This is a genomic window from Pedobacter cryotolerans, assembly GCF_005116475.1.
In the GTDB taxonomy this organism is placed as follows: Bacteria; Bacteroidota; Bacteroidia; order Sphingobacteriales; family Sphingobacteriaceae; genus Pedobacter; species Pedobacter cryotolerans.
The window spans coordinates 57,672-509,903 of the sequence record NZ_SWBO01000003.1; the positions used below are offsets into that span (position 1 = coordinate 57,672).

Sequence of the window (452,232 nt, forward strand, 5' to 3'; positions counted from 1 at the left end):
TAAACTGCTCAAAACCAATTTCATGAATTAGTTCGATAGCATTTTCTACTATCAGCTTACCAATTTCAGAGTTTTCTGGATCCCTGAGATAAAGATGTTCGTTAATTCTAAACTTTAATAAAACTTGCATAGCCAACTAATTTGTTCAAAAATAAACTACTTTAATTTAAAAATGCAAAACAAACATAAAAGATAGTAATACTATTACAAATATTTTACAATTATATTAAAACGGCATTAGTAAAAAACAAAAAATTCGATAACTTTTTATGGTTATCGAACTCAATATGATGTAAAATCAAATTCTCAAATATTTACAATCAACAATTTAATATAATAGACAATTTCTACTATGGCTTATTTTCCTCCTTAAGTTTATCCAATTCTACTTTACATTTCAAGCCATCTTCTGTCATTTGCCATTCTCTGTAACTATCTTCTGTTTTATTGTAATCATCGCAAAAGAAATTATTAAAATACAAGTATTCATAAAGATCAGTCTTTGCTTTAATCCTTGTACCCACCGGAACTTTAAGCGTAACCGTTACTTCTTGGTTTCGCCAAATACTTTCTTCCTTTAATTCTAACCTCGGATTTAAAATTAGTAGCGAGTCTGTTTGTTTATATTTGTATTTTATATTTTGAGCATTACGCAAAGCGATGGCAAAAGTTCTACCCTGCGATTCGTAGTTTTGGGTAATGGTTGTTTTATTATTTTCGCTTTTTTCAATCACAAACCTCACGTTTCTTGGCACCCTAAAAGGATGTTCGTTGCTATCATCGTAAACTACTCTTCCATCTAAATTACCATTCACAATTTCAAGTGCAGCACTATCCGCTTTACTAAACGCAACACTTTTATCAACATCTATTACATAAGTCTCAAAAGTTTTTAAGTCATCAGTTTTAACTAACTCGGCATGTTCTTTAAACTCAGATGTAATTTTTGCAGTATAGTAAACACTATAGGCAACACCAATTAACCAAATAACAAGTAGCCCAAATGATAGCGATTTGTTAATGGCTTTTTTATTAAATGCTACACGTATCGCAAACAAAACCAGCGCTAAAACCGGAATAAATAGGGTAACAAATGCAGCTAAAACAATACCATTTCTTAGCTCTTCGTTAATAACAGACAGTGGCCAAACCTCAAAAGTGTTAGCATCTAAAAAACCTAAAAATGCTGCCAAACAAACAATTAAGCACACTAAAGTTGCAAACCCACAAAGTATAAATGCACCAGCAATAAACTTTAAAATTAACTTACCAGTTGTGCCTAATAATCTGCCTAATGCTTCTATAATTTCAGTTATAAAATTACCCGAACGTTTTGCTATTGGCTGAAAATGATCGCCGGCATTTTTCATTTTTTGTTTAAAAGCAGCGAGCTCATCCTCAAAATTTTTCTGGTAACCATAAAGATTTGTCGCTTCACCTTTCATCTCCATTTTTTCAGATCTGGTAACTGCTCTCGGCATACTAATCCATAAAATGATGTATGCTAAAAAGCCAGCACCACCCAAAAAAATGGTTAAAAATGCAATTAACCTAACCCAACGTGCTTCAATGTTTAAATAATGACCTAAACCAGCACAAACACCAGCAATTACGCCATCATCAGTATCACGATATAACTTCTTTGCACCTAAATAACTTGGCTGTTGCACAAATGGATCTGCATCTTCCACTTCTTCATCGCCAATAAAATCTTTAACACTACCCATTTGTGCAATTACACTTTGTACATCTGTAATTTCTATCACTTGTCTTTTGCCAGCTTCTAGTATCTCAGCAAACATTTCGGCAATGCGATTTTCTATATCGGTAACAATTTCAAAATCATCAGCATTTTTGGCAAAATGTTGTTTAATCTCGTTCAAGTAAGCTGTTAATATTTCGTAGGCATCTTCTTCAATATGGATAATTGTATTTCCTATATTTATAATAATTGTCTTCTTCATGTTTGCTAAAATTAATTTTGTGGGTCTGATTGTTTTGGTACACCGTTTTGAGACGTTGTAATGGCATAGGCCAATTCTTGCCAAGTATGATCTAGCTGTTTTAAAATCTGTTTGCCATCTTCGGTAAGCACATAATATTTACGTGGCGGCCCCGAAGTAGATTCTACCCAGTTGTAAGCCAACAATCCATTATTTTTTAATCTGGTTAATAAGGGATACAAAGTTCCTTCCACTACCAAGAGTTTTGCCTGTTTTAATTCTGCAATAATATCTGAGGCGTAAATCTCTCCTCTCGATATCACCAAAAGCACACAATATTCGAGTATGCCCTTTCGCATTTGTGTTTGCGTATTTTCTGCTATCATAAAACAAAGATATGTGTTTCATATAGTATTATGCAATACATAGTACTATAATTATTTAATAATAACATCTAATTTTCTGATTATTAGGCTAATAAAATTTAGAATTTTAAAAATTTGAAAACGATTGGTAGTGTTTTATGGCAAAAACAGTCCCGCTTTTGTTACAAGCTCCGAAGAAAAAGCGGGAGCTTTTCACAACAATCGGGTTTATATTACAAAGCTTTTTGCTAGCTGCAGCGTGAGGGATAGCAACGAAAAGCCCACAGCGAAGGCGCAGCCGAAGCGAGGACTTGTAGTGAATAGCCCGACCCTTGCGCAGCTTGGGGCACGCCCAAATTCTTTTTTTGAAAACACAAAACAGCTCAATTGTTTATGTTTTTGTTACATTAGTGTTTTTAAGCACACAAATGAATTTAGGTTACAAAAAAATAGTTGTTAAAGTTGGCTCTAACGTAATTACACAAGCCAATGGTTTACCAGATGAGGCTCGAATTAAACATTTAACAGATCAGTTAGCCGCTATTAAAGCAAAAGGAATTGAAGTTATTTTGGTTTCTTCTGGCGCTGTTGCTTCAGGAAGAAGTTTAATTAAGGTTAGCGAGAAACAAGATGCCGTAACTACCCGACAACTTTTGGCGGCAATTGGCCAGGTAAAATTGATTAATACTTACGCTAATTTTTTTGAAAAGCATAGCATCAAATGTGCTCAAGTATTGGTAACTAAAGAAGATTTTAGAGACAGAGCACATTATTTAAACATGAAAAATTGTTTACAAATCTTGCTGCAAAATGAAGTAATCCCTGTGGTAAATGAAAATGATGTTGTGTCGGTAACCGAGTTAATGTTTACCGATAACGATGAATTAGCTGGATTAATTGCTTCGATGTTAAATGCCGATGCCTTATTGATTTTATCAAATGTAAATGGAATTTATAACGGTGATCCGAAGTTAGAAACTTCTGAAATTATTCAAGAAATAAATGGAAATACTGCAAATTTGGCTTCATTTATTAGCACTGGCAAATCTCAATTTGGTAGAGGGGGTATGATTACAAAAACCAGCATGGCGCAAAAAGTAGCGAAATTGGGCATTACTGTTCACATTGCCAATGGAACTAAAGACAATATTTTAACCGAATTACTTGAGGGTAAATTAATCCACACCACATTTGTTCCAGAAAAAATTAAATCGGGCAAGAAAAAGTGGATTGCCCACTCAGAAACAACCGCCAAAGGCATTGTTCAGTTAAATAATGGTGCAAAAGAAGTTTTAACTTCTGGCAAAGCAACTAGCCTTTTGCCTATCGGGATTATCGCTATTAAAGCTGATTTTTTAAAAGGAGATATCATCAAAATTGTTGATGAAAAAAACAACTTAATTGGTTTAGGCATTGCTGAATATAGCTCTGATAAAGCCAAAGAAAGAATTGGACAAAAGAACCAAAAGGCATTGGTACATTACGATTATTTTTATTCAACAATATAAAAAAGCCTCCCTTCTGGGGAGGGTTGGTAGGGGCTATGGATTACAAAATATACTTCGAGAAAGCACAGCTAGCTAGCAGAACTTTAAGCAGTTTAGCAAAAGAAAAAATCAATGCAGTTCTGTTAGATTTAGCCGCTGCATTAATAAGCAATGCTGATGAAATTCTATCAGCCAATGCTAAAGACTTAGCCAAAATGCCTATCGATGATCCAAAATATGATCGGTTAAAACTAACGCATGAACGAATAGCGGCAATTGCCAATGATGTAATTAATGTTGCTGGTTTGGTTAGTCCGCTTGGCGAAATATTATCAGACAAAACCTTAGAAAATAAACTTCAAATTAAAAAAATTCGTGTACCATTAGGCGTTGTTGGTGTAATTTACGAAGCACGCCCAAATGTAACTGTTGATGTATTTTCACTTTGTTTTAAAACTGGCAATGTGGCCGTTTTAAAAGGTGGTAGCGATGCAGAGTTTTCTAACATCGCTCTAGCTGAAATCATTCATCAAGTATTAACAAAGTACCATATAAATGTTGATGTTTTAACTTTATTACCTGCAGAAAGAGCTGCAACCGAAGCTTTGCTAAATGCCACAGGTTTTGTAGATGTTTTAATCCCAAGAGGAAGTCAATCTTTAATCAACTTTGTTAGAGCAAACAGCAAAATACCAGTAATAGAAACTGGTGCTGGCATTGTGCATACCTATTTTGATGAAAGTGGAGATTTACAAAAAGGACAAGCAATTATTTTAAATGCAAAAACCAGAAGAGTGAGCGTTTGTAATGCCTTAGATTGCGTATTAATTCATCAAAAAAGATTAGCAGATTTACCAGAACTTTTATCGCCCTTGGCAACAAAAGAAGTTGAGCTTTTTGCTGATGAAATAAGCTTTGAAATTTTGAAGACAACCTACCCTACTCAACTACTCAACAAAGCTTTGCCAGAACATTTTGGCACTGAGTTTTTGTCGTTAAAATTAGCAGTTAAAGTAGTTAAAGATTTAAACGAAGCTTTAGAACATATTGCCAATTACAGTTCTAAACATAGCGAAGCGATAATTGCTGAAAATGCAAACAGCATTACCGAATTTTTAAATCAGGTTGATGCTGCAGCCGTTTACGCCAATACATCAACCGCGTTTACCGATGGCGCTCAGTTTGGTTTAGGAGCAGAAATTGGTATTAGTACGCAAAAACTACATGCTCGTGGACCCATGGGATTGGCAGAATTAACCAGTTACAAATGGATTGTACAAGGAGATGGACAAGTAAGGATTTAATTTACAAGGGCAAAACCATCGACCTCATCAGTTGTAATAGTTGCCAAGTCGAGTAATTTTTTAGCCGGTATTTTTTTAAACTTAGTTTTTGGTTTATTTTCTTCTTCCTTAAACATGTTTCCGCCTTCGGTATAGTTCATGCTATTGGTAGAAAAATTAATGCTCATTTTTGTGATTTCGCCAGAAGCACGACTGTAATAATGTTCATCGAGGCCAATTAAGGCAAACTTTTTATCTTGATATCTAAATGTGTAGCTGTTGGCATTAACACCATAAGAACCGCAGCTTAACCAATATTGATAACTTACAATTAGCACACCTTTTTTAATTTCTACACCCCCTGTTTCTCCAATAGGATCTGCAAGACAAGGACTTTCATCATCGTTTTCACTTGGCACGAAGCCTGAGTTTTTTACTGCGAGCAAATATTTACCATTAGCTTGCTTAAATAAAACCATCAAAATTCTAGGGGTTATATTTAAGGTAGGCGAACCCAAAAATTGGTCTGCAATTAAGTTTTTGGGATTAATTTCTTCAATAATCAAAACTTCATCTGCCAACAAATCTTTATTTAAATCTCCTTTTTCTTCTACAATTAATTTCCAATCAGTAGGAATAAAATCCTCAATTTTTGATGCTGTTTTTTTTATGATTGGATCATTGTTTTGTGCAAATAATAAATTAAAACTTATTAAAAGCATAACTATAAAGCTGTATTTTTTCATAACCTACTCTTTAGTATAATTTGATTTGCCATTTACATCAACTGTTTCTCCGAGATATTTCGGTTTTCTATTCCTTAAAACATCTAAAACAAACTTGGTAATGGATAGCTTTTCCCTAAAAGAATAATATTTGTAGCCAGGGTAAATGCCTCTTGTTAAACAAAACATAAGTATCAGTTCTATTTATCTAATTTTTTATTTGAGGGAGTTGGAGGCAAAAAATTTTCGGGGCTAATTACTTTTTTCCCTGTTCTTTGCTCTAAGGCAAGCCTTGCATCTTTAGCTATTTTTCCGCCTTTTTTACCTGCAATAGCATTTTGTTTTACTCCTTTTGCCTCTTCAACTTCTGCAATTTGTCTAGTAGATAGCTCTGCTAGTGCAGTAAATATAAGTTCGGCTTCACTCATATGATCTCGCAAATTTTGAGTTTTTAACCCTTTTAAATTTTTATGCTGTTTTACGTTTAATCCTGTCCATTCTTGATGTATAATATTGGTTAACAAAGCAAATTCATCCTTCTTTTCAACCCCACTTTCTTTCCAATAATCGGTAAGCTTGTTACGGGTTTCCTGTCCGCTCATTCGTTGTTGTATCCACTTTTCGCTTCTACCTAATTTCTGCCAGTTTTCCCTAGCCCTATCCAAGCTTTGCTCGGGGTCGGTAATTTCTTGCATACGCTCATAACCAACTTTTGCCAACCACTGTTTAAATGGTTCTGCTTTTGGCGATGGAATGGATTGGATCAAACGAAGTAGTGTTTCAGTATCTGCAACATCAGTCTCTCGCATTTTTCCGTCTTCTGCTTGCATTTTCAACCGTACGATTTTATCGTACACTTGACTTCCTTCTTTGGTGAGCTTCTTCTTCAGGTCGCTCCAATATCTTTTAGGGATGCTGCTTCCGGTTAATATTTCAATTACATCTATAACCGAAAAAAACCATTGCTCTTTTTCTTCGTCCCAGTGACTACGCACTTGCTTTTGATCAAATATTTTAACTGTATTTTCTTGCATATTTTCATAAATTAGATAGTAATAAATCTAAGCATTTTACTCATCGTGTTTTACGATTGTTGACAATAAATTTAATCTAAATGGCTTAGTGTTTTGTCCCAATAGGAACTTTCATTTCTGCAGGTTTTAAATGCCTTTCGGTTAAATTTTCAATTGGAATTCCTTTCATATCATCGCTTATTTCCTTTAAGCCCCATTTATCGGTAATGTATTTTTTAGTCATACAAAAAGAACCAATATAATCGTAAGCATTTTGCGTAACGGTTAATGTGTCGTTTTTCAATTTATAGCTTCCCTCTGTAATTATTTTCCCATTTTTTGTGGCATATTTTACAATTTCTAAATGACTAAATTTCAGCTTGTCTAGCGTAATTTTATAGACTTGTAAGGTATCTTCTTTTCTTAGTTCTGGTAATCCGTCTGGCTTTTGATAACCGAGATATACATTAAATTTTGTTTTTTTAATGCTGAAATCGGCTAAGCGTTTATCAGTTTTTAAAATGTCTGATGTGCCGACAATTCTTTGCGCAACTGGTTTGGGGCGTTTGTTTTGCGAAAACGCACCCATTGAAACGAAGGATAATAGGATAAGAAATGAGATTTTCATAAATATAGGTTGTGGTCAATTAAATACTTTGTGGTAGGAGCGAAGTATCTGACATAAAACTTTCTGGGAATTTAATTTCTTGGACTTGCACTTTTATCGCTATAAAGGCGACGAGTATAAATGTTTTAATGGTATGTTTTTCATAAATAGTTTTTAAATTATACAGGTTTATCTTTATCAAAAACCCCATCCAATCTTTTATAATTCATTGCAAAAGCAAGTATGGTACAAGCAAGAACAGTTATCCAAATGCAAATAATTCGAGTAAACTCCAGTTTAATCATATAAAATAAACAAATTAAAGGAAAGGTTAGGAATAATACACTGAAACAGGTTCCTGCCAAAAAAGAAAGAAAAGTTTTCGTAAAACCATCAAATTTATTTCCCATTAAACCTAAAATAAGGGCTAATATTGGCATCCCGAAAATGGCGAAATAAGGAAAAACTTCGCTTTCTTGGATATGGATTTTAAGCGGTGCAAACAGAAAATAGTTAACCCCAATGTACATTAGAATTAGGTAAGGCATTAAATATTTAAAAACCCTGAAAGATTTACGTGTCTTATCTTCAAATTCTGGTGTACCTATTACCAATGGTTTGTTACCTTGTTCTGTTAGCTCAAATGCATAATTGTTATTTTTTACAGCATAACCCAAAACGCTAATCAAATCGCCATTTTTAAGGGTCCTTTCGGTATAGCGAATATCATCTACAGCATATTTTATGCTATGTAAAGTATCTGTTTTGGCAGGTAAAAAGGCTAGATTTAACTGCGTTATAATTACTTTTATTTTCCCTGTTGCATTGCTTAAATAAAAATCCTGAAGTTCTTGCTTTTTTGTTGTGGTATTTACGCGTTCCGAGCCTGTTTCGTCATCGTAAGTAATGTTCCCTTCTTCGTAAGTATAGGCAATACATTCTTGTTTAAAATGGGGCGTTAAAAAAGTTTTTGTGGCACTAACATTTCCTTCAATTTTCACCAAACCTTCGGTTAATTGATAAATAGGTGTTGGCTTTTTTTTGATGAACGTTCTTTGTGTCTTGGTAACAAAATATACAAATGCTACCACAATTATTGGCACAATAGACACGATGTAACGGTTAGAAAACATCAATGTAATAATGGAAACCACAGCCCCCATTACCACCCAAATTAATATGCTTGAGAAACAGCTTTTCATTGTTGCCTAATTTTTACTTCGTCTTTTCTGTTCTGCATTTTTATGTTTCTCAACAATTTTTTCTAACTGTGCAGAATAGCCAAAATAGGTTTCCTCGCTAAACTCTTCTAAGTAGATTTTTTTGAACTTCAGCTTTGCTTTAATTGTAGGGATTTTAACCAATTCGCACTGCTCGTTATTTGCCAAGTGATCGTAATAATGCCAGTTGCCAATGTAATTTCCAGTAAGCAAGTTTGCACTTGCCTCGCCACTACCATCGTTAGCCGCATTGCCAAAAGCATATTCTGTTATGCCGATTAGTCTGATGCGTTTTTCCATCTTTTCGTACCTAAATTGGCAAGCGTAGCCGCTTCGCATCCAATTGTTTCTAAGTTCAAATCCGTTGTGGGTTGCTTTGATATAAGTATTGTCGCTTGCCATTTCGAGGGGTTTGGTCATTAGCTTTTTAAAGTTTTGGGTTGATAAACGACAGATAATTTCCCTTTCCTTTTGGTCTATGTAAACCGTATCTTTTTTGCCATCAAAATCTAGGTCTTTTACCAATTTTTCTTGAGCTAAAGCATATAGCTGAATCAGAAGAATCAATGCAATTAAAACTATTTTCTTCATTTATTGAACTAGTTTATTACGAACTAAAATTGATAAATAACAAATACCCAGCAAAGCGACGAATTGCCAAACCGTAAAAGAGAGTAATTGCCCGAGGTTGGTAAATTCAAAAAGCAAACTATCCCATTGGTTTGCTAATTTATTTTTGAAAATCTCGAAACTATAATTGCCATTTTGTTGCGTGTTACCATAAAACCTAAAATAATGTGCAACTACATCTACTAAAAAACACTTTAACAATAAAATAGCGATAAAAAAACCTATTGCTAATAAAAATGCATTCCCTCTAAGTTTATCAAAAACAAGCAAAGCTGATGCTAAAACATAACAGCAAAAAGTACTCAAATCAGCAAAGCCTTCGTAAAACGAATAATTAGCCAAATGGCTTTGTATTAAATATTTATTTACAACAAACTCAGAAAAAAAGCTTGTTAAAATAAAAACAGCAAAGCTAATAGCTAAAGCAATTGCCAATTTTAAAAAAAGCCAATACTTTTTAGTCAATGGTGTTGTTTTGTTCAAAGTATTTTATTGGTTTTTTTAATCTTCTAAAAACTCAGCTGGCGTATAAGTAACCCTTGCAAAGTTTTTCATTATCAGTTCCGTTGCAACAACCCTGCCACCTTCAAATTTTAGTATTTTATGCCTCCATATTTCATTTTTGCGGTAAAATTGATTTTCTATTTTTAAAAATTGATGATTTTTTTCCTCGATGTGATACGCATAATTGAGCTCGGTATTTACACGAAGCTCGCCTTCTAAGCATTTATCTGTAAACCAAAGGTTAATTTGAAAAGTATGCTCGGTATTATTGGTAAACTGATAGTCGAGGTAATTGTAAAAAACCGTGGCACCACTACCAAAGGGCAATACCCGGCCATCGTCTGGAAAGGGATCAAAAGAATGATGATGCCTTTCGGTAACTGTTAACGGACTATGGATAACCAGCCAATGGATCAAATTTGAAATTTGACAAATACCTCCACCAATACCTGCTTTTGCCTCACCAAAAGAAAGTTACATGCCTAACAAATAACCTTTCTTTTTAGAGGGCAAACCAACCAATTTGCAATAAGAAAATGTTTCGCCAGGTTTAATAATAATGCCATTAATATTTGCCGAAGCAATTTTAAGATTGGTTACTTTATTTATTTGCAGTTGCTCATTATTATCTCCAAGTTTCTTAAGTAAAACCGATTGATGTTTTTTAATCCGAAAATCGAGTTTATCGCTGGTTTTGGTTTTAGCATATTTTTGCCATCAAAAACCCATTCAAACCGTCTTTTTATTCGCCTTGCGTTAACCGCCAAAAAGTATAAATATGGGTGGCGCTGACTAAGTAATTTTCGTTTTTTCACTTTATTCAATTTGGCTTATAACTAATCCAGCATAGCTGATCCGTTAATTGTTTGTATTAATATTAGTACTCCTTTACTGCAATTTAAAGGTAACTGGAACCCTAAAATAGGTACGCACAGGTTTGCCATTTAGTTCACCAGGTTTCCATTTTGGCATTTTTCTCAGCACACGTATTACCTCTTCATCACAACCATAACCCAGTTTTGTCTCTATTTGTATGTTGGTAACAGAACCATCTACTTCTACAATAAACTTTGCCCTAACTGTACCTTCAACTTCTTCTTCCTGAGCTTCATCGGGGTACTGCAAATTATTGGCTATGTATTTTCTAACAGCAATCATCCCTCCCGGAAATTCTGGCAACACATCTACTTCTATCAACGGATTATTTTGGCGATCTGCAACTACAGAATGTGTTGCTGGAGGAACCTCAACCACACCCATTCCAGCAGATTTATAATCAGTAACTATTGTTTTAAGGCTCAACAAACCTTTTAAATTTTGCGTATAAACACGCTCTACAACAGGTTGCTTTTTACCCATTATATAAAATGAAATACTGTTTTTAGCAACCTCATAATTGCCAGATTTGAGGGTGTCTTTGGTAGTTTTATTAACCACGCTTTTAATCTCCTTTGCAATAGCTTGTGTTTTGCCCAATCGGTATAAGTTGTAAAAAGCCGTGTCGTTTTTAGCCTTTGCTTTACCCTTAGTTTCTAAAATAAAGTAATTGGTTTTACCTAACGAGAAACTAAAATCTGGTGTTCTATTTTGAGCCTGAGCAAAAGTTGTAAAAGTAAGAATTGCTATAGTTGTTATTTTAAACATTTTAATCATATTATATGTTTTTTTCAGAAAATATGCGTTCAGCATTTCATCGATTAATCTAGCCCTGCCATCCCTGCCTGCCGGCAGGCAGGCGCTTAACTTCGTTGGTAACCGCAAGGGTTACCACTACATGTTCGCTGCTGTCAGGTTTATATACTATTGTTTGTGCCAATGGTAACCTTTTAAAAACCCCAACGTTTTAAGGTTTATAAAAAATTAATTTAATGTAATCCCTAAACCTGCCAAGTAAGCTTTAGGCAAATAAATTTCTCCAGTTTTTCTATTAAAATAAGTGCGGCTATCTTCTTTACCCTCAATTTTAACGTCAAAGTAGTTGTCAGCTTTATAAAACGTTAATTTTGTTGTTGGTTTTGTTTCAAAAATGCGCTTGCTTATTTCTTCTGTTTCTTGCAAAGCAAAAATGGTATTGCCATTCTCTAGCTTCTTCGCATAAAAGAATGGAATAAAAGGTTCTTTTTCTACAGCTATCTCCTCTTGTGGTTCTGGATTTACACCTTTTTGTTGGCTATAAGTTGGTTCAGCCATTTTTGGCGCACTTACGAAACTATTCTCAACGTTTGGCATGGTGCTGAGCTTAACGTTCAGCAGTTTTTCGGCATAATCAAACAGCTTATCTTCATCGAGCTTTGCCAAAACAAAAGCCTTAACCAAAACCATTTTGGCGTTAAATAGCCTGTGGTTGTTGCCTTGGCTCAGTATAATGTAATCAAAAATTGGATTGCTTTTCTTTTTTCGTAAATCAATAGTAATCGTTTTCATTTTTACAATTCCATCGTCTTTCTTTTCGGCTGGTAGTATGTAAAGGGGCAGGTATTTATCAAAACCTTTGTCTAAAACCATTTTTAAGCTCTCATCATTAGCTAATACAACGTGGTGCTTTTTCATCTCTCTAATTTTAGGAGGTAAAAACTTTCCATTTTTATCTTTGCCGCCAGAAACATACGTATCTTGCGCATGATAATTGGCAATAATATAATTTCCAACAGCATAAAAATCACCGTAGTCTCGGGTAAGCGGGATGGCTTTATCTGTTTCTTCACTTAGCAAAAACTTTTTTCCTTTAGCAGTTACCATAGCATAAGGCACATTTTTTATCTGTACCTCGTTGTTATAAATACTTTCGTACAAAGCTTTTGTGCCGGTTTTTGTATTAAAAATAATATCAGGTCTTTCGCTAAAATCTTGTAAATAGAATTGGTTTTTGGCAGGCACCAAAGTGGTAAAGGCATAAGTTGGTTTCATCACCTCGTTGCCTAGCGTATCGGTAATGCCATGTTTGCCATTAATGCTAAAAGGATAATACTTTTGCTGTGCAAATGTGAAGTTGGCTGTAGCAAAAAGCAGTAGTGTAAAAATTGTTTTTTTCATATTTTGGTTGATGTTTATTAAAAATCAGTAGCCACTAACTAATAAGTTTCTTGATGCTTTTAAACTGCATTTCTGAAATTTAGTGTAGGCCATTGCCGCTTTACTACGTATTTGCTCTGCAGTTTCAGCATTAACATAACTGCTTAAAGCATCATGTAAAATGTAAGCTTCAGGCGCCATTAATCCGGTTGTCCAAACCACAGGATTTGCTTTTGCCTGCTTTAAATGTGGTGCGAAATATTTCTTGCTAATGCAGGCTAAAATAATTGCATCGCGTTGTTTGCCATCTGCATTGCTAAAATTTTCGTTTAACTGAAAATCCATTAAACCATCGTGACCAATGTAGGCCACCATTTTAGCATTGCCATTTATGCCAATTACGGTTTTATTAACTTGGAGGGTATCCTTCAATTGTCCGGCTGCACTGTATAGAAAATCTGTTGTTGTTTTTTTAATGTATTGGCCATCATAAGCGTCAGCAACTAAGTAGTAATTTTTACTGATGTGCTTAAAAACCAAGCGTTCCATCCTTATTTTATCAAGTTTATGAGTTTTTATCAGCTTCCATTCTTTGCTTTTTTTAAAGTAGGTTTTTACGCCATACGCACAACCCCAATACAAATTATTGGAGGGGTCTTGTCCGTTGCCAATTGCTGCTGGCACAGGCACAATGCCTTGGTATTTATTATCGCAAAGCGCAACAAAAACGTGAATGGTTTTAGTGCTTTCATCAAATTTTAATGCACTTTTAAGTTGGCTTGCAGCTGTTTTAACTGGTTTTGGTTTGGCATCGCAACTTGTAGCTAAGGCGATGATAATGATACAGATTTTAAATAATTTCATAGGTTTTAACATTAAGGCATTAAGAAAATTAAGGTTGAAGAATTTTTTGCTGTGAAAACATTAAACTCATGACGATGAAAGGTGTAGTATTCCATAAAAAATAGAAAAAATACCGCCTCGTTCTTAAAATCCGTCTAAACCTATTAGGTTGATTAAGCGGGACATTCTTGCGAGTTTACAAAGCAATCTATCCAGTAAAATAGATTGCTTCGGCATGCTTCTCCGATAAATCGGAGCAAGCTCTCGCAATGACGATTTGATGAAAATATTTATTTAACCTCTTGCCATTTAATAGATAACTTAGCCAAGTACAATGCAAACTGTTGCTTTTGGTTTGGCGTTTCTAGTTTTTGCATTAACACTGCTGAGTTCTTATTCCATTCCATATAAGCGCTTTCTTTGGCTACAATTTCGTGCTCGTTCTTATTTTTATAAGCAGCTGCATAATCTTTTAAAAGTGTTTCAAAAGCCGTAAAATGTGCATCAATTTCTGGACTGCCAAAATCTGGTTGCGCTGCCGAATTAATCTTTTCAATGCCTTTAGCTCTAGCTTCTTCAGATGCTTTCATTAACTCTTCAGGACTAGCTTTTTTGTTGGCAAAAAATAAAATCGAAAAGAATATGGCGAACGTAGCAACGGCTATCAGTCCAAAAATGGCAGGTTTACCATCAGCATTTTTCCATTTGGTATAAGCCCAAAAAGCTAAACCTAAACCCAAAATAAGCATACTTACGGCTAAACCTACGTTGCCTAAAAGCTCAAAAACTGGATATAAAATGCGTGGAACATTGTAGCTAGACTGTTCTTTAAAATAAAAAGTGCCTTGACTAAAAATGCCCACACCGATAGCTGCGATAGCTACTGCCTTCACTTTTTCGGCAATGTTTACTGTTTTGTTGTTTTCCATGTTGTCTTATCTTAGATAAGATGAAAATACATTTCTGGAATACCATTTTAAGAGCAATTTATTATTCGTTTGTATTTATTGAAGATTTGTAGGTATAGACTTATTATTCGTAAAACGGATTTCATAATTTAACATTTTGGCGAGGACGATAATTTGGGGGTAAATTTTAATCGTAAAGCGATTTATTTTTTTCATTTAGATGTCCATTCAAGCTAAGCATAACGATCTTGTTATTAATAATCAAATCATTAAGATATATTCGCTATTTTTTTGCTCTGCTCCTTTAAAAACGCCAATTGGTTTGCCGTAAAATAACTGCATCGCTTTAGCATCAAATTTCCCTCTACAATCGTCATTAGTTAACCTGCAATAAACTTTTTATTGGCGCCAAATATTGGTTTTCAGGTAGGCCACAACTGGGCATATGATAATGAATAAAATGATGATTGCAGTCATTTTTAATTTCCTCTCGGTGCTTCTTGTTCTTTTTTATTTGGATCGATGCCATCAATGTAAAAACCAATTTTATAAATATGTCTTGAAAAATTATTTTCCCATTTAAAAGAAAAATTAATGCTTTTCTGCTGTAATGTTTCGATATAAGCTTTCGGATAAGTTAAGCCAGCAATCTGCAGCGATTCATTATCTGTCTTCCGCAGCCTAAACCTATAGTTTCCATATCTACCATAACCACTAATTTGATGGGCATCATCCACTGCATTCTTATTAAATGCATCGGTGGTCTCTATTGGATCATGATTGTGCGTTACCGGAAATCCATCAACCAATATAATACCATAATTTTTTATTTTCCTGTCATTCAATCTTGTGTCCTCAACCTGTATTTCTACGATGTGGTCAACACCTTTATATTTAACGGTGGAAAGGCTAATTAAACCATTTTTAGAGCGAAATCTTAAACTGTCTACTTCTTCAAACGCTAAACCTGGGCAAAGAGAAATCACCTCGTTAACAGGTTTAAAAAGCTCTATTTTTATATCGTTATATGAGATAGAGAATTTATCTCCAAATATCTCGATCCTATCTTTTTGCAGTTTAAAAAGTGATAATGCCCAACTGATACATACTTCATTAAAAGGTTTGGGTTTAATACTATCAGCATAAATAATTTTCACTGGTTCATACTCATAGGGATTATCGATGCTGTACACCAAGCGAGCAAGTTCATCAGCTTTTTTATATAAGCTGTCTTTTTTGGTTTGCGCTGTAACATTTTTTGCTAAGCCGAACAAAACATATAAAAGTAAAGCGATTTTTTTCATTTTATCTTCGTTAATTTCATTTGATATAAATCCACATGTTATGCCTTGTCTGCTAGTTGAGAATTGAAGCTTTTAATCAGGAACTTTATCGTTTATCGAAATGTTTACTGGAATTTTCACTTCCTTTTTCATCCCGTTAGACATTTCAAATTCAATATTGATGAACCCATTCAGTTTTTCAAACTTTTTATTTAGGTTAAACATAATCCCTAAGTTTCTGCATAAAACATTTTCATACTCGCCAAATGGCAAACCTTGTAGCGTTTTTGCAGCCCCATTATCTACAAATTTTAAAACTTCATTTTTTTCGTTTTTAAGCTGATAATCTTTCAGATTGTAAGTATTGAAATCATAAATATTACCATCTTTATTTACAATTGTTCCGTTGTTTTTATGGTACTCATCTTGGTCTTTTTTAGATAAAGTATATCTGGTAAGTATGCCAAATTTATCAGCCGGTTTTCTATCTATTTCGGTTAAATCGGTAATGGTAGCTTTGGCATTTTTAACTACTTCGTTTAAAAATTGTTCTGTTTCTTCATCCGAATAAGGATAGTTTTCTGTGTTACAAGAAATCATTATTTGACAAATAGTAAGTAGGACTAAAAATTTTTTCATGTTTACTTTATTCTATTTAGTTTTTCTAGTAAATTTTTATAATTCAACAACGCCTCCAATCACTTTTTTATTGATTTTTTCTATATTAAATGAAACATGTTTTTTAATGTTGTTGATGACCTTTTGCAATACAGCCGTATCATTTGATGGTTTAAACGTGTAAATCAAATTTTGATTAGTATGATAAAGGCTAAGCGTACTAATGTTTCTTTTCATGACATCAATGTCGTTGTAATTAACATTGACGATTGTTTTGCTCGATTGTATAGTAAAACCATTTTCATCAAAAGTTACCTTATTTATAGTTGTAAGCTTAGAAAATATAAAGAGTGGCCATAACACTACAACAGCAGCCAATAGCCCCGGAAAAACACCAGTTCGGGTAGAATTTATGAGTTTTACTATATCATAAGGATCAAACAAAACAAAACCTAACACTACCAAAAAGTAGAGTAGATATGCAGCAAAAAAAACAATTGCTTTCCTTTTGTTTAACTGTTTATAGGTGATTTCTTTCATCTTTTTAATTTAAAATTCTCCAATGAGTTTAAATTTCATTTTTAAAGACAATCCTTTACGTCTTTATTGAAGTTAATTTCCTTACCTATAAGGAATTAAGTTTTTAATCTTTTCTATGTCCTTTTGAAAAACATCTAAATCTTTTTCGAATATTACCTTGCTCGTATTAATTTCTCTTATTATTAAGTCATAATACTTCTTTTTAAATGTCGAAAAAATTGGTCTGTCTTTAAATGGAAGTTCCTTTTCTATTATTTGAAAATTATGTTTAGAAAATTCATAAAAAAATTTACCAATACGCATACCATCCGTAGTAATGATACATTTGTTATGGAAGTAAAGCCAAAAAAGCCCTAATGGCAGCAATATAAATCCAAATAAACTAAATGCTCCAATATGAACTGTCGAATTTTTTTGTAAAATTAAACCATCTACAAGATTATAAAATGAACCAATGATAATTGGTAGGCCAATAATTGAATAATAAATAAATGTTTTTTTCGATAATAATATGGTGAACTTCATCAGATAATTTTAGCTTCCTTTAATTTATTCTCAATTATGGTTATCGTTTCTTCACCTTTAGGCATTCCACCAAAAAAACCTGCCGACCGCCAAGTTTTAGCCTCCCAAATGGTAGATTTTGTAGTAACATCATAAAGGGTAAATAAGTAGGTAACACTTTTTAAATCGCTCGTACCTTTTCTCGAACTTACATTTGTAATGGTAGTTTTAAAAATATAAGCTTTGCCATTTTGTTTGGCAATTTCCCAAACGTCGGGTTCAGTTCCTCTGTAAGCATCTAGTTCAATCATCCTTTTTGTGGCATCGTCAGACATGGTTTTAATTTCTTCGTTTACCAAACCTGTTGTTTTTAAAGCATGATACAAGGGCTCTATAAAATCAGTTCTTTCCAGCCCTAGTTTTGCGCCAACCATCACATCCGAGGTTTTTTCTAATTCTTCTTCGTGCCAGAATAAGGCGTTTTTTATTGGAGCTGAAATTTTTGTAGATTTTAGCACCTCAAACTCTGGCTCACTAAAGTTGCTTCTGTAAATAGATGCGCCAATGGCGAAAATAAATACGCCAATAATTAACATTCCTAAAATTCCTTGTATCTTTTCTTTCATAAGTTTTTGCTTAATGTTTTAAATTTTTATTACTTATTGGTTAATTCCAACTCGTTTAAAGTTCCCTTTTGTTCTTTAAGCGCTGCTATTTCTTCATTTAATTTTTTAATTTCGGTATCAAAATAAGCGGCATTTGCCTTTGGCCTTTCAATGGTTCCCTCTTTTTTAGTGGTAATTTTTGTAGCGTAAGCTTTAATTACCAAATCGTAAGGAGAAAAATCTATGATAGGATATTCTGCAGTTTTCCATAAATTAGTATGTGCAACCGCTTCTGAAAGTAAAGGTTGATGGTCTTCGAAAGTTTCATTTGGTTTTAAAACATAATCATCATTCCAAGTGCCTCCTTGACCTTGTGCTGCAATTCTTTGGCCTGTTTTTTTAGAGAAAATCTCGATGTTAAACATATACTCGCCTGTTAAATTATAGGCCGATGTATTGGTAAAAACTAAATCCAAGTAAGGTTGCTTTTCATCAAAACTTTCATCCTCTGAGATGGAAATTTTGGTTAATTTAAAGGCGGCTATCTTTTTAATAATTGCCTCAGTTTTAATTTTTTCTTTTTGCAAACTATCAATTTCCGTTTCGGCGTTTTTGATTTTTTCATCTCTATCCGCTTTTAAAAAGTCTTCAGCATAGCTGATAATTGCGCTGTAAGTTTTGCCATCTATCATTTCCATCACCATTTTATCGAATGTTTTTCCTTCATTCTTTTCGGGCGAGTTCCATTTTTCTTTCATCGCTTTTAGCATAATCACTCTCAAAGCTTTTTCTAGATCTTCTTTTTCTGTTTTGTCTAGTTTTTCCTCCATTTTGGCTTTAGAGGTTTTAAAGGATTGTTCGCCTGTACCAGAAATGGTTGGGCCGCATGCTGAAAACAAAATCGTGATAACGAAAAGGATTAAAAGGGAGTAAGTGTTTTTCATTGTGAATGCAAATTAAACTTGTGGAGAATTATTTATGATTACTGCTAATTGGGGGCGAACTGTAAATCTAATTACAGGCATACAACGGTACACACTTATACTTTCAATCTTAATTAGCTTTATGTATCGTAGTGCTTAAAAAATTAAAATTTTTCCGAGCGTATGTCTTGTTATCATTACCCATATTTTATCGATTTTTTAGATTTACCTTTAGACCTCAGCGAGGTCTAATATTTATAGCTGAATAGGCAATTATGATGTTCGACCCCAGCTGGGGTCGAATGTATGCCTTGTAATTTACTATACATATATTATCCCGCTGGGATAACCATCACAAAAGTGTAATACAAATAAACTTGTTCCGAACGGTGTAAATATCACCATCGGCAATTCAGTTTAATAATTTTTCAATTAATTAGCCTTATCTATTCTGGTATCAGCAGCACCACCGTAATAAACCGTTTTGCCGTCCATAGTTGTTGGGCTTCTGTCTACCTGTAAATCCATTGTAAAAGAAACCTCCATTTTATCGGTATACTTTAATGGTTTTCCTTCGTTGTCATAAAAAACAACATCAGCCATGGTAAAAGATGTAGGCGCATCAAATTCATTTTTGCCTTTGCCATTAGGGATTGGAAGTGAAGCAATTAGTTTTCCTTTTCCGTTTGGTTCTTCATAAAAGCCGATGTATGGCAGTTGGCTTTCGTTAGCCATTGGGCCTTTTACCTCAATATCTCCATTAATAAAAGGGTAACCAACAATGGCAAAACGTTTACCATTGTTTTCTTTAACCTGGTTTAAAGCTTGGTACTGTTCTATACCTACAACTTGTCCTTTTTCTTTGTTTTGGCTGCACGAAACAAGCATAGCTGATGCAAGTGCGATAAATAGCATTTTCTTCATTTTGTTTTTCATTTAGATTGTTTATTTGTCTTAATTGTTAACTCTATTTCCTAATTAGCTCTTTTAATCGTTGGCGAGAACGCCAACACTGGATTACGCTCATGTTGGCGTCCTCGCCAACGTTTTATTAAACTTTTAAACCATCATCTTGAGCTAGGTAGACTGATCTTTTCCACCAGAAGCTGATTGTTTATAGAAATGCGCTTAACCCAATAAACCCGTTACTTTTAAGTTCGAATAACGATCACCTAGTTTTTTCAAGAAATCGTTGGCAATAATAATCTCTTCCAGATTTTTTTGAACGTTTAGCGAAAATGCGCTTGCTCCAGCATTAGCATAAGTAAATAACAATGCAGAGAACATAATTAATTCAATTGGGCTACCATCTGTTGCCAAAGCAATTCTATAAGCTTTAACATTATCTCCTTTTTGTTTGGCAAAAGCTTTAATCATTCCTTCTAGCGGAAGTTCGGTAATGGTAGAGGCTTGTAAACGGGTAGCATCAAAAACCAAATGGTTTGAGATTTCTCCTTCGGTATCGGTATCTAACAAATGTAAATCGGCCCCGCTTAAAATTAAATACTTTGGTGTTTGTACGGTATGAAATCTTACTGTACCTAATGTAGCTAAGCCTTTCAAGCTATCTTTCATACCATCTTTAATGCTGTCTTTGGTAGAATAATCAATATTAGCGTAGTTAAAAGCATCAATGATTTTGCCTTCCATTTGCATCGGAATAAATGCTAATTCTCCATTTAAAAAATTGTTTTTATAAGTTTCTGCTTTGCGCATTTCGGCATTAAAATCGGTGTTCAGAAACATCTCTTTTTGTTTCTTCTTTTTTAAGTGCATAAAATAGAATATGCCACCATAAATGGCAATCATGCCTACAATAATTAAAATAACTGTAATACTCATTTTTTTGTTTTTTAAGGGTTTATTTATTAGACGTTTTTAGGTATTATTTTTCTTTTTTCTGATGGAATACTACCCCAAATTAAAAGGGCAATAAATAGCAAAACCATAATTTTACATCCGTATCTGGTATAAAAAGGCAAACCAATTACATCGCCCATTTTTAAGTTTTGCGTTGCCAAAATGCGTTTTAGCTCATCCTCAGGAATGCCGAAATATTTTTCTGTTTGCTCATCGTAGGCTACCAATATTGGCTCTTGGGTAATGTATAACGGCAAAATATAAGCGATGTTAAATTCTGTGTGTAAGGTTGCCAAGTCTACATAATTGGCATTATCGAGGTTAAATTCGGCAGTGTTTGGCAAATCGTAAACTTTGTTTAAAACCTGTCGCTCGCCAAATGGTATTTTAGCTTTATTGGCAAATGCAAAACTCGAAGTTGTTGCCAGCATTGCTAACATCAAAATGATTTGCTTCATTTAGTTATTTTTGAGCCTTTTTATAAATCGCTTCACTCACTTTTTCTCCTTCCAAATAATAATTGGTGAAAAGCACAGCACCATCTGGTTTATACATGTGCCCAACACCATGGCGTTTACCATTTACAAATTCTGCATCCATGCTTTTTTTACCTAATGTGTAAGTGGTTGATAGTCCATTTTGCAAATCGTCTTTATAACTAATTTCAGTCATAATCTGACCATCATTATACACCCTGTAAATGCCATTTCGTTTATCGTTTTTATAACTAATTTCTGTAGCTAATTTTCCATCCAGACTGTAATTTTTAGAAGTGCCGTTTTTTAGATCGTTTTCATAATACGTTTCGGTAGTTACTTGTCCGTTAGAAAATGTTTGTGATATGCCATGTTTTTTATCCGTTTTGTATTCAGATTTATTTACAAGTTTATCGCCACTAAACATTTCGCTTGCACCGTTTTTCTTGCCGTCTTTATACACCTGATGCAACCAAACTTTACCTTGATTGTCGTAGTTTTCTTTTAATCCGTTGCGAACGCCATTTTTATAATAAAGTTTACACTCCATTCTTCCGCCTTGCGAATACCAAAATGCCTCGCCGGTAATAAAACCCTTTTTTATATTATAAAGTGCAAAGCCACCTTCATCAAAAGGTATTTTGTACTGGCCTTGCAATAGTTTGTTATTTAAGCTTAATACCAATTCACTGCTATCTATATTATAGTTTTTTTGGAGGTGCTTCCACTGTATTTCTTCGGGCAGTTGGGCCAAAAGTGTTTGAGCACACAACATCAATACAAAAAATATGGTGAGTTTAAAGCTGTTTTTCATAGGTTTTTATGGTAATTATTCCAATAAAAATAGCTACTAATATTATTGAAGATTAAGTGCTTTATTATTCGTTAAGCTTTACAAAGTATTTGCTGGGAATGAATTGTTATTCGTAAATGATTTTTTTGATTAGAAGCGCAAAATCAATACACAAAACTTAATCTGTTCCCGTTTTCCGCTTTACTTCGTGTTCGCTCAATGTTATTAAGTTAAGAAAAATTAACACGTTGGCGGGGAAGCCAACATATGAAACTTCCAGCGTTGGCGTCCGCGCCAACGCTTACCTTAATGACATTGCGTGTTCGCTGCAACCGGAGCCAAATGGCGAATACAGCTTTTCATTTTTGCACTTTGCAGGGTGCACAAACCTTTGTTAATAAACCAGATTGAAATGAAATTTTTTTTTTGTTTTGCCAAAATACTCAACCGATTAAAGTAGCAAAATCGATAATATTCTTTGGACGATTACCATCAACCAAAAAAAAATTGCCTGCTTGCGGTAGGCAGGTAATTTAAAGCAGGGCTAAAGCCGCCATTTAAGACAAACTTTCATTTGCTAATTTGCCCTTTAAAATCTATATAACCGTTTTTTTGTTGGTATTGCCATAACTCCATATTGTTTTCGATGTAACGAGATGGCGTATCAATGTAATTTGCATTCGCATCAAAACCACTTATGTACACCGTTTTTAAACTATCACTTAAATTTTCAAAAGCATAGTTAAAGTAGTCATCTTTGCTTAAGGGCTTTTCGTAAAATAAGTCGTCTGCAGTAGATTCAACAGGTTTTAATTGGGTGCGGAGTAATTCTCTTTCTAGGCACACACCTCTAAGCCATACAATTACGTTACCATTGTTTGCTATACCAATTACAAAACTCAGTCCTTTTTTCAGCCCTGCGTATTCCGAAAGCCTTAAAAACTGCTCGTTAATTTGTGCTGCTTTAAACATTTGTAGTATTTCTTTTTGCGGTAAAGCCAAGGTGTCTGCATAAAATTTTTTATCCCGATAGGAGAAATATTTTAAAACCAAGTGTTGTGGTAACCTTGCCGAGCGAGCGTGGTTTGTAGTGCCATAATTTACACCCCAAGTAGTGATAAATTCATTAACATCTTCATCGTCTGCACTTTCAAAATCATCGCCTGGCAATAAAAAATAGGCTTCTCTAACATGAACAGGAAATGTTTGGGGAGCAGTAATGCCAACTGAATAATTATATCTTTCCCAGCTTTTATAGCTTAGCTTTTGGTAAATAATTGCAGCAAGCAAGGCAAAGGCTAAGCCCATGTAAAACCAGTTTAATTTATTGATTTTCATGGTCGTTAATTTTTAAATGCGGCTGCCAAACCAGTTGCATACCACAGCAAGGCAATATATGCCACTGAAATGATGAGCGCAATTACAAATAGCCAAATGGCCCAGCGGTGAGCTTTGCCTCGGTAAGTTAATGCATAAGCACCCAACAAAATAGTAGTCGAAGCTGCTATCGGAAAAAGTATCATTTCTTGAGCTAGCTCATTGTTTTTATTAAAGGTTGTTGACAAAATTATGCTCAGCAAAATGTTTACAACAATAAGTACTATAGACAAAGTGCTGTTTTTTAGCTGGGCTATTTCTGTTCTTTTTTCCATTTTATGGTCAATTACCAATGCTAAAAATACACTTATGTTATTTATTCGTTTTAGCAAACTATTATTTGAGGGCAAAAAAGCTAAAATTGCCGCAATTGAATTATTATTTGCTATTTTAAATCATCATACCATTCCTTTTATTGGAATGGTGAGCCAAACCGTTGTGCCTTTATTTTCTTCACTTTTAATTTCGATACCTGCAGCTTCGCCACTTTGCTTTGCAATAATTGCTAAACGCTCTTTGCTAATGGCTGTAGCTAATGATTTATGATTTTTAACCGCTGTTTCTTTAGAAAAGCCTTTGCCATTGTCTTTAATTACAATCAATAAAGTCTCGTTTTTAACATCAAAATTTACAGTAATTATACCTCCTTTAACGTTCGGATTTATACCGTGTATAATAGCGTTTTCTACAAATGGTTGCATTAACATTGGTGGTATAGTTATACTTTCAGCATCATGGCTGTCGTCTATATTAATTTCATAGTTAAAAGCATCATCATATCGCATTTGCTGTAAACTGAGGTAGTTTTCTAGCGTTTCAATTTCTTCGCTCAGTTTTACTTTACTTTCTCTAGAGAGTTGTAAACTGCTGCGTAGCAACCTGCCAAATTGTTGTAGGTATTTTAAAGCTTTTTCATTTTGATTAAAGCGAATAAAACTTTGTAGCGCAGATAAGGTATTAAAAATAAAATGAGGTTCTATTTGTGTACGCAATAAACGTTGTTCTAACTGTATGCGTTCGGTTTCGCTTTTTAAACGACGTTGGCCTTGTATAAAATAGAGCAAAAGTGCTACCGTTATAGCTAATAGAAACCCTAAAGTACTTACCGCAAGCCAAAGCCTATTGCTTTGCAATTTGGCACTAGATAAGGCTACAGTTTCATATAAAGTGTTTATTGATTTATCTTTTGCCTTTAATTGTACAATTGTTCCCATTTCGGCAACGGCTCTAGCATTTTCTAATTCGTAAACAAATTTGGTACGTGCTAATAAAACATCATATTGTTGTGCAGCAAGCGTATATTTTTTTGAAGCGAAGTAGAAATCTGCCAAATTCTGGTCGTACAATAACATATTCTCATCGTCTACTTTATTAGGATATTTTTTTAAAAAGGAATTACATTTATTGAGGTAATATTTTGCACTATCTAATTGTTTAATAGCAACATAAACGCCAGCTAAATCAGTATAGCTAGTAAATAAATTACCTCTTAAAACACTTTCAGCATTTTTACCGTTCTCATTCTCATCCAACACATCAATCGCTAATCTTTTCTTATTATAAATTAAAGCTGAGTCTAAATTTTTTGTTGTAGTGAAGTAAGAAACTTTACTATCATAAATAAATTTTACATTAAGAAAATCTGGATGTTTTTTATACAACTGCTCCATTTTTTTTATGTAACTATACAAAGAATCTGTACTTCCATTTGCTCGGTAAAAACAAACTGCCATTTGGTTATAGGCTCTAAACTCTTCTTTTATATGGTCTTTCAATTTGGGTAAAAGGGCTATTGCACTTCTATTAAAATTGAAAGCATTTTTAAACTGTCTTAATTGAAAACTTGATTGTGCGGCTGCAAAAAACACAGTAATTTTTTGTTTGGGAGTTAGTTTTATTGCTGTATCGGCCAAAAGCATTTGTGCAGCGGCGTTATAATAATAGTTTTCTTGATGTATATTAAGTTCTAATAAAGCTAAATTGCCCAAACCCGAATATAATTGCACTTGATCTTCGGTGTAACCTTTTCTATTGCCCATTAATTCCCAAGCTTTTTGCATATGATATTTTAATGAGTCGAGTTTGTTCATCCCATAAAATACACCAGCTAAATTATAGTGCACTTTAGATCGTAATACCGAATCTGCTTTTACCTCGTTGTTTTTTAGTTGGGTATTCCAATAGGCTAACCTTTGCTGTAAATCTGGATTTTCTTTGAGCTTTTCGCTGGCCTGTTTAAAACTTAACAGTAAAGTTTGGGTTTTAGGCGTTGCCGATGGCTGTTTACAAGCATATAGCATCACCACTATTAATAATGCAAAATAATTAAACCTAAATTTCATTAGATATTGGTGTTAATTTGTTGTATGATGTGTTCTTTTCTTCTGCTCGAAACAGGAATTTCAGTTTGATCTTTTAGCAATAATGTGCCAGACTTTAAGAATTTATCTACGTAGGTAATATTTACCAAATAAGATTGATGGGGTCTTAAAAACCACTTTTCGGGCAATAGCTCATCATAAAATTTTAACGGTTTAGAAATCATTATTTTTCTATCCTCTGATAAGAAAAAAGTAGTGTAACTGCCTTCACTTTGGCAATAAACAATTTCTTTTAACTGTAAAACCTGCAAAAACTCTAAGGTATGCAAAACCAAGCGGCTCTCTAAGTCATTTTCTGGATGTTTTAATTGCGCTTTAATGATTGAAAGCTGTGTTTTTTGATTCTGCTGGTCATTTTCTTTTACCTTAAAAATCTTATCAAATGTTTGCCTAAGTTCATTTTCATCTAAGGGTTTAAGCAGGTAGTCTATTGCTCCGCATTTAATAGCCTTAACCGCAAAATCATTATATGCAGTAATAAATATTATTTTAAACTTAATTTCTGGTAGCTTACTTAAAATATCAAACGCAGTGCCATCAGTAAGTTGAATATCCATTAAAATTAATTCCGGATTGGTTGCTTTGATTAACACTAAAGCCTCGGCTACACTTGTGGCAGACCCAATTAAGTTGCAATTGGGTTCTCCTTGCACCAACCATTCTATCTCTTTGCGAACAGCAGGTTCATCCTCAATAATTAAGGTTCTTAACATTTAAAATTGTTTATATTTCAGCTCACAATATCCAAAATTATTTAACAATTAATCACATTTATCTACAGTATAAACTGGATAAATCCCTGTTTATAAACAAAATAGACAGTCTCGTTTCCCCAAAAATAAAATATAGTTAAATTTTTAATTGTTTAAACAACTAGATTTTTTTCTAAATATGAAAAATGAAAAACCTAAAAAAATAAGTTTAAACCAAACATTTTTTTTTGAAATAAAAACATATTAAATTATTCAAAATGGATATTAGCTGTAGAAACAACTATTTATTTTAATCCAACCCACCACTTTTTAAATGGCTGATTAATATCATCTAAATATACCAACTGACCAATAATTGGAGTAACCAATGGCATATTTACATCTTTATTAAGTTCTGTTAGTTTACTTAAAGGCTCATCCCAAGGGTGGTTTGCCAAAACAAATTTCGAAGAATGGACAGGAAACAACCTTTTCGCTCTTAAATCTTTTGCGGCTTGCAAAGTCTCTTCTGGTAACAAATGGATATATTTCCATTTTTCATCATACTGGCCATTTTCTAAAATGGCTAAATCAATTTCACCGAACTTTTTACCGATTTCCGCATAATGTGTATCGTATCCGCTATCTCCACCAATGTAAATTTTACGGCTTGGGGTTTGCAAAACGTACGACATCCATAAGGTATTGTTTCTGGTAAAACCCCTGCCCGAGAAATGCCTTGCCGGAGTGGTATGCACAAAAAAACCGCCTCCAAAATCTAAGGTTTCATTCCAATCTTTTTCTAAAATTTTTGCTAATGGATATCCCCAAGCTTCAAAATCTGCACCAACACCTAAACCACAAATTACTTTTTTGGTTTTATCTCTCAGTTTTATCAATGTTTCATAATCAACATGGTCGTAATGATCGTGTGAGATGATCAAATAGTCTATTTCTGGCAAATCTTCAACTTTATATCTTTCTGTTCCTTTAAACGCTAAAACAGTACCTGGTATTGGTGAAGCATTTCCGCTAAAAACTGGATCAATTAAAAGACGTTTTCCATCTAACTGAATATAATAAGATGAATGCCCAAACCAAACCAAAATATTTTGCTCAATAGGTAATTTCAATAAATCTACCTTTTGAGATGGAATTTGATCTATTGGCGATAAGCGTGGATATTCAGTAACTAATTTATCATAGATCACACCCATCATGCTGTAACCTTCGGTTAAAGAAGGTGTATGATTTAAATTAACAAACTTTCCGTCTCTAAAATTTGGGGATTTTTTGATGCGTTCTAACCTCGCCCCTACTGGGCTTTCGCCAAAAACATCACGTTTCATGTAAAAATAAGTTACAATAATTAATACAAAAATTAATATTAGTAGGATAATGCCAAGCCACTTAAAAAATTTGAAAACTTTTTTACTCATCAATTTTAAATTTTATTTATTACAAACTTGAGTTCGATTAATATTATCGTTTAATAACACCCCGGTCTGCGACCACCCCTCTGAAAGAGGGGAATTGCAACCTCTATTCCCCTCCTTTGGAGGGGTGCCTGAAAGGAGGGGTGGTTAAAACCGTAATAAACTACTTATATGAAGCCCAATTATAAATTAATAATCGAACTTAGGTTACAACAACTACTTAAACATGTGCAGAAATTGAAACAATCATTCATCTCAAACTATCAAGTTTTATTAAATATGATAAAAAACAAGCCTATTTACAACCTAAAGTTTTAAAAAACGTTAGTTATCCACATTTTTAAATTTCGCTAACTAATTGGCTTTGATTTTGTTATAAAGATAATATCTACCGTAAAACATCTACCTATGATTATTAAATTAAACACACCCTTCTATTTAGCAAGGCAAAAAGAAGAAAAAATTACCAAACCATTAACTGTAAAAGAAAAAGTTAAAGCAGATCGTTTATTTATGATGATCTTACTCATACTTACCATTGTTGGTGCGGTTGTAATGGTTTAACTACAATAGCAAGGTATCAATTCTGTGGGCCTGTACCATATTTAAAGTAGGCGACCAACTAAAAACCGTAAAATGTCCATCTTGCGATGCAACTAAGGCTTGGGCATTTCGCTGATCGTAAATAAATTGAGCGGCGGACAAATGCCTAGTTCCACCAATTTTTGCAGGGTGAACAACCACTGCCTCACCACCAGCAATAGGCTCAGAATAAGATAATTCTTGAATGTGTCCGCTACTATTTGCTCTTCCAGTTTTAGCCCCGAAAGCCAATAATTCATAAGTATCAGATATAATAGTAGCGCCATCAACAGCTGTTAACCCAGCTAAATGATCCACTTCTCTTTTTAGCGCACTTTGCCAAAATATTTCACTCGAATCAGGATTATCCTTGTGTATCAAATCTGCCAAACCCATAAACACTGGCTCTAAAGCATAACTAATAGGGTGAATTACAGATTGCTTCCAATCGTCTGTTCCATTTTGCACAACTAAAACAGAACCACCCCTTCCATGAGCACGCATAGAAACTGCCAGCTGTATTAAAACATTTGCCGAGTCGTTCCAATAAGAATGTGCAGTTAAATCTAAAAGCGATAAAAGTATCGATGGGCAATCTGCAGAAGCAGCCGACTGTTCTTCAACAATTTTAATTTGATCGCCTTTTAAAACGGCCACATTGGTGTATTTACCAAAACCATAAATGCGGCGGTGTTTAATTACTAGCAACCCAGGTTCAGAAACATCAACCACAAAACAGTAATTCGGTATATTTAGCGTAGTACCCCAAATGTGTAATTTATAACCATCGTGCCAAACGCCAATATGTATCCCACCACGCTCAACGCCCGGGGCTAATTTTGTTAAAACATTTGGATTTAAAGGCAAAGTGTGGTTAAAAATCAAAGGTTTACCAGCTTGCTCTGGCGGTAAAAAAGCGATAGAAATTTTAGGCGAATGGCCTTCTTCTTTACGTAAACTTGCCCAAAAAGCAGCATCTAAAATGGCTTCAATAACCCTTGCAGGCGGTTGGGGTGCCAAATCTATTTCGCCTTTAGCATTAGCCTCTGCCAGATGGTTTGCAAAATGCGCTTCTAAAGTTGGCGCTACAATTTTTGCTGCTTGATAAGTTGCTCTATTTACCATTTTACTAAGTTATTATTTTAGTTAGTTAAAAAAGTAGACAAAAAGTAAAATATAATATGTTTGGTTGGTTAGGTGTTGAGTTGGTTAATTGGTTAGTGGTTACTTTCTAATATTGGAAAAGCAAATCCATTAATCTTCGGTTATGGTAGTCCCGTTTTTCGCTTTATCCCCATGAACGGGATGCTCGCTCAATGTCATTGAGTTAAGTACAAACGCTGTCAGTCTGAGCGCCTGCCTGCGGTAGGCTGGTAGTCGAAGACCTTTCAATGGTTAAAAATAAAAAATCATTTGTCCTTCGACTACGCTCAGGATGACAATTATTTTTTATTTTCTCCTTAACTTAAGGACATTGCATGCTCGCTAGAACCGGGTTTAATTAACTCAGTTTTGTGAAACGTTTGAGGGGTTCTTGTGCACCGCCCATTGTTCATAAACCCGACAGCAACGGAAATCTTTTTGTGAAGCTGACCCTTCGACTTCGCACAGAGTGACCACACAAAAAATTGAAGTGTATGGCGGGACTTAAGCTGCCAAGAATTACTGCCTTTCATTTTCTAAAAATTGCAGTTACACAACTTACCAACTCCACACAACTAACCAACTAACCCAATCAACTTCTTATCCTACATCAATGCACAGGGTTTTAAACGAGCCTATATTTGTATCAATAAATAACAACGTTATGGCACAAACAGTAGTACACAAAGCCAACACTCGAGGAGTGGCAGATCATGGCTGGTTAAAAAGTTATCAGAGTTTCAGCTTCGCTGGATATTATAATCCAGAACGCATTAATTTTGGTGCTTTAAGAGTTTTAAACGACGATATTGTTACTGGAGGCATGGGTTTTGGTGAGCACCCTCATGATAATATGGAAATTATCTCTATCCCATTGGAGGGAGAGTTACAGCACAAAGATAGCATGGGCAACACGGCAACTATTAAAGCTGGCGAAATACAGGTGATGAGTGCTGGAACAGGAATTTACCATTCTGAGTACAATGCTGATGCAAAAAATCCGGCTAAGTTTTTACAGATTTGGTTGTTTCCTAACAAGAGAAATGTTACGCCACGTTACGATCAAATTTTATTGAATGATACGGATAAAAGAGATGAATTTGTTCAAATTTTATCGCCTAATGCAGCTGATGCTGGTGTTTGGATTTACCAAGATGCTTGGTTTAATTTGGGAAAATTTAATACCGATGTTACCAAAACCTATAACTTGAACAAAAAAGGTGACGGGGTTTATATATTTGTTTTAAAAGGTGAAATTGAAGTGAATGGGCAAATATTAGCAACCAGAGATGGTTTTGGTATTTGGGAAACGGACAGCTTTGAAGTAAAAGCAATTAGCGATGCCGAGTTTTTAATGATGGAAGTACCGATGGAGTTTTAAGCCTCATCCGACCGCCTCGGCGGCCACCTTCTCCAAAGGAGAAGGAATTGCATTGAATTAAAAGAAAACAAAAAATAATTGTCAGCCCTGAGCGTAGTCGAAGGACAAATTATTTTTTGTTTTTGACAATTGAAAGGTCTTCGACTACGCTCAGACTGACAGCCATTGCACTAAACTTAATGACGTTGAGAGGTGACGAAAAGGAAGTGGTTCAATTCCAGATTTTTTAAACAGAACATCAAATATTAAATTGATATGCAGAAAATCGAAATTTTAATTGTTGGCACCAATAAGCCGATTATGGAAACCATAGCTCGCTTAATTGATAAGGAAGAAAAATGGCTGGCTACAATTGCTTATACTGTTGAAGAGGCTTTAGCACTTTGCAGATTAAAAGATTTTAGTTTAGTGTTAATTTGCGCTGGCTTAAGCAAAGATGAGGAAAACCAATTGAGCTTAAGCTTAAAACAATTGAAAGCTGATTTGCCATTTGTTAAACATTATGGCGGTGGCAGCGGATTGCTGTATGCCGAGATTTATCAAGGACTTGCCTTACAATAACATTTTTAAACCACATAGGCACATAGCTAATTATACTATGTGCCTATGTGGTTATTTTTTACTTATAAGTTGCTGCTAGTTTTAAAGCATTGTAAGCATTTACAATTCCGCCAGATACACACAAATCTGCAAAAGGAACATCTACTGTGTCTGCACCTTTCATATTTTTAATACTACGGTTTACTTTAACTACCGATTTCATGATGATTTCTTTAACCTGAACAGCACTTAATTTAGGGTAATAAGAACGAATTAAAGCTGCTAAACCAGCAACAACTGGGGCTGCCATACTTGTACCATCTTGTACCGAATATTTATTATCATCTGGAATTGTTGAATTGATGCGAACACCTGGAGCAAAAACATCTACAGATGTTTTACCATAATTAGAAAATGCTGCTTTTAAGTTTTCATCGTCTTTATAATCTGATGCACCAACTACAATGTACGAACTAGCAACGCCACCATCTAAATATTTTTTTGATGGGAAGTTAGGTTCTACATCTGTATCCTTATTATCATTACCAGCTGCATGCACTAATAAAACATCTTTGCTTACTGCATATTTTACGGCTTCATCTACTATAGCTTTATCCCATGAGTAACCTTTGCCAAAGCTCATATTTAAAACCTTAGCTCCGTTATCTGCCGCATAGCGGATGGCATTTGCTACGTCTTTATCACGCTCATCTCCGCTTGGCGTGTTGCGCACACCCATAATCATTACGTTAGCTGCAACACCTTTTATTCCGATTGCATTTGTTCTATCGGCGGCAATTATACCAGCAACATGAGAACCGTGTAACGCATCTGGACCCTTAATATCATTGTTGCCGTAAAAGCGCTCTTTGCTATTGTTTGGATCATCGCCAACAATATCACGTGGATTATAATCTACATTTAAGTTATAATTTACCATTTCGTAAGCTTGCTTGTAACCGGCTTCAATTTGGCTGGTGTAAAATGTAGAAAAATCCATTTCTTTCATTACGTTTAATAATGCTCCTTTTACACCTTCTTCTTGTTGGCTTGTTGGCTTAAATGCTTCTATATCAGCAATTGTTGGATTAGGTTTCCCAATTTTTTTAACAATTTGATCTAAGTAAAATTTAAAACCGGTAATACCTGCTAAATCACTTTTAGCTGTAACAAGTCTCTTTTCTAGTTCTTCTCTATTTTGTACAAAAATTTCATAATCGGCTTTGTCTTTTTCGGCTATGGTAGCAGCGGTAACTTTTGCAAAGCGAGCTTGATCTCTCCTAACCAAACGAGTTAATTCTAAAGTTTCAAATTCAATTGATTTACCATCTTTACCACCTAAAAAGTTCCAGCCATGTACATCATCGATGTATCCGTTTTTGTCATCATCAACACCATTTCCTGGAATTTCTTTGGTATTTTTCCAGATTACGCGTTTTAAATCTTCGTGATTTAAATCTACACCGCCATCTATTACTGCTACTAATACAGGAGTAGATTTTTTACCTTTCAGTAATTCTGTATAAGCTTTTTCGGTGCTGATACCGAAAATAGAATCTGTTTTTAAATCGAAATTTTGCCAATTGGCTTTACGTTGTGCGTTTGAGAGAAATGGTAAAGCCGTAACTAAAGCAACGACTAATAAGTTTTTGAAAATGTTCTTGTTCATATTTTGGTAGTACTGTGTTTTTATAAATGGAAAACGAAATAACAGTTTTTTTATTTTTACTCAGCCACAATTATGCCATAATTTGTAAGTAGGCCAGCTAATCCGCTTTGGGCAAATTTTGCTTTACGCAACGTATTCTTTTCTGGATCGATTACATAATTAAATGATGATGAAAAATTTGCTCCGTTTAATGTGCTTTGCATAAAAATAGCCCGATCAAAATCGCAATTGATGAATTTGGTATCGGTTAAATCTGCTTCAGAAAAATCTGCTCCTTTTAGCGAACAATTTTCGAATTTGGCTTTGCGATTTTTCTTTTTCATGAAAGCAGCATAATCTAAAATGCACTTGCTAAAATTTATACCGAAAAGAAAATCTTTAGCGTTTGAAAAATCTGCACCAACCATTTTGCAATCGGTGAATTGAATATTATCTAACCCGATTTGAGCAAATTTTACCATACTTAAATTACAATTGATAAAGGTGCATTTAACGAAATTGCATCCGTAAAAATTGGCTTCGGATAAATCTGAATTTTTAAAGGTACAATCTTCAAATTGTGTTTGTTTTGAACCGATTGGAAGTTGGGTGATTTTTTCAAAAACTTGATCGAAATGATCTAAACTTGCTGGTGTTGACATGCCCGCAAATTACGAAAAAGCAGAAATAATTTAGAAGGCGATTTGCTGATTGTGGAGAAGATTTCCGCAAGAAAAGCAGAAATAATTTAGAGGTTGATTTTGCTACTTGCGATGCAAACTTTAATAATTGCAGAAATTTGCATTTTAAACCTGACAAAGCGAAAATCCTTTTTGCAAAAAAACCCGTAGCATTTGGCTACGGGTTCGCAAAAAGATTGAAGCGATGGCAGGACTGAACCTTACCAAAGCATTGCTGAAATCGCTTTTCTAAAAATATTATGCCGCTTTTTTCTTATCTAAAAGCTTTTTAATTGTGTTTTCGATATCGTCTAAATCAAACGGTTTACTGATGTAATCGTCTGGTGTTGCAGCTTCACTCATTTGTTTGCTACGCACATTTGCCGACATTACAATAACGGGAATATGTTTGGTGAAAGGATCGTTTTTTAAATCGTGGCAAATTTCTATGCCATTACCATCGGGCAACATCACATCTAAAATAAAAAGATCGGGAATAGAATCTTTAAGTTTACTCTTCATCTCTTTAAAAGTTGATGAAAGTTGCAACTCGTATCCTTCGTCTTTTAACAAAAATTCGATGATGTAACCTATGTCTTTATCGTCTTCTAGAATGTGTATGCGTTTTTTCATAATACTATAAACAATCTCGGTTAATTATTGTTTGCACACACAAAACTTTTTTTAATTATTTTTTTCATCTGTTACTTGCTCATTATAATTTAACGAATAATAACCATAAGCACAGAACAATAGCAACACTACACTACTAAGCCAAAGTGTGTTATAACCTAATTTTTCGGCAATATAAAAGCCGGCGACTGGTGTAATTTGAGCAACAGACCATGCAATTGAAAAACCCGCTGCATATTGGCCTCGGTTAAATTCGTTACTTCTTTTAATTACAAAAGTATTGATGAAAGGCATGGAAAACATTTCGCCAAAGGTAAAACCAATTACACAAAGCAAGGCTAATACGATAGGAAATGAGCTTGGCAATACTAAAAACATAAATGAAACACTTACAATTAATACACCTGTTACAATATAAAACTGTGGCGATTTTTTATTTTCAATTTTGCTAATCATTACCATTTCTAGCAAAGCGATGATGGCTCCGTTTACACCTAGAATTAAACCAATCATAGCCTCATCAATATGCCATTCTTTTTTAAAAAATACTGGTACAACCCTAAACATTAAGAAAAAACAAGTGGCAAAAAGGCAAGTAAGCAGTACGAATTTAATAAACCAAACATCTTGCCAAGGCTTACGAACAATGATGTTTTTAGTTTTCTCTATTGCTGCTTTCCTGAAACCTTTTACGGCTGGTAGCAATAGCAATATGGCAAGGCCTACTAAAATACTTACCACACCATCAACCAAAAAAAGTAATTTATAATTGATGGAAGCGATTAAACCACCCATGGCAATACCAAATGAAAAACCAATGTTTGTTGCCAAACGATTTAAAGAATACGATCTAGTTTGGTTGCCTGGCGATGAATAAGCGGCTATTGCGGCGAAATTTGCGGGCCTAAATGCATCGTAAAAAAAGCTAATGAGTACCGACATTACGCACAAAGCCGTAAAATTAGTGATTTGAGAAAATGCCAAAAAAAGCAATCCGCCAATTACCGACGAAACGATTTGAACCGGCCTAAAACCAAACATATCGGTTAGTTTACCGCCGGCTGCTGCACCTAAAATAGCTCCTACCCCGAAAAGGGAAATAATTAAACCGGCATCAGACTCTGGCCTATTTAACGATTGTGTAACATACAAACCCATAAATGGTACGGCCATATAACCACAACGGTTTAGTAAAATTACACCACTAAGCAACCAAGTTTCTCTACTTAAGCCAGTAAAAGATGTTTTGTAAGTATTAAGAATTTGACGTAGCATTTTGTAGTTGGAATGGCAGCCAAAAATAGACAATTGGCTGTAAATTTCTATTTATAATTTCTGTATTTTTGAATTCGCCCAAAATTCGGTGCGCGATAAAGCTTAGCACATGTCAACAGAAATAAAATGCCCAAATTGCAACCATACTTTTCCTATTGAAGAAGTAATGGCAGAAGAATACAAACAGGATTTACGTGAGAAGATGGTTTCTTTTACCAAACAAAAGGAAGAAGAATTTTTACGCAAAGCGGAAGCATTTGAGCAACAAAGAAAGCAACAAGAAGAACTTTACGACAAGCAAAAAAAGCAGCAGGAACTGACTTTTCAGCAAAAGCTAGAACAAGAAAAAGCTGTTTTACAAACCACCATGGCAGAAAATTTACGCAAAACCATTAGCGCCGATTTCGAAAATCAGTTGCGAATGAGTAAAGAAGCCAATTTAGAAAATGAAGAAAAGTTGAAGCTAGCTCGTGCTAAAGAAATTGATTTTTTAAAAAAAGAACAAGAGATTAAAACTCGCGAAGCTGAATTGGAGTTAAACATTCAACGTAAACTACAAGAGCAGCGTGAAGAATTGGTTGCTCAAGTGCGTAAGCAAGAATTAGAGAAAAATAATTTAAAAGATACCGAACATCAGCTTCGCGTAAAAGAACTAGAAAAACAGCTAGACGACCAGAAAAAATTAGCCGAAGAAATGAAACGTAAAGCCGACCAAGGCTCTATGCAATTGCAAGGCGAAGCACAAGAATTAATTTTAGAAGAACTGTTGCGTAACACTTTTCCGTTCGATTTAATTGAGGAAGTTGGCAAAGGTGTTCGCGGAGCGGATTGTGTGCATAATGTGCGTAACCAATTTGGGCAAGAATGTGGGCGGATTATTTATGAGAGCAAACGTACCAAAGATTTTTCGATGGAGTGGATTGAGAAATTGAAAAAAGATATGCGCAGCATGGGTGTAGATGTGGCAGTTATTGTAACGCAATGTTACCCAAAGGGGATGGATTGTTTTGGCGAAAAAGATGGCGTTTGGATTTGCTCTTTCGATGAGGTTAAAGCGGTTTCATACATATTAAGAGACGGAATTGTGAAACTTTTCGGCGCTACTAAATCACAAGAAAACAAGGGTGATAAAATGCACATGTTGTACGATTACTTAAACGGAAATGAATTTTCTGAGCAATGGAAAGCTATTCGTGAAGGTTTTATGAGTATGAAACTTTCTATACAACGTGAACGTGATGCCATGGAGAGATTATGGAAAAGCCGTGAAAAGCAATTGGAAAAAGTATTGTTAAATGCAGCTCATATTCGTGGCTCTATTGAAGGAATTTCTGGTAATGATAATATTCAGTTGAGCTTGGGCGAAGATGATGATGATTTGTTGTTGGAATAGGTAAAGAGTTACGTCATATCGACAGAGCGTAGCGACGAGATATCCGTTTTTTTAACTACTACTGTTGATATGCCATAATTTACTCAATAGCTAGGTCAATTTGGCAACAGATTTCTCCTCGTGAAGAACTCGTTCGAAATGACGGCAGGATAAGTCATTTAATGATCAAGATCGGCAAATATCATTTTGATTTATCCCTAACACAAGCATTCGCTTAGGTTTTGTTTGGTTACCTTGCGGTTTAAAATAGAAGCTATAACTCTTTCACCATCCAAATATCACAACCAAAATGCCCCGAGTTGCCTAAAGCACTACATTGACGCTCAAAGCCTAATTTTTTATATAAACTTACTGCTTGATTTAATTCTGGCATTGATTCTAAATAGATTTTTTTGTAACCAAAAGTTTTAGCTTGTTCAAAACATTTGTCCATTAAAGCTACACCCAAGCCTTTACCTCTTGCGCTTTGGTGTAAATAAAGTTTAACTAACTCACAGATATCTGCAGGCAAACCTTCGGTTGGAAAAATCCCACCGCCACCAATTATTTTACCATCTTCTTCTACCACCCAATAAGCAGAGTTAGGCAATGTAAACAAAGTTGATAAATGGTTCGTACTTTCATCAAAGTAAGCAGTACCAGGTTTATTGGCCTTAAATTCTGTTAAAACGGCTTTAATTAATTCGCCTATGGCTGCATCGTCTTTTGGTTGTATTGGTCGTATTGTTGGTTGCATTTTTTATAATTTTCGTCATACCCAACTCGATTGGGTATCGTAAAGATTTTGATAGGCTAATATCGCATTAAGATTAGCTTCGCTGAACACTGCGTGATTCCCGCTTTTGCGGGAATGATGCAAAAATTTAAACAATCCCTCCCATAAAAGGATCGGTTATCGATTCATCGCCAGTTTCTACGTGGCCGGCATAGTGTTTCAGGAAATTAGTTTTACCTTTTATTTCAAGCTTAAAATCGTACCAACCTTTACTTTTCTGTAAATTAAGTGAAACTATTTTCTTGCTATTTGCAGCAATCCTGATGGTTTTCGAATTTGCTTTGTATACATCATCTATAATTTGAATTTGCAAAGCAGCTGTTTCCAAGTTTTCTAACAAAAGCTGAATATTTCCTGTAGGCTTTTTAATCAATCCACTTTGTTCGTACACACAATTTACACTTAACAGCGGATCGTTTTGATCTCCTTTAAAATGCCTAAAAAATCCATTCGGACCATCAACCACTAAATTATAAACACCATTTTCAAAATCTGCTATTTTCCAGTTATCGCGAAGTTCATCTCCAGCATTTACCGCATAAGCCCAAGTTTTACCTGCGTCATTTTTGTAAATGCTTGGCGTGTAAACATTAAATGGTGCTCCCCTATTTTCCAATTTCTGTCCAAATGCTGTAGCTTTCGAAGCAAAATTTAACACCAAACTTTCACCAATTATTTTAGAATCTACCAATAGTTGATAAGGCAATGCACAAGCCGGTTTAGTTCCTTTTTCTTGTACCGCAGCATAAGTTGACGCACCATTTTGAAAAGGTAAAATTGTATTTATTTTATCAATTTCAGTTTGCGAAAGTTGTGTTGGTGTTACTTGTGCGGGCTTTGATTTTGCGTTTTGGATACCCAAAACTACGTTATCCCTTTTCAGTCTGGGTGGTACATTTAACTGCTCGCCATTGTACGGCCTAAAAACTGAAGTTAAATCGCCACAAATTGCCCTCCGCCATGCACTAATGTTATCGCTTTTAATTTTTTTACCTGTTTTGTGGCTCAAAAATTTCTCTAAAAACATCAACGAAGAAGTATGATCAAAAACCTCTGAATTTACGTAACCACCTTTGCTCCAAGGCGAGGCCACCATCATAGGTACGCGATAACCTAAACCAATCGGACTGTCTTTTTTAAACTCGTAATCAACCCAAGTTGCTAAACCTTCGCTTACTTTACCTGTTGATGGATCGTTAGGTTTTGGCGCTACAAAAGGCGGCAAATGATCAAAATAACCATCATTTTCATCGTAGGTTAAAATGAAAATTGTTTTCTTCCAAACTTCTGGATTTTTAGTTAAAATATCTATCGCCTCGCTAACATACCAAGTACCATAAAGTGGCGAACTTGTATGATCTGAAAAACGTTGTGGCGCTACCAACCACGAAACCAGCGGCAAACTACCTGAATCAACATCTTTTCTAAATTGCTCAAAAATATCTTCCTGAGGGATATTTAAAGTTTCCTGTTTCCCTTCTTCATTGGTATAAGTTAATGGCGCTAATTTTAAATAATCTTTATTATCAATATTTGTAGTAAATGCTTTATCAATCAGGTTTTTTTCACGTTGTGAGAGTTTGTTGTATTTTGCCAAAACCTCATCGGCTGTTAAAGCTGGTTTACTAGTTTCATCTCCGTTTTTACGAAAATAAGCCGATAATTTTACCTGATGTCTTTTAACATATTCTAAAGGATTATCGCCATAATTCCCCAACCAATCATCAACCTCGCCTTCTGGCAAATTGGCTGTCCAAATTTCGTTTTGGTAAACCTTCCACGACACACCATTGTCTTCTAAAATTTCTGGAAAAGTTTGCCAATCTACAAATACATTATCTCTTGATTCGGCTTGCGAATTGTTTACCGCAGCTACATTATTTGCATTTTGCTCAGGGCGAATAGTACCTGTCCAAAAAAACAATCTATTTGGCGTTGTACCAGTTAACGACGAACAAAAATGATGATCGCAAATGGTAAAAGCATCGGCCATGGCGTAATAAAACGGAATATCTTCTCGCTGGTAATAAGCCAAACTCATCAAAGATTTTATAGGAACCCATTTATCGTATTTCCCTTTGTTGCGAGCAGCTACCTGATCGCTCCATGAGTGCGGCAAACCGCCTTGCCAAGTAATTTTGGTTTTATTAATATCTACATGAAATGGCGCAAAAGTATTCCCCTTTTCATCGTTTTGTAGCCAAACTTTATTGGCATTTGGCAATGTTTTAGCTCTCGGATTGTTAAAGCCTCTAACGCCTTTCATTTTACCAAACATGTGGTCGAAAGATCTATTTTCTTGCATCAAAAACACCACATGTTCTGCATCGTAAAATGTAGTGCCTGGCTCGGCATTTATAGCCATTGCCTTTTGTATAGACATTGGTATAACGTTGGCTGCACCAAAAGTACTTGCCAGCAATGATGCTTTTTTGAGAAAATCTCTTCTAGAATCCATTCGGGTATGATCAATTTTGAGCTTGCTAATATAATGCAGAAAATATAAATGTTTGTTATGTTAACATCAACATTTTGATTATAATTTGAAGCGCAGAAACTGTGATACTTGGGTTAATTCAGTCCCGCGAATGCTGCTTCCGATAAATCGAAATCCGCGTATATCGGGGCTATTTTTTTAGGCAACATGCTTTTTTGCACTTGCTTTGTACCTAAACCCGATTGAAGTGAAAATCTTTTTTGTGTCATCCTGAGCGTAGTCGAAGGAAAGCAAAAAAATTGAAACAGAAAGCGGGGCTACAATTGCCAAGAATTACTCCACTTCCATTTACTAAAATAGACAACTTTAAAAACAAGTTACTTGCCAAGTTCTTTCCCAAAAACCATTCGGTGCTAAGGTATTTATTCCTTCTTTTTGGGCTAACTGTTGGTTATGATTTACGGAATCGGCTATGCCGCACCAAGGCTCTAAACATACAAAATCTGCATCTTTTGCTGCCCAAATTCCGAAATAAGGAAAATCCTTAAAATTAAAATCTAGTCCGTTATAGTTTTTATCGTTTAGCAAAGAAATGCTATCGCTTTTTAGGTTTTTAAACACCAAGGCATCATCATAAAACAGTTCGTGTTTTAGACAGAGTTTGCCATTATGGAGCTTTATTGTTGAGGTTTGATCTGAAATTAAGTTATCTACTATGTGATGATAGGTTAACTCATCATCGTTATTAAATTGCAAATAGTAATCGGTATAATCCCCTTCTTTATTTAAAGGAGCCGCAAAAGCGGGATGCCCACCCACCGAAAACAATAAATCTTTGTTTCCAGGATTAGAAACCTCGTAAGTACAACAAACGCTTGATCCATGTATTTTATATCGCAAAGCCAACTTAAATTCAAAAGGATAAACTTTTAAAGTTTGTTCGTTGTGCTGTAAGGTAAAAAGAACTTCGTGCTCATTAATTTCTTCAAAATCAAAATCCATATCGCGGGCAAAACCGTGTCTGGGTAATTGATAAGTTTTATCTTCAAATGAGTAAGTATCGTTTTTTAAAGCACCAATAATTGGAAACAACACCGGACTAAACTTGCCCCAAAAATCAGCGTTTCCGCTCCACAAAAATTCAGTGTTGCTGTGTATTCCTTTTATACTTTGTAGTTCTGCACCTTTTTTTGAGAAAGAAACTTTAATATGCTCGTTTGCTATGGAAATCATGATGGATAAAAATAGAAATAAGAATTTCGATTGCCTAAATAATTAACAAACAATAACAATTTATTTAACAATCATTTGCTTAAAGCCCGCTGTAAGTGTATCAGTTACTGTACCATCTGTTTTTTTGTAAATAATATAAGCCTCCAGGTTTTTTTTACTTTCTACAAATTTAATGGCCTTTTGTACTGGCATCAGCATTAAAGCATTGTCATAACCATCGGCATCTATTGCTTTTTCGGCAAAAATGGTAACGCTAATAATTCCATTATTAATTGGGTAGCTAGTTTTTGGGTTGATGATATGCCCATAATTTTTACCATTAAAAGAGATGTATTTTCGGTAGCTGCCTGATGTGGTAACTGCACCTTGTTTAAATGAAATGATATGCTTCATATCAGGATTTTCAAATTCATTAGTAGTTGGTCCTTCAATACCAATTTTAATTTGGCTACCATCTGGCTTTGGTCCTTTTGCCCTAATTTCGCCGCCTAACTCAAAAACGTAACTTTTAATTCCTTTGCTTGCTACGAAATCTGCAACAACATCCACAGCATAGCCTTGTGCAATGCCATTTAAATCAATTTCTATGCTCCTGTTTTGTTTGCTTAAGCTCTTTCGTTTGAGCTTTATTTTATTCATACCAATTGAGGTTTTTAACAAGGCATTTATTTTGTTAGTATCTGGTAGATTTTTTTGTGCTTGCGCTCTATAAAAGCCCCATAAACGCATTAACGGCTGTATAGTAATATCAAAAAACCCGTCTGTTTCTTTATTAATTTGGAAAGATTTTTTGAGCACAATGTTCATGTGTGGATCTACCTTAATTTTTCCTGCTGGCATGGCATTAAATTTACTGATGGTAGAGTTTGGTTTGTATAATGACATCGACAAATCGACAACATTTAAAATGCTATCGATTTGTGATTTGGTAACTAAGCTATCTGTAGCAAAATAGCTGGCAGCATAAGTTGTACCTTGTGCTTGTCCGCTAATTTTATACTCTCGCATAGGCTGATTTTTAGTCCACGAAATAAAAAAAAGCGTTAATAAAAGTATCGAATAGTTAAAGTTTGACAACATTAAAGCACTTTAGTTTTACCCGGCATGGCAATGGTATACAATCCGTTAGCATCTGGTAGCGATTTTGGCATTGCATCCCAAGCTAGTTTTTCTGGGAATAAACTATTTTCGGCTTTTAGTGCATCATCCCATTTAATTACCTCGCCAGAATAGGTAGCGTAACGACCAATTATCGAAGTGAAACAACTTTTTGCCGCTCTTTCAGTATCCCAAAATTTATATTCGCCTTTAGAAATTGCTTCAAATAATTCATCATGCTCGGTTTGGTAAGGATTTGCATTTCCTTTTCTATCGTGATTAAATATTTCTTTACCTTGCTGATCCCATAAAATACCTGAGTTATTGGCTGACAGATATACCTTACCCTTTGTGCCTTGAAAAGTTTCATCCACTCTGTTATTTGTGCCTTCAAAGTGGCGACACTGACTGTAAATCACCGATCCATCTGCATATTTAAGTTCAACCGCATGGTTATCGTAAATTTCGCCATAATCTTTACCTGTACGCCATGCTCTACTGCCTGTACCTTGTACCGAAACGGGATAAGCATTTTTTACCCAGTTGGCAATATCAATATTATGTACGTGTTGCTCTACGATATGATCGCCACATAACCAATTGAAATAATACCAGTTGCGCATTTGATGTTCCATTTCAGTTTGATTAGCAGTACGCGGTTTAACCCAAACGCCACCACTATTCCAATAAACTTGCCCAGAAACAATATCGCCAATGGCCCCATCTTGTATTCTTTTTAAAGTCTCTCTATAATTGGTTTGATACCTGCGTTGCAAACCAACTACTACATTAAGTTTTTTCTGCTTTGCAATTTCTGCTGCAGCTAAAACTTTACGGATCCCGGGAGAATCTACCGCAACAGGTTTTTCCATAAATACATGTTTACCTTGTTTAACAGCTTCTTCGAAATGCATTGGTCTAAATCCTGGAGGCGTTACCAATAAAACCACATCTGCTAAAGCAATTGCCTTTTGGTAGCCATCAAACCCTACAAACTGACGTTCTTTTGGCACATCTACTTTGGCTCCAAATTTTTCTGCCAAAAGCTTGTAACTGCCATCCAAGCGATCTTGAAAAGCATCGGCCATTGCCACCAATTTAAGATTAGATTTTGTGTTTAATGCCTGAAAAGCAGCTCCAGTTCCTCTGTCGCCACAACCGATTAAAGCAATTTTTATGGTATCATCAACAGAAGAATTTACTCCTGCCCAAGAGTAGCCGCTCATCATTACACCGCCAGCAACTAAAGCAGAGGTTTTTAGAAATTCTCTTCGCTCTTTTTGCAAATCGTTTTTGTTTGTCATTGTATTTAGGTTTTTATGGTTAAGGTTGATTTAAAAATCTTTAATTGGCGGTTTATTATAGTAGGCATCTATTTCAGCTTTTGTTGGTTCTACGGCTGGCCTAACTAATCTAATCCCTATAAAAGGTGCTTCGGGGAACCACCAATTACTTTTCGGTATCTGTGGATCTATTTGTTTCCATGCAGGATCTGAAGTTGTTCTTGCCGCAGAGCGTAGATATTTTGTCTCATCTTCATAAGAGCCACCACGCACAACTAGAGGATAAAGTTTATCGGGTACAGCCACCGGATTTTTTGTATTTGCAGATGAAGCATAAAAATCTGTGGTATACTGGTCGTAAGTCCACTCGGCTACATTGCCATGCATATCATGCAAGCCCCAAGCGTTTGGTTTTTTTTGCCCTACTTCTTGTGTTTTTTTGTCGCTATTGGTTTTAAACCAAGCGTATTCTGCAAGTTTTTGTTCATGGTTTCCAAAACTAAATTCAGCTGTGCTACCTGCTCTGCAGGCGTACTCCCATTCTGCTTCGGTTGGTAAACGATAAAAAATGCCTGTACGAGCATATAACCATTTGCAAAACTGTATGGCGCTGTATTGTGTCATGGCTAATGCTGGGTGGTTTTGTTTACCCATGCCAAAGGTCATATCTAAATATGGTTTAGTGGGTCTTGTTACAGCATCAACCTGTGCTGGGATATTTGAGCTATTGCTTTTTTCGTAATCCTTATATAAAAATGGCTCAAAAATATCCCATGTAACTTCTACTTTGCTCATCCAAAAAGCATCTAATTTTACGTTATGAACTGGCAATTCATCGGCATTGCCAGTTTTGCTACCCATTAAAAATTCGCCGGATGGTATTGCCTGCATGTCAAAGACCAATTTGGTGCCTTCAATTTTTTGTTGATAATTTTTATGTTGCTGCGATTTAACCTGATTATTGATCAATACGCAAACGAGCAACAGTCCAATTTTATAGATCATGGGACTAAAATTATAAAAAGATAATTGAAATTGGCTATTGGCATTAACCAAAAGTTAACATTTTTCACCAAAAGATGGTAAAATTTTTGCAGATAACATAAAAAAGCCCCAGATTTCTCTGAGGCTTTCTGTGGGAAATGAGGGGTTCGAACCCCCGACCCTCCCGACGAAATGTCGGGATACTATGAACCAGCTGAGCTAATTAATTGCTCAATTAATTTTCTGCTTTTCCATTTCTTAATCGCACGTTCTCTTGCATACGCTTTGTCTTTTGTTTCAAACTGCTCCGTATAAACTATAAGCCAATCGCCTGTATGCCCAGTAAAACCTGAATGATTTGAATTATGTGATTGCAATCTGCTCTCAAGGTCTCCAGTTGAGCCAACATAATATTTATTCCTAATTTCAGAATAGAGAATATAAAGAAAATACATCCACTAAGTTAACTTTTTGAGCATAAAAAAAAGCCTCAGATTTCTCTGAGGCTTTCTGTGGGAAATGAGGGGTTCGAACCCCCGACCCTCCCGACGAAATGTCGGGATGCTATGAACCAGCCGAGCTAATTAATTGCTCAATTAATTTTCTGCTTTTCCATTTCTTGGTTGTCAACGATCTTACATCGATTCAACAACTTTTGTACATGATGCAACATCCACTAGGATAACTTTTTGAGCATAAAAAAAGCCCCAGATTTCTCTGAGGCTTTCTGTGGGAAATGAGGGGTTCGAACCCCCGACCCCCTCGGTGTAAACGAGGTGCTCTGAACCAGCTGAGCTAATTTCCCTTTTTTTGAATGTTAATTTAAACTAACCCTCTTCCCTTTCTGAAAATGAAATCCTTCCTTCGTTTTGGGAATGCAAATATAGTGTGTTATTGCAGTTTTGCAAAAAATATTTTCAATTTTTTTAAGAAAGTATCTCTTCTAGTACTTGATGCGACTTAATTTGCCCGAAAGAAGCTGTATGTAAAGTATAGTAAACCAATATCTTATCTAACAAAAATCTACGTAATTTATTATCTAATTTTATTTCAATTATTTTTTCAAAAGGCGAAGAAAAAAGCAATAAAAAATAATTAGCATCAGATTTATCTATAAAATATGGATGAATCGGCATCAATGATTTGAAATCTCCCTCTTGCAAATCGAAGTATTTTTGATCGGCCCTTGTTTGCTGATGGGGAGCAAATCCTAAAAATCGCGATAGCTTAAGTAAAAAAGCCAAATGAAAATTCACATTATTGCCCTCACTCTCATCAAACCAGCTAATCGCATTGTAAATGAAATCAAACAAATTTTCATCTGTATGTTGTTGCCTTATACTTTTATATAAAACCTCATTTAAAAACTGAATAATGGTATTTTTAACTACATCATAAGGTATCGATTTAAAAACAGGAGATGGCCTAGCTTCTGCCACACGCTGAATTTGAGTATTCATTTTATGGTAAACCACCATATCTAACAAATGTAACGGCTGTAAAACATTCATCGGAATTTTGGCTTTCGGTTTTTTCACCCCATTAATAAGGTAAGATTGTATGCCAAACTTGTCTGTAAAAACCTGCACAACTACACTGCTTTCGCTATACAGCGTAGTTTTTAATACGATACCTCTAACTTTATGCAGCATTTTAAATCAACTTCGGAACAAAAATAAACAATCCGATAATTAAAGCCATCAAAGCTCCTATTAAAACCGAGGCTGCAGCTACATCTTTAATTGTTTCAGCCTTCGGATGGTATTCTGGTGATACAAGATCAACTAATATTTCTATCGCAGTATTAACAAGTTCTAAAATGATTACCATTGCGATGGACAAAATAATCCATAGCCATTCATAGGAATTTAAATCAACCAAAAAGCCTAAAATTATGGCTAACAATCCTCCAAAGCAATGAATTTTAAAATTTAACTGAGATCTAAAAGTATAATTTAAGCCCTTAATGGCATAGGCAAAACTGCTGATCAACTTTTTCATGATAGCTAAAATTACTGCAAAATATTCATATCAGCCTTGTAACCCATTTAAAAACAAACAATAAACTAATTTCTCTGTTTAAATATCATAAAAATACAAGCGCAGATTTTGTGATGAGCCATTTTTATAGTTTCTTTACCATTTAATAAAATCGCTAAGAAGATGTGGGTTAAACTCTCTAAAGCAATTCTGCAGAACCGAATTGCACTAATCATATTTTTTGTTGTTGCCACGATTTTTATGGCTTACCATGCCAAAAATCTAAAATTATCTTATTCTGGAGCCAAAATATTACCACTTACAGATTCGGTGTTTGTAAAATATAACGAGTTCAAAAAAACATTCGGAGAAGATGGAAGCGTAATGGTACTTGGTATCCAAAGTCCAGACATTTACAAAAAAGAAAACTTTAATAAATGGGCAACGCTAACCCAAGAAATCCAAAAATTAAATGGCATTAAAGGTGTTTTATCTGTTGGAAAATTATTTGAACTTCAAAAAGACACTTTAAATCAAAAATTTATCGTTAGTCCAATTCCTAACAAATCACCCATTTCTGATACAGAAATGGATTCGTTAAAAAATAAGATACAAAGCATGCCATTTTATAGCGGCTTATTATTTAACAAAGAAAGTAATGCTACTTTAATGGCCATCACTTTCGACTCTAAAATATTAAACTCAGTAAACAGAAATCCGATATTAAAAGAAATTGAAGCCAAAGCAGATGCATTTGCAAAAGATACTGGAATTGAGGTGCATAAATCTGGCTTGCCTTACATTAGAACAGCTACTAGCAAATTGGTATCTAATGAATTTGTGCTGTTTTTAGGTTTATCAATCTTAGTTTCTGCTTTAATTTTACTGATATTCTTTAGAAGTTTTTCTGCCGTTTTCTTCCCAATTTTAGTGGTAATAATGGGTGTAATTTGGAGTATTGGTACTTTGGTATTGTGTGGTTATGAAATTACCATCTTAACAGGATTAATTCCGCCACTTATTGTAATTATCGGCATACCAAACAGTATTTTATTGCTCAATAAATATCACGGTGAGCTTAAAAAGCATGGCGATAAAATGAAAGCTTTGAGTATCACTATAGAAAGAATTGCCGTTACAACTTTAATAGCCAATGTTACAGCGGCCATTGGTTTTGGGGTTTTATACTTTACTGGCAGCGAATTATTAATGCAATTTGGTAGTGTGGCTGCATTAAATGTAATGTTTACTTGGCTAATTTGTCTTTGTTTAATTCCAATTATTTTCAGCTATTTACCAATCCCGAAAGGAAAAGCAAATACAGTTCACGTACCCGATTTTTTAGATCGCATATTAGTAAAAACAGATCTTTTGGTACAAAATAGAAGTGTTCTAATTTATCTCATTACTTTTATTTTAACGGTAATCTCATTGATCGGAATTTATAAAATCAATATTAATGGATACGTGGTAGACGATTTACCGAAAAATTCGCAGATTTTAACCGATCTAAAGTTTTTCGAAAAGAATTTTGAAGGCATTTTACCTTTAGAAATTAGTGTAAATACCAATAGAAAAAATGGTGTTTTAAGTTTATCAACACTTAATAGGATTGATAAAATGGAACGAATGATTGCAGCCTATCCCGAATTTTCTCGTTCTATTTCATTAAATACTGGCTTAAAATATGCTTCCCAAGCATTTTATAATGGAGATTCTGCTTTTTACCGCTTACCTACCGATATAGAAAAGAATTTTATTTTAGCTTATGCGGCAAATTCGGGTAAAGGCAACGGCAATATGCTTACCAATTTTGTAGACAAGGATAAGCAAACTGCTCGTGTAAGTTTTCAAATGGCCGATGTTGGCTCAAAAAGATTAGATCAATTGTTACAAGAATTAAAGCCACGCATCGACTCTATTTTATCACCAAAAAGATTTGATGTACAGTTAACCGGCTCAAGCATTATTTTCTCTAAAGGAACAGATTATTTATTGAAACACTTATTTGAAAGTATAGGCTTAGCCATTGTTTTGATATCCTTACTTCGCCTTGCGCAATTTAAAAGTTTGGGTATTATGTTTGTTTCTTTATTACCAAATATAGTTCCTTTGGTTATTACAGCAGGGCTGATGGGATTTTTCAATATCGCGTTAAAACCTTCTACAATATTGATTTTCACCATCGCATTTGGCTTAGCTTCAGATCAAACGATTTATTTCTTAACTAGATACCAACAAGAATTAACACTAACCAATTATTCTGTAACTAAAGTTGTTTCTGACACCATCAGAGAAACTGGTGTAAGTATGACGCATATTGCACTAATCTTATTCTTCGGTTTCGGAATTTTTACTGCATCAACCTTTGGTGGAACCGTTGTATTGGGCTTACTACTTTCAATTACCTTATTTGTGGCATTGGTATTTAACTTAACACTATTACCAGCATTAATGCTTTGGCTTGATAAAAAGAAAACGCGTAAATTAATTCCCGCAGCCGAAGTTGCAAAAAATATAGATAAAATAGACCATTAATCTGATGATTGATTTTCTAAAAATCGATTATTTGAAAGATGGAAATGAGCGGCAAAAAGCTGCCTTTGAAGTTTTAACCAAACATCTCGTTTTTGAAAAACTTAAAAATTTCAACCCAATATTAACAGGTACAATTCCAATTAACATTGATATACCTGAAAGTGATTTAGATATCATTTGTTTTTATCCTAACAAAGTTGATTTTATTGATCGAATTGTGAAAAATTTCGGGCAAGAAAAAAATTTCCAGCTAAAAAAGACAATCATACACGATAATGAGACTGTTATTGCAAATTTTTGGATTGATGAATTTGAAATTGAAATATTTGGGCAAAACATTCCAACAACAGCGCAAAATGCCTACAAACACATGATAATAGAACAACAGATTCTAACCAAAATGGGAGAAGAGTTTCGTTTGAAAATTATCAAACTTAAGAACGATGGCTATAAAACAGAGCCTGCTTTTGCAATGTTATTGGGTTTGTCAGGCAATCCATTTAACGCTTTACTTCAATTGTCATTTGCAATTTAGTGCTAACTGTGTTGGCGCATCTGGGTATCCGCCCGCTTCCTTAAAATATTTACATCCATTATTCTTATCTCCAATCGAAATATAACACATCCCTATAAAAAACTGTGTTTTACCATCGCTCAATCCTGGTAAGGCTAAAGCATTTTTAAAATATGGAAGCGCAACATTTGGTTTTCCTAAATTGTAATAGTAAAAGCCAATATTTTGCATTACATAAATATTCGTTGGGTCTATCTTTAATGCTTTTTGATAGGTTTTTAATGCCTGATCGAACTTGCCAGCAGCAAATAGATTTTGGCCTTTTTCTATTAGATCAGTAATAGCCATATCATTTATTTTTTTGGCAACTACGCTATCCTTCGGAAAATCTTTTAGTCCTTTTGCAATAAATTTATTGAAATTACCTACACTTAAACCAGCCATTTGCAACGAATTTGCGGTTTTTTGCCAAATACCTGCAGATTTAATATGACTAGAAATTTCATCATACATATTAAATATTTCTACCATATCTTTCTTTCCCGCGGCCACACCAATCGCATGTTCGTAAAAAGTATCATTAACTGGTCGGTTATAAAATGCTCTTTTAATATAAACATAAGCACTATCTGCTTCACCAATCTCTTTAGCAATTAAAAATTTATAAAAATCTGGTCTTCCAGTATGTGGATTGATCTTATTGGCACTATCTAAGAAGTTAATGGCCTTGTCATATTTTTTCTCTCTAAAATAATAGATGCCTGCAAACTCTACAAACGATTCTGAAGTTTGAAACACGTTTGGAAACTTTGGATTTCTATTAACAACATCATCACCTTTTAAGAAACCAGAACTTGCGAAGTTGATATTATCTGTTTGTATTAAATATTCCAGATTTGATGTTTTATAAGAATGATAAGTAAAATATAAAGGAATGATTGCCAACAGAATTAAACTTAAAAACTGTTTTTTATTCAACTGAGCGGATACTTTTTCTTTAACAACATTAATAAGCGTAAATGCAATTATAAAAGATAAACATACTTGCATTGTCGGTCTGTAAAAAGGAAAATTGAATAAAGCATCCAACCCATACACAACAAGCAACAACAAAGTAAGTAAAGCTATACTTCTAATCTCCCTATCTGGTGTTTTAATAAGCCTTTTTACATTGATAAATAGTAGGGCTACAAAAATAGAAAAGTACAAAACCCCATTTAAAACACCTGTTTCGGCAGTTAATTCTAAAAAATCATTGTGGGCATGTAATGATATGCTTGAGTTCGTTCTCAATTCATAAGGAATTGATTCGACCCTGTAATTACCTAAGCCAATGCCTAAAAAAGGGCTCTTTTTTGTTAGCGCTATCGCATTTTTATAATAATGTAAACGGGCATTTATAGAGCCGTCTTCAGCATTAATTTGTTTTAACCTTGCAGTTGTAGAAGCATATCTCCCTTCTGATTTTGACTGCTTAAATATGATATTAACAACGGTAAATGAAACAAAAATAGGGATAACTATATATAAAGTTTGCAAAAATATTTGCTGCTTTAAGCCACCAGTTTTAATATAATAAACTAAAAAGCCACTAGTTATAATAATTAATGATAATAACGAAGCTCTTGCACTTATTAAAAATATGATAGTTGTAGCTATTAGCAATGCAGCAGTTAAAAACCATTTTTTCCACTTATTGTAATTAATAACACCTATAAATATAAAAGGAATTTTAAACACTAAACTTGCCGCAAGGATGTTGATATTGCCCGTGTTGCCTTTTAAAAAATTGGAGTTTAAGGCGTCAGAAACTGATTTACTTCTAGCTATAATTTCGAAATTATAAAGTGCAATTCCGGCCTGAAAAAATGCACTTACACCAACAAAAAAAGCAACCTTATAAATTAAATGCATCCGATTATAAAGCAGAATAGCAAAATTAAGAAACATGGTAAAGCCAACTAAAATTTCAGCTATGCTTAAAACCCCGAGAGATAGATTTTTTGCAGTTATAATTGATATGCCACAGAGTATAATAAATGCTAAATACATTTTAAAAACATAACTCTTTTTAAAAATAGCTAAGAGCGAAGTTTCATGCAAAACTGGATTATTATAAATGTATATTCCAGTTAATATGTTTAAAATAGTTAAATAAAAAAACTGAGGAGCTATGATCTCATAGGTTTTAAAATAGGGTAAAAAATCGATGAGCAAAAAGGCAGCAACAAAAAACAGAACCATAAAATCTTCGTATGAAGACTTTGCAGTTTTAGGACTAAGAATTGGAGTAGCTTTAACTTTTGTTTTTTTCATTTTGTGTTTTAAAAACTCTTAAAATTTAAGTAGAGATTTTTTATAAAAATAATGAAAAATTTATATCCAAATAGTGTTTAAAAGCATTAAAGCTCAATAACTTGAAGATTATTTAGAAATATTAACTGACAAGAAAATTGTTTAAATAAATAGAAATATTTAAGCGTAAAAATCTACGATTAAAAATATTTCGCATAGAGGTAATACCTAGTTTTAAATGTCAGTTGGCTCTTTAGAAATTGGTTTTAATTCAACCTCTTCCTCACCGTTGCTTGCATTTTCAACTTTTTTAGCAAACAAAATAGGATATAAAAAAAGTAGAGCGCCGATAATCAATAATAAGCCTGATAAACCTAACACATAACTACTTCCAGTAACATGTTTATCACTCATTATTTGTGCAATAATTAATGAAACTATACCAAAACCTATTGCAATAATGGCTTTTCGCAATTTTAGTGTTTTTATCATGGCTATGAGTTTTAAGATTTTCTTCTTTTAAGGATACTCCATATAACAAATACCAACCCAATAAGTTCAAGGCACATCGTAAATATCAATAAAGCTATGGTAGCTACCTCACTAACACTTTTTAGTAAAACTGCAATCGGCATTAATACCACCGCAGCTACCATAAAAACAAGTCCAATTTTAAGCTTTTTGTCCATAAAACAATTTACCTCAAAACTACCAAAATTCATTCTAAAACCTTAACTTTGCATCCTTAATTTTTGAAGATACTTGATTGATGTATAGGGAATTTAAAACTTTAGAGCTAGCTAAAATAGGAGAAGAAATACTTAAGTTTTGGAAAGACGAAATGATATTTGAAAAAAGTATCAGCACTCGTTCAAAAGCCAAACCTTTTACCTTTTACGAAGGACCACCTTCTGCCAATGGGATGCCTGGTATTCACCACGTAATGGCTCGTGCTATTAAAGATATTTTTTGCCGTTACAAAACACTAAAAGGTTATCAGGTTAAACGCAAAGGCGGATGGGATACGCATGGTTTACCCATCGAACTTGCTGTAGAAAAAAAATTAGGCATTACTAAAGACGATATCGGCAAGAAAATTTCTGTTGAAGAATATAACGCTGCTTGTAAAGAAGAAGTAATGCGCTATACCGATGTATGGAACGACCTAACCGAAAAAATGGGCTATTGGGTTGATTTAGAAAAACCTTATGTCACTTACCATAACGAATACATCGAAACCCTTTGGTGGATCTTAAAATCATTCTACGAAAAAGGTTTATTATACAAAGGCTATACTGTACAACCTTACTCGCCTGCTGCAGGAACCGGTTTAAGTTCTCACGAATTAAACCAACCTGGAACTTACCGCGATGTAAGCGATACAACTATAGTTGCGCAGTTTAAAGTCCTCACCCCAGCCCTCTCCAAAGGAGAGGGAGCTAACACACTGGCTAAGGCTTTTTGCTACTCCCCTCCTTCGGAGGGGTCGGGGGAGGATTATTTCCTTGCCTGGACAACCACTCCTTGGACTTTGCCAAGTAATACAGCTTTAACAGTTGGACCAAAAATAGATTACGTTTTAGTTAAAACTTTTAATCAATATACTTTTGAGCCAATACAAGTTGTTTTAGCAAAAGCTTTGGTAGGCAAACAATTTGCTGGTAAATATTTTTTAGCAGAGGCTGATGAAGATTTTAACAACTTCAAAGCTGAAGACAACCTGCCTGCCGGCAAGGCAGGGAAAATCCCTTACCAAATATTAGCCGAATGTAAAGGCGAAGCTTTAGTCGGTATCAAATACGAACAATTATTGCCGTATGCACTTCCTTACCAAAATGCAGAAAACGCTTTTAGGGTAATTGCAGGCGATTTTGTAACTACAGAAGATGGAACTGGTATTGTACATACTGCTCCTACGTTTGGTGCAGATGATGCTCGTGTTGCTAAATTGGCAACGCCAGAAATTCCGCCAATGTTGGTGTTAGACGATAAAGGCAATGCTGTACCGTTGGTAGATTTACAAGGGAAATTCATTACCTCTTTAGGTGGTGGTTATGGCGGAAAATACGTTAAAAACGAATATTATAAAGATGGCGAAGCACCAGAGAAATCTGTAGATGTTGAGTTAGCCATTCAATTAAAAGAAGAAAATAAAGCCTTTAAGGTAGAAAAATACGTTCACACTTATCCGCATTGCTGGCGCACAGATAAGCCAGTTTTATATTATCCGTTAGATAGTTGGTTTATCAAAACAACAGCCGTTAAGGAGAAAATGGTGGAGCTGAACAAAACCATTAACTGGAAACCTGAAGCTACCGGAACTGGTCGTTTTGGCAACTGGTTAGAGAATTTGGTTGACTGGAATTTATCTCGTTCTCGTTATTGGGGCACGCCTTTACCAATTTGGCGCACAGCGGATGGTTTGGAAGAAAAATGCATTGGTTCTATAGCAGAGCTTAATGCCGAAATCCAAAAATCTATTGCAACTGGTTTTATGCCAGCTGGTTTTGAGTTAAAAGATATGCATCGTCCTTATGTTGATGATGTAATTTTAACATCAGCCAAAGGCGAAAAAATGACTCGAGAATTAGACCTTATTGATGTTTGGTTTGATAGCGGTGCCATGCCTTATGCACAATGGCACTTCCCTTTTGAAAACAAGGAAGAATTTGAAAACGCTTATCCGGCAGATTTTATAGCAGAAGGTGTTGACCAAACTCGTGGCTGGTTCTTTACTTTACACGCTATCGCCGTAATGTTAAGCGAAAGTAGCGATGAAATTAAAGCCATCAACAAACACGTAAATAATTTAGGTGTTGCTTATAAAAATGTGGTTTCTAACGGATTAGTGTTAGATAAAAACGGCAATAAAATGTCTAAACGTTTAGGCAATGCCGTTGACCCATTTAGCACAATTGATACTTACAGTGCCGATGCTACGCGTTGGTACATGATTTCAAATGCATCTCCTTGGGACAATTTGAAATTTAGCTTGGATGGATTGGATGAAGTTCGTCGTAAATTCTTCGGAACCCTTTACAACATCTATTCGTTCTTCGCATTATATGCCAATATAGATAAGTTTGAAATCGATTTAGAAAATCAAACGCCAATTGCGCAACGTAGCGAGTTAGACCGTTGGATTTTATCTTTATTGCAAACATTAGTTAAAGAAGTTGATGAAAGTTACGAAGCTTATGAGCCTACTAAAGCGGCAAGAGCTATCCAAACTTTTGTTGATGAACATTTAAGCAACTGGTACATCCGTTTATCTCGTCGCCGTTTTTGGAAAGGCGAAATGACCGCTGATAAAAAAGCTGCTTATGAAACTTTGTTTACTTGTTTAATGAGTGTTTCACAGATGATGAGCCCAGTTGCGCCATTTTTTGCAGATTGGTTGTACATTAGGCTAACAGAGGCAAACCCAACCGTACATACTGCAAAATCTGTTCATTTAACCATTTGGAATGAAGTTGATGAAACTTTAATCGATTTTGATTTAAACGAACGCATGGAATTGGCGCAAAACATTTCTTCGATGGTGTTATCATTACGGAAGAAAATGGGCATCAATGTTCGTCAGCCTTTAGCAAAAGTTTTAATTCCTGTTTTAGATGGTAATTTCCAAGTAAAAGTAGACTTGGTTAAAGATTTAATTTTATCCGAAACCAATATCAAAGCAATTGATTTTATTACAGATACGGCTGGATTAATCAAAAAGAAAATCAAACCAAATTTTAAAGCTTTAGGTGCTAAAGTTGGTAAAGATATGAAGTTGGTAACCGAAGCAATTGGTAAAATTACACAAGAAGAGTTAACGCAGTTTGAAAAAGAAGGCTCATTCGCAATACGCGATACGCCTTACGCTATACTTTTAAATGATGTAGAAATCATAGCAGAAGATATACCAGGCTGGCAAGTAACCAACATGGGTAGTTTAACTGTTGCCTTAGATGTTACCATTACCCCAGAGCTAAAACAAGAAGGTTTATCTCGTGAGTTAATTAACAGAATACAAAATTTACGTAAAGAATTAAACTTTGAAGTAACCGATCGCATCACAGTAACTTTACAACAAGATAACTTGGTATCTCCAGCGGTGTTAAAAAACAAAGCTTACATTTGCGCAGAAATTTTAGCAGATGATATCATTTTAGCTGAAAATATAAATAATGCAAACCAAATCGTAATAGAAGATGTTGAATTACAAATTCTGATTACCAAAAAATAAATTACTGGAGTTATCATAAAACATCATAATAACTCCATTACCACTAAATATAAACTATTCAATTAAATGGAAAAAAACGAGAAAACCCGCTATTCTGATAGCGAATTACAAGAGTTTAAAGAGCTGATCCAAGGAAAACTTAAAAGTTCACGTGAAGAGTTTTTATCATTAACATCATCATTAAGTAGCCCTAATTCTCATGGAACCGAAGATACTTCTGGTGCCTATAAAACATTAGAAGATGGTTCTGCAACATTAGAAAAAGAACAAATTAATCAACTTGCTGCTCGCCAGAAAAAGTTTATCGATAATTTAGAAGCTGCTTTGGTACGTATCGAAAATAAAACTTATGGTATTTGCAGAGAAACTGGTAAATTAATTCAAAAAGAACGCTTACGTGCCGTACCTCATGCCACGTTAAGTATGGAAGCAAAATTGAAACAAGGTTAATGAAAGGCTATACTAAACCCTTAATTCTTATCTTTTTAGTGCTAATTGCCGATCAGGTTTCTAAAACCTGGATCAAAACAAATATGTACTTGGGGCAGGAGTTTAAAATTTTAGGCGATTGGTTTATCATCCATTTTACAGAAAATAATGGGATGGCTTTCGGCTTAGAGTTTGGCGGCGAATTCGGCAAACTTGCTCTATCTCTTTTTAGAGTTGTTGCTGTTGCTGGCATTGGTTATGGCCTGCACCATTTAATTAAACACAAATACCACAGAGGCTTAATTTTAAATGTTGCCTTAATTTTTTCTGGCGCATTAGGTAACATTATCGACTCTGTTTTTTACGGCGTTATCTATAAATACGAAAGTTTGTTTCATGGCCGAGTGGTAGATATGCTTTATTTCCCAATCATAAAAGGTAATTTCCCATCTTGGTTTCCTATATGGTCAAACGAGCCATTCGAGTTTTTTAGACCAGTTTTTAACTTAGCAGATGCAGCCATTTCTATTGGCGTAATTACTATTTTAATTTTTCAAAAAACTTATTTCAAAGAAGAAATTAAAGATGAAGTTGGCATTAACAACGAAACTGTAGAAGACTAAGGGATTTTAGATTTACGAAGTACGATTTTAGTTTTACAAACCTCACCGCTAATGTTGTGAGGTTTTTTTATGTATAACAGATAACTTTTATCAAACATATCGGCTCGTGTCCTCACCTGCCTAAACCTTTCATTCTAAATAATTTTTATCTTTTTGAAGCGCAATTGTATTGCTACGCTTAAAGCTTAGTCCCGCCTTTTGTTACAATCTTTTACCCCAACCCACAAAGCCCTTAAAGTAAAAGTATTTTCACGCCAGTCGGGGCTAATTAACTTAGGCATGTGCTCGTAAAACCCCTCAAAGTAGCAAAGGCAAAACTTAATAAGCCCTGCCTATCGGCAGGCAGGATGATGGAAGTGAACACACAATGTAATTAAGTTAAGGATAAAATAAAAAATAATTGTCATCCTGAGCGCCTGCCCGCGGTAGACAGGTAGTCGAAGGGCAAATTATTTTTTGTTTTTGACCATTGAAAAGTCTTCGACTACGCTCAGACTGACAGCGTTTATACTCGGTAGCCCTTGCGGCTACCCCGAAATAAAACGAACAGCAGGGCTAACTTTAACCATTAGACCAACTTCGTCTTTCAAAAAAAACATTTTAAGCTCTTCATAATCTGCTGGTTATTTAGTTTATATTTAATTTAATAAATAACGCTATGGAATTGGTACGGTTTTTACATCTAATTGGTATAACACACAAATAAATTTAGCAAAATGAAAAAATTAATAGCATTAGCCTTATTTGGCTTATTTAGCGCAAGTGCAATGGCACAACAAGTAGATTTAAGAAAGAAAATTCATGTTAGCGGTACTGCAGAAACAGAAGTTACACCAGACATTATTTACATCGGTATTTCATTAAAAGAATACTTTAAAGATAATAATAGCAAAAAGAAGGTTGAGATTACAGAATTAGAAAATCAGCTTATTGCGGCAGTTTTAAAGGCTGGCATTGCAAAAGAAGATTTAATGATTAACAATGTGTCTAGCTATAATTATGCTACAGAGAAAAAGAAAAATCCTGATTTTTTAGCGAGTAAACAATATCGTTTAAAAGTAGCCGATTTAAACAAATTTAACCAAATAATGGAAAGCATTGATGCGAAAGGAGTTGCTTTTACAAACATCGAGAGTTACGATTACAGCAAAATGGATGCGCTTAAAAAAGATTTAAAAATTAAGGCGTTAATGGCTGCAAAAGAAAAAGCAACCTACATGGTTACAGCTTTAGGAGAAAAATTAGGTGGAGTAATTGAAATACAAGATGGTGGAGACAATGCTATACAACCTGTATACAGAAACTACATGATGAAAGCTGAAATGGCTGATGCTGCACCGGCACAAGAAATAGATTTTAAAAAAATAAAGCTCAATTTTACTGTAAACGTTGTTTTTCAGATTAATTAAAATTTTTAACTTAGTTTTAAAACCTACCAAACTTTATTGGTAGGTTTTTTGTTTATATAGCATTATTAATAAACTTAATTAAAAACAACATGAAAAAATTTATTTACTCTTTAGTGCTAATGTTTACGTTTGCAATTAGTACAAACACAGTTATGGCTGCAGGCAAAGTTGAGCCTAAAACTGAATTAACAGCTGAGCAAAGAGCTCAATTTGACAAATTGGTAAACAGAGTTGAAGAAATCCGTAAGATGGATAAATCTAACTTAACTAGAGTAGAGAAAAAAGCTTTACGTAAAGAGTTACGAGAAATGAAAGATAAAGCTCGTGCATTAAGCGGTGGTGTTTATCTTTCTGTAGGTGCAATTATTATCGTGATCTTGTTATTGATTTTGATCTTGTAATAAAACAATCATCCCATCATATAGAAAAGGCTCCCGATGCAAATTGGGAGCCTTTTCGTTTTTGTATGTTTTCGTCATACCCAACTTGATTGGGTATCGTAATGCAAAACGCATTGATTGTTATCGCTTTACGATTCCCGCTTTTGCGGGAATGAAGACTCGGAACTAATCTATCACATCAAACCCTGTATATTTTCTCAACACTTCTGGTATTACAATTCCATTTTCGGTTTGGTAGTTTTCTAAAATTGAAGCAACAATACGAGGCAATGCCAAAGCACTTCCGTTTAAAGTATGTGCCAATTGTGTTTTGCCTTCCTTACCTTTAAAACGTAATTTTAAGCGGTTACTTTGGTAAGTTTCGAAGTTAGAAACTGAAGAAACCTCTAACCAACGCTGTTGTGCTGCGCTCCAAACTTCCATATCGTATGTCATTGCTGCGGTAAAACCCATATCGCCACCGCATAAACGTAAAACACGATAATGTAAACCCAACGCTTGCAATAAAGATTGCACATAAGCACTCATATCTTCTAAAATTTGATATGATTGATCTGGATGAGCAATTTGTACCACTTCTACTTTATCAAATTGGTGTAAACGATTTAAACCACGTACATGTGCCCCATAAGAACCTGCTTCTCTACGGAAACAAGGTGTATATGCCGTATTTTTAATTGGTAAATCTTCTTCTTTTAAAATAACATCACGGTACAAATTGGTTACCGGAACTTCTGCTGTTGGAATTAAATATAAATCATCAACAGTAGAATGGTACATTTGTCCTTCTTTATCTGGCAACTGCCCCGTACCAAAGCCAGATGCTGCATTTACCAAATGTGGCACTTGCATTTCTTTATAACCGGCAGCAGTAGCATGATCTAAAAAGAAATTGATTAAAGCACGTTGTAACCTTGCTCCTTTTCCTTTATAAACTGGGAAACCAGCACCTGTAATTTTAACCCCTAATTCAAAATCGATAATATCGTATTTTGCCGCCAATTCCCAATGAGGTAAAGCATTTGTTGGCAAAGCCGATGGTTCGCCATGTGTTAAAACAATTTCATTATCATCAGCTGTGCTACCCGTTTTTACCAAGTGGTAAGGTAAGTTTGGTAACTGCACAATTAATTGATATTGTTGTTCTTCCAATTCAGTTAACTGATCTCCTAATTTTTTGATGCTTTCTTTATGAGCCGATGTTTGCGTTTTGATGGCCTCTGCTTCATCTTTTTTGCCATTGCGCATCAATTCGCCAATTTGCTTTGCTGCAGCATTAGCTTCTGCCGAAAGGTTATCTAACGAAGTTTGAGTTTGGCGACGATCTTCATCAATGGAAATGATTTGATCTACCAATTCGGGTTGTTTAAAATTACGCACAGCTAGGCGCTCTAAAACTTTCTCTCTATTTTCGCGGATATAGTTAACTTGCAGCATTATTTAATTTTTTTACAAAGATAAGATTGAATTACGAATTACGACTTACGATTTTAGATTTTTAATCGTACTATAATAAATCGTCAATCGATATCGTAAATCAGCTAAAGAAATTGGTTTATAAGTGTGCAAGAAATCGTAATTCGTAAATCCAAAATCGTAAATCAAATGAATGGAAAACTATATCTCGTACCTACGCCAATTGGTAATTTAGAGGACATGACCTTTAGGGCAATCCGCATTTTAAAAGAAGCGGATGTAATTTTGGCTGAAGATACTCGCACAAGCGCCCCAATGCTTAAACATTTTGGGATTGACAAAAAAGCATATTCACATCATCAACACAATGAGCATAAGGCAACTACAGAAATTATCAAATTTTTAAAAGAGGGTAAAAATGTGGCTTTAGTTTCTGATGCTGGTACACCAGCCATATCAGATCCAGGATTTTTCTTAGTTCGTGAAGCTTTAAAAAATAATATTGAGGTAAATTGCTTGCCTGGTGCCACTGCCTTTGTACCTGCTTTAGTTAATTCTGGTTTACCAAGCGATCAATTTGTTTTTGAGGGATTTCTTCCTGTTAAGAAAGGCCGACAAACCCGCCTAAAATTATTAGCTGACGAAGAAAGAACGATGATTTTTTATGAAAGTCCGCATAGGTTATTAAAGACCTTGGAAGAATTTGCGGAATTTTTAGGAGAAGATAGGCAAGCATCTGTTAGTAGGGAATTGACTAAAATTTATGAAGAAACTGTTCGTGGCACAGTATTAGAAATAAAATCACATTTCGAAAACAATATATTAAAAGGAGAAATCGTAATTTGTGTTGCCGGAAAAGAAGTGAGTAAAGAAAAAGTGAAAAAGAATAAGTTTGCGGACATTGATTAATTAAAAAAAATGGAGAATTTAATATCAGATCATCTAAAAGAAATAAAAGGCTTATTTAAAAAATACGATGTTAAAGAAGCTTACTTATTCGGAAGTGCTGCTAAAAATAATTTAACGGAAGATAGTGATATTGATTTCTTAATCAACTTTTCTGACCACAAAGACTTTGAAAAATACGGGAACAACTATTTCGATTTATTGTATGCATTACAAGATTTATTAAAAAGAGATGTGGATTTAGTTGCAGAAGAAACTTTGAGTAATCCTTATTTAATTGAAAGTATAAATCAAAGTAAAATTCAGCTTTTATGAGTTCTTTAGAAGAAAAGAAATTGCTTACAGATATTAAAATTTCCATTCTATTAATCCAGAAATCGTAATCTCCTATTCACGCCAAATTGTTGATTTAAGAAATAAAATAATCCATTCATACGACAACGTTAATGATATTGTTATTTGGAAAATAATTATAAAAGATATACCTGTATTACAAAAAGAGATTAACAATTACCTAGAAAATTAAAAAAATGAACTCAATAGATAGATTTTTAAGTGACGAACAAGATCCAAAAGCTGTAGAAAAAGTGATTGGAAAATTAAATGATTTACTAACCAGCGGCGAAGAACTTTTGTATTTAGCAGTACAAAAAAAGCCAGCTGTAAACTTGTTGCCAGATAGCATAGCCATTAGCAACAAACGTATTTTTTACTGTGAACCTGGGAATTTAGGTTTAACAATGAATTTTAAAGATATTTCATGGAAAAACGTTAAAGAAGTTTCTTTTAAAGAAGAGTTTTTTGGCTCAAAATTTATTTGTGTACCGCAGCATGGCGAAAATATTGTGACTGAATTTATCCCGAAAACGCAAGCCCGCAAACTGCACCAAGCTGCCAATGAACAATTAAATAACTTTAACGAAGCACTTAGACAGCAAAAACTAGAAGAAAACAGAACTCCAGTTACTGAAGCATTACCTGAGCCGCAATCATTTTTTCAAGCTCCAATAGAAATTGAAGAAGCAGTTGTAATTCCACAAAAACAAATTGAAGAACCGGAAGATGAAACAACTTTAAAATTGAGAAAGTTAAAAACACTTTACGATAAACAATTGATTACTCAAGAAGAGTATGAAAGTAAAAAATCAGCAATTTTAGATAGTTTGTAATAACCAGCATTGTCACGTTGAGCTTGTCGAAACGAACCACAAATCCTTCGACAGGCTCAGGATGACATCCTTCATAAAAAACAATGACAAAAAAACAAACTTACCTTCTCGCCTTACTTAGTGCATTTTTAATGTGGTTAGCTTGGCCACCACATATTTGGTTAGCGCCAATTTTACTTGTTGGCTTAGTTCCATTGTTTATCGCATTAGAAAATATCATCAACCAAAAACAGCCTAAAACTGGGAAAAAAGTTTTCTTAACTGCCGGATTAACCTTTTTAGTTTGGAACACGGCATCAATCTATTGGGTTTACAATGCAATTAGCGCATTTAACCAAGGTTTTGTTGGTGCAATTGTGGCTTTTCTTGTTTCTCTTATCCCCTATGGTTTAGGTGCTTTATTAATGACATTTGCATTTTGGCTTTACTACAGATTAAAAAGTAAAGTAAATCATATACTTGCTTACCTAGGTCTCATTTCTTTCTACATTTCGATGGAATATTTACACGAAAGCTGGGAATTGGCATTTCCTTGGATGACCTTAGGAAATGGTTTTGCAGGTATGCATCAATTGGCACAATGGTATGAATACACAGGCATTTATGGAGGTTCGTTATGGATTTTATTGAGCAATATCTTAGCATTTGAAGCTTACAAAGCGATAAAAATGGGTTCAATTGTTAAGGTTAAACTAACTGCTAGCTGGATACTGTTAATTGCTCTGCCTATCGGATTTTCTTTATACACTTATTTTAAATACGAAGAAAAATCGGTGCCAATAAATGTAGTTACCGTTCAGCCAAACATAGATCCTTACGAAAGGTATGGCAATATCTCGGCAACTGATCAAATTTCAACGTTAATCAAATTATCAGACTCTGTTGCACAAGTTAATACCGAGTATTTTTTATGGCCAGAAACTGCGATACCACGATATGCTAATGAAGAAACAATTAGGACAAATCCCGATTATTTACAGGCACAGCAATTTTTAAACAAGTACAAAAACGGCACACTCATTACAGGAATTGAAAGCGTTAGATTTTATGAAGATAAAAAAACTGTTTCAGCAAAGGTATATCCCATTGGTGGTTTTTACGATAATTACAATTCGGCTATACAAATAGAAAATTCTGCTCAAGTCTCATTTTACCATAAATCTAAATTAGTTCCCGGAGCCGAAAAATTACCCTTCCCTGCGGTGTTTTCTTTTATCGCTCCTGTTTTTGATAAACTCGGTGGTAGTGTTTCTGGCTGGGGTTGGCAAGAAAATCCAGCGGTTTTTTATTCGCAAAGTGGTGTTGGTGTTGCTCCAGTTATCTGTTACGAATCTATTTATGGTAGTTGGGTTGGCCAATCTGTTAAAGATGGCGCACAGTTTATCGCTATCATTACTAACGATGGTTGGTGGGGAAATACTTCAGGTAAAGATCAGCATTTGTTGTATGCTAAGCTTAGAGCAATAGAAAGCAGAAGATGGGTTGTTCGCTCTGCAAATACAGGCATTTCTGGTTTTATCAATCAGCGTGGCGATGTGGTAAAACAATCAAAATGGTGGACTAGAGATGCCTTAAAGCAGGATATCAACCTAAATGATGAAATTACAACCTACGTAAATAATGGAGATTATTTAGCTAAAATATTTGCTGTTATTGGCATATTATTAGCATTAATCATCCCTTACAAAAAATGGATTAAAAAATAGTTTGATGAAAAACAGAAAAAATTTGCGCTTATTTCTAATCCTGCTAATTGTGGCTTTAAACACAGGCTGCGATCAGGTTTCTAAAATAATTGTAAGGGAAAAAATTGACTACCACGAACAAATTAGTATCATCAAAAATCATTTTATATTAACCAAAGTAGAAAATACAGGAGCCTTTTTAAGTGCAGGTAATGATTTGCCTTACGCAATAAGATTAATTTTGTTAAGTATTTTACCCGTTATTGTTTTAGGCTTTGGCCTATACTACTTAATTGTGAAAATAAATCTGCCTAAAATAATGCAAATCGGCATGTGTTTTTTAATTGGTGGAGGTATTGGAAACATTATAGATCGATTGCTTTATGGATCGGTTACAGATTTTCTACACATCGATTTTGGTTTATTTAGAACAGGGATCTTTAACTTGGCTGATGTTTCTATTATGGTTGGAATTGGAATATTAATTATCAATTCTATTAAGCAAAAAGTATATGTTTAAACATCTATAAATCAATTTGTTATATTATTAAATAATTTTATATTTGATGTTCACCTAGATAAATAAACAAATGAATATTGAAAATCAACAACCAGAAGAAGAAAAAGGATTTTTTGATAACTTATCAGATAGATTCGAAGAATTGAAAGATAAAGCTGAAGATCAGTTTGACGTTTTAAAAGACAAAGCTGAAGATAAATGGGACGAATTGAGCGAGGAAGCTAAAGAATTAGCATTAGAGGCAAAAATTAAACTAACTCAGCTAAAAGATCAAGCAGAAGACAAATGGGATGATTTAACCAATGAAGACCCTGCAAAAAAAGTCTAAATAAAAATGTCCCGAAAACTCGGGACATTTTTATTTCTAATTGAATTTAAGGATGATATTTTCCAACAATCGGCATTCTTCGGCCCATGCCAAAAGCTTTAGGAGATACCCTTAAAATTGGTGGCGTTTGGTAACGCTTAAATTCTGCTTGCGTAACCATTTTTAAAATCCTATTTACCAAATTTTCATCAAACCCTTGTTCAATTATTGCTTTTGAGCCTTTTTGTAGCTCAATATGCTCAAATAAAACCTTGTCTAAAATATCGTATTCAGGCAAAGAATCAGAGTCCTTTTGATCAGGTCTTAATTCTGCCGAAGGCGGTTTAACAATTGTATTTTCTGGTATAATTTCCCCATCCTTATTAATGTATCGTGCCAACTCAAAAACTTGCATTTTATATACATCACCAATTACCCCAATTGCCCCACACATATCGCCATAAAGCGTTCCATAACCTACCGCACATTCGCTTTTGTTAGATGTATTTAACAAAATATAGCCAAATTTATTAGACATGGCCATTAAAATAATTCCCCGGCATCTAGCCTGAATATTTTCTTCGGTTAAGTTGGGTGCTAAGCCAGCAAATGGTTTAGCTAACATGGCATCAAAAGCATTGGCTGCTTCTTTAATTTCGATGATTTCGTGTTTACATCCAATGTTATTTACCAAATCAAGCGCATCATTTACAGAATGATCTGATGAATATTTAGAAGGCATTAAAACCGCCATCACATTTTCTGCACCTAATGCCCTACAAGCTAAAGCACAAACTACAGCAGAATCTATTCCGCCAGATAAACCTAAAACAGCTTTCGTAAAACCAGATTTTTTAAAATAATCTTGAATACCTAAAATTAAAGCATCGTGTATTTGTGCAATATCAGTTACTCTTTCTGCTGCCGGATATTTATTTTTAACGTTTTGTACTTCTTCTAAATCAAATACCTGAAGGTCTTCTTCAAAATATTTCATTTCTGCTTTTACTTCTCCAGTTTCATCAAAAACTAAAGATCCACCATCAAAAATAATTTCAGTTTGTGCCCCAACCTGGTTTACATAAAACAAAGGCAGCTGATATTTTTTTGCATTATCAGAAAGTACTTGGATCCGATCTTCATCATGGCGATAATTAAAAGGCGAAGCTGCAATATTGATCATCAAATCTGGCGATTGTTTAATCAACTCATCCATCGGACAAGACACATACAATGGATTATCATTGATGTTCCATAAATCTTCACAAATGGTTAATGCAATTCTTTTGCCTTTAAAATCTATGCACTGAAATGCTGTATTCGGCTCAAAGTAACGATACTCGTCAAATACATCATAAGTTGGCAATAAAGCTTTTTTGGTAATTGCCTTAATTTCGCCATTCTCAATAAAATAGGCTGCATTATATAAATCCTTACCTGCTAAAATTGGGTTTTTTATTGGTAAACCTACAATGCAAGCAATTTCGGCACAGTGTTTAGCAATTTCATGAGCTGCCGCATCACACTGTGAGATGAAATCTTCGAATTCTAAAAAATCACGAGGCGGATAACCACAAATAGCCAATTCAGCAAAAACTACAATATCTGCTCCTTTGGCTTTTGCCAATGCAATGTTTTCGATAATATGTTTTGTATTATTTTCGAAGTTACCAATGTGATAATTGAGTTGTGCTAAGGCTATTTTCATATCAAATGTGACAGTTTTTAGAAAAATTATTAAAAGAATACGGCTACATTAATAGCTACATAATGATTTCTAACCGAATAGCTATTTTCTGTTAATTTGGTAAACCCGTTGTTAAAAGTTAAACCTCCCATAATACTTGTTTTGTCATCAATTGCAAACTCACCACCTGCACCAATAACTAAACCCGCTCTGTAAAAATTAGTGAAATCAGTTGCATTAATATCATCAGCAACTACATTACCCCCTAATTTAGCGTCTTGTCTGGCGCCAATTCTAAAACCATTTGATAAGCCAAATTGACCATACCAACGGATATCATTAATTTCTCCTGTTTTTAGCTTAATAGTTAATGGAACTTCGATATACTGCATCATGTATTTTAAATCGTAAGTACCTGGTGCGGTGTATTGCACTGGATTAATTTCAGTGCTTTTGCCATTAATCGTGGTAATGGTTAATCCTGTAGAAAAGCTGTAGTTTTCGGCAAAGTTAAAATCGCCTAACAAACCATAGGTAAAACCTAAGTTAGATCCGTTCCCTTTTCCGCCTTCGGCTTTAATAAATCCAAAATTTGGATGTGCAGTTAAACCCAATCTAAATCCATTTTTTTCTTGAGCGTTTGCATTGGCCGCAAAAAATAAGCAGGCAATTGCGATAAGTGTTTTTTTCATCGTACTTGTTATTATATTTGTTTAAATGAATAAAAAGGGAAGATCTCTGCAAAGCTATCTATTTTTTTTGTGTGTAGCTGTAATTTTTTCTTGTAAACAAGATAAAAGACCAGACATTAGCAATATAGACTTAGCTATTAAAGTTGAACGTTTTGATCAAGAATTGTATCAAGCGAAAAATAAAGATGTAAAACAAACTGACCTTATGTTTAGTAAAACTTATGGTTCTTTCTATGCTGATTACATCCAGAAAATGGTGGGCACACCAGAATTAACAGGAACAGAAGTGCTCAATATTTTGTATAAAGACCAAGCCTATGAAATGTTAAGTAAAGAAGTCGACAGTGTTTACCCCAACCTCAACAAAGTTGAAACTGAACTTACAGAAACCTTTAAATACATCAAATATTATTATCCAAAAACAAAGGTTCCAAAATTTATTGCTTACCTATCGGGATTTGCCTACCAAGTGGTTTTAGCAGATGATTATATAGGCATAGGTTTAGATATGTTTTTAGGCAGCAACAGTAAGTTTTATCCGGCAATTGCACAAAGTGTACCTCTTTATGCTTCTAAAAGATTTACACCCGCTTACATCACGCCAAGAGTAGCAGAAGTTTTTGCTAGAGAAGAGCTTTTCCCTGAAATAGATGAAGACCGCACGCTGTTGGATAAAATGATATATAATGGTAAAATTTTATACTTTTTGGATCTGGTTTTACCTGCAAATACTCCAGATAGTTTAAAGATTGGCTATACAGTTAAACAACTAGATTGGGCTAAAAACTATGAAGGAAATATTTGGGGATTATTATTGCAAAACGAACTGCTTTTTCAGACTGATATGCAAAAGATCCAACCTTTTCTCAGCGATGGACCGTTTACAAATGGTATAGGCAGCAAAAAAGAATCGGCACCAAAGTTGGGATACTTTATAGGTTGGCAAATCGTTAAAAAATACATGGCAGAAAATCCTAAAATTACCTTACAGCAATTGATGGAAAAAACAGATACTCAGCAATTTTTAACTGAAGCTAAATACAAACCTAAAGAAAGTTTGTAATTTTCGGTTGGCAGTTTTCAGTTAACAGTTATCTCAAATGAACTAATGAACCAATGACAAAAATTAAATCAAAGAAAAAAATAGGCATTGTACTTTCTGGCGGAGGCATTAGAGGGATCGCACATTTAGGCGTTTTAAAAGCATTCTCTAACTTAGGTCTTGAGTTTTGTCATGTTAGCGGTACTAGCGCTGGCTCAATTGCAGGTTCTTTTTTCGCAGCGGGTATCGATCCCGAAGAAGGGCTAAACATATTCATCAAAACAAAATTACTTCGCTTTATTCGTCCAGCTTTAGGCTCTTTAGGCTTAATAAACATCGAAAATGTACGAGATATTTTAAAAGATTATTTCCCACACGATAAAATTGAAGACTTAAAAATTCCTTTAACCATTTGTGCAACCAATTTTAGCGAAGGCACACTTAGATATTTTACCGATGGCCCATTAATTAGAGCAATTTTAGCTTCAAGCTGTATCCCAGGCATTTTTAAACCCATCATGATTGACAACCACATGTATGTTGATGGCGGAATTTTAAACAACTTTCCAGTAGAGCCACTGCTTAACAATTGTGATTATATCATCGGTTCATCTTGTAACCACCTGAAACCTGTAGATAAAATCACCAAAATATCGAGCTTAATGCAAAGAGCAGGTATCATGTCCATCAATCATGATATGGAAAGAAAAGTTAAATTTTGCGATTTATTAATTGAACCCAAAGGAATGGGAGAAATTAGCACTTTCGATATGAAAAAAGCAGAATCTATTTATTGGACAGCCCATGAAGAAACACTAAAAGCGATTAAAAACAGCGAGAGTTTTCAAGAGTTGATCCCCTAAATCCATCTCCGAATAGAAATTTATTTTACTATTATCGTCATTTCGAAATGAGCTTTTCGCGATTGAGAAATCTGTCAATTTTAGCACCACAAGCTCAACGTATTCTAGTAATTTTCAAACGAAGAGATCTCTCGTCGCTGCGCTCCATCGAGATGACGAAACTTATAACATTAAAGGTATCAACCTCTCCCCTTCCAATACTGGTATAACCTTACACATATCAACTTTTAAGCAAAACTTCACATCTTCTTCAATGTTTAGTTGCTCTAAGCGGTGATTGTGAGATGATTTTTTCAAATAACCCCTCAAATCATCTTTAGCCAATACATACATATCTTCTGCGGCAACACAAGCATCATCAAAGTGTACAAAGTCTTTGCGCAACACATTTACTACAGCACCTGCAAATAAGGTATCTTCTAAATTAAATTTATCCTTCCAACCAGCACAAAGCAGCAACACATCTTTATCTTGCACTTTTAGCCAATTACACAGTGAGGTTAAATTTAAAAAAGAACCAACAACAACTTGATGCGCTCTTTCTTGTGCCATGTGCATTGCTTTTGTGCCGTTAGTTGTAGTTAGCACAATAGTTTTACTAGCAACTTTTTCTTTTGTGTAAGAAAATGGTGAGTTGCCAAAATCATAACCTACAACCACTTCTCCATTCCGCTCTGCGGCTAAAAGATAACCCTTTTCGGCATAAGCCAAACAATCTTCTACCTGCGCAACCGGAATAATTGCTTCTGCCCCATTATCCATACCATAGGTGATAGATGATGTTGCTCTTAATATATCAATTACTACTACAATACTATTTTCTATATTGTAAAGATGTAATAAAGCAGGCGTGAGGCAAACTTCGATGGTTCTAGACATGAAAATGAGATGTGAGATGTGAGATGTGAGATGTGAGTTTTAAGCGCCCGAAGTCTCAAATCTCACATCTAATGTCTCCTATCTATTTATAAAACGGAAACTTAACTACTTTGGCTTTTACCTTGTTATTTCTAATTTCGATATAGATTTCTGTGCCTTCTTTAGCCAATTCTTTAGTTACATAACCCATACCTATTGCTTTTTGCAACGATGGCGATTGTGTACCAGAAGTTACTTTACCGATTACATTTCCTTCGGCATCAACAATTGGATAATCATGACGAGGAATACCTCTATCAATCATCTCAAAACCAATTAATTTACGCGAAATACCTGCTTCTTTTTGCGCTTGTAAAGCTTCAGAATTGGTAAATGGTTTGGTAAATTTAGTAATCCAACCTAAGCCAGCTTCAATAGGCGAAGTTGTATCATCAATATCATTGCCATACAAACAGAAACCCATTTCTAAACGTAAAGTATCACGAGCGGCTAACCCAATAGGTTTAATTCCGTACTCGGCACCAGCCGCAAAAATTGCATTCCACACCGCATCAGCATGTTCATTATCGAAATAAATCTCGAAACCACCTGCTCCAGTATAACCAGTTGCCGAAACTAAAACGTTATCAATTCCTGCAAATTTTCCCTTTTTAAAGGTGTAATATTCCATCGATGCTAAATCAATATCGGTTAAACTTTGTAAAGCATCTGCCGCTTTCGGACCTTGAACAGCTAATAAAGAAGTTTTATCAGAAATGTTGTGCATTTCTACATTGGCAGTATTAAACTTTTGGATCCAATTCCAATCTTTTTCAATATTGCTAGCGTTTACTACCAACATGTAGCTCTTTTCATCAATACGGTAAACCAATAAATCATCTACAATACCGCCATCTTCATTTGGCAAACAAGAATATTGAATTTTGCCATCGTGTAATTTAGAGGCATCGTTACTGGTCACTCTTTGTATTAAATCTAAAGCATTTTCTCCTTTTAAAATAAACTCACCCATGTGGCTCACATCAAAAACACCAACAGCATTTCTAACTGTAGCGTGCTCTACATTTATGCCTTCGTATTGCACAGGCATGTTGTAACCGGCAAAAGGCACCATTTTAGCACCTAATGAAATATGTTTATCTGTTAATGCGGTATTCTTCATTTATTCTGTATTAGTATTTTTAAAAACTGTTAACTAAAAACTGCTAACTAAATTGGGTGGCCTAAATTACTAAGAATACAGCAATTTTTTTTGCCTTTTTTTGGCGTTTTGTCATTCTGAGCTTGCGAAAAATCTCTAAGCTAAAGCTGATTATTTCTGTTGAAAAAAATAGAATAACAGCCACATAGAATTAGAAAATGTATATCGCTTTTTCATCGCAAATTCAGCCCCAATTCCGTTTCAATCTTTTTTTGCTGTCATCCTGAGCGTAGTCGAAGGAGCAAAAAAAGGATTTTCACTACAATTGGGTTTAGAGAACAAAGGGTTGTGATAATAGGGCAGTTTTTCCGTCAAGCAAAAAAATTGCCTGATATTATTGTCAATGCAGTTCTACTAACAAAATCAACATTGAGATTCCTCGTTCCTCTGAATGACAAAAACACCGTTTCACCTTAACAAACCTAACCTGCGGCTAAAATTAGTTTAAAATCAAGTCTTCATAAATCCTCAACATCCGCTCTGCGTTTGTATTCATTTCATGATCTCTTTTAACAGTTTTACGGGCATTTTCTCCAATCTCTCGCCATCTGTTAGGTTTAGTGATACACTGTAATATAGAACGGTAAAATTCATCAGCAGTATCGGCAATTAAAATATCTTTACCGGGTTTGCAGTTGATTCCTTCGGCAGCCATAGTGGTTGCGATGATGCATTTTTCCATGGCCATACCCTCAATAATTTTTACCCGCATCCCACTTCCAGAAAGTAGCGGAACAATCATAATCGCTTTTGAGTTCATAAACTCAACCGCATCAAAAATTTCACCCTCTACAATTAAGTTTTCAGAATCGTAATCGAAAAACTGCTTTTGCATATTCTTACCAGCAATGTAAAAACGCAATTCGCCGTTTAGTTTCTCTATATCTGGCCAAATTTCATCTAAAAACCATTCTAAACCCTCTTTATTTGGTCGCCAATCCATTGCTCCTAAATGAAACAAAGTTGGGAAACTTGTTTTGCTGGTATCTACATTGTATTTATCAAAATCTATTGCTACAGGAAAAACTGCTAATTTTGTTTCGCAGCCCATTAATAAAATACTTTGTCTATCAGGCTCGCTTATCGCAAAAACCTGATGAAAACGATTAATTTGCTCGGTTTCGTAAACCTTTAATCGCCTAGATAGAAACTCTAAATATTTTCTTCTTGGGGTAAATTGTTCTAAAACAGCTAGTTTTTCCCAAACATCAAATTCAATATTGTGCGCTCTGTAAATCAGCTTTGCTTTACTAAACTCTTTAACGGTATCTAAATAAGGTACTACAAAAAGTCCTTCAAATTGCACAACATCAAAATCGTGATCATGTAAAACGTGTTCTAAAAGTTTCGCTGCATCATCATCGTAAAAACGAGAAACGTTATAAGATTGGTTTGAAAAAATATTAAAAAATGCGCCCCAAATATTAACCTCTGTATCGATATTGTAAGAATGAAAGTTAATTTTTTCGAACACCGGATCATAAATATCATCAACATCCACATTATGCTTTGCGGTGTTAATACTAAACAACGTTACTTCAACTCCTAAATGCAGCAATCCTTTTATGGTATTGTAAACCACAATTGGGTAACCGCTATTTGGCGGAAATGGTACACGATTGGTTAATATTAAAGCTTTCACACATCGAAATTACAAATTTTAAATTTGCTTATAAAGAAAGAACCAATTGTGGGTCGCTAATATTAAAAGTTTTTCGGTGAAAAGGAGATAATCCTATTTCCATAACTGCATTTCGGTGTTGGATGGTTGGATAACCTTTATTCTGTTTCCAATTGTAATGCGGAAAGTCATTGTGCAAGTTTGCCATGTACTCATCTCGATGTGTTTTAGCTAAAATTGATGCCGCGGCAATATTTAAATATTTTCCATCGCCTTTTACAATACAACAATGTGGTATTTCGGCATATTTTTTAAAACGATTTCCATCAATTACCAAGTGTTGCGGCACCACCATCAGCTTTGCTATAGCCCTGTGCATTGCCAAAAAAGAAGCATTTAAAATATTGATTTGGTCAATTTCCTTATGATCCACAAAAGCTACTGCCCATGCTAAAGCTTCTCGTTCAATAATTGGTCTTAATTCATCACGTTGTTGATGGGTTAATTTTTTAGAATCGTTTAACCCTTCTAAGTAAAAATCTTTAGGCAAAATTACAGCAGCGGCTGATACTGGCCCAGCCAAGCAACCCCTACCCGCTTCGTCGCAACCAGCTTCAATTAAATCGATGTTATAGCAATTGATTAACACCTAGCAAAGTTAAATAAATTAGTTTTAATGAAATGATGAATTGCTGATCTGTTTAGTTAAATGTTAAACCTTGTTAGTTTAACTTTTCAGCTTCCCAACTTCCCAAACTAACCAACTTCCCGACTAAACTGTAACATTTTGTCCTTTAACATCAAAAGCATCGCGTAAGCCGATGGCGATGAGATTAAAAGCATAAACCGTAAGCATAATGGCCAAACCTGGCAGCAAGGCTAAATAAGCAGCATCCATTATAATATAGCCATAATGTTCTTTTATCATGGTTCCCCAACTTGGCATAGGTGGTTGTGCACCAAACCCTAAAAAGCTCAATCCGGTTTCTAATAAAATAGCCGAAGCAAAGTTTGCTGATGCCACAACCAAAATCGGCCCTGCCACATTAGGTAAAATATGTTTAATGATGGTTCTTGATGTGGAAAATCCTAATGCTTTTGATGCCTCTACAAATTCTACCTCTTTTAACGACATTACTTGTCCGCGAACTAAACGGGCAACATCAACCCATGTTGAAAGGCCAACAGCGATAAATATTTGCCAAAAACCTTTTCCTAATGCGAAAGAAATAGCAATTACCAGAAGCAATGAGGGTAAAGACCACACCACATTCATAAACCAGCTGATGCCGGCATCTACTTTACCACCAAAGTAACCTGCTATTGCACCTAAGCTTACACCTATAAACAATGAGATGAGCACAGCCATAATGCCTACAGACAGCGAAACACGAATTCCTAAAATCAATCTGCTGAGCATATCTCGCCCGTTAATATCTGTGCCTAAATAAAAAGTTTGTTCGTATATATTGTGTTTTTCCAATAGCATTTGTGTGTTGCCCAATTTACTAGGCAATAAACAAGTAGCGCATAAATCTTTTAAATTATAAACACTTTCTTTTGCAGTTTCTTCATCTCCAATATATTCGTATGCATAAACTTTATTATCCGCTATGCGATATGATGTAATAGGCACACTTCTAAAATTAGCTTTTTGGCCATAAAGCATCTTTTCGAAAAAATCTGCTTTTTCTACATTTTTTATACGTTCTGTTATTAAAAATTTAAACGTTCTACCAGGTTTTACTTTATTAAGCTGTAGCTGATAAGTGTTTGCGTAAGGTGTTTGATCTGGAATAATTGAATAACCCAAAATACCCAGCAACATTAAAATGGATATGAAAATCAATCCCCCAAACGCAAGCCGATTGCGCTTAAATCTTTTCCATATTTTACTTGAAGGACTATTATTCATTATTAATTAACCAATCTTCCTTTCCAATCGTACTTACCAGAGCTGCCTAATATGCCAATATAAATGAAATATAAGATGTGAGGAATATTTAGGATAGGCAGTAAAAATAACAATTGTTTTCGCTTAAAGAAATTTGTTATCCCGATTAGAAAAATAAGTTCGATGATAAATTTTAAAGCGAGCTGAATGAATAAAAATTGTAAACTATTTGAGGCAGGAAAAATTATGGCTAAAAATGCATTGATAAGAATACTTAAGTTAAACAACCAAATACTTGCGCCCAGAATAAGCACTACTTTATCTTTATACTTTGTTGTTTTAGAAGCCCACCTTTTTCGTTGTTGCAAAAATTCGCTCAAGGTTGGCTTGGCATGGGTATACACAATTGCATCAGCATTTTTTAAAAAGCCAATTTTGCGATCGTACATTGCCGTCATTTTATGCAATAACAATTCATCATCTCCAGATGCTAAATCATCAATCCCTGTAAATCCGCCAACTTCAAAAAACGCCTCCTTTTCATAAGCCAAATTAGCTCCATTACAGGTGCTAGGGTTATTATTACCAATTGTAGAGGCTCCCAAACCTATTAAATACGAGAACTCTAGGGTTTGCAATTTTTCAAAAAAACTTTTCTCCTCAAAATAGGCAACAGGCGATGAAATCATTTTATACCCATTGGTTTCATAACAATTTACAATGGTTTTTAACCAATTAGTACCCATTCTACAATCTGCATCTGTAGTGATGATTAAATCTCCAACTGCCTCGGCAATAGCAGTTTGAATTGCCTTCTTTTTGTACGAATTTAAGGCATTAGCTTCATTTAGTGTAATCAATTTTACACCATCTTTGGCATAAGAAGAGATAATTTCGGAAGTTCTATCCGTAGAGTGATCATCTATTACAATAACTTCAACCAATGATTTATCGTAATCTTGTGCAATAATATCTGATAAAGTTTTACCAATTAATAATTCTTCGTTTCTTGCTGCTATAAGGATAGATACTTTAGTTTTTGCTTGATTATTATTTGGCTTAAAAACCTTAATAATTGCCCAACCTCTTATAAAAGTTGCCACAACAAATACATAAATAAGGGTTAGAAAAATAGAAAAGTAACTAATTGCGGTTATGACTTCCAAAGAAATTGAGTTTAAAAACGAAATAAGATCCTAATATAGCAGGAATTATAATATTTATGAGCCAAATACTGGCAATACATGCTACAACTGCTGTGTTTTCTTGGGTTACGTACTTAAAGAAAAATATGGCGGTTATACTTCTAATGCCTATATCTAATAAATCTAACGATGGTAATGATGACTGTACAAAAAACAAAATACTAACCAGCATCACTACATCAAAAAAATTAATACTTGGAATTAGCCACAAAAACATGATGAAGTATTGCGTACTAAAAACCAGATATCTTGCCAAACAAAAACCTAAAATTTTAAGCAATTCTAATTTTTTATACCTTGCCAAAATAGCATAAAACTTTTTATACTTGCGTGTAAAACGCATGGATAATAAAATGCCATTTAGCCATTTAATATTGAAATAAAAAATAATGAAAAATAAACAAAAAGCTATCGCAATAGCTAATACAGCTAAAAACAAACTGTGGTCTATTGCAGTAAAACGATAAACAAAAATACAGATTGCAATTGCTCCAAAAACATTAGTTAAAACGAGTTGTCCGATATTACCAACCGCCATTGCAACTACTCCAATTATTCTTCTTTTTGGGGATAGAAAAAATACCCTTCCGCCATACTCCCCTAAACGATTTGGTGTAAAAACTGCCCACGTTAAGCCACAAAAAACAGACTCAATGGCTAACCACAAGCTAATTGGCTCAACTTGTTTAATTAATCTTTTCCATTTTAACGCCTCAATACCCCAATTCATCAACATCAATCCGATTACGCTAGAAAGCATTAACCAAATTTCCGCATGTGGCATTAAATCTATCAATTGTAAAAATGATTTAAGGTCTTTATGCCCGATTAACTTCTCGTAAATAAACCAAAAAGCAAGTATTACAATCGCAATTTTAATAATGAGAGAAAATATCCTTTTATTTTTAGCTAACAAAATTTTTGCTTTTTGTGTGTACAAATATGCTTAATATTGTTGTAATGTTAATCGAAAAAAAGGAACGAGTAATTATGGGTATTGACCCTGGCACAGCAATTATGGGCTATGGCATTGTATTAGAGAAAGGTAGCAAGATAGAATTAGTGAGTATGGGCATTGTTAGAATGGATCATTTAGATGATCATTTTTTAAAACTTCAACGCATTTTTGAAAAAACTATCGGATTAATTGACGAATATAAACCAGATGTTTTAGCCATTGAAGCTCCTTTTTACGGGAAAAACATACAAGTAATGTTAAAATTAGGTAGAGCACAAGGTATTGCGATGGCAGCCGCATTATCTCGAAACATTTCGGTAACAGAATACGCCCCCCGAAAAATTAAACAATCTATTACAGGTAAAGGCACTGCTAGTAAAGAACAAGTTGCAGCTATGCTCCAAAGGCTTTTAAACTTCAAAGAAACTCCCGAATTTTTAGATGCTACTGACGGTTTAGCGGTTGCTGTTTGCCACTCTTTTCAAAGAATAAATACAAGTAACAGTGGTAAATCTTACTCTGGTTGGGATGCTTTTGCTAAAGATAATAAGAAAAGGATCAAATAAGTAAGCCATCGAACGAAACGTAGCGAGAAGATATCTATTTTTTAACATAAAGAATCTCCTCGCGAAAAGCTCGTTGGAAAGGACGTTACCAATTAACTTGATCTTAAATTTTTCTGCTCCTCAAATAATATCTAATTCCAAAAAACAAAACAAATCCCATCACAACAAACATCCACAAATGTGATAAAGCCAATATTAACTCTTTAAAATATTTCCATCCATCCATCATATTTAAACCTAAACGTTTAAAAAAGCCAGGTTTGTAATCAGATAAATTATCGTTGCCAACAATTAAGGTTTTCACTGTATTATCTTGATAAAAGTTTAAGGTTATTGTGCTGTACTTCACACGTTGGTCGATATTCATATTTTCTATCTTTTTATCAACGAAATCATCTTTTATGTAAAGAGAGGTTTCTACATTATTGCCTTTTCGCTTAGCGGTTTGGTTAATGGTATTTATTGCTTCACTTCTATTTTGGGCTTTTAGTTTATTAGATAAATAGGCAATACTCTGATCGTCCATTTTCATGGCTTGATTATCTACAAAAACGGCCATCTTAGCTACATCATTTGTAAACTGATCCAATTTTTCAGAAGGTATTTTAGCAACCAACAAACCTTCCTTTTTGTAAGAAGTGATTTCCTTTAAGGAATCTATCGAAAATCTAACTTTAGTGGTCTCATGGATATAACTGTTAATGGAAAATTCAGCTACTGTTCCACCTTGAGATTTTATTACCGAACTTAGTTTTTGTTTAATATCTTGAACATCCTTAACCCTAAACCGCATATCTGCAGTTTTTATGATTTTATCTGCTAAACTTGAAGAAGTATCTGCAGAAAGTTCAACTTCCATTACTTTTTCATTATTTGCTGAATCAGCATAGTCTTCTTTTTGTTCTCTGCTACAGCCGAACATGATTACCATGATAGCGGCACAACATACATATTTTTTCATCCTGTTTAAATTAGGTTGTTATTTTTTGACAGTGTTATTCCATAGCTTTTACTATGCAATTTCAGCATCAAAATTTTAAATAGTTAATTGTACCGGCCGGTATTGCTTAATACAAATAGGATGAAGAAGTAACCTTAAATCTTTAAACGTAACGGAAATGCTACAAAAAAAGAAAATCCCCTTCAGTTAAACTAAAGAGGATTAAATATTGTAAAAAAGTGTATGTTATTTTGCGTCTAATATTTTAAAAACTGCTTTGCAGCATATAAAAGCACCAATAAAAAGAATTACCCATGATACAATCGATAAAATAGTTGAGTCGAATGCAAAACGTAAAAATACTCCAATCATACTTACGATAACACCAACTGCAATTAACATATATATAGGAGTTTGATTAGCAGTTTCCATGCTTTTTTCTCTTTCTTCAGATTGATTCATCTCTTTATGTTTTAAATTTATGGTACAAAAATAATATTAATTAACTAAATAAAGCAACAAATTAGTAACTTTTAAGTTTCTCTAACCTTTGTTTTCCTTTATCGGCTTCGCTTAATTTATCTTCCTTATATAAAAGCTTTTCCCAATCGCCATACATTGGGTTTGGTAATACGATAAAACGCGTCCCGAACTGGTTTTGCATTAAGTTAACCTGTTCTTTGGTATCTTTTCCTTCACGATAAAAAACATTAGAAAAATCACTTAAATTATCGCCACATAATAACAAAATGTTATACTTTTCTAAGATCTTTTGTCGGCGAGGTTCTTTATCTGAAGTAGTTGTTTTTAACACTAAATGTGCTTCATCTGCATTTGGAAAACCAAATTTCTGCAAGTTTTTTAAGGTGCCTGCATGGTCAGCTTCCTCTCTGTTAGTCACATAAAATACTTCAACATTTTTGCTTGCTGCAAATTTCAAAAACGATAAAGCGCCTGGAACTGTATCCGCTTGTGCTAAAGCCGTCCATTCCGTCCAATCTTTTTGCACGTAACTTACTCCTTTTTTTATTTCATGACCTTGAAAAGCAGAGTTATCTAAAACTGTTTCATCAGCATCTACAATAACACAATTTGGCTTTGTATTAGCTTGGTTCCATAAGGCTTCTTTTAAAGATAACCTAGCAAAATTATAGGCCTGAAATGCTAAAGCTCTATACTCTCCGCTATGTTGTTGCCAAAGCACTGCATTTGTATAATCTCTTTCAGGAGTTTTTTGCGCAAAAGTTAAAATTGGCAAAATGCCAAAAGTTAGTATGAAGAGGTATTTTTTCATTTGTGATTAAGTTAAATCCAATAAAAACATAATAATTTTGGATTACAATCCAAAATAATCATAATAATTCTAGATTGCGAATATATTGATCATTAAAAAACCCTTACCAATTAAGATAAGGGTTTTAAAATTTTTGTCCTTCGACTACGCTCAGGATGACAATTATAGGCTATCCATTTAACGCAGCAGCACCACTTACAATCTCAGTCAACTCTGTGGTAATTGCAGCCTGACGAGCTTGGTTATAAGCTAATTTTAATGCTTTAATTAAATCGCCAGCATTTTCTGTTGCTTTATCCATAGATGTCATACGAGCACCGTGTTCTGAAGCATGAGAATCTAAAACTGCTTTATACAATTGAATTTTTATCGACTTAGGAATTAATTGCGTTACAATCTCTTCTTGGTTCGGTTCTAAAATGTAATCGATGTTAGTAGTTTTAACATCTGCTGATGTAGCTTCTGCTTTAGGCAAAGGTAACAATTGCTCAGTTGTTAAAATCTGTACAGCAGCATTTTTAAATCTGTTGTAAACAAGCTCAACTTTATCAAATTCACCTTTTGCAAAACCAGCCATAATCGAATCGGTAATTTTGCTAACGTTGTCGAAATTTAGAGCCATATAAACTTCGCTATTGTTGCCAATAACATTGTAATTACGTTTCTCGTAAAAATCTTGAGCCTTTTTACCAACAGCAACAATACTTACGTTACCGTTTTTTAGTTGCTCACTATATTTTTCGGCAATTAAATTATTAGTAGCTTTAATTACGTTCATGTTAAAAGCACCAGCCAAACCACGGTTTGATGATACCACAACCACTAATACTTTATTAGGCTCACGTTCCTGAATATAAGGAGATGATGAACCTTCTAAACTTGCAGAAAGATTACCTAAAATCTCTTTCAGTTTAGTAGCATACGGGCGTAACTGTACAATAGCATTGGTAGCACGTTTTAACTTCGCAGCCGAAACCATTTTCATAGCTTTGGTAATCTGCTGGGTAGATTGTACCGATGATATACGAATTCTTACTTCTTTTAAATTAGCCATTCTTTATTTAGATGTGAGATGTGAGATATGAGATGTGAGACATTACTGCCCAATCTCAATTCTCAAATCTATTTTCTCAATTGCAGATATGAGATGCGAGAATAAGTACCTTCTCAATTCTCATATCTAACTTCTCATATCTCAGTTAGTATTTACTTGAAATCTCTTTTGCTACTCTTTCTAACACTTCAACAGCATCATCTAACTTACCAGCTTTTAAAGAAGCCAATGTTTCTGGATGACGTTGTTCTAATGCTAATAAAAACTCAGCTTCAAATTCTTTTACCTTGTTTACAGGTACAGAACGCATTAAGTTTTTAGTACCTAAATAGATAATTGCAACTTGTTTTTCTACTGTAAATGGAGAGAACTGTGCTTGCTTCAACATCTCTACGTTACGAGCACCTTTATCTAAAACAGATTTTGTAGCTGCATCTAAATCAGAACCGAATTTAGAGAAAGCCTCTAGCTCACGGTATTGAGCCTGATCTAACTTTAAAGTACCAGCTACTTTTTTCATTGATTTGATTTGAGCATTACCACCCACACGAGATACCGAAATACCTACGTTAATAGCCGGACGAATACCAGAGTTAAACAAGTTAGACTCTAAGAAAATCTGACCATCAGTAATCGAAATTACGTTAGTTGGAATGTATGCAGAAACGTCACCAGCTTGAGTTTCGATAATTGGCAAAGCAGTTAATGAACCACCACCTTTAACAATACCTTTTAATGATTCTGGTAAATCGTTCATCGCTTGTGCAATCTCATCGTTAGAGTTGATTTTTGCAGCACGCTCTAACAAACGACTGTGTAAGTAAAACACGTCACCTGGATAAGCCTCACGACCTGGAGGACGACGCAATAACAATGAAACCTCGCGGTAAGCAACAGCTTGTTTAGACAAATCATCATAAACAATTAAAGCTGGGCGACCAGTATCACGGAAGAACTCACCAATTGCAGCACCAGCAAATGGAGCATAAAACTGCAATGGAGCAGGTTCAGCTGCAGAAGCAGCAACAACAACAGTATAAGCCATTGCACCGTTTTCTTCTAAAGTACGTACAACGTTTGCAACTGTACTTGCTTTTTGACCACAAGCTACATATATACAGAATACAGGGTTACCTGCTTCGTAAAATTCTTTTTGATTGATGATAGTATCGATACAAACAGCAGTTTTACCAATCTGACGATCGCCAATAACCAACTCACGTTGACCACGACCAATTGGAATCATACCATCGATAGCTTTAATACCAGTTTGTAAAGGCTCAGTAACCGGCTGACGATAAATTACACCTGGTGCTTTACGCTCCAAAGGCATTTCGTAAGTTTGTCCTAAGATTGGTCCTTTACCGTCGATAGGCTCGCCAAGTGTGTTTACAACACGACCTAACATACCTTCACCAACTTTAATAGAGGCAATTTTTTTAGTACGTTTAATCGTATCACCTTCTTTAATCTCGTCAGATGGGCCTAATAAAACCACACCTACGTTATCTTCTTCAAGGTTTAATACAATTCCTTGCAATCCGTTAGCAAACTCAACTAACTCGCCACTTTGAACTTTAGTTAAGCCGTAAACACGAGCAATACCATCACCCACTTGTAATACGGTACCAACTTCTTCCAATTCAGCTTCCGATTTAAAGCCTGACAATTGTTGTCTGATAATTGCCGAAACTTCGTCTGGTCTTACCTCTACCATAATTTTTATTTTGATTTCTTTTTGAAAATTTAAATCTTGTACTCTTTTGTTATTGTTGTCCCGCTATTCGCTTTACTTCGGGTAACCACAAGGGTTACCGCTACGTGCTCGCTGCTATCGGGTTTATATTTTTGCGTTTAGTAGTGCTTCGGTAGCTTTTAATAGCAATTAGGCAATACCTTGCGCAAATTCTTTCTTTAATTTATTCAATCCACTAGCAATACTCGCATCAAATTGTTTATCGCCAACTTTTAAAATAAACCCGCCAATTAATTTCTCGTCAACTTTTTCTTTAACGATCACTTCATTAGCCCCAATTTCCTTTTTAACTAATTCAACAATTTCAGCTTTGCTAGCTTCGGTTAATGCAATTGCAGATGTTACTTCAGCAGTAACAATACCTTTAATTGAATTGTATTGTGCAATAAATTGTTTAGCAGTATCAAACAAGATTGCAGAACGACCTTTATTTACCACTAACTTTAAAAAGCTATTGGTAATTTGATGAACTTTACTACCAAAAACATCCTTTAAAATCCCTGATTTTTTATCTAAAGGAACAATTGGATTTTTTAAAATAGCTTCTAACTCACTGTTATCATCAACCACTTGTTCAAAAAACACCATATCGTTTTTAATCTCCTCCAAAGCATTTTGCTCTGTAGAAAGGTCAATTAACGATTTTGCGTATCTAGCTCCTGCTTTACTTGACATATTTTTTTTTTTGAGATTTGAGATTTGAGATTTGAGATTTGAGAAATACTTCTCCATCTATGCCAGTCTCATATCTCACATCTAGTGTCTCAAATCTAACTTAGTTTAATTCAACATTCTTTAACAAGCTTGCAACCAAATCTTGTTGTTTTGCTTTATCATCTAACTGGCTACGTAAAACACGTTCAGCAATATCTAAAGATAAAGCAGAAACTTGTCCTTTTAATTCTGCCAACGCTGCTTTCTTTTGATTTTCGATCTCGATACGAGCTTTCTCAATCAATTTAGCACCTTCAGTTTGTGCAGAAGTTTTAGCTTCATTAACAATGCTATCCTTAAGAATTTTAGCTTCTTTTAAGATCTCATCACGCTCAGCACGAGCTTGTTTCATTAACTCTTCGTTTTGAGAAGTTAAACGAGCCATTTCTTGTTTTGCTAATTCTGCTTTGTTTAAAGCATCATCAATTGAGTTCTCACGCTCTTTGATGGCAGCCAAAACAGGCTTCCAAGCAAACTTGGTTAAAACAAACATCAACAATAAAAAAGCTATTGTTTGAAATACAACTAAACCAACTTCAGGTATTAATAAATCCATTTCTGTATATATTATAATTTTTTGTTTTCATTTCATTAATAAATACGTTGCAAAACAATCTTTTGCAACGTATTTAATTTAGTTACACTAATGCAACTACAACAGCGAATAACGCAACAGCCTCAACGAAGGCAGCAGCGATTAACATCGCAGTTTGAATTTTTGAGGCAGCTTCTGGTTGACGAGCAATACCGTCCATAGCAGAACCACCAATACGACCGATACCTAGACCAGCGCCAATCGCAGCTAATCCTGCACCTACTGCAGCAATACTTCCTGTAATCATGATTTTATATATTAATTGTTGTTAAAAAAATATTCTAATTAGTGGTGTTCTTCTACTGCCATACCTATAAACAAGGCAGATAAAATGGTAAATATAAATGCTTGAATAAAGGCAACCATTAATTCAATCGCACCGATAAACATTGCGAAAGGAATAGATGCTGCAGTAACCCAGTAGCTATTAAATACAAAGATTAAACAGATTAGCGCAAGCACTAAAATGTGACCAGCGGTAATGTTTGCGAACAAACGAATCATTAACGCAATTGGTTTAGTAAAAATACCAATTAACTCTAAAGGCATTAAAAAGATTTTCATCGGAACTGGTACACCTGGCATCCAGAAAATATGACCCCAATAGTGTTTGTTACCGTTAAAAACAGTGATCAAGAAAGTCATTGTAGCCAACACCATTGTTACCGCAATGTTACCCGTTAAGTTGGCACCACCTGGTAAAAAAGGAACCAAGCCCAACATATTGTTAAACCAGATAAAGAAAAATACAGTTAACAAGTATGGCATAAAACGCTCATGTTTGTGACCTAGATTAGGCTTTGCAATATCATCACGTACAAAAAGAATAACTGGCTCTAACCAAGATTGTAAACCTTTTGGTGATTTACCTTTACGTTTTTTATAGCTATTTGCAACACTTAAAAACACAACTAACAATACTACTACAGAAAGCAATAATGTACAAGTGTTTTTAGTTAATGAAAAATCTAAAGGTCTAGCATTTTTAGCATGGTGTTTTTCATCTAAATCTACATACTGGCCATGCTCATTTGCAGCAGCCGATGCGAAATAAATTTTTTCATGCATTTTAACGAAACGTTGTCCGTCTTTTTCTACTACAACTTTAGCATCATTGTCATGATGAAAATCATTGTCGTTAAAAGTTACAACTTTATTGTTAGCGAATAAAATAATAGGCAAACCAATATGGGTATCGCCAATTACATGCCAACTATGAGAATCGGCAATGTGATGCAAAGCAAATTTACCAATCTCAAACTTCTTTTTTTCTGTGGTTTCACCAGGCCCAACTTCAGCTTTATGAGTAGTATCAACTTGGGCGTTTGCACCAAGAGAAACCATCAAAAACGCCGAAAAAAGCGTAAAAACAACAATTAACCTTCTAAACTTAAACTCAAAAACGTGGCTACAATCCATTTACTCGCAGATTTTTACTATTTATTTTGGTGGCGCAAGTTACGTAACAAACCGTAAATTTCAAAGAAGGTGAACAATAAATATAAAGAAAAAAAATTAAACACAAAAACTAGGTCTTTTCCTTTGTTATTTAAGCTGTAAATCAGCACGAAAGCCATTGAGAAAAGCATCTTAATAGCAATTGAAGCCATAATGGCTAAAACACCTGTTTCTGGATTACGTTTAATGCCCAAAAATGCCAAGATATAAGCCAAAAAAGTTAATCCGCCGAGAAAACCAAAAACCAGCCAAAAGTTATTTGCTAATAGTTTAACCGTTGGAAAAAGATAAGGTAATGCGATGGCTATGCCTGCTAATAGTGCAGTATATAACAAATAAGATAAAATGAACTTTGGTAAACTCAAAATTTGTATTTTTTTTACAAAGGTAAATAATTAATTGAGCTTGGTAGGGCAATATGCTATTTTGCCATTTTGTACTGCCTTTGTAAAATAAACCTTATTGAAGCGAAAAGCTACCGCGAGCGTGGCTCTTGTATGGGTGCGGTACTTGTAGCGCAAAGAAGGGCAAATTTTGCCAAAAGCTACACACACACATTTTCTACAAATTTTTCTACTTTTCTTTATTTAAAGATCTAATTACAGAAAATAAAGAAACCACAACGCCAACTAAACCCAAAATTGCTGTAAAAATCATTTTCGAGCCAGCTCTATTTTCGTCAATTTTATAGCCAATAAAGCTAAAAACACCTATTGTTGCCAGCATTTGAAAGGCTATACCAGAATATTTTGCAAAATTGGTTGCCTTATTTTTGTTTTGATTGTTTTGGAGTTCGGCCATTTAAATTAAGGTAAGATTAAAATTATAGCTAAATATTGAGATTTTATTGGCGAATAAAATATTTTTGCATACATTTTGTTATATTGTAGGTAATACACAACTCTAATTTTTTGAACAAATTACTCAAACTTAGCATCCAAATTTTAACTGCTTGCGTTTGCATGGCTTTTTTTTATAGCTGTTCTACGCAAAAAGATAATGCCACCAACCGTGGTTTGCAAAATCTTTCTGCACGTTATAACTACATTTACAATTCAAATGTTTTATTAGATACTTATCAGGAAAATCTTTCGCAAACGCATAAAGACAATTATGATAACTTTTTAGCTGTTTATATTGCCCCTGAAGCAATTGATTACTCGAGCACAGCTCTTGCAAATAGCGATAGTAAAGATTTAGGTGAAATTACCCAAAAGGCACAAACCATTGTTGCCGAAAAAGGATTAAGTAATTATGTTGATGATGCGTATATACTTTTAGGGAAAACTAATTTTTATAGAGGTAACTTTTTTACTGCTGTGGAATATTTTGATTACACTGCCAGAGCTTACAAAAAAGATAATAATGTTTTTTTAAATGGTTTAAATTGGAAAGCTAGAAGTTTAATGCAATTAAATAATCCTGAGGCTGCATTAAAAGTGCTGGATTCGGTGATCTTTATTTTAGATTCTGTTAAAAAAGATAAAGCAGAACCATTAGCTACATTGGCTCAAATGAGCATTAATCAATTAGATTATAAAAAGGCGATTTTTTATTTAGAGGAAGCCACTAAAGAAAGTAATAAAATACATAGCAGAACCAGGTGGCCTTTTATTTTGGCCCAATTATATGAGCATGAAAAGGAATATGATGCCAGTTTAAAATATTATACCAAGGTTGAGAACAGTAACGCTCCTTTTCAAATGTATTTTAATGCTAAGCTGAGCAAAATCAGGATTTATGATTTTTTAAATGATCAATCGTCTGACAGAAAAACAGCTTTATTGAAATTGCTAAAGGATGATAAGAACCTAGATTATACCGATCAGATTTATTACGAGGTTGCTGAGGATTATTTGGGCGATAAAGATTATAGCAAAGCCGAAGAATATTATAAGCTATCTATCAATAAAAGTTTAATTAACCCTTACCAAAAAGGGATTTCTTATTTAAAGTTGGCCGATTTATATTTTAAAGATTTGGGTAATTATGTAAATGCAAAACTTTATTATGATAGTGCTGCCACAACTTTACCAAAGAACTATAAGGGTTATGAAAGTATTGTTAAAAAAGCTCAGAACTTAGAATATTTAACAAAACGTTATCAAATAATTGCCATGCAAGATTCGTTGCAACTTTTTGCTAAGATGCCACAACAGGCCCGAGAAAAAGCCTTAGATGAATTATTTGAACCTAAAAAGGAAGAAGTTGTTGCTGATAAGAAGGCTAATAATGGCAAACTTTCAGTAGATAGATTAAATAGTTCTAACAAGCAAAATAACGGCAAATTTTACTTTAGCAATACTTCTGCAGTTAGTAATGGTTTCTCTGATTTTAGAAAAAGATGGGGAAATAGAGTTTTAGAAGATAATTGGCGCCAAAGTTTAAAATCATCAGCACAAGTTAATAAAGAAACACAAAATGCCGCAATTGGCAATTTACCAGCTACCGCAATTGAAAATACGGCTAGCATTAGCAAGGAAGAACAGATAAAAGCATATACTTTATTATTTCCTTTAAGTGCAGAGCGAATGGTAAAATCTGATCAGCAGATTATTGATGCTTATTATGAAATTGCTAGCTTTTATCAGCAAGTATTAGAAGATGAAGCCGAAGCAACTAAGGTTTACGAAATTTTGTTAGCACGATACCCTCAAAATAATCATTTAGATGCGATTTATTATTCTTTATATTTAGATTACGCTAAAACTAATAAAGCAAAATCTGAAAGTTATAAAAATATGGTTTTGGCTAAATTTCCAAGTTCGGTTTATGCAAAAACGATTTTAGACCCGAATTTTTCGGCTAAGCAAAATGCTTTAGATTTAGAGGTAAATAAAATCTATAATGTAGTTTTTGAGGATTATGAGCAAAAGCAATTCCCACAAGTAATAAATGGGGTTAATGAAGTTAATCAACGTTTTCCTGGCAATAGTTTACAAGCTCAATATGAGTATCTTAAAGCAATTTCGATTGGTAGAACTCAACATGTTGATAGCTTAATTATCGCTTTCGAAAAAATTATAGCTGCTAACCCTAATGATGCTTTAATTACTCCTCTAGTTAAAGACCACTTGGTTTATATAAATGAAAATTTAGCAAGTTATAAATCAAGACCAATTGCTTTAATTGATTTTGATGGTGCTGAACCACGATTTGTAAAACCTAAAGAAATAATTGTTGTTGCTGCTAAACCAACGATAAAAGCAGATCCTGTAAAGGTACTGGTTGAGCAAGAGCCTAAAAAAGTTTTGCCAGAAAAAGTTATTGAAGTAATAGCACCACCCGTAACTCTGCCTGCAATAACAAAGCAAGCAGATACGTTAGCTGCTACTAAAAGCACTGTAACTGTTGCTAAGCCTATAGATAATTTATTTAGCAAAGCTGAATCTAATACTTATTTCTACGTTGTTGCCGTTAGTGATGTTACCGTTAGCGTAAGTTCATCGAGATTTGGGGTTGGCCAATTTAACAGAGGAAATTTCTCTGGAACAGGATTAAAGCACCAGTTACAAGAATTAGATGAAGACCAATTGATTTACGTAGGAGATTTTGGCAGCGTAATTGATGTTAAAGGCTATAGTGAAGGGATTACACCTCAACTATCTCGTATCATGAAAGTTCCAGCAGCTAAATACACAGGTTTTTACATCAGTAAAGAAAACTTTGAAAAAATAAAAAATAGAGAAACATTAAATAAGTACATTGAGTTTTTCAGAAACAATTTTTAATAAAAATGAGCAAATCTACATCCCTTACAACAGAAGATATCAAGAAATATAACCGCAGGCTTTGGAAATTGCTGATTGGTGGAATGGTGTTTTTTGCCATATTTATTGTACTGATTGGCTTTGGCATTTTCGGGGAAATCCCTTCGTTTAGAGCAATTGAGCATCCAAAAAGTAATGAAGCTACAGAGGTTTTATCTGAAGACGGAAAAATTTTAGGCACTTACTTTGTTAAAAATAGATCGAATGTAAATTACAGTCAGTTATCTCCTAATGTTGTAAATGCATTAATTGCTACAGAAGATATCAGATTTCGCTCGCACTCTGGTATAGATTTTAAAAGAACATTCACCATTTTCGCCTATGCTTTAATGGGCAAAAAACAAGGCGGCAGCACCATAACACAGCAGCTGGCTTTAAACTTGTTTTCTGAAGAAGGAAGACAAAAAAACTACTTAAAAAGAATTATCCAAAAATTTCAGGAATGGGTAATTGCGGTAAAACTTGAGCGTAATTACACAAAAGAAGAAATCATTACCATGTATTTAAACACGGTAGATTTTGGCAACCAAGCTTTCGGTATTAAATCTGCTGCTAGAGTTTATTTTAATACTACTCCCGATAAATTAACCATACCGCAAGCAGCAGTTTTGGTGGGTATACAAAGAGGTGTAACTAGGTATTCTCCAACCAAAAACCCAGAGCGTTCACAAACAAGAAGAAATACAGTAATGGCGTTAATGGTTCAAGAAAACTACATGACGCAGCAAGAGTTTGATTTAGCCAAAGATAAACCGCTTAACTTACAATTTAGAGCTGCCACCAATTACGAGGGTATTGCTCCGTATTTTAGAGCGGTATTAAAATCGGAGGTAAGAAAAATTTTAGAAGAAAGATCTATCACTAAAAATGGAATTCCTTACGATTTAGATAGAGATGGCTTAAAAATTACCACCACCATTAATTACGATATGCAGGTTTATGCAGAGCAAGCGCAAAAAGAATACATGAAAGTGCTACAAGCTCAATTTACCAGAAGTTGGAAAGGAAGAAATCCGTTTAAAGGAATGGAAATGCAGATTGAGCAAGGTGTAAAAAGATCTGATCGCTATAAAGCACTCAAATCTGAAGGTAAAACAGACGATGAAATTACTGAAGATTTTAATACCCCTAGTAAATTGACCATTTTTACTTGGAAAGGTAACATCGATACTTTAATGAAACCTATTGATTCGGTAAAATATTATAAGCTATTATTGCGCAATGCGATGATGGCTATGGATCCTAAAACCGGTCATATTAAAGCATGGGTTGGTGGTATCAATTTCGAACATTTTAAATACGATCAGGTTAAGATGGGTATGCGCCAAGTAGGTTCTACTGCTAAACCTTTTACTTACACCGTTGCTATAGAAAATGGCATGTCGCCTTGTTTAACTGTTCCAAATGTTCCAGTTACCATTTCAAATCCTGGTAGTCCCGATTGGACACCACGTTCTTCAGGAACCTTACCTGGCTCAATTACCTTACAAAAAGCGTTAGCTTATTCTCAAAATTACATAGCTGCATATTTAATGCAGCAAGTTGGGGCTACAGCAGTTGCCAATGAGATTAAAAAAATGGGCATCACCTCTGATGTTCCAGTTGTACCTTCCATCGCATTAGGCTCTTTTGATGCTTCAATTTTTGACATGGTGGGTGCTTACGGAATTTTCGCCAATAAAGGCGCTTGGACACAACCTACATACATCTTAAAAATTGAAGACAAGAATGGAGTAGTTTTATATGATAGCAAACCTGTTATTAAAGTAGTTTTAAACGAAGAAGTTGCTTATGTAATGACACGTATGTTACGTGGTGTGGTAACTGGTGGCACTGGTTACCGCTTAATAGGTAAATATGGCATTACAGCGCCAACTGGCGGAAAAACAGGAACAACGCAGAATAACTCTGATGGTTGGTTTATGTCGATAACGCCTGATTTAGTGGCTGGTGTTTGGACAGGTTGTGAGGATAGAGCATTTCACTTTACGAGTACTAGGGACGGTGAAGGAGCCAATTCTGCTTTACCCATTTATGCTGGGTTTATGAAAAGAGTTTATGCTAATCCGAATTTAAAAATAAGCAAAGCTGATTTTGAACCACCAGCAGGAGGTGTATCAATTGTGTACGACTGCAACCAATATTTTGCACCAGAACAAACCACACCAGAGCTTGATAAAAAATTAGGTTTCTAAATTATCCTACATCCCTATTTATTAAATGAGTGCTTTCGATTATAAAAAGGCATTGGCCGATATTCCTCATAAACCTGGTGTTTACCAATATTACGATGCCGATGATGTGCTAATTTATATTGGTAAAGCCAAAGATTTGCGCAATCGTGTAGGTTCTTACTTTAATCAGGAAAACAATCAGTTTAATGGCAAAACTCGTGTACTTGTTTCAAAAATAAGGCGCATAAGTTTTACAATTGTTGATACTGAAATTGATGCTTGGCTTTTAGAAAATAGCTTAATAAAAAAGCATCAGCCTCGCTATAACATTATGCTTAAAGATGATAAAACCTATCCATGGATTATCATTAAAAAAGAACAGTTTCCGCGTATTTATTGGACCAGAAAATACATTAAGGATGGCTCAACCTATTTTGGCCCTTATGCCTCTGTTGGCATGATGCACACTATTTTAGATTTAATTAAAGAAACTTATACCTTAAGAACTTGCAATCTGCCACTAACTCCACAAAACATAAACGAAGGAAAGTTTAAAGTTTGTTTAGAATATCAAATTGGCAATTGCAAAGGTCCGTGCCAAAATTACCAAAGCAAAGCTGATTACGACCAAAATATTGAAGAGATTAAAGATATTTTAAACGGCAAAATTGGCAATGTAATTAAAACAGTAAAACAGGTAGTTAAAACCGCTTCAGAAGATTTAAATTTTGAATTGGCACATGCTTATCAAAAAAAATTAGGTGTTTTAGAAAAGTACCAAAGTAAATCTACCGTTGTAAATAGCGCCATAACTAATATCGATGTGGTTAGTATTGCTTCTGATGAAAGGTATGCTTTTGTAAATTACCTAAAAGTGATGAACGGAAGTATCATCCAAACGCAAACTATAGAAATTAAAAAGCGTTTAGATGAAAGTGATGAAGAACTTTTAACCATCGCAATTACCGAGTTTAGAACAAAGTTTAAAAGCACATCTAGGGAAATCGTTGTCCCGTTTAATGTTTCTTTAGATGATGAAAACTTAAAACTGATTGTTCCAAAGTTGGGAGAAAAGAAAAAGCTTTTAGAATTATCGCAAAAAAATGTGTTGTTTTTTAAACGGGAAAAGCTAAATCAATACGAAAAGTTAAATCCAGATTTAAGAACAGATCGCATTTTAACACAAATGCAAAAGGATTTAAGGTTAACACAATTGCCACATCATATCGAATGTTTTGATAACTCTAACTTTCAAGGTAAATATCCAGTATCTGCAATTGTAGTTTTTAAGGATGCCAAACCGAGCAAAAAAGATTATCGCCATTTTAATGTGAAAACGGTTGAAGGCCCAAATGATTTTGCCACGATGGAAGAGGCCGTTTATAGGCGATATAAGAGAATGTTAGATGAAGAGGGAACATTGCCTCAACTCATCATCATTGATGGTGGTAAAGGTCAATTATCATCAGCAGTGAGTAGTTTAAAAAAATTAGGTATTGCAAACAGAGTAACCATTATCGGTATTGCTAAAAGATTAGAAGAATTATATTATCCTGGCGACAGTTTACCTTTGTATTTAGATAAGAAATCTGAGACTTTAAAAATCATTCAGCAGTTGCGAGATGAAGCACACCGCTTTGGCATAACCTTTCACCGCAAAAAAAGAGATCAGGGAACTTTAAAAACTGAATTAGAATTAATACCCGGAATAGGTAAAACCACTGCCGACAGGCTGTTGGTTAAGTTTAAATCTGTTAAAAAGATTAAAGAAGCTAGTGAAAAAGATTTAAGCGAGGTGTTAAATAAAAAACAGATGCAAACGCTGAACAGCTTTTTTAATGAGCAAAAAGAGAATGTATAAAGTTATAGAGTTGGTTTATATCTCGTAATTGCGTTTCAAAATAATTTCATTAAAATCTTTCTAAAGTCTAAAATTGCTTTATCCTGAGAATAGTTCTATATAAACTTTTGTCATTCCGAGCTTGCTAATATTAATATTATTTTAGATTAATTTTAGGCCGTTTGTAATGAGTTACGTCACCCTGAATTTATTTCAGGGTCAGTTTTACTTAACAGATGCTGAAATAAATTCAGCATGACGTGTCGGATAAGGATAGAAGCCCAAAAATGGTAATTTTATTAATCGAGTTCAGGTTGCTAGAAATTTACTCTACAAATAACAAGGTTAAATCAGAATGAGGAAGACAAGATAGAAAGTCTAGTTCGAGATTCTTCACTGCGTTCAGAATGACAAATTGTGTCTAAAAAAATTATTAAAGTTTTGTTGATGCTAATTATTTTGCAATAAATTTTTACTCGCAATGACGTACTGGCTACAAAAAAGGAGCAAATATAAATCTGCTCCTTTGTATAAATCATGCTTAGCCCTCTCCTTTGGGGAGGGTTGGGTGGGGATTAATACTCCCAAAGACCTTGCTCAAAATCAGCCATTGCTCTTTTAATACGCTCAGCTTCTAATAATCTATCTTTAGGGTTAAATAATAAGTCTTCAATTCTATTGTCTGCAGAATTCGATGTTTTTGTAATATTGCTAAAAAATAATCTTCTTACAAAAACATCATCAAAATTAATTCCTGAGTTATCATTTTGGTTATTGGCAATTTTGTGCTTTACTAAAATCTCACGTAAATCGTCAAAGTAAATCCAACCAGCAACAGTTCTTAAAGTATCTGCCAATGGTTTTCCAGTTGTAGGGTCGGCTACTGGATTTCCATTGTTATCAACTTGAGTTTTCACATCAATTCTTACTGGTGCAATACCGATAATACGAGGTTCAAAAATACCTCTTCTGATATCCATGATCCAATCTTCCTTAATTCTTAAAGTGGTAAAACTAGCTGCAAAAAATTCGTTATTCGCTCTGTTTACTTCATTAGTGCCTGGATTAACACCTAAAAATGCGGTATCTGCTGCAGAACTATTGGTAACATTTGGGTCATTACCTTTCGTCTGACCCATAGGATCACCTTTAAAATCCTCATCTTCACTTGAGTAAAGATCAAGTTCTCCCGCACTTATTGCATTGTAGATAATACCCAACAAATTAACTTTCGGAGAAGCTAAAATTTGGTTGCCACGATCTCTTAAATCAATTTCACGCCAAACACGTTTTGTGTAAGCTACATCTTCCTTTCTTACTTCTGCATAAGGCACCACAGTATCAGCCTCACTTACTTCTCGGTAAATGAAACCATCTTGCTTAGGTACCTTCTTTTTAACAACTTTTTTTGCTACAGGGGGCAATGCAGTTCCTTGCGTTTGCGCAAATGCAAAAACTGTACTGAAAGCGAAGAATGATACAAATATTAATTTCTTCATAATTTTTTAGTTTACGGTAAACACCATTGAATTTAGGGTTGGTGTACGTCCATCTGGCATTGCAGCTTGAATATTATCAATATAAACAACCGATTTGAATGGCAAGTTAGACAGCGCATTCTTAGCAGCTGCATTAAAATTATCACCTTGGCAATAGAAAACTTGCGCATCCTGACGAGGTCTAACTACAGTTACGTTAAACTTGGTAACTCTTGCTTTAATATCAAATTCAAAATTCTCCAGAACAGCTAAAACTTGATTTTCTCTAGCTAAAACATTTCCAGAAATGATGCCACCCATTTTACCAGCAAATTTTGCTGTTGGATTAGGAACAGCTTTAACTCTAAATTTATTGGTGCCTAGGTTTAATGATTTCCCATCGGCACTTGCGGAAACACTGATAGAAACTTCACTACCAATCATACCACCTCCAACGTTAACCATAAAATTTCCACCTGATCCAGAAATTGATCCACCACTCATGCTTGCCTTAATGCTTTCCAGAGGAAAACCTGGAGCAGAAATAGAAAATGGATTAGGAATACCTGCGTAAATTACGTTTAAGTTTTTAGAGGCAACCGTAGCAGATGGTTTTGCAACTTGATAAGTTATTGGTTGTGTTTCGTAAGTTTTAACTTCGCCATTGGCCTGTTTAACTCTAATTGTACCTTTCCAAGTGAAAGAACCTACGGATCCTGTTCCTCCAGTATAAGTACCAACTCCGTCTTTAACAGCTAATGAACTACCACCTACTGTAATTTCTGGATTTGATTTAGAATCACTGGCAGTTAAAAACACTTCTGCTTTGTACGGCTGACCTTGAATAACATAACTCCCAGAAGGCACTGCAACTGCTTTAAATTTATCTAAAGTCATTTGCGTTGGGTTTAACTCTCCAAAAATCTTTTTTACAATTTCGGCTTCAGCATTCTGTATATCAGACTGAATTTTAGTTAAAATGGTATTGGCAGCTGTTAAAGGAATACCTTCGCCAAAATTAACATCTTCCCATTTTTTGCCAGTACCAGTTTTAACAGGATCTTTAGCTTCTAACGAAAATGAAACATTAGCACGATCTTTAGGCTCAAGTAAAGCAATCAGTTTTGCTCTAGTCTCATTTATTTTAGCCTTTAACTTTGCACCCTCTTTTCTATTTATCATGATATTATTGGCAATATCTTGATTTTCACGAAGTACAAAATCTCCGGTTTCTGGGTCTATTCCATCACCAGCTGTTTCAAATTCCTTCTTTAATCTGATAATATCTTTATTTAAATCATCAGCATAAGCTTTAGCCTGCTGAGCTTTATCCCAAAGTGGTTTGGCTCGTTCTGGTTTATTTTTCAGTTCTGTATTTTGAAATGCACTAAAAACCTGATCTAAGCTAGAGCTTACATTGGTTCTAGAATCATCCAAACTATCGTTTATGTTCTTAAAAGCATTTAAGATTGTATCTGAAACGTTTAAAGCAAGCATTGCAAGCAATACCAGATACATCATATTGATCATCTTCTGCCTTGTCGTTTCTTTTCCTCCAGCCATGTGTAATTAGATTTTTGTTACGTTTAAATAAATTATTTACTAATTAGTACGTGGTTGGTTCATAGCGGTTAACATATTGCCATAAATTGCATTTAACGACGATAAGTTTTTAGCCAATTTTCCTACTTCTTCTTTAAATTGTTTCGAATCTTCCATAGATTCGTTAAAGTTGTTCATAGTTAAGGCAAGGTTCTGATAGAACTTATTCATCGATTTTAAATGAGCACTTGAATCTTGTAATTCTAATTCATAAACCGCATTTAAAGCAGATAAATTTTTGGCCAAGTTATTTACTTGTTCATGGTAAGCTTTAGAATCTACATTACTTTCGCCCATTTCTACCAACTGAGCAGTAGCTTTACCAAAAGCAGTGCTTAAATTATCAAAGCTTGATGAAGCTGTTTTCACTTTACCAGTAAATTCATTGGTAGCCAATGCAGCATCACTAACATTAGAAATTGTGGCTACTTTATCTCCAAACGTGCGTAAACCTGTACCTAAACTTTCAATTAATTCAGGACCAATTTTGGCATCTGTTAACATTTTGTCTAATGCAGCTGTTGATGAACCGCCAAAGGCAGGAGCAGCTTGTCTGATTGTTGCTTTTGGCAATTCGCCACTAAACCCATCAGCTAATTCTGGATAAACTCTTTCCCAAGGCAATTCTGGCTCAGGTGGATAAAAAGCAGTTAAAGCAAATAGAATTGCTTCGGTTACTAAACCAACACCAATTACATAATTTGCGTATACTCCACCTAAGTGTAAAATTTTTGCCAATGCGCCTAAAATAACTACACTCGCCCCTAATGATATTGCTACGTGTAACCACCCTGGTTGTCCTTTTGCTGCCATAATTTGTTTAAAATTTTCGTTTTTCTTTTGTTTGGTTGATTGATTTTTTAGTTTAATGCGTTTCCAGGGAAATCTGATACACAACGGAAGCCGATGTATGATCTTGCTTTATCTTGGTATTCGTAAGTGGCTACTGAATTTTGTAAAAAGAAGCCCATGTCTTTCCATGAACCACCTCTAACTACCTTAGCTCCTTTAGCAACATTGGTATAGTTCGGACTAAAATCTTGCAATAAGCTAGTTGCAGACCTATTGTGTGCACTGATAGTCCACTCGGCAACATTACCCGCCATGTTATACAAACCATAATCATTAGGTAAATAGGCTTTTGCATCAACAGTGTACAAACCACCATCATCTGTATAATTACCTCTACCAACTTTAAAGTTTGCTTGCAAACATCCTTTTGTATTTTTGATATATGGACCGCCCCATGGATATTTAGTTTGGGTTCTTCCGCCTCTTGCGGCATATTCAAACTCTTGTTCTGTTGGTAAGCGATACCTTAAACGACCATTTTCAGGTTGTTTTCTTGCTGCTGCAACATTTCTGTATAAAGCGGTTCTCCAATAAGAAAATGCATTTGCTTGATCCCAACTTACACCAACAACTGGGTAAGTATCGTAAGACGGGTGATTGAAATATGCATCAACCATCGGGTCGTTTTGAGAGTAAGAGAAATCTAATTTCCAAACTAAGGTATCTGGATAAACACTTACAGAAGGGTGCTCATTAGCTTTACCTGGAGTTGGATTGTCAGTGTAAGTTTGGATATAATCTTGTCTGCTCGAATTTGGATTTTTTCTACCAGCTGCCTCTAAATTATGATCTAAATAACTGAAAGCATATCTTAATTTTCTTACATCAATCTCATTTTTTCCTGGCAAGGCATCATTACCAGAGTAATACATATTTTGCAATTTTGCTTTATAAGTACTGTTTTTACCCCATAATACTTTTCCATCTCCAACCTTTTTCCAATCTATATTGTCTTGACCTGTTACTGCTGGGCCGCCTGCTGTTGCCGCTGCTTGAGCTTTATATAACGTTGGTGCACCAGATTTTCCTAATGAAGTTATGGCTACTGAATCTCTCACCCAATTTACAAATTGACGATATTCTGCATTGGTAATCTCGGTTTGGTCCATGTAAAACGCAGGGAATGAAGTCATTCTACTGGTGTTGCCAGAGTAAAAGGTTTGGTCTTCATCAGTCATCCCTATTAAAGTTCTGCCTGCCGGGATAAATACCATGCCCATTGGGATAGTTTTATTCTTAAATTTTCTGTTGTAAGCTCCAACTAATTCTCCAGATTGGCTACCGCCCTTGGAACAACTTGCTAAAAAGCCACAAACAATGAAAAAACCAAAAAGGTATATGTTTCTCATAAATTCAATTAATGCAGTATTGTAATTATTTTATAGCAATTTTATTGAATATCCATGACATTAGCAATTATTTACAGAAATAATTGCTGTGTTATGCTCATCTATTTTCTTTTAAAGCAAAAAAATAACATTAAATTAATGATAATTAACTATTTGTGAAATTTTTTAACCTTAAATAAAACCACATTAAGAAACTCAAAAAGCTAATTTCAGACAAACTAACGCAAGAAATTGTGATATATTATTTGTTAGATTTTTTAATGTAGTTTTCAATTGCCATTATCATTGAAGGAGCTTCTGGACTTGGTGCCGCAATATCAACAATTTGGCCAGCGTCTGTTGCGGCCTTATGTGTATTTAAACCGAAAGCAGCTATCCTCGTGTTGTTCTGTTTAAAGTCTGGAAAATTAGTGTAAAGAGATTGGATGCTGGAAGGACTAAAGAAACCAATAACGTCATAAAAAACTTCTGCTAAATCAGATAAATCACTTACTACAGTTTTAAACAGGACTGCTTTAACAAAATCGTAACCGTTTTTTTGTAAAAAGTTCATCGTGTCTTCAGTTGCAACATCAGAACATGGATATAAAAACTTTTCGTTTGCGTGTTTTTTAAGTACTTCTGCTAGGTCTGAAGCTGTTTGCTTACCAAAAAATATTTTACGCTTTCTATACTGGATGTATTTCTGCAAATAAAGTGCTGTAGATTCAGAGATGCAAAAATATTTAAGATCAGCTGGAACTTCATAACGCATCTCTTCGCAAATTCTGAAAAAATGATCTACTGCGTTGCGGCTGGTAAAAACAACTGCTGTAAAATCGGCCAAATTGATTTTATCTTTCCTAAAATCCCTAGCCGGAACCCCTTCTACATGAATAAAAGACCTGAAATCAATTTTCAAATTGTACTTTTTAGCCAGATCAAAATAAGGTGACTTCTCTGTCTCTGGTTTTGGTAAAGTAATCAGTATACTTTTTACTTTTCTTAACCTATCTTCGTTCTTTTCCTGCATTTTAACTTATTACCGCTTAAAATCCTATTGTCTTGATTAATATTAATATAGGGCAAATTTCGAGGGTGCAAAAGTACAAAAATAAATACACTTTTGAAAACCTATAATGAGATAAAATATTTACTCCTGCTCTTATAAACTGAAAAACAAATATGATACTTACTAAAGTTATAGCTATATAAATGTAAATATTAGTGTGTTTTAGTGGTGTTAGTGCGAATGCAACCACTAAAGGTGTAAACAATAAAGAACAATTAAAATAACTTAAATATAATATGGAAACGTATTCATTAACTGGTTTTTGAAAATTAAAAATAACACCCAATAACCTAAGCATTAATATTTTTAATACATATAATACGATAATAATTACAGAAATGGTAAGGTAAGACTGAATACCATTGGCTATAAAACTTCCATTTTGATTTTTCGCAACCAAATAAAAGAACATTCCTATGATGAAGCCAAACTGTATAAAAAGCAATAAAAAGGGCCAAGAAGTAAACAAATTATCTTCCTTATTTAAATTACTAAGTGCTCTGTTACTAAAAAATGATTGAATAATTGCGACTAACTGCTTGGAGAAATTTTGTTTAAGTACTGCAAACAATATCAATAAAAATGCTACAAAGGCAACAACCCAAATTTCACCCTTAGGTAAAGCTAATCCATCTTGTAAAACACTTCTTTTTATAGAATTGAGTCTAAAACTTCTGTTTAATTCTTCCAAATCAAGGTTTGGGAAACCGAATCCTTTACTTAAGCTGTCGGTTATAAATGCAGAAGCAGTAGAATCTAATGGTTTTAAAAATTTTGGCGTAATTGTATCCAGCACTAATACAGCAGCTGTATCTACACTATCAGTAAATAAACTAACATTTTGAAGACTATCTACAGGTATTTGAGTTTGCTTGGCATTTGCCGAAATAGCAAATAGGCCAATTAACAAAAAACCAAATAATAAATCCTTCTTTAACATCGTAAAATACAACAGCAACAGCTTGATTGATAATTTGCAAATTTACTGCTTTATTCTCTTGTTTTCCTAAGGTGTAACCTCAATAAATTATATTTGTAAAATGGCAGGGATTGAAGTAAATAAAGACTATCAGACACTTAGCCGGCACGAGTAACAAATAAGTAACACAATGCCAGCCAAATATGTGTTCTTACGGATGAAAAACAGAGGCTTTTTTTAAAGGTAAATTATTTCAAGAAAATATTCGAAAATAATTTAAGAAGCATAAACTACTAGGAGTTATAGATGCTTTGAAGTTGATTAGTCTGGCTGCATCAAACAACTAAGTCCGTAGCAACGTCAAATTTAAATCGAATGGATTACATTAACACCGTAGGAGCAATAGCAAAAACGATAGTTTTTGCAGGCCGCAAATGAGCGGTGGGCAGATCGGTACTAAAATAGGCTTTGATTCCTTTTTTTGCTATCGAAATAGAAGGTGGCAACCTAATAGGCAGTCCCTTGCCCTATTGCCATATAGTGTTATTGGAATACCTAGAATTTTTTCCTGAACCAAAAGGCAAGATTCACTAATGCGATCAGTGCTGGAACTTCAACAAGTGGACCGATCACGCCTGCAAATGCTTGACCTGAATTAATCCCAAATACACCTATCGCAACCGCAATGGCCAGTTCGAAGTTGTTTCCCGTTGCAGTAAACGCAATCGACGTACTCATTGAATAATCCGCTCCAAAGTATTTCCCTGCAAAAAAGCTCACCACGAACATAATTGAGAAGTAGATCACAAGCGGTATCGCAATTCGAACGACATCCATCGGAATCTGCACAATTAGGTTTCCCTTAAGACTGAACATAGTTACGATAGTGAAAAGCAAGGCGATCAAGGTAATCGGCGATATCATCGGCACAAACTTGTTCTGGAACCAATCTTCACCTTTCAATTTGATCAAACCATATCTGCTGATGATACCCATTGCAAATGGCAGTCCCAAATAGATGCCCACGCTTTTGGCTATCTCACCAATCGTAATATTTACTTCTAGGCTTTTCAGCCCGAAGTAAGGTGGTAATACCGTAATGAAAACATAGGCAAAAACACTGTACAACAATACCTGAAAGATACTGTTGAGCGCTATAAGCCCTGCCGCATATTCACGGTTTCCTTCTGCCAGCTCATTCCAGACCACGACCATTGCTATACAACGGGCAAGTCCGATCAGGATGAGACCGACCATATACTCTGGATAATCCCTTAAGAAAGTTATGGCCAAAAAGAACATCAGAAGTGGTCCGATTACCCAGTTCAGCACCAGTGAAACGGTTAGGACTTTTGTATCCTTGAATACTTCGCCCATCTGTTCATATCTTACTTTCGCAAGGGGCGGATACATCATCAGGATCAGTCCTATGGCGAGCGGTATATTGGTTGTCCCAGATGAAAAGGAATTGATGGTATCAGATGAAGAAGGGATAAAATAGCCAATCCCAACCCCGATCGCCATGGCAGTGAATATCCAAAGGGTCAGATAACGATCTAGGAAACCAAGTTTTTTCCTCTCTAGGGCGGGTGCACAATTGTTTGCCGACATCTTAACGTTTTAAGTTTTCATTGACAAAATTCTGAGCGTACTTTCTGATCATTTCCCTTACCTCACGGAATTGTTCCATCACCTCTTCATCACTACCTTTAGCTTTTGCTGGATCGGGAAAATTATAATGCAGCTTTACCGCATTGATAGGAAAATACGGACAACTTTCTTTTGCGTTATCACAAACAGTAATCACATAATCGAAATCCATGTCCATATATTCATCTATATTATTAGAGGTGTGTCCAGAAATATCTATCCCATCTCTTTTCATAATTTCGATGGCTTTTGGATTCACTCCATGGGTTTCTATTCCCGCACTGTAGATTTCCGCCCTGTCTCCAGCGAAATACCTTAAATAACCTTCGGCAATCTGGCTTCTGCAACTGTTTCCAGTGCACAGCACTAATACTTTCTTCATAAATAGTTTTTTATAATTTAACTGATAATTTTACTTCTTCTTTCCAGCAGCACCGTATCTCGCCAACCCCCATTCTGCTTACCAATCTTTTCCCGAACACCAAGTGTCCGAAACCCAGCTTTTTCATGGATACGAAGGCTACCTTCATTCTCCGGAAAAATTCCGGCCTGCAGAGTCCATATCCCCTCTACTTTACTCAATTTTACAAGTTCTTCCAAAAGTGCAAGGCCAATGCCCTTGCCTGACTGTCCTGGCTCAACATAAACGCTCACTTCTGCTACGCCAGCGTACACACAACGTGACGAAACTGGAGTCAATGCTGCCCAGCCAATCACTTTATCATTTTCTTCGGCAACAATCCTACAATTAACAAGATGCGAGCCATCCCACTCTTCCCAAGACGGTGCACCGGTCTGGAATGTAGCATTACCAGTAGCGATGCCCTTTTCATAGATCAACTTGACCTGCTCCCAATCTGAATCTAGTAGGTTCCTGATTTCCATGTCAAGCGAATTAACAGCAACCGCTACCAGGAGTACAATTGTTTACTGCACCTGCCAGGTTAACCATTCCTTTTCTCGGAGCACCTTCAACGCCACAAGCCTCCTTTGCAAGACAGGTGGTCTGCTTTGCAAGTAACAGAAAGTTCGTTCCATCAAATCCAAGGTCATATTTGCCAATGGTACCCGACTGGTATTCCACTTCGATTTCCAGATCTTCCATGCCCAATACTTTTTCCGAAAGCGCTATGATTCCCAATAGCTTTCCTGCTTTCAAACGGTGCTCATAGTCATCTGCATCCCATAACTGGAAGTTTGCTACTTTTTCATGTCGTACCTTACCACCGCAGTCGATAAAGTCTTTTGTAATGATTCCCACTTCTGTAACATGGAAATGTTCGGGCACCATTCCCCCATTTTCTACGTGAAAATTTACCTCTTCGGCAGTAGTTAAGATTTCTTTGATTTCTGATAGTTTCATAATTTATCTATTATAGTAATATTGCAATTTAACGATTGAAATAGGCAAACAAAATGCTTAACAGCAGACCGTTTCACCTTTGTAGGAGCCTAAAAAACCACCGAACTGCTCTTCCAATATCTTCCATGTTTTAGGATTGATGCAATAGCATACACTTACGCCCTCTATTGTGCCCTGTATAATTTTTGCTGTTTTAAGTTCTTTCAGGTGCTGGGAGATTGTGGCCTGTGCCAGTCCAAGTTCGCCAACCAAGTCACCGCAAATGCAGGTGTTGGATATAATGATCCTTTGAAGGATGGCGATACGTGCAGGATGTGCAATTGCTTTCAAAAGTGTTGAAAGTTGATTCTGCTCCTGTGTGAATATTTCTGTTTTTGTAAGTCCCATAATTATATATCGCAATATTACGATACATTTTTATTTAATCCAAATTTTTCGACATATATAGTATATTCTATTACAGAATTATGATTAAGCTTTGGAGAAAGCTACTAGTTAGCTGAATTACAACTTAAGATCCTAATATCCAATATAATGCTTATCATAGCAAAAAATCGGTTAAACTCTTTGCTATTCAAGAGATTCCAACTTGGCTTTCATAACGTCTATTTCCTCTTGTTGGCTTTTAATGATTTCCTGTTGCAGTTTCTTTATTTCTGGGTCATTTGATTTTGATTGCTCACTCATTAAAATTGCCGCTGCATGATGCGGGATCATTCCCTTTAAAAATTGTTTATCCGAAACCGCGGTTTGAGATTGGATTAACAAGAAGAATGCAATTAAGCCTACTGAGCATATCGTAATCAAACTTATATTGAGCTTTTTATTACCATACATTTTCCCCATTAAAATAAGTTCAATGATAATCATGGGCATCGTCATCAGCCCAGCCATATAAAACTGGTTAATATTCGGGTATACATTTGCAAAGTTATTTACCATTGAGTACATCAGAACGTACATCGCTATGAAAGAAAGTACTGCCATAATGAGCAGCTTTTTGTAATGGTCGCCATGATTTTGCGACATTTCCATTTGCTTGTGATCTTTATGTTCCATAATTAATATGATTTATTGCCTTTATATAAAAACTAATCAATCTTCGCACTTCTAAGCCGCAATGAGTTTAGAATAACAGATACTGAACTAAGACTCATGGCAAGTGCAGCTATCATTGGTGATAATAAAATTCCAAAAAACGGATATAAAAGTCCTGCGGCCACAGGTATTCCCAATACATTATATCCAAGGGCGAAGAAGAGATTTCCCTTAATATTACCCATTACTTTGTGGCTTAACAATCGTGCTTTTGCTATTCCATTTAAATCTCCCTTTACAAGCGTAATTGCTGCACTTTCAATGGCGACATCGGTTCCTGTACCCATAGCGATACCAATATCTGCCTGTGATAGTGCGGGTGCATCATTAATTCCATCGCCAGCCATAGCTACCTTTTTCCCTTGGGCCTGTAGTTTTTTGATTTCGTTCAGTTTATCCTCTGGTAGCATCCCGGCTTTGAAGCCATCTAAATTCAAGGTTCCGCTAACTGCCCTTGCCGTATCCTCATTGTCGCCAGTAAACATAATTACCTCCAAGCCTTCATCCTGAAGTTTTTTGATAGCGGTTGCACTGGAAGCTTTGATTTTATCAGAGATTACCACAAAGCCAACAGCTTTATTTCCAACGGCTAAATAAGAAACCGTCTTGCCCTGTTTTTGAGCAGCTTTGACCTGCTCTTGCAATTCGGAATCAATTTTGGCCTTAACGTGTTCCATTAATTTCTGATTACCCAAAGCAAGTTTTTCTTCCTTCAATATACCAGTTACACCTTTGCCGGTTACAGCTTCAAAATTTGAAATTGGTTGAACTTTTACTTTGTTTTCTTCCCCATAACGTAATGTTGCCTGCGCTAAAGGATGTTCACTGCTACTATTTAGCGCCACTATTCTTTCAAGGACTTTCTTTTCATCAAAATCTGTATCGGCGCTAACAACACTCTCAACTGAAGGTTTTCCTTCGGTAACCGTTCCTGTTTTGTCAATGATCACCACATCAATGGCATTCATTTTTTCAAGAGATTCCGCATTCTTGATCAATATGCCAGACTGGGCGCCTTTACCCACGCCAACCATTATAGACATTGGTGTAGCGAGACCTAGTGCACACGGACAGGCAATGATCAATACGGCAATGGCATTTACAAAAGCATATACATAAGAAGGTTCTGGGCCATATATTGCCCATACGATGAATGTTATCATGGCAATCAATACCACCACAGGCACAAAATATCCCGAAATCCTATCTGCCATTTTTTGGATAGGCGCTTTTGAACGACTAGCGGAATTAACCATTTCGATGATCTGAGAAAGCAGTGTTTCCGAACCTACCTTTTCGGCAAGCATGATAAAGGTCTTGTTGCCATTGATGGTTCCTGAGCTGATTTTGTCCCCAATCTTTTTCTCGACGGGAACAGGTTCGCCAGAGATCATGGATTCGTCTATAATGGCTTCTCCCGTTTTGATGCTGCCATCGACAGGTATTTTTTCACCGGGCTTCACCCTAAGCAGGTCTCCCTTTTGGATGTCATCAATGGAAACGGTTGTCTCTTTATCTCCTACAACTCTTGTGGCTGTATTTGGGGCTAATTTTAATAGCTCTTTAATGGCGCTATTAGTTTTACCATGTGCCCTGGCTTCTAAAAGTTGTCCTAATAAAACCAGTGTCAAGATCACGGTTGCAGCCTCAAAATAAACATAGACCGTACCGTGATGGGTCTTGAACTGCTCTGGAAAAATATCGGGAAAAAGCAGGGCGACAAGACTAAAAAGCCAAGCCACCCCCGCACCAATACCAATCAGGGTAAACATATTCAGTTTCCATGTAATTATAGATTGCCATGCACGCTGAAAGAACATCCATGTTGCATAAAAAACCACAGGTATAGAAAATGCAAACTGAACCCAGTTCCAATATTTTAGCTCCATTAACTTAAAGATCGGATTACCGGGTATCATTTCTGACATTGCGATTAAAAAAATGGGAACGGTAAAAACGGTAGCAATCCTAAATTTACGCAACAACGCTTCGTAGGTTTTATCTTCCTCCTCCAAATCAACACCCATCGGCACCAAATCCATTCCACATATAGGGCATGCACCAGGCTGATCTCTGATGATCTCGGGATGCATAGGACAGGTAAATTTCGTTGTTTGTTTTAATTCAGGTTGCTTTAATAAATCCATCCCGCAAACTGGGCAATGACCTGGTTTATCATAGGTTTTATCCCCTTCACAATGCATAGGGCAATAATATACTCCGCTAGTTTCATTTTTATGAGCCTTTAATGGAGCATTATCATGACGATGATGGACAGAATTAGAATGCTCCTGATGCCCGTGATTATGCATTTGTTTATCCTCTGTAATCTTATGTGATCCCGACATTTGAATCGTGTAATTTCCAGCAGCGGAAAGAGTTTCTTGCAATTTTTCGGTTGGAATGTGCTTATCCATTGTGATTGTTGCTTCCGAAGTTTCCAAGGTAACCTTTGCAGAAACACCATCAATTCCGTTCAATGCGTTTTCAACCTTTGTTCTACAACCCTGACAGGTCATTCCGGTTATTTTATAAATATGCTTCATAACGTGATGATTTTAATAAGTTAATAGTTTAAGGTTAGTCCGGCACCATAGCCCATGTCACTGTCATAGTGGGTAGATAGGCCAAAATATTTGGTAACGATATATCTAAATCCGGCCATGTACTCCTTATCTGTATTGACCATGAACTGAAAACGAAGTCTTTTGGAAATAGGAACATCTTCCCGCATCAGCTGGAACCTCACATTTCCTTTATGATCCACAGAAGCATCTGCGATAATTAACATCGGCAGCGTATATTGCACCCCTAAATGAAATACCTGTCTAAAGTTCTTGGTATTGCGTTGCCCGAAAACGTTGTTGCCCGGTGATAGGGATTGTCCAAAAATATTTTTGTCAAATGGATCAATAGTCCTTTTTCTAAAGTCCCAACCCACGTAAGGTAATAGCCATTGATTTCGCCCGATATACCTTCCAAAGTGACTTTCACTTTCATAACCCATTTCTTTATCAAAGCCAATTCTCCATTCTGTTGTGAAACGATAGCGGGTATTGGCCAGCATAATTTCACCATCGCTACCATTGGTTTCTATTCCAACCCTTGCCATGGGATGAAATTCCCGGTCATCGCTGAACAATTTGCGCTGTGCTAATTTAGGATCAGGAATTTCAGGATTAGGTGGGGAGTTTTCATAGCTGAAGACACGTCCCATACCGCTCATCATGTGGTAGAGGATATGGCAATGGAAAAACCAATCACCTCCGGGTTCCGTAGCAGCAAATTCAATGGTGTCCCTTTCCATTGGCATAATGTCCAACACGTTTTTCATAGGTGCGTTTTCACCCTGTTCGTTAACTACCCTAAAATCATGACCATGAAGGTGCATAGGATGGCGCATCATACTATTGTTGAATAGGATAATCCTTACATTTTCACCTTTCTTGATGAGGATTTTATCGCTTTCAGAAACCGTTTTGTTATCCAAAGACCATACATAACGGTTCATATTCCCGGTAAGGTCAAACTTCAATTCTTTCCATGGCCCTTTAGGTAAAGTTGTTTTCTTCGGATCACGAAGCATTCCATAGTTTAACGTAATGATGTCCGGGTTATCAGAGGCCATATTCATTCCTGCCATACTTTTATCGTTCGGCATTTGCATACCCGGCATTGCTGCTTTTTTGTTTTCTTTTTTCGGATTTTCCTCGCCTGTTACCTCCGGATACATCACTGTATTCATATCCATAATCTGGTTCTGCATTTTCATGCCCTCCATTTCGATCATGTTGCCACTCATGTCCATCATGTCGTTCATCATTTTCATTCCTGCAAAATATTTCAGTTTAGGTAGCTTCTGGGCAGGAACTTTTTCTCCCTCGCCCAGCCATAAGGAAGCCGATTTGGTGCGGTCTTCAGGCGTTACTAAAAATTCATAGCTCTTATTTTCTGGTATGGTAACCACGACATCATAGGTTTCTGATACGGCTATGATCAGCCGATCCACCTCAACAGGCTCTACATCATTTCCATCGGTAGCCACTACGGTGATCTTACCCCCGGCATAAGTTAGCCAGAAGTAATCAGACGCGCCACCATTAGCAATACGAAGCCTTACTTTGTCGCCTGCTTTAAACTGGGGCTGCTGGTTTTGGTTCTTGCCATTGATTAGAAAGGCATCATAATAGACATCACTAACATCCATAGCATTCATGCGCTTCCACTCGTTGTTGATTTTGGTTTTGAAGTGTCCTGTCCTGATTGCCTCGGCATAACTTTGGGTCGTTCCTTTTTTAATGGCAAACCAATCATTGGCATTCTTCAAGCTTCGGTGTACTTCTTCTGGTTTCATATCCGTCCATTCACTCAATACTACCGGAATGGTTGGAATGTCCCATTCTTTCTTTTTGTTCATAATGAATGCACCGTACATACCAATCTGCTCCTGCAATCCACTATGGCTGTGATACCAGTGTGTTCCATTCTGAATGATAGGGAATTTATAGATATAGGTTGAATGGGGCTTAATAGGCATTTGCGTAAGGAAGGGAACTCCATCCATTTTATTGGGTAAAAACAGGCCATGCCAGTGCAAAGCTGTCTCCTCATCCAGGTTATTGTGTACATAGATCAATGCCGTATCACCTTCGGTAAAGGTTAAGGTTGGCATTGGTATCTGTCCGTTTACTGCAATTGCCCGTTTTGTTTTCTTTCCGAATGTTACGGTTGTGTCGGCAATGTAAAGATCATAGCGGACGGTGCGAGGCGGCGCAGTACTTGAAATGGTTTTAATTGGTCCTAAATTTAACTTCGCCTTTTTAATGTTTTCCATGGTGACACTGTTATCTCCCATATCCATCCCGGCCATGTCTTCCATTCCATCATCCTTTTTGGGCATCTCCTTCATAGGCATTTTCATATCTCCCATATCTGAAGTCTTTGCAGGCTGCGATTTTTTATCTGGAGCGGAAGCTTTCGGTTTAACAGTTTTTGCTTTTTGAACAACGAGCTTCATACCACATTTCGGACAATTGCCAGGCTTGCTAGATTGTATTTCTGGGTGCATGGTACAGGTATAAATAACCTCGGCCGGTTTTTCACTTTCCTTTTTTGGCATTTTCATTCCCTTCATATCCTGAGCAGAAACCGCCGAATAGAGGATCAATAAAAAGGCCGTTAATATATTTTTCATAATTTGATGATTAAAGATTTTTTTTATTTAGGCTATCCTTTGATATTTGAACCCAACCAATTATTTGCATTTTTTCTGCATCGCTCAAAATAGCATTTCTATGGATGAGGGTATATGAAGATAAAGGCATAGTACCATCTTTTAAACTGTTTTCTATGGAGCGTAGTTTACTTTGCTGTCTTCTTGCCGTATAGGAACCAAACTCATTAAAATTTAATTCAGCTTTACCAGATTTTACATGATCGTCCAAGAACCAATTCAAAGGTTGCACATTGGCATACCATGGGTATTGGGTGTTGTTACTATGGCAATCATAGCAAGCTTTTTTCAGAATTCCTTGTACATCATCTGGCATGGCAACCATTTTAGAAATATCATTTGGCATAACCTGCCCACTTTTGTTGCGGGCAGGTTGTACAAATTGGATAATTACAAGGATTACCAATAATCCAAGAAGTATTTTTTTTATGCCTTTCATGGCTACTATTTTAATTCCTCTTGAACCTTTCCGCAAGTTGGCATCGCTTTTCCAAGATAAGGGTTTTTAATATCCTTCACTTCGCTCAACCAGATTGCTCCTTTATTGTCATTAAACATCGGGCAGTGATCTACATATAGTTGTTGATTAGCTCCTAATAATTTCACAAGATCATACATGTCCTTGCTCAACATATCAAAATGTTCACGCTGATGTGCAATGTTTCCGACATTAGCTCCAATATGTTCGGCATGTTCTTTGCCATCATCATATATGTCGGTATAAGCTTTATCCTGCTCTGGCGTTAAAGATTTTTTATCAAAAGAAGCGAAACCAGCTACCATTTCATTTCCAGCAGCTGCTGCATCTTTATCATTGTCAGTTGTAAGGGCATTCTTTAATTTGATATATGAACTTAACAACGCAGCAGTGGAAGCACCTTTTTCTGAAGCCCCTGCTACAACAGTATTAGTTCCTGTAGAGTCTGAGGTAGTTGCTGTTTGAGTTTTATTACTGCCGTTGGAACAGGCTGTTAGAAATAGTAGAGAAATAGCTGAGCTATAAATTAATGTTTTCATCGTATTTTAATTAAAATATTTTTAAATTGTTGATTATCTGTTTAGGGAACAATTGCATTTGTATAACCCTAGAACAGAATTATTTGATAAAATTCGAAGTTAATTGTACAGCTACTTGCACCCAAATAAGGTGAAACTGTATAATTAACAAACAGAATTACTTTAAAGTTTCCTTTATCGCTCCGCAGGTTAACATTTGTTTTCCGAAATAGGGGTTTTTAATTGCTGTGTTATCAGAAAGCCAATAGCTTTTTTTCATTGGGCAGTAGTCATAATAGACTGGCGCTTTGGTCAATTTTACAGCTTTAGCTAATTTGAAAAGGTTGGCAGAAAAATTAGCAAAGTGTTCTCTTTGATGTACGATTTCCTTTGTCTCTGAGATATGTTTAGCATCAAATTCAAGTTTATCCTGAAGCCCCATAAAAGAGGTCATTTCTTCCTTTGGCATTGATTTCATATCCATACTGCTCAATACTTTAGAAAATTCGCTTGCTTTTGATGCGGCTAAAGTTGCATCGGAATTTACCAACGCATTTTTGATGTCGTAGTAAGCCGTTAATAAAGATTGTGTTTGGCTGTTTTGGGCAAAAACAGGTTTGATCCATGCAGTTGCAACTAAGGCAACTACTAAAAATATTTTTTTCATGATGTGATAATTTAATGTTTATACTAATTTTTAGACATAGCAATAGCTATGTCTAATGTATTTGTCCGCTAACAGTAGTAAACTGGCTGTTTAGCAAGCTCATTAAATCTTATATCTGAAAACTTTGAATGCTTATTCGAATATCTTCGTTAGGGGGTCGACACCTATGGTTTACGTAACCACTTTGATCTGGTGCGATACTGATTACTGTAACTAATAAAGTATAAGCGTAATTGGCAAGCCCTACTACAGGTAAACTAACCAGTACTTTAGCACTTTCTGGGATGAGTTTACTTTGGATAGTCAGCTCATTTACCAGCTTTTTACAACAAGGATCTTCGTTTGAAGAATTCAGTCCTGGTATCGAGGTAATCTCATGGTCCTCTGCATGATTGTGCTCATGATCTTTGTGTTCATGAACAGCCGCTTTTGTATGGGAATGAGTATCATTATCATGATTCTCCTCCATTGCCAAAGCACAGCCAAAACCCACAACAGTATTGAGCAAAAATATAACTAACAGAAAGATAGCTTTACTTTTCATGACTATGCAAATCTATATAAAGATGCAAAATTAAATTTATATTATTCTACCTATTAGTTATATAATTATGCTGCTACCCATTTAGAGTAGCAGCGTTTAAATCCATCTATTCTTATTTCAATGTTTCTTTTACTTCGCCACAAGTCATCATGCTTTCGCCGAAATAAGGGTTTCTGATTTCTTTTTGATTACTTAACCAAGCCGCACCTTTATCATTTAGTGCCATAGGGCAGTATTCTACATAGATTTCGCCAGAGTTTAAGCCAGCGCTTTTTACTCTTTCTATAAAATCAGTACTCAAATCAGCATACAAAGTTCTTTGGGATTCAATATCTTTAGCTGCACCTATTTTAGCTGCTAATGTAGCTAATGAACCACCATTATTTAGTGCTTTTGAACCCAGTTCGATAGCATTAACTGCTACTTTTGCCTCGATCATATCACCATTTACAAGTGCATTGGTAAGATGTACATAATGTTGGTAAACTGCATTTAATTTATCGTCTTTTAAACTAACGCTTACAGCTGTTTTTTCCACAGGAGCCGCATCGTGACCTTCGCCTGCCGCATGGTTATGACCTGCATGTGCATCTTCAGCTACTGGTTTATCACTGTTTCCACAAGCTGCAAATAGCATTACTGCAACTAAAATCATTACAAAATTGGTTATTGTTTTCATTTTTTTTGGTTTTATAATTAATATTTATGATTTACTTAGTTTAAGCCCTTCAACAGGGTTTTTTCCTCTTTTAAGGATATACTCGCTATACAATAGATATGCTCCAGTTACTACTACCTGATCTCCTTTTTTCAATCCTTCGGCAATCTCAACCTGATCATCGTTTTCTTGCCCAGTTTTTACAAGCTTGGCTTCAAAATTGTCTTTTCCGCTTTTAACCCAAACGTGCATTCCTTTTCCATCTCTTATTACAGCATCTACCGGCAAAGTCAATACATTAGTTTGACTTGCAGAAGGTAAAAAGACGTTGGCTTGTAAGCCTGGTTGCCATTGATTTGATGGATTAGGGATAGTCCCTCTAATTTGTGTAAGCTGTGAACCTGATTGTAAAGCTGGTGTAATAAAGCTAATGATCATTTCTTGTGGCTTATCTTCCCAACCTGCAACCACCACCTTAACCTTTTGACCCTGTTTTATGTTTTTAGCCTCATTTGGATAAACATCCGCTTCGACCCATAACTGACCATAGCCTTCCAGTCTTATTATCGAGCCTCCTTCTTGCACATACTGCCCCTGCGTTACGGATAACTCTGCCACAATACCACTTTGCGGTGCATAAAATACAATAAATGGATCCTTTTTCTGTGTTTTTAACAATTGCTGAACCTGACTTTCAGATTGACCATATAACAACAATTTCTGTTTAGCCGCAGCAACTAGCTGACTCTCTATTTTATCGCCCTGAAATTGTTTCTGTTGTGCTACAGCCATTAAATACTCCTGTTGCAGGGTAGCCAATTGCTCAGAATACAATTGATACAAAGGCTGCCCTTTACTTACCTTAACTCCAGTTTCTCTTACATATAATCGCTCTATTCTACCTGCAATTCTACTAGAGATATAGCTACTTTGTTCAGGATCAACAGTTAGTCTTCCATTTAGCTGTTTACCACCAGAAAAGCTATTTTCACCTATGATTAGGGTAGTTATATTGGCTAATGCCTGGCGTTTCTCATCTACTTTCAGTGCTTTATCATTACTGTTTTTTTCAAAAGGCACTAAATCCATCCCACAAATGGGACAAGTACCCATTTCATTTTTAATTACCTGCGGGTGCATAGGACAAGTAAAAGTCTGCACCTTTTCTTTTGCAGCCCCCTCTACAGGTTTTTTCTCATTGCTACACGCTGCAATAAATACCGATGGAAGCACCGCCATTAAGGCAATTTTCTTTATAAATAATTTACGTTCCATAATTTTATTTTTTAATGAAGCTTTCACTATCAACCAGGTATGCTGCATTTTTACTTACCTCCCAATTGCTAATATCTTCTGTAATTTGTACCATCCCGGCTATGGTAACGCCTGTTTTTACCGCTTTTGGAATAACTACATTACCTTCTTTTTTAAAGAGCACTTTTTTGTCTCCTAATGATACTATTGCAGATTCTGGTAGCCACCATGAAGCAGCTAACAATACAGGTATTTTAGCAGTAAGAAGTTCCCCAATCCTAAAATTCGATTTGTTGAGATAGGTTCTGGCAATAGTAAAGTTTTCGCCATTTTTAAAAACAGGCTGTATCATTCCAATAGTTGCGTTCTGAGCCGTGCTTTTATCGGCAGTTTTATAAAACATCAACTTATCGCCTTTTTTAATAAGCGATGCCAAGTCAGGTTTAAAGGAAAACTCTGCAAGCATACTACTGGCATTATAAATCGTAAAAAGCGATTGTCCAGCACTTACATACTGTCCTTCTCGTAACATCACCGGAGAATTTACTGGAGTACTTGCCACTGGTGCAGCAGCTGTCGTAGATCCACCAGCCATACTACTCATTCCATCTCCACCAGAAGATGGGGCAGCAGCAGATGGGGCCACAATCTGGGCCGCAGCAGATTTTTCAAGAATATATCCATCTGCATTGCTATAAACAGGAATACGATAATTAACTTTTCTTGTTTTTAACAACTGATTAACTGTCGAATTATTCATCCCCAATAATATCAACCGTTGTTTAGCTCGTTCTAGCATAGACTGATCTGTTTCAGAACGTTGCAAAAAAAGCAATTCCTGTTGAGCAGCAGCCAAATCTGGAGAATAAACTTCCATAATTAACTGCCCTTTGCGAACGGGTTGGTAATTGTATTTAATCAACAAACGCTCTATTCTTCCACCAACCCTGCTTGCTACACTATGCTCATTACGTGTATCGTAATTAATTATGCCATGCACTTCTTCCGTAAATATTCTTGTACCATACTCGGCTTTAATTACTGGCAATGTTGATACAACCTGTGCATTTGTAGGTTTAAGCAGGTGAGAAAGATTACTGTCTATTTTTACTGCGCCAAGATCATCATGGGCGTCGTTTTTAACAGCTTTATTCCTATTACAAGAACTGATTACCATTATGCCAGCCATCATCAACAAAGCAAAGCTAAAGGGGTTAACGATATATTTCTTTCTCATAATCTACAATCATTAAGTAAAGTTTCAGTTTTTCATCTAGCACATTCGTCTGCATCATGGTTAATGCTTCCCACGAATCGATTACTTCTGGTAATTCCATTTTATTCTCACGGTAGCTTAAAAAGTTAACATCTAGTGTTTTTTGTAAACTCGGAATAATTTTATCTTCCATTACCTTGATCCGCTTTTGCATAGACTGGATTTCGAATTGCATACCGTATAACATCCCCTGCGTTTCTTGAAGCATAGCCGCTTTCTCTTTTGCCATAGCCTGCACTTCATATTGCATTCCTTTTACTTCAGATTTATACATTTTTGAAGACCATGGCGCAATTGGGATACTTACCATTCCCATAATGCTAAAAGCTTTAGGCATTGCTTTTGTTAAAGGAGACATGTGATCAAACCTTAGCTTAAAATCGGGCCTGCTTTGCTTTTTCATTGCTTCGATATTCAACTGCATAGATTGTATGCTATAATCCATTTTCTTAATATCGTTTCTAGCTAAGGCCAAACTACCTGTATCAATAGCTCTTGCAGCCACAAAAACTGGCTGATAGGTGGTATCAATAGCAAAATCTGCATTTCCCTGTTGGTTCATCAAACTATTTAGCCAAGCCCTACTTCTAGCTATATCACCCTCCTGCATGATGATCATGTTTCGGTTCTCTTCCAGTTTGGCGGTAGTTTTATATACGCTACTTAATTTCGACTGGTTAAAAGGGTACCTGATCTCTTCGATCTTTTTCATGGTTTGCATAATCTTTTCATTCTGCGTCAATACCCTAATCTTTTGTTGCGCAACCAACCATCCAAAATACAATCGCTTTGCTTGCGCCTTGTATTCATTTAAGGTAACTCCCCGAGTTTCGTTTTCTACTTTACCCTTAGATTCGATATAGCGTTTGTTCGCATTTTGTTTAACCGGATTAGGAATATCTTGCTCTAATTGTAGCATTAAAGAACCTTTATCACTTTCATCCATAATCATTTGACCAGGGTAGGGAGTCATAAACGTACCCACACCTACCATTGGAGCCATCCAAGCCGTTGCTGCTTTAGCCGTATGTTTGTAGCTTTCTGCTTTTAACCCATAAGATTGCAACAATAGATTATTCTTATCTATTCTTTGTAAAACCGTATCTAATGTGAGCACCTGTTTTTGTTGCGCTAATGAATAAAATGGCAATAGCAGTAGTATCAACTTTATTTTTTTAATGCTGTACATCGTGAACCTCCAATTTTCCATATTTCCTCAATTCGTATTCTTTAGACATTAAAAAGATGAGCGGAGTAACTAGTAAGATGTGCGTAGAGGAAGTAAGTACTCCACCTATCATGGGCAACACAATGGGTTGCATTACATCTACTCCAACTCCAGTAGCCCATAATACGGGCACCAAACCAAACAGCGACACACAAACCGTCATTAGTTTCGGCCTTAACCGTTTGGCAGCACCATGAATTACATATTCTCTCAAATCTTCTTTTGTGATGGTCTCACTTGAATTTCCTTTTAATTTAATCAGTTGCTGCATGGCATCATTCAGGTAAATGACCATCACAATCCCCGTTTCGACGGCAATACCGAATAATGCAATAAAACCTACGGCTACACCCACAGATAAGTTTACATCCCAGAAGTAGATCATATAAGCCCCGCCTATTAAAGCAAATGGAACCGTTATCAAGCTTAAAAAGGCTTCTCTTACCGAGTGGAAAGCGAAATACAAGGAGAAGAAAATTATGACCAAAACAACGGGAGCTATCCACATTAAGGTTTGCTTACCGCGGATAAGGTTTTCATATTGCCCGCTCCATTCCAAGAAATAACCTTCTGGAAGCACTCCTTTTTCTTTGTTTAGCTTTTCCATTGCGTCTTTAACTGTGCTGCCTAAATCCCGATCTCGCACATTAAACATCACCGCACCACGCAAAATGGCGTTATCGGAATTGATCATCGGTGGCCCGTCTTCAAATTTCACATCGGCTACGGCTGACAGGGGAATTTCGCCAAAGGTGGTAGACTGAATAGGAATACGCTGAATACGCTCTACACTGTTTCTATATTCTTGTGCTAAACGCACGCTAATAGAAAAACGTTGTCTACCCTCAATGGTATTGCCAATGGTTGCGCCACCTAATGCACTTTCTACCACTTGGTTTACATCATCAACGTTTAAACCATAACGTGCCAGCTCTTCTCTTTTTATATCGATAGCCATGTATTTTCCACCCGTAATTGGTTCTACAAATAAATCGCTAACACCAGGCGTGCCTTCTAATGCGGCTTTCACTTTTTCAGATACAGCAGCAATGGTATCTAAATTTTGTCCAAAAACCTTAATCCCAACATCGGTACGAATACCTGTAGCCAACATATTTATTCTGTTAATAATCGGCTGTGTCCAACCATTTACCACACCCGGAATTTGCAGTTTAGCATCTAGCTCGGTTACAATATCTTTTTTGGTGATGCCTTTACGCCAGTCACTTTTAGGTTTTAAAGTAATAATGGTCTCAATCATACTAATTGGTGAATTATCGGTGGCTGTATTAGCCCTGCCTGCCTTTCCCAAAACCTTATCAACCTCCGGCACCGATTTAATAATCTTGTCCTGTACCTGCAATATTCGCTTTGCTTCTGCATTAGATACGTCGGGCAAGGTAACTGGCATAAAAAGAATACTTTGCTCATCTAATGGTGGAATAAACTCTGTTCCTAGGTTTTTAAGCAATGGAATGGTAATTAACAAAGCAATAATGTTAACGGCAATTGTCGTTTTTCGCCATTTTAAAACAGTCCTAATAATTGGCTCGTAAACCTTTTCTAATATTCTGTTTACAGGGTTTGCATGGTCTGGCTTAAATTTTCCCTTCATAAAAAAGGAAATCAGCACAGGTGCCAGTGTAATTACCAACAAAGCATCTACAATCATGATAAATGTTTTGGTATATGCTAGTGGGTGGAACAGTTTACCTTCCTGTCCGGTTAACATAAATACGGGTAAAAAAGAGGTAATGATAATGACTGTTGCAAAGAACACCCCTCTTGAAACCTGTTTACTGGATTTGGTAATCACCGCAAGGCGATCTTCTTCACTTATCCAATCTGGAGATTTTTTAAATATATTTTTAAACCACTTGATCATGATGTTGTTGTTTTATTTTGGTCCTTTTCCCATAACTCGTAGCGTTCTGTCAAATGCTTATATGCATTTTCGCTCATAATAATACCGTTATCTACAATTACACCTATAGCCAGTGCAATACCAGTTAGCGACATAATGTTAGATGAAATATCAAAAGCATTGAGCAGGATAAAGCTTGCCGCAATGGTAATTGGAATTTGTATGATAATACTTAATGCGCTGCGCCAATGAAATAGAAATACAAATACAATAAGCGATACCACAATCATCTCTTCTATTAATGTATTTTTAATCGAATCGACGGATTCTTTAATTAACTCGCCCCGATCATATACAATATCAAATTTCACGCCCTTAGGTAATCCTTTTGATACTTCTTTCATTTTTGCTTTTACTTTATCGATTACCTCTGCCGCATTTTCGCCGTAACGCATTACCACAATTCCGCCTGCACGTTCTCCCTTGCCATCCTGATCAAATATGCCCAATCTAGTTTCTCCTGTCATTTGCACAGTAGCAATATCTGAGACCTTTATAGGCGTGCCATTTTGGTTCTTTACAGGGATATTTGAGATTTCTTCGAGGGATTTGAGGTAACCAGAAGTTTTGATAATATAGCCCATATCGCTCATTTCGAACTTACGCCCCCCAGATTCGTTATTGTTACTTCTTACAGCAGCAATTACCTGAGGCACACTGAGTTTGTAATACAGTAGTTTATTAGGATCTATTGAAATTTGATATTGTTTTTGAAAACCACCAAATGAAGCGATCTCGCTCACTCCAGGAACATTTTGCAATGCAAATTTCACGTACCAATCTTGTATGGCACGTTGCTCACCCAAATCCATATCTGGGGCATCCAAGGTGTACCACAACACATGCCCTACACCTGTACCATCTGGCCCTAATTGTGGCGCAACACCTTCTGGTAAAGTTTTGGATATTGTACTAATTCGCTCCATTACACGCTCTCTGGCCCAGTATACATCTACATCATCCTCAAAGATTACGTAAATGAAACTCATCCCGAACATAGAGGAGCCCCTTACATATTTGATTTTGGGAATACCTTGCAAATTGGTAACCAGTGGATAGGTAACCTGGTCTTCTATCAATTGTGGTGATCTACCCATCCATTCGGTAAATACAATTACCTGATTTTCTGAAAGGTCTGGAATTGCATCTATCGGGTTTTTTTGTACCGAGAATACTCCCCATATAAATAATCCGGCAGAAAGCACTAGCACAATAAACCGATTGCGCATAGACCATTCTATAATTTTATGTACCATCTTTATTTTTTTCAAATCGGCGCCTGATTACTCAGGCACCTGATGTTAATGTTTGTGATCTGATTCTGGCTGTTTTGCCGGCTGACTTGCTCTATCATATTTACAACAGCCTGGAAGTTTAGTATAAACTGCATCATTAGCTTTAAATTTTGGCGTATCATGTCCTACATCAGCGATCTTACGCTGTACATCATCTAACTTAATTTTACTAGCATCATAATTGATGGTTAGCATTTTGGTTTTTGCACTCCACTCTGCAGTAGTAACGCCCTCTACTTTTACAGCTGCTTCTATGCGTTTTTTACACATACCACAATTACCAGATACTTTAACACTGTCTGTTTTAGACTGCGCAAAAGTTGCACTGCCAAGGAAAGCCAACATGGCTACCATAGAGAATCGTAATGATTTCATAATAAATTGATTTGAAATAAAAATTTGGATATAAAAATTTTGGACACAGCAAAGCTATGTCCGGTACACGAATGTGTAGGACTGCGGTATTAAAGCCTAAATTCTATAGGTACAGTTACGGATAAAGACGGGAACACTCAGCCACTCTGGTGGGGCATTACTGAAGACAGTATTTGTTTTCTGAGCTGATAAAGCAATCTGATAGGTGTTGCTTTTAAATGTGTGCTGGAAAACTGCTGGAAACTGTTTAAATTCGTAAACAAGCTGAGTCGACTTTTTAGATTGGTCTATCTTCGCCTGTTTATAATCGTTTTTGCAACATGAATTTTTCTCCGTTGCATTTTTAGTCATTCCGCAAAACTCACAATTGCCTTCATCTGACGTAGTCAAACCCCATTTAACAAGTTCTCCCATGCAATAATGAAAATGCACAGTTGCCCCGCTGGAAGTTCCCAGATAGAAGAAAGCAACAAAGGTCAGCAGTATTCTTTTCATTATCTGGGCAAATATAAGCTACTTTAGTGATTTTTTGTTATATAATTCCACTTATTAATTATATCATTCCTTAATCATTCTATTTTAGTCAACCAGTTATAGAAGATTAATTATAGAATCTATTGAAGAAAATCTATTACGCAAATCCTTCGAATCACATGCTCTAAAATAGACCCATTTTTACAATACCTGTGCTTGACATCTTTCTTTTAGCTTTCTGCTTAGGTTATCTGATATTTTTTTATGCACAGCTTTGCGTGATTAAATTGTTTTCTTCTGGATCCTGATCGCATTCAATATTGCAAGGAATGCAACACCCACATCGGCAATCACCGCTTCCCATAGATTGGCTACTCCAAAAGCACCCAATGATAGCACTGCTACCTTCACGGTCATAGCTAGGATAATATTCTGCCAAACAATATTGCGTGTTAGTTTTCCAATCCTCAAGGCAGATACAATCTTCAAAATTTGGTCATTTTGAATCACGATATCAGCGGTTTCAATTGCGGCATCACTACCCAGTCCACCCATTGCAATTCCTGCATCAGCCAAGGCAATAACGGGAGCATCATTAACCCCATCTCCCACAAATGCAATATGTCTTCCTTCTTTTATCAATGCTTCTACTTTTTCGACCTTACCTTCGGGTAACAGATCGCCAAATGCATTGTCGATACCTAATTTTTTCGCCACGTAATCAACCACTGCCTGCTTATCTCCAGAAAACATAACGGTTTTTATATTCAGCTCATGCATCTGTTTGATGGCTTCAGCCGCATCTTCCTTAATTTCATCAGCGATGGTAATATAACCGGCGTATTTTTTATCTACTGCAATCACAACCATTGTGTCTACAATTTCTTCAATCTCTTTTGGGTAATCAACTTTATATTTTTTTAACAGTTTTAGATTGCCGGCAAGCACATCTTTGCCATTTACTTTACCTATCAATCCATGGCCCGAAATTTCTTCCACCGCTGTTGCTTTTCCGCTATCAGCATCTTTTCCCGCAAATTCAATAATAGCCTGCCCGACTGGGTGAGTAGAATTTTTTTCCAGGATCGCCGCTAACTTGACCAGTTGTTTTTCAGTCAATCCAACAGGCACTACCTTTTGCACCTTAAATACACCTTTGGTAAGCGTACCTGTTTTGTCCATAACAATGGTGTCGATCTTTGTCATTACGTCCAAGAAATTACCTCCCTTAAACAGAATTCCATTTTTTGAAGCAAGACCAATCCCACCAAAGTATCCCAATGGAATGGAAACCACCAGCGCACAAGGGCAACTTATGACCAGGAAAACCAGGGCACGATATAGCCACTGGTTGAAAACATAATCAGCTACAAAAAAATAGGGAACCAAAGCTAATGCTAGGGCTAAGAAAAAAACAATAGGTGTATAAACTTTTGCAAATTTGGAGATAAATAATTGGGTCTGTGATTTGCGTGAGGATGCATCCTGAACCATTTCAAGTATCTTGCTCAACTTACTGTCCTTGAATAGCGCAGTTACCTTGATCTCTGAAACAGTGTTTAGATTGATCATTCCTGCTAGCACCGCTTCACCCTTATATTTACTATCGGGACGGCTTTCACCCGTAAGAGCCGCAGTATTGAAAGAGCCCTTGTCAGAAATAAGTTCACCATCAAGCGCCACCTTTTCTCCAGCCTTTACCTGTATGGTTTCTTCCAGTTCAACTTTGGCAGAGGGAACAACCAGTGTTTTTCCATCCCTGATAACGGTAACCTCATCTGGTCGTATATCTAGCAATGCTTTGATGCTTGCCGTTGCCCTATCTACCGCAGAATCCTGGAACCATTCTCCTATTGAATAGAATACCATTACTGCTACGCCCTCCGAATATTCACCGATATAGAAAGCGCCTAATGTGGCAACGCTCATCAGCACAAACTCATTGAATATGTCTCCGCGTATCGCCTTACGAAAGGCAAGTACAAGTACGTTCCAACCAGCCAAGAGATAGGCTACACCATTAACCGCTAAAGAAACCCATTTTGAAAGTTTGATGCCAAATCCATAGTCTGCAACCAGTACACATATTAATATGAAAAGGCCTACCAGAAGACCTAAATGCGCTCGCCACCCGGCCTGTTCGGGCCCTGCAATCCCATGGTCATGTCCATCATCATCCCCGTGATCTTCTTCGGCATCATTATGTATTGCTTTATCCCGTTGCGGTTTGGATTTAGCATTCTTTACCGGACTTTTTGCTTTACCTTTTTTATTGTTATCGCTATGTTTTTTCATTATAGTATTTGTTAAGGGTTAACCTTCCGAATCCATAAACCAATTTTCTGCTTCCTCAATCGCCTTTTTAATAGCAAGGTTTCTATTGGTTTTGAGCTGATCTTGTCTATCTTTCAAAATCTCCAATGCCTTTGCTCTTACATTAGGCTTCAGGTCTTTTAGTTCAAGGTCGATATCTTCAAATTGATTTTTCATTTTCTTTGCTTACCGATTTAATTTTCTATTTCGCCTTTTTTAATCAAAGGCATTTATACTATTCCTTCATCTATTCTTCTTCACCTCCACCACTAGCCTTAGATTGAAGGTAGAAAGCACCCTTTGTTACAACCCTGGCTTTTGCGGACAGTTCCTCGATTGGAATAACCTGTACATATCCCTGTTCGCTTACCCCGGTCTTTACTTCAGCCCTAATGAAATTGAAGGTTTTAGCATCATCTTTTTTATCATTTTCAGCTACGACAAAGATGTACTGTTTACCTTCTGACCTTACTATGGCATCAACAGGTAGAGCAGACATCAGTTTACTGCCCGTACTAATGAGTGCAGTTACATACATACCTGGTATGAGGTTCTTGTTTTTTGCATTATCAATTACCGCATGGACAATAACACCTTTACTTTCATTTTCGAAAGATTTATTGATGCCGTTAATTCGTCCGCTAATCAATTGATTTTCTTGGTTCGTCAACTGGAAACTTACCTTTTGGCCAACCTTTACAGCCATCAGGTCTTTTTCAAAAACCGTAAGGTCGCAATGGATCTTGGAATTATCTACAACCTCCATGATTGATGTGCCAGGTTGTACAAATGCACCAGTATTTGCTGTAATCTGACCAACCGTTCCATTTATTGGCGATAACACCGGAAATTGGGAGATAATTTTTTCTCCTGCAATACTAGATGGTGGAACACCTAGTTGTCTGAGCTGGCTTTCATAGGCAGTTAATCTTGACTTTTCCGCATTATAGGTTGCCTGTGCAGATTGGAACGATTTTCCCGTTCCCGCATCTGCAGCCTGTAATTGTTTCTGACGCTCGTATTCTGCCTGTACATACACAAAGCTATTTTTGCTTGCCAGATAGTCCTGTTGGATCTTGATCAGGTCTTGGTTATTGATAGTGGCCAGAACCTGTCCTTTCCTAACCTGTTGGCCTTCCAGTACATTGATCCTTGTAATGATACCCCCAGAAAGGATGCTTACATCAGCCTTGTTCTGCGGTGGTACTGCAAGTTGTCCATTCGCCTTAACTACAGCATCAAGGTTCTTCTGCTCGATATTCCCAATAGTTATTCCGACAGTTTCCATTTGTTCGCTTGTAAGTTCAAGCGCATTTGATTCTTCCTTGGTCTCTTCTTTAACGGCTTCATTCTTTTCGGCATTCTTTGGATCACTTGAACATGCGGCAAATGATGCCAATCCTATCAAAGCGATGAAATAAAGTGTTCTTATTTTAATATGATACATAATTAGTTTCCTTTTAGATACTGTAACTGAATAACTGATTGGTTAAGTTGGCTTAGTGCCTCGATGTAGGCAAGTTTGGTCTGAACGGCACCAGATATATGTTGTATATATTCCATATATCCTATTTCTCCCAGGTTGAAGGATACCTGCGCAATCCTCGATTGCTCGTCGGCCAACTTAAGGCCTGAGCTTCTGTAATAATCGACCAGTTTTCTGAAAGTGTTATAATGTTCCAGTTCCTGATTATAGGCCAAGCTGATCTGTGACTGTGTATTTTCAAGATTGGACTTGGCAATCTCGATACCGATTTTCTCGGCATTTACCCTCGAACGGCCTGCACCATTAAAAATCGGGACAGCGACACCAAACTGGATTCCCGCTATGCGGGTGCCTGGCGAATATGTCCGTGTTATATTTGCAGGGTTAAAACCAGAAATAAGCAATTGCTGATTATAGCCCAAGGTGAATTCGGGCAATGATTTCGATCTTTCTACGGCAAGCCTTGCATTTGCTACTTCAATGTTCTGCAGATCGACCCTTGCCTGAGGGTTTGTTGATGGATCGATTGCAATCGTAACTGGTAGGGAAGCGATAAGATTGTCTTCTCCCACTGTCAAAGTTCCAACCATATTCAACAGCTGCCTAAGGGTATATTCGCTATTTTTTAGTTCTGCTTCAGCACTGGTTTTTAGTGCCTGAACTTCCTGGAACTTAGTTGTTGCGCTGAGCAGTTCAAGTTTTGATGTTTCCCCCGCTTTTAGCCTAATTTCTGCCTTCTTTACAAAGTTGTTATAGATACTGTCCTGATACTTGAGCACACGCACCGTTTCCCTGTTCAAAAGATAACTGTACCACGCATTTTTAACGTTTCTGGTTATTTCTGATTCTAAAGACCGATTGGCCCGTTCTGCCAAGATAGTCTGCTGGTTCAACAGCTTGCGGTTGTTCTTATAAAGGCCGGGCCATGCAAGATTCTGGCTTATCCCCAGGGAATTGTCCATGTTGCCACCGCTTGTAGGGTCTTGTGTTAACAATAGCTCCGTCTTTGGGATATCGATGGCAGATTTTTGGAGCGACCGTGACTGTTCTATCGTTAGCCGTGAAGTCTTTAATTGTATATTTTGTTTCAATGCCATTGAAATCGCACTGTCCAAGGTCAAAGGCTCATTCTTCTGGGCTTTTGAGGTAGTTGTAAAGAAGGCCGAAAGCCCAACGATAAGCAATATTGCCACCGGTTTTGGAATGGAAATCTTCAAGCCGTCTTTCTTATGAAATAATAGGTATAAACAAGGAAGTACAAATAAAGTTAGCAGGGTTGCCGTGATCAGTCCGCCAATAACAACGGTTGCCAGTGGCTTCTGAACCTCGGCGCCAGCGCTTGAAGATAATGCCATTGGAAGAAAACCCAGTGAGGCAACAGCGGCAGTCATCAGTACAGGACGTAATCTTGTTTTTGTTCCTTCCAGTACACGCTGGTAAATATCCGTTACTCCTTCATCTCTTAACTGATTGAAGTAGCCGATAAGAACTATCCCATTGAGAACCGCAACACCGAACAGCGCGATAAACCCTACTCCAGCTGATATACTGAATGGCATTCCACGTAGCAACAATGCGGCTATGCCGCCAATGGATGCCAGGGGAACCGCGGTAAAGATAAGCAGGCTGTCTTTTACAGACCTGAAAGTTACGTACAGTAATAACAGGATAAGAATTAGGGCAGCAGGTACGGCGATGGATAACCTGGTCTTTGCGGCCTGTAGGTTCTGGAACTGGCCACCGTAGGTGATGTAATATCCACTGGGCAATTTCAGTTCGTTGTCCAGTTTTTTCTGTATGTCTTGCACCGTGCTTTCTACATCTCTTCCCTTCACGTTGAATCCGACGTAGATTCTTCTGTTCCCGTCTTCCCGTGAAATTTGTGCCGGTGCATCCTTAAAGTCGATTGATGCTACTTGGTTTAAGGGCACCTTATTGCCAGAGGGAAGGGGTATCAATAGGTTTTCGACACCTGAAATATTTTCACGGAGCTCCCTGTTCAATCTAATCACCACATCAAAACGTTTTTCACCTTCAAAAACTACACCAGCTACACTGCCCGCAAATGCGGTCTTTAGTATCATATTTACATCACCGATGTTAAGCCCATATTGGGCCATCTTGTCGCGGTTATAGGCAACCTGTATCTGCGGAAGACCATCTACCTTTTCTATGAAAGGCTCATTAACACCTTCAACCGGGGATATGATCTTGGCAATTTTATTTGCCTGTGCTGCCAGTACCTCAAGGTCATTGCCATAGATTTTAATGGCCACATCTTGCCTTATTCCAGTCATTAGTTCATTGAAACGCATCTGCATGGGCTGGGTGATCTCGACATTCAGTCCTGGGATTATGGATAGTTCTTCTTCCATTTTCTCCATCATTTCCTCCCTTGAGCTGGCAGATGTCCACTGCTCTTTAGGTTTCATCGAAAGCATCATATCGCCCCTTTCCATTGGCATCGGGTCGGTTGGGATTTCCGAGCTGCCGATACGGGTAACCGCCTGTTTGACTTCTGGGAATTTGTTCTTTAGCAGTTTCTCGGCTTTTCCGAATGCGCTTACCACCTCGGTAAGTGATGTTCCCTGTGCCATTGAAATCTCAACGGTCAGATCGCCCTCTTCCAATGTTGGGATAAATTCACCACCCATGTTCGAGAATGCCCATAAAGAGATTGCAAACAACACAACTACCACCGCAACCACAGATTTTTTGACCTTTAAAAGCCTGATCAATGCTCTTTGATATGCCCTTTGCAGATATTCGATCAACTTGTCCGAGAAGTTGTGTTTGTGCGTGGTGTTTTTGGACAGGAATAGTGCGCTCGCCATAGGGACATAGGTAAGCGATAATATGAATGCCCCAATTATTGCGAACACTACCGTCTGCGCCATGGGCTTGAACATTTTTCCTTCAATTCCAACTAAGGCTAACAAAGGAAGATATACGATGAGGATAATGATCTCGCCAAAGGCCGCACTTTTCCTGATCTTTGATGATGCTTCAAAAACGGCCTCATCCATCTGCCTGCGATCAAGTCTTTTTACACCTGGAAAAAGGTTGTTTTCCGTTAGCCGGAAAATAATCGCCTCGACGATAATTACAGCACCGTCCACAATGAGCCCAAAATCTATTGCGCCCAAGCTCATCAGGTTTCCCGAGACATTGAATAACTTCATCATGGAAAAGGCAAAAAGCATCGCAAGGGGAATAACCGATGCCACTACAAGTCCTGCGCGCCAGTTTCCCAATAATAGAACGAGTACCAACACCACAATAAGCGCACCTTCCAACAGGTTCTGCTTAACCGTTCCGATTGCACGGCCTACAAGCTCGGTTCGGTCGATAAACGGTTCGATCACTACTCCTTCTGGCAATGATTTTTGTACTTGGGTCATTCGTTCCTTTACGTTTTCGATAACCTCGCTGAAGTTTTCGCCCTTAAGCATTAAGGTTACACCTGCCACGACTTCGCCCTCGCCATTGCGGGTAACTGCTCCGTACCTTGTTGCGCTTCCAAACTGTACCGTAGCAACGTCCCGGATCAGAATTGGCGTACCTCCAACATTTTTGACAACGATTTTTCGGATGTCTTCAAGGTTTTGGACCTGCCCAAGCCCTCTGATGAAATAGGCATTTTTTTGCTGTTCGATATACGAGCCGCCCGTGTTCTCATTGTTCTTTTCAAGGGATTCGTAGATTTCTGGAATGGTGATCCCCAGGGAATTAAGCTTATCGTTGTCGAGTGCGATTTCATATTGCTTTACAAATCCGCCCCAGCCGCTAACCTCTGCCACACCAACTGTTCCGGCAAGCTGTGTCCTTACCAGCCAATCCTGCAAAGTCCTGAGGTCAGTAGCAGAGTATTTATCTTCATAGCCTTTTTTTGTGTGGATCACATACTGGTATATTTCCCCAAGGCCTGTGGTAATCGGGGCGAGCATTGGCTCTCCCAATCCCGATGGGATAGAATTTTCGGCTTCCTTGAGCTGCGCATTTACCTGCGATCTTGCCCAATAGATGTCTATATCATCTTTAAAGACGATTGTAATTACTGATATGCCAGAACGGGATATGGAACGTTTTTCTATGATCCCTGAAATGTTTGCCATTGAAAGTTCAATGGGAGCTGTAATGAACTGCTCAACTTCCTGGGCACCAAGGCTGGGTGCTTGGGTAATAATTTGAACCTGGTTATTTGTAATATCGGGCTGGGCGTCTATCGGCAAATGATAGGCAGAATAAATACCTAGCAGAACCAATGCGAGTGTTGCCAACCCAATGGTTATTTTGTTCTTGATGGAGAACGAGATTATTTTTTCAAACATGGAAATTTTATTAATACGTAGAGATAACCTAACAGAAAATCTGGAAGGTAACAATTGGAATATTACGTATTAAGCAATTTGGGGAGGCTGATAGATCTCGATAAATTGTTCTGCAATTGCTGGCATTTTGTATTCAACAAAAGTTACAGCGGCTTCCTTAACAACAAAGTTAAGTTCTTGGGATGGGATAAAATGCCTTGAAGCTGAACAGCAGGCGCATGTGCAAAATGGCGTACACGTCTCCTGACTGAAATTTTTATCACCACCACTATCTTTATAAACAATAGAAGTATTTACCGAGTCAGAAGCAAAATCGTCCATGTCACGGCAAGGAGCCATGATAAGTAGGGTCATGTACAAACTGAATATGATAGCCAGATACTTCATTCAATACAAAGATATGAAATATATTTTTTAAATATTTATATTCCTTTTTGACGCTCGGCTTTCCTTTTTTAACATTCTGATAAGACCCACAGGCAGTTGGGCACAGCGTTAAGGCAGGTGTTATAGTTACCCGATTTTCCATATTTACCATAACAGACAAGGGAAGAATTGTATTTGTCGTTGCTCTAAACCGAGAAACAGGCCTTACATTCCGAGGCCTCTGTTGTTATCTTCACCTTTGGACCGTTGAATCCACTCAGATGCATCTTGCTGTTTGTGGATAGATTTTGCTTCCATCGGATCAAAAACCCGTTGTGGGTACATGGTCATCTGTCCCAGTCTCTTTTCAATGGACTTCCAATTGTATGAACTGCCCATCATCTGGATCGGATCATGGAAATCGATATCCTTGTGATAGTCCAATGCTTTTATCAGCATGGCAGGATTACGGTTTCCATACTTTTCACAAAAGGCATCTACCATCGTAGAAAGGCTCATTGAGGAGGAAAGGTAAGCTACATCGATAAAATCCTTCAACCTAGTGCCATTTCCCGAAATGGAATTCAGTTTCATTGCCGCGATATCTTCCGGCGAGGCCATCCGAACGCCCTCTTCTAACATTAGTTCTCGGACTAGGGGATAATTGTGGGTAATCAGGTCGACCTGCACACCATCTATGCTCCCTTTGAGCGTATTTCTGGATTGGAAATTCAGTTGGAACGGGTACTTGGTTTCGATCTCCATCAACAGCTGCTCGGCGTCAAAGGATTTTTGCGAAAAAAGGTCGATGTCGATACTAATCCTATGGCCGATCTGTAAAGCCAGCGCAGTTCCCCCGACCAAAAAGAAATCCTCTAGCAAAGGATCCTTCATTAAGGTTTTTAGGAGTTCCAGTGTTGCTTCACTGACTGTTTCTTTTCGTAGCATTTCATTTCATTTAAGGGAAGGCCAAATTGATGGCTGACAAAATACATGTCCTTGTCGTTGAGATAGGCAATTTTTTTGATTGCTTCCCTAACGCCATCTACTCCATAGAAGTTTAGGATAAAATACCAATCGTCCGGCCAGCCGCGTTCGACCACCCGTTGTACCACGGTAGATTTCATTGCAGATAGATCGACCTTTTCAAGGTCGTACTCCCACAACAGCTTCATATCGAGCTTGGCATCTGGAAATTGTTTATAGTTATCGAAATACATAAATCGCTATGATCAAAAATACGCATTTTTATCGAAAAATACAACAAAAACTAGGCCGAAGCACTTAGGGCGGCATTACTGAGGCCAACGACCGGACTCCTTCAAGTATTTATTCCCGGGCACATTGCGGCATGCAAAACGTAGTTCTTGCCAAACTCTTCTAGGGTTTAACCCTACCGGATTTCTTGACTTTCTTTTTTTCTGCAATAGACTCTCTCAGCAGCGAATCCGCTCTTACCATTACCGCATCATGGTGCTGGAGATAGACCTCTTCCACCTGATTGGAAAGCTTGGGGTAGAATGCCCGTACGACCTTGAATTTTTCGGCATCTTGGTGCAATTGATGGTTCCTGATGCCTAGGGCGGTTGCTACGCCTACGGTGGCAGTGACGACCATAAAAACAGACATCACCCACCATAACCTGGACCTTGATCTTAGGTCCAAATGGTGGTGGTGTCTAACTTCGGATTTTTGCCTGCTAGTGTCAAGCTTCTTTCCAACCTCAGCAATGGAACTGGCTAGTTCTGGCCACCTAGCCTTTTGCTCGGCCCTTTCCAATAGCCCGATAATAGACTGCATTTCATTCCGATAATCTTTCGGTTCGTTCTCCGCAAGGCTTCCCACAACGATCTCTACATTCCGAAACCTTCCAATCAGTACCTCTAAGACCTGTTCGAGGGAATCGAGTTTTTCTTCAATTTTGTCCATATGTTGTTATGTTTACCTTCCCAGTCCATAATCTTGGGAGTGTTCATGTTTTTTCTTTTTCTTATGTTGTGCTAGGCTATCCGATTGGTCTTCATTGTAATTTTTTTCAAGCAGAATGTCCAGCACGTTTTTGGCATCAGCTGTGCTTTGGAGTGCTGCACCATTTTGCCTGCTGTATTGCGCAGACATTTCCGGTTTCCTATCGATATTTTGGCCAAGGTTCTTCTCGAGCTGTCTGGCGATCGAACAGTAGCTCATTGACCGATCTATTTGGGAGCCTTTGAACGAAGCGTTTCCATATTTGAAGGAAACCCCTTGGACAATATCCGAGCCGGACTTATATTTATATTCGACAGCAATTCCTGATTTTTTTAGTCTTTTCTCCAACTCGGGGAAACTATTCGAGAGTGGTATGTTTTTCTTCAGCACATCATGGATCAGATACTTCACCTTATCACCGCCTTTCAGCCTTTGGCGGTTTACCTCCGCCTTTCCCTGGGCCATGTGCATATTATACTTTAGGGTCATCATTTTGCAAACCTCGGTGTTCCTCCATTTAAGAAACTGATCGGAAATCGTCCTACCATCGTTGTCTACCCTGTTGTAAATGACATGTAGGTGAGGGTGTTTTGCATCATGGTGCCTGACAAACAATACCTGGGTATTTTTGATCTTCATCCTTTCAAGGTATTCTCTTGCCATTTCCAGCATACGCTGTGAATTCAGCATGTCTTTATCATTTATGCTCCAGTTCAGGGTAATGTGCCCAACTGCCTGACCGAGCCCTGGCCTTAGCCTACGTTGAAGGTTGAAATCTGCCGTTGCCAACTTAGCATCCTCGGACCTTACTCCATCGCCAAATACCAGTTCTGCATCCTGCTTTTCCACCACGTACCTCACGCAGCCACCAAAACTCTTTCCACTTGTTATCTTACCGATCATCTTTTCCTAAATTTTTAATGGTGATCGTGATCAGCTCGATCAGCTCCCTGCATTTTCGCTGAACCACGATCAGGCCCTGGGAATGCGCAAGCTTTGCAAGCTGATTGAGATTGTTGGCCATTCCCGACAGCATCCTCAAGTTTTTCATTTCCTCAGGAGAAATAGAAGGAGCAACCTTTGCCCTAATTGCAGCCCTTCTTATCCACTCGCTGATGTTCATTCTCGCTTTCGATGCTTTATCCTCTATCCTGAAATGCTCACCGGCGGTAAGCCTCACCCTGACATTCTTTTCTCTTTTGACCTTCTTAAGGGGCCTTCCCCCCTTAGCTCTTTTATCGACATCTTCCTTTTGCATATGTTTTCACTTAGTAAGTGGCCCCTTTTTGCGACCATCGGGAGCGAAAAGCAAGTTTTAGTCCAGCGAAGCGGACGGGTTTTTGTGAAACAAAAACACAAACTTGCTCCCTACCAGTTGCAAAAAAGCAGGCGCACCATCAAATCACGTTGTCAACATTCTATGATCTTCAATTTCCAAATCTCATCCTTCCAGAAACCAAGTTATCTTCTCCTTAATTTCCGTTTGAACTCGAACTCTAACGCTTTATCAGCGGCCTCGGATTCGGTGAGACGTTTGTGGGAGAGTAGCCATTGCAGGATGGTCTTCTTTGAAAACCTTACTCCACCGTTCGGCAGGGAAAGGTAGGGCAGTTGTCCGGCAGATTTTAGCTGATATAGGGTTTGGCGGGAATAGCCGGTGATCCGCTCGGCGACTTCATAACCTCCGATTTCGTCCTCCTCCGCAAGCTGCCTATTAGGAACTATCGGAGACTGGTGTTGCTGTAGAATTTCCACAAGATCTGAAACTTTCAGATCGATTAACCGTGTGTCCTGATTTATCTTCATTTGTTCTTCAATTAAGTAAGGACACAAAAAAATAGATAAATATAGCTCAATACGAACGTTTGATGGCTATCGTATAACCTTCTGTTAATCGGCCAAAGGTCAGCTTTCTTAACTTGTGAATATAGGCTGGAAGCTATTTTGACTTGTACACCTCTACGTATTCGGAGGGTGTACTTTTATAACGCTGGCCCTCAAGGAAGACAAGCGTTTTCAGGTCATCAAGGTTAAAGACATCCCTTAAAAGTTCGCGGTATCTGTGCCGCAGGATTTCTTGGGAAAGTACGCCTTGATCCTCGATGCAGTATTTTAAAAATCCCGCAAGGGATTTGCTAAGGGCATTGGCGTGGATAACGCACTTGACCTCCAGCTTCTGCTGATCATTCTTGCTTAAAAGTTCACCATTTCTACTCTTGGCATTCACCTGCTTTATAAATTCCGAAAAGGCCGCTATCTTTTCATCAATACTTTTGCCCTGCAACCAAAAATCATAAAAGGTCTTGTTCAAAGAAGTTTCAACGGGAACGGTCTCTTCCCTGAAAAGCCTTTTTCTCCAATCCTTTTTCAAGAAAAGATGGAAGGTTTCATCAATGTTCCGCTTTACAATGGGAGGATACACTTTAGGAATCAGGAAATAGCCGCTGGCTGCTGCAATGATCGCACCCAATATGCTGATGGTAGACTTCAATAGATCACCTGCGCCTATCCCACCCAATAGAAAGAATATTGCAACGAAAATAAAGCCAAAGGCAACCAGTAGCATGAGCAGATAATGGAAGATACAGGCCTGGATATAAAACCACCTCAATTTAACAGCTTCCACTTCGGTCAATCCGTCGAAAGTAGAGCGGATCTGCACCATACGATCTTCTATGGGCAGGCCTAAATATTTTCCACCAAATTCATTCAGCCAATTTGTCAAGCTCACCGATAGCAGAACTTGGATGGGGATCACCCAGACCCCTATTGCAACCAGGCCGATCACAATCGGCAACCTTGCTGCCTGAAACTGCAGGAATACGCCACAGCATACCATAACAAAGACCAGTTCAAATAGTACTCTTTTCATCTAACAAGCTTGGAAATTTCAACATCTCAGATTTTCTTTTCTCATCTACGATCTTAGCGTAGATCTGGGTCATCTCAATCTTCGAGTGCCCGAGCAGCTTCTGCATCGTGTAAACATCTATACCAAAAGTTAAGCCAATTGTCGCGAATGTATGTCGGGCGGCGTGGAAATGTAAACTTTTTTTGATGCCCGCCTCAAGCCCCCAGAACTTAAGGTAGACGTTTACTACCTGACTTGACGGCAGCCCCCAAAAGACCTTATTGTTCTTGGGGTGAATGGTAATATTCTCGATTACCGACTGTGCATCGGCAAGCAACGGCACCCTAACAATTTTTTGCGTAGTTTTTGCAGGCCGAAATACCAGATGGTCTTCCTGAATCTCTTCATAGGTTAACTTCTTCACGTCAGAAAAACGCAGGCCAGTAAAACATGAAAAAAGAAAGGCCTGCCTGATTTGGCTGTTTCCTTTTTTGGGAACGCAACTTGCTAGCGCACGCACCTCTTCAATGGTGAGCGTGGTGATTTCTGTTTCAGCAAGCCCTACGATCTTGAAAGAGGGAAAGGGTGAAACCTGCACGATCCCCTTGACCACAAGCTTATTAAAATATTGGCGAAATGTGGTCATATAGGAACTGGCCGTGTTCTGGCTCACCACGCTTAACAGATAGTCTTGGAAAAGGGTCAAAAACTCTTCGTCTACGTCTTGGAAATATATCTTTTCTCCATCGGTATATTTTTCGAGCTGGATGGTCACACATTCCAGGCGATAGTAGTGCTTTTTGGCAAGGCAAGTCCTGAAATAATCAATAAGGTTATAATTAATCTTCGCAGTCTGCTGATAACCGTTTTCAGAAAAGCTCATCTTATCTTCCCGATTGTTGCGGATAGCCTTGATCACTTTCATCTTGTCCTTGTCTACTTCCGCAATCCTTGTGCTCGGATCGGAATAGTCTTTGGAAACATAAATCTTGAGAAACTCATAATTGCGCTTACCTTTGTCCTGTCCGGCGTTTGAATACACATCTAGGTAAGCACTGTATTTATCGCCCTTAAGTTTCTTATATCTCACTTTGATCATAGTGCACAGATTTAGGAAAAACAAATCTTGTTACTTTTGTTACTCAAAAAACACAGCGAGTAACACATCAGTAACAAAAGTAACATAAATTGAGAAAAAATGCAAGAGATAAAAAAAGAAATAACTTCCATTAAATGCTGAATATGAACAGAATAGCCTTAAATTTCTATATGGGTTTTTACACACTTAACCATAGTTCATAGCATGGCAGGCATTTACATCCATATCCCCTTCTGCAAAAAAGCATGTACTTATTGCGATTTTCACTTTACAACTTCATTTAAATATGCCGATGAAATGGTTGATGCCATTTGCAAAGAGATTAAACTAAAACAGCATAGAATTACCGACCAAGTGAGTAGCATTTATTTTGGGGGTGGCACCCCTTCTGTGCTTTCATCAGCTTCGCTCGAAAAAATATTTAATACCCTAGTCGACTGTTTTTCTATCTCAGCCGATGCTGAAATTACCATAGAAACAAACCCAGACGACCTTGATGCTAAAAAAATAGCCGAGCTTAGGAAACTACCAATAAATAGATTTAGCATTGGTATACAATCTTTTTTTGAACAAGATTTGGTATGGATGAACCGTGCTCACAACGCTCAAGAAGCACAAACATGTATTAAAAGAAGTCAGGATGCTGGTTTTGAAAATCTAAGCATTGATTTAATTTATGGCTATCCTTTACTAACGGATGAAAAATGGTTTTCGAATATCCAAACAGCAATAGATTTACAAACGCCACATATTTCGGCCTATTCATTAACTGTAGAGGCAAAAACAGCTTTAGCAAATGCTATAGAAAAAGGCAAACAAACAGGACTGAGTGACGAGCAAAGTGCCTCTCAATTTTTAATATTGACTGATAAATTAACTACCGCAGGGTTTGAGCACTACGAAATTTCTAATTATGCCTTGCCAGGAAAATATGCCATACACAATACTAATTACTGGAAAGGTATAACTTATTTGGGCATTGGTCCTTCAGCTCATGGTTTTGATGGGCACAACCGATACATTAATGTTGCAAATAATGCCAAATATTTAAGCTTATTGGCAGATAATAAATTAGCAGAAACTGTTGAAGAGCTTAGCCAAACAGATCGTTTTAATGAGTACATCATGACTTCTTTACGTACAATGTGGGGATTAGATTTACAAAAAATCACATCAGATTTTGGCAAATTGTTTGAGTTAGAAACACGAAGGCAAATGAAGCCATTTATAGAAAGAGGGCAAATAACTTTAGACGGAAACATCATTAAATTAACTACTAATGGTAAATTATTTGCCGATGGTATAGCTGCTGAATTATTTGTAGACGATGATTTAAACCAAAAGTAATGAGAGATAAAATTATTTGGATTACTGGCGCCTCATCTGGCATTGGCGAAGCTCTAGTTTATGCTTATGATCAATTAGGTTCGAAGTTAATTATCTCTTCAAGAAAAAGCGAAGAACTGGATAGAGTAAAAGCCAATTGCAAGAACCAATCAAATATCCATATTCTAATTTTAGATTTAGAAAATCATCAATCTTTATCCAGCAAAGCTGAGGAAGCACAAAAAATTTATGGAAGAATAGACATCTTAATAAATAGTGGAGGCATTAGCCAACGGAGTTTAGCTTTGGAAACTGATTTAGCTACCGAGCAGCGTTTCATCAACATTAACTTTTGGGGAACTGTTATTTTAAGCAAAGCTGTTTTACCACAAATGTTAACGCAAAATAGTGGTAGCATAGTCGCTATAAGTAGTTTAGTTGGCAAATTCGGCACACATTATCGCTCATCATATGCTGCCTCCAAACACGCCCTGCATGGTTATTTCGATTCACTTCGCATAGAGCTCAATAATCCAAACATTCATATCATGCTGGCCTGCCCAGGTTTTATAAAAACGCAAGTTACCATTAACGCTTTAACAGCAAATGGCAAAGCCCAAGGCACTATGGATGATGCACAAGAAAACGGAATGCCAGCAGAAGTTTTTGCAAAGAAACTAATCAAAGCTATCAACAATAAAAAAGAAGAAGTTAACATTGGCGGCAAAGAAGTTTATGGTGTTTTAATCAAAAGATTTTTTCCTAAATTATTCTCGAAGATGATTAAAAAGGCCAAAGTGGTCTAACACATTATCTCATAATTTATTGGTAATTAATTTATTACAAATAAATTTCAATTCTCTAAATCCAGCCTTATTCAATCTGCGTATCTGCTTTCATAAAACTCAAAAAATTATGAAAAAAATATTATTCTCAGCAATTGCCGTAGTAGCTATGGCATTCTCAAGCAATGTTTACGCTCAAAAAAATCCGATGGTTGGTGGTGCAGCAATGTATGCCGATAAAGACATTGTAGATAATGCAGTAAACTCAAAAGATCACACCACTTTAGTTGCAGCAGTAAAAGCAGCTGGTTTAGTAGAAACTTTAAAATCTGCTGGTCCGTTTACAGTTTTTGCACCAACTAACGATGCTTTTGCAAAATTACCAGCTGGTACTGTAGAAACTTTAGTTAAACCAGAAAACAAAGCAACATTAACTACCATTTTAACTTACCATGTTGTTGCTGGTAAATTAGGTTCGAAAGAAGTAGCCGCAGCAATTAAAGCTGGTGGTGGCAAAGCAGAGTTAGCTACTGTACAAGGTGGTAAATTATGGATTTACATGGAAGGTAAAAACGTAATGATTAAAGATGAAAAAGGTGGAACAGCTAAAGTTACAATTGCAGACGTTTTTCAAAGCAATGGCGTAATTCATGTAATTGACACTGTATTAATGCCAAAGTAAGAGGTCAATCATCCAAATTGATTAATTTAAAAGAGCGTTCTGAATTTTCGGGACGCTTTTTTGCTTAACATCAAATTATCATAACCATAACATTTATGAGATAAATCATATTTTTTTCGAATTTTAATTTACACTTTTGTATAGGTGAACTATTTTTTCGCCCAAAAATTTACTTTATCGCACATTATGAGCTTTATTTTAAAACCTGTTGACACCGTAGAGACGATTAGTCCAGAAGATTTTAAGAAAAATTACCTTGACCCTAGAAAACCATTAATTATTAAAGGATTAACTAAAGATTGGCCAGCCAGAGAAAAATGGACAACCGATTATTTAAAACAAATTGGTGGTGATATTGAGGTTAATTTGGTAGATAATTCAAAAGCAGACCCTACAAAGCCAATCAATGCATCAATAGCAAGCATGAAATTTGGCGATTATTTAGATTTGATTAAAAGAGAACCCACCGAACTACGTATTTTCTTTTTTAACTTATTTAAGCATGTTCCGAGTTTAATTAACGACATTAAAATCCCTAAAGATTTAATGGGTGGTTTTATAGAAAGTATGCCAGCAATGTTTTTTGGCGGCTCAAATTCTGTTACCTTTTTACATTACGACATAGATTTACCACATCTTTTCCATACCCATTTTGGCGGCAGAAAACACATTGTTTTATTCGACAATAAATGGAAAGAACGTTTATACTGTTTACCAAATGCAACTTATGCTTTAGAAGATTACGATGTTGCAAATCCAGATTTCGAAAAATTTCCAGCATTAAAAGGCGTAGAAGGTTACGAAGTTTTCTTAGAACATGGTGATACTTTATTTATGCCTACCGGAATGTGGCATTGGATGAAATATGTTGATGGCTCATTTTCATTAAGCTTAAGAGCTTGGGATGCATCTCTTTCTAGAAAAGCAGCGAGTGTTTTTAACTTGGCAGTTAAAGGCGGCGTAGATAGTGTGATTAAAATGATTTTCAAAAAATCTTATTCAGATTGGCGTGAGAAAAAGGCAGTTCAAATTGCAGAGAAAGCTTTAAGAAAAGGGTTACCAAGGTAATATTAATCACAAAAGTCCCCATTAGGGGATTTAGGGGTTTAGAAAATGAAATACAGCGGGGCATCGGAAACGACAGCCCCGCTTTTTGTTACAAGGTTTACCAAGTCCCCTTCAGGGGATTTAGGCGTAAAACCTTTTCACGGCAATCGGGTTTAAATAACTTTGGTTTTTGCTACTATTTAAGTCAAATCCCCCTCAAAGTTCAATAATTTCAAATTCTTATTTAAATTAGCCAAAATGGAACCCATCATACTTACCGAAAAACAAAAAATGCTAGCTGGCAAAGCTTACCAAGCCGGCGATGCAGAATTAGCTAAAGAGCGGTTAAAAGCCAGAGAAATTGTTTATGAGTTTAATAGTTTAGCACCAAAATTTATTAAACAACGTAAAGAGTTATTAAAAAGACTATTTGGCAAAACTGAGCGAATGTTTTACGTTGAGCCGCCCTTTCGTTGCGATTACGGCTACAACATAGAAATTGGAGATAACTTTTACGCCAACTTTAATCTTGTAATTTTAGATTGCGCAAAAGTGAGCATCGGCAATAATGTTTTTATTGCACCAAATGTTGCCATTTACACAGCTGGGCACCCAATACATGCACACCTTCGCGATCAAGAGTACGAATGGGCACAAGAAATTACCATTGGCAATAGCGTTTGGATTGGTGGTAATGTAGTTATTAACCCAGGTGTAAAAATCGGTTCTAATGTAGTAATCGGTTCTGGAAGCGTAGTTACAAGAGATATTCCTGACAATGTTTTTGCAGCTGGCAATCCTTGTAGGGTAATCCGCCAATTAACAGATGCCGATAAAGATTACTACTACAAGGATTTTAAGCTAGGTGAATAGCTTTTAGACTTAAGACTTACGAAGTTTAATTTATTTCATTTATGAAGTTGATAACTTGTTGTTTATAACTTCGTAAGTCTGGTAATGAAAACAATGAGGGGAAATAATGCTTCAAAAGAACTACTGACTTTGTTATATAAACCTTCAGCCACGGCGGACAAGTATTGAAGCGAACACGGAAGGGTAACCCTCGAGGTTACCATGTAATAAAGCGGAAAGAAGGACTGCAAATCCCAAAACGAACTGACATTGTTTTTCTAAAAATTTAACCTATATTCAAAAATGGTTAATACAAACAAACAGCAGATTAAAACTGGACTTTATGCAGCAGTAGTTGTTTTTTTGGCATACACCATGATTTTCGGTTTCAGGAAATCTTTTACCGTAGCCACTTTTGATGGTTTAACCATTGCTGGTTACAGTTACAAAACGGTTTTGGTAATTAGTCAGATGTTGGGCTATTTATTGGCCAAATTTTACGGCATCAAATTCATTTCAGAATTAAAACGGACTGGAAGAGGGAAAATTATTATCATTTTAACCGCAATTGCGTGGTTAAGCTGGTTGTTTTTTGCTATCGTTCCGTTACCCTACAATATCGTTTTTTTGTTTATCAACGGTTTCCCTTTGGGTATGCTTTGGGGTGTAGTTTTTTCTTACGTAGAAGGCCGTAAAAGCACCGATTTTATTGGCGCAGCCTTGGCTGTTAGTTTCATTTTTGCTTCGGGCTTTGTAAAATCTGTTGGCGCTTGGCTAATGGTTACTTTTGGTATTACAGAGTTTTGGGTGCCATTTTACACAGGCTTAGTTTTTTCGTTGCCATTAATTTTATTTATCTATTTAATGGAGAAAATTCCGGCTCCAACTGCTGATGATATAAAATTTAGAGCAGAACGTGTGCCTATGACAAAAACAGACCGCCAAAAATTTATTAAAGATTTTTTAGGTGGATTAATTGCCTGCGTACTCATTTATTGCTTTGCAACCATTTTTAGAGATATCAGAGATAATTTTGGCGCAGAAATGTGGAAAGAGATGGGCTACATAAATCAGCCTGCAATTTTTGCAAAAACAGAAACGCCAATTACCATTATTGTATTGATATTAATTGGTAGCATGGTTTTAATTAAAAATAACTTTACAGCCTTAAAAACTGCCCACTATTTTATTTTTATTGGTTTTATTTTGGCAGGAGCTTCTACCCTTTTGTTTAAATCAAATTCATTAAGTCCAATATGGTGGATGACACTAGTTGGCTTAGGTCTATACATGGTTTACATTCCTTTTAATGCGGTATTTTTTGATCGCTTGATCTCTACTTTTAAATACGCTAGTAATGTGGGATTTTTAATTTACATCGCAGATTCTTTTGGTTACGTTGGCAGCATAGGTGTGTTATTAAGCAAAGAGATTTTTAAAATTCAGTTGAATTGGGTTACATTTTTTTCGAATAGTGTGATGATTTTGTCAGTTATTGGAGGATTTTTAACCATATTTTCATTAATTTATTTTAGCAAGAAATATAAATTGATGGTACTAAATCAAAAATAACATGCAAAAAACAGTAGTTTCAATTGGCGAAATTTTATGGGATGTTTTTCCTGAAGGAAAAAAAGCAGGGGGATCCTCTATGAATGTTGCCTTAAATTTGCACAAACAAGGAATAAATAGTCAATTTATTAGTGCCATTGGCGATGATGTAAACGGAAAAGAACTGATTGAGTTTTTGGCATCCAACAATTTTCCAACTAATTTAATTCAAGTTTCGGCATTGCCAACAAGTACGGTACAAGTTAAACTTGATGAACAACAACAAGCCACTTACACCATTGTTGAACCTGTTGCTTGGGATGCGATTGAAATTTCTGAAGAAGCAATTACTGCTGTAAAGAATGCCGATGCTTTTGTGTACTGCTCATTAACTTGCAGAAACGAAAAAAGCAAAAACACCATTCTAAATCTCATCAGCTATGCTAAACTTAAAGTATTTGATATAAATTTACGTGAACCATTTTATACCATAGCAACTTTAAAACAACTATTAGCCGCTGCCGATATTTTAAAAGTGAACGAGCATGAGTTGGCGTATTTAAAGAATGAATTAAATTTATCTGGCAATACCGATGAGCAGCTTTTGAAGCAACTAAGTTTGCTATTTAGTATTCAAATTATCTGTTTAACGGTTGGCGAAAAAGGCGCTTATGTTTTACATGATGATTTTTTCCATCATCATAAAGGTTACGTTATAAAAGTAGCGGATACTGTTGGTGCTGGCGATTCTTTCTTAGCCACATTTGTAGCTAGTTATTTAAAAGGTTATCCAATGGATACAATTTTAGATAGAGCTTGCAAAGTTGGTGCTTTCGTGGCTTCGCAAATTGGCGCTAACCCAGCTTACGGAGATGAGGTTTTTAATTAGAAATTTTTACACCTATTTTTCTTAACTTAGTATAAATTTCATCTTTTATATAAACCACGAAATCATATAATTTCTGCTTAAAATATTTTTATTTCTGAATGGCTACAAAAGATTACATATTACAAACCCTTAAGACTAAGAAAGCCGAATTCTCTAAACTTGGCGTTAAAGGAATTGGCCTTTTTGGTTCTTATGTTCGAAATGAGCAGAAGAAAGATAGTGATATTGATATTTTAATCGATTTTGAACCAAATCAAGAAAATTTCGACAATTACATGTCGATTTACGATATACTAGAAAAGCTATTTGCAAACCAACGTGTTGAAATTATTACCAAGAATGGATTAAGCCCATATATTGGACCTAAAATTTTAAACGAAGTGCAATATGTCTAAAGATGCCATAGAATATTTAAGGCATATTAGAGATGAAAGTTCCTACATTATCTCTGTAATCACAACTGATTTTACCAAAGAAAAGTTTATTGAGGATGAAACCCTAAAACGTGCAGTAGTTAGAAGTTTGGAAATTATTGGAGAGGCCACTAAAAAAATACCTGCCGACTTTAAAATAAAATGGAACTCAATTACTTGGAAAAACATGGCTGGCATGAGAGATAGACTCATTCATGATTATATGGGAGTAAATTATGCGATAGTCTGGGATGTGGTAAAAAACAAAATTCCAGAGCTACATCAGCAAATTATAAATGTAATTGAAAAGGAAAATTGAGCCATTCTTGTGGCAATTTATACTTTAAAATTTGCACCCTCAATTCCCTTTAGTCTTTCAGCTTTTACCTTTCAGCTTAAAAATGACACCCCGCTTAAAATACTGATGCGCCAAACTTTTATCTTCGATAATTCGTTTATACAGGCACATGAGAGGTTTCGAGTTTTCTAAATTTTTACCCAACGATTTACCCAAAGGTGGTTTCGATGAATTGCTAAAGCTTTTTACCGAATTGCTAAATTATACCGCTGGCGATGCTGGCGAAACTTTAGCTTGGATGAACGAACTGGACAAACAATATAAATTTACCAATAACGAATATGGGATGGGTGATTTTATTGACGACTTGAAGGAAAAAGGCTATCTGAAAGAAGAAAATGGTGAGCAAAAAATCACTGCAAAAACTGAGCAAACCATTCGTAAATCTGCTTTAGAAGAAATTTTCGGCAAACTTAAAAAAGTTGGAAAAGGAAACCACAACAGTAATATTTCTGGCATTGGCGAGGAAAAGAATGCTGATCGTAGAGAATATTCTTTTGGCGATAGTCTGGACCAGATTGACATGACTGCCTCTATTCAAAATGCGCAAATTAACCATGGGATTGGAGATTTCACCTTAACCGACCGGGATTTAGAAGTAGAAGAGAAAGACTACAAAACCTTAACTTCAACAGTGTTAATGATAGATATTTCTCATTCTATGATTTTATACGGTGAGGATAGAATTACACCAGCCAAAAAAACAGCAATGGCTTTAGCAGAGCTGATTAAAACCAAATACCCAAAAGACACTTTAGATATTGTGGTTTTTGGTAATGATGCTTGGCCAATAACCATAAAGGATTTGCCTTATTTACAAGTTGGCCCTTACCATACCAATACTTTAGCAGGTTTGGAGTTAGCAACGGATTTATTGCGAAGAAGAAAAACGCATAACAAGCAAATTTTTATGATTACCGATGGCAAGCCAACATGCTTAAAAGAAAACGGAAGGTACTATAAAAACAGCATGGGTTTAGATAGGAAAGTAATTGGTAAAACACTGAACATGGCCGCACAATGTAAACGCTTAAATATTCCCATTACTACCTTCATGATTGCTCAAGACCCTTATTTACAACAATTTGTTCGTCAATTTACACAAGTTAACGGAGGTAGGGCATTTTACAGTTCGCTAACTGGCTTAGGAGAATACATTTTTGAAGATTACATTAAAAATAGAAGAAAAACGATAAGATAAATAATAGAATGAAAGAATTATAGAATGAGAGAATTAGGCGACAGTGCAAATTCAATCATTCAAAACTCAATCCTTCAATAATTATATAAAATGCAAGCAAAAACATTAGGCGAATTAAAAGCCAGCAACTATACCTCATTAAGCGTTAAAGACGAATTAAGAAAAAATTTAATCGCTCAATTAAAAGCTAAAGAAGAAGGTTTTGAGGGAATTTTAGGTTATGAAGAAACCGTAATTCCAGAACTACAGACTGCGATTTTATCGCGTCACAACATCTTATTATTAGGTTTACGTGGACAAGCAAAAACAAGGATTGCTCGTTTATTGGTTAATCTTTTGGATGAATATATCCCATACATTGCAGGAAGTGAGATCTTTGACGACCCATTAAATCCAATCTCTTGGTTTGCCAAAAATGAAATTGCAACCAAAGGTGATGACACGCCTATTTTATGGCAACACCGCAGCGAGCGCTATACAGAGAAACTAGCTACACCAGATGTTACTGTTGCCGATTTAATTGGCGATGTTGACCCAATTAAAGCTGCTACTTTAAAACTAACCTACAATGATGAACGTGTAATCCACTTTGGCTTGATACCAAGAGCGCACCGTAGCATTTTTGTAATTAACGAATTACCCGATTTACAAGCTCGTATTCAAGTGGCTTTGTTTAACATGCTGCAAGAAAAAGATATCCAAATACGCGGGTTTAAATTGCGTTTGCCTTTAGATATTCAATTTGTTTTTACGGCCAACCCAGAAGATTATACCAATCGTGGTAGCATAGTAACGCCATTAAAAGACAGAATTGAAAGTCAGATTTTAACGCATTACCCAAAAACTATTGAAATCTCACGAAAAATTACTTTCCAAGAAGCTAAACTTACCGAAGAGCAACGTACGCTTATTGAAGCTGATGGTTTAGTAAAAGATTTAGTAGAGCAAATTGCTTTCGAAGCCCGTAAAAGTGAGTTTATCGATCAAAAATCTGGCGTTTCCGCACGTTTAACCATCTCTGCCTACGAAAATTTAATAAGTAACGCAGAGCGAAGAATGTTAATTAACAATGAGAAATCTACTTTTGTTCGTTTAGCAGATTTAAGTGGGATAATTCCGGCAGTAACTGGTAAAATAGAATTGGTTTATGAAGGCGAATTAGAAGGACCAGCCAAAGTTGCACATACTTTAATTGGCAAAGCGATTAAAAGTTTGTTCGCTCGCTATTTCCCTGATCCAGAGCGTGCGAAGAAAAGCAAGACTGCTAATCCTTATACCAAAATAACCGAATGGTTTACCGAAGGAAATACCATTGCCGTGGCAGACGACCAAAATTTAGCCAAATACACCAAAGAATTAAAAGCGGTGGATGGCTTGTATGATTTAGTAAAGAAATTTCACCCTAAATTAAGTGAGAACCAAACTTTGTTGTTAATGGAATTTGTATTACATGGCTTGGCAGAATATTCTCAGGTTAGTAAAAACTACATTAATGGTGGTTTCGGCTTTGCAGACATGTTTGATAGTTTGTTTAACGTAGATTTGGATGATGAGGACGATGAAGATTTTAGGTAAAAGGTTTAATATTGCTTTGACAACTTTCTTTTTATTTGGATAGAAAGTTGTCAAAGCTAAATTCTAAAATGAAGATTTTAGGTAAGTTGTAACTTTCTCAGACTTTTTAATCTAAAACAGTAAAACTTTATAATGTCTCAGTTCATTACGTTATCTATCATAACTTTAATTTTATTAGCCTTCGATTTTTATTGCTATAAGGCAATTCTATCTGTTTTTAAAAATTGGAAACCAAATACCAAAAAATGGTTTAAAATTGCTTATTGGGGTTACACTATTTTATTAATTATTGGAGTTTTTTGCTCCGTATATTTTAAAACGGTATTATTTCTATCGTTAAAATCTATCATTTTAGTAGCTTTCTTTTTAACCTTGGTTTGCAAATTTATGTTGCTTCCATTTTTGCTGGTTGATGATTTAAGAAGGGTTTTTATTAAACTAAGCAGACTTAAAAATAAAAAAACAACAGAACCAGTTAAAGAGGTTGTTGCTGGGGAACCAATTAGTCGTTCGGAGTTTTTAATTAAAGCTGGTTTGGTAGCAGCTGCCGTGCCTTTAACTTCTTTAAGTTGGGGCATTATTTCTGGCGCTTATGATTATCAAGTGAGAAAAGTAAAATTGGTGTTGCCCAACCTACCAAAAGCTTTTGATGGCATTACCATGGCGCAAATAACTGATGTACATTCTGGTAGTTTTTATAACAAGACGGCCGTAAAAGGTGGTGTTGAAATGTTGATGGCAGAGAAACCAGATTTCGTGTTTTTTACAGGCGATTTAGTAAACAACCTAACCAACGAAATGAGAGAATATCAAGATATTTTCTCGCAGGTAAAAGCACCATTAGGCGTTTATTCTACGCTAGGAAACCATGACTATGGCGATTATCATTTTGGAAGAGAAAGCACACCTGCAAAAGTTAAAAATTTACAAGACATGGTAACCACTCATAAAAACATGGGTTGGAACTTGTTAATGAACGAAAACAAACGTTTAAAAGTTGATGGAGAAGAAATTGGAGTTTTAGGAATAGAAAACTGGGGCATGGGCCGATTTCCGAAATACGGAAAAATGGAATTGGCTCACCAAAACACTGAAGACTTGCCAGTAAAACTTTTACTATCTCATGATCCATCGCATTGGCGTGGCGAAGTTTTAGAAAAATATAAAGATATTGATGCTATGTTTAGCGGCCACACCCACGGGATGCAGTTTGGTGTTAAATTAAAAGAATTTAAATGGAGCCCAGTTCAATACCTATATAAAGAATGGGCGGGATTGTATCAAGAACAAAACCAACAATTATATGTTAATGTTGGATATGGATTTTTAGGTTATCCTGGTAGAGTTGGTATGTTGCCAGAAATAACGATATTTACATTAAGCAAAGCTTAGATTAATTTTGAATGAAAGAAGGATGGAATGAAAGAATGCCATGCGATATTCAATCATTCAAAATCCTATCATTCTGTCACTTCAACTTAAAATGTTTAAAAAGGTATTTTTAGCTAGTTTAGATTTTCTACTTTTTAGCAATCTATTTGTTGCCTTATGTGCTGTGGCGCAAGGTTTAGTTACTTATCACTTACTCCAACTTCCGCCAGATAAATATGTTTTAATGCTTTTGTTCTGTTCAACCTTGTTGATTTACAACTTAAGCATGTTGCTTACTAAACCTAAAGAGCCAGAAAAATCACCCTTTAAAAGAGTAAGGTGGATTTTTGCTCATCACCGTTTAATCATCTCGATAACTTTAATTGCTGCATTATGCATCATCCCCTTAGGATTATGGCATTTGAGTATACAATCTCAACTGTTAATGGCTTTTATTGGCGCCATTGCTTTGGCATATAATTTCCCATTTTTAAAGTTAAATGATAAAAAAATAGGTTTAAGAAACCTGCCCGGCATTAAGCTTTTTTTAATTGCTTTTGTGTGGTCGGTAAGCTGTGTGCTTTTACCAATTGTACAACTAGAAAGCGAACTAGGGTTAACAACCATTACATTAGGTGCTACTTTACTTTTGGTTGCCAAACGCTTTTTATTCATCGCTGCAATCACTATTCCTTTTGATATTAGAGATTTGTTTCAGGACAAACTTTATGAGCTTAAAACTATTCCGGTGATGTTAGGCGAAAAAAAAGCTTGGATTTTTTGCCAAGCTCTTTTAGTGTTATGTTTTATACTTTTAATAATTTTTACCAAAGAGTTTAACCTCGATGTTGTGGGTTTGGCACTTACCTTAATACTTACAGGTTGGCTAATTTTTAAATCTAACCTTAAAAGAAATGAGTATTTCTATTTCCTTTTTTTAGATGGGATGATGATTTTGCAGTTTGTTATTTTAGCAATTTTAGAATTAATTTAGAAGGAGAGAATGATTGAATTATAGAATATTGCAATCTGGCAATTCAATCATTCAAAATTCAATCATTTCTACTACCCAGCATTAAAGCGATATCCAATACCTCTTACTGTCTGCAATAATTGCGGATTATCTGGATTTAGCTCGATTTTTTTACGCAAACGAACAATGTGCATATCTAAAGTTCGGGTATTTACATCAGAATTGTAACCCCAAACCACTAACATTAATTCATCACGATTGATAACTTTATTAGGATTACGCAAAAAGTATAACAAAATTCTATTTTCTAAAATGGTTAATTCTATTTTCTTCCCATCACGAAACAAAGTATGAATATTTGGATGATGCTCCATATTACCGAAACGATGAATTTCTGAACGATCGTTATTGAGCAAGAACTTCACTTTACTATCTAACATTGCTACCAAAACATCCATGTTAAAAGGTTTTGTAACGTAGTCTGATGCGCCAAAATTATACGCATCAATTTTATCTACATCCTGCGCTTTAGCAGTCATCATGATAATTAACCCTTCGTAACCTTTTTTACGAACTTCTTCGCAAACCTCAGCACCTTCTTTACCAGGCAACATCCAATCTAGCAAAACGATGTCTGGTTTCTCGTTCATAATGGTCTCTACCGCAGTAGCACCATCACTTTTTTCGAGCACCTCGTAGGCTTCTGCTTGTAAACGATGAACAACTAAAAAACGTAAATTCTCATCGTCTTCAACTATTAGTATTTTAATTCCTTTAGACATATCTATTTGTTTTAAGGTTGGAAAGTTGAAAAGTTGGAAAGTTGACCAGCAACATTACAACGTTAAAACATTACAACATTTCAATTATTATAAGGTAATACAATTTTAAATTCTGTTCCTCTATCTACCACACTTTTTACTGATATTTCGCCGTTCATAAAGTTAACAAGTTCCTTACAGAAAGCCAAACCTAGGCCAACACTTCCATTTTGGTTATATCTATTTTGTATGCGGTAAAACTTCTTAAAGATATTATTAATTTCTGATGATGGAATGCCTATTCCTCCGTCTTTAAATCTTAAAACTATCCTATCTTTAATTAATCTGGCTGTTATATGCAGTTTTTTATGATCAACAGGAGAATATTTATAGGCGTTTTCTGCCAAATTATCAAACAAGCTACCTAGCAACACCGGATCGGTAATAAATGTTTTAAACCCAGTAACCTCATAAGTAAAATTAAAATCTGGATGTTTTAAAGTATGTGCTTCTATGGTACTTTCTATAAAATCTTCCATATTAACTTCATCTTGATTTAAAGTAATTGCTTTATTTTCAATCTGCGTAAAAGCCAATAACTTATTCATTAATCCATTTAATTTATCTGCCTCTTCATCTAAAATCCGACCATACATTTGTTGTTCTTTTGACGATAGGCTTGCTGCGCTTTTGATGTTATTACCCGCTATCTTAATTACACTTACTGGTGTTTTAAATTCATGGGTTAAATTGGTTATAAAATCATATTGTAGCTTAAACATTTTATGGTTGATGTTTAAGTTTCTGTAAATTAAAAAACCTACCAGCATTAATAAACCATAAAAAAACAGCAGTAATGCCGCAATGGGTAAAAAATAGCTAAATATCTCGCTTTTAATAAAAGATTTTGAGGAAATGAAAAATAGTTTATAATCTGAAAAAGGACCACCAAGTGTAATCTCACCACTAACATACTCAGAAGATGTATCTATTGGATCATAAGTAACAGGTACAATTTTTACACTTTGGTAAAGTAAGGGTCTTGTATTATTGATTTTAATTTTATTCGGATCAAGCTCAAAAGAAAGCATATCCTGCTGATAAACAGGCTCATCTTCCAGTTTGTTCATCACCATCTTTTTGTAATTCTTTAAAATTTCGAAACTTGGGATATTAAAATAATCTATCCTATTAGACTGTATATTGGTGAAATTACTAAAAAGCTCTTCTTGACTAGGAACAATAGTGGTATCTAACTTTTGAACAAAGGTGATAAGTTTAAACGTAACGGTATTAAAATTTTCTAGAGTTGTATTGTTTTTAACTTGGCTTTGACCAATAATTTTTCTTTTTTCCCCACGCCCAACACTGCTAAATTGATAAACATTTTTCATGCCTACAGAAAAATTTCCTAGATTTATTCCATCATCAAAGTAGTTTTCATTTTTAACTTCGGTATCATAAAATACAACCTTGGTAATAAAAGGATATTGGATAAGTATGGTGTCAACAAATTTTGAGGCTGTAGTAGAATCTAAATAGCCGTTATAAAAAGAAATTTCTGGAAGCTTATTTAAGAAAAAATCATTGTATGGTTTAATACTTTCTTCTAAAACGTTGGCTTTGGCCGATACAAAATCATTTTCGATATTTTTTTTGCTAAACTTATATGCTAAAAACAGGGAAAGAATAAATATGGCAGAAACTAAGCCGATAAAGGTTACAATCAGCGAGAAATTTTTACGGTAACCACTATCTTTTTCTGATACCATTATAGATTGATTGGTTATTTCTTTTTCAAATTATTATCCAAAAATTGCTCTAAGGCTGAATAAACTTTTTGCCTACTTTCTTCACGTTTACTTACAAAATGCGAATCTTCTTTTTCAAAGTAAGTTACAGGCACATTGCGCTTTTTAAGTTCTTTTACCAATCTTAGGGCATCATTTGTATTGATACGCGGATCTTTAATATTTTGTGTTATAAAAATAGGAATATTAATTTTATCAGCATGAAACAATGGCGAAACCTGACTCATGTAATCAGCCTCTGTAATTGGATTGCCCACAATTTCGTAAAACATCTGCAAATTAGACTTTAAAAATGGTGGAATTGAATTTAAATAGCTAAATAAATTTAACACCCCAGAATTAGAAGCAGCACACTTATACAATTGCGGACTTTTAATTGCAGCACTCATAGCAATATATCCACCAAAACCGCTACCATAAATGGCAATTTTTTTAGGATTTGCCACTTTTTGATTGATCAACCATTTTACGCCATCATCAATATCATCTTGTATTTTACCACCCCATTGTTTAAAACCAGCAGCATAAAAATTCTTTCCGTAACCAGTAGATCCACGGTAATTAATTTGCATTACGGCATACCCTCTATTGGCAAAAAACTGCACTTCTGCATTATATCCCCAAGTATTCCTTTGTCCAGGGCCATTATGTGGCAGCACAATTAGTGGAAGGTTTTTTGCATCAGTATTTAAGGGTAGCGTTAAATAACCATTGATTTTTAAGCCGTCTCTGGAAGTATAACTGATGGGCTTCATTTCGCACATCTGATCTTCGTTTATGGCAGAATTATTATCAGATAGTTTTTTTAGTTTGCCAGTTGCAGCGATATACAAATAATATGAACCCGGATTTCTATCAGTAAATGTCCGAATTACAAAAACATTTTCGTTCTTATCTCTATCAATTACTCGGTATTCGGTTTTAGGCAATAATTTATCTAGTTTTTCATAAAATAGTTTTGCAGTATCATCCAAGTAATGTTTTTGCTTTTTCCATGTCTCTCCAACAACATACTCCATTTTTCCTTTTCTTCTTGAATACTGGGCATCTACAACATTTAAAGTATCGTTTGCAAATAGTACACTTTTTTCTTTTCCCGTTATACAATCTAATTCAATCAATGCATTTTTATCCCTATTTACATCAGAAACTGCATAAACAATATTTGGTTTGTTTTCTGAAAAAGCAACAGGAAATAAGGTAGTTTTAAAGTTATTTGTAATGATAGCTTTAAATTTTTGAGCTTCGTTTTCACGATATAAAAAGGTTTCATTTACACCATCGCTAGAAATAGCCATTCTTAATTTGCCTTTACTATCAGTCATCCAATTGGTAATATTACCCGGATTTTGAGCTACAATTTGCATTTCGCCATCTCTAACATTTAATCTATACACATCAGAAACGGTAGAATCACGTTGATTAGAAAGCACTAACAAAAACTTATTATCTATCAATTGATCTTCTAAAACCCTTATTCTAGCTTTGGCATTGCTACTTAGTTGGCGTTCATCTTTACCTTCGCTATTAATAATAAATATATCAGACTGGAAACGAACTCCTTCTTTTTCTTTGTAATAAATCAATTCATCATTACTTACCCAAGAGTGAAAACTGATATTTTTTTCTTGCAGTTTGGTAAGCTGTACAATTTTACCACTGGCAATATCTTCAACAAATAAGTTCTGTTTTTTATCTTGTAACTTTAAGTACGATAAGCTTTTGCCATCTGGCGATATACGATAGCTAGCCTTATCCTGCGATTTAAAAAAATCGTTAACAGGGATAACAGCAACCTTATTACCTGTATTACAAGCAAAAAAGAATGCCAAAAGCACCAACCAAATATATTTTTTCTCAACCGTCATATACCATGCAAAAATAAGCAACCCTATTTGGCAAAGTAAGTAATCATTAATATTGTTACTTAACCAAACCTACTACGGAGTGTCAATGTAGCAACATTGTGATTATTTTAAAACAGAATATCCGTAACAATTAGAATACGCACAATGAATTTTCGTTATTTTAGCGAATAGTTAATGGGCTAAAAATTTGATTAGATTTATAATCAGCTTACTTTCTACCACAAATGAAAAAATTATTATTGATTGTATTTTGTTACACTTTTAGCATTACTTTATTTGCACAAGATAATGTTGATGAAGCTTTGGCTTTTCAATATTACCAACAGGCAGATTATGAAAAAGCTGTTGTATTATTAGAAAAGCTTTTCAATAAAACAAAAAACGATGCTTACTTCGATTTATATTTTACATCGCTCATTAAAATAAAAAAATATAATGAGGCAGAAAGTATGCTTAAAAAACTCATTAAGCAATATCCTGCAAAACAAAATTATGCTATCGCCCTTGGCAGAGTTTTACAAGAAAATGGACGAGCTGCAGAAGCTGATAAAATTTTTCAAGAAGCAATTAATAGCACGCCAAAAGACGAAAATAGATTTAGAGATTTAGCAAATAGTTTTTACAGAATTGAAGCCTACGACAAAGCGATTTTGGTTTTTTTGCAAGCCAGAAAAGTTTTTGATGATGACAAAATGTTTGTTTATGAGTTACTGAGCATTTATCGCTTTAAAAAAGACAAACAAGCTTTAATTCAAGAATATATTAATGCGCTGGCTAATGAACCTATGCTTTTGCCTCAGGCTCAAAATATATTAGCTTCTGTTTTTGAAGATAGAAACGATTATCAATTGCTGCAATCAGCCTTGCTTAAAAAATTACAGAAAACACCAGATGTAGAGGCTTATAACGAATTATTGATTTGGCAATTTATACAACAGCAAGAATATGAGATGGCGCTAAGACAATTAATTGCACAAGATAAGCGAACCAAAGGCGACGGAAGTTTAATTTACAATACGGCTAATGTTTTTGTAGCCAACAAAGCTTACACAACAGCTATAAAAGCCTACGAATATCTGTTAACCAAAGGAGCTGAGAATGAACTGTATTTGCCAGCTAAAGCAGAATTGGTAAATGTAAAATATGAATTGGTAATTGCAGGGAAGTTTGAAAAACAACAAATTCAGCAATTGGCTGATGATTATGAGGCTATACTTACACAATATGGAAAAAGTAGACAGACGCTTTTTGCATTAAGAAAATTAGCTTACCTAAAAGCTTATCATCTTAATGATTTAAAAAAAGCAGAATTAACTTTAGAGCAAGGGTTATTAGTACCCCAAATTTCACAACTTGATATTGGCCAAAATAAATTAGATTTAGGTGATATTTACATTTTAACCAAGCAACCATGGGAGGCGATTTTAATATACGAACAAGTTGCTAAACAGTTCGAAAACCAGGCAATTGGTAACGAAGCCAAATTTAAATCAGCAAAACTTTCTTTTTATCAAGGTAATTTTGAATATGCAAAATCTCAGGCAGATGTATTAAAAGCCGGAACAACACAACTTATTGCCAATGATGCCATTAACTTAAGCCTGCTAATTTCAGATAATTTGCAAAATACCAACGATAGCTTAGCCCTACAAATGTATGCCGATGCCGAAATGCTTCAATTCATGAATTTATCTGCCAACGCTTTAATTAAATTAGACAGTATTGCTATTGCCTATCCAAAAAATAGCCTAACAGATGATGTGATTATGGCGAAGTCTAAAATTTATCTTAAAACAAGTGAGATAGATCTTGCTGTAAAAATGTTAAAGGATATTATTGCCAACCATACTGAAAGTATTTGGATGGATGATGCTTTATTTACTTTGGCAGATTTAATGGAGAAGAAATTAAATAAGCCCGAAGAAGCTAAAAACCTTTATCAAAAATTAATGACAGATTTTGCGGGAAGTATGTTTAATGCTGAAGCTCGAAAAAGATTTAGAAATATACGAGGAGACAATGTTGGTATTTAACATTATAGTTTGAGCCAAAAATAACTTTGCAAAATAAATTTATCTTTGTACCATGTTATTATACAATGTTACAATTATTATAGAAGATGCGGCTGCAGATGAATGGTTGCAGTGGATGCAAGAAATTCATATTCCAGAGGTAATGGCCACCGAAAAATTTGTTTCTAATAGATTATTAAAAGTGCTAGATTCTCCTAACGAAGGCGTAACTTATTGTGTACAATATGTTGCCGAAAATCTTTCGGACTATAACGAATATCAAGAAATTTATGCCCCAGCTTTACAAGCTGATTTGCAAAGCAAGTTCGAAAACAGATTAGTTGCTTTTAGAACTTTAATGGAATTTGTTTAATATTTTGTCATTTCGTGTTTCGCGAAGCATCTCTTAAATAAATTTTGTCGAGGCTGTATCAGAAGTCATTTTATTAAAATCTAACCAAATTTAATTCTATAGAATGTCACGCTGAGCGTAGCCGAAGCGAATTATAAGGTCTTCGACTACGCTCAGACTGACAAAGAATAAAAAATAATTTTAAATTATTTCTTTTAAAAAAGTTAGATTTTGTTTTAATAATTTGGTTTTAACTTTTGATACGACCTCCTGTGCTATAAAGCACTTAGCAGAAAGATGCAGATCCCGAACATTCGGGACAGCAGGACGAATTAAGGAATGACAAATAGCTTATTGTTTTATCAAATCGTACAATTCATCTAATTTAGGTGATAGTACAATTTCAATTCTACGGTTTTTACTTCTTCCTTCGGCAGTTGCATTTTCTCCTAATGGCTGAAACTGCCCTTTACCTGTAGCGGTCATTCTAACGCTTTCTACTTTTTGCTCATCAGTTAAAAAGCGAACAACCGATGTAGAGCGCAACACGCTCAAATCCCAGTTATCTTTAATTTGCCCTAGGTTATTTATTTTTTGAGAGTCAGTATGACCTTCTACAGCAATATTTATTTCTGGTTGTTGTTTTAAAACTGCCGCTAATTGTGTTAAAGCTTGCTTTCCCTTTTCATCAATAATGATACTGCCAGATGGGAATAGTAACTTATCTGTAAGAGAAACATATACTTTACCATTTTTAATTTCTACCGTTAAGCCATTTTTAGTAAAGCCTAATAAAGCATCTTGCAACTTAGCTTTCAGCTGATTGGTAGCCGCATCTCTTTTTCTTAAAATCTCTTCAACTTCATTTAAACGTTGTTCGCGTTTTTTTAAATCTTCAGATAATTTGTTGATTTCTGTAGAGCTGTTACTTCTCAATTTTGCATAATTTGCATCCATTGCTTCGTACTTCTCTCTTAAATCAATCAATTGACTATTTAAATTGGCTGTATCTGTTCTTAAACGGGCTATTCTAGTATCTAAACTCTCATTATTTATTTGAGATTCATTCCACCCTGTGTTTAATGAATCTTGTTTAGCTAATAAAGCTTTGTATTTTTTGGGAGATAAAATTACGCAAGAACTAATTGAGGTTACGAATAAAAAAAGAGCAAAAGCGAAAAATAGGTTTTTCATGTATGGTTATTTATGGTTTATTTGTGCTTTGATAACGAATAAATACAACTGGTATTATTTTAGTTGATTTAAGTTTAATCAACATTCGCATCAGTAGCTTTTCTCAAAAATAGCACAAAAGGTTGTACTGCAACAAAAGCATTTATTAACTTATCAACTATTGTTGGTTTTAAAAATTCTGATTCTGGTATTGGATAAATAGCTATAAAGCTTTTTAATTTTAAAAAATCTATTTGCGGATGATCGATTTCATAACCTTTCGGCGCTTTTTTTAGTTTGTCTTCATCACTTAGTTTATAAGTTTTATTAAACTTTTCTTCTTTGATAACCTTTAAAAACTCTTCCGAACTATAATCAATTTCTTCTCTAATTTGTTTCAAAACTGATGCTTCTGGCTGCCAAAAACCAACTCCAAAAAAGCAATTAGCCGGTTGTATATGTAAATAGTAACTAGGCGTATTTGGCCCATACCCTTTTACATCAAATGCGATTCCGAAATTCTTTTTGTAAGGATCTTTATTTTTGCTAAATCTAACATCGCGATAAATGCGCATTAAAGCTTTTTTTGGTTCAGTAGCTGATGAATATTGAGGATCAATTGCCGAGAGTTCTTTAATCAGCTTTGCGATAAAGGGAAACAAATCTTCCTTTGCCTCTTCATGAAGATTTTTATTTGCTGCGAACCATTCTCTATTGTTATTTGCCGCTACAAGATTTAAAAAATTGATGGTTTCTTTTTTTAGCATGGTTAATTGTTGTATAGTTAGATTGCTTGATTGTTGCAAAGCTGCCACTTGAAAACAGATAACAGACTATGGTTCATCATAGGCTGCATTATACTTTATTTTCGGCGATAATAGATGCAATAAGATGATACGTGAATATCGATAATTAAAAGGTGATAACAAAAGTGAAGTTAAAAATATAACAGCAACGTATAGCCAAACTGAATCAAAATCCAATCTTCCGCCAGATAAATAATAAGTGACGAAACCCATACTAATCATTTCTATCATATTCATTGCATAACTTACATACATTGCTGCATAAAAGTACCCCGGTTCTATCTCAAACCTTTGGTTACAATGCCCACATTTAGTATTGGTTCGCTGAATGTTAAATCCATAGGTATTGCCAGTAAAAATATCACCTCGTCTGCAGTGCGGACATTTACCATTTACTATGGCATACAACTTAGATGTTTTCTGCATAGTATGAAAGTGAATAGAATTGAACTAGTTATTGGTAGTTAAAGCAGGCGATGAGATTTTCTTACGGTAATTTCTGTACCATAATATGCCAATGCCTGTAATTAGCAAATAAGGAATTGCCAAAAGATACAAAATACCAGAATTTAGCCCTTTGCCTTGCGTATTGCCATTTTTTGTGCCTTGCTCGGCGCTAATGGTACACATAGAACATTGTGCTTTAACCTCTGGCGCTACTGCTGTTGTAGCAACCAAAATAAATAAGATAAATAGAATTTTCTTAAACATTAGCACAAAGGTAATGATAAATTTTGTGTAGAGTTTTAAAATTTGTGTCATAAAAAAACCTCATTAATAGTGAGGGTTTAATATCCTATCTATAATTAACTAACTATAATACGGCGAGATCATCAAATAAACAATTACGCCAGTTACCGCTACATATAACCACATTGGAAAAGTAATTTTAGCTAGCTTTTTATGTTTATCAAATCGCTCAGCCAAAGCCCTAACATAGGTTACCAATACAAATGGGATAATGATAATCGACAAGAGAATATGCGTGATTAAAATGAAATAATAGATGTACTTAATTGCCCCTTCGCCACCAAACTTTGTAGAATCTGAGGTCATGTGATAAGCCACGTACATACCCAAAAACAGAATGGAAAGTAAAATCGCAAATTTCATCAAGTTTTCATGCAGCTTTCTTTTACCATTTTTAATGGCATTAACTGCCAACACTAAAACAATTGCCGTTAATCCATTTGTAGTGGCATATATCGGTGGCAAAAATGTTAATGGCTTAACATCATAACCCAAATCTCTTAAATTTACACCAAATAAAACGGCTACAACCAATGGGATAGCAATAGACAAAACAATAATCCAAATATTATATTTTTTTTCAACTGACGAATTCATATTCAATTTGATAAATTTACTTCTCTCTACTATCTGCCATCACGCATATTTCGCAACTCTTCAGCAATCAAAACTTTAATCTCATCATCTAGTTTTGATAATGCTTCTTGGCTAGTTGCTTCATAAAAACCTCTTATTCTATGTTGCGTATCAACAAGTACAAACATATTACTATACGTAAAAACTGGTTCTCCGTTTTTCGTACTTTTTAAGGCATCTAATAAAAAGCCATTTTTGATTAATTTATTTACTCCTGTACTATCACCAGTAAGCAAATCCCACTTTAACGAATTTGCTTGAAGTCTTTTTGCATAGCCAGCCAATATCTGTGGACTGTCATTTACAGGATCGATGCTCAGACTAACAAAGTGCATCATCTTATTCTTTTCGTATAAATTAGCAAATCCAGCCATAGCCTTATTTGCGTAATCCACTCCGAAATTTTTACCAGTTGTATAAAAGAGGTTTAGCAAAACAACCTTTCCTTTATAGGTATCCCAGCTAATAGATTTCCCTTCCTGATTAATTAAATTAAAATCCTGAATCTTATGATAAATAGTATCTGGTATTTGTTTACCTCTTACACTATGAAAAGTTTTTGCAACTGTTTTTTCGCCATAAATGGCTAATGGTCTGTATCTATTTTTACCTTTTTCTTGTAGTAAATAATATAAAAATCCCGGTACCGCTAAAATGGCTACCAGGATTAATATTTTTTTTAATGGATGATGTTTCATTAAATGTTTGGCATGTGCTCATGCAAATAACCGCCTTCAATAAGCATCAAAACTATAAAGTAAATAATAAATATAAAAGAAACTGACAGCGATAATTGCAATCCTAATTTCTCGAATTTTAAGTGCATAAAGTAAGCAACAATATAATATGCTTTTAATAATGTTAAAGCAATATAAAGTGTATTACCAATTAATAAGGCATGATCACCAAAGTAACCAGCTGGCTTAATCCAAAGTGCTATTATAAACTCAATTACAGTAATAAATAATAAGATGAAAAATACTTTCCAAATTCTTCCTTTAGACATGTCTCCGTGCTCGCCGTGACCATGTTCTTCTGATGTATGTATGTTATGCTCTGACATAATGATATTTTTAAAGAATAATAATTAAACTAAATAGAAGAATGTAAATACAAACACCCAAACTAAATCTACAAAGTGCCAGTATAAACCAACTTTCTCTACCATTAAATAATGACCACGTTTTTCAAAAGTTCCATTAATTGTCATGATTAAAATGATGATATTGATGACTACCCCACTAAATACGTGGAAACCGTGGAAACCTGTAATAGTGAAGAATAGGTTTGCAAATTGTTGTGCTGCAATAGTTGAAACTGGCCCATTAAAGAAATGAGTTAATTCTTCTGCAGTTGGAATTTCTCCCCACCAAAAACCTTCATGGTGTAAGTGTGTCCATTCAATTGCCTGACAGCCTAAGAACATGAAACCACCAATAATAGTAGCAACCATCCACCAAATCACTTCCTTTTTTGCTCTTCTATGTCCAGCTTCTACCGCTAATACCATAGTTACCGAACTCATGATTAAGATGAATGTCATGATACCCACAAATACAAGTGGAGCACCAGAATCGGTTATACCCGGAATAGATTGAAAAACTAAATCTGGCGATGGCCAAGTAGCTTTGGTAAAACGCTGTGCGCCATAATAAACCAATAATGATGAGAATGTAAAGGCATCTGATAATAAGAAAAACCACATCATTATTTTACCATATTCCAAATTCCAAGGTGAACGGCCACCGGCCCATGGAGTGGTTTTTACTTGGTCTAACTTCGATAATGAATCCATTTAGTAATAGTATATTAGTTTGTTAAAAAATCTAATTGTTCAAAAGTAAAAAAACATACAGATATATCCATAAAATATCTATAAAATGCCAAAAAATAGCAGTAATATCTTGGCGATAAGTAGCTTTTTCTATCGGCAGCTGCTTGTATGAGCCAACAAGTGCATTTAAAATAAAGCAAATGCCTACAAAAATATGTATCAAGTGAAAACCCGACACGATATAAATCATAGAAATTGCCGCGTTATTATTAATTAATGCTGCCCCACTATTGTATAAGCTTGTCCACCCTTGAAATTGCAAATAACCAAATACTAAGCCTAAAGCCATGGTTAGCCACAAAAATAATTGCTGTTGTTTTCTATTATTATTTCTAAGCGATCTTGATGCTAAATAAAGCATTACACTACTTAGCAACAAAACTACAGTACTGTAAGTAAACACATCTGGCAAAACTAATCCGTGTCCTTTACCTTTAGAAGCTGCAAAAACAATGTAATAACTTGTCCATCCACCAAACATAATAGTAGATGACACCACGAACAACCAAACTACAAACTTTTTAGGTTTGGCGTTAAAATTTAAATCTTGTTGTGTTATTGTCTGTACCATTTTAAATATTTTATACTATTAAATCAAATAATAAAACTACCTGTACCAAGGGGATGTAAAAAAAAGAGCAGAACATCACTTTTTTGGCACTTGGTAAATCCATTTTAACCATTAATTGATAAGCGTAATAACTGAAAAGTAATCCAGCAATAATAGAAACTGCTGCTATATAATATCCACCAAAACCAAAGAATGTTGGTAATAAACTAACCGGTATTAAAATTAATGTGCTTATAAATGTCATCACAGCACTAACCTTATCTCTTTTCTTGGTAGGCAATAATCTAAAACCAGCTTTTTTATAATCATCATCTAAAACCCAAGCTATGGCCCAAAAATGTGGAAATTGCCATACAAACTGAATTGAAAATAGAATGATTGCAATTAAGTAATCAACTGGTACATATCCAATTTCAGATTGGCCGCCTATTGCTGCAATATATCCGATTAGCGGAGGTAAAGCTCCAGGTATTGCACCAACAAATACTGCAATTGGCGATTTCTGCTTTAAAGGCGTGTAAGCAAAGGCATAAAGTAAAATAGAGAAAACAGATATTAATCCTGTTTCTAAATTCAACTTGCCTAAAAGCCATGTTCCAGCAATACCCATAATTAGGCCTAAAACTAAACCTTGTCCGGTAGTCATTGTTCCTGCTGGCATCGGACGATCTTTTGTCCTATCCATTAATTTATCTAAATCTTTCTCGATAATCTCATTAAAACAATTTGCAGCAGCTGTTACCAAAAATCCTCCTACAATTAAAATCAACCAATTTGTCCAGTTAATACCTGGCGATATACCACGATCTATCTGAATTTTTGATCCAATTAAAAAAGTAACAGATGCAGAAAAAACCACTAAAAAGGTTAGCCTGAATTTGATCAATTTCGAGAAATCTGAAAAAAACTGTTTCAATTTATTGGTTAATTTGGTTTGTATGTTTCTGTTCTATAAACTAATAGATACAGGTAATATTGCAAGGTAAATAATACGGTTGCAAAAAATATGTGCAAAGTCTGAGCGTATGGTGGTAATGAAAAGTAAGAAAGTAAAAATCCAGTTGCTATTTGTATAATCAAAACAATGATGATATAATTAGCCGTTAGTAAAGACCAAGCTTTTCCACTAAATCTATCAATTACCATTTTATATACAATCACGTTACAAATTGCAACAAGTATGGCCAAATCCCTATGCCAAACAAATACCGAACCTACTTTAGCAACCCAACTATCTCTTTCATTAAAATTTAAAGCTTTTGATATAGAATCTATACTTTCTCTAACTTCGGTACCAATTACAATTTGAATGATTGATACTATAATAGTGAAGGCTAAAAATCCTTTCAACCACATAATGCGATACATAATCACACTTTTTTCTTTATGCAACATTACAGCATAATTATAGGTATAAATTAAAATCCCTAAAATTACCAATGCCAAAAGCATGTGTACGGTTACTACCCATTGTGTTAAGTTGGTTGATACCACAATTGAACCTAACCAGCCTTGATAACCAACTATAAGTATATTAAGCAAACTCAATACCACTATCCTTTTAGCAGATTTTCTATAAGTAAATGAAAGAACAGCTGTAATTAGTAAAAAAATACCTAAGGCTACACCAGCTAAGCGGTTAATATATTCAGTCCACGTTTTGGAAGCATTAAACTCTTCAGGAACAATTATACTTTTATCATTTCTTATACTATCTGCCAATTCATTTTTACCCATACTTTCCAAGTATTTGGCAAATTTTTCATTCTTTTTTAATCTACCCTCTACGTATTTGTCTCTGTAATCTGCAGGTAATTGAGATACATCAGTAGGTGGAATGTACTGATCAAAACATTTTGGCCAATCTGGGCAACCCATACCTGAACCAGTACTGCGAACAATGCCTCCAGCCAAAATGACTAGTAAAGTTACAGCAATAGTAATAAAGTTTATTCTTACAAATCTTCTTTCAGATTTCGCAATCATGGGGTTAGTAGATTAAAAAAATAAGGTATCTGGTGCAAGCTTATTTACTTCCGCAGATACCTTATTTTATATGTAAACTAGCTATGTAGTTTATTCTGCTTCAGTAGCTGCTGGTTTATTCTTTACTTCCCAGCCCTTCTGAATTTCTTCAGCTTCTGTATTGCCTTCAAAATCATGAGGTAAATTAGAACTCATTGTTTGAGAGAAAGGAACAGTTTGTGGAATAAAATCAGTTTCAGCACCTGGCTTACTATAATCATAAGGCCAACGATACACTGTTGGAATTTCTCCTGGCCAGTTACCATGTAAATGTTCTACTGGAGTTGTCCACTCTAAAGTATTTGCTTCCCAAGGATTTTGAGGAGCTTTTTTACCTCTAAAAATAGAATAGAAGAAATTGAATAAGAAAGCTACTTGAGCTAAAGCAGCAATAATAGCAGCCCAAGTTACAAATACGTTAACTGTTAACCACTTATTCATGAATTCGAATTCAGTAAATGCATAGTAACGACGAGGAACACCATCTAAACCCAAAAAGTGTAGTGGGAAGAATACCAAGTAAGCACAGATAAATGTTAACCAGAAATGTAAATATCCTAATTTAGCACTCATCATTTTACCAAACATTTTAGGGAACCAATGATAAACACCTGCAAGCATTCCGAAAATTGCAGCAGAACCCATTACCAAGTGAAAGTGAGCAACTACAAAATAAGTATCATGTAAGTTAATATCTAATGCAGCATTACCTAAGAAAATACCAGTTAAACCACCAGAGATAAAGAAAGAAACTAAACCAATTGCAAAAAGCATTGCTGGAGTAAATCTGATATTACCTCTCCATAATGTAGCTAGGTAATTAAATGTTTTTACTGCTGAAGGTACTGCAATAATCAAAGTTGTAATCATAAATACGCCACCCAATAAAGGATTCATACCCGTTACAAACATATGGTGACCCCATACAATGAATGATAAAGTTGTAATACCAATCAATGAATAAATCATTGCATGGTAACCAAAAATTGGTTTTCTAGAGTTAATAGAGATAATCTCTGATGAGATACCCAATGCTGGCATAATTACAATATATACCTCTGGGTGACCTAAGAACCAGAACAAGTGTTGCCATAAAATTGGCGAACCACCTTCGTTTGGAAGTACTTGTGTTCCCATTACAATATCTGATAAATAGAAACTTGTACCAAAACTACGGTCGAAAATTAAAAGAACAACACCCGCAACCAATACTGGGAATGATAAAATACCTAAAATAGCTGTTAAGAAGAATGCCCAAATTGTTAATGGCATTTTCCATAAATCCATACCTTTAGTACGCATATTTAATACTGTAGTAACGTAGTTGATACCACCCATTAAAGATGATGCAACAAACATTACCATACTAATTAACCACATGGTCATACCCATTGCAGAACCATCTATTGCCTTTGGTATTGCAGAAAGCGGTGGATAAATTGTCCAACCCGCACTTGCAGGGCCAGTTTGTATAAAAAATGAACCCATCATAATTACACAAGCAGAAAAGAAGAACCAATATGAAAGCATATTTAAGAATGGCGATGCCATATCTCTAGCTCCTAACTGCAGTGGTATTAATAAATTACTAAATGTACCACTTAAGCCGGCGGTTAATACAAAGAATACCATGATGGTACCATGAATGGTTACCAAGGCTAAGTAAAAGTCAGGCTTTATTCTACCACCTTCTGCCCATTTACCTAAAAATGATTCTAGTAAAGGGAAACTTTTATCTGGCCAAGCCAATTGTAATCTAAATAAAATAGATAAACCCATGGCAATAACTGCCATTATGATACCAGTAATTAAAAATTGCTTGGCAATCATTTTATGATCCATACTAAAAATGTACTTAGATATGAATGTCTCATGGTGATGACCGTGGTCATCATGGTTATCGTGGTGGTGTGTATCTTGAAGTGATATAGTTGACATAATAAGGGCTCTCCAGTATTATTATTTTTTTAAAGCTATTTGATTTGTTATTGCTGTTGAATCTTTTGCAGTTGTATCAGCAGCTTTAGCAGGTGTTGCTGGTGCTACTGGCACTGGTAAATTAAATACCTTTCTCAAATCATCAGTTAAATATGGTGTTTGTTTAGTTACCCACTCATCATATTCAGCCTGAGAAACAACTCTAACAGGTTTTTGCATATTATAGTGGTTAGAACCGCAAATTTTAGCACATAGTAACAAGTAATTGAAAGAAGGATCATTTGTTTTAACCTTCATTTCATCAGTAGTAATAGTAGGTGTAAATTCGAAATAAGAAGTCATACCAGGTACCGTATTTAACTGAACTCTAAAATGTGGCATGTAGAAACTATGTAATACATCTTTACTTGTTAAAATGAAACGCACTGGTTTATTTACAGGCAATACAATTTCATCAGCTACTTGATCATCTAAACTTTCTTTTTTACTAAAATCGATACCTAAAGCATTAATCGCAGTAATTTTTTTATAGTTTTTTAAACCAACAACACCATCAGCACCTGGATAACGGATATCCCATTGGAATTGCGATGAAGTAACTTCTATACTCAATGGCTTATTATTTGGATCTTCAATTTTATAAAATATTGATCTCCAAGTTAAAAAACCCATTAAAACCAAAACTGTTAAAACTAAAGCTGGTACAATTGTCCAAATACGCTCTAACGAGTTATTGTGAGGATAATAATATGCTTTTCTGTTGCCACTGCTCTTGTAGAAATAAGCAAAAGCGAATAATACAATATGTGTTAAAATGAATACTATAGTCGTAATGATTAATGTTAAGTTAAACATCTCATCAATTCGTTTACCGTGTTCAGAAGCTGCTTCTGGTAAAATCATTTCACCATGCACTGTGTATTCCCAGTATACACCATATAAACCAACAACCAAAAATATTGCAAACAGCACACCGTTTACAGTATCCCAATTGATGCCTTCTGGTTTACCTTGTGTTTCACGAGTTAATTCGTAAACCCTTAATGCCTTACCAACTATTGCGATAAATAAACACAATAGCAAAAACAATAAAACGTAGAACAAGGTTGATTTATAAATCGGACCCATATCTATTGGTTTAGCGGTAGCGGCAGCTTCTTGAGCAAACACACTTGTACTAGCAAATACAGTTAATATTACTGCAAATGCCGACATTGTTTTATTACTAATTATTTTTCTTAAACTCATTTTCTTAAAAGCAGTACGATGTACTTTTATATTAATTTATAAACCCTTAAACCTACTCTACTATAGATGGTGGTTTAAACTTTCTTGTAAAAACGGATGGTTTTTTGCAATTAAAGGTTTCTTACTTAAAGAACTTAATACAGTAAAAGTAAATAAACCAACAAACCCTAATGCAGTACCTATTTCTATTATTCCAAAACCACTACCAGGTTTTCCATCGATAACTTTAGTGCCAAATTCGAAAATACCTGGCATAATCATTTGGTAATAATCAACCCAGTGACCACATAAAACCAATATACAAACCACCATCAAAATGTTTTCACTTCTTTTGTTATCACGATCCATTAACAATAATAATGGAGTTAAGAAGTTTAAAATCAAGTTAATGTAAAACCAAGCCTCATAGTTATTGAAACGTTTGTAAAAATAAACTGTTTCCTCAGACATGTTTGCATAGTAAATCAACAAGAATTGAGCAAACCATACGTAAGTCCAGAAAATAGAGAAACCAAATATAAACTGACCTAAGTTATGTAAGTGGCTATTATTTACCCAGCTCATGTAACCAGCTTTTCTTAAAAGGATAATGATAAGAGCAATGGTTGCTAAACTGCTAACCCACATTGCTGCAAAGTTGTACCAACCGAACATTGTAGAGAACCAGTGTGCCTCTAAGGACATGATGGTGTCAAATGCAAATATTGGAGTTGTAAATCCGTAGATAACTAAGAAAATACAAGCATTTTTAAAACTTTTACGATAGTAATTTAAACCTCCAACTAAATCTTCTTGTGCAGACCATTGTGATAGCTTAACAGCAAAGAAACTGTAAATAGCTAAAAAGATCACCTGTCTTGACATGAAGAAAGGAATATTCAAGAATGCAGATTTACCTGCAATTAGTTTATCATATTTAGGTCCACCCTCAACTAAAAGTTCTGGATCTGCCCAATGGTGATAAAGATTATGGGTAAAAAGACCCGCACCTATGACTGCTAATAAAATTACTACAGCTATTGGAAGTGTTTTTGCCATAGCTTGTGGTACTCTTAATATCGATGCAGACCAACCAGCCTGAGCAACATATTGCACGGCTAAAAAGAAAGCACCAGACATACAAACACACGCAAAGTAATATGCCATAAGTAACAGGTTTGCGAAAGTACGTTCGTGTGCACCACTCATAAAACCATAAACTATAGCTATTGCACCTAATGCGATGCCTACTATACTTAGGATTTTAGCTTTTCCTGTAAACTCAAATTGTTCACTTAAATTATAATGATGAGTTGCCATTTATATCTGCTTTTCTTATTTAGTTTTTTGTAATTGTTGTACATACAACACCACTTTCCATCTTTCTGTAGGAGTAAGTTGTGAAGCATGAGATCCCATAGCGTTTAATCCGTAGGTAATTGTATGATAGATTTTTCCAGCTGATAAGCTTGCCATTGCGCCACCACGTGATGAAACTGCCTCTGCACCATAATAAGCCGGAACGCCTGAAATACCTTTATCTAATTTTACGATATGACCTTGGCCATCACCTTTATCACCGTGGCATGGAGCACAAAATACAGTGTAAAAATGTTTACCTTCTAAAAGGTTCTTTTCCGTTAACTGCAATGGATTAACCACTACAGAAGAAGCCTCATATCCTTCTTTTGTATTTGCATACTCAAACTTAACAAAGCCTATTGGATCTGTATTTGCTGGCGGAGTTTGAGACGTAGCTCCGTTAGCAAAGTTTTTGTTTGGTTGATCCTGATTGTAAGCAATTGGATCATACATGTTTCTTGCATATTCTAAACCTGTACTTCTTTTATCTCTACAAGCAGAAAGCATTACAACAGCAACTAGCAGCGTAAACGCAGCGTATACTATATTTTTATTCATAGCTAATGTACTTCCTTTCATTATACTTTACCTCTAAAGCACCTGCACCTTTTAATAGTTCGTCAATTTTAGTGTGTTCAGTATTTTCTTTTGCATCAACAGCAATGATAAAACGATCATTTGTTGCTCTAAGATCCATTACTCTTGGTGCTCTACCTGGAAATAAATGCGTAGATGCGTAATAAGAACCAACTAATCCAAAAGCACAAAACAAGATGGTTAACTCAAAAGTTATTGGAATAAAATCTGGAAGTGCGAAATGCGTTTTACCTCCAATATTTATAGGCCAATCTACAACTGTAGCCAAATAAACTCCTGTTAGCATTGTTAATGTTCCGGTGATACCGAAAAAGAATGCCGCGATGTCTAATCTTGATCTTTTAACACCTAATTTTGCTTCAATCCCGTGAATAGGCATTGGCGTATAAACATCATGTATCTTGATGTTATTTTCCTGCAACTTCTCGATGCCATGCATCATTTCGTCTGGATCGCCGAAACTACCTAAAATATATTTGATATTACTCATTGTTATATTTTTGCGTATTCTTCTTGTTTAACACTATCAAACTTTTCTAAAGATTCTACATATTCTGCAACATGTTCTTTATCTAAGTGACCATCTTTGATCAATTCTAATTTTGCTTGCTCGCTTGCACTCTTCAATAATAATTTTACCTCAGCTATTGCAATTGAAGGTAATACTCTCAAGAACAATAAGAATAATGTGAAGAACAAACCAATTGAGCCTACAAATACGCTCACATCAACCCAAGTTGGTGTAAACATGGTCCAACTTGATGGTAAATAATCTCTGTGTAATGAGGTAACAATAATTACGAAACGCTCAAACCACATACCGATGTTAACTACAATTGATAAAATCCAAGTAGCAGCAATACTTGTACGTACTTTCTTAAACCACAATAGCTGTGGAGAAATTACGTTACAGGTCATCATCATCCAATATGCCCACCAGTATGGTCCAGTAGCACGGTTGATGAATGCATATTGCTCATATTCTGAACCTGAGTACCAAGCGATAAAAAACTCAGTTAAGTAAGCAACACCTACAATTGATCCTGTTAAGATGATAATTTTATTCATCGACTCAATGTGGAACATTGTGATGTAATTCTCTAAACCTAATACTTTACGTGCAACTAATAATAAGGTTAACACCATCGCAAATCCTGAGAAAATCGCTCCAGCCACAAAATATGGAGGGAAGATTGTAGTGTGCCATCCAGGAATTACAGACGTTGCAAAGTCCATAGATACAATTGTATGTACAGAAAGTACTAGTGGAGTTGAAATACCTGCTAAGATTAATGATACTGCTTCAAAACGTTGCCAAGTTTTTACGTTACCATTCCATCCGAAAGAAAGAACAGTATATACTTTTTTACGCATTCCTGCAGCTCTATCTCTAATGGTTGCAATATCCGGTAATAAACCTGTGTACCAGAATAACAATGATACTGAGAAATATGTTGAGATTGCAAACATATCCCATACCAATGGAGAGTTAAAGTTTACCCAAAGTGAACCAAATTGATTTGGCAATGGTAATACCCAATAAGCTAACCAAGGACGACCCATGTGAGAAACTACATAAGTAGCAGCACAAATAACGGCAAAAATGGTCATCGCCTCTGCCGAACGGTTAATGGAGTTACGCCAATTCTGACGGAAGAGTAATAGTACTGCTGAGATTAGTGTTCCAGCGTGACCAATACCTACCCACCACACGAAACCGGTGATATCCCAAGCCCATCCTACTGTTTTATTTAAACCCCAAGCTCCGATACCGAACCAGAAGGTATAGCCTACAGCCACAACCCATAGTGTTGCACCGCAGAGTGAAAGAATAAAGCCAATCCACCAAGCCTTATTTGGCTTGCTCTCTACTGGTAATAAAATATCATCCGTAATTTGAGCATACGTGATATCTTTACCAGTAATTAATGGTTCTCTTAAAATTGATTCGTTATGTCCTGACATAATTTATATTGCTAAGTATACGCTTAAACGTGTACTTCTTTAGTTTCTGAATCTATATTTCTAATTTTTGTCATGTAGCCAATACCTGGTTCTACGTTTATCTCTTCTAAAACATAGTAGATACGTTCGCTCTTTAATGCTTTTGAAACTTCTGAGTTTGGATCATTTTTATCACCAAAGATAATTGCATTTGCAGAACAAGCTTGTTGACAAGCCATTTTGATATCTCCATCTTTTAAAGGACGTTTCTCTAACTTAGCAGCTAATTTACCAGTTTGGATACGTTGAATACACATTGAGCATTTTTCCATTACACCACGTGAACGTGTAGTAACATCTGGGTTTAATACTAATTGCGTAAACTCATTATTCAAATAGTTATCGAAACGTGAATCATTCCAGTAGTTAAACCAGTTGAAACGACGAACTTTATATGGACAGTTATTTGCACAGTAACGCGTACCAACACAACGGTTGTAAGCCATGTGGTTTAAACCATCAGATGAGTGTACTGTTGCCAATACCGGACAAACTGTTTCGCATGGAGCGTGATCACAGTGTTGACACATCATTGGTTGGTGAACAACAGAAACATTGTTCATTTGATCTGCCTCTAAATGTGCAATTTCTTTTTCTTTTGTTACTGCACCATTGCTAGAACCATGACCACCATGATCATCAGCTTTTGCAGAAGGCTCTTGGTTGTAGCTGTAGTAACGATCGATACGCAACCAGTGCATCTCTCTACGTTTACGAACTTCATCCTTACCTACTACAGGAATATTATTTTCTACGTTACAAGCTACAATACATGATCCGCAACCAGTACAAGCATTCAAATCGATTGCCATTACCCAGTTGTTTCCAACCATTTCGTGCTTATCTGTAGTCCATAAATCGTAAACTTTATGTTTATGATGATTTCCTGAACCAGCAGCTGGATCTTTTAAATAATCTTTTAAAGTAGCTTCGCGAATGATATTTCTACCCTCGAAAGAGTAGTGTGTTTGTGTTTGAGCTAATTCTTCTCTTCCGCCAGTAGCAGCTAAAGTAGCTGTTGTAGCATATTTTAATGTACCATTGCTAAAAGTAACAAATGGAAATGCATTTTTACCTACATTATCACCTGCTTTTCCAACTTTAGTACGTCCGTAACCTAATGCTACAGAAGCAGTTCCCATTGCTTGACCAGGTTGAATTAAAACCGGTAAATCAATTGAAACACCTTGTGCGTTTTTAATAGTTACAATATCAAATTCTTTATAACCTGAAGCTTCTGCTTGTTTAGGTGCTAAAGCGATATAGTTATCCCAAGTTACTTTCGAAACTGGATCTGGCAATTCTTGTAAGAATGCGTTATTTGCATATTTACCATCACGTATTGCAACGCTTTCGTAAACATGTAATTCTAAAACATCTTTACCATTACCTTTTGCTAATGCTTTACTACTTGTAGCAATAGATGATGCAACTGCATCTAAAGACATACTGAAGGTATAAGCTCCTGCAGTTTTTGCTGTAGTAGAAATCACTCCAGCTTGCAATACATCATTCCAAGATTTGCCTACACTTGGTAAAACATTTTTCTCCCAATTGTTACGCACATATTGGTAGTAATCTTGTACAGTTGCGTCAGACCAAATCAAGAAACTTTGCTCAGCTTGGCGAGAGTTGAAAACAGGATTAATAGTTGGCTGAACGATTGAATAGAAACCTTCGTAAGTATTTGCATCACCCCATGACTCTAAATAGTTAGGCGTAATTGCAACTACATCACATAAATCAGAAGTTTCATCAACTCTATCAGCAAAAGATACTTTTAAACTTACTTTGCCTAAAGCATCTGTAAATGCTTTTGCATTAACCGAATCGTAAGCTGGATTTGAATCTAAGAAGAAAACCGCACCAACTTCACCTCTAGTCATTTCATTAATCAATTCAGCAAACTCTGCATCATTACCTTCGTAACGTTTGCAAGCATTATCTAAATCGATTGTTGTGCCATAGCTACCAATTGCAGCATTAATGGCATTAACCAATATTTGTGTAGAAACATCATTAGAGCCAGAAACTACTACTGATTTTCCTTTATTCTGTAATAATTCTTTGGCAACTAATTTTACCACTTTATCAGCAGTAGTGTTGTTACCTAATGTACCACCTGATAAGTTTGCACCAGTAACTGCATTATATAACGTAATTAAAGCAGGACCCTCTTCAGATAATTTAATTGGCACACGTGTGTCAGCATTTGTACCAGTTAAGCTCATACCACTTTCAAACTGAAAATGACGAGACATTTTTTTGTTCTCTAAAGATTTATAGTTTCTGTTAGAAACATATTGAGCAGTAAATTCTTCGCCGCTAATCCAAGTACCTAAAAAGTCGGCACCAAAACTTACAATTAAATCAGCTTTATCGAAGTTATATTTTGGCAATACTGCTTTACCAAAACTATTTTCATTTGCTTTAATGATACCTGTGTAAGAAACAGCATCATATTGTACATGTTTAGTAGTTGGATATTTAGCTGTAAAATCTGTAACAACAGCTTTAGCAGAAGGACTGTTTAAGCTAGAAGATACGATACGGATTTTTTTGCCTGAAGCTTGAACTTTATTCAATTCACCTTTAACGAAAGTATCAATATCAGCCCATGATGTTACTTCATCCTTTTTAAGTAAAGGATTTTTAAGTTTCGATACATCATACAAATCTAATACTGAAGCTTGTGCCTGTGCATCAGTACCTGTACTAAATACACCTGCATTTGGATTAACTTCGATTTTAATTGGACGACCTACTACCGTTTTAACCAATACACTCTGCCCTTTAAAGGTAGAAACATAATAGTTTGGTATACCAGGAACAACTTCCTCTGGTCTAATTAAATAAGGAATTGATTTGTGTACAGGCGCTTTCTGACAAGCCGCTAAAGTAACAGCTCCTAAACCAAAACCAAGGGCTTTTAAAAAGTCGCGGCGTGGTGTAACTGTACTTAATCCTGCTTCACTTAAAACATCTTCTATTGGAATAGGCTCAGCAAATTCGTTTTTGTTATTCTCAACAAAATCGGGAGTGTTTTTATACTCCTCTAGGCCTTTCCAGTATTTTTTATTGCTTTCCATTTAAGCTCTATTACTGTTTATCGAACGTTCTTTATAAATTCTATTTATTAATAATGGCATTTACCACACTCTAAACCACCTAATAACGCTGGAGTGATTTTTTCGCCTTTTTTAATTTTCTCGTGTGCTTTGATGATGTTAGTGTAGAAAGCATCATCTTTTTTACTAGAGATATCTGCGTTTCTATGACAGTCGATACACCATTTCATGGTTAGTGGAGAATACTGATAAACTTCCTCCATTGTATTAACCGGACCATGACATGCAAAACATACTTGATCTGTAGGTTTTAAACCTTTTTCTTTACGAATAGCCTCTTCTCCTACTACAACGTGTTGCGAGTGGTTGAAATAAGCAAAATCTGGCAAGTTGTGTACACGTACCCATTCTACTGGTTTCTCTTTAGTCTTGTCGTAAGTTTGCGCTTCGGGATCGTAACCTAAAGCATTGTATATTTTTTGAATTTCTGGAGAAACTGCACCATCTTCTGTTCTAGCTTGAACGTTTTTATGACAGTTCATACAAACGTTTAGCGAAGGAATTGTTGAGTTTTTAGATTTGAATGCACTAGTGTGACAATATTGACAATCGATTTGATTGATACCTGCGTGTAATTCGTGAGAGAATTTAATTGGTTGAGCTGGTTGATAACCAGTGTGAACACCAGTTTCCCACATACCCATCCAACCGAATGAACCCAATACCATTACCAAACACAACACCGTGAAGAAAACAAATTTCTTGTTTTTGAACAATCCACGCACACCAGCAACTAATGAAACGCTTTCTTCTTCAACAACTGCAATGCCTTGTTTCTCTAAAATTAAACGCTCTAACATTTTTACTGCACGGCCTAAAACAACCAATACAATAATTGATAGAATGATAATTGCAATAACACCTGCAATAGAAAGACCCGAAGCACCTTCATCTACTACAGCAGCACCTCCACCAACAGCAGGATCTGCTTTAGGTTCTCCAGCTTTAGCGTAAGCCACAATGTTTAAAATTTGTGCATCTGTTAAAGTTGGAAAAGCAGTCATTTCTGATGTTTTTAACTTAGACGTCTCAATTGCCTCCTTATTACCGGAAGCTATCAAAGCTGCATTGTTTTTAATCCAAGGGATTAGAAAAGCATCATCGTGCTTATTTACACCAGCCGTTAATGCCGGACCAGTTCCATCGTAATCAAGAGCGTGACAAGAAGCACACTTAGATTTAAATAAAGTTTTACCTTCTACTAAGTCAGTTTGCGCTTGAGCTCCAGTTAAAATTAAAAAAGATAGAGCTGCCAAAACGAATGTCGACTTCCAAACTTTCTTAAAAATGAATGAGATATTCCTCATAATGAGTATTTTATGCTGTTTTTTGAAAAAAATTTTAAACCTTTAAGCTAAAGGGGTGTTTAACCGCCTCCAAAAGATTTGAACAAAAGTAAAATTTATTAAGTTACCAGTGACATAATACTGACATTGAAATACAATTTATAATCATTCTAAATTATTGCATTTTCTGCTTGTAGGCTAAAAAAATCAAGGGTTTTGTAAATAAGATGATTTTTGAAGCATAAATATTTGATAAAATATTTGGAACTTAATTTAGAAGTATGTAAACCCTTAATGATGTCATCAATTAGCTAAATTAATTTACCATTAAAGGTCAAATACTTAAAATCAGTTATTTAAATAAACGTAATTACAAACTATATCTAATTTAAAGCAATTACAGAATGAGAAAAAATTACATTTTCAATATCCAAGCAAATATTAAAGGGCAAACAATCGTTGCATCAGACTCTACAATAAACTTTGGTGTGTGAATATCTAACTTACCCCAAGTAATTTTTTCATTTGGTACCGCTCCAGAGTAAGAACCATAGGAAGTTGTTGAATCTGAAATTTGACAGAAATAGCTCCAAAAAGGAATGTTTTCCATTTCCATATCTTGATATAACATCGGTACAACGCAAATAGGAAAATCGCCTGCAATACCACCGCCTATTTGGAAAAAGCCAATTCCTTTACCTTCTGAATTTGCAATATACCAATCGGCCAACCAACCCATATATTCAATACCACTTTTCATGGTGCTTGCTTTTAATTCACTTTTCATTACGTAAGAAGCAAAAATATTACCCATCGTACTATCTTCCCATCCAGGTACAACAATTGGCAAATTCTTTTCGGCCGCTGCCAGCATCCATGAATTTTTTGGGTCGATTTCGTAATACTGTTCTAAATCGCCACTCAATAACATTTTATACATAAACTCATGCGGAAAATATCTTTCGCCAGCTGTATCAGCATCTTTCCAGATTTTATGGATATGTTTTTGTAAGCGACGGAAAGCTTCTTCTTCTGGTATACAAGTGTCTGTAACGCGGTTATAATGGTTTTCTAATAAATCCCATTCATCCTGCGGACTTAAATCACGATAATTAGGAACACGTTTATAATGAGAATGTGCTACCAAGTTCATAATATCTTCTTCTAAGTTTGCACCAGTACATGAAATGATAGAAACTTTATCTTGTCTAATCATTTCTGCTAATGAAATACCTAATTCTGCCGTACTCATTGCACCAGCAAGGGTAATCATCATTTTCCCTCCTTCATCTAAATGCGTTTCGTAACCTTTAGCTGCATCCATCATCGCGGCAGCATTAAAATGAAGATAGTTAGTCTCCATAAATTTCGATATCGGTCCTCTTGTAGTACTCATCTTTATATTTTTAATGTTCGGCTGCAAAAGTACAAATGATTTACGATTTTAGGTTTACGATTTTAGATTTACCCAATTCGGCAATAAACTGTTAAATGCTAACTGCTAAAAGGCAATTGAATTTGGGCGTTCGGGCGGGCTTTACGTTGCAATCTTTTTACATTTTTTTCGCTTCGCTAATGTAAAAAGGATTTTCACTTCAATCCCTAACGCGAATAGCATTTGCAAAAAATGGAGCGAGATTATAACTATATCGCACTCCAAACTTTGACATTAGATAGTTATCGGATCTAAAAAAAGATGCTCAAAGTAAAATTATTTTACCTTTGCAACAATGAAAAAGTTATTGCTGTTATTACTGCTCTCTATATTCGTTAATCCCCTTTGGGCACAAAAAAAATTAATACAAAAGCTATTATCAAACGAGAAAGATACCACTCGTAAAGCTAGTTTTATGCCTATCCCGGTGTTAGGCTATGCACAAGAAACTGGTTTTGAGTTTGGCTTAGGCGCTTTGTATTCATTTTACATGGATAGAAATGATACGACAAATAGAAGTTCAAACTTCTCAGGAATGGCATCATACTCGACACAAAAGACATATAATTTTTCTATCAAAGGCGATGCTTGGACGCCTGGTAATACTTATCATTTTATTAGCGAAATAAGATTTAAAAAAATGCCCTTTAATTTTTATGGCTTAGGAAACAATACCGCTCAAGCAGATGAAGATAGATTGGTGCAGCAACAAATTAAACTCCAGCTTGATGCTGAAAAAACATTTGCTAAAAACACTTACACAGGTGTTTCAGTAGGGTTTGAAAACTACGATTTTACAGACAAAATTTTAGGCGGAATATATAGCTCTTCTCCTTCATTATTTGATAGAGCAGGTGGATCAGTGATGTATTTTGGAGTATCGCAAAGTTACGACACCAGAAACTCTAACAATTATCCAACAAAAGGTTTTTTTGGAAGAGTAAGCTATCAATTTGCACCAAATATTTTTGGCGGCAATAATTTTACGGGTAGCCAGATTAGAGTAAATGTGCGTAATTTTTGGTCACTAGCGCCAAAAGTTGTTATAGGGGTACAAGGTTTATACTATACAGTACAAGGCAAACAAACTCCATTTTACTTGTTGCCCCAATTAGGTAATGACGAAGTTATGCGTGGTTATTACACGGGTAGATACCGCGATGAGAATTTAATGGCTGCCCAAGCAGAAATCCGTTACCGATTTATGAATAGGTTTGGTGTAGTTGCTTTTGCTGGCGGAGGAAAAGTTTTTGCAAATGGCAATTTAACTTTAACCGACTTGAAACCTAATTACGGCCTAGGTGGACGATACTTTTTTGATACGGCAAAAGGTTTAAGCGTTCGTTTAGATTATGGCATTGGCGAGAAAAGACCAAATGAAAAACGCCAAAGTGGAATGTATATTAGCTTAGCTGAGGCGTTTTAAAAGCCCTACCCAACCTTCCCTAAGGAAGGCTTAGCAAAATTTCAAATAGCTGGGCTTAAACTGCAGATTTGAGACCCTTCATTTAAAATTGTTCGATTCTAAAATAATTTTCACAAATTAGCTTTAGCTGAGTACACTACATCAGCTTTGCTAAATTATACCTTATGAAAAAAGTATTTCTGCTACTGTTATTACCGTTTTCTCTATTCGCTCAAAAATTTACTCCAACAGAAATCGCTGCTTTTGAAGCTCAAGCTAAAAAAGTAAATATCATTAGAGATAAATGGGGAATTCCGCATGTGTATGGCAAAAGTGATGCAGATGCTGTTTTTGGTTTATTGTACGCACAATGTGAAGATGATTTTAAACGAGTTGAACTAAATTACATCGAAAAATTAGGTAGACTTTCAGAAATAAATGGTGAAAAGGATTTGTTTAACGATTTACAAATCCGCTTACTAATTGACACTGCAGAAGCAAAAGCAGATTTTGCCAAACTGCAGCCTTCATTTAAAAAATTGCTAGAAGCTTACGCTGCTGGGATAAATTATTACCTCTACAAAAACCCAAAAGTTAAACCTGCTTTATTAACTCGTTTTAGGCCTTGGTTTGCTTTATTGTGGACAGATGGAAGCATTGGCGCTATTAATACAGCAGATTTAACGATAGCTGAACTTAAGAAATTTTATACAGGAGATTATTCGCCCACAGCTTATGTTCCAGTAATTAAAGATCAGCAAAGTGGCTCTAACGGTTTTGCCTTTGCACCAAGTATCACCGAATCTGGTAACGCGATTTTATATATCAATCCGCATACTACATTTTATTTTAGACCAGAAGTACAAATGCAAAGCGAAGAAGGCTTAAATGCTTATGGCGCCGTTACCTGGGGACAATTTTTTGTTTATCAAGGTTTTAACGAGCATTTGGGTTGGATGCATACTTCTAACAATGTTGATATTGCCGATATGTACGCTGAAAAAATTACCAAAACTGATAAAGGTTTATTTTATGAGTACGACAAGAAAAAATATCCTGTAGTCCAGAAAAAAATGACTTTTAAATATTTGGATGGAGGAAGTTTAAAAAGCAGAACCTTTAATACTTATTTTACCAATAAAGGACCAATAATGGCCATTCGAGATGGCAAATGGATCAGCCTAAAATCAAAAAACAGAAATACAGCCAGTTTAGTGCAAAGTTGGGTGCGTACCAAAGCCAAAAGTTTTGAGGAGTATCAAAAAGCAATGGACTTGAAAGCAAATGCATCTAACAATACGGTTTATGCTGATGCAAAGGGAAACATCGCCTATTGGCATGGCAATTTTATTCCGATAAGAGATACGAAATATAATTGGAGTGAGGTAGTTGATGGTTCTATATCTGCAACTGCTTGGAAAGGATTACACGAGGTTAAAGATATGGTTCATGTGTACAACCCAATAAATGGTTGGTTACAAAACTGCAATTCAACTCCTTTTAGTTCGGCTGGTAAAAACAGTCCGATTAAAGCAAATTACCCAACCTATATGGCTCCAGATGGAGAGAATTTTAGAGGTGTTGCCGCCAATAGATTGTTGGAAAATCTTAACAAATACAATTTAGATAAAGTAATTGCAACGGGCTATGCCCCTTATTTACCAGCTTTTGAGGTATTAATTCCAGCTTTGCTGAGGGTTTACGAGCAATTGCCACAAAGTGATCCTTTGATCAAAGAACTAGCAGCCCCAATTGCTATTTTAAAAGCATGGGATTACCGTTCTGCAGAAAATTCTGAGGCTACAACTTTGGCTTTTGAATGGGCTCAGAAATTGAACCCAATTATACAAAAGGTTTATATCAATACTGGTGAGAAAGATCAAGTAGAAAATACGAAAGATTTTGCAGCAAGTGCTAGACCAAATGATTTGTTAGACCCATTAAAAGCAACTATGGCAGATTTAACCAAACGTTTTGGTAAATGGCAAATAGCTTGGGGCGAAATTAACCGCTACCAACGTTTAACTGGTGCTATGAATGAAAAATACGATGACACTTTACCTAGCTTGCCTGTTGGTTTTGGCTCTGCTTTATGGGGACAGCTTTCTTCATATCGAAGTAACCCTTTCAAAACCAATAAACGCTATGGCTTTAGTGGAAATAGCTTTGTTTGTGCAGTAGAGTTTGGCCCACGAATTAAAGCGAAATCTATTTTAGCTGGCGGAAATAGTGGTGATCCTACTTCTAAACATTTTACCGACCAAGCTTTAATGTATAGCAAAGGTGAGTTTAAGGATGTATTGTTTTACAAGGAAGATGTCTTGAGAAACGCGGAAAGAAGTTATAGGCCTGGGGAGTAAATGTTATTTAACACATAGGCAGATAGATTGTATAGAGAATGCTTAGCATGATGGAATTTTTGGTTATAGAAAATTAAGTGTAAAATGTGAATTGTTTTCAACCATCTGTTAAACTAATTCCAAGTCAATCTTAAATCTCCCTTTTTTGAAATTACTTTTGATTTATTAAAATCAACTTCCATAATATCTGCAGTTACTTTAGCTTTGTCCTCATAAAAAGTTGCATCTTTTATTGTCTCAATGTTTAGTTTGGCATTATACAGAATTTGAGACCCTTTAAATCTCATTTTTTCATTAGCAATAGTTGCGTTACCATAAAGCTTAATTATTTTATCCTTCTTATCCAAATTAATTGAATCTATTGCACTATACCTAACCTTAGTATTGCTTCCTGTATACCCAATATGTGAATTTTCTTCATTAGCCTTTTTAAAGGTGCTCAATACAAAAGGTTCTTTTATCTCTTTCACTTTAAAATAATCGAGGTTAACATCCACTATAATTTCATCAGAAACTATAATGTGTCCGTTTTTAGTAATTGTACTCTTTACTGCTTTTATGGCATTTTTTGTTTTGTCAAATGTTGATTCTTTAGCTACAAGTTCAATATCGCCAATTTTGTACACACCATCTTTAACGTAAGCTATATCAGCTTTTGTATCAACAGTTATTGAGGTTGATCTTAATAAAATTGGTTTAATTGTCTCTAGGTTGTTTTTAATTAAAAAGCCATCTAATGTTTTGGTTTTGGAAGAATTTATTAATCCTGCAAGTTGACCATTAACTTTTTCACTCTTATGCTTTTGAGAGAAATTTCTACTTTTTGCTGTTTTTGCAGTAAATTTCGGCTCTTTGCCAAACCAGAAAATATATGTTTTCTTTCTATTTGTTATTGTAGGAATATCATAATCAGCTGCTTTAGCAAAACCTCTTTTTTCTGACAAACTGGCGATAAATTTTTTATCAAATTTTAAGGTTTCTTTTTCTGAATACAGCTTGCCATTCGCGTAAATGAATACTTTAGAAGGTTCGCTACCTATCGGACTATGCACAATTCTTAACGATGGTATTTTACCGCTAACTGTATGAAGCGTAAATTTTTCAGATTTGTATTGCCCATATTGCATTACCGCACTTTTAGAAAGAAATGGTCTATTATCAATATCAAATAATACTTTTTCATCTAAAGTTTTCATCCTATCCATTGAATAGCATGGTCCATCAAGTTGTTTAACCACATTTCCTTTTGAGTCAGAAATTTTAATATCATTAACTGTTCCACCTATTGTTATTAGAACCTCATCTCCTACACTAACATTTCCTCTTGAGAAAGTCAATACTCTAATTATACCTTTATCATATTTAAAGTTGAGGACTTCACCAACTTCCGTTAGCAAGATACTTTTTACTTTTCCACGGATGGTGGTGTTCCATAAAGGATCATTATTTGATTTTTTGATTTGTGAAGCTACATTGCTTCGCATATTTAATTCGGTTACTTCTGCAAACTTAGCAACCTCCACAACTTTCACCGTAAAACTCCACAACAATATCAATCCAATTGGTACTGCCAGTAAGTAAATTAATTTTTTCATGTTCTTTGATTTTGAATGAAATAACATTTTTATTCTATCCTTAATTGGGCTTTTCACGAAGTTGTGCACCAATGACGTTTCACTTTTAGCAATGGCCAATCGAAGCAATAAACTAGCATATTGTTCGGTGCCAAAATTTTGTGAGGTTGCTTCATCCGCTTCGTATTCATGGGCTTGCTCTAAAGCTTTATCATATAAATAAACCACTGGATTAAACCATAAGAAGGCTTTAATGAGCATCATGATGATTTTATCAATAGAATGAAATTGTTTAGCATGAACTTCTTCGTGTTTTATCAAAACCTGTAATTCTGCTTCACTCAATTTTTCATCGATAAAAACATAATTGAAGAAGGAGCAATTTGTGAATCCAGATGATTTTTGAAAAATTTTTAATCCGCTAATCCGCTTTGCGCCATTTTTGGTATGTTTTAAGAGTTGTAATATCCGCCAGGTGGCGATAACTAAAAGGGAAAAGACAATGCTGAAATATAAATAAGGCAGCAAGGAGTAATAATCGAAGCTTTCTTCAGTAATTGGCCTAGTTTCAATTGGACTTATAGCTGTTATTGGCTCGTTAATTTTTACTTCATCCGGTGGCTCAACTTGCGTGTAAACCATTGGCGCTATTTCAACTTCGCGTTCTATAGTAAAGCTTAGTGTAGGAATGATAAAACTTATCAATAACGTAAACAGCAAATAAAAACGATTGATTTTAAAGAAGGTTAACCTACGTAAAAACAATAAGTAAAATGCGAAGAACAATACAGTGCAAACACTTACTTTGACAAGGTAGATGAGGAGTTCCATATCATGAATTTTTATTGATGAGTGCTTTTAACTCTTCTATATCTTTCGCACTTAACTTTTCTTCCTTCACCATAAAAGACAATAAACTGCTGGGCGAATTATCGAAATAACCTGCAAAGAGTTTAGAAAAGGTAGTTTTCGTATAATCTTCTTTGCTAATGGCTGGAAAATACTCATAAGTTTTGCCGTAAGCTTTATAACTTAGGTAACCTTTCTTTTCTAAAAGCCTAACTATGGATGATATGGTATTATATGGAGGTTTGGGATCCTCCTCTAATTCATCAATGATATCTTTAACAAATGCTTTCTGCAACTTCCATAAAACTTGCATAATGCGTTCTTCTGCTTTAGTTAATTCTTCCATAAACTAAAGATATAACTAAGTTGTCAGTTTTACAACTGTTTTTTAAGTTATATAATTGAATAAGTAGTTATAAACTAATAAGTCCTTGATTTTTAGAACAATAAAATTTTATTTGTGATATTTTGATAAACGAGGTTGCTCTTCGGTCAGCAATAACAAAATTCCGAGTAGATTTCTCATCGTTACGCTTTGTCGAAATGACGATGTGTTAGAAAGTCCACTTTAGAGCCTGCTCCGATTTATATCGGAGGGATTTAGGGGTTTAAAATTTAATCTTAAAATGCTCCTTAGCTTGATCTTTCTTAAAATAAACCAAGCCTATCCAAAATAAATCTACAGTTACTGTTACTTGAGGATGGTTTTTAATCTCGGCCCAAGCTTCTTTCATGCCTTCGCTCCAATAAATATCATCAAATATTAAAAGCGAATTTTCATGAAGTTTTGGTAAACACCAATTAAAATAGTTTAAAGTAGCTTCTTTGGTATGGTTGCCATCAATGTAAACAAAATCCAATTGCTCAGCTTCGTTAATGGCTGTTGGCAATAAATTATTAAAATTACCAACCTGTAATTCTATATTATTTAAACCTAACTCCATAAAGTTTTGATGTGCAACTTTAGCGGTTTCTGGACAACCTTCAATAGTTAAAATAGCTGCTGCTGGCTGTGCTTTTGCTAAATAAGCTGTTGTTATACCTAAACAAGTACCTAACTCAATTATATTTTTTGGTTGTTGAAAAGCTACCAAACGATAAATCAGCTTTGCTAAATGAGGTGCTTTAAGAGCATTCTTAGCAATTTCTTTAACCTTTTTTATACGGTTTTTGTTGAGATGAGATCCCGCTCCCAAATCAGTTACGGTAATTATGCTATCGTCAACCAAAAGTTTTTTTCGCTGTTTTTCAATGTCATCGTATTTGTTTTTTACAGAAAAATCGTAAATTACCTCATCTGTTAGCTTATAAACAAAGGGCGAGTGCGTTCCGTGTCTGCTTTTTGCAGTAATGCGATGTTTTAAATAATCGATTGCGAATTGAAAAACCATAGTCGCAAAAATAGGTAAACAGAAATTTGTAATTTGCATTTTTATGGAAAATCTTGCAGAAATAAACGCCTTAGTTAAATTATTAGATGACCCTGATGAGCAGGTTTACCAGCAGGTACACCAACGTTTATTAGAATACGGTAGCGAAGCAATTACCTATTTAGAAAGTGCTTGGGAACAATCTCTTGATACATTATTGCAAGAGCGTATCGAAAACATTGTACATACCATACAATTTAGAAATGTTAAAGAAGACCTTAATTTATGGTACCAAAGTGGTGCATTTGATTTATTGCAAGGGGCATTAATTATTAACCGTTACCAATATCCAGATTTAGATGAGCAGGCCATCATTTTCCAGATCGAAGAAATTAAACGTGAAATTTGGATTGGTTTGCAATATGAAATGAGTTCTATTGAAAAAATAAAACTCATCAACCACGTTTTTTATAATCAATTTGGCTTTGGTGGCAATACTAAAAATCACCACGATCCGCAAAACTCTTACCTCAATCAGGTTTTAGAGAGTAAAAAAGGAAATCAAATCTCTTTGGCAATCATTTATGCAACATTAGCCCAAAAACTAGATATACCTGTATATGGCGTTAATTTACCTCAGCATTTTATTTTGGGTTATATAGATGAAAGTAATGCCGAAAAAGAATATGGGGTTTTGTTTTACATCAATGCATTTAATAAAGGTGCAATTTTTGGTAAGCATGATGTAGATCAGTTTTTACGCCAATTAAATTTAGAACCGCAACCAGGTTTTTATGCGCCATGCAGCAACACAGAAATTATTCGCCGTATTATCCGTAACCTAATTTCTGCTTATGAGAATTTAGGTTCAACAGAAAAGGTTGAAGAACTAAAACAATTACAAGATATTTTATCGGTTTAAATCTTTCAAAAATAGTTTCCATATTTTTTAAGGGAATTAGTGTACCTAAGCATTCGGTCTTCTTTTAAAGGTAATTTTTTTGTTTCTAATCTGATTGTTCAACCTTTGGGTATAAGAGGTTAAAAGAGATAGCGTAAAGAAGGTCTAACAGACATAGAAACTTTGCTTTTCAGATAATTTAAACATTAAGAAATTAAGGAAAATAAGCTTAATTATTTTCAATTCCTTAATGTTAACCAAATAAAAAAAGCCTGTAAAATTCATTTACAGGCTATTAAATATCTAAAAATCTCCGCCGTGGCGGAGATTTAGGAATTCTTAATTTTTACTACCGTTTGCTTTACGTAGCTGCTCTGTTAAAAAGATTTTACGTAAACGCATACTTACTGGTGTAACCTCAATATATTCATCGGCTTGGATGTACTCCATACACTCTTCTAAAGAGAATTTAATAGCTGGTGCAATACGCGTATTATCATCAGTACCAGAAGCACGCATGTTGGTTAATGCTTTTCCTTTAACGATGTTAACTACTAAATCATTATCGCGAATGTGCTCGCCTAAAATTTGTCCTTCGTAAATATCAACTCCCGGATCTACAAAGAAACGACCTCTATCTTGTAATTTATCGATAGAATAAGCGGTAGTCATACCTTTATCCATAGAAATTAATACCCCATTTAAACGACCAGGAATTGTACCTTTCCAAGGCTCGTAAGCTTTGAAACGGTGTGCCATAATCGCCTCGCCAGCAGTTGCAGTTAATACGTTGTTACGTAAACCGATAATACCACGAGCTGGGATTTCAAATTCTAAATGTTGTAAATCACCTTTTGGTTCCATAATTAACAACTCACCTTTACGTTGAGTTACCAATTCAATAACCTTACCAGCAACATCACCAGGTACATCTACAATTAAAGTTTCAATTGGCTCACATTTTTTACCGTCAATTTCTTTAACAATAACCTGTGGCTGACCAACTTGTAACTCATAACCTTCTCTACGCATGGTTTCGATTAGTACCGATAAATGGAGAATACCACGACCGTAAACCAACCATGAATCAGCACCTTGAGTTTCAACAACTTTTAACGCTAAATTTTTCTCCATCTCTTTCATCAAACGATCTTTGATACGTTGAGATGTTACTAATTTACCTTCTTTACCAAAAAATGGTGAGTTGTTAATGGTAAACAACATATTCATTGTTGGTTCATCGATACTAATTACTGGCAATTGCTCTGGTGCATCAAAATCAGCAATCGTATCACCAATATCAAAACCATCAATACCTACAACAGCACAAATATCTCCAGAGCTAACTTCTGTAGTTCTAATTTTACCTAAACCTTCAAAAGTATATAATTCTTTTACTCTAGATTTAACCATTTTACCATCACGTTTAATTAGCGTAATAGGTTGGTTTTCTTTAATACTTCCACGGTGTACACGTCCAATTGCAATACGACCAACAAAAGAAGAATAATCTAATGAAGTGATTTGCATTTGCAAAGTACCTTCTAACATTGGTGGAGCTGGAATATTAGCAACAACAGCATCTAATAAAGCAAAAATATCAGTCGTTGGTTTTTTCCAATCAGTACTCATCCAACCTTGTTTAGATGAACCATAAATTACTGGAAAATCTAATTGGTCTTCTGTAGCTTCTAAGTTAAAGAATAACTCAAAAATTTGCTCGTAAACCTCTTCTGGTCTACAATTTTCTTTATCAACTTTGTTTACAACCACAATTGGTTTTAAACCTAAAGCCAAAGCTTTTTGAGTTACGAAACGCGTTTGAGGCATTGCACCTTCAAAAGCATCACACAATAACAAAACGCCATCGGCCATTTTCAATACACGCTCTACCTCACCGCCAAAATCCGCGTGACCAGGAGTATCAATAATGTTAATTTTTACGTCTTTATATTGTACCGAAACATTTTTAGAAACGATTGTGATCCCACGTTCACGCTCTAAATCATTGTTGTCTAATATCAATTCACCTTTTTGTTCGTTATCACGAAAAACAGAACACGAGTGTAAAATCTTATCAACCAATGTAGTTTTACCGTGGTCAACGTGTGCTATAATAGCTATATTTCTAATCTTTTGCATAAAATGCGCCTATAATTTTGGCGCAAAGATATGATTTTTAATTGGATTTTTTACGTTTTAAACTACTATTTCTGTTCAAACATATTTGTTAAATTTTGATAGTCAATAGTTTGGGAGAAGTTGTTTAATAATGAAACACATAGGCACATAGCTCACTCAATGCTGAACCTTTGTGTCCTATGTTTCTATGTGATTAAAATTTCTAAAGCAAAACCAATGCTCTTCGGACACATCAGTCCCGCTATCCGTTTTACTTCTGGATAGCCCAGAGCGCAACCCCTACGTGCTCACTTCAATCGGGTTTAGCGAACCAAAGATTTTACAAAAAACTCAGTTTTTACTTGCCAAATCCCAATTTAACTTAGATATTCACATTTTACAGGATGGAGAGAAATTATTTAAAACGTTCTGCAACCATTTACAGTAAGCCAGCATCTACAAATTATATCATTCCATCAATGAAAATGCGCATCTTGTTATCTCTCTTTTTAGCAATTCTAGCTTTTAATTCAAAAGTTCTAGCTCAAGACAACCGAGTAGACACCTTAAGTTTTAGCATGAAATCGAGCTTATTGGTTATTGAAGGCGCCATAAATGGCAATAAAGCGCTTCTCGCCTTTGATACTGGCGCTTATGCCGGTGTTTTAAATAGCAAACAAGTTGCTGCTAACAACATCAAAAACACTGGCAAAAAAAATGTTCGCGACAGCAATAATGAAAACAAAAGAATGGGTAGAGGCAAAATAGCTACCATCTCTATTGGTTCTTTTGCTTTCGAAAATATAGAGAGTGTAATTTACGATATGCCTTTTTTACTTTGCAACGATTTCTATTTACTTGGCGGCGATGTAATTAATCGTTTAAACTGGAAATTTGATTTTATCAACAATTTAGCTTTTATCTCAAAAACTCCATTTGTACCAAGTAACGACATGAAGGTATTACCAGTTCAATTTATAAACAATAGGCACTTTACAGATTTACAAGTTGATGGTAAAATGGTGAGATTTTTAGTAGATTTTGGATTTTCAGGAGTATTAGATGTACCAACAAGCGAGATTAATTTTGCTAAAATACAAAACCAAAAGGCTAAAGAGTTAATGTTACTTCAATCTCAAACAATTTCTATGGGTTTGGGGAGTATGTCTATAGGTGAACAAATGAATACTTATTTTGCCGATTCTATTAGCTTGGGCATAACAACTTTTAAAAACATTAAAGTTAATGTAAAAGATAAAACAGATAAAAAAATTGGAATTCGTTTCTTTAGAGACAATTTATCATCCATAATACTTAATAATACCGACAAAGAATATTGGTTACAACAACTTGAAAAACCTTTAAAATCAGATTTAGGGTTAGATTTAGATTTTTTTTTAATTGATGGCAAACTAAAGATAGTTGGTAAGAGTTTAAGCGATAACAGTTCAGGAAAAACGTTAAATGTTGGTGATGAAATTAAAGCGGTAAATGGTAAAACAGCAGCTTCATTTGCAGATGTTTGTAGCTTTATAAACTGGCGACAGGAGCAAGCAGGCAACAAAGATTTAACTATAGAAACTTTAAAAGGAGAAAAAATAAACATCCTAAAAGCAAAATTTTAAGTTAGTTAGTAAATATGCTGGTATCATATTAATCTTTCTTATTAAGCCATTCTTCGTAACTTATCACGCCCAATTCTGGCTTTCCTTCTCCTTCCAATATCGCTATAAATTCTAAATCGTGTCCATCTGGGTCTTTAAAATAAATAGCGATTGCTGGCATCCAAGCAAAAACCATTGGTTGCTCACTTCCATTCTTTAAAAAATTATAGGGTTGCAGGTTTCGAGATTTCAAAAACTCTACAGATTTATGCAGCACATCATCAACATCGCACCTAAAAGCAAAATGCCTGATGTCTATTTCTTCTTTTTGCTTTTCCCATAAACCAAGCATTGCTCCTTTGGGCTCTCCTATCCAAAAAAAGGCAACTCTTCTGTCATCGTGATAATCACATTCTATTAAGCCTAATACATTTTTATAAAAATCTATAGACCTTTCTAGGTTTTCTACAAAAAGGTGTGTTTCAAATAATCCTTTTATCATGATGTAAAATTACAGCATAAATGAAGTGAAAGAAAATCATTAATCTCAATTTTGATATCGTTATAATCGATAGCTTAAAACTTCAACCCACACTGATTGCAAAAATTTGCGTTATCAGGATTATCATGTTTACAATCTTCGCAAACTTTATCTTCAGATTTTTTGCTGGCCAACTCTACCGTAATAATTCCAGTTGGCACAGCGATTATGGCGTAACCCATAATCATGGCAATTGAAGAAAGAAATTTACCCAACACAGTTTGTGGAACAATATCTCCAAAACCAACTGTAGTAACTGTAACAACAGCCCAATAAATGCTTTGCGGAATGCTGGTAAAACCGTTTTCACCACCTTCAATTACATACATTAATGTGCCTAGCAAAACCATAATTGAAATTACAGCCATCAAAAACACACCTATTTTATGTCCGCTGCCACGTAAAGCCAAAAGTAATTTTTGAGCTTCACGGTTAAATCTAACTAGTTTTAAAATCCTAAATACACGCAATAACCTAAAAATTCTTATCGCTAATAAATAATGAAACCCAAAATTGATGAGTTCTAAATAGGTTGGTAAAATTGAAAGTAAATCAACTATCCCCCAAAAACTAAAAATGTATCTTAAAGGTGTTTTAGTGCTCCATACCCTAATGATGTATTCAATGGTAAATAGAATAGTTACTATCCATTCTATGTAAAAGAAATATCGGTAATAATTAATGTGTAATGATGGAATACTTTCTAAGATAACAATGAGTACACTTATAAGAATTACCCAAAGCAAAATCACATCAAACAGTTTTCCAGCTTTGGTATCATGACCAAAAATGATTTCCTTAACTTTTTCCCTCAGTTTATCCATATCTATTGCAACAAGTTTAAGGAATAATTATCAATTCTTAAATGGTAATTCGGTAGAGTGAAGTAGTGTAATTTTCCACTTCCCTTTATCTTTAATTAGTGTTACGCTTTCCAACCAATCTGCATGATCTTTTCTGCCGTTTGTTGCTAAAAAATCTGCTGTATTATAATATATCACCCACGCAGCATTATTATGAACCATGGTTTTATTAAATTTTAACTGGTTTGTTCTTTTAACACCTTTACCCAGCATTGGTTTTAAATGATCGATTAAAACATTTAAATCCCAAACCTCACCATATTCTACAAACTGTATATCTTTTGTGAAAGATTTCATTTTTTCGAAATCCAGCGCCGAAATTGCATCAAAAAAATTAACAACAGTTTGTTCTACTTCTTTTTGAGCTGTTGTTTTTTCTTGTGCATTTGCAGTAAAGCAAGTGAGTAAAAGGAATAATACTGGAAATAATGTTTTCATTGGTTTATCAATTACAATAAACCAAATTAACAAATTAAGCTAATAATCAGCCGCTTAAATAAGATTTAATTTAGATTTTAGTTTTTGGAAATGCCCATTCTAAAAATTTAGGCATCGCTTTACCCCAAGTTGGTACATCGTGCTTACCGCCAACCATTTCATAATAAAAAATATCATTTGGTCGCTGGTAACCCTTTTTCATCAATTCTTTTACTACATCAATGGTATCATCAATAGAATCGATTATAAAATTATGGTTGCGGTCTGCTTTTTCATCATCAGTACCAGTCATTAACCAAAATTTTACAGCAGGATTTGTTTTCGTATTACGGATCATTTCATGTACAATCCGATCATCATCTGTATAACCGGCGCTTAAATCTTTCTTTCTCCACCAAAAAGAACCAGAGAAAACCCCAACAGCATCAAAGTAATTATCGTGGTTCCAAGCAATATCAAAAGCGGTAATGCCACCTAAAGAAAAACCGGCAAATGCTCGCTTACCGTTAATATTTACGTTTAATTCACCATAAATAAACGGCATTAATTCTTTGATAATAAAATTAGTGTAAGCTTCTGCTTTTGCTCCTCTTTTCTTAAAATCTGGTTTTCCGGCAATGCCGTATTCTAATACACGTTCGGCACTTGCTTTAATACCAATAACAACTGTTGGCTCAATACTCCATCTAACATAAAGCGAGCTTAGCATTTCTTCCATGTCAATTTGAGCCAAATCCTGACCATCATTTAACAACAAGAGATTAACACATTCGTTGCCCAACAAATTATCAGGAGTAAAAATTTCTATTTCTACTTCTCTTTTTAAGTTGGTTGATTTGATATGATGTATAGTTTTGATAACGGTAGGTAATGTTAAGGTGGTGTACATAAGCTTTCTCACTAATCTGCCACAAAGGTATAAATCTTGTTAAAAAATTAGATAGCTAGGTTCATTTTTTACATAAATGACAGATTTAAAGCATTAAATATATTTATTTCTTTGTGTTTGATTTAGATTTTTATACCTTAAAGCATCTAAATATTAAGCCTGTGAAAGAAGAATTAAAAGAATGGTATAGTCCGAACCTAAATATGGACATCAAAACCCTAATTTTTGGGCATAGCGGATATCCTATTATACTTTTTCCAACCAGTATGGGAAGCTATTACGAAAACAAAGATTTTAAATTAATTGATGCTATTGCTGGTTTTATCAATGATGGCAAGGTTAAAGTGTATTGCCCCGATGGAATCGACAAATTAAGTTGGTACAATAAAGGAGTACATCCGGCAGACCGTGTAAAAAACCATATTTGGTACGATAAATTCTTATTAGAAGAACTGGTTCCGCTAGCAAAACATGAAACAGGACACCACAAAGTAGTTACAGCGGGCTGTAGTTTTGGCGGTTATCATGCTGCAAATTTTGCATTTAGACATCCTTGGACGGTGAGTCACCTATTTAGTATGAGTGGAGCTTTTGACATTTCTAGTCAACTAGATGGTTTTTATAATGATGAAGCCTATTTTAACAACCCTGTTGATTTTGTGCCAAACGATATGAACCAGGAGTTATGGCACATGAAAATTGTTTTAGGCACATCAGATAGAGATATGTGTAAAGGTGATAACGAAAGATTATCAGACATTTTAAATAGAAAAGGAATAAATCATTGGTTAGATATTAGACAAAATGCTGATCATGATTGGCCAACATGGAGAGGTATGTTACCAGAGTATCTATCTCAATTATAGCAATGAGTGAGAAAGTTCGAAATAGAGGAATTAATGCCAAATCCCTGACTGTGGTAGGCTGGCAACTTTACAACATTTCAACCTTCAAACAAATTCAACATTTATAAAAAATTAACAACATCAATACTTATGAAAAAAATAGGAATTTTATTTGGGCAAGAACGCTCATTCCCAGAAGCAGTAATTAAGCGAATTAACGAAAAGGCAGAAAAAGGCATTACTGCAGAGGCAGTTAAAATTGAAAAAATGTTTCAAAATGCACCTTTAGGCTATTCGGTTATTATCGATCGAATTTCTCAAGATGTACCTTTTTATCGTGCATCTTTAAAAAATGCCGCTATTACTGGTACAGCTGTAATCAATAATCCATTTTGGTGGAGCGCAGATGAGAAATTTTTTAATAACGCATTGGCAGAACAAATTGGTGTTCCAGTTCCAAAAACTGCGTTAATTCCATCTCGTGAGCATCCAACTGGCACTACTGGCGAATCATTTTCTAATTTGGCAATGCCTTTAGATTGGGATGCAATTTTTGAATACACAGGCTTCCCGGCTTACATGAAACCTTTTGACGGTGGAGGCTGGAGAGATGTTTATAAATTACATGACAAAGAAGATTTCTTTAACAAACACAATGGCACTGAGCAATTGGTAATGCTTTTGCAAGAAGAAATCATCTTCGAAGAATATTTTAGATGCTATTGCATTGGCGGCAAACACGTTCGAATTATGCAATACGAGCCACGCAACCCACACCATTTACGTTACGAAGTTGGCAAAGAACCATCAAGCGCAGCATTATTAAAAACCATTGAAGAATATACTTTAAAATTATGCGCTTACTTAGGTTATGATTTTAATACCGTAGAATTTGCAGTTCGTGATGGTGTGCCTATCGCTATCGATTTCTGCAACCCTGCTCCAGATGCCGATATCAAAAGCGTAGGACAAGAAAATTTTGATTGGGTAGTAGAAACAACAGCTAATTACGCCATTGAAAGAGCTAAAGCACAAAAAGACGGTCAGGATAATTTAACCTGGGGTAAATTTGTAAAAGCTGGCGCTGCAGGCTTGCCTTTAGTTGCAAAAGCAGCTGCCGTTAAAGAAGCCAAACCAGCTGTAAAAGCTACGCCTGTTGTCAAAGAACCTACAAAACCAGTAGCGTCGAAAGCAAAACCAGCGCCTGCTAAAAAAGCAGCACCAAAAAAATAATTGGGATAAATTAAAAGGGAATTAAGATGATGAATGAATTTACGCTCGGCATAGAGGAAGAGTACATGGTAATTGATCCCGTTACCAGAGAATTGACCTCTCACGATCAAAAAATTGTAGAATCTGCTCAAAAAATCCACAAGGATCAAGTAAAAGCAGAAATGCACCAAGCCGTGGTTGAAGTTGGAACTGGCATTTGCCACAATACCGATCAGGCTAGAAAAGAAATATCGCAATTGCGCTACACCGTTTCTCAATTAGCTGGTGAACAAGGTTTACGTATTGGCGCTGCCGGTACACATCCATTTTCTCATTGGGAAAAACAATTAATTACAGAACATCCGCGTTACAACGAAATTGTAAACGAATTGCAGGAGGCTGCTCGTTCTAACTTAATTTTTGGTTTGCACGTTCACGTAGGCTTTCAATCACGTGAGTTGGCTATCCATATTGCAAACCAAGTAAGGTATTTTTTACCTCACGTTTTTGCACTTTCTACTAACTCTCCATTTTGGGAAAGTAGAAATACTGGCTATAAATCTTTCAGGACAAAGGTTTTTGATAAGTTTCCTCGTACAGGTATTCCTGATATTTTCAATAGCATTGAAGATTATGATAACTATGTAAAGTTGTTAATTAAGACAAATTGCATGGACAACGCCAAAAAGATTTGGTGGGATATTCGTGTACATCCATTTTTTGATACTGTAGAATTTCGCATTTGCGATTGCCCAATGTTAATTGATGAAACGATGGCTTTTACAGCTTTGTTTCAAGCTTTATGTGCTAAATTGTATAAACTTCGTTTGCAAAACATGGAGTTCATCAGTTACTCAAGAGCATTAATTAACGAAAATAAATGGAGAGCAGCTAGATACGGCATTGATGGAAATTTGATCGATTTCGGTAAAGAAATGGAAGTGAACTGCAGAAACCTGATTTTAGAATTGCTTGATTTTATCGACGATGTTGTGGATGAATTAGGCAGCAGAAATGAAATCAACTATGTGCACAAAATTTTAGAAAACGGAACTGGTGCAGATAGACAATTGGCGGTTTACGAAAAAACTGGAAGTTTTGAATCGGTAGTAGATTATATTACTACCCAAACATTAATTGGAGCGGGATAGATGAGCGAAAGAAAACAAATTAAGGTAGCCGTTATCGATATGAATAACGGCTTCCCTAATCAAGGAATGAGAGGTATCCAGGAACTTTTAAACAGCTACAGAGATAATAATGCACCAAACCTAACTTTCGATTTATTTGACTTAAGACAAAAAGGAGAAATACCAGATTTAAGCTATGATATTTTTATCTCGAGTGGTGGCCCTGGTAGCCCATTTGATGGCGAAGGAGAAAAATGGGAGAATGATTTTTTCTTTTTATTAGATGAAATTGAGGGGTTTAATAATACTAACGAACATAAAAAACATGCTTTTTTAATTTGTCATTCTTTTCAATTGGCTTGTAGAAAATATGGATTAGGGACAGTTACTCAACGCAAATCGAATGCTTTTGGCATTTTTTCCATAAGTTTAACTGATAACGGAGAACAGGAAACCGTTTTTAATGGTTTACCCGATCCATTTTACTCGGTTGATAGTAGAGATTGGCAAGTAATACAACCTAACGAAGCAGATTTTGAAACAAGAGGTGCAAAAATTTTAGCGATAGAAAAAGAGCGCCCGCATGTTGCTTTAGAACGTTGCTTAATGGCAATCCGTTTTTCTGAACAGATTATTGGCACACAATTTCATCCAGAAGCAGATCCAGTTGGTATGAAAATGTACTTGTTACAAGACGACAAGAAAACTGCAATTACTAAAAATCATGGAGAAGATAAATACTTTGATATGTTAGATAGTTTGGATGATCCAAACAGAATAACTTTAACACAAAGCGTGATTTTACCTAATTTTTTAACTGAAGCTATAAATGCTTTGCAAAAAGTATAAACTCCATTAGAAAAACAACCACATAGCAACATAGTGAACGTAGAAAATATCGAGAACTATACAGCTATGTGCCTATGTGGTTAATATTATTTTTAACTCATCTACCATGATTGAAAAATACCGTAAAGACTTTAACGCCAATTTTACTCCAGAAAAGTATGCTCAATTCCTCAAAAAATTAGAGGATGGTTATCAAACTATACCTTTTAGAGTGGCGGAGACTCCAATTTTTATTACAGACGCATTAAAAGCCAAACTGATTGCTGCAGGCGAAGAAATTATTTCGCTAATTAAACAAGATAATTTTAAAGAATTGACGCAGAAAGCTATTCCAAAAGAATGGAATGTGCCAAATGAAACTGCTCATCCGCATTTTTTAACGTTCGATTATGGTTTGTGTAAAGATAAAAATGGCGAAGTAACACCTATGTTAATCGAAATGCAGGGTTTCCCATCGTTATACGGATTTCAAACGCACTTAACTAAAACTTATAAAGAAGAATTTGATTTAGAAGAGAATTTAAGCCCTTATTTTAATGGTTTAAATGAGCAAACTTATATTGAGTTGTTAAGAGAAGTTATTGTTGGCGAACATCAACCTCATGAAGTTGCTTTAATGGATATTGATGCGCCAAACCAAAAAACGGCCATCGATTTTTTTGTTACTGCTAAACTCTTGGGTATTAAAATTTTGGCACTAGAAGATATATCAAAAGAGGGCAAATCATTGTTTTATAACGAAAACGGCGAAAATATAAAGTTAAAGCGTATTTATAACCGATTGATTTTTGATGAAATTGGAGAAAATACTGAAATTTTCAAAAATAGTTTCGACCCTAGAGAAGAAATAGACATAGAATGGATTACACACCCTAACTGGTTTTACCGCATCAGTAAATACACGATGCCATTTTTAGAGAGTGAATTTGTACCTGAAACTCGTTTTTTAAACACCATTGAAAGTATACCTACAGATTTAGAAAACTACGTTTTAAAACCTTTATTCAGCTTTGCTGGCATGGGGGTAATTATAGATGTTACTGAAACGGATATCAATTCTATTAATGATCCCGAAAATTGGATTTTGCAACGCAAAGTTACTTACGAACCTGTAATTCAAGCATTAGACGCTGGCGTAAAAGCAGAAATAAGAATGATGTATTTATGGGCAGAAGGAGGCGAACCACAACTTTGCATTAATTTAGGCAGGTTAAGTCGTGGTAAAATGATTGGCGTACGTTATAATGCAGATTTTGATTGGGTTGGCGGTACGGTTGGGTTGATGTCCTCTCCCTATTGACGTTATTGCTTTGGCAACAATTATATTGTCCTCCGCCACGGCGGAAGGGATTTAATGGAAGTGGTTTTGCAGAATGCAAATAAACTGGGTTTAAAGTACAATTGTTTGTTTCCCTTCCGCCGCGGCGGAGGATTGCACTAATTTTGATTTTACTACAAACTTTGTTAGGGTGAGGATATTTTTACACTAATCTGAACCCTCCTATTCAATAAATCGTAATTTTGCAGTATGGATATCCAATTCATTTTAGTGATCGTCATTTTTATCGCAGCATTATTTTATGTCGGTAGATTGATTTATAGATCAGTTTCGACAAAAGGTGATGGATGTGGAACAGGTTGCGGCAAATGCGCCGCAAATTTCGATAACATCCCCAATTTGAAAAAATAAGCACCAATGTTCGATAAATTTGTCGCATACCTCAAAAAAAGATTAGCTATTACTGAAGAACAAGCCGCTGAAGCCGTTAGCTGTTTAAAAACAAAAACGATTAAAAAAGGCCAAGTTTTATTAAGTGCAGGCGATTTAAAATCTGAAGCTTACTTTGTAAACAGTGGTTTGTTAAGGTATTTTTCTATCGATGAAAAAGGCAAAGAACACATCATTCAATTTGCTCCAGAAGATTGGATGTTATCTGATAGAGACACATCTGTATTTAATGAGCCAGCCGTATTTTACATAGATGCCATTGAAGATAGCGAAGTAGTTGTGGTAAAAAAAGACTTTTTTCCCGCTATCAAAAACATCGTTCCAGAAATTTTAGAGCTTAATATTTTAATGCTGCATAATTCCATCCGCTTTATGCAAAAAAGGTTAAATATGCTGTTATCGGCCACCGCCGAAGAAAGATATTTAGATTTCATTAAACTTTACCCAAACTTAACTTTACGTGTGCCGCAATGGATGATTGCTTCTTATTTAGGCATCACTCCCGAATCTTTAAGCAGAGTTAGAAAAGATTTAGCAAAGAAACATTTTAGGTAATCAGTTTATTATCTAACAATTTTATTAAATTCGTTAATGCTTTTTCAATTCAACTTTTATAGTTGTCTACCTCTAATTTTCTTTGTTCATATACTGGTTTACAGTTTATTGTTTTTTAGTCGCGGCTTTAAGCAAGACAACTATGCAGATAAATTGATGGGCAGTTTTTTAATTGTAGCCGCGTTGCTTATTATACCATTTATGGTTGGATTTGCAGGCTGGTATGATAATCAACCCTACCGCGATATTTTGTTCTTTACACCTTTAGTACATAGTTTGGCAATTGGTCCGCTCCTATACCTTTATGTTAAAGCAATTTTTAATAGCGACTTTAGAATTAAAGGTGTAAACTGGCTGCACTTAGTACCAGCGTTGCTATATTTAACTGTTAATTCATTTTTTAGCCTATTAGATTTATTCTTTTTTGAGACTTATACACTTACCAATGAAAGCGAAGATCCAGACTTTGCAACATGGTACACTTATCTTTCTATAGCCAGCGTTCTTATTTATTTATTTTTAGCTATAAAACATTATAAGCAGTACAAAAGGTTTACTGCAATTACAACCTCATTTGCAGATCAAGCAAGTTTAAAATGGTTACAAACATTTTTATATGCCTTCGGTTTGCTCAGCATTATGCCAGTAATTAATGCGATTATGGGCAATTTTGAGTTTTTTGAAAAACTGAGATATTTTGGACCTTGGAATTATTATCTAGCCTTTGCTATTGTAGTTTATTACATCGCTATAAAGGCTTACCATGTGAGTAGTTCATCATTATATAAAGTAAAGTTTGAGCCTCAGTTATTAGAAGTATATGAAGAAGCAGATGATTTGCCATTGGCTTCAAATCAAGAACTAACTCAGGATGCAAAACTGGTCTCCATAAAAAATGAATTGGCAGCTTTAATGGAAAATGAGTTATTGTTCGAGCGCTCTGATTTAACGTTGGCAGAAGTTGCAAAAAAACTAAACACGAATGCAGTGATATTGAGCAAAGCTGTTAACCAACAATTTGCCCTAAATTTTAACGATTACATCAACCAATATCGTGTTAATGCGGTAATTAAAAGATTAACTTTACCTCAATTTAAAAATCAAACTTTATTGGCCATTGCCTTTGATGCTGGCTTTAATTCTAAAGCTACTTTTAATAGAGCTTTCAAAAAATTTACCAATAAAAACCCAAAAGAGTACCTAAATAACACTAATTAGCCTCACATTATAATTTGAGACCTCTTTTGTTGGTTCAAATTATAATGTGAAGCGATGCATGTTGCTGATACGCAGTACTTCGTATCAAAATTAAACAACATGAAAAAATTATCCCTTCTCTTAACGCTATCTATTGTAAGCTTAACTATTAAAGCACAAGTTAAAGACACTTTAAAAACCACAACACTTAATCAAGTTGTAGTAAGTACTAGTCAACCACAAATCACTGTAAAAACCGACAAGGTGGTAATGAATGTAGGTCAAATGACTAGTGCTGTTGGACTAAACGCTTTAGAACTTTTAAGACAAGCACCTGGGGTAACTGTTGACGGGCAAGACAATGTAAAAATAAGTGGTAAAACAGGTATTCAAGTTTTAGTTGATGGTAGGATGCAGACCTTAAATAATGAACAACTTGTTTCGTTGTTAAAAAGCACCAACGCTGCAAACATAAAATCGTTAGAAATTATTACAAATCCTTCGGCTAAATATGATGCTGCCGGAAATGCAGGCATTATCAACATTGTTCTAAAAAAATCTGACCAAAAAGGAGCAAGCGGCAGTGCGACTGTAGGTTACCAGCAAATGAAAAATTACCGACAAAATAGTGCAATAAACTTAAATTATAGGGATGGAAAACTACTAACCTATCTAAATGCCAACTTTGATAACAGCCTACAAAACACAACGGTAGCCAGCAATAGAATTATACCAAACACCACTTTTGCGCAAAACGGAATTGAAAAACAAGGTTACAGTAACCCAGGTGTAAGAACTGGTGCAGAATATAGCATTAACGAGCAACATAAAATTGGTGCTTTATTTAATTTTCAAAGAATTTGGGACGATTTTCCTTCATCAGCAACTACATTAATTAATAGCAATGCTACTGCAGATGTTTTAAGCACCAATACAACAGCCAATTTAACAGAAAATCGCCTTGCGTTTAATTTAAACTACCAATACACAAGCAAAAACAAAACCACTTTAACTGTAGACGCAGATCAACTAAATTATACATCTAACCTAAATAACAGCGTAGTAAATAAATTTAAAAACAGTGCTAATGGCACCAACTTTAGCAATGCTACCAATACTCAAATAGGCTTATCATCTATTAAAGCGGATTTAAATTTAATTTTCAAAAACATCAATGTAGAAACAGGTGCTAAATTTTCTGCCAGCAAAACTAAAAACATCTTAAACGCTCTGCAGAATAACAGCCAAGGTGTTGCTTTAAGTCAGTTTAATGATTTTAGTTATAATGAAAATACCTATGCAAGCTATTTAAGTTTAAGCAAAACTTTCGGAAAATGGAGCTTTCAAACTGGCTTAAGGGCAGAAATTACTGCAATGAGTAGCGCATCTGTTGCAGCGTTAACGCAAGAAAAATTACCTGACACTACTTACCTTAATTTATTTCCAAGTACATTTTTACGTTATGCGTTTAACCAGAAACAATCTATCGGCTTTGCATACAACAGACGCATTACCAGACCATCGTTTCAGGATCAAAATCCATATCAATACCGTACAGATTTTTATTACGCTAGTGAAGGTAATCCATCCTTATTACCTCAATTTACACAAAGCCTAACTTTAGATTATACTTTTAATGGGCAAACTCAAATCAAATTAAACTACAACAAAACAACAGATTTAATTGAAACCATTAGCACACAGTTAAACGATCAAACTTTAACGTTGCCAGTAAATGCAGGCATCAGAAGTTTTATCAATATTAGCATCAGCTCGCCAGCCACATTAACTAAGTTTTGGAATATTTACTACACAGCAGAACCTTACTACCAATTTTATAAAGCAGATTTATCTAAATACAGCGGTTTAACCCAAATTAATAACGGCGATTTTGGTTTTAATGCCTTCATCAGCAATAATTTTAATTTAAGTAAAACCCTAAAAGCAAGTTTAAGCTCTTGGTTTAATTATGCCAGCAGAAGTTCAATTTATGCTACAAAACCAATCTCGAGCGTTGATTTTTCCTTAAGAAAACAACTTTTAGAGAACAAACTAAGCCTTTCTTTTGCCTACCGCGATATTTTTAATACGCAACGCTGGCAACAAAACATCCTTTTAGGTAATGTAAACCAAACCAGCTTGCGCAAATGGGAAAGTAGTGGTGCATATGTATCAGTTAACTACAACTTTGGAAATGGAAAAATCAAATCTGCCAAAGAAAAAACTAAAACAGATGAGCAATTAAGAATTAAACAACGCAATTAACAATTAATGAATTACTTACCATACATCAATGCGTAACCAAACGGACTGCCCTACCTTTGTGATATTAAATTTAAACAATCACAAAATTAAAATACTATGGCAACTACTAAATGGGCATTAGACCCAACGCACAGCGAATTACAATTTAAAGTAAAACACTTAATGATTACTACAGTAACTGGCAGTTTAAAATCTTTTTCGGCCGATTTAACTTCAGAAGGTGATGAATTTGCTGATGCAGATATTTCTTTTAAAGGAGATATTACTTCTTTAGATACTGGTAATACTGATCGTGATAACCACTTAAAGGCAGCTGATTTTTTTGATGCTGAAAAGTTTCCTCACGTAGAATTTAAATCTACCTCAGTAGAAAAAGATGGAGATGACTATAGCGTAAATGGTAATTTAACCATTAAAGGTGAAACTAAACAAGTAAAATTAACCGCAGAATTTGGTGGTATTGCTACCGATCCTTGGGGACAAACAAAAGCTGGCTTTACCTTAAGTGGAAAAATTAACCGTACAGATTTTGGCTTAACTTGGAACGCTGCATTAGAAACTGGTGGTGTAATGGTGAGCGAAGAAGTTAAAATTTTAGGCGAATTGCAATTTATCAAACAAGCATAATCGGTTTTCAGTTCGCAGTTTTTAGTTTTCAGTTCCTAAGCAGTTCTCAAATCTCATGTCTCAAATCTCATATTTATGCAAACCAAACAAGTATCAGCAATATTAAATCCACCAGCACCACACATGGTTGGCGATGGATTTAGAGTTCACAATTTTTTCCCTAGCGGATACAAATTGAACATGAGTCCATTTTATATGCTTGATTACAATGCGAAAATTGAGTTTTCTGCTCGTAATGAACCTCGTGGCGTTGGTGTTCATCCACATCGTGGCTTTGAAACCGTTACCATTGCCTACCATGGTGCTGTTGCTCATCACGATAGCGCAGGCAATAGTGGGATCATTTATCCGGGAGATGTACAGTGGATGACGGCTGCAAAAGGCATTTTACATAAAGAATATCACGAGGAAAACTTTAGCAAAAAGGGTGGATTGTTTCAAATGGTACAACTTTGGATCAATCTTCCTGCTAAGGACAAAATGAGCAGCCCAAAATATCAAGGTGTGAAACGCAATGAGCTGCAAAAGTTTGAGTTACCTAACCATACAGGATTGATAGAAGTTATTGCTGGTAATTATAAAAATGTTAAAGGCAGTGTTTCTACATTTACGCCAATAGAAATGTACAATGCCCGCTTAAATAATGGAGCAAAAGTAAATTTCAGTTTTCCAGAAAGTTTTAATACTGGCTTCGTAATTATAGAAGGAAGTGTAAAAGTAAATGGTGCTGAAACTGCAAAAACTGACCAATTTATTCACTTTAAAAATGAAGGTGAAATTATTGAAATCGAAGCTTTAGAAGATAGTGTGATTCTTATTTTAAGTGGCGAACCAATAAATGAACCCATTGTTTCTTATGGGCCGTTTTTAATGAATACGCAACAAGAAATTAAAGAAGCATTAGCAGATTACAACGAAGGGAAATTTGGCTATTTAGAATAACAACAATCATCCATTTTTTTGAAAGTCGGCTACATTAATTTGTAGTCGATTTTTTTTTGAAAAGCAAATTGGTAGCATTTGGTAAAGGCAATCGGGCTGTACACTCCAATCTTTTACCCCTAAATCCCCTAAAGGGGACCACTAAAAGGATTTCCGTTGCCATCCCGTTTATTTAACTTCGGTAAGTAGTCCTATTAAAAGTTGCTGTACGCTAATCTACAAAGTAACTTTTTCAATTAAACAAACCGCATAAGCTACCACACCTTCTTCTCTTCCAATAAACCCCATTGTTTCATTTGTTGTGGCTTTAATCGAAATATCATCAGCATCTATGCCAATTGCAGCAGCAATATTTTGTTGCATTTGTGGTATATGCGGATTAATTTTTGGTGCTTCTAAACATAACATTGCATCAATATTGCCAACTTCAAAACCTTTTTGTTTAATCAATTTAACGGTTTCTTTTAGTAAAACGATACTGCTAATTCCTTTCCACTGCGGGTCAGTATTTTTAAAATGAAAACCAATATCTCTTAAATTTGCAGCACCTAATAATGCATCGCAAATGGCGTGTAATAAAACATCTGCATCCGAATGTCCGAAAGCACCTTTATGATGTTCTAAATTTACTCCACCAACATAAAACGGATGATTATCTTTTAATTGGTGAACATCAAAACCAAAACCTACTTTAATTTTCATTAGTTACTATATTACTGCCAAAGTTAAATATTAAGCTAAATCTTAATGTATTTGCCAACGGACTTTTTTGAGGATTTGCCAATAAATAAGCAAAATCAATATTAAAAATATTATACTTTAACCCTGCACCAACTGTCATATATCTTCTATCTCCTTTTTGGGGCGATTCGTAAAAATAACCAGCACGTAAAGCAAATTGCTGATTGTACCAATATTCTGCTCCCGCTGCAATGCTAACTTCCTTTAATTCTTCACTTAATCCGCCAGGTGCATCAGTAAACGATCCAAAAATACCAGCTGGAATAGATCTATTTGGATCTTTACCAGCTATAATATCTCCATTACCATCCCTAATTGGCTCGGTTGGCACCATCAATTTATTAAAATCTAAAGCAAAAGTAAATTGATTATAATCATCCACAATAAAAGTAGATGCCGCACCAATCTTCATATTAGTTGGTAAAAATTGTTTTGGAGCACCTTCAACATAGCTAATCTTGGTGCCGATATTAGAAAAATTTGCTCCAGCAGAAACGATAGCATCTTTGTTAAATAAAACAGTTTGTCTTTTGTAAAATGCAGATACATCTACTGCAAATGCTTTACCAGCCGTGGTTTGCTGACCAGCAGAAAACTGACCAGAAGTTAGGTTGCTATAGATAAATCTGCCTGTTGTGGCTAAAGAAAGTTCGTTACCAAATCGCTTAGCATAAGTTAAATCAAAAGCAAATTCATTTGGACTATAAATTCCTAAATCATTTTTATTGATATCTGTTAGTTGTATTTGCCCCAATGAAAAATAACGCAGTGATGCACCTAAATTACTTTGACCATTTAATTTATAAAACCCACTTAAATAAGCTAAGTTGATATCTGGCACTAAGTTTTTTAACCATGGGCTATAAGATGCTGCAAAACCATATGGCATTTCCAAAAAAGCTAATTTTGCCGGATTAATACTCATCGAATTTGCGTCTGGTTGAACTGCTACACCAGCATCGCCCATACTAGCTGCTCTTGCATCTGGAGTAATCAGTAAAAATGGAACCGCAGTTCTGATATTGTTAGCTTGACTCCCATTGGTTTGCGTACCTGGTTGCACAACTTGTGCCTGCAAATTCTTACTGCATAGAATGGCAACAGAAAATACACTAAAGGTGGCTACACCAAAGTACTTAAAAATCATCAGTTAAATATACAATAATAAGTATGCAAGTTAACATAGTGTTAGCTATTTTCAAAGTAAACATTTGCTACCTACTAAACCTGAGAATTTAAGAAAAACCAACTCATAAAATATGTAAACCACTTACTATCAGCAACAATCATTTTAAATATAATTTATATTGCATTTGCAATATTTTAACAACTAATACGTTTCATCACTTTAAACAGCTCACTTTTCAAACCTAAAACATCACCAATCATTAAAAAATAAGGCAAAAAAATTTAAAATCATTTTTTTTGGTTGCAAGTGCTTTTTTTACGTATTTTTAACGGTTAAGTGTTACTAGGCACATTTTATGAAAAAAACATACTTATATTCTTTAATAATACTATTAGCTGGATCATCTTTTACGGCTTGTAATAAGAAAAAAACTGATGTATCAACAAAAACCGGCTATGCTTACAACAAAAGAGAGAATGGTGGCTTTGAGGTTGCAAGCAAGTATAAACGCAGTAATGAAACTAATGAATATGGCCTAATTGAAATAGAAGGCGGTCAATTTATTATGGGCGGTAGTGCTATTGATATTCCTGGTCAGGATATGAGCAACCTCAATTACAAAAGAGAAGTAACAGTGAGTTCATTTTATATGGATGAAACAGAGGTTTCTAATACCAACTGGTTAGAATATTTAAACTGGATTAAAAGAAACTATCCAAATGATGCGCAATATTATTACGAAGAGTTACCTGATACATTGGTTTGGAGAAGACCATTATCTTTTAACGAACCTTACGTTAATAACTACTTAAGACACCCTGCTTATAAAGATTATCCTGTTGTTGGCGTATCTGCTTTGCAAGCTGAAAGATATTGTGCTTGGAGAACAGATATGGTAAACGAAAAGTTGTTAAGAGATGCGGGTTACATGAATAGTTTTGCAGCTATAAATGGGGTTGCTAAAGGCAAAAATGCAGCTCAAACTCCTGTTGCAAGACCTGCACAGCCCTTTAATACCGAAGTTTACTTAAATGGTCAGATCGACGACAAAGGACCTAAGGCCAAGCAAGATTTAAACCCTGCAGCAGCAGGTGCAGCTGGCGCTACTACTGGCAGAAGAGCAACTGGTCCAACCAGAAATGTTCGTTTAGAAGATGGTGTAATTTTACAACCTTTTAGGCTTCCTACAGAAGCAGAATGGGAATATGCAGCAATGTCATTAATTGGAAATACCCAATACGAAAATGTAAACGATAAAAAAATATATCCTTGGAGTGGCTTAGGCATTACATCAGCTAAAAAAAGCACTAGAGGTTTAATTATGGCAAACTTTAAAAGAGCCAAAGGCGATTACATGGGTGTAGGCGGTTCACTAAATGATAAGGCTGCCTTTACGCAAGATGTAAAATCTTACGCACCAAATGATTTTGGTTTATACAACATGGCAGGTAATGTTAATGAGTGGACTGCAGATGTATATCGTGCAGCAACTTACGAACAAGCTGACGCACTAAATCCATTTAGAGGAAATCAATACCAAAATAAAGATAGAGACCCTGCAACTGGACAATTGAAAAAAGATAAATTTGGAAAACCAGAAATGATTAAAGCAAACTCTGGTAAGAAACAAACTTGGGAAGAGCTTCAGGCCTATAAAGCTGCTGGTAATAGTGCAGTTCCTTATAATCCTGATCAACGTGGTTACCGCGATGAGCAAACAAGCTTATATGGCGTTACAACTTTAGTTAATGATAAATCGAGAGTATATAAAGGTGGCTCTTGGGATGACCAAGCACAATGGCTAAATCCTGCAACCAGAAGACATATACAAGAAGATGAATCTACTGCTGATATCGGTTTTAGGTGTGCGATGACCATGTTAGGCTCGTCAGAAATTAGATCTGCTGGTAAAGCTCAATTTAAAATGAAATAGTTTACCATAACGATATTAAAACAGAAAAGGAGGCAATTGCCTCCTTTTCTGTTTTTAACTGAAGCTAATCAAAACTTGATTCTTTTCAACCTTGTCTCCTTGCTTAATTTCTATTTTCTTTACCGTGCCATCTGTAGGTGATTTAATCATGTTTTCCATTTTCATGGCTTCTAATACCAAAAGGCTATCTCCTTTTTTAACTTCATCACCTTCTTTAACCAAAACATTTAAAACTAGGCCTGGCATAGGAGCTTTAACCTGCAAAACTTTACTAGCAGCTAAATTATCCATTCCCAATTGCGCTAAAAGCTGATCAAATTGATCTTTAATGGTTAGTGAATAAACATTACCATTCACTTTTACTACTGCATTTTTTTCTAATTGATTGAGTTCTACAACCTCTACATTATAAGAATGATGATTGTATAAAATATTAATTTTATTACCGCTTAATTTTGCAACATCAATGTCTATAGCTTCACCATCAACTGTAGGTTTCAGATCGGAACTGATCTTAAAATCGTATTTATCGTTTACTTTGATCTGATACATGTTATTGTGTTAATGCGTATTGAACTAAATTAGCACCCATTTTAAGCGCTTTGTTTCTACTTTCTTGCGTATCAGACGGATAAGTCCCAAAATCTTCCCATCCGTTGCCTAAATCGCTTTCAAACGTGTAATAGCAAACCACCCTTCCTTTATAAATCAAGGCAAACCCTTGAGGTCGTTTACCATCGTGCTCATGCACTTTAGGCAAACCCAATGGAAACTTAAATTTCTGGTTATAGATTTTGTGGTTAGCAGGCAATTCTACAAAACTTAACTCGGGAAATACTTTCTTCATCTGTGGTCTGATGAATTTATCTAACCCATAATTATCATCAATATGCAAAAAGCCACCACCAATTAAATACTTGCGCATATTTGACGCTTCTTGCTCACTAAACACCACATTACCATGGCCAGTCATGTAAACAAAAGGAAAAGTAAAAAGTTGTGCACTTCCAACTTCTACAATACCTTCGTCTGGAGCGAAATTGGTAGAAAGATTTTTATTACAAAAATCAATTAAATTAGGCAAGGCTGTTCTATTTCCATACCAATCGCCACCACCACTGTATTTCAATTTGCCTATTTTATAAGTTGGAGGTGTAAAACTTGCAAAAAAGACCAAAGCAAAAAGACCAAAGACTAAAGTACGCCTACGAAAGAACGACCTTGTTATGCCTGACAGCAAATCGTAAATCGTAAATCTAAAATTATTGTAAATCAGCCTCATCTATTGATATAATTAACCTCAAAACAAGCCGCTAATGCTGCCGTTTCTGTTCTTAACCTCGTATTACCTAAAGTTACAGGTTTGTAACCATTTTGCAAAGCGATATGAAGTTCTTCGGGACTAAAATCTCCCTCTGGGCCAATTAATATAGTATACGATTGCTGGGTTGCTGCATTTTTACTAATAGGAACCTTATCTCCCTCCATACAATGAGCAATCATTTTATTGCCTTGTAGGTTTTGTTTAATAAAGTTTTGATAGGTAATTGTTGGATTAAGTTTAGGATGATAAGCTGTTAAAGATTGTTTTACTGCGGAAGTAATTACTTTTTCTAATCTATCTTCCTTCACTATCTTGCGCTCAGATCTATCACAGATAATTGGTGTTATTTCGTCAATACCAATTTCAGTTGCTTTCTCTAAAAACCACTCTAAACGATCGATATTTTTTGTGGGAGCTATTGCAATATGTAAATGATGATTACGCTTCCCATATTCCAGCTGAGTTTCTAAAACTTGAAGCTGAACATTTTTTTTACCAACTTCTGTGATTTCTGCTTTATAAAAGCCACCCTTGCCATCAATTAAATGAATAATATCACCTTTGATTAAACGAAGCACTTTACTACAATGCCTGCTTTCTTCCTCGTTTAAAGTATAAAGATCTGAAGCAATATCGGGTGTGTAAAAAACATGCATTCTTACTAAAATTAATGCACATCAACCATATCACTTTTGTTGATAACCAACTCCAGTTTTATAGTTTCAATGTTTTGTTCTGTTTTCTTTAATATCGTAAATAGGTAACCGTAACACTCTTCGCTATCGCCAACTTCAGGTATTTTACCGAAAGCATGAGATACTAAACCACCAACGGTATCAAAATCTTCGTCTTCCGGCAAATCATGTGGCAAATGCTCATTTACATCATATACAGTTGCGTAAGCATTAATCACAAACTCGGTGTCAGAAATTTTCTCAACTGTTGGTTTTTCCTCATCATATTCGTCTTGAATTTCACCAACAATTTCTTCAACTATATCTTCTAAGGTTACCATACCTGCAGTTCCACCAAACTCATCAATTACAATTGCAATCTGGATTCTTTTTTGCTGTAACTCACTTAACAGGTCATTGATTTTTTTAGTTTCGGGAACAAAATAAGGTTTACGGATAATATCTGCTAATGCCCAATCTTTCTTTTCTGCCAACAGAGGCAATACATCCTTGGCATGTACCACACCTATTATTTTATCAATCACATCGTCGTAAACTGGCATACGAGAATAACCTTCGGAGATAATCCTAGTGATTACTTCATGAATTGGTGTATCTAATTCAATACCCGAAATTTTAGTACGCGGCACCATGATGTTTTTTACTACACGCTCATTAAAATCGAATACGTTTTTAATCAATTCGTGTTCATTATCTTCTAAAGCACCGCTTTCTTTTCCTTGATCTAGCAAGTATTGCAATTCCTCGTTACTGTGTAATGACTCATGACCAGCAGCTGCATTGATACCAAAAGGTTTTAGAATTATAGTAGCCAAACCGTTTAAAGCCCAAATAAACGGTCTAAAAATGATGTAAAACAACTGAAGTGGGATAGCTACAAATAGAGTAGTAGCAACCGGACGCTGAATAGCCAACGATTTTGGAGCCAACTCCCCAAAAACAATATGCATTACTGTAATTACAGAAAAAGCAATGGCAGTAGAAATGGTTGTGATTAATGCTTCGGAAACTCCAAAGTTCGCTAATGAATCATGAATAATTTCATGCATTACAGTCTCTCCAACAACACCTAAACCAAGAGAGGCTAGGGTAATTCCGAGTTGTGTTGCAGCTAAATATCCATCTAAGTGATGAAGAATATTTTTTGCCATTTTACCAACTCTACTTCCAGTTTTGGCTTTAATCTCTATTTGAGATGCACGAACTTTTACAATAGCAAATTCGGCGGCAACAAAAAATCCATTTAAGAAAACCAAAAACAATGAGAATATCAATCTCCATCCAATAGAACTAGGTTCACCATCTGTTGGAGTTGCTAAGGCTAAAATGGGTGTTGGTAAATAACCAGCAAATGAGGTTAATACCAACGAGCAAATGGAATCGTAAATCATTTTAAACTCTAAATTTCTTATCGTAAAGCTCTATGCTTTCTTGTATTACTTTATGCGCATAGCGAACACCTAACAGGTGTTCAATTGTAACCTGCTTTTCTTCTAAAGCTTTGTAATCTTGAAAGAATTTTACAATTTCCTTCATAGTATGAGGAGGCAATTCATGTAAATCGTTAATGTAATTAACCGACATATCATTTTTTGCAACCGCGATAATTTTATCATCTTGCTCGCCATTATCAACCATGTGCATTACACCAATAACTTTGGCTTCTATAATGGTCATCGGATAAACATCTACAGAACATAATACCAAAATATCTAATGGATCATTATCATCACAATAAGTTTGCGGAATAAAACCATAGTTAGCGGGGTACATTACTGATGAAAATAAAACACGATCTAACTTTATTAAATTAGAATCTTTGTCTATTTCGTATTTTGCCTTAGAACCTTTTGGGATTTCTATTATTGCATTTACTATTTCAGGCAAATTTTCGCCTGGGGATACACTGTGCCACGGGTGGTGAACGTCTTTAATCATTTTTTTCTTCTTCTTCAAAATCAAGGTCTTCCTCATCATCGTTTCTTTTCACTTTCTTCTTCACAAATGTGATGATTAAAGGAATTGTGGTGATAAGGATAAAACCTAATATAATATAAACCAAATATTCTTCAATTTGTTGAGCAAAACTTTTACCCAAAAAATAGCCGAGCAAAGTTAATGATGCTATCCAAATTATTGCACCTGTAATGTTATAAAATGCAAATTTTTTAAAATCTAATTTTACCACTCCTGCAAATATCGGAGCAAAAGTTCTCACTATCGGAACAAACCTGCCCATTATTAGCGCAAAAGCGCCCTGCTTTCTATAATATCGCTCTGCTGCCAATAAGTATTTCTTTTTAAAAAAGAAAGTATCTTTTCTTTTGTATAACATCGGCCCTGTTTTATGACCAAACCAATATCCAGTAAAATTCCCTGAAATAGCAGCTATTACTAAGCCTAGTATCAAAACATAAATATTGACATCTAGTTTGCCTGTAGCCACAAACATACCTGCTAAAAATAAAAGATAATCTCCTGGCAAAAAGAAACCGAAAAACAAGCCAGTTTCGGCAAAAATCACAAACAATACAACATAAAAACCACCCTCTTTAAGTAATTTTTCGGGGTCAATAAAATGCTGTAATGAATTCCAGAATTCTTGCATAGTTCAATTATTCGTAAAACTACAAATAATAATCTATATCGTTAGTTTATATCAAATTTAAAATAAGATTTGGATAAACCCCTAAAAATAAGGTAACTATTACCGAAACCACTAAAACAATTTTATATTGAAGTGGCACATCTAATTGAACATCATGACCTTCTTTAAACCAAACGGCGATGATTACTTTAAAATAGTAATAAAAACCAATCAATGCATTTAATATTGCAATGGTAACCAAAGCAACTTGATAGTTTTCCATCACATTTAAAAACATCACGTATTTACCAATAAAACCTGCAGTTAAAGGAATACCAGCTAAGGATAACATCGCAACTGTAAGCGCAAATGCTGCCAATGGATTTCTCTTTCCTAAACCATTAAAACTATCTATGCTATCACTACCAGTTTTTTGTTTTACCAATATCAATACCGCAAATGCGATGATACTCGCAAATGTGTAAGCTGCTGCATAAACTAGTACATTACTTGCCGAATTTGCTGTTAAGACTACTAGCGAAAATAACATGTATCCTGCATGAGAAATACTTGAATAGGCTAACATTCTTTTAAAGTTTTTCTGGTATAAAGCTGTAATGTTACCTACACAAAGTGTAATGATTACAATTACCATTAATGCGGGTGTCCAAAAATCATGCAATGGTTCGAATGCTCCTGCAAATAGTCTTAAAAACGCGGCAAAACCAGCAGTTTTAACAACTGTTGACATAAAAGCCGTTATCAATGAAGGTGAGCCCTCATAAACATCTGGTGTCCAGAAATGAAAAGGGGCAGCACCAACTTTAAAACATAAACCGATCATAATTAAAATGATACCGGGATAAAATAATGGTGATACTGCTTTTACATTATTAACCAAATATTGCTGAATTACATCGATGTCAAATGACCCCGTTGCTCCGTATATTAAAGTAATACCAAATAATAAAAATCCGGTTGAAAATGCTCCCATTAAAAAGTATTTTAAGGAGGCTTCATTTGAGGCGAAATTGAGTTTACGAATACCTGCCAAGATGTATAAACTTACCGACATGATCTCTAAACCGATGAACAACATCGAAAGATTTTGGTAAGATACCATGATCACTATCCCGCTTAATGCGAACAATATTAAAGTAAAGTATTCTGCAATGTTCTCACTTCCTTCGGCAAAATATTTTTGTGTAAGCAGAAATATGAAAAACGTACCAACAATTGATATTGCTGAAAAAGCCAATGCGAAATTGTCCATTTTCATCATCCCAAAATAAATCGTTGAATTATTCCAAGAAGCAACTGCAAAACCCAAAGCAACTAATAAACCTACTAAAGTTAGGGGTAACAAAGCTTTTTTAGCCTTGAACAAACCTGCATAAAGCACTAAAAAAGCTGCTATAACTATGGTTATTATAATATTCATGTCTAGTTTACCCCTGTTAATTTTTGATTTACTTGTTCTAATAATTGTTGTACAGCTGCTTCAGAAATGTGTAATATTGGTTTTGGATAAACACCCATTACAATAACTAAAGCACAAATAGTATACAACACAATTTTTTCTGTTCCTTTTATATCAGCAAAAGTTATGGTTAACTCATTAGTTTGGCCTAACATTACTTTTTGATACATCCTTAGCATATAAACCGCACCGAATATGATGGTTAAACCTGCAATTGCACCTAACCATACATTGTAGCTATAAACGCTATACAGCAATAAAAACTCTCCTACAAAACCGTTTGTGCCAGGTAAAGCAACTGTACCTAAAAGGATGATTAGAAAGCTAATAGCCAACTGCGGAGCAACTTTTGCTAAACCACCCAATTCATCAATTTTGTTGGTTTTTAAACGAGATGAGATGATATCCAGTACAAAGAATAAGCCAACTACGTTAATACCATGACTTAACATTTGTACCATTACACCTTGCATACCTTGTGTATTTAAAGTAAAGATACCGGCAGCAATTAAGCCTACGTGTGCAATAGATGAATAAGCTATCAATCGTTTCGCATCTTTTTGTGTAAAACCAATTAGTGATGCATAAACGATACCAATTACAGAAAGTATCATTGCGACGCAAACCCAGTCATTTACACCTTGTGGTACTATTGGCAATAACCATCTGATCACACCATAAATACCCATTTTTAACATAATACCTGATAACAACATCGTTCCTGGAGCCGGAGCTTCTGTATAGGTATCTGGTTGCCAAGTATGGAAAGGAAAAATTGGCATTTTAATAGCAAAGGCGATAAAGAAAGCCCAAAAAATCCAGCCCTGTTGATAGCTATCTAAGTTTAAAGCATAAAATGCATTGATATCGAAATTGTTTGCTGGATTTTGAAGGTACAAATAAATGATACCCAATAACATGAAAAGTGAACCAGCAATGGTGTAAACAAAAAACTTCATGTTTACTTTTATACGGTCTTTACCGCCCCACATGGCGCAAATAAAATAAATTGGAATTAACGCGGCTTCCCAACCGATATAGAATAAAAATCCATCTAGTGCGGTAAACACTAAAAGCAATCCGCTTTGCATAAATAACATTAATGCATAAAAAGCATTGGCATTTTTGTATTCGTGTTTAAAGCTAGATAAGATAATCAACGGCATTAAAACGTTAGTTAAAATAACCGTAATCATGCTAATTCCATCAATACCTACGTGGAAATTTATTCCCAATTGCTGTATCCAAGGATAATTTACTGCAAATTGAGTTGTTGCATCTGGAGTAAACTGTGTTAATAATCCGATTGTAACGCAGAGCGATGCAAGTGCAAATCCTAAGGCACTTATTTTAGCAGCGCCACCTTTAATAAATGAGGTGATGATTGCTCCTGCTAGCGGTAAAAATATGAGTAGTAAAAGTTCCATTTATATTTGTTGAACCGATTAAGCGATAGATAAAAAAGTATACAATAACAAAGCGACGATACCAAATACCATCATAAAAATATAAAAACCAACATTACCAGATTGTAATAAACGTAAACCTTTACTACCTTCAGTTGCTGTCCAGCCTAAACCATTTACCAAACCATCAATTAATTTTTTATCGATAATACGATAGAAAAATTTAGAGAAAGCATCAAGTGGTTTTCTGATGATCGCATCATAAATTTCATCTAAATAAAACTTATGATATGATAATTTAGCTAACGCAGAACGTTGAGCTTCATCTGCAACAGGCACGTGTGCATTTTTAACATATCTTGTATAAGCAAATATTAATGCTACAACTGCTGCCAAAACTGATACGCCCATTAAAGCATACTCTGTTGCGTGATCTAAAGTTAAAGCATGGTGTTTAATGCCTGCTCCTTCTAACCAGTGCGCTAACCATTCATTGCCACCAAAAACCGCTGGAATGTTAATTAAACCACCAATTGCAGCTAATACCGCTAATACGATTAATGGCAAAGTCATTGTACTTGGCGACTCATGTACTTTTTCTTCTGCATGATGCGTTCCGCGATACTTACCAAAGAAGGTCAAAAACATCATCCTGAACATATAAAATGCAGTTAAAAATGCCGTTAACAAACCAATTGCCCAAAGCACTTTATTTTCTTGGTAAGCGTGAGCTAATATTTCATCCTTAGAAAAGAAACCTGAAAATGGAGGCAAACCAGCAATGGCTATTGTACCAATCATCATGGTTGCAAAAGTTGTTTTCAGTTTAGCTTTTAATCCACCCATGTGGCGCATATCTTGCTCGTGGTGCATGGCATGAATTACCGAACCCGCTCCTAAGAATAATAATGCTTTAAAAAATGCGTGAGTTAATACATGGAAGAATGATCCTGTGTAAGCACCAACACCTAAGCCTAAAAACATGTATCCCAATTGAGATACTGTTGAGTAAGCCAATACTTTTTTAATATCTGTTTGGGTTAAAGCAATAATTGCAGCGATTAAAGCTGTTGCAGTACCTACAATTGCTATTACTGTTTGTGTATCTGGTGCTAAATCAAATAAAACACTAGAACGAGCAATCATGTAAATACCGGCAGTTACCATGGTTGCAGCGTGGATTAAAGCAGAAACTGGTGTTGGACCAGCCATTGCATCTGGCAACCAAGTAAATAAAGGTAATTGTGCAGATTTACCGCAAGCACCAATAAACAATAAAATCGTTATTAAGGTGATCACTCCTGCTCCCGGCATCATAGCTGCAGCTTGTGGAAATATTCTTGCAAATTCTACGCTACCGAAAGTGGTAAAAATTAAGAATACACCTAAAAGGAAACCTAAATCTCCTATTCTATTCATAACAAATGCTTTTTTAGCTGCACTTGCATAATTGCTATTGGTATACCAAAAACCAATTAAAAGGTAAGAACATAAACCTACGCCTTCCCAACCAATAAACATTACGATGTAGTTTGAGCCTAAAACCAATATCAACATAAAGAAGATAAATAGGTTTAAGTAAGCGAAAAACTTAGCAAAACCTGCATCATCATGCATATAACCTACAGAGTAGATATGAATTAAAAATCCAACTCCAGTAATGATTAAAAGCATTATCGCACTTAGCGGATCATATAAAAACGAAAGTGGAATATATAAAGTTCCAGCGCTAATCCAATCGAAAAGATCTACAGTAAATTGTTTTTGAGCACCAGATCCTAATTCGAAAAACATAGCGATACTCAATACAAAAGAAGCTAAAATTACGCCACTGCCAATTATACCAACAAGGCTTTTGCTTAACGTATTTCTGCCTAGGCCATTAATTACAAAGCCTAAAAGCGGAAGCAAGGGAATTAACCAAAGTAAACTATTTATCATCTTCTATATAATTACCACTTAAGGCGATTTAACACATTAATATCTATTGATTGCGTATTTCTGTAAACCATTACAATGATGGCCAAACCTACAGCAACTTCAGCAGCTGCTAAAGCCATAATAAAAAATACAAAAACTTGTCCTGATGGATCGTTATGATGTACTGAAAAAGCTGTTAACAACAAATTCACAGAATTTAACATCAATTCTACCGACATAAAAATCACGATTGCATTTCTGCGAGTTAGCACGCCAACTACACCAATTGTAAAAATGATTGCACATAACCAAATGTAATGGTTAAGCGGAACCGCTTGCATGGTTGAGGTTAAATTATCCATTCGCTTTTTCTTCTTTTTTAGTTAGTAATACTGCTCCAACCATTGCAACTAGCAATAAAATTGATGACAATTCAAATGGCAACATAAACGGCCCGAATAATTCTTTACCTAAGTTTTTTACCAAACCCAAATTTGGATCTTTTAAAACCAAAGGACTATTTATTGCAACTGCTTTAAACGAACCAACTAAGGTTACAATTAAACATCCGCCAGCAATTACGCCTAAAATTTTAACAAAAGCGGTTTTGTTGGGCTCATTTTCTTTATTTAAGTTTAATAACATAAGCACAAAGAGGAATAAAACCATAATTGCACCCATGTAAACGATAAAATTTACAACTGCTAAAAACTGTGCATTTAATAGCACGTAGTGAACTGTAAAAGTAAAAAATGTAAGGATCAGATATAATACACTGTGGATTGGATTCTTCGAAAAGATTACCATCAGTGAAAATATGATGCTTAAGGTTGCTACGAAATAGAATACTGATGTACCCATTAATGTTTTTGTTTAGTTTATTTATTTGCCGTCATCCTGAACTTGTTTCAGGATCTGTTAAACGGATGCTGAAATAAATTCAGCATGACGAACTTTCTATTATTTTATTTCCCCTCCAAAGGAGCTTCTACCAATTTATCTTTCCCGTAAATAAAATCTTTACGTAAATAATCAGACGGTACAATTGGCCCATCTAAATAAATAGCTTCTTTCGGGCAAGCCTCTTCGCACAAACCACAGAAAATACAACGTAACATGTTGATTTCATAAACTGCAGCATATTTTTCTTCACGATACAATGCTTTTTCTTCTGGTTTACGCTCTGCAGCAATCATGGTAATCGCTTCTGCAGGACATGATAATGCACATAAACCACAAGCTGTACAACGTTCCTTGCCTTCTTCGTCTCTTTTTAAAGAGTGCATTCCTCTCCAATTGATAGAAAATTCTCTTTCTTGCTCTGGATATTTTATAGTTGAGCTTTTCTTAAAGAAATGGCTCATCGTAGTACCTAAACCCTTAACAATAGCAGGCAAATACATTCGTTCTGCAAAATTTAATGGCTTTTGTTCGAGTACTTTTTTCTTATTACTTAATGATTCCATGTATCCTCCTTAAAAATTAACTACTGCTATAACAATACCCGTAATTACAATGTTGGCAATTGCCAAAGGGATTAAAACTTTCCATCCTAAATTCATCAATTGATCGTAACGGAAACGAGGGATTGTCCATCGTACCCACATGAAGAAAAAGATAAATGCAAATATTTTTAAGAACAAAACTGCTGTACCAATTAAAGGAGCTGCAATTGGTCCAACGTGAGCTGCCACCCAATCCATACCAGGATAATTGTAACCACCAAAATATAAAGTTGCCATTACTGCAGACGACACAAACATGTTAATGTATTCTGCAAATAAATAGAACCCTAATTTCATTGAAGAATATTCAGTATGATATCCACCAATTAACTCAGTTTCACATTCAGGCAAATCAAATGGAGCACGGTTAGTTTCAGCAAAAGAACAAATCATAAAAATTAAAAATCCTAATGGTTGATACAATACATTCCATCTCCATGCATGTTGGTCTTCTACAATTTCTCTTAAACTTAAGGTATTTGTTACCAAAAGCAGAGCGATAATAGATAAACCCATGGCAACTTCGTAACTGATGTTTTGAGATGCCGCTCTAATTGCACTTAGCAAAGAATATTTATTGTTTGAAGCCCAACCGCCAATCATTACGCCATAAACACCTAAAGAAACAACGCCAAAAATATACAATACACCAACATTTATATCGGTTACTTGTAGAGGTATAATTCTTCCATCAAAATTTAAATCTTGCCCCCAAGGAATAACTGCTGTGCCAATACAAGCACAAAGCATTGCCAAACCTGGGCCAACCATAAATAACCATTTACTTGCGTTTGATGGCACAATTTCTTCTTTCATGAACATTTTTACACCATCGGCTAATGGTTGTAAAATACCAAACGGGCCCGCTCTATCTGGACCTAAACGATCTTGCAAAAATGCCGCTACTTTTCGCTCTGCATAAGTAGAATACATCGCAATTAGCAAGCTTATGGCAAATAAAATAGTTACCAGTGCAAATTTTTCAATTACAAAACTTATCTCCATTAGAATTTACTGGTTTTTTCTAGTTCAACTTTATTTGCTTGCTGCAAAGCAGGATTTTCTTTAATAACTGGCAAAGGCTTAAACGTTTCGTAATGGTTTGAGGCGATTACCGAAGTATCTGAAATATGAGTTGGATGCTCAATAGTCCAATCTGAAGTTGCTTTTTTATCGAAACGACATTCGTTACAGATAAACTCCTCAACCTCACCAAACTGATCTTTACGAGCCGTAACGCGTAAAACATCTTCACCCTTATACCAAAGTGTTACTTTACCATTACACTTTTCGTGTGTGCAATTTCTGTGCGCATCAACAGGTTTAGTAAACCAAACTCTATTTTTAAACCTAAATGTTCTATCAGTTAACGCACCTACCGGACAAACATCAATCACGTTTCCAGAGAAATCATTATCAACTGCTGTTTGTATGTAGGTAGAAATTTCTGAATGATCGCCGCGATTTAAAATACCATGCACACGTTTATTGGTAATTTGATCTGCAGTGAAAACACAACGGTAGCATAAAATACAACGGTTCATGTGTAGCTGAATTTTATCGCCAATATCTATTCTTTCGAAAGTACGACGTTCAAATTCATATCTAGTTTTTTGCAAACCGTGTTCATAACCTAAATCTTGCAAATCGCATTCGCCTGCTTGATCGCAAACTGGGCAATCTAAAGGATGGTTGATTAATAACATCTCTACCACACCACTTCTTGCCTCTAAAACCTCTGGCGAAGTAATATTTTGCACTTCCATGCCATCCATAACTGTTGTACGGCAAGATGCTACCAATTTAGGCATCGGTCGAGGATCTTTTTCAGAACCTTTACTTACTTTAACAATACATGTACGGCACTTACCACCACTACCTTCTAACTTAGAGTAATAGCACATTGCAGGCGGTACAATATCGCCCCCAATTTCCCTCGCGGCATTGAGAATACTTGTGCCCGGTGCAACTTCTACCGTGATCCCATCTATGGTAACTTTCATTAAATCAGCCATGATTAAGAATTATCCTGTTTAACTTCTTCAACTTTTTTCTCTATCGGAACAGCATAGTTTGCGATACCATAATTGCTGCTTAAGCTTTTTACTGGCTCTTTTACATGCCATTCAAACTCATCTCTAAAATGTCTAATTGCACTTGCAACAGGCCAAGCCGCTGCGTCGCCCAACGGACAAATTGTATTTCCTTCTATTTTTTTAGACACATCAACCAGCAAATCAATATCGCTCATTTTTCCGTGTCCGTATTCTAATCTGTGTAAAACTTTTTCTAACCAACCTGTTCCTTCTCTACAAGGTGAGCATTGTCCGCAACTTTCGTGGTGATAGAAACGGGCAAAATTCCAAGTATTTCTAACAATACACTGGTCTTCATCAAATGCGATAAAACCACCAGAACCTAACATCGTTCCAGTTGCAAAACCACCTTCAGAAAGCGATTCGTAACTCATTAAACGAGGTTCGCCATTAGCATATTTAAGTGTTAAATTAGCTGGTAAAATTGGTACAGATGATCCTCCAGCTACTGTTGCTTTTAGTCGTTTGCCATTAGCAATACCACCGCAGTATTCATCAGAATAGATAAATTCTTCAACTGGTAAGCCTAATTCAATTTCGTAAACACCTGGTTTTACCAAGTTACCAGAAGCTGATATTAATTTAGTACCCGTACTTCTACCGATACCCACTTTTGCATATTCATCGCCACCATCATTAATAATTGGCACAACTGCAGCAATAGATTCTACATTATTTACTACCGTTGGACAACCATATAAACCAGCAATTGCTGGAAATGGAGGTTTAATACGAGGATTTCCTCTTTTACCTTCTAATGATTCTAACAATGCGGTTTCTTCTCCACAAATGTAAGCGCCACCACCAGGTTGCACATATAATTCTAAATCGTAACCTGTTCCTAAAATATTTTTACCTAACCATCCAGCAGCCTTAGCTTCTGCAATCGCTTTTTCTAGGATACGGATTTGAGGCATCATTTCTCCACGAACGTAGATATAAGATGTTTTGGCACCTAGGGCAAAACTAGCAACAATCATCCCCTCAATTAATGCATGAGGAATGTGAGTCATTAAATATCTATCCTTAAAAGTTCCTGGTTCAGATTCATCAGCGTTGCATACCAAATAACGAGCAACACCTTCTGGTTTAGCCAAAAAGCTCCATTTCATCCCGGTAGGAAAACCTGCACCACCACGACCGCGTAAGCCAGATTTTTTAACCTCTTCTACTACCTCATCGGGTGTTAAAGTTTTTAAAGCTTTTTCTACGGCACGGTAACCACCTTTTTGGCGATAAACCTCTAGCGTGTTAATGCCAGGTACGTTGATATGTTCTAGTAATAGTTTACGTCCCATGTTATATAGATATGAGATGTGAGATGTGAGATATGAGACTAAGCGTCCAACTTCTCAAATCTCAAATCTATTGTCTCAAATCTTGTTTATTTTTCAAGTTATCAATTAATGTATCAACCGATTGCTCGGTTAAGTTCTCATAGAATGTGTAATCTGGACCTATTTGTAATACTGGAGCATATCCACAAGCTGCTAAACATTCTACACCTCTCCAGCTAAATAAACCATCTGCTGTAACTTCGCCTTCTTTAACGCCAAGTTTGTGCTCAATATGATCCATTATTTTTTCTGCACCAACTAGGCAACAAGGTCCAGTACGGCAAACTTCTAATACATATTTTCCTTTTGGTTGTAAAAAGTACATACTGTAAAAAGATGCAACTTCGTAAACCTCAATCGGTTCAATATTCAAATATTCAGCAACTTTATCCATTGCTAAAGGGCTTGTCCAACCCAGTTCTGCTTGTACCAAATGTAAAATAGGCAGCAAAGCTGATTTCTGTTTCCCAGCTGGATAACGGCTAACAATTTCATCAAACTTCTCTACCAAAGCCGATGAAAATTCTACAGGTTGTGTTTCTTCTACTTTAAGCATCTAATTCTCCTGCAATAATATTCATGCTACTCATGTTAATAATGGCATCTGATAACAGCATACCTTCGCTCATTTTTGCAAACATCGAATAATTAATAAAACTTGGTCTTCTAAAGTGTAAACGATAAGGCGTTCTGCCTCCATCATTAATTAAGTAAAAACCAAGTTCTCCATTACCACCTTCTACAGCGTGGTAAACTTCTGCTTTTGGTGCATCAATTTCTCCCATCACAATTTTAAAGTGATAGATTAATGCTTCCATATTGTTATAAACTTCTTCTTTTCCTGGCAAGTAAAACTCAGGTACATCGGCATGAAAGATACCTTTTGGCTCCAGTTTTATTTTTTCTAAAGCTTGCTCTATGATGCGAACACTTTGCCACATTTCTTCGTTACGCACCAAATAACGATCATAAATATCGCCGCTGGTACCTACCGGGATTTCAAAATCAAAATCTTGGTAAGATGAATAAGGTTCACTTACACGAACATCGTAATCTACACCTGTTGCACGTAGTAAAGGGCCAGTCCAACCGAAACTCAAAGCGGTTTCTTGTTTAACTTCGGCCACGCCAGCAGTACGGTCAATAAAAATACGATTACGGTTTAATAAGCTTTCAAATTCCTTTAAAGCTACTGGAAATTCTTTTAAAAATTTGTTAATCTTCGCAAATGCGATATCATTAAAATCTCTTTCTAAACCACCAATTCTACCAATGTTTGTAGTTAAACGAGCACCACAAATTTCTTCGTAAATTTCGTAAATATGCTCTCTAAATTGAAATAAATAAAGGAAAGTTGTAGTTGCACCTGTATCTTGAGCAATAATAGTATTACAAATAATATGATCTGCAATTCTAGATAACTCCATCACAATAACACGCAAATAATCTACGCGTTTTGGAATTTGGATATTTAGCAATTTCTCTACCGTCATGTGCCATCCCATATTGTTTATTGGAGATGAACAGTAATTTAAACGGTCTGTTAATGGGGTAATTTGATAAAACGGGCGGTGTTCAGCAATTTTTTCAAATGCTCTATGGATGTATCCAATAGTTGAAACACCGCTTACAATACGCTCGCCATCTAACTGCAATACGTTTTGAAAAACACCATGTGTAGCGGGGTGAGTTGGCCCTAAGTTTAAGGTGACCAATTCGCTCTGCGGATCGTTATCTGTATATACTGGTTGATTGTGCTTCATATAGTTTTATCTACCAAAGTATTCGTCTTTTTTATCAACTCTGTTTGGATCTTCTAAAGGATATTGTTTAAGCATTGGGTGTACCCCTAATTCATCCATATTTAAAATTCTTCTTAAATCAGGGTGACCTTCGAACTTAACTCCAAAGAAATCGTAAGTTTCTCTTTCCATCCAATTGGCGGCATTCCACAAGGTGGAAGCTGTTGGAATAGTTGGATCGTTTTCATGAATAAAAACTTTAATTCTAGCTCTTACTCCGCCTACCATGCTATGTACGTGGTAAACTACAGCAATTTGATTTTTTTCTGGATAATGAACCGCTGTGATATCAGTTAAAAAGTTGAAATCAATTTTGCCATTTTCTTTTATAAAGGTTAGAACATCAATAATTCTATCTTTAGTTGTAGAAAATGTTAGCAATCCATAAGGTTCTGTAACATCAAAAAGTTGCTCGCCGAATTTTTCGCCTAGCAAATCAATAATTTCTGTATTTGTTGCTTTAGCCATTAATCTATTCCGTAAGAAGCCAACATTTCTTTATACTGATCCGAGTGTCTTCTTCTACTCGATTCGCTTTTAACTAACTCTTGAATTTTACCAAAACCATCTAAAATAGCTTCTGGGCGAGGTGGGCAACCAGGAACGTAAACATCAACAGGGATAATTTCATCAATTCCTTGTAAAACAGAATAAGTATCAAAAATACCACCGCTTGATGCGCAAGCACCCACAGCAATTACCCAACGTGGCTCTGCCATTTGTAAGTAAACCTGTTTTAAAACAGGGCCCATTTTTTTTGCGATGGTACCCATTACCATTAACAAATCTGCCTGGCGAGGAGAAAAACTAAGTCTTTCTGCTCCAAAACGACCAAAATCGTAATGAGAACCCATGGTAGCCATAAATTCGATACCACAACAAGAAGTTGCAAACGGTAAAGGCCATAATGAATGTGAACGTGCCAAACCTACAACTTTATCTAAAGATGTAGCAAAAAAGCCTGAGCCCTCTATTCCTGGCGGTGCATCTACTATATTGATTTCACTCATGTTATAAACAAAAAAATGCTCATCCTATTATACAGAATGAGCAACAAATTTACAATATTTTAAAAGTAATTAGCTTAAACGATTGGCATTTAGAACCTTTCTAAATAAAAGAATTTTCATTTGGTAAGTTCCAGTTATTAGCTTTTTAAATTAAAGCTATGTACTGAAAATTAACTATGTCCAATCTAATGCTTTTTTCTTAATGATGTAGATAAAACCTAATAATAAAGCGCCCATAAAAATAAACATCTCTATCACACCATTCCAGCCTAGTTCTTTAAAATTAACCGCCCAAGGATACATGAAAATAACCTCAACATCAAATAGCACAAATAATATGGCTACTAAAAAATATTTAATAGAAAACGGCTGACGAGCATTACCGACAGATTTAACTCCTGCTTCGAAAGTTGTTAATTTATCTTTTGTTTTACGGCGTGGTCCCAAAAAATGTGTTGCTACTAGTGTTACAACAACAAATCCCAAAGCTACAATTACCTGAAATATAATAGGTATAAAATCTTGAGCTGTACTTGTAGTTTCCATGTATATTATTTTAGACAAAATTAAAAGAAAAAGGCAGGATTACAAACCCTGCCTTCTATTTTATTAAAATCAATAATTATTTACCACCTGTTTTTGCAGCTCCGCTAGCTAGAACCTTTAAATTCTCTGTAGCATTTGCGTTAGCAGGATCTAATGCTAAAGTTTTAGAGAAGTATTCTTTAGCTTTTGCGACATCTGTTAAAGCAGCGTACGAACCTAAGTTATTGTATGCTTCAATTAAACCAGCTTTAGCACTTGTTTGCTTATCTGGTTTAGTAACAGTAACCAATTGAACATATTGCTCATAAAATGGAACTGGCAACCCTTTTAAAGCAGTTTTATTATCAAGATTGTCTAATTGTTTATTTACTCTCGCTCTATCTAAGTAAGCACCTTCATATTCTGGAGCTAATTTATTTACTCTAGCAAAAGCTGAATCAGCGTCAACCAAAAGTTCTCTTCTTAATGGTCTGTTAGCACTTAAATCTGAAGCATAATTGAAATAGTTAGCTCTACCTAAATAATAAAGATTAGTAACCAAACTTGGGCTAGCAGAGTTTGCATTAACTACAGTTTTAAAAACTTCGCTGGCTTTAGTATAATTTTTAGCTCCATAATACTTTAATGCCATAGCTGCTAAAGTATCCACTTTTGTTGAGTCTAAACCAACAGCCTTTGTAAGGTTCATTAAAGCTAAACTATCATTACCAGTGTTTTTTTGAGCAACACCTAAATATAAATAATCTGATCCAACAATACGAGCTGCGTCCTGAGTTCTACCGAATAGCTCATTCATGTATTTTACACCGTTTGCATAATCCTTATTCTCAATTGCAGAATAAGCTTGCATACGTTTTACAACAAATGTTTTAGGATTATTTGGATCTGGAGAAGTTAAAGTAGCTACCTCTTGACCTAAAGTTGCAAAGTCACCTGCATATACCAAGAATTGCGCATAACGTAAACGTGAATCGAATGATTTATCAGTTAAATCAAGATACTTTTTCATATTAGTTAAAGCATCCGCTCTTTTTGCAACACCGTTTTTTGGATCTTGATAAGACCATTGCAACAATAATTCAGCATACTCACGGTAAGCAGGGCCATAATTAGGATCAGCTTCAATTACTTTTTTAAGCTCTGTTTCTGCTTCAGGGAAAGCGTATGCACTTCTGTACATGCTAGCTATCTGAACATTTGCTCTGTATAATGCTGCATTAACATCCAAAGCTCTTAAAAACAAAGGATATGCTTCTGTATTTTTCTTTTGCATTGCATAAAAGTCGGCAAGTGCCAAGAAAGTTTCAGGGTCTTTATCCTTAGAGTCTAATTCATCCGCTTTAGTTAAATTAGGCAAGGCCGAAGTATAATCTGGTTTTTCTTGTGCTAAATAAGCTTTACCAATTTCTAAATAAGTTTCATAATTTTTTGCTCCGAATGATAAGGCTTTATCAAAATTTGTTTTAGCATTTGTAGCGTTGTTAGACTGCAAATCTGCATGACCTAAACCAACATAATTTAATGCATTTTTAGGGTCTGCTGTAGTACCACTAGTAAATGTGGCTCTAGCCGAATCAATCTCGTCTGATAATAAATAAACAGTACCAAGATTAAAATAATTATCTCCTTCTTTTGCGTTACTTGCAACCAATGTTTTAAGCATTGAAGTAGCCTTTTGATACTGCTCGGCATCTATCGCCTTTTTAGCATCAGCTAAACTTTGAGCAAATGAGGCAGCACCCATCATTACTAAACCTAAACTTAAGGTTATTGTTTTCTTAATCGTTTTCATCGTCTTCATTTGTTTTAATTGAAAATAACTTTTCCTGTGCTTGTTCTTTGGTTCTGCATCAGCAATGTTCTTCTTCCTAGTTGAAATGTTAATTTTTAATTCGTTTCTTTTAAATTAAAGTCTCTTGATACTACCTTATGAGGACCTAGTCCTGATTTAAGTACAATTAACTGACCACGCGGGCTACTTAACCAATTTGCAAATCCTGTGCCTAAACCATTACTACCTGATGCATTTATGATATAAACATTACGTAGGAACGGATAAATGCCATTTATGAGGTTATCTTGCAATGGTTTATAATATTCATCATCCCCACTTTTACCTTTGGCGCCTTTCACTCCCATCATTTTTACTTTCGTTAAATAAGACAGAATGTCACTATTGTTCTGTAATAACCAATTTACACCAACAACTCCAATGTAATCTTTGTTCTCAGCAACAAATTTGATAACGTCATTATTGTTGTTTAAAGTATAAACTCCAGTTTTAGGTAGTGTTTTTACTTTTGCCGAATCTAAGAAATATCTTACAGTACTGGAATAGGCATTATCAAAAACTAATTTTTTATTACCAGATGATGTACCTTTCATGATATTAAATACTTCGTCAACAGTGATATTACTATCAATATTAGCAGAATTGGTAATTAAAGCAATACCATCAACTGCAAATCTATCTACATAAATTGGTGTTTGTCTTTGTTTGTAGTAGTTTTCTTCTTCAGGCTTAAGCATTCTAGAAAGAACAATTAGCTTCACTTTGCCATTTAAAAAAGTAGGTAAAATTTTATTTTCGTTACCTAAAATAGTTTTAACCTTAGCATCAGGGTAATCACCTTTAAAAACTTCAATTTGGTCATCGAGTATACGAGCAAAAGACTCGTCTACTAATAGTTCTGCAGTACCAGCTGTTCTTGTTTGTGCGGTATCTTCTGTTTTAACTTTTCTTTTGCAAGAAATTAAAACGCATAAAACCAATATCAGTGTAATGTATCTCATTGTACTATGTATCTTTTTGATTCATTATTCTACCAAATCTAATTGCCGAATAAACTACAAGCACTATGGCAAAAGCAATCCTGTATTTCGTCGGAAATTTATCCTGGTCTAAATTTAGCATATCACTAAAGAACACCAATATGATTCCTATTGTTAAAAAAATCAAAATCATGAAAAGCCCTAAAATAAACAGAAATCGCTGTTGAGGCGATTTCTGTTTAAATTGATTCAAACTAAACATCTATGTGTTATTGTTGTAAGTTGAATTTAATTGGAATGTTGTATTTCACACGTACTGGTTTACCATTTTGCATCCCAGGATTCCATCTTTTACTTAATCTTAATACCCTTAAAGCTTCTTCATCAGTACCATAACCAAGTTTTCTATCAACTTTAGCATCGGTAATTGAGCCATCTTTCTCAACTGTGAAAGATACGAAAACGTTACCAGAGATATTGTTTTCAGCTGCCATTGGCGGATATTTGATATTCTTACCTAAGTATTCGTAGAATTTTTCCATACCTCCTGGGTAATTTGGTGGATTTTCCATACTTACGAAGTTATATACCGTATTATCCTCAACAATTTGAGCTTGTTTTGGTCCTTCACCTGCTGCTGCAATCTGAACGATATCAGCTGTAGGGTCACCTTCAATTGTTTTCTGACCAGGGTCTGCCTTTTTCAAATCTTCAGTTTTTGGTGGTTCTTCATCACGAACCTCATTATCTGGTTTTACGATTGGAGGAGGGAATTTAATCTGATCCTGTTTTGGAGGTGGTGGCTCTACTGGTGGTGGAGTTTTAACCTCTGGGTTAATTGGTGGGGGCGATTGCATTACAACCTCCACCATTTTTTCTGGTGGAGGCTCTGGCAACATACCTGAGATTAGGGCATAAATTTTTGGAGCCATAAAAATCAGGATAAATACTATCGATGTAAAAAACAGCGATTTGGTAGTATTTGAACCATTATTTTGGCGAAGAACATAAGCACCATATTCCTTGTTCTTCTTAGCAAAAACAACATCAAGCCATTCTCTTTTTAATAAATCTATCTTAGATCCAAACATTGCTTTGTTATTTAAATTTGTTAATACTCATTAGTAAATTCCACCCAATTTCATAGCTTGAATTTCACTATCTAATAAGTGACTTGGATCATCATCAATTGCCGGAGCACTAATGTTAGTTTTAGTAATGTTTAACTCATCCATCACATCTACAAAGTTTTTATAAGTAGATCCTTTAGCTGGTTTAATAATTACAATGATATCCTTACCACCGAATGTATCTTTTACTAATTGTTTATTCTTTAATAATGAAGTTCTCAAATCTCTAAACCCTTCTATTGTAGGAGTAGATTTTCCAGCTTCGCCCATGTACCAAGCTACTTTATTGTCTTTACCTAACAAAATAGTCATCGTTTGTGAAGCTCTTAATTCGAGTTTATTTTCATCTTTAGCATCCTTATCTGGTTTTGCAATATCCATTGCAAGTGGTTTAGATAAAGACGTTGTTAGCATAAAGAAAGTGATCAATAAGAAAGCCAAATCAACCATTGCGGTTAAATCTACTTTCGTAGACTGCTTTTTACTTCTTACTTTTTTTCCTTTGTCTCCGCCTCCGGAGGTATCTAATTCTGCCATGGCTTATCTTTTATTTAGCAGCACCTTTGGCTGACGTGATTAAACTAAATTTGTTAATTTTTTGCTTTTGTAGCACATCAACAATTTTCCTAACAGTTTCGTACTCTTCATCTGCGTCACCTTTAATACTGATACGCATATCAACTTGGTGTAAATCTGCAGTGGCATAACGAGCTTGCTCAATCCATTTGAACAATTGGTTGTTGACGGTACTGTCTACGGGTATACCGTTAAATTGTGCTTCAAACTTAGTACGGTCTTCAGCAGACATGTTAATGTACTGTTTTAAGTTTTCAATTGGCACAGTAACAACTGGCATAATCATAAAACGTTTTTTCTCTAAATCGTTAAAGGTTAGGCTATATTGCTCTGCCATTTTCTCTAAGGTCAATTTTTTTACATCTTGACCAATAATCTCCATGAATACTTTTCCTTTTCCGATAGACAAGATCGAGATATCTTTATCTGGAACTTTAAATGTTACCGAAGATGCAGGAATTTTAATATCAAGAGGATCTGGTTGACGTGCAGTTGCTGTTAAGATAAAGAATGTTAACAACAAGAAAGACACATCACACATCGCCGTCATATCAATCGCCGTACTCTTTCTTTGAACTTTTGCTCTTGGCATAATCTAAAAATTATAATATTTTAATTAATGATGTTAATTTTTCCGGTTTTCCATAAAGCCGGTAAAAAAAAATTAAAATAATTTTTATTTATGTGTACTTGCATAAGTTTGGATGATACTGAAACCAGCTTCATCAATAGCGTAAGTTAACTTATCAATTTTAGAAGTTAATACGTTATACATGATAATTGCTAATGTAGAAGTACCGATACCAGTTGCAGTACACATTAACGCTTCAGAAATACCTACCGCTAATGCTGCTTGATCTGGAGCACCAGAGTTAGCTAAACCAGCGAAGGCCTTGATCATACCTGTTACTGTACCTAATAAACCTGTTAATGTACCAATTGATACTAATGTTGCAATTACAGTTAAGTTTTGCTCTAACATTGGCATTTCTAAAGTTGTAGCTTCTTCAATATCTTTTTGGATAGCTAAACATTTTTGATCAGTATCCATGTTAGTTTCAACTTCCATCTCTCTGTATTTTTTCAAACCAGATTTGATTACGTTAGCTACAGAACCTTCTTGTTTATCGCATTCTGCAGTTGCAGCTTCGATGTTGTTTGTGTTTAAGAAACCTTGGATTTTTTTGATGAAAGTATCTAACCCGCCTTTACCTGTTGCTTTACCAATTACAATTAAACGCTCTACAGAGAAAACGATTACCATTAAAAGTAAACCAATCAATATCGCTACAATTGGACCACCTTTGTAAGCCATACCTGCGTAGTTACCTTGTTTAGGAAGATTTTCTTTGTTGTTATCAATAAAGTTGCTTGCATCTCCTAATAAAAAGATGAAAATACATACTCCAATAGCTATACAGATAGGAATAACTAATGTAGCGAATAAATTTGAAGCTGATGATGAAGAGCTTTCTTTTTTAACTGTTGTTGGTTTTGGTGCGTTTGCCATTTTTTTTTAGTTTTTAGTTTTAGTACTTGTTTTTAAACTTTAGATAAAATTAGTTAAAATATTTAATAGTATTACACACAACGTTTCTTCAAACTAAATGTTGCGTTAACAAATTTATAAATTGATTTTAAATTATACATTAAATAATCGTTACTCAATTAATTCGTTACGTTAAACACAATGTTTGTTGCATTTGGTATATAACTAAAAAAAGATTGTCTACTCTTTAGACAATCTTCCACAATTAAAACTAAAAAATTAATTAAAAGCAAATTTTAAGCAAAAAAAATACGTTAAATCGCATTTTCTACAACTTTTGGTAGTGCTTTAAGGATTTCTGCATCTGCTATGTCTTCAAATTGCTTAAAATTATTAATAAATGCATTCGCTAATTCATTTGCTTTTTGATCATAATTATTTTGATCTGCCCAAGTATTACGAGGATTTAAAATAGCTGATGGCACATTATCGCATTCAATCGGCATTAATAATCCGAACACGGGATGCTCAACAAAATTTTGTTTCGCTAAACTCCCATCTAAAGCGGCGGTAATCATTGCTCTGGTATAACTCAATTTCATTCTTGAACCAACTCCATAAGGGCCTCCACTCCACCCTGTGTTTACCAACCAAACATTTACATTATTTTTCTCCATCTTTTCTCCCAATAATTTGGCATACTTAGCAGGATGCAAGGGTAAAAATGCTTTACCAAAACAAGCAGAAAAAGTTAACTGAGGCTCTGTTACACCAGCTTCGGTACCTGCAACTTTAGCGGTATAGCCAGAAATAAAATGAAACATAGCCTGACTTGGAGTTAATTTAGCTATTGGAGGCAGTACTCCAAACGCATCAGCGGTTAAGAAAAAGATGTTTTTTGGCCCATCAGCAACTGATGGCTCTAAGGCATTAGCTATATAATTAATAGGATAAGCAACTCTGGTATTTTCAGTTTTATCGATATTAGAAAAATCTACGTTTCGTGTACCAAAAAAATAATTGGTGTTTTCTAATAACGATCCAAATTTTATAGCGTCAAAAATTTGTGGTTCTTTTTCAGCAGTCAGATCAACGCATTTTGCATAACATCCGCCCTCGAAGTTAAAAACAGAATTTTCACTCCAGCCATGCTCATCATCACCAATTAAAGCTCTTTTTGGATCGGCAGACAAAGTTGTTTTTCCAGTACCTGATAGACCAAAAAAGATGGCGGTATCTCCATCAACTCCTACATTTGCAGAGCAATGCATTGAAAGGGTGTTCTTTTGTTCGGGCAAAATGAAATTTAAAACCGAGAAAATTCCCTTTTTTATTTCCCCAGTGTAGGCCGTTCCGCCAATCAAAATCATTTTTTTAGAGAAATTGATAATGGAAAAATTTGCTTGACGAGTGCCATCAATAGCAGGATCTGCCAAAAAAGATGGCGCAGCAATAATTGTCCACTCTGGTTGCTCTGGTAACTCATCATCCTTAAACCTTAAAAATAAATTGTTTGCAAAAAGGTTTTGAAATGCATGTTCGGTTACAACCCTAATTGAAGTTTTATAATTTTCATCCGCACAAGCATAGGCATCGCGAACGTAAATTTGTTTTGTATTTAAGTGAGCTGTTATTTTTTCGAATAATGCATTAAAATGTGCTGGAGTTATTTTAATGTTGATATCGCCCCACCAAACTGCATTTTCTGTAACTTCATCGCAAACGATAAATCGATCTTTTGGCGAACGACCGGTAAATTTACCTGTATCAACAGCCAACGCTCCACTATCTGCCAAAGTTCCTTCGCCATTTTTTAAGGCTTCTTCAACTAATTCAGGTACACTAAGTTGGTACTTAACTGTTTTAGCGCTCAAATTTAAGTAACTTAAATTTGGTTGCTTTACATTCATACTGCTCATATATTTGGTTTATTATGCTGCAAAGCTAAGCAGATATTAACGCAAAAAACATGATTTTTAAGGAAAAATTTTACTTATTGTGGCAAATACACTAACATATAATTAATTGATTTACAATTTGTTAACATACTAATTAGCCTCCAGATTTTTTAACTTTGAAGCCTTCTTTTTGTAAAATTAAAATCACCTTATCTCTAAAATCACCTTGGATTAAAATCTCATTATCTTTAGCTGCGCCACCAACACCACATTTTGTTTTAAGCATTTTGGCCAATGTTTGCAAATCATCGTCACTACCCCTAAAACCTGTTATTAAAGTAACTGCTTTACCACCTCGGTTCTTTCTATCAAGCGTTACACGTAAATCCTGCTGGTTATTTGGTAATTTCTCTTCGTTAGATAGTGTATCATCTTCATATTCGAAAGTTGGATCTGTAGAATACATTATTCCACCAAAATCATTTAAAACTTTTTTCTTAGGGCTTTTCATCACATTTACAAATTTCTACTTTATAATAACTGTTAAAGCTGCAGGCAGCACTTCAATATCAATTTTTTCTCCCATAATAAAAGGCTCACCATCAAGGTGGATGGAATCTTCTGCTATTCGGGTAATTTTAATTTTTTTACCTCTGATAATTTCTACCATATCATGCTGATCTGTAGTTTTACGAATCATTTGGTAAGCCAAAATAGGCAACTTATACAATGGAAAAGGTTTAACGATACACAAATCTAATAATCCATCTGTTAAAGAAGACTTTGGTGAGATGTGCACATTATTACCGTATTGAGATGAGTTAGCTATACTAATTACGTATGCTTTTCTTTCTAAATGCTTGCCATCAATTTCAATTTGATAGTTTTGAGGCTCATACGAATTCATCTCTTTTAAAAACATCTCGATATAACCTTTTAAACCCCTACCCTTTTTGCCAGCAAAAACAGAACTGACGTGTGCATCAAAGCCCATGCCCGCCATGTTAAAAAAATAACGGTTATTTAATTTTGCAGCATCTATTACCTGCGAATTAAAAGCGTTGATAACTTGGATGGCTTTTTTGGTATCCATAGGTATTTTAAGAAACCGTGCCAAACCATTTCCCGAGCCAAAAGGAATGATGCCAAGTGTTTTGTTTAACTTCATAACAATTGGCGCCACTTCGTTTACCGTTCCATCTCCACCAACCGCAACAATGATATCAAAATTTTTATTTGCAGCTTCTTCGGCAATTTCTGATGCATGCCCAATGTATTCAGTAAAACTGAAATTTGCGTTAAATTTATGTTTATCGAGGTATGAATCTATAATTGAAGGTAATTTATACTTGTCTTTACCACCAGAAATAGGATTAATTATAAATAAAATGTTTGCCTTTAACAATTTGCAGTGATTTAGGAGTTCACAAAATAATCGATATTTTTTGACTATTAATAATATATATAGTAATTTTGCAGCGTTAAAGTGGACTGATTTGCGATGCTATTGAATTATAGCTGGATTGCAACCACGTAAAAAAAAGTGCTAACCTTACAACACTTCCTTTTACTGCCTGTTTTTAGGATCAGCTTGCATTTTAATTATCATTAATTTAAATATTTAAAATGTCATATTTATTTACATCAGAATCTGTTTCAGAAGGTCACCCTGATAAAATTGCAGATCAAATCTCAGACGCATTAATTGATAATTTCTTAGCTTTCGATACCGAATCTAAGGTTGCTTGCGAAACTTTGGTAACAACCGGACAGGTAATTTTAGCTGGTGAGGTTAAATCGAAAACTTACCTTGATGTGCAGCAAATTGCTAGAGATGTGATCAAAAAAATCGGCTATACCAAAAGTGAATATATGTTTGAGGCTAACTCTTGTGGTATTTTATCTGCAATTCATGAGCAATCTCAAGACATTAACCAAGGTGTAGATAGAAAAACTAAAGAAGAGCAAGGTGCAGGCGACCAAGGTATGATGTTTGGTTATGCAACCAATGAAACCGATGATTATATGCCTTTGGCTTTAGATCTTTCGCATAAATTATTGCAAGAGCTTGCTGTTTTAAGACGTGAGAATAACGAAATCACTTATTTACGTCCGGACGCAAAATCTCAGGTTACTTTGGAGTATGATGACAATAACAAACCAGTTCGCATCGATGCTATCGTAATTTCTACGCAGCATGATGATTTTGATGAAGAAGGTAAAATGTTAGCTAAAATTAAAGAAGATTTAGTTAGCATTCTTATTCCTAGAATCATCAAAAACAACCCACAATATGCGCATTTATTTAACGACAAAATTCAATACCACATTAACCCAACCGGTAAATTTGTAATTGGTGGCCCACATGGTGATACCGGTTTAACAGGAAGAAAAATTATTGTTGATACTTACGGCGGTAAAGGCGCTCATGGTGGTGGTGCTTTCTCTGGTAAAGATCCGAGTAAAGTTGATAGAAGTGCAGCTTATGCTACACGCCATATTGCAAAAAATTTAGTTGCTGCAGGTTTAGCTGATGAAATTTTAGTTCAGGTTTCTTACGCAATTGGTGTTGCAAAGCCAATGGGTATTTACATTAATACCTACGGAACTAGCAAAGTGGACAAAACTGATGGCGAGATTGCTAGAATTGTAGAGGATCTTTTTGATATGAGACCGTATTTTATTGAGCAACGCTTAAAATTAAGAAACCCAATTTATAGCGAAACTGCTGCTTACGGACACATGGGCCGCAAACCAGAAACCGTAACTAAAACATTTAGAACACCAAATGGTGAAGAAAAAACAGTTACTGTAGAATTATTTACTTGGGAAAAATTAGACTTTGTAGATAAAGTTAAAGCTGCTTTTGGATTGTAATTGATCCTGAAACCAAAATAAAAAAGGGAAGTGCAAATTTTGTACTTCCCTTTTTTTAGAAACTAAATTTGATTTGACCTTGATTTGCTGTGTTTGGCACGAAAATCCATTTTGGACCATCTTTTAACAAACGAATGGCTTCTTTATCCTTTGCCAAACTAGAAGATTGAATAACTTTAATAGTGCCAACTGAACCATCTTTTCTGATGATAAAACTTAATTCTATATCAGTTTTAGCTTTTGTAAACTTTATAAATTTATGATTAGCTTTTAGATATTTTTGGTAATTATCCCATCCACCTAATGGTGAAACATTATTTTTGGAAACTACAAAATCAGCTAAAGCTGTTCTATTACTTTCTAACAAAACATTTACTGGTTGATTAGATTTAACGCCGACCTCAGTTGTAGAAAAACCTGAGAAACCTACAGTTAGTTTTTGATTTTGGGTACTATCTGCTGTTAACTTAAATTCTCCTTTTCTATCTGTCGTGGTTCCTCTATCTGATCCTTCTAACCTCACAATTGCACCTTCAATAGGCATACCAGTATCTTTAGAAACTACTTTACCTTTAAATTGACCAGGCATAATTCCATCAGCTTTGCTTGGCAATGTAGTTACTGCAGACCTAGCCTGAGTTTGCGTTTTCTCTTTAGCTAAAGTGATCACCTCTAATTCTTGTGCGACAGCTTTTTGCTCTGCCATTCTCGATGCAATTGGCGAACTAGCCCTTACAGCCTCGTCATTTGTAGCAACAACTGGTGCGTTTTTAATCAAGGCAACTTTATCAGTTTCTTTTTTAAGCGCAGATTTAGCAATTGTAGGTGTTGAAATAACAATTTCTTTTGTAAGAACCGAATTTGTATCTGTTTTTTCTTTAGCTACCTGTGGTGCAATAGTTACATCCACTTTTTTAGGTTCATTTGTAGCTAACATCTCTTGGCGTTTATTGCCTTTCATCCAAAATAAAATACAAACCGCAATAAAAAGTACCGCAGCAGCGGAAGCAATACTTAAACGCTGAGATGTGATTGCCCATCTTTTCTTTACAATTGGTTTTTGAGCAATTCGTTCTGCTAGTTGCTTTTGTAAAAATGATAAAGATTGAGTTCTTTTTGGCGATTGACTTAAACCAGCCAAAGCTTCGGCTACAAAAGGGTCTTCGAGCGAAAGCTTTTCTACGCGATGCATAGCTTTGGCATCAAGCTTACCATCAAGGTAATCTTCTAGCTCATCAATATCTAACCACTCGTTATAACTCACTGTTTTTTTCAATACAAATTTTTAAATTCCTTTTCCCGTTTTGGATATAACTTTTCACCTTAAGCATATCATAGCCGGTTATATCGGCTACTTCCTTATAACATTTCTCTTGCAAATAAAATAAATCAACACTTCGCCTTTGCTCTTCAGTTAAGGTTTCCATGCATTTTTCCATTATAGTTAACTGCGTTTCTTTTGTATTGTCGATATCAAGATGCACAAAATCACCGTTTTCCACAAAATTATCTTCCATGGCTACGGTTGGGTTTTTAGCCGACTTGCGCAAGGCCATTAAACAATGGTTACGAGACAATACATGCAACCAACTTTTAAAGTTTTGCACCTGATGAACTTTCAGTTTTACTACCAGCTCTTCAAAAATTTGCATTACGGCATCTTTGCTTTGCTCTTCATCTTTAAAATAATTGAAGCAAACACCAAACACCAAATGCATATATTTATTATAAAGTACACCTAATAATCCTAAATCGCCACTTTTTTGATAAGCGGCAATGAGCGAAAGATCGTCTTGCTCATTAATTTTAGAGGTGTTCTTTATAAACTTCAAATTCGGTACTCGGCTAAATGTTCATCAAGTATAAAAATATTTTTTGATATGATGAGGTAAACGACCCGATTATGTTAAAATAGGTGAAGCTTAAATTAGTGGCAGTAGATTTGCGTATAATTGTGTAGAGATATTTTTTTCTCCTAATAAATTTAAAACACATGAATAAAATTGGATTATATATTGGCGCATTCGCCCTAATTTGTTTAAGCAGTTGCGATGTTCAAAGTCAGAACACGATTGGCAACATTTTAAAGCAAATACCAACTGGCGGCACACCAACAACGCTAGAAATTGGTCAAGGTATTAAACAAGCTTTAGAAATTGGCACATCGCAAGGAGCAGATAAACTATCAGCAAAAGATGGCTTTTTTGGCAACATGGCGGTTAAAATACTTTTCCCTACCGAAGCGCAAAAAGTAGAAAAAACACTACGAAGTGTAGGTTTAAATTCACTTGCAGATAATGTAATTTTGAGTATCAACCGTGCAGCAGAAGATGCGGCAAAAGAGGCAAAGCCGATTTTTGTTAGCGCCATTAAACAAATGACTATTGCAGATGCAACCAATATCCTTTTAGGAAATAAAGATGCTGCAACCCAATATTTTAAAAGGGTAACTACAGCAGAGCTGATGCAAAAATTTTCGCCTGTAATTACCAATAGCTTGGGTAAAGTTGGTGCAACACGTTACTGGAGCGATGCTGCAACTGCTTACAATAAAATACCTTTGGTAAAACCTGTAAACACCGATTTGTCTAATTACGTTGCTCAAAAAGCGATTGAAGGGATGTTTTTACAGGTTGCGCAAGAAGAATTAAAAATTAGAGATAACATTAGCGCCAGAAGTACGGGTTTATTGCAAAAGGTGTTTGGTTATGCAGATACGAAGAAAAGGTAAACTTATGAGGATAAATTGGTAGCTTCCGTCCTTCCCGCTTAGGCGGGAATCGTAATGCATAATAAAATACCTAATATTCTACTTTTCATCCGATGAAACTTATAATGTAATTTAATATTCATCGGATGAAAAAATTTTATCAATAGCGTGATTTCTATTTTTTTGGCTTTTGGTAAGTACGCTTTATTACTTACACAAGCCAGAGTTTACCAAACCTGATTTAACGGAAATACTTTTACCAGGGATGGCAAGGAGCGATTTTGGGGTAAAAGATTGGAGTGAGAGCAGGACTAACATTAAGAAAAGTGCTGAAATTGCTTTTCAAATCCATCAACTTACACACCTAATTTGCTTTTACTCGTAAATTAAGGTAATTTACACCATTATTTACAAGACAACATATTGGATTTCAAAGATTTTAATTTTAACCCCGAACTTTTAGAGGGTTTATTGGCAATGGGTTTTAAAAACGCAACGCCTATACAAACACAAGCTATTCCGTTAATTTTAGCAAATAAAGATTTAATTGCCTGTGCACAAACTGGTACTGGAAAAACTGGTGCATTTTTATTACCGATAATGAATATGCTTACCGAAAACCACGATAGGCATAACACAACTTTAATTTTAACACCTACGCGTGAGCTTGCACAACAAATAGATTTACAGGTTGAAGCACTTTCTTATTTCACCAACATTAGTTCGTTAACGGTTTTTGGCGGTGGCGATGGTGTTGCTTACGAACAACAAAAGCGCTCGATGCGTGAAGGTGTTGATATTATTATTGCTACACCTGGAAGATTGATTGCTCACCTTTCATCTGGACTTTTAAAGATGGACAAATTGAAATATTTGGTTTTAGATGAGGCCGACCGAATGTTGGACATGGGTTTTTATGAAGACATTATGAAAATTGTGGGCTATTTGCCTAAAGAGCGCCAAACGGTAATGTTTTCGGCTACCATGCCGCCAAAAATTAGAACGCTTGCCGCAACATTATTAAAAGAACCAGAACAAATTAGCTTAGCAATTTCTAAACCTGCAGAAGGTATTAATCAGCAAGTTTACATGGTACATGATGAACAGAAAGTTCCCTTATTAACAGACATTCTAAAACCTGCAACTTTTAAACGCATTATTGTTTTTGCAGGGCGAAAAGAAAAGGTAAAAGAATTGGGTAAGGTTTTTAAAAAATTAGGTCAGAAAGTTGCAGCTTTTCACAGCGATTTAGAACAAAAAGAACGTGAAGCGATTATGCTAGATTTTAAAAATAGCAAGCTTGATGTTTTAATTGGAACCGATGTTTTGAGTAGAGGTATTGATGTTACGGGAATTGATTTGGTAATTAACTTTGATGCGCCTCAAGATCCAGAAGATTATATTCATAGAATTGGAAGAACGGCTAGAGCTGCAACAACAGGCACCGCAATTACTTTTGTAAACAACAAAGACAAACGCAAATTGGCCAACATTGAGAAATTAATTGAGCGCCAAATAGATCGAATTGCTTTACCAGAACATTTAGGCGAAGCGCCAAAAGAAGGTGTGGTTGACGTGGAGAAAAAACCTTATCTTAAAAAGAAAAAGTTTTTTAAGAAGAAGCCTAAACCGAGTATTGGGTAATTTATTCTTTATAAACAAACATTAAGGAATTAAGATAGATTGAAGAGTTAGGTTCGTGTCTCCACGACCTAGGCAATAAATTCGGAAGGTGAGACACCAGCCGATAGGTAAGTTCTAAAGTTGAAGATTTAGGTTGATTGGGTTACGAACCTGGGTAGAAGATTTTATTTTTTCTCTTTGTCAGTCTGAGCGTAGTCGAAGACCTTGTTTACGCTTCGACTACGCTCAGCGTGACAGTTTAAAACTTACCGCTAATTGTTTGCGTTCTTCGCTTCTTTGCGGTTATTCTTTAAATTGCCTATCTTTAGCTTATGCAAAACCTACCGCCATTAGCAGAACGGATGCGTCCTAAAAATTTGGACGAATATGTTGGACAAAAGCATTTAGTAGGCCCTGATGCGGTTTTGCGCAAAGCGATAGAAAGCAGTCAGCTACCATCAATGATATTTTGGGGCCCACCCGGAGTAGGTAAAACCACGCTTGCTACTATTATTTCTACCAATTTAGATCGCCCATTTTTTAACCTTAGCGCCATTAATTCTGGCGTTAAAGATATTAGAGAGGTAATTGATAAAGCCGCAGCGCTAAAAGACAGTTTTTTAGGTTTACCGATTTTATTTATTGATGAGATTCATCGTTTCAGTAAATCGCAACAAGACAGTTTGTTGGGAGCTGTAGAACGAGGTTTAGTTACTTTAATTGGTGCAACTACAGAAAATCCGAGTTTCGAAGTCATCTCCGCTTTGCTGTCTCGATGCCAAGTTTACATTTTACAGAACTTAACCGAAGATGAATTGGCAGGCTTATTACAAACTGCAATTGAAAAAGATGTTGTTTTAAAAGAGAAACAAATAAAGATTAAAGAACATGAAGCTTTAATTCGTTTATCTGGTGGCGATGCTCGAAAATTATTAAACGTTTTAGAAATTGCAGTAAATGGAATTGGTGGCGAAAAGATTGAACTTACCAATGAAAATGTGCTTGCCCATGCACAGCAAAATTTAGCGCTTTATGATAAAGCTGGCGAACAACATTACGATATTATTTCGGCATTTATCAAATCTATTCGCGGTAGCGACCCAAATGCAGCAGTTTATTGGTTAGCAAGGATGATTGAAGGTGGCGAAGACCCTTTATTTATTGCCCGAAGGCTATTAATTTTAGCCTCAGAGGATATTGGAAATGCAAACCCGAATGCGTTGCTGTTGGCCAATAATTGTTTTACAGCGGTTAATGTAATTGGTTTTCCAGAATCTAGGATTATTCTTTCGCAATGCGTAACTTACTTGGCATCAAGCGTTAAGAGCAACGCAAGTTACGAGGCGATAAATAAAGCACAAGCCTTGGTGAAACAAACTGGCAATTTACCAGTCCCACTACATATACGTAATGCGCCAACAAAGTTGATGAAAAACATTGGCTATGGCAAAGATTACCAATATGCACATGGTTATGAAGGCAATTTTTCTGAACAGGAGTATTTTCCAGAGGGATTAAGCGGAACGAAACTGTATGATCCGGGTAAAAATCCGGCAGAAGAAAAACTAAGAGAAAAATTGAAACAGAATTGGAAAAACAAATACAACTATTAATATGCTCAGTACATTTTTAAGTCACCAATGGAAAGATTTTTGGCGAAGCCGAAACAAGGCAGGTAGCATCGTTGCGCAGCTTGTGCTCGGATTTTTTATGCTTTACTTTTTGGTAGTAGCCATCGCAGTTGGATTTGGGATGCCTTTTATGATCGAGAAGTTTTTTCCAGGTAGAGACGTCATTCAAATTTTTAATGGTTTTATTCTGTATTATTTTCTTTTCGATCTAGCGATTAGAACACAAATGCAAGATTTACCTACTTTAAGTATTGTGCCTTATTTGCACTTAAAGATCAAAAAGGGCACGCTTGTTAATTTCCTTAACATCAAATCGTTATTCACTTTTTTCAACTTTTTACCACTATTTATCTTTATTCCTTTTAGCATCATTAAAATAGGTGGTACTTATGGGGCATTAACAAGCTTAATGTATGTTGTTTCCATATTATCGCTTACCATATTTAACAATTATCTGGTATTGTATTTAAAGCGTAAGTCTATCAATAACATTTTGTATTTTGCTAGTATTATTGGTTTTGTAGCAATTTTTGCAGCATTAGATTATTACAATATCGTTTCGATTAGAGCATTCTCTAACTACATATTTATGGCAGTTGTAAAATTGCCTTTACTAGGTCTGATTTTTACGGCTGCCGCGATTGTTATATTTTACATCAACTCAATTTATTTACGATCAAATCTATATACCGAAGAATTAAGCACCAAAGACGAGAAAAAAGTAAGTACTGATTATGCCTTTTTAAATCGTTTTGGTAAAGTTGGAGAGTTAGCAGCATTGGAATTAAAATTAATTTTAAGGCACAAACGCTCTCGTGGCTCGGTAGTTATGGGCTTTATGTTTTTATTTTATGGGTTATTCTTTTATCGTATGCCTTTAATAAACAACGATCAATTTGGCATGATGCTTTTCGCAGCGGTTTTTATGACAGGTATAACGGTAATTACTTATGGGCAGTTTATGTTCGCATGGCAAAGCACACATTTTGACGGCTTGTTAATTAACAAAATTGATATCAAAAACTTCATCAAAGCTAAATTTTTACTATTTACCATAAGCTGTACAATCATCACTTTGTTGGCGGGCTTTTATGGCTTTATGAGTTATAAATTATTACTACTGCATTTGGCAGCCTATTTATATAACATCGGCTTTGCCACAGTAATTGTACTTTATTTTGCTACAATGAACTATAAACGCCTTGATATTACCAAAAGTGCAAGTTTTAACTGGCAAGGTGTTGGTGCCACACAGTGGATTTTAGGTTTCCCACTTTTGTTGATCCCTTTTGTAATTTACTTGCCATTTAGCTTTTTAGATAAACCATATTGGGGTTTGGCTGCACTGGGAGCATTTGGTTTAATTACGCTTTCAATGCGTAATTTCTGGATAAATTTAATTGTTAAAAGATTTGAAAAACAACGATATAAAATAGCCGAAGGCTTTAGAGAATAATATGATGTTAGCATTTAAAGAACTAAAAAAATCTTACGCGGGCAGAACCGTAGTAGATATTAAAGACCTAAAGATTGAAGCTGGTGAAACCATTGGCTTAGTAGGCAACAATGGCGCTGGTAAAACAACCCTATTTAGAATATTGTTAGATCTGATTAGACCCGATAGTGGCGAAATTTTATCTAAAGAGGTAAATGTAGCTGGCAGTAGTGAGTGGAAAAATTATACTGCATCTTATTTAGATGAGGGATTTTTGATTGATTACCTAACACCAGAAGAGTATTTTATTTTTATTGGTAGCTTAAACAATTTAAGCATAGCCGATGTGAGTGAATATTTAAAAAATTACGAAGAGTTTTTTAATGGTGAAATTTTAAATAGAGGAAAATACATTAGAGATTTTAGTAAAGGAAACCAAAATAAAGTAGGTATTGCTGCAGCACTAATGCAAAAACCAGAGTTGCTGGTGCTGGATGAACCTTTTGCGAATTTAGACCCAACAACGCAAATCAGATTAAAATCTCATATTAAAGCATTAAAATCATCACAACGTTTAACTACTTTAATTTCTAGTCACGATTTAAATCATGTAACCGATGTTTGCGATCGCATTATCTTACTTGAAAAAGGAATTGTAATTAAAGATTTTTACACCGACGAAAATTCTTTGAAAGAACTAGAGGCATATTTCTCAGAATAACTTCTCCGACTGCCGAAAGATAGAGTGTTGATAGAGAAATGTATAGAATTATGGTCAATCTAATACCCAAATTGTGGTATATGATTGACCATTTTTGATTTTAATTTAGAAGTTTATAAATTATAATAAGTGTTAAAACATGGTATTTAAAGCTTAAAGCGCTAATTTTTTTAAATTTTTGTCAATTGTAACAATTGGCACTACGTTTGAATACAGCTATGCATAACTAAATAAGATTAAAATGATGACTTCAAAAATTAAAATAGCAACATTAAGTATAGCTTTATCAGTAGGTGCAATGACTTTTACTGGTTGCGATAGTTTAACAAATACTCAAAAAGGTGCTGGTATTGGTGCTGCTGCAGGTGGTGTAATTGGTGGTTTAATTGGTAAAAAAGCTGGTAATACAGCAGTTGGTGCTATTATTGGTGCTGCAGTTGGTGGTACAGCGGGTGGCTTTATCGGAAAACGCATGGATAAACAAGCTGCAGAAATTCAAACTGCTATTCCTAATGCAGAAGTTATTCGTGAAGGTGAAGGTATCATTGTAAAATTTGATAGTGGTATTTTATTTGATTTTGACAAGTTTGCTTTAAAAGATGCAGCTAAAACAAATATTCAATCATTAGCAACATCGTTAAATCAATATCCAGGTACTGATATTAAAGTTATCGGCCATACTGATAGCCGTGGTACTGAACAATATAACATGGGCTTATCTGAAAAAAGAGCTGCTGCTGTAAAAGCTTATGCTGTTTCTCAAGGTGTTCCATCATCTCGTTTAATTACTGTTGGTAAAGGTTTTGCAGAGCCAATTGGCGATAATGCTACTGATGCTGGTAGAGCAGAAAACAGAAGAGTTGAGATTGTTATCGTTGCAAACGATCAATTGAAAAAAGAAGCTGCTACTCAAGGCAAATAATAAAATTTATATCTACCTATATAAATATAAACCCTGTTGCATTAATTTGCTTCAGGGTTTTTTGTTTGTAAATTAATCACCAAGAAAAAAATGAAAAATGTATTTATTGAGTTTCTTAGATAGTAATAACCTCAGTTAGACTAATATGCAATAATAATAAGCTTATAAAACTGATGCTGAAATAAATTCAGCATGACGGCCCTACGTAAAAGACATATTACAGCCATAGATAATTTTAAATTTTTGGAGCATTACGATTCCCATTTTCACTGTAATGACGCGGAATAAAAAACTAAGTTTTGGGTTAGCTTGTTCGTCACCCTGAATTTATTTCAGGGTCTGCCCAGCTAAATAGATGCTGAAATAAACAGCGAAGCTATCTTGAAGACAAAAATCAATATAAGCTACTGAAAAATTCAGCATGACGACGCTATTAAAAATTGACGTATTATAGTCAATGTTTTAGCGCATTACGACTTCCGTCTTCACGGGAAAGGACGCGTCACTAAAACCTAAGAATAAATGTCCTCGAAATAAGTAATTGCCAAACCTTTAAGTAATAGTTCTTGCTCCATTAAAGCATAAGACGGAACAGGTTTTACCAGTTTCCAATGTGGCCACCCATCTTGGTCTAAACCTTCTAATTCATAGAAACCCATTTCGCTTAGCAAACGGCACGTGGCAATATGCATCAACTCTTCCTTTTGGCGCTTGCTATATTTTCCTGGTCCTTTGCCAAGTTCCTGCACGCCAATTAAAAACAGAATTACCTTTAAATCTGGTGTATCAGAATCAAATTCTTGGGAAATTTTGATCTGTAATTCTTTCCATTTGGCATGTATTTCTGCTGGCTTCATAGTACAAATATAGTTTTATGACAAAGAGTTTAACGCACATATAAGTCAAATTTTTAGCTTTGTGTTATGGAAAAGCAAATCAACACTGGGTTATTGGCCTATGGCATGTCGGGCAAAGTATTTCATGCACCATTTATTGCCACGCACCATGGATTTAATTTAAAAGGTATTGTAGAAAGGACAAAAAAGCTTGCCCAACAAGATTATCCAGAAATTAAAAGCTATAACAGCGTTGATGAATTGATTAATGATGAAAGTATAGATTTGGTGATTATCAACACCCCAAATAATACTCACTATGAATATGCTAAACAAGCCTTAAAAGCAGGTAAACATATTTTGGTAGAGAAACCATTTACTGCAACAACTACACAAGCTAAAGAACTCTTTGCATTAGCCAAAAGTTTAGGTAAAAAAGCATTGGTTTATCAAAATAGGAGATTTGATAGCGGCTTTAACGCAACTAAAAAAGTAATTGAAAGCGGAAAATTGGGCAAACTGGTTGAGGTTCATTTTCGTTATGATAGATATAGGAATGAGATTGGTGTAAAGGCTTTTAAAGAAGAATTGGTAGAAGCCACAGGTTTACAATACGATTTAGGCCCACATTTGTTAGACCAAGCAATAGCTCTTTTTGGTAAGCCATTGAAATTCAACAAAATATTGAGCAAAAATCGTGTTAACACAAAAGTGGATGATTATTTTGCCATTCAGTTGAGTTACCCAAATGAATTAACTGTTTTTTTAACGGCAAGCATGTTGGTGGTCGATGTTAGAGATGCTTTTGTAATAAACGGCATGAAGGGTTCATTTAGTAAAAACCATGCTGATGTACAAGAAGCTCAACTCTTAAAAAACATGAAACCTACAGATGAAGGTTATGGAATTGAAAATCCAGCAGATGCTGGAAAATTAACATTGGTTACTGAAGATGGTGGTAGGATTTGTGAAGTAGTTGCATCTGAAAAAGGCAACTATCCAGCGATTTTTGAAGCGGTTTATCAAAATATTGTGAATGATATGCCCTATCCGATAACTGAAGAAGATATTTTAACGCAGTTGGAGATTTTGGAGAGTTGAGTAAGAACACAACAAATACGAGACATCCTGAGCGTAGTCGAAGGATTAATGATAAAAGTCTTTGACTACGCTCAGACTGACATCAACTAAGAAAAGTTTCCTATCACAAACTTCCTTTTAGCAAATTAACTTAAGAGAGATCGTCATGCTCAGCTCGACTGGGCATCGTAAAGCAGAAGTATGCTAACCTTTTAAAGCATTACAATTCCCGCCTTTGCGGGACGAATAGTTTGCTACAACAAACTTCCTTTTAGCAAAATTAAAAATTCAGTTGGATTTTCGATATGCGGAATGTGACCAATGCCCTCTAACTCGATTAGCTTGGCACCAAAAATTTTAGCGGCAGTTTGTTTCCCCAATAATTGGTATTGCCCGTGTATAGCTTGTTGGTCTGGTGTGAGCAAACCTTTTCCAACAATTGTTCTGTCTTCTTTGCCGATAAACAAAACGGTTGGCACTTTAATGTTCTGAAACTCGTAAACAACTGGTTGCTCATAAATCATGGTAAAAGTCATAGCTGCTACTTTTGCATATCTAGGAAAATCGGCACTAAAAGTTACCCCAGCTGCAACCTTAACTAATTCATCATATTCTGGTTTCCAGATAGTGAGATAAGAGCTTTGATAATATTTTCTGATACTTTCGGCTGTTGCTTTTAATTCTGTTTGATATTGTTGTTGGGTACTTACAAAAGGCACAAAAGTTTTATAATCTTCTAATCCTATCGGATTTTCTAACAACAATTTTTCAGTCTGCTCTGGAAAAAGTAAGGCAAAACGTGTAGCCAACATCCCTCCCATCGAATGCCCTAATACAGCTACTTTTTGCACACCCAAAGTGTCTAATAATTTTTTATTCCATGCAGCTAATTGATGAAAACTATAATGAATAAATGGTTTGGAAGATTTACCAAAACCAATTTGATCGGGCACAATTACGCGATAACCATCTGCAGAAAGAGATTTGATTACTTCCGTCCAATAATAGCCGCCAAAGTTTTTGCCATGAAACAACATTACCGTTTTGCCATTATTTTTTGCGGTAGGCTTTACATCCATATAAGCCATTCTAACATCCTGACCTTCGGTTACTAGATTTAAAAACTGAACAGGATAAGCATATTTTACATTTTCTAAAGTAATAGATAGTGTATCTATTTGTTGTGCTTTTGAGGCAAATTGAATTGTAAATAAAGCAAAAACTAAAACGATATATTTCTTCATTATTAAATTGGATTGTGAACATTACAAACAATCGTTACAACTGATTGTGTTAAGTTTAATCATTATTTATACTTTTGAGGCACCAAATAAAACATATGACAGACTATCAAATTGGTTCAGGCCAGTTATCACTTAGTGTAATTAAGCAAATAATTGCTGAGAAAAAACAACTTTCTTTATCTCCTCTAGCTATTGAACGCATTAAAAAGTGTAGAAAGTATTTAGACGATAAACTAAGTGAAAATGAAGATCCGATTTATGGTATAAATACTGGTTTTGGTTATTTACAGCATGTAAAAGTAGAATCAGAAAATTTAGCTCAATTACAACATAATTTATTGCTATCTCACGCATGTGGAACAGGGCAAGAAGTGCCAAAAGAAATTGTGAAACTGATGATTTTATTAAAAATACAATCCTTAAGTTATGGGCATTCGGCAATTGCTTTAACCACAGTAGAACGATTAATTGATTTTTACAACCTGGATATTTTGCCAGTAATTTATACACAGGGTTCATTAGGTGCTTCTGGAGATTTAGCTCCATTGGCTCATTTGGCTTTGCCCTTAATTGGAGAAGGAGAGGTTTGGTATGAAAACCAAAAAATTAGCAGTGCCGAATTATACAAAAAATTAAACTGGCAAGCTTTAACCTTACAGAGTAAAGAAGGTTTGGCCTTAATTAATGGCACCCAATTTATGAGTGCTTACGGCACTTACTGTTTGTTAAAAGCAAAACAATTTTCGGCATGGGCCGATGCCATTGCAGCCATCTCCATAGATGCTTTTGACTGTAGGATTGATCCTTTTTTAACTTTAAGTCACGCAATTAGACCACATAAAGGGCAAATTGAAACTGCGGCTAATGTTTTTAGTTGGCTAAAAGGAAGTGAGTTGATAGAGAGAAAAGGGAAACAAACGCAAGATCCTTATTCATTTAGATGTGTACCGCAGGTGCACGGAGCAAGTAAAGATAGCATCAATTATATCCAATCGGTTTTTGAGATAGAAATAAATTCAGTAACCGATAATCCGAATGTTTTTCCGGATGAGGATTTGATTATCTCTGCGGGTAATTTCCATGGGCAACCATTGGCATTAACTTTAGATTTTTTGTGTTTGGCATTGGCCGAATTAGGTTCAATTTCTGAAAGAAGAACTTTTCAATTGATTTCTGGAACAAGAGGTTTGCCTCCTTTTTTGGTTAAAAATGCAGGCTTAAATTCTGGATTAATGATTACGCAATATACCGCAGCTTCTATTGCCAGTGAGAATAAACAGTTGTGTACACCGGCTTCGGTTGATAGCATTGTGAGTAGCAACGGACAAGAAGATCATGTAAGCATGGGTGCAAATGCAGCTACCAAATGTTTGCGTGTTTGCGATAATGTAGAACGCATTTTAGCGATTGAGCTGTTAACTGGCAGCCAAGCTTTAGATTTACGTAAACCTGAAAAATCTTCTCCTTTAATAGAAAATTTAGTTGCCGATTACCGCCAAGTAGTTTCGTTTAATGATGCGGATCGGATTTTATCAAAGGACATTAAAGCAAGCATTGAATTTATGCGAAATACGGAGATTTAAATAACCATCAGATGAATGTATAGATAACATCTATATTGATTAATCATCGGGAAAACTCAATCAAAAATTAGACAAATGACTGCAATTATAATCAAGTAAATCATAGGGGTTAGTTTTAATAATGATTTAAAATTTTCGTCCTTGCGAAGCCGATGAAAACTTGGCTTCGCAAGGACGAGTTAGCTATTATTTTTTATACATTTGGTTTAACAAATACGCCGGAATTTCTAGTTTGGTAGAGTCAGAGAACACCCCTTTTGCTTTTTCAACAACTACCTGTTTAATTTTTACATCCGCTAATCCATTTGTATTTATTGTTAACTCATTTATTGATAATTTTTTTGAATTGAATTCATCGTTATTAATAAAAACGCTAGAATTATTTAAAGCATTAATATATAAGCTATTGAGGTCTAAATCACTCATGTAAAATTTAGTATTGTTTAAGCTTAATTTTAGGTTTTTGATTAGCGTTTGATTGAACACTTTGTTTTCTGTTGTATCTCCATTAACTACCTTTGTTGATGTGGCACCTCCTTTGGCAAGATTAAAGTTACAATCAGTTAAATCCATACTAAAATCACTTAATTCTGCTTTTATATGAAGATTAAATAAATTTTTAGCTTTTAAATTTTTAAATTCTGGTGCGTACAACACAATGATTATTCTGTTGTTAAAATCATCAATTTTAAAACCTTGTTTAAAACTGATATTTAGTATTCCATTATTTACTTTAAACTTTATCACATCTTTAAATTCATCTGCAATTTTAGCTCCGTAATTGTCATCTTTCAAAAGTTTAACCTCAAGGCTAGATCCGTTTCCATTCTCGATATTAATCTGATCATAGTTCTCATTTAATTTTATTGAAGTTTTACCCTGCGACTTAGTTTCAAAAGATTTAAGATCCTCTATTTGATCTTTAAAAGCCTCAAAATGATCTGGTTGGTTTTTATATTGTGTTGCAGAAACAATTACCATTCCTAATACTGGAATTAAAATTAGTGCCGCTGCAAATCCTATTAATATTTTATTGCTTGTTTTCATTGTTTTAAGGATTAAAATTTTCTTTAACAAAAGTGTTGTAACGTGCTTCTAATTCATCAAACTTGATGTTTAACAAATAAACGTTTCTAAAAACTACAGGTAGCTCATCATCCATAAATTGGGTTTTACGGTATGCTTTTACCTGTGTAATGGCATCATCAGCCACAAAAAAGCCAATGCCCCTTTTGTTGGTAATGATGTTTTTATTTTGCAACAATTCATACGTACGCATAACTGTATTAGGGTTTACTTCTAGTTCAACCGCTAATTCCCTTACCGAAGGTACTTTGTCATCAGTTTTCCATTTGCCGAGTAAAATATGCTCGCAAACGTACTCCGCTATTTGAAGGTATATTGCCTTATTATCTCTAAATTCCATTTCTATACCAATTAAAATTAAACTTCTTTTTCTTTAAGGCGTTGATAAGTAATGCGCCAAATGATTGCAGTTAAAAGTAAGATTAAACAGAAAATTCCTATCTCCGCCCATAATTTAGGATTATCAACTTCTATACTGCTATTTCTGTAGATAGCAACTCTGCCTTTAAATACTAGCTCTGCTGTATTAACAATGATATAACCCCAAATACCAGAAAAAATCATAACTGCAATGGTTGTCTTGATGTAATGATATTTATTGAAATAAATGGAACCCAATAGAAAAATACTCGTAATAAAAAATGGAACGATTAGATAAATTGAAGTAAATTCTTTAGGCTTATTCTCATTAAAGAAATAAATTATCATACTTTCTGGCTTTGTCCCTATCATATTAGTAAAATTCCAATCAGGAAACACGCTTCTAAGTTTACTTACAAAAGCAAGATCAATTGAAAAGAAGATAAGTAAAAAAGCTACCGAGCTTAATATTGTAGTAAAAAATAATCCGGCTAGAAACTTCTCAAAAGTTGAGGCTGGGATTAATAAATCTATAATTGCCTTTGGTTTTTGACCCAAATGAGCAAAATAGCTGCTTGCAATAACTGTAATAAATAAGAAGCCAAATATCAAAAATAATGGCTCTCTAAAATTTAAAGCCCTAGCTGAAAAATCACGCTCTCCAATTAATAACCCATATAAAGAAAAACCATAAAATGCAATAATTACCCCTGCAGCTACACCCAAAGTAATTAAATAAATTTTGCCAAATTCTAGCCATTGTCTTTTTAACAAAAGCCCAAAACGTTGTATATTAAATGTATTGTTCATGTTTGTTTAAGATTTAGTTAAAAATTGGTTTTAATTTATTCTTTTCTGCCAACACCGCGTTAAACAACAACTCTAAATCGAGCTTACTATCTTCTTGATGAAAGTTTGGCATCACCGCATTGTAACCCGCCATACTTGGCTCCGCATAAATTATTGTATCATCCATTTCTTTTACACGTTTAAAGCAAAGTTTATTGGTAATTTCTTCTACCGATGCTTTTAAAGCGATGCTATTTTCATCTACCATAATCACTGTATCTATTAAATTATCTAAATCCCTCACTTGGTGGGTAGAAATGATAATGCAACGATCTTCTGTTAATGCCGAAGCCATAATTTTGCGAAACTGTGCTTTCGATGGAATGTCTAATCCGTTAGTTGGCTCATCCATAATAATCAATTTGGCATTTGTTGCTAGGCCAAAGGCGATGATGAGTTTTTTCTTCTGACCATAACTCATGTTAATCAGTTTCTGCCCTACTGGGATATCAAACTCTGCCAGCAAAGTGGCAAAATAAGCATGATCAAAGTTTGGATAAAACGCGGCGTTTGCTTTTACATAGGCATCAATTTTTACCGATGGCAAATAAAATTCTTCGGGGATAAAACAGATTTGCTGCAATAAAGCGGGTTGGCGTTTAGCAGGATTGTAACCCAATACCTCTAAAGTTCCACTTTGTGCATAAACCAATCCTGCCAAGTTTTTTAACAAGGTTGATTTACCAGCGCCATTTTTACCTAATAAACCATATATGTGACCATTGCTCAATTGCATGCTCAGGTTTTTGAATAGCAATTTGTGTTTGCTGTATCCAAAATTTAAGTCGTTAATTTTAATCATTAGCTACTGTATTAGTTAAATAATACACTAAAGTATGATGTTATTTTTGAACTACCAAATTATTTGAGATTTATTTTTTGTTTGTAGTTGATAGTTAAGGTAAAATAGGTATTGAATTGCCTGATGGAAACAATAAGCGACATAATTATTTTGAAAATGACGTGCAGTAATTCTTAGGTAATTGCTGTCCCGCCTGCCTGCCGCCAGGTAGGTTTTTCGTTATAATTCCCGATGAAAAAAATCGGGAGATTTCCACTTCAACCGGGTTTAAAAAGAGAGGTTATTGCAACTATTAAGGTATGCACCTAGCAACGGGCAATAGCATCATGAACTTCAGTTCTATAAACGGGATTGCAGCGAAAATCCTTTTGGTTTTTTCTCCCATCATAAACTTAGTACTGCTGTTGCAGATTTCTCGCTGCGTTCGAAATGACACCAAAACCAAAAGATTGTAGTGTAAAGCCCGACTAATATTAATAAAAGCTATTGCAATTGCTTTTCAATAAATTTAATTAAAAATCGCAAAAAAGCCACAGCTATACAGTAAAAATCTGTAAAACTGTGGCTTCTTTATACGGTTGGTGAGGACACCAACCGAGGAGTGAGAATGACAAAGTTTCTTTCCAATAAACTACATAATCGGAATACTTACACCCAAAGTAACGTTTCTGCCTGGGTTAAAAATATTAGCTAATTTGTATCTACTTAAGTGATTGTAGTATAATTTGTTGGTTAAGTTTTGTCCGGTTACCCAAACGTTAATTTTGCTATTTTTCATTTTTAGTGAAGTACCAAAACCCGCATCTAACAAAGTATAACCATCAGTTTGGGTTTCAAATTCATCAAAGCGATCTTGTTTAAACACATTTGTTAAACCAACTTTAATGTAACTGTCATTTAAACCTTTAATGTTTGGCTCAAATCGTAACTCATTATTTAAAGTTGCAGCAGGTATAAAAGGCAAGGCGCTATCATCGGCTAAGTTTTTACCTCTTACATAAGCAAAAGTATTTTCGAAATGCAAATCTTTAATCAAATGGAAATCTACCGAGGCTTCTCCACCTACTAATTGTGCATCTGTTTGCACAAAACGATAAACAGGCAAGATACTAACTGTTCCATCTTCTTCATCATAAGGAATGGTTTCTCCGCTAAAATTACCCGGATAAATGTAATTGTAAATTCGGTTGCTATAAGCGTTTAAACCAAAAGTTACCTTTTCTGCATTGTACTCTAAACCTAAATCGAATTGTAAGCTGGTTTCTTGTTTTAAATTACTGTTACCAATTTCGTATCTAAAAGTACCTTCGTGTTTACCATTTGCACCTAACTCTGCAATATTTGGCGCTCTAAAACCAGAACCCACATTTCCTTTTAGGTTTAAATTTTTAGCCAACTCAAATGCAAAACCCAATGAGCCAGAAACATTAGAAAAATTATTGTTAAATGCAGTAAAAACCTGATTACCATCTTCAAATAAATCAGCGCCATCAACTGTTTTATAATCGTAACGCACACCTGCATTAATTGCACCGTTTTTAAAATTGCGTTTTAAGTAGGCAAAAGCACCAATGTTATTACTGGTATAATCTGGAATTAAAAATTCATCGCCAGCATTTACATTAGTTTGATACATTCCTTGCACACCAATGGTTGGTTCCCAAATGCCATTGTTAGGGAAAATATATTTCACATCGTACGTGTAAGAATTCAAACCTAAATTTAAGCCAGGTTCATATGCGCTTTCTTCAAACTCCTTCCGAATGTTACGCTGAAAAGCTAATGTGCTTTTTAATTGTCCGCCACCTAAAAGGATGTTACTATTTAACGCAGCACGATAATGGTTAATGTTTTGCGAAGGCAAATTCAAAGATCTTGATCTCGCATCTTTGTTAGAAATTACATTTCCATCTTCATCAAAATAACTTCCGCTAGCATCTGGTCCTTCCTCAACTAAACCTACATTAGTATTAAAACGAGATAAATTTAAATGCGCATAACCCCAAGCTTTATTTAAGCCTAACATACCGCTAAAATTCGTTTCATTGAAACCTGAATTTGGCACGTTAAAACCTTTATAGCGGTAACCGTAAGCATTTTTATAGGAAGCCCTACCTCTATAAACAAAACCGTTATCGTTACCTTGCAGCATTAATGACGATGCAGTTAAGCCATTGTTTGCACCGTAACTTGTAGTAAAGTTACCATTAAATTCGCCTTCAGCTGTTACTAGATCTTCAATGATATTAATCACACCACCCAAAGCATCAGAACCGTATAACAAACTTGCCGGACCTTTTAGAATTTCAATTCTAGCTGCAGCAAACTGATCTGCTTGTACGCCGTGTTCGTCGCCCCATTGCTGTCCTTCTTCTCTGGCGCCATCAACAATTGTTAAAACTCTGTTGTAACCTAAACCTCTAATTGTTGGTTTTGAGATGGCACCACCTGTAGTAATTTGCGAAATCCCAGGTACTTTAGCCAAAGCATCAATAATATTCGTTCCTGCAGATTGTGCTAATTTCTCACGACTAAGTGAAACTACTGCCAAACTGTTTGTTTTGTTATTGGCACTAAACGGAGTTCCTGTAATAACAACTTCGGCACTCTCTATTACCGAGGCTTGTAATTCAAAACTAATGTTTTGCGTAGCAGCTAAATCTACAATTTGAGATGCTGTTTTGTAACCAATATACCTTACCTCTAACAAAAACTTACCTCTTGAAGGTACATTGTTAAAATTAAATTCGCCATTCGCGTCCGTTACTGTTGTAGCCTTTAAATCAGAAATATAAACTGTTGCCCCTGCTAAAGGTTGTTGTGTAGCTGCATCAGTAACTTTTCCTTTAAATGACGCTACAGAATCGGCAACTGCCTGAAGCGCTAAAAATATGGTTAACAATGCCAATAATAGGCCTAACTTTTTCATAAAAAATATATTTAATGTATAAACATCATAGCAAAAGCCAATGCGTTTATCACGATTAGTTAAAAAACTTGTATAATTCTACTTTGACAAAATTTTATGCGAATAGCTTTTATTTTTGTCAAGTTCAATTGATAAACTTTGACAAACTAGTTAGATAGCTGTCGATATTTTGTCGAAATAATAGGATAAGATTATGAATAAGCCGGCGGGCCTCTTAACGAAGTTGATATTAGCTCTGCGTAAGAGCTGGTGATATTAAACTTAGGAGAATGAAATACTTTACTTTCTAAATAGGTAACAGCAATAGCTTTACTTACCATAAACTTCTTCTCGAAATGAGCTTTACAGATTAAACAAGTTTCTTGAGTTGTTTTAAGATGTAAATGATGCGTACAATGTTTTTCTACAACTATTGTTTGTTCTTCGTGATGATGAAGCGAACTCCACGGCGTTATTGCAAGGGCAAATACCCAAAGCAATGCCAAGGTTAAAATCTGCTGAATATATAAACGACGCTTTTTCAATTCTGATGCAAACCTAAACAAATAACAATATTTTTTTACATTTGAGTTGTAACATTGCCTTGATATGACCACAAATATAAACGAAGGTTTAAACCTCAAAATTAAGAACACACCAACGGGAACCACTTTAACATGCAAAGGTTGGGTGCAAGAAGCAGCCCTAAGAATGTTGTTAAACAACTTAGATCCGGAGGTTGCCGAGCGACCAGAAGATTTGATTGTTTATGGTGGCAGAGGCAAGGCGGCACGAAATAAAGAAGCGCTTGAACTTATCATTAAAGCACTTAAAAATTTAGAAGATGATGAAACTTTGCTCATCCAATCGGGCAAACCAGTGGGCATTTTGCCAACGCATAAAGATGCGCCAAGGGTTTTGATTTCTAATTCGCAATTGGTACCCAAATGGGCAACCCAACAGCACTTTGATGAGTTGGAAGATAAGGGCTTGATGATGTACGGCCAAATGACCGCAGGTTCATGGATTTACATTGGTTCGCAAGGCATTGTACAAGGAACTTACGAAACCTACTCGGCTTTAGCAAAAAAGCATTTCAACAGTAATTTAAGTGGTACTTTAAATATTACTGCAGGTTTAGGCGGAATGGGCGGTGCACAGCCTTTAGCTATTACCATGAATAAAGGAGTTTGTTTAGCTGCTGATGTGGAAGAATGGCGGATTAAAAAACGTTTAGAAACCAGATACATTGATGAAATAGCTTATGATATAGATGAGGCTATTGACAAAGCTTTGCAATATAAAAAAGAAAATAAGGCCCTTTCAATTGGTGTGGTTTGCAACGCAGTTGAACTTTTACAGCGATTAATTGACAGGAACATTACTCCAGATACCTTAACCGACCAAACTTCGGCTCATGATCCATTAATTGGCTATTTCCCAGAGGGATTGACGGTTGAAGAAGCAACAGCATTAAGAACTACTAAGCCTGAAGAATATACCACACGATCTTACGCCACTATGGCTAAACACGTTACGCAAATGTTGGAGTTGCAAAAACGTGGTGCCATTACCTTCGATTATGGTAACAATCTACGTGGTAGAGCTTTAGAAGCAGGTGTTCAAAATGCATTTGATTTCCCAGGGTTTGTACCTGCTTATATTCGACCGCTTTTTTGCGAAGGTAAAGGTCCGTTTAGATGGGCAGCTTTAAGTGGCGACCCACAAGATATTTACGAAACGGATAAATTAATTTTAGAACTTTTTCCTGAAAATGAAAGTTTAAAACAGTGGATTACCATGGCACAAGAGCGCATTGCTTTCCAAGGTTTACCTGCCCGCATTTGTTGGTTAGGGCAAGGCGAACGTGAAAAAGCTGGTTTGGCATTTAACAAATTAGTGGCTGATGGAAAAGTAAAAGCACCTATTGTAATTGGTAGAGATCATTTAGATACGGGCTCTGTTGCATCACCAAACCGCGAAACCGAAGCCATGTTAGATGGTTCTGATGCAGTTGCAGATTGGCCAATTTTAAATGCATTAATTAATACAGCCGGCGGTGCAAGTTGGGTTTCGTTACACCATGGTGGTGGCGTAGGTATAGGTTACTCTATACATGCTGGCATGGTTATCGTAGCCGATGGAACTGAAGATGCAGCTGTTCGTATTAAACGTGTTTTACATAATGACCCAGCCATGGGAGTAATTCGCCATGCAGATGCTGGTTACGATATTGCGAAAGATACATTGAGGAAGCATAGGTTGGGATTGAAGTAGTTGTCTTCCTGAGCCTAGTGAAAGGATTAACATTAGGAAATGAAGATTTTGTTTTAGGTCGGTGGAGACTCCAACCGATAGGAGAAAATAGTTCTCATCATGAGCTTGTCGAAGGATTATCAAAAGGTCTTCAACAACTTGTCCCGACAATTCGGGAAGCTCAGACTGACAAATCTTTTATAATACATTCTACTCTTCCAAATAATTTATAAATTTGCTCATAAGGAAATGGTGTCTTCCTATTCGAACCGCCCTAAAAAAGCTGATGACGCCTGGTTATAAATGCAAAACATTTAATCAGGAAACTATGTCATTAAAAAAAGAAAAATCAATCAGCAAAAAAATTAGGTTAAATACTTTCGCATTTTTCAGGAAGTTCCCAGCCATTCCATACCTCATTAAATGGCTGTGCATTAGTCTAATTATAGGTGCTTTAATTGGTACAGCATCTGCTGGATTTTTGCAATCCCTTAACTGGTTAACCAACTACCGTGAGGCTAATTTATGGATCATCGCATTGCTTCCTCTCGCAGGCTTAAGCATTGGTTTACTTTATCATTATTACGGCAAAGATGTAGAAGCTGGTAACAATTTACTCATCGAAACCATCCACGAGCCGAAGCAAATCATACCCTTTAAAATGATGCCTTTTGTTTACATTGGCACTATTGCAACCCATTTATTTGGTGGCTCTGCTGGCCGAGAAGGTACGGCTTTACAAATGGCAGGTGCAATTGCCGACCAGTTTAGCAAACCTTTTAAACTTAGCCCAGAAGATAGAAAAACATTAATTATCGCCGCTATTGCAGCAGGTTTTGGTTCTGTTTTCGGCACTCCTTTGGCTGGAGCAGTTTTCGGGATGGAAGTTTTTCTCATCGGTAGGTTAAGATACAGTTCTATTTTTCCGGCTTTTGCCGCAGCTATTATTGCCGATATCGTAACTAAACTTTGGAACACACCACATACCCATTATCACATTGATTTAGTTCCAAGTATTTCATTTATCAATCTTGGCTATGCCATTTTAGCGGGTGCAGCTTTTGGTTTATGTGCCGCAGCCTTCAGTAAAGCTTTACGTTTTACCAGCTCAATTTTTAAAATTAAAATTAAATATCCGCCTCTGCGACCATTTATTGGAGGGTTAATTTTGGTAGTGATTATTTACTTTTCTGGCACCACAACATACATTGGTTTAGGTATCCCTACAATTGTAGAAGCTTTTAACCAACAAATGCCGCCTTATAGTTTTGCTATTAAAATGGCTTTAACCATTCTTACTTTGGCAGCAGGTTTTAAAGGTGGAGAAGTTACGCCATTGTTCTTTATCGGGGCAACTTTGGGCAGCGCTTTATCGCTATTTTTACCTTTACCCGTGGCGCTTTTAGCCGGAATGGGTTTTGTAGCCGTTTTTGCCGGAGCAACTAACACGCCTATTGCATGTACTTTAATGGCTTTAGAGTTGTTTGGCAGCGAATGTGGGGTTTATGTAGCCATTGCTTGTACGGTTTCTTATTTACTTTCGGGCCATACGGGTATTTACGGCAAACAGGTGGTTGGTGAAACTAAAAACAGTAGGTTTTCTAATTATTTGAATAGGCGAATTGGAGATATTTAGTTATCAGTTTTACCACATAGACACCTAGCAAACATAGATGTTTAATCACCGAAACACCTTGTAGTAATGGATATCTTAAGCACCAAACCATTAAGATTAATCTTGTCGTAAACTCCCCTATTTTCTGTCGCAATTGCCCATCGTTGGTTTTAGTAATTTTATTTAGCTTAGTTAAACCAAAAACTTAAATCATGAATCAAAATGTGATCTGCTGGTTCGAAATCTATGTAAAAGATATGGAACGAGCTAAAAAATTTTACAACGCGGTATTGGGCACAAACTTTATTGATAGTGGTGCTCCTGGCGATTCGCCCGATGCGATGAAAATGTCTTTCTTTTCGCCAATGGAAAACCAAGGCGTTTCTGGCGCTTTAATTGAAATGCCCGGAACTAAAGAAGGTGATGGAAATTGTGTAAACACGATGGTTTATTTCCCTTGTCAGGATGCAAGTGCAGAAGAAGCACGTATTACAGCTGCTGGCGGAATTGTTAGTCGCTCGAAATTCTCTATTGGCGAATTTGGTTTCTGTTCTATTTGTGTAGATACAGAGGGCAACCCATTTGGCTTGTTTTCGATGGAGTAGCACAATAACCCTTATAAATTAATATCACTTGAAATTATCATTTTAAAAAAGCTTTAATTTGGCATTTGTGAAAGAAATATCTTTGCTTTTTCACGTACAGCAGCAATTGGATGATCAAGACATTTACTTAGAAACGCTTTCGTATCAGCATCATACATTCCGTTAAAAAAGTCCATTAATGAATATAATTGCTGTTCATTTGTTTTAGTTAGAATTATGTTCTTCACCTGCCCAAAATATTTTTTATTCCCTATCAACTTAGTATTAGTTAAATTGATATAATAATCATCTGAAATGAAATTTTGCTCAAGCATTTTTAGCCAACTTTTCAAATAAAAATCGTTATCGGAATTAAGCAAGTTATTCATCAAATCTTTATCAAAATACTTCTTTGCAATCAACTCCTTTATATAGCTAATATCTTCAAAATCTTCACTTGCTACTAATGCTCTCAAACACACCTCCCGTAACTTTTCATTTTCTAGATATGAGTTCACTAAAGGCAATATCTTTTTAGCTTTATAATGAGCCAATACCGCAAGTGGCCACCCTTTCATTTCCGTATCATATTTAATTACCGCATTTCTCAATAACTGTTCATTTTTTAATTTATAAGGGATTTGAGCCATTGTTTTAGCTGCTAAATATTGCATTGACTTATCATTAGTTAAAAGACTATCACAAGCAAATTTTTCTAATAGATTTTTATCAGAATTTAGGAAATCGACTGTTAGGTATTGGACTTTTTCATTAAAATTATATGCGATGATACATTTCACTATCGGATCTAAATCTTTATGCCGTAGCATAATTAAAGCTTTAGCAGCTAATAAATCTTTATAATTACTATTTTTCAATGCCTTTGTAACATTTGGTATTTTTGTCGTATCATAAGTAGAAGCTGCCACCAAACACGCTAGCATGTTTATAAATGGTCCTTTATCAGCAAATAGATTGTCAATATTATTAAGATATATAGCTTCATTTCTAATCTCTTTTAAAGGATAAGTCTTTACATCATCATTACCATCATAAAACCACATTAATAATTTATAATGTTTATTGATCAAATTAGCAGCAATGCTATCTGTAATTTTATGCTCTATTGCTACGTTAAATTCTTCTTTAAATGTTTTTATATCTTGTGCGCTTAAAACATTTGAAATGAGAAATAAGAAAGATATGATAAATAATTTTTTCATTTAACCCAAAACTACTCTATGCTTCTCTCTAAACTTTTGACAAATGTCAAAAAATGAAAGTCATTAAATTTGCTTTCTAATTCTGCTTAAAGTTTCTTGAGATATGCCCAAGTATGATGCGATATAACCTAGCGAAACTCTATTGATTAACTTTGGGTTACTTGTAAAGAGTGCTTGGTAACGCTGTTTTGCCGTTAACATCCTCAAATCATTTGCTTGTTTTTCGTTTCTGATGTAATAATATTCTGTTAGTTTTCTGCCAATAACATTAAACTCTAAATATTGTAAATACAACTCATTTAAGGTGCCTCTATTCAGCATTATTAATGTACAATCTTCTATTGTTTCTAAATACTCAAAACTAGGCTCTCCAGTAAAAAAGCTATAAACCGAAATGAGAAATTCATTTTCAAATAAAAACCACGAGGTGGTTTCAACTCCTTCTTTATCTAAATAATAAACCCTTGCAGCACCAGAAATAATAAAATAAATGGCGTCACTTGTTTCTCCAGCATTTAATAATCTGGTTTTTCTTTTTACCTGTATAACTTTAGTCTGTGCAACTATTGCTTTTTGCAAAGCATCACTAAGTGGTTGGATAGCATTACAAACTTTGAGTAGGTTTTGATGTAGAGGATATAAGTTTTCATTAGGCATCATCAATTATAGTAAAATAGAACAATTCCACACAATTTTTATTGCAAATCCGTGATAAATAAAGTGCTAATTTTGAGTGATTTCACAAACCAACACCACATTTTTTACGTTTTTAAATAAAAAGAAAATGGCAACTCAGGCACAGATCAAAAAAGGTTATATCGACTATGTTTTAACAAATGATGAGCAACCAAAATCAGTCTATAGTTTCGTAAAGAAATTAAAAATTACAGAGGCTGAATTTTATGCTTTTTATGCTTCTTTTGAAAGTATTGAAAAGAATATTTGGTTTGAGCTTACTATAGAAACCATTGATGAAGTTAAAAAACAAGAACTTTGGGCGCAATATTCTTCTCGCGAGAAAATGTTATCGTTCTTTTACAGCTATGTAGAATTGCTAAAAAGCCAAAGAAGTTTTGTGATCTACAGCTTAAAAAAGCAACCAAAAAAATTAGGTACACCCGCAGTTTTATCTGGCGTAAAGCCCATTTTCGAAAATTTTGCCGAAGAAATTATCAATGATGGTTTAGCAAGTGGCGAATTGGCTGATCGTAAGTTTTTTGCCAAACGTTACAAAGATGCGCTTTGGGTGCAGTATGCTTTTATCCTTAATTTTTGGATAGACGATGACAGCAATGGCTTTGAAAAAACTGATGAAGCCATTGAGCGAGGCATACAGGTTACTTTCGATTTATTTCAGCGTTCACCAATTGATAACCTTTTCGAGTATGGAAAATTCTTAAGCCAAAACGGAAAGTTAAAAGAAAAAATGGGGTTTTAAATCTAACATTGCAACCGTCATTCCCACGTATGTGGAAATCTTAAAGCTTTAGTAATTTATACCTTTTATTGCATTACGATGCCCAGTTAGCTTGTCCCGAATTTACTTCGGGAAGCTGAGCATGACGAACCTCGTTAATATTGACGCTAACCTCTTACACCAATAAAAAAGAAACAACACATGAATACGCAAGAAACAATGCCTACCACTAAGGTAGAGCGTTCTGCTAAATTTGTAAAAACAGGTTTCCAGATCGGCGGAAATTACATTAAACATTATTCTAAAAAAATCTTCAATCCTAATTTAAGTAGAGATGAATTGAATGAGGATAATGCATCGGATATTTACAACTCGTTGAGCGAATTAAAAGGTTCTGCACTAAAAGTTGCACAAATGCTCAGTATGGATAAAAACATCCTGCCGAGGGCTTATGTAGATAAATTTACGCAATCGCAATACAATGCGCCACCTTTATCGGGTCCGCTTATTGTACGCACTTTTACCAAAAGTTTCGGTAAGACCCCTGAGAAAATATTCGATAAATTTAACATTAAATCTACCCATGCCGCTTCTATTGGCCAAGTACACGAAGCAGAGCTGAATGGCAAAAAGCTAGCGGTAAAAATTCAATATCCGGGTGTTGGCGATAGCATTTCATCAGACTTAAAATTAGTAAAACCTTTTGCGTTTCGTTTATTGGGCATGAGCGAAAAAGAACTGAACATTTACATTAAAGAAGTAGAAGAGCGTTTGTTGGAAGAAACCGATTACGAGCGTGAAGTTCGAAGTTCGATTGAATTTGCCGAAGCATGTAAAAATTTAGATAACGTGGTTTTTCCAACCTATTATCCTGCACTTTCTAGCAATAGAATTATTACCATGGATTGGATTGAAGGCTTACACTTGAAAGAGTTTTTAGCTACAAATCCTTCTCAAGAATTAAAAAATAAAATTGGTCAAGCTCTGTGGGATTTTTACAATTTCCAACAGCATGAATTGCGTAAAGTACACGCAGATCCGCATCCTGGCAACTTTTTAATTACTAAGGATGAAAAATTAGGAGCGATAGATTTTGGCTGTATTAAAGAAATGCCTGATGATTTTTACGAGCCGTTTTTCTCGCTAACTTCAACAGATTTATTCGAAAACAAGGAAGAAACCATCAAAGCTTTTAGGGCTTTAGAAATGATTTTACCCAATGATACACCTACTCAAATTGAGTTTTATTATAAAGCTTATAAAGAAATGATTTCGCTTTTTGCTAAACCTTATGTAACCCCTACTTTCGACTTTAGTGAGAACGATTTTTTTGAAGGTTTATATAGCTATGGAGAAAAGATCGCTAAAATGCCTGAGTTTAAACAAGCTCGAGGTGTAAAACATTTCATTTACATTAACCGTACAAATTTTGGTTTGTACAATATTTTGCATGAGTTAAAAGCTACTGTAAAAACAGATACTTTTAAGCCGCATTTAAAAAGCAACTAACAATTTAACAGGGTTGATTGTTAAACAAATCATCGGATGAATAATTGAGATCCAGATATTCATCCGATAACAAAATTGACTACCATGAAAATTCTACTCACAGGCGCCAACGGTTACATCGGCACACGATTATTGCCGGTTTTATTAGAACAAGGCCATGAGATAGTATGCATGGTTCGCGATCCGCGTAGATTTGCCTTAGAGAGTGATTTTGGTAAAAAAGTACAAATCGTAACTGGCGATTTGCTTAACCCAGAGAGTTTAAAAAACACCCCAAATGATATTGATGCGGCCTATTATTTAGTGCACTCCATGTCGGGTCAGGGTGCTGATTTTGCCGATTTAGAATTGCAATCGGCACAAAATTTTGTAACACAAATTAAGCAAAGCGATTGCCAGCAAATTATTTATTTAACAGGTATTGCCAACGATGAACAATTATCTAAGCATTTAAGTTCTCGTTTGGCCGTAGAAGATGAGTTAAAAAATTCTGGTATTGCTTACACCATTTTAAGAGCAGCAATTATCATTGGTTCCGGCTCAGCATCATTCGAAATAATTAGAGATTTGGCAGAAAAACTACCCGTAATGGTAGCGCCAAAATGGGTAAACACCAAATGCCAACCGATTGCGATTAGAGATGTTTTAGAATATTTGTGTGGTGTGTTAGGGAATGAAAAGGCTTACAATGAAGTATTCGATATTGGCGGACCAGACATTTTAACTTACAAACAAATGATTTTGCAATATGCAGAATCAAGAGGCTTAAAACGATGGATTTTAACTGTTCCGGTTTTAACACCAAAACTGTCATCCCTTTGGTTAAATATGGTAACTGCCGTACCTTATTCTTTGGCTAGAAGTTTAGTAGATAGCATGAAAAATGAAGTGATTTGTAAAAATGACGACATTAAAAATGCAGTGCCGAAAACTTGTATCACCTATCGGGAAGCCCTAGAATTAGCCTTCGAAAAAATTGAACAAAACTCGATTGTAAGTAGCTGGAAAGATGCGTTGAACAGAGGTTACTTGGAAACTTCATTTATGGACCAAGTTAAAGTACCGCAAAACGGAACTGTAGAGTATAAAGTTAAAATGCCTTTTGAGCGCAAAGCGGAAGAGGTTTTTGAAAATATTTGGGGCATCGGCGGCAGCAGAGGTTGGTATTATTTAGATTGGCTATGGAGTTTACGTGGCTTTTTAGACAAACTATTTGGCGGTGTTGGTACAAGAAGGGGCAGAACCAGCAATACCAGTTTGCAAGCTGGTGATGTGTTAGATTTTTGGCGTGTTTTACTAGCGGATAAAGATAATCATCGTTTATTGCTTTATGCCGAAATGAAAGTACCTGGCGAAGCTTGGTTAGAACTTAAAATTATTCAGTTTCATGGCAAATCTTACCTCTCACAAATTGCCACTTTTAGGCCGCATGGCTTATGGGGTAGGGTTTATTGGTATGCCATGTTTCCTTTTCATCTTTTTATTTTTGATGGCATGGCGAAACGAATTACAACTTATAAGCCAAAACCAATAGCTTAAGATTAAAGATTGGGGATTTGTAAACGCTATTCGCAATACACAAAACCCTAAACTTAAATCCCTAACTTTACTTCATGCAAAACCTCGATCAAGTTGAAGAATTAAAATCATCACCAGAATTAATTGCCAAATTATATGCCAATAGTATCATGAAACACTATAAGGCTGGCAGCATCATTTTGAATGAAAATTCACATATCAGGGCTATCCCTATTGTAACCAAAGGCAGCATGAAAGTAATTCGCACTGAGGAAGATGGCCGAGAGATTTTGTTGTACTACATTAAAGCTGGCGAAAGTTGTATCATGTCGTTTTTAGGCGGTATGCACAATGAAACCAGTAAAGTAAAAGCCGAAGTAGAAGAAGATGCTGAAATTTTATTTCTTCCAATAGATAAAGTTTCGCTTTTCATTAAAGAATATCCGCAGTGGCTGGATTATATTTTCCGCTTATACCACAAACGTTTCGAAGAGTTATTGGAGATCGTAAATGCCATCGCATTTAAAAAGGTAGATGAACGCTTGCTCAACTTGCTGCATAAAAAAGCCGAATTAACCGATAACAAAACAATTGCTATCACACATGAGCAATTGGCAAATGAACTTGGTACTGCTCGTGTAGTGGTATCTCGACTTTTAAAACAATTAGAAGATCAAGGAACTGTACAATTGGGCAGAAACAAAATTATCCTTGTGTAACTAAAGTAACTGTGGTTAACTAAGGTTTGGTATACTTTTGTATTATCAAACCACAAATAATGGAACTTACAGGTTATTTAGCTTCAATTCTCATTGGCATTTCACTCGGCTTAATTGGTGGAGGTGGTAGTATTCTAACAGTACCAGTACTTGTTTATTTATTCGCCGTTGACACCGTTTTAGCTACAACTTATTCTCTTTTTGTGGTTGGCTCTACAAGTTTAATTGGCTCATTCTCCTATTTTAAGAAAGGATTAATCAATATTAAAACCGCATTATTTTTCGGAGTTCCATCTATCATTGCAGTATTTTTAACAAGGCAATATATCTTACCGGCCATTCCAGAACACGTAATGAATATTGGTAATTTTGAACTAAGTAGATCCATTTTGCTGATGGTGTTTTTTGCAATACTAATGGTTTTTGCTTCTTACAGTATGATTAAAAAAGACTGCAAGGAGCAATCTTCAAACGAGCCAAATAAACCTAATTTTTACATAATTTTACAAGGGTTAATGGTTGGTATAGTAACAGGCTTAATTGGCGCTGGCGGTGGTTTTTTAATTATTCCAGCCTTGGTAAATCTGCTAAAATTACCCATAAAAACTGCTATCGGAACATCATTAATAATTATTGCAGTGAACTCATTAATGGGTTTTAGTTTTTCATTGGGTCATTATCCAATCGAATGGAAATTTCTACTTACTGTAACGCTTATTGCAATTGTTGGCATTTTTATTGGCACTTATTTATCAACCAAAATAGAGGGTAAAAAATTAAAGCCAGCATTTGGTTGGTTTGTATTAATAATGGGTGTTTATATCCTGATTAAGGAAACTTTATTAAAATAATTTAGGTTGTGTAACCAAAGTAACTGTACAACAACATTATTGGTCGCAACTTTGTATCATCAATTTAAAAATCAAAATTTATGTTTTTTCAACATGTATACGATAAAAGTTTAGCTCAAGCGAGCTATTTAATCGGTTGCCAAGCCAAAGGCGAAGCCATTGTAATTGATGCACAACGTGATATAGATGTGTATGTGAAAATTGCAGCGCAAAACAATCTTAAAATTACCCACATTGCCGAAACACATATCCATGCCGATTTTTTAACAGGTTCTAGAGAGTTAGCAGCGGTAACAGGTGCAAAACTTTATTTATCAGACGAAGGCGGGGCAGATTGGCAATACCAATTTGATCACGTTGGTTTAAAACATGGCGATGTAATTAAAGTTGGAAATTTGACTTTGGAAGTTTTACATACACCCGGACATACGCCAGAAAGTATCAGCTTTTTATTAACCGATCATCCGGCAACGAGCGAACCCGTAATGATTTTTACCGGAGATTTTGTTTTTGTTGGAGATATTGGCAGACCAGATTTATTAGAAAAAGCAGCAGGCTTAGTAGGCACACAAGAAAAAGGTGCCAAACAAATGTACCAGTCGGTACAACGATTTGCCAAGTTGGCTGCGTTTATTCAAGTTTGGCCGGGTCATGGTGCGGGTTCTGCTTGCGGTAAAGCTTTGGGTGCGGTGCCAAGCTCAACCGTAGGTTACGAGAAAATTAGAAATTGGGCTTTTAAATACGAAAACGATGAAAATGGCTTTGTAGATTACTTATTGACCGGGCAACCAGAGCCGCCAAAATACTTCGCAATGATGAAACACCTAAACAAAGTTGACAGACCTTTATTGACAGCAGTACCGCAGCATCAGAAACTAAGCAAATCACAATTCATACAAGCGCAAAGCGATGGCATTAAAGTAATTGATACCCGCAACAAAGCCGATTTTGCCAAAGGTTTTATTCCTAGCAGTATTAACATACAACACAATAATAGTTTAGCTACTTGGGCAGGATGGATTTTAAACTACCAAGAGCAATTTATGTTGGTAGCAACGGCCGATGAAATGGAAGAAATTACCAGAAAACTAATGCGTATTGGTTTAGACAACATTTACGGTTTCATCAACAATGTTGATGATTTAGATATTGAGCTACAAACAGCAGATGTGATTGATTTAGAAAAATTTAAAACATACTTAGGCAAAGAAAATGTACAAATTATAGATGTGCGTAATTTAACTGAATACCAAGATGGCCATATTGAAGGTGCAGAACATATTTTTGTAGGTACTTTGCAAGATAACTTAGATAAAATTAGTAATGATAAGCAGGTGGTAATTCATTGTCAAGGTGGAGACCGTGCAGCAATAGCTTTTTCAATTTTAAGGAGAAATGGTTTTGATGAGGTAAAAAATTATTCGGGTGGGATGAAAGAATGGGTAGATAATGGAGGTAAAACGGTATAATTATGGAATTGGGCTAGAAAATAGTAGGTTAAAATTTACCTAATTTGCTCTATGCCGCAAGGCATCAAACTTTTGAAGCATCAAAAGTATGCAAAAATGCTTTTCAATCCCTCTATGTGCCTTTTCACAGGCTTTCGCTCATCAAAAAACAGCGGCACTTCGTTTTGCTCGTTTGTGGCAAATGAAAGTGTTTGCTAACTCGATTACAAAACCACTGCGTTTAAGGTTTGGCAGTGCTATTCATTCTATTGTGCTCCTGTTTTTTTGATTTGGCAGGCACTGGGGATTGATGGTCGAACGTGGCAGAAAGTTGTGGTTTCATCAAAGGAACTCCAAAGACGATTAAATTATTAATAAGTAAAACAGTATAATTATGGGACTTTTTTCATCGTTGTTTGGAACTGCAGACAATACAAAATTGATAACAGTAATTAAAGAAGGTGCATTTTTGGTTGATGTACGTAGCTCATCAGAGTTTGCATCAGGCAGTGTAAAAGCTGCGGTAAACATCCCTTTGGATAATTTACAACAACAAATAACCAAATTTAAAGGCAAACAAAATATTGTGGTATTTTGCAGAAGTGGAAACCGAAGTAGCATGGCCAAAAACATTTTAACACAAAGTGGATTTAAAAATGTAACAGATGGTGGCACTTGGAAAAATGTAAAGAAGATTTTAGCAGACAATTCATAATGCAACAATCAAATCAACTCGATCAATCTTTTTGGAATAAACGTTGGGAGAACAACCAAACAGGTTGGGATATCAGGCAAGCATCACCAGCTATTATCGCCTATATGGCGCAATATGTTAATAAAGATGCTGCTATTTTAATACCCGGTTGTGGTAATGCGCATGAAGCAAAGTGGTTATTAGAAAATGATTTTACCAATATCACACTAATTGATATCGCCCCAAGAGCTGTAGCAAAACTGAAGGAAAAATACGAGAAAAATCAAGCCGTAAAAGTAATACTAGGCGATTTTTTTGAGCATCAAGGACATTACGATTTGATAATTGAACAAACCTTTTTTTGTGCGATTGACCCTAAATTGCGCCAAAATTATGTAGCACAATCATCGTCATTGCTTAAACCTAACGGAAAAATTATTGGTGTGCTATTTAGCGTTACTTTTGAGAAAGCTGGCCCGCCGTTTGGAGGAAATACCTCCGAATATCAGCAGCTTTTCGAAAATCATTTTATTATCAAAAAATTAGAAAATTGTTACAACAGTATTAAACCTAGAGCAAACACAGAAGTTTTTATCAACTTTGTTAAAAAATAAATAGCATGACATTTCAAGAAATTATTAATCAAGATAAACCCGTTTTAATAGACTTTTTTGCCGAATGGTGTGGGCCATGCAAAATGATGGCGCCTATGCTAGATGATTTAAAAAAGAGGGTGGGGGATAAAGCGAGCATCATTAAAATAGATGTAGATAAAAACCAAAAAGCTGCGGCTGCATATCGAGTAAGCGGTGTACCAACACTTATTTTGTTCAAAAAAGGCGAAATCAGATGGCGCCAATCTGGTGTAATTCCAGTTTCTGATTTAGAAAGATTAATTAACGAAAACGTATAATTTTATGTATAAAACGATATTCAGTTTCATTGCAGCTGTCATTTTAACTAGCTGTAGCAATGCCCAAACCACCTCTACACCAACTCGTCTTTCGGCTACGGCATTTGCCGAACAGCTAAAGAAAGACAATACCATTCAGCTGCTCGACGTGCGTACATCAGGCGAATTTAAAAATGGGCATATACAAAACGCTATTAATGCAAGCGTTAACGATAAACATTTTGAAGAAGAAGTTTCGGCACTCAATAAAACAAAACCTGTTTTTGTATACTGCCTAAGTGGCCCCAGAAGTAATGCCGCTGCAAAACAATTACGTGCTGCAGGTTTTAAAAACGTTGTAGAATTACCTGGCGGGATGATGGAATGGCGAGCTAACAACCTACCCGAAACCAAAGACACGAGTGCTACAAACGCAAAAGGATTAAGTTTAGCACAATACGAAGCTTTGTTAAAATCAGACAAACTGGTATTGGTAGATTTTTATGCCGATTGGTGTGCACCATGTAAAGAAATGAAACCTTATCTGGATAAAATTTCAAAAGACATGGCAGATAAAGTGGTAATTGTTCGCATTGATGCAGATGCAAATACAGAACTCTGCAAAACCTTAAAAGTAAATGCACTTCCTGTGCTTAAACTCTACAAAAACGAAAAGATGATTTGGGATAACTTAGGGTTTGTTGATGAGGCAACAGTGCGTGAGAAGTTAAGGTAAAATTATTTTTTTGTTTACTCTTCCGTCATCCCGATCCACCGCGGCGGAGATCTTTGAACATGAATTAATGGCGTTGTAAATAAGTATTGCTATTGGAGGTAACAATAGTAAAGTCCAAGATCTCTCGGCTGCGCTCGAGATGACGAAATAGCTTCATTTTTACATCATTGATTTTTATGAAAATTACCTATCGCAGTCAAAATCAAAACTAATTTAAAATAATCTCCTTGTGTAACTAAAGTAACCATTCTTCAAATTATGATTTTGCACCTTTGTAACATACAAAAACACCTCACATCAATATGTTAGATTTTTTAAAGCAACCTTGGCCTTGGTACATTGCCGGCCCGCTAATTGGCTTAACCGTACCAGCGCTTTTAATATTAGGCAATAAATCCTTTGGCATTAGCTCGTCACTAAGACACATTTGTGCTGCTTGTTTGCCAGCAAACATTTCATTTTTTAAATACGATTGGAAAAAAGAGATTTGGAATTTAGTTTTTGTGTTGGGCATATTTTTAGGTGGTGCAATTGCAATGAATTTATTATCAAACCCCAACCCTATTGAGGTAAACCCGAAATTAGCTACAGAATTAGCTGGTTATGGTATTACCAATTACGGTAACTTAATACCACAAGACATCATGAATTGGCCTGCGCTATTAACGCTAAAAGGTTTCTTGTTAATGGTTTTTGGTGGGTTCTTAGTTGGTTTTGGTACTCGCTATGCCGGCGGTTGCACTAGTGGTCATGCCATTATGGGTTTATCAAATTTACAATGGCCTTCATTAGTAGCTACCGTTTGTTTTATGATTGGCGGTTTTATCATGGCCAATTTAATTTTACCTCATATTTTAACACTTTAATCAGATGAAAAATCAAGAAAATACAGATTTTGAAGTACGTTCTTTGGATGCCATGTGCGTTAATGAAAGTAATTTAGAGCATAAATGGTATCACAACATTAAATACCTTATTATAGGTGTGCTATTCGGTATTGTTTTCGTAAAGTCGGAAGTAGTAAGCTGGTTTCGTATACAAGAAATGTTCCGTTTGCAATCATTTCACATGTACGGTATTATTGGTAGCGCTATTGTAGTTGGGATGATTTCTATATGGTTAATCAAAAAATTCAACATTAAAACCATTTATGGCGAAACAATCGAATTTCATGACAAAACTTTTAACAAAGGTCAGATTTATGGCGGCTTGATATTTGGTTTAGGTTGGGCGATAACAGGTGCTTGTCCGGGACCACTTTTTGCCCAAATTGGTACTGGAGCAACTGTAATTGTGGTTACGCTTTTAAGTGCAATAGCAGGCACTTGGGTATATGGTTTACTCAGGGATAAACTACCGCACTAAAATAAGCTTACTAATGATCTTCATCAGCCATTTTTACTTTAATTTTATTTGCCAAATCTTCTTTAAAGTGATTGTCTAAGCTGCCAATTTGACTTGCCTCTTTAACGAGATGTTTTTTTACCATTTGATTGATAAAACTGCTTTGTTGCTGATATAACTTACAAACAGAGCAAGCTGCCAAATGAATTTTAAGTTCAACTTGTTCTCTTACAGAAATCGTCGTTAAATTCTTCTTCTCAATTAAAAAAGTTGCCTTGCGGCAATTGTATAAAATATCCTTCATAAAAGTTATAGCCAATTTTTTTGTAAACAAGCTCTCAGGTTAAGTTTTGAGCGATGAATAATTACCCAAAAGTTAGCAGAAGAAATTTTCATTTCTTGTAATATGTAATCTGTTTCTTCTTCGTCTATATGTTTTAAGGTAAAAACCGCCGACCATAATGCTGGCATTTTTTTGATACATTTTTTTAAAATCAAAGCAAATTCCTTTTCCTGTAGCTCATTCGAAACAGAACTAAATTCAGTTGGCCTATTTTCTCTGTTCCAATGCCCATTACCCTTTTCAAAAAACTCATCTTCAGTACTTTCGTTTGTTATAGATTTAGAACGCATTCTACTTGCATTGCGGTAATGATCTATTATTTTATGCTTTAAAATAGCCACCAGCCAAGTTCGTTCACTACTCTCGCCTTTAAAATTCGATATGCCTTTTAAGGCAGAAAAAAATGTTTCCTGCAATAAATCTTTAGCTATTTCATCATCATTTACACGTACAACGGCATATTTATAAAGAAAGTCGGCATAATTATTTACCCATTCGGCAGGTGCCAAAATTATATTTTCAGTTTCTTTTACTACCTGATTTTGATTTACCGACATGCAAAAATTGATTTCCTAAATATAATTTTTTATTGGCTTAGTCGTCAACCACAAAACTTCCTTACAAAATTTATAAAATCTGCTTAGTTAGATGAAGAAACTCAACTTTAGCCCAATGTCATTAAATTAAGCGTTGGCGGGGACGCCAACACTAGCGATTCCAACGTTGGCGTCCCCGCCAACGTGTTTAAAAATCTAAACTTTATTACTTTTAACTTTAGCCAGAAGGTTGCTGCCTCTAACAAAAAACAACAATCAAAATATCCACATCTAACTTATAAAGCTTCTTTTTTCGAAAAATTTAAAATTAAATGTAAGGTTCATCAAGCATACCCGACCAAATGCCAAAAACCTTATCAACATGAAAAATCAGCTTTTATTAATCGTAATGCTGTTTGCATTTACAGCATGTAAAAAAGAGAACACGCCTAAAACTGCATTAAATGAAAAGGTAGATTTAACCATGGCCACGCAAAATGCCGTAGGTACTTTTGCCAATGGCCCCTATGGAAGCGTAAGTGGCAACGCTAAAATTTATACCGTTGGCACCGGAAACCAATTGGCTTTAGAAAACTTTTCATCCAGTAATGGTCCCGATTTAAAAGTTTATTTGAGTAAGGAAAAAGAACCTCAAAATTTTATTAATCTAGGCGATTTAAAAGCTGTTGGAGGTAACCAAATCTATCAAATCCCGGCAGGCATTAATGCCACAGAATATAAATATGCGCTTATTTATTGCAAGCGCTTTAGTCACCTTTTCGGATTTGCACAACTTAATTAAAATCATAATATGAAAACAATAATCGCAATTACTATGCTGTTATTTTCGGTAAATAGCGCATTTGCACAAACAGCAAAAAGAGTTAAGCACTTTAACGTAGAAAAAAGCACTTTAGCTATTGATGGCTACGACCCCGTAAGTTATTTTACTTCTAACAAAGCTGTAAAAGGTAAATCGAATATTGTTGCAGTTTACGATGGTATTACTTACCGATTTGCATCTGAACAAAACCGAGCGGCATTTAAAGCAAATCCTGCAAAATATGAACCTCAATTTGGGGGTTGGTGCGCTTATGCCATGGGCGATAACGGAGAAAAAGTAAGCATCAATCCAGAGACTTTTAAAATTGTAAATGGTAAGCTTTACCTGTTTTACAACAAGTTTTTTAATAACACTTTAAAAGATTGGAATGAAAACGAAAACGAGCTGAAACAAAAAGCAGAAAAAAACTGGACAAAATTTAATTAGACAAATTCATGAAAAAACTCATTATCCTTTTAGCAGTACTATTAACTGTGTTTTTTACCGCCAACGCTCAAAAATCTGAAATTTTTGTGAGCGGAGGCAAGGCTATTAAGGGTTACGATCCAGTTGCTTTTTTTAAAGATGCTAAACCGATTAAAGGAAACGATAGTTTATCTTTCAACTACAAAAATGCGACTTGGATGTTTGCTAACGCTCAAAATTTAGCTGCCTTTAAAAACAATCCAGAAATGTATGAACCTCAATATGGCGGTTATTGTGCTTATGGCACTGCCAATGGTTATAAAGCGCCCACACAAACAGATACTTGGACAATTGTAGATGGCAAGCTTTACTTTAATTACAACCAAAATGTTAAAGAAGCATGGAGCAAACAACAAGCCACTTTAATAGAAAAAGCGAATACCAACTGGCCATTAATTAAAGATAAACCTTAAAAGCAACATCATGAAAAGTAAAAACATCATCATTTGGATATTGAGGTTAACGGCTGCGATTATTCTTTTGCAAACACTTTTTTTTAAGTTTACTGCAGCACCAGTTTCAGTATTTATTTTTAGCCAATTAAATATGGAGCCTTGGGGCAGAATTGGAACTGGCATTGCAGAATTAATTGCCGCAATCCTCATTCTCTACCCAAAAACAACTGTTTATGGAGCAGCACTAGGCATTTCCTTAATGGCTGGTGCAATCTTTTTTCACCTTACAAAATTAGGTATCGAGGTAGAAAATGATTCGGGTAAACTTTTTGCATTAGCTATTGTTGTGTTTTTGAGCTGCTCTATATTATTTTTAGCAAACTATAAGCGCTTAGTAAGCAAACCATCAAACCAAGCATCATGATTACTCAACTCAACCAATCTATAGCAGGTTTGCTAATACAAATTGAAGATACCATTATTCAATTAGCTGATGATCAGTTTTGTGCATCAATACCATTGCTTGGCGGCTCGAGTATTGGAGAACATGTGCGACATATTTTAGAGTTTTATGTGGAGCTAATTAATGGCTACGATAGCGGTATGGTAAACTACGATCAAAGAACTAGAGACCATCAACTGCAAACCATTAGATCCGCTGCCGTTTTTAAAATCAAGCAAATCAGCAATCAACTTATTCTTACTGATAAAGCATTGCTCATTACCTCAACCGATGATCATTCAAAAGAACAAGTAATGAGCACTTATGCAAGAGAGTTGATGTACAACTTAGACCATACTATACACCACATGGCATTAATTAGAGTGGCCGTGTGTCTTACTACAAGCATTTCACTTGCTCCTCATTTTGGCGTGGCAGCGGCTACTATCAATTACAGAAAAGCATGTGCACAGTAAGTTTTCTCCCCACACCTAACGGGATCATCATTACTTCCAATAGGGATGAGGATAGAAATCGCAATGCGATACCACCAGTTTTAGAAAAATTTGATGATTTAGCAATAGCTTACCCAAAAGACCCACAAAGTGGCGGCACATGGATTGCCATAACCAACAAAGGCACAGTTGGTGTACTACTAAATGGAGCCTTCGAAAATCATGTTAAAAAAACTCAATATGCTTACAGTAGAGGATTGATTTTACTGAAAATTTTAAAAGAAAATGATCCAGAAAAAGCTTTTGATGAATTGGACTTAAATAATATAGAAAATTTTACTCTTGTGCTTTATGCAGCTAAAAATCTAATCTCTTACGTGTGGGATGGAGAAACTAAACATAAAGAAATTAAAGATCCCAAATCTTCACATATCTGGTCATCAGCTACGCTATACCCAAAAAACATAAGACTAGAAAGAGAAAAATGGTTTAGCCATTGGCTCGCAACTAGCAAAAATTTTCGGCATAGCGATGTGATTAATTTTCATAAAAATACTGGAAAAGATGATGTTGCAAATGGCTTGGTAATGAAAAGGGACAATCATCTCCAAACAGTTAGCATCACTTCGGTTCAAATTAGTGCAACAGCAATAAGTATGAGGCATGAGAATTTAATAAACGAAGACATATCAGTGATTAAAATGCCACTTAAAGCCGATCATGCTGAACGGAAATATTTAAAAAAATGGCAGATAAACCTAAAAATTGCAAGCATCAAATTACGCAATTGGGAGTATTGGCCTATGCATGTGGTTTATGCCCCAATGTACATTTATTGGTTTTACCTTAGCGCAAAGGCGAAGTCATTATTCTTTTTCAGTGCCGCAAATCCTTCCAGAAAAAATGCTGGTTTTGCTATGGAAAAAAAGAGCGATACTTATCAATTTCTCCGACAACAATATTACCCCAAAACTATTGTTTGCCAGCCAGATACTAAAGCCCCCGCTTTAAAAACAAATTTAGAAGATCAAGGTATTAATTTCCCTGTTATTGCTAAGCCAGAAATGGGAGAACGTGGCATGGGCGTAAAGTTACTACCAAATTTAATTTCGCTTATTGCCTATAGTAAGGCAAGTTTATCAGATTTTTTGGTACAACAATACATCGATTATCCAAATGAAGTTGGTATTTTTTATCATCGAATGCCAAACCAGAAAAAAGGTATTGTTACAGGAATAGTTGGCAAAGAATTTTTAAGTGTTATTGGCGATGGAAAATCTACTTTAGCAGACTTAATTTTAAAAAGTGAACGACATATTTTACAGTTCGAAAAGTTAAAATCAGCTAACGCGAATAATTTAAGCGAAATATTACCCTTACGTTTCGAAAAGATTTTAGTACCATTTGGTAACCATTGCAGAGGAGCAAAATTTGTAGATTTAAGCCATCAAATTGATGAGCAATTAACTGAGGTGATTGACAATTTATGTCAACAAATACCTGATTTTTATTTTGGCCGATTAGATATCAAATTTGCCAATTGGGAAAAATATAAAAAAGGCGAAAATTTTGTGGTAATTGAATTAAACGGTGCAGCTAGCGAACCTACACACATGTACGACCCTAAACATTCTATTTTTTTTGCTTGGAGGGAAATTAAAAAACATTGGGATATACTTTATAAAATCAGTAAATATAATGTCGTAAATAATTTAACTCCAATGCTGAGTACAAGTGAAGGTTTAAAAATGTTAAAAGCGCATCAACTGCATGTTAAAAGCTTAAAGGATCTTTAAAATTACTTCGAGAGAATTAAAAACTTATCGAACTTTCTGTTCAACAATTGTATGAGATACCAATCTGGCGATAATCACTGCTGGATACAAAATACCTATGGCAGAAAGTAGAACAGAAAGCATACGTGCCGCCATTCCATCAGGATAAATATCGCCATAGCCAACTGTAGTTAATGAAACTAAACTATAATACACATAGGTGGCATAATCAGTATCATTATTCTTCAGCACAATGTTTCCTGCAATTGATTTTCCGCTATGTATTTTTAAAATTTCGAAGGCAAAAGCGCCCATTAAAGCAAATAATAAATAAACATTTACGGCTCCAATTACTCGGTAGGCGTTGCGTTCGGCATTTCTAAATAACAATCTCACGTTAATAAAAATAAATAAACTCATATTTACCAAACCAACCAAACGTTCTAACAGATAAAACTGGTTTGGGGTATCATCAAATCTTATCAGCAATAAAATTAAATGGGCCATGAATAAGAAGGAGGAGACATAAATAATCCACTTATCCTCGCTAGAGAAAATACCGATAAAATAGAGGGCTAAAAATAGCACATTTAAGAAGAGTACATCAACTATTCCACCATCTACCAAAACTGGCATTAGAAATACCATAAATAATAGCATTACCAAAAGTGTGATAAAGCTGGTATCAGAATGCCAATAATCTTTTACCTTGTTAATAACACGTATCAATAGTAATTTATTTAGATGTGAGTGATTAAAGTTACTGATTTTAATGGCATTAACTGATGTGTAAAATATTTAATTCATTTACCTAAAACTCGAAAAGATTAAAATTTAGGAAGCTAATTTTGTATATTTCGAAAAATCTTTTTCCTATTGTTTTGATCTATAACCAAATGAAAAGAAGCGAATTTATCAAAAGCAGCCTACTTACCGCAGGCGCACTAACAACCGGAGCGGGCATTGGCAGCAGTTTTGGCGCCGAGAAATTACCTAACACATTAATTAACAAGCCATTTAATATGGATTATGCGCCTCACCAAGGCATGTTTGCAAATCATGCTGGTAAAAGCATGCTCGATCAAATTCAATTTATGTACGATAGCGGTTTTCGCTCTATAGAAGACAATGGATATTTAAACCGCAGCACTGAAGAACAAGAAAAAATTGGAAACTTACTAGGCAAGTTAGGTATGCGGATGGGTGTTTTTGTAGTTGATGGTGGTGATAATTGGAAGACATCCTTAACTACAGGTAAAAAAGAATTTAAAGACAAATTTGTAGAGACTTGCAAAAAATCTGTAGAGGCGGCTAAAAGATGTAATGCCAAATGGTTAACAGTTGTACCTGGCTTTTATGAACGTAATTTACCTTACGGAAATCAATTTGCCAACGTAATTGACGCCATGCGTGCTGGAGCTGAAATATTTGAACCACATGGTTTAATTATGGTTTTAGAAACCCTGAGTGATACACCAGAATTATTTCTACAAAAAACCAATGAAACGTATGCAGTTTGCAAAGCTGTTCAAAGCCCCTCTTGTAAAATATTGTACGATATTTACCACATGCAACGTACCGAAGGCGATTTAATTAAAACCATGGATCGTTGTTGGGATGAAATTGCATATATCCAAATTGGTGATAATCCGGGTAGAAAAGAACCTACAACTGGTGAAATTAACTACAAACACCTATTTAAACATCTTCACAAAAAAGGATACAGAGGTGTAATGGGCATGGAACATGGCAACTCTAAACCAGATAAAGCTGGCGAATTAGCAGTAATTTCTGCTTATAGAGAGGTTGATAATTTTCTTTAACAGTTTTATGTAGTTTTTGTCAGTCTGAGGGTAGTCGAAGACCTCATTAATGCGCTTCGACTACGCTCAGCGTGACACGCTATAAAATTAAATTGGATTAGATTTTAGTTAAAATTATTTATTAATACAGCCTCTAATTTGTTTAAAGCTTTAATTATTTAAAATAACCCTTGCTAAAACCGGAAAATGATCTGAAGGGAATTTTCCAAAATAGGTATCCGTTAAAATACCCCATTTATTTGCGCTAAACTGTTTGCTCATAAAAATGTGATCGATTACAGCTTCGCCTCTTGGCACTCTAAAACCATTTGATGAAGAATTGTTGGCATAAGGATATTTTACACTTTTGTGTACATCGCTAATCACCGAAGAATTTGCAAGCGTCTGGTACCATTCGCTGTTTCTTCCTCCATTAAAATCGCCTGTTAACAACACTGGAGAATTGCCAGCAATCTCACTGATTTTTTTCAACATTAACACACTGCTTTCTTTACGAGCAATTACGCCTTGATGATCGAAATGCACATTAAATACATAAAACTCCTTTTTGGTTATTAAATCTTTTAAAAACACCCAAGAGCAAATCCTGTTGCAACAAGTGGCATCCCAACCTTTACCTGGTACATTTGGTGTTTCCGACAACCAAAAATCGCCACTTTTGAGCAATTGAAAGCGATCTTTTTTGTAGTAGATAGCAGAATGTTCGCCACCATCTTTACCATCATCACGCCCTTTTCCATAAATAGCGTATTCTGGCAAGGCTGAAGAAATATCAGATAATTGATTTTTAAGTGCTTCCTGAACTCCTAAAACATCAAACTCGTGAAATCTGATGAGGTTTGAAACGATAGCCGATCTGTCTTTCCAAAGGTTACCACTATCTCTGGGATTATCGAAACGGATATTAAATGTACCAACAGTAATTTGCTGTGCTTTGCTATAAATTGCGTATAAACTTAGAAGGAATACAAGCAATGCTAATTTTATTTTCATGTTAATTTTAATTTATGTTAGCAACCAATTTTTGAGGATTCTTAATGATCATTTTAAACTTTGACAATCTAAAAAAAGATTGTCAAAGTAGAATTCACAATTTATTCCCAGCCTGGATTTTGTTTTAAATTTGGGTTTCGTTGTAAATCATTTAAAGGAATAGGATAATAATAATTACGTTCATTCCATTTTCTTGGGATTTCGTTCATCCAAGTTAATTCACCCGAAGTTCCATTTTTTAAGAGTTGAGAATTTACGGCATTTCCAATTCTAGCAGAAACATCTACATAAGTTAAATTTGCGCCTAAATTTGGCCTAGTTCCTTGATAAAATGCTACATCAAAAACGCCATCTTCATTTAAATCCATTGGTGTGTTTAAAGCCGGAACGTAAAACCCATTCCATTCTTTTTCCATCAATGCGCCAGCTTTCCATCTCAAAATATCTGCAAAGCGAAACCCTTCTAAACTTAATTCAATACCTCTATCTCTTCTAATTTCCATGATCGCTGCATCCGTTACTGACGGATAATAATTAGCTACCATATATGGATCTAAAGTAATTGGTTTTAGTGCTAAACCACCAGTAATACCTGCTCTAGAGCGCAAAGCTCCAACTGTTAAAGCCCAATCGGCATCGGTTAAAGTACCCAATTCTGCCTTTGCTTCTGCGTAATTAAGTAAAACCTCAGCATAGCGAAACAATACCGCATTATTGGTATTTAAAGCGCCTGCATCAAGAGCCATATCATCTAAGGTTAATTTTATTGGTTGATAACCTGTAAAAGTGTAAGAAAAAAGTGGCGGTGCGGCAACTTGCTGACCATTGCTTGTTCTTTTATAATCTCCTAAACGGATGGTTTGTTTTAATCTCAAATCTCTGTTCTTCACTTCATCTTTAAAAAGCATGGTAGTGTAAGCGGGGTCGTTAGTGTAAGGCGTTCCATCAAGTTTTAGATAAGTATTGATAAACATTCGGGTAAAACTTGCTTTGGCGCCATAAGTTCCACTAGTCCACCACCAATTTGCATCACTTAATACTCCTAAATTTACATCGGCTACAGCTGCCTGCAAAGTTTCATTGGCAAGCGGCGTATTGCTTGTAAAAACTTGTCGGTAAGACAAGCCTGCACCACCAGTAGTATTTAAAGAAAACCCACCCTTTTTTATAATTTCATCTGCAGCAGCGGCTGATTCTATTAACCATCTGTTCGCTGTACCCACCAAGTTTAAATTGGTATGGTATTTTCTAAAAGTTCCTTCAAATAAACATAATCTAGATTTATAAGCATAAGCAACCCATTTGGTAATGGTTGTACGACTTGGGTCATTTGTAGTTTTGATATTTGCACAGGCGTAATTGATATCTCCCAAAACAGAATCCATAACCAATTCTCTTTTATCTCTACCAGCATTAAGTGCCGGATCATCAATATTTAATGGTTTGCCAATCCATGGCACATCGCCAAAGCGTTTTACCTTTTCCATGTAAAAATAAGCCCTAAAATATCGGGCAATACCTAAGTAATTTTTACGCACATCTTCTGGTACTGCTGGGTCGTTACAGTTTTCGATAAAATAGTTGATATTTCTTAAATCGTTCCATGACCAACCTGAGCTATTGTTGGCAGCAAAGCCACCAACCCTAATAAAATCAGACACACTTCTAACCGCTAAATAATCAGTCACGGCGTCCTGACTAGTAGAGTTTCTTGGAAGAAAACCCATGTTATAAAACGAATTGGTGTATAATTTAAGGCCATTTTCTGAACCAAATACTGCTTTTTTAGAAGCTGTAGATTCTGGCTCTTGATCTAATTTTTTACAGGCTACAAAACCAATGCAGCTTAGTAAAATCCATATAATTTGTTTTTTCATTATAATTATTTGCTAATACTATAAAACTTAAAATCCAATATTTAATCCGAGAGAAAATGATTTCATCAATGGATAGTTATAACCATCACCATTGGTACTATTTCCATTCAAATCTTGATCTGATGGCACTGCATTTTCTACATCAATTGTGCCTTTAACAATTTTGTACATTGGCGAATAGGTGAAAAGGTTTTCTCCAGAAAAGAATATTTTCGCACTGCGAGCACCTACTTTATTGATCAATTTAGTGGGTAAATTATAACCTACTTGTATATTTTTCATCCTTAAATAAGCCACATTTTGCAGATAACGAGTTTGTGCAACACCTAATGTTCTGTTGGTATTGCTCGATGCAGCTCTAGACATGGTTCTCGGAAAATAAGCATTGGTATTTTCTGGTGTCCACATGTTGCCTAAATGAAAAGTTGGGATGTTGTTATATGGTCTGTTGTACTGACCCCAAAACATTTCTGTTTCTGTACTAGGGTACCATTGTTGTTTACCTACACCTTGAAAGAAAACAGAGAAAGAAATATTGTTCCAATTAGAGCCTAAATTAATGCCATAAAGATACCTCGGTGCCGAATTACCAATAATTCTTCTATCGCCAGAGTTGCCCACTCTATTTTCGCCAACGTTGATAAAACCATCACCATTTAAATCTCTCAATTTGATATCTCCAGGAAACCATCTCCCAGTAGGTGATGCTCGCATTTGCGGATCTTGTTTGGCATGAGAAGCGATATCCGCATCATCAATAAAGAAGCCTTCGGTTTCGTATCCCCAAATTTCTCCTAAAGTTTGCCCTTCATAATAATCACTCAATAACTTATTGGGGTTATTGTATTTATCTATTTTAGTTTTATTATCTGATAATGTTAACCTAACATTGTAGCTAATAGGCTTGTTGGTATTTCCAAACTTATCATTCCATCCTAAAGACACTTCCCATCCACGTGTAGTAAGGTTAGCATAATTACCTTTTGGTACAGCTGCTCCAAAAACTGCAGGAGGCGTTAGTCCTGTGGTAAACATATCTGTTGTTTTTCGGATGTATGCATCGCCACTAAAATTCAATTTTCCACCAAACATGGTTAAGTCTAATCCTAAATTACTAGTAGTAGAAGTTTCCCATGTTAAGCCTTCTGGCAATACCGCCGGAATACCTGTGGTTTGGGGTCTTGAGCCATTAAGAATTACACCCGACTGGCTGATGTTAAAGGTTTCTTGAAATGCATAAGATGCAATGTTACCATTACCTAAAGAACCATAAGAAGCTCTAAGTTTTAAATCGGAAATTAAATTATTTGAGACTTTCCAAAATGGTTCTTTATTAATTCTCCAACCAGCAGAAACTGATGGGAAAAATCCGTAACGTTGCTCTGCTGGGAATTTCGATGAACCATCATAACGAGCATTAACTTCTATTAAATAACGATCTTTAAACGAGTAATTTAATCGAGAAAAACCACCTAAAATAGCCCATTGCTCATAACCTCCGCCAGTAGTAATTGCTTGACCTAAAGCTAAATTTAAATCGTTGGCATCTTCAAAAATTAATCCGTTACGCTGTACCGCAACGCGATTATAGGTTGATTGTTCGTAATTGTAACCCACCATAGCTTTTAAGTAATGATCGGTACCAAAACGATTTTCGTACTCTGCAAAGATATTGGTAGCCAAGTAATTAGTTTCTCTCAAATCAGAAAGTAAATCATTAGTTGTTGTTCCCACGTATCCAATAACTCCTGGCGAATTACTATATGGAACTTGTACCCTCTTTTGCATTCTATCGTTGTTGGTATTACGGAAAGTAAAATCGGCATTTACACGAACCTTATTCTCGAAGAAATTGGTACGTATACCCGTTACATTTCTAAAAACAGCACGCTTAGTATCTATACCATTTTTACCATACATAAAATCTCCAATGGTATAAGCCGATGCAAAAGTTAAAGAGCCATCAGGATTACGTAACGGTACGGTAGGTTTACCTTCATCAGCAATATTTCTCCAAATTCCACCACCTTCACCAACGTTAATAGGGTTATGGTAATTCATGATAGAATAATCGGCATTGTTATCAATACTTAACCAAGGAAAAACCTGTATCGTTCCTCTAGCACGGATATTTTTCATATCATAATCGTCGCTATTGTACCTAAACAAACCAGCCTGTTCTAAAAATCTGCCCGATAGTAAAAAAGAAGCTTTATCGCTGCCACCACTTACTGATAGATTGTTTTCGAACGCAGCTGTATTCTTTTTGTACAACTCTGCATAATAATCTGTGCTGCCATAATAAACATATTCTCCCGTAGCTGGATTAATTTCTACGGTATTGTAAGGCTGCCCAGATTCTGCTCTTCTTTTAAATTCATCTAAGTAAGCTTGAGAAAATTTTTGGGTTTTATTTGCATTTTGAGGAAAAGCTCCATCACCATTTACAAAAGCCTCGGCAAACATTTTAGACCAAGTGTAACCATCTGTAACAAAATCTGGTACTTGCAGTGGATTTTTAATGGCGTAATTTGTCGAGTAGTTTACACTTGTCCGCCCCTTTTCTGCTTTTTTTGTAGTAATTAACACCACGCCAAACACACCTCTTGCTCCATAAATTGCAGCAGATGCAGCGTCCTTAAGCACAGTTACACTTTCTACATCATTAGGATTAAGTAAACTTGGATCACCTTCAAAACCATCAATTAATATCAATGCATTACCACCTTGACCAATTGAAGTTGTACCTCTTATGTTGTAACTAGGTGATTGAGTTGGTTTACCATCCATCATTTTAAGGTTTAAATTTGGTATTAAACCTTGTAAACCTTGGGTTAAATTAGTGATTGGTCTGTTTTCTATGCTTTTTGCGGTTACTTGATCTACTGCACCAGTTGCATTTTCTCTTTTCTGAGTTCCATAACCAACAACCAAAACTTCATTTAATGAACCCGTTTCTCCTTTAAGCGTAACATTTAGTGGTGTTTTTTCTCCAGCTTTAACAATAACCTTGTTTAGGGTTACACTAGTGTATGAGATATAGCTTACCACTACTGTATAATTACCCGCTGGTACGCTTATACTATATGCACCATCTACATTACTCTTCGTAGATTTATTTAATTCTTTGATCACAACATTTGCAAATGGCAAAGGTTCTCCTTTTTCATCAACAATTCTTCCGTTGATGGTGCCTGGATCTTGCATTTTTTTAGTTAAAGAAAAAGAAGAAGCATACTCGGCAGATGACCATGCAGAATAATTTAGCGCACTTGTAAGTAAGCATACAATAGATGCACTCTTCAAAAGTTTGCGCTTTAATCGTAAAGTTTTTTTCATTGTGTTTGATTTATTTTGTCAACTAAAATGTTTTAGTTTAACCACACGGGCTATTTACGCGACAAAACTATCGGCACAATATGAATGCTATGTTAAGTTATCTTAATTTCTAAACTTAAATGAAGTATGATAAATGATCGGTTTTTGACTATTGAAAATATATAGATTTGCAAATTTTTGGCTATTTAGTTTAGCTAAATAATTGCCATTACCCACATTTAGTCTTTGGCAAAATCTATAAACTAAAACACCCTAACTTGATGGTTAAGGTGCATTTAGGAGATAAGATTTTAAATTTTGTTAAATAAGAATTAAGGATTAAACACCACTATTTACCATAAAGCCACCATCAACATTTATCACTGTACCCGTAACAAACGCAGCGGCATCACTTAATAACCATTGCAAAGCACCAATTAATTCATCGGCATGGCCAAAACGTTTAAACGGAGTTTGATTAATGACCAAATTGCCGCGTTCGGTATAGGAGCCATCGGTATTAGTTAACAGCGTTCTATTTTGTTCGGTTAAGAAAAATCCTGGTGCAATGGCATTCATCCTAATTTGGTCTCCATACCGGTTAGCCAACTCTACGGCAAACCATTGCGTGTAACAATCAACAGCTGCTTTGCCCATGCTATAACCCAAAACTTTGGTAATTGCTCTTTTAGCACTCATTGAAGATATATTTACAATACTTCCTTTTCCTGAAGCTGCCATTGCCTTGCCAAAAACTTGGGTCGGAATTAAAGTTCCCCATAAATTCAAATCCATCGCTTTGCGCATGCCATCCATATTTAATGCAAAAATATCAGCATCTTTTTGTATTACAGCTTCAGGGATATTTCCTCCAGCGGCATTAACCAAACCATCAACTTTACCAAAGGCAGTTAAAATTTTATCTTTGGCAACTTCTACTGCATTTTCATCTAAAACATCGGCTATTAAAGCAATTGCTTTACCTCCGTTTTTAATTACTTCTTCTGCCCTTTCATTGGCTACAGTTTCATTTCTACCTAATATCCCAACTGCACCACCAGCTTCTGTAATGCCTTTGATAAATGATTTGCCTATAATGCCTGTTCCGCCAGTTATAACGATTACCTTACCTGCTAAAGAAAATTTATTATTCATTATTTATATTTTATAAATTTTATATCTGGAAATGATTTAAATCAATTTTAAATTAACAATAACATCAAAAAATTGGTGAAGCTTTAACTTTACTCCATACTTCATAAATTTTTGCACCTTTACTACTTAAGCCGCTATGATGCCATTTACCATCTTCAAGTTTACCATCGAAAGTTAACGATGCTCCAACACGAGTATTATCGCGACTAAAAAACTCAATATTTTCAGTATATTTTCCATCTGTAAAAGAATAAGTCCCGCCACCAGTACCCATAAATTGTTTTTTGGCTGGATCAATAGCTACCCACTGAAATTTTTTACTCGTAAGCATCTTATAAGTCTGACGAGTTCCTGTTTGATGTATTTCAACTAATTTCCCATCATCGGCCATTCTACCAGAGATTTGCCAAACACCAGCTAATGGAGCCTTACCATCATCCACCCTTTCGAACTTTGTATTTTCTTTTCCCAAATTTAATGCAAGAAAATTATGATCAATTGAAAATGGAATAGATTCCTTTTTATTTACTTCCAGCGTGTCAGCACTATTAAATAAAACCAAAACATTTATTTTATTTCCTTCAATTTTAAAATAACCACCTCTTGTCATTACGAATTGATTTCCATTGTGCTGGGTATGGAAAAAGAAACCATCCTGAAAAAAAAGGTGATGCTCATTTTTACCATCAGTAAATTTCCATGCACCAGTAATTATGGATTGAGCTTGTACCTGGGCAAATGTTCCGATTGCTGCTAACAACACAAAAATAAATTTTTTCATCATCTCTAAGATAGTGTAAACTTAGAGGGAATAAGAGATTTTTTTAAACAAAAAAGCCTCAACTTTCGTTAAGGCTTTATTTTTGCGGACCGGACGGGACTCGAACCCGCGACCTCCGCCGTGACAGGGCGGCATTCTAACCAGCTGAACTACCGGTCCATTTTCCTAAAACAAAATCTCTTTCGTTTCGGGATTGCAAATATAGTGTCTTTAATTTATTTTACAACAAAAAATTTTAAAATAATTATAATCGCTTGCTTTTCAGTACTAAAATCTAATAGACACCGTCAACTTTGGTCTTTCTGCTTTAGTCTTTATCCTTAAATCACCGCACCCTCTTTCATCTTCTCTGCATTTTCAGCAAACTGTAAGGCATCAATCAACTCCTGTACACTACCATCCATTACATTATTTAAGTTGTAAAGTGTTAAACCAATTCTATGGTCGGTTACCCTACCCTGCGGATAATTATAGGTTCTAATCTTTGCCGATCTATCTCCAGTAGAAACCATTGTTTTACGTCGTGCAGCAATATCACCATTCTTTTTCTGAACCTCAATATCATATAATTTGCTACGCAACATCTCCATGGCAATAATTCGGTTACCCAACTGAGACCTATCTTGCTGACAAACCACTACAATGCCTGATGGCTTATGTGTTAATTGTACTTTTGTTTCTACCTTATTTACATTTTGCCCACCAGCACCGCCAGACCGTGAAGTATGTAATTCAATATCTCCAGGATTAATATACAAATCAATCTCTTCAGCTTCGGGTAAAACAGCAACAGATGCTGCCGATGTATGTACTCTACCTTGTGTTTCTGTATCAGGCACACGCTGTACACGATGAACACCCGACTCATATTTTAGCTGACCATAAACATCATCGCCACTAACCTTTAAAACTACCTCTTTGTAACCACCAGCAGTACCTTCTGTTACATCAACAGTCTCAACTTTCCAGCCCTTAGTATCAAAATAACGGCTATACATGCGGTATAAATCGCCCGCAAACAAGGCCGCCTCGTCACCACCAGTTCCTCCTCTAATTTCAAAAACAGCATTTTTAGCATCTTCAGGGTCTTTTGGTATCAACATCAAACGCACACGTTCTTCCATCTCCTCCTGCTGTATCAATAAGGCATCCAACTCCTCTTTGGCCATTTCCCGCATCTCCTGATCCTTCTCGTTGCTCAAAATATCCTTGTTGGCATCAATATTACTCATCACATTTTTGTAGATTTTATACTCATCTACAATTTTGCCTAAGTCTTTATATTCTTTGTTTAAAGCCGCAAAACGCTTCATATCCTGCATCGTATCCGGATTGCTCAATTGCTCTTCCACATCTTCCCAACGCAGTTTAATCGCTTCTAATTTTTCTAACATAACATTTAAATAATTTGAAAAGGTATAACAGTGCACAACACAATGTTAATCCCGCTTTTCGTTACAAAGTAATTTTTTATACTTCGCTACGCTCCGTAAAAAATTACGTTTTCCACTGCAATCGGGTTTATTAAACAAAACCTGTGCAATTGCAGCCTGCAAAAATAAGTAAAAAAAGCCGAAAGACTAATTTATTCATTAAACTAAGCCCTCCCTTCTGGGGAGGGTTGGGTGGGGCGATAATACTCCAACCTCAATTCCTTACCATCAAAAACTCCATAAGAACTGTAGTTTATCCACTCGCCAATATTTACATAACGAGAATGATCGGTTAACTGAATATCTAATGGCAAATGCCTATGTCCGAAAATAAAATAATCGTAATGCTGTTTTTGCAATTGCTCTTTGGCGTAAATAGCCAGCCATTCTTTATCCTCGCCTAAAAAAACTTCCTCTTTATCATTGGCTATTCTGCTACTACCGCTCCATCCAGTTGCTATGCCCATACCAATACGTGGTGGCAAAACAGCAAACAACCATTGGCAAAGCGGATTTCTAAATATCTTTCTTAAAAATTTATATTTGGCATCACCCGGCCCTAAGCCATCGCCATGGTGTAAGTAAAATTTTTTACCATTTCGTTCTATCACAAGCTCATCACTTATAACCGTTAAACCTATTTCCTTGGTAAAATAATCATTAACCCACATGTCGTGGTTACCTTTAAAAAAATAGATTTTAATGCCCGCATCTGCCATTTGCGCCAGTTTACCTTGGAGCCTAATAAATCCCTTTGGTATAACTTTTACGTACTCAAACCAAAAATCAAAAACATCGCCCATTAAAAAAAGCTCAGCACAAGTTGGCTCAATAAAATTTAACCAGTTTACAATGTGAGCTTCTCTTTTACGACTTTCGTTATAATTTGGAGAGCCTAAGTGAAAATCAGAAGCAAAATATATATTCTTCATCTATAACAACAAAGGTAATTTAAAAAGCTTAAACGCCGAAGCTACACAAATACAGAAAAGCAATAAAAATTACACTAATTAAGCATAGTTGTATGGTTTAAAATTCATTCTTTTAGTAAAGCATTTTGCTTAATAGGGTAAAAACAAAACGATGTTTTGTATTCAGCATATTTTTTAACCAAAGATATTTTAATCTACCAATTTAATAGATTTTATTAATTTAGTTTAGAATCTGTCTAATTTTAGGTATGATTTCGTAACTTTGCATCAAATTTTTTTGCATGATCTCTACTGATATAGCCATAATTGGCGCCGGACCAGTTGGTCTTTTTGCCATTTTCGAAGCAGGTTTATTAAAAATGCGTTGTCATTTGATAGATTATCTACCTCAAGTTGGTGGGCAGCTCTCAGAAATATATCCAAAAAAACCAATTTATGATATACCGGGTTATCCAACAGTTTTAGCTCAAGAATTGGTTGATAATTTAGTAAAACAGGCAGAACCTTTTCATCCTGGATACACTTTAGGCGAAAGAATTGAAGGCTTAGAGAAACGTGGCGAAGCTGACTTCGTGCTAACTACCAACATGGGCACCATTATAGAAGCTAAAGTTGTGGTTATTGCTGGTGGTTTAGGTTGTTTCGAACCACGTAAACCTGCTGTTGCTGGTTTAGAGCAATTTGAAAACGGAAGAGGTGTAAATTACATGATTTTAGACCCTGAGAAATACCGCGGACAGAAAATGGTAATTGCCGGTGGTGGTGATTCTGCCTTAGATTGGACGATCTTTTTAGCAGACGTAGTTTCAGAATTAACCCTTATCCACCGTAGCGAAAGTTTCCGTGGCGCACCAGACTCGGTTAACAAAGTAATGGAGTTGGCTCAAAGCGGAAAAATAAATTTGGTTTTAAATAGTAACTTAAATTCAGTTTCTGGCGAAGGCAAATTAGAAGAGGTAGAAGTAATCCATAACCGCACCATGGAAAAATCAGTTTTTAAAGCAGATCACCTTATCCCTTTGTTTGGTTTAAGTCCAAAATTAGGCCCTATAGAGCAATGGAATTTAAATATCAGTAAAAGCGCCATAGAAGTTAACACAGACGATTACAGCACGAATATCCCGGGTATTTATGCTATTGGCGACATTAATACTTATAAAAATAAGTTGAAGTTAATTTTATGTGGTTTCCACGAAGCTGCGTTAATGAGTCACAGTGCTTACCAGTACATGAACCCTGGTGTTAAATACACCATGAAATATACAACTGTAAACGGAGTAACCGAATTTTAAACCCCTAACCCTTAAAGGGGAAGAAAATATTTTATAATGAGCGATATTAATATTGTTGTAGAAGATAGAGCAGGAAATACTTCGGAACTTGTTGCGCCTACAGATATGGGCTTAAGTTTAATGGAATTTTTAAAAGCCTGCGAATATGATGTTTTGGCAACTTGCGGTGGAATGGCTTTATGCGCTACTTGTTGTGTTGATGTAATGGAGGGTGAAGAAAACCTAAAAGAAATGAGCGATGACGAATACGCTATGCTTGATACTTTACCAGATCTTTTACCAAACTCTAGGTTAGCTTGCCAGCTTCAATTAAGCCCAGCAATGAATGGCTTGAAGGTGAGGTTGCATGCGATGGATTAATAACCTAAAACACCTGTCAAAGAACTACTTAAAAGCTTAACTTCAAGTAGAACTAAATTGACTTTTCGATGGAGTTGATATAGGTAACCAACTTAACCATATCAGACTCGTTTTTCAAGTTGATATTTTGTTTAGAGATAAAATCATTGATTTCACTTTCTTTACCAAATACTTTTATAAAAGATTTTTTATCTGACTTAACCAACTCTAAGTCTCCAGATGGCTTTTGAATAAAATAATTAGTTGTGGTAGACATGGTTTTATTTTTAGAAGAGCTATTATACTCTACTATCTCCACAACTTTCTTCTTCACTTTCTTTAATAAAGTATTGTTTCCTTCAAGTAGTAGCTGATAAAACCCATCTTTATCATCACCTTTAAAAACACCTTTAAATTTTGCTGCGCTTCCATTCGGCTGCTCAATAGTAAAGCCAATTACTTTTCCATTGGGTAACATAGAACCAGAAGTACTAGATTTTCTATACACCAATTGATCAGACTCTAAATCATAACGTAAGAATATATCTTTAAAAACAGATTTGTCATCCAAAGTGATCGAACCTTTTAAAAAATCATCATTAAAAAAGGGCGAACCACCAAGATCAGCTGTGTTCCTGTCAGTATATGGAACACCGTTTATATCAACCAAAAGAACTTGAGCTTGTGAACTCAAAGCAAGAAACACCATTAAAACGGAACAAACTAATAATTTTTTCATAACAATTGGGATAATCTATATTAAATCTACAAAGTAATTATTAGTTATACAATACTTCCTAAAATAAATTTTAAAAAAAAAGGCTACCTCAAAAGGTAGCCTCTATAATTAAAATAGCAAAAATTAGTTTTGAGCAATACTAATACCAATGCTTTTGATGTTCTGACTCGGAGGCAAATCTGCCGCACCGGTAAGTTCAAGCACCAAAGTTCTTGGAGTAGCCGAAACAACACCAGAATTGATTACCTGTACACTAATTTCTCCAAAACTTGAGTTTGCAGGAATTACAACAGTGTTACCTGTAGTATAGTGCGTACCAGATACAGCTGTAGTACCAGCTGCCACAACGGTGTAACCCACTGTGGTAGGTGTACTTCTTTGTGCACCAACTAAGTTCACTCTAAATTTAATTTCACCAGAAGTTCTAGTAATTAATGGATCAGCAGGAACTGCAGGAAAAGATCCTGAAGCAGCCTGAGCCGCAGTAAATACTATTCTGCCATAACCAGGAACCCTGGTTAACAATGGATAGATTTGTCCAGCTGCCCTTGCATTATAAGCTGCAGCATCCATTTCAACAACAGCGCCCTCAAACTTGGTTTCGTTATCCTTCAAACATGAAGTAAATAGAATCGATGTTATCGTTAAAGCTAACACCAAACCAATATATTTATTTATAAATTTCATTTTATTATATTTTTTTGTTGTTAATAACCTTGATTTTGGATTAATGTGCCTTTACTAGCATCGATATCTGCAACGGGAATACCTGGAAGGATAACAAAGCTATCAAAATTGACAGTAGTACCCGTAGTTGGCTTAGGTATGTTTAGTGCTTTTCTTTTGAAATCAAAAAATCTATGACCTTCGAAAGCGAACTCTAACCTTCTTTGTAACATAATTTCATCCATTAAAGCAGTACCTGTTAAGCCAACCGCTGGTGTTAATCCTCTTGCTACGCGAATGGTATTTACATCAGCCAATGCCAAAACAACATTTTGTTGTGCACCTGGCTCAGCATAAGCTTCAGCTCTATTTAAATAAGCTTCTGCAATACGTAATACAGGAACGTTATCTGTATTAACGAAACCATTTCTACCTAAAAACTTGGTACATTCTACAAAAACATTTCCTCTACGTACAGATCCTACTTCAAACAATCTATTTCTAATATCGTTAGAACGTGAAGTGATCATAGTAGCACCTGCATTAGCTGCCAATGTAAATAATCCATTACCTGGAGCAGTGATACCCAAAGCAGTTAATAAATCATTTGTTGGCACTAAATCACCAAAACCAGCTGTTTCTGAAGTTGGATACTTAGGTTCTGCATTAGTTTCTACTTGATCGTTTTTAGGACTAGCTGCTCTAGCTTTAAGTGTCGTAAATAAGGTCTGTAATGAAACATTCACACCCAAACTCTCAGATTCGATACCATAGGTAATTTCAAATAAAGACTCTGGATTTTCTTTGGTAGAAAAACCCGCCACATAATTAGAAGGATTTAACAAGGTAGAGCCTCTACTTGTAATTAAGGTATTACTTACCGAAACTACTTTAGCAAAATCTTTGTTGTAAAGCGCAACTCTCGAATACAATGCCAATGCAGCTTCTTTAGTAGCAAACGCTTTAGCATTTGCACCAGCTCCTAATGCTGGCGCTTTTACTGTGGCCTCATCTAAATCAGCATAAATCGCTGCATAAACAGCTTCTCTAGTAGCACGTGGGGCAACAATATTTAACGCATCACCCGCAGTTGTAGTAGCTTTTAGAATTAAAGGAACTCCGCCTTTATCAACAGATGCAACAGCTGCACCCGGAATATAGGCATAAGTACGAACCAAATCAAAATGATAAAGTGCTCTTAAAAACTTTAATTCGCCTTCCCAAGCTGTTTTTTGAGCATCAGAAGCATCTCCAATTCCAGGAAGAGCCTCTAATACAATATTAACACGGTTAATTGCGATGTAAGCACCTGACCAATGGTTAAAATGAGCACCACTGATGTTTCTGACTTCGTTTATGTAACGGCCAGATTTGTTAGTAGCTTGACCATTATCTGCCAAAGCATCCCCTAAACCAATAAATCTATTTCCATAAAAAGATTCACCTTTCATGGTCGAATAAATATTAGCTAATGAAGCTCTAACCCCTGCAGTAGTTGTTAAAGCAACTGATGCATCAATTGTGTCTTGGGGTAGTGTCTCTAACGTTTTCTTGCAAGATACACTAAGCACCACCAATAAGACAGCGATTGATTTTATATAAAAATCTTTAATTTTTTTCATGTCTATTTAAATTAAAATCCTACTTGAAGACCAAATGTAATATTTTTATTTTGAGGAATAATACCTGTAGCTGTCCCAGTAAACTCAGGATCATATCCATCAAAATTAGTCCAAGTAAGCAAGTTTGTTCCTTGAGCATATACTCTTAAGTTACTCAATCTAGCTTTGTTTAACAAAGATTTAGGGAAAGTATAACCCAATTGAACCGTTCTTAAACGAATATAATCAGTTGGCTGGAAACCAGCAGTACCTTGAAAGCGACCTACATTACCACCTGATTCAAGTCCACCATTAAATGGTCTAGGGATATCTGTAATTTGACCTGGAGTTGTCCAGCGTCTTTCGTATACCTCACGGTAAGTATTAAATGCTGCTCTTGTACCAACTTCACGCATAAAAACTTCTTGTCCATCAGATACCAATTGACCATATTGATACTGTAACAAGAATTCAAAATCTATACCTTTATAAGAAAAGCTATTGTTTAAACCGCCAGTGTAAGGAGCGAAGTTTAATCCAACAAATCTACGATCAGCAGGTAAAGTATTGTAAGATAGGTTGTTATTCGCATCATAGGTCATTGGACGACCAGTTGCTGGGTTAACACCAGCATATTGGAAGGTGAAAATACTACCAAGCGGAGAACCTACACGAACGTTAACATCTGCTGGTAACTGTTGTAAGCCATCATATAAACTTTTAATTTCATTGGTGGCATAAGCAAAAACAAAACTAGTAGACCAATTAAAACCACCAGTACTACTTCTAAAGTTATTGCTAGTTAATTCTACCTCAACACCTCTTTTGGTTACGGCACCTATGTTTGTAGTAATGCTACCAAAACCAGATAGTGAACTTAAAGTTTGATCTAACAATAAATCAGAGTTATCAACAGAATATACACCCACTGAACCAGTAAATCTATTACCAAACAAACCATACTCAATACCTAAATCAAGACCTGTACTTTTTTCCCATCTTAAATCAGGGTTTGCTAAGTTAGCTGGTGCAATACCGGTTAGTCCATTATATACGCCATTACGACCGTATAGCGAAAGCGCTTGGAAGTTACCAATTCCATCATTACCTGTTACACCGTAACCAGCTCTAAATTTCAAAGCACTTAACCAAGTAGCATCTTTCATAAAGTCTTCTCTATCGATGTTCCAAGCAAAAGTTACACCAGGGAAGGCACCGAATTTATTGTTAGCACCAAATCTAGAAGAACCAGTATATCTAAAATTTACTTTTACAATATATTTATCGTCATAATTGTATTGTGCTCCACCAAGGTAACTCAGCATTCTGTAACCTGTGTAAGTTTCTCCAACACCGAATGGCGTTGCTGCAGCACTAAGATTTCTAAAAAGGAATGAAGGATATCCAGTACCTGAGGCCGAAGTCTGGTCGGCTTGCTCAACTCTATATTCAAAGCCTGCAAAACCATCAATTTTATGTTTACCAAATGTAGTACCATAATTTAGTGTTTGCGTAGTTTGAACAGCTGTTCTAGCATTAGTAAATACCTGACCCAAACCGTTAAATGTTGCACCATCTGGTGTTCTAGGATCACGGTAATTGTCACCCATTATGTTAGTGTATTCGGCAGATGCGAAAGATTTAAAACTTAACGTTGGTAATATTTTATAAGTCGCACTTACCGAACCTACCAATTGGTTAGTTTTCGCTAAACCACTATTGTAATCAGCAACTTGCAAAACGTTTTGGTTTAAAATTCCTTGCAAAGGGGCATTATAACTACCATCTGCATTATAAATACGTAAATAAGGGGCATATAAAGGAGCCGCAAAAGCTGCATTACCTAATGAAGAACCATCGGTACCAAGTGGAACAGCATTTTGTCTGATATTAGTTAAGTTTATATTTGTATTAAAAGATAATTTTTCTGTTGCTTTATGATCAACATTGATTCTAAAATTAGCTCTTCTAAAATCAACCTTTGATATAGTTGCATCACTAGTTTGATAGCCACCTGAAGCATAAAATTGAGTTTTTTCATTACCACCTGTAGCATTTAACTCATAATTGTTAACTCTACCAGTTTTAAAAATTTCATCTTGCCAATCATAAGTAGGTATAGCTGCAATATCAGCATCTGTAGCAGCAGCAGGCTGCCCCATTTCTGTTAATACTGCTTGACGAACTCTTGTAGGCACAAATCTAGGGTTAGCATTCTGAACAGCTTCATTACGCATTTGGTAGTATTCTTGACTGTTCAAAACATTGTAGTCTCTCATTTGCTCTACAAAGCCAGTATAAAAGTTTGCACCAAATTTAGTTATACCCGCTTTACCTTTTTTAGTAGTAATTAATACAACACCATTGGCACCTTGTGCACCATAGATAGAGGTAGATGCTGCATCTTTTAGCACCTCAATTGAGGCAATGTCATTTGAGTTTATACCAGCTAAACTGTTGGTTTGGGTACCCAAACCACCTAAAGTAACAGCACTCATTTGAACACCATCTACAACATAAAGTGGTTGTGAACCACCAGTAAACGAACCAACACCTCTAACTTGTATGTTGATTGCACCACCTGGAATACCATTGCTGGCTGTAACCTGAACACCAGCTGCACGGCCTTGTAAAGCTTTCTCGAAACTAGCCATTGGCTGATTTTCGAATTGATCACCCGTTACTTTGGCAATTGCACCCCCAACTTCTCTTTTGGTTTGCACGCCATAACCAGTTACAACAACTTCAGTTAATGATTTAGGATCACCAGTTAAAGCTACGTCGATTGTTGAAGATGTACCGATGTTAATTGTACGTGTAATAAAACCAAGAGATGAAAATTCTAAAGCTGTAGCACTTGTAGGAACAGCTAAAGTATACTTTCCATTTACTCCAGTAGAAGCTCCAATGTTAGCTCCTCTCACTTTTACACTTACACCTGGTAAAGGTAGCCCATCCTCAGATGAAGTAACCGTACCAGTAATTGTTCTATTTTGAGCTAATGCGCTTGAGGCAATAAACATCAAAACGAACAAACTTCGTAGAAGTTTTTTCATAAATTCAATAAATTTAGGTTAGTTAATAGTTAATTATTCTTCTAATATGATAATAACTTAACCGATATCAAAATTTATGAATGTGTAAAAAAAATGAAAAAACACCAACTACTTGATTTTCAGCTGTTTAAATTTTAACACTTTTTAACACTTTTCGTTTTAGGTAAATATTTTTTGTTAGAAGCGATAACAATATCAACAACTTAACTATTAGTTATAAGAATTCAGAGAATGTTTTTATTTTGAAAGCTATTTACTTAATGATTTTTGGAACTCCGATAGTTTTATATGCACCATTACCACTCAAAATGGAATTTATTTGTGGCTGACTATCAAATAACTGTCTAGATTTTGAGATTTCTTGATCATATTGAAAAGAATGTTCAATTTTCCCTTTTTCAAACGCATAACGACTTACAATTTGCGTTTCAAGCATTCTTTTTATTTCTTGTTTATGGTTACTTAAATCATTCTTTTTTGCATTTAGCAGTTTTGTAGACAAATCTTTTAGCTCTACTTTTAAATCATCTGATTTGTTTTCCTTCTCAGCCTCTGCCTTTAATTGAGTTAATAATTTTTCGCTATTAGCAATATAGCTATAATCTTTATTGGCCAAGGTATTAACAAACTGTGCATAATCATTATCGCTCAACTGAAAATTTTTGGTGTTTTGCAAGTTAGGATGCGCTTTTTTGTAGGCATTTGCATAATCAAAATAAAGGCTTTTGTTAACTAAAGAAATGGTAATTGGACTATACGTAACAGGCTCTACAAACACATCTGGATAAACCCCATTACCATTGTAAACTGTTCTTCCACCTTTGGTATTAAATGGCTTCATCAAAGAATCAGCAAATTTTTGGGCATCACCATCTTCGTTTTTGTGTGCATAATCCATCGCTTGTATGCATCGCCCAGATGGCGTAAAATATTTTGCTACAGTTACTTTAACTAAACTATTATAAGGCAAATTAAAAGTCTGTTGTACCAAACCCTTCCCATAACTACGCTGACCAATTATAACCGCTCTGTCTAAATCTTGCAGCGCACCTGCTACAATTTCTGAGGCTGATGCTGAAGTTCCGTTGATGAGCACAACTAGTGGTGTTGAAGGCGCTATAGGTTGATTTAAGGTTTGATAAGAAATAGTTTTTTCTGGGTTACGACCTTTCTGTACTACAACTAAAACGCCTTTTTCTACAAATAAATTCACAATTTTTACTGCCTCTTGTAAAATACCTCCGCCATTGCTTCTTAAATCAAGCACAATACCCTTCGGATTTTCTTTTACAATTGCCGCTAAAGCATCCTTAACTTCGTTACCCGAATTTTCTAAAAATTTATCGAGTTTAATGTAACCTATCTGTCCATCAAGAATTCCTGAGTAACTTACATTCGGTTGTTTAATCTCTTCACGAACCAAAGATTTTTTGATTTCTTTAGAATCTCTTAGCAATACCATCGTTAAGGATGATCCTTTTGGCCCTCTCAACAATTGACTAATCTCACTTCTATCTTTACCCTTTATATCTATCTCGTTAATTTTCAAGATTTGATCGCCAGGCTTAATTTCTTGTTGATGTGCAGGATTGCCTTCGCTCACTTCATTTACAAATAACTTCCCATCAATAAATAAAGTACCAGCGCCAATACCGCCGTATTGCGTGCTTACATACTTTAATTTGTAATCTTCTATTTCAGATTCTGGAATGTATTCGGTATAAGGATCTAAACCACCCAACATGGCATCAATGCTATTGCGCATTAATTCAGAAGGATTAGTTTCTTCAACATAGTTGATGTTGATTTCTTTGTATAGAGAAGCGAAAATATCCAAGTTTTTAGAAACCTGAAATAAATCTTCGCGAAAAGAAAGGGTTAAAGTACCTAACCCAACAATAACCAATAAAACAATAACCTTTAGCTTTTTCATCTATCTACCTTAATTAGGGTAAACTTACAAAAAAAGCCAAACGATTAAAAGTACGATTATAATCGATTGCCTTCTGGATCGGCTAATGCCTTTTTAATAGTAAATTCGATGTACTTCTCATCACGTTTTACCAAAGTCATTAATTGTTGTACCAACTGATCTTCTTGGCCTGGAGTAAAAGAAAGCTCAGCCTGAGTTAAATCACGGTATTTTCTTAAGAATTTAATTTTAACCCTTTCCCAGGTTTCAGGTGTAAGTGTAAAGCTTGCCATTGTATTGTTGTTTGCTACAAAAGTATAAAATTTTAGTAGATTATTTGATAATGGTTAAACTTCCAGTTTGCATACCACAATCCGTTTTCAAATCAATCACATAATAATATACTCCAGTTGGCAACAAACCGCCATTATAGAGCCCATTAAATGGTTTGGTATATCCTATAGAATAGTAAACCCTATTACCATCTCTACTAAAGATACTAAATGCCCCTAAAGGATAATTTTGAACTCCTTTTATTTCCCAATAGTCGTTAATTCCATCCCCATTTGGAGAAATCGTATTTGGGAGTTGTAGCGATGAGGAAATTAATTCGTTGAAGTCAATAGTCTGTCCAATTACAATACATCCATTTTTATCAGTAAGACTAAGTGTATATTTACCCTTTTGTACACCTGTGATATTTAACATTGTAGAAACCGTATTTCCTACATCATCTTCCCATTTATAAGTATATGGTGCGCTAGATCCGTTGACTATTAACCCCGCTGTACTGATGGTTTTACCATCGCAACTTATATATTGCCGAAATGAACTAAAGTCTAGCGTTGGGAGCTGTGAAGCCAAAATTTCAAACTCGCCGACCGTATTGGCACATCCATTATTTCCATAAGCAATTAACCCATATCTTCCTGCTGGTTGGTTCCTAAGGTTTTCAGCTGTGCTGATGATATTTCCTTTCGCATCAAACCATTCAAAGCGATCTGGTTTTTGGGTTTCATAGGCTGTTATATTGACACTTCCGTTGCTATTGCCACAAGTTTCTGGAATTATGTTTGTTACTGTGGCTTTGTAGGTAATGATGGTGTTGCCAATCACATAATTTGCAGAAACTACTTCGCAACTGCCTGTTCCAACTTTAAAATAATATACTCCTGCATTAACATTCAATAAATTATCGGCATTGCTAACTACTTGCCCTAGTGAATTATACCACGTTCTAGCTAAATTATTGGCTACAGTAATGTTTGTAATGCTGCCATTTGATAATCCACAAGAGCTATTGGTAATTACTTTTTGCAAATCGTTTATACCGTTATTTGCAGAGCTGATTGTAAATTTCTGAGATATTACATCACAAGCACCTTTCTGACCAGCCTTTAAGTAATATATACCGAAACCAACTCCTGTTAACATTCTTGATGTACTAATCAATTGATCTGATGAATTATACCACTCGAAGATGCTGGCATCATAAACATCTACCGATATGCTTCCTGTACTTTCACCGCAAATTACACCAGTTATAACGGCGCTTTCATTTATGAGTAGTGGTTTAGAAAAAGTAGCTGTGGCGCCATCAGAATTCGTACCCATACTGGTAACTTTACCGATTACAGGACCATTGTAAACCCAATTTCCATTTGCATCTGTTGGTAAAGTTGCAAACCATGTTTTACCCTCACAGTTTACACATTCATCTGTATAAAACAACTCAATTTTTGAATTAGGCAAATATTGCCCACTTACTAGATTTGGAGATATTGTTGATATTTTAGGTGGTATTAGTGATTTTCCTTCTGGCAAATCACTAAATGTAAGCGTACTACCTGTATTGCAATAAAAGCTGTTTTTTAATATTGATATTGGATAAGCAAACTCTAAAAAAACAGCAGTTAAATTGTAAGCGATCTTATTTCCATTTTCTATAACATTGCCTCCAATAGCTCCATTATTGCACAAATGGATATGTATACCTATCTTGTTGCCAAAAATTTCAGTACCCAATATCCCAGTTCCAACTGAATTTCCTTCTAACTTAAAACCACCATTTGCGAAATAAACATATATACCTTTAAGTTGTCCAGCTACTATATTGTTTTTAATTAAAGGAGCAGCGGACTCACCATTCACATAAATTCCGGTTGAAGCACTTGAAACAACCTGATCGCCATTTATATTTAAACCTACTTTGTTATTGACCACATTAATCTGCTCTGCAGCTCCCGCAAGAGCGATACCAGCTCGGGTATTAGCACCAAGCAAATTACCCTCTAAAGGTGTACTGCCACCAATTGTACTATTATTTAAAAAACTGATGTCGATACCTGAATCATTTGGTTGAGCATTTATCCCATTTTCTCCCAAACCAAAAATATTTGATGAAATTTTAATATTAACATTGTCTAACCTTGGGATTACGAAAGGAGCAAGTACACCAGCATAACTGTTGGAGAAACAGTTCGGCTTTAGTGGCTCACCAATTACAATATCACGAGAATTGTATAAAAAGACACCAGCCTTTTTATCATCTACATCACCCAAAGGGTCTGCTTTAAAATTGCTAAAACTAAGTCCGTAAATTTCAATAAGACTTGCATTATCCAATCTTAAACCGTTAAAAAAACCTGAGCCAACCCTTATTATTGCAACTTTAATATTTGGGTTACCCAGCAAAGCTGAAGGTTGTGTAGTACCATCGATTACAATGTTTGAAGTTAAAATAGGAAGCTCTGTTGCTAATGAAATACTCACATCGGTTCTAGTAGTACCAGCAAGATTAAAAGTGATGAAATCTGTTGCTGTGATACCGTTTGCATTGGCGGCTAAAATTGCAGCACGTAAAGAACCTGTTCCTGAATCGGCATTAGAAGTTACTATGAAAGTTTCAGCTTTTAGTAACACTGAATGGAGTAGTAAACACAAAAAAACAACGAATCTTCTCATTTCAAAAACTCAAGATACAAAAAAACCAAGCCAATTGCTCGACTTGGTTTTGTAAAAATGCATTTACCCTCTAGTAAAAAGTTGTGTAAAATCCTGCCGCTAAAGGAAAACTTGTATTACCTAAAATACCTCTATAATAAATCGTATAGGCTCTACCTTTAGATAATGCGTATGTTGTTGTAGGAATAATAGCAACGCCTGTTGCAGCATTGTCAACACGAAATACATTAGACGGGGCAATGCCACTACCTGGATTCGGGATTTCAGTAAAAGGAGAGGCTGTTCCGTAAGCTACATTAGAAGCTAATTTAACACCTGTAGAAATTCTTACAACATCTAAATTTGGGCTCCCGTTATAAAGGTTTACAATACGAACAAAGACCTTCGAAGTATCTAAAGCAGGTTTAACATCTTCTAAAACAAATACAGATGGAATATTTTTCGTAGTGGTACTATAAACACCTGTAGTAAAAATGGTATAATATTTACCAGCACTAGCATTTATCGTTTGTTTAAGCACTTCCAGATTTGCATCTGCAGTTGCTGTTGGTATAATATTAGCACTTAAAACTTTTGAGCCAGGTGTAGTTACCGCATAGCCTAAATCTGGAAACAATCCATTGTAAGCATAACCTGTACTTGGTAAACCTGTTGTAGATTGGTTAGCCGAAAACTTGGCCCCATCCATAAAAAAGTTAAGTACTGGGCTACTCGGTGTTAAATTTAAAATTTTAATATAAGAATATTTTGGGTCGCCTACGGCAACCTTTTCATAATCTGTAGTTTCTACTAAGGTTCCTTTTTCACAGGCTGCAAAAAAACTTGCAAAAGCCAGAAGGATATATGTTAATTTTTTCATTTTCTTTAATTTAATTAAGATTAAGGCTCAGTAAACCACATTTTTTTGGTATGATAATCATCTTTATCAGCACCTATTGCACGTATAGCCGCAACATTCCATATATACTCAGAGTTAAATCTTGGGCGATGACGCTGTGCTGGTTTTCCTGCATTATCTGCAGAAAATGTTGCTGGAAAAACAAAAGATGGGAAATAAGGATTGTTACCTTTGGTATCGCCTACATTGTAATTGTATTTACGTAAATCACTCCATGTTTCTATAAAACCATAACCATACAATGCCAAATATTTTTGCAGCATGATATCACTTAAGGTTAAAGTAGCTGCAGTTTGTCTAACCGAAGCACTGGTCATGTAAGCAGTTTTTGCGGCTGGTGTAATCACCGTACCCAATGCACTTACAAAATCAATACTTGCAGAAATACCATTTTGATAAGCTGTTAAAGCTAAACCTGGATTACCATCCCTAAATGCTGCTTCAGCTTTAATGAATTGTAACTCAGCGTAAGTCATAATAGGGAAACCAGAATTATCTTTAAACAAGTATTTTCCTTGACCTATACCAGGATTTGCACCATCTAAGACTCCCCATAAGTTAGGAATTTTATTTAAACCTGCTGTTGTACCAGGATCTCCAGAATTTGGAAGAGTTCCTCTAAATACACCATCTGGAGACGCGGTTAGCATGTTTGCTCTACGTGGATCGATAACTGTACCAGCTGTACCAGTAAAATAAGTGCCATCTAATAAGCCTGCCATAATTCGGGTTTGGCGATACAATTGCATATTTTGTCTTTGCGGACCAAAGAAGTTGGCATTCGCTGCAGTTGAACCAGCATTAGGCACAATAAAATTATCAGCATTGCTTGCTAAAGACTTGTCTACATACTCAATAACCTTATCAGGATCGTAACTCGCTTTATTAATTAAGTTATTGGCGTTTCTAGCTAATAAACCATAATTAAACTTAATCCATTTAGAGGCATCTCCATTGTAAGCCAAATCAAAACCTACCATTTTAGCTGGCGTTCCGACACCATCTGTACGGCTAAAGTTTGCAATAGATTCATTTGCTAATCTTACTACTTCAGCATACACATCTGATTGCGGATCATAATCGAAAACAAAACGATTTGGCTCGTAGGCTTGTTTTAAAATAATTTCACCATGATAATCTGTAGTAATTTGCCAGCCCCAAGCTTTTAAAGCCTGTGCCATACCAACATAATTATACTCTTGTCTTTCTTGGCTATCACTAATGATTAAGTTTAGATTAGCCCCTAAACCGTAATAATTGGTTCTCCAAATTTCACCTAATGCATCGCTGTTTCTAAGCCAGCCATGGTTTTCACCAACGTTTACTGCACCGCCAAAATACTGTATTGTACCTCCAATATATCTGGCATCAAATTGTATGCCTCGTTCCATTTGTGCAAACAAAGGCGGAGTTAATGTTTTGCTCTCTGGGTCTTGTGGCGTAGCCGGATCCGAATTTATATCGAAATACTTTTTACATCCAGAAAATGTAATTGCTAATGCAAATAATACTATATATATCTTTTTCATCATCTTTAAATTAAAATGCAACATTTATACCAAATGCATAAGTTCTTGGCAAACCAAATGATCCAAAATCAATACCAGAACCACCTGTACCACCAGAAGCAGCACTTAAACCATTCACTGATGGATCTACACCTTTATAGTTAGTTAATAACAATAAATCTGTACCAGTTGCAAAAATACTTGCCGATTTAAACACTTTGCTATTGGCAAAAACCGTTTTAGGTAAATTATACCTTACCGTAACATCTTTTAACCTTACCCAATTGATGTCTTTTTCAATAAAATCTCTTGGATTAAGGAATGTTGAATAATAAGAAGTTGTAATATAAGGAATTACCACAATGTTGTTAGGTGTTGGGTTAGCACTATTCTCTAAACCATCTCTCATTACACCTGTAATAATTCTTGGCTCTTCTCTATCTAAGGTTAGCGTAGACATACCACGAGCATATAAGTATGCTTCTGTTGCATTGTAAATATCACCACCTTTACGAATATCTAATAAGAAACTTAAACTAAAGTTTTTGTAATTGAAACTATTGTTAATACCTAAACCAAAATCTGGAGCAGCATCTCCAAGTGGATTAAAGTTGGTATCGACAACTGGCATACCATTAACTGGGTTAATTAATAGATCACCCTTATTGTTTCTTAAATAATCATTTCCGCCAAGCGCAGACACAGAACTACCCACGAAATACTGCTTTCTAACATTACCTGCTAACCAACTATCAGATAAATAAAAAGTTTCCTGTCCACCTGGTAATGAAATTAATTCTCCACGTGCTCTAGTTAAATTTGCTGTAATCGTCCAAGAAAAATCTTTCTTTAATATTGGTGTACCTTTAACTGTTAGCTCAAAGCCTCTGTTTTTAATTAAACCACTATTAATGTAAGCCAAAATTGCGCCTGTTGCATAACTTAAACGAGGCGCTGTAATTTGGCCATCACTTTCAATAAAGTAATATGAAAAATTGGCTGATAACCTGTTTTTCAAGAAGGCTAAATCCATACCAAATTCTGATGTTGTAGTAAATTCTGCTGCCAAATCTGGGTTACCTAAAGTAACATCAGTTGCAAAACCACCACCAGTGGTTGTTTGTGCAATTAACCTTGTTTTTTTAACATAAGCTTGGCGGGCATCTTTACCTCCTTGACCCCAAGACGCTCTAAACTTACCTTCAGATAACCAATTCATTTTTTTGAATACAGGTAATTCTGAAAACACAAAACTTAGGGATGTTGCAGGATAAAAGAAGCCAACATTACCCGGACTTAATGTTGAAGAATAATCTTGACGACCAATGAAAGATAAATACAACATGTCATCATATCCTAACAATGCCTGAGCAAATACGCCCATTTTTCTTTTGTAAATATCAGTATATTGAACTCTTTGAGTAGTAGGATCAGTATTATTTAAACTGAAAAATCCAGATTGATAAAATCTACTTCCGAACTGTGCAGTTGTTTGATCTCTATCATCATTAATGTCATAACCTAGATTTACATTTGCAGAAAATTTACCGTAAGTTTTTTTGGCACTTGCAACAAAACTACCATTGTACAAAACCTTACTATTTGAGAAAGTATTCATACCTCCACCGGTATATGAACCAGCAATGTTTGCTCCGTAAGCTTCAGGATGATAGCCGCTTAAACCTTGTAAGGTATACACATCTAAACCAGCACGCATGATAAAACTTAACCAATTGGTTGGTTTGTAATCTAAACCGTAATTACCAGTAACACGAGATACTTGGTCATTATTGGGATTGTTCTCCATTGCCCAAAGTGGATTATCCAATTCTGCACCCAATAAACCAGTAATAGTTCTTCTGTTTCCTGTGGCTGTATACCTATTTCTAATGTCATCTACAACTGGCCACGTTAAAACACTTAACATGGGGCTACTTGCACCCTTAAATGTTTTATTAGTTTTGGTTGAGTTAAAATTAAATGATGCTTGCATTGAGAGTTTTGGGCTTATCCTCGATACACCAGATAATCTAGCTTCAATTTTGTTATAATCTGTACCATCTATTACACCTGTTTGATCTGTATAACCGACACTTGCTCTAACAGAAAGCGCTTCTGTACCACCAGAAACAGCAGCGTTATGTCTTTGTGTAAAACCTGTTTGATAAAAAGACCCTAGATTATCATAACGTTGCAGTCTCTCCGGATATCTAGCACCAAAAAATGTTCTTGTACGAATTTCTTCATCAAAAATACCTCCAGCACCACCGCCGTAAACAGTTTGTACATCTGGAAAACGATAAGCTTTATCAAATCTAAAAACGTTATTATAAGTAACCGATGCAGTACCTGCCTTAGCTTTTTTAGTAGTAATTACTACAGCACCAGAAGCGCCTTGAGTACCATACAAAGCTGATGCCTCAGGGCCTTTTAAGATGGTAATGGTTTCAATCTCATCCGGATTAATATCCATACCTCTGTTACCATAATCGTTTTGGCGATTAAAAGTTCCTTGCCCAACCAAGTTATACTCACTAAAAGTATTATTTGCCACTGGCAAACCATCAATTACAAATAGCGGCTGATTATCTCCATCTAAAGAAACCGCTCCACGAATGATAATTGAAGAAGATGCTCCAGGTGTACCGTTTGTAGGCGTGATAGTTACACCTGCAACACGACCCTGTAAACCATTAATGAAATTTTCCCTTTGAGTTGAAGCTACTTCCGCACCGCTAATTGATTGCGCATCGTAACCTAATGACCTTTTGGTTCGTTCAATACCTTGAGCCGTAACAACAACTTCATTTAAAGCCTTTGAATCTGGATTTAGGATGATATTTATTGTACCCCCAGATGCAGTAACCGTTTGCTCTCTTGTAGACAAACCTAAGTAAATGAATTGAAGCACATCACCAGGATTTGCTTTGATTGTATAAATACCCGCGGTACTTGTTTGCACTGCAGTATTTGTACCTTTAATTTTTACAGAAGCACCTGGAATGGGCAATCCATCTTCTGAGGAAGTAATTTTACCAGTTACCGTAACTTGTTGAGCCATAACTTGCATAGCCAACAGAAACGTGCCCAAAAACAGCATGAGTAGTTTTTTTTTCATAAACGTGAATTTGGTTAATAATTTAAGTTTTGTTTTGTTAGTATTATAGTTGCTATTAAACACGCACTAATACGCAAAATAACATTTGTTAAGTAAATATCATAAATGTTTTTCACTAAAAAAAGAAATTAACAAACTATTTATATAAACATTCGCCAATATTAGTTGCAAAAAGCCGCATAAACCCGCATTATATTTTAAATTTCATTATATTAGCATTCCATTTAGCTATATCTTATGCTCAAAAAAGAAAGACACGACATCGTAATGCGACAAATCAATTTACACAACAGGGTGTTAACTTCAGATTTGGTTCAACTTTTAGATGTTTCGGAAGACACCATACGCCGAGACCTACAAGAATTGTCTGATCAGAACCTTTTATACAAAGTTCATGGTGGTGCATTATCAAAATCTTATCATTCTACTTTTGATGATAGTACCGTTTATGCAAAAGAAGCAAAAATTATTATCGCCAAAAAAACTATACCACTAATTAAAGATGGTATGGTAATTTTAACAGGTGGTGGTACTACGATTATTGAATTAGTAAAACAGCTTCCAGAAAATCTTCAAGCTACTTTTTTTACAATTAGTCCGCTGGTAGCAGTAGAGCTCGCAAAATATCCAAAAGTAGAGGTAATTTTAATTGGTGGTTTATTCTCTAAAAACTCTCAAATTACCTACGGCGGCCATGTAATTAATCAACTTGCTGAAATTAATGCAGACTTATGTTTATTAGGCACAAGTGCTTTGCACCCTAAAGATGGTTTAACAGATACCGATTGGGAAATTAACCAATTAAAAAAGAGGATGTTGAGTTCTTCTCGAAAATCAGCAGTTTTATGTATTTCAGAAAAGCTGAATATCTCCTTAAGGCTTAAAGTTACAGCTTTAGAGAACATCAGCTATTTAATAACAGAACTAAGCCCAGCTGATGTCAAACTTGAAGAATATCATGTAAACGGATTGAAACTGTTGTAACCGTAATAAGTTACTATTCAACAACGCTCAGACTTATAAAATTGAGTAGAATATCCCATTAAGTTTAGCCGAGAAGCTAGACCTAGCATTGAAATTTGTTTTTTTTTGAGCAAAAGTTTCATGCAATAAAACATAAAATATCTTTAAAACAAAAGGGAGAACTTTCGCTCTCCCTTTGATACTAAAACGCCGGATTTGCTGGCGTGTTTGGATTATTGTCTCGCTCTTGAAATGGATAAGGCATAAATCTACGTTTCATTTCAGCATTTGGTCTACCAAATCTACGCATATCTTCTAATTTTAAACCCGAAGCATACAGTTCAATACTTCTGTGTTTGTAAATTAAATTTAAAATTTCAGCTTGCGTAAAAGGACCAACTAAAGCTGGCAAGGCTGCTGCAACCCCAAAAACATCTGTAGTTTTGGTTACGACTCTGTTCAACTCTATTAATGCATTGGTTAAATCTGGAGTAGTTTGACGAGCATAAGCTTCGGCTTTAATTAATGTGATTTCTCCCGGCAAGAAAATAGGTATTGCTGTTGTAGTTGTTGCAGCAAAACCACCCATGCGTATTGTTGGCGTTGGAGTACCTGCCATAAATGTGTAAAACGAAAGGCGTCTGTCTAAAGCATCTGGAGCAAATGCTCCTGCTAAACCTAGATTGGCATCAATTGGTTGAAAAACATTGTTTGATGCAATGATGGAGTTTAAAATGTTGATGTTTGCACTATCAAACGTAAAGGAAGAACCAGTAGTTAAAGTAACTGCATTAGCTTCTGTTAATGCTAGTGCATACTGTCCACTAAATAACGCATACCTTGCTTTTAATGCTCGTAAAGTATTTATAATATTAACATTTGGTACTGTAACATTAAATTGTGTTGAAATCGGATTGGCTGCAATTTTAGCCAATGCATCATCGATTGCAGTAATTGCCGCCTTGTAACCATCGGCTCTGCTTACAAATGGAACATTTGTGCCAATTGTTACAGGAACTTGTTCCCAGAATGTAGAGATTGTACCCAATGACAAAGCTTTAAAAATGGTTACGTAGCCAATTAATCCTGATGCATAGTTTTTATCTCCCAAAGCATTCGCTCCAGCTATTACTTTATTGCTTTCATCAATCACTTTTAATGAAGATGCCCACATGTTAAACAAAATGGTGTTTGTTCCGTCTACGGCAGTACCGCCTGTGCTTAGTTGTAATTCGGGTATGTTACCAGAATTTAGTAACTTAAGTTCGTTACCTGCAAATCCCGCAGCTGCAATAGAATTGAACAGTACACTAGTTCTGTTTAAGGTATAAGTACGTTGTACACCTACAGCTACTGCAGATAGCGCTTGACTAGAACCTAATGCCGTTTCTAAACTTGCTCTACTTGGATCTTCGAACTCACTTTTACAAGATGAGATACTACTTGCAAGCGTTAAAATGCCACAAGCTATATATATTGATTTTATTTTAAAATTTTTCATCACTTTTCTATTAAACTGTTAAAATTTAACCTGTAAGCCTAAACTAAATGTTCTTGGAATTGGCACCGAACCAAAATCGATGTTTCTAAGTATGGTAGATTGACCAGCCGAGTTCAATTCTGGATCATATCCTTTATATTTATCCCAAGAGATTAAATTTCTACCACTTAAAACCAAAGTTAAATCACTAATAGATTTTACTTTACCAACATTATAGCTTAACGAAACCTCTCTTAATTTCACGAAAGATCCATTGTCTATTCTCCATTCTTCAATGGCATACACACCAGCTACGTAACCTCTAGGCAATAGACCTAATTGTTCTTGTTCTGCCACCTTGCCACCACCTACACCTTGCCTGGTTCTCCAATCTGCATTCCAAACATCACCACCTTGTACTGCATCAAGCTGAACGCGTAAGCCGAATTTTTTGTAGCTAAAATCATTAACCAATGACCAGTTGTAATCTGGATTTGGATCGCCTAATACTTTCCTTAATGGATTTCCCGCTCCATCTCTAGCTTGCTGCGGAATGCCTGCTGCATTGGTTACCAAACTACCATCAGCATTTCTAGCGAAGTAAGTGCCGTAAAATACACCCAATGGCTCACCATCAATAATTGCTACTGGAGCACCAGGATTAGTACTCAGTAATCTTAATGCACCAATATCAAATGCCTCATTTCTATTTCTATTGAAAATAGCCGTTGCATTCCAAGTAAAATTGTCTGTTTTAACTGGTGTACCACCCAATACCAACTCAAAACCAGTATTTTTTAATGAACCGATGTTATTTAAGAAACTTGTATATCCTTGAGATGGTGCGATTACTTGCGCTAACAGCAAATCTTTTACTTTTTTATCATAATAGTTAGCACTTAAAGTTAATCTGTTCTTAAAAAAGCCTAAATCGATACCAACCTCTAGCTCGTCTTGGCGCTCTGGTTTTACGTTCTCGTTAGCCAATTGGAAACTACTAAACAAAGAGGTATAACCTAAAAATGCTTGTCCGTTGTAAGCATTGATACGATCATAAGCACCAATACCTGTTAAGTTACCCGATTGCCCATAAGCTGCTCTTAATTTAAATGTATCCCACCAGTCTGATAAGTTTGTTTTTTTCCAGTATTCTGCAGAAGACAATACATAACTCATGCTTGCTTTCACATAAACTTGGTTTCTATTATCCTCTCCAAATACAGAAGACTGATCCATACGTAAAGCACCGGTAACAAATAAATGGTCTTTGTATTTAAAATTTTGTTGAACATATGCTCCACTTATAGAAAGTTCAGTTCTACCATCAACGCTTGGTAACTGTGTTGATGCACCATTAACGGTTCTAATTTGTGGCGCAAGGCCTCTACCTTGTAATAAGGCATATTGACTTTTCTCATACTGATAAGAATAGCCAACCTGCGTAACAGAAGTTAATAGATCAGTAATTTTTGCTTGGTAAGTTGCATTAATCTCATTGTTAAATAAGAAAGCTTTATTGTTTGCTGTACTAGAATAACCATTTTGAGAAGCAGTTAAGTTTGTACCACCTCCAAAAAAATCTGGATTTACGTTATAAGTATAAGGTGGGATGTAAGTTGTTCCGTTTTGAGCAGAATTATCAGCACCTAGCGTAAAATCGATTGTTAAATTTTTAACAGGATTTAATTTTAAAGTAGCATTTGCAATGATACGATCTACTTCTTGCCTTTGTTTAATATCTTCTATTACAGAAACTGGATTTACCCTACCTCTCTCACCAACTGCTAAAAGATTACCACTTGCATCTCTTCTAAAAATATCATGAAAATTACCAATAATTGTAACCGAATTCATTGGAGAGAAGAAAGAGTTGCCATCTGGCTTCTCGTTAGCAGCACTTTTAATGTAGTTTAAGCCTGCTGATAAGCTTGCCCAATCATTTATTTTTTGATCAAGATTGGTTCTAAAGTTATACTTTCTAAAATCGGTATTTTTAATAATTCCTTGATTGCTAAAATAACCGAAAGAAGAATACACTTTCGTATTTTCACTACCTCCAGAAATTGATAAATTATTGTCTGTTCCGTAACCAGTTCTAAAAATGTAATCCTGATAATCATATCTTGTAACGGGCGATGTAGTGGTTAGTGCTGGTGTTAAAACATCCTGCGTTACTGCATCTACACTCCCTCCAAATTTTACAGGAGATTGATTAACTTCAATTTTTTTACGTAACTGGCTAATCACAAAGTTTGAATTAAAGCTCACTTGCGTTTTACCAGCAACACCTTTTTTAGTGAAAATTTGAATCACACCCGCATTTGCCCTCGAGCCATAAATTGCGGCTGCTGATGCTCCATTAAGTACTTCAACTCTTTCAATATCTGCAGGATTGATATCGACCATTCTGTTCTGGCCTATACTTCCTACAAAGTTACCTCCATCATAATTACCAGTTGTGTTGGTTACCCTTGTTGTGGTGTTATTTACAATTACCCCATCAATAATGTATAATGGTTCAGTAGATGAGTTGGCAGAACTAATACCACGTAACTTAACAGACATACCTCCAGCTGGGTCGCCAGAGTTTTGGCTAATTTGTGCACCAGCCACTTTTCCTTGCAAAGAAGACAATACATTACCACTAGGTGCTTTATTTAAATCTTCTCCTTTAACAGATGTAACGTAATTTCCCAATTGTTTTCTTGTGGTTCCGGCCGAAGTACCTGTTACAATTACCTCATCTAAACCCATTGCATCTTGCGCTAAAGTAAAGTCGGTTGTTACATTTAAATTGCTACCTAAGCTAATTTGTTTGGTTATCGTTTTATAACCAATATAGGTTACTGACAGTTGGTAAGTACCTGGTGCTAAATTTGCAGCAATAGAATAAGAACCGTCAATATTTGCTCCAACAGCAAAATTAGTACCCTGAACTTTTACTCCCGCACCAGGTATAGGTGCTTTGGATCCATCTTCAATAACCTTACCACTAAGAACATAGCGATTGGTTTGTGCATTTGCTGATGAAAATACAAACAGCAAAAGAATTGGCGTAAAAAAATGCACTAACATTTTTGAGCACCGAAAAGTGTAAAATCTCTTCATACGTTAAAAAATTAAATTTGGTTAAATACACAGCATCATGCTGATAATTTTATTTACTAGTGCTTTCTTATCTAAAAACCCAATAAATATCTTCAAATCTAATATTTAATTTCTCAATTAATTACAAACAAATTAACATTTTATTGCGGAAAGCTAATTTTCCCCATGCAAACCGATGGCACTCCCTCTCTTTTACCAAAATCAATTGGATTGCCTGCTAACGTTTCATTTGCCAATAAAGCAAAAAGCACTGCTTCCTTTGCATCTGGATCTATTTCTAATGCCTGAGTTGTATTAAATGATGCATTTGGTAGTGCGCTTTTTAGAATGTCTACCAACAATGGATTATGCATCCCTCCACCGCTCATAAATATTTTAGGCATGGCCGATAATTTAACCGTTTTTTCAATCGCATCTATGATGCCCCTTGCAGAGAAGTGACATAGCGTAGCTAAAATATCTTCGTTTGATAAATTTAGCGTATTACTTCTTTCTTGAGCATTTTGTAAATATTTGAGATTAAACAACTCCGGACCTGTTGTTTTAGGAAAATCGATCACAAAAAAATCGTTATTAAGTAATTCTTTTAATAGCTCCTGACTTAACGTGCCAGACTTTGCCTTTAAACCGTCTTTATCATAATATTCTCCTGGATATTTACGCTGTATAAATTGATCTAATAAAGTGTTTCCTGGCCCAACATCGGTTGAAAAAACCTTTGCCGCATCTTTATCGCCAGGCAAATAGGTAAAATTAGCAATCCCTCCAATATTGAGCATAATTCTATCTTCATCAGCTTTGCTAAAAATTAAATAATCTCCATAAACGGCTAAAGGCGCACCTTCTCCGCCAGCGGCCAAATGTTTTTGTCTAAAATCTGAAAGGGTTATAATTCCAGTGTTTACAGCTATATGATCTCCATCACCTATTTGCAGTGTAGCATTTGGATAATCATCATGCCCATGCAATGATTTTGGCGCATGGAAAATTGTTTGCCCATGACTGGCGATTACATCAATTTCATCGACACTAATATTCCACCTATTTAATGCTTGCACAATGAGTTCGGCATGTTTAACACCTATTAATTCATTCAATAAACAAACCTTTTCTAAATCTGCATCCTTTCTAGAAAAGATGCTTTTAACATCAGCCCTAAAATCATCCTGATAAGGCATGGTAATGAAATTAAGCAGCTTTATTTCGGTTTCGGAGCCGCTATTTTTACATGCACATAACGCTATATCTAAGCCATCCATTGAGGTGCCAGACATTAAACCAATAATTTTACGCTCGGTTTTTTGTGCAATTTGATAAAGCTTGGCAATGTTTCTATTCATGATCAAAAATTTTAATAAATATATGGCACAGTTTAGTATTCTCAATATTTTTATGTTGCGTTTTTAAAAATACTCCTATATTTACTGCTCCGTTCACTAAATAACCAAAGATTAATGGCAAGATTAAATCTATTAGAAGAAACGAGGTTCGAAAAACTCCCAGTTACTGTTTTTAAAAATCCACAAGAAGCTTCTATTAATGTAGCAAATCGCATTGCGAAAATTATTAAAGAAAAACAAGCGCTAAACCAACATGCTGTTTTAGGCTTGGCAACAGGCGCAACCCCAATTAAAGTTTATGCAGAGTTAGTTAGACTGCACAAAGAAGAAGGTTTGAGCTTTAAAAACGTAATCACCTTTAACTTAGATGAATACTACCCTATGCAACCTACGGATGTGCAGAGCTATGTTTCATTTATGAATGAAAATCTGTTTGACCATATAGACATTGATAAAAACAATGTTCATATACCAGATGGCACTATAAAATTGGAAGACATACCAGCATTTTGTTTGGCTTATGAGCGCAAAATAACTGATGTTGGCGGATTAGATATGCAAATTTTGGGTATCGGTAGAACTGGTCACATTGGTTTTAACGAGCCAGGATCGGCGCCAAACTCTGGCACAAGGTTAGTAACTTTAGATGACTTAACCCGTAGAGATGCGGCCCGTGATTTTGGTGGTAAATCTTTTGTGCCTACTAAAGCAATTACCATGGGTGTTGGTACAATTTTTAAAGCTCGTGAAATTGTTTTAATGGCTTGGAATGGTAAAAAAGCGTCAATTATTAAAAAAACAGTTGAAGGCGAAATGTCTAGTGATGTGCCTGCAACTTACCTGCAACTTTCTGATCATGTAGAGTTTATTTTGGATGAAGATGCGGCGGCTTTATTAACCAGATTTGACACCCCATGGCTAGTTAAAGATTGTGTGTGGACGGATAAACTAATTAGAAAAGCTGTTATTTGGTTAGCAAATAAATTAAATAAGCCTATTTTAAAGTTAACTGAAGATGACTTTAATAACAATGGAATGGCTCAATTAGCGGTAGAAAAAGGCCCAGTTTACAACATCAACATTAATATATTTAATAAATTACAACATACCATTACAGGTTGGCCAGGCGGAAAACCAGATGCGGATGATACGCAAAGGCCAGAAAGAGCAACTCCTGATAAAAAACGTGTGGTAATTTTCTCTCCACACCCAGATGATGATGTAATATCGATGGGCGGAACGTTTATTCGTTTAGTTGATCAAGGTCATGATGTTCATGTAGCTTACCAAACTTCGGGTAATACTGCCGTTTGGGATGATGATGTGTTGCGTTTTGTTGAATTTAACATGGATTTTGCCGAAAGAATGGGCATGAAAAATCCTGATATGTCTGATACATACACAAAAATGCGTCAATTTATTGAGCAGAAAAAGCCCAACCAAATTGATACTCCAGAAATACAAACTGTAAAAGGTTTAATTAGAAAAGGAGAAGCAATTGCAGGAGCTCGTTATTGCGGTTTACAAGATGATCATATCCATTTTATGGCTTTACCGTTTTATGAAAGTGGTAAAGTACAAAAAAACCCTATCACAGAAGCCGATGTATTGTTAACGATGGAATTACTTCAAAAGATAAAACCACATCAAGTATTTGCTGCTGGCGATTTTGAAGATCCGCATGGTACACACATTGTATGTTTTAACATTATTATAGAGGCATTAAAACGTTTAGAAAAGACCGAAAGTTGGGTTAAAGATTGTTGGTTATGGATGTACAGAGGCGCTTGGTTAGAGTTTGAGACTCATGAAATTGAGATGGCTGTACCGCTTAGTCCGCAAGAGGTTGAAAGAAAGAAATTTGCAATTTTTAAACACCAATCTCAAAAAGACAGAGCAGTTTTTCCGGGCGATGATGCTAGAGAATTTTGGCAGAGAGCTGAAGACAGGAACAGAGAAACCGCAAAATCTTATGACGATTTAGGCTTAGCAGATTACGAAGCAATGGAAGCCTTTGTAAGATATAAATTTTAAGAATTAAGCTCCCAAATTTTGGGAGCTTTTCTTTTATCCTTAAAATTTGATAGATCTATACATGATATTTTTCTTTCTGAAAACAATATGATAACTTGCTTAACCATTTATGAAACCAATGACAACCAATAAACCAGAGCGCTTACTCTCATTAGATTTTTTTCGTGGCTTAACTGTAGCCGCGATGATTTTGGTTAATAATCCGGGAAGCTGGGGACATATTTATGCTCCGCTTGCTCATGCCGAATGGAATGGTTGTACCCCAACAGATCTTGTTTTTCCATTTTTTCTATTCATAGTTGGTGTTTCTATCGCCTATGCAATGGGAAGCAAAAAATTGGATCCAACTAGTCACAACAAAACAATTCTTAAAGCGTTAAAAAGAGCATTAACTTTATTTGGTTTAGGTTTACTTTTAGCCATTTTTCCGCGTAATTTTAGCACATTCGATTTAGTTGAATCATTAAGTAACTTAAGAATACCTGGCGTGTTGCAACGTATTGGAGTTGTATTCTTCATTTCTTCAATCATCTTTTTAAAAACATCCGATAAGAACATATTTCGCATCATTATCCTCATTCTAATTACCTATTGGGCATTAATGACATTTGTTCCAGTACCTGGTGTTGGTTACCCAAATTTAGAAAAGGAAACTAATTTAGGTGCATGGCTTGATAGAACGATATTAACCGAAGCCCATCTTTGGAAATCAGCTAAGACTTGGGATCCAGAGGGGATTTTAAGCACATTACCAGCAATTGCTACAGGATTATTTGGCGTTTTAGTTGGCGTTTATTTAAAGCGAAAAGATATAGAACCAGCTACAAAAATTGCTTGGCTTTTTTCGGTAGGAGTTTTGGCTTCTTTAGCAGGCTTACTCTGGGATTTACAATTTCCCATCAATAAATCATTGTGGACAAGCTCTTATGTACTTTATACTGGCGGATTGGCTACTATTATTTTAGCCCTCTCCTACTGGATAATTGACATCAACAAGTATAACCGATTTACTAAGCCATTTGTAGTTTATGGTGTTAATGCTATAACCGTTTTTTTTGTATCCGGCTTGATGCCGAGGTTAGTTAATATGATTAAAATTAAACAAGCAGATGGAAATGAAGTTGGTGCATTAACCTCTTTTTATCAAACATTTTTTGTGCCTTATTTTTCTCCTATAAACGCCTCATTAGCGTACGCAATAGCTTTTATTGCATTTTTTTATGTGATACTTTGGGTTATGTACAAGAAAAACATTATCATTAAGGTATAATTCGCTTTTATTTATTAAAAATCTATGAAAAAACACTCGTTATTATTTGCTGTACTGTTAGGGCTATTAATTGAGCCAACATTTGCACAACAAAAACCAGCCACTAAGGCACCTGTAAAAAAAACAGTTGCCACATCAGCTGCAAACAATTCAGTTCCTTTAGACCCTGCAGTAAAAGTTGGCAAATTGCCAAATGGTTTTACTTATTATATCCGTAAAAATGTAGAGCCAAAAAATAGGGTAACTATTTATCTTGCCAATAAAGCAGGCTCAATTTTAGAAAACGATAATCAGCGTGGTTTAGCACACTTGATGGAGCACATGGCTTTCAATGGCACAAAAAACTTTCCAAAAAACGAACTGGTAAATTATCTTCAAAAAACAGGAGTTAGATTTGGAGCAGATTTAAATGCCTACACTAGTTTCGATGAAACAGTTTATCAGCTTCCTATTCCAAGTGATGATCCAGAAATTGTAAAAAATGGTCTTCAAATTATGCGTGATTGGGCACAAGATGTAACCTTAGACCCTGTTGAAATTGACAAAGAAAGAGGCGTTGTTTTAGAAGAAAAACGTTTAGGCAAAGGTGCTCAACAACGCATGCAAGATAAATATCTTCCAATGCTTTTTAACAATTCTCGTTACTCTAACAGGTTGCCAATTGGAACAGAAGAAGTATTAAAAAATGCTACTCCGCAAACCATTAAAGATTTTTACAAAGATTGGTACAGACCGAATTTACAAGCATTAATTGTAGTGGGTGACATTGATGTAAATCAGATGGAGCAATTGATTAAGGCTAAATTTTCTGATTTAAAAAATCCGGCAAACCCGAAACCTAGAACAAAATATAACATTGAGCTAACAGGAAAAAATCAATTTGTAACTGTTACTGATAAAGAATTTCCGGTTACCGTTGCTCAAATTTTAATTAAACACAAAGAGCAACCTTTATTAACTAAAAGCGATTTAAAAAATTCTGTAATTCGCTCATTGTACAATCAAATGATGGGTGCTCGTTTTAGCGAATTGAGCAAACAGGCTAATCCGCCGTTTTTACAGGCAGGCAACAACATTTCTGGCTTTTTAGCTGGCCTTGATGCTGCTACTACAGTTATTGTTGCTAAACCAGGAGAATTTGAAAAAGGATTAAAAACCACCTTTACAGAAGTAGAAAGAGTAAAAAGATTTGGCTTTACTGCTACTGAATTAGAGAGAGCAAAAGCATCATTTTTAACATCGCAGGAATCTGCTTTTAAAGAAAAAAACAAAACTGCTTCTGATAATTTTGTACAAGAATATGTTCAATTATTTTTAAAAGGAACAGTTAGTCCAGGTATTGAATATGAGTATAACTTCTACAAAAATGCCTTACCTTCTATTACAGTAGCAGAAGTTAATGCATTGGCCAAACAATATATTACAGAAACTAATCGTGATGTAATTATTATGGCTCCTGACAAAGAAAAAGAAAAATTACCTTCAGAAGCTACTGTAAACCAATGGATAAATAGCGTAGTAATGGATAAAAGCATTACTGCTTATGTAGATCAAGTATCTGATCAGCCACTATTGGCGAAAAAACCAATGGCAGGTAAAATTACATCAGAAAGCAAAATAGCAGAAATTGGTGTAACCGAATTTAAATTATCAAACGGGGTAAAGGTAATTTTAAAACCAACTGACTTTAAAAATGACGAAATTTCATTTTATGGTTTCAGTCCGGGCGGTACTTCTTTGTACAGCGATGCTGATTTCCAATCGGCTTCAAATGCAGCGGCTATTATTGGCCGAAGCGGTGTAGGCGAATTTAATTCAATTCAATTACCAAAATATTTAAACGGTAAACGTGTTTTTGTTACGCCGATGATTAGCGAAAGAAGTGAAGGTATTTCTGCTTCTACAACTCCGAAAGACTTAGAAACAGCTTTACAATTAACCTATTTGTATTTCACTGCTCCGCGTAAGGATTCAGAAATTTTTAAAGGTACTATCTCGCAACAAAAGGGCAATTTAGCTAATAGAGAGACCGATCCGAATAGTGTTTTTAGCGATACTGTTTCTGCGGTACTAGGCAACTATAATGTAAGAAGAACTGGCCCATCAGTTGAGAAGTTAAATCAAATTAATTTAGATCGTGCTTTTGAAATTTACAAAGAGCGTTTTGCTGATGCAAGTGATTTTACCTTCACATTTGTGGGAAGTTTTGACAATGAAAAAATTAAACCACTTATTGAGCAATATCTAGGCGCATTACCAAATACAAATCGTAAAGAAAAAGCTGTTGACTTAGGCATTAGAGTACCAGCTGGAGCAATTACAAAAAAAGTATACAAAGGACAAGAGCCAAAAGCTACGGTGAGATTAATGTTTAGTGGCGATTACACTTACAACCAAACGAATAATAATCAGTTAGATGCTTTGGCAGAAGTTTTAAATATTAAACTGATAGAACGTTTACGTGAAGATGAAGGCGGTGTGTATGGCGTAAATGCAGGTGCATCTTACAGCAAATTCCCAGTTAACAGGTATTCATTTAACATTTCTTTCGGTTGTGCACCAGAAAATGTAGAGAAATTAATTGCTTCTACTTTAGATGAGATCAATAAAATTAAAACAAATGGAGCAACTGATGTTGATATACAGAAGTTTGTAGCTGAAGAAACTAGATCTACAGAAACGCAACTTAAAACAAATCAATTTTGGTTAGGCAACATTGTAGGTTCAGCTCAAAATGAAGAAGACCCTAAAGAAGTTTTAACATACGTTGAATCGTTAAAAAAGATAACTTCAGAAAGTTTAAAAGGTGCTGCAAGTACTTATTTAAATGAAAAAAACTTTATCAAATTTATTTTACTACCACAGAAATAAAATTCGACAAATCAAATTATAAAAAAAGACACTTAATGTGTCTTTTTTTATTTCTGTTAGTTTGTAGCGTTTTTTAATTTCACATCGTTTACGCTCAAAACCAATAAATTATGAAAAAAATTCTCCTCAATGCATTGTTGCTTTTAGCTACAATCTCAACGCTTACGCAGTGTAAGAAATCACCCAGTGCTAAATATGAAATGATCCAAATACCTAAGGTAATTTCTCTTGCTGAAATGAGATCATTACCTGTTGGCATTACAAAAGCGCAAACGGCTACAAAAGCAGGTAAAATCTATATTTATAATGATTATCTTTTTATCAACGAACCAAACAAGGGTATTCATATTTACAATAACAGTAACCCTAACAATCCAATAAATACAGGTTTTTTACAGATACCAGGAAATATTGATTTAGCTGTGCATAACAACATACTTTATGCAGATAGTTATATAGATTTATTGGCTTTTGATATTACTACAATAAACAACATTAAACTAGTTAAAAGAACACCAGAGGTTTTTAAGCAGTTTTTGATTCAATATGCTGCAGGCCCTAAAGTTTTAACCTACAAAGACACACTAGTTAATACAGCTGCCAACAACAACGCTAATAAAGAGGTAATGTTTGCAAGCACTGCAAATAGTTACGGTGGTAGTGGGCAAGGAGGTTCAATGGCTAGGTTTACCCTTTTAAATAATTATTTGTATACAGTTGGGATTTCTGATTTAAGTCTTTTTAATGTGCAAGCTGCTGCTAATCCAACTTTTGTTAAATCAATCAGATTAGATTGGGGTGTAGAAACTATTTTTCCTTACGAGCAGAAGCTTTTTATTGGCACTAATACTGGAATGCATATTTTTAACGCTGCTGATCCGGCAAACCCTGTTAAACTAAGTACTTACGCACATGTATTTGCATGTGATCCGGTTGTTGTGCAAGGCAAGTATGCTTACGTAACGCTAAGAGCAGGTACAGGCTGCAGACAAGCTACAAATCAATTAGAAGTATTAGATATTGAGGACCCTACAAAACCTAAACAAGTATCGGTTTTCCCAATGCAAAATCCGCATGGTTTAAGTGTAAGCGGCAACAATTTGTTTTTATGCGAAGGAGATTTTGGCCTAAAAAGTTTTAACATCACTGATAAAATTGCGATTGGAAAAAACCTATTGCAACACTTAAAAAACATTAAAAGCTTTGATGTTATTGCTGGGCCAAAATCATTAATTGTTACAGGCGAAGATGGCGTTTATCAATTTAACTATGATAATGCAGCAACGTTAAAACAGTTAAGTAAAATCAAAATACAAAACCCTTTAAATTCATCATTATAAAGGTAAAAAGTTTTAATTTGAGACTAGCTCGATATAGATTCAAGCTAGCCTCAAATTATTTTGCTTGTACACCTATTGGCCCACTTGCTTCGCTTTCATTCTTCAACCTATCTAAAGCAGTAACCAAATAATTATAGCGTTTACCTTTTTCAAAGTTGGTATCTAAATAAAATGGATAATCTACAAAGCTGATATGGATTATGTTTTTTGGATTTAGAATATCAACCTTCTCCCCTTCTTCAAATCGATAAATTAGGTAACCAGAGGCTGTTTCTCCATCTTCAGCAGGTAAGGGTTTTGTCCAATTGATATGAATTCCATCACTTTTTGCTTCGGCTTTTAGATTTTGAGGTTCGTTTGGCATCACATCATCTAACCAAGGCATTTGTGGCGGCAAAGCCGGATATTTATACAAATCTTTTCGCAAACTATCGGCTACTGATTTGGCATTAGTTGATAAAGATTTAGAACTAAAAAAAACACTTCCTTGCACCCTATTGTTGGCTCTAATGTATCTAATCTGCTTAGGTATTTCATCTCCTTTTAGCCAAGTTAAATCAACTTTTGTTGTTTTATTTACCAAATAAGCAGCTTGCCCAATGTATAAATGTCTACCAAAAGTGTTGTTGCTCCACCAATCTAAAAGCACGCCAAATGGCGCTGCAGATCTGTTAAAAGTAAAGTAAATTTGCGGATTGATATAATCTATCCAACCTTCCTTAATCCACTTTCTAGAGTCGGCATATAATTCACCGTAATTTGATAAGCCATTTGTTTTAGAGCCTAATGTATCTTCTCTAAAGTTTCTCCAAATTCCAAAAGGACTTACTCCAAATTTGATGTGTTTTTTATAATGGTGCACACTATCATTCACCATTTTTATCAAAACATCAACATTGTTTCTTCTCCAATCGGCAATATTTTTAAACTCACCGCCATATTTGTTAAAGGTTGCTTCATCTTTAATCGTTTGTCCGGCTATGCGATAAGGATAAAAATAATCATCAAAATGCACCCCGTCAATATCATATTCTTTAACTACATCTAAAATTACTTGTGTAATATATGCTCTAACCTCCGGCAAACCCGGATCAAAAAGTATTTGCCCACCGTAACGGTAAAACAACTCTGGTTTACTTTTGGTAATGTGGTTTTCGCTGGTGACTTGTTTTGCAGACATCGTAGCTCTATAAGGATTAAACCAAGCATGCAATTCCATTCCTCTTAAATGAGATTCTTTAATAGCAAAATCTAAAGGATCATAACCAGCAGCAGGCGCCAAGCCTTGTTTGCCCATTAACCAATGGCTCCAAGGCTCTCTAGATTTTGCATAAAGTGCATCTGCAGTTGGTCTAATTTGTAGTAGAATAGCATTCATTCCACTCTTTTTGTGTTGTTCTAAAATCCCAATTAGCTCTTGCTTTTGTTGGTCTACGCTAAGTCCCTGTCTCGATGGCCAATCTATATTTGTAACAGTAGCAACCCAAACGCCCCTAAACTCACGTTTTGGAGCAATTTTTGTGGAATTTTGTGCAAAAGCATTTAGAGAAATAATTAAGAAGAGTAAAATTGTAGAGATGTAGCCTTTATTCATTATAATTTGTAAAGTGTATATTCGTTATCTAGCTTATTGTATTGAAATTTAGGATTTTTTATATGCTAGATAAACGCATAAATTGAGAATTTGTGATACAAAAGTGCTATAAATTTAACACAATTCGTTTTTTTATATTATGTTAGCTGTTCTATAAGATTTAATTATTGAGCCTAAATTATGGCTAAAGAAAGATTTTATTAAATATGGAAGATCAAATCCCTGTAAATAAGGTTGATAGAAATAAAATTTATTTTCTGGTTGTAGTAATAGCTGCGCTTTTAGGAATTAACGCCTATTTGTATGTTAAAGATAAACAGCAAAGTAGTAGGTTTGTTACTGTTAGCACCGAAAAAGAACGTTTAAATTTAGAAGTAGAAAAAATTGAGGCTGAGCTTGATAAGGTAACTTTATTAAATGTTAATTTAAATGATAGATTAGCAAAAGAAGAAAAACTAGCTCGCGATAAAATTGCAGAACTTAAAATATCCCTACAAAAAGGCAAATTAACGCAAGGCGATTTAGAGGGAGCTCAAGATCAAATCAAAGAATTGAGAGTTTTTGTAAAAAATTACAACGATCAAATTTTGCGTTTAGAGAAAGAAAATTCCTACCTTAAATCTGAACGAGATAGCTTAAAATCATCAGTTGAAGCTTACAGCGATAAAGCAGATGACTTAGAAAAAGAAAACGAAAATCTTAATGCTAAAGTTAAAGTTGGCGCAGCACTAAAATCAGCGAATATTAATGTAGAAGCCTTTAGAATTAAAAGCAACGGAAAGAGCATTTTAGTAACTAAGGCTAGTACTGCAAATAAATTAACCATTAAGTTTAGCATCGTTCCAAATGCTTTAGCAGAAAAAAACTACCATAAAGTATATTTAAGAGTTTTTGATCCGGCAGGAAACCTTATTGCAAACGAAAACAACTTGTTTCAGATTGATGGACAACAAATGCAATATAGTAATGCAATAGAATTTTCATATAATGATGATGATACTGCCTATAAAATAGAATGGACTAACCCTAAAGAATTTATGAAAGGCGATTATGCTATTATCTTATATGCCGATGGCTACATCATGGGAAAAAGTAAAATTAACCTAAAGTAGGTATCTATTAACCTAATAAAGGAAAATTTAAATAGAAGGTTGTTCCTTGGTTCTCTACAGAATTAAATTCAATGGTGCCGCCTGCGTTTTCAATTGCTTGTTTTACAAAAGCTAAACCTAAACCAGTACCTGATGATTTAGTGGTAAAGTTTGGAACAAATATTTTGTCTTTTAAATGATCGCTAATTCCTTTTCCATTGTCTTCTACCTCAACGTAAACGCGTTTATCGTCATTAATTATTTTAATTCTAACTACACATTTAGTCTTTCCTTCACTGGCTTCAATTGCATTTTTTAAAAGATTATTGAACGTTCGCAGCAGCTGATCCTTATCGCCCATAACCATAGCATTTTTGTTTGTACGGTTTAAAATATTGAGCTCAACATTTTCAGAAGAATTAAAAACAGCTATAGCCTGCTCAACAATTGGCACTAATGCTAAAGCTTCTAATTTTGTATCAGGCATTTTAGCAAAATTAGAAAACTCTGATGCGATGGTTGCTAAACTATCAATCTGTTCGATAAACGACTTATTAAAACTTGCAAATTTCTTCTCAAAATTAGGGTCATTTTCTTTCCATGATTTTTCTAAAAGTTGCACACCTAATTTAAGTGGTGTTAATGGATTTTTAATTTCGTGGGCAACTTGCTTAGCCATTTCTCGCCATGCACTTTCTCTCTCAGAACGAGCTAATTTTACAGCACTTAACTCTAAAGCGGCAATCATTTTATTATATTCTTTAACCAAGAGACCTATCTCATCTTGCCTATGCCAAACTATAGGCTGGTTCTTTTGACCGAGCTTTGTTCGCTTAATATTTTCTTGTATAAACGTAAGTGGACTTGTAATTTGATTAGCCAAAAACACAGCTAATACACCAATTAAAACAAATACAAGCGCATAAATATTAATTAAAGTATTGATAAAAAGCCCTATTTTATCATTATAATCGGCTTCATTTTCATAATATGGCAAACCGATATAAGCTACAGTTTGGTTTTGTGCATTACGTATTGGTGCATACGCTGCAGCATAAGTAAAATCGCCAATTTTTTCTGCGGTATTTAAAAATTCTGAACGTTGGAGCTTACTTAAATTAATATATGCCATTGGGCCCATCATTTTACCCAAAATACCATAATCGTACATTTTAGGTAATGATGTTAACAAGAGCTTTCCATCAATACTATAAAGATTTAAATAGGCTGCATTTACATCAGCAAACTGATTAAATTCGTAACCAGCTTTATCATCAAACCTTAAACCAGAGTTTAATATCTGCTTTTGATAAGATAGCTGTACCTTTCTAATTTTTTCTCTGATCGATTCTTTTTGCTGTTTTTGGTATTCATTTTTAATGTATGAAAAGGTTGTCCACCCAACAATTAATAACGTTGCTACAACAGACAATACAACAGAAAGTTGAATACGTGTTTTATATAAAATTTTATTGGCATTAATCATTAAATACCTGTTGATGTTAAACCAACCAGCCTTACTATCTTCTAAGTTTTTGGCAACCCATAAAATAACGTAAATTGTAATTCCGAATAATATAAAAACCAAAAAGAAAAACGATAGTGTAGCTAAACGTACTACATAAGGCATTTTTTCTTTGCTAATTACAATTAATTTTGAGTTATCATATTTCCTGATGGCATGACTATAACTGATGTTATTTGCTTCCTCATTTTCAAAAACAACGTCATTTAAAACCCCTTTAAATTGGTTTTCATTTACCATTGGGTAAGTAAACTTACCCGATTGACTATAGAGTTTATTGTTTTTATAAAAGGCTAAAGAATATTCACTAAAATCTTCATCACTCTTTAACTTTCCATCTATTAACAATTCTGGAAAGCGAGAATTATAATCATAAGATTGAGAGGTAAGTTCAATAATTAATGTACCCATATAATTCTCAGCATTAAAAACCGGAATTATACCAAAGTAATTTTGATAGCCAAAAGTATCGTTTATGCGATAAAAATAAGCAGTTTCTGCAGTTTTTATAGCGCCAGATTTTACGAGATCTTTGTATTTATTAATAGATAAAGAATTAACATCGCTTCTTAAACTTTCATCATTGGCATTGTATTCATACATTTTATATTCAAACCTCGATAAATAACCATCTAAATATTTTTTAGTGATGTAATTATGAAAACTTACCGTTTGAAGTGAGTTAGGGTTTTTAAAGTATTCGGCTACTAATGAATCTTTTGCTATACTGAGCTCAAAACTATTGATCGCATTAATAACCTTCGGATCGTCAGAATTTTCAAGTTTTAAAGCAATTGCCCTTCTCGTATTACGCTCTTTAATATCAATAAATTTGGTATACTTAAGCGAAGTTAAAAAAGCAATACACAAGAAAAGAATAGCGAATACGCCAATGGAAAACTGTCTTTTTTGAATGTAATTATTATAGCCTAAAACAAATATTAACAAGGCATATACTAAAAAGAAAACCGTAAAGTCATCCACCAGTTTATATACAAAACAAGCAGAAAGCAATGTTAAAAAGATAATTAATCGTTCCTTATTAGTTACATTTAATTGTTTACTTAGCTCTAAAAAAACATTGATGATTAGATAAAAAGCAAACCACGATAAGCACAATATTAATATACTAATCCAACTAATGTAACCAAGGTTAATGATATTGGTAATATCAAAATTGATTTTTGAATTATTGATAAGCCCGAAAAAGACTTCATCAATAATTAGCGCAATTAATGCCAAAAACAATAATACCACAATATGAAAGCTAAAAGCAAAAATTTTACTTTGCTGAAACCAATTTGAAAATGTGTATTCGAAACGATGGATATAGATAAAAAGTGAAATCCAAGTTATAGAAATAACATGTAAGAGTAAATCGCCTAGCGAAGGCAAAAATTCACTTTGTGCATAAATTGAAGGACTAAAAATATCTAACGTAAATTGGTGATTAAACCAAAAAAACTGTAAATCGGTTAATCTAAATGCGAAAAAGAATATCATTAGCACTACTGTACCTGCAACTAAAAAACCTTTTCGTGCCAAATAATTGGCGTAAGAATTTACGAATAGGCATATACAAAACAGCCCAATTACCCAAAGCCATACTTGTACTGTTGCATAAATGTTTTTAGAGAACTCATCGCTTAATTTAACTGCAAAAAGGTAATCTTTACTTAAATTAAATATTTCTTTTGTGTTTTTATCGGTAAATGCGGCTAAGTCTAAACTATTATTTGCAAAAAGCTCTGGAACAATACTATTTTTTAGGTATTGATTTTCGATACTAAATTGGGTTTTAACTGTAATTAAGAAGATAAAAATGTATTGATTATCTGTTTTTTTTATTACCTCATAAAATCCATTTGCTAATGGCTGAAAAGAAGACCCTTCCTTTAGCCTATTTACATTTTGAGGAAAACTTTTAATTGAGCTCCAAAACTGAAGTTCATCATTTTTATAAATCAATAAATTGATCCCGTTGTTACGGTAAGTATCTATAAAATTTAAGGCTAAAACACCGTTTGTATGGTAAGTTTTTAATTCATTTAACCGATCATTATTAGTTAAAAAGCCTTGAACGATGTTTTCTTTAACCGCTAAATTTTTCTGTAAACTTTGAGCTTCATGCAATAGGAGGTCGTTTTGGGTAATCGAATTGTTTAAAGACAATGCGGTAGCAATACAGCAAATGCCTAAAACCAATAACAAAAACCTTATTTTTCCTCCTACACTCAACTGAAAAAATTTTAATTTATAACGTTTACCGCTGCACTACTAGTTTGTACTTCTCTACTTACTTTTTTAACTAAACCTTGTAAAACATTGCCTGGTCCAACCTCAACAAAATCATTTCCTCCATCGGCAATCATGTTTGTAGCAGTTTGGGTCCATCTTACAGCGCCAGTTAATTGAGCTATTAAATTTTGCTTTATAACAGTAGTATCTGTAGTTGGCTGTGCATTTACATTTTGGTAAATTGGGCAAATTGGCGATGCAATATTTGTGGCCTCAATTGCTGCTTGTAGCTCTACTTTTGCTGGCTCCATTAACGGCGAATGGAAAGCGCCACCAACATTTAATTTAAGCGCTCTTTTTGCTCCTGCTGCGGTAAGTTTTTCACAAGCTTCATCAATACCCTCAATACTACCTGAAATTACCAACTGACCAGGGCAGTTATAATTTGCCGGAACAACTACTGCATCAATACCCGCACAAATTTCTTCTACTACCTCATCTGCTAAACCTAAAATTGCCGCCATGGTAGATGGTTGCAATTCACACGCTTTTTGCATCGCGTTAGCACGTGCTATTACTAATCTCAAACCGTCTTCAAATGATAAGGCATTTGCAGCAACTAAAGCAGAAAATTCGCCTAATGAATGTCCTGCAACCATATCTGGCTTAAAGTCATCGCCTAAAACTTTTGCTAAAATAACCGAATGCAAAAATATAGCTGGTTGAGTTACGTTTGTTTGCTTTAATTCTTCATCAGTACCACTAAACATGATATCGCTAATGCGGAAACCAATAATTTCATTCGCTTTTTCAAATAATTCTTTAGCCAATGGGTTTTCATAAAGATCTTTACCCATTCCTACAAATTGAGCTCCTTGGCCCGGAAAAATATATGCTTTCATACCCCTTAATCTCCGCCGCGGCGGGGAAATTTATATCTGTTAAAAATTTGTTCAATTATCCAAAGCCCCATTAGGGGTTTGGGTTTTTAGTGCAGATTTGCTGTGATTAACCTCAAAAACTCTGCTCTTGTTTTATCGTTACTTAAAAATCCGCCAGTAAAAGCAGAAGTGGTAGTAACCGAATTTTGTTTCTGCACACCACGCATAGCCATGCACAAATGCTTACATTCCATTACAACTGCTACACCTGTAGGTTGCAAGGTATTTTGTATGCAATCTCTAATTTCGTTTGTTAAGCGCTCTTGTACTTGTAGCCTGCGAGCAAAGGCATCAACTACCCTTGGTATTTTGCTCAAGCCTACAATTTGTCCTTTCGGGATGTAGGCAATATGAACCTTACCAAAAAATGGCAACATGTGGTGTTCGCACATCGAAAATACTTCGATATCTTTTACCACAACCATTTGGCTATAATCTTCTTCGAACATTGCAGAGCGAAGAATTTGAGCAGGATCTACATCATAACCATGTGTAAGATATTGCAATGCTTTGGCAACTCTTTCAGGAGTTTTCAACAACCCTTCACGCTCAGGATTTTCACCTAATTGTGTTAAAATATCTTTATAATGAGCAGCTACAGCAGTAACCTTTGATTCATCATAACTTTCAATTTTTTGGTAACCCAAAGCTTCCTCGTCGTGATTGTGTTTATCGTTTTCCATTAATTATACACGCTAAATACTGTTTTTTGTTAGCCTAAATATTCTACAAAATTATTTTCTGTTTCATAAAGTTTAATGCTATGCAAAGTTGCACCGCCTTCTTGTATCAATGGCATTAAAATATTCCAAATTGCAATGGCTAAATTCTCTGTAGATGCCAACTGATCTTTCATAAAATCAACATCTAAATTGAGGTTTCTATGGTCAATTTTATCAACTACATTTTCGTTTATTATTTTTTTAAGCCATTTTAAATCAACCAAAAATCCAGTTTCTGGATTAATTTCGCCTTTTACAGTTACATAAAGTTGATAGTTATGCCCATGCCAATTCGGATTAGCGCATTTACCGTAAACTGCTAAGTTTTGCTCATCGCTCCAATCCTTTCTGGCCAATTTATGAGCAGCATTAAAACTTTCTTTTCTCGTTATATAAATCATTGTTCAACAAATAAAAAACAAATATACAGATTAAGCATCAAGCAAAAAGCCTAATACAAAAAGGCAATCACATTTTATCGATCATTATTTTTAAATTAGCTGCATGAAAGTACTCATAGTGGCTGCAACGGCTAAAGAAGTAACTCTTTTTGATGAGCATTTTAACCTCAGTGCAAATGATTTTGTGCAGCACCAAAAATTTGACCTTTTAATTACCGGAGTAGGCATGACAGCCACTGCTTTTGCACTTGGCATACACTTAAAAAGTAATTATGATTTGGTTTTAAATGTTGGTATTGCTGGTTCTTTTAACCAAAACATCCCATTGGGAAGCTTAGTAAATGTAGTAAGTGATACTTTTGCAGAACTTGGCGCCGAAGATAACCATGCCTTTATAACCATTGATGACTTGGGATTTGGCAAAAGTATGTACCATGCAAGTTTTGATTACAATGAATTGCCAAAAGTTAGCTCCATTACTGTAAACAAAGTACATGGTAACCAACTAAGCATTTCAGAGCTGCAAAATAGATTAACCATACAAACAGAAAGTATGGAAGGTGCGGCTGTATTTTATGCCTGCGAGCAATTAAATATGCCTTGTTTACAAGTTAGGGCAATATCTAATTATGTAGAGCCGCGTAACAGAGAAACTTGGCAAATAGGTTTGGCAATAAAAAACTTAAATAATTGGTTAATTGATTTCGTTGAAACAATGGTTTAAAAATGACTAACCGAAAAACTTTTAACTTTATTTTTACCGCATGAAACTAACTCTTGGATTTTCGCCCTGCCCAAATGATACGTTTATATTCGATGCTTTAATTCATGGTAAAATTGATACCGAAGGCCTAACTTTTGATGTTTCTTTTGATGATGTAGAAACATTAAACCAAAAAGCGATGCGTGGAGATTTAGATATTACCAAATTGAGTTTCCATGCTTTTGCACATGTGGTAAATGAATATGCTTTATTAGATGCTGGAAGTGCTTTGGGCTTTGGTGTAGGTCCATTGTTAATTTGCAAGAAAGAGCATATAGATCGCATCAACTCAAATCTCAAATCTCAAATCTCAAATCTCAAAATTGCCATCCCAGGCAAATACACTACTGCAAATTTTTTATTGGGTGTAGCTTATCCGCAACTGCGGGATAAAAAAGAAATGGTATTTTCTGAAATTGAAGATGCACTTTTAAACGATGAAATTGATTTAGGCTTAATTATACACGAGAACAGATTTACTTATCAGGATAAAGGCTTACACAAAATAATGGATTTGGGTAGCTATTGGGAAAAATTAACCAACTGTGCCATCCCTTTGGGCGGGATAGTAATTAATAGAAACTTACCAATTGATGTACAGCAAAAAGTAAATAGTTTGCTAAAAAAATCAGTTGAATATGCTTTTGCAAATCCTAAATCTAGTATCGAATTTATTAAACAACATGCCCAAGAAATGGATGAGGCCGTGATGTACAAACACATAGAATTATATGTAAATCAGTACTCGATTAATTTGGGCCAAGAGGGTAAAAAAGCAATTGATACTTTATTTGATTTGGCAATGAAGAATAAAGTAATCCCTCAAATTACTAAAAATTTATATATCGATTAATTTATTGAGAGCAAGGTCCTTCGGGAATTTCTTTACTAATTTTAATCAACTTTGTTACTACCATTGTAGAATCGTAATCGGCGTTAATAGAGGTATCAGATTTTACGAAATGACATTCTGCTTCTATGTAAACCGGGGTATAAGGCTTTTCGAAACCTAAGTTATTGTAGGCTAGTTCTAAGGTTTTGGCGCTATCAGCCACCCAATATTCTTTATTTTCTATACAATCGGTAAAAGACTTAATTTCTGGACCAAAACTATATAATCCTTTTATAATAGTTGGTTTACTCTTCTCATCAACTTTTTTCTCATCACTGCATGAGTATAACAAAAAGATTGTTGCAAAGAAAGCGATAAATAGTTTTTTATAGGTATTCATGTCTTTATAGATCTTTATTTAAATGGTCTATCTTCTTTACGCTTAAATTTGATGCCAAAGCCGATGCAATGAAAGAAAAAATACTAACAGTTACAAAAACAAGTACAAAATCGTTTAGTTTAAACGCAATTGGATATGCGTTTGATACCAATAGATTTTCTTCTCCCATTTTAAAATAACCTGTACGCTGCTGAAACAAACAAAAAAGAAAGCCAAATAATAACCCAAATATACAGCCAGATAATGTAATCATCATTCCTTCTAATAAAAATATTTTTTTGATGAGTTTTTTGCCTGCTCCCAAACTATGCAAAATGGAAATATCTTTTAACTTATCAATCACCAACATGGTTAAAGAGCCTATAATGTTAAAAATTGCAATAATAAGTATGAAAGTTAAAATGATATAAACCATCCATTTTTCAGATCCTAAAACATTATAAAGTGCCTGATTTTGCTGCACTCTATCCTTCACAATAAATTGTTCTCCTAATTTTTCAGCAATCTCATTTTTTAGCTTTTCGGCATCAACCCCATCCTTTACATTTATTTCTATTGCAGTAACATTTTTCTCTTCAGTAAATAATTTTCGAGCAAATGATATAGGTACAATCATAATGTTATCGAACTCTTGTTGTACCTCAAATACCCCAGCAGGAGCAATATTTAGTACAGTAAAATCATCCATCGGATTAATAGAGCCAGCTTTAATATCCTTTTTTGGCGAATAAACTTGTAATTGTTCAAAAGGATCGGCTACATTAACACCTAAGTATGCTTGCAGTGCCGAACCAATAACTGCGTTTGCACCGCTTTTATTTTCGATTACAAAACTTCCATCAACCATAATGGTATCTAAACTTTTATTTTTTAAAAAGTCGTTACTTACACCTTTTATTAGCGCTGGTTGTTGTTTGTCATTATATCTTATCAGTGCATTTTCTGATAAAACTTCGGTAAATGAAGCCACCGATTTGTTGTTTTTTAGGGAAAGAAAATAAGTTGTATTCGGATCGAAAGATTTACCCTGTGCAGGAGCGATTAATATTTGTGGGGTAATGGTATTAAACATTTTTAACACCATCTCCTCAAACCCGTTAAACACCGAAAGGATAATAATTAACGCCGTGCTACCAACAAAAACACCCAATACAGATATTGCAGAGATGATATTGATGGCATTGGTAGATTTTTTTGCAAAAAGATACCTTTTGGCGATGTAGAATGCGGTGTTCACGCTGTAAAGATAAGGAAAAACGGTTAAGCTACTTTGACAAATTTGTAGGCTACTGGTTATTAATTTGTCAAAGTTATGATCTTGCTAACTTTGACAAACTCCAATCATAGTGCTTATAAAGTTTGTCAAAGTAGAATTAGGTTAAAAACGGATTATTCATTTTCTCGAAACCAATACTTGTTGATGGTCCATGACCAGGGAAAACTTCGCAGTCATCTGGCAATTGAAATACATTGTTCTTAATGCTATCAATGAGCTGCTGATGATTTCCACCAGGCAAATCGGTTCTGCCAATGCTGCGGTAAAACAATACATCACCACCAATTAAAAAGTTCTCATTTTTGGCATAAAAACACAAATGAGCAGGTGAATGACCAGGAGCAAAAATTAAGTCTAATTCGCTTTCTCCGAAACTTATTTTGCCTGTTTCTTCTAAAAATACTTCAGGCTCTGGCGAAAGCTCGTACTGCATACCCATTTGCGGTGCATAACTCGCAACAGATTGCAATACAGGTAATTCACCTTTATGAAATTGTGGCTTTAAACCCCATTGATCGAAAACAAATTTATTACCCAAAACATGATCGATATGGCAGTGCGTATTAAGCAATAAAACAGGCTTTAAATTTGTTTCTTTAACAAAGTTTACCAACTGATTTTGCTCAGCACCATCGTACATCCCCGGATCTATTATTACACAATCTCCAGTTTCATCAAATAAAACGTAAGTATTTTCTTGGTAAGGATTAAAAGTGAATTTCTTAAGGTTGATCATGTTGATGGTATATAATAATTGTGATATAAAAACTAATCTTTCCACCTAAAGGTTTCGATTAATTTATCGATATCTTGTTTAATGAATTTTACAACGGGTTGTATCGAATCGTATTGGGGGCGTTCGTTAAAATACAAAGCACCTCTAAAATAGTGTTTGGCGCTATCTGTTAAAAAAAATTGTACTGAAGAAGCTGTGTTTCCTTCTATCGTATAATAAACGCCATAAACTTTCCTATCGGGATAATTGATAAGCTTTTGATCAATCGCACTGGCTTTAACGGTATGTTTCATGGCCAATTCTCTTGCCAACTCGGTCATTTTGTTGTAGCCTTCGGCAGAAAAAACACCATGGTAAGTTAAATGCAACTGGCCATTAAATTGAGGAAAATTTAAATTATTCCAACAAGGTTGCGCATTTTTATCGTTATCTACCATCATTTTAGCATAGGTGGGGTACTCGAAAGTGAAAGGACAGTTAGCGTTATAAGTTTGATATTTCTTTTCTGGAAATTTAATCCTAAAATAACCTTTTGGTTTGGGTGTGTTTGTACTTTCGCCAGTGCAGGCTGCGAGCATTAAACTCAGTATGAATAGCGAAAAACAATACCTCATAGTTTATTTAATTTTGAAGGAGAGAATGACTGAATGATAGAATAGGCAAAACGCAATATTCAGTCGTTCTATAATTCAATTATTCTCTCATTTACCATCGTTCCAAATCTCCCAAGAGCGTTCGGCTTGTAAATATAACATCTCTAAACCGTTTTTAATTTTTCCGCCTTGCGCTTTAACCTTAGTTAAAAATGCAGTTTCTTCTGGGTTGTAAACCAAATCATAAGCTAAATGTTGCTCACCTATATGCTGATAAGGAATTACTGGGTAAGAATCTAAATTTGGCAACATACCCAATGGAGTGGTATTAATTAACAAAGTGTAATCCTTTAATATTTCTGCAGTTACTGCCGAATATAGGATGGCATCTGGTGCTGGATTGCGAACTACCGAAAGATAAGAAATTCTGAGTTGCGTAAGCACATATTTAACAGCTTTTGCAGCCCCACCATCTCCAAAAATTAATGCTTTTTTATGGTGATTTGCTAATAAAGGTTTTAATGATTCGGCAAAGCCATAAGCATCGGTATTATATCCCTTTAAAAAAGGTGTTTCTACTGTTTGGTTGATAGCTATGCAGTTCACAGCCCCAATTTCAGCAGCTGCTGCATCAACCTCATTTAAAAAAGGTAACACATTTACCTTGTGTGGTATGGTTACGTTTAAGCCACAAAGTGATGAATTGTTAGCAACCAGTTCTTTAATTTCATCGGCATGAACGATTGGATACAACTCGTATTTACAATCAGCTATTTGTTCATTTTCAAATTTCTCTGAAAAGAATTTTTTAGAAAATGAATGCGATAATGGAAAGCCAATTAATCCGAATGTTCTCATGTTTTATAAAAAAACCGCCGACTAAAGTCGACGGCAATATTTTTAGTTTGATGTCAGTCTGAGCGTAGTTGAAGACTTGTTTACTTAATTTAACTCAAAACTCCTTCGACTACACTCAGGATGACAATTATGATTTTAGAAAGAATTTAAACTTCTAAAAAGATTGCTTCGCTTTGCTCGCAATGACGAGTAGTTTAAAAATTATTTTCCTTTGTTTAAAAAATAATCAAAAGTATCGCCTCTTAAACCTAATCGAATGGTTTCTAAAGGAATAACTTCCGCAGGTGCGATATTACCTAAATTTACATTTGTACCAATTAGTTTAATAAACCAAACCTGTTGTTCCTTTTGTGGAGCTTCCCAAATAATGGTTTCTTCTGGTATTTGTGTTAAAATTTCATCAACTAAACCTTCTCTAACTTCTCCGGTACCACGGTATATGCCTACATTTCCACCCTCACGAGCTTCGGCAATTACTTTCCAAGAACCAGCCTCAAGCTCAGCTTTCATTAAAGCAATCCATTTATAGGGTGCAAAAATTTTAGCTGCATCTTTAGAACCCACTTCTGAGATTACTGTTACCTGTGATGAAAGTGTGCGAATATATTCACATTTTTTATCATGCTCGATATCCATCGAACCATCAGAAACTTCTGCATATTCCATCCCGAAATCTTCTAAAACTCTGCGGTAATCATCAAACTGATTTCTAATTGCAAATGCTTCGAAAAGTGTACCACCAAAATAAGTTGGTATACCTGCGCTACGGTAAAGCGCTAGTTTCTCTTTTAAATTTGGTGTAACAAATGATGTTGCCCAACCTAGCTTTACAATATCAGTGTGTACCCCTGCAACTTCTATAAAGTCTTCAACCTGTCTCAGACTTAGTCCTTTATCCATTACCATTGTTAAACCTTTTTCACGCGGCTTAACTGGGCGTTCTGGAATGTCATTTAATTTATAATTCATCTGGTTTTTTTAATATTTTCCATTTATAAAATGGAACCCAATGACAATTAATAGGTAATTGAGAAAGGGTAATTATTTGGTGCAAAGGTTATAAAAACTCTGCTCTTTTTAAATTTTAGTTTTAAACGCTATTTTTCGGCTATTTAATATACTTGTTAATTACATTGATTATTAATCCGTTATCTTGCAATTGAGGCAAATATTCGAATAAAATATAATGTTTATCGGGGTCGGTTACTAAAGCAGTTTCTAAATAAGCGAGCGCATCATTCGATTGGCCTAAGGCAAACAAATAAGCTACCATCCGATAATACAGCTCTGCTGCATCTGGATTATTTTTAATCGCATCAGCCATTGTTTCAGATGCTTCAAGTAACTTGCCTTGTTCGTACAAAACAGTCGAAAAATCTAACCAAGCTTCAATATCAAGCGGATTATATTCTAAAACTTTGTAATAAGCCTCAACCGATTCTTCTACTTGCCCTAGTTTATAGTAAGCATCAGCCATGGCAAACCAAAAATCTGGATTTTCTTCATCCAATTCTAAAGCTTTTTTATAGAAATGTAACGACTCGAAAAAGCGTTCTTCGTGATTTAATGTTACACCAATACCAAACCAAGCATCGGCCATTTTCGAATCCATTTTTACCGATTTTTTATAGTAAGAACGGGCTTCGTCCATTTTTTCTAACTTTTCGTAGCACTCACCAATGGCGCAATAAGTATCTGCATTAGGTGGTTCGTATTCAAAAGTTTGTTTGTAAACATCAATTGCTTCCTGATATTTATCTAATTGCACCAAAGCATTACCTTTGTTGTAATAAGCAGAGGCAAAATTTTCTTTAATTAAAATGGCATAATCGTAAGCATCTATTGCTTTTTCGAACAAATCTAACTTATGGAAAGAGTTGGCCAAGTTATACCAAGCTGCATAAGAATACGGATCATTATCAATATATTCTTGATAAAATTTAATGCTTTCTTCCTGTTTGTCTAAAATATCGTAACAAAAAGCAAGCTCATACAAGCCGTCTTTGTTTTCCATATTTTGCTCTAAGCTTCGCTTGATGTAAATTATTGCGGTTTCATAATCATGCATATTTTGATATACATAAGCCATTTGCAGCAAAATTTCGTCGGTAGTTTCTGCTAAATCTAAAGCTTTCTCAAAATTTTCTAAAGCTTCGGCATGGCGATCTAAGTTTTGGTAAATGTTACCACGCAACACATAAATATCAGCCTCTGAAGCCTCTAACATTTCGGCTTTTTCTAAGGCAACAAAAGCTTTATCAACCTGATTGGTAAATAATAAAAGTTGTGCTTGTTTAATTAAAAAAACCGCAGCATAAGGATGTTGATTTAAAGCGTATTCTACAACTTGTAATGCTTTAACGGGATCGTTCTTTTCTATGTAATTGTCAATAATGTACTCAAAAGCCTGGGCATCGAAAAAATATTGATCCTGATTGCGGATCATTTCTTCATAACGCTCTACACTATTTTGCGCATCATCATTAAAATCAAATTCAAATTCTTCTTCCATGTACTAAAAATTTAAAGAACAACCCTATTATTTTAAAATCATTATAATTTTAATTAAATAAAACCCGACTAACGAAAATAATTTTCAACATACAAACATCCCAATGGGATAATTAACTAGTAGTAAAAGTTTTAGGTATGTTAAATGAGAATGCCAATTAGGCTGGTTCGTCTATAGATTGTTGTTCTTTTTATTGTTTGCAAAAATAACATATATTTAGGTATAATTCAGTAAAAATCAAGTCATGAAACAATTCTATCTTTATTTTATTGCTATCATTTTATCAACAACTAATGTTTCTGCACAAAATTTAAATGAAGAAGAAGCGGTTAAGTCCACTATAAATTTATTGTTTGATGGAATGAGAAGTTCTGATACAACCATGTTGAAAAAGGCTTTTGCGGCAAACAATACCATGCAAACTATTGCTAAAACAAAAGAGGGTAAAGCTGTAGTAAGAACCGAAAGTTTAGCTAATTTTATTAAAAGTATTGGTACGCCGCATAGCGAAAAATACGATGAGCGGATTGTATTTACCAAAATTTTAATTGATGCTAATTTAGCTAGCGTTTGGACCGATTATAAGTTTTACGTAGGAGAGAAGTTTAGCCATTGTGGTGTAAACTCATTTCAGCTTTTTAAGGGTGATGATGGCTGGAAGATTATTTATTTGATTGACACCAGAAGGAAAGATAATTGTAATTAACCTATTAATATTGGATTAATCTAAAAAAATTGTTTTTTGGCACATCATCCTGTATGCAGTCCAGATGCTGAAATAAATTCAGCAGGACGACACGACTAAGGCTCGGTTGCTAATACCAGTACAATTTAATAAATTGGCTTTACTCCTTAATTTTTTGTTGTTTTGTAACAACCGATTTAAATCATAAAATCTTCGTATGAAAACAAATATCAGCGCCGTTTTAAAGCAGTTAGGCATCCACGACATTAATCAAGCATACAGTACAGGCAGTAATTGGGGTAAAACCAATAACGAAACAATCATCGAAAGTAATTCTCCTGTTGATGGAAAAAAGATTGCAGCTGTGCAGGTAGCGTCTAAAAAAGATTATGATGTTGTGGTAGAAACAGCGCAAAAAGCATTTTTAGAATGGCGAAAAGTTCCGGCTCCAAAACGTGGCGAAATGGTGCGTCAATTTGGTGAAGCGTTACGTGAAAACAAAGAAGCCTTGGGCACTTTAGTTTCTTATGAAATGGGCAAAAGCTTACAAGAAGGTTTTGGAGAAGTACAAGAGATGATTGATATCTGCGATTTTGCAGTAGGCTTATCTCGTCAGTTGTATGGCTTAACTATGCATAGCGAAAGACCAAATCATAGAATGTATGAGCAATGGCATCCAATAGGAATAATAGCAATTATCTCTGCATTTAATTTCCCGGTTGCAGTTTGGGCATGGAATACGGCTTTAGCTTGGGTGTGCGGCAATGTTTGCATCTGGAAACCATCAGAAAAAACACCATTAACAGCAATTGCTTGTCAACATATTATTGAAAAAGTTTTAAAAGCCAATGAAGTACCCGAAGGTGTTTGTAATTTGATTATTGGTGATAGGGTAATTGGTGAATTGATGAGTAATGATACTCGTGTGCCTTTGGTTTCTGCAACAGGCTCAACAAGAATGGGTAAAGCAGTTAGTGCTGCAGTTGGCGCTCGTTTAGGCAAAAGTTTATTAGAATTAGGAGGTAATAATGCCATCATCATTTCAAAAGATGCCGATTTAGATATGTCAATTATTGGTGCTGTTTTTGGCGCTGTGGGTACTGCTGGTCAACGCTGCACTACAACAAGACGATTGATTATCCACGAAAGTGTTTACGATAATTTTGTGTCCAAACTGGTTAAAGCTTACGGACAATTGAGAATTGGAGATCCGTTAGACCAGAACAACCATGTTGGCCCATTAATTGATCAAGATGCGGTTGCCAGTTATTTAGATTCGATAGAAAAATGCAAAGCCGAAGGCGGGAAATTTGTAGTAGAAGGTGGTGTGTTAACTGGCGATGAATATTCATCTGGTTGTTATGTAAAGCCATGCATTGCAGAAGTTAAAAACGATTATAAAATTGTACAGCATGAAACTTTTGCACCGATTTTATACTTAATTAAATATACAGAATTAGATGAAGCTATCGCACTGCAAAATGGTGTTCCGCAAGGTTTATCATCTGCAATTATGACTTTAAATTTGAGAGAAGCCGAGCAGTTTTTATCTGCCCAAGGTTCTGATTGCGGCATTGCTAATGTAAACATCGGCACATCTGGAGCAGAAATTGGTGGTGCTTTTGGTGGCGAAAAAGAAACAGGTGGTGGTAGAGAAAGTGGTTCTGATGCGTGGAAAGTTTACATGCGCAGACAAACGAATACCATTAATTACGCAAATACTTTGCCTTTAGCGCAAGGGATAAAGTTTGATTTGTAAAAACAAATTGTCATTCCGAACTAGTGAGGAATCTCAGCAAAGAATTACAAAATAGATTCTTCGCTGCGCTCTGAATGACAAACCTTAATATAAAAATAGCGCCGAAATTAATTTCGGCGCTATTTGTTTTATATATATGATAGAGTTATAATTTTTGCTTTGGTCTTTAAGCTTACTTAGCCAAATCATCAGCGTAACCAATACTTTCTAAAGTTACTTTTTTAACTGGTGTAGTTTTCGCATAAACTGGTGCAATACTATTTACACTAGAGCAATCTGCTTTAAATTGAGCTAAATTTAAGTTAGCATTAGCACCCATGCTAGCATATAAATCTGTGGTGTATCCGCTTAAGTTTAAAATTGCATTGTCTTTTACAACTGTAGTTAAGTTTACTGTATTTGTATTCAAATCAGCTTTTGCTTTACCTGTTAAAACAACATCTAAGCTTAAGAAATTTACTTTTCCTAAAGTTGTTACAGTTGCATTATCTGCTGCTTCAATACTAGAAAGATTACGCACATAAACTGCAACAGTTAGAGTTTCTTTTTGAAAAGAACTAATGCGCAATACGCCATCTTGTTGTTGCACTAAAGCGTTTTTAGCATAGTAGCTGTCGTAAACTTTAACGCTCTCAACTGTAGCTTGTACCAAGATGATTTCAACATTACCTTTTACTTCAATTTTGCTAATGTTTTTTACTTGATTTAATATTGTTACTTGGTTAGATTTTACATCAGTGGCTGCAAATGCTGAACTTGTTAAAACTAAACTGGTTAATGCTACTGCGAATAGGTTTTTAATAGAGGTTTTCATGATCTTTAATTTTTTATGTGATTGTTAATCTGTTATTTATATTTTGTTTTTCTGCAAGCAACTTGCTGGCAGGTTTCGTATATAAGACTATATCACATTAAAAAAGTTGCAGCAGAATTGGCTGTTTTAGACCACGTGCAAGTTACCCACGACCAACGGCTGTAATTATTCGACGAACGGGGTGTAGAAATTGGTTCACTGGTTCACTGGTTCATTCGATTAATTAGTAAGCCTATTTGGTTTTCCATCATACTTAATGAACGATTGAACCAATGAACTAATAAAATATTCTTGCAGTGTTTGAACACTCAACAAAATACTGTAAGTTTAGAAATTTTTAGATGCTTAGCTTGTCTTTCTTTTAGCCCTTAACCAATGTTACGTGTAAACAGTTCATCCCCTTGCAAAATTGTATACTCTTTGTGCAAACATGAGTTTTTAGGCTATTTAATTGAACCTCATATTGTTCAACTAAATCCGCAGGGCGATTTCTCTTTAACTTACCAACGTTTATTTACGCATACTGCCAAAGAATTTGCCAAGCATTTAACAGATGTTGATTTTAAACTCATCAAGATATTAGATGAGATGGAGCAAGATTACATCATTAAAAAATACCATAAAAAAGCCATCAGACCTTTTGAATTTTTTAGCAAGTTTTTTGATGATAAATTTTATGAAAATGTTCGCCCTAAGATTGAAAAAAAGCTAACCGAAGTTTTAGAAATCTTAAAAGAAAAAGATGGGCTTTATTTAATGGATAAAGATGGTTGGCCTGCAGAGCGAAAGCTAGAATTAGCTACCGAACCGGCGACTGTACTTTTCCATTTTAGAAGAAATGAAACTGAAACCCGGTATTTCCCAACCATCAAATATCAAGGTTTACGCATCGATTTTATGTTTAAAGAGGCACAAGTTGTTTGTAATCAGCCTGCTTGGCTATTGTTAAATGATGTGCTCTATTTTTTCGAACAAGGTGTTGAAGGAAAAAAATTCATTCCGTTTTTAAATAAAAGGTTTATCGCTATACCAAAAGCTACAGAAGAAACTTATTTCGAAAAATTTGTAGCACCGCTGATAGAAAAACACCACGTTTATGCAGAGGGTTTCGAGATTAAAACAGAGAAACACGAAGCAACTCCAGTAATTAAGGTAATTTACGTTGATGGTGGCATTTCGCAAATTCAGTTATACTTTAAATATGGGCAATACGCTTTTGCCATGGGTAATGAAAATAAAGTTACTGTTCGCTTAAGTAAAGATGAAGACAATTACACTTTTACCCGCATCAAAAGAAATAGCGATTGGGAGAAAGAGAAATTCAACTTCCTGCAAGGTTTAGGTTTAAAGAAAATTTCAGCAATTTTTCATCATTTAGAATTGCCAAACTTAAGCGAAAATGATAACCCATCTTATGCCATTTTAAATTGGGTAAATGAACATATTGAAGTGTTGCAAGGGCAAGGATTTGAAATTGAACAAGCCAGCAGTAGCAAACGCTTTGTTTTTGGCGCCAATAAAATTGATTTCGAAATTAAGGAAGATAATGATTGGTTTGATATCAATGCGATCGTTTATTTCGGCATCCATCCTATTCCTTTTATCGCTTTAAAACAACATATCCTCCATAAAAAAAGAGAATTTGTTTTGCCAGATGGCGATATTGCAATTATCCCCGAAAAATGGTTTACGCAATACAGTAGCATATTTAGCTTGGCCGATGGTACTAAAAACCTCAAGCTTAAAAAACACCATATTGGTTTAATTAACGATTTAGCAGAAGATAGTTTAGCCAACGTTACATTAGATAGAAAACTACAACGATTAAACGATTTTGAAGACATTGCAGACACAGCAATGCCTATAAATTTTAAAGGAGATTTACGCCATTACCAAAAAGCGGGTTACAATTGGTTTAGTTTTTTGCGTGAGTATAATTTTGGTGGCTGCTTGGCAGATGATATGGGTTTGGGTAAAACCATACAAACATTGGCCATGTTGCAAAAATTAAAAGAAGAAGATGAGCAAAATGCAACACACAGCACATCGCTGATTATAATGCCAACCTCTTTAATTTACAACTGGTTAAATGAAGCTAAAAAGTTTACGCCAAAACTTAAAATCCATTCGCATACGGGCACATTTAGAAACAAGGATATTAGTCTTTTTGATAAGTACGATGTAGTAATTACCACTTATGGCGTTACAAGAGTTGATGCAGAAATCATCAGTAAATTTTATTTTAACTATATTATTTTAGACGAAAGTCAGAACATTAAAAATCCTTCATCAAAATCTTTTAAAGCAGTAAGAATGCTTAAATCTCGTCATAAATTAGTTTTAAGTGGCACGCCAGTAGAAAACTCTGTTGGCGATTTATGGACGCAATTAACTTTCTTAAACCCGGGTTTATTGGGCACACAATCATTTTTTAATGATGAATATGTACAAGCTATAGAGAAACGTAAAGACGAAGAAAAAGCCAAAAAACTACAAGCCATTATCAAACCTTTCGTGTTACGTAGAACGAAAGAGCAAGTTGCGGCTGAATTACCGCCAAAAACCGAGCAGATTTATTACTGCGACATGAGTGAAGACCAAGCTGCAGAATACGAAAAGATTAAATCGGCTTATCGAAATGATTTGATGAAAGAGATGGAAAATGGTGGATTAGCAAAAAAGCAAGTTCAGCTTTTGCAAGGTTTAACTGCATTGAGGCAATTGGCAAATCACCCTGTGATGATAGATGAAAATTACGCATCAGACTCTGGGAAATTTGAAAACGTGATGCACACTTTAGATAGCGTTTTAAAAGGCGGACATAAAGTTTTGATCTTTTCTCAATTTGTAAAACATTTAAGCATATTTAAAGATAGTTTAACCCAACAAAATATTCCATTTGCTTACTTAGATGGCGGCACTAAAAACCGCGGCGAAATTGTAGCCGAGTTTCAGGAAAATAAAGACCTGAAAGTTTTTTTAATTTCTATAAAAGCTGGTGGAGTTGGTTTAAACTTAACCCAAGCAGATTATGTGTTTATTTTAGATCCATGGTGGAACCCTGCCGTTGAGCAACAAGCAATTGATAGAACGCATAGAATTGGTCAGGATAAGAAAGTTTTCATCTATAAATTTATTTCAAAAGATACTGTTGAAGAAAAAATTTTGGCTTTACAAAGGCGTAAAAAATCGTTGGCAAACTCATTAATTACTACCGAAGAAAGTTTCTTTAAATCGCTAAGTAAAGATGATATTAGGGAGTTGTTGAATTAACCCCTAAATCCCCTAAAGGGGACTTGTCTTTCTATCGTTCATGTGATGTGCAATATGCAAAAGTCCCATTTAGGGGATTTAGGGGTTCAAAATCTCCAAATATTCTTCCCTACTAATCATTTCTGCCCCTAAACTCATTAAATGATCATTTGGCAATTGGCAATCAATCAATTTAAAACTCATGTTTTTGGCTAAGTAAATTAGCGCCGTTTTTGAGGCATTACTCACCAAACTAAACATGCTTTCTCCACAAAAAACATTTCCGATATTTATACCATACAAGCCACCAACAAGTTTATCGTTTTGCCAAACTTCCACACTGTGGGCTAAAACTTTTTGATGCATTTTTAAATAGGCTTTTTGCATATCATCGGTAATCCAAGTTCCATCTTGCCCTAAACGCGGTGTTTTTGCACAGTTTTCAATTACTTTATCAAAAGCCTTATTCACTGTTACCTGAAAAGTATTTTCCCTTAAAAGCTTTTGCATACTCTTGCTGATTTTAATTTGATCTGGAAAAATCACACAACGCTCATGCGGAGCAAACCACAGGATTGGATCGTCTTCGCTAAACCATGGAAAAATACCACTTTGGTAGGCTAAAGTTAAACGCTCTACACTTAAATCTCCGCCAATAGCCAACAAACCATCTGGCTCTGCCAAGGCTGCATCCGGAAAAATGATTTCATCATCAAGTAAGCTAAAAACCATTTTGCAAGTATAAGCAGCAATTTTAGCAATTGCTGCTTTGATTACTTCTTTTTTAAGATATAATATTTAACTGGATTGCCTTCATTGTACTTAAGGACATAGGTTTCAAAAAGTTCGTAGCCATAATTCCTAAGCTTATTTACACAATCTATTAAAGAATTAAACTCTAAATCCTTCCCATCATCATCTTTAATTACTGCATTTGCTCTAGCAAATTCAATTTTTTGCCCATACTCTAAATAGATGAAAGTTTTCTCACCCAGATAGCGCCTAAATTCAGAAATTTCGATATACTCAGCACGGATTTCACTTAATCTAACTCCATTTACAGTTTGAGCCTTAACTTCAGAAAAAGCAAGGCAGGCGGCAATAGCCGACAAAACAATTAATTTTTTCATTCTTTTAGGTTTTTTGTGTGTACAGCAAATTACACAATTACCTGAATTATTGAAACCAAAAAATAAAACTGACATGTAACATTTAAGCAATCAATTACTCTTAAAAACATGAGTTTTTTAGGCAATATCATTTGGATTATTTTCGGAGGTATATTTATATTTTTCCAATATATTTTTGGCGGATTGGTTTTGTGTTTAACCATTGTAGGCATTCCATTTGGTATACAATGCTTTAAATTTGCCATTGTTGGTTTGGCACCATTTGGAGTTAAAATCACTGACACTTCATCCAATGTTGGTTGCCTATCAACCATCATGAATATCATTTGGCTAATTTTTGGTGGGATTTGGATTGTATTAACTCACCTACTATTTGGCTTGTTGTTTTGCATTACCATTGTAGGCATTCCCTTTGGCTTACAACATTTTAAATTGATGAACTTGGCTTTTTCTCCTTTTGGAAAATCGATTAGTTAAAAGACTTCTTGTACGAATTGTTATGCATCTAAAACCGAAAACTACAAACTGAAAACTGCTACTCTCCTTTACTAAAAACCATTAGCAATTTGCCATCTTGCAATAACTGAAGTTTACCATTTACCACTTTAAACGAATTTGCATTTCTTAAACCTTCGGTATACTTTCCTTCTGCCTGACCAACATCTTCACAATACATCATGGTGCCAATTAACTCATTAAATTTAATAGTTTCGCCATTAATTGAAACCGTACCGCCAAATCCATTACAAAAAGATTTGCCACTAACTTGATTGTCGGCACCAAAAGCCAATGTTGCCTTTTTGGTGGTGTTTGGCATTGTTTGACCCGGCCATTCGCTCAATACCCAACTTATTCCTGCTATATTGTTACCATTCATTTTTTCTGAACACGATTGTAAAGCAATTGCCATTACAAATAATAAAAATAATCTTTTCATGATGCTAAAATTAATCAATTAATCCGATTTTTTTTGAATGTGCTATTGCACTTGTACTATCATTAAACAAACAAGTAGCAATTTGTTTCGCTTCTATTTTTGCTAATAAGGTATTTGTTTCTTCTACTTTAGATTTTCTAACGTTTCTAATATAAACGGCTACAATATTTTTGTGGTATTTTTCTGCAATCATCTGATAGATAGCTGGATCTTGTTGAGAATTATCTCCAAAAAAAACAAACTTCTGATTGGGGAAAGCATCTAAAATTCTCAAAATCCTAATTAATTTACCTTCGTGGCCAGTTTTACCAGTTTTAAATAAACTTTTCCATCGTTTCAATTGGTTCAGCAAAAAAGTGCCTTCTGGTAATTCCTTATATCTAAAAGTCTCCACCAAATAATCGTACAAATTCCATTCGCTGCTCGATACATAAAAAAAAGGGTTTGGTTGATCTGCTGGTGTATGTGCATTTGCCAAGGCCTGGTAATGGTTTTTAACCGCAGGAAAAGTTTTTCTGGTTCGCGGATTTTTAATAAAAAGCTGTCGTAATCTGCGATAAATTTTTGCCGAATGAGAAATCATTACGGTATCATCAATATCAGAAATAAATGCGTATTGGGTTTTATGTGGCACATAAATTTTCCCTGTACCTGATACGCTAACTTCACCCCTTTCATCTAATGCCGAAACTTCTACATCGTGCCAACCTGCGGCAACTTCTTTTTCAGCAGCCCATTCAAACTTAAAAAAACCATCGTATTCTGTTTTTTGAGTGATAACTTGATTATGAAAGTTTAATCTTACAGTTGTAAAGGATGATGGTTTTACCACAAAAAGCTTAAATAAATGCACAATGTTTACAAACAAATTTGTACTAAAATTTTGTGTGGTTTTGGCCTTAAACCTAAAAACATGCCCATAAACAACTAAGTTATGCGTGTGCCCATACCCGTGGTAAACTTTTACTGAAGTTGGATTAATCATTATAATTAAAACAGAGTTGAGCATCAGTTGTTTGTAAAGGGTTATAAATAATCAATCCGTGAAATCTAAAGCTCAGAAATTACTCTATATTGTTAACCCAAGCTCAGGCAAAGGCGAAGTAAACTACAAGCAAGAAATACAAAGTTTTTTTGCAGATAAAGAAGAAACAGCAGAAATTTTTGAACTGCCTAAAAAATGTTCAATAGATAAAATTAAAGCGGCAATTGAAAAATCTAAGGCAGATAAAGTAATCGCAGTTGGCGGTGATGGAACCTTGAAACTTGTTGCCGAATGCTTGTTAGGCACTGATACTCCCATTGGTATTATCCCGGCAGGTTCTGCTAATGGAATGGCAAAAGAATTGGGCATACCCGAAGATTTAGCCGAAGCTTTAGCATTAAACATTAGCGGCAAACCAAAGCAAATTCATGCAGTTTCTATTAATGATGAGTTATGCATACATCTGGCAGATATTGGCTTTAACGCCTATATTGTTAAAAAATTCGATGATTTGCCAACTCGCGGCATGTGGACTTATGCCAAAGCAGCATGGCATGCTTTCTGGTACCACCGCAAAATGGATGTTGAGTTTAACATTAATGGAAAAACCGTAAAAGAAAAAGCGGCAATGGTTGTTGTTGCCAATGCCAAACAATACGGAACAGGTTTTGAAATTAATCCTGATGGTAAATTAGATGATGAATTATTTGAGGTTATTATTGTAAAAGATTATGCCGTAATGGAAATTTTGAAAATTTGGGCAACCAAATTACCTTGGAATCCAGAAAAAATTGAAAGTTTTCAAACAGCTAGTTTAAAGATTACCACTAAACATAAAGTACATTTTCAAGTTGATGGAGAATATTTTGGCAAGGTTAAAACTGTAGAAGCCAAAATTATTCCTAAAGCAATTAATGTGCTTGTTGGCCCCTCATTTTCAAGTGAGCTTTAATGGTTACATAAAGTCTGATAAACTCGCCAACCATACAAGCTTTAAGCAAAATATCAAACCAATAATCTTCAAAACTTTCAAAAGCTTCGGGCAATAATGTGATAAAACCTAAAGTAAAAACCCACAAATAAAGCCTAAAAGGAAATTGAATGTAGTAAAGGATAAACCCAAACTTTTTATTAAGCCATAAACCAATACCGCCTAATACAACCAATACAAACATCGGGAACATTAATATTGCAGCTAACTTTTCAGACTGTTTTACAATCTCATTAAAATGATGGCTAATTTGCCATAATTGCATCCCTAAAAAAACCAAAGAAACAACATCTAAAAGAGCAAAGGAACGAAGTAGTAAGCGCATTTATTTACAATATTTATCAAGCAAGTCTTTAGCTTTATCAGAGCCCATATATTTTACAAAGTTAAACTCTTCGCAAGCTCCTTGTCTATCGCCCTGCTTAATTTTTTTTAACCCAGCATTTATTCTTTCATCAAGGTATTCATCGTCTATACCCAACTGATTTTTAATCTGTATTACTTTAATTTCATCAGCAAGCTCAGAAGTACCCCTCTCTTTATTTTTATAATAATTGCTGATTACGTTGGTCAATTCTTCATCGTCCTTGTAAGCTTTAATAGCCAGGGCAATTTCAGCTTTACTTTTTCTGTCACAATCATAGCCAGTTAAAGTAAAATTTACAGGTACAATTAATAACGAGGTTGTGTCATGCGTATCAGGAACAGACCATTTTAGGCTGCTCATTCTAACTAATCTTAAAGCTTCTTTGTCTAAGTCTATACCAAGGCCAGAGGTAATTACAGAATAATAAACTTCGCCTTTGGCATTTAATTTAAAACCTACATTAACCAAACCCTGTATGCAATTATATTTTGAATAAGATGGGTAAATGATATTATTTTTAATAAAATTAGGCAAGCCTTCTTTTATCTCAGGCTGTTGCCCAAAAGCCGAAACGCTGGTAAAAGATAAAATTATTGCTGCTAATTTGTACATAACTAAATTTACGTATTTTTTGGCAAAGCCGATGTAAAGGTATGTTTTAAAATCAATTCAGGATTTGGGCAGTTTTGCAAAAACTCATCTCTTTTAGTAAACCTACAAACTCCTGGATAATCTCCTTTCATTCCTTGCATGTCAAACATTAATTGAAAATGCAAATGTGGTGGCCAAAAACCATTTTCCTCTTTAACGCCAAAGCTAGCAAATTGTTTCCCTGCCAGGATGAATTTACCTTCGGCTAAACCTGATAAAGAAGCTAAACTTAAATGCCCATACAAAGCGTAAAATTCCAAATCTTCAATTTCATATTTTAAAATAATTGTAGCTCCATAGTCGCCGAAGTTGTCGTTAAATTTAAAGCTATGCACAGTCGCATCATAAAAATTATAAATTGGTGTTTCAGCTGGCCCCCAAATATCCGTGCCCAAATGCAATCTTCTTGGTTCTTCTAACGTATCAAAATGTTCGCTTCTGCTGTAAATGGTTCGGTGCTCATTGTATCCACCAATTCCATATCTGGCATTTGCATTTGCTAATTTGTTATTTACCCAAAGGGAAAAAAGATCAGTATCCGCTAAAATTTCTGGAGTTAATTCTTTGTTATTGGCTGTAAAATCTAAGGGCAACAATTGATCAGTTGTTGGGTTAAAATCAACAACTTTATGGATTAAATTGTTTGATAAGAAATCTTGCAGTTCTTCTAGATAATTCATTTTTAAACGTATAGGCTTTTTACATCAAAAATTTACCATATAAGGCATTTAAGGGAATATAAGCCTAAGCAATAAACTTAAATTAACTTATATTTCTTATATGGTTCAAATAACATATTTAAACATTAAACACATAAACATAATTGTAAATAAAGTGTGCTAAAGCGCCAAAATTTACAAATACATGCCACAGCTCATGACTGTGAAAAAACTTATTCAATGGTTTATCTTTAGCATAATAGTAGGTGCCACCAACGTAAAACACACCGCCAAGTATTAGCCAAACAATTGCTGCTATTGGCAAGGTTTGCAACATCTTTTGTAAAAACGGAATAACCAAACAACCCATGGCAATATACAACCCTGTAGAAATTGCCTGATTTTTTAATCGGTTAAAAATTTTAAGTAAGCAGCCAATTATGGCAATAGACCAAACCAAACCGAACAACAACCAACGTAACCCTCCCTCAAAAATTAGGAGTGCTGTTGGTGTAAACGAACCAGCAATCATCAAGTAAATACAGCAATGGTCAAACTTTTGCCAAAACCTAATGCCATATTCTGTTTTAGGTACGCTGTGGTAAATTGCACTTACCCCGAACAAAACAATAATACCTATTCCATATACATACGCTGCCGTATATTCGAAATAGGTATTGGCCTTTTGCAGCAATAAATACAAACCTGGTATTGCCAGCAAGGCAGGTATTACATGTGTAATAAAGTTACCTGGTTCACGAACGTATTTATTGTTCATTAGCTTCTTCGTCTCTTTGTTCTTGCGTACGTTCTTTTGCTATTTTATCAAATATTTTATCCATGTGCTCCACATATTCATTGGTATCATCAACAAAAAAGGTAAGCGTTGGTATAACTCTAGCTTGGTGACGAATACGTGAACCTAATTTATATCTAATCTCGCTCGAGTGAGAATTAACCGTAGCTAAAGATAAGCTGGTATTGTTGGTATTTAAAAAGCTTAAATATACTTTTGCAACTGCCAAATCTGGCGAAACACGAACCTTTGTAATGGTAACTAATGTATTCGGCAAATAAGCAGCGCCTTCTCTCTGAAAAATAGCAGCAAGCTCTTCTTGTAATAATCCTGCAAACTTCTGTTGTCTTTTACTTTCCATAATTTTATATTTTGTCATCCTGAGCTTGTCGAAGGACAATTCAAAGGATTTATTTTATCAATATTACTATTCCGAGCTCATTTAAATAAATTAAGCAGTCGTTTCGACAAGCTCAACGTGACAACGCTTTAATTATCTAAGGCTAATACAATAACTTGTCGTAAGGAAAACGCGAAACATGTATTGCTTTCACTTTCTCGTACAACAACTCTTTAAACTCTTCTACATTTTCCTTTTGAGTGGCCGAGATAAAAATTGCTGGGGCATTGTTATGCGCCATCCAAGTCTTTTTAAAATCTGCTAAAGTTAACGGCGCAGGTTCTTCTTCGGCTAAATTAAACTCATCGTGGTCTGGTGTAACATAAGCATCAATTTTATTAAAAATCATGATGGTATCTTTATCCCTTGCCCCTAATTCATTTAACGTTTCATTAACTGTATGTATCTGGTCTTCAAAATTTGGATGCGAAACATCCACCACGTGCACCAAAATATCAGCTTCTCTAACCTCATCTAAAGTAGATTTAAAACACTCTACCAAATGGTGAGGCAGTTTTCTGATAAATCCAACAGTATCCGATAGTAAAAAAGGTAAATTTTCAATCACTACTTTACGTACTGTAGTATCTAAAGTTGCGAATAATTTATTTTCTGCAAAAACATCGGATTTAGCCAACATATTTAAAATGGTAGACTTACCCACGTTGGTATAGCCCACCAAAGCCACACGAATTAAAGCAGTTCTATTTTTACGTTGCGTTTCGTTTTGTCGATCAATCAATTTCAAACGCTCTTTTAGCAGCGTAATTTTATCTAAAATTAAACGTCTATCTGTTTCAATTTGCGATTCACCCGGACCACGCATCCCAATACCACCTTTTTGACGTTCTAAGTGGGTCCACAAACGCGTTAATCGAGGCAACAAATATTGCAATTGCGCCAATTCTACTTGTGTTTTTGCTTGTGCAGTTTGTGCTCTACCCGCAAAAATATCGAGAATTAAATTACTTCTATCTAAAATTTTAACCTGTAGCTCACGCTCAATATTACGCAGTTGCGATGGCGATAATTCATCATCAAAAACCACCATATCAATTTCTTCAGCCTTAACGTAAGCCTGTATTTCTTCTAATTTACCGGTTCCAACAAACGTTGCCCTATCAGGTTTCAACATTTTTTGGGTAAAGTTTTTTTCTACTTTACCACCAGCAGTATCTACCAAAAAGGCTAATTCATCTAAGTATTCTTTAGTTTGTTCTGGTTTTTCGCCAGGCCTAATTACCCCAACAAGCACAGCACGTTCTTGCTTCAGGGCAGTATCATAAGTTTTCTGTTTTCCCATGTGTTATTTACAAAGATACAAAAACTAAGTTCGTTTAGCTTTTCAGTTACAAAACCTTACGCTTAAATTAATGTTTCATTTTTTTTGAAAAGCAATTGTAGCAATCTATCGGATCATTCAGTCTTGCTATTTCTGCCTGCTGGCAAACAGACGTTTTACTCTGGTGCAACTCCTAAAAGGTTTGCCCCTTAGTGCTCACTCAATGTTTTTAAGTTAAATGCAAACGCTGTCAGTCTGAGCGTCTGCCTGCGGTAGGCAGGCGCTCAGACTGACAATTATTTTTTATTTTCCTCTTAACTTAATGACAATGCATACTCACTCCTATCCTTTAGGTTTATAATACACCCGTTTCCGCTGCTATGAGGGATTTTAATTGCAACAGCCTAAGTTTGCTAGCCCGGATTGTAGCGATATCATTTTTGTTTACGGATTTAAACTTACGAAGTCTGGATGGCTTTATGGAAAGAGACTTCGTAAGTTTTTAGTAGAGCACAAAAATATTTAGCGAAAAGCTGGACGAACATTAACCATAGCAATGTTTTTGCGCTTCGAATAAAAGATAGCGTTAAAAAACTAAATATTATTACCTTTGCAGCAAATGAAAAATACAGCCATATTATTCTCTTTAAGGTTTTTATAAAGCCTTTGCTGTTTTAATTATTTGTTTTCTCCCAATTATCAATACAACATTCATGGTTAATCCCGAAATAGAAAAAAGAAAAACGTTTGCAATTATAAGTCACCCCGATGCTGGTAAAACTACCTTAACAGAGAAGTTTTTGCTTTTTGGCGGTGCTATTAACACGGCTGGTGCGGTAAAACGTAACAAAGCCAACCAAAGCAATACGTCAGATTTCATGGAAATTGAGCGTCAGCGTGGTATTTCGGTGGCTACTTCGGTAATGGGTTTTGAGTATAAAGATAAACGGATTAATATTTTAGATACGCCTGGGCACAAAGATTTTGCCGAAGATACTTACCGTACTTTATCGGCAGTAGACAGTGTAATTTTGGTAGTAGATTGTGTGAAAGGTGTGGAGGAACAGACTGAAAAACTGATGTCGGTTTGTAGAATGAGGAATACGCCAGTAATTATTTTCGTAAATAAAATGGATAGAGAGGGTAAAGAACCTTTCGATTTATTGGATGAAATTGAGCAGAAATTAAATATTAGTCTTTGCCCGCTTTCGTGGCCAATTGGGCAAGGACATACTTTTAAAGGAGTTTATAGCATTTATAATAACCACTTAAACTTATTTAACTCAGACAAAACTAAGGTTACGGATTCGGTGGTTGCGGTAAGTGATTTAAATGATGAGGCTTTGCTTGATTATTTAAAAGAAAGCGAAGTACAAGGTTTAAAAGATGATACCGAATTGGTTGATGGAGTTTATGGCAAATTAGATAAAAGCTTATACACCGATGGTTTATTAGCGCCAGTATTTTTTGGTTCTGCAATTAATAACTTTGGGATAAAAGAGATTTTAGATACTTTTATAGAAATAGCCCCTAGCCCTAGATTACGTGAAGCGGAAGAAAGAGATGTGTTGGTAGAGGAGAAAAATTTTAGTGGCTTTGTGTTTAAAATCCACGCCAATTTGGACCCAAAACACCGCGATAGAATTGCGTTTTTAAGAATTTGCTCGGGCAAGTTTGAGCGTAATAAATTTTATTATCATACCCGCCAAAACAAAAAGCTAAAATTTAGCAATCCGATGGATTTTATGGCCAACGAGAAAAGCATTGTTGAAGAAGCTTGGCCAGGTGATGTGGTTGGTTTGTATGATAGTGGCAACTTTAAAATTGGCGATACTTTAACCGAAGGTGAAAAATTACAGTTTAAAGGTATTCCGAGTTTTTCTCCAGCAATTTTTAAAGAAGTTGAGAATATGGATCCAATGCGAACAAAGCAATTGGAAAAAGGCATTGAGCAATTAACTGATGAAGGTGTTGCACAATTATTTGTAATGCAACCCGGAAATAGAAAAGTGATTGGCGCAGTTGGTGAGTTACAGTTTGAGGTAATTAGCTTTAGGTTAGAGCATGAATATGGCGCAAAATGTAGGTTCCGTACCTTAACTTATAGCAGATCGAGATGGGTAACCTCTACTGATAACAAAAAGTTAGAGGAGTTTGTAAAACGTAAACAACAACATATTGGGGTTGATAAGGAAGGTCATCCAGTTTATTTAGCTGATAACGATTTTATGATTGATATGACGAAGAGGGATTACCCGGATATTGAGTTCCATACAACGAGTGAGTTTAAATAAGAATTCAAACCTCGTAGGTTTTTGAAACCTACGAGGTTTTGTATTTTACTTCAACTTACCCAAAGCCGCTTTAATTCTAGGCAACATAGCTGCAATATCTTGTAAAGAACAACCACCAATTGATGCTCTAAACCAAGGCATATTTTCGTCATTTCCAAAAGCAGAAAAAGGAACTAATGCCGTTTGTGCTTCTTTGATTAAATAGAAATTTACATCCGCACTATTTTTTAATACATCTCCTGCAGGGGTTGTTTTACCGATATAATCGATTTTTAAAGTCAAGTAAATTGCTCCCATTGGGATAACAGAATCTACATTAAAACCTTCATTTTTTAAAGCTTGAAATCCATGGTGCAATTCATCTAAACTGGCTTGAACTTGCGCTTTGAAACTACTTAAAAATTCATCAACCAATGTTTTGTTTTTAAAATAACTTGCTACAGCAACTTGCTCTGCCTTTGGTGCCCAAGCGCCAATATGGCCCAATAAAGATTTCATTTTACCGATTACATTTTCTGGTCCGAAAGCCCAACCAACACGTACACCAGTTGCAGCCAAACATTTAGAAATACCATCAATATAAATCACATAATCTTTTAACTCAGGACGCAAACTAACAGGATTTACATGTTCCTTATCAAAAGTTAGCAACGAATAAATCTGATCGTACATGATGTACAAAGGTTTTTCATCCGCTTTGCGTGATTTATTTTCTTCTATGACGATATCACAGATTTCTTCCAACTGTTGTTGCGTAAACATGGTGCCAGTTGGGTTTAGCGGAGAGCACAAAGCCAATAAAGTAGCGCCTTTTAAATGCGGTTTCAGCTGTGCTGCAGTTGGCATAAAGTTATTTTCAACCGTAGTTTCTACCGCAATCCCTTTTGCTGATGACAAATGACAATAGTGGTTATTATTCCAAGATGGTGCAGGATAAATTACCGTATCTCCGGGATCTATCAATGCCAAATAGGTTGCATAAATTAACGGACGAGAACCACCAGCAATTAAAATTTCATTGATTTTATAATCTAGTTCGTAACGGTCTTTTAAAATCTCAACTACTGTTTCGCGTAATGGCAAAATACCATCTGCTGGCGGATAATTGGTATGCCCATCGCGATAAGCTTGCACAATTGCATCTTCTAATGGAGCTGGAATTGGGAAGATGGATGAATCGAAATCGCCAATAGTAAGGTTAGCAATTTGCGCACCCTTACGTTTCATGTCATTAACTTCGTTGCCTATTTTGATGATTTCTGAGCCGATAAGTGTGTTTGCTAATACTGATACATTCATATTCTTGGTTTTAAAAATAAATGCCCAAAGATACTAAAAACCATCGGAATTAGCTGTCTGTGGGCATTTTATGAGAATAGGATGTCGTTTATAAGTAAAACTAAAAACCAGTAGCCTAACTTGTCATTTAATCTGTAAACTACTGCCCCCAACTCATGTTAAATAAACCCAAATGATAGCTGTTATCCTTTTTATTTTGGCGCACTACACCGCATTAAGTGTCATGCTGAGCTTGTCGAAGCGCTTTTGCCTCGGAGATCCTTCGCTGCACTCTGGATGACAAAACGAGCTAAATTTAGCGTCATATCTATCGATTTTTGTGAAATAAATTACCCCTCAAGATGACAAAAACAAAAAGATAAAAGTGTTCAGCAGGACTACCACAACCAATGAACATTAGATACCTACATTTTCAAACCCTATTTAATCACAATTTTTGCTGCAATTGGCAAATGGTCTGATGCTTGATGTTCTTGGATAACCTCGTGATTTAGAACCACTATATTTTCAGCTTTTTTAAAGGTAATAAAATCGATGGCCTCTTTGGGTTTTACAACCGGAATGGTAAATGCACAATCGTTACAGGTTCTGGTAAAGGTTTCATCTAATAATTGAATGGTTTTTGATTTAGGTTTTGCATTAAAATCGCCAGCAACAATAAAAGGTAATGTTTCATTTGCTGCTTGTTTTGCTATTTCCGCTACTTGTATCAACCTTAAATCTTCATTTCTAACATGATCTAAGTGTGTTGAGGAAAACTTAATTTTTTTGCCGCTATTGAGCTTTAAAGTTACAGTAGCCAATACCCTATCTTCCGCTTTGCGACCATCAATTCTTGAAAATGTAAGTTTATTTGCTTCCTCAATAGGAAATTTAGACAAAACGGCAACGCCATAATCGCCACCATCGTGATCTATAGCTTTAGCAAAATAATAATGCATATTTAGTTTTTTTGCCAAATACGCTGCTTGATCTACGTTTCCAGATCTTTTGATATTTACATCAACCTCTTGCAGCGCCACTAAATCTGGATTTTGCTTCGCAATTACATTGGCAATAGCATCTAAATCTATCACATCTGGCTTTGCTGGCGGATTACCGTGATGAATATTGTAACAAACAATGGTTAGTGTGTCTGCCTTTTGGGCAAATGTGTTGATACCGATGAGTGTTAAAAATAGAATTGAAAAGGTGAGTATAACAGCTTTCATATTATTGATATTAATGAGCTATCGCTTTAAGATTGCTTCGTTCCTCGCAATGACGAATTAACGAACCAAATTTTCAATTGCTTTATTTACTTTTTCGAAACCAAACTGACTTAAAGTTTGCTCCATTGCAGCAGTAATTTCTTGGTTCATTAAGTTGCCGATGCTGCCTTCGTGCGTATGTTTTAAATCGTATTGGGGTTTAAAAGTTCCTATTTCTATTTGCTCGCCAACCACTTTATAAGCATCTCTAAAAGGCATTCCGTTTAGCGCAAGCTCGTTTACCACTTCTACGCTAAAGAGGTAATCGTACATTTTATCTTTTAAAATATCTTCTTTTATACTGATATTTTGAAGCATGAAGGTTGCAATTTCTAAGCACTCGTTCAACGAGATAAAGGCAGGGAAAAGGTTTTCTTTTAACAACTGTAGATCTCTGTGGTAACCCGATGGCAAATTGGTGGTCATCATGGCTATTTCATTTGGCAGAGCCTGAATTTTATTACAGCGAGAACGGATTAGTTCAAAAACATCTGGATTTTTTTTGTGAGGCATGATGCTTGAACCTGTAGTAAGTTCTGATGGGAAACTGATAAAACTAAAGTTCTGATTGATAAACAAACAAACATCCATTGCCATTTTTGCTAGCGTTGCGGCTACAGATGACATCGCTTGTGCCAAAATTCTTTCTGTTTTACCACGACCCATTTGTGCATAAACCACATTGTAATTTAAACTTTCAAAACCTAAAAGTGAAGTAGTTAAAGTTCTATTTAACGGAAACGAGGAACCATAACCAGCAGCCGAACCCAATGGATTTTTATTGGTAATTTTCCAGGCAGCAAGCATCAGTTCCATGTCATCGGCTAAACTTTCGGCATAGGCACCAAACCACAAACCAAAAGAAGAAGGCATGGCAATTTGCAAGTGTGTGTAACCAGGTAATAATTTGCTTTTGTGCTCTTCACTTAACAGGATGAGCTGCTTAAATAAAACTTCGGTATTACCTACCATTTCTTCAATGCAACTACGGAAATACAATTTCAAATCAACCAAAACTTGATCGTTACGTGAGCGACCGCTATGAATTTTCTTACCTGCTTCGCCAATGCGTTGTGTTAATAACCACTCTACTTGCGAGTGTACATCTTCTACGCTATCATCAATGGTAAACTTACCATCTTCAATTTCTTTGTAGATGATTTTTAAGGCGTCCTGTATTTCAGCTAGTTCATCGGTTGTTAATAAATTAATACTAGCCAACATTTCTACATGCGCCAATGAGCCTAAAACGTCAAAAGCCGCCATCTGTAAATCCAATTCGCGGTCTTTACCAACTGTAAATGTTTCAATGCTTTTATTTACTTCAATACCTTTTTGCCAAATTTTCATCGTGTTTTTTATTTTCTATGGTAATGAAGTTTGCTTACGCAATTTTCATTACTATATTTTCGAGCTTTAAAATGCCCGGTAAAAGTACAAATAATACATAAGAATAGGGAATAAGCTAAATTTATTGAGCAAACACAACATTGTTGCATTTAATTATTTGATGAAGTATTTATTCTGCTTTTTATATCTTAATTTAGCGTAAACAAACCGTTAATTATGAAGAATTTAAAAATCATCCTATTTATTTTTGTCTTGTCGTTTACTAAAAATGTTTTAGCGCAAGATAAACCAGCTTTAAACTGGAAAGATGTATCGAAATGGAATTTTAATCGAGGTGGTGCGCTATCTCCAGATGGTCAATGGATGGCTTGGGCAAGTGGGCCAACCGAAGGCGATTTAAAAGTTAAACTTCGAAAAACGTTTGATACCTTGAGTTATACTTATCCAATTGGGGTTACTGCCAATCCGGTAATATTTTCTAAAAATTCTAAATATGCAGCTTTTAAAGTTTCGGTAAAAGATGCTGAGGCCAAAGCTGCCAGAAAAATAATGAAACCAACCTTTGATAAGTTGATGATTGTTTCTTTGGCAGACAATAAACAAACCACATTTGAAAAGGTAAAAAGTTTTAGTTTTTCTGAAGAAAATCCATCGTGGATAGCCATACAGTTTGCAGCTTTAGAAACCGCATCAAAAGATAAAGATGCTGCAAAAGGAACAGATGTTTTACTATACGATTTAAGCACCAAAAAGAGCTTTAACATTGGTAATGTTAGTGAATATGCCTTTAATAAAAGCGGCAGCATACTTGCTTATTTAGTAGATGCAAACGGACAAAACGGTAATGGTATCTTTTTAAGAGAGATGAAAACAGGCCTTACAACAGCGTTGGATAACGATAAAGCAATTTATAAAAGCATTAACTGGAACGAAGAAGGGAATGCTTTTGCTTTATTAAAATCTAATAAGAATGAAAAATACAAAGAAGATGTTTTTAGCGTCATAGGCATCAATAAAATTAATGGTGATTTAACAAACAAGGTAATTTATACCAGTTTAAACGATACTACTTTCCCGGCAGGAAAAGGTGTAAATACAAATGCTACGCCTTATTGGTCTGACGATCAAACTACTTTATTTTTTGGAATTAACACCTTAGAAAAGAAGGAAGACAAAAAAACCGATAGTGTTGCCAAGACTAAAAAACCGGAAGCTAAAACCGACAGTACAAAAACAGCTGCTAAGCCAGAACCTAAAAAGGAAGACATTGAAAAACCAGATATGATTATTTGGAATTGGCAAGACAGGCGTTTGCAATCGGCACAACAAACGCAAGAGATGAGAGACAAAAGTTTTAGTTATACCAGCGCTTATCGCATTGCGGATAAAAAATTTACTCAGCTTGCAGATAGTAATATGCGCAATGTAGTGGTTGCTCCTAAACAGCTTTATGCAATTGGCTACGATAACTCTAATTATGAATTGGCTGGTAATTTAGATGGACAAAGCTATACGGATATTTATTTAATAGACCTAAAAACAGGCAGCAAAAAACGCTTATTCGAAAAAATGTACGCTACAAATGGTGGTCGTTTATCAATTGCTCCTAACGGAAAAATTGCTAGTTACTATGTAGATGGAGCTTTTTATAGCATCAATTTAGAGAACGGACAAACAGCAAACTTAACTGGCAACATCAAAGCATCGTTTGTTGATGAATTGGATGACCATAACGTATTAAAACCTGCTACTCAAAATTTGGGCTGGTCTGCCGATTCTAAGTATGCTTTGATTATGGATAATTACGATTTATGGAGAATTTCTGCAGATGGAAAAAATGCTATTTCGTTATCAGATAACTGGAAAAGCACTAAAGCAAGTGTAGCAGGGCGAATGAGGATTTATCCTTACGAAAAGGGTACTGATTTAAGCAAAGACCAATACTTTACGGTTTTTAACAGCAAAACAAAAAACATGGGCTTAGGTATTTTGCCTGCTGGAAAATCGAAAATTAATGTGTTATTTACTGATGCTAATGCTTACGGACAATTATTAAAAGCTGAAAACGCGAAGGTATTTGCTTACACCAAAAGCAATTACGCACAATCGCCAGTTCATTTTGCAACTGCAAATGCGGATTTAAGTGCAGCAAAACAAGTAACCACAAACACACCAGACCAAGCTAAATATGCTTGGACACCAGGCGTTAAGTTAATTGATTATGTAAGTGCAAATGGTGATAGTTTACAAGCTGCTTTGTATCTTCCTGCAAATTATGTGGCTGGGAAATCTTATCCAACGATAACTTACATTTATGAGCGTTTAACAGATGGTTTAAATAATTACTCGATGCCAGGTTTCCCTGGAGCTGGCTTTAACAAAGCAATGTACTTAAGTAATGGGTACGCGGTTTTAGAACCAGATATTAAATACAAATTAAATGATCCGGGTATGTCTGCAGTAGCCTGTGTAGTTCCTGCAGTTAAAGCAGCAATTGCAACAGGAGTTGTTGACGAGAAAAATGTTGCCATTCATGGGCACTCGTGGGGTGGATACCAAACTTCATTTTTAATTACACAAACCGATATTTTTAAAGCCGCAGCAGCTGGTGCACCACTAACCAATATGATTAGCATGTACAGTTTAATTTATTGGAACAGTGGTGGTACAAATCAAGCTATTTTTGAAGCTAGTCAAGGTCGTTTAACACCAGGATATTGGGATAATTGGGATGCTTTTGCACGTAATTCTCCCGTTTATCATATCAAAAAAGTACAAACACCTTTATTGCTTTTACATAATGATAAAGATGGGGCAGTAGATTATACCCAAGGAATTGAGTACTATAATGGTTTAAGAAGATTAAATAAACCAGTGGTGATGATTACTTATAGAGGCGAAAATCACGGAATTGCGAAATTGCCAAATCGTAAAGATTACGCAGTACGAATGATGGAATATTTCGATTACATGCTTAAAGGAAAACCTGCACCAGAATGGTGGAGCAAAGGTGTAAACCGTTTAGATATGGAAAAACATCTGGAGACTAGAGCCTTTGATGGAGGTGAAGAAAACTAACGCGATTTGTCATTTAACCTATTGGTCGGTGTCTCACCGACCAATATATCATCAAATAGTTTCGGCGGGTGGAGACACCAGCCGATAGAATAATGACAAATATTTTTTAGCCGCTGATTCGTAGATTAGAAAAATCAATCTGCGAATCAACGGCTTTTTTCATTAGTCTATTTTCCGTTAATAACAGGTTTTAACATATTCACATAACCCTCCACACCTTCTGCCACTTCGCGAACGTATAAAAACTCATCGGCCATGTGCGAGCGACCAGAAAAACCTGGGCCACATTTCAATGATGGAATATCTAACAAAGCTTGATCAGAAGTTGTAGGCGAACCATAAGTAGTTTTTCCTAGTGCAATACCTGATTGTACGATAGGGTGATTTTTATCTATTGACGATGGTTTTAAGCGAATAGAGCGAGGCGTAACATCGCAGCTAACATTTGCTCTGATAATCTCCAAAACCTCTTCGTTAGTGTAAGAATCTGTTACACGAACATCAACCGTAAAAGTACAATTTGCAGGCACCACATTATGTTGCGAACCAGCGTTAATAATAGTAACCGTGATTTTCAAGGGGCCAAAAACTTCAGAGATTTTAGGAAACTGATAAGTTCTAAACCACTCAATATCTTTAAGTGCTTTATAAATGGCATTTTCGCCTTCTTCTCTTGCCGCGTGGCCTGCTTTTCCGTGAGACACACAGTCTATAACCAACAAACCACGTTCTGCTATTGCCAAGTTCATTTCTGTAGGTTCGCCAACAATTCCGAATTCCAATTCACCTAAATCTGGTAAAACCAATTCTAAGCCATTATTACCAGAAATTTCTTCTTCCGCCGTTGCGGCTAAACAAATGTTATATTTTAAATTTTCTTGAGGATAGAAATACAAGAAAGTTCCAATTAATGAAACCAAACAACCGCCTGCATCATTACTGCCTAATCCATACAATTTATCACCTTCAATAGCTGCATCGTAAGGGTCGCGAGTATAACCAGAATTTGGTTTAACCGTATCGTGGTGTGAATTTAAAAGCAACGTTGGTTTTGCAGCATCAAAATGTTGGTTATAAGCCCAAACATTATTCATTTTGCGATGGGTTTTTACGCCACGTTCTTCCAAAAACTGAGCGATTAAATTCGCTGTTCTATCTTCTTCCTTACTAAAGGATTGAATGCGAATTAGTTGCCGCAATAAATCCAGACTTTCTTTTTGTATGTTTTCTATCATAAGCCCCTCCCAACCCTACCGCCGCGGCGGTGAGGGCTTTGCAAAGTTTTTTATTATGTTATGTTTTTCGCGTGAGACCTTCCAAACTACTACCTCTTCGCTTTGGTCTTTCAGCTTTAGTCTTTTAGCTCTCTTTCGTGTATAAATTCCCTGCTTTTAAAGCCGAAAGTTTAATGCCCTTAATTAACGAAGAACTAAAGCCATTGTGCTCCATTTCGTTTAAGCCGGCAATGGTACAACCTTTTGGCGAAGTTACTTTATCTATTTCTGATTCTGGGTGTGTACCGTGTAATAGAAGTAAATCTGCTGCGCCTTTTGCAGTTTGTACGGCCATTTTTAACGCTTCATCTGCGTGAAAACCAATCTCCACTCCACCTTGTGATGCCGCCCTAATTGCCCTTAAAAAGAACGCGATACCACAAGCGCAAAGTGCGGTTGCCGAAGTCATTAAATCTTCGTTAATTTTAACAACCGAACCAACTGTTTCAAACATTTTGGTTACGTCTGCTATGTTTTCTGCTGATGCATTATCACTAGCAATACAAGTCATAGATTGGCCAATGGCAATTGCTGTATTTGGCATTGCCCTGATTACTTCAACATCATTACCTAATTTTTCTTTAACCGCAGCACAACTTACACCAGAAATAACTGAAATAACCAAGTGTTTAGCCGGATTTATAGCGGATGAGATCTCATCTAAAACTGTGTTTAATTGTTGTGGTAAAACTGCTAAAATCACTACATCTGCAGCTGCAACAGTTGCTTTATTATCATTGCTGATGTTAAATCCAGCAGCCTCAAAGGGCTTTAAATGATCTAAACTTCTACGTGTTAAAGTAATTTGAGCGGCAGTTGTATAGTCGGCTTTTACTAATCCTTTTGCTAAAGAAATCCCGATATTTCCAGAACCTATAATTGCTATTTTTTTTGTCATTTGATTACACAGATTTTGGTGATTTCACCGATTTATTTTATAATGTCATACTGAGCGCTTGCCCGCCGTGGCTGGTAGTCGAAGTATTTAGAAAAGCAGTTTCAGCAAATCTATTAATGTTAGTCCTGCTATGCGCTACAAGTTTTATTTTTGGTCTTCGACAAGCTCAGACTGACAAAATAAAGCTTTTCGCTACTATCAGGTTTAGTTTGCAAGGGCAGTGGTTAATTGGTTCCTTTTCCTTTCAAGCTAATAACCTTCTCGTTACTTTTTACCACCAAGGTACTAAGCTCACAGAGATTTTATATCCTTCGTGTTCATTGTGTCTTTGGGGTTTTCCCTTGCAAAATGCCTAGACATTACGCCAAGTCCCCTTTAGGGGATTTAGGGGTTTAACTTCGTTCCAAAACTCCCATTTTCCAATTCTCCCAATTCATCGGCCTTGCCAATATAAACTGCACTAACACCTTTATTTATTGCTTCAAAAGCATTATGGAGTTTAGGTATCATTCCACCTGCAACTGTACCATCTGCTTTTAAGCCTTCAAACTCACTTGATTTAATTTCACGAACAACGGTAGCATCATCATTAACATCTTTAAGCACCCCTTTTTTCTCGAAGCAATATACCAATCGAGTTTCATATAATAATGACATGGCAACCGCAACTGCTGATGCAATGGTATCAGCATTTGTATTTAGCAATTGTGTATCTCCATCGTGCGTAATAGCGCATAAAACTGGCGTTAATCCTGCTTTCAGCAAATTATTCAACGTTGTTGAGGAAACCGAATTTTCATCTAAATCACCAACAAAACCATAGTCGATATCTTTTACAGGGCGTTTTTTGGCTTTAATGATATTCCCATCTGCGCCGGTTAAACCAATTGCATTATTCCCTTTGGCTTGTAACTGGGCAACCATATTTTTGTTGATCAATCCGGCATAAACCATTGTTACAATACGCAAAGTTTCTATGTCTGTAATCCGTCTTCCCTCAACCATTTTGGCTTCTATACCTAAACTTTCACCAAGCTCAGTTGCTATTTTTCCGCCACCATGAACCAAAATTTTATCACCTGGTAAAGCATTAAAATCTAGCAAGAATTGATGCAAATTTTCGGAGTTGTCAATTACGTTTCCGCCTATTTTTATAATGGTTAGTTGTTTCATATATTTATCTTCATTGCGAGGCATAGCCTGTCCCGACCCTTCGAGAAAGCAATCTTAATGCGCAATACTTTTTAATCTATTGTTTCAAACAAATCTAGCCATTCTGGGTTCAAACCTTTTACGAGATTTATCTTTGACTGTCTATTTCCTCCTTTAATTCGTTTTTCTTCATCAATAGCTTCTTCAATGCTGAAAAAAGATTGATAATATACAAGTTTGTAGCATTTATACCTTGAGGTAAAACTTTTTAGGATAAATGCTATTCTTATGTTCCCAAACCCACTTCTTAAATCGGAAGTTACTCCTGTATAATAAACGCTGTTAAATTCGTTTGTCATTATGTAAACATAACCTCCTTTTCCCATAATGCATTTTGTATCGTCATTGCGAGGCACGAAGCAATCTTAATGCTTTATAAGGGTTGGCCACCCATAGTTGTAAGATTGCTTCGTTCCTCGCAATGACGAAGAAACTTACAATTCTTCCAACATCGCTTTGATCACCGCTTGTGCGGCCCATAAACGGTTTCCTGCTTCGTGGATAACCAATGAATTTGGTCCGTCCAAAATTTCAGACGACAATTCCAAATCACGGCGAACAGGTAAACAATGCATCACTTTAGCATCATTTGTTAGCTTTAACTTATCATTGTTCATCATCCAGCCATCTGGAAAATCCAATAGCTTTCCATATTCATTGTAGCTGCTCCAGTTTTTTACATAAACATAATCAGCATTTGCAATTGCTTCATCTAAATGATGAGAAATTTTGGCGCCAGTAGTGAAGCTTTCCTCCAATTCAAAACCTAGTGGCTGAGCAATGGTAAAATCTAACATTCCTTCGGCTTGAGCTCTACACATCCATTCGGCAAAAGAGTTTGGCACTGCTTGTGGCAGTGGTTTAATGTGAGGAGCCCATGCTAAAACAACTTTTGGCTTGTCGTTAGCACCCACTCTTAATGAGTTCCATGTTTCGTGTATAGTTACTAAATCTGCAAAACTTTGTAACGGGTGACGGGTAGCACTTTCTAAACTCACCACCGGTACAGCACAATATTTCACGAATTTGTTAAAGAAATCTTCGCTGTAATCTTCCTCTCTATTTTGCAATTTAGGGAAAGAACGTAAGCCTAAAATATCGCAATATTGCCCCATTACCGCAGCAGCTTCACGAATATGCTCAACAGTTGAGCCATTCATTACTACGCCATCTTGAGTTTCTAAAGCCCAGCCCTCTTTATCCAAATTCATTACCATTACATTCATACCCAAGTTTAAAGCTGCCTTTTGAGTGCTTAAACGGGTACGCAAACTTGGGTTCATAAAAACTAGTCCTAAGGTTTTGTTTTTACCCAAATCTTGGTGCGCATAAGGATTTGCCTTTAATGCAAGTGCATCATTTACAAATTGTTTGATGCTCGGAACATCGTGTACGGAAGAAAATAACTTCATATTATTATGCTGTTCGTTTGTCATGCTGAGCCTGTCGAAGCTTCTTTTATGAGATCCTTCCTTCGTCAGGATGACAAAAATTAATTAACTAGTTTGCTAAATGCATCCAAAAATTCCTCAGCGTGTGCTTTGGTTAAGTTTAAAGCTGGCAATAAACGGATTACATTTGGTTTAGCTTCGCCAGTAAAAACGAAATGTTTAAACAACAAATCTTTTTTAACGTTGGCTAATTCTTCTGGTAATTCAATACCAATCATTAAACCACGACCTCTAACTTCAATTACTTGTTCAAATTTATTTAATTCTTCGATTAAGTAACTACCGATTTCTTCGGCATTTTGCATCAAGTTATCTTTTTCCATCACTTCTAAAACAGCCAATGCTGCAGCGCAAGCTAAATGATTGCCGCCAAATGTTGTTCCTAATTCGCCGTGCCAAGGTTTAAACTTTGGCGCAATTGAAATTCCTGCAACAGGAAATCCATTACCCATTCCTTTTGCCGTTGTATAAACATCCGCTTCTACTCCAGCGTAATCGTGAGCATAAAACAACCCTGTTCTGCCATAACCACACTGCACGCTATCTGCAATGTAAACTGCATTGTACTCATCGCAAAGCGAACGGATTTTTTGCAAGAAACTTTTTGAAGCTTCTTTAATTCCTCCCACACCTTGTATGCCTTCTATAATTACTGCCGAGATTTCATCGCCCTGCGATTTAAAAGTTTCTTCTAAAGCCACCTCATTGTTGAAAGGCAAAAAGATTACATTTTTAGTTTGATTAATCGGCGCAACAATTTTCGGGTTATCGGTTACAGCAACGGCTAAAGAAGTTCTTCCGTGGAAAGCACCAGAAAAAGCGATTACCTTTTTTCTGCCATTGTAAAATGATGCCAATTTTAAAGCATTTTCATTAGCCTCGGCACCAGAATTGACCAAAAATAACTGATAATCGGTTTTACCAGAAACTTCGCCTAATTTCTCTGCCAATTGCACCTGCAAAGGAATTTTAACTGAGTTAGAGTAAAAACCAACTTTGTTTAATTGATCAGTTAAGCGAGTTACATAATGTGGGTTAGTATGACCAATAGATATTACAGCGTGACCGCCATATAAATCTAAATATTTTTGATTATTAGCATCCCAAACATTGCTGCCTTTCGCAGATACTATCGTAATATCATTTAAAGGATATACATCAAATAATTCCATTTTTTTTGAGTTTTTGTCATTCTGAGCTTGCGAAGAATCTCATTTTTTAAGTGCTTCGACAAGCTCAGCATGACAATGTTTTTTAAAAGTTCGCTGCCTTTAAGCGCAAACCACTATTTTCTTCCAAGCCAAACATTAAGTTCATATTCTGAACCGCTTGTCCGCTTGCTCCTTTTAAAAGGTTGTCTATAATGCTGATGATAAACAATTTATCACCATGTTTTTCCACGTGCACCAAACATTTATTTGTATTTACCACTTGCTTTAAATCAATGTTTTTCCGACTTACGTGGGTAAAAGGATGTGTGCTATAATAATCTTCGTAAATAGTTTGAGCCTCTTCTAAAGTCAAATCACTTTCTAAATACATTGAGGCCAAAATCCCTCTTGTAAAAGCTCCACGTTGTGGGATGAAATTAAGCCCCACCCCTAAATCCCCTAAAGGGGACTTCTTAGCAGCTTGCAAAAGACTTTCGCCTATTTCATTTAGGTGTTGATGTTCAAATGCTTTGTAGATTGAAAGGTTATTGTTTCTCCAGCTAAAATGTGAAGTTGTTGATAAGCTTTGTCCTGCACCAGTTGAACCAGTTGTAGCATTAATATGAACTTCGTTGTTGATTAATCCTTTTGCAGCTAAAGGCAATAAACCTAGCTGAATACAAGTTGCAAAACAACCAGGATTAGCAATGTTATTAGCGTTCTTTATCGCATTGCGATTTAGTTCGGGCAAACCGTAAACAAAGTTACGAGTTGAGAGTTTTGAGTTGTGAGTTAACCTAAAATCTTGAGACAAATCAATGATTTTAACTTTTTCATCTATAGGATTTGCTTCTAAAAACTTCTTCGCATCACCATGACCCACGCATAAAAATAAAACGTCAATATCTTGAGAAATTTGATCGGTAAATTTCAAATTAGTCTCTCCAAATAAATCAGTATGTACGTCAGAAATCAAATTTCCAGCGTTGCTGCTACTATTTACAAAAGCGATTTCTACGTTAGGATGATTGATCAGAATGCGTAACATCTCGCCACCTGTGTAGCCAGCTCCTCCGATAATTCCTACTTTTATTTTATTCATTTTTTTAAATTTATTGCCCTTCGACAAGCTCTGGATGACAACATTAGGGAGATTGCTTCGTGCCTCGCAATGACGATGCGCCTAAAAACCTCAACCCTCTACCTCACCATTAACTTTATGCCAAATCATCACCTGGTTACCAAAAATTTTAGAGAAACCTTTCACATCTTCGCCGCTCCAAGCATTGTTCATTTCGCCGTAGCTACCAAATTTATTACTCATTAAATCGTTAGCACTTTCTATACCGATGATATGGAAACGATATGGTAATAACTCTACAAAAACTTTTCCGTTAACGGTACTTTGGGTAGACGTTAAGAAAGCTTCCATATCTCTCATAATTGGATCGTGAAATTGACCTTCGTGCAGCCAGTTACCGTAGAAAGATGCTAAATTTTCTTTCCAGCTCAATTGCCACTTGGTTAAGGTATGTTTCTCTAAAGCATGGTGTGCTTTGATAATTACCATCGGCCCTGCTGCCTCAAAACCTACACGACCTTTAATACCGATAATGGTATCTCCCACATGTATATCTCTGCCAACACCAAAAGGAGCTGCAATTGCTTGTAATTTTTGGATAGCTCTAACTGGCGCTAATTGCTCACCATCTACAGCAACCAACTCTCCTTTTTCGAAGGTTAACTCAACTTTTTTGCTTTCTGTTTCAGTAACTTGGGTTGGCCAAGCGCTTTCTGGTAAAGATTGATGTGAGGTTAATGTTTCTGCGCCACCAACAGATGTGCCCCATAAACCTTTATTGATTGAATATTTCGCTTTCTCTGCTGTATACTCTACTCCGTGTTTCGCTAAGTATTCTATTTCCGCTTCGCGGGATAATTTTAAATCTCTAATTGGTGTGATGATTTCAACTCCTGGAATTAGGATATTAAAAATCATATCAAAACGCACTTGATCGTTACCAGCACCAGTACTACCGTGAGCTACGTATTCGGCACCAATCTTTTTTACATAATTGGCAATTGCGGTAGCTTGGCAAACACGTTCTGCACTTACCGATAGCGGATAAGTTGAGTTTTTTAAAACATTGCCGTAAATTAAATACTTGATGCTATCGTTGTAATAGTTTTCGGTTTCATCAACCGCAGCATGAGATGTTACACCTAAAGCATATGCACGAGCTTCAATTTCTTTCAGTTCATCATTAGAAAAACCACCAGTATTTACGACTACCGAGTGTACTTCAAAATCTCTGTCTTTAGTTAAATGGATGCAACAAAATGAGGTATCTAAACCTCCGCTAAATGCTAAAACAACTTTTTTCTTCATTATGTATTTATTTTAATGGGTACTCTCGTCATTGCGAGGCACGAAGCAATCTTACAACTATAATCCTTTCGCTTTAGGATTGGTTTACTTCGTAGCTGCTTCGCGGTCGTGCCTCGCAATGACGACTCTCTATTTTTTACTCCTATTTATTTAATAACGTTAAAAACATCAGTATTGATTTCATCTCATTACTGCCTTTATTTTTTTCAACTAAGCGCTGCTTGATACGCATAAAGCGCTCGTATAAACCTGGTTTTTTTTGTAATTCTTCGGCAAACTTTTTTGCTTCTTCATGCTTTTTTTCTGCCGGATCATATAACATCGCAGTACACATACAGTTTTTCCGCTCTTTCATTTTCAAGATCTCAAAGTTTACACAGCTTTGGCAGCCTTTCCAAAAATCTTCGTCTTGCGTTAATTCAGAATAAGTAACGGGTTCGTAGCCTAAATCAGAGTTAATTTTCATCACGGCTAACCCGGTAGTTAAACCAAATATTTTAGCTTTTGGATATAATTTTCTAGAAAGGTTAAAAATTTCTTGCTTAATGGCGTGTGCTAAACCACCTTTACGGTATTTCGGACTAACAATTAAACCAGAGTTAGCAACAAATTGGCCGTGACTCCAAGTTTCTATGTAGCAAAAGCCTGCCCAAGAGCCATCTTTATGGAAAGCAATTACCGCTTTGCCTTCTTTCATTTTGCCAGCAATGTATTCTGGCGAACGCTTAGCAATACCAGTTCCTCTAGCTTTTGCAGATTCAGCCATTTCGGTTACAATCTCTTCTGCAAAAACATGATGCTCTGCGATAGCGACTTGTACTATAAATTCATTAATATTCATTCGTTTCTCTAACGAAAAATTAAGGTATTCTTGTTAATTGGGTTTTTAGAGAGGATCAATTCCTCATTCGTAATAGTAAGATGTACTAAATACGTGGCGTATAATTTTGCCGATTGGTGGTGATATAAAATACAGGGTGCAAACGTTCAATAAACAGGCTATTAGCAGCAATATTTTTTGCTGCTAAGATAGAAAGTTTATGTATAATTTGTTTGCTCATTAGCTTTTACTGTTCTGTATTAAATTACTTGAGGCGCAAAGGTTTAAATAAAAAATGAGTTGTGCAATAAGAATCATATTTTTTTTACGATTTACATGATTTTGTTAAACTAATCTGACCCATTTTAGCGTTATTTATCTTTTTAAATATCATTTAACATAGTTTAACATTGCCCTTTTATTTTAAAAAACAATATTTGCTTAATATTTAACATTTTAATACCCCGTTCGTAATGAGAAAGTTTTACTCCTTAATTTTATTTTTTTTAACTATAACAACTATTATTTCTTGCAAAAAACAAGAAGTTGATACCACAGCATACACTGCTATAGCGGTAGTTAATGCATCTCCAACATCTGCAACTTATGATGTGTATCTGGGTGCTAACAAAATAAATGCTGCAGCTTTGCCTTCGGGTGGTGGTGTATCTTATGTGCAACAGGTTGCCGGAAACTATGATTTAAAATTCACTGTAGCTGGTAGAGGCGAGAGTGTTTTAACCAGAACGGTAAATCTTGAACAGAATAAATTCCAATCATTTTATTTAATAGGATCACCAACTTCTTTTGATGGTATTTTTACTGTAGATGATTTAACTGCTACTTCTACCACTCAGGCTTTTGTGAGATTTATTAATCTTTCGCCAGATGCACCCGCTTTAAGTTTAGCTGTTACAGGTGGCGCTGCAGTTGGATCTAGCCAAGCATACAAAGGAATTAGCACATTTGTACAAGTTGCGCCAGGTGCACAATCATTTGAGCTTAAAGACAATTCAGCTGTAGTAAGAGCTACGCTAACTGGAGTTAATTTAGTTGCCAATGGTTACTATACCATTATTGCAAAAGGCTTAGTTACGCCTGTTACTGCAACCGATTTACCTTTAGCGGCACAATTAATTGTAACCAAATAAATTCTTATTTTTTAGAAAAAGGTCTCAGCACAAAACTGAGGCCTTTTTTTTGTTTCAAATTTTCTTATTTAGAATTATTCAAAATAATTTGGATGTTATTAATTTGTGTTGTTAATTTGCAGCTGTTTATAATTAATCTAAATAAAAATAACGACATGCGAATACCATTACTAATCTCAACCCTATTGATAAGTTTATTTTCTTTACCTGTACTAGCCCAACAAACCGGCTTAGTAAAGGGTAAAATCACTACTTCCGATAGTCAACCAGCTATATATGTTAGCATTGGCTTAAAAGGAAAAAATCAAAGTACTACAACAGATGATAAGGGAAGCTATATCATTAATAGAGTTAAAGCCGGAAACTACATTTTAAGAGTTAGTGCGATTGGCATAATCTCGCAAGAAAAAGAAATTGAGGTAAAAAATGGAGAAACAATAACTGTAAACTTTACTTTAACGGAAGATAATCAGGCATTAAAAGAAGTAACTATAGCTGGCAAAAAGAATAAGTATAAAGTTAGTTTACCATCAGCTTCGCTTAGGCTAAACGAGCCATTGTTAGAAGCGCCTCAAAACATTCAAATTGTTAGTGATCAGGTTATTAAAGATCAACAAATTATTAGCATGAGCGATGGTTTGATAAGAAATGTGAGTGGTGCAGCTAGATCAGAACATTGGGGAGATTTATATACCAATATCAAAATGCGTGGTTCTCAAATTCAGGCAATGCGAAATGGTTTCAACTTTGTTTCTTCTTATTGGGGGCCATTAACCGAAGACATGAGTATTGTAGATCATGTAGAATTTGTAAAAGGCCCTGCTGGTTTTATGTTGGGCAATGGCGATCCGAGTGGTTTGTACAACGTAGTTACTAAAAAACCTACCGGGATAAACAGAGGAGAAGTGTCTGTTACTGTTGGAAGTTACGACTTGTACAGAACAGCAGTAGATTTTGATCATCAATTAACTAATGATGGTAAATTGCTTTTCAGACTAAATGCTGCGGCACAAACTAAAGGTTCATTTAGACCGTATGAAAGCAACGATCGTTATACATTTGCGCCATCTTTAAGTTACCAGCTTACCAATAAAACAAAAATTACAGCCGAATACGCATTACAAAATGCAAAAATGACCGAAGTTGGTTCATTCTATATTTTCAGTCCGAATGGTTACGCAACTTTACCAAGAGATTTTACATTTACGCAGCCAGGTGTAGAGCCAACTCGAATTAACGACCACAGTGCCTTCATTAACTTACAGCACAATTTTAATGATAAATGGAAAGCGACTGCTCAGGTTGCTTATTCAAAATACTTACAAACGGGTACAAGTTCATGGCCTTCGGCGGTATTTACCAATAACACCATCATTAGAAATGTAGGCATTTGGGATGCAGAAAGCAGCATGAAATTAGCGCAGTTTTTTATCAATGGGCAATTAAATACAGGCGGCATTGTACATAGAATTTTAGCCGGCTTTGATGGCGGCAAGAAAAATTATATGGCAGATTGGGGACAATCTCATGATCTAGATTTACCTTCAGCTCCTTTTAATGTAAATAACCCAAATTATGGTTTTCCATCAAATGGGTATCCAAATTTTGATAGAGAAACAAGTTTAACTGATAGAGCAATTGCAGCCGGCGGATTAATTGATCAGAAATATTTAAGCGCTTATTTACAAGATGAACTTGGTTTTTTTGAAAATAAGTTTAGGTTAACCTTAGCAGGAAGATATACTTATGTTAGTCAATCTGCATGGGGTGGTAATCCTGATAAGGCTAAAAAATTCACACCGCGTGTAGGCTTAAGTTATTCAGTCGATAAAAACACATCGATTTATGCGGTTTATGATGAGGCCTTTACTCCTCAAACTGGTTTCTTGCGCAATGGCAATAAAATTGATCCAATTACGGGTACAAACTATGAAGTTGGAATAAAGAAAGATTGGTTTGGAGGTAAATGGAATACCACTTTAGCTGCATACAGAATTGTTAAACAAAATGAGTTAGCAGCCGATCCATTTAATCAAGCTGGTGAAAGTTTTAGCATTGTAGTGGGAGAAAAAAGAGCACAAGGTATTGAGTTTGATTTAAGAGGAGAAATTACAGCTGGCTTAAAATTGATTGCCAATTACGCTTATACAGACGGCAAAGTTACCGAAGTTGCAGATGGCGTTACAAGCAATTTTGTTGGTCAGGCTGTACCAGGTTTTGCTAAACATGTTTCTAACGCTTGGTTAAGTTATACGTTACAAGACGGACTTTTAAAAGGAACAGGTATTTCTGCAGGTTTTACACATTTAGCTGGACGAGCGATGGGAACTTTTAGTGGTACAAATGAAGAGCGAAACCTTCCTAACTACTTTAAGTTAGATGGGGGTTTGTTTTGGGAGAACAAAAATTTGAGAATTACCGCCAACGCATTTAATTTGTTAGATGAATATCTTTTTACAGGAGCCTATTACACTGGTTACTGGAATGCACCGAATTATGATTTAGGCGTTTATTCATGGCAAGCAGAAGCACCAAGAAACTACAGATTAAGCGTAGCTTATAAATTTTAATCAGTTAAGTTTTTATACCAAGCAACATTGTGTTGCTTGGTTTTTTTTAAAATAACATCAAATGGGTTTCGTAAAACCAATAAAGAAAAAGAATAGGTTTAAATATTGGATTGGTAGATTACATCTTTGGTTGGGTTTAATCTCGGGTATATTTGTATTATTCTTGGGTCTAACGGGATGTATCTTAGCTTTCCAAAGAGAGATAGAAGATGCTATACAAACCTATCGTTTTACGAAAACACAGCAACAACCATTATTAGCACCAACTCAATTAAAAGCGATAGCCGATAAAGCATTGCCAAAAAAACATGCGCACAGCATAACCTATCAACCTGGTAGAAGTACGCAAGTGGTTTATTACGATCTGCTGGCTGATTATTATTACATTGTATTCTTAAATCAATATACAGGTGAAGTTTTAAAAGTTAAAAATATGGATGATGATTTTTTTAGGATCATCATTATGGGGCATTACTATTTGTGGTTACCGCCAGAAATTGGACAGCCTATTTTAACAACAGCCACGATGATATTTGTTTTTTTACTTATTTCTGGTTTAGTACTATGGTGGCCAAAAAGTAAGGCCGCAAGAAAACAAAGGTTTACTGTAAAACTAAAATCGAAATGGCGTAGGCTTAATTACGACTTACACAATGTTTTAGGTTTTTACATGATGTTTATTGCCATTTTTATTGGCTTAAGCGGCATGGTAATGGGTTTTCAGTGGTTTAGTAAATCTGTTTATTGGCTAAGTTCTGGTGGCAAAAGCATGAATATGTTTGAGGAAACTTACTCTGATACCACTTCATTAACCAATATCAATACAAACGTAAAAGCTGCAGATGTGTTATGGGCAAAATTTTTAACTGATGATCCAAAATTTAAAGGAAGCTTAGACGTACATATTCCTGAGGATGAAAAAGGAGCAATAGAAATTGCCAAAAACTTAGACCCAACAACTTATTGGAAAGCCGATTATCGCTATTTTGATCAGCACACGCTAAAAGAAATTGAAGTGAAGCACATGTTTGGAAAATTTGACAATGCCACACTTGCAGATAAAATCATTAGAATGAACTACGATATCCACATTGGTGCGATTGCAGGTTTGCCAGGAAAAATCATTGCCTTTATAGCTAGTTTAATTGCCGCAAGCATGCCTGTAACCGGTGTAATGATTTGGTTGGGCAGAAAAAAGAAAAAAAATCTATTGCACCCTAAAAGCTAAGGTTATAGTTGGCCCATCGGTCGGTGTCTCACCCAATGCTATTAACTTATGAAAGTTCGTCAATTGCGAGGGTCGATTTTCCATCGCCCGAAGCAATCTCATTCTTGACTTATCGGTCGGTGTCTCACCGACCGAAACAAAATCAGCAAGGTTTCGACTGACAATAGAATATAAAAATCTTCAAATCTGCGGCTTTCTTTTGTAGTATGATTAACTTGCTTAACCAAACTATCTACCATGAGAAAGCTTTTAATCATATCTATTTGGCTTATATCTGCAAACTGTTTTGCACAAGATTTAAAATATGCTCGTAAAACTTTAAACACCTTAACATCTAAAGAACTTTGGGGCAGAGGTTACACCAAAAACGGTATGGCTAAAGCGGCAAATTTTATTGAATCAGAGTTTAAATCTTTTGGTTTGCAACCGATGGATGGGAAAGATTTTAAGCAGCCATTTATGTTTTCGGTAAATACTTTTCCGGATAAAATGAAGCTTATAATTGACGGCAAAAAGTTAATTCCAGGTAACGATTTTATTGTACATCAAGCAAGTGTTGGCTTAAAAGCCAAAACAGATTTAGAACAAAAAGACAGTGTTAATTTTTTAGCTGCATCAAGCAGGATATTGGTTACGTTGGAAGATAAATTAACTTGGTCTGTATCGCAAAAAGTAGAAGATTACACGCAAATTTTAATTAAAAAATCTGCACTAAGCTCAATTCCAAAAAACATAGTTATTGATATTGAAAACCAATTTATTCCTGATTTCAGCGCAGCTAATATTGCCGGATTTATTAAGGGAACTGCAAAGCCTGATTCAACGATAGTAATTACAGCTCATTACGATCATTTAGGCGGAATGGGAAGTGAAACATTTTTCCCCGGGGCAAATGATAATGGAAGTGGCGTTTCATTTTTACTCAGTTTAGCCAAGCATTACGCTAAAAATCCACCCAAATATTCCATCGCATTTATCTGCTTTGCAGCAGAAGAGGCAGGTATTTTAGGCTCCAAATATTTTACTGAAAACCCACTTATCCCATTAGATAAAATTAAATTTTTAATAAACGTTGATATGGTTGGAACTGGCGAAACTGGTGCAACCGTTGTAAATGCAACACAATACCCTAAAGAGTTTAAATTGCTCAATAAAGTTAATGAAGAAGGACAGTTTTTAGTAAAGATTAATCCTCGTGGTAAAGCAGCAAATAGCGATCATTATTTTTTTACTGAAAAAGGAGTGCCTGCATTTTTTATGTACACGCAAGGCGGAATTTCTGCTTACCACGATGTTTTTGACAAGCCTCAAACCTTACCATTTACTGTTTACGAGAATTTGTTTAAACTTTTTGTAGGGTTTAATCAATCGTTAATGAATTAGTTCTTGTCACGCTATTGTAGCGTTAATTGTTAGCCACAAACATTTCAATTTACTTGTTGTTAATTTGAAAAAATTTATAAATCATGTCGTTACTTTTCTCTCCAATTAAAATCAAAAATATCGAGTTAAAAAATAGAATTGTGGTATCGCCAATGTGCCAATATTCTGCTAAAGATGGTTTCCCTAATAATTGGCATTTGGTGCATTTAGGTAGCAGAGCTGTTGGTGGTGCAGGTTTAATTATTGCAGAAGCAACTGGTGTTTCTCCAGAGGCTCGTATTTCTGTTGGCGATTTAGGTTTATGGAAAGATGAACAAATAGAAAAATTTAAAGAGATTGTGGATTTTATTCATGAAAATGGATCAATTGCTGGTATCCAATTAGCTCACGCAGGGCGAAAAGCAAGTTTTGATATCCCATGGGAAAACCCTTTACAATTAGATAAAGATCAAGGTGGTTGGGATACTGTTTCGGCAAGTAGTGAAATTTTTAACCCTACCGACAAAACACCAATTGCTTTAGACTTACAAGGAATAGCAAAAGTAAAAGCTGATTTTAAATCGGCTACAGAAAGAGCAATTAAAGCAGGTTTTAAAGTGATTGAAATTCATGCTGCCCATGGTTATTTACAACATCAATTTTTATCGCCGATAAGCAATAAAAGAACCGATGAATATGGCGGAATTTTCGAAAACAGAATTCGTTTGTTAATGGAAACAGTTACGGCCGTGCAAGAAGTTTGGCCAGCAGAAAACCCTTTATTTGTTAGAATTTCTGCAACAGATTGGGCAGAAGGCGGTTGGAATTTAGAAGAATCTATCCGTTTATCAGCTTTGCTAAAAGAAAAAGGAGTTGATGTAATTGATACCTCTAGTGGTGGTTTAACTTTAGCACAACAAATTCCTTTAAAACCTGGTTATCAGGTAGAATTTGCTGCTGCAATTAAAAAAGAAGTGGGCATAAAAACTGGAGCTGTAGGTTTAATAACTGATGAAAACCAAGCAGAAGAAATTTTACAAAACGGCCATGCTGACTTGATTTTTATGGCAAGAGAACTATTGAGAAGCCCATACTTCCCGCTTGATGCGGCATTTAAATTAGGTGACGATGTGAAATGGCCTGCTCAATATGAAAGAGCCAAACCCAGAAAACATTCCTAATTTTTTAAATTTTAAACTTATCTTGTAAAATGTTTAATAAATACCTTGGCAAAAGTAAGTTTCAATTAATGCTTATCGTGTTAGTGTTGATTATTTCATCTTGTAAAAAAGGCGATCCTTTTATCAATTTACCATTATTTGGTCCGAACCAAGAATTTTATGCTTTGGCAGACAATAATTTATTGAAATTTAATGCTGGTAACATCAAAACAGCTGCATCGCAAGTAGCAGTTACAGGATTAACTGCAACTACAGAGAAATTATTGAGTATAGATTTTAGACCAGCAACAGGCGAACTTTATGCGGTAAGTAATGCAAGTATAATTTACATAATCGATGCAACAACTGGAAAAGCCAGAGCTGTTGCAAGCACGGCATTTACACCTGCATTGGCTGGCGATGTGGTGAGTTTAGATTTTAATCCGGTAGTAGATAGGATTAGGATAGTTACCAATACTGGTCAAAATTTACGCTTAAACCCAGAAACCGGTTTGGTTGTAGCAGCAGATGGTGCAATAAATAACACCAATATAAATGGGGTAGCCTACAATAATAATTTTGCAGGAGCAGAAACTACTACCTTATATGATATAGATTTTTCGGCTAAAGTGTTATATAAACAAGATCCACCAAATAATGGCACCTTGGTTAAAGTTGGCGATTTGCAATTAGATTTAGGCACAAACGTAAGTTTTGATATTTCTGCAGACGGCAAAAATGCAATTGCCATCGGCAAAACAGCAACTCAAGCAAATTTGTATACCATTAATTTAACTACTGGCTTAGCAGAATTAAAAGGTAGGTTTCCGAGTAATTTAAATATACAAGGTATTGCAATGCCCGTAAACCAAGTAGCTTATGCTGTTTCCGGAAGTGAGTTGTTGATTATTAATTTAACCGCATCAAACGTTCTGAAGAAACCGATTACTGGTTTGCAAAGTGGCGAAACTATTTTAGGAATGGATATGCGACCAACAAATGGGCAATTGTATGCGTTAGGAAGTACAAATCGTTTATATACGGTTAACATTGGCAATGGAGCCTTTACAGAAGTTGGTTTGTTAACTACACCACTGGCTGGCACAAGTTTCGGTTTCGATTTTAACCCTGTTGCAGATTTAATTAGAGTTGTAAGTAACACAGGGCAAAACTTAAGGGTAAACCCCACTACCGCAGCGGTAACCGTTGATGCAAATATTACAACCGCAACTGCAACCTTAAGCGCTGCGGCATACACTAATAATTTTAAAGGGGCAAACGCTACAGCGCTTTATGTAATAGACCACACTTTAGATCGTTTATTTAGTCAAGAAGCAAATACAGGTATTTTAACTACCATAGGCGATTTAAAAATTAATGTTGAAAGTGCTAATGGATTTGATGTGATGAGCACCGCCACAACAAATATAGCTTATGGTGTTTTTACCGTAGCAGGTAAAAGTGAAATTTACAAGCTAGATTTGGCAACTGGTTTAGCTACTGCTATAACAACTGATTTTGGCTTTGCGGTATCAGCGTTTACCTTAGGTTTAAGATAATAAAGCATTATCTCTATGTTTTGGAGCTGTATTCTTTTTAGGGTACAGCTTTTTTTGCTTATAACCCTTTATTGCGGCAAATATAGCTGCAGCTTAGTACCATTAGAGCATTGGCGGCGAGTACGTCAACTCTGCAAATAACTGAAGTTGGTGTCCGAGTTAACGTACTACAAAAAATAATTGCAATACATAATCAGAAAATGAGCGCAAGAAATTCTTAGGGATAAACAGTCCCGTTGTTCGCTTTATCTTTTTTATTGTCCTTCGACAAGCTCAGGATGACATAAAAAAGTATGCCGCTACCACCGGGTTTAGTAACAATGTACTGTAGCCCGATAGCAGCTCTCCAAAATAGCTTTTACTTTAATTTTAGCCCTTGGTTAAGCGGTACCCTAATGTAACTAAGTTAAAGGTGGTTAAAATGTTGGCAAGGACACCAACATAAGAAAGCTCCAGCGTTGGCGTTCCCGCCAACGCTTAATTTAATTACATTGAGCTGTACCCTGTAGAAAGGAGAGCAGACACGAAGCGATGCCAGCCTGCCGGCAGCCATACAAGCGAAACAAAGGAACAAATTTGATGAGGCGCACAAGTATTGCGCTGCTAAAAATTAGTATAAAAAAATCCTCTAAGTAAACTTAGAGGATTTATAATTTATACGCTTCGACAGGCTTAGCGAGACAAGTTTTATTTGTTAACGTACATTACTTCTTTAACCGCTTTAACTACTTTTTCTGCATTTGGCAAACTAGCAGCAATTAAAGTTGGTGCGTATGGCAACGGAACATCAGCACAAGTAATACGTAAAATTGGCGAGTCTAAATGATCGAATGCATTTTTCTGAACATTAAAAGTAATCTCAGAAGAAATTGAAGCCAATGGCCAAGCTTCTTCTACAATTACCAAACGGTTTGTTTTTTTAACAGAGTTGATAATAGTTGCATAATCGATAGGGCGAACCGTTAATAAATCGATAACTTCTACGCTGATACCATCTTTAGTTAATTCTTCTACAGCAGGATTAACTACACGTGTTAACATTTTACCGAAAGTTACGATAGTTACATCAGTACCTTCTTTGGCAACAACTGCTTTACCAATTTCTAAAGTGTATTCTTCTTCAGGAACTTCTCCTTTATCTCCATACATTACTTCAGATTCCATAAAAATTACTGGATCTGGATCGTTAATAGCTGCTTTTAATAAACCTTTAGCATTATAAGGAGTTGATGGAATAACAACTTTTAAACCCGGACAGTTCGCAAACCAGTTCTCGAAATTTTGAGAGTGTTGCGCACCTAATTGACCAGCATTACCAGTTGGACCACGGAAAACGATTGGCACCGAAAACTGGCCACCGCTCATTGATAAAATCTTTGCAGCAGCATTGATAATTTGATCAATAGCTACCAATGAAAAATTGAAAGTCATGAACTCGATGATTGGAATTAAGCCATTCATTGCAGCACCAATACCGATACCTGCAAAACCTAATTCAGCAATTGGTGTGTCAATAACGCGTTTGTCGCCAAACTCATCTAACATCCCCTGACTAACCTTATATGCACCATTGTATTGCGCAACTTCTTCGCCCATTAAAAAAATGTTCTCGTTTTTACGCATTTCTTCGTTCAATGCTTCGCGTAGTGCTTCTCTAAATTGGATTTCTCTCATTGTTTATTCAAAAATTACCAAGTGCAAATATAACTATTGTATCGTAATTTTAAAGTAGTGTTTTAATTACAATATCAAATGTATTTAGAATATGGATAAAGCAAGTTTTAGCCAAATTAAATTTTAGTTTTTTGGTCGTATTAATCCCGAACATTCGGGATCCGCTGTATCTTTTTGGTTTTAACAAACCCAAAAGAATGCCGCTGTCATCGTTAACGCAAAAAACTGTGCTTTCTATTTGGTTTTTCCAGAAATATCTTCGCCAAAATGAATAATGTTGCCGTTATTGTCTAAAATTGAAAATTGCCTCATTCCCCATGGCATATTTTTTAGCTCACCGTTCGGGTGTACAACTCCTTGTGTTTTATATTCGCTAAATAATTCATCAACTTGGGTTACATAAATATAACAACCGGTATTTTTGGGGATGCTTTCATCGCCTGTTGGCCATAAATGGATGGAAATTTCATCTTTACTAAAAATCAGGTAGCCATCCCAATTGTTATGAAAGGTGAAGCCTAACCTTTCGGTGTAAAATTTAATCGTTTCTTCTGCATCTAAAGATGCGAGGATTGGCGTTGCGGTTTTAAGCATAATAAAGTATCAGGACAAATTTACAAAAGAATATATCTCACTATCTAAAAATTTACCTTGAAAGTAATACCTCTCTTTAAAATAGGCCTCTTTTTCAAAACCGTGTTTGAGTAAAATTTGCCTAGAAGCATTATTTTCAGGGCTAACATCTGCACAAATGCTATGTAAGTTAATATTCTTAAAACCGAATGCAATGGCTTTTATCAAAGCTTCTGAAATAATTCCTTTTCGCCAATAATCAGGATTTAGCATGTAACCAATTTCCGCCCTATGGTTGGCAAAATCTGTTCTGTAATAACCAATTTCGCCAATCATTTCACTTGGATTATTTTTTAATGCAATTGCCCAAACTAAATTATCACCATTTTCAAACCCCTTATTTAATGTGGTGATTAAAGTTTGTACATCAAATATGTCTTTTGGTCTTTCACGATAAATATATTTCATTACAGTTTCGTTTGAGCGCAAAGCAAATAAAGCTTTCGCATCAGCATTTGTATGTGCTCTAAGAATTAACCTTTCAGTTTCTAAAGTTGGGAATGAAGTGAATTGGAGTTTTAGCATTTTCTATTTTAATACTGAAAAACCGTAAATTTTCACAAACTCTTGTACTTCATGGTCAAAAGTTTTCTTAGTATGATGAACTTCTTGATTTTTAATGTAATTGATAACTGCTTGAAGATTTGATTCGCTTACAGATACAGCATAATAGTCATCTTGCCACATAAATTTATTCGTTGTAAGTTGGTTTTGATTAATCCAAAATGACGATTCTCCTTTTATCAATTGTGTAACTTTTGAAATGGTTTGTGCTCGCCCTAGTGAGATCAAGCAATGAACATGATCTGTATAACCATTAATAGTTTGCAAAAAGATTGATTTCTCTTTACAGTTTTCTATCATGTGTTCATAAACTTTATATCTAACTTCTTTGGTTAGTAAAGGTTCCCTGTTTTTTGTGGCGAATACTAAATGCACCCATATTCTGATATATGACATAGTTTTTCATTTGGCTATACCAAGATAATAAAAAATTGACTATTTATTTTTTAACAGAAATGTGGCTAAAGCCACTAAATCATTTCTTATCTCCGTCAGCTAAAGCAGACGGCAATAAACAAAGCAGATTGCAACGAACAGACAGATGGCAATGAACAGATACATAAACAGCTAAAGCAGACGGCAATAAACAAAGCAGATTGCAACGAACAGACAGATGGCAATGAACAAATACATAAACAGCTAAAGCAGACGGCAATGAACAAAGCAGATTGCAACGAACAGACAGATGGCAATGAACAGATACATAAACAGCTAAAGCAGACGGCAATGAACAAAGCAGATTGCAACGAACAGACAGATGGCAATGAACAGATACATAAACAGCTAAAGCAGACGGCAATGAACAAAGTAGATTGCAACGAACAGAAAGGTAGCAATGAACAAATACATAAACAGCTAAAGAAGACGGCAATGAACAAAGCAGATTGCAACGACCAGACAGATGGCAATGAACAAATATATCAGCTAAAGCTCATTGCCGTTGGCTTCAGCCAATGGATAAAAAGGAAATACATATTGGCTTTAGCCAAACTACCTCCCAAACAATGTTGTATAAATAGAATAAACATAATTACCCGGGTTTTGGCTAGCTCTAAAAGGAATATTATAATCAAATAACTCTTTTAACTTAAGTCGTAATGCATTTAAAAACACCAATTTCTCTGATGCTAAAAATTCATCTTTTAATATCCCGTTTTTGCCAGCAAAAGTAATCCCATCTTTACTCATGGTTTTAACAATGTACAAGTTTGGCTCTACATTTTCGTTCTTAGAAAGCTGCTCGTACACATGTGTATAAAATAGTGTTTGTACCAATGCTTTGTTAATATTGCCGCAGTCTGTATCAAAACATTCATCAATTGATGAATATTTTAACTTATCACTACCAGTTTTATAATCTACAATTCTATAAACCCCATTTTTTAAATCTACCCTATCAATAATGCCAAAAAGTTTAAGCTGTTGTGTTGCACCATTTGCCTCGAAACTAAAACTCACATTTCCTTTTTGTTCTAAACCAATTAAGGTAAATGGTGCGTCTTCAGTATCTTGCTTTAAAATAATATTTACATATTCCAAAACGATGGCATAAATTACCTTTTGCATTCCGTTTAACTGCACATGAGCATTTCTATTCTCATACATTACATGCGCAAAACCTTGCATAATCAGTTTCGGAATATCCGCTCTTTTTTCTTTAATTCGTTCTGAGGTAATTTCCGGATCAATTGCTTTCAATTGTGCATAAAACTGTTCCATTACATCATGCAATATCAAACCAACTTTGTATGCTTCAACCGTTTCCTCTACCTCTTTTGGTTCTTCAATACCAGCAACGTATTTGTAAAAGAAATCTATCGGATTTGAGATATAAGTTGTTAATGCCGAAGCCGAAAGATATTTTTGACCACTCAAATATCGATCTAAAACCTGTTGAACTTTTTTTGATTTGATAACTACCTCATCCCTTTTTAACTCTGTTTTAACAGTTAATTGCAATTCTTTATGGTGAAAATTAAAGCCACTTTCGTACTCTAATTGTTTGATAAATCGAGACGGTTCGCCACTGTTACTCTCGTCGGTTAATGAGTTATAGACAAAATCTATATTTTTTGATCTTTGTATCAATCTGTAAAACATATACGCAGAGATGGCGTCTTGATTTTCGAGTACAGGCAAACCATAAGCCCGCCTTAAACTATCTGGAATAAAGGTAGTTCCGGTTGATGCCTGCGGAATAATCCCTTCGTTTAAACCAAGAATAATTACACGGTCGAAGTTCAAGTTTCTACTTTCTAACAATCCCATAATTTGGATACCATTTAACGGATCTCCTTCTAACGGAACAGCAATTGCAGTAAGAGATTTTTGAATGAGAGACAATACAAAGCTTAATTCAATATCTTTTTGGTATTTATCAATATGATGTTGTAGCGTATCTTGCAAACGGTTTAACTCTTGCATGGTTTTGCCAAATAGTTCTGCATCTATTTTTTTTAACTTTCTGGCAGCTAATTCACGTTGCAAAACATAATCTAAAACTGTAATTAAAGTTTTTACCGCATCGGCGGATGAAGTAATTGGCTCGAAAAAACTGGCGAATAAACCACCTTGTCGGGTTAAACGACCATAAGGAATTTCTATCAGTTGCTCTTTAATTAAAGCATCGATAATCTTCGGCCGCATCACATCACTAATGCCAATTAATGGGTGCGATAGAAAAGCAATCGCCGTTTGGTACTGAACGGTTTTTTTGGCGTTAACTTCTGCTTGTACACTTAACCATAAATCTGCTAATCCGTATAATGATGAATTGGTTAAGCCAAAACCCATGGTAATGTTTACATCTAACTTTTTATCCTCAATTTTAGACGGGATGGTTTGTAAAACCGGGATCAACAAACTTTCATCCGCTAAAATAATGGCAGTGTTTACCGGTTGTTCGCCTAAAATTTGCACTTTTTCATTTGCTATAAGTTCGTTTACAATTTTAGCTTGTGCAGTTTGCCCTTGCACTTTGTAAACATTAACATCGCGTTGCGAAGATTTGATGTAACTAAGCTCATTAGAGAGTTGATTTTTTAAGCCTATTTGGTTTAAATTTCTGCGAAGAAACAATCCTGCTTCTTGCATTTCATCGGCTAAATAATAGCTATCCGTATCGAAATAAAAGATGGCTTTTTCTTCTTCTTGCCAACGTTTAAAAGCTTTCGCTTCGGCTTTGCTTAATGCGTTAAAACCTATAAAAATTAATTTTTTGTCAATATATTTTGCTGTAAAATCTACATCGTTTTTGCCATCGGCGATATTTTTATACAAACGTGCCATAGTGGTAAAACCGTTATCGGCTAACTTTGTATGAAAGTTATGGTACAATACTGGCATCCTGTGCCACATTTTGATAAAAAGCTCTTGCTGTTTTTTGTATTTGCCCTCTGAGTAAGATTGCCAAAATTGCGACAGAAATTCTTTTTGTTCTGCTGTTAAAAAATCAAATTGCTGATTGATTACAGCAATATCTTCTAACTCTGTAAAAAGTCGATCGGCATCTACCAAATCATTATCAATTTGGCTAAAATCGCCTAAAATTATTTTGGCAATATTATGAAACTTAGCAATTGATGGTAGTTTTTCTACGCCTTCGCTTTTTAACAGTTCAATGTAGCAATCGTATAATGTAAAAAACTGAGTATAGTGATCAGCTATTTTTAAACTGGTTGCCTCAGCAAAAAACTCTTGAACGGTAAAAAATGTAGGGCTCCAAAAAGGTTTTTTGTAAATATCGGCCAAGTGTTTTTGCAAATACGCAACAGGGCGTTTGTTGTTAAACACAATAGCACAATCTTGCAAGTTTTGGTTAAACTTGGCTACTAAATCTTCGGCAACGTCTTTTAAAAATGGGTTCATTATTTTTTTGTAACGTCACCCTTAATTTATTTCAGGGTCTGCTAACAGATGCTGAAACGAGTTCAGCATGACGGATTAATCTTTATACAGCTTTTAATTTTTTTAACGTAGCGTAAAACAAATAGGGTTTTACATCTTCATAACCCATCGCTTCTATTAAATTTTTGTAATTCACGATTTGGGCGACATGATTTTGGCTTTCTTCGGCAGTAAATTTATAATCGATGATAGAAACTTGTTTGCCGTTGAGCACCAATTTATCTGGTCGGTAAGTTTTTCCATCGATACCGATAATCGATTTTTCATTGATTTGGTTCGCATTTTGGCTCAGCAAAGCGCTCAGCTCTGGGTGCGACAAAACATCTGCCACTTGCTGCAGATAATCTTCTCGTTCATCTTCTAAAACAAGTCCATCTAAAATCAAACAATCAACCGCATTTTCAACTTCATCAACTTTGTTTACCTCAGCTAAAATAGCATGTAAATTACTGCCTTTTACACCAGATTTAGCAATATTCTCAATGTATTTCTGTGGACGGTTTTCGGTTTCTTCATAAACTTCTTCTAAACGTTTGGTAGTTGGATAGGATGTTAAATTCAACGTATCAAAATTTTCTATTCCATCGCCTTTGGCAGAAAAACTACCAATTTGTATTTCATCAGTGTTTTCAAAATCTTGTGAAAAAGCATCAAACACCGCATCGCCAACATGGGTTAAGGATGGTTTTTTCTTGCCAGGAAACGAAATGTAAATGTAATCTTTAGCTCTTGTGGTTGCAACGTACAAACTATTCAAGGCATCCATGTAATTCATCAACAATTCTTCGAGGTAATATTTGGTTACACTAGAGCCTTTTAGCTGACTGGTAAATTGCAACGGAATGCTTTGCAAATCGGCGTATGCTGTGTTGCTCATTGGCACCCAAAAAGTACTGTTTGTTCTGCCGCCCAATGGCCAATCGCAAAAAGGTATAAAAACTGCCCTAAAGGCTAAACCTTTAGATTTGTGGATAGTCATTACCTGTATGGCGTTAGCAGTTTCTGGCGATGGTAAATTTTTATTGTGCCCTTCCTCTTCCCACCAATTTAAGAAAGAAGAAATGCCTTTTTCGCCTTGTCGGGATGCTTTATTGGTAAGGTCTCTAAAAGCCAAAAGATAAGGCAAAAACGGATTGACATTATTTTTTTGGTAGCTATCTAAGCCAAAAGCAGTGATGATATTTTCGATTAATGCCGAAACTGGTAAACTTAACCAAACCCTGTAATTGTCGCAAAAATCGACAGGCAAAACGTGCTTTAGGTTTTCTATTGGAGTTTCTTTTAAGGCAAAATAATGATCTCCGTTAATTGCTTTTTCATGTAATTGAGCATAAAGCGCAATACAATTTGCCTTATACAAAGCCGAATTAGCTGGACTAACCACTAACAACTTAAGCACATTTACAATCAATTTTATGGCTGTGCTGCTTGCTATTTTTAAGGCTTCGCCTGATATGACATCCAACCCTGCCACCATTAATGCATTTACTACTTCGGTTGCTTCGGCATTAGATCGAACTAAAACACCTATTTCTCGTTGCTGATAACCTTTTTCGTTAAGTAAAAAACTTACTTCTTTAAGCATCTCGGCCAACGAAGCCTCTTTTTTGTTTTCTGGTTCGGTATCAGTAGCAACGTTCTCTACAATTCCATCAGCGTTCGCCTTAGGTTTTTCAAATTCAATTTTCTTGATTTTAATTACTCCGCCTTTTGTGGTTTTGGCGTGGGTATTTTGTGCAACACCATGGTAAATTTTAGTAATAATGTCGGCATACTGGTTGCGTTGATCATTCCAAAATCCGTTTAATTGCTCGTCATCAATAGGTATTTCTCCGTTGATTTTGTTTTGCAATAACTCAGCTAATTTTGGATATAATTGGTTGTTAAATGTGATGACTTGCTCGGTACTGCGATAGTTTTCTGCCAACTGATCATCATAAACATTTTGTGTTTCTAAGTCAGCTTTTGCTTTTTGATGCAGCAGTTTATAATCGCCATCTCGCCATCGGTAAATAGATTGTTTGGCATCACCTACAATTAAGTGATCATGTAATTTTCCATCGTGTGTGGCAATGGCGTTGCTTACCAAAGCCTTAAAACTGTTCCATTGATTAGCAGAAGTATCCTGAAATTCATCAAATAGAAAATTTCTATACCTGTTGCCCATTTTCTCCCAGATAAAGCTGGGATTTTCTCCGGCGTCTTCGGCTATTCCGTTCAGTAATTTTTGCGCATCGCTGATGAGTAGAGTTTCATTTTCTTCGCGATATTGAGCTAATAAAACTGCGATTTCTTGCATCAACCTTAAAAAATAACCGTTTTTGATGAATGCTTTGGCTAAAATATAATCGGCTATGCTAGTATTGTAAACTGTGGCAAGCTGATGTAAAATTGGGTTGATATCTTCATAAAGCTCATTCGGTTTTCCTTTCGGGAACCAATTTTCTTCATCATCAATTAGCTTTAATACTTTTTCTACATCCGCAAAATTGCCCCTTACAATGCTGTTAAATTTTAGCAAAGGCGAGCGACTTTTACCTTTAAAATCTTCTGTACTAAAACCACTCACCTCTATAATTCCGAAAGCATTTTCTGCGTGCTCAATTAAATCTTCCTCAAACTTTTTGATGTAATTTTTAGAGAAATCGATATATCTTTTAAATACCTCATCGGTATTTTCAGTTCCAAAACTGGCAATTGCCATTTCAAAATCTTTAAACTGATCCTTAAAAACTTCACCTACTAATTTTAAAAGTTCAGCATTGTAATTCCACGATTTGTTATTGCTAATTCGATCTAATGCCAATTCTACTACCCATTGCAAAAGGTTATCCTTTTCATCGAGTAATTTTTCAAGTTTGGTGGTCAACTCTTTTTTAACCTTTTCGGTATTCATTTCTAGGCTGTAACCGCTATCTAAACCCAGTTCAAATGCAAAACCGCGGATAACTTTTTGCACAAAACCATCAATGGTACTTACCGAAAAACGGCTGTAATCATGCAAAATTTTGCGGTAAATTTTATCGGCTTGTAGTTTTAACGTTGCTGTATTTAAATGTGGGTGAGCATCCAACACCAACACACGGTAATCGTCAATTTTTTTTGCATCATCGCCCTTGGCAAAACCGAGTAAAACTTCAAGGATACGTGTTTTCATTTCCTCGGTTGCCTTATTTGTAAAAGTTACGGCCAATATTTCGCGGTATTTATTATCGCCACTAAATAACAAAGTGAGGTAATGTGCTGCAAGACTAAAGGTTTTACCCGATCCGGCAGATGCTTGTAGTATTTTAACTGGTTTTTGCATTTTTAATTCCCCTCCCTTGGAGGGGTGCCCGCAGGGCGGGGTGGTTTTTAGTGAATAATATTTATTTCGTAATTCTCTTGATAAGATCAAAGTCTGATTACCAAGCAGATCTGTTTTATCAATTACCCAGAACTAACCCCATATTCCTTCACAATATAATCTTCTAATCCCATTATTGCAAAGTCCATGTGTCTCAATATATCGTCAACTAAAACTCTATACACTTTTAAGCCTAACGATATTAGATAATCTTCTCTTATACTATCATAATTCACTTTATTATCGTGACTATCTCCATCAATTTCAATTACCAAACCCAGCTTTTTGATATAAAAATCAACGATATAATTTCCGATTATTCTTTGTCTATCGAAATCAAGTTGATGGAATTTTCCTTTATGTACCTGCATCCAAAATAAAACTTCTGGTAAGTTTTCTGCTTGGCGTAAAGATTTTGCGCTGCCTTTTAAACGAGGTTGATAAGGTAAATCTAAAATTGGGTTTAGTTTTATTGGTGTTCCGTTAATAACCACCCCGCCTTTCAGGCACCCCTCCATGGGATGGGAATTGCGTGATGCAGAATTTGCAGGTGTGTTATTTGGTTTTTGCATTACTTGTTTTTTAATCAATTTGGTTAAAGCGTTATGCAATTCCCCTCCTTTGGAGGGGTGGATGCGCAGCAGACGGGGTGGTTAATTACACTATCTAACTTACACAAATTTAAAACTTTCTCGAAATCAGGATATCAACAATAGCTATTTAGCCTTTTTATTACCCCTCTTTTCCAAAGTTTCATGACTAATCCGTTTTGGTCTTTCGGTCATTTGTATCTCTATGCCTAACAAATCTCTTATTACAACAGAAGCACAAAAACCACCAAATGCAGCTGGTAGGTAAGAAACAGTACCATAAGCAGATTTTTTAAAGTTACTTCCATCTGTTAATATTAACGAGGCTTTGCAAACTTCTTCTGTTGAAAAAACGGCTTTAATTTTTTGAGAATTTACCGCCTTGCTAAATCGCTTACGTACGTAACTTGCTAAAACACATTGATAGGTATCAGGCAAAAAAGTTACTTTTATACAAGTTGGATCGAGTTTACCGCCTGCTCCCATCGAACTAACTATCGGAATATTTTTTTCTAACGCAGCACTTAACAAAGTGATTTTTGGTTTGATGCTATCAATACAATCCATTACATAATCGTAATTATGCTCCAATAGTTCTTTACATTTATCTGGCGTTAAAAATGAGCTAATTAGATGCAATTTTAACGCTGGATTGATCGCTAACAATCGTTCTTTCATAATTTCTGCTTTGCTAACACCATGGTTTGTTGCCAAAGCAGGTAATTGTCTGTTTCTGTTAGTTGGATCAACAACATCGCCATCTACAATGGTCATTTCGCCAATACCAGATCTGCATATAAATTCGGCAGCAAAAGAACCTACACCTCCCAAACCAACAACTAATACGTGTTTGCTTTGTAGCAGTTCTATTCCATCGTTTCCTAATAATAATGCAGAGCGAGAAAGCCAATTGATATCAGACATATAAAATATATAATTTATTCTTCGACAAGCTCAGAATGACAATCACGGTAATAAGATCAGTTTTTTCCAGTTGGCAAAAATAATTTGTTTAAGCTCAACTACAGTTATATTTTTAATTTTTGCAACTGCTTTATAAATTTCTTCAATGCTATTCGGTTCATCATCGGTTTCTAAAAAGAAAAAATCAATTTCTTTAATCAGCTTTGCTGAGCCAGAATTTTCTTTTAAAATTGATGTGCCAAATGAAAGAAAAAATCCTTTATTTAACAATTGCCTGCCCAATGTTTCATTTTTATTAAAACCATGGATAATCATAGGCACTTTAACTTTCAGTTTTTCCTTTAAGCTAATTAATTCATCAAAACTTTTTACGCAATGTAAAATTAAAGGTTTGCTAAGCGCTTCGGCCAATTCAATTTGCTTTGTCAAAATTATTAACTGATTGGGTATGTTTTCACCTTTTAATTTATCTAAACCACATTCGCCTATCATTTTAACATTATCTTGTTTGGCTAAAACAGCTAAATATTTCATCTGTAGCGCTAAATTTTCAATAGTTGCATACCAAGGGTGAAGACCTATAGAAATTGGTTTTTTCTTCGGCATAGCCAAAAAAACATCAGTTGTTAATGATAAACTTTGAATGTTTATTTCATCAGATTTTACAGATGTTTTATGCGTATGTAGGTTTAAAAAATCCATTACAAAACAAATATAAGATTTTGATGATTTGTAGCTGCTCTGTAAATAAACAAGAAGTAATCTATGCAATTAGTAGTCTTTAGTTACCTTTGCCCAAATTCCTATTTAAAATTTATGAAAAAATATATTTTCGTTATCGCTTTATTACTGCTTACCACTATAGGCTTTGCACAAGAAAAAGCTTTAGTTTCTATTTATAACCCTAAGGCAAATGCGCAGGCGGATATTGACGCTGCTGTAGCCAAGGCAAAAGCAGCTAAAAAACATGTGTTTATTCAGGTTGGCGGAAATTGGTGCGTTTGGTGTATTCGTTTCCACGGTTTGGTAAATGAAACGCCAGCATTAAAAGATTACCTAAGCAATAATTTTGAAACTGTACTGGTAAATTATAGTCCAGAGAACAAAAACGAAGAAGTGCTTAACAAATTGAGCAACCCTGGCCGTTTCGGATTTCCTGTGTTTTTAATATTAGATGGCGATGGAAAATTACTGCACACCCAAAACTCAGCTTATTTAGAAGATGGAAATGGACACAGCGTGAAAAAAATTACCGATTTTTTAAAAAATTGGAATTATGGCGCATTGCATCCTGTTAAGAAGTAAACATTGTTATTCAGAGCCGCCGCGGCGGAGAAGAATCTCATTATGAGACCCTTCCTTCGTCTGGGTGACAATAACTATAATCCGTCTCCTGATTTAAAATATTGATTAGCTGTAACTGGTAACTTACCTGTTGGGATCAATTGATTTTTAAACACTGAAGCTGCTGCTTTTTGCATGTAATCTTCTTTTTGATAAGCTACTAACAAGCTTTTAGCATTTTCTAATCCTGCTAAACCAGCTAAATTATATGGATTTGCAAACAAAGCAAAAACAGCGTTTCTATTGGTTAAGCTCGAAATTAAATTTTTTAAATCAGCGCTTAAAGGCATATTGTTCGATGGTCTTAAACGGCTATCAACAATAGCTACGATTAATTGATCATCAGGCTTAAGTTCGGCAATAACTTTTGCTATGGCGTTTGCGTTAGCATTTTTATCTAAACTGTAATAAATAGAATTTTTATAAGTAGCTTCTAATTCTTTCTGAAAAGTGGTAACATCTGGTGTACCTAAATTTAAAATTACGGTTCTTTTAGTAGGGTCAAAAGTTTTGATGTAATCTGCGCCACGTAACATTGTCATGCTTGCATTTGCTAATTGCTGCAACAAAACCATACTTTCTGGTCTATTTACTTCTGCTGCTACATTAGTTTCACTCACAGGTTTTTTAATATTTAAACCTGCCCAATATTTAGCGGTCAATATTTTTTTTACACTTTCATCAATTCTTTCTATCGTTAATCGTTGGTCTTTAATGGCTTGAGCAACCATTTTAACTGCTCTTTTGCTGTTTTCAGATAGCTCTAAAATGTCATTACCTGCAATAACCCCCATTACATCGGCTTCGCCATCTTTAAAATATTTAACCACACCTTTCATCTCCATTGCGTCAGAAATTATGATGCCTTTAAAGCCTAATTGGTCTTTTAATAAACCCGTAACAATTGGTTTAGATAAAGTTGAAGGCATATTTGGTGTAGCATCTAATGCTGGAATATTCATGTGGGCAATCATTACCCCTGCCGCACCTTGGTTAATTAACTCTTTAAATGGGTAAATCTCTAAACTATCTAAACGTTCTTTGGTAAATTTAAGCTGTGGCAAATCGTAATGCGAATCTACATCAGTATCTCCATGACCAGGAAAATGTTTAATGCTAACCAATAAACCGCCATCTTGCATGCCTTTTAAATAAGCAGCTCCTTTTTGAGCAACATTATATTTGTTCTCTCCAAAAGAGCGGTAATTAATTACAGGATTTTTAGCATTGTTGTTTACATCAACTACTGGAGCCAAATTCATGTGCATACCTAAGCGTTTATAATCTTTGGCAACCTCTAAGCCCATTTTGTAAATAAGCTCTTTATCTTGTATTGCACCAAGCGCCATTTGGTAAGGATAAGAAATGGTACTATCTAAACGCATACCTAACCCCCATTCGCCATCACTAGTTATTAGCAAAGGCACTTTAGCTAATTTTTGATATTTATTTGTTAAAACAGCTTGTCTAGCTGGCCCACCTTGAAAAAACACTAAGCCGCCAATTTTTTCTTTTTTAATTACTTTTCCAATTGAATCTTGTAGTTTTTGACTGGTATTAGTTTGCGCTCTAATGAAAAACATTTGGGCAATTTTTTGTCTTTTATTCAGCTTTTTAAAAACAGAATCAACCCAAATAGGTTCGTTTTTTAATAAATCTGTGTATGATGCTTGTTGTGCTTTAAGTGAAGTGGCACTTAAGCCAATTATTGCAGCTATGCTACAAAAAAGGTATTTTTTCATGGATGGTATATGTATCGATATTATGAAACGGTGAATTTAAGTAAAAGTTTACATTTACAAATCAAAACAAAACTTAACGGTTTAAACAATTCGTTTTAAACTGCTTTTAATGCATTTTGTATTAAATTTGATACACTTGTATTGCGCTTATACAATTTTTTGAAAAACCACATTAATGTGTAAACATCTATTTAAATCATTAAAAATCAGTTATTAAATACACATTTATCAACTATTGGAAGTTTAATAACTTGTTTGGCACATTTATTCCTTATGGGTTAATCAAAATCAATATTGTTAAAAAAAATTTTATGAAAAAAATACTTATTCTAGCAATGGGCTTGTTCATTACAGGTGTTGCAAACGCACAGAGTACAGACAAAGCAATTAGACTTGGCGCAAAAGCAGGTCTTAACTATTCAAACATTATCAAAGATGATGGTAATAACGATTTTAAAACAGATTATTTAGCGGGTTTTCATGCTGGTTTAACTTTAGACATTAAATTATTAGAAAATTTAGCTTTTACCCCAGAACTTTTGTACTCTACTAAAGGCTACAAGTCTACATCTGCTTTTGGAGAGTTTACCCAAAGAACTTCGTTTATTGATGTGCCAATTTTGGCAAGCATTCAACTGGCTCAAGGTTTAAATTTAGTAGCTGGTCCGCAGGTTTCCTTCTTATTATCTACTAACAACAAATTCGAAAATGGTTTTGGTACTGTTGAGCAACAAATTGTTGAAGATGAATCAGATCGTTTTAAAAAGAGTTTAGTAGGTGGTGTAATTGGTTTTAGATATGATTTCAATAACCAAGTTGGCATTAACGGTCGTTATGCTTTAGATTTCCAAAAAAATAATGAAAATGGATCATCAACTACACCAGAGTTTAAAAACCAAGTATTTCAAATTGGTTTAGGAGTTAAGTTCTAATTAGAAATTTGATACAAGTGAAAAGACTACCTTTAAAAAGGTGGTCTTTTTTGTTTTAAATTCTTTATTGAAAAAGATTTGGCAGCTCAATACCGATGCACAGGATAGAATTATTGCCAAATATTTTGAAATGCAAATGTATAACGGTATTTTTAGTTAAACATTTTTGATGAAAACTCTCCTAATAATTTTATTAATTGGTGGCTTTATTACCTATTTAATATGGGGACATAACAACCCTGATGAGCATGTAGAATTGGGCAAAGTAGCGGGTAAAAAAGAAATTACAGGGATACAATGGCATGATTCGTTATATAACCATCTTCCAAAAAATATGGATACAACTGTTATTGTAAATGATAGCAAGGGAAATCCATTTAAATTTTCCCAGTATATTAAACCAGTTTTTAATCGTGAGGCCATCATCTTTCGAGATAAAAATGTTTGGAGATTACACCGGTTAACGCAAGAATCGCAAGACTCCTTAAAAAGGGATGACTATGCCGTTGCAAGTAGCGAAAGATGGGATGCCTGGCGAAATCCAGATACCATACAAAACTGGAAAATAAAGCTGGCTAACATTTCGAACACATTAAATCAGGCAGATTACATCACTGTTTTAAAAGGAAAAAGAAAGATGATGATCACTCGTAATGGTAGCGTTGTAAAAACTTTCAATATCAATATGGGCTTTAGTCCTATTGGCAATAAAATTAAAGAGGGTGATGGTAAAACACCAGAGGGAATTTATCACATCGATAGAAAATATGTGAGAAGCGATAAATTTTACAAGAGTTTTTTAATCTCATACCCAAATGCAAATGATAAACGCTTGGCTAAACAAAAGGGAGTAAAAGTTGGTTTTGGTGTTTCTATTCACGGTACAACGCCTGGAAAAGTTAATGCTAAAGACTGGACTGCAGGTTGCATCGCTTTGCAAAATAAAGATATGGACACTTTGTTTAAATATATTGCATCAGGAACTACTATCGAGATTAAAAAATAAATACACACTATTTAAAAACTCAGTTGAACACGCTTAAATCAATAAAGCTTCTAATTTTATCATCTTTTTTTACCCACCACTGTAACCTAATTTTTTTTGCTGTTGTCATAGTATTCAGAACTGCGGTTCTAAAAACAATGAATGTTTAACACAAAAAAATAGAAATCATGCAAGGAATATTAGTACCAATTACATTTTTCATCTGTACGTTCGCAATGGTGTTCGGTCTCAGGTATTTATCTAACAAAGAAAAAATGGCGATGATTGAGCGTGGCATAGACCCTGGCTTAAACAAAGCTACCCCAAAACCTTTTTTAAGCTTAAAGTTTGGCTTGCTGTTGGTTGGTTTGGGCATTGGATTATTGGTAGCGTTATTTACAGTTAGAGGCGTTTTCGGACAAGAAATGACTGATATGGAAGAAGGACAATCTGTAGCAATTTACTTCGGTTGTCTTGGTATCTTCGGCGGATTAGGATTAATTGTATCTTATATCATCGAAAAAAAGTGGTTAGATAAGCAGGGTTGAGTTGGTGAGTTGGGAAGACGGGAAGTCCGAAAGTGAGCGCTTTTGGACTTTCGGGCTATAATGGCTTAGGTAAAATAGCAACCGTAAGCCTACTTATACAATTCATTTTACCTTTCTCATTGTAAATTTTAATTTCCCAAATGTGAGTTTTTCCACCAATGTGTAGAGGTTTACAAACTCCTTTAACCAAACCAGAACTTACTGGCCTTATGTGGTTTGCGTTAACTTCTAAACCAACGGCCATATACTTATCAGGATTAATGCACATGTAACTAGCAATGCTGCCTAAAGTTTCTGCTAAAACTACTGATGCACCACCGTGTAAAATACCAGCTGGTTGGTGTGTACGTTCATCAACAGGCATTGTAGCACATAAATAATCTTCGCCAATTTCTGTAAATTCTATACCTAATAAAGCTCCTATGTGGTTTTTCGGTCTATTATTAAGCATGGCTGAAGTAAACTCTTTAAACCAAATCATAAATATCTTTCTTTAATAATTTTAGTATGATGGATCACATGGCCAGCTAACATATGCACCATCGCTCTTACAGAAATTGATTTTCCACTAGCAGTACCTACCCTATTCAATTCTTCTTCACTTAATGAATCAAATAAAAATAAATTCGATTTTCTGAGTTGGGCAAACTCTTCCGATAAGCTGAATAAACTTCGAGCACTAAAATTTGCGTTGGCTACATAATGGTCTTCATCAAAACCAGGCAATGGCGCTTTTTCATTACGAGCGAAACAAGTTAAGCGGTAAATCATAATTCGCTCGGTATCTATCATGTGCCCAACTAATTCTTTTATAGTCCACTTGCCGGGTGCATAAGCATAATCTGCTTTTTCTACCAAGTTGTTTAAAAAATTGGTAAAGTCCGAAATTTGGTTGGTCAATAATTCCATCACATCTCCTTCAACCAAATTAATATAGTTGCTAAACGCCTCTGGGTATTCCTGTATTTGTGGTCGGTTCATAAGTTATGCTGCTTTTTAAAATAATTCTAAACGTGGTGCCTTTGCCCAATTCAGAGTCTTTCACAAAAATTTGACCGCTGTGGTAATTTTCTACCATCCTTTTAGTTAAAGATAAACCCAAACCCCAACCGCGTTTACGTGTGGTGTAACCTGGCTGAAAAACCGTATCAAATTTCGATCTAGGGATTCCTTTTCCCGTATCGGTTACATCTATAAAAACTTCTTCCTTAGTTAAATTTTCGATGATATTTACGGTAATTGTGCCTTCATTTTCAATCGCGTTAGCGGCATTTTTTAACAAATTTTCTATTACCCAATCAAATAACGGGATGCTTAACATCGCCCTAACTTGTTTGTCGCCAGTTATCACAAAGTTGATTTTATCTGAAGTTCTGATTTTAAAATAATCGATAAAATTTTTAACTACTAAAAATACCACATGATCTTCGAGTATCGGTTTTGAACCTATTTTAGAGAAACGATCCGTAATTATTTCCAATCGATGAATGTCATTTTGCATTTCTGCAATAAGCGGATCTTCTTCTGCATCAAATTTAGATTTCATGAGCTCTACCCAAGCCATCAGCGAAGAGATTGGTGTTCCCAACTGATGTGCAGTTTCTTTTGCCATACCTACCCAAACTTGGTCTTGCTCTGCTCTACGGGCCGAACTAAACGCCACATAAGCGGCCAAAATAAAAAGCCCAATAACCCCTAACTGGATATAAGGAAAAAACCTCAACTGTGTTAAAATAAACGAATCTTTATAATATGCAATAAGCGGTTTCCCTTCGCTATCTGTCATCTTAGCTGGCCGATGTTGCTTTCTCATTTTATCTAATTGCCTCACAAAATAAAGCGAATCGTAAGTTTTCTCATTGTCACCAACATCATAAAAAGTTTTTGTTGTATCTAATCCATCCCAAGCGTAAATGCTGCCATCAGGATTGGTAACAATTACATCCATTTTGGTATTTTTCTTCAACAAATCGTAAATACCGGTTAATTGCTCATTATCGTACATTTTCATTTGCTGCTCGGCAACAGTTACCCAAAGTTTAAACTGAGCTGCCTCCTCTCGCTCCATCTTTTTAACAAAAAAATCTGAGTAAAATACTGATGCTGTACCAATTACGATAGCAAAAACGAGTAAAAATACCTTCCAGCGGCGCTTTTTTTGATAGGGGTTCATAATAGATACTGGCAAATTACAAAAAAATGTAAATGTATGATGGAAAATGTATTACAACAAAACTCAAATTTAGTATTCCTTCTATTTTACAGCTCACATCTTCCATTGAAATTATATCTTTGTAACCTCATGGAAAAGAAAGTTAGAGTAAGATTTGCACCAAGCCCAACTGGTGGCTTACATTTAGGTGGCGTACGTACTGCCCTATTTAATTATTTATTTGCAAAACAACATAACGGCACTTTTATTTTACGTGTCGAAGATACAGATCAAACGCGTTTTGTAGCAGGGGCCGAAGAATATATCGTAGATTGTTTAAATTGGTGTGGCATAATGCCAGATGAAAGTCCGCAGCAACCTGGCGCTTTTGGCCCATACCGCCAAAGCGAACGCAAAGCCAGCTATAAACAATATGCAGATCAGTTAATTGCAGATGGTTTTGCATATTATGCTTTTGATACACCTGAAGAATTAACCGCTAAAAGAACCGAGCAGCCAAACTTTTTATACGGACAAAAAACACGTATGGAAATGCGCAACTCTTTAACTTTATCGCAGAGCGAAGTTGATGATTTATTAGCTGCCCAAACGCCTTACGTAGTTAGAATTAAAATGCCAGAAGATGAGCAGGTTTCTTTTAACGATATGATTAGAGGTATGGTAAGTTTTGACACCAATTTGGTTGATGATAAAGTTTTGCTAAAAGCCGATGGAATGCCAACTTACCATTTAGCGGTTGTGGCAGATGATAAAGCAATGGAAATTAGCCATGCTTTTAGAGGCGAAGAATGGCTGCCTTCTGCACCAATACACATTTTATTATGGAAATATTTGGGCTGGGAAGCTTCGATGCCGCAATGGGCTCACTTACCTTTAATTTTAAAACCAGATGGTAACGGTAAATTAAGCAAACGCGATGGAGATCGTTTAGGTTTTCCGGTATATGCCATGAACTGGAATGACCCAAAAACAGGCGATTTGACTAAAGGATTTAAAGAATTAGGGTTTATGCCCGAAGCTTTTGTAAATCTTTTGGCCATGCTAGGTTGGAATGATGGCAGCGATAAAGAGATTTTTACTTTAGCAGAGCTGATTGAATCTTTCTCAATTGATCGCATTAGCAAAGCAGGTGCAAAATTCGATTTTGAAAAAGCTAAATGGTATAACCACGAGTGGATTAAACAATCGTCGGCTAGCAATTTACAGTTAGTGGTTAGCAACATCTTAACCGAGGCAAATATAGAAGTTAAAAACAACGATTATTTACTGCAAGTGATTGATTTGGTAAAAGACCGTTGTAATTTATTAGGAGATTTTGTTACCCAAAGTGCTTACTTTTTTGCTGCACCAAACCAATATGATGAGGCTGCTGTTAAACCAAAATGGACAATTGAAAAAGCAACTTTCTTTAATGAATATGCCAATCAATTAACTGATGACTTAACTGCACAACAGTTGGAGGAAAAATTTAAAACATTAGCAGAAACTAAAGGTTTTAAGCCAGGAGAATTGATGTTGCCTTTTAGAGTAATGTTAGTAGGTGGTAAATTTGGGCCAGGCGTTTTTGATATTGCAGTAATGCTAGGTGAAAACGAAACTAAATCTAGAATTGAAAAAGCAATAACTGTTTTTAATGCTTAAATTATTATAAATTGGTATAAGAATTGTCCCTCAGTTTCTAAACTTAAAATTTAAAAATATGCAATGGTTCGGTAAAGGCAGTAATAATGTAGAAGACGGTAGAGGTGGCGGAGGCGGTAAAATCGCTTTTGGTGGTGGTATCGGTATCATCATTGTATTAGTTGGTTTGTTTTTTGGTAAAGATCTATCTGGCGTAGCCAATTTAATTCCAACAACAGAACAAGGAACGGTTACAGAAGGCGTACCCGAAAATGATCCTCAAGCGCAATTCATATCTGGTGTTTTAGAATCTACTGAACAAGTTTGGGATAAGCAGTTCGCGGAGATGGGCATCCAGTATGAATATCCAAAACTAAAACTATTTACGGGCAGCGTACAATCTGCTTGCGGTAGCGCAAGTTCTGCTGTAGGCCCATTTTATTGCCCTGGAGATAATAAAATTTATATCGATTTATCATTTTATGATGATTTAAAAAACCGTTTTGGCGCCGCTGGCGATTTTGCACAAGCCTACGTTATTGCACATGAAGTTGGGCATCATATACAAAACCTTTTAGGTACTTCTGGTAAGGTGCAAGCAGCCCGTGGCAGATTAAGCGAGGTAGAGTATAATAAACTATCAGTTAAATTAGAATTACAAGCCGATTTTTATGCTGGCTTATGGGCTCATCATGCACAAAATTTGAAAGATTTTAAATTAGATGCTGGTGATATTGACGAAGCATTAAACGCTGCAAATGCCATTGGCGATGATAAATTGCAAAAACAAGCGCAAGGCGAAGTAGTGCCAGATGCTTTTACACATGGCACTTCTGCTCAAAGAATGTTCTGGTTTAAAAAGGGTTATGAAACAGGTGATTTTAATCAAGGAGACACTTTTAATTCAGATAGATTTTAAGTAAAAACCAAAAAAAATCTTAAAATTTAATTTATAATTAATTTTTAAAACAAAATAGGGATACATTTGTTTAATGAGATTATGGTATTTATTTTTTACCATAAAGCCGAACAAACAGCTGTAATTATTTTTGAATGATCCTTATTGTAGATGATACGCCCGAGAACCTAATTTCTTTAAAAAAGGTTCTCGAAAAATATAACTTTGAGGTTGATACCGCCTCATCTGGCGAAGAAGCTCTAAAAAAGGTTTTAAAAAACTCTTACGTTTTAATCATTTTAGATGTTCAAATGCCTGGCATGGATGGTTTTGAAGTTGCTGAAGCCATATCTGGTTACAGTAAAGCCAAAGAAACTGCCATCATTTTTCTTTCTGCCGCCAATACCGAATTTAGATTTATTGCAAAAGGATACTCTTCTGGTGGTTTAGATTATATCACCAAACCAGTTGACATGAATATTTTGCTACTTAAAGTGCAAACTTTTTACCGCATTTATGAGCAAAACAGGAAACTGAATGAAATGCAAAAAAGCCTGCTCGAAGAAATAGAATTTAGAAAAGAGGCCGAACGCAAAAAGGATGAATTTATCAGCATTGCTAGTCACGAACTTAAAACGCCTTTAACAAGTGTAAAAGGTTACGTACAATTATTAGAGCGAAGTGTAGATAAAGGTGATACGATAACAGTAAAAAAACATTTAGGCAAGGCTCAAGTACAATTAGAAAAATTGAATAGTTTAATAGCCGATTTGTTAGATATATCGAAAATTGAGAGCGGAAAACTAAAGTTTAATAAGCAAGAATTTTGTATTGATGAGTTGATTGATAACGTGATAGACGTAATGCATCAATCTAGTCCTGAGTTTAAAATTATTAAAGAAGGAAATACCAAATGTAAAGTTTATGGCGATGAAATGCGCATTGAACAAGTTGTAATTAACTTTTTAACCAATGCTATTAAATATTCGCCTGGCACATCAGAAATAAAACTTAGCTGTAACATTAAAGGTGATGGACTTTTTCTCAGCGTAAAAGACTATGGTATCGGCATGTCTGAAGATCAGCTGAAAAATGTTTTCGAGAAATTCTATCGAGTAGAAGAGACCTCACAACGTTTTCAGGGTTTAGGCATTGGACTTTACATCGCCTCAGAAATTATAAAAAGACATGGTGGAGAAATTGGCGTAAATAGCACTTACGGACAAGGTTCTGAATTCTACTTTATCATCCCGTTAAAATTTAATCAAGATTTTGATGAACTATAACCTTACATTTTAATGAAATTATCGCTAAAAACTAACCTCCGCCTTGGGCTTGGCTTATCATTAATCATCTTAATTTTAAGTTCACTGGCATCTTATGTCAGCATCAATAACTTAATTAAAAGTTCAGATTTGGTTGCACATAGCAATAGCGTTATGACCGATTTGGATAATGTGATATCGACCTTAAAAGATGCCGAAACAGGACAAAGAGGCTATATTTTAACAGATAACAAAGTTTTTTTAGAGCCTTATGTTGGCGCAAATCAAAAAATAAATGCAATATATGCCGATATTAAAATAGAAACCAAAGACAACCCTTATCAGCAAAGAAAACTAGAAGAATTAAAAGAAATTTTAGACTCTAGATTTGTTGTAATAGATAGAACTATTCTATTAAAAGAAAAGGGGGGTATTGTTACCGAAGCTGATTTGCTTGAGGGTAAGATTTACATGGATAAGATTAGGCAAATCATTAAAGATATGCAGGTTGAAGAGAAACGTTTATTAAGTCTTCGTACTCAGGAGTTAAATTCATTTTCTAACTATACACCTTTACTAATTGTATTTGCAGCACTGCTTTCCTTAGTAATTACTATATTCTTTTACAGAAAGGTTTCATCAGATTACAATACGCGTGTAGAACTGCAAAGAAAGTTAGAAATTTTAAATGAAGAGACTGCCAAAAGAATAACTACCATACAAAGTATTGCTGCTGAAGTATCTAGCGGAAACTATAAAATCCGCTTGGATGATGTGGCTAAAGATGCGCTCGGAAATTTAGCAGGATCATTAAATGCAATGGCCGAGTCCTTGCAATACTCTTTTGGTTTAATAGAGGATAAAGAGTGGATGCAAAGTGGCATAGCCAAGCTTAACGATCAAATGGTTGGCGAAAAAGACGTAAAAACTTTGGCAAACGATATGTTAATTCATATTGTAGAACATACCAAAAGTAACGTTGCAGCCCTTTACATTTTAGAAGACGATAAAAATTTATATTTAACAGGCGGTTATGCGTTTACACCAAACGAAAAAAGCTATAAGTTAGCCATAGGCGAAGGATTAGTTGGGCAATGCCTCAAATCTGGGAAGCTTATTCTGCTTGATCAAATACCAGAAACTGATGTAACGATTAGTTATGCAACCGGGCAAACCAAACCAGTTAATGTGGTGGCGTTTCCAGTTAAGAGAGATGGCGTAATTATTGGCGTATTAGAGTTAGCCTCGTTAAATCGTTATACCCAAAGAAAGTTAGATTTCTTCAACAATATCTCAGCTAATATTGGTATTGCCATTTATACTTCGCAAAGCAGAAAACGCATACAAGAGTTTTTAGAAGAAACGCAGGCACAGGCCGAAGAATTACAAGCCCAGCATAGTGAATTAGAAGGCTTAAATGCAGAGCTAGAAGCACAAACTCAAAAAATACAAGCTTCGGAAGAAGAATTACGCGTACAACAAGAAGAATTATTGCAAAGTAACCAAGAATTAGAAGAGCGAACAAGTTTACTAGAAGAGAAAAATCAGCTAATACAGGAGCGAAATATTGATATTCAGCAAAAGGCAGAGCAATTAGAACAGAGTACAAAATACAAATCTGAGTTTTTGGCAAATATGTCTCACGAGTTGAGAACACCGCTAAACTCTATTTTATTGCTGTCTAAATTAATGGCTGATAATGAAGATTTAGACAAAGAATATACAGAATATGCTGCGGTTATTCAAAGTTCTGGACAAGGGTTACTCAGCTTAATTGATGAGATCTTAGACCTTTCTAAAATTGAGGCGGGTAAAATGGATCTTGAAATTCATGACGTTAACGTAGCTGAAGTTTTAACTGACATGAAATCGTTATTTAAGCCAATTGCGCAGGATAAAAAATTAGCTTTAGATTTTTCGTTAACAGATAACTTGCCAGATCTTATTGCTACCGATAAAATGAGGCTAGAACAAATCTTGAAAAACTTGCTATCAAATGCCTTTAAATTTACAACCGAAGGCACAGTAAGTTTGTTAATAGATATCAACAGCCAACAAAAAACTATATCGTTTAAAGTAAAAGATACTGGTATTGGTATTCCTCCATCTAAAATGAGTTTGGTTTTCGAAGCTTTTCAGCAAGCTGATGGTTCTACCCGACGAAAATTTGGGGGCACTGGCTTAGGCCTATCTATTAGTAGAGAATTAGCTAAATTATTAGGCGGCGATATTAAACTCGAAAGTGAAGAAAATGTTGGTAGCGAGTTTACCTTAACAATTCCATTAAACTACCATGATAAAGAAGCCTTTTTAGCAGAACAAAAAAAGGTAGCTCAAATTCAAGAAAAGCAACATTTTGCAGCTTTAGAAGAGGCTGAAGAAAGATTTACCGTTACTCATATTCCTGGTGATGTTGCTGATGATAGAGCTACTATTACGGCTAATGATAAAGTTATCTTAATTATTGAAGATGATACTCCATTTGCTAAAATGCTGTTAGACTTTACACGCAAGCGAAACTACAAAGGTATTGTAGCTGTACGTGGAGATGTAGGAATAGAAATGGCAAACCAGTATAATCCGATAGCTATTTTGTTAGATATACAATTGCCAGTTAAAGATGGTTGGCAAGTAATGGAAGAGCTAAAAAGCAATCCAAAAACAAGGCCAATTCCTGTTCATATCATGTCATCACTTTCAGTTAAAAGAGAAAGTTTACTTAAAGGTGCGGTAGATTTTATTGATAAGCCTGTTGCTTTAGAGCACATGAAGTTGATTTTCGAAAAATTAGAAGTTGCTTTAAGCAGATCGCCTAAGCAAGTATTAATTATTGAAGAAAACGAACAACACGCTAAAGCGCTAAGTTACTTTTTAGCGAGCTCGAACATCGATACAAGAGTGGTGAGCAATGTAAACGAAAGTATTGAAGCTTTGAGCAAGAAAGAAGTAGATTGCGTAATTTTAGACATGGGCGTGCCTGATAAAAATGCGTATGAAACTTTAGAAATCATTAAAAAAAGTGAAGGTTTAGAAAATTTGCCAATTATCATTTTTACAGGTAAAAGTTTATCTAAAGGAGAAGAATCACGAATTAAACAATATGCCGATTCTATCGTTTTAAAAACAGCATACTCCTACCAACGCATTTTAGACGAGGCTGGTTTGTTTTTGCACTTGATTGAAGAAAATCAAAAGCAAGAAAGGCCAAGTTTACGTAAAACATTAGCCGGTTTAAGTGATGTACTTAAAGATAAGGTTGTGCTAATTGCAGATGATGATGTAAGAAATATATTTTCACTTACCAAAGCATTAGAGCAACATCAAATGAAAATTTTGCCGGCAGTTGATGGTAAAGATGCATTAAAAGTATTAGCAGAAAACCCTAAGGTTGATGTGGTGTTAATGGATATGATGATGCCTGAGTTAGACGGGTATCAAACTACCCAAGAAATAAGAAAAATGCCGATGTACAAACAATTGCCAATTTTGGCTGTTACTGCAAAGGCAATGATGGGAGATAGAGAAAAATGTATTGCTGCAGGTGCTTCAGACTATATTTCTAAACCAGTAGATGTAGATCAGTTAGTTTCTTTGCTAAGGGTTTGGTTGTATGATAAAGCTTAATGTTGTTTTAAAATATGGAAGTTAAAACGAAAAAAATATTGATTATAGATGATGATAGCAGAAATATTTTCGCCTTAACTGCGGTTTTAAAAGCGAAAAAATTCAACTGTTTATCTGCTATTAGTGCTCAACAAGGCTTTGATATTTTAAAGAACGAAGCAGATGTTGGCGTAGTATTAATGGATATGATGATGCCTGATATGGATGGTTATGAAGCGATTGGTAAGATGAAAAATCATCCTCAAATGGCTGACATCCCGGTTATTGCTGTTACCGCACAAGCAATGGTTGGCGACAGAGAACGTTGTTTAGCAGCTGGTGCTGTAGGTTATGTGTCTAAACCTGTAAATGTTGACGAATTACTCATTCAAATTAATAATTATTTGTAGTGCCACACGCAGACGGGATTAACGACGAGCAAGTAGAAATATTAATAAACGATGTTTTAGAGCAGTATGGATATGACTTTACAGGATATTCTAGAGCATCTTTAAAACGACGATTATTAAGGTTGTATGGTTTAGATAGACAGGTGAGTTTTGCAGAGTTTAGGTACAAAGTAGCAAATGACCCGGTGTATTTTAAACGTTTTGTAGAGCAGATTACGGTTAATGTTACCGAAATGTTTCGCGATCCTAATTTTTATAAAGCTTTAAGAGAAAAGGTTCTGCCTAATTTGGGCACTTATCCATTTATTAGAATTTGGTTAGCAGGCTGCTCTACCGGCGAAGAGGCATATTCCATAGCTATCGTTTTAAAAGAATTAAATTTGCTCCATAAATCGTTAATTTATGCAACAGATATTAACCCTACAGTTTTAGAAAAAGCTGGTCTAGGAATGTTTCCATTAAGTCAAATGAAACAATACTCAGAAAATTACATCACCTCTGGTGGCACACAAGAATTTTCTACCTATTACAACGCCAATTACTCTTTGGTAAAATTTAATGAAGATCTTAAAGATAAAATGATTTTCTCTACGCATAATTTAGTATCAGATCATTCATTTAATGAGTTTCAATTAATATTGTGCCGCAATGTTTTAATATACTTTGATAGAGATTTACAATTTAAAGTGTTGCAGCTTTTTGATGGCAGTTTAGATCAATTAGGCTACTTAGCTTTGGGAACAAAAGAAACTACAGACTTTTCGCCCATAAGTAAGCGTTATAAAAGATTAGAAGGCGAAAAAATATGGAGGAAAATTAGCGGATGAAAAACTGTGCTGCATTAATTATTGGAGGTTCTGCTGGTAGTTTAGATGTGCTTTTTAAAGTACTCCCAGCTATTAGTACAACTATAACCTTTCCAATCATCATTGTAGTGCACCGCAAACAAGGCACAGATTCATTATTATCAAACCTTTTAGCTACCAAAACTTTACTTAAAGTTAAAGAAGTTGAGGAAAAAGAAAAAGTATTGCCAGGAAGTGTTTATATTGTACCCTCAGATTACCATTCGTTGATAGAAAAAGATGAAACCTTTTCATTAGATTATTCAGAAAAGGTAAATTATTCTAGGCCGTCCATTGATGTAACTTTCCAGTCTGCAGCCGAAGTTTACCAAGATAAATTGGTTTGTTTATTGTTATCTGGCTCAAATGCCGATGGGGTAAACGGACTAATCACAGTTAAAAGATTTGGAGGTAAAGCAATTGTACAAGATCCGCTTACTGCACAAGTAAATTACATGCCAGCTCAGGCAATTTTAAGAGCAAAAATTGACAAAATATTAACCATTGACGAAATGGCCGATTACATTAACGCACTATAGGATAAATGAATAAGAAAGTATTTATTTTTGATGACAATACAGATATATTAGATTTATGTACCTTAATATTAGAAGATGCTGGCTATGAAATTAAAACATCGGCAACATCTAATAACATTACAGGGCAAGTTTCTGCCTATATGCCCGATATTATTTTTATGGATAATTGGCTGCCAGATGTTGGTGGTATCGAGGCTACTCAAGAGTTAAAAAATCATCCAGATTTAAAGCACATACCTGTAATTTATTTCTCAGCAAATAATGATGTTAAAGCATTGGCAGAAAAAGCTGGTGCCGATAGCTATTTACCAAAACCTTTTGATATACACGCCTTAGAAGATATTGTTAAAAGTTACGTTGGCTAATTGACAAAACTTTTTTCTAAATTTTATTTGAAGCGCAATTGCATTGCTTTGATTAATGTTCGTCCGGCTTTGCGCTAAATCCTTTTTGGTTTCTGCTAAAAACTTACAAACTTTCTTTCCATAAAAGACATCACACTTTGTAAGTTTGAAATCCATCATCAAAAAGAATACCGCTGCAATCCGGGCTATTTAACTTAGGTTGTGCACATACACCCCTCATAGTTGTTTCAAAAAGAGAATTTATAAATTTTTAAAAAAATTGAATTTTGTGGCTCCGTCATTCCCGCGAAGGCGGGAATAGTAATGTATAATAAATATCAGTATTATGCGCTTTACGATGCCTATTCGAGCTATTATCGTTATTTGTTAGGTATGTATAAATCAAATTTTTATTAAATTTTAAAATCCTAGTTTTGTCATTCCGACTTCGGAGGAATCTCAAATAATAAAAATTATCTTAGAGATCCTTCGCTGCACTCTGGATGACAAAACGAACTAAATGTAGCGTCAATGATATTGATTTTTATGAAATAAATTAGTTAAATACAGCCTTGGGACTAACTTTAAAATGAAAAAATGCAATTACTTTTCAAACTATTATAATAAAACATACGAAGTCTTTATTACTGTTAAAAAACACTTCGTATGTTTAAAAAGGCAGCCTTCACTTTTTTAATTCTTCATTCTTCCTTGCTCGCTTTCTGTACCTGTAGAGCGGCGGCGTGCTGGCTTAATTTCGTTTTTACCAAAACGATAACTAAAGCTAATTCTACCCAATTGCGTATCGTTTTTCTGGTATAAATCATATTTTAACCCAGGATATGCACTCGTAATATTACTTTCATTGGTGTTAAACACATCGCTTAGCGCCAATTTTAAGCCCGCTTTTTTGTTAAATAACGATTTACTTAAACCCATATCTACAAAATATCGGCTACCAATGCTTAAAGTTCCATAATCTAATGGCGATTCGTAACTTCCACTTAATTCTGCAGTAAGACCTGGTACAATAATAAATGTGTGCTGCATTTTAAATTGAAACGATGTTTTTCCGGTTCTTAAATCTTGCCCTGCTAAGTTATCAGATTCAAAAATCAAGTGAAATACATTTAAATTATTGTTCATATCCCACCACTTAAAAGGTTTTATTGGTATGTTTAAATTAGCACCATAACTTACGTTTTTAGCTAAATTGGCGTTGGTTTGATATAAGGCCTTTCTTTCTTCATCTGGCAATAAAACCTCGGTAATTACATCGTTAACTTGGCTATAGTTTACAGATAATAAATACTTCTGCATAAATGTATATGATACCTCGAAATTATTGGTGTATTGTGGGTTCAAAAACGGATTGCCTTTATTGTAAGTATATTCATCCAAATAGTAAACAAATGGGTTTAGTGCGTCGTAACTTGGTCTATCAATTCGGCGACTGTAAGAAAAGCCAACTTGGTTATTTTTTGATAACGTTTGCTGTACAAATAGCGTAGGAAAAAAATCTACGTAACTTCTTTTTACCACCTCGTTGTTGGTTATTAAATTACCTGTAGAATTGGTTTGCTCTACCCTTAAACCTAACTGTACACTTGTACTTTTAAACTGCTTATTTACGTTGGTGTAAACTGCGTTTACGTTTTCATCATACACAAATTGGTTACTTCTTCTAACATCGTTTTGCCAAGCATTATTAACCAATTCTTCGGCTCTTAAATCGTTATCTGTTTTAACCCAACTGCTTTTTACACCCGCTTCTAACTTTACAGTTTTGCTTAGTGAGGTATTGTAATCTACCTTAAAAGCTTTAATATCAATAATTGTAGGTGTTGTATTTCTAATTAAGTTTAATGGTCTAATTCTGTTACCGTTTGCAAAGCGATAATCATTTTCGTAATCGGCAATATCTTTTCCGTTAAAACGAGAATAATCTAAATCTGCCGAAAGCTCTGAACCAGCTGTATCTAAAATTGATTTGTAGTTTAAATTATAGGATAAATTATTGTATTTATTGCTTGATATGGAGTTAGAAGTAAGTGTAGAATCTATCTGACTAAATGATGGTCCGATTAAGGTATTGTTATCCGTATTCTCGTTTCCAGTGTTTAAATAGCCTGTTACCAAAAATCCGAATGTATTTTTCTTATCTAAAAAATAATCTAAACCTGCTTTAAAGTTATTATTTTGGCGTTTTCTGTAGCTATTACCAATCTGGCTAAAATAAGTATCTGGCGTACCGTTAGAAATACGATCTATCGTTAACATATTACTATTTGTAAAAAATCCGTAGTTGTAATTGCCAAACACATTAACTTTATTAGTGCGATGGTTTAAGTTTAAACCAGCGTTGCCTCTAAAGTTTTTGCCTTGTGCTGCGGTTAAAGTTACACTCCCATTTGTGCCGCCATTTTTATTCTTTTTGGTTTTAATATTGATGATGCCTGAGTTACCAGCAGCTGGATATTTTGAAGAAGGGTTGGTAATCAATTCGATGGTTTCTAATTCAGAACTTTGCATATTTCTAAGCAAATTGGCAACATCAGCATTGCTCATGTAGGTTTGTTTACCATCAAGCATTACTAAAACGCCTTGCTTGCCTTGCATCGAAATGTTATCATTCTGATCTACGGTAACACCTGGCGCTTTTTGTAAAACCTCTAAAGCAGTAGAGCCAATGGCCACACTGCTATTCTCAACATTCATTACCAATTTATCAACCTTACGCTCTATTAAAGGTTTGGTAGCTGTAATGCTCACGGTGTTTAGTGTTTTCCCTTCAGTTTTAAGGATAATTTTATCTAAAACTAAATTGCTTTCAGTTAAGTTAAACGGATTGCTTTTGTATTTACTGTAACCCATCATATTGGCTCTTACAAAATAATTACCAGCGGTTATGTTTACAAATTCGAATTTACCATCGGGTGTGGTTAAAGCAGTTTTAACTAAGGCAGAATCAGAAACTTTAAAAAGCCCTACCGTAACGTAATCAACTGGTTTGCTTTGCTCATCGAAAATGATACCACTAATTGTACTTTGCTTGGGTTGGTTTGCAAAACTTAAAGTGGTAGTAAAAATGCTTAACAAAAGGATGTAAAGAGATTTCATATTTGTGTTTGTTTGGTTTAAAATTTAGGCAATAAAATTCCATCGCGTTCTCACGCAAATTTTTTAACACCTGTAAATTTTGTTTTAGTTTAAAAAGACCGAAAGCCTTTTTGCTTAGTTTGTATTGTGTAGACGATAAGAAGTTGCAAAAGGTTACAAGAAATTTTAAGTTTTTACCTTTTGGTATTTGGCCCACAAACAAAAAGCCTGTGTAAATTTAACTTACACAGGCTTTTACACTATACTTTAAAGTTTAAAAAAATTTTATTTCATTCCTAAAACATCAACACCTTGATCAAAAACAATGTCAACTGGAATGCCCTTTTTACTCAAGCGATCTAAATCTGCTTGCAATTCTGGTGCGATAATTCCTTTGGCCTTTTGTGCATTTTCAACCGCTAATCTATCGCCATTTCCTTGTAAAGTGATAATTAAATTACCTAAGCCATTCATTGCCGTTGCGAACTTATCAAAATCTACTTTATAGGTTCCTTTTGCTGTTCTTTGAAAAGCACCTTGTTCCTTAAAATAGTTAAAACATTGCATGTTTGCTTTACCGTGTGCGCTTGATGCTCCAAAACGTACAGAGCGTAACAAACCGGCCATAAATGTGGTGTAATATTCTTTAATGTCGCCAGTTAATTCTCCTTTTTGAAGCAAGCCTGTAACCATGTACAAGCCTAAAATATCGGCTTTGCCTTCTTCTAACCACGAGTATTGTTCTTTTAATGCAGAGCGAACAGTGCCTTTGCCGGTAATCGTGTTTTTAATACCCAAACCATGTGCAACTTCATGAAACATTACATTGGCAAAAAATGCATCAAACTTAATATATTTTTGTTGCTCAGCATCTATTAACTCTTTAGCAATTGGAACTAATATTTTATCAAACTTAGCTTGCATTGCATTTTTTAATTGGGATCTTCTTGTTCCCTTCTGCTGCTGAATTTCTTCGTCGTTGGGCAAGTTAACTGCAATCGTTTTTGAGCCTGCATTACAATCGCCAGCGTAATAAACCACATCATAAGCGTTTAGTTCAGAGTCTGTTCCCGGAACTTCTTTTTTGTACTTTGCATCAACGGGTAAACCTCTTTGCAATTCGGGCAACATGGCAACATATTTTGCCAAACGTTTGCTCCACTCTTTATCTTTTACCAAAACATAAGATTCAAAAGCCGCACGAGCATTAAATAATTTGTCTTCATAATTTTCTATCGGACCAATAATGATATCCAATCCGTTAGTTTTCATGTCTAACCAAGCCAAATCACTTGCCTTGTAGTTATCGGTAACTAAAGCATCGGCACGTAAGTTTAGGTATTTTTTAAAACTGGCATCATCAGTTAATAGTGCCGCTTGTTTAAGTAAACTACTTGCTCTTTGCAATTCTGTAGCATAAATAACATGGTATGGTACCGAAATCAATTGATCTTGCTCTGTTCTAATTACCGAGTATAAACCAAATTTGTCTTTAACATCAGATTTTTCTAATTGCTCTTTAGTCATCCCGGCAGGGTAAAATGTGCCGTTTAAAGTTTTAGCACCAATGCCAGCAACAAAAGGTTTGTCTCCATTTAATCTATCCCAAGGCCCGTAATTAATCATTACAAATTGCTTGGTTTTTTCGTCTTTTATGGCGTTTAAAAGGCTGTCGCGTTGCGGATATGCTTGTTTCCAGAACAATTCATCCATAATTTTTGCCGCTTCAATTAATAAGGGCAAAACTTTTCTTTCGCTTACACTTAATGCATTTAAGTTAGTTGTTAGTTTAACTTTCTCATATATTTTTAGCCTATTGTCTACATAATCTAGTAAACTATCTGTTCCATTTTTTTTAGTTTTTTCTGCTGTTTTTTGTTCGCTACTTGTACATGAAAGCACACTTACTGCAAGCGATAAACCAAAAAATAATAGGCTCGTTTTATTAAATTTCTTCATTAGGGTTCGAAATTGTTTTTCTATTAGTTACAATGCACTAAATTAGTAAAAAATATAAGCAAGCGTAATTTTATATTCGCAGCATCACCTCAAATAACATACTATTGAAAAAGTCATTTTTAACCAGCACAGCCCTAATTATTTGCGGTTTATTACTAAGCAACTGTAGTACAAACAAGTACGCCGCTACCGACAAGGTTTATAAAACAATGGCAAAAGATTTTGCCAAAACCATTCAAGCTACCCCACCCGAAGGACAAACGATAGATTCCTTAAACAACGAGCAATATTTTGTGGGCACGGTAAATATGGGGATCAGAAAGCCAAATTTTGTAATGATACACCATACGGCACAAAATTCATTAGATCAAACTTTGAAAACATTTACCCTAAAAAGAACAAGCGTAAGTTCTCATTACGTAGTTAGCCGAGACGGAAAAGTAGTACAAATGGTTAACGATTATTTGCGGGGACAACATGCAGGTGCAGGTAAATGGGGTAATGAAACTGATATGAATTCGGCTTCAATCGGCATAGAAATGGATAATAATGGAACAACCGATGTTTGGACAGATGCTCAAATTAATAGTTTATGTGCTTTATTAGGCACCTTAAAAAAGAGATACAACATTCCAACGGCTAATTTTATTGGCCATGCAGATTATGCACCTTCGCGTAAGCCAGATCCAAACAATTTCCCATGGAAAACTTTGGCAAAAAAAGGTTTTGGTTTATGGTACGATGATGTTTTGCAAATGCCACCAGCTGATTTTGACACAACATCTGCACTGCGAATTATTGGCTACGATGTTAAAAATTTAGGCGCTGCAATTACTGCTTTTAAACGCCATTTTGTGGGTACAGATTTAACACCAAAATTAACAGAACCAGATCAATTGATTTTATTTAATTTGTACAAGAAGTATATGTAATTTTCTAACCACATAGGCACATAGTTTTATCTATGTGCCTATGTGGTAAAATTTTAGCTATGCCTTCGGTTTCCAAGCTTCCTTTAAACCAACTGTTCTGTTAAATATTAAGTTGTTAGTTGTAGAGTCTTTATCTACCGAGAAATAACCTTTACGGATAAATTGATAACCTACACCTTGCTCAGCATTGGCTAGATAAGGTTCGATGTATGCTTTTTCTATCACTTGCATACTATCAGGATTTAAGTAATCTTTAAAATCACCTTCTTCGCTGTCTGGAGATTCTACAGAAAACAAACGATCGTATAAACGCACTTCGGCAGTTTTTGCATGTGCCGCACTTACCCAATGGATGGTTCCTTTAACGTTGATGCCGCTGGTATCTTCGCCACTTTTAGATTCTGGTATGTAAGTACAATAAACTTCGGTTACATTTCCATTTTCATCCTTTTTGAAGTCAGTACATTGTACAATGTAGGCAAATTTTAATCTTACAGTTGCTCCAGGAGCCAATCTGAACCATTTCTTTGCTGGTTCTTCCATAAAATCTTCACGCTCAATCCATAACTCGTTGCTGAAAGGAATTTCACGAGTTCCGCCTTTATCTTCCGCTTCTGGATTATTCTCGCCAATTAAAATTTCTTCACCTTTGGTATAATTGGTAATAATTAATTTAATCGGATCAAGCACAGCCATCACTCTGTTTGCTCTTTTATTTAAATCTTCGCGAATGCAAAATTCTAATAAGCTTAGCTCAATTAAATTTTCTCTTTTGGCAATGCCGATACGCTCACAAAATTCTTTGATGCTTTCTGGCGTATAGCCTCTTCTGCGTAAGCCAGAAATAGTTGGCATTCGAGGATCATCCCAACCACTCACCAAACCATCATTTACCAATTGCATTAATTTACGTTTACTCATTACCGTATAAGTAAGGTTTAAACGTGCAAATTCATATTGTTTAGATGGAAAAATCCCTAATTTTTCTATGAACCAATCGTACAATTCGCGGTGCGAAACATATTCTAAAGTACAAATAGAATGGGTAATATTTTCGATGCTATCGCTTTGTCCGTGGGCAAAATCATACATTGGGTAAATGCACCAAGCATCGCCAGTACGATGATGGTGTGCATGTTTAATGCGGTAAATAATCGGGTCTCGCATTAACATATTTGAGCTAGCCAAATCAATTTTTGCCCGTAAAGTACAAGCGCCATCTGGTAACTCGCCACTTTTCATTTGAGCAAATAATTCCAAGTTTTCAGCTATGCTGCGATTTCTGTAAGCACTTGGTTTGCCTGGTTCAGTAGGTGTACCTTTTTGCGCTGCAATTTCATCAGCTGTGCTATGATCTACATATGCCAAGCCATCTTCTATCAGTTTTACGGCAAAACCATGTAACTGATCAAAATAATCAGAAGCGTATAATTCGTTTTTCCACTCAAAACCCAACCAATGTATATCTTCTTGTTGGCTGTCTACATATTCTGTTTTTTCTGTAACCGGATTGGTATCATCAAAACGTAAGTTAGTATAACCACCATATTTTTGGGTTAAACCAAAATTTAGGCAAATTGCTTTGGCATGGCCGATGTGTAAATATCCATTAGGTTCTGGTGGAAAACGGGTAACCAAAGTTTCGTATTTCCCAGTACTTAAATCATTCTCTATTAACTCTTCAATAAAGTTTAATGATTTTTCTTCGCTCATAATATATTGTAGATTTTGAACCCCAAAGTTAATGATTTGCAGCCATTTTAAGGTTGTTTTTGGTGGTTTGATTAATAAAACGACTAAATTATTTTACATTTACTGCTACTTTAGTATCAAATATGAACAAAACATTGAACAGACCGATTAGGGTTTTAGTGGCAAAAGTGGGTTTAGATGGGCATGATCGTGGTGCAAAGGTAATTGCAACTTCGCTTAGAGACGCTGGTATGGAAGTGATTTATACTGGTTTACGCCAAACGCCAGAAATGGTGGTAAATACGGCGCTGCAAGAAGATGTTGATGCCATTGGCGTTTCCATTTTATCTGGAGCACACATGACGGTTTTTCCGAAAATCATCAATATCATGAAAGAGAAACAATTAACTGATGTTTTGTTAACTGGCGGAGGAATTATTCCTGATGCCGATATTAAAAAACTACAAGATATGGGTGTTGGAGGATTATTTCCGCCAGGAACACCAATGGCAAACATTGTTGAATATATAACTAACTGGGTAACAGAAAATAGAAATTTTTAAGCCATGACTTACAACCAAATCTTAGCAGAAGTAAAAGAAAATATACTTTACATTACCATTAATAGAGAACCAAAACTAAATGCATTAAACAAAGAAGTTTTAGCAGAACTGGCTGATGTGATTGCTTTTGCCGCCAAAAGCGATGAAGTTAGAGGCGTTTTGTTAACGGGTGCGGGTGAAAAGGCTTTTGTTGCAGGTGCAGACATTTCAGAATTTCAGAATTATAATTTAGCCGAAGGAAAGGAATTGGCCAAATCAGGTCATGCTAATGTTTTTGATGCAATTGAAAACTGCCCAAAGCCTTTCGTTGCAGCCATAAATGGTTTCGCCCTTGGCGGAGGATTAGAATTAGCCATGGCTTGCCATATTCGTATTGCAAGTGAAAATACAAAATTGGGCTTGCCAGAAGTTACTTTAGGCTTAATACCAGGTTATGGCGGCACACAACGTTTAACACAATTAGTTGGTAAAGGTAGGGCGATAGAAATGATTACCACAGCTAATATGATTACAGCAGAAAAAGCTGCACAAATTGGTTTGGTAAATTATGTGGTTCCTCAAGCAGAGCTGATTAGCAAAGCTGAAGAAATTTTAAAGAAAATAAAATTAAAAGCACCTTTGGCTATTGCAAGTGCAATTAAAGCTGTAAATGCATCTGCTGATAAAGAATTAAATGGCTTCGAAGTAGAAATTAATGAGTTTGCAAATTGTTTTCAAACCGAAGATTTTAAAGAAGGCGTAACCGCATTTTTAGAAAAAAGAAAAGCAGTTTTTAAAGGAAAATAGTTAAAAATTTTACCTTTTTTTTTTAGAAATTAGTTTAAATTTCTTTCAACTTAAAGAATTATTACCTCCATTTTTTTTAAAATTTTTGTAGAAAATTGATTTGTAAACTATTTTAATTTAAAAAGCCAATTTCAATTCTTTTTCCAAATAATTACATTTTTTAACCCTAAAGAAATATAATTAATCGTTGAGAAATCACCTTTTCACAATTAGTATAATTTTGTTAAAAAACGTAAAATTCAGTGTAGAAAATATTTCCCAAACTAAATTTTTAATTATCTTAGCTATTATTTTACAAGTACATAGCTCTTTATGAAGAAAATTTTAATTATAGATGACGAAGTTAATATTGGACTGTTGTTATCTAAATTCTTGATAAGAAATTCTTTCATAGTTGAAACTACAACAAATGGTAGTTCGGCAATGGATCATCTTTCTAAGCAAAGTTTTGATCTAGTTTTATGTGATTACCGTTTAGAAGATACCGACGGTAAAGAAATGCTAATTAAAATTAAAGAAAGCTATCCAACAACTGGAGTAATTATAATTACAGGATATTCTGATATTAAGCTGGCTGTAGAATTAATAAAATTAGGAGCTTATGATTATATCACAAAACCTTTATATCCAGACGAAATATTAAACACCATTAATAAAGCAATTGATATGCAAATTGCTTTATATTCATCTAATAAAGAATTAGAAGATAAAGATAAAAAGAACAAATCTAATAAGCAGGCAAAGCCTGAAACTGGAGAATTTGTAGTTGGACAGAGCGCTGCTTCTAAAGATTTAATGAAGCAAATTATGTTAGTTGCCCCAACTTCATACAGTGTTATTTTAACTGGCGAAAGCGGAACGGGTAAAGAATCAGTTGCTAAAACAATACACTTAAACAGTTCACGTAGCGATAAACCTTTTGTGGCAATGGATTGCGGATCTTTAACCAAGGAATTGGCTGGAAGTGAGTTTTTTGGTCACGAAAAAGGTTCTTTTACTGGAGCATTGTATACTAAGATTGGTCATTTCGAAATGGCAAATGGCGGAACATTGTTTTTAGATGAGGTTGGAAATTTATCTTACGAAATACAAGCCGCTTTACTAAGAACAGTACAAGAAAGAAAAATTAAGAGAATTGGCAGTACAAAAGAAATTGATTTGGATGTTCGTATTATCGTAGCAACAAATGAAAATTTGTCAGAATCAATTCAGAAAGGAAGGTTTAGGGAAGATTTATACCATCGTTTTAATGAGTTTTCTATTCATCTACCACCAATAAGCCAAAGAGGCAAAGACATTATGGTTTTTGCAGATACATTTTTAGTTACAGCAAATGAAGAGTTAAGCAGAAATGTTCTCGGCTTTTCGGAAGAAGTAGAAGAATGCTTTTTAACATATAATTGGCCTGGCAATGTACGTGAATTGAAAAATGTGGTAAGAAGAGCGACACTTTTAACCGAATCTGAAGAAATTCAACTGAAAGCTTTGCCTTTAGAGATTTCTACTTATGCAAAAGCTACAGCTATTGAAAATGCAGTAGAAAATTCAATAGTACGCTCTGCAACTACAAGCAAACCAAGAGATTTGAAAAACGCAGCCTTAGAAGCAGAATATGATGCAATTTTAAATGTGTTGAGAGAAGTAAATTTTAATAAAACAAAAGCAGCCAAAATTTTAAATATAGATCGTAAAACACTCTACAACAAAATGAAAGCTATAGATTTAGATAGTTAATTATGGTTTAAACTTCTCATAAAACAAAAGCTTCTTAAAACATTTCAGAGGCTTTTGTTATTTATAGGTATAACTAAAGAGCTCTGCAATGTCTATATTTACATATAAACAACGAAACAACATTAACCTAGTTATTATTATAGCATTAGGTTGTCTTATAGCCTATTCGCTAACAGGTATTTTTGGTTCATTATTAAGTACGCTTGTTTTATATACTATACTCAGACCCGGTTACATTTATCTAACAGAAGAAAAAAACTGGAACAAAAGGCTAACGGCTATTTTGTTACTTCTTCTCTCCATTGTTGTACTTATTTTACCCTTTTATGCTTTAAGTAGTATGGTAATTGAAAAAATTACCGAATTAAAAAATGATCAAATTTACTTTAAAAATTTGCTCTATAAATTACAGCATTTATTACCATTAGAAGGCAAAGCACAACAAATAATTGAAGATGGTTTAAAAAATGTGGGCACTTGGGCAACAGGTCTTTTCCCCTCACTTATATCTGGCGTTTTTAATATTGTATTAGGCCTATTACTAATGTATTTTTTACTCTACTTTATGCTGGTAGAAAGAGAATATTTTGAAAATGCTTTGGTAAAATATGCCCCTTTTAGAGAGCAAAATGCCAATCGCTTTGCAGAAGAAATGCGAAATACAACTTATGCAAATGTGGTTGGCCAAGGTTTTATTGCTTTGGTACAAGGTTCTTTATTAAGCTTGGCATTTTATGTTTTAGGTTATAAAGACCCCTTATTTTGGGGAGTGATCACTACATTTATTTCATTAGTACCCTTATTAGGTCCGCCGGTAGTATTTGTACCTGCTGCATTATTACAGTTTGCAGATGGAAATAATTTTGCTGCTTGGGCAATGTTAATTTTTGGTTTTGTGGTAATCATTAACATTGATAATGTACTTCGATTTATGATTGCAAAAAAAGTTGGGAATATTCATCCAATAATTACTGTAATTGGCGTAGTTATTGGTATACCTTTATTCGGTATATTAGGGTTAGTTTTTGGACCGCTGTTATTGTCATATTTTTTCTTGCTGATTAGAATTTACGAAACAAGTTCTAAGGCAACAGAAAGATTAGAAAGAATTAAAACAATTCATGAACATGAGGAGTTATAATTTAACAAAGCAGCATACCAGTATCCTAATAGTTGAAAAACAATTGTAAACATTAAAATTAAATATCATGAATGATAATTCAAAAGTAGTAGTAGCATTATTAGCTGGTTTAGCTGCAGGAGCAGCATTAGGTTTGTTATTTGCACCTGAAAAAGGAAGTGAAACAAGAGACAAATTAAATCAGAGTTTAAAAGATTTTGGCGATTCTATAAAAGATAAAGCTGCCGATGAAATTAACAATTTAACTAGTTTAAAAGATAAAGTTGTAGATTCTATTAAAACTAAATTACGTAGTGTTGAAGAAGAATATTCTTCTGAAGTAGAAAACGTATAATTATAACACCAAAATATAATGGAAGAAAATAAAGAGAAAGATTTAGAAGATATTTTTTTAGATGCAAAAGAATATATAGATACCAGAATTGAATACACAAAACTTTCTGCAGTTGAAAAAGGATCTAAAATTTTTGCAGATTTAATTACTAGTGGAGCGGTAATCGTATCTTTTATTTTAGCATTTCTTTTTGCATCTTTTACCCTAGCTTTATTTCTTTCTGATGTTTTAGGAAGTTATGCAAGAGGTTTTGGTTGTGTTGCAGGAATCTATTTATTACTTTCAATTATAGTTTATTTAACGAAAGATAAGTACATAGAAAAGTTGCTTGTAAATATGTTTATAAAAAGATATTTTGATAAAGTAGCCGATAAAGACGACGACGATGAAGAGAAATTATAGTCATATTAATACTTTAGAAGATTTACACAATGAAGTGCATAGGCTAAAAGTAGACTATAAGCGCCGTGGTGTATTAATTAAAGAAGATTCGAAGCATTATATTAAAAGATTTTCTATTGGTAACATGTTTAGAAAGTATGCCACTCCAAATGGTTTGTTAAAACTTGATGAGAACACGCATATTACCAGTAAAATTATGTCTATCGCATTGCCAATGTTATTAAACAGCACAGTGTTTAGAGGCTCTGGAGTTATCACAAAGGCAATTGGAGCATTAGTTTCGGGTAAACTAGGTAAATCTTTAGATGCAGAAAATTTAACTGGAGCTTTTAATATGGTAAAATCTCTATTTGGTAAAAAAACAAAAAAGAAACAGGTAGGTTTTGTTGATTACGGCATCCCACCTGATAGTGAAACTTATTAGTTCATTGGTTCACTCGTTCATTAGATGTACAATGGACTATTACTTAAAATAAAGGTCTTAGCAATTTGCCAAGACCTTTATTTTTTTATCAATCGTTACCTTGAGTTATTTCAGGGTCTTCGTGCAAAGCAGATGCTGATCCCGTACGTACGGGACAGCATGACGATAGATCTTACAAATCCGTCTTAATCTTCAATTCTTTCAATTGTTTTTCGTCAATTGTACTCGGGCTATCAATCATTACATCTCTCCCTGAGTTATTTTTAGGGAACGCAATAACATCTCTAATTGAATCTAAACCTGCAAAGATTGAACATAATCTATCGAAACCAAAAGCGATACCACCATGTGGAGGTGCGCCAAACTCAAAAGCATCTAACAAGAAACCGAACTGTTTTTGAGCTTCATCAGGACTAAAGCCTAAATGTTTAAACATTAAGGATTGTAGTGTTCTATCATGAATACGAATAGAGCCACCACCAATTTCAGTTCCGTTTACCACCATATCATAGGCGTTGGCACGAACGTTTTTAGGATCGGTATCTAACAATGCGATATCTTCTGGTTTTGGTGATGTAAACGGATGGTGCATCGCATGGTAACGTTCAGTTTCTTCATCCCATTCTAAGAGAGGGAAATCTAAAACCCAAAGCGCAGCAAATTTATCTTTATCACGCAAACCTAAACGCGTTCCCATTTCTAAACGTAATTCGCTTAATTGTTTACGAACTTTGTCTGTTCCGCCAGCCATAACTAACACTAAATCGCCTGTTTGGGTTTGGCAAGCTGCCGACCATTTTGCCAATTCTTCTTCATTATAGAATTTATCTACAGAAGATTTTAAAGAACCATCTTCATTATGACGAAGGTAAATTAATCCTGTTGCACCAATTTGCGGACGTTTAATAAAGTCGGTTAATTCATCTAATTGTTTACGAGTATAATGCGCACAACCTTTTGCGTTGATTGCGATAACTAATTCTGCATTATCAAAAACTGGGAAATCCTTACCTTTAACGATATCGTTCATTTCGATAAACTTCATCTCAAAACGAGTATCTGGTTTATCAGAACCATAAAAACGCATCGCATCTGCATATTGCATACGCGGCACTTCTGGCAAATCGTAATTGCGAACTTCTTTAAATAAAGTACGGATCAAGCCTTCGAAAGTATTTAAAATATCTTCTTGTTCGATGAAAGACATTTCACAGTCAATCTGTGTAAATTCTGGTTGTCTATCGGCACGTAAATCTTCATCTCTAAAACATTTTACAATCTGAAAATAGCGGTCGAAACCAGAAACCATTAACAATTGTTTAAATGTTTGTGGAGACTGTGGTAAAGCATAAAACTCGCCACCATTCATACGGCTCGGAACCACAAAATCTCTTGCGCCTTCTGGTGTAGATTTAATTAAAACAGGTGTTTCTACTTCAATAAAATCTAAAGCATCTAAATAACGGCGAACAGATTGTGCCATTCTGTGGCGCAAAATCATGTTGTTTCTAATTGGATTACGACGTAAATCCAAGTAGCGATATTTCATGCGTAAATCATCACCGCCATCGGTTTTATCTTCAATTAAAAACGGAGGTATTTTAGCAGCATTTAAAATTTCTAATGCAGTAACTTTAATTTCAACTTCTCCTGTCGGGATTTCTAAATTTTTATTAGAACGCTCTACAACAGTTCCGCTTACTTTAATTACAAACTCACGGCCAAGGCTACGAGCGCCTGCGCATAAATCTGCATTATCATTCATGTTAAAAACCAATTGGGTTATGCCGTAACGGTCGCGGATATCAACAAAAGTCATCCCGCCTAAATCTCTAGAATTCTGCATCCAACCGCAGAGTGTTACATTTTCGCCTAAATTTTGCAGTGTTAAAGCACCGCAAGTTGTTGTTCTTAACATCTTTAAATTAAATTTTGAGCCGCAAAAATACCGATTTTGTTTTAAAGTTTTTGAGGGAAGATTTACGAATTTTTTTATGCTGGTAAAAACACATCTGCAGGTAATTGGAAGAAACGGACTAATTTTTGAGCCATTTTTAAAGTTAGTTCCCTTCTTCCAGATAAAATCGAAGAAACATGGCCCTTAGAACCAATAATTGACTCTAAATCTTTAGATTTTAATCCTTGTTCTTCCATTTTATACTTAATAATATCAATAGGGCTAAGCTCTGGAAGTTTGATGTTTTTACTTTCATAATCACTTATTAAAAGTATAAGAAGTTCTAACTCATCAGACTCAACAGTACCTTCTTCTGCTTGAAATATCTCTATTGTACGAGTTAAGGCTGCTTTATACTCAATTTCTGTTTTTAATACTTTTGTTATTTTCATATTAATATTTCTTAAATGCTAAATCAATATCAAAAGGTATTGTCGATGCATCAATTTTATCATATTCGGTATGTGTACCAAACCATATTACATAAGCTGCTCGCTTTTTAAAATTGATAGAGATAATTAAGCGGAAATCATTTCCTTTAATATTAAAAATTATTCTACCGTTAGCGACAAGGCTGGCATTTTTATAAACATCTCTTAGTTGATTAAAATTGTCGAAAGAATGCTTTTCAAACTCCTTTAGCCAAGCAAGAATTGATTTTTCTGCTTTAGGATATTTTATTGTATAGTGTAAAATTGTTCCTTTGGCAATTATGTTCATCATACAAATATATGTTTTCTTTTTGAAAACTTTCAAAAGGAATAATTTTTTATAAAAGGATGGATATCATCAAAGGATTTTTTTAATTGTGATATAGTAGTGGGTTGTTGCTGGTTTAGCACAAGCTTTTGTTAACTAAACCCGATGGCACGGAAAGCCTCCGATTCTTATCGGAGCTTGGAGGAACAGCGGGACGAACATTAATAAATGCTCCTGAACCTGCTTTACCCATAAACCCCCTAAAGAGGACTTGAGCTTGACGATTAGATTTTCCTATTTGCTAAGAAGTCCCCTTTAGGGGATTTAGGGGTTCTAAACTTTTTTTCTACCTTGATGCAACGTTTTGAAATTTACAATGTCTTTTAATCAGAACGCTTTAGAATTTGGAAACTGTATACATAGATAAGCACGTAGAGTTAGTTAACGAATGCCGAAATGGTAATCGGAAAGCACAATTTGAATTATACAAATTGTATGCTAACGCGATGTACAATGTTGCCCTAAGAATTGTAAATGATGATGCCGAGGCAGAAGATGTTTTACAAGAAGCTTTTTTAGATGCTTTTAGTAGAATAAAAGATTTTAGACAGGAAACAACTTTTGGGCTTTGGCTAAAGCAAATTGTAATTAACAGAAGTATAAATTATTTACGAAAAAGAAAGCTGGAGCTAGTAAGCTTAGATGAGGTAGAAGTTGCCGATGAAATTGAAACAGATTTTGAAGAAACAACATTAAAGGTTGATGCCATTAAAACGGCAATGAACGAATTGCCAGATGGATATAGAGTGGTACTAACGCTTTATTTATTTGAAGGTTATGACCACGAGGAGATTGCACATATTTTAAAAATAACAGAAAATACATCACGCTCGCAGTATATGAGAGCAAAAAGAAAGTTGAACAATTTATTAGAAACGAAGGGAGTAGCAAGATGAAAGATAAATTAGAGGGGTTTGTAAAAGACAATAAAAAACAGTTTGAGGTTAATGGTCCGTCTGACAAATTATGGGCGAAAATAGAGACTGAACTTGATAAACGTGAAAAGCCAAAAAAGTCCTTTAAACCTTACCAATGGATGAGTATTGCCGCCATGTTGGTAATTAGTGTAGGTGTATATTTTACCTACAATTATAGGCAAGCAAATAATATCGATGTGGCTGATATAAATCCGGTGTTTGGCCAGCAAGAGGTAAAATTTGTAAACCAAATTGAGCAAAAAAAAGACAGCCTAGATTTTTACGCTGCTGCAAACCCCGATTTACATAAAAGATTTACGGAAGATTTAAAAAACTTAGATGAGGAATATGAGCGTTTAAAAGCGCAATTACCGCAAAGTCCTAATCAGTTATTTACCGTAAAAGCGATGGTAAAAAATCGCGAAATGCAATTGCAAGTTTTAAAACAGCAATTAATGATTATAAACCAAGTCAATCAATATAAAAAGGAGGAGAGTTCAATATGAAACCAAATTTAATCTTAAGTATCACAAGTATGTTATTGCTTTCGGTACAGGCAAATGCACAAGAGCAGCCGAATGTAAATGTAACTACAAATAACAAAACATCGTTAAATGTTGCGACCAACAACAATATACAAGTGGCTACAACCAAAAATGGCAAAAGCACAACTGTTGTTTATGGCGCTAACTACAACTTGCAAGATGATACGCCTATGAAGGCAAAAACCATTTCTAAATCTTTTGCCATAGATAAAGGTGATAAAGTTAATCTATCTAATCAGTACGGTTCTATTACTATAAAAACTTGGAATAAAAGTGAAGTTAAGGTTGATGTAGACATAAAAGCCTATGCCAAAACTGCTGATGAAGCGCAAAAACTAATTGATGATCTTTCTATAGAAGCTTCTAAAACCGGAGATTTAGTAACTTTTAAGACAGAAAGAGGCGATAGAAACGGAAATTGGGGTAGTAATGTTAGAAACGGAAAAACCATTTGGCGCAGAGAAATAAAAGTTCATTATGTAGTTTATATGCCTGCTAGCAATTCTTTAACAGCATCTCAGCAATATGGCAATATTATTTTAGATGATTTTACAGGACCAACGTCTTTAAAATTGCAATATGGAGATTTAATTGCTGGAAACTTGAGCAATACCAATAATTACGTATCTATCCAATACGGAAAAGGTAATGTAAAAGATATGGGCGGCGCAACTATTAAGCACCAATATGGGAATGGTTTTACCTTAGAAAACGTAGGTAATATCGATCTAAATGCACAATATACCGCAGTTAAAATTGGTAATATTAGAGGTACGGCAACTATAAAGCACCAATATGGAAACGGCACAACAATTGGTAGCGTTAGCGGTGGTGCAATTAATGTAAATACACAATATGCACCAGTTAAAATTGGCAACCTAAATTCAAATATTACAAGCAGAGCGCAATACGGAAAAATCATTATTGATGAAATTGAAGCTGGTAAAGATGTTGATGTTGATGCGCAATATTCTTCTGTAAGTTTAGGTTTTGCCAGTAACTATGCAGCAGATTTTGATGTGAGAACACAATACGGAAATTTTAAATATGGCGCAAATGTAACCGCCAAAAAAGAAGATGATGGAAAAAGCTATAGTTCTAACAAAAATTATACTGGCCAAATTGGCAAAGGTGGTAGCGCCAAAGTAAATGTTAAAGTACAATATGATAATGCTACTTTTAAATAAATAGAATAAACCAAACAAATTATAGCTTAGCCTGTTGATGTAAATCGACGGGCTTTTTTTTATATTCGCCTCATATAATTTAACTATGGAATTTTTAGCCACTCCAGAAGCCTGGATCTCTCTTTTAACCCTAACCATTTTAGAAATTGTTTTAGGGATAGACAATATTGTTTTTATCTCAATTTTGGCTGGTAAATTACCAGAAAATCAACAGAAAAAAGCCCGCCAGTTAGGTTTGGCTTTAGCAATGATTACTAGGGTTTTATTGCTATTATCATTAAGTTGGGTAATGGGTTTAACCGCAAATATGTTTAATATAGGCGATTGGATTGGTGTAACAAATGAAGAATGGTTAGCTAAATTAGGTATCTCTGGTAGAGATTTAATTTTACTAATTGGTGGTTTGTTTTTGATTTACAAAAGCACACACGAAATTCACAACAAACTGGAAGGTGAGGAAGAAGATGGTGCCAAAGTTAAAGTACATTCATTTGCAGGAACCATTATACAAATTTTAATATTAGATGTAGTATTTTCATTAGACTCGGTAATTACCGCTGTTGGTATGGCAGATCATATCGAAATTATGATTGCAGCAGTTGTTATTGCGGTTATTGTAATGATGTTTTCGGCAGGTGCAATTAGCAATTTCGTAAACAAACACCCAACTGTTAAAATGTTGGCTTTGTCTTTCTTATTGTTAATTGGAGTTTCATTATTAGCGGAAGGTTTTGACCAACATATACCAAAAGGATATATTTATTTTGCAATGGCATTCTCTGTATTGGTAGAAATGCTGAATTTAAAAATGAAGAAAAATAACAAACCTGTTCAATTGAGAAATACACCTCACGAAGAAATTGAAAAATAAAAGTATTTGAAAAACATGGTCAGAAGGGCGTCGGTAACGGTAGCCCTTTTTTTTGCTTGAAGGCTTTGCTAATACGTGTCGTCACCTTGAATTTATTTCGTGGCCTGGGTTCAAAACCAACTCACTCAGCTTGAAAATTACTTCAGTAAAACATGATGTTCTTTTGACAGAAAATTAATTGCAACAATATTGCATTTAAAACTTTATGCTTACTTTTACAAAAAATCAGTCTCATGCAAAAAGAAAATATATTTGATGTAATCATAGTTGGCGGCAGTTATGCAGGTTTATCTGCTGCTATGTCCTTAGGTCGCTCATCAAGAAGGGTATTAATAATTGATAGCGGCAAACCTTGTAATCAGCAAACCCCACATTCCCATAATTTCTTAACCAGAGATGGCGAAACACCAGCAAATTTAGCGGCTATTGCAAAAGCACAGGTTTTGGCTTATCCAACAGTTAAAATGATTAATGCTTTTGCAGAAAGCGCCGCTAAAACCAATTTGGGATTTGAAGTTTCAACTGCAGATCATCAAAAATTTTTAAGTAAAAAACTTGTTTTAGCTACGGGTGTAAAAGATATTTTTCCAAACATCATCGGCTTTGCCAAATGTTGGGGAATTTCTGTATTGCATTGCCCCTATTGCCATGGTTATGAGGTAAAAGGTAAAAAACTTGGGGTAATTGCCAATGGCGAAATAGGATTTGAGTTTAGTAAACTCATTTATAATTTGAGCAAAGATTTAACCATTTTTACTAACGGAGCAATAGAGATTGATCAAGCAAGTCAGCAAAAGTTAGCGTCAAAAAACATCAACATTGTTGAAAAAGGGATTGATGAATTATTTCATGAAAATGGATTGGTAAATACCATAAAATTTAAAGATGGAAGCACACAACCAATAGAGGCCATATTTGCTAGAGTTGGGATGGAACAGAACACAAAAATAATTACAGATTTAGGTGTAAAACTAACCGATTTGGGTTATGTTGAGGTTGATTTCATGAAAAAAACCAATGTAACTGGAGTTTTTGCTGCTGGAGATTGTACAACCATGTTTAGGGCGGTTGCCGAAGCTGTTGCTGCAGGAAATATTGCTGGAGCAATTGTAAATAAAGAATTGGTAGCTGATGAGTTTTAGTGTTTTCTTTTGAACTGTTCAATAAAATCTTCGTTTCTTTGTGCCTTTGATCAAGATTAATGAGTTAGGTATTTAAAACGGTCGTCATTGCGAGGAACGAAGCAATCTATCATGGAGGTTGGGCAAACTGCGCAGCTTAAATCCAGGAAAGATTGCTTCTCCCGATGAAAAATCGGGATCGCAATGACGAGTAGGTTTTCTTAACCTAATTACATTATCAAAAAATGGATACATTAGAGCGCTTTTAACTGAAAAATATGATTACTTTTTCTCAAGCTACACTTTCAGAACTTTCTATACATAGAATAGGCAATAAACTACAAGACGAATTTTATGTACTTTCAGATCAATCTATGCATTTGGAAGATGAAATGTTAAAGCAGTTATTGCTACAATATTTTTTATCGCCTTACGAAAAAGTAAATGAAATTTATCGCTTCATGCATCCAAATAATGATTTAAACTTAAATACAGTTTATCATTTTGCTGCAGAAATTTTTGCTGATGGAGGTGTTTTTCACGATAACTCAAAAAAACTAGCAACATATTTATTTGAAATTTCTAATCACCCAAAAATAAAATCGGGAGAATTATATGTTGCCTATTTCGAAAATGTACAAATAGAAGGCGATTTGCATGACGCCATCGGAATTTTTAAATCGGAAACTAAAGAAAGTTACTTAACTGTTTATCCTGAGCAAGGCGGATTTGGTTTAAAATACGAACAAGAAGCCATTAATATCAATAAATTAGATAAAGGATGTTTAATTTTTAATACCGATGCAGCCGAAGGGTATAAAATTGCTGTAATTGATCAAACCAATCGCAGTGCAGAAGCTGTTTACTGGAAGGATGAGTTTTTGAAACTGAAAGTTAGAAACGATAATTACAGTCAGACACAAAATGTTTTAGGTGTTTACAAAGCTTTTGTTACTGAAAAGTTGGATGAAGATTTTGAAATCTCTAGAACAGATAAAATTGATTTGCTGAACAAATCGATGAAATATTTTAAGGAGAAAGAGACCTTTGATATGGATGAATTTGCCAATGAGGTAATTGCTAACAAAGAAGGAATTGAATCATTTAAAAGCTATAAGAAAAACTACGAAGAAGAATTTGATAGTCCGATTGCTGATAACTTTGATATATCTGACGCCGCAGTTAAAAAACAGGCTAAAGCGTATAAAAACATCCTGAAATTAGATAAGAACTTCCACATCTATATCCATGGAAATAAAGATTTAATTGAAAAAGGTTTTGATGATGATAGATCGATGAATTTTTATAAAGTTTACTTTAGAGACGAGCAATAAATCTACTTTGACAAATTTCTTATCTTTCTGCCTGTAATTTGTCAAAGTTAGTTGTTTTAAAACTTGACAAACCAACTGCATGTTGCTGAAAGGTTTGTCAAAGTATGCATTGACTTTTGTTAATTAAACCTGATAGCAGCGGGCATGAAGCGAAGTTTACGTAGCGTAATAAAGCGTATAGCAGGGCTTTCAGATCCGATAGAAAACTGGACTTGCTTTTCTCATATTTTCCTTATAACCTGAGATTAATATTATCATTTTAAAACACCCCCGGTCTGCGACCACCCTCCGACGTGTCGGAGGGAATTGCAACCTACATTCCCCTCCTTTGGAGGGGTGCCTGAAAGGCGGGGTGGTTTAAACTGCTTATATGAAGCCAATTACAGATTAATGATCGAAGGTTTATAAACTTTTACAAATCAATTTCATGTTGTCGAGGAGGTTTGTCAAAGTGGAAAATCTTTAATAATTGGTTTAACTTGTAATTTAATTTTTAAACCATTAGTTTTAAGGATTATGAACCAACCAAACCAACAAAACAGCATCTTTAAAGTTATCGGAGCATCCTCTTTAGGCACCCTCATTGAATGGTACGATTTTTACATTTTCGGAAGTTTAGCAACCATTATTGGTGCTCAACTTTTTCCAGCCGATGCTGGAGCTTCGGCATTAATTAACACCTTAGCTATTTTTGCTGCTGGTTTTATCGTTCGTCCGTTTGGCGCACTAGTTTTTGGTAGGCTGGGCGATTTAATTGGCAGAAAGTATACTTTTTTATTAACGCTTGTTTTAATGGGTGGATCAACCTTTTTAATCGGCTTAATTCCATCTTATTCTAGCATTGGATACGCTGCACCAATATTAGTTTTAATATTACGTTTGGTGCAAGGTTTGGCTTTAGGTGGCGAGTATGGCGGTGCAGCAACTTACGTGGCAGAACATGCGCCAAAGGGCAAAAGAGGGTTTTTTACCAGTTGGATACAAACCACAGCTACATTAGGATTATTCCTTTCGTTAGGAATTATCGTTTTGGCTAAAAATATTATCGGTGCCGAAGCATTTGCAGATTGGGGCTGGAGAATTCCTTTTTTACTATCTATTGTATTGGTTGGTGTATCTATTTACATTCGTTTAAAGATGCACGAATCGCCTATGTTTACCAAGTTAAAAACAGAAGGTAACATTTCAAAAAATCCGTTAAAAGAAAGTTTTAACAAAAAAGGTAATTTTAAAATGGTACTGATTGCTTTGTTTGGGGCAACAATGGGACAAGGCGTAATTTGGTATACTGGTCAGTTTTATGCCCAATCGTTTATAGAAAATACCTGTAAAATAGATTTTAACGATTCTAGGTATATTTTACTTTGGGGTATTGCTTTTGCCACACCGTTTTTTGTAATATTTGGTGCGTGGAGCGATAAAGTTGGTAGAAAATGGATCATGCTAACTGGTATGTTATTGGGGATTATTTTTTATAGACCAATCTATCAAACATTTTTAGACAAGAGTGATGTTACCACATGGACAGATAAGAATATTTTAAAAGAAGAAGCGCCAGTTGTAACTCGTTTTGCAATTAACGATGTGGATAGCATAGTTTCATCGAGTGTTAAGGTAAGTTTTGCAAACGGATCTTCGTACAATAAAGTTAATATCGATACTGTTTACGCCAACCCTACAAAAATGATTGGCCATGCACAGGTTATTAAAGATAAAGTGTTGCCAACATCTACCTTTTGGGTATATGTGGGTTTAGTGTTTTTTCAAATTTTATTGGTAACGATGGTTTACGGGCCAATTGCGGCATTTTTGGTAGAGCTTTTTCCAACTAAAATTAGATACACATCTATGTCGCTACCTTACCATGTAGGTAACGGCGTGTTTGGCGGCTTGGTGCCTTTTGTTGCCACGCTAATTGCCAGTTTTGCAGGTTCTACTCCTCTTTCTGGCTTATGGTATCCTATCGGGATAGCGGCTTTGAGTTTCATCATCGGAGCGGTTTATTTATCAAACAAGGCCGATGAAAATGTTAACGATTAAAAACTTTGTCAACTTTAATAAGCAGCTTAATAGAAAGTTGACAAAGATTAACCCTCAATTTAAAAAGATATGAACGAATTAAAAAAATACTTAGGAATAGTTTGGATCGCGTTAGGTCCGTTGGCCATGGTTTTTATGGCATGGCAAGCTTGGGATAAAATTAGCATTGCCAAACCCGGCATTGATACCACAAATACAGCATTGCAATGGGGAATTATCTTATTGATTTTTATCCCAATTGCAATAGGTTTGGTAATTTTTGGTAAATATGCCTTGGCAGGAGAATATGATAAACTACCCGAAAGTTCTGAAGAGATTTAAAGGTCTTCGACTACGCTCAGACTGACAATATATTACAGAATATACTCATCATTAATTGGTTTAACAGGTTCTGGAATATCAGTTTCATTCATCATCTGCAACAAATTAATTTCTATGGTTCTTGAGATGCTGTTTAATGGTAATCCGCTAGCGTTAATGTAAAACGGATTAACCAAACGCATTCCGTTAATTTGAGTAGACACGAAAACAAAACCTATTAACCAACCCATAAAAATGCTAAAAACACCCATATCCTGACTAATTACCAAGGTAAAAGTTACTACAAATAGCCAAATGAAAACTTTGGTTAAATAGCTGTAAGTAGTAGGAAAAATGGTGTTTTTAATTCTTTCGCAAGCACCCATGCTATCAGTTAATTTGACCAACATTTCATTAATTTCCATAAACTTAAAGCCATCAATTTTATTTTCTTTATACAGTTTTTGTAATTCCATTGCCTGAATATTTAAAATGGCATTGTGTACATTGTTATGGCTTTCTACTTCGTTTTTATCGTGTTCGGTTAAATATTTGGTGTAAATTTCATCCACTGTATCTCTAAGTGCTGCTTTTAAAGCATATACAAAAGAAATATGTCTGGCAACCATACGTTTAGCTGCTTCTTCATCATCAACATAGTTGATTAAATTTCTGGCTAAACTTCTTGAATCGTTTACAATTGCTCCCCAAATTTTTCGAGCTTCCCACCACCTATCGTAAGCTTGGTTGTTGTTAAAACCAATGAAAAAAGCAATTGCCGTACCCAAAACTGTTGGGATTATGGCAGAAATTTCGAAATGATAGGCGATTAAATATTCTCTGATGAAATAAGCAACTGTACATGAAATAATCATGATCACATCTACTTTCCAGGTATCTAATAAAACTCTACTTAATCTAATATTTTGAACAATTAACATGGATGATTTTTTATCTATTTATATAACTCTAACTAATAAACCTTTAAGGTACTCGCCTTCGGGAAATGATATACGAACAGGGTGGTCTTCTGGTTGTGAAAATTGTTTGATAATTTGAACTTCTTTTCCTGCATCTAAGGCAGCCCAAGCAATAATTTGTTTAAAAGTATCAATATCTACCGCTCCAGAACAAGAAAAAGTAGCCAATAAACCACCCTTTTCCAGTAACATTAAACCACGTCGGTTTAAATCCTTATAAGCACGGGCTGCTCTATCTAATGCCGAACGCGAAGGTGCATATTTGGGTGGATCGAGCACAATTACATCAAATTTTTTGTCTTCTTCACTAAACTGACGGAGCTGTTTATTTACATCACTTTGTATAGCGATGTGCTTGCTTTCGTCAAAGTTATTTAGGTTGATGTTTTGTTTTAAAGTTTCTATAGCCAATGCCGAACTATCTACGCTAGTAACAGATGAAGCGCCATTTTTAAAGGCATTTAAGCTAAATCCTCCACTGTAGCTAAAACAATCTAATACATTTTTACCTTCGGTATATTCAGCTAAAAATTTACGGTTATCACGTTGGTCGCAATAAAAACCAGATTTTTGTCCTTCTGCAATATTAATGTGGTAGGTAATTCCATTTTCTTTAACAGCTATAAATGCTGGCGGATTTTCGCCCCAAAGCAAACCGTTTTCTGCGGTAATTCCTTCGTGCGTACGGGCGGTTGCATCGCTCCTATCAAAAATCCCCTTTGGATTTAAAGCTTTTACCAAAAGATTGATGATGGTTTCTTTCGCTTTTTCTATTCCGCTACTTAAAATTTGTACCGATAAAAAATCATCATATTTATCTACAATTAAACCAGGTAAAAAATCAGCCTCGCTAAAAATTAATCGGTAAGTATTGGTTTCATTATCTTTAGCCAAATGAGCTCTGGAGCTTATGGCTTGATTAATTTTTTCTTCGTACCAAGTTTCGTTAATCGTTTGGTTTTCATCCCAACTTAATAAGCGAACTGCAACACGAGATTGGTCGTTGTAATATCCGTAAGCTAAAAAATCGTTGCTTGCGCTGTAAACTTTAACAACTTCACCATTTTCAGGAGATCCTTTAATTTTTTCTAATGCGCCAGAAAACACCCAAGGATGACGTTGCAAAACCGCTTTTTCTTTTCCTTTTTTTAACTTGATTTCAACCATGTTGCAAAGGTAATAAAAGAAAGGCTGATGGTTGTAAGGTTGAAGGTAAAAGGTTAACATACATAAATTAGAAACAAAAATATTACTTTTGGTGATTATAATCACTAAAAAATATTACTTTTGGTGATTATGATTACAAGGGTTTTAGAAAACAAATTAAAAGAAAAGCTATTTAAGGGCAAGACTATTATATTAATTGGCCCAAGACAAGTAGGTAAGACAACGCTATTACAAAAAGTGTTAGATGCCAAACATTTTCTTTTTTTAGATGGCGATGATCCTCTAGTTCGTAGCAAATTAACAGATCCTAACGTCAAGGAAATTGAGGCTATTATTGGAAACTCAAAAATACTATTTATTGATGAAGCGCAGCGTATTGATAATATTGGATTAACCGCAAAGATAATTCATGATAGGTTTAAGGAAGTTCAGTTAATAATGAGTGGTTCATCGGCATTTGAGCTTAGAAATAAAACGAGCGAGTCTTTAACTGGGCGCAAATGGGAATATCATTTATATCCTATATCATACGAGGAGTTAGAAAAATCTTCTGATTATATAAGTGCTAGTAGAGATTTGGAACAACGTTTAATTTATGGTTTTTATCCAGATGTAATTAATAACCCAGGCCAAGAAAGAGATATTTTAAACGAAATCAGTGAAAGCTATTTATTTAGAGATATTTTGGCATACGGTAATATTAAAAAACCCGATGTGTTGGAGAAAATACTAAGAGCATTGGCTTTCCAAGTAGGAAATGAAGTAAGCTACAACGAAATTGCACAATTAATTGGTGTAGATAAAAATACTGTTGCTAGCTATATTTACCTCCTAACATTGTCTTATGTTATTTATCCAATCACATCATTTAGCCGAAATTTACGTAATGAAATAAAGACTAATCAGAAAATATATTTTTATGATAATGGAATAAGAAATGCTTTGATACAGAACTTTAATCCGTTGGAATTACGTAATGATGTGGGTGCTTTGTGGGAGAATTTTTTGATTACAGAAAGGATCAAAAGAAACGAGTATCACCGAATATATGCAAACAATTATTTCTGGCGCACTAAACAACAACAAGAAATTGATTATGTAGAAGAAATGAACGGAAAAATCTATGGTTTCGAATTTAAATGGAATCCTAAAGCTAAATTTAAAATTCCATCAAGTTTTGTTAATAGCTACCAAGCTGAAGTAAAAATTATTACTAGAGAGAATTTTAGAGAATTTGTTGGTCTTTGGTAGATTACTTGTTAATCGTAACATAATTCCTATTTTTACGGAATGGAAGAGATTACATGGCATGATTTCGAGAAAATAGAATTAAGAGCTGGTACAATATTCGAAGTTTTTGATTTTCCAGAAGCTAAAAAGCCCGCCTACAAAGTAAAAGTTGATTTTGGTGAATTCGGAATTAAAATGAGCAGCGCTCAAATCACCAAACATTATACAAAAGAAGAACTAATCGGCAAGCAAATTGTTGGTGTAATTAACTTCGCTAAAAAACAAATTGGCAAGTTTATGAGCGAGTTTTTGGTTACAGGTTTTGCTGATGAAAATGGCGATATTGTGCTATCAACAATTGATAAAAAAGTGCCAAATGGGACTAAGTTGATATAATTTTTTGTTTTTAATGTCTGTCTGAGCGTAGTCGGAGACTTAAAAAATAATCTCCACTCCTTCGACTACGCTCAGGATGACACGAACTTTATCTAAAATCAAAAATGTCTTTCTATAACTTCGAAGAGCAAAAAGATACTACACAAGAAGATGAACATTTTATGCGTTTGGCTTTAAATGAGGCTAAAAAAGCGTATGATGCTCAAGAAATCCCGATAGGTGCAATTGTGGTTTGCCAAGGCAAGATTATTGGCCGAGGATACAATTTAACCGAGCAATTAAATGATGTAACTGCGCATGCAGAAATGCAGGCTTTTACCGCAGCCGCACAAACTATTGGTGGTAAATATTTAAAAGATTGTACGCTGTATGTAACTATAGAACCTTGTATAATGTGTGCCGGTGCCAGTTATTGGACGCAAATTAGCCGAATAGTTTATGGCGCTAGTGAGGAGAAAAGGGGATTTACAAAGATCAATCAAAACCTTTTGCATCCTAAAACGTTGTTAAAAGGAGGAGTTTTAAGTGCCGAATGCGGTGCGTTAATGACTACTTTCTTTCTAAATAAACGCAAATAAAGTTGACAAAGAATTGAATAAAACTTAACCTTTCTCTGTTATATTTGTACATTAACATTTTATAAAAACTTAAATAAATAATTATGGCTTTTGAATTACCTGCGTTAGCATACGCAACAGACGCATTAGAACCACATATCGATAAAACTACGATGGAAATTCACCATGGAAAACACCATCAAGCTTATGTTACCAACTTAAATAAAGCGCTAGAAGGCAAGCCAGAAGCAAATTCTAGCATCGAAGATATTGTAAAAAATATTTCAAAATATCCAGCTGCTGTTCGTAACAATGGCGGTGGTCATTTTAATCACTCTTTATTTTGGACGGTTTTAGGACCAAATAAAGGTGGCGAGCCAACAGGAGATTTAGCGAAAGCCATTAATGAAACATTTGGTTCATTTGCTGAATTAAAAACTAAATTACAAGATGCTGGAGCAACTCGTTTTGGTTCTGGTTGGGCTTGGTTATCTGTTGGTGAGGATAAAAAATTAGTAGTATCATCTACTCCAAATCAAGATAACCCATTAATGGATGTTGCTGAAGTAAAAGGCACACCAATTTTTGGTATTGATGTTTGGGAACATGCTTACTATTTAAAGTATCAAAATAAACGCCCTGATTATTTAGCAGCAATTTGGAACGTTGTAAACTGGGATGCAGTAGCAGAACGCTATAAAAAAGCATTATAGTTTTTTAAAGCAAAATATTTTAAGGCTTATAGGTATTTATCTATAAGCCTTATTTTTTGTGATATATTTCATAAATTTGAATTGTTAACACACAAAAATTAACTTGTGGACGTTTTTTTTTATTAAAAGGAGATAGAATGAAGAGATTGATTTTGATGGTTTTGATGGTAATGGGTTTAGGTTTTGTGAGTAATGCTCAAAAAATTCCAACTTCAGAAGAGATTGCGAAAAAAAATGTTGATGAAATGGAAAAGCGCTTGAAACTTACGCCAACGCAAAAAAGTGTAATTTACAATTATGCTTTTGATATGGCTAAAGAGCAATTGGATTTGTATAAAAAACAGCAGGCAGGAACTTACAGAAATGAAGATGAGACAAGGATTTTTAGGCTCATGAACGAGATGAATAAAAACATCAAAAATGTACTAAAGCCAGATCAAATTGATGAATTTAACAAACTTACTGAAGAGCGATTGAGCGGTGTTGATCCAAAAAAGAAGAAAAAGAAAAAAAAGGGAGAAGAAGAAGAGAAGATAGTAGGTATTGAAGGTTTAAGAGGAGCCACTAACAATTAATTAAATGAGTTTGGTAGCATTAGATTTTTTGCTTACCATTTTTCACCTGTTCATTATCGGTTTTAATCTTTTAGGGTGGGTTTTCAAACCAACCAAAAAACTCCATTTTTATTTCGCCATGCTTACCCTATTTTGTTGGGTTGTACTGGGTATTTGGTATGGGATAGGCTATTGCCCAATTACAGATTGGCAATGGAACATTAAAGCCCAATTAGGCGAACAAGATTTACCAGCATCCTTTATTAAATACTGTACAGATAGATTTATAGGCCTAAATATTAATGCGGATTTAATTGATGCTTTAACTCTATTATTTTTCTTGATGGCAATCATTGCATCTATTAAAGTTAACTTTTACAAAACAAAGCTTAAACCCCAATAACATCCTTCTTTTTACGCTGTTTCATGTTTTTGGGTATGATGGCTAATATTTCTTCCCTCAAAGCATTTAGCATTCTTTTTTTAATAAAGTTTTTATGCGTAACTAAACTAATTTCTCTTACAGGTTCTGGCGATTTAAAGTAACGAACTTTACTTAGCTGTTTAGCTGATAAATCTGTTAAGGCTAGTTCAGGCAGTAATGTTGCCCCATCATTTACATCAACCATTCTAATTAATGTTTCTACGCTGCCTGTGTTATAAGTTAATGATTGTAAGCGATTGTTCTTTGTAGATCTGCAAATATTAAGCACCTGCGTTCGCATACAATGTCCTTCATTCAATAACCAAATATTTTCATCCTCTAAATCATTTGCATCAATAGTTTTTTTCTTGTAGAGTTTACTGTTTTTACTGATATAGCTAACAAAGTTTTCATAATAAACTGGTGTTTCACTAATATGCTGATCGACTAGAGGAGTAGCTAAAATGCCACAATCAATCACTCCTGTTTTTAAATGATGAACAATGTCTTCTGTAGTATACTCCCAAATTAGCAGTTTTAGTTCTGGATATTTTTCAAGCATAGCCGAAATCACCTTTGGTAATAAATAAGGTGCTATAGTTGGTATAATACCAATTCGTAATTCGCCAATAACATCTTGCTGCTGACTGCTAATAATTTCTTTGATTTTTTTATTCTCTTGCAATACAATCCTTGCCTGGGCAATCACCTGCATTCCAATTTCTGTCGGAATAATCGGTTGTTTACTCCTATCAAAAATTTTAACGTTTAAAAATTCTTCTAATTTTTGCACTTGCATACTTAGCGTAGGCTGTGTAACAAAGCACTTTTCTGCCGCACTTACAAAACTTCTGTAGGTGTCTACAGCAACAATATATTCTAACTGAACTAAAGTCATATAGTTTAAGTTGATAATGATTTACAAAGTTATCGATTTTAACGATTGAAACTATATTAATTTTTGATATGCAAAAGCTACAAAAGAGCCAATTTAGATGTTTAAACACATTTTTAAAAAATTGAAATAAATGTTTCCTTGGATTTTGACTAAAAAAAATGTTTAACTTTAAAAAATAATTAACTTACGTTGAGGTTAAAGAATGAAAGCGCTTAGATTTTTGTTAAATACAATTTTAGTTTTATCAGTAAGTATTGGTTGTATAAACGCTCAAACCAACTTTGATGAAACTATTGATCAAAAAATGGATGCTTTTGTCAATGAAAAACTACTGTTTCCACAATATTTTAATATTATTCTGCCTAGTAATAACTTACAGAGTGTATCTACCCCATCTGGCTGGGGCGGAGGGAATAATGCCTATGCATATTTGGTAGTTGGCGGTATCTTCCCAGCTTTATATGCAGATCCAGAAAAAGCGGATTTAATTAGCACAGCAGGCGTTAGTGTTGGCAATCCGGTAAAATTTGTAAATGTATCTGCCAGTGTTAACATTACGAGGGTTAGCGAATTAAGAGATTTTTCGGCAAACCTATTGCTAAGCAGGCAGTTGCCTCATGGCGGCAGTATTTCTGTTGGTGGCTTGCAACTATTTGCGAGTAAATCTGTTTCAGATGCTCCAGACCCAACTTTTTATGTTGCATATAGCCATGCCGTACAATCTGTTAGATCTGAGGTAGATGGTTTTTCTGCTTTGGGCTATACCATAGGTTTTGGTACGGGTAGATTTTTACACAAGAGCCCAGATGATGTTCGAAACGGAAAGGGAAGATATGGGACTGGTGTTTTTGCAAGCGTATCTTACGAAGTAATTAGTCGCTTAAATTTAAATGCAGAATGGTCTGGTTTAAACTTAGGTTTTTCTATGGGTGTTCGTCCAGTAAAACAATCTGCTGTAACAATGGGTTTTGGAGTACATAATTTAACAAGGTACTCTGGAGATAGAGTTACATTTTTGGCACTAGTAGGTATTCCAGTATTTTTAAAGAAAAGTAAACCAGTTTTTAATTAATAAAACATGAAAAAAATATTATTTGTATTATTTGTACTGCTAGGCATGGTACAATTTACATTTGCTCAAAGGGGCTTAAATGGCAATTCCGACTGGAAAGTACCAGTTCCAGTTATCAGTCCGCAGATGAACCCAAGCTTAAGCATAAACCAAATTGCGGTACCAAATATACCTGCGTTACCTGCTGTAAGTTACTCCTTTAGTCCATCAGCTACTGCATTAAATTTAGTACCACCAGTTCCTAACACACCTCTTGTACCAGCAGTGCCAAAATCTGCAATTGCTAATGCCTCGGCAGGCGAGCTTAAAACAAAATTTCCTAGCCAAAAATTACTTCCTCCATTACCGCCCATTCCTGTTTCGCCAACTATTAAAATGCCCGTTAATTAAACAAACCTATGCTTTATAAAAAACTAATCCTTGCATGTGTTATTCAATTGTTAACATTACCTACAATTGTTACTGCACAAACATATAATAGGGTTTTTGAATACAAAAAAGGTGATGTTTTTCAATCAGAAGTTATCACAACTTCTAATTCTATGATTAAAAGAGGTAAACAGATCTTAAATGTTAGCTCAACAAATAACATCATTAAAAGCCATACTATTAAAGAAGCCGATAATCAAGGTTACAAATTGGCAATAAAAATAGACAAAATGAATGCATCAATTGATGCAAATAAAGTTCGTACTTCATTCAATTCAGAAAAAATAACTGATACCTCTTCTAACATTTTGAAGGGGTTATATTTTGTGGTTAATAAGCCTATTGAGGTAACAATTAATAAAAATGGTGTAATACAAAATTATCAAGAGTACAAATTAGAAATGGCAAGCGATACATTGATATCTTTTGCAGGAATACAACCAGAAATATTTAAAAAATCATCTCTCCTCAATTTCTTTGCAGACTTTACGTACTATAAAAACCTAAAAAAAGGATATTCATGGTCTGATAGTTTGACTGTTGGCGACGAGAAAACTAACACAAGATTTTTAATTGATTATGTTGATGAAAAGGTTACCATTATGAACTTTTTTAAAACTAATACTACAAGTATGCTAAATACAAATTCAAACGGAACTTATGTAATTGATAACACAACAGGTTTAATTATAGAAAAGTATGTTTATGTAATTGCGGTAGGTTTTCAGCTATCTGCGGGCAAAACAATGTATGCGGTTTCTCGTACCACAAGCATTGTAGAGAAAACTAAAAAAATAACTAATTGAGCCTAAGTTTACTTAAACATCCCTTTCAACTTGGCTAGTTTCTCTTGCAAATCACCATCAGCTTCCTTTCTACCCCCATCCCCTAAAGGGGCGTTACTTTGCTTAGGTTTAAAATTTTTTGCTCCAATATGTTTTTGTTGGCCTGGCTTTGCTGCTTCAACTTTCTGACTTTCGGTCTTCCCAACTTTCGCACTTTCTTCAGTTTTCATCGATAACGAAATCCTTTTTCTCGCCACATCAATATCAACAACGGTAACTTGTACAACCTGACTAACCTTTACTACGTCATTTGGGTTTGCTATAAAACGATTGGCTAACTGACTAGTATGTACTAAACCATCTTGATGAACGCCAATATCTACAAAAGCGCCGAAATTGGTAATGTTGGTTACAATGCCAGATAATTTCATCCCTTTACGTAAATCATCCATCGAATTTACGCCATCTGCAAAACTGAAGGCTTCAAATTGTTCACGTGGATCGCGACCTGGCTTTGCCAACTCTTTTACAATATCTGTTAAAGTTGGCAAACCTACTTCGGCACTTACATAAAGTTGTAAATTAATTTGCTTTTGCAGGCTAACATCTTTCATTAAATCATCAACTGTACAAGCTAAATCTTTCGCCATTTGGTTTACCAAGGCATAACGTTCAGGGTGTACTCCACTTCTATCTAAAACTTGTTTCGCATCGCGGATACGTAAAAAGCCAGCAGCTTGCTCAAAGGCCTTATCTCCCAATCGGGATACTTTTTTTAAGCTTTCTCTATTTTTAAACGCTCCATTTAAATTGCGATAATTGACAATATTTTGTGCCAAAGTATCGCCTAAGCCAGAAACGTAGGCTAAAACTTGTTTCGATGCCGTGTTAAGTTCTACACCTACAGCATTTACGCAACTGATTACTGTATCATCTAAACTTTTTTGCAATTTATTTTGATCAACATCGTGTTGATATTGCCCAACTCCAATAGATTTAGGATCAATTTTTACCAATTCTGCCAAAGGATCCATCAATCGGCGACCAATAGAAACCGCTCCACGAACTGTAATATCTTGTGTTGGAAATTCTTCTCTAGCCAAAGGCGAAGCTGAATAGATTGATGCGCCACTTTCATTTACCATTACTACCAAAACCTCAGGGATTTTTAAGCCACGAACAAAAGTTTCCGTTTCTCTACCTGCTGTTCCGTTACCAATGGCGATAGCTTCAATGTTGTATTTCTCACAAAGCTGTTTCAGTTGCCATTCTGCATCTTTTAAGTTTCCTTGTCCGGTATGTGGATATATTGTGGTGTTTACCAATAATTGTCCTTGTTGATCTAAACAAACAACTTTACAACCTGTTCTAAAACCTGGATCTATTGCCAAAACATTTTTTTGACCCAATGGTGCGGCCAATAACAACTGACGAGCATTTGCAGCAAAAACCTTGATCGCTTCCTCATCCGCTTTTTGTTTAATAGCAGCCCTTAACTCAGTTTCCATCGCAGGGCGAAGTAATCTTTTGTAGCCATCGGCTATGGCAAATTGAACTTGATCTGCTGCAGCATTTCTTGCGGTAATGAATTGGTTTTCTAATAACTCAACCGCAGCTTCATCTGGCGGAAGCACATTGAGTTTCAAAAAACCTTCTTGCTCGCCCCTCAACATAGCTAAAACTCGATGCGATGGTGCTGATTTTGCACTTTCTTCCCACTCAAAATAGTCTTTGTATTTAATTCCTGCTTCTTCTTTGCCTTTTACCAGAACAGTTTTATAAGTTGCCTTTTGCATAAAATGATGGCGCATTTTGGTTCTGACTTCAGCATTTTCGCTCACCATCTCTGCAATAATATCTCTAGCCCCAGCCAAAGCTTCATCTTGGTTAGCAACTCCTTTTTTATCGTTAATGTAAGCCGCAGCCTCTTGTTCTGGATCTATTTTACTTTGTGCAAAAATGCGTAAAGCCAAGGGCTCTAAGCCTTTATCTTTTGCTACCGATGCACGAGTTTTACGTTTTGGTTTGTAGGGAAGATAAATATCTTCTAAAGCTGTAAGCGTTTTTGCCTCGTTAACTTGCTTTGCTAATGCTGGCGTTAATTTCTCTAATTCTGTTAACGATTTTAAGATGGCTTCTCGGCGTTTATCTAACTCTCGCAATTGTTGTGCTAAGTCTCTAATGGTGGCAACTTGTACTTCATCTAAACTGCCTGTTGCTTCTTTACGGTAACGAGAAATAAATGGCACGGTTGCACCTTCATCTAATAATGCTAATGTTGCACTAACTTGTTTAATGGAGATATTTAACTCGCTTGCTATGCTTTGGAAGTGTGTATTCATGTTTGGTTTTAGAGAGGGCTAATTTAGGGAGATGATTACATAGATTAAAATGATTACACAGATTATTTAACCACATAGAAACATAGCGCACATAGTTTTAACGATTGCAGTGAAAAGGATGATAGTTGCACAACTTTCTGTTGTATAAACCCGATTGCACGGAAATACTTTTTTGTTATTCCATTTATTCATTCGATGATTTACCGAATTACTCACAAAAAAGATTGGAGTAAAAGCCTGCCTGCCGGCAGGCAGGCGGGACTTTCAAATGCTATGAAATACAGGCTTTGCTTTTCTAATAATGATACTTGGAAAAGTCTTCGACTACGCTCAGACTGACATGAATTTAATTATTTTGATAATTTGCTGACCTTAAAAATAGCATGCATTAAAACATTTTCTATTATTTTCGACTTATTATAAAAAAATAAAAATCATGTTCGATAAATTAATGGCTGCCCAACAACAGGCAGAAGAAATTAAAAAACGTTTAGATACTGTTTCTGTATTTGGTGAGGTTGAAGGTGGCGCAATTAAAGTTACCGCTACTGCCAATAAAGCAATTACTGCTATAGAAATTAAGGAAGATTTTTTTGCTGGCGCTGACAGAGAAGAATTAGAAGAATTGTTATTAACTGCAGTAAATAAAGCTTTAGCACAAGCAGACCAAGTAAGTGCTACAGAAATGCAAGCGGCTACACAAAGTATGCTTGGCGGTTTAGGCGGCATGTTTGGCAAATAAAAGGCGGGAAGGTAGAGGGTTGGAAGGCTTGCAGATGTCTTAATAAGATAGCTTAAATCTCATATTCCCTAATATCCTATCGCAATCTCAATATTTAAATCTCATAAAAATGAAATATACTTATTACGGTCAGTCTAGTTTCTTGTTAGAAACCGAAGATAACAAGTTTTTATTCGATCCTTTTATAACACAAAATCCTTTAGCAGCTGATATTGACATTACTAAAATTGAAGCCGACTATATTTTTGTTAGTCATGGCCATGGCGACCACATTGGCGATTTAGTTACTTTGGCTAAACAAACTAATGCTAGAGTTATCGCTATGCCAGAGGTTTGTGCATGGCTTTCTAAACAAGGTTTGGAAAAATTTCATGAAATGAACTACGGCAAATACACTTTTGATTTTGGTGTAGTTCGCATGGTTTGGGCAACACACTCTGCAGGTTTACCTGATGGCAGTTACGGCGGTAACCCAGCTGGTTTTGTGATAGAAACAGGCGGCAAGCAAATTTATTTTGCTGGCGATACTGGCTTAACTATTGAAATGAAACTATTAGCTGATTTGCACAAATTAGATTATGCTATTTTGCCAATTGGCGGTAATTACACCATGGATGTTGATGATGCAATTGTAGCGAGTGATTTTTTTAATTGCAACAAGGTAATTGGTGTGCACTACAATACTTTCCCGGTAATTGCAATTGAAAGCGATAATGCTTTTAGTAAATTTAAAGCAGCAGGTAAGGAGTTATTTTTACCAGCTATAGGCGAAACGATAACGTTATAAAAAAAACCTCGAGAGTTATTCTCGAGGTTTTTTTGTTTTAATTTTAGTTTTTCTTAACTCCTGCTTTGTTTACTTTGTATCGCATATCGGCAGTGCCATCTTTTTTCTTCGGACCAGCTACGATTACTTTTTTAGTTTTGTTTTCAGCATAACGCATATCTGGCGTACCATCTGCTTTTAGTTTTACTGCATTGGCTGATGTTTTTGTAGTTACCACTTTACCAGCGTTTGTAGCTGCATTTTTTGTAGCCACTACTTTTGTTTGAACAGTTTTAACTTCTTTTTTTGCAACTGTTGAGCTTGCTTTTGTTGTATTTACGGCTTTTACTGCTTGTTTTGGTGCAGGAACTGTTACAGTTGCTTGAGCAAATGCAGTGCCTGCTCCTAATACTACAATGGCAATTAGATTTAATAGTTTTTTCATGATTTTATTTTTTGATCTGTTTAAATTCTTTCTTTCTATTTGAAGAACAACATGAAGTTAGTTAAACTTAATGTCAAAAAAAATTTATTTGTTGAAGTTAAACCTTAACGAAAATAATGTAACTAAATGATTAATTAATTGATGTTTATGACAATTATTCAATTATTGGAACAATACTTTTGTCTTTAATTTCATTCCCTTCTCTATCAAAATAAATGTGCCCAATTGATTTACCCTCTTCATCAAAATTTTCTCTCAGCGCTAACTTTGCATCGCTGTAATAATACTCCCAAAGACCTAATTTTTTATCATTGCTATATTTACCAGTCAATTTTAAGTTGCCATTAAGCCAAAATTTTTGGTAATCGCCCGTGAGTTTGCCGTAATGGTAGCTTAGTTTTTCGCTTATTTTCGCTTTATCATCGTACTTTTTCCAAAGTCCATTTTTATGGCCTTTATCATAATCACCTTCTTCTTTAACAAATCCATTCTCGTAAAATGCATAAGGACCTTTTCTTACTTCTAAAGCCTTATCTTCAAAAGTAATTTTCTCTCTTAAAACCTGTTTTTTATCGAATAACTGAAGCTCCCACGATTTTCCATTTTTGATAAACTTAGTGATCCATTTAGAGCGCATTGGGTCTTTCAAAAAAGCTGGCGTTGCGTAAACTAAAGTGGTGTCTTGCACAAATTGAGCTTTAGCAAATGATGAAATTAAAATAATGATGAAGAAAAAAACTAAGTTTTTCATGTTAATGTGCGGCTAACCAATTAACTCCTTCGCCAATTTCTATTTCTATTGGTACCTCGGTTTTAATGGCAGTTTTCATTCTATTAGTAATAATAGCTTTCATTTGCTCAATTTCTGTTTTAAGCACATCAAAAACCAACTCATCGTGTACTTGCATCGTCATTTTAGATTCAAGTTTTTGATCTTTCATATCTTTATGAATGTTGATCATTGCTATTTTAATTAAATCTGCTGCTGAGCCTTGTATAGGTGCATTAATCGCATTTCGCTCTGCGTAACCTCTAACCGTCATATTCGCCGAATTGATATCTCTTAAGTACCTTCTTCTGCCCATTATGGTTTCTACATATCCATTTTCGCGAGCAAAATTCATGGTATCGCTCATGTACCTTTTGATACCAGGATATTGGGTAAAATATTGTTCAATAATCTCTGCCGCCTCTTTACGTGGAATGTTTAAATTTTGAGCTAAACCAAATGCCGATTGACCGTAAATAATACCAAAATTAACCGCTTTTGCATTTCTACGTTGATTAGAATCTACTTCCTCGATGCTAATTCCGTAAACTTTTGCTGCTGTTGCTGTGTGGATATCGATGCCTTTACTAAACGCATCAAGCATATTTTCTTCCTTGCTAATTTCGGCAATAATGCGCAATTCTATTTGCGAATAATCGGCAGATAGCAACACATGGTCTTCATCTCTGGCAATAAAAGCCTTGCGCACTTCCCTTCCTCTTTCGGTACGAATTGGGATATTTTGTAAATTGGGATTGTTAGAGCTTAATCTGCCCGTTGCGGCAACTGCCTGATTATAGCTCGTATGAACCCTGCCTGTTTTAGGGTTAACCATTAAAGGCAAGGCATCAACATAGGTTGATTTTAATTTTTGTAACTGGCGAAAATCTAAAATATCTTTAACGATATCGCTTTTTGAAGCTAGTAAATTTAACACATCTTCTCCCGTTTGGTACTGGCCAGTTTTTGTTTTTTTAGCCTTTGGGTCTAACTTTAAATGATCAAACAAAACCTCCCCTAATTGTTTCGGCGATGCCAGATTAAACTTCAGCCCTGCTTTTTCATAAACACTTTGCTCTGCTTTGGTAATTTCTACTTGTAGCTCAATAGAATAAGCATTTAACGTATCAATATCAATTCTAACACCTTCTTTTTCTATATCTGCTAGCACATAAATCAGCGGATTTTCTACTTCCTCGGCTAATTTGATGGCATTTTTTTCTATCAGCAAAGGCTCAAAAACATTAGCCAATTGCAAAGTAACATCTGCATCTTCAGCGGCATAATCAACTACGTTTTCTACTGGCACATCCCTCATTGTACCTTGGTTTTTACCTTTAGCGCCAATTAAAGTAGTAATAGAAATTGGGGTGTAACCTAAGTAGTTTTCAGACAAAACATCCATATTATGGCGTGTATCAGGGTCGATTAAATAGTGCGCTAACATGGTATCAAAAAGTTTGCCTTTAACCTGCACATCGTACCATTTAAACACCAACATATCGTACTTAATGTTTTGGCCAATTTTGGCGATGTTTTCGTTCTCTAAAACAACTCTAAACTCATCAACAATGCTTTGTGTTACTGCTCTATCTTCTGGTAACGGAATGTAATAACCTTCTCCTGGCTTTATAGCAAAAGATAAACCCACTAAATCAGCTAAGTTTGCGTCAGTTCCTGTGGTTTCGGTATCAAAAGAAATGCTTGGTTGCGTTAACAATAAGTCAATCAGTTCTTTCCTTTTCTCTGGTGTATCTATTAAAAAGTATTCGTGTGGCGTATTGCTGATGTTTTTTGCATCAATTGGTGTGTCAAATAAAGAAGGTTGCTCTGAAAAATCTTTACGTTTTACTTCAACATTGTTGCCAAATAAATCTTGTTGATTTGTTCCGCTTTTAGCATCATTTACACTAAAATCTTCTCCAAAAACACGTTTCCCGATGGTACGGAATTCAAGCTCTGCAAATAAAGGTTCTAATAATTCTCTGCTTGGTTCTTCTAAAATAAGTTTCTCTTCATCAAACTCAACCGGAACGTTTAAAATAATGGTGGCCAATTTTTTAGAGATTAATCCTTGCTCTGCAAAATTCTCTACATTTTCTTTTTGTTTTCCTTTTAATTGGTGGCTATTGGCGATGATATTCTCCATGCTGCCATACTGTTTAATCAACAATTTGGCCGTTTTTTCTCCAATACCTGGTATGCCTGGGATGTTATCTACTGCATCGCCCCAAAGGCCCAAAATATCTATAACTTGTAAAACATTTTCAATTTCCCATTTGGCTAAAACTTCTGGTACGCCTAAAATTTCCATTTCATTACCCATCCTGGCTGGTTTGTAAATGAAAATATTTTCAGATACAAGCTGGGCAAAATCTTTATCGGGTGTCATACAAAACACTTGAAACCCTTTTCGCTCTGCTTCTTTAGCCATAGTGCCGATAATATCATCGGCCTCAAAACCATCTTTGGTAATTACAGGAATTTTAAAGCCTTCAATTAGCTTAAAAACGTAAGGTAAAGCTTTAGATAAATCTTCGGGCATTGCTTCACGGTGCGCTTTATAGGCCACAAAATCTGTATGCCTTTCGGTTGGTGCTTCAGTATCAAAAACAACCGCAATATGTGTAGGTTTTTCTTTTTTTAATACTTCCATTAACGTATTGGCAAAACCCATTACTGCTGATGTATTTACACCTGCCGATGTAAAACGTGGGTTTTTACTCAATGCAAAATGCGCTCGGTATATTAGCGCCATGCCATCTAAAAGAAAAAGTTTTTTATTACTCATGTGATTACACCGATTTTAATGATTACACAGATGTAAAGCGGTGAATTGGTAAAGTTATTATTTATTTCAAATAGTAACGCTTTAAATATTTGTTGCTTTCGTTACCGCTAAATATGCAACATGCACAAATATTTTCCGTTATTTGTTAAAATGAAAGCATTAAAAATCTTTATAATATTTTTTCTTCTTGCTCCTAAGCTTTTTGCCCAAGATGCCATTTTAATTAGCGAAGGCAATTTTGTGCGTGGTGTAATAAAAGGAACTAATTTTGTTTCTGTTGCGATTACCGAAGATGATTTAACCATAAAAGAATATCAAGCTAAAGATATTCACTCTTTTGTATGGAATGGCGAAACTTACGCAAGTAAACCTATTTTGGTAAAGAAGAAAATGGAATTTAGGTTTTTTAAAGTATTAGAAACTGGAGTTGTGAACTTATATACTTACGGCGATAAAGGCCTAGTGGAAGAAGCGCCACAACCCAGACCAAAAATTAGACCCACTTTCGGCGTAGGCATGGGAACAGGTGGTTTTGGCGGTGGACTGGGCGGAGGTGTTTCTATTGGCGGTGGCGGAGGCAGAAGGAACGATCAGTCCATCAACAATGGAACAAAACAAAAAATAACCTATTTTATTGAAAAACCAGGTACTGGACCAATACAAGAAGTTAATTTAGATAATACGAATGCTGTAAAAACTATTTTGCTACAAAAACTAATTAATGATGAAGATCTAGCCGAAAGCATTAAGGCGACAGAAAGTTTTGATCCGAAAAATTTAGCCGCTTATGTTAAGGCTTACAATGCTTCGGGCAAAAAATAAGTAGCCTGAGCAGTAGTTGTCACTTAAATTAAGCATTATCTTTCTTCAATTCAGCTTACTTATACCCCTAAGCAAACTTTTAAATTTATAATTCTATCTGTCTTTTAATACTTTCTTCTAAAGAAATCAGTGTTTCGGTACGTTGGATACCTTTTACAGCTTGTATTTCTTCGTTTAACACATGGCGTAAATGATCAGTATCTCTACAAGTTATTTTGGCAAACATACTGTAAGAACCCGTGGTGTAATGCAATTCTACCACTTCCTTAATATTACCCAATTGCTCAACAGCATCTTTATACTGCGAACCTTTTTCTAAGTAAATCCCCAAAAAGGCAGTAATATCAAAACCTGCTTTTTTGGGGTCGATAATTAAATGTGAACCTCTAATAATGCCCATATCGGCCAATTTTTTCATTCTCACATGTACTGTTCCGCCAGAAATGATGAGTTCTTTAGCAATTTCTGTATATGGTTTAGTGGCATCTTGCATCAATTGAGTTAAAATTTGAATATCGAGGTTATCAATTTCTAAATTTTGAGTTTCTTTTTTAAGCATATATTTTGAAATTATTAATGATTATCAAATTTAATTACAATTTTCATAAAAATAAAATAAAATGATTAAAATATTTGCAACATATTTGATATTTGTCTTATGTTTGTATCAAGCAATTGCCAGTAGGCAGTTACCGGTTAACAGTTTACAAACAACTGAAAACTGAAAATTGACAATTGGATAAAAAAAATGTAGGGTGGTGAAATTGGCAGACACACCTCCTTGTCTCGGTGGTAGAGAATATGGGAAATCCGGCAACGGTACAACCACTCTATGAAGGTTCGACTCCTTCCCCTACAGCAATTTGTAGTTAACAGTTTAAAGTTAGCAGTTACACAACTGAAAACCGAAAACTGCCAGCTGAAAATTAAAAAATGTTGGGTGGTGAAATTGGCAGACACACCTCCTTGTCTCGGTGGTGGGGATCATGGGACAAACGCAATTTATGGGTTGACCACAAATTAATTTTGAATTGCAGCTAACTACCCCTTGAAGGTTCGACTCCTTCCCCAACAGCCAGTTTTATAAATAATAAGTTAGTTAAGGGAGTGGCCTTGGATGGGGTTACTCTTTTTTTTTAGAAAAGATTACACAGATTGAAAAGATTACGGACCAAGCGTAAAAGTTGGGGAGGAATAAAATTTAATTAATTTTGCCTGAAACACTTGACTTTTGAATTCAGCACTACTTTCCTTAATACTTCCCCAAGGGCTTAGCGACTACTTTGATTTTGATAAAGTAGAAACGGTTAATGGCTCCACTTATATTTATCTCATTGAAAAGAATATCCATCCCCAAGAATTTGTTGGTGAGAAGCTACTTTCTAAAGGTTTTTTTGAGGAGGTTTCAGTTCGTGATTTTCCATTGCGTGGAAAGCCCTGTTTTTTGAGGCTAAAGCGCCGTA

416 protein-coding genes, 4 tRNA genes, 1 pseudogene and 1 riboswitch (1 of these 422 cut by a window edge) are annotated in these 452,232 nt (G+C 35.3%); of the genes and pseudogenes, 154 read left to right on the forward strand and 267 right to left on the reverse strand.

Annotated features, from left to right (window positions below):
• From FA045_RS05720 to FA045_RS05730, 3 genes are all read right to left on the reverse strand, one after another.
• A protein-coding gene (locus tag FA045_RS05720) for a TetR/AcrR family transcriptional regulator (protein WP_136875418.1) crosses the window boundary here: on the reverse strand, positions 1–130 show its start. Its footprint begins 545 nt before the window's first position; only the first 130 of its 675 coding nucleotides appear in the window; its start codon is at positions 128–130; its stop codon lies beyond the left edge, outside the window.
• A gap of 220 nt (positions 131–350) precedes the next feature.
• Entirely contained in the window at positions 351–1,964 is a 1,614-nt protein-coding gene (locus FA045_RS05725) for a PspC domain-containing protein (protein ID WP_136875420.1), read from the reverse strand.
• An 11-nt stretch (positions 1,965–1,975) separates the two neighbouring features.
• Positions 1,976–2,329, reverse strand: a complete 354-nt coding sequence (locus FA045_RS05730; RefSeq protein ID WP_136875423.1) for a PadR family transcriptional regulator — start codon at positions 2,327–2,329, stop codon at positions 1,976–1,978.
• 344 nt (positions 2,330–2,673) lie between these two features.
• On the opposite strand from FA045_RS05730, the gene proB reads away from it, so the two are divergent.
• Both proB and FA045_RS05740 read left to right on the forward strand, forming a co-directional pair.
• Entirely contained in the window at positions 2,674–3,816 is a 1,143-nt protein-coding gene (gene proB, locus FA045_RS05735) for a glutamate 5-kinase (protein WP_225871285.1), read from the forward strand.
• A 35-nt stretch (positions 3,817–3,851) separates the two neighbouring features.
• The gene (locus FA045_RS05740; RefSeq protein WP_136875425.1) at positions 3,852–5,099 is read left to right on the forward strand and encodes a glutamate-5-semialdehyde dehydrogenase; all 1,248 of its coding nucleotides are present in this window, start codon (positions 3,852–3,854) and stop codon (positions 5,097–5,099) included.
• On the opposite strand, the gene FA045_RS05745 is transcribed toward FA045_RS05740, so the two are convergent.
• The 26 genes and pseudogenes from FA045_RS05745 to FA045_RS05870 form a co-directional block, all read right to left on the reverse strand.
• Positions 5,096–5,824 carry a hypothetical protein gene (locus FA045_RS05745; RefSeq protein WP_136875426.1) on the reverse strand — a complete coding sequence of 243 codons (729 nt, stop codon included), beginning with the start codon at positions 5,822–5,824 and terminating at the stop codon, positions 5,096–5,098. The two genes, FA045_RS05740 and FA045_RS05745, sit on opposite strands and share 4 nt — an antisense overlap.
• Positions 5,825–6,003: 179 nt before the next feature.
• Complete coding sequence (locus FA045_RS05750) at positions 6,004–6,837, reverse strand: BRO family protein (RefSeq protein ID WP_136875428.1); 834 nt, start codon at positions 6,835–6,837, stop codon at positions 6,004–6,006.
• Between the two features lie 85 nt (positions 6,838–6,922).
• Complete coding sequence (locus FA045_RS05755) at positions 6,923–7,444, reverse strand: hypothetical protein (protein ID WP_136875430.1); 522 nt, start codon at positions 7,442–7,444, stop codon at positions 6,923–6,925.
• A gap of 158 nt (positions 7,445–7,602) precedes the next feature.
• Complete coding sequence (locus FA045_RS05760) at positions 7,603–8,625, reverse strand: hypothetical protein (protein WP_136875432.1); 1,023 nt, start codon at positions 8,623–8,625, stop codon at positions 7,603–7,605.
• A 6-nt stretch (positions 8,626–8,631) separates the two neighbouring features.
• Positions 8,632–9,234 carry a hypothetical protein gene (locus tag FA045_RS05765; RefSeq protein WP_136875434.1) on the reverse strand — a complete coding sequence of 201 codons (603 nt, stop codon included), beginning with the start codon at positions 9,232–9,234 and terminating at the stop codon, positions 8,632–8,634.
• Positions 9,235–9,756, reverse strand: coding sequence for a hypothetical protein (locus FA045_RS05770; RefSeq protein WP_136875436.1), 522 nt, complete (start codon positions 9,754–9,756; stop codon positions 9,235–9,237).
• An 18-nt stretch (positions 9,757–9,774) separates the two neighbouring features.
• A pseudogene (locus tag FA045_RS18945) lies at positions 9,775–10,446 on the reverse strand (VanW family protein).
• 219 nt (positions 10,447–10,665) lie between these two features.
• Positions 10,666–11,421 carry an energy transducer TonB gene (locus FA045_RS05780; protein ID WP_225871286.1) on the reverse strand — a complete coding sequence of 252 codons (756 nt, stop codon included), beginning with the start codon at positions 11,419–11,421 and terminating at the stop codon, positions 10,666–10,668.
• Between the two features lie 216 nt (positions 11,422–11,637).
• Entirely contained in the window at positions 11,638–12,810 is a 1,173-nt protein-coding gene (locus FA045_RS05785) for a hypothetical protein (RefSeq protein WP_136875440.1), read from the reverse strand.
• Positions 12,811–12,834: 24 nt separating this feature from the next.
• A complete protein-coding gene (locus FA045_RS05790) occupies positions 12,835–13,653 on the reverse strand; it encodes a hypothetical protein (protein WP_205943104.1) in 819 nt (272 codons plus the stop codon).
• A gap of 269 nt (positions 13,654–13,922) precedes the next feature.
• Complete coding sequence (locus FA045_RS05795; RefSeq protein ID WP_136875442.1) at positions 13,923–14,561, reverse strand: hypothetical protein; 639 nt, start codon at positions 14,559–14,561, stop codon at positions 13,923–13,925.
• Positions 14,562–15,019: 458 nt separating this feature from the next.
• Positions 15,020–15,844: a hypothetical protein gene (locus tag FA045_RS05800; protein ID WP_136875444.1), complete on the reverse strand. Its 825-nt coding sequence runs from the start codon at positions 15,842–15,844 to the stop codon at positions 15,020–15,022.
• 72 nt (positions 15,845–15,916) lie between these two features.
• Positions 15,917–16,423: a hypothetical protein gene (locus FA045_RS05805; RefSeq protein ID WP_169305021.1), complete on the reverse strand. Its 507-nt coding sequence runs from the start codon at positions 16,421–16,423 to the stop codon at positions 15,917–15,919.
• Between the two features lie 75 nt (positions 16,424–16,498).
• Complete coding sequence (locus FA045_RS05810) at positions 16,499–16,981, reverse strand: hypothetical protein (protein WP_136875448.1); 483 nt, start codon at positions 16,979–16,981, stop codon at positions 16,499–16,501.
• Between the two features lie 81 nt (positions 16,982–17,062).
• Positions 17,063–17,506, reverse strand: a complete 444-nt coding sequence (locus FA045_RS05815) for a hypothetical protein (RefSeq protein ID WP_136875450.1) — start codon at positions 17,504–17,506, stop codon at positions 17,063–17,065.
• Complete coding sequence (locus FA045_RS05820) at positions 17,506–18,111, reverse strand: hypothetical protein (protein ID WP_136875452.1); 606 nt, start codon at positions 18,109–18,111, stop codon at positions 17,506–17,508. Before FA045_RS05820 ends, FA045_RS05815 begins: the two co-directional genes overlap by 1 nt.
• A 29-nt stretch (positions 18,112–18,140) precedes the next feature.
• Entirely contained in the window at positions 18,141–19,034 is an 894-nt protein-coding gene (locus FA045_RS05825) for a DUF6694 family lipoprotein (protein WP_136875454.1), read from the reverse strand.
• A 411-nt stretch (positions 19,035–19,445) separates the two neighbouring features.
• On the reverse strand, positions 19,446–19,937 hold the full coding sequence (locus tag FA045_RS05830) for a hypothetical protein (RefSeq protein ID WP_136875456.1): 492 nt from the start codon (positions 19,935–19,937) through the stop codon (positions 19,446–19,448).
• A 204-nt stretch (positions 19,938–20,141) separates the two neighbouring features.
• Positions 20,142–20,855: a hypothetical protein gene (locus FA045_RS05835; protein ID WP_136875458.1), complete on the reverse strand. Its 714-nt coding sequence runs from the start codon at positions 20,853–20,855 to the stop codon at positions 20,142–20,144.
• A 26-nt stretch (positions 20,856–20,881) separates the two neighbouring features.
• Complete coding sequence (locus FA045_RS05840) at positions 20,882–21,331, reverse strand: hypothetical protein (protein WP_136875460.1); 450 nt, start codon at positions 21,329–21,331, stop codon at positions 20,882–20,884.
• Between the two features lie 4 nt (positions 21,332–21,335).
• Complete coding sequence (locus tag FA045_RS05845) at positions 21,336–22,163, reverse strand: toxin-antitoxin system YwqK family antitoxin (protein WP_136875462.1); 828 nt, start codon at positions 22,161–22,163, stop codon at positions 21,336–21,338.
• A 549-nt stretch (positions 22,164–22,712) separates the two neighbouring features.
• Positions 22,713–23,480, reverse strand: a complete 768-nt coding sequence (locus FA045_RS05850; RefSeq protein WP_136875464.1) for a DUF2931 family protein — start codon at positions 23,478–23,480, stop codon at positions 22,713–22,715.
• Positions 23,481–23,485: 5 nt separating this feature from the next.
• A complete protein-coding gene (locus FA045_RS05855; RefSeq protein ID WP_136875466.1) occupies positions 23,486–23,794 on the reverse strand; it encodes a hypothetical protein in 309 nt (102 codons plus the stop codon).
• A gap of 123 nt (positions 23,795–23,917) precedes the next feature.
• Positions 23,918–25,861 (reverse strand): histidine kinase, encoded by a 1,944-nt coding sequence (locus FA045_RS05860; RefSeq protein ID WP_136875468.1) that lies wholly within the window; start codon positions 25,859–25,861, stop codon positions 23,918–23,920.
• Positions 25,861–26,613 (reverse strand): LytR/AlgR family response regulator transcription factor, encoded by a 753-nt coding sequence (locus FA045_RS05865; RefSeq protein ID WP_136875470.1) that lies wholly within the window; start codon positions 26,611–26,613, stop codon positions 25,861–25,863. Before FA045_RS05865 ends, FA045_RS05860 begins: the two co-directional genes overlap by 1 nt.
• 284 nt (positions 26,614–26,897) lie before the next feature.
• Positions 26,898–28,031 carry an MBL fold metallo-hydrolase gene (locus tag FA045_RS05870; protein WP_136875472.1) on the reverse strand — a complete coding sequence of 378 codons (1,134 nt, stop codon included), beginning with the start codon at positions 28,029–28,031 and terminating at the stop codon, positions 26,898–26,900.
• Between the two features lie 405 nt (positions 28,032–28,436).
• On the opposite strand from FA045_RS05870, the gene FA045_RS18820 reads away from it, so the two are divergent.
• Positions 28,437–28,592 (forward strand): hypothetical protein, encoded by a 156-nt coding sequence (locus FA045_RS18820; protein ID WP_169305022.1) that lies wholly within the window; start codon positions 28,437–28,439, stop codon positions 28,590–28,592.
• Here FA045_RS18820 and FA045_RS05875 read toward each other — a convergent pair whose 3' ends face one another.
• Positions 28,593–29,735 (reverse strand): putative sensor domain DACNV-containing protein, encoded by a 1,143-nt coding sequence (locus tag FA045_RS05875; RefSeq protein WP_136875474.1) that lies wholly within the window; start codon positions 29,733–29,735, stop codon positions 28,593–28,595.
• 682 nt (positions 29,736–30,417) lie between these two features.
• Here FA045_RS05875 and FA045_RS05880 point away from each other — a divergent pair.
• The gene (locus FA045_RS05880; protein WP_136875477.1) at positions 30,418–31,134 is read left to right on the forward strand and encodes a pirin family protein; all 717 of its coding nucleotides are present in this window, start codon (positions 30,418–30,420) and stop codon (positions 31,132–31,134) included.
• 255 nt (positions 31,135–31,389) lie between these two features.
• Positions 31,390–31,695, forward strand: a complete 306-nt coding sequence (locus tag FA045_RS05885) for a response regulator (protein WP_136875479.1) — start codon at positions 31,390–31,392, stop codon at positions 31,693–31,695.
• Positions 31,696–31,753: 58 nt separating this feature from the next.
• Here the strand turns inward: FA045_RS05885 and FA045_RS05890 are convergent, their stop codons facing one another.
• The 4 genes from FA045_RS05890 to FA045_RS05905 all read right to left on the reverse strand — a co-directional run bounded on the left by FA045_RS05890 (position 31,754) and on the right by FA045_RS05905 (position 35,910).
• The gene (locus tag FA045_RS05890) at positions 31,754–33,343 is read right to left on the reverse strand and encodes a S8 family peptidase (RefSeq protein WP_136875481.1); all 1,590 of its coding nucleotides are present in this window, start codon (positions 33,341–33,343) and stop codon (positions 31,754–31,756) included.
• 56 nt (positions 33,344–33,399) lie between these two features.
• Complete coding sequence (locus tag FA045_RS05895; RefSeq protein WP_136875483.1) at positions 33,400–33,984, reverse strand: pentapeptide repeat-containing protein; 585 nt, start codon at positions 33,982–33,984, stop codon at positions 33,400–33,402.
• Between the two features lie 276 nt (positions 33,985–34,260).
• Entirely contained in the window at positions 34,261–34,635 is a 375-nt protein-coding gene (locus FA045_RS05900; RefSeq protein WP_136875485.1) for a response regulator transcription factor, read from the reverse strand.
• Between the two features lie 51 nt (positions 34,636–34,686).
• The gene (locus FA045_RS05905; protein WP_136875487.1) at positions 34,687–35,910 is read right to left on the reverse strand and encodes an MFS transporter; all 1,224 of its coding nucleotides are present in this window, start codon (positions 35,908–35,910) and stop codon (positions 34,687–34,689) included.
• 109 nt (positions 35,911–36,019) lie between these two features.
• On the opposite strand from FA045_RS05905, the gene FA045_RS05910 reads away from it, so the two are divergent.
• A complete protein-coding gene (locus FA045_RS05910) occupies positions 36,020–37,303 on the forward strand; it encodes a DUF2130 domain-containing protein (protein ID WP_169305023.1) in 1,284 nt (427 codons plus the stop codon).
• A gap of 253 nt (positions 37,304–37,556) precedes the next feature.
• On the opposite strand, the gene FA045_RS05915 is transcribed toward FA045_RS05910, so the two are convergent.
• The 10 genes from FA045_RS05915 to FA045_RS05970 form a co-directional block, all read right to left on the reverse strand.
• A complete protein-coding gene (locus FA045_RS05915) occupies positions 37,557–38,039 on the reverse strand; it encodes a GNAT family N-acetyltransferase (RefSeq protein ID WP_136875489.1) in 483 nt (160 codons plus the stop codon).
• Positions 38,040–38,166: 127 nt separating this feature from the next.
• Positions 38,167–40,536 (reverse strand): phosphocholine-specific phospholipase C, encoded by a 2,370-nt coding sequence (locus FA045_RS05920; protein WP_136875491.1) that lies wholly within the window; start codon positions 40,534–40,536, stop codon positions 38,167–38,169.
• Between the two features lie 345 nt (positions 40,537–40,881).
• Positions 40,882–41,748 carry an aldose 1-epimerase family protein gene (locus tag FA045_RS05925; protein ID WP_136875493.1) on the reverse strand — a complete coding sequence of 289 codons (867 nt, stop codon included), beginning with the start codon at positions 41,746–41,748 and terminating at the stop codon, positions 40,882–40,884.
• A 60-nt stretch (positions 41,749–41,808) separates the two neighbouring features.
• Positions 41,809–42,756 carry an FAD:protein FMN transferase gene (locus tag FA045_RS05930; RefSeq protein ID WP_225871287.1) on the reverse strand — a complete coding sequence of 316 codons (948 nt, stop codon included), beginning with the start codon at positions 42,754–42,756 and terminating at the stop codon, positions 41,809–41,811.
• A gap of 71 nt (positions 42,757–42,827) precedes the next feature.
• Entirely contained in the window at positions 42,828–44,150 is a 1,323-nt protein-coding gene (locus FA045_RS05935; RefSeq protein WP_136875497.1) for a Gfo/Idh/MocA family protein, read from the reverse strand.
• Between the two features lie 30 nt (positions 44,151–44,180).
• The gene (locus FA045_RS05940; protein ID WP_136875499.1) at positions 44,181–45,134 is read right to left on the reverse strand and encodes a formylglycine-generating enzyme family protein; all 954 of its coding nucleotides are present in this window, start codon (positions 45,132–45,134) and stop codon (positions 44,181–44,183) included.
• A 182-nt stretch (positions 45,135–45,316) separates the two neighbouring features.
• Positions 45,317–45,568 (reverse strand): GIY-YIG nuclease family protein, encoded by a 252-nt coding sequence (locus FA045_RS05950; protein WP_136875501.1) that lies wholly within the window; start codon positions 45,566–45,568, stop codon positions 45,317–45,319.
• Positions 45,569–45,843: 275 nt separating this feature from the next.
• Positions 45,844–45,918, reverse strand: a tRNA-Val gene (locus FA045_RS05960).
• Positions 45,919–46,039: 121 nt separating this feature from the next.
• On the reverse strand, positions 46,040–46,765 hold the full coding sequence (gene recO, locus FA045_RS05965; protein WP_136875503.1) for a DNA repair protein RecO: 726 nt from the start codon (positions 46,763–46,765) through the stop codon (positions 46,040–46,042).
• Between the two features lies 1 nt (position 46,766).
• The gene (locus tag FA045_RS05970) at positions 46,767–47,114 is read right to left on the reverse strand and encodes a diacylglycerol kinase family protein (protein ID WP_136875505.1); all 348 of its coding nucleotides are present in this window, start codon (positions 47,112–47,114) and stop codon (positions 46,767–46,769) included.
• A 162-nt stretch (positions 47,115–47,276) separates the two neighbouring features.
• On the opposite strand from FA045_RS05970, the gene FA045_RS05975 reads away from it, so the two are divergent.
• Positions 47,277–49,631: an efflux RND transporter permease subunit gene (locus FA045_RS05975; protein ID WP_225871288.1), complete on the forward strand. Its 2,355-nt coding sequence runs from the start codon at positions 47,277–47,279 to the stop codon at positions 49,629–49,631.
• 4 nt (positions 49,632–49,635) lie between these two features.
• Entirely contained in the window at positions 49,636–50,166 is a 531-nt protein-coding gene (locus tag FA045_RS05980) for a DUF4269 domain-containing protein (RefSeq protein ID WP_136875507.1), read from the forward strand.
• Here the strand turns inward: FA045_RS05980 and FA045_RS05985 are convergent.
• From FA045_RS05985 to FA045_RS18955, 3 genes are all read right to left on the reverse strand, one after another.
• Positions 50,152–52,461, reverse strand: a complete 2,310-nt coding sequence (locus FA045_RS05985) for an O-antigen ligase family protein (RefSeq protein ID WP_136875509.1) — start codon at positions 52,459–52,461, stop codon at positions 50,152–50,154. The two genes, FA045_RS05980 and FA045_RS05985, sit on opposite strands and share 15 nt — an antisense overlap.
• A gap of 213 nt (positions 52,462–52,674) precedes the next feature.
• Positions 52,675–52,932 (reverse strand): isoleucyl-tRNA synthetase, encoded by a 258-nt coding sequence (locus FA045_RS05990; protein ID WP_205943105.1) that lies wholly within the window; start codon positions 52,930–52,932, stop codon positions 52,675–52,677.
• A gap of 11 nt (positions 52,933–52,943) precedes the next feature.
• Positions 52,944–53,129, reverse strand: coding sequence for a hypothetical protein (locus tag FA045_RS18955; protein WP_136875511.1), 186 nt, complete (start codon positions 53,127–53,129; stop codon positions 52,944–52,946).
• Positions 53,130–53,209: 80 nt separating this feature from the next.
• On the opposite strand from FA045_RS18955, the gene ileS reads away from it, so the two are divergent.
• From ileS to FA045_RS06020, 5 genes are all read left to right on the forward strand, one after another.
• Positions 53,210–56,671, forward strand: a complete 3,462-nt coding sequence (ileS, locus tag FA045_RS06000) for an isoleucine--tRNA ligase (RefSeq protein WP_136875513.1) — start codon at positions 53,210–53,212, stop codon at positions 56,669–56,671.
• A 66-nt stretch (positions 56,672–56,737) separates the two neighbouring features.
• Complete coding sequence (locus tag FA045_RS06005) at positions 56,738–57,121, forward strand: TraR/DksA family transcriptional regulator (RefSeq protein ID WP_136875515.1); 384 nt, start codon at positions 56,738–56,740, stop codon at positions 57,119–57,121.
• Positions 57,121–57,723 (forward strand): lipoprotein signal peptidase, encoded by a 603-nt coding sequence (locus FA045_RS06010; RefSeq protein ID WP_136875518.1) that lies wholly within the window; start codon positions 57,121–57,123, stop codon positions 57,721–57,723. Before FA045_RS06005 ends, FA045_RS06010 begins: the two co-directional genes overlap by 1 nt.
• A gap of 716 nt (positions 57,724–58,439) precedes the next feature.
• Entirely contained in the window at positions 58,440–59,132 is a 693-nt protein-coding gene (locus tag FA045_RS06015; protein WP_136875520.1) for an SIMPL domain-containing protein, read from the forward strand.
• A gap of 89 nt (positions 59,133–59,221) precedes the next feature.
• Positions 59,222–59,533: a hypothetical protein gene (locus FA045_RS06020; RefSeq protein WP_136875522.1), complete on the forward strand. Its 312-nt coding sequence runs from the start codon at positions 59,222–59,224 to the stop codon at positions 59,531–59,533.
• A 165-nt stretch (positions 59,534–59,698) separates the two neighbouring features.
• On the opposite strand, the gene serS is transcribed toward FA045_RS06020, so the two are convergent.
• Positions 59,699–60,970 (reverse strand): serine--tRNA ligase, encoded by a 1,272-nt coding sequence (gene serS / locus FA045_RS06025; protein WP_136875524.1) that lies wholly within the window; start codon positions 60,968–60,970, stop codon positions 59,699–59,701.
• Between the two features lie 168 nt (positions 60,971–61,138).
• Here serS and rsmI point away from each other — a divergent pair, with 168 nt between their 5' ends.
• The 7 genes from rsmI (at position 61,139) to FA045_RS06060 (ending at position 65,557) form a co-directional block, all read left to right on the forward strand.
• On the forward strand, positions 61,139–61,858 hold the full coding sequence (gene rsmI, locus FA045_RS06030) for a 16S rRNA (cytidine(1402)-2'-O)-methyltransferase (protein ID WP_136875526.1): 720 nt from the start codon (positions 61,139–61,141) through the stop codon (positions 61,856–61,858).
• Between the two features lie 9 nt (positions 61,859–61,867).
• The gene (locus FA045_RS06035; RefSeq protein ID WP_136875528.1) at positions 61,868–62,170 is read left to right on the forward strand and encodes a nucleotidyltransferase family protein; all 303 of its coding nucleotides are present in this window, start codon (positions 61,868–61,870) and stop codon (positions 62,168–62,170) included.
• Between the two features lie 85 nt (positions 62,171–62,255).
• Positions 62,256–62,381, forward strand: coding sequence for a HepT-like ribonuclease domain-containing protein (locus FA045_RS19190; protein WP_225871300.1), 126 nt, complete (start codon positions 62,256–62,258; stop codon positions 62,379–62,381).
• Positions 62,382–62,385: 4 nt separating this feature from the next.
• A complete protein-coding gene (locus tag FA045_RS06045) occupies positions 62,386–63,024 on the forward strand; it encodes a PH domain-containing protein (protein WP_136875530.1) in 639 nt (212 codons plus the stop codon).
• Between the two features lie 83 nt (positions 63,025–63,107).
• The gene (lnt, locus tag FA045_RS06050) at positions 63,108–64,730 is read left to right on the forward strand and encodes an apolipoprotein N-acyltransferase (RefSeq protein WP_136875532.1); all 1,623 of its coding nucleotides are present in this window, start codon (positions 63,108–63,110) and stop codon (positions 64,728–64,730) included.
• 4 nt (positions 64,731–64,734) lie between these two features.
• Positions 64,735–65,229, forward strand: coding sequence for a signal peptidase II (gene lspA, locus FA045_RS06055; protein WP_136875534.1), 495 nt, complete (start codon positions 64,735–64,737; stop codon positions 65,227–65,229).
• Positions 65,230–65,299: 70 nt separating this feature from the next.
• A complete protein-coding gene (locus FA045_RS06060) occupies positions 65,300–65,557 on the forward strand; it encodes a YtxH domain-containing protein (RefSeq protein WP_136875536.1) in 258 nt (85 codons plus the stop codon).
• Between the two features lie 46 nt (positions 65,558–65,603).
• Here FA045_RS06060 and FA045_RS06065 read toward each other — a convergent pair whose 3' ends face one another.
• Positions 65,604–67,244, reverse strand: coding sequence for an NAD+ synthase (locus FA045_RS06065; protein ID WP_136875538.1), 1,641 nt, complete (start codon positions 67,242–67,244; stop codon positions 65,604–65,606).
• A 29-nt stretch (positions 67,245–67,273) separates the two neighbouring features.
• Complete coding sequence (locus FA045_RS06070; RefSeq protein ID WP_136875540.1) at positions 67,274–67,915, reverse strand: porin family protein; 642 nt, start codon at positions 67,913–67,915, stop codon at positions 67,274–67,276.
• A gap of 25 nt (positions 67,916–67,940) precedes the next feature.
• Between FA045_RS06070 and gldB the strand changes: the two genes are divergently transcribed.
• Together gldB and FA045_RS06080 are read left to right on the forward strand one after the other, a co-directional pair.
• Positions 67,941–68,978 carry a gliding motility lipoprotein GldB gene (gene gldB, locus FA045_RS06075; RefSeq protein WP_136875542.1) on the forward strand — a complete coding sequence of 346 codons (1,038 nt, stop codon included), beginning with the start codon at positions 67,941–67,943 and terminating at the stop codon, positions 68,976–68,978.
• A gap of 53 nt (positions 68,979–69,031) precedes the next feature.
• Entirely contained in the window at positions 69,032–69,820 is a 789-nt protein-coding gene (locus FA045_RS06080) for a patatin-like phospholipase family protein (protein WP_136875545.1), read from the forward strand.
• A 162-nt stretch (positions 69,821–69,982) separates the two neighbouring features.
• Here the strand turns inward: FA045_RS06080 and FA045_RS06085 are convergent, their stop codons facing one another.
• The 7 genes from FA045_RS06085 to FA045_RS06115 all read right to left on the reverse strand — a co-directional run bounded on the left by FA045_RS06085 (position 69,983) and on the right by FA045_RS06115 (position 77,536).
• Positions 69,983–70,699 carry a 2-phosphosulfolactate phosphatase gene (locus tag FA045_RS06085; protein ID WP_136875547.1) on the reverse strand — a complete coding sequence of 239 codons (717 nt, stop codon included), beginning with the start codon at positions 70,697–70,699 and terminating at the stop codon, positions 69,983–69,985.
• A gap of 82 nt (positions 70,700–70,781) precedes the next feature.
• Positions 70,782–71,861, reverse strand: a complete 1,080-nt coding sequence (gene gcvT, locus FA045_RS06090) for a glycine cleavage system aminomethyltransferase GcvT (protein WP_136875549.1) — start codon at positions 71,859–71,861, stop codon at positions 70,782–70,784.
• 478 nt (positions 71,862–72,339) lie between these two features.
• Positions 72,340–73,542, reverse strand: a complete 1,203-nt coding sequence (locus tag FA045_RS06095; RefSeq protein WP_136875551.1) for a glycosyltransferase family 4 protein — start codon at positions 73,540–73,542, stop codon at positions 72,340–72,342.
• A 28-nt stretch (positions 73,543–73,570) separates the two neighbouring features.
• On the reverse strand, positions 73,571–74,170 hold the full coding sequence (locus FA045_RS06100) for a ribonuclease HII (RefSeq protein ID WP_136875553.1): 600 nt from the start codon (positions 74,168–74,170) through the stop codon (positions 73,571–73,573).
• 123 nt (positions 74,171–74,293) lie between these two features.
• Positions 74,294–75,436, reverse strand: coding sequence for an ABC transporter permease (locus FA045_RS06105; protein WP_136875555.1), 1,143 nt, complete (start codon positions 75,434–75,436; stop codon positions 74,294–74,296).
• A 2-nt stretch (positions 75,437–75,438) separates the two neighbouring features.
• Positions 75,439–76,581 carry a glycosyltransferase family 2 protein gene (locus FA045_RS06110; protein ID WP_136875557.1) on the reverse strand — a complete coding sequence of 381 codons (1,143 nt, stop codon included), beginning with the start codon at positions 76,579–76,581 and terminating at the stop codon, positions 75,439–75,441.
• Entirely contained in the window at positions 76,559–77,536 is a 978-nt protein-coding gene (locus tag FA045_RS06115; RefSeq protein WP_225871289.1) for a hypothetical protein, read from the reverse strand. Before FA045_RS06115 ends, FA045_RS06110 begins: the two co-directional genes overlap by 23 nt.
• Positions 77,537–77,580: 44 nt before the next feature.
• Between FA045_RS06115 and ruvC the strand changes: the two genes are divergently transcribed.
• The gene (gene ruvC / locus FA045_RS06120) at positions 77,581–78,144 is read left to right on the forward strand and encodes a crossover junction endodeoxyribonuclease RuvC (protein ID WP_136875561.1); all 564 of its coding nucleotides are present in this window, start codon (positions 77,581–77,583) and stop codon (positions 78,142–78,144) included.
• A 103-nt stretch (positions 78,145–78,247) separates the two neighbouring features.
• Here ruvC and FA045_RS06125 read toward each other — a convergent pair whose 3' ends face one another.
• The 11 genes from FA045_RS06125 to FA045_RS06175 all read right to left on the reverse strand — a co-directional run bounded on the left by FA045_RS06125 (position 78,248) and on the right by FA045_RS06175 (position 86,756).
• Positions 78,248–79,105, reverse strand: coding sequence for a DUF4349 domain-containing protein (locus tag FA045_RS06125; RefSeq protein ID WP_225871290.1), 858 nt, complete (start codon positions 79,103–79,105; stop codon positions 78,248–78,250).
• A gap of 225 nt (positions 79,106–79,330) precedes the next feature.
• Positions 79,331–79,546 (reverse strand): hypothetical protein, encoded by a 216-nt coding sequence (locus FA045_RS06130; RefSeq protein ID WP_136875563.1) that lies wholly within the window; start codon positions 79,544–79,546, stop codon positions 79,331–79,333.
• A 61-nt stretch (positions 79,547–79,607) separates the two neighbouring features.
• Positions 79,608–80,378, reverse strand: a complete 771-nt coding sequence (locus tag FA045_RS06135) for a 5'-nucleotidase, lipoprotein e(P4) family (RefSeq protein ID WP_136875565.1) — start codon at positions 80,376–80,378, stop codon at positions 79,608–79,610.
• 169 nt (positions 80,379–80,547) lie between these two features.
• A complete protein-coding gene (gene atpG, locus FA045_RS06140) occupies positions 80,548–81,432 on the reverse strand; it encodes an ATP synthase F1 subunit gamma (protein WP_136875567.1) in 885 nt (294 codons plus the stop codon).
• A 145-nt stretch (positions 81,433–81,577) separates the two neighbouring features.
• Complete coding sequence (atpA, locus tag FA045_RS06145; RefSeq protein ID WP_136875569.1) at positions 81,578–83,149, reverse strand: F0F1 ATP synthase subunit alpha; 1,572 nt, start codon at positions 83,147–83,149, stop codon at positions 81,578–81,580.
• 168 nt (positions 83,150–83,317) lie between these two features.
• Entirely contained in the window at positions 83,318–83,863 is a 546-nt protein-coding gene (gene atpH / locus FA045_RS06150; protein ID WP_136875571.1) for an ATP synthase F1 subunit delta, read from the reverse strand.
• A 100-nt stretch (positions 83,864–83,963) separates the two neighbouring features.
• On the reverse strand, positions 83,964–84,458 hold the full coding sequence (atpF, locus tag FA045_RS06155) for a F0F1 ATP synthase subunit B (RefSeq protein WP_136875573.1): 495 nt from the start codon (positions 84,456–84,458) through the stop codon (positions 83,964–83,966).
• Between the two features lie 82 nt (positions 84,459–84,540).
• Positions 84,541–84,741, reverse strand: coding sequence for an ATP synthase F0 subunit C (atpE, locus tag FA045_RS06160; protein WP_136876209.1), 201 nt, complete (start codon positions 84,739–84,741; stop codon positions 84,541–84,543).
• A 41-nt stretch (positions 84,742–84,782) separates the two neighbouring features.
• Positions 84,783–85,916, reverse strand: a complete 1,134-nt coding sequence (gene atpB / locus FA045_RS06165; protein WP_136875574.1) for a F0F1 ATP synthase subunit A — start codon at positions 85,914–85,916, stop codon at positions 84,783–84,785.
• A 17-nt stretch (positions 85,917–85,933) separates the two neighbouring features.
• A complete protein-coding gene (locus FA045_RS06170) occupies positions 85,934–86,320 on the reverse strand; it encodes a hypothetical protein (protein ID WP_136875576.1) in 387 nt (128 codons plus the stop codon).
• A 208-nt stretch (positions 86,321–86,528) separates the two neighbouring features.
• Positions 86,529–86,756, reverse strand: a complete 228-nt coding sequence (locus FA045_RS06175; RefSeq protein ID WP_136875578.1) for an AtpZ/AtpI family protein — start codon at positions 86,754–86,756, stop codon at positions 86,529–86,531.
• 161 nt (positions 86,757–86,917) lie between these two features.
• On the opposite strand from FA045_RS06175, the gene porW reads away from it, so the two are divergent.
• The 3 genes from porW to uvrC are packed head-to-tail and all read left to right on the forward strand — an operon-like array spanning position 86,918 to position 93,760.
• The gene (gene porW / locus FA045_RS06180) at positions 86,918–89,686 is read left to right on the forward strand and encodes a type IX secretion system periplasmic lipoprotein PorW/SprE (RefSeq protein ID WP_136876211.1); all 2,769 of its coding nucleotides are present in this window, start codon (positions 86,918–86,920) and stop codon (positions 89,684–89,686) included.
• Between the two features lie 5 nt (positions 89,687–89,691).
• Positions 89,692–91,920 (forward strand): transglycosylase domain-containing protein, encoded by a 2,229-nt coding sequence (locus FA045_RS06185; RefSeq protein ID WP_136875580.1) that lies wholly within the window; start codon positions 89,692–89,694, stop codon positions 91,918–91,920.
• A gap of 25 nt (positions 91,921–91,945) precedes the next feature.
• Positions 91,946–93,760 (forward strand): excinuclease ABC subunit UvrC, encoded by a 1,815-nt coding sequence (gene uvrC, locus FA045_RS06190; protein WP_136875582.1) that lies wholly within the window; start codon positions 91,946–91,948, stop codon positions 93,758–93,760.
• Positions 93,761–94,314: 554 nt separating this feature from the next.
• Here uvrC and porN read toward each other — a convergent pair.
• From porN to FA045_RS06380, 39 genes are all read right to left on the reverse strand, one after another.
• Complete coding sequence (porN, locus tag FA045_RS06195) at positions 94,315–95,238, reverse strand: type IX secretion system ring subunit PorN/GldN (RefSeq protein ID WP_136875584.1); 924 nt, start codon at positions 95,236–95,238, stop codon at positions 94,315–94,317.
• A 6-nt stretch (positions 95,239–95,244) separates the two neighbouring features.
• Positions 95,245–96,780: a type IX secretion system motor protein PorM/GldM gene (gene porM, locus FA045_RS06200; protein ID WP_136875587.1), complete on the reverse strand. Its 1,536-nt coding sequence runs from the start codon at positions 96,778–96,780 to the stop codon at positions 95,245–95,247.
• A 39-nt stretch (positions 96,781–96,819) separates the two neighbouring features.
• The gene (gene porL / locus FA045_RS06205; RefSeq protein WP_136875589.1) at positions 96,820–97,632 is read right to left on the reverse strand and encodes a type IX secretion system motor protein PorL/GldL; all 813 of its coding nucleotides are present in this window, start codon (positions 97,630–97,632) and stop codon (positions 96,820–96,822) included.
• Between the two features lie 47 nt (positions 97,633–97,679).
• On the reverse strand, positions 97,680–99,020 hold the full coding sequence (porK, locus tag FA045_RS06210) for a T9SS ring complex lipoprotein PorK/GldK (protein ID WP_136875591.1): 1,341 nt from the start codon (positions 99,018–99,020) through the stop codon (positions 97,680–97,682).
• A gap of 241 nt (positions 99,021–99,261) precedes the next feature.
• Complete coding sequence (locus FA045_RS06215; RefSeq protein ID WP_136875592.1) at positions 99,262–100,032, reverse strand: uroporphyrinogen-III synthase; 771 nt, start codon at positions 100,030–100,032, stop codon at positions 99,262–99,264.
• A gap of 16 nt (positions 100,033–100,048) precedes the next feature.
• Positions 100,049–101,011, reverse strand: a complete 963-nt coding sequence (locus tag FA045_RS06220; protein ID WP_136875594.1) for a DUF4271 domain-containing protein — start codon at positions 101,009–101,011, stop codon at positions 100,049–100,051.
• Positions 101,012–101,545: 534 nt separating this feature from the next.
• The gene (gene arsB / locus FA045_RS06225; RefSeq protein ID WP_136875596.1) at positions 101,546–102,601 is read right to left on the reverse strand and encodes an ACR3 family arsenite efflux transporter; all 1,056 of its coding nucleotides are present in this window, start codon (positions 102,599–102,601) and stop codon (positions 101,546–101,548) included.
• A 1-nt stretch (position 102,602) separates the two neighbouring features.
• Positions 102,603–103,022 carry an arsenate reductase ArsC gene (locus tag FA045_RS06230; RefSeq protein WP_136875598.1) on the reverse strand — a complete coding sequence of 140 codons (420 nt, stop codon included), beginning with the start codon at positions 103,020–103,022 and terminating at the stop codon, positions 102,603–102,605.
• Positions 103,023–103,039: 17 nt separating this feature from the next.
• Positions 103,040–103,525 (reverse strand): GNAT family N-acetyltransferase, encoded by a 486-nt coding sequence (locus FA045_RS06235; RefSeq protein WP_136875600.1) that lies wholly within the window; start codon positions 103,523–103,525, stop codon positions 103,040–103,042.
• 10 nt (positions 103,526–103,535) lie between these two features.
• Positions 103,536–104,003, reverse strand: coding sequence for a DUF6428 family protein (locus tag FA045_RS06240; protein WP_136875602.1), 468 nt, complete (start codon positions 104,001–104,003; stop codon positions 103,536–103,538).
• 57 nt (positions 104,004–104,060) lie between these two features.
• The gene (locus FA045_RS06245; protein WP_136875604.1) at positions 104,061–104,390 is read right to left on the reverse strand and encodes an ArsR/SmtB family transcription factor; all 330 of its coding nucleotides are present in this window, start codon (positions 104,388–104,390) and stop codon (positions 104,061–104,063) included.
• Positions 104,391–104,573: 183 nt separating this feature from the next.
• Positions 104,574–105,062 carry a DUF305 domain-containing protein gene (locus tag FA045_RS06250; RefSeq protein ID WP_205943106.1) on the reverse strand — a complete coding sequence of 163 codons (489 nt, stop codon included), beginning with the start codon at positions 105,060–105,062 and terminating at the stop codon, positions 104,574–104,576.
• Positions 105,063–105,094: 32 nt separating this feature from the next.
• A complete protein-coding gene (locus tag FA045_RS06255; RefSeq protein ID WP_136875606.1) occupies positions 105,095–107,647 on the reverse strand; it encodes a heavy metal translocating P-type ATPase in 2,553 nt (850 codons plus the stop codon).
• 20 nt (positions 107,648–107,667) lie between these two features.
• Entirely contained in the window at positions 107,668–110,295 is a 2,628-nt protein-coding gene (locus tag FA045_RS06260; RefSeq protein WP_136875608.1) for a multicopper oxidase domain-containing protein, read from the reverse strand.
• A 10-nt stretch (positions 110,296–110,305) separates the two neighbouring features.
• Positions 110,306–110,773: a heme-binding domain-containing protein gene (locus FA045_RS06265; RefSeq protein ID WP_136875610.1), complete on the reverse strand. Its 468-nt coding sequence runs from the start codon at positions 110,771–110,773 to the stop codon at positions 110,306–110,308.
• A 5-nt stretch (positions 110,774–110,778) separates the two neighbouring features.
• Entirely contained in the window at positions 110,779–111,351 is a 573-nt protein-coding gene (locus FA045_RS06270) for a DUF3347 domain-containing protein (RefSeq protein WP_136875612.1), read from the reverse strand.
• Positions 111,352–111,508: 157 nt separating this feature from the next.
• Complete coding sequence (locus FA045_RS06275; RefSeq protein ID WP_055132851.1) at positions 111,509–111,997, reverse strand: DUF3347 domain-containing protein; 489 nt, start codon at positions 111,995–111,997, stop codon at positions 111,509–111,511.
• A 109-nt stretch (positions 111,998–112,106) separates the two neighbouring features.
• Entirely contained in the window at positions 112,107–112,541 is a 435-nt protein-coding gene (locus tag FA045_RS06280; protein ID WP_136875614.1) for a hypothetical protein, read from the reverse strand.
• 112 nt (positions 112,542–112,653) lie between these two features.
• Positions 112,654–113,220, reverse strand: a complete 567-nt coding sequence (locus FA045_RS06285; RefSeq protein WP_136875616.1) for a DUF3347 domain-containing protein — start codon at positions 113,218–113,220, stop codon at positions 112,654–112,656.
• A 24-nt stretch (positions 113,221–113,244) separates the two neighbouring features.
• On the reverse strand, positions 113,245–114,474 hold the full coding sequence (locus FA045_RS06290; protein ID WP_136875618.1) for an efflux RND transporter periplasmic adaptor subunit: 1,230 nt from the start codon (positions 114,472–114,474) through the stop codon (positions 113,245–113,247).
• A 4-nt stretch (positions 114,475–114,478) separates the two neighbouring features.
• Complete coding sequence (locus FA045_RS06295) at positions 114,479–115,690, reverse strand: efflux RND transporter periplasmic adaptor subunit (protein WP_136875620.1); 1,212 nt, start codon at positions 115,688–115,690, stop codon at positions 114,479–114,481.
• The gene (locus FA045_RS06300) at positions 115,668–116,894 is read right to left on the reverse strand and encodes a TolC family protein (protein ID WP_225871291.1); all 1,227 of its coding nucleotides are present in this window, start codon (positions 116,892–116,894) and stop codon (positions 115,668–115,670) included. Before FA045_RS06300 ends, FA045_RS06295 begins: the two co-directional genes overlap by 23 nt.
• Before the next feature lie 10 nt (positions 116,895–116,904).
• A complete protein-coding gene (locus FA045_RS19125; RefSeq protein WP_136875623.1) occupies positions 116,905–118,842 on the reverse strand; it encodes an efflux RND transporter permease subunit in 1,938 nt (645 codons plus the stop codon).
• Entirely contained in the window at positions 118,839–120,137 is a 1,299-nt protein-coding gene (locus FA045_RS19130; RefSeq protein ID WP_136875625.1) for an efflux RND transporter permease subunit, read from the reverse strand. Before FA045_RS19130 ends, FA045_RS19125 begins: the two co-directional genes overlap by 4 nt.
• A gap of 45 nt (positions 120,138–120,182) precedes the next feature.
• Entirely contained in the window at positions 120,183–120,551 is a 369-nt protein-coding gene (locus tag FA045_RS06315; protein ID WP_136875627.1) for a heavy-metal-associated domain-containing protein, read from the reverse strand.
• A gap of 96 nt (positions 120,552–120,647) precedes the next feature.
• A complete protein-coding gene (locus tag FA045_RS06320; protein WP_136875629.1) occupies positions 120,648–121,046 on the reverse strand; it encodes an HYC_CC_PP family protein in 399 nt (132 codons plus the stop codon).
• Between the two features lie 261 nt (positions 121,047–121,307).
• Complete coding sequence (locus FA045_RS06325) at positions 121,308–123,320, reverse strand: heavy metal translocating P-type ATPase (protein WP_136875631.1); 2,013 nt, start codon at positions 123,318–123,320, stop codon at positions 121,308–121,310.
• 18 nt (positions 123,321–123,338) lie between these two features.
• Positions 123,339–123,515, reverse strand: coding sequence for a hypothetical protein (locus FA045_RS18825; RefSeq protein ID WP_169305024.1), 177 nt, complete (start codon positions 123,513–123,515; stop codon positions 123,339–123,341).
• A gap of 70 nt (positions 123,516–123,585) precedes the next feature.
• Positions 123,586–124,785, reverse strand: coding sequence for an efflux RND transporter periplasmic adaptor subunit (locus FA045_RS06330; protein WP_136875633.1), 1,200 nt, complete (start codon positions 124,783–124,785; stop codon positions 123,586–123,588).
• A gap of 2 nt (positions 124,786–124,787) precedes the next feature.
• Entirely contained in the window at positions 124,788–129,155 is a 4,368-nt protein-coding gene (locus FA045_RS06335) for a CusA/CzcA family heavy metal efflux RND transporter (protein ID WP_136875635.1), read from the reverse strand.
• Between the two features lie 69 nt (positions 129,156–129,224).
• On the reverse strand, positions 129,225–129,542 hold the full coding sequence (locus FA045_RS06340; protein WP_317130568.1) for a DUF6660 family protein: 318 nt from the start codon (positions 129,540–129,542) through the stop codon (positions 129,225–129,227).
• Between the two features lie 204 nt (positions 129,543–129,746).
• Positions 129,747–130,469 carry a nucleotidyl transferase AbiEii/AbiGii toxin family protein gene (locus tag FA045_RS06345; protein WP_136875639.1) on the reverse strand — a complete coding sequence of 241 codons (723 nt, stop codon included), beginning with the start codon at positions 130,467–130,469 and terminating at the stop codon, positions 129,747–129,749.
• A complete protein-coding gene (locus tag FA045_RS06350; protein ID WP_136875641.1) occupies positions 130,424–130,741 on the reverse strand; it encodes a DUF6922 domain-containing protein in 318 nt (105 codons plus the stop codon). Before FA045_RS06350 ends, FA045_RS06345 begins: the two co-directional genes overlap by 46 nt.
• A 160-nt stretch (positions 130,742–130,901) precedes the next feature.
• Positions 130,902–131,450: a hypothetical protein gene (locus FA045_RS06355; protein ID WP_136875643.1), complete on the reverse strand. Its 549-nt coding sequence runs from the start codon at positions 131,448–131,450 to the stop codon at positions 130,902–130,904.
• 12 nt (positions 131,451–131,462) lie between these two features.
• Positions 131,463–132,392: a relaxase/mobilization nuclease domain-containing protein gene (locus FA045_RS06360; protein WP_136875645.1), complete on the reverse strand. Its 930-nt coding sequence runs from the start codon at positions 132,390–132,392 to the stop codon at positions 131,463–131,465.
• Entirely contained in the window at positions 132,382–132,747 is a 366-nt protein-coding gene (locus FA045_RS06365; RefSeq protein ID WP_136875647.1) for a plasmid mobilization protein, read from the reverse strand. The genes FA045_RS06360 and FA045_RS06365 overlap by 11 nt, the downstream gene beginning before the upstream one ends.
• A 203-nt stretch (positions 132,748–132,950) precedes the next feature.
• Positions 132,951–133,295: a helix-turn-helix transcriptional regulator gene (locus tag FA045_RS06370; protein ID WP_136875649.1), complete on the reverse strand. Its 345-nt coding sequence runs from the start codon at positions 133,293–133,295 to the stop codon at positions 132,951–132,953.
• 133 nt (positions 133,296–133,428) lie between these two features.
• On the reverse strand, positions 133,429–134,361 hold the full coding sequence (locus FA045_RS06375; RefSeq protein WP_136875651.1) for a hypothetical protein: 933 nt from the start codon (positions 134,359–134,361) through the stop codon (positions 133,429–133,431).
• Positions 134,342–135,439 (reverse strand): site-specific integrase, encoded by a 1,098-nt coding sequence (locus FA045_RS06380; protein ID WP_136875653.1) that lies wholly within the window; start codon positions 135,437–135,439, stop codon positions 134,342–134,344. Before FA045_RS06380 ends, FA045_RS06375 begins: the two co-directional genes overlap by 20 nt.
• Positions 135,440–135,643: 204 nt before the next feature.
• On the opposite strand from FA045_RS06380, the gene hemW reads away from it, so the two are divergent.
• The 13 genes from hemW (at position 135,644) to FA045_RS06445 (ending at position 148,483) form a co-directional block, all read left to right on the forward strand.
• Positions 135,644–136,786 (forward strand): radical SAM family heme chaperone HemW, encoded by a 1,143-nt coding sequence (hemW, locus tag FA045_RS06385; protein WP_136875655.1) that lies wholly within the window; start codon positions 135,644–135,646, stop codon positions 136,784–136,786.
• On the forward strand, positions 136,786–137,571 hold the full coding sequence (locus FA045_RS06390; protein WP_136875656.1) for an SDR family oxidoreductase: 786 nt from the start codon (positions 136,786–136,788) through the stop codon (positions 137,569–137,571). The genes hemW and FA045_RS06390 overlap by 1 nt, the downstream gene beginning before the upstream one ends.
• A 109-nt stretch (positions 137,572–137,680) precedes the next feature.
• Positions 137,681–138,232, forward strand: coding sequence for a fasciclin domain-containing protein (locus FA045_RS06395; RefSeq protein WP_136875657.1), 552 nt, complete (start codon positions 137,681–137,683; stop codon positions 138,230–138,232).
• A 186-nt stretch (positions 138,233–138,418) separates the two neighbouring features.
• A complete protein-coding gene (locus FA045_RS06400; RefSeq protein WP_136875658.1) occupies positions 138,419–139,300 on the forward strand; it encodes a cupin-like domain-containing protein in 882 nt (293 codons plus the stop codon).
• 237 nt (positions 139,301–139,537) lie between these two features.
• Positions 139,538–140,152: a sugar O-acetyltransferase gene (locus FA045_RS06405; protein WP_225871292.1), complete on the forward strand. Its 615-nt coding sequence runs from the start codon at positions 139,538–139,540 to the stop codon at positions 140,150–140,152.
• A gap of 282 nt (positions 140,153–140,434) precedes the next feature.
• The gene (locus FA045_RS06410) at positions 140,435–141,703 is read left to right on the forward strand and encodes a DUF5690 family protein (RefSeq protein WP_136875659.1); all 1,269 of its coding nucleotides are present in this window, start codon (positions 140,435–140,437) and stop codon (positions 141,701–141,703) included.
• Between the two features lies 1 nt (position 141,704).
• Positions 141,705–142,571, forward strand: coding sequence for a carbohydrate kinase family protein (locus tag FA045_RS06415; protein WP_136875661.1), 867 nt, complete (start codon positions 141,705–141,707; stop codon positions 142,569–142,571).
• Between the two features lie 98 nt (positions 142,572–142,669).
• Positions 142,670–142,966 carry a nucleotidyltransferase family protein gene (locus FA045_RS06420; protein WP_136875663.1) on the forward strand — a complete coding sequence of 99 codons (297 nt, stop codon included), beginning with the start codon at positions 142,670–142,672 and terminating at the stop codon, positions 142,964–142,966.
• Complete coding sequence (locus FA045_RS06425; RefSeq protein ID WP_136875665.1) at positions 142,959–143,303, forward strand: HepT-like ribonuclease domain-containing protein; 345 nt, start codon at positions 142,959–142,961, stop codon at positions 143,301–143,303. Before FA045_RS06420 ends, FA045_RS06425 begins: the two co-directional genes overlap by 8 nt.
• A gap of 148 nt (positions 143,304–143,451) precedes the next feature.
• A complete protein-coding gene (locus tag FA045_RS06430; RefSeq protein WP_136875667.1) occupies positions 143,452–144,543 on the forward strand; it encodes a vWA domain-containing protein in 1,092 nt (363 codons plus the stop codon).
• Between the two features lie 90 nt (positions 144,544–144,633).
• Positions 144,634–146,118, forward strand: a complete 1,485-nt coding sequence (locus FA045_RS06435) for a P-loop NTPase family protein (protein ID WP_136875669.1) — start codon at positions 144,634–144,636, stop codon at positions 146,116–146,118.
• 132 nt (positions 146,119–146,250) lie between these two features.
• On the forward strand, positions 146,251–147,510 hold the full coding sequence (locus FA045_RS06440; RefSeq protein ID WP_136875671.1) for a metallophosphoesterase: 1,260 nt from the start codon (positions 146,251–146,253) through the stop codon (positions 147,508–147,510).
• A gap of 91 nt (positions 147,511–147,601) precedes the next feature.
• Positions 147,602–148,483 (forward strand): UbiA prenyltransferase family protein, encoded by an 882-nt coding sequence (locus FA045_RS06445; protein WP_136875673.1) that lies wholly within the window; start codon positions 147,602–147,604, stop codon positions 148,481–148,483.
• Positions 148,484–148,554: 71 nt separating this feature from the next.
• Here FA045_RS06445 and FA045_RS06450 read toward each other — a convergent pair whose 3' ends face one another.
• From FA045_RS06450 to FA045_RS06460, 3 genes are all read right to left on the reverse strand, one after another.
• Positions 148,555–149,244 carry a response regulator transcription factor gene (locus tag FA045_RS06450; RefSeq protein WP_136875675.1) on the reverse strand — a complete coding sequence of 230 codons (690 nt, stop codon included), beginning with the start codon at positions 149,242–149,244 and terminating at the stop codon, positions 148,555–148,557.
• A gap of 80 nt (positions 149,245–149,324) precedes the next feature.
• On the reverse strand, positions 149,325–150,995 hold the full coding sequence (locus tag FA045_RS06455; RefSeq protein ID WP_136875677.1) for a sensor histidine kinase: 1,671 nt from the start codon (positions 150,993–150,995) through the stop codon (positions 149,325–149,327).
• 14 nt (positions 150,996–151,009) lie between these two features.
• The gene (locus FA045_RS06460; protein ID WP_136875679.1) at positions 151,010–152,902 is read right to left on the reverse strand and encodes a S9 family peptidase; all 1,893 of its coding nucleotides are present in this window, start codon (positions 152,900–152,902) and stop codon (positions 151,010–151,012) included.
• A 224-nt stretch (positions 152,903–153,126) separates the two neighbouring features.
• On the opposite strand from FA045_RS06460, the gene FA045_RS06465 reads away from it, so the two are divergent.
• Complete coding sequence (locus tag FA045_RS06465; protein WP_136875681.1) at positions 153,127–154,935, forward strand: tetratricopeptide repeat protein; 1,809 nt, start codon at positions 153,127–153,129, stop codon at positions 154,933–154,935.
• A gap of 52 nt (positions 154,936–154,987) precedes the next feature.
• Positions 154,988–155,287 (forward strand): DUF4286 family protein, encoded by a 300-nt coding sequence (locus tag FA045_RS06470; protein WP_136875683.1) that lies wholly within the window; start codon positions 154,988–154,990, stop codon positions 155,285–155,287.
• A 330-nt stretch (positions 155,288–155,617) separates the two neighbouring features.
• Here the strand turns inward: FA045_RS06470 and FA045_RS06475 are convergent, their stop codons facing one another.
• From FA045_RS06475 to FA045_RS06570, 20 genes are all read right to left on the reverse strand, one after another.
• Positions 155,618–156,460 (reverse strand): OmpA/MotB family protein, encoded by an 843-nt coding sequence (locus tag FA045_RS06475; protein ID WP_136875685.1) that lies wholly within the window; start codon positions 156,458–156,460, stop codon positions 155,618–155,620.
• A gap of 74 nt (positions 156,461–156,534) precedes the next feature.
• On the reverse strand, positions 156,535–157,206 hold the full coding sequence (locus tag FA045_RS06480) for a DUF2461 domain-containing protein (protein ID WP_136875687.1): 672 nt from the start codon (positions 157,204–157,206) through the stop codon (positions 156,535–156,537).
• Positions 157,207–157,272: 66 nt separating this feature from the next.
• The gene (locus tag FA045_RS06485; protein ID WP_136875689.1) at positions 157,273–157,671 is read right to left on the reverse strand and encodes a DUF983 domain-containing protein; all 399 of its coding nucleotides are present in this window, start codon (positions 157,669–157,671) and stop codon (positions 157,273–157,275) included.
• Between the two features lie 24 nt (positions 157,672–157,695).
• Complete coding sequence (locus tag FA045_RS06490) at positions 157,696–158,007, reverse strand: hypothetical protein (RefSeq protein WP_225871293.1); 312 nt, start codon at positions 158,005–158,007, stop codon at positions 157,696–157,698.
• A gap of 48 nt (positions 158,008–158,055) precedes the next feature.
• The gene (locus FA045_RS06495; RefSeq protein ID WP_136875691.1) at positions 158,056–158,592 is read right to left on the reverse strand and encodes a DUF420 domain-containing protein; all 537 of its coding nucleotides are present in this window, start codon (positions 158,590–158,592) and stop codon (positions 158,056–158,058) included.
• Positions 158,593–158,621: 29 nt separating this feature from the next.
• Positions 158,622–159,329: an SCO family protein gene (locus FA045_RS06500; protein WP_136875693.1), complete on the reverse strand. Its 708-nt coding sequence runs from the start codon at positions 159,327–159,329 to the stop codon at positions 158,622–158,624.
• The gene (locus tag FA045_RS06505) at positions 159,329–159,694 is read right to left on the reverse strand and encodes a cytochrome C oxidase subunit IV family protein (RefSeq protein ID WP_136875695.1); all 366 of its coding nucleotides are present in this window, start codon (positions 159,692–159,694) and stop codon (positions 159,329–159,331) included. The genes FA045_RS06500 and FA045_RS06505 overlap by 1 nt, the downstream gene beginning before the upstream one ends.
• A 24-nt stretch (positions 159,695–159,718) precedes the next feature.
• Positions 159,719–160,426, reverse strand: coding sequence for a cytochrome c oxidase subunit 3 (locus tag FA045_RS06510; protein WP_136875697.1), 708 nt, complete (start codon positions 160,424–160,426; stop codon positions 159,719–159,721).
• Between the two features lie 31 nt (positions 160,427–160,457).
• On the reverse strand, positions 160,458–161,036 hold the full coding sequence (locus tag FA045_RS06515) for a cytochrome c oxidase subunit 3 (protein WP_136875699.1): 579 nt from the start codon (positions 161,034–161,036) through the stop codon (positions 160,458–160,460).
• Positions 161,037–161,046: 10 nt separating this feature from the next.
• A complete protein-coding gene (cyoE, locus tag FA045_RS06520) occupies positions 161,047–161,952 on the reverse strand; it encodes a heme o synthase (protein ID WP_136875701.1) in 906 nt (301 codons plus the stop codon).
• Between the two features lie 8 nt (positions 161,953–161,960).
• Positions 161,961–163,022 carry a COX15/CtaA family protein gene (locus FA045_RS06525; protein ID WP_136875703.1) on the reverse strand — a complete coding sequence of 354 codons (1,062 nt, stop codon included), beginning with the start codon at positions 163,020–163,022 and terminating at the stop codon, positions 161,961–161,963.
• Positions 163,023–163,112: 90 nt separating this feature from the next.
• Positions 163,113–164,903 carry a cytochrome c oxidase subunit I gene (locus FA045_RS06530; protein ID WP_136876221.1) on the reverse strand — a complete coding sequence of 597 codons (1,791 nt, stop codon included), beginning with the start codon at positions 164,901–164,903 and terminating at the stop codon, positions 163,113–163,115.
• A gap of 117 nt (positions 164,904–165,020) precedes the next feature.
• Positions 165,021–166,247: a cytochrome c oxidase subunit II gene (locus FA045_RS06535; RefSeq protein WP_136875705.1), complete on the reverse strand. Its 1,227-nt coding sequence runs from the start codon at positions 166,245–166,247 to the stop codon at positions 165,021–165,023.
• A 60-nt stretch (positions 166,248–166,307) separates the two neighbouring features.
• On the reverse strand, positions 166,308–167,546 hold the full coding sequence (locus FA045_RS06540; protein ID WP_136875707.1) for a quinol:cytochrome C oxidoreductase: 1,239 nt from the start codon (positions 167,544–167,546) through the stop codon (positions 166,308–166,310).
• Positions 167,547–167,561: 15 nt separating this feature from the next.
• Positions 167,562–168,146 carry a c-type cytochrome gene (locus tag FA045_RS06545; protein WP_225871294.1) on the reverse strand — a complete coding sequence of 195 codons (585 nt, stop codon included), beginning with the start codon at positions 168,144–168,146 and terminating at the stop codon, positions 167,562–167,564.
• Complete coding sequence (locus FA045_RS06550; RefSeq protein WP_136875712.1) at positions 168,139–168,675, reverse strand: DUF3341 domain-containing protein; 537 nt, start codon at positions 168,673–168,675, stop codon at positions 168,139–168,141. Before FA045_RS06550 ends, FA045_RS06545 begins: the two co-directional genes overlap by 8 nt.
• 2 nt (positions 168,676–168,677) lie before the next feature.
• Positions 168,678–170,150, reverse strand: coding sequence for an NrfD/PsrC family molybdoenzyme membrane anchor subunit (nrfD, locus tag FA045_RS06555; RefSeq protein ID WP_136875714.1), 1,473 nt, complete (start codon positions 170,148–170,150; stop codon positions 168,678–168,680).
• A 23-nt stretch (positions 170,151–170,173) separates the two neighbouring features.
• Entirely contained in the window at positions 170,174–173,278 is a 3,105-nt protein-coding gene (locus tag FA045_RS06560; protein WP_136875716.1) for a TAT-variant-translocated molybdopterin oxidoreductase, read from the reverse strand.
• A 47-nt stretch (positions 173,279–173,325) separates the two neighbouring features.
• The gene (locus FA045_RS06565; RefSeq protein WP_136875718.1) at positions 173,326–174,624 is read right to left on the reverse strand and encodes a c-type cytochrome; all 1,299 of its coding nucleotides are present in this window, start codon (positions 174,622–174,624) and stop codon (positions 173,326–173,328) included.
• A 394-nt stretch (positions 174,625–175,018) separates the two neighbouring features.
• Positions 175,019–175,999: a deoxyhypusine synthase family protein gene (locus tag FA045_RS06570; protein ID WP_136875720.1), complete on the reverse strand. Its 981-nt coding sequence runs from the start codon at positions 175,997–175,999 to the stop codon at positions 175,019–175,021.
• Between the two features lie 334 nt (positions 176,000–176,333).
• Between FA045_RS06570 and FA045_RS06575 the strand changes: the two genes are divergently transcribed.
• Together FA045_RS06575 and FA045_RS06580 are read left to right on the forward strand one after the other, a co-directional pair.
• Positions 176,334–177,464, forward strand: a complete 1,131-nt coding sequence (locus FA045_RS06575; protein ID WP_136875722.1) for a BamA/TamA family outer membrane protein — start codon at positions 176,334–176,336, stop codon at positions 177,462–177,464.
• Positions 177,465–177,628: 164 nt separating this feature from the next.
• Entirely contained in the window at positions 177,629–179,803 is a 2,175-nt protein-coding gene (locus FA045_RS06580) for a penicillin acylase family protein (protein WP_136875724.1), read from the forward strand.
• A gap of 113 nt (positions 179,804–179,916) precedes the next feature.
• On the opposite strand, the gene FA045_RS06585 is transcribed toward FA045_RS06580, so the two are convergent.
• From FA045_RS06585 to FA045_RS06595, 3 genes are all read right to left on the reverse strand, one after another.
• Positions 179,917–182,208: a M56 family metallopeptidase gene (locus FA045_RS06585; RefSeq protein ID WP_136875726.1), complete on the reverse strand. Its 2,292-nt coding sequence runs from the start codon at positions 182,206–182,208 to the stop codon at positions 179,917–179,919.
• A 1-nt stretch (position 182,209) separates the two neighbouring features.
• Positions 182,210–182,572, reverse strand: coding sequence for a BlaI/MecI/CopY family transcriptional regulator (locus tag FA045_RS06590; RefSeq protein ID WP_136875728.1), 363 nt, complete (start codon positions 182,570–182,572; stop codon positions 182,210–182,212).
• A 262-nt stretch (positions 182,573–182,834) separates the two neighbouring features.
• Entirely contained in the window at positions 182,835–183,617 is a 783-nt protein-coding gene (locus FA045_RS06595) for an O-methyltransferase (protein WP_136875730.1), read from the reverse strand.
• A gap of 43 nt (positions 183,618–183,660) precedes the next feature.
• Between FA045_RS06595 and FA045_RS06600 the strand changes: the two genes are divergently transcribed.
• Positions 183,661–184,518, forward strand: a complete 858-nt coding sequence (locus FA045_RS06600) for a transglutaminase-like domain-containing protein (protein WP_136875732.1) — start codon at positions 183,661–183,663, stop codon at positions 184,516–184,518.
• A gap of 318 nt (positions 184,519–184,836) precedes the next feature.
• On the opposite strand, the gene typA is transcribed toward FA045_RS06600, so the two are convergent.
• Positions 184,837–186,639: a translational GTPase TypA gene (gene typA, locus FA045_RS06605; RefSeq protein ID WP_136875734.1), complete on the reverse strand. Its 1,803-nt coding sequence runs from the start codon at positions 186,637–186,639 to the stop codon at positions 184,837–184,839.
• A 383-nt stretch (positions 186,640–187,022) separates the two neighbouring features.
• Here typA and FA045_RS06610 point away from each other — a divergent pair, with 383 nt between their 5' ends.
• Positions 187,023–188,243, forward strand: coding sequence for a retropepsin-like aspartic protease (locus tag FA045_RS06610; protein WP_136875736.1), 1,221 nt, complete (start codon positions 187,023–187,025; stop codon positions 188,241–188,243).
• A 28-nt stretch (positions 188,244–188,271) separates the two neighbouring features.
• On the opposite strand, the gene FA045_RS06615 is transcribed toward FA045_RS06610, so the two are convergent.
• From FA045_RS06615 to FA045_RS06630, 4 genes are all read right to left on the reverse strand, one after another.
• Positions 188,272–188,724 carry a VOC family protein gene (locus tag FA045_RS06615; RefSeq protein ID WP_136875738.1) on the reverse strand — a complete coding sequence of 151 codons (453 nt, stop codon included), beginning with the start codon at positions 188,722–188,724 and terminating at the stop codon, positions 188,272–188,274.
• A 74-nt stretch (positions 188,725–188,798) separates the two neighbouring features.
• Positions 188,799–189,587, reverse strand: a complete 789-nt coding sequence (locus tag FA045_RS06620; protein ID WP_136875740.1) for an ion transporter — start codon at positions 189,585–189,587, stop codon at positions 188,799–188,801.
• A gap of 30 nt (positions 189,588–189,617) precedes the next feature.
• Positions 189,618–190,064, reverse strand: a complete 447-nt coding sequence (locus FA045_RS06625; protein WP_136875742.1) for a Cif family virulence factor — start codon at positions 190,062–190,064, stop codon at positions 189,618–189,620.
• A 70-nt stretch (positions 190,065–190,134) separates the two neighbouring features.
• The gene (locus FA045_RS06630) at positions 190,135–190,953 is read right to left on the reverse strand and encodes an alpha/beta hydrolase (protein ID WP_136875744.1); all 819 of its coding nucleotides are present in this window, start codon (positions 190,951–190,953) and stop codon (positions 190,135–190,137) included.
• A 161-nt stretch (positions 190,954–191,114) separates the two neighbouring features.
• Here FA045_RS06630 and FA045_RS06635 point away from each other — a divergent pair, with 161 nt between their 5' ends.
• The 11 genes from FA045_RS06635 (at position 191,115) to FA045_RS06685 (ending at position 202,304) form a co-directional block, all read left to right on the forward strand.
• A complete protein-coding gene (locus FA045_RS06635; RefSeq protein WP_169305025.1) occupies positions 191,115–191,819 on the forward strand; it encodes an esterase family protein in 705 nt (234 codons plus the stop codon).
• Positions 191,820–191,948: 129 nt separating this feature from the next.
• Positions 191,949–193,031: an ATP-grasp domain-containing protein gene (locus tag FA045_RS06640; protein WP_136875746.1), complete on the forward strand. Its 1,083-nt coding sequence runs from the start codon at positions 191,949–191,951 to the stop codon at positions 193,029–193,031.
• 26 nt (positions 193,032–193,057) lie between these two features.
• Complete coding sequence (locus tag FA045_RS06645) at positions 193,058–194,161, forward strand: carboxylate-amine ligase (protein WP_136875748.1); 1,104 nt, start codon at positions 193,058–193,060, stop codon at positions 194,159–194,161.
• On the forward strand, positions 194,162–194,989 hold the full coding sequence (locus FA045_RS06650) for a type 1 glutamine amidotransferase (protein WP_136875750.1): 828 nt from the start codon (positions 194,162–194,164) through the stop codon (positions 194,987–194,989). It begins immediately after the preceding gene.
• 106 nt (positions 194,990–195,095) lie between these two features.
• Positions 195,096–196,289, forward strand: a complete 1,194-nt coding sequence (locus FA045_RS06655; protein WP_136875752.1) for an ATP-grasp domain-containing protein — start codon at positions 195,096–195,098, stop codon at positions 196,287–196,289.
• A 228-nt stretch (positions 196,290–196,517) separates the two neighbouring features.
• On the forward strand, positions 196,518–196,679 hold the full coding sequence (locus FA045_RS06660; protein ID WP_136875754.1) for a FeoB-associated Cys-rich membrane protein: 162 nt from the start codon (positions 196,518–196,520) through the stop codon (positions 196,677–196,679).
• A gap of 6 nt (positions 196,680–196,685) precedes the next feature.
• Positions 196,686–197,273, forward strand: a complete 588-nt coding sequence (locus FA045_RS06665; RefSeq protein WP_136875756.1) for a Crp/Fnr family transcriptional regulator — start codon at positions 196,686–196,688, stop codon at positions 197,271–197,273.
• A 156-nt stretch (positions 197,274–197,429) separates the two neighbouring features.
• On the forward strand, positions 197,430–198,491 hold the full coding sequence (locus FA045_RS06670) for a helix-turn-helix domain-containing protein (RefSeq protein WP_169305026.1): 1,062 nt from the start codon (positions 197,430–197,432) through the stop codon (positions 198,489–198,491).
• Positions 198,492–198,590: 99 nt separating this feature from the next.
• Positions 198,591–200,735, forward strand: a complete 2,145-nt coding sequence (locus FA045_RS06675) for an outer membrane beta-barrel family protein (protein ID WP_169305027.1) — start codon at positions 198,591–198,593, stop codon at positions 200,733–200,735.
• A gap of 96 nt (positions 200,736–200,831) precedes the next feature.
• Positions 200,832–201,362 (forward strand): YceI family protein, encoded by a 531-nt coding sequence (locus FA045_RS06680; protein WP_136875762.1) that lies wholly within the window; start codon positions 200,832–200,834, stop codon positions 201,360–201,362.
• Between the two features lie 75 nt (positions 201,363–201,437).
• A complete protein-coding gene (locus tag FA045_RS06685) occupies positions 201,438–202,304 on the forward strand; it encodes a pirin family protein (RefSeq protein WP_136875764.1) in 867 nt (288 codons plus the stop codon).
• Between the two features lie 216 nt (positions 202,305–202,520).
• On the opposite strand, the gene ispF is transcribed toward FA045_RS06685, so the two are convergent.
• Both ispF and porV read right to left on the reverse strand, forming a co-directional pair.
• Positions 202,521–203,006 carry a 2-C-methyl-D-erythritol 2,4-cyclodiphosphate synthase gene (gene ispF / locus FA045_RS06690; protein ID WP_136875766.1) on the reverse strand — a complete coding sequence of 162 codons (486 nt, stop codon included), beginning with the start codon at positions 203,004–203,006 and terminating at the stop codon, positions 202,521–202,523.
• Positions 202,996–204,192, reverse strand: coding sequence for a type IX secretion system outer membrane channel protein PorV (gene porV, locus FA045_RS06695; protein WP_136875768.1), 1,197 nt, complete (start codon positions 204,190–204,192; stop codon positions 202,996–202,998). Before porV ends, ispF begins: the two co-directional genes overlap by 11 nt.
• 337 nt (positions 204,193–204,529) lie before the next feature.
• On the opposite strand from porV, the gene FA045_RS06700 reads away from it, so the two are divergent.
• Positions 204,530–206,107 carry an SUMF1/EgtB/PvdO family nonheme iron enzyme gene (locus FA045_RS06700; protein ID WP_136875770.1) on the forward strand — a complete coding sequence of 526 codons (1,578 nt, stop codon included), beginning with the start codon at positions 204,530–204,532 and terminating at the stop codon, positions 206,105–206,107.
• A 54-nt stretch (positions 206,108–206,161) separates the two neighbouring features.
• Here FA045_RS06700 and FA045_RS06705 read toward each other — a convergent pair whose 3' ends face one another.
• The 29 genes from FA045_RS06705 to FA045_RS06850 form a co-directional block, all read right to left on the reverse strand.
• On the reverse strand, positions 206,162–206,659 hold the full coding sequence (locus FA045_RS06705; protein ID WP_136875772.1) for an acetyl-CoA carboxylase biotin carboxyl carrier protein subunit: 498 nt from the start codon (positions 206,657–206,659) through the stop codon (positions 206,162–206,164).
• Position 206,660: 1 nt separating this feature from the next.
• A complete protein-coding gene (locus tag FA045_RS06710) occupies positions 206,661–207,284 on the reverse strand; it encodes a DUF4159 domain-containing protein (protein ID WP_225871295.1) in 624 nt (207 codons plus the stop codon).
• Positions 207,285–207,385: 101 nt separating this feature from the next.
• Complete coding sequence (locus FA045_RS06715; RefSeq protein ID WP_136875776.1) at positions 207,386–208,087, reverse strand: 16S rRNA (uracil(1498)-N(3))-methyltransferase; 702 nt, start codon at positions 208,085–208,087, stop codon at positions 207,386–207,388.
• 11 nt (positions 208,088–208,098) lie between these two features.
• Complete coding sequence (locus tag FA045_RS06720) at positions 208,099–209,412, reverse strand: hemolysin family protein (protein WP_225871301.1); 1,314 nt, start codon at positions 209,410–209,412, stop codon at positions 208,099–208,101.
• A gap of 106 nt (positions 209,413–209,518) precedes the next feature.
• The gene (locus tag FA045_RS06725; protein ID WP_136875780.1) at positions 209,519–210,064 is read right to left on the reverse strand and encodes an inorganic diphosphatase; all 546 of its coding nucleotides are present in this window, start codon (positions 210,062–210,064) and stop codon (positions 209,519–209,521) included.
• The gene (locus FA045_RS06730; RefSeq protein ID WP_136875782.1) at positions 210,057–210,734 is read right to left on the reverse strand and encodes a DedA family protein; all 678 of its coding nucleotides are present in this window, start codon (positions 210,732–210,734) and stop codon (positions 210,057–210,059) included. The genes FA045_RS06725 and FA045_RS06730 overlap by 8 nt, the downstream gene beginning before the upstream one ends.
• Positions 210,735–210,780: 46 nt before the next feature.
• Entirely contained in the window at positions 210,781–212,154 is a 1,374-nt protein-coding gene (locus FA045_RS06735; protein WP_136875784.1) for an NADH-quinone oxidoreductase subunit N, read from the reverse strand.
• 2 nt (positions 212,155–212,156) lie between these two features.
• Positions 212,157–213,620: a complex I subunit 4 family protein gene (locus FA045_RS06740; RefSeq protein WP_136875786.1), complete on the reverse strand. Its 1,464-nt coding sequence runs from the start codon at positions 213,618–213,620 to the stop codon at positions 212,157–212,159.
• An 18-nt stretch (positions 213,621–213,638) separates the two neighbouring features.
• Positions 213,639–215,540 carry an NADH-quinone oxidoreductase subunit L gene (gene nuoL / locus FA045_RS06745; protein WP_136875788.1) on the reverse strand — a complete coding sequence of 634 codons (1,902 nt, stop codon included), beginning with the start codon at positions 215,538–215,540 and terminating at the stop codon, positions 213,639–213,641.
• Between the two features lie 11 nt (positions 215,541–215,551).
• A complete protein-coding gene (gene nuoK, locus FA045_RS06750; RefSeq protein WP_136875790.1) occupies positions 215,552–215,881 on the reverse strand; it encodes an NADH-quinone oxidoreductase subunit NuoK in 330 nt (109 codons plus the stop codon).
• A complete protein-coding gene (locus tag FA045_RS06755; RefSeq protein WP_136875792.1) occupies positions 215,874–216,380 on the reverse strand; it encodes an NADH-quinone oxidoreductase subunit J family protein in 507 nt (168 codons plus the stop codon). The genes nuoK and FA045_RS06755 overlap by 8 nt, the downstream gene beginning before the upstream one ends.
• 104 nt (positions 216,381–216,484) lie before the next feature.
• On the reverse strand, positions 216,485–216,985 hold the full coding sequence (locus tag FA045_RS06760) for a NuoI/complex I 23 kDa subunit family protein (RefSeq protein ID WP_136875795.1): 501 nt from the start codon (positions 216,983–216,985) through the stop codon (positions 216,485–216,487).
• A gap of 9 nt (positions 216,986–216,994) precedes the next feature.
• Positions 216,995–218,029: an NADH-quinone oxidoreductase subunit NuoH gene (gene nuoH, locus FA045_RS06765; RefSeq protein WP_136875797.1), complete on the reverse strand. Its 1,035-nt coding sequence runs from the start codon at positions 218,027–218,029 to the stop codon at positions 216,995–216,997.
• Positions 218,029–219,039 (reverse strand): 2Fe-2S iron-sulfur cluster-binding protein, encoded by a 1,011-nt coding sequence (locus FA045_RS06770; protein WP_136875799.1) that lies wholly within the window; start codon positions 219,037–219,039, stop codon positions 218,029–218,031. The genes nuoH and FA045_RS06770 overlap by 1 nt, the downstream gene beginning before the upstream one ends.
• Positions 219,040–219,041: 2 nt before the next feature.
• Positions 219,042–220,418 carry an NADH-quinone oxidoreductase subunit NuoF gene (gene nuoF, locus FA045_RS06775; RefSeq protein ID WP_136875801.1) on the reverse strand — a complete coding sequence of 459 codons (1,377 nt, stop codon included), beginning with the start codon at positions 220,416–220,418 and terminating at the stop codon, positions 219,042–219,044.
• A gap of 67 nt (positions 220,419–220,485) precedes the next feature.
• Complete coding sequence (locus FA045_RS06780) at positions 220,486–221,013, reverse strand: NADH-quinone oxidoreductase subunit NuoE family protein (RefSeq protein ID WP_136875803.1); 528 nt, start codon at positions 221,011–221,013, stop codon at positions 220,486–220,488.
• Positions 221,006–222,220, reverse strand: coding sequence for an NADH-quinone oxidoreductase subunit D (locus FA045_RS06785; RefSeq protein WP_136875805.1), 1,215 nt, complete (start codon positions 222,218–222,220; stop codon positions 221,006–221,008). The genes FA045_RS06780 and FA045_RS06785 overlap by 8 nt, the downstream gene beginning before the upstream one ends.
• 6 nt (positions 222,221–222,226) lie before the next feature.
• Positions 222,227–222,727 (reverse strand): NADH-quinone oxidoreductase subunit C, encoded by a 501-nt coding sequence (locus FA045_RS06790; protein WP_136875807.1) that lies wholly within the window; start codon positions 222,725–222,727, stop codon positions 222,227–222,229.
• The gene (locus tag FA045_RS06795; protein WP_136875809.1) at positions 222,727–223,269 is read right to left on the reverse strand and encodes an NADH-quinone oxidoreductase subunit B; all 543 of its coding nucleotides are present in this window, start codon (positions 223,267–223,269) and stop codon (positions 222,727–222,729) included. The genes FA045_RS06790 and FA045_RS06795 overlap by 1 nt, the downstream gene beginning before the upstream one ends.
• A 174-nt stretch (positions 223,270–223,443) precedes the next feature.
• The gene (locus FA045_RS06800) at positions 223,444–223,815 is read right to left on the reverse strand and encodes an NADH-quinone oxidoreductase subunit A (RefSeq protein ID WP_136875811.1); all 372 of its coding nucleotides are present in this window, start codon (positions 223,813–223,815) and stop codon (positions 223,444–223,446) included.
• A gap of 76 nt (positions 223,816–223,891) precedes the next feature.
• Positions 223,892–225,607 carry a tetratricopeptide repeat protein gene (locus FA045_RS06805; protein WP_136875813.1) on the reverse strand — a complete coding sequence of 572 codons (1,716 nt, stop codon included), beginning with the start codon at positions 225,605–225,607 and terminating at the stop codon, positions 223,892–223,894.
• A 95-nt stretch (positions 225,608–225,702) separates the two neighbouring features.
• Positions 225,703–226,608, reverse strand: coding sequence for a substrate-binding domain-containing protein (locus FA045_RS06810; RefSeq protein WP_136875815.1), 906 nt, complete (start codon positions 226,606–226,608; stop codon positions 225,703–225,705).
• Between the two features lie 248 nt (positions 226,609–226,856).
• Positions 226,857–227,678 carry an energy transducer TonB gene (locus FA045_RS06820; RefSeq protein WP_136875819.1) on the reverse strand — a complete coding sequence of 274 codons (822 nt, stop codon included), beginning with the start codon at positions 227,676–227,678 and terminating at the stop codon, positions 226,857–226,859.
• A gap of 30 nt (positions 227,679–227,708) precedes the next feature.
• Complete coding sequence (locus tag FA045_RS06825) at positions 227,709–228,254, reverse strand: ExbD/TolR family protein (protein ID WP_136875821.1); 546 nt, start codon at positions 228,252–228,254, stop codon at positions 227,709–227,711.
• Positions 228,255–228,264: 10 nt separating this feature from the next.
• A complete protein-coding gene (locus tag FA045_RS06830; protein WP_136875823.1) occupies positions 228,265–228,885 on the reverse strand; it encodes an ExbD/TolR family protein in 621 nt (206 codons plus the stop codon).
• Between the two features lie 84 nt (positions 228,886–228,969).
• Positions 228,970–229,803, reverse strand: a complete 834-nt coding sequence (locus tag FA045_RS06835) for a MotA/TolQ/ExbB proton channel family protein (protein WP_136875825.1) — start codon at positions 229,801–229,803, stop codon at positions 228,970–228,972.
• A gap of 293 nt (positions 229,804–230,096) precedes the next feature.
• Positions 230,097–231,701, reverse strand: a complete 1,605-nt coding sequence (gene pckA / locus FA045_RS06840) for a phosphoenolpyruvate carboxykinase (ATP) (protein WP_136875827.1) — start codon at positions 231,699–231,701, stop codon at positions 230,097–230,099.
• A gap of 133 nt (positions 231,702–231,834) precedes the next feature.
• Positions 231,835–232,191: a translation initiation factor gene (locus tag FA045_RS06845; RefSeq protein ID WP_136875829.1), complete on the reverse strand. Its 357-nt coding sequence runs from the start codon at positions 232,189–232,191 to the stop codon at positions 231,835–231,837.
• A 15-nt stretch (positions 232,192–232,206) separates the two neighbouring features.
• Positions 232,207–233,085 (reverse strand): diacylglycerol/lipid kinase family protein, encoded by an 879-nt coding sequence (locus tag FA045_RS06850; protein WP_136875831.1) that lies wholly within the window; start codon positions 233,083–233,085, stop codon positions 232,207–232,209.
• A 221-nt stretch (positions 233,086–233,306) separates the two neighbouring features.
• On the opposite strand from FA045_RS06850, the gene metK reads away from it, so the two are divergent.
• Positions 233,307–234,557 carry a methionine adenosyltransferase gene (metK, locus tag FA045_RS06855; RefSeq protein WP_136875833.1) on the forward strand — a complete coding sequence of 417 codons (1,251 nt, stop codon included), beginning with the start codon at positions 233,307–233,309 and terminating at the stop codon, positions 234,555–234,557.
• A gap of 55 nt (positions 234,558–234,612) precedes the next feature.
• Here metK and FA045_RS06860 read toward each other — a convergent pair whose 3' ends face one another.
• Entirely contained in the window at positions 234,613–235,833 is a 1,221-nt protein-coding gene (locus tag FA045_RS06860; protein WP_136875835.1) for a carboxypeptidase-like regulatory domain-containing protein, read from the reverse strand.
• Complete coding sequence (locus tag FA045_RS06865; protein ID WP_136875837.1) at positions 235,811–236,389, reverse strand: RNA polymerase sigma factor; 579 nt, start codon at positions 236,387–236,389, stop codon at positions 235,811–235,813. Before FA045_RS06865 ends, FA045_RS06860 begins: the two co-directional genes overlap by 23 nt.
• Before the next feature lie 161 nt (positions 236,390–236,550).
• Here FA045_RS06865 and FA045_RS06870 point away from each other — a divergent pair, with 161 nt between their 5' ends.
• From FA045_RS06870 to FA045_RS06895, 6 genes are all read left to right on the forward strand, one after another.
• Positions 236,551–237,288: a DUF4197 domain-containing protein gene (locus FA045_RS06870; RefSeq protein WP_136875839.1), complete on the forward strand. Its 738-nt coding sequence runs from the start codon at positions 236,551–236,553 to the stop codon at positions 237,286–237,288.
• Between the two features lie 402 nt (positions 237,289–237,690).
• Positions 237,691–238,911 carry a DEAD/DEAH box helicase gene (locus FA045_RS06875; protein ID WP_205943109.1) on the forward strand — a complete coding sequence of 407 codons (1,221 nt, stop codon included), beginning with the start codon at positions 237,691–237,693 and terminating at the stop codon, positions 238,909–238,911.
• A gap of 311 nt (positions 238,912–239,222) precedes the next feature.
• Positions 239,223–240,503: a replication-associated recombination protein A gene (locus tag FA045_RS06880; RefSeq protein WP_136875841.1), complete on the forward strand. Its 1,281-nt coding sequence runs from the start codon at positions 239,223–239,225 to the stop codon at positions 240,501–240,503.
• A gap of 1 nt (position 240,504) precedes the next feature.
• Positions 240,505–241,977 (forward strand): DUF5687 family protein, encoded by a 1,473-nt coding sequence (locus tag FA045_RS06885; protein WP_136875843.1) that lies wholly within the window; start codon positions 240,505–240,507, stop codon positions 241,975–241,977.
• Position 241,978: 1 nt separating this feature from the next.
• Entirely contained in the window at positions 241,979–242,677 is a 699-nt protein-coding gene (locus FA045_RS06890; protein WP_136875845.1) for an ABC transporter ATP-binding protein, read from the forward strand.
• A gap of 241 nt (positions 242,678–242,918) precedes the next feature.
• Complete coding sequence (locus tag FA045_RS06895; protein WP_136875847.1) at positions 242,919–243,599, forward strand: OmpA family protein; 681 nt, start codon at positions 242,919–242,921, stop codon at positions 243,597–243,599.
• A 512-nt stretch (positions 243,600–244,111) separates the two neighbouring features.
• On the opposite strand, the gene FA045_RS06900 is transcribed toward FA045_RS06895, so the two are convergent.
• Positions 244,112–244,456, reverse strand: a complete 345-nt coding sequence (locus FA045_RS06900) for a hypothetical protein (RefSeq protein WP_136875849.1) — start codon at positions 244,454–244,456, stop codon at positions 244,112–244,114.
• 66 nt (positions 244,457–244,522) lie between these two features.
• Between FA045_RS06900 and FA045_RS06905 the strand changes: the two genes are divergently transcribed.
• Positions 244,523–245,536, forward strand: a complete 1,014-nt coding sequence (locus tag FA045_RS06905) for a Gfo/Idh/MocA family oxidoreductase (RefSeq protein ID WP_136875851.1) — start codon at positions 244,523–244,525, stop codon at positions 245,534–245,536.
• A gap of 233 nt (positions 245,537–245,769) precedes the next feature.
• On the opposite strand, the gene FA045_RS06910 is transcribed toward FA045_RS06905, so the two are convergent.
• Entirely contained in the window at positions 245,770–246,759 is a 990-nt protein-coding gene (locus FA045_RS06910) for an alpha/beta fold hydrolase (protein ID WP_136875853.1), read from the reverse strand.
• A 95-nt stretch (positions 246,760–246,854) separates the two neighbouring features.
• Between FA045_RS06910 and hutH the strand changes: the two genes are divergently transcribed.
• The gene (gene hutH / locus FA045_RS06915) at positions 246,855–248,342 is read left to right on the forward strand and encodes a histidine ammonia-lyase (protein ID WP_136875855.1); all 1,488 of its coding nucleotides are present in this window, start codon (positions 246,855–246,857) and stop codon (positions 248,340–248,342) included.
• A gap of 186 nt (positions 248,343–248,528) precedes the next feature.
• On the opposite strand, the gene FA045_RS06920 is transcribed toward hutH, so the two are convergent.
• From FA045_RS06920 to FA045_RS06945, 6 genes are all read right to left on the reverse strand, one after another.
• The gene (locus FA045_RS06920; RefSeq protein ID WP_136875857.1) at positions 248,529–249,389 is read right to left on the reverse strand and encodes a hypothetical protein; all 861 of its coding nucleotides are present in this window, start codon (positions 249,387–249,389) and stop codon (positions 248,529–248,531) included.
• A gap of 4 nt (positions 249,390–249,393) precedes the next feature.
• Positions 249,394–249,768: a GntR family transcriptional regulator gene (locus FA045_RS06925; RefSeq protein WP_136875859.1), complete on the reverse strand. Its 375-nt coding sequence runs from the start codon at positions 249,766–249,768 to the stop codon at positions 249,394–249,396.
• Between the two features lie 17 nt (positions 249,769–249,785).
• Complete coding sequence (locus FA045_RS06930) at positions 249,786–250,598, reverse strand: hypothetical protein (RefSeq protein ID WP_136875861.1); 813 nt, start codon at positions 250,596–250,598, stop codon at positions 249,786–249,788.
• 13 nt (positions 250,599–250,611) lie between these two features.
• Entirely contained in the window at positions 250,612–251,439 is an 828-nt protein-coding gene (locus tag FA045_RS06935) for an ABC transporter ATP-binding protein (protein ID WP_136875863.1), read from the reverse strand.
• A 631-nt stretch (positions 251,440–252,070) separates the two neighbouring features.
• Positions 252,071–254,368: a TonB-dependent receptor gene (locus FA045_RS06940; RefSeq protein ID WP_136875865.1), complete on the reverse strand. Its 2,298-nt coding sequence runs from the start codon at positions 254,366–254,368 to the stop codon at positions 252,071–252,073.
• A gap of 191 nt (positions 254,369–254,559) precedes the next feature.
• A complete protein-coding gene (locus FA045_RS06945; RefSeq protein ID WP_136875867.1) occupies positions 254,560–254,913 on the reverse strand; it encodes a hypothetical protein in 354 nt (117 codons plus the stop codon).
• Between the two features lie 43 nt (positions 254,914–254,956).
• Here FA045_RS06945 and hutU point away from each other — a divergent pair, with 43 nt between their 5' ends.
• The 3 genes from hutU (at position 254,957) to FA045_RS06960 (ending at position 258,823) form a co-directional block, all read left to right on the forward strand.
• The gene (gene hutU, locus FA045_RS06950) at positions 254,957–256,624 is read left to right on the forward strand and encodes a urocanate hydratase (protein ID WP_136875869.1); all 1,668 of its coding nucleotides are present in this window, start codon (positions 254,957–254,959) and stop codon (positions 256,622–256,624) included.
• Positions 256,625–256,839: 215 nt separating this feature from the next.
• A riboswitch (Fluoride riboswitch) is annotated at positions 256,840–256,906 on the forward strand.
• A gap of 25 nt (positions 256,907–256,931) precedes the next feature.
• On the forward strand, positions 256,932–258,239 hold the full coding sequence (locus tag FA045_RS06955; protein ID WP_205943110.1) for a voltage-gated chloride channel family protein: 1,308 nt from the start codon (positions 256,932–256,934) through the stop codon (positions 258,237–258,239).
• Between the two features lie 191 nt (positions 258,240–258,430).
• Complete coding sequence (locus FA045_RS06960; RefSeq protein WP_136875872.1) at positions 258,431–258,823, forward strand: VOC family protein; 393 nt, start codon at positions 258,431–258,433, stop codon at positions 258,821–258,823.
• A 53-nt stretch (positions 258,824–258,876) separates the two neighbouring features.
• Here FA045_RS06960 and FA045_RS06965 read toward each other — a convergent pair whose 3' ends face one another.
• On the reverse strand, positions 258,877–260,025 hold the full coding sequence (locus FA045_RS06965) for a hypothetical protein (protein WP_136875874.1): 1,149 nt from the start codon (positions 260,023–260,025) through the stop codon (positions 258,877–258,879).
• A 63-nt stretch (positions 260,026–260,088) separates the two neighbouring features.
• The gene (locus FA045_RS06970; RefSeq protein WP_136875876.1) at positions 260,089–260,685 is read right to left on the reverse strand and encodes a Crp/Fnr family transcriptional regulator; all 597 of its coding nucleotides are present in this window, start codon (positions 260,683–260,685) and stop codon (positions 260,089–260,091) included.
• A 124-nt stretch (positions 260,686–260,809) separates the two neighbouring features.
• Here FA045_RS06970 and FA045_RS06975 point away from each other — a divergent pair, with 124 nt between their 5' ends.
• From FA045_RS06975 to FA045_RS07030, 12 genes are all read left to right on the forward strand, one after another.
• Complete coding sequence (locus FA045_RS06975; protein ID WP_136875878.1) at positions 260,810–261,463, forward strand: TetR family transcriptional regulator C-terminal domain-containing protein; 654 nt, start codon at positions 260,810–260,812, stop codon at positions 261,461–261,463.
• 180 nt (positions 261,464–261,643) lie between these two features.
• A complete protein-coding gene (locus FA045_RS06980) occupies positions 261,644–262,951 on the forward strand; it encodes an ABC1 kinase family protein (RefSeq protein WP_136875880.1) in 1,308 nt (435 codons plus the stop codon).
• An 84-nt stretch (positions 262,952–263,035) separates the two neighbouring features.
• A complete protein-coding gene (locus FA045_RS06985; protein ID WP_136875882.1) occupies positions 263,036–264,490 on the forward strand; it encodes an SDR family oxidoreductase in 1,455 nt (484 codons plus the stop codon).
• Positions 264,491–264,564: 74 nt separating this feature from the next.
• Positions 264,565–265,188: a Crp/Fnr family transcriptional regulator gene (locus tag FA045_RS06990; protein WP_136875884.1), complete on the forward strand. Its 624-nt coding sequence runs from the start codon at positions 264,565–264,567 to the stop codon at positions 265,186–265,188.
• A gap of 59 nt (positions 265,189–265,247) precedes the next feature.
• The gene (locus tag FA045_RS06995; RefSeq protein WP_136875886.1) at positions 265,248–266,039 is read left to right on the forward strand and encodes a sulfite exporter TauE/SafE family protein; all 792 of its coding nucleotides are present in this window, start codon (positions 265,248–265,250) and stop codon (positions 266,037–266,039) included.
• A gap of 80 nt (positions 266,040–266,119) precedes the next feature.
• Entirely contained in the window at positions 266,120–267,508 is a 1,389-nt protein-coding gene (locus FA045_RS07000) for an MBL fold metallo-hydrolase (protein WP_136875889.1), read from the forward strand.
• Positions 267,509–267,881: 373 nt separating this feature from the next.
• Positions 267,882–268,202 (forward strand): rhodanese-like domain-containing protein, encoded by a 321-nt coding sequence (locus FA045_RS07005; protein WP_136875891.1) that lies wholly within the window; start codon positions 267,882–267,884, stop codon positions 268,200–268,202.
• A complete protein-coding gene (locus tag FA045_RS07010) occupies positions 268,202–268,795 on the forward strand; it encodes a methyltransferase (protein WP_136875893.1) in 594 nt (197 codons plus the stop codon). The genes FA045_RS07005 and FA045_RS07010 overlap by 1 nt, the downstream gene beginning before the upstream one ends.
• 5 nt (positions 268,796–268,800) lie before the next feature.
• On the forward strand, positions 268,801–269,094 hold the full coding sequence (gene trxA / locus FA045_RS07015) for a thioredoxin (RefSeq protein WP_136875895.1): 294 nt from the start codon (positions 268,801–268,803) through the stop codon (positions 269,092–269,094).
• Positions 269,095–269,098: 4 nt separating this feature from the next.
• Positions 269,099–269,809, forward strand: coding sequence for a thioredoxin domain-containing protein (locus FA045_RS07020; RefSeq protein WP_136875897.1), 711 nt, complete (start codon positions 269,099–269,101; stop codon positions 269,807–269,809).
• Positions 269,810–270,111: 302 nt separating this feature from the next.
• Entirely contained in the window at positions 270,112–270,675 is a 564-nt protein-coding gene (locus tag FA045_RS07025; protein WP_136875899.1) for a YeeE/YedE family protein, read from the forward strand.
• Positions 270,676–270,679: 4 nt separating this feature from the next.
• On the forward strand, positions 270,680–271,174 hold the full coding sequence (locus FA045_RS07030; protein ID WP_136875901.1) for a DUF6691 family protein: 495 nt from the start codon (positions 270,680–270,682) through the stop codon (positions 271,172–271,174).
• A gap of 10 nt (positions 271,175–271,184) precedes the next feature.
• Here FA045_RS07030 and FA045_RS07035 read toward each other — a convergent pair whose 3' ends face one another.
• On the reverse strand, positions 271,185–271,457 hold the full coding sequence (locus tag FA045_RS07035) for a hypothetical protein (RefSeq protein ID WP_225871296.1): 273 nt from the start codon (positions 271,455–271,457) through the stop codon (positions 271,185–271,187).
• Between the two features lie 5 nt (positions 271,458–271,462).
• The gene (locus tag FA045_RS07040; protein WP_136875903.1) at positions 271,463–272,053 is read right to left on the reverse strand and encodes a sigma-70 family RNA polymerase sigma factor; all 591 of its coding nucleotides are present in this window, start codon (positions 272,051–272,053) and stop codon (positions 271,463–271,465) included.
• A 361-nt stretch (positions 272,054–272,414) separates the two neighbouring features.
• Here FA045_RS07040 and FA045_RS07045 point away from each other — a divergent pair, with 361 nt between their 5' ends.
• The 6 genes from FA045_RS07045 to FA045_RS07070 are packed head-to-tail and all read left to right on the forward strand — an operon-like array spanning position 272,415 to position 276,429.
• A complete protein-coding gene (locus tag FA045_RS07045; RefSeq protein WP_136875905.1) occupies positions 272,415–272,834 on the forward strand; it encodes a DM13 domain-containing protein in 420 nt (139 codons plus the stop codon).
• A 9-nt stretch (positions 272,835–272,843) separates the two neighbouring features.
• Positions 272,844–273,302, forward strand: coding sequence for a YHS domain-containing (seleno)protein (locus tag FA045_RS07050; RefSeq protein ID WP_136875907.1), 459 nt, complete (start codon positions 272,844–272,846; stop codon positions 273,300–273,302).
• Between the two features lie 8 nt (positions 273,303–273,310).
• Positions 273,311–273,754 (forward strand): YHS domain-containing (seleno)protein, encoded by a 444-nt coding sequence (locus FA045_RS07055; protein ID WP_136875909.1) that lies wholly within the window; start codon positions 273,311–273,313, stop codon positions 273,752–273,754.
• Positions 273,755–273,764: 10 nt separating this feature from the next.
• Entirely contained in the window at positions 273,765–274,160 is a 396-nt protein-coding gene (locus FA045_RS07060) for a DoxX family protein (RefSeq protein ID WP_136875911.1), read from the forward strand.
• On the forward strand, positions 274,157–274,654 hold the full coding sequence (locus FA045_RS07065; protein ID WP_136875913.1) for a DinB family protein: 498 nt from the start codon (positions 274,157–274,159) through the stop codon (positions 274,652–274,654). Before FA045_RS07060 ends, FA045_RS07065 begins: the two co-directional genes overlap by 4 nt.
• Positions 274,642–276,429 (forward strand): NRDE family protein, encoded by a 1,788-nt coding sequence (locus tag FA045_RS07070; protein ID WP_136875915.1) that lies wholly within the window; start codon positions 274,642–274,644, stop codon positions 276,427–276,429. Before FA045_RS07065 ends, FA045_RS07070 begins: the two co-directional genes overlap by 13 nt.
• Positions 276,430–276,453: 24 nt before the next feature.
• Here the strand turns inward: FA045_RS07070 and FA045_RS07075 are convergent, their stop codons facing one another.
• Complete coding sequence (locus FA045_RS07075; RefSeq protein WP_205943111.1) at positions 276,454–277,137, reverse strand: potassium channel family protein; 684 nt, start codon at positions 277,135–277,137, stop codon at positions 276,454–276,456.
• A gap of 167 nt (positions 277,138–277,304) precedes the next feature.
• Here FA045_RS07075 and FA045_RS07080 point away from each other — a divergent pair, with 167 nt between their 5' ends.
• Positions 277,305–278,231 carry a hydroxypyruvate isomerase family protein gene (locus FA045_RS07080; RefSeq protein ID WP_136875917.1) on the forward strand — a complete coding sequence of 309 codons (927 nt, stop codon included), beginning with the start codon at positions 277,305–277,307 and terminating at the stop codon, positions 278,229–278,231.
• Between the two features lie 150 nt (positions 278,232–278,381).
• Here the strand turns inward: FA045_RS07080 and FA045_RS07085 are convergent, their stop codons facing one another.
• The 8 genes from FA045_RS07085 to FA045_RS07120 all read right to left on the reverse strand — a co-directional run bounded on the left by FA045_RS07085 (position 278,382) and on the right by FA045_RS07120 (position 288,720).
• The gene (locus FA045_RS07085; protein ID WP_136875919.1) at positions 278,382–279,224 is read right to left on the reverse strand and encodes an endonuclease/exonuclease/phosphatase family protein; all 843 of its coding nucleotides are present in this window, start codon (positions 279,222–279,224) and stop codon (positions 278,382–278,384) included.
• A gap of 101 nt (positions 279,225–279,325) precedes the next feature.
• Positions 279,326–281,101, reverse strand: coding sequence for a RagB/SusD family nutrient uptake outer membrane protein (locus FA045_RS07090; RefSeq protein WP_136875921.1), 1,776 nt, complete (start codon positions 281,099–281,101; stop codon positions 279,326–279,328).
• Positions 281,102–281,128: 27 nt separating this feature from the next.
• On the reverse strand, positions 281,129–284,440 hold the full coding sequence (locus FA045_RS07095) for a SusC/RagA family TonB-linked outer membrane protein (RefSeq protein ID WP_205943112.1): 3,312 nt from the start codon (positions 284,438–284,440) through the stop codon (positions 281,129–281,131).
• 318 nt (positions 284,441–284,758) lie between these two features.
• Positions 284,759–285,574, reverse strand: coding sequence for an SDR family oxidoreductase (locus FA045_RS07100; protein WP_136875923.1), 816 nt, complete (start codon positions 285,572–285,574; stop codon positions 284,759–284,761).
• Between the two features lie 64 nt (positions 285,575–285,638).
• Positions 285,639–286,358 (reverse strand): membrane or secreted protein, encoded by a 720-nt coding sequence (locus FA045_RS07105; RefSeq protein ID WP_136875925.1) that lies wholly within the window; start codon positions 286,356–286,358, stop codon positions 285,639–285,641.
• An 82-nt stretch (positions 286,359–286,440) separates the two neighbouring features.
• A tRNA-Asp gene (locus tag FA045_RS07110) sits at positions 286,441–286,514 on the reverse strand.
• A 161-nt stretch (positions 286,515–286,675) separates the two neighbouring features.
• On the reverse strand, positions 286,676–287,749 hold the full coding sequence (gene prfA, locus FA045_RS07115; RefSeq protein WP_136875927.1) for a peptide chain release factor 1: 1,074 nt from the start codon (positions 287,747–287,749) through the stop codon (positions 286,676–286,678).
• Between the two features lie 203 nt (positions 287,750–287,952).
• Positions 287,953–288,720 carry a UDP-2,3-diacylglucosamine diphosphatase gene (locus FA045_RS07120; RefSeq protein ID WP_136875929.1) on the reverse strand — a complete coding sequence of 256 codons (768 nt, stop codon included), beginning with the start codon at positions 288,718–288,720 and terminating at the stop codon, positions 287,953–287,955.
• Between the two features lie 281 nt (positions 288,721–289,001).
• Here FA045_RS07120 and FA045_RS07125 point away from each other — a divergent pair, with 281 nt between their 5' ends.
• Together FA045_RS07125 and FA045_RS07130 are read left to right on the forward strand one after the other, a co-directional pair.
• A complete protein-coding gene (locus FA045_RS07125) occupies positions 289,002–290,012 on the forward strand; it encodes an NAD(P)/FAD-dependent oxidoreductase (protein ID WP_136875932.1) in 1,011 nt (336 codons plus the stop codon).
• A gap of 36 nt (positions 290,013–290,048) precedes the next feature.
• Entirely contained in the window at positions 290,049–290,372 is a 324-nt protein-coding gene (locus tag FA045_RS07130) for a 2Fe-2S iron-sulfur cluster-binding protein (RefSeq protein ID WP_136875933.1), read from the forward strand.
• 52 nt (positions 290,373–290,424) lie between these two features.
• Here FA045_RS07130 and FA045_RS07135 read toward each other — a convergent pair whose 3' ends face one another.
• The 10 genes from FA045_RS07135 to FA045_RS07180 all read right to left on the reverse strand — a co-directional run bounded on the left by FA045_RS07135 (position 290,425) and on the right by FA045_RS07180 (position 306,813).
• On the reverse strand, positions 290,425–291,090 hold the full coding sequence (locus FA045_RS07135) for a hypothetical protein (protein WP_136875935.1): 666 nt from the start codon (positions 291,088–291,090) through the stop codon (positions 290,425–290,427).
• Positions 291,091–291,213: 123 nt separating this feature from the next.
• Positions 291,214–291,777: a DUF4843 domain-containing protein gene (locus tag FA045_RS07140; protein ID WP_136875937.1), complete on the reverse strand. Its 564-nt coding sequence runs from the start codon at positions 291,775–291,777 to the stop codon at positions 291,214–291,216.
• 20 nt (positions 291,778–291,797) lie between these two features.
• Positions 291,798–293,378: a RagB/SusD family nutrient uptake outer membrane protein gene (locus FA045_RS07145; protein ID WP_136875939.1), complete on the reverse strand. Its 1,581-nt coding sequence runs from the start codon at positions 293,376–293,378 to the stop codon at positions 291,798–291,800.
• A gap of 11 nt (positions 293,379–293,389) precedes the next feature.
• A complete protein-coding gene (locus FA045_RS07150) occupies positions 293,390–296,413 on the reverse strand; it encodes a SusC/RagA family TonB-linked outer membrane protein (protein WP_136875941.1) in 3,024 nt (1,007 codons plus the stop codon).
• A 253-nt stretch (positions 296,414–296,666) separates the two neighbouring features.
• On the reverse strand, positions 296,667–298,346 hold the full coding sequence (locus FA045_RS07155; protein WP_136875943.1) for a S41 family peptidase: 1,680 nt from the start codon (positions 298,344–298,346) through the stop codon (positions 296,667–296,669).
• Between the two features lie 56 nt (positions 298,347–298,402).
• Positions 298,403–298,618 carry a hypothetical protein gene (locus FA045_RS07160; protein WP_136875945.1) on the reverse strand — a complete coding sequence of 72 codons (216 nt, stop codon included), beginning with the start codon at positions 298,616–298,618 and terminating at the stop codon, positions 298,403–298,405.
• Positions 298,619–298,658: 40 nt separating this feature from the next.
• Complete coding sequence (locus FA045_RS07165; RefSeq protein WP_169305028.1) at positions 298,659–301,247, reverse strand: gliding motility-associated C-terminal domain-containing protein; 2,589 nt, start codon at positions 301,245–301,247, stop codon at positions 298,659–298,661.
• Between the two features lie 112 nt (positions 301,248–301,359).
• Positions 301,360–302,148: a DUF4397 domain-containing protein gene (locus FA045_RS07170; protein ID WP_136875949.1), complete on the reverse strand. Its 789-nt coding sequence runs from the start codon at positions 302,146–302,148 to the stop codon at positions 301,360–301,362.
• Between the two features lie 20 nt (positions 302,149–302,168).
• Complete coding sequence (locus tag FA045_RS07175) at positions 302,169–303,719, reverse strand: SusD/RagB family nutrient-binding outer membrane lipoprotein (RefSeq protein WP_205943113.1); 1,551 nt, start codon at positions 303,717–303,719, stop codon at positions 302,169–302,171.
• A gap of 7 nt (positions 303,720–303,726) precedes the next feature.
• Positions 303,727–306,813, reverse strand: coding sequence for a SusC/RagA family TonB-linked outer membrane protein (locus FA045_RS07180; RefSeq protein WP_136875951.1), 3,087 nt, complete (start codon positions 306,811–306,813; stop codon positions 303,727–303,729).
• A 237-nt stretch (positions 306,814–307,050) separates the two neighbouring features.
• Between FA045_RS07180 and FA045_RS07185 the strand changes: the two genes are divergently transcribed.
• Positions 307,051–307,797: a DeoR/GlpR family DNA-binding transcription regulator gene (locus FA045_RS07185; protein ID WP_136875953.1), complete on the forward strand. Its 747-nt coding sequence runs from the start codon at positions 307,051–307,053 to the stop codon at positions 307,795–307,797.
• A 181-nt stretch (positions 307,798–307,978) separates the two neighbouring features.
• Here FA045_RS07185 and FA045_RS07190 read toward each other — a convergent pair whose 3' ends face one another.
• From FA045_RS07190 to FA045_RS07200, 3 genes are all read right to left on the reverse strand, one after another.
• Positions 307,979–309,277, reverse strand: coding sequence for a RagB/SusD family nutrient uptake outer membrane protein (locus FA045_RS07190; RefSeq protein WP_136875955.1), 1,299 nt, complete (start codon positions 309,275–309,277; stop codon positions 307,979–307,981).
• A gap of 18 nt (positions 309,278–309,295) precedes the next feature.
• A complete protein-coding gene (locus tag FA045_RS07195) occupies positions 309,296–312,331 on the reverse strand; it encodes a SusC/RagA family TonB-linked outer membrane protein (protein WP_225871297.1) in 3,036 nt (1,011 codons plus the stop codon).
• Positions 312,332–312,504: 173 nt separating this feature from the next.
• Entirely contained in the window at positions 312,505–313,704 is a 1,200-nt protein-coding gene (locus FA045_RS07200) for an anhydro-N-acetylmuramic acid kinase (protein ID WP_136875959.1), read from the reverse strand.
• Between the two features lie 114 nt (positions 313,705–313,818).
• Here FA045_RS07200 and nagB point away from each other — a divergent pair, with 114 nt between their 5' ends.
• From nagB to FA045_RS07220, 4 genes are all read left to right on the forward strand, one after another.
• Complete coding sequence (nagB, locus tag FA045_RS07205; protein WP_136875961.1) at positions 313,819–315,738, forward strand: glucosamine-6-phosphate deaminase; 1,920 nt, start codon at positions 313,819–313,821, stop codon at positions 315,736–315,738.
• A 109-nt stretch (positions 315,739–315,847) separates the two neighbouring features.
• Complete coding sequence (locus FA045_RS07210; RefSeq protein ID WP_136875963.1) at positions 315,848–317,008, forward strand: acyltransferase family protein; 1,161 nt, start codon at positions 315,848–315,850, stop codon at positions 317,006–317,008.
• A 24-nt stretch (positions 317,009–317,032) separates the two neighbouring features.
• Positions 317,033–319,879 (forward strand): M16 family metallopeptidase, encoded by a 2,847-nt coding sequence (locus FA045_RS07215; protein WP_136875965.1) that lies wholly within the window; start codon positions 317,033–317,035, stop codon positions 319,877–319,879.
• Positions 319,880–319,989: 110 nt separating this feature from the next.
• Positions 319,990–321,219, forward strand: a complete 1,230-nt coding sequence (locus tag FA045_RS07220; RefSeq protein ID WP_136875967.1) for an LVIVD repeat-containing protein — start codon at positions 319,990–319,992, stop codon at positions 321,217–321,219.
• Positions 321,220–321,274: 55 nt separating this feature from the next.
• Here FA045_RS07220 and FA045_RS07225 read toward each other — a convergent pair whose 3' ends face one another.
• Entirely contained in the window at positions 321,275–322,813 is a 1,539-nt protein-coding gene (locus FA045_RS07225) for a glycoside hydrolase family 10 protein (protein ID WP_136875969.1), read from the reverse strand.
• A 206-nt stretch (positions 322,814–323,019) separates the two neighbouring features.
• Here FA045_RS07225 and FA045_RS07230 point away from each other — a divergent pair, with 206 nt between their 5' ends.
• Complete coding sequence (locus tag FA045_RS07230) at positions 323,020–323,925, forward strand: hypothetical protein (protein ID WP_136875971.1); 906 nt, start codon at positions 323,020–323,022, stop codon at positions 323,923–323,925.
• Between the two features lie 7 nt (positions 323,926–323,932).
• Here the strand turns inward: FA045_RS07230 and FA045_RS07235 are convergent, their stop codons facing one another.
• The 4 genes from FA045_RS07235 to FA045_RS07250 form a co-directional block, all read right to left on the reverse strand.
• Complete coding sequence (locus FA045_RS07235; RefSeq protein WP_225871298.1) at positions 323,933–327,667, reverse strand: sensor histidine kinase; 3,735 nt, start codon at positions 327,665–327,667, stop codon at positions 323,933–323,935.
• Between the two features lie 11 nt (positions 327,668–327,678).
• Entirely contained in the window at positions 327,679–328,569 is an 891-nt protein-coding gene (gene fabD / locus FA045_RS07240; RefSeq protein WP_136875973.1) for an ACP S-malonyltransferase, read from the reverse strand.
• A gap of 86 nt (positions 328,570–328,655) precedes the next feature.
• On the reverse strand, positions 328,656–329,291 hold the full coding sequence (folE, locus tag FA045_RS07245; protein WP_136875975.1) for a GTP cyclohydrolase I FolE: 636 nt from the start codon (positions 329,289–329,291) through the stop codon (positions 328,656–328,658).
• Positions 329,292–329,320: 29 nt separating this feature from the next.
• Positions 329,321–329,731, reverse strand: a complete 411-nt coding sequence (locus FA045_RS07250) for a 6-pyruvoyl trahydropterin synthase family protein (RefSeq protein WP_136875977.1) — start codon at positions 329,729–329,731, stop codon at positions 329,321–329,323.
• 103 nt (positions 329,732–329,834) lie between these two features.
• Here FA045_RS07250 and mqnB point away from each other — a divergent pair, with 103 nt between their 5' ends.
• Positions 329,835–330,455, forward strand: a complete 621-nt coding sequence (gene mqnB / locus FA045_RS07255) for a futalosine hydrolase (RefSeq protein ID WP_136875979.1) — start codon at positions 329,835–329,837, stop codon at positions 330,453–330,455.
• A 40-nt stretch (positions 330,456–330,495) separates the two neighbouring features.
• Positions 330,496–331,347: a menaquinone biosynthesis family protein gene (locus tag FA045_RS07260; RefSeq protein ID WP_136875981.1), complete on the forward strand. Its 852-nt coding sequence runs from the start codon at positions 330,496–330,498 to the stop codon at positions 331,345–331,347.
• Position 331,348: 1 nt separating this feature from the next.
• Here the strand turns inward: FA045_RS07260 and FA045_RS07265 are convergent, their stop codons facing one another.
• The 7 genes from FA045_RS07265 to FA045_RS07295 all read right to left on the reverse strand — a co-directional run bounded on the left by FA045_RS07265 (position 331,349) and on the right by FA045_RS07295 (position 337,701).
• A complete protein-coding gene (locus FA045_RS07265) occupies positions 331,349–331,726 on the reverse strand; it encodes a hypothetical protein (protein WP_136875983.1) in 378 nt (125 codons plus the stop codon).
• Between the two features lie 4 nt (positions 331,727–331,730).
• Positions 331,731–332,963: an ABC transporter permease gene (locus FA045_RS07270; RefSeq protein ID WP_136875985.1), complete on the reverse strand. Its 1,233-nt coding sequence runs from the start codon at positions 332,961–332,963 to the stop codon at positions 331,731–331,733.
• Between the two features lie 136 nt (positions 332,964–333,099).
• The gene (locus tag FA045_RS07275; protein WP_136875987.1) at positions 333,100–333,738 is read right to left on the reverse strand and encodes an MBL fold metallo-hydrolase; all 639 of its coding nucleotides are present in this window, start codon (positions 333,736–333,738) and stop codon (positions 333,100–333,102) included.
• A 32-nt stretch (positions 333,739–333,770) separates the two neighbouring features.
• Entirely contained in the window at positions 333,771–334,352 is a 582-nt protein-coding gene (gldD, locus tag FA045_RS07280; protein ID WP_136875989.1) for a gliding motility lipoprotein GldD, read from the reverse strand.
• A gap of 87 nt (positions 334,353–334,439) precedes the next feature.
• On the reverse strand, positions 334,440–335,189 hold the full coding sequence (locus tag FA045_RS07285) for a shikimate dehydrogenase family protein (RefSeq protein WP_136875991.1): 750 nt from the start codon (positions 335,187–335,189) through the stop codon (positions 334,440–334,442).
• Positions 335,190–335,390: 201 nt separating this feature from the next.
• Entirely contained in the window at positions 335,391–336,158 is a 768-nt protein-coding gene (locus FA045_RS07290) for a phosphosulfolactate synthase (protein WP_136875993.1), read from the reverse strand.
• 139 nt (positions 336,159–336,297) lie between these two features.
• Positions 336,298–337,701, reverse strand: a complete 1,404-nt coding sequence (locus tag FA045_RS07295; RefSeq protein WP_136875995.1) for a tetratricopeptide repeat protein — start codon at positions 337,699–337,701, stop codon at positions 336,298–336,300.
• 244 nt (positions 337,702–337,945) lie between these two features.
• Here FA045_RS07295 and FA045_RS07300 point away from each other — a divergent pair, with 244 nt between their 5' ends.
• The gene (locus FA045_RS07300; protein ID WP_136875997.1) at positions 337,946–338,407 is read left to right on the forward strand and encodes a nuclear transport factor 2 family protein; all 462 of its coding nucleotides are present in this window, start codon (positions 337,946–337,948) and stop codon (positions 338,405–338,407) included.
• A 196-nt stretch (positions 338,408–338,603) separates the two neighbouring features.
• Complete coding sequence (gene amaB / locus FA045_RS07305) at positions 338,604–340,145, forward strand: L-piperidine-6-carboxylate dehydrogenase (protein ID WP_136875999.1); 1,542 nt, start codon at positions 338,604–338,606, stop codon at positions 340,143–340,145.
• Between the two features lie 172 nt (positions 340,146–340,317).
• Here amaB and FA045_RS07310 read toward each other — a convergent pair whose 3' ends face one another.
• Positions 340,318–340,959, reverse strand: coding sequence for a GIN domain-containing protein (locus FA045_RS07310; protein ID WP_136876001.1), 642 nt, complete (start codon positions 340,957–340,959; stop codon positions 340,318–340,320).
• A 375-nt stretch (positions 340,960–341,334) separates the two neighbouring features.
• Between FA045_RS07310 and FA045_RS07315 the strand changes: the two genes are divergently transcribed.
• Positions 341,335–344,232, forward strand: coding sequence for a DEAD/DEAH box helicase (locus tag FA045_RS07315; protein WP_136876003.1), 2,898 nt, complete (start codon positions 341,335–341,337; stop codon positions 344,230–344,232).
• A 78-nt stretch (positions 344,233–344,310) separates the two neighbouring features.
• Here the strand turns inward: FA045_RS07315 and aat are convergent, their stop codons facing one another.
• Together aat and FA045_RS07325 are read right to left on the reverse strand one after the other, a co-directional pair.
• Positions 344,311–344,943 carry a leucyl/phenylalanyl-tRNA--protein transferase gene (gene aat / locus FA045_RS07320; RefSeq protein WP_136876005.1) on the reverse strand — a complete coding sequence of 211 codons (633 nt, stop codon included), beginning with the start codon at positions 344,941–344,943 and terminating at the stop codon, positions 344,311–344,313.
• A gap of 41 nt (positions 344,944–344,984) precedes the next feature.
• Positions 344,985–345,341, reverse strand: a complete 357-nt coding sequence (locus tag FA045_RS07325) for a hypothetical protein (RefSeq protein WP_136876007.1) — start codon at positions 345,339–345,341, stop codon at positions 344,985–344,987.
• Positions 345,342–345,449: 108 nt separating this feature from the next.
• Here FA045_RS07325 and FA045_RS07330 point away from each other — a divergent pair, with 108 nt between their 5' ends.
• A complete protein-coding gene (locus tag FA045_RS07330) occupies positions 345,450–345,818 on the forward strand; it encodes a YccF domain-containing protein (protein WP_136876009.1) in 369 nt (122 codons plus the stop codon).
• A gap of 58 nt (positions 345,819–345,876) precedes the next feature.
• Here FA045_RS07330 and FA045_RS07335 read toward each other — a convergent pair whose 3' ends face one another.
• Both FA045_RS07335 and FA045_RS07340 read right to left on the reverse strand, forming a co-directional pair.
• Positions 345,877–346,278 (reverse strand): META domain-containing protein, encoded by a 402-nt coding sequence (locus FA045_RS07335; RefSeq protein ID WP_136876011.1) that lies wholly within the window; start codon positions 346,276–346,278, stop codon positions 345,877–345,879.
• 10 nt (positions 346,279–346,288) lie between these two features.
• Positions 346,289–347,263, reverse strand: coding sequence for an App1 family protein (locus tag FA045_RS07340; protein ID WP_136876013.1), 975 nt, complete (start codon positions 347,261–347,263; stop codon positions 346,289–346,291).
• Positions 347,264–347,321: 58 nt separating this feature from the next.
• Here FA045_RS07340 and FA045_RS07345 point away from each other — a divergent pair, with 58 nt between their 5' ends.
• Entirely contained in the window at positions 347,322–348,215 is an 894-nt protein-coding gene (locus FA045_RS07345; RefSeq protein WP_136876015.1) for a diacylglycerol/lipid kinase family protein, read from the forward strand.
• Here the strand turns inward: FA045_RS07345 and FA045_RS07350 are convergent.
• The 6 genes from FA045_RS07350 to hflX all read right to left on the reverse strand — a co-directional run bounded on the left by FA045_RS07350 (position 348,175) and on the right by hflX (position 352,430).
• On the reverse strand, positions 348,175–348,579 hold the full coding sequence (locus tag FA045_RS07350; RefSeq protein WP_136876017.1) for a hypothetical protein: 405 nt from the start codon (positions 348,577–348,579) through the stop codon (positions 348,175–348,177). The two genes, FA045_RS07345 and FA045_RS07350, sit on opposite strands and share 41 nt — an antisense overlap.
• Positions 348,580–349,233, reverse strand: a complete 654-nt coding sequence (locus FA045_RS07355; protein WP_136876019.1) for an energy transducer TonB — start codon at positions 349,231–349,233, stop codon at positions 348,580–348,582.
• An 8-nt stretch (positions 349,234–349,241) separates the two neighbouring features.
• Positions 349,242–349,952, reverse strand: a complete 711-nt coding sequence (locus FA045_RS07360) for a peptidoglycan DD-metalloendopeptidase family protein (RefSeq protein WP_136876020.1) — start codon at positions 349,950–349,952, stop codon at positions 349,242–349,244.
• 118 nt (positions 349,953–350,070) lie between these two features.
• Positions 350,071–350,709 (reverse strand): PAQR family membrane homeostasis protein TrhA, encoded by a 639-nt coding sequence (trhA, locus tag FA045_RS07365; RefSeq protein ID WP_136876022.1) that lies wholly within the window; start codon positions 350,707–350,709, stop codon positions 350,071–350,073.
• Positions 350,699–351,088, reverse strand: coding sequence for a 30S ribosome-binding factor RbfA (gene rbfA / locus FA045_RS07370; protein WP_136876024.1), 390 nt, complete (start codon positions 351,086–351,088; stop codon positions 350,699–350,701). Before rbfA ends, trhA begins: the two co-directional genes overlap by 11 nt.
• 142 nt (positions 351,089–351,230) lie before the next feature.
• Entirely contained in the window at positions 351,231–352,430 is a 1,200-nt protein-coding gene (gene hflX / locus FA045_RS07375) for a GTPase HflX (protein ID WP_136876026.1), read from the reverse strand.
• Positions 352,431–353,122: 692 nt separating this feature from the next.
• On the opposite strand from hflX, the gene FA045_RS07380 reads away from it, so the two are divergent.
• Positions 353,123–354,703 (forward strand): peptide chain release factor 3, encoded by a 1,581-nt coding sequence (locus FA045_RS07380; RefSeq protein WP_136876028.1) that lies wholly within the window; start codon positions 353,123–353,125, stop codon positions 354,701–354,703.
• Positions 354,704–354,748: 45 nt separating this feature from the next.
• On the opposite strand, the gene FA045_RS07385 is transcribed toward FA045_RS07380, so the two are convergent.
• From FA045_RS07385 to argH, 3 genes are all read right to left on the reverse strand, one after another.
• Entirely contained in the window at positions 354,749–356,002 is a 1,254-nt protein-coding gene (locus tag FA045_RS07385) for a pyridoxal phosphate-dependent aminotransferase (RefSeq protein WP_136876030.1), read from the reverse strand.
• 419 nt (positions 356,003–356,421) lie between these two features.
• Entirely contained in the window at positions 356,422–357,213 is a 792-nt protein-coding gene (locus tag FA045_RS07390; protein WP_136876032.1) for an endonuclease/exonuclease/phosphatase family protein, read from the reverse strand.
• A gap of 57 nt (positions 357,214–357,270) precedes the next feature.
• The gene (gene argH, locus FA045_RS07395; protein ID WP_136876033.1) at positions 357,271–358,602 is read right to left on the reverse strand and encodes an argininosuccinate lyase; all 1,332 of its coding nucleotides are present in this window, start codon (positions 358,600–358,602) and stop codon (positions 357,271–357,273) included.
• 216 nt (positions 358,603–358,818) lie between these two features.
• Between argH and FA045_RS07400 the strand changes: the two genes are divergently transcribed.
• On the forward strand, positions 358,819–361,680 hold the full coding sequence (locus FA045_RS07400) for a S9 family peptidase (protein ID WP_136876035.1): 2,862 nt from the start codon (positions 358,819–358,821) through the stop codon (positions 361,678–361,680).
• Between the two features lie 167 nt (positions 361,681–361,847).
• On the opposite strand, the gene FA045_RS07405 is transcribed toward FA045_RS07400, so the two are convergent.
• The 9 genes from FA045_RS07405 to FA045_RS07445 form a co-directional block, all read right to left on the reverse strand.
• Positions 361,848–362,915 (reverse strand): M20 family metallo-hydrolase, encoded by a 1,068-nt coding sequence (locus FA045_RS07405; protein WP_136876037.1) that lies wholly within the window; start codon positions 362,913–362,915, stop codon positions 361,848–361,850.
• Positions 362,916–363,039: 124 nt separating this feature from the next.
• The gene (gene proC, locus FA045_RS07410; protein ID WP_136876039.1) at positions 363,040–363,852 is read right to left on the reverse strand and encodes a pyrroline-5-carboxylate reductase; all 813 of its coding nucleotides are present in this window, start codon (positions 363,850–363,852) and stop codon (positions 363,040–363,042) included.
• A gap of 384 nt (positions 363,853–364,236) precedes the next feature.
• Positions 364,237–365,025, reverse strand: coding sequence for an acetylglutamate kinase (argB, locus tag FA045_RS07415; protein ID WP_136876041.1), 789 nt, complete (start codon positions 365,023–365,025; stop codon positions 364,237–364,239).
• Positions 365,026–365,096: 71 nt separating this feature from the next.
• Positions 365,097–365,390 (reverse strand): GIY-YIG nuclease family protein, encoded by a 294-nt coding sequence (locus FA045_RS07420; RefSeq protein WP_136876043.1) that lies wholly within the window; start codon positions 365,388–365,390, stop codon positions 365,097–365,099.
• Between the two features lie 108 nt (positions 365,391–365,498).
• Positions 365,499–366,476, reverse strand: a complete 978-nt coding sequence (locus FA045_RS07425; RefSeq protein ID WP_136876045.1) for a Rossmann-fold NAD(P)-binding domain-containing protein — start codon at positions 366,474–366,476, stop codon at positions 365,499–365,501.
• A gap of 80 nt (positions 366,477–366,556) precedes the next feature.
• Positions 366,557–367,687: an aspartate aminotransferase family protein gene (locus FA045_RS07430; RefSeq protein ID WP_136876047.1), complete on the reverse strand. Its 1,131-nt coding sequence runs from the start codon at positions 367,685–367,687 to the stop codon at positions 366,557–366,559.
• 82 nt (positions 367,688–367,769) lie between these two features.
• On the reverse strand, positions 367,770–368,768 hold the full coding sequence (argC, locus tag FA045_RS07435) for an N-acetyl-gamma-glutamyl-phosphate reductase (RefSeq protein WP_136876049.1): 999 nt from the start codon (positions 368,766–368,768) through the stop codon (positions 367,770–367,772).
• Between the two features lie 90 nt (positions 368,769–368,858).
• Positions 368,859–370,055 (reverse strand): argininosuccinate synthase, encoded by a 1,197-nt coding sequence (gene argG, locus FA045_RS07440; RefSeq protein ID WP_136876051.1) that lies wholly within the window; start codon positions 370,053–370,055, stop codon positions 368,859–368,861.
• 142 nt (positions 370,056–370,197) lie between these two features.
• Positions 370,198–370,896 carry a GNAT family N-acetyltransferase gene (locus FA045_RS07445; RefSeq protein WP_136876053.1) on the reverse strand — a complete coding sequence of 233 codons (699 nt, stop codon included), beginning with the start codon at positions 370,894–370,896 and terminating at the stop codon, positions 370,198–370,200.
• A gap of 452 nt (positions 370,897–371,348) precedes the next feature.
• On the opposite strand from FA045_RS07445, the gene FA045_RS07450 reads away from it, so the two are divergent.
• The 6 genes from FA045_RS07450 to FA045_RS07475 all read left to right on the forward strand — a co-directional run bounded on the left by FA045_RS07450 (position 371,349) and on the right by FA045_RS07475 (position 379,905).
• Entirely contained in the window at positions 371,349–372,026 is a 678-nt protein-coding gene (locus tag FA045_RS07450) for a DUF4397 domain-containing protein (protein WP_136876055.1), read from the forward strand.
• 155 nt (positions 372,027–372,181) lie between these two features.
• Positions 372,182–374,596 (forward strand): TonB-dependent receptor, encoded by a 2,415-nt coding sequence (locus tag FA045_RS07455; protein WP_136876057.1) that lies wholly within the window; start codon positions 372,182–372,184, stop codon positions 374,594–374,596.
• 61 nt (positions 374,597–374,657) lie between these two features.
• Entirely contained in the window at positions 374,658–375,824 is a 1,167-nt protein-coding gene (locus tag FA045_RS07460; RefSeq protein ID WP_136876059.1) for a PepSY-associated TM helix domain-containing protein, read from the forward strand.
• Positions 375,825–376,061: 237 nt separating this feature from the next.
• A complete protein-coding gene (locus FA045_RS07465) occupies positions 376,062–377,207 on the forward strand; it encodes a M28 family metallopeptidase (RefSeq protein WP_136876061.1) in 1,146 nt (381 codons plus the stop codon).
• Positions 377,208–377,290: 83 nt separating this feature from the next.
• The gene (locus FA045_RS07470; RefSeq protein ID WP_136876063.1) at positions 377,291–378,367 is read left to right on the forward strand and encodes an NADH:flavin oxidoreductase/NADH oxidase; all 1,077 of its coding nucleotides are present in this window, start codon (positions 377,291–377,293) and stop codon (positions 378,365–378,367) included.
• Between the two features lie 29 nt (positions 378,368–378,396).
• Entirely contained in the window at positions 378,397–379,905 is a 1,509-nt protein-coding gene (locus FA045_RS07475; protein ID WP_136876065.1) for a DUF4394 domain-containing protein, read from the forward strand.
• 687 nt (positions 379,906–380,592) lie between these two features.
• On the opposite strand, the gene FA045_RS07480 is transcribed toward FA045_RS07475, so the two are convergent.
• The 9 genes from FA045_RS07480 to FA045_RS07520 all read right to left on the reverse strand — a co-directional run bounded on the left by FA045_RS07480 (position 380,593) and on the right by FA045_RS07520 (position 392,244).
• Positions 380,593–381,579, reverse strand: a complete 987-nt coding sequence (locus tag FA045_RS07480; protein WP_136876067.1) for a pyruvate dehydrogenase complex E1 component subunit beta — start codon at positions 381,577–381,579, stop codon at positions 380,593–380,595.
• A gap of 234 nt (positions 381,580–381,813) precedes the next feature.
• A complete protein-coding gene (locus FA045_RS07485) occupies positions 381,814–382,173 on the reverse strand; it encodes a bleomycin resistance protein (protein ID WP_136876069.1) in 360 nt (119 codons plus the stop codon).
• A 9-nt stretch (positions 382,174–382,182) separates the two neighbouring features.
• Positions 382,183–382,737: a GNAT family N-acetyltransferase gene (locus FA045_RS07490; protein ID WP_136876071.1), complete on the reverse strand. Its 555-nt coding sequence runs from the start codon at positions 382,735–382,737 to the stop codon at positions 382,183–382,185.
• A gap of 3 nt (positions 382,738–382,740) precedes the next feature.
• The gene (tnpA, locus tag FA045_RS07495) at positions 382,741–383,172 is read right to left on the reverse strand and encodes an IS200/IS605 family transposase (protein ID WP_136876073.1); all 432 of its coding nucleotides are present in this window, start codon (positions 383,170–383,172) and stop codon (positions 382,741–382,743) included.
• Between the two features lie 594 nt (positions 383,173–383,766).
• Positions 383,767–386,643: a PD-(D/E)XK nuclease family protein gene (locus tag FA045_RS07500; RefSeq protein WP_136876075.1), complete on the reverse strand. Its 2,877-nt coding sequence runs from the start codon at positions 386,641–386,643 to the stop codon at positions 383,767–383,769.
• 82 nt (positions 386,644–386,725) lie between these two features.
• Entirely contained in the window at positions 386,726–389,989 is a 3,264-nt protein-coding gene (locus FA045_RS07505) for a UvrD-helicase domain-containing protein (protein WP_136876077.1), read from the reverse strand.
• 122 nt (positions 389,990–390,111) lie between these two features.
• Positions 390,112–390,600, reverse strand: a complete 489-nt coding sequence (locus tag FA045_RS07510) for an endonuclease domain-containing protein (protein WP_205943114.1) — start codon at positions 390,598–390,600, stop codon at positions 390,112–390,114.
• 144 nt (positions 390,601–390,744) lie between these two features.
• A complete protein-coding gene (locus tag FA045_RS07515) occupies positions 390,745–391,542 on the reverse strand; it encodes a tRNA threonylcarbamoyladenosine dehydratase (RefSeq protein ID WP_136876079.1) in 798 nt (265 codons plus the stop codon).
• Between the two features lie 42 nt (positions 391,543–391,584).
• A complete protein-coding gene (locus FA045_RS07520; protein WP_136876081.1) occupies positions 391,585–392,244 on the reverse strand; it encodes a TatD family hydrolase in 660 nt (219 codons plus the stop codon).
• A 114-nt stretch (positions 392,245–392,358) separates the two neighbouring features.
• Here FA045_RS07520 and FA045_RS07525 point away from each other — a divergent pair, with 114 nt between their 5' ends.
• On the forward strand, positions 392,359–392,847 hold the full coding sequence (locus FA045_RS07525; protein ID WP_136876083.1) for a thioredoxin family protein: 489 nt from the start codon (positions 392,359–392,361) through the stop codon (positions 392,845–392,847).
• A gap of 74 nt (positions 392,848–392,921) precedes the next feature.
• Here FA045_RS07525 and FA045_RS07530 read toward each other — a convergent pair whose 3' ends face one another.
• Entirely contained in the window at positions 392,922–394,628 is a 1,707-nt protein-coding gene (locus tag FA045_RS07530) for a glycoside hydrolase family 3 protein (RefSeq protein WP_136876085.1), read from the reverse strand.
• A gap of 311 nt (positions 394,629–394,939) precedes the next feature.
• Here FA045_RS07530 and FA045_RS07535 point away from each other — a divergent pair, with 311 nt between their 5' ends.
• The 3 genes from FA045_RS07535 to FA045_RS07545 all read left to right on the forward strand — a co-directional run bounded on the left by FA045_RS07535 (position 394,940) and on the right by FA045_RS07545 (position 397,093).
• The gene (locus FA045_RS07535) at positions 394,940–395,560 is read left to right on the forward strand and encodes a porin family protein (protein ID WP_136876088.1); all 621 of its coding nucleotides are present in this window, start codon (positions 394,940–394,942) and stop codon (positions 395,558–395,560) included.
• 169 nt (positions 395,561–395,729) lie between these two features.
• Complete coding sequence (locus FA045_RS07540; protein ID WP_136876090.1) at positions 395,730–396,566, forward strand: L,D-transpeptidase family protein; 837 nt, start codon at positions 395,730–395,732, stop codon at positions 396,564–396,566.
• Between the two features lie 167 nt (positions 396,567–396,733).
• Positions 396,734–397,093: a DUF6249 domain-containing protein gene (locus FA045_RS07545; protein WP_136876092.1), complete on the forward strand. Its 360-nt coding sequence runs from the start codon at positions 396,734–396,736 to the stop codon at positions 397,091–397,093.
• A gap of 55 nt (positions 397,094–397,148) precedes the next feature.
• Here FA045_RS07545 and FA045_RS07550 read toward each other — a convergent pair whose 3' ends face one another.
• Genes FA045_RS07550 through FA045_RS07560 form a run of 3 tightly spaced genes read right to left on the reverse strand, consistent with a single transcriptional unit; the run spans position 397,149 to position 399,266 of the window.
• Complete coding sequence (locus FA045_RS07550) at positions 397,149–397,574, reverse strand: hotdog fold thioesterase (RefSeq protein WP_136876094.1); 426 nt, start codon at positions 397,572–397,574, stop codon at positions 397,149–397,151.
• Positions 397,571–398,074, reverse strand: a complete 504-nt coding sequence (locus tag FA045_RS07555; protein ID WP_136876096.1) for a DinB family protein — start codon at positions 398,072–398,074, stop codon at positions 397,571–397,573. The genes FA045_RS07550 and FA045_RS07555 overlap by 4 nt, the downstream gene beginning before the upstream one ends.
• On the reverse strand, positions 398,034–399,266 hold the full coding sequence (locus FA045_RS07560) for a sensor histidine kinase (protein ID WP_136876098.1): 1,233 nt from the start codon (positions 399,264–399,266) through the stop codon (positions 398,034–398,036). The genes FA045_RS07555 and FA045_RS07560 overlap by 41 nt, the downstream gene beginning before the upstream one ends.
• 129 nt (positions 399,267–399,395) lie before the next feature.
• Between FA045_RS07560 and gltX the strand changes: the two genes are divergently transcribed.
• The 8 genes from gltX (at position 399,396) to FA045_RS07600 (ending at position 408,811) form a co-directional block, all read left to right on the forward strand.
• The gene (gene gltX / locus FA045_RS07565) at positions 399,396–400,907 is read left to right on the forward strand and encodes a glutamate--tRNA ligase (RefSeq protein ID WP_136876100.1); all 1,512 of its coding nucleotides are present in this window, start codon (positions 399,396–399,398) and stop codon (positions 400,905–400,907) included.
• 58 nt (positions 400,908–400,965) lie between these two features.
• A complete protein-coding gene (ypfJ, locus tag FA045_RS07570; RefSeq protein WP_136876102.1) occupies positions 400,966–401,805 on the forward strand; it encodes a KPN_02809 family neutral zinc metallopeptidase in 840 nt (279 codons plus the stop codon).
• Positions 401,806–401,939: 134 nt separating this feature from the next.
• Positions 401,940–403,070 (forward strand): ATP-binding response regulator, encoded by a 1,131-nt coding sequence (locus tag FA045_RS07575; RefSeq protein ID WP_136876104.1) that lies wholly within the window; start codon positions 401,940–401,942, stop codon positions 403,068–403,070.
• Between the two features lie 12 nt (positions 403,071–403,082).
• Positions 403,083–406,673, forward strand: a complete 3,591-nt coding sequence (locus FA045_RS07580) for a response regulator (RefSeq protein ID WP_136876106.1) — start codon at positions 403,083–403,085, stop codon at positions 406,671–406,673.
• A gap of 14 nt (positions 406,674–406,687) precedes the next feature.
• Positions 406,688–407,062: a response regulator gene (locus FA045_RS07585; protein WP_136876108.1), complete on the forward strand. Its 375-nt coding sequence runs from the start codon at positions 406,688–406,690 to the stop codon at positions 407,060–407,062.
• The gene (locus FA045_RS07590) at positions 407,062–407,889 is read left to right on the forward strand and encodes a CheR family methyltransferase (protein WP_136876110.1); all 828 of its coding nucleotides are present in this window, start codon (positions 407,062–407,064) and stop codon (positions 407,887–407,889) included. The genes FA045_RS07585 and FA045_RS07590 overlap by 1 nt, the downstream gene beginning before the upstream one ends.
• The gene (locus FA045_RS07595) at positions 407,886–408,446 is read left to right on the forward strand and encodes a chemotaxis protein CheB (protein ID WP_136876112.1); all 561 of its coding nucleotides are present in this window, start codon (positions 407,886–407,888) and stop codon (positions 408,444–408,446) included. The genes FA045_RS07590 and FA045_RS07595 overlap by 4 nt, the downstream gene beginning before the upstream one ends.
• Before the next feature lie 5 nt (positions 408,447–408,451).
• Positions 408,452–408,811 carry a response regulator gene (locus FA045_RS07600; protein ID WP_136876114.1) on the forward strand — a complete coding sequence of 120 codons (360 nt, stop codon included), beginning with the start codon at positions 408,452–408,454 and terminating at the stop codon, positions 408,809–408,811.
• 672 nt (positions 408,812–409,483) lie between these two features.
• Here FA045_RS07600 and FA045_RS07605 read toward each other — a convergent pair.
• Both FA045_RS07605 and FA045_RS07610 read right to left on the reverse strand, forming a co-directional pair.
• On the reverse strand, positions 409,484–411,910 hold the full coding sequence (locus FA045_RS07605; RefSeq protein ID WP_136876116.1) for a TonB-dependent receptor domain-containing protein: 2,427 nt from the start codon (positions 411,908–411,910) through the stop codon (positions 409,484–409,486).
• A gap of 264 nt (positions 411,911–412,174) precedes the next feature.
• Positions 412,175–413,848: a dipeptidyl-peptidase 3 family protein gene (locus tag FA045_RS07610; RefSeq protein ID WP_136876119.1), complete on the reverse strand. Its 1,674-nt coding sequence runs from the start codon at positions 413,846–413,848 to the stop codon at positions 412,175–412,177.
• A gap of 104 nt (positions 413,849–413,952) precedes the next feature.
• Here FA045_RS07610 and FA045_RS07615 point away from each other — a divergent pair, with 104 nt between their 5' ends.
• Positions 413,953–414,780, forward strand: a complete 828-nt coding sequence (locus FA045_RS07615) for an N-acetylmuramoyl-L-alanine amidase (protein WP_225871299.1) — start codon at positions 413,953–413,955, stop codon at positions 414,778–414,780.
• A 57-nt stretch (positions 414,781–414,837) separates the two neighbouring features.
• Here FA045_RS07615 and FA045_RS07620 read toward each other — a convergent pair whose 3' ends face one another.
• Positions 414,838–416,493: a glutamine--tRNA ligase/YqeY domain fusion protein gene (locus FA045_RS07620; RefSeq protein ID WP_136876121.1), complete on the reverse strand. Its 1,656-nt coding sequence runs from the start codon at positions 416,491–416,493 to the stop codon at positions 414,838–414,840.
• A 122-nt stretch (positions 416,494–416,615) separates the two neighbouring features.
• Here FA045_RS07620 and FA045_RS07625 point away from each other — a divergent pair, with 122 nt between their 5' ends.
• The 7 genes from FA045_RS07625 (at position 416,616) to FA045_RS07655 (ending at position 421,856) form a co-directional block, all read left to right on the forward strand.
• Positions 416,616–417,035, forward strand: coding sequence for a cobalamin B12-binding domain-containing protein (locus FA045_RS07625; RefSeq protein ID WP_136876123.1), 420 nt, complete (start codon positions 416,616–416,618; stop codon positions 417,033–417,035).
• Between the two features lie 3 nt (positions 417,036–417,038).
• Positions 417,039–417,821: an enoyl-CoA hydratase/isomerase family protein gene (locus tag FA045_RS07630; RefSeq protein WP_136876125.1), complete on the forward strand. Its 783-nt coding sequence runs from the start codon at positions 417,039–417,041 to the stop codon at positions 417,819–417,821.
• 312 nt (positions 417,822–418,133) lie between these two features.
• A complete protein-coding gene (locus FA045_RS07635; protein WP_136876126.1) occupies positions 418,134–419,555 on the forward strand; it encodes a sigma-54-dependent transcriptional regulator in 1,422 nt (473 codons plus the stop codon).
• A gap of 88 nt (positions 419,556–419,643) precedes the next feature.
• Entirely contained in the window at positions 419,644–420,696 is a 1,053-nt protein-coding gene (locus tag FA045_RS07640) for an AI-2E family transporter (RefSeq protein ID WP_136876128.1), read from the forward strand.
• Between the two features lie 67 nt (positions 420,697–420,763).
• Positions 420,764–421,030 carry a YtxH domain-containing protein gene (locus tag FA045_RS07645; protein ID WP_136876130.1) on the forward strand — a complete coding sequence of 89 codons (267 nt, stop codon included), beginning with the start codon at positions 420,764–420,766 and terminating at the stop codon, positions 421,028–421,030.
• A gap of 18 nt (positions 421,031–421,048) precedes the next feature.
• Positions 421,049–421,432 (forward strand): phage holin family protein, encoded by a 384-nt coding sequence (locus tag FA045_RS07650; protein WP_136876132.1) that lies wholly within the window; start codon positions 421,049–421,051, stop codon positions 421,430–421,432.
• Positions 421,416–421,856 carry a hypothetical protein gene (locus tag FA045_RS07655; protein ID WP_136876134.1) on the forward strand — a complete coding sequence of 147 codons (441 nt, stop codon included), beginning with the start codon at positions 421,416–421,418 and terminating at the stop codon, positions 421,854–421,856. Before FA045_RS07650 ends, FA045_RS07655 begins: the two co-directional genes overlap by 17 nt.
• Before the next feature lie 172 nt (positions 421,857–422,028).
• Here FA045_RS07655 and aspS read toward each other — a convergent pair whose 3' ends face one another.
• The 3 genes from aspS to FA045_RS07670 form a co-directional block, all read right to left on the reverse strand.
• On the reverse strand, positions 422,029–423,774 hold the full coding sequence (aspS, locus tag FA045_RS07660) for an aspartate--tRNA ligase (protein WP_136876138.1): 1,746 nt from the start codon (positions 423,772–423,774) through the stop codon (positions 422,029–422,031).
• 74 nt (positions 423,775–423,848) lie between these two features.
• On the reverse strand, positions 423,849–424,205 hold the full coding sequence (locus FA045_RS07665; RefSeq protein ID WP_136876140.1) for a helix-turn-helix domain-containing protein: 357 nt from the start codon (positions 424,203–424,205) through the stop codon (positions 423,849–423,851).
• Between the two features lies 1 nt (position 424,206).
• Positions 424,207–424,536, reverse strand: a complete 330-nt coding sequence (locus tag FA045_RS07670; protein WP_205943115.1) for a type II toxin-antitoxin system HigB family toxin — start codon at positions 424,534–424,536, stop codon at positions 424,207–424,209.
• Between the two features lie 380 nt (positions 424,537–424,916).
• Between FA045_RS07670 and FA045_RS07675 the strand changes: the two genes are divergently transcribed.
• The 8 genes from FA045_RS07675 (at position 424,917) to FA045_RS07710 (ending at position 432,908) form a co-directional block, all read left to right on the forward strand.
• Positions 424,917–425,468: an RNA polymerase sigma factor gene (locus tag FA045_RS07675; protein WP_136876142.1), complete on the forward strand. Its 552-nt coding sequence runs from the start codon at positions 424,917–424,919 to the stop codon at positions 425,466–425,468.
• Positions 425,465–425,995, forward strand: a complete 531-nt coding sequence (locus FA045_RS07680; RefSeq protein ID WP_136876144.1) for a hypothetical protein — start codon at positions 425,465–425,467, stop codon at positions 425,993–425,995. Before FA045_RS07675 ends, FA045_RS07680 begins: the two co-directional genes overlap by 4 nt.
• On the forward strand, positions 425,992–427,221 hold the full coding sequence (locus FA045_RS07685) for a hypothetical protein (protein ID WP_136876146.1): 1,230 nt from the start codon (positions 425,992–425,994) through the stop codon (positions 427,219–427,221). Before FA045_RS07680 ends, FA045_RS07685 begins: the two co-directional genes overlap by 4 nt.
• Positions 427,222–427,306: 85 nt before the next feature.
• Positions 427,307–428,092: a TerC family protein gene (locus FA045_RS07690; protein ID WP_136876148.1), complete on the forward strand. Its 786-nt coding sequence runs from the start codon at positions 427,307–427,309 to the stop codon at positions 428,090–428,092.
• Between the two features lie 233 nt (positions 428,093–428,325).
• The gene (locus FA045_RS07695) at positions 428,326–429,234 is read left to right on the forward strand and encodes an NAD(P)/FAD-dependent oxidoreductase (protein ID WP_136876150.1); all 909 of its coding nucleotides are present in this window, start codon (positions 428,326–428,328) and stop codon (positions 429,232–429,234) included.
• Between the two features lie 257 nt (positions 429,235–429,491).
• Positions 429,492–430,547, forward strand: a complete 1,056-nt coding sequence (locus FA045_RS07700; RefSeq protein WP_136876152.1) for a nucleoid-associated protein — start codon at positions 429,492–429,494, stop codon at positions 430,545–430,547.
• A 516-nt stretch (positions 430,548–431,063) separates the two neighbouring features.
• Positions 431,064–432,587, forward strand: coding sequence for an MFS transporter (locus FA045_RS07705; RefSeq protein ID WP_136876154.1), 1,524 nt, complete (start codon positions 431,064–431,066; stop codon positions 432,585–432,587).
• A 69-nt stretch (positions 432,588–432,656) separates the two neighbouring features.
• Positions 432,657–432,908, forward strand: coding sequence for a DUF6814 family protein (locus tag FA045_RS07710; RefSeq protein ID WP_136876156.1), 252 nt, complete (start codon positions 432,657–432,659; stop codon positions 432,906–432,908).
• Between the two features lie 32 nt (positions 432,909–432,940).
• Here FA045_RS07710 and FA045_RS07715 read toward each other — a convergent pair whose 3' ends face one another.
• Together FA045_RS07715 and FA045_RS07720 are read right to left on the reverse strand one after the other, a co-directional pair.
• Positions 432,941–433,828, reverse strand: coding sequence for a bestrophin family protein (locus FA045_RS07715; RefSeq protein ID WP_136876158.1), 888 nt, complete (start codon positions 433,826–433,828; stop codon positions 432,941–432,943).
• A gap of 18 nt (positions 433,829–433,846) precedes the next feature.
• Complete coding sequence (locus tag FA045_RS07720) at positions 433,847–435,034, reverse strand: class I SAM-dependent rRNA methyltransferase (RefSeq protein WP_136876245.1); 1,188 nt, start codon at positions 435,032–435,034, stop codon at positions 433,847–433,849.
• 129 nt (positions 435,035–435,163) lie between these two features.
• Between FA045_RS07720 and FA045_RS07725 the strand changes: the two genes are divergently transcribed.
• The 6 genes from FA045_RS07725 to FA045_RS07750 all read left to right on the forward strand — a co-directional run bounded on the left by FA045_RS07725 (position 435,164) and on the right by FA045_RS07750 (position 438,887).
• A complete protein-coding gene (locus tag FA045_RS07725; protein ID WP_136876160.1) occupies positions 435,164–436,285 on the forward strand; it encodes an ATP-binding protein in 1,122 nt (373 codons plus the stop codon).
• A 39-nt stretch (positions 436,286–436,324) separates the two neighbouring features.
• Complete coding sequence (locus FA045_RS07730) at positions 436,325–436,660, forward strand: tRNA-binding protein (RefSeq protein WP_136876162.1); 336 nt, start codon at positions 436,325–436,327, stop codon at positions 436,658–436,660.
• A 104-nt stretch (positions 436,661–436,764) separates the two neighbouring features.
• Positions 436,765–437,238, forward strand: a complete 474-nt coding sequence (locus tag FA045_RS07735) for a nucleoside deaminase (protein WP_136876164.1) — start codon at positions 436,765–436,767, stop codon at positions 437,236–437,238.
• Positions 437,239–437,321: 83 nt separating this feature from the next.
• Positions 437,322–437,930 (forward strand): superoxide dismutase, encoded by a 609-nt coding sequence (locus tag FA045_RS07740; RefSeq protein WP_136876166.1) that lies wholly within the window; start codon positions 437,322–437,324, stop codon positions 437,928–437,930.
• Positions 437,931–438,067: 137 nt separating this feature from the next.
• Entirely contained in the window at positions 438,068–438,505 is a 438-nt protein-coding gene (locus tag FA045_RS07745) for a hypothetical protein (RefSeq protein ID WP_136876168.1), read from the forward strand.
• Between the two features lie 4 nt (positions 438,506–438,509).
• Positions 438,510–438,887 carry a DUF2784 domain-containing protein gene (locus tag FA045_RS07750; RefSeq protein ID WP_136876170.1) on the forward strand — a complete coding sequence of 126 codons (378 nt, stop codon included), beginning with the start codon at positions 438,510–438,512 and terminating at the stop codon, positions 438,885–438,887.
• Here FA045_RS07750 and FA045_RS07755 read toward each other — a convergent pair.
• A complete protein-coding gene (locus FA045_RS07755; RefSeq protein WP_136876171.1) occupies positions 438,874–439,806 on the reverse strand; it encodes a hydrogen peroxide-inducible genes activator in 933 nt (310 codons plus the stop codon). The two genes, FA045_RS07750 and FA045_RS07755, sit on opposite strands and share 14 nt — an antisense overlap.
• Before the next feature lie 202 nt (positions 439,807–440,008).
• Here FA045_RS07755 and FA045_RS07760 point away from each other — a divergent pair, with 202 nt between their 5' ends.
• From FA045_RS07760 to FA045_RS07770, 3 genes are read left to right on the forward strand one after another with little or no spacing between them, the layout of a single operon-like run.
• Positions 440,009–440,878, forward strand: a complete 870-nt coding sequence (locus tag FA045_RS07760; RefSeq protein WP_136876173.1) for a hypothetical protein — start codon at positions 440,009–440,011, stop codon at positions 440,876–440,878.
• A gap of 6 nt (positions 440,879–440,884) precedes the next feature.
• Positions 440,885–441,268 (forward strand): hypothetical protein, encoded by a 384-nt coding sequence (locus FA045_RS07765; protein WP_136876175.1) that lies wholly within the window; start codon positions 440,885–440,887, stop codon positions 441,266–441,268.
• An 8-nt stretch (positions 441,269–441,276) separates the two neighbouring features.
• Complete coding sequence (locus tag FA045_RS07770; protein WP_136876177.1) at positions 441,277–442,113, forward strand: hypothetical protein; 837 nt, start codon at positions 441,277–441,279, stop codon at positions 442,111–442,113.
• An 8-nt stretch (positions 442,114–442,121) separates the two neighbouring features.
• On the opposite strand, the gene FA045_RS07775 is transcribed toward FA045_RS07770, so the two are convergent.
• Positions 442,122–444,434: a Tex family protein gene (locus FA045_RS07775; RefSeq protein ID WP_136876179.1), complete on the reverse strand. Its 2,313-nt coding sequence runs from the start codon at positions 444,432–444,434 to the stop codon at positions 442,122–442,124.
• Between the two features lie 436 nt (positions 444,435–444,870).
• Here FA045_RS07775 and FA045_RS07780 point away from each other — a divergent pair, with 436 nt between their 5' ends.
• Together FA045_RS07780 and FA045_RS07785 are read left to right on the forward strand one after the other, a co-directional pair.
• Positions 444,871–445,176, forward strand: a complete 306-nt coding sequence (locus tag FA045_RS07780; RefSeq protein WP_136876181.1) for a YbaB/EbfC family nucleoid-associated protein — start codon at positions 444,871–444,873, stop codon at positions 445,174–445,176.
• A 109-nt stretch (positions 445,177–445,285) separates the two neighbouring features.
• Positions 445,286–445,963, forward strand: coding sequence for a metal-dependent hydrolase (locus FA045_RS07785; RefSeq protein ID WP_136876183.1), 678 nt, complete (start codon positions 445,286–445,288; stop codon positions 445,961–445,963).
• Positions 445,964–446,006: 43 nt separating this feature from the next.
• Here the strand turns inward: FA045_RS07785 and FA045_RS07790 are convergent, their stop codons facing one another.
• From FA045_RS07790 to polA, 3 genes are all read right to left on the reverse strand, one after another.
• On the reverse strand, positions 446,007–446,387 hold the full coding sequence (locus FA045_RS07790) for a hypothetical protein (RefSeq protein ID WP_136876185.1): 381 nt from the start codon (positions 446,385–446,387) through the stop codon (positions 446,007–446,009).
• 154 nt (positions 446,388–446,541) lie between these two features.
• Entirely contained in the window at positions 446,542–447,138 is a 597-nt protein-coding gene (locus FA045_RS07795; RefSeq protein WP_136876187.1) for a toxin-antitoxin system YwqK family antitoxin, read from the reverse strand.
• Between the two features lies 1 nt (position 447,139).
• Positions 447,140–449,947, reverse strand: coding sequence for a DNA polymerase I (gene polA, locus FA045_RS07800; RefSeq protein WP_136876189.1), 2,808 nt, complete (start codon positions 449,945–449,947; stop codon positions 447,140–447,142).
• Between the two features lie 150 nt (positions 449,948–450,097).
• On the opposite strand from polA, the gene FA045_RS07805 reads away from it, so the two are divergent.
• The gene (locus FA045_RS07805) at positions 450,098–450,769 is read left to right on the forward strand and encodes a hypothetical protein (RefSeq protein ID WP_136876191.1); all 672 of its coding nucleotides are present in this window, start codon (positions 450,098–450,100) and stop codon (positions 450,767–450,769) included.
• An 85-nt stretch (positions 450,770–450,854) separates the two neighbouring features.
• On the opposite strand, the gene FA045_RS07810 is transcribed toward FA045_RS07805, so the two are convergent.
• Positions 450,855–451,328, reverse strand: a complete 474-nt coding sequence (locus FA045_RS07810; protein WP_136876193.1) for an Lrp/AsnC ligand binding domain-containing protein — start codon at positions 451,326–451,328, stop codon at positions 450,855–450,857.
• A 190-nt stretch (positions 451,329–451,518) separates the two neighbouring features.
• On the opposite strand from FA045_RS07810, the gene FA045_RS18830 reads away from it, so the two are divergent.
• From FA045_RS18830 to FA045_RS07815, 3 genes are all read left to right on the forward strand, one after another.
• Positions 451,519–451,628 (forward strand) — tRNA-Asp (locus tag FA045_RS18830).
• Between the two features lie 75 nt (positions 451,629–451,703).
• Positions 451,704–451,847 (forward strand) — tRNA-Asp (locus FA045_RS18835).
• A gap of 153 nt (positions 451,848–452,000) precedes the next feature.
• The coding region (locus tag FA045_RS07815) for an ISAon1 family transposase N-terminal region protein (RefSeq protein ID WP_449415938.1) at positions 452,001–452,232 on the forward strand (232 nt) is incomplete at its 3' end.

Coding starts and splice junctions, on each gene's coding strand:
- FA045_RS05725 (WP_136875420.1), bottom strand. CDS start 1,964: ATGAAGAAGACAATTATTATAAATATAGGAAATACAATTATCCATATT.
- FA045_RS05730 (WP_136875423.1), bottom strand. CDS start 2,329: ATGATAGCAGAAAATACGCAAACACAAATGCGAAAGGGCATACTCGAA.
- FA045_RS05740 (WP_136875425.1), top strand. CDS start 3,852: ATGGATTACAAAATATACTTCGAGAAAGCACAGCTAGCTAGCAGAACT.
- FA045_RS05745 (WP_136875426.1), bottom strand. CDS start 5,824: ATGAAAAAATACAGCTTTATAGTTATGCTTTTAATAAGTTTTAATTTA.
- FA045_RS05750 (WP_136875428.1), bottom strand. CDS start 6,837: ATGCAAGAAAATACAGTTAAAATATTTGATCAAAAGCAAGTGCGTAGT.
- FA045_RS05755 (WP_136875430.1), bottom strand. CDS start 7,444: ATGAAAATCTCATTTCTTATCCTATTATCCTTCGTTTCAATGGGTGCG.
- FA045_RS05760 (WP_136875432.1), bottom strand. CDS start 8,625: ATGAAAAGCTGTTTCTCAAGCATATTAATTTGGGTGGTAATGGGGGCT.
- FA045_RS05765 (WP_136875434.1), bottom strand. CDS start 9,234: ATGAAGAAAATAGTTTTAATTGCATTGATTCTTCTGATTCAGCTATAT.
- FA045_RS05780 (WP_225871286.1), bottom strand. CDS start 11,421: ATGTTTAAAATAACAACTATAGCAATTCTTACTTTTACAACTTTTGCT.
- FA045_RS05785 (WP_136875440.1), bottom strand. CDS start 12,810: ATGAAAAAAACAATTTTTACACTACTGCTTTTTGCTACAGCCAACTTC.
- FA045_RS05790 (WP_205943104.1), bottom strand. CDS start 13,653: ATGAAATTATTTAAAATCTGTATCATTATCATCGCCTTAGCTACAAGT.
- FA045_RS05795 (WP_136875442.1), bottom strand. CDS start 14,561: ATGGAAAACAACAAAACAGTAAACATTGCCGAAAAAGTGAAGGCAGTA.
- FA045_RS05800 (WP_136875444.1), bottom strand. CDS start 15,844: ATGAAAAAAATCGCTTTACTTTTATATGTTTTGTTCGGCTTAGCAAAA.
- FA045_RS05805 (WP_169305021.1), bottom strand. CDS start 16,423: ATGATTTCTTGTAACACAGAAAACTATCCTTATTCGGATGAAGAAACA.
- FA045_RS05810 (WP_136875448.1), bottom strand. CDS start 16,981: ATGAAAGAAATCACCTATAAACAGTTAAACAAAAGGAAAGCAATTGTT.
- FA045_RS05815 (WP_136875450.1), bottom strand. CDS start 17,506: ATGAAGTTCACCATATTATTATCGAAAAAAACATTTATTTATTATTCA.
- FA045_RS05820 (WP_136875452.1), bottom strand. CDS start 18,111: ATGAAAGAAAAGATACAAGGAATTTTAGGAATGTTAATTATTGGCGTA.
- FA045_RS05825 (WP_136875454.1), bottom strand. CDS start 19,034: ATGAAAAACACTTACTCCCTTTTAATCCTTTTCGTTATCACGATTTTG.
- FA045_RS05830 (WP_136875456.1), bottom strand. CDS start 19,937: ATGAAGAAAATGCTATTTATCGCACTTGCATCAGCTATGCTTGTTTCG.
- FA045_RS05835 (WP_136875458.1), bottom strand. CDS start 20,855: ATGAGTATTACAGTTATTTTAATTATTGTAGGCATGATTGCCATTTAT.
- FA045_RS05840 (WP_136875460.1), bottom strand. CDS start 21,331: ATGAAGCAAATCATTTTGATGTTAGCAATGCTGGCAACAACTTCGAGT.
- FA045_RS05845 (WP_136875462.1), bottom strand. CDS start 22,163: ATGAAAAACAGCTTTAAACTCACCATATTTTTTGTATTGATGTTGTGT.
- FA045_RS05850 (WP_136875464.1), bottom strand. CDS start 23,480: ATGAAAATCAATAAATTAAACTGGTTTTACATGGGCTTAGCCTTTGCC.
- FA045_RS05855 (WP_136875466.1), bottom strand. CDS start 23,794: ATGGAAAAAAGAACAGAAATAGCCCAGCTAAAAAACAGCACTTTGTCT.
- FA045_RS05860 (WP_136875468.1), bottom strand. CDS start 25,861: ATGAAATTTAGGTTTAATTATTTTGCATTATTAATAGTGGTGATGCTA.
- FA045_RS05865 (WP_136875470.1), bottom strand. CDS start 26,613: ATGTTAAGAACCTTAATTATTGAGGATGAACCTGCTGTTCGCAAAGAG.
- FA045_RS05870 (WP_136875472.1), bottom strand. CDS start 28,031: ATGAGTAAAAAAGTTTTCAAATTTTTTAAGTGGCTTGGCATTATCCTA.
- FA045_RS18820 (WP_169305022.1), top strand. CDS start 28,437: ATGATTATTAAATTAAACACACCCTTCTATTTAGCAAGGCAAAAAGAA.
- FA045_RS05875 (WP_136875474.1), bottom strand. CDS start 29,735: ATGGTAAATAGAGCAACTTATCAAGCAGCAAAAATTGTAGCGCCAACT.
- FA045_RS05880 (WP_136875477.1), top strand. CDS start 30,418: ATGGCACAAACAGTAGTACACAAAGCCAACACTCGAGGAGTGGCAGAT.
- FA045_RS05885 (WP_136875479.1), top strand. CDS start 31,390: ATGCAGAAAATCGAAATTTTAATTGTTGGCACCAATAAGCCGATTATG.
- FA045_RS05890 (WP_136875481.1), bottom strand. CDS start 33,343: ATGAACAAGAACATTTTCAAAAACTTATTAGTCGTTGCTTTAGTTACG.
- FA045_RS05895 (WP_136875483.1), bottom strand. CDS start 33,984: ATGTCAACACCAGCAAGTTTAGATCATTTCGATCAAGTTTTTGAAAAA.
- FA045_RS05900 (WP_136875485.1), bottom strand. CDS start 34,635: ATGAAAAAACGCATACACATTCTAGAAGACGATAAAGACATAGGTTAC.
- FA045_RS05905 (WP_136875487.1), bottom strand. CDS start 35,910: ATGCTACGTCAAATTCTTAATACTTACAAAACATCTTTTACTGGCTTA.
- FA045_RS05910 (WP_169305023.1), top strand. CDS start 36,020: ATGTCAACAGAAATAAAATGCCCAAATTGCAACCATACTTTTCCTATT.
- FA045_RS05915 (WP_136875489.1), bottom strand. CDS start 38,039: ATGCAACCAACAATACGACCAATACAACCAAAAGACGATGCAGCCATA.
- FA045_RS05920 (WP_136875491.1), bottom strand. CDS start 40,536: ATGGATTCTAGAAGAGATTTTCTCAAAAAAGCATCATTGCTGGCAAGT.
- FA045_RS05925 (WP_136875493.1), bottom strand. CDS start 41,748: ATGATTTCCATAGCAAACGAGCATATTAAAGTTTCTTTCTCAAAAAAA.
- FA045_RS05930 (WP_225871287.1), bottom strand. CDS start 42,756: ATGCGAGAGTATAAAATTAGCGGACAAGCACAAGGTACAACTTATGCT.
- FA045_RS05935 (WP_136875497.1), bottom strand. CDS start 44,150: ATGACAAACAAAAACGATTTGCAAAAAGAGCGAAGAGAATTTCTAAAA.
- FA045_RS05940 (WP_136875499.1), bottom strand. CDS start 45,134: ATGATCTATAAAATTGGACTGTTGCTCGTTTGCGTATTGATCAATAAT.
- FA045_RS05950 (WP_136875501.1), bottom strand. CDS start 45,568: ATGTATTTTCTTTATATTCTCTATTCTGAAATTAGGAATAAATATTAT.
- recO (WP_136875503.1), bottom strand. CDS start 46,765: ATGCTGCATAAAGTTAGAGGTATCGTATTAAAAACTACGCTGTATAGC.
- FA045_RS05970 (WP_136875505.1), bottom strand. CDS start 47,114: ATGAAAAAGTTGATCAGCAGTTTTGCCTATGCCATTAAGGGCTTAAAT.
- FA045_RS05975 (WP_225871288.1), top strand. CDS start 47,277: ATGTGGGTTAAACTCTCTAAAGCAATTCTGCAGAACCGAATTGCACTA.
- FA045_RS05980 (WP_136875507.1), top strand. CDS start 49,636: ATGATTGATTTTCTAAAAATCGATTATTTGAAAGATGGAAATGAGCGG.
- FA045_RS05985 (WP_136875509.1), bottom strand. CDS start 52,461: ATGAAAAAAACAAAAGTTAAAGCTACTCCAATTCTTAGTCCTAAAACT.
- FA045_RS05990 (WP_205943105.1), bottom strand. CDS start 52,932: ATGATAAAAACACTAAAATTGCGAAAAGCCATTATTGCAATAGGTTTT.
- FA045_RS18955 (WP_136875511.1), bottom strand. CDS start 53,129: ATGGACAAAAAGCTTAAAATTGGACTTGTTTTTATGGTAGCTGCGGTG.
- ileS (WP_136875513.1), top strand. CDS start 53,210: ATGTATAGGGAATTTAAAACTTTAGAGCTAGCTAAAATAGGAGAAGAA.
- FA045_RS06005 (WP_136875515.1), top strand. CDS start 56,738: ATGGAAAAAAACGAGAAAACCCGCTATTCTGATAGCGAATTACAAGAG.
- FA045_RS06010 (WP_136875518.1), top strand. CDS start 57,121: ATGAAAGGCTATACTAAACCCTTAATTCTTATCTTTTTAGTGCTAATT.
- FA045_RS06015 (WP_136875520.1), top strand. CDS start 58,440: ATGAAAAAATTAATAGCATTAGCCTTATTTGGCTTATTTAGCGCAAGT.
- FA045_RS06020 (WP_136875522.1), top strand. CDS start 59,222: ATGAAAAAATTTATTTACTCTTTAGTGCTAATGTTTACGTTTGCAATT.
- serS (WP_136875524.1), bottom strand. CDS start 60,970: ATGCTGCAAGTTAACTATATCCGCGAAAATAGAGAGAAAGTTTTAGAG.
- rsmI (WP_136875526.1), top strand. CDS start 61,139: ATGAATGGAAAACTATATCTCGTACCTACGCCAATTGGTAATTTAGAG.
- FA045_RS06035 (WP_136875528.1), top strand. CDS start 61,868: ATGGAGAATTTAATATCAGATCATCTAAAAGAAATAAAAGGCTTATTT.
- FA045_RS06045 (WP_136875530.1), top strand. CDS start 62,386: ATGAACTCAATAGATAGATTTTTAAGTGACGAACAAGATCCAAAAGCT.
- lnt (WP_136875532.1), top strand. CDS start 63,108: ATGACAAAAAAACAAACTTACCTTCTCGCCTTACTTAGTGCATTTTTA.
- lspA (WP_136875534.1), top strand. CDS start 64,735: ATGAAAAACAGAAAAAATTTGCGCTTATTTCTAATCCTGCTAATTGTG.
- FA045_RS06060 (WP_136875536.1), top strand. CDS start 65,300: ATGAATATTGAAAATCAACAACCAGAAGAAGAAAAAGGATTTTTTGAT.
- FA045_RS06065 (WP_136875538.1), bottom strand. CDS start 67,244: ATGAAAATAGCCTTAGCACAACTCAATTATCACATTGGTAACTTCGAA.
- FA045_RS06070 (WP_136875540.1), bottom strand. CDS start 67,915: ATGAAAAAAACACTTATCGCAATTGCCTGCTTATTTTTTGCGGCCAAT.
- gldB (WP_136875542.1), top strand. CDS start 67,941: ATGAATAAAAAGGGAAGATCTCTGCAAAGCTATCTATTTTTTTTGTGT.
- FA045_RS06080 (WP_136875545.1), top strand. CDS start 69,032: ATGACAAAAATTAAATCAAAGAAAAAAATAGGCATTGTACTTTCTGGC.
- FA045_RS06085 (WP_136875547.1), bottom strand. CDS start 70,699: ATGTCTAGAACCATCGAAGTTTGCCTCACGCCTGCTTTATTACATCTT.
- gcvT (WP_136875549.1), bottom strand. CDS start 71,861: ATGAAGAATACCGCATTAACAGATAAACATATTTCATTAGGTGCTAAA.
- FA045_RS06105 (WP_136875555.1), bottom strand. CDS start 75,436: ATGAATAATAGTCCTTCAAGTAAAATATGGAAAAGATTTAAGCGCAAT.
- ruvC (WP_136875561.1), top strand. CDS start 77,581: ATGTTAATCGAAAAAAAGGAACGAGTAATTATGGGTATTGACCCTGGC.
- FA045_RS06125 (WP_225871290.1), bottom strand. CDS start 79,105: ATGAAAAAATATGTATGTTGTGCCGCTATCATGGTAATCATGTTCGGC.
- FA045_RS06130 (WP_136875563.1), bottom strand. CDS start 79,546: ATGAATCAATCTGAAGAAAGAGAAAAAAGCATGGAAACTGCTAATCAA.
- FA045_RS06135 (WP_136875565.1), bottom strand. CDS start 80,378: ATGAAAAAATACCTCTTCATACTAACTTTTGGCATTTTGCCAATTTTA.
- atpG (WP_136875567.1), bottom strand. CDS start 81,432: ATGGCTAATTTAAAAGAAGTAAGAATTCGTATATCATCGGTACAATCT.
- atpA (WP_136875569.1), bottom strand. CDS start 83,149: ATGGTAGAGGTAAGACCAGACGAAGTTTCGGCAATTATCAGACAACAA.
- atpH (WP_136875571.1), bottom strand. CDS start 83,863: ATGTCAAGTAAAGCAGGAGCTAGATACGCAAAATCGTTAATTGACCTT.
- atpF (WP_136875573.1), bottom strand. CDS start 84,458: ATGGATTTATTAATACCTGAAGTTGGTTTAGTTGTATTTCAAACAATA.
- atpB (WP_136875574.1), bottom strand. CDS start 85,916: ATGGATTGTAGCCACGTTTTTGAGTTTAAGTTTAGAAGGTTAATTGTT.
- FA045_RS06175 (WP_136875578.1), bottom strand. CDS start 86,756: ATGGCCGAACTCCAAAACAATCAAAACAAAAATAAGGCAACCAATTTT.
- porW (WP_136876211.1), top strand. CDS start 86,918: ATGGCTTTTTTTTATAGCTGTTCTACGCAAAAAGATAATGCCACCAAC.
- FA045_RS06185 (WP_136875580.1), top strand. CDS start 89,692: ATGAGCAAATCTACATCCCTTACAACAGAAGATATCAAGAAATATAAC.
- uvrC (WP_136875582.1), top strand. CDS start 91,946: ATGAGTGCTTTCGATTATAAAAAGGCATTGGCCGATATTCCTCATAAA.
- porN (WP_136875584.1), bottom strand. CDS start 95,238: ATGAAGAAATTAATATTTGTATCATTCTTCGCTTTCAGTACAGTTTTT.
- porM (WP_136875587.1), bottom strand. CDS start 96,780: ATGGCTGGAGGAAAAGAAACGACAAGGCAGAAGATGATCAATATGATG.
- porL (WP_136875589.1), bottom strand. CDS start 97,632: ATGGCAGCAAAAGGACAACCAGGGTGGTTACACGTAGCAATATCATTA.
- porK (WP_136875591.1), bottom strand. CDS start 99,020: ATGAGAAACATATACCTTTTTGGTTTTTTCATTGTTTGTGGCTTTTTA.
- FA045_RS06215 (WP_136875592.1), bottom strand. CDS start 100,032: ATGCAGGAAAAGAACGAAGATAGGTTAAGAAAAGTAAAAAGTATACTG.
- FA045_RS06220 (WP_136875594.1), bottom strand. CDS start 101,011: ATGTTAAAGAAGGATTTATTATTTGGTTTTTTGTTAATTGGCCTATTT.
- arsB (WP_136875596.1), bottom strand. CDS start 102,601: ATGTCGGCAAACAATTGTGCACCCGCCCTAGAGAGGAAAAAACTTGGT.
- FA045_RS06230 (WP_136875598.1), bottom strand. CDS start 103,022: ATGAAGAAAGTATTAGTGCTGTGCACTGGAAACAGTTGCAGAAGCCAG.
- FA045_RS06235 (WP_136875600.1), bottom strand. CDS start 103,525: ATGGAAATCAGGAACCTACTAGATTCAGATTGGGAGCAGGTCAAGTTG.
- FA045_RS06240 (WP_136875602.1), bottom strand. CDS start 104,003: ATGAAACTATCAGAAATCAAAGAAATCTTAACTACTGCCGAAGAGGTA.
- FA045_RS06245 (WP_136875604.1), bottom strand. CDS start 104,390: ATGGGACTTACAAAAACAGAAATATTCACACAGGAGCAGAATCAACTT.
- FA045_RS06250 (WP_205943106.1), bottom strand. CDS start 105,062: ATGGAACATAAAGATCACAAGCAAATGGAAATGTCGCAAAATCATGGC.
- FA045_RS06255 (WP_136875606.1), bottom strand. CDS start 107,647: ATGAAGCATATTTATAAAATAACCGGAATGACCTGTCAGGGTTGTAGA.
- FA045_RS06260 (WP_136875608.1), bottom strand. CDS start 110,295: ATGAAAAATATATTAACGGCCTTTTTATTGATCCTCTATTCGGCGGTT.
- FA045_RS06265 (WP_136875610.1), bottom strand. CDS start 110,773: ATGAAAGGCATAAAAAAAATACTTCTTGGATTATTGGTAATCCTTGTA.
- FA045_RS06270 (WP_136875612.1), bottom strand. CDS start 111,351: ATGAAAACATTAATTTATAGCTCAGCTATTTCTCTACTATTTCTAACA.
- FA045_RS06275 (WP_055132851.1), bottom strand. CDS start 111,997: ATGAAAAAAATATTTTTAGTAGTTGCCTTAGTTGCAACTGCATGGATC.
- FA045_RS06280 (WP_136875614.1), bottom strand. CDS start 112,541: ATGAAAAGTAAAGCTATCTTTCTGTTAGTTATATTTTTGCTCAATACT.
- FA045_RS06285 (WP_136875616.1), bottom strand. CDS start 113,220: ATGAAAACAATAACCAATTTTGTAATGATTTTAGTTGCAGTAATGCTA.
- FA045_RS06290 (WP_136875618.1), bottom strand. CDS start 114,474: ATGGAACGTAAATTATTTATAAAGAAAATTGCCTTAATGGCGGTGCTT.
- FA045_RS06295 (WP_136875620.1), bottom strand. CDS start 115,690: ATGAGAAAGAAATATATCGTTAACCCCTTTAGCTTTGCTTTGTTGATG.
- FA045_RS19125 (WP_136875623.1), bottom strand. CDS start 118,842: ATGATCAAGTGGTTTAAAAATATATTTAAAAAATCTCCAGATTGGATA.
- FA045_RS19130 (WP_136875625.1), bottom strand. CDS start 120,137: ATGGTACATAAAATTATAGAATGGTCTATGCGCAATCGGTTTATTGTG.
- FA045_RS06315 (WP_136875627.1), bottom strand. CDS start 120,551: ATGAAATCATTACGATTCTCTATGGTAGCCATGTTGGCTTTCCTTGGC.
- FA045_RS06320 (WP_136875629.1), bottom strand. CDS start 121,046: ATGAAAAGAATACTGCTGACCTTTGTTGCTTTCTTCTATCTGGGAACT.
- FA045_RS06325 (WP_136875631.1), bottom strand. CDS start 123,320: ATGAAAAAACATAGCGATAACAATAAAAAAGGTAAAGCAAAAAGTCCG.
- FA045_RS18825 (WP_169305024.1), bottom strand. CDS start 123,515: ATGAAAAATCAATTTGAAGATATCGACCTTGAACTAAAAGACCTGAAG.
- FA045_RS06330 (WP_136875633.1), bottom strand. CDS start 124,785: ATGTATCATATTAAAATAAGAACACTTTATTTCATCGCTTTGATAGGA.
- FA045_RS06335 (WP_136875635.1), bottom strand. CDS start 129,155: ATGTTTGAAAAAATAATCTCGTTCTCCATCAAGAACAAAATAACCATT.
- FA045_RS06340 (WP_317130568.1), bottom strand. CDS start 129,542: ATGAAGTATCTGGCTATCATATTCAGTTTGTACATGACCCTACTTATC.
- FA045_RS06345 (WP_136875639.1), bottom strand. CDS start 130,469: ATGCTACGAAAAGAAACAGTCAGTGAAGCAACACTGGAACTCCTAAAA.
- FA045_RS06350 (WP_136875641.1), bottom strand. CDS start 130,741: ATGTATTTCGATAACTATAAACAATTTCCAGATGCCAAGCTCGATATG.
- FA045_RS06355 (WP_136875643.1), bottom strand. CDS start 131,450: ATGGACAAAATTGAAGAAAAACTCGATTCCCTCGAACAGGTCTTAGAG.
- FA045_RS06360 (WP_136875645.1), bottom strand. CDS start 132,392: ATGATCGGTAAGATAACAAGTGGAAAGAGTTTTGGTGGCTGCGTGAGG.
- FA045_RS06365 (WP_136875647.1), bottom strand. CDS start 132,747: ATGCAAAAGGAAGATGTCGATAAAAGAGCTAAGGGGGGAAGGCCCCTT.
- FA045_RS06370 (WP_136875649.1), bottom strand. CDS start 133,295: ATGAAGATAAATCAGGACACACGGTTAATCGATCTGAAAGTTTCAGAT.
- FA045_RS06375 (WP_136875651.1), bottom strand. CDS start 134,361: ATGAAAAGAGTACTATTTGAACTGGTCTTTGTTATGGTATGCTGTGGC.
- FA045_RS06380 (WP_136875653.1), bottom strand. CDS start 135,439: ATGATCAAAGTGAGATATAAGAAACTTAAGGGCGATAAATACAGTGCT.
- hemW (WP_136875655.1), top strand. CDS start 135,644: ATGGCAGGCATTTACATCCATATCCCCTTCTGCAAAAAAGCATGTACT.
- FA045_RS06390 (WP_136875656.1), top strand. CDS start 136,786: ATGAGAGATAAAATTATTTGGATTACTGGCGCCTCATCTGGCATTGGC.
- FA045_RS06395 (WP_136875657.1), top strand. CDS start 137,681: ATGAAAAAAATATTATTCTCAGCAATTGCCGTAGTAGCTATGGCATTC.
- FA045_RS06400 (WP_136875658.1), top strand. CDS start 138,419: ATGAGCTTTATTTTAAAACCTGTTGACACCGTAGAGACGATTAGTCCA.
- FA045_RS06405 (WP_225871292.1), top strand. CDS start 139,538: ATGGAACCCATCATACTTACCGAAAAACAAAAAATGCTAGCTGGCAAA.
- FA045_RS06410 (WP_136875659.1), top strand. CDS start 140,435: ATGGTTAATACAAACAAACAGCAGATTAAAACTGGACTTTATGCAGCA.
- FA045_RS06415 (WP_136875661.1), top strand. CDS start 141,705: ATGCAAAAAACAGTAGTTTCAATTGGCGAAATTTTATGGGATGTTTTT.
- FA045_RS06420 (WP_136875663.1), top strand. CDS start 142,670: ATGGCTACAAAAGATTACATATTACAAACCCTTAAGACTAAGAAAGCC.
- FA045_RS06425 (WP_136875665.1), top strand. CDS start 142,959: ATGTCTAAAGATGCCATAGAATATTTAAGGCATATTAGAGATGAAAGT.
- FA045_RS06430 (WP_136875667.1), top strand. CDS start 143,452: ATGAGAGGTTTCGAGTTTTCTAAATTTTTACCCAACGATTTACCCAAA.
- FA045_RS06435 (WP_136875669.1), top strand. CDS start 144,634: ATGCAAGCAAAAACATTAGGCGAATTAAAAGCCAGCAACTATACCTCA.
- FA045_RS06440 (WP_136875671.1), top strand. CDS start 146,251: ATGTCTCAGTTCATTACGTTATCTATCATAACTTTAATTTTATTAGCC.
- FA045_RS06445 (WP_136875673.1), top strand. CDS start 147,602: ATGTTTAAAAAGGTATTTTTAGCTAGTTTAGATTTTCTACTTTTTAGC.
- FA045_RS06450 (WP_136875675.1), bottom strand. CDS start 149,244: ATGTCTAAAGGAATTAAAATACTAATAGTTGAAGACGATGAGAATTTA.
- FA045_RS06455 (WP_136875677.1), bottom strand. CDS start 150,995: ATGGTATCAGAAAAAGATAGTGGTTACCGTAAAAATTTCTCGCTGATT.
- FA045_RS06460 (WP_136875679.1), bottom strand. CDS start 152,902: ATGACGGTTGAGAAAAAATATATTTGGTTGGTGCTTTTGGCATTCTTT.
- FA045_RS06465 (WP_136875681.1), top strand. CDS start 153,127: ATGAAAAAATTATTATTGATTGTATTTTGTTACACTTTTAGCATTACT.
- FA045_RS06470 (WP_136875683.1), top strand. CDS start 154,988: ATGTTATTATACAATGTTACAATTATTATAGAAGATGCGGCTGCAGAT.
- FA045_RS06475 (WP_136875685.1), bottom strand. CDS start 156,460: ATGAAAAACCTATTTTTCGCTTTTGCTCTTTTTTTATTCGTAACCTCA.
- FA045_RS06480 (WP_136875687.1), bottom strand. CDS start 157,206: ATGCTAAAAAAAGAAACCATCAATTTTTTAAATCTTGTAGCGGCAAAT.
- FA045_RS06485 (WP_136875689.1), bottom strand. CDS start 157,671: ATGCAGAAAACATCTAAGTTGTATGCCATAGTAAATGGTAAATGTCCG.
- FA045_RS06490 (WP_225871293.1), bottom strand. CDS start 158,007: ATGACACAAATTTTAAAACTCTACACAAAATTTATCATTACCTTTGTG.
- FA045_RS06495 (WP_136875691.1), bottom strand. CDS start 158,592: ATGAATTCGTCAGTTGAAAAAAAATATAATATTTGGATTATTGTTTTG.
- FA045_RS06500 (WP_136875693.1), bottom strand. CDS start 159,329: ATGAAACATCATCCATTAAAAAAAATATTAATCCTGGTAGCCATTTTA.
- FA045_RS06505 (WP_136875695.1), bottom strand. CDS start 159,694: ATGTCAGAGCATAACATACATACATCAGAAGAACATGGTCACGGCGAG.
- FA045_RS06510 (WP_136875697.1), bottom strand. CDS start 160,426: ATGGATTCATTATCGAAGTTAGACCAAGTAAAAACCACTCCATGGGCC.
- FA045_RS06515 (WP_136875699.1), bottom strand. CDS start 161,036: ATGGTACAGACAATAACACAACAAGATTTAAATTTTAACGCCAAACCT.
- FA045_RS06525 (WP_136875703.1), bottom strand. CDS start 163,022: ATGATTGCGAAATCTGAAAGAAGATTTGTAAGAATAAACTTTATTACT.
- FA045_RS06530 (WP_136876221.1), bottom strand. CDS start 164,903: ATGGATCATAAAATGATTGCCAAGCAATTTTTAATTACTGGTATCATA.
- FA045_RS06535 (WP_136875705.1), bottom strand. CDS start 166,247: ATGAGTTTAAGAAAAATAATTAGTAATAAAACAATGTCGGCATTTGCA.
- FA045_RS06540 (WP_136875707.1), bottom strand. CDS start 167,546: ATGGCAACTCATCATTATAATTTAAGTGAACAATTTGAGTTTACAGGA.
- FA045_RS06545 (WP_225871294.1), bottom strand. CDS start 168,146: ATGAATAAAAATATAGTATACGCTGCGTTTACGCTGCTAGTTGCTGTT.
- FA045_RS06550 (WP_136875712.1), bottom strand. CDS start 168,675: ATGAGTAATATCAAATATATTTTAGGTAGTTTCGGCGATCCAGACGAA.
- nrfD (WP_136875714.1), bottom strand. CDS start 170,150: ATGTCAGGACATAACGAATCAATTTTAAGAGAACCATTAATTACTGGT.
- FA045_RS06560 (WP_136875716.1), bottom strand. CDS start 173,278: ATGGAAAGCAATAAAAAATACTGGAAAGGCCTAGAGGAGTATAAAAAC.
- FA045_RS06565 (WP_136875718.1), bottom strand. CDS start 174,624: ATGAGGAATATCTCATTCATTTTTAAGAAAGTTTGGAAGTCGACATTC.
- FA045_RS06570 (WP_136875720.1), bottom strand. CDS start 175,999: ATGAGTACTACAAGAGGACCGATATCGAAATTTATGGAGACTAACTAT.
- FA045_RS06575 (WP_136875722.1), top strand. CDS start 176,334: ATGAAAAAGTTATTGCTGTTATTACTGCTCTCTATATTCGTTAATCCC.
- FA045_RS06580 (WP_136875724.1), top strand. CDS start 177,629: ATGAAAAAAGTATTTCTGCTACTGTTATTACCGTTTTCTCTATTCGCT.
- FA045_RS06585 (WP_136875726.1), bottom strand. CDS start 182,208: ATGGAACTCCTCATCTACCTTGTCAAAGTAAGTGTTTGCACTGTATTG.
- FA045_RS06590 (WP_136875728.1), bottom strand. CDS start 182,572: ATGGAAGAATTAACTAAAGCAGAAGAACGCATTATGCAAGTTTTATGG.
- FA045_RS06595 (WP_136875730.1), bottom strand. CDS start 183,617: ATGGTTTTTCAATTCGCAATCGATTATTTAAAACATCGCATTACTGCA.
- FA045_RS06600 (WP_136875732.1), top strand. CDS start 183,661: ATGGAAAATCTTGCAGAAATAAACGCCTTAGTTAAATTATTAGATGAC.
- typA (WP_136875734.1), bottom strand. CDS start 186,639: ATGCAAAAGATTAGAAATATAGCTATTATAGCACACGTTGACCACGGT.
- FA045_RS06610 (WP_136875736.1), top strand. CDS start 187,023: ATGGAGAGAAATTATTTAAAACGTTCTGCAACCATTTACAGTAAGCCA.
- FA045_RS06615 (WP_136875738.1), bottom strand. CDS start 188,724: ATGATAAAAGGATTATTTGAAACACACCTTTTTGTAGAAAACCTAGAA.
- FA045_RS06620 (WP_136875740.1), bottom strand. CDS start 189,587: ATGGATAAACTGAGGGAAAAAGTTAAGGAAATCATTTTTGGTCATGAT.
- FA045_RS06625 (WP_136875742.1), bottom strand. CDS start 190,064: ATGAAAACATTATTTCCAGTATTATTCCTTTTACTCACTTGCTTTACT.
- FA045_RS06630 (WP_136875744.1), bottom strand. CDS start 190,953: ATGTACACCACCTTAACATTACCTACCGTTATCAAAACTATACATCAT.
- FA045_RS06640 (WP_136875746.1), top strand. CDS start 191,949: ATGAAAAAAATAGGAATTTTATTTGGGCAAGAACGCTCATTCCCAGAA.
- FA045_RS06645 (WP_136875748.1), top strand. CDS start 193,058: ATGATGAATGAATTTACGCTCGGCATAGAGGAAGAGTACATGGTAATT.
- FA045_RS06650 (WP_136875750.1), top strand. CDS start 194,162: ATGAGCGAAAGAAAACAAATTAAGGTAGCCGTTATCGATATGAATAAC.
- FA045_RS06655 (WP_136875752.1), top strand. CDS start 195,096: ATGATTGAAAAATACCGTAAAGACTTTAACGCCAATTTTACTCCAGAA.
- FA045_RS06660 (WP_136875754.1), top strand. CDS start 196,518: ATGGATATCCAATTCATTTTAGTGATCGTCATTTTTATCGCAGCATTA.
- FA045_RS06665 (WP_136875756.1), top strand. CDS start 196,686: ATGTTCGATAAATTTGTCGCATACCTCAAAAAAAGATTAGCTATTACT.
- FA045_RS06670 (WP_169305026.1), top strand. CDS start 197,430: ATGGGCAGTTTTTTAATTGTAGCCGCGTTGCTTATTATACCATTTATG.
- FA045_RS06675 (WP_169305027.1), top strand. CDS start 198,591: ATGAAAAAATTATCCCTTCTCTTAACGCTATCTATTGTAAGCTTAACT.
- FA045_RS06680 (WP_136875762.1), top strand. CDS start 200,832: ATGGCAACTACTAAATGGGCATTAGACCCAACGCACAGCGAATTACAA.
- FA045_RS06685 (WP_136875764.1), top strand. CDS start 201,438: ATGCAAACCAAACAAGTATCAGCAATATTAAATCCACCAGCACCACAC.
- ispF (WP_136875766.1), bottom strand. CDS start 203,006: ATGAAAATTAAAGTAGGTTTTGGTTTTGATGTTCACCAATTAAAAGAT.
- porV (WP_136875768.1), bottom strand. CDS start 204,192: ATGATTTTTAAGTACTTTGGTGTAGCCACCTTTAGTGTATTTTCTGTT.
- FA045_RS06700 (WP_136875770.1), top strand. CDS start 204,530: ATGAAAAAAACATACTTATATTCTTTAATAATACTATTAGCTGGATCA.
- FA045_RS06705 (WP_136875772.1), bottom strand. CDS start 206,659: ATGTATCAGATCAAAGTAAACGATAAATACGATTTTAAGATCAGTTCC.
- FA045_RS06715 (WP_136875776.1), bottom strand. CDS start 208,087: ATGCATGTTTTTTACACACCCGATATTGCTTCAGATCTTTATACTTTA.
- FA045_RS06725 (WP_136875780.1), bottom strand. CDS start 210,064: ATGATTAAAGACGTTCACCACCCGTGGCACAGTGTATCCCCAGGCGAA.
- FA045_RS06730 (WP_136875782.1), bottom strand. CDS start 210,734: ATGCAAGAATTCTGGAATTCATTACAGCATTTTATTGACCCCGAAAAA.
- FA045_RS06735 (WP_136875784.1), bottom strand. CDS start 212,154: ATGAATATTATAATAACCATAGTTATAGCAGCTTTTTTAGTGCTTTAT.
- FA045_RS06740 (WP_136875786.1), bottom strand. CDS start 213,620: ATGGAACTTTTACTACTCATATTTTTACCGCTAGCAGGAGCAATCATC.
- nuoL (WP_136875788.1), bottom strand. CDS start 215,540: ATGATAAATAGTTTACTTTGGTTAATTCCCTTGCTTCCGCTTTTAGGC.
- nuoK (WP_136875790.1), bottom strand. CDS start 215,881: ATGGATAATTTAACCTCAACCATGCAAGCGGTTCCGCTTAACCATTAC.
- FA045_RS06755 (WP_136875792.1), bottom strand. CDS start 216,380: ATGGGTACATCAGTATTCTATTTCGTAGCAACCTTAAGCATCATATTT.
- FA045_RS06760 (WP_136875795.1), bottom strand. CDS start 216,985: ATGGAATCATTAAGTAATAAGAAAAAAGTACTCGAACAAAAGCCATTA.
- nuoH (WP_136875797.1), bottom strand. CDS start 218,029: ATGGAGATAAGTTTTGTAATTGAAAAATTTGCACTGGTAACTATTTTA.
- FA045_RS06770 (WP_136875799.1), bottom strand. CDS start 219,039: ATGGCTGATTTAATGAAAGTTACCATAGATGGGATCACGGTAGAAGTT.
- nuoF (WP_136875801.1), bottom strand. CDS start 220,418: ATGGGACGTAAACTATTACTAGAACATATCAACGTACCTGGCATTAAC.
- FA045_RS06780 (WP_136875803.1), bottom strand. CDS start 221,013: ATGCTTAAAGTAGAAGAAACACAACCTGTAGAATTTTCATCGGCTTTG.
- FA045_RS06785 (WP_136875805.1), bottom strand. CDS start 222,220: ATGAAGCACAATCAACCAGTATATACAGATAACGATCCGCAGAGCGAA.
- FA045_RS06790 (WP_136875807.1), bottom strand. CDS start 222,727: ATGGCTAAAGCAACAAATACAGAAATTATTGATTTGCTAGGCGAAAAA.
- FA045_RS06795 (WP_136875809.1), bottom strand. CDS start 223,269: ATGAGTGAAATCAATATAGTAGATGCACCGCCAGGAATAGAGGGCTCA.
- FA045_RS06800 (WP_136875811.1), bottom strand. CDS start 223,815: ATGGAAACTACAAGTACAGCTCAAGATTTTATACCTATTATATTTCAG.
- FA045_RS06805 (WP_136875813.1), bottom strand. CDS start 225,607: ATGAAAACGATTAAGAAAACAATAACCTTAAGTTTAGGTTTAGTAATG.
- FA045_RS06810 (WP_136875815.1), bottom strand. CDS start 226,608: ATGAGATACATTACACTGATATTGGTTTTATGCGTTTTAATTTCTTGC.
- FA045_RS06820 (WP_136875819.1), bottom strand. CDS start 227,678: ATGTTTGGATCTAAGATAGATTTATTAAAAAGAGAATGGCTTGATGTT.
- FA045_RS06825 (WP_136875821.1), bottom strand. CDS start 228,254: ATGGCAGAATTAGATACCTCCGGAGGCGGAGACAAAGGAAAAAAAGTA.
- FA045_RS06830 (WP_136875823.1), bottom strand. CDS start 228,885: ATGCCAAGAGCAAAAGTTCAAAGAAAGAGTACGGCGATTGATATGACG.
- FA045_RS06835 (WP_136875825.1), bottom strand. CDS start 229,803: ATGGCAAACGCACCAAAACCAACAACAGTTAAAAAAGAAAGCTCTTCA.
- pckA (WP_136875827.1), bottom strand. CDS start 231,701: ATGAGCAGTATGAATGTAAAGCAACCAAATTTAAGTTACTTAAATTTG.
- FA045_RS06845 (WP_136875829.1), bottom strand. CDS start 232,191: ATGAAAAGCCCTAAGAAAAAAGTTTTAAATGATTTTGGTGGAATAATG.
- metK (WP_136875833.1), top strand. CDS start 233,307: ATGTCATATTTATTTACATCAGAATCTGTTTCAGAAGGTCACCCTGAT.
- FA045_RS06870 (WP_136875839.1), top strand. CDS start 236,551: ATGAATAAAATTGGATTATATATTGGCGCATTCGCCCTAATTTGTTTA.
- FA045_RS06880 (WP_136875841.1), top strand. CDS start 239,223: ATGCAAAACCTACCGCCATTAGCAGAACGGATGCGTCCTAAAAATTTG.
- FA045_RS06885 (WP_136875843.1), top strand. CDS start 240,505: ATGCTCAGTACATTTTTAAGTCACCAATGGAAAGATTTTTGGCGAAGC.
- FA045_RS06890 (WP_136875845.1), top strand. CDS start 241,979: ATGATGTTAGCATTTAAAGAACTAAAAAAATCTTACGCGGGCAGAACC.
- FA045_RS06895 (WP_136875847.1), top strand. CDS start 242,919: ATGATGACTTCAAAAATTAAAATAGCAACATTAAGTATAGCTTTATCA.
- FA045_RS06900 (WP_136875849.1), bottom strand. CDS start 244,456: ATGAAGCCAGCAGAAATACATGCCAAATGGAAAGAATTACAGATCAAA.
- FA045_RS06905 (WP_136875851.1), top strand. CDS start 244,523: ATGGAAAAGCAAATCAACACTGGGTTATTGGCCTATGGCATGTCGGGC.
- FA045_RS06910 (WP_136875853.1), bottom strand. CDS start 246,759: ATGAAGAAATATATCGTTTTAGTTTTTGCTTTATTTACAATTCAATTT.
- hutH (WP_136875855.1), top strand. CDS start 246,855: ATGACAGACTATCAAATTGGTTCAGGCCAGTTATCACTTAGTGTAATT.
- FA045_RS06920 (WP_136875857.1), bottom strand. CDS start 249,389: ATGAAAACAAGCAATAAAATATTAATAGGATTTGCAGCGGCACTAATT.
- FA045_RS06925 (WP_136875859.1), bottom strand. CDS start 249,768: ATGGAATTTAGAGATAATAAGGCAATATACCTTCAAATAGCGGAGTAC.
- FA045_RS06930 (WP_136875861.1), bottom strand. CDS start 250,598: ATGAACAATACATTTAATATACAACGTTTTGGGCTTTTGTTAAAAAGA.
- FA045_RS06935 (WP_136875863.1), bottom strand. CDS start 251,439: ATGATTAAAATTAACGACTTAAATTTTGGATACAGCAAACACAAATTG.
- FA045_RS06940 (WP_136875865.1), bottom strand. CDS start 254,368: ATGAAAAAGTTAGGCCTATTATTGGCATTGTTAACCATATTTTTAGCG.
- hutU (WP_136875869.1), top strand. CDS start 254,957: ATGACCACAAATATAAACGAAGGTTTAAACCTCAAAATTAAGAACACA.
- FA045_RS06955 (WP_205943110.1), top strand. CDS start 256,932: ATGTCATTAAAAAAAGAAAAATCAATCAGCAAAAAAATTAGGTTAAAT.
- FA045_RS06960 (WP_136875872.1), top strand. CDS start 258,431: ATGAATCAAAATGTGATCTGCTGGTTCGAAATCTATGTAAAAGATATG.
- FA045_RS06965 (WP_136875874.1), bottom strand. CDS start 260,025: ATGAAAAAATTATTTATCATATCTTTCTTATTTCTCATTTCAAATGTT.
- FA045_RS06970 (WP_136875876.1), bottom strand. CDS start 260,685: ATGATGCCTAATGAAAACTTATATCCTCTACATCAAAACCTACTCAAA.
- FA045_RS06975 (WP_136875878.1), top strand. CDS start 260,810: ATGGCAACTCAGGCACAGATCAAAAAAGGTTATATCGACTATGTTTTA.
- FA045_RS06980 (WP_136875880.1), top strand. CDS start 261,644: ATGAATACGCAAGAAACAATGCCTACCACTAAGGTAGAGCGTTCTGCT.
- FA045_RS06985 (WP_136875882.1), top strand. CDS start 263,036: ATGAAAATTCTACTCACAGGCGCCAACGGTTACATCGGCACACGATTA.
- FA045_RS06990 (WP_136875884.1), top strand. CDS start 264,565: ATGCAAAACCTCGATCAAGTTGAAGAATTAAAATCATCACCAGAATTA.
- FA045_RS06995 (WP_136875886.1), top strand. CDS start 265,248: ATGGAACTTACAGGTTATTTAGCTTCAATTCTCATTGGCATTTCACTC.
- FA045_RS07000 (WP_136875889.1), top strand. CDS start 266,120: ATGTTTTTTCAACATGTATACGATAAAAGTTTAGCTCAAGCGAGCTAT.
- FA045_RS07005 (WP_136875891.1), top strand. CDS start 267,882: ATGGGACTTTTTTCATCGTTGTTTGGAACTGCAGACAATACAAAATTG.
- FA045_RS07010 (WP_136875893.1), top strand. CDS start 268,202: ATGCAACAATCAAATCAACTCGATCAATCTTTTTGGAATAAACGTTGG.
- trxA (WP_136875895.1), top strand. CDS start 268,801: ATGACATTTCAAGAAATTATTAATCAAGATAAACCCGTTTTAATAGAC.
- FA045_RS07020 (WP_136875897.1), top strand. CDS start 269,099: ATGTATAAAACGATATTCAGTTTCATTGCAGCTGTCATTTTAACTAGC.
- FA045_RS07025 (WP_136875899.1), top strand. CDS start 270,112: ATGTTAGATTTTTTAAAGCAACCTTGGCCTTGGTACATTGCCGGCCCG.
- FA045_RS07030 (WP_136875901.1), top strand. CDS start 270,680: ATGAAAAATCAAGAAAATACAGATTTTGAAGTACGTTCTTTGGATGCC.
- FA045_RS07035 (WP_225871296.1), bottom strand. CDS start 271,457: ATGAAGGATATTTTATACAATTGCCGCAAGGCAACTTTTTTAATTGAG.
- FA045_RS07040 (WP_136875903.1), bottom strand. CDS start 272,053: ATGTCGGTAAATCAAAATCAGGTAGTAAAAGAAACTGAAAATATAATT.
- FA045_RS07045 (WP_136875905.1), top strand. CDS start 272,415: ATGAAAAATCAGCTTTTATTAATCGTAATGCTGTTTGCATTTACAGCA.
- FA045_RS07050 (WP_136875907.1), top strand. CDS start 272,844: ATGAAAACAATAATCGCAATTACTATGCTGTTATTTTCGGTAAATAGC.
- FA045_RS07055 (WP_136875909.1), top strand. CDS start 273,311: ATGAAAAAACTCATTATCCTTTTAGCAGTACTATTAACTGTGTTTTTT.
- FA045_RS07060 (WP_136875911.1), top strand. CDS start 273,765: ATGAAAAGTAAAAACATCATCATTTGGATATTGAGGTTAACGGCTGCG.
- FA045_RS07065 (WP_136875913.1), top strand. CDS start 274,157: ATGATTACTCAACTCAACCAATCTATAGCAGGTTTGCTAATACAAATT.
- FA045_RS07070 (WP_136875915.1), top strand. CDS start 274,642: ATGTGCACAGTAAGTTTTCTCCCCACACCTAACGGGATCATCATTACT.
- FA045_RS07080 (WP_136875917.1), top strand. CDS start 277,305: ATGAAAAGAAGCGAATTTATCAAAAGCAGCCTACTTACCGCAGGCGCA.
- FA045_RS07085 (WP_136875919.1), bottom strand. CDS start 279,224: ATGAAAATAAAATTAGCATTGCTTGTATTCCTTCTAAGTTTATACGCA.
- FA045_RS07090 (WP_136875921.1), bottom strand. CDS start 281,101: ATGAAAAAACAAATTATATGGATTTTACTAAGCTGCATTGGTTTTGTA.
- FA045_RS07095 (WP_205943112.1), bottom strand. CDS start 284,440: ATGAAAAAAACTTTACGATTAAAGCGCAAACTTTTGAAGAGTGCATCT.
- FA045_RS07100 (WP_136875923.1), bottom strand. CDS start 285,574: ATGAATAATAAATTTTCTTTAGCAGGTAAGGTAATCGTTATAACTGGC.
- FA045_RS07105 (WP_136875925.1), bottom strand. CDS start 286,358: ATGATGAAAAAATTTATTTTTGTGTTGTTAGCAGCAATCGGAACATTT.
- prfA (WP_136875927.1), bottom strand. CDS start 287,749: ATGTTAGAAAAATTAGAAGCGATTAAACTGCGTTGGGAAGATGTGGAA.
- FA045_RS07120 (WP_136875929.1), bottom strand. CDS start 288,720: ATGAAGAATATATATTTTGCTTCTGATTTTCACTTAGGCTCTCCAAAT.
- FA045_RS07125 (WP_136875932.1), top strand. CDS start 289,002: ATGATCTCTACTGATATAGCCATAATTGGCGCCGGACCAGTTGGTCTT.
- FA045_RS07130 (WP_136875933.1), top strand. CDS start 290,049: ATGAGCGATATTAATATTGTTGTAGAAGATAGAGCAGGAAATACTTCG.
- FA045_RS07135 (WP_136875935.1), bottom strand. CDS start 291,090: ATGAAAAAATTATTAGTTTGTTCCGTTTTAATGGTGTTTCTTGCTTTG.
- FA045_RS07140 (WP_136875937.1), bottom strand. CDS start 291,777: ATGAAATTTATAAATAAATATATTGGTTTGGTGTTAGCTTTAACGATA.
- FA045_RS07145 (WP_136875939.1), bottom strand. CDS start 293,378: ATGAAAAAAATTAAAGATTTTTATATAAAATCAATCGCTGTCTTATTG.
- FA045_RS07150 (WP_136875941.1), bottom strand. CDS start 296,413: ATGAAAAAACTTCTACGAAGTTTGTTCGTTTTGATGTTTATTGCCTCA.
- FA045_RS07155 (WP_136875943.1), bottom strand. CDS start 298,346: ATGAAAAAGCTAAAGGTTATTGTTTTATTGGTTATTGTTGGGTTAGGT.
- FA045_RS07160 (WP_136875945.1), bottom strand. CDS start 298,618: ATGGCAAGCTTTACACTTACACCTGAAACCTGGGAAAGGGTTAAAATT.
- FA045_RS07170 (WP_136875949.1), bottom strand. CDS start 302,148: ATGAAAAAATTAACATATATCCTTCTGGCTTTTGCAAGTTTTTTTGCA.
- FA045_RS07175 (WP_205943113.1), bottom strand. CDS start 303,719: ATGATGAAAAAGATATATATAGTATTATTTGCATTAGCAATTACATTT.
- FA045_RS07180 (WP_136875951.1), bottom strand. CDS start 306,813: ATGAAAAAAAAACTACTCATGCTGTTTTTGGGCACGTTTCTGTTGGCT.
- FA045_RS07185 (WP_136875953.1), top strand. CDS start 307,051: ATGCTCAAAAAAGAAAGACACGACATCGTAATGCGACAAATCAATTTA.
- FA045_RS07190 (WP_136875955.1), bottom strand. CDS start 309,277: ATGAAAAATTTTAAAATAAAATCAATATATATAGCTTGTGGCATTTTA.
- FA045_RS07195 (WP_225871297.1), bottom strand. CDS start 312,331: ATGTTAGTGCATTTTTTTACGCCAATTCTTTTGCTGTTTGTATTTTCA.
- FA045_RS07200 (WP_136875959.1), bottom strand. CDS start 313,704: ATGAATAGAAACATTGCCAAGCTTTATCAAATTGCACAAAAAACCGAG.
- nagB (WP_136875961.1), top strand. CDS start 313,819: ATGGCAAGATTAAATCTATTAGAAGAAACGAGGTTCGAAAAACTCCCA.
- FA045_RS07210 (WP_136875963.1), top strand. CDS start 315,848: ATGAAACCAATGACAACCAATAAACCAGAGCGCTTACTCTCATTAGAT.
- FA045_RS07215 (WP_136875965.1), top strand. CDS start 317,033: ATGAAAAAACACTCGTTATTATTTGCTGTACTGTTAGGGCTATTAATT.
- FA045_RS07220 (WP_136875967.1), top strand. CDS start 319,990: ATGAAAAAAATTCTCCTCAATGCATTGTTGCTTTTAGCTACAATCTCA.
- FA045_RS07225 (WP_136875969.1), bottom strand. CDS start 322,813: ATGAATAAAGGCTACATCTCTACAATTTTACTCTTCTTAATTATTTCT.
- FA045_RS07230 (WP_136875971.1), top strand. CDS start 323,020: ATGGAAGATCAAATCCCTGTAAATAAGGTTGATAGAAATAAAATTTAT.
- fabD (WP_136875973.1), bottom strand. CDS start 328,569: ATGAAAGCATATATTTTTCCGGGCCAAGGAGCTCAATTTGTAGGAATG.
- folE (WP_136875975.1), bottom strand. CDS start 329,291: ATGGAAAACGATAAACACAATCACGACGAGGAAGCTTTGGGTTACCAA.
- FA045_RS07250 (WP_136875977.1), bottom strand. CDS start 329,731: ATGATTTATATAACGAGAAAAGAAAGTTTTAATGCTGCTCATAAATTG.
- mqnB (WP_136875979.1), top strand. CDS start 329,835: ATGAAAGTACTCATAGTGGCTGCAACGGCTAAAGAAGTAACTCTTTTT.
- FA045_RS07260 (WP_136875981.1), top strand. CDS start 330,496: ATGAAACTAACTCTTGGATTTTCGCCCTGCCCAAATGATACGTTTATA.
- FA045_RS07265 (WP_136875983.1), bottom strand. CDS start 331,726: ATGAATACCTATAAAAAACTATTTATCGCTTTCTTTGCAACAATCTTT.
- FA045_RS07275 (WP_136875987.1), bottom strand. CDS start 333,738: ATGATCAACCTTAAGAAATTCACTTTTAATCCTTACCAAGAAAATACT.
- gldD (WP_136875989.1), bottom strand. CDS start 334,352: ATGAGGTATTGTTTTTCGCTATTCATACTGAGTTTAATGCTCGCAGCC.
- FA045_RS07285 (WP_136875991.1), bottom strand. CDS start 335,189: ATGAGAACATTCGGATTAATTGGCTTTCCATTATCGCATTCATTTTCT.
- FA045_RS07290 (WP_136875993.1), bottom strand. CDS start 336,158: ATGAATTATAAATTAAATGACATTCCAGAACGCCCAGTTAAGCCGCGT.
- FA045_RS07295 (WP_136875995.1), bottom strand. CDS start 337,701: ATGGAAGAAGAATTTGAATTTGATTTTAATGATGATGCGCAAAATAGT.
- FA045_RS07300 (WP_136875997.1), top strand. CDS start 337,946: ATGAAACAATTCTATCTTTATTTTATTGCTATCATTTTATCAACAACT.
- amaB (WP_136875999.1), top strand. CDS start 338,604: ATGAAAACAAATATCAGCGCCGTTTTAAAGCAGTTAGGCATCCACGAC.
- FA045_RS07310 (WP_136876001.1), bottom strand. CDS start 340,959: ATGAAAACCTCTATTAAAAACCTATTCGCAGTAGCATTAACCAGTTTA.
- FA045_RS07315 (WP_136876003.1), top strand. CDS start 341,335: ATGTTACGTGTAAACAGTTCATCCCCTTGCAAAATTGTATACTCTTTG.
- aat (WP_136876005.1), bottom strand. CDS start 344,943: ATGGTTTTTAGCTTACTTGATGATGAAATCATTTTTCCGGATGCAGCC.
- FA045_RS07325 (WP_136876007.1), bottom strand. CDS start 345,341: ATGAAAAAATTAATTGTTTTGTCGGCTATTGCCGCCTGCCTTGCTTTT.
- FA045_RS07330 (WP_136876009.1), top strand. CDS start 345,450: ATGAGTTTTTTAGGCAATATCATTTGGATTATTTTCGGAGGTATATTT.
- FA045_RS07335 (WP_136876011.1), bottom strand. CDS start 346,278: ATGAAAAGATTATTTTTATTATTTGTAATGGCAATTGCTTTACAATCG.
- FA045_RS07340 (WP_136876013.1), bottom strand. CDS start 347,263: ATGATTAATCCAACTTCAGTAAAAGTTTACCACGGGTATGGGCACACG.
- FA045_RS07350 (WP_136876017.1), bottom strand. CDS start 348,579: ATGCGCTTACTACTTCGTTCCTTTGCTCTTTTAGATGTTGTTTCTTTG.
- FA045_RS07355 (WP_136876019.1), bottom strand. CDS start 349,233: ATGTACAAATTAGCAGCAATAATTTTATCTTTTACCAGCGTTTCGGCT.
- FA045_RS07360 (WP_136876020.1), bottom strand. CDS start 349,952: ATGAATTATCTAGAAGAACTGCAAGATTTCTTATCAAACAATTTAATC.
- trhA (WP_136876022.1), bottom strand. CDS start 350,709: ATGAACAATAAATACGTTCGTGAACCAGGTAACTTTATTACACATGTA.
- rbfA (WP_136876024.1), bottom strand. CDS start 351,088: ATGGAAAGTAAAAGACAACAGAAGTTTGCAGGATTATTACAAGAAGAG.
- hflX (WP_136876026.1), bottom strand. CDS start 352,430: ATGGGAAAACAGAAAACTTATGATACTGCCCTGAAGCAAGAACGTGCT.
- FA045_RS07380 (WP_136876028.1), top strand. CDS start 353,123: ATGGTTAATCCCGAAATAGAAAAAAGAAAAACGTTTGCAATTATAAGT.
- FA045_RS07385 (WP_136876030.1), bottom strand. CDS start 356,002: ATGAATGTATCAGTATTAGCAAACACACTTATCGGCTCAGAAATCATC.
- FA045_RS07390 (WP_136876032.1), bottom strand. CDS start 357,213: ATGAAAGCTGTTATACTCACCTTTTCAATTCTATTTTTAACACTCATC.
- argH (WP_136876033.1), bottom strand. CDS start 358,602: ATGAAAATTTGGCAAAAAGGTATTGAAGTAAATAAAAGCATTGAAACA.
- FA045_RS07400 (WP_136876035.1), top strand. CDS start 358,819: ATGAAGAATTTAAAAATCATCCTATTTATTTTTGTCTTGTCGTTTACT.
- FA045_RS07405 (WP_136876037.1), bottom strand. CDS start 362,915: ATGATAGAAAACATACAAAAAGAAAGTCTGGATTTATTGCGGCAACTA.
- proC (WP_136876039.1), bottom strand. CDS start 363,852: ATGACAAAAAAAATAGCAATTATAGGTTCTGGAAATATCGGGATTTCT.
- argB (WP_136876041.1), bottom strand. CDS start 365,025: ATGAAACAACTAACCATTATAAAAATAGGCGGAAACGTAATTGACAAC.
- FA045_RS07420 (WP_136876043.1), bottom strand. CDS start 365,390: ATGGGAAAAGGAGGTTATGTTTACATAATGACAAACGAATTTAACAGC.
- FA045_RS07425 (WP_136876045.1), bottom strand. CDS start 366,476: ATGAAGTTATTTTCTTCCGTACACGATGTTCCGAGCATCAAACAATTT.
- FA045_RS07430 (WP_136876047.1), bottom strand. CDS start 367,687: ATGGAATTATTTGATGTATATCCTTTAAATGATATTACGATAGTATCT.
- argC (WP_136876049.1), bottom strand. CDS start 368,768: ATGAATAAAATAAAAGTAGGAATTATCGGAGGAGCTGGCTACACAGGT.
- argG (WP_136876051.1), bottom strand. CDS start 370,055: ATGAAGAAAAAAGTTGTTTTAGCATTTAGCGGAGGTTTAGATACCTCA.
- FA045_RS07445 (WP_136876053.1), bottom strand. CDS start 370,896: ATGAATATTAATGAATTTATAGTACAAGTCGCTATCGCAGAGCATCAT.
- FA045_RS07450 (WP_136876055.1), top strand. CDS start 371,349: ATGAGAAAGTTTTACTCCTTAATTTTATTTTTTTTAACTATAACAACT.
- FA045_RS07455 (WP_136876057.1), top strand. CDS start 372,182: ATGCGAATACCATTACTAATCTCAACCCTATTGATAAGTTTATTTTCT.
- FA045_RS07460 (WP_136876059.1), top strand. CDS start 374,658: ATGGGTTTCGTAAAACCAATAAAGAAAAAGAATAGGTTTAAATATTGG.
- FA045_RS07465 (WP_136876061.1), top strand. CDS start 376,062: ATGAGAAAGCTTTTAATCATATCTATTTGGCTTATATCTGCAAACTGT.
- FA045_RS07470 (WP_136876063.1), top strand. CDS start 377,291: ATGTCGTTACTTTTCTCTCCAATTAAAATCAAAAATATCGAGTTAAAA.
- FA045_RS07475 (WP_136876065.1), top strand. CDS start 378,397: ATGTTTAATAAATACCTTGGCAAAAGTAAGTTTCAATTAATGCTTATC.
- FA045_RS07480 (WP_136876067.1), bottom strand. CDS start 381,579: ATGAGAGAAATCCAATTTAGAGAAGCACTACGCGAAGCATTGAACGAA.
- FA045_RS07485 (WP_136876069.1), bottom strand. CDS start 382,173: ATGCTTAAAACCGCAACGCCAATCCTCGCATCTTTAGATGCAGAAGAA.
- FA045_RS07490 (WP_136876071.1), bottom strand. CDS start 382,737: ATGCTAAAACTCCAATTCACTTCATTCCCAACTTTAGAAACTGAAAGG.
- tnpA (WP_136876073.1), bottom strand. CDS start 383,172: ATGTCATATATCAGAATATGGGTGCATTTAGTATTCGCCACAAAAAAC.
- FA045_RS07500 (WP_136876075.1), bottom strand. CDS start 386,643: ATGAACCCATTTTTAAAAGACGTTGCCGAAGATTTAGTAGCCAAGTTT.
- FA045_RS07505 (WP_136876077.1), bottom strand. CDS start 389,989: ATGCAAAAACCAGTTAAAATACTACAAGCATCTGCCGGATCGGGTAAA.
- FA045_RS07510 (WP_205943114.1), bottom strand. CDS start 390,600: ATGCAAAAACCAAATAACACACCTGCAAATTCTGCATCACGCAATTCC.
- FA045_RS07515 (WP_136876079.1), bottom strand. CDS start 391,542: ATGTCTGATATCAATTGGCTTTCTCGCTCTGCATTATTATTAGGAAAC.
- FA045_RS07520 (WP_136876081.1), bottom strand. CDS start 392,244: ATGGATTTTTTAAACCTACATACGCATAAAACATCTGTAAAATCTGAT.
- FA045_RS07525 (WP_136876083.1), top strand. CDS start 392,359: ATGAAAAAATATATTTTCGTTATCGCTTTATTACTGCTTACCACTATA.
- FA045_RS07530 (WP_136876085.1), bottom strand. CDS start 394,628: ATGAAAAAATACCTTTTTTGTAGCATAGCTGCAATAATTGGCTTAAGT.
- FA045_RS07535 (WP_136876088.1), top strand. CDS start 394,940: ATGAAAAAAATACTTATTCTAGCAATGGGCTTGTTCATTACAGGTGTT.
- FA045_RS07540 (WP_136876090.1), top strand. CDS start 395,730: ATGAAAACTCTCCTAATAATTTTATTAATTGGTGGCTTTATTACCTAT.
- FA045_RS07545 (WP_136876092.1), top strand. CDS start 396,734: ATGCAAGGAATATTAGTACCAATTACATTTTTCATCTGTACGTTCGCA.
- FA045_RS07550 (WP_136876094.1), bottom strand. CDS start 397,574: ATGATTTGGTTTAAAGAGTTTACTTCAGCCATGCTTAATAATAGACCG.
- FA045_RS07555 (WP_136876096.1), bottom strand. CDS start 398,074: ATGAACCGACCACAAATACAGGAATACCCAGAGGCGTTTAGCAACTAT.
- FA045_RS07560 (WP_136876098.1), bottom strand. CDS start 399,266: ATGAACCCCTATCAAAAAAAGCGCCGCTGGAAGGTATTTTTACTCGTT.
- gltX (WP_136876100.1), top strand. CDS start 399,396: ATGGAAAAGAAAGTTAGAGTAAGATTTGCACCAAGCCCAACTGGTGGC.
- ypfJ (WP_136876102.1), top strand. CDS start 400,966: ATGCAATGGTTCGGTAAAGGCAGTAATAATGTAGAAGACGGTAGAGGT.
- FA045_RS07575 (WP_136876104.1), top strand. CDS start 401,940: ATGATCCTTATTGTAGATGATACGCCCGAGAACCTAATTTCTTTAAAA.
- FA045_RS07580 (WP_136876106.1), top strand. CDS start 403,083: ATGAAATTATCGCTAAAAACTAACCTCCGCCTTGGGCTTGGCTTATCA.
- FA045_RS07585 (WP_136876108.1), top strand. CDS start 406,688: ATGGAAGTTAAAACGAAAAAAATATTGATTATAGATGATGATAGCAGA.
- FA045_RS07595 (WP_136876112.1), top strand. CDS start 407,886: ATGAAAAACTGTGCTGCATTAATTATTGGAGGTTCTGCTGGTAGTTTA.
- FA045_RS07600 (WP_136876114.1), top strand. CDS start 408,452: ATGAATAAGAAAGTATTTATTTTTGATGACAATACAGATATATTAGAT.
- FA045_RS07605 (WP_136876116.1), bottom strand. CDS start 411,910: ATGAAATCTCTTTACATCCTTTTGTTAAGCATTTTTACTACCACTTTA.
- FA045_RS07610 (WP_136876119.1), bottom strand. CDS start 413,848: ATGAAGAAATTTAATAAAACGAGCCTATTATTTTTTGGTTTATCGCTT.
- FA045_RS07620 (WP_136876121.1), bottom strand. CDS start 416,493: ATGAGCGAAGAAAAATCATTAAACTTTATTGAAGAGTTAATAGAGAAT.
- FA045_RS07625 (WP_136876123.1), top strand. CDS start 416,616: ATGAACAAAACATTGAACAGACCGATTAGGGTTTTAGTGGCAAAAGTG.
- FA045_RS07630 (WP_136876125.1), top strand. CDS start 417,039: ATGACTTACAACCAAATCTTAGCAGAAGTAAAAGAAAATATACTTTAC.
- FA045_RS07635 (WP_136876126.1), top strand. CDS start 418,134: ATGAAGAAAATTTTAATTATAGATGACGAAGTTAATATTGGACTGTTG.
- FA045_RS07640 (WP_136876128.1), top strand. CDS start 419,644: ATGTCTATATTTACATATAAACAACGAAACAACATTAACCTAGTTATT.
- FA045_RS07645 (WP_136876130.1), top strand. CDS start 420,764: ATGAATGATAATTCAAAAGTAGTAGTAGCATTATTAGCTGGTTTAGCT.
- FA045_RS07650 (WP_136876132.1), top strand. CDS start 421,049: ATGGAAGAAAATAAAGAGAAAGATTTAGAAGATATTTTTTTAGATGCA.
- FA045_RS07655 (WP_136876134.1), top strand. CDS start 421,416: ATGAAGAGAAATTATAGTCATATTAATACTTTAGAAGATTTACACAAT.
- aspS (WP_136876138.1), bottom strand. CDS start 423,774: ATGTTAAGAACAACAACTTGCGGTGCTTTAACACTGCAAAATTTAGGC.
- FA045_RS07665 (WP_136876140.1), bottom strand. CDS start 424,205: ATGAAAATAACAAAAGTATTAAAAACAGAAATTGAGTATAAAGCAGCC.
- FA045_RS07670 (WP_205943115.1), bottom strand. CDS start 424,536: ATGATGAACATAATTGCCAAAGGAACAATTTTACACTATACAATAAAA.
- FA045_RS07680 (WP_136876144.1), top strand. CDS start 425,465: ATGAAAGATAAATTAGAGGGGTTTGTAAAAGACAATAAAAAACAGTTT.
- FA045_RS07685 (WP_136876146.1), top strand. CDS start 425,992: ATGAAACCAAATTTAATCTTAAGTATCACAAGTATGTTATTGCTTTCG.
- FA045_RS07690 (WP_136876148.1), top strand. CDS start 427,307: ATGGAATTTTTAGCCACTCCAGAAGCCTGGATCTCTCTTTTAACCCTA.
- FA045_RS07695 (WP_136876150.1), top strand. CDS start 428,326: ATGCAAAAAGAAAATATATTTGATGTAATCATAGTTGGCGGCAGTTAT.
- FA045_RS07700 (WP_136876152.1), top strand. CDS start 429,492: ATGATTACTTTTTCTCAAGCTACACTTTCAGAACTTTCTATACATAGA.
- FA045_RS07705 (WP_136876154.1), top strand. CDS start 431,064: ATGAACCAACCAAACCAACAAAACAGCATCTTTAAAGTTATCGGAGCA.
- FA045_RS07710 (WP_136876156.1), top strand. CDS start 432,657: ATGAACGAATTAAAAAAATACTTAGGAATAGTTTGGATCGCGTTAGGT.
- FA045_RS07715 (WP_136876158.1), bottom strand. CDS start 433,828: ATGTTAATTGTTCAAAATATTAGATTAAGTAGAGTTTTATTAGATACC.
- FA045_RS07720 (WP_136876245.1), bottom strand. CDS start 435,034: ATGGTTGAAATCAAGTTAAAAAAAGGAAAAGAAAAAGCGGTTTTGCAA.
- FA045_RS07725 (WP_136876160.1), top strand. CDS start 435,164: ATGATTACAAGGGTTTTAGAAAACAAATTAAAAGAAAAGCTATTTAAG.
- FA045_RS07730 (WP_136876162.1), top strand. CDS start 436,325: ATGGAAGAGATTACATGGCATGATTTCGAGAAAATAGAATTAAGAGCT.
- FA045_RS07735 (WP_136876164.1), top strand. CDS start 436,765: ATGTCTTTCTATAACTTCGAAGAGCAAAAAGATACTACACAAGAAGAT.
- FA045_RS07740 (WP_136876166.1), top strand. CDS start 437,322: ATGGCTTTTGAATTACCTGCGTTAGCATACGCAACAGACGCATTAGAA.
- FA045_RS07745 (WP_136876168.1), top strand. CDS start 438,068: ATGAAGAGATTGATTTTGATGGTTTTGATGGTAATGGGTTTAGGTTTT.
- FA045_RS07750 (WP_136876170.1), top strand. CDS start 438,510: ATGAGTTTGGTAGCATTAGATTTTTTGCTTACCATTTTTCACCTGTTC.
- FA045_RS07755 (WP_136876171.1), bottom strand. CDS start 439,806: ATGACTTTAGTTCAGTTAGAATATATTGTTGCTGTAGACACCTACAGA.
- FA045_RS07760 (WP_136876173.1), top strand. CDS start 440,009: ATGAAAGCGCTTAGATTTTTGTTAAATACAATTTTAGTTTTATCAGTA.
- FA045_RS07765 (WP_136876175.1), top strand. CDS start 440,885: ATGAAAAAAATATTATTTGTATTATTTGTACTGCTAGGCATGGTACAA.
- FA045_RS07770 (WP_136876177.1), top strand. CDS start 441,277: ATGCTTTATAAAAAACTAATCCTTGCATGTGTTATTCAATTGTTAACA.
- FA045_RS07775 (WP_136876179.1), bottom strand. CDS start 444,434: ATGAATACACACTTCCAAAGCATAGCAAGCGAGTTAAATATCTCCATT.
- FA045_RS07780 (WP_136876181.1), top strand. CDS start 444,871: ATGTTCGATAAATTAATGGCTGCCCAACAACAGGCAGAAGAAATTAAA.
- FA045_RS07785 (WP_136876183.1), top strand. CDS start 445,286: ATGAAATATACTTATTACGGTCAGTCTAGTTTCTTGTTAGAAACCGAA.
- FA045_RS07790 (WP_136876185.1), bottom strand. CDS start 446,387: ATGAAAAAACTATTAAATCTAATTGCCATTGTAGTATTAGGAGCAGGC.
- FA045_RS07795 (WP_136876187.1), bottom strand. CDS start 447,138: ATGAAAAACTTAGTTTTTTTCTTCATCATTATTTTAATTTCATCATTT.
- polA (WP_136876189.1), bottom strand. CDS start 449,947: ATGAGTAATAAAAAACTTTTTCTTTTAGATGGCATGGCGCTAATATAC.
- FA045_RS07805 (WP_136876191.1), top strand. CDS start 450,098: ATGAAAGCATTAAAAATCTTTATAATATTTTTTCTTCTTGCTCCTAAG.
- FA045_RS07810 (WP_136876193.1), bottom strand. CDS start 451,328: ATGCTTAAAAAAGAAACTCAAAATTTAGAAATTGATAACCTCGATATT.